Consider the following 461,373-nt stretch of genomic DNA (forward strand, 5'->3'; position numbering starts at 1 on the left):
CTTCCTCAATTCGGGCTGGCAAGCCAGATTGGGCCCATTTTCGAATCAACATTGTTTTATAAGCCTCTAAAACGCTAGCTTCAATCGCTAGAATATTTTTTAGATACTCAACCGCATTTTCCAACAAATCTCCTTCAAAAACTGCATCTATGAAACCTAGTTCTACTAACTTTTCCACTTCCACCATTTTCGCTTCCATTAATAACTTCATCGCGTTTGATGTAGCGATTTTTTCAAAAAGCATTGTTCCTCCACCCCAGCCAGTGGTAATGGCTTGGGTTCCCTGTACAAAACCAGCTTTTGCACCTGCCTTGGCCAAACGGAAATCACATGCAGTCGCAAGCTCACAGCCTCCCCCCATTGCTGTCCCATTAATAAGGGCAATCGTTGGCTTAGGAAGCATTAACAAATCCACAAGTACCTTTGACATTTTCGAAAGCATGCCATAAGCTTGATCCTCGGTTTTTAAAGTATGGAAAACTGATAAATCTCCACCTGAACAAAAAGCTTTATCACCTGCACCTGTAATAATCAGTGCTTTGTGTTCAGTATTTTTCATTCTTTCAATTACAATTTCAAGCCCTTCCATAATGTCATAGTTTATGGCATTGCGTTTCTCCAGGTCTATTAATTGTAAATAATAGAAAACCATGGTTTGTTTCTTCGATTGTGTATGCGTTGTTCATTTTAATCCCCCAAAAATTCAGCTTTTCTATAATTGTAAAAATAATCCGACAATTTTTCAATCATTTCTAGAGTTTTTTGTGGAAAAATAACAAATTTGGTCATTTACCAAGGAAAAAGAGTCTTAACATCCCCCGTAAAATGACAAAAGCACAAGGAGCAATAACACTCCTTGTGCTTTTTATCTAAGGAAAATTAGTCGTTTACTACTTCTTTCCCTTTGTATGTTCCACACGCTTTACATACACGGTGTGCAAGTTTCATTTCACCACAGTTCGGGCATTCTGTCATACCAGGAACTTGTAATTTGAAATGCGTACGGCGCTTTCTTTTCGCAGTTTTAGAAGTTCTTCTAAAAGGTACAGCCATTCTTCCCACCTCCTTAAAGACAATTAAGAATGATATGAAGTTCAGATAGATTCAGATCTTCATGTTTCTTTTGGTTTCTTCTGATTATGATTCAGAAGATGAATCATTTTGGTCAAAAAATTTAGCAAGTCCAGCAAGTCGGGGATCTACTTTTTTTGTTTGATCCTGTTCTTGTAGCACTTCCCAATCCTTCCCTGACTGAGGAGCACCTTCGCCAGTTTTTACGTCATCGCAAAATACTTGCATTGGAACTTCAAGCAAAAGAATTTCTTGAATGACCGGCATTAGGTCAATCACGTCACCTTTAACTTGATGCACTTCCTCTTCTTCTCCAAAATCTGAAGGATTCAACAGGAAGGTTTCCATTGTTTCAACACTAATTGGATAATTCACATCAACTAACGTCCGAGAACAAGGAAGGATCAAATGACCTTTTAACTTTAAATGAAAAGTCACTTTGGTCGAACTTATATCAACTCGTCCGGTTATATGCATTGGTGAAACAGATCGAATCGATGGATCTACTTTGCTCAAATCATCAACTTGTATCGTTTCATCAATCGGAAGATCCTTGTTTCGATATTTTTGTAACTGACTAATTGTCCATTTCAAATTGAATCACCTCAAGGCAACAAAAGTAATTATAGCTTCCACACAAAAAATTGTCAATATATTTTCTTTACAGTAAGAAAAGCGGAAGCGGCTTGCTCAGAGGCGACAGGCATAAGGCGAGCCGGACGGAAGGTCGCTCTTTGACCTTCTGGCTGGATTGACTTATGACCCCGAGCCTCTAGCCGCTGTAGCTGGACAATGAAAAGCGGAAGCGGCTTGCTCTTGTTTTTACGTTGTTAAATTTTTATTCATTTTACCATTGTAACCATTCCTGAAGAAATAATCAAAAAAACTTGAAATCAACATGTGTAATCGTTTAAGGTAAAGGGAAAAAAGGAGGCGTCATATGAAAGCAGTAGGCGTCATCGTTGAATACAATCCGTTTCATAATGGCCATGCGCTTCATTTAGAAGGAGCAAAAAACGCCTCTGGAGCAGACGTAGTAATTGCGGCAATGAGCGGAAATTTCCTCCAACGAGGGGAGCCAGCTCTCGTCTCAAAATGGACCAGAGCGAAAATGGCAATGGAGGCTGGAGTTGATCTCGTTTTTGAACTCCCATACCAATATGCTACCCAGCAAGCTGAAATATTTGCCTTTGGTGGTGTATCATTGCTCCAGTCAGCAGGGTGTGAGTCTGTTTGTTTTGGAAGTGAATCAGGAAACATCAAAGCCTTTGAATATACATACGAATTCCTTAACGACCATGAGCACATTTTTCAAAGTAAAATAAAACAGCATATGCAAAACGGAGTTAGCTATCCGAAAGCTCTTTCCTTGTCCTTTTTAGATTTAGGTCCAGCTGATTCAATGATCGACTTATCTCAGCCAAACAATATTTTAGGTTATCAATATATAAAAGCCGCCAGAAGGCTTAAAAAGCCGCTTCAGATGATTACAGTGCAAAGACAGAGTGCAGGTTATCACGATGACCATTTTGCCTCGAGCACCATTGCAAGTGCGACGAGTATTCGATCGGCTTTATTTTCAAAAAATAAACAAATTGCAGAGATCCTGAATTATGTTCCGAAAACCACTTATAAACTACTGCTTCAATACATTGAGCAGTACGGAACCTTCCATCATTGGGAACAATACTGGCAATTATTGAAATACAGACTCCTATCAAGTAGTCCTGAGGAGTTAAAAGCCATTTATGAGGTCGAGGAAGGGATTGAAAATCGCCTGTTAGCACATGTCAGTGATGCCGATTCCTTTAATGATTTTATGATGAGAATTAAAACGAAGCGGTACACCTGGACCAGAATTCAAAGAATTTGTCTTCACATTTTAACGAATGCAAAGAAAAGTGAAATGGATGTTACGGACAAACACGTTCCCTATTTACGTTTACTCGGGATGAGTGAAAAAGGGAGACAGTATTTAAGCGAAAATAAAAAACAGATCACAATCCCCATTGTTTCGAAGCTGTCTGCTTATAAGGGGGCTGACATCGCACTCGACATCCGAGCATCGAAACTGTATCAGATGGCAATACCTTCTGAAAAACAGGAATTATATCAAGATTTCACCGCCACACCAATTTATCAAGCAAAAGAGGAACGGATATGAGTCCGTTCCTCTTTTGCTTATTTTTTTACCTTCAGCTTCTTAAGATAAGCAACCGCGTCCTCAAAAGTATCTACCGGGACAATTTTCATGTTCGTATCAATATCCTTTGCTGTTTTCGAGGCTTCTTTATAGTTTGAATCCGAAGCACCTTCTTCATTAGGTGCAAAGAAGATTTCAGCTCCAGCTTTGTCCGCAGCGACGATTTTTTGTTCAATCCCGCCTATTCTACCAACTGTTCCATCTGGTGAAATAGTCCAGGTACCAGCAATCTGATAGCCTTTGGTTAAATCTGTTTTCGTTAGTTGATCGTAGATTTCCAGGGTGAACATTAGACCGGCAGAAGGACCGCCAATTTCCTCGGTATCGATATGAACCGCTGGTTTGACTACAATTTCTTTATCCTCGACTAAACCAATCCCAATGCCAAGCTTACTTTTATCCTCTTGGAAGGGTTGAATTGCAAGCGACACAGTTTTGGTTTCGTCATCTCGTTCATAGGTGACAGATATTTTATCGCCTGCTTTTTTTGAATTAATATAATCGGTAAATTGAGTAATAGATTTGAATTCATCCCCATCAATTTTTGTAATTCGATCTCCCGGCTTCAATGTCCCATCTGCAGGCATTTTAGGCACGATATGAAGGACATAAATCCCTTTAAACTTAAATTTGACTGGGAGTCTTGCTTTTTCATATGCAACCTCGATTGCATTTGTTTTCGAGCTGTCCATCATATGAAGCTGACGAACATTATATTCTTCATCACTTTCATCCTTACTACGTATCTCATCTATAGCATAAATGTGTTGATATTTACTTATTTTAGCAATCGCATAGCTATAAATATTGGCTTTACCCATTCGAATAGTTGTAAGCATGAAATTCCCTTCTCCATCATAGCCGTTTTCAACCTTGATAATCGGTTCTAGCTCTTTTGCCATTCCAGGTTTGGAAACATAATAAGGTAAATAATAAAAAGAGCTTGCGGCAAAAATCAGTCCAGCAATGATGAGGAAAAGAAGCGAACGGTTCTTTCTCATTCTTTCTGTGTCCCCTTCCATGTATCAATAGTACTTTTAATTTTATCAATCTTTTTTCTTGCTGCCTCTTCACCAATCGAGATAATGTCCTCGATATTGGTAAAAGCTCTAGAATTATATTTTTCCACATGAGGACGAATCATGATATCAGATGCAATAATTCGATGGTCCACTAACTCCATCTGCATGATATCGATACTCTGCATAATCACGTCATATACAGAGGTGATTTCGGTATTTGTTTTTACATGGGACACATCTACTGCGATGATAAATTCCGCACCCATCTCTTTGACAACCGAAACAGGAATTCGATCGACGACCCCACCGTCAACAAGGAGTCTTCCATTTATTTTTCCAGGTACAAAAACACCAGGGATTGAGATACTCGCTCGGACAGCTTCGGCAATTGGCCCTTTTTTAAAGACTACCTTTTCTCCTGACATTAAATCGGTTGCAACAACCGCAACGGGGACATTTAATTCTTCAATCATTTTTCCATGTGTAAAAATTCGAATTAAATCTTTTACCTTTTTTCCTGCAATAAAACCCATTTTGGGAACGGTAAAATCCAGATAATACTTACGTTTAAAAGCAGTTGAAAGCTTATAAAGCTGATCCATATCTAAGCCTGCTGCATAAAAACAGGCAACCAATGCTCCCATGCTACTTCCAGAAATAAAATCAATCGGGATTCCTTCTTCCTTGAGTACTTTTATAACACCCAAATGAGCGAATCCTCTTGCTCCACCCGATCCGAGTGCCAAACCAATTTTCGGACGCGGCAAAGAAATATCCTCCTTTTCAAGTAAGGTAATTTAGTAATGTCAGTTTCATTCTTATGGTCTAAATTACTTTTCTATGAGTATATTGTGTTAGGGGGACAAGACACCCCTCAGATTCAACGCAGAAACAATTGGCTTTATGTGATAGAAAACCAACCAGATAAACAAGTTAGCAATCACATAAACCTATATAACCATTATGCCAATGAAGACATATAGTGTTTTTTATTTTATCACTGTTTTATCATGATTGCACAGTAATTAGTGATAATCCATACAGGAGGCTCAGTCGGTGTATCGTTCTAAAATAAAGACACTCTTTCTTGCCAGCTCTGTTACAATTATGGCCGTTTCAATCATTTCTTTTCCACAAGAATCGGTTGATGCCTCAATTAGGGGACTGAATATGTGGTGGGAAATCGTGTTCCCTTCTCTCTTACCATTTTTTGTTGTTTCTGAGATGCTAATTGGGTTTGGCGTTGTGAGGTTTATTGGAGTATTATTAGAACCTTTGATGAGACCGATTTTTAGAGTCCCAGGTGTTGGCGGATTTATTTGGGCAATGGGGATGGCTTCCGGTTACCCAGCTGGCGCAAAGCTTACAGCTAGACTAAGACAAGAAGGACAACTAACGCGAATTGAAGCGGAAAGACTTGTTTCCTTTACGAATTCCTCCAACCCTCTGTTTATTTTTGGCGCTGTGTCTGTTGGTTTTTTTTACAATCCAAAGCTCGGGGTGATTTTAGCCTTATCTCATTACTTAGGGAATATTTGCGTGGGAATCTTGATGAGATTTTATGGGAAAAATGAGGAAATGAAAAAAACAGAGCAAACCAAAAAATCGAATCTTAGAGCCGCATTTTCCCAACTCCATCAAACGCGGATAAAAGACAATCGTCCGATTGGGAAACTGCTAGGTGATGCGGTGACATCCTCTGTTCAAACCTTGTTGATGATTGGTGGTTTTATCATCTTATTTTCTGTAATTAATAAGATTCTGTTCCACCTGCAAATTACAGGCTATTTATCAAAGCTTCTAGAAACTATCTTTCCGATTTTTCATTTTCCAGATTCATTAAGCATCCCATTCATTTCGGGGTTATTTGAAATCACGCTAGGTAGCCAGCTAACTAGTCAGGTACAAGATGCCACACTCCTGCAGCAAACCATCTTTACAAGCTTTATCTTGGCATTTAGTGGCTTTAGTGTTCAGGCACAAGTTGCGAGTATATTAGCACAAACTGATATACGATTTCAGCCATTTTTTGTCGCGAGAATATTTCATGGACTATTTGCAGCTTTGTTTACATTTCTTTTATGGAATCCAATCTATATACAATTTTATCAAACAGAACAGCCATCGAATGCATTGCCGGTAGGCTGGTTCGGTAAAGCCGACTTCCTTAATAGAGCATTCGATTGGATGGTCCACATCGGTCCAATCTTCACCTTGACGTCTTTAGTCATTTATATTGTGCTTTATGCCAGAAATCAATATAAAAAAGGCTGACTCACGCAGAGTTTCTCTCTCTAATGAGTCAGCCTTTCCTTGTTATTTTTTTCTGAGCAAAGCAAATTTATTATGTAATTGGTTTTCGACGATTGGTGGAACGAGTTCTGAAATATTCCCACCATATTTTGCTACTTCTTTCACGATACTTGAACTCAAAAAAGAATATTGGTTGTTTGTCATAATGAAAAAGGTTTCCACTGCATCATCTAAAACTCGGTTCATCGAAGCATTTTGCATTTCATATTCAAAATCTGATACAGCACGAAGTCCGCGAATTAGCGCATTTGCATTAACACTTTTTGCATAATCAACTAGGAGACCATCAAAAGAATCAACTTTTACATTCGGAATATGCTTTGTTACTTCTTTTATTAACTCAATTCGTTCCTGCACCGAAAATAACGGTGTTTTAGTTGAATTATTTAACACACTTACATAAATTTCATCAAAAATCTTTGCACCCCGAACAATAATGTCTAAATGTCCATTTGTAATTGGATCGAAGCTTCCTGGACATACAGCGATACACGGCACAACGATACCCCCTTACTCCCCTAAATCATTTTGAAAAATTGTAATATGAATGATCCCATATTGTTCCCTTTTAATTACCATGAAATGGCCAACTTGTTCAGGCAGCTCCACATCATGGCCATGTTCGCAAACAATGACCCCCTTATTTTCAACTAATTGATGTCGATCCATATCCGTTAAGACATCGAGAAGCTGCTGTTTTTTATATGGGGGATCCAAAAATATAACATCAAACTTAAGCTCTCTTTTTACAATTGCCTTTAAAGCGCGGCTGGCATCGTTTCGATAAATTTCTGCATGCTTTTCCAATCCGCAAGCGACAATATTTTCCTTTATAGTTTGAATGGCTTTGCCTTCTCTGTCAACAAATATGACCTGATCGAGACCTCTGCTAATGGCTTCGATACCTAATCCACCGCTTCCAGCAAATAAATCTAGACCAATTCCACCGGAAAAATAAGGACCAATAATATTAAAAATTGCCTCTTTCACCTTATCTGTTGTTGGCCTTGTAGAATTGCCCGGAACAGCCTTTAGACTTTTCCCTTTACAAATTCCTGATACGACTCTCATCTAGAACTCACCACAACTTATCTTAATTCAATTTTTTTCTATCCTATCATACAAAACCTTTTCATTCCAATATCAATCAAAATTTAAGATCAAAATAAATATATCAAAGTGAGGTATAATGCCGATTATTGTGGAAATAATGTAGTTAACAGCATCTAATCGAGGATGTTGTTGCCAACCGCGGAGAAGACTTACGTTTCCCCATAAGTTCTTCCTCCGGTTTCTCCTCTCCCTTTGCCTTCTATCCTATTAATTAGGATATAGAAGGACCCTGCATGTAAATGCAGGGTTTTTTATTTGCATTAAATCCCCTACCATTTTTCTTCAATTTTCGATAAGGTCGTGATACATTATTATCGACCATTATGAGTTTTGGAGGGCTAATATGATACAAAGATTTATCGAATTAGGAGAAGGGTATTCTGACCTATATGAATTAATTGAAATTGTTCGGTCCAATCAACATCGTTTAGCAAGGATGCTCGCTTTCCATTCAGTGAAAAATGGAAAAGAGGTTACATCGCTTGCCGTTATTTTACACCCGACACAACCGGGCAACTTCCAGCCATTATATCTTTGCCGTGAGGGGATCCCGAATCCCAATGTAAAGCCAAATAAACGGTTTGAACTTTTCTCAAAAGCAGCAGCTGATCAGCAAAAGGAAATTATTGAGCTAGTTGTTAAACCTTCCAACGAATTTGCTGACAAGGAATTATATTATCAATACTTAATCGGAATTTTAAGAATGAATCGATACCTACCCGTATTGTCTAGTAGTTGGTGACACCAAAAGATCATTTGATAAAAAAAACAAGGTGAGAAAACCCCTCACCTTGTTTTACTAAATACCCATTTTATAATCATATTCCTTGGCTTTATCTGGCTTTGCATTTTCAAACTCCATTCGCAAGAAAGGTTTATACGATGGTTCAACTTTTTTAACGAAGGAATATGATTGTAATTTCCCTATTAAATCTTCTGCATCTTCTTGATTACAATAGAGGACTACATATTTTAGTTTTTTTGAAACAAAGTGAACATTTCCAAATCTTCTTAACATTTTCGCCTGTTTTAATGAATAAAGCCACACGATTATTCCCTGTCGCGAACCGAACATGCAAAATTCCCCTTAAAATATTTTCTATAGGATAGCACAAATTATACAATCCTAGCAATTAAGATTTACCTTGTAGAACAGCCACAGCTTCCGCCTGTACCACATCCGCCACTTCCACAGCTTGAGAGTGTATCAAAATATGGGTTCCCTGTTGGAACTTTTATATATTTTGAAACTGAATGCCCAATGATCGTACTAATTTCATCTAAAAGTGCTTGCAGGTCATTTTCTGCAAGTTTAAATGCTGCAACAAGAGGATCTAAGTCCATTTCCCTTTTTACCTCTCGAATCTTACTCCTAACAGGCTTAAAGTTTGGATGGTACTTACCAAATCTTTGAACTTCCTCGTATTGTTCTTTTAGATTAATGAATTCTTTTATTTTGCGCTGTGATTCATTGTTGTTCTTCATATTAAAAAAACATTGACGATAATGTTCGGCAATATCAGACTGTAGGATCATTTCGGTAAGCAGGTCGGTCTTATCTAATAGTTGTATTCTTTCAATAGTAGCAAGCAAGTCGCTCACCTCCGTTTCATATTTTATCATGAATATAAAAGGAAAGCGAATCATCTAGCTGTTATGGGATGATTACCTTAAGCTCCTTTTTTAAAGGATATGGCTGATTGTCCTTATTTACTACCTCTAATGTAATTAAATGACTTCCCTTTGGGAGCCCTTTAATAATAAAGACAGGAGAATGGACGACCTCTGTTTTCTTTCCATCAATATAAACGACAATTTTGCCGGATTGTTTATTTTTATTGTCCGAGCGAAATGATATGTCAGTTAGTCTGCATTCAACTAATAGATTTTTTCCATTTACTTGATGATGAACTAAGAAAGAAGATTCTGGCAAAGACGCTATAGCAGGTAACTCCTTCCCCGCCTCCTGTACTTCTTTGTGCGCCATCATCATTTTTGATTCAGGTTTAGGAATATCTCGCTGGCATCCAGATAACAATAAAATCATAAAGACGAATGCTTGTTTATTGATAAGTTTCAAGTATGATCACTCCTTTATGATTTTATTGTTTACTTGAACCTCTTTTTTAATCAAAAAACAATAGTTATAAAACACAATTTAGAATGGCACGAAGATCAACATTCTAATAAAATAAGAGACTGATTCAAGGAAGTTTTGAATCAGTCTCTAGTTTTGTGAATTCATTGCCTGAAACATGCTCATCATCATAGAGGCCATCTGAACTCCATTTGAAAATTTTTGGACCTGGTGCGGGATTGTTTTTTCGTAAAAGTGAAGTGAAGAGATTTCAAGCATCTGCAGATCCTGCGGGTTTCTTGCCAGTTTGCGGTACCAAGTAGGCTGCTCTCGCACAAACTGCTGTAGTTGCTTATTACCATGTAAATACTCAATTAAATCCTTCCTCATCAAAAAGCTCCTTCGCTAATCCTTTCGAAATTGAAATGGATGTGGTGGTGGACTGTTTTTTGGGACTGGTTTGGTTTGATTGGTCCCTTGAAATTGTGAAAGCACTCCTTGAATGGCGGCTAACGCTTGGCTTAATTGTTGAATGTGGACTTCTAATGTTTGAGCATCCATTCTTTTCACCGCTCCTACAATTTGACCAATCCAATCTGTTTTCTGCTCGTCAGTTGGTGCTGATTCGTCAACATCATCATTTTTGGGGGATTTATTGGATTCCTTTTCTTCAGCAATAAAATCTGCCCAACGCGGATCCTCCTCACCAAGTAAATACCAATCCTCATATAAATCTTGCCAAGTAACATGTTCGTTACGAACTGCTTCAATGATTTTTGGATTCCTTTTAACAAACTGTTTGAAGCTTTCGACTGAAGGATGAAGCTCACTATTTTCCATACTTTTCACCCCAAATTTAGTGCATTGCCTATAGTACGATATGTTCAAATCGAATAAATGGTGAAATTTACTACAAGGTTTATACAATAAATCCTAAGAAAATGTTACAATAAAATGAAAATATTTACAGAACGAGGTTGAAACATGAAGGAATTACATGACATGCTAGATCAATGTCTTCAGGGTGCAACGGAAGAAGATGTAGCCATTCTGAAGGAACTTTTATATGCAATTCAGAATAAGCAGGATCAAGGTAAAGATGTTGGTTTTATTGGATCTCTACTTCAAATGGAACGGAAAACAGATGGCAATAGCTACGAAATTACAATTCCAATTAATCCGATGATTCAAAACTCATTAGGAATCGTTCATGGGGGAGTCACTGCAACGTTAATTGATTCAGCAATGGGATCCCTTGCAATCTCACTTTTACCTGAGGGACAAACCTCGGTCACAACCCAGCTTAACATTCATTATATTGCACCAGGACTTGGAGACTCTTTACGCTGTGTGGCCCATTGTGAACATAAAGGAACAAAAACAATGGTTTTAGCCTCAACTGTGTACCGGTCAGATGGAAAAAAGATAGCGACTGCAAGCGGCAGCTTTTTTATTGTTGATAAAAAAGCACTTTAATATGATTTTGTTACCCTTTACGGTTATTTGTCAGTATAAGAATTCCTAAGCTTGTGTCATTCTCACTTATAAGACAAAGTAAAAAGGTGGCTTTTGCCACCTTTTTACTTAAATGATTTATTTATAATAACAGTTTAAACCTACATTTTGCTCTTTTGTTCAATGAAATTTTGGGTGAAATGTTTGTGATATACACCAATTCCAATATGGGTAAATTTGTCATTCAATAAACTTTCGCGATGTGGTTTGCTATTTAGCCACCCTTCCATCACAGCTGGTGCATCTATATAATTCGCCGCAATATTTTCTCCCGCCAGCTGGTATAAAACATTTGCTGTTTTAAGTCGGTCGGACAAATCACCAAATTGTTCGGATGTGTGCGAAATCGTGTTTGTCTCAAACATATCCTTGCTATGTAAATATGCAACTCTTGCGACTTCCTCATCCCAATCAAGCTCACTGATACCATAGCGTTTGCGCATTATATTGGTAATATCAAAAATTTGCAATTTACTTCCTTCTTCAATACTTTCCCATGCTTCATCTAAAATCGGTTCACTTTCTGGCAATTCACCACGATAGGCAAGCTCATATGGTCTCTGAATAATAAGTGTTCTTATATCAATAAAACGCACACTTGATAGTTTTCCCGTATATTTATCTATATTAAGTTGCGCATAAATATCTCCCATTTTTACTAATGGCCTTGAATTCATATCCTCTTCCGACATTTCAAAGTGATAGTTTGTACCTTCATATACAAAATTAATATCGGTTCCTATTAAGACGGAAGAAAAGAGTTTTTCAATTGTTTCTCCAATCTTGAATGGGGTAATGTCAACTTTATCTCCAATCGCATACAGCGTTACAATTTTTCCTTGATCAACTCCAACCTGCATGTATTTCTTTCCATCGTTATTGTAAATCCACCATTCATATCCATATGCAGATGGATCAATTCGATTCGGTTCTCCAAAGGTACTTTTAAGTGAATCCACTTGTTTCCCAATTAAAGTGGAAAGGCCGATCTCTGGTCGGGATAAATCAGCAATTCCTTCTTCAGGAGCAACTTGTCCACTTTCACCGTTTGAATCTTTAGAAGCGGTTTCTTCCATATATAGTACATCAGATTGGTTATCATCTATCTCTGTGAAATAATAACCAAACAATAAAACAATCACTACTAAAATTAATATTCTAATTAAAGCTGCCAGGTTTAGCCCCTCCTTCGAGACAATCCTTTATATCATATGAAGAATATTTAGAATAATTATAGCATCAATATTAACATACTTATAGGAAAAGAAAATAATAAAGTAACTGTTAATATAACGATAAATATATTATATCAAAATAACAAAGGAAGGCTCACAAATGATGCGAGCCTTCCTTTGTATATTCGCTGCTGGATATAAACAGCCCTTATTTAATGATGGATTTCACTTTGCCCTGGCTCTGAGATTTCAGTTAACGCTACTTTTGCCTGATCATCTGTTAATTCGTGGGTAGCAAAATCTCCTAGAGATACAATTCCGACTAACCTATCATTTTCAACAACAGGAAGTCGGCGAATTTGATGTTTAGCCATTATTTTCGCTGCCTCTTGCGTATTAGATTCTGGTGAGATTGTAACCATCTCTTTACTCATTATGTCTTCAACTTTTGATGAGCCTGGATGCTTCTCAGCCACACCACGAATGACGATATCACGATCGGTAATCATACCAACTAGTTTTTCATTATCAACAATGGGAATGGCCCCTACATTCCATTCCTTCATTTTTACTGACACCTCAAAAACATTATCTAATAATGAACAGGTTTCTACGTTTTTTGTCATGATTTCACTGATTTTTCCCATTTTTATTCACCCCTATTAGTTTTCAATTATGATTAAAGTCCAGTAATTCCCATGTAATCCACCTTTGGCATACCCCACCCCAACACGGATCGCATTTTTTTCAAGAATATGCCTTCGATTTACTTGTGAATTCATCCAGGTTTGAAACATATCTTTACTAGAATTTGGACCGGCCCCAATATTCTCAAATGCCTGTTTATAAGGAATTCTAAACGTTTCTAACATATGTGTAGGATTCCCATAAGTCGGAGATGTATGCGCAACATATTGATGCTCTAACATGTCCAGTGATTTTTTTTCAGCAATTTCAGAAAGAATTGGATCGAAAATAAATGGCCGCAAACCTTTTTTTCTGCGTTCATCGTTTATGTATGTCAACAGTTTTTCTTGTTCCATTGATAAAGAGTGCTTATTTTTCTGATCAGGAATAAAAATAAACTGTCCTGGGTATATGAGTTCTGGATTTTCTAATTGGTGATTAATCAAAAGTAATTCATTTAACGGAATGTGGTGTTTCATTGATATTTTCCATAACGTATCCCCCTGTTTAATCTTATATTTAGAGATTGCATTAAGGCTCTCAGTAAAAAATAAGGAGAGTACGACCAAAATAAAAGAGGACATTGTTATCTTTACAAATTTCATGTTCCTTCCTCCTAAGCGATCTTTACGATATAGTTTTTCCAACAAAGAGAAATAAAATCAGAAAATAAAGTAAAATACACTTATTTCGAATTGCAAGTTCATCATTTTTTTACTATTATAAGAATTGAGAAAAGTTGTAGGGGTTGAAAGGAACCAAGCCTAACAATTGCTCTTGTATAGTTCGGGGAGGGACAGAAATGAAATTTGAAAATACTGGTCTTGAAAATGCAAAGGTGGAGTTAAGCCGTTTAGATGAGCTAATGGCAGGTTACGGATTAATTCGTGAAGCCACTTGGGATTATGATCGTGTTACATACGACAGAAAGTTCGAATTAAGAGAAGGAGTTTTTTATCTTCGCGTACAAGGATTCGCTGAAGGTGATGTAGGCGCTCACAAAGCTGAAATCAAATTAATTACTCCATTATTAGGAAAATATTATTTCCCACATGGCGTTGAATATGGTGCTGGCGAAGAATTCCCAAGTTCACTAGTATCACAATGTGAAAAGATTTTAGCAGACATTAAAAATCAAATTACAGCAATTACTCAATAATAAACAAGGAAAGGCACTTGCATTAAAAACCATGCAGGAGCCTTTTTTTATTTCATCGCCGTAATTACCGAACTATTTAAACTTTTCATTTAAGTTGGTAATTTGTGCTTTCCATATTATACTTTAATCAGATTATTCATTTTTCAATCTAACCACGTCTTGTGAAAGGGGGAGTATATTGATTAAATATATTACGAAACGGAAAATATTGATTGGATTAGGCATTCTGATAGGTGCAGGAATCGCCTACATCGTCTTACCCGTGTCCCTTCCATTAATATTGGCCTTTATGACAGCTGTAATGCTAGAACCCTTTGTTAAATTAGTTCAGCAAACATTAAAAACAAAACGACAGCTTTCCGTTATTATCGTGTTTATTATATTTATCTGTTTCATTGCACTTTTTGGTTATTTTATAACAACAAAAGTTATCTCCGAGGTGATCCAACTAATAGAAAAATCACCAATCTATTTTAATGAAATATCGATCGTTTGGTTTAAAGTTAAGGATGCATTAGTCAATGCAGCTAAGGATTTACCTAGAGTAGTTGTAAACCAATTTATCACGCAGGTACAACAATTTTTGTATCATACGAGAGAAAGCATCCTCTCTTATGTAAACATTTCTAATGTAAAAGCGGTTCTGACCAATATTCCAAATTACTTAGTAAGCTTTATTATTTATTTAGTTTCTTTATTTTTATTTTTAATTGATTTACCAAAATTAGCTCAAAATCTCTATAATCATTTAACCGAAGCAACCGCAAAAAAAGTTAACCTAATGACTTCGAGACTAACGTTTATTATTTTTAGTTTTATTAAAGCTGAATTTTTTATTAGTATAATAACTTTTATTATCTCCATATTAGTTCTACTTTTTATTGCCCCGGAAATTGCTATCTTTATGGCATTAATGTTTTGGATTACCGAATTTATTCCTATATTCGGATCATTAATTGTTATTTTACCCTGGGCTTTAATCAAGTTACTTACTGGAGAAATATTCATTGCCTTCATCCTACTTCTATTAGCAGTGGTGCTACTTGCTGTTAAAAGGTTCATAAAACCTAAACTGCTAGGAACAAAATTCGGACTGTCTCCTTTTGCAACACTAGTTGTAATGTATCTAGGTTTTAATTTATTTGGTATTATCGGCATTATCATTGGTCCACTTTTATTGATTATTTTTTACTCAGCAAAAGAAGCCGGGATTATCCAAATCAATTTCAAAATTTAAGAAAAGAGCGGGAAAAATCCCGCTCTTTTCTTATGATTAAAATCCTAATATTGCTTTTATGACAGAAGTTGTATCCCCACCGTGATAAAAGACGTAAAGTAATAAATAAACTGCAACTCCAGTTATCCCTGTAAAAAACCAAATAATACTTGTCACTGGTCCAAGTTTTTTATGTAATCTAAGATTATTTTTATATCCACTTATAAGCGAAATAATTCCGAAAACAGCACCCACTGTGGCTAACGTAATATGGAAAATTAAAAATATAGTGTAATAGATTTTAATATCATCTGGACCACCAAATGCAGTGTTTCCGATAAACACTGTTCTGCTTGCATAAATCAAAAAGAATATGATGGCAAAAATGGCAGCTAGATTCATTGTTTTTTTATGCGTTTCAATCTTTCGCTGTTTAATCTGGACCCATCCGATTGCCACAGTAATTGCACTAAGTACAATAAACGTAGTACTAATTGTTGGTAATATTGGGACTGAATTCATAACTAACACCTCTTTACTGAATTAACTATCTTCAAACAATTTTATGGTAATATTCGCTATATTTCAACGAATATCCATTATTTTCTGCATTTTTCTTCCTTTAATATTTTTATAACCAACAAAAAGAAAAGGCGTTCTGTAGAGCGCCTTTTTTCCAAAGTAAAGAATGCATAAAATTTAGATAGATGTCTTGCTCCAGGCGCCATCGGCTCGAGGTCACAAGCCGATAATCTGGCGCTTTACGCTTTTCTAGTTTAATATTCAGCTAAGTTGGGATACAATGAAGGGTTCTCTTCTTGCTTCTTTCCTTCTGCTGCGTCCTTGCGATACCATTTAAAGAATACTTGAGCTAATACAACTCCATATACAATCTCTTGAATGATTTTCATGAGAACACCGCCGAGCTGCTGATCATCAATTAACGATAAAGAATTGAACATCTCAGGCCCGCTCAAATTAAGTGATGCTAGCGTTGTTTGTGGTACACATAGCTCTAATGCTTGCATCCATGCAGTTGGATCAGAAAAAGTTGCATACATAGGACTATCTGCAAAAATAATTAATGCACAAGCAGGGGTGATTAAAATTCCGTCTGCAAAAATATAACCGATTTTTTTAATTCCACTTAATGTTTGATACTCTTCTAAATCATTGACTAAAGGCCACCACATAAAGATGGAAATCACAAATAAAAGTGAGGTATAGGATGCATGCAGCCACATATCGGTCTTAATAACATCAAATATAAGCGGAACATGGTAGAATGAAAACATTCCATTAAACAACACCAATGCAATTAACGGTCTTGTAAAAAATTGAAACACCGGTTTCACTAATTTTTGATTGAGTACATTTCTCCATATCCATTTAGGTATACCGACAATCAATATTGGTGCAATAACTAAATAAAGCATTGCCATTTGAATCATGTGAGCATAAAACATTAAATGCCCCATTAAATCAAGCGGTGATCCCTTGATTAAATACAAAAGAGCGATACCGGTTGTAAACAAGGTGGCTTCTTTTCTTGTTAGAGGCTCACTCGTTAAAAATTTTTCACGAAACTTTATTGTTATTAAAAAGTATCCGACTAAAATTGCTATTAATGCTGCTAGAAAAAATGGACTCCATAAGGCACGAAAACCAAATACTTCTAGAACACCCATCTACTTTCACCTCTTATTCGATCTCCAGCTTGCGGGAAATGCGAATCAATTTTTTCACCAATCAAATTTTATTCATCATTTCAAAAAGGAAATCGGTAAAAACCCGATTTCCTTCTATTGGTTTTACCACCAAATAATAGTAGTAAAGGCTAAAACTGTTACGGCACCTACTAGGGCACCAGAGTATAGGAATAACGATGGTGCTTCATGGCCTTTATGACTCATGTGCATGAAGTAATATAATTGAAATATCAATTGAACAACAGCCAATAAGATGATAAATGGTACAGTGAACCATTTTGAGAACCCATCATACATAACAGCTCCAAATGATAAAAGAGTTAAGAAAATCATTAATGAAAATGATACGACTTGGTATCTCATTTCTTCTGCATTTTTTTTGCGACGATATTCAATGTCGACTCTAGGGTTCGCTGAACTTGTTTGTTGATTTGCCATCAGTTTATCCCACCATTCCCATTAAATATACTACTGTAAAGATAAAGATCCAAACGACGTCAATGAAATGCCAATAAAGACTCGCTAAATAGTATTTTGGAGCATTGTAAAGATTAAGTCCTCTTTTGGAGTTACGAATAATTAATGTCGTAATCCACAATAGACCAAATGCAACGTGACCGCCATGGAATCCTACTAAAGTATAGAATGCGGATCCAAAAGCACTACTCGTAAATGTATGATGAAATTCATGAACATAATGGTTGAATTCATATACTTCCAGTCCTAAGAAACCTGCACCTAATAGAACTGTAACCCCAAGCCATGCTTGCATTTTTTTGAAATCAAAGTTTTTCATATGGTACATTGCGTACACACTAGTTAATGAGCTCAATAACAGAAGCATCGTTGCCGCAAATGTAAGAGGTATTTCAAATAGATCCTTTGCTAAAGCATGATCTGCACTTGGTACCTTATCTTTTAATGCAAGATAAGTCGCAAATAGCGATGCAAACAATACAGTTTCTCCACCAAGGAAGAACCAAAATCCTAAGAATTTATTCTTGCCTTCAAGGGTAGCTTTTTCAGGGGAAGCAGGCCAATTTTCCAATGTCATTTTCGTTTCATGAGCAGCCATTATGCCTTGACCCCCTTATCTTCGTTTTCTAATTCTTCTTTATGAATATGATAGCCATGGTCATCTTTAATTGAACGGATGAACATAGAACCTAAAGTAATCACAAATCCAGTAATTAGAACTGGTAGACCCCAGCTATAATCTGTACGGTACATTGCACCAAATCCAACTACAAACAATCCAAATGCAATCATGAATGGAATGAACGAGTTATTTGGCATATGAATGTCACCAAGTGGTTCAGCAGGTGTCATTTCTGTTTTACCGTTCATTTTTTCAATCCAATAAGCATCCAATCCACGTACTAGAGGAAGTTGCTTGAAATTGTAATATGGTGGTGGAGAAGGAATAGCCCACTCAAGCGTACGACCGTCTCCCCATGGATCGTTGCCAACTCTTTTATTTTTTACTGTTGTCATGACAACATTCACTAATAATAAAGTAACAGCAACAGCCATGAATAATGCCCCAATTGTACTAACAAAGTTTCCAGTTTCCAAACCTTGACCAGGAAGGAAAGTGAAGATACGACGTGGCATACCCATTAATCCTAAGAAATGTTGGATAAAGAATGTTAAATGGAAACCAATTAAGAACAGCCAGAAGGTAATTTTACCTAAAGTTTCATTCAAAATTGTACCGAACATTTTTGGCCAGTAAAGATGTGCTCCACCTAGGAGTGCAAATACAACCCCACCAACGATAACGTAGTGGAAGTGAGCGACTACGAAATAAGTATCATGGAACTGATAATCCTGTGCAGCAGATGAAAGCATTACACCTGTTACACCACCAGCTACGAATGATGGAATGAAGGCAACTGCATAATGCATTGCTGCAGTAAAACGAATGCTTCCTCCCCACATCGTAAACAACCAGTTAAAGATTTTAATACCAGTTGGAACAGCAATAGCCATTGTTGCTACAGCAAAGATTGCATTAGCAACTGGACCCATACCAGTAGTGAACATGTGGTGAGCCCAAACCATGAATCCTAAGAAACCGATTAATACCGTTGCAAAGACCATCGATGAATAACCGAATAATCTTTTTCTTGAGAAGATTGGAATAATTTCAGAGAAAATTCCAAATGCAGGTAATACTAAAATGTAAACTTCAGGATGTCCGAATATCCAGAAGAAATGTTCCCAAATAATCGTGTTACCACCATTTGCTACATCAAAGAAGTTTGCACCGAATAATCGGTCAAAGATCATTAAGAATAAACCAATTGTAAGTGGTGGCATTGCAAATAAGATTAATGCGGATGTTACAAATGTTGTCCAAGTGAATAGCGGCATGCGCATATAAGTCATACCAGGTGCTCTCATAGTAATGATCGTAACAAGGAAGTTTATCCCCCCGATAATCGTACCAGCACCTGCAATTTGTAGACCTAATGCATAAAAATCAATACCATGTCCTGCTGATGCTAATGAGAGAGACGCATACGAAGTCCACCCAGCATCAGGAGCACCACCTAAGAACCATGAAAGGTTTAAGAAAAGTCCCCCGAAAAGAAATAACCAAAAACCTAATGCATTCAAAAATGGAAACGCTACATCACGTGCCCCAATTTGTAATGGCATAACAGCGTTCATAAAGGAAAAAACTAATGGCATAGCAGCCAAGAAAATCATTGTGGTTCCGTGCATGGTTAGCAATTGATTAAATAACCCTGCACTAACAAAATCATTATTCGGTACTGCAAGCTGAATACGAATAAACATAGCTTCCAGACCACCGATAACAAAAAACAGTCCCCCAGCGATTAAGTATAAGATCGCTATTTTTTTATGGTCAACAGTTGTTAAATACTCCCATACTGTTGCTCCAAACCCCTTTTTTTGAGCGTAGGTACTCACTGTTTTACCTCCCTTTTTAACAATTATCCCCGATTAATCCTGAACCTTTAAGCCCAATAAGTATGCAGCAAGAGCCTCTCTTTGCTGGTCTGTTAAGTTACCATATGTGCCAGTCATTTTATTCGCAGGCTTATAGCTTTCTGGATCTTTTAACCAATTTTTAAGATTTTCTTTATCATGTTCTAATACACCAGCAATACGTGATCTTTCACCGAAATTTGTTAAGTTCGGAGCTAATCGTGCTGCTTCAGGTGTTTGATTAGATGGTGTAACGGCGTGACAGCCAACACAGCTCTTATTAAAGATGTCTTGACCTTCTTGTGCTAGTGCAGAATCAGCCTTTTCAGGTTGTTTAACTGCTTTCATATCCTTAATCCATTGATCAAATTCAGCACGTGAAACGGCTTTCACTTTAAAGTCCATTAAACCATGGGATGGACCGCATAGTTCAGCGCATTTTCCATAAAATAAATTACCAGCCTCATCAGCTTTTTTTGCATCAAACTCTAACCAAAATTTGTTAACATTATCAACGTTTGTATCCATTTTTCCACCAGCTGGCGGAATCCAGAATGAGTGCTTAACATCGGATGCTTTTAGGTTGAAATATACCTTTTCATCAGTTGGTACGACTAATTCCTGTGAAGTTACAACACCTAAATCAGGATATTCAAACTCCCACCAATATAAGCTTGCTCGTACATTTACAACAAGCTTACCTTCTGATCCATCGTTCTTTTTGTCCATTTGCGATACATTCGCAAATTTAAATGTTGCTGCAACAGTCGGTACTGCTAATATTAGCAACAGGACAATAGGGATAACGGTCCATAGAATTTCTAATGTGTGACTACCTTCTACTTGTTTAGGAATACTGTCATCTTTTCGACGGAATCTTACCATAACAATAATGAAGATTAATGTAACTACAACAATAACCCCTACCATGATTCCAGTACTTAGCTTCATTAGGTCATATTGCGTATTCGCAACTTCACCTGCCGGCTTTAAAGCAGATAAGAATGGTTCTCCACAGCCGGAAAGCACGAGCACTAATACGGAAAATAATGAAATTAGATGCCATTTCGCAAGTCTTTTCATTGCTTTACCAAACCCCTCTTTCGTAAAATAAATAAAAATTTCTAGGAAAAAATATGATTAAATTCTTTCTTTATTTCCCCTTAATAAAGAAAGAATTTCCTAATAACATCAAATAAGAGTTACGATAACCATTGCAACAAATAAAATGGTTAAATATTGTAAAGAGTATATAAACATTAATTTTGCCCATTTAATATCATCATTCGCTCTATTTCCTACTAATCCTAATACTAACCAACCTACATTAAGTAATGTTGCTAAGACAAGAAACGGCAGTCCTAGTGATTGTAAGAAGAATGGGAGTGGAAGTAAGGCCACAATCCATAGAATGATATGTTTTTTAGTAGTTTTAAATCCTTTAACCACCTGGTAGCATTGGTATACCAGCAGCACGATATTCTTCTGCTCTCCTCATTGCCAAAGCGTAGAAATGCGGTGGCTGCCATGCGAACATAATGAAAAACAGTAGCCATGCTACGATATCTAGATTTGCATCAACAGCTGCCCAACCGATTAGAGGTGGAACGGCTCCCGAAATACTACCGACAATTGTATTTGAAACATACAATCGTTTAGACCACATTGTATATAAACCAACATAGCTAACGACACCTACTAAACCAATTACTGCGGCAGAAACTGTAGTTAATAATAAAAACAACAAGCCCACAATAATTAAGGCTAATCCTAACACGATGACCAAATGTGGATTAACTTTCCCAGTTACTGTTGGTCTGTTTTTAGTTCTTTGCATCAAATGGTCAATATCCCGATCATAGTAATTATTGATACTACAGGAACCAGCAATAATTAGAGATGAACCTAGTAATGTAAATAGAATAATGTCTAAGTGATCGAGAAAATGTTGATTTGAAAAATGGAGCGCAAGCCAAATCCCTGTAAATGTAGTAATTAAATTAGAATTTACGATTCCAATTTTTATTAAAGCAAAGAAATCTTTAAGCACCGATGTCTGTGGAATTTCAGTATGGCTTGAATCGATTGTTACTTGACCAAACCCTTTAGGATTCGACATATTCCTTCCTCCTTTTCCCATTTTACGGCTATGCCATTTCTATCTGTAGTGTTCTGTACACTTGTGTTTATTCTCTTAAAAAGTCCGATCTAGATAAACACTATTTATAACTTATAAAGATTATTAATTATTCACCTATATCAAAACCATTTCATTTCTCACTGTATATTAAATCACACTTTGGACAATTTTTGTGAAGTTTTTTTGAACATTTTATATTTTTTTTAGTAAAAGTTAACAAACTTAGAAAATATATAGGGTCTTGAAAGTGAATTATTTCCATCTCTACTTATTCCAACAATTGTGTTTTTAATAATATTATAATATAAATCTTAAAGACGATAAGTTATGATAAATCTAATCAAATAAAAATTCTAATAGTTGTAAAAATTAACTTAATTGTGTACTATCTATTATGCATTCATTTAATTTTTTTGTATAATTTCACGAATTTTGTCTTTTTCATTATACATGTCAATATGAGTTTGTGACAATTTTTTTAATTTTTTCTGGGATGTGATATTTTTGCGAAGGTCATTAAAGTGGTTGGCCGTTTTAACAACACTTGGAATGTTATTAGTACTATTAGGAGGAGCACTTGTTACAAAAACAAGATCAGGTATGGGGTGTGGAAGATCTTGGCCTTTATGCAACGGTGAATTTGTTCCAACAGAAATTACACCCGAATTAGTCATTGAACTTGCACATCGGTTAGTTTCAGGAACTGTTGGCATTTTAGTGCTTATTCTTTCAGTTTGGACATGGCGAACAATAGGTCATATACGAGAAACTAAATTCCTTTCATTCCTATCATTTTTCTTTCTCCTTCTCCAAGGATTAATCGGTGCTGCAGCAGTTCTTTGGGGACAGAATAGCTTTGTTTTGGCTTTGCATTTTGGAATTTCACTAATTTCTTTTGCAGCCGTGCTATTATTAACCTTACTTATTTTCGAAATTGATAAACGGTTTGAGGCAGAGAAATTGATTATTGATAAACGAATGAAAAAACATATTATCGGTGTCACGATATACAGTTATATTGTCGTTTATACCGGCGCTCTGGTACGACATATGAAAGCGAGTCTAGTATGTTCTGATTGGCCTCTTTGTAATAATAATGCATCATCGATACTACCTACGAATTTCAACGAATGGGTACAGATGGGGCATCGCTTTTTGGCTGGACTTATTTTTATTTGGATTGGCTGTATTACGATAATGGCGATTCGAAATTATAAGCATCAAAAAGTCATTTATTGGGGTTGGATTATTGCCTTTATTATCGTGTGCTTACAAGTAGTAGCAGGTGCATTAATTGTTGTATCGAAATTAAATCTCTATATTGCTCTTGCTCATGCATTCTTTATCTCTTGTTTATTTGGTGTTTTATGCTATTTCCTACTGTTAGCATCTCGAAGCAAAAAAAATGCAATTAAGTATCAAAAACACGATAATCAGCAAAAAACAACTACCATCGTTTAATGATTCGTTTGCGCCCAACGACAATGCAGTCGCTGGGCGTTTATTTATGTTTAAAAGAAAAGGTCCGACCACAGCAAATCTTGCTTGTGATCAGACCTTTTATAATTTTTTATTATTTAATTAACTCGATTAATAAATCACCGGTTTGTATGGCTTCTCCATTTTTCACATAGATATCTTTGACGATACCTGTGTATGGTGCCTGAACGGTTGTTTCCATTTTCATTGCTTCAGTAATGATTAGATGATCGCCTCGAGTTACCTTCTCACCCTTTTCAACCAGGAGCTTTATGACTGTACCAGGCATAGTAGCCGCAATATGGTCCTCATTCCCCGGATCTGCTTTAATTTTCGCAGTAACGGTTGCCTTTATACTTTCATCCTTAACAACAATTTCACGTGGTTGACCATTCAATTCAAAGTATACAATTCTTGTTCCATCCACTTGTGGTTGACCAACGGAAATGAGTTTGACAATGAGCGTTTTCCCTTTTTCAATCTCTACTTCAATTTCCTCTCCTAAGCGAAGACCATAGAAAAACGTTGGTGTATCGAGTACAGAAATATCGCCAAACATATCAACCTTTTTCGTATAGTCTACGAACACCTTTGGATAAAGGGCATAGGCAAGGACATCGAATTCAGTTGGAGTTCGTCCAATTTCTGCTGCAAGCTTTTTCTTAAGTTCATCAAAATCAACTGGCTCAAGGAGCTCACCTGGACGCACGGTAATTGGTTTTTTATCCTTTAAAATAACACGTTGCAGCTCCTCTGGGAAACCTCCATAAGGCTGACCTAAATAGCCCTCAAAAAACTCAACAACTGAATCCGGGAAGTCAAGGACGCTCCCTTTTGTTAACACATCTTCTTCATTGAGTTCATTTTGAACCATAAATAACGCCATATCACCGACAATTTTTGAAGATGGGGTTACTTTTACAACATCTCCAAATAATTCATTTACGCGGGCATACATGCTTTTAACATCGTCCCATTTATTTCCTAAACCAACTGCCTTCGCTTGCTGCTGAAGATTACTATATTGTCCTCCTGGCATTTCATGCTGATAAACTTCCGTATGCGGAGCCATCATGCCGGATTCGAAGTCATGGTAATATTTACGAACATCCTCCCAATAATGAGAAAGCTGTTCCAATGCTTCAATGTTCACATCTGGTCTGCGTTCTGTGCCTTCTAGTGCGTAATAAAGTGAGTTTGCACTAGGTTGTGATGTTAATCCAGCCATTGTACTAAGTGCAACATCAACAATATCAACACCAGCATCAATTGCGCGAGCATAGGTGAAGATCCCATTCCCACTTGTATCATGAGTATGAAGGTGAATTGGAATATTAATCGACTCTTTAAGCTCAGAGATTAATCGATATGCTGCTTGTGGCTTTAACAAACCAGCCATATCTTTAATTCCAAGGATATGTGCACCCTGCTGTTCTAACTCCTTCGCTAAATCTTTGTAGTATTGGAGATTATATTTTGTGCGGGTCGGATCGTCAATGTCCCCAGTATAACAAATTGCCGCTTCAGCAATTTTTCCATTTTGGCGAACTGCATCGATCGCAACCTCCATACCTTTGACCCAGTTTAAGCTATCAAAAATTCTAAACACATCAATGCCTGTTTCTGCAGATTTAGCAACAAATTCACGGATGACATTATCAGGATAGTTTTTATAGCCCACAGCATTTGATGCACGAAGAAGCATTTGGAATAAGACATTCGGAATTTGTTTTCTTAGCTCTTGAAGTCTTACCCATGGATCTTCATTCAAGAAACGATAGGCAACATCGAACGTTGCACCGCCCCACATTTCAAACGAGAACATATCAGGTAATAATTTGGCTGTCGGTTCAGCAATATGTTTAATATCAGTTGATCTTACACGTGTAGCTAGTAACGACTGATGCGCATCGCGGAAGGTTGTATCAGTTAATAACACTTGATTTTGCTGTTTTATCCAATTGACTACACCTTCTGGACCTTGCTGATCTAGAATTTGTTTTGTTCCGTTTGCGTATTCAAAGTTATAGTTTAATTTCGGAATTCTTGGCTTTTCAAAAACAGGTTGTTTTTTCTTTTCAATTCCAGGGAAGCCATTAACTGTTACATTCGCAACGTACGATAACATCTTCGTACCGCGGTCCTTGCTTTCTGTAAATTGGAACAACTCTGGTGTGCTATCTATAAACGATGTATCATACTCACCGATAATAAAATTTGGATGTCTTACAACATTCTCTAGGAACGGAATATTCGTTTTAATACCACGAATTCGGAACTCCCGCAGATTACGTACCATTTTAGCTGCTGCATGCTCAAAAGTCATAGCATGTGTAGTTAACTTCACAAGAAGTGAATCATAATAAGGTGTGATCACAGCCCCCGTAAAAGCATTTCCTGCATCTAAACGGACACCAAATCCACCGCCAGAACGATATGCCATAATCTTTCCTGTATCTGGCATGAAATTATTTAATGGATCTTCGGTTGTTACACGTGATTGAATCGCAAACCCGTGCACATAGATATCCTTTTGGTGTGGAATACCCACTTCTTCACCGTAAAGTTCATGTCCTTCTGCAATTAAAATTTGTGATTGAACAATATCAATACCGGTAACCATTTCTGTTATAGTATGTTCAACCTGAACGCGAGGATTTACTTCGATAAAGTAAAACTCTTCTCCGGAATACAAGAAACTCAACCGTACCTGCATTTACATAATCAACTTTTTTCATAAGCTGAACAGCAGCATCGCAAATTCTTTCACGCAAATCATTAGAAATTGACACACATGGAGCCACTTCAACCACTTTTTGGTGACGTCTTTGGACAGAACAATCACGTTCATAGAGGTGAACAATATTTCCATGATGATCTCCGAGAATTTGAACTTCAATATGCTTAGGATTGATAATTAATTTTTCAACATATACCTCATCATTACCAAATGCAGCTTTTGCTTCTGATTTTGCACGTGAAAAGGCCTCTTGAACTTCATCCTTATGATTAACAATCCGCATTCCGCGGCCACCGCCACCTAACGCAGCTTTAATAATAATTGGATACCCATACTTTTCTCCAAATGCAGCTACTTCAGATACATCTTGTACAGGACCATCACTTCCTGGAATGATTGGTATATTAGCAAGCTCAGCCTGTGTACGAGCTTTGACTTTATCACCAAACATATCTAAATGTTGCAATTCAGGACCGATAAAAATAATTCCCTCTTCCTGACAACGACGAGCAAATTCAATATTTTCTGATAGGAAACCATAACCAGGATGGATTGCATCTACATGACTATGCTTTGCAATCTCGATAATTCCTTCAATATCCAGATATGCATCAATTGGCTTCTTACCTTCACCAACTAGGTAAGCTTCGTCGGCTTTATAACGATGGTAAGTGCCGGAATCTTCTTTAGAATAAATCGCAACAGTCCGAATATTTAGCTCATTACATGCCCGAAAAACCCTGATTGCAATCTCGCCACGATTGGCAACCAATACCTTGCTGATACGCTTCATATAAATCACTCCATCTTGTCTGAATTTTACAAAAGCGCAAGGGGGCTGACCCTCGCGCTTATGAAGGAAAATTAATGGTTTCAGCAAGTCTCTTTTTAGAAGGAACTGCTTGATTTTCACTTTCCTTATGTTTATATTTTTGTTCGTAATTAACGAACATTGATACATTGACTAAAATCCCCATCGCAAATGAAAGCTGTAAAATTGAGGAACCACCGTAGCTAACAAAGGGTAGCGGAACACCAGTTAAAGGAATTAATCCAGATATTCCAGCGAGGTTGGTAAAAGACTGGATACCAATCATACTTGATATCCCAACTGCAAGCAAAGTCCCAAACGGGTCCTTACACTTGAGTGCAATATAAATCCCCTTTAATACAATAAACCCCAACGATAGGATAACAAAGCCTACACCCCAAATTCCTAATTCCTCGGCAATTACGGCCATGATAAAATCCGTATGAGATTCAGGTAAATAGCCAAGCTTTTGAACACTTTGCCCTAAGCCAAGTCCATTAACCCCACCAGAGCCGAGCGCTAAGAATGAGTTCACAAGCTGATATCCTGAACCTTGCTCGACGGCAAAAGGGTCAGCCCAAGCTTCAAAACGGCTCAATCTCGTTTCCGAGAAGATTTCTCCCCTTAGGAATAGGAGGATTGGTATGACTGGCACAGCACCAATCATAATAAGCTTTGCGATATTCTTAATATTCATCCCTGATGAAATAATAATCATCGCCGCGATAGAAAAGATAATGGCGGCTGTCCCAAAATCGGGCTGAATCGCAACCAATAAACAAACAATTACAAGATAAACCACTGGTGGAACAACACCGTGATTGAATTCATTAATATAGGATTGCTTTTTTGCATAGACTGCAGATAAATAAATAATAACGCCAATCTTTACAAATTCTGATGGCTGGATGCTTCTGCTCCCTACTTGAAACCAACTTTGTGCATTCCCAGCCACGTGGCCAAAAATAAACAATAATGAGAGCCCAAATAGAGAACCAATAACAACGATACCAAGAAATTGATTGCTTTTCATAATTTTGTACGGGAAGATTGACATAAAAATAAAAACAAATAATGCTCCTATTAAGTGAAGCTTTTGTTTTTGGTAGAAAAAGTCGCTAGGCACGTCATAGCGTTGAACAGCGGAGACCATGCTAGCACTATAAATCATAACCAAACCAAACAACGACAATAAAACTAATACAATGATTAATGAATAATCATAGGATTTAATTATTTTTTTTAACATTCAACCTCTTCCTCATCTTCTAGGTTGTTTTAGTTATTCTATTAATCTACTCAATATCCTGCATATGATGAAAGAAAAGATAGAATTATTTTAGCATAAGAATTGCATAGTTCCTATACTATTTATTATTTTTATCATCAAAATTTTTATTTTGTTTTTAATATTCTAAAATTATAATGGTTCATTTTTATAAAAAAACCCAAACAAGTGGCCCTTGTTCGGGTTTTGGAAACTATTTTTTTTGAGATGCTTCGTGCAATGCCGAGAGCTCTCTTTCTAATTTCTCAAGAATATTTTTTCCATCTTTATCATCGACCAAGCCCAACCTGGAACTGCAAAGTCTATCTCACGTGACAAACCAAACATTTGTGTATCTAATACCTCTTCATAAAGTGGACACTGAGGCATTGTAAGGTTGTCCATTTGCACCTTAATAAGCTTTAATATTTTATCAGCGTCCGCCTTTAATAAGGCGTTTGCTCTTTCTCGATGATCAATCACCATTTCCGACGCCAACATCGATCCCCCCGTTTCCGAGCGATTACCTATACTGCTTTAAATTTTACCCTCAAAATTGACAAATTGCAACTCTTATTAAAGTCAAAATAGTATCTTTCATTCCCATTCTTGTTTGTGCGACATACGAAGTGTCATAAAATGACATTCACCAAAATTCTCGCTATACTTAGAATAATTGTTTAACTAGGAGGATCTTATCAGATGGAACAAATCGTACAAATTAAAGGGAAGGTTAAATTCCCGATAACTTTAGACCCTAGTGTTTGGATATTTGATGATCGAAAAGTTGATTTAAATACATACTTCCAAACAAGTCCAGAGGATCGTGAAGATGAATTAACACAATATAAGAAGGCGATTTCTAAACAATGGGATCGCGAAATTGTTGAAGGGGCTATCCTGCCTCCCACTGTTTCTACTGAAGCAAAATTTAAAAAGCAAGAAATGCTTACCGGCACCTTTGCTATTTCATTCAAGCCTTTTTTAACAAATGCAGTTGTTGATGAAAACGCTACAGCTTTAATCATAGAAATGACAGATAAAGAGGTGGAGCTTCCAATAAAAGAAGCATACGAACTTCTACTTGGTTTTTCAAAGGAAGGGAAACCACTTAAAGAAGATGGGCCTGTACACGTTTATTATGGTGATGGTTCAAACCAAGAGCAGCCCTTCAAGCACGTTATTGCTTTTAAAATCATTTAGTACCTTGTTTACTAGGCGCTGAGGGGTCTTGCCCGGTCGGGTCTGACCCCTTATTACTAGATCTACCTACTCACATTGCTACAATAGGTCAGCAGCCAACTGTGCTAAGCTTGAGCGTTCCCCTTTTACAAGCTTCACATGCCCTGCAATTTTTTGATCTTTAAATTTCTCTACCACATAGGTTAATCCATTATTGTAAGCATCTAAATATGGGTGATCGATTTGCTCTGGGTCCCCCATTAATACGATTTTACTTCCTTCTCCAACCCTTGTTAAAATGGTTTTTACTTCATGCTTGGTTAAATTTTGAGCCTCATCAATAATAATATATTGATCGGGTATGCTTCTTCCACGTATATATGTCAGTGCCTCAACCTCAATAGAACCCATTCCTGCTAATATGGCATCTAGTTCTCCAGGTTTCTTCGCATTAAATAAATACTCTAAATTATCATAGATCGGCTGCATCCATGGTCGTAGCTTTTCTTGTTTCTCACCTGGTAAAAACCCTAAATCCTTACCAACTGGAACGATTGGTCTTGCAACTAAAAGTTTTTTATAATCTCCCATATCTTCCGTTTGCATCAAACCGGAGGCAAGCGCCAATAAGGTTTTGCCTGTCCCTGCTTTCCCAATCAGGGTAACTAGAGGGATATCTTTCCGTAACAGCAGCTCAATCGCCATCGTCTGCTGAACATTCCTTGGACGAATTCCCCAAATGTGATCATGATCAAAAACAAGTTTTTTAAGCTTCTTTCCCGTTGAATCCACCACACCAACTGCTGATGCAGAACCCCCTAAGGCATCTTTTAATATTAAAAATTGATGGGGGTAATAGGGATGATTTGAAATTTCTGATAGTTGCAGTTCATTCTTTTCATAAAATTTTCCGATAATCGCAACATCGATGTATTTTTCGATATACCCTGTATAAATATGATCAGTATCCACCACCCGATCACTTAAAAAATCCTCAGCTAACAGACCAATTGCGTCCGCCTTGACTCGCACTAACGCATCTTTACTTACGAGAATAACAGGACGTCCATTTTCCTTCGTCTGCTCCTCTAAGTACAAGTTTTTCGCAACGGCTAGAATTCGATTATCATTCGTTTTTTCAACAAATATTTCTTGTAATTGATGGAATGAACGATGATTTAATTCAATTCTTAAATTCCCCCCGTTTTCAAGCGGAATTTTTTCGTGCAGCTTACCAGATTCTCTAAAGCTGTCGATTAAACGTGATACTTGCCTTGCGTTCCTTCCGATTTCATCCATATATCTTTTTTCGAGTCCACTTCTTCAAGTACTACTGCAGGTATAACAACTTCATTATCCTCAAACGAGAATATGGAGTATGGATCCTGTAATAAGACATTTGTATCTAACACGTATATTTTACTCAATCGGACGCCTCCCGCTCTTTCTTGATCTAATCGTTCACCATTGAACGAACCGCTTGTCAGATGGGACTTTGATAAAATATATGATACGCCGCATAAAGATAGAAGAAATTTTACACAATAATCGTAAAGGGTACTAGGCATTATTTTTTAAAGGGTGCTCATGAAACTCGTGAATGCTACTTGAAATGATTGAGAGGTGAACTGTAAATTGAAATACCTTTTTACAGCTTTTACATTAATAATGGTGCTAGTTGGTTGTAACACTCAGAACAATGCCGCAGATAACGAAAAAAATAATTTGGTCAAGGTAAAAAATAGTACAATCCAAGAGGTTGACAGGGAAACTGGGCAGCAAGTCTCAAAACACTTAGTTGATCTTGCCACTGGTGTACCGAATGTACGAGATGCTACAGCAGTCGTAATCGGTAATTACGCAATTGTTGGAATCGATGTCGACAAAAATATTGACCGGTCTCAAGTTGGTTCGATCAAATATTCAGTTGCAGAAAGTTTAAAAAATGATCCGCACGGTGCTCGTGCTGTTGTCATCGCTGACCCTGATTTAACGGCACGTCTTAAGGAAATTGCTGATGATATCCGAGCAGGGAATCCCATTTCTGGGATAATGAATGAGCTATCTGATATTTCTGGTCGATTAATGCCCGAGGTGCCTGGAGACATGCTAGAACCAAAAGCACGAAACGGAACGGAAAATCCCAAAAAAGGGTTAGAAAACCAGGATTCCAAACAACTAGAAAAAGAACAGAATGATCAGTCACTTAATCATAAGGATTAGAAATTATTGCGACATCCATAAATACTAGTATTGAAACAATTTATATTTAAGACCGCTATCCCCCTTTTGTTATGTGGATTATAAAAAAAAACGAGGCTGTCTCCGTTAAACAGAGCTCAGCTTCGTTTTTTTTTATCCATTACTAGCTGCTTTTCTCATCGCATCCATTACTTGCTTGTCCAATCTCGCTGCTGCAACCTTATCATAGGTCTTATCATATTGAGGTTCAACAACGATTTTTGAACCGTAAAACATTACATCACGTACTTCTGCAATGTTAATTTGAACGAGCGCCAATTTTAATGGCACTTCTTCTAATTTTTCTTGTATTACACTTGCTTGACCACTAATTGAATAGGTTGATTCATTCGCTATTAAATTAACGACAACCTGATTATTTTGTTGGATGTTTTGGATGATTCTAGAACGATTATCGACTGCAAACAAGATCGTGTCTTCATCACTAGCTAGTATCCAAGACACTGCACTTACATTTGGACCCCAGTCTCAAAATCGATTGTGGCCAATGTTACAAACCGTTCACTTTGTAATTGATCATATAACGGTTGAATTAATTTCGCTTCTACTTGATTAACCATTCCATTCCCTCCTTAAGTTAACCTCATATTACTACTATCACCTTTTTTCATCAACTTTAACGTATTAACAGTTACCATTATCGACCATTGCTTCATGGTATAATATAATAAAGTAAATAGAATATACGCAATCAGTGATAAGATTTCAGAATAGAGGTGCCACAATGAGAGTAAAATGCTTTATTTGCGATAAAATAGAATCCATCGATGATCATTCACCATTAGCAAAGCGTCTTCGAAACCGACCAATTCACACCTATATGTGTAAACCATGCGAGGATCGAATTTCCGAGAATACAAACAAGCGTCACGCATCAGGTAATTTCCGATTGTACAAACCCGTGAATGAAGAGGAAAATTGGTAAAGAGAAAAAGAGGCGACTCGTGTAAAATCACACTAGAGTCACCTCTTTTTTATTCACTCGGAAATATTTTAAATTTATCTGGCTCTTGCAAGATTTGGGTAAGCATACCCTCGATGAAGTCAATTGGAAACTTTGCTGATGACTTCTCTCCATTCTTTTCGTACTGAATGGTATACCATCTCTCATCTTTTGTGACGATCATATTGGATACCTTATGCTCTTCTATAAGAATGGTTTCAAATAGCTCAGTGGTTTCAACAGCAGACTGATCAAGTGGTCTCACGTCACTTACTACTTTTATTGATAACCAATTATATAAAGCGTCCTGTAAAGATTTCACGCTTGTACCCCCAAATTAGCCAAGACGTGCATCTTGTTTTTTTTGATTGTGCAGACGGACTTTGTAGATAATTAAAATTAACGCTGCAACAACTAATCCCTCTGTTATTGGTAAAAAGATACCTAAAAATGTTAGAACTGTACAACCTAAAGCCAAAAATAAGTAAATCAAAATTGACTTTCCAATTGATAGTTGTTTAGCGAAACCTAGCTTGTAAACAAGAATACATAAAGCAACAATCGTTAAATACAATAACGGTGTCCCTACTTCAGGATTCTTATCAAGTTGATACAGAGCTGCAAAAAATGATAAATGCTCTTGCACGTTCATTTCCGGTCACTCCCCCACTAAACTTAGCTTAATTCAGCAACTTTCTTTTTCTTCGCTGCTTTTTCACGCTCATTCTTATCAAGAATCTTCTTACGTAAACGAATTGATTCAGGTGTTACTTCACAATACTCGTCATCATTTAAATATTCTAATGATTCCTCGAGTGTCATAATTCTTGGTTTTTTAATAACTGATGTTTGATCTTTGTTTGCTGAGCGAATATTTGTTGCATGTTTTACTTTAACGATGTTCACTGTAATATCGTTTTCTCTAGTATGCTCGCCGACAATCATGCCTTCATAAATTTCAGTACCTGGTTCAACAAAGATTGTACCGCGGTCTTCTACTTGCATAATACCGTAAGTTGATGCTTTTCCAGATTCCATTGAAACGAGTACACCTTGGCGTCTTCCACCAACTTGACCTGGTTGCATTGGCTGATAGCTATCAAACGTATGGTTAATGATGCCATAACCACGAGTTAACGTTAAGAACTCTGTTGTGTAGCCAATTAATCCACGTGCAGGAACATTAAAGATTAAACGTACTTGACCAGTTCCATTATTAATCATATCAAGCATCTCACCCTTACGAGCTCCGATTGATTCCATTACAGCACCAGTATGCTCTTCTGGAACATCAATTTGAACGCGCTCGATTGGCTCACAACGCACACCGTCAATATCTCGAACGATTACTTCAGGTTTTGATACTTGTAGCTCATAACCTTCACGACGCATGTTTTCAATTAAAATTGAAAGGTGAAGCTCGCCACGTCCAGAAACAATCCAAGCATCAGGAGAGTCAGTGTTTTCAACACGAAGGCTCACGTCTGTTTGTAATTGTGCACGAAGTCTTTCTTCAATTTTTCTTGAGGTAATGAATTTCCCTTCTCTACCTGCAAATGGGCTATTGTTAACAACAAACGTCATTTGTAAAGTTGGTTCATCAATACGAAGAACTGGGAGTGCCTCTTGGTGTTCTGTCGGACAAACCGTTTCACCAACATTGATGTCTTCCATTCCAGATAATGCAATTAAGTCTCCTGCTTGTGCTTCTTGAATCTCTTGACGCTTTAATCCAAAGAAACCAAACATTTTCGTAACACGGAATTGTTTTACAGTCCCATCGAGTTTCATAAGGGCAACTTGTTGACCTACATTAATCGTTCCACGGAAAACACGACCGATTCCAATTCTTCCCACATAATCATTATAATCTAAAAGTGCGACTTGGAATTGTAAAGGTTCGTCACTATTATTAACTGGAGCAGGAATATGCTCAACAATCGCATCATATAATGACTGCATGTTTTCATCTTGCTTAGCAGGATCTGGATCAACACTTGCTGTTCCATTAATTGCTGAAGCATATATAACCGGAAACTCAAGTTGTTCCTCGTTTGCTTCTAATTCAATAAACAAATCTAATACTTCATCAATGACTTCTTCAGGTCTAGCAAAGTCACGGTCAATTTTGTTTACAACAACGATTGGTGTTAAATTTTGTTCCAACGCTTTTTTCAATACAAAACGTGTTTGTGGCATACAACCCTCATAGGCATCAACAACGAGTAATACACCATCCACCATTTTCATAATCCGCTCAACTTCTCCTCCGAAGTCAGCGTGTCCTGGTGTATCAAGAATATTAATTTTTGTGTCTTTATATTGAATGGCAGTATTTTTCGCTAAAATCGTAATTCCACGTTCTCTCTCGAGGTCATTAGAATCCATGGCTCTTTCTTCAACATGCTCATTTGAACGGAAAGTCCCCGCTTGTTTTAAAAGCTGATCAACTAGGGTTGTTTTCCCATGGTCAACGTGAGCAATAATGGCTATATTTCGAATATCTTCTCTTAACTTCAAAAAATTCACTCCTCATAATTTTCCTAAACGCCCTTTGTAATGAATAACTAAAATATTATAACACAAATGAATAGAAACTAATAATCATTTTATAGTACAATAAAAAATATATTGGTTGGATGGGTTTTTATAATTATTTTTAACAAAGGGGTAGGACGAATGAAACAAATTAAATGGTTATTTTTATTATTTGCAATAATTGCAGCGGCATGTATTGCCGGTATTGGAATTGCTGTAGCTGAAAGAAGCATCATCGGCATCATCGCATGCATAATTGCAACAGTTGGCGCGTTTGGTCTTGGTTTTTCGTTTAAAAAGAAATTACTAAGTCAGCATTAAGGCAGTATACCAAAAAAATCCCTGTTTCAGGGATTTTTTTGGTTTCTATTACCATTTTCCGTCCGCTAAATACTTTTTTAACACTTCCTGGTGAAGTCCAGGCTTTGACACGAATACTGTATTCTCTCCCGTTAGATTCAATGGTTCTCCACGTAAGGTTGTCGCTATCCCACCAACTTCTTCTAAAAGAACCTTACCACCAGCAAAATCCCATGGTGAAAGTCTTAATGAGATATAAGCATCAACCCTGCCAGAAACAACATATGAAATCTCTAAGGCAGCAGATCCTAAAGATCGCGTTCCACGAGCATCCTTTACAAGTCTTGCCAAATACTCAGAATCAATACGCTTATTTTCCGTGATCCATGATGCATTAATCCCGATAATTGCCTCCTTAACCTCAACACTTTCTAATTCTGCTAGCTTAAGATCGTTTAAATATGCTCCATTGCCTTTCATTGCATGATAAAGCTCATCATGGACAACATCATAAATTAAACCGATTTGACCTATTCCTTGTTCGTAAATCCCGATAGAAATGGCAAAATTCCGTTGCTGGTGGACAAAATTCATCGTGCCATCGATCGGATCAATAATCCAAACAATGCCGGATAATTCTTCAGGCCGATCTCCTAAACCTTCTTCCCCAAATACCGAATGAGCGGGAAATGTCGTTTTTATTTTTTCAATAAAAAATTGCTCAGTTTCTTTATCCATATTTGTAACAAGATCATTTGGATTTGATTTCGTTTGAACATTCAACGTTTCCGAAAAAGATGCTCGTATTTTTTCACCAGCTTCTTTTATCCATTTCTTCGCATATGTATCGATTTCTTGCCATGTCGCCATTTTGATTCCTCCCTATCGGGCAAATTTACCAATTGTTGTTAGTTGGTTAGATTATACTATTTCATTCCCATCCCTTTCAAACAATACCGCTTCCGAAAATCTTGCTGTTTGCTTGTACTTTTATATAAAAATAATAAACGAACCCCATTTTTGTGTTTGGAGTTCGTTATTATGAAACCTTTATTAAGTTTAATTTGACATCCATTTTTTTCTTCTAAACTCCTTTGGTGTCTTACAGAACTTTCATCAATTATAGTACTTTAAGTCTGATGAGTTCTGTTCTAATTCTTTCAAGCTTTTGTTTACAATCTTTCTTTTTTGCATCATTCTGCTCACCCATTGCTTCAAAAAGGGTTGCAAGTTCATAATCTAATTCCAATCTTAGGACAGCAGCTCTCTCGTTAACGATTGACTTTTTTCGATTTGAATTTACTAATTGTTTCAAAAGCATAATCTCCCTTCAATTTGATTTGATTTAATTTTCTGATTATTTTTAATATTATCATATGAGGTATTCTCAGTAGATGCAACAAATTTGTGCTGAAACCTATCAACTAAAATATTTTCCTCCATCAAGCATCAAATTTCATCTTAGCTCATAGGTATGCTACAATGTTTTACAAATTCTGCAGGAGGTTCGTTCATGACGTTTTCAGGTTTTACTAATGAGGATTTTGATCTTTTCAAAATTGAAGGTTTAGAGCAGCGAATGGAGGCACTTATCCACACGGTGAGGCCAAAACTTGATGAGTTAGGAAGCTACTTCGCCCCAAGCTTGACTGCCCTAACAGGCCAAGAAATGTTTGCACATGTCGCGAAACATGCCAGGAGAACAAAAAACCCTCCAAAAGATACATGGGTTGCCTTTGCTAATAATGCCCGGGGCTATAAAATGCTACCGCATTTCCAAATCGGACTTTGGGAATCTCATCTCTTTATTTGGTTTGCAGTGATTTACGAGTGCCCCTACAAAGAAGAAATCAGTAAAAACTTCATCACCAATATTGAGCAAATCAATCGTACGATCCCAGCTGATTTTGTTTGGTCAAAAGACCATATGAAACCTGAAGTAATTGGCCACAAACAGCTCGGACAGGCTGAGCTAAAGACTTTACTTGAGCGCCTCAACACTGTTAAAAAAGCGGAGATTCTGTGCGGATATCAAATCCCCCGATCGATTGCAGTGGAAATGAACTCAGAGGCTTTACTTAAGCAAATTCAGTTTGTCTTTGAAACACTCTCACCATTATACAAATTGAGTGCAGCACATTAATTTCTCCACAAGGATCTGCAAAAAGCCCACATCAACAAGATTAAAACTGTTGAAAAAAGTTGATTCAGATCCTTGTGGCTTATATACATCCTATTACATTTTGATCGTTTTCATGCCATTAGATTCTTTACTTTTTTTCATAATTAAATAAGAAGAATAACCGCTTGTCTCTTCAAACTCGTCGAAGATCTTTTTTTCCTGCGCTTTCCCAGGTACAATTTCTTTAAACCGTCGATAAACTTCTAAAAGCTCCTCGCGGTTTACACCAGATTCATATCCCTTCTCTACACATTCAAAAAATTTAATCACATCTACAATTTCTTCTGTTGACCAATCCAGATCGATCGGATATTGATATTCCATCCTCTTACCTCCTTAGGTCTTCTTGATTGACTTTGTTTTATTTTATCCATTTTCTTGTGATGTTTTCAGCATCACTGACCATTCGTTGGATCAGTTCTTCAACAGTTGGAACATCCTTTATAAGTCCAGTCACCTGACCAGCCCATCCAAAGCCCTCATCCATTTTTCCTTCATATATATATTTCATGTTTGAGCTACCGCTAATGTAATCCTTTAATCCCTCATAACCAACGGATTTTTTTTCTAATTCTATTATTTTATCAGTCCAGCTATTTGCTAAAGCCCTTGCAGGAGCACCGATCGAGCGTTTAATTACGACTGTATCATTTTCACTACTATTGACAAGAGCATCTTTATATACCTCTGAGGCATGTACACATTCCTTGGTTGCAATAAATCTTGTCCCCATTTCAACTCCTTCTGCACCGAGCGCAAGGGCCGCGAGGAGTCCTCTTCCATCCCCTATCCCTCCAGAAGCAATAACAGGTATACTAACTGAATCAACAACCTGTGGAATTAAGACAAGTGTACCTATATCGTCACGTCCAAGATGTCCTCCCCTTCTTGGCCAACAACCATGACAGCATCAGCCCCTAATTCCTCTGCTTTCTGGGCTTGCCGTTTTGCCGCAACAAGAACTAATTTTTTTATATTGGTGCCCTTTAATTGTTCAAAAATGGGCGCCGGGTTCCCGCCTGTCATCGAAATAACTGGTACATCTTCTTCAATTGCTACCTCAAGCATATGAGAAAATGGTCTTCCGTGCTGACCAATCGCATAATTAACACCAAATGGTTTATCTGTTAATTCTCTAACCTTTTTGATTTCAACTCGTAGCTGTTCTGGTGTATCTAAAGACATCGCTGTAATTTGTCCTAACCCACCTGCATTGGACACAGCCGCAGCTAGTTCTGAATAGGCAAGATACGCTAACCCCCCCTGTATGATGGGATATTTAATATTCAATAAGTCTGTAATTCTCGTTTTAAAATTCATTATTTTCACACTCCCAAACAGATTATCTTTAAATGTTCTCGATTCACGTGTTAGAATCCTGTTTTTTTCAAAGAATATAAAAGATTGGGGCAAGAAAACATCTTTAATCATTTCGCATAATCACTATGCAAGAAGAATGAATAATGCTATAATTTCATGTGTTTTAAAATTAATTTTGCATCAACATCATTTAGTAAAGAGGTGTGAGAAAAAGTTGTCTCAATACGAAACACCGTTATTTGACGGGCTCATTCGGCATGCCCAAAAAAATCCTGTCCAGTTTCATATCCCAGGACATAAAAAAGGAGCAGGAATTGATCCTACTTTCCGTAATTTTATTGGGGACAATGCACTTTCAATTGATTTAATCAATATTGGTCCTTTGGATGATCTACACTCACCAAAAGGGATTATTAAACAAGCACAAGATTTAGCTGCAGAAGCATTTGGAGCAGATCATACATTCTTTTCAGTACAAGGAACAAGCGGTGCCATTATCGCCATGATTATGTCCGTGTGTGGACCTGGGGATAAAATAATTGTACCGAGAAACGTTCATAAATCGGTCATGTCAGCCATTGTATTTTCTGGTGCTATACCAATTTTCATTCATCCTGAAATAGATGAACAGTTAGGGATTTCCCATGGTATTACAACGGAAGCTGTGGAGCACGCATTAGAACGCCATCCAGATTCTAAAGGTTTACTCGTGATTAATCCTACCTATTTTGGAATCGCTGCAGATTTAAAAAAGATTGTTGATATAGCACATTCTTATAACATTCCTGTTTTAGTTGATGAAGCACATGGAGTTCATATTCATTTTCACGATGATTTACCATTATCAGCCATGCAGGCGGGAGCTGATATGGCAGCAACTAGCGTTCACAAGCTTGGTGGTTCAATGACTCAAAGCTCGATTTTAAATATGCGCGAAGGGCTTGTTTCAGCTAAGAGAGTCCAGTCAATTTTGAGTATGTTAACAACTACTTCCACTTCTTATCTTTTACTAGCCTCATTAGATGTTGCTAGAAAAAGACTAGCGACAGAAGGAACGGTTTTAGTTGAGAAGACGATTAACTTAGCTCAATCTATTCGAAGTAGAGTAAATCAAATTGAAAATATTCTATGTGTAGGCGAGGAAATTCTGAATTCAAAGGCAGCTTATGATTTCGATCCAACCAAGCTAATTATTTCAGTTAAGGATTTAGGTATTACTGGATACGCTGTGGAAAAATGGCTTCGCGAGAACTACAATGTTGAAGTTGAAATGTCCGACCTATACAACATCCTTTGTATCGTGACCCCTGGAGATACTGAAACGGAAGCAGAAATTCTCATCAAAGCACTCCAGCATCTATCAAGAGAATTTCAACATTCAGGGGAAACAATCCATACGAAAGTGCTTCTTCCTGATATCCCTGTATTGTCATTAACACCTAGAGATGCCTTCTATGCAGATACTGAATCTATTCCGATTGAAGAGTCTGTTGGACGAATTATTGCAGAATTCGTTATGGTTTATCCACCTGGGATTCCAATCTTTATCCCTGGTGAAATTATCACAGAAGAAAACATTAAGTACATTCAAAAAAACCTTGAAGTAGGCTTACCTGTTCAAGGTGCAGAAGATGATGAATTGAAATATATTCGTGTCATTGAAGAACATCGTGCTTTTAAATAAGAAGATTCCCTATTTGGGAGTCTTTTTTGTTTTTAAATAAGGCTGTGTTAAATTTGTCTGTTGATTTCCGCTACAGGTGCTCCCTTTCCGCGGGGCGGGCGGTGAGCCTCCTCGGCGCATAGCGCCTGTGGGGTCTCACCTGTTCCGCTGCTCCCGCAGGAGTCTCGCACCTTCCGCTCCAATCAACAGAATGCTCAAAAATCAACACCGTTCTTTAACATAGCCTTAAATAAAAAGGAAAAAGCATGCCTATGCATGCTTTTTATATGAAAAATTAATGTTCAGTTTTTTCTTGTTTATCGTCGTTACAACACTGGCATTTAGCATAGAGGACCGTTACTTTTTCATCTTCAAACTGATCAATAGTCATATCACAAGATTGACAAACGATTGTTCCCACTATGGATTCCCTACCCTTCGGTTATTAGTCCGCTCTTTTGAAAGCGGTTGTAATTTGTTTCTTAATTACATAATAATATAACACTTTTTGTTTTTCAAGCCTAATTTGTATAACACATTAAAAATTTTATATGTAATTTATGGAAACGTTTATTGTAATAAAGATAGTACTTACCCATTAGTATGGCACATTAAAAACGAGAGTTAATTACAGGCATATCCCCTGAAAACTCCCTAGTTATACTATATTAAAAAAACAGACCTATAAGAGGTCTGTTTATACACATTTAATCGTACTGCGGTTCAAATGGAATTCCAGGTATTGCACCTTGGAAAAATTCAATTAAATCAGCAGCCTGTTGATCATCAGTAATATTAAAAGCGGACTTTAGGTATTCAGAATCTTCAAGATCCTTATGGTCGAGGAGAGCAGAGCGGCCTGTTTGCATACAGACGACGAGAGGCTTACCAAAAAATAGATTTGTGTAGACAATCCCAAAATCATAGCGGGTGGATTCTGTGGTAAATCCAATAAACCTAACTTTTACTTTCTCTGATTCATCATAAAGCTTTCCAAAGAGCTCCATAAATTACCTCCTTTTTTTGAATATTTAGAATTTTATTATAACTCAAGTAAAATAGTTTGGCAATGGATATTTATTCCCAAAAACAACTAGGATTGTCATCACTTTCGTAAAATATAAACACCACATGTTATAATAGATAAGACAAAAGTTTAATATAGAAATCGGGGGATGGAATATGGCAAAAAACGCTTTTATTAAACTTGTTCCTGCTTCAGCAAAGCAAGATATTACAACAGCAGAACTAAAAGCTTACTTTGAATACTACAAAGAGATTACGGCTAAAACTGGAGATCAGCTTGATTGGAATTATAACGGATCCGCTTTTCCTTACGAGATAAAGGAACATGAAAGCAGCCAAGGAAAATGGTTTTACCTATCTTCAACCCAAGACCGCTATTATGCCATTTTACTTGGAATTGATAAAGAAGTTGTCCAAAACGAGGATGGAACAGAAAAGGAACAAACCTATATCCAAGTGACTTTACCAGAAAAAGCGACTACAGGTGACAAAGGAAAAGCAAATGAATTTTGCAAATTTCTTTCGAAAAAGCTACAAGGTGAACTCCAATTATTCAATGGGAGAGTAATGTACCACTATCCTAGAAAATAGAATTGAATACAACGATACATATGGGTGAGCTTTGAGGCTTGTGTTCCCGATAGGAACCAGTTAAGGGTTAAAAAAACATTGACGACTATTGATAAGGTCGTCTTTTCTTTTGTATTCAAATTAAAATTTCGCCTGAATAAAGGATAAGGAAAGTTGGACGGACAAATAAATTAATAAACTAAAAACAGTCATCAGCAAAGTCTTTTTTGCCGATTTTAGAAGTGAATTCCCTACTAAAAACGCAATATATATAAAGATAAGAAACATTAATCCATTGTATAGTGGCTGATCATGCTTGGATAACCATTCAATGACAGAATAACCACTCCAGATCATTAATTGTAATAATATGACAACATATCCTTTCATTCTCATTACCTGCCTATGCAAAATCCCTTTTCATCATTATATGATTGATAGCTTATAGATATTTTTCATTTATGTAACATTTACATGACAAGCCAAATTTTTATTTTACGCTGTGATAAAATAGGACTACTTAGTCAATCAGTCAAGTGTGAATATTTTTATTTTTTAAAAAATAAAAAAAGTGAGGCTGCCCGTGAAATGAAAGGTTTGCCGTTGTTACTTGCATCATTGTTGGTGATAACTAGTTGCAGTAATTCAAAAGATGAAAAAATTCAGCTTCCCCATAATGTAAAACAAATTATATTTTTCTCAAATGATCAAGACTATTCCGAGGAAGCAGCATACTATGATGCGTTAATAGAATTAAAAAGAGAATTTCCGGATGAAATAAGAAATATGCTTGTCATATCGCCAACGAATGCAAAACCATATTTTCAATCCTTTCATATTAATGCATGTCCTGCTCTGCTTGTCATATACAATGACAAGGTAATGATCAGGATTAGCGGACAAGTCTCAAAAGAACAAATTATACAACCTATTTCAGAAATTCTATCTAGTGAAATTGTTAAAAATAACAATGAACAATAAAGAAAATCCTTTTCGATTATAACGAAAAGGATTTTCTTATGATTACTTAACAATATGAATTGGATGACCTAAAGCAACTTCAGCAGCTTCCATCGTAATTTCACCAAGAGTTGGATGAGCATGGATTGTCATTGCTAAATCTTCTGCCGTCATACCTGCTTCAATCGCTAAACCTAATTCAGCGATCATATCAGATGCACTTGGACCTGCAATTTGTGCTCCAATCACAAGACCATCCTCTCTACGAGTAATTAGCTTTAAGAAACCATCTGTAGCATCCAACGCTAGGGCACGGCCGTTCGCAGCAAATGGGAATTTCGCAGCGATTACGTCGATACCTTCATCTTTTGCTTGTTGTTCAGTATATCCAACAGAAGCAAGTTCAGGGTCAGAAAAGACAACTGCCGGAATGCCAAGATAATCAATTTCTGAGTTTAGACCAGCAATCGCTTCTGCCGCAATCTTCCCCTCATAGGATGCTTTATGAGCTAACGGTGGTCCAGGAACAACATCACCAATACCATAAATATTGCTTACGCTTGTGCGACATTGTTTATCTATTTGCACTACTCCTCGGTCAGTAAGCTGAACACCAATTTGTTCTAAGCCCATTTCGTCCGAGTTTGGACGACGACCAACCATGACAAATACATAATCAGCTTCAATCGATTTTTCTTCACCATTTACTTCATATTTAACTGTAACATTTGTTTCTGTTTCTTCAACACCTTTAGCCAATGCCTTGGTGATAATATCTGCGCCTTTTTTCTTTAAATTCTTTTTAACTATTGCTGACATTTGTTTTTCAAAACCATTTAAGATTTCATCTGTACCTTCTAAAATGGTAACCTGCGTACCAAAGTTCGCATAGGCTCCACCAAGCTCAGTACCAATATACCCCCCACCAATGACAACCAATTTATTAGGGATTTCCGTTAATGCTAATGCGCCCGTTGAATCAAGTACGCGTTTTGAATATTTAAAAGCTGGAAGTTCAATTGGACGAGAACCTGTTGCGATGATTGCATTTTTAAACGTGTAGGTTTGAGCAGAATTTTCATCCATCACACGCAGTGTATTCGTATCAACAAAGTACGCTTCACCGCGAACGATTTGAACCTTGTTGTTTTTTAATAATCCTTCGACTCCACCAGTAAGTTTTTTTACTACACCAGCCTTCCATGCTTGTACCTTTGTAAAATCAACTTTAACATTTTCAGCCGTAATTCCAATCGCCTCTGAATGCTTAGCTGTTTCATATTTGTGACCTGCTGCAATTAAAGCTTTAGATGGAATACAACCAACGTTTAAACATACTCCACCTAGTTCACCTTTTTCCACAATTGTCACTTTCTGTCCGAGCTGGGCAGCACGAATTGCGGCTACATATCCCCCAGGTCCTGCACCAATGACAATAGTATCTGTTTCAATCGGAAAATCTCCAACTACCATTTTTTACGCCTCCATTAACAATAGTTCTGGATCGTTCAATAATCTTTTAATATGATTTAGGGCATTCTGAGCAGTTGCTCCATCAATAATTCTGTGATCAAAACTTAAAGATAGTGCTAATACAGGTGCTGCCACGATTTCACCATTTCTTACAATTGGTTTATCAGCAATGCGACCAATTCCAAGGATTGCTACTTCTGGATGATTTATAACAGGAGTAAACCACTGACCACCGGCAGATCCAATATTTGTAATCGTACAAGAAGCACCCTTCATTTCATCAGGAGCTAATTTACCATCTCGAGCTTTTGTAGCCAATTCATTAATTTCATTAGAAATTGTAAAGATTGATTTGCGATCAGCCTCTTTTACAACTGGAACAAGAAGACCTTTTTCAGTGTCTGCTGCAATCCCAATATTGTAATAATGTTTATGAATGATTTCACTTGTTGAATCATCGATTGATGTATTTAGTGCTGGGAATTCACGTAAAGCACTTGTTAAAGCCTTCACAACATATGGAAGGAAGGTAAGTTTGATCCCTTTTTGAGCAGCAACGTCTTTAAATTTCTTGCGATTTGCTACAAGCTTGGTTACATCAACTTCATCCATCAATGTAACGTGGGGAGCTGTATGCTTAGAATTCACCATTGCCTTGGCAATAGCTTTTCTAATACCACTCATTTTTTCACGCGTTTCAGGATATTGCCCCTGAGGGATAGCTGGTGCTGTCGCTTTTTCAGCTGCTGCTTCATTCGCTGTCGGTTGCTCTTCAACTATAGCTACTGCAGTCGTTCCACCAGCTAGGAATGCATCAATATCATTTTTAACGATTCGGCCATTTTTGCCAGAACCGCTTATTACACGAATATCTACACCTTTATCACGTGCATATTTACGTACTGAAGGCATAGCAATGATACGACGATTCGGATCTGCTTCTGTTTGTTGCTGTGTGGCAGCAGGCGCTTGGGTTCCTGCTACTGGTGGAGTAGCTGGCGCCGCTTGTACATCGACTTTCTCCTCTTGTTTAGGAGCTTCCTCTTCTTCATCACCTTTAAATTTCATATCCTCATATCCTGGTGCATCGAAAGTCACCAATACTTGACCTACCGTTGCAACAGTACCTTCTTCGACTAAAACTTCTTCAACCGTTCCTGCAACTGGTGAAGGAATTTCCACTACAGCCTTATCATTTTGGACTTCACATAATACATCGTCCTCTTGAACCTTATCTCCAGGTTTAACAAACCATTTTACGATTTCGCCTTCATGAATACCTTCGCCGATATCAGGCAATTTAAATTGAAATGCCACTAGATATCACCCTCCTAATTACATTCTTCATCATTTTTCGTTTTTAACGATAGCAAAATACAAGGGGATTGCTGGTTATTCCGACCATACCAACAATCATCCCTCCATGATTAAAATGATAATACTTTTTTAGCTGTTTCAATTACATCTTTATAGTTTGGAAGCCATACAGCTTCTGCTTGTGGAAACGGGAAGATTGTATCTGGTGCTGTGACACGCAATACTGGTGCCTCTAGGCTAAGTATCGCACGATCATTGATTTCTGCCACAACACTTGCCGCGATGCCAGCCTGTTTTTGTGCTTCTTGAACAACAATGGCACGACCTGTTTTTTCAACAGAAGCAATAATTGTGTCTATATCAAGCGGGCTTACTGTTCGCAAATCAATAACTTCAGCTGAATTACCTTCTTTAGCTAGCTCTTCAGCTGCTTTTAGTGACTCATGAACCATAGCCCCATAAGTGATGATTGAAATATCAGTTCCTTCACGTTTCACATCAGCTTTTCCTAATGGAATTGTATATTCCTCTTCAGGAACCTCTTGTCGAAATGAACGGTATAATTTCATATGCTCAAGGAAAACAACGGTATCGTTATCACGGATTGATGAAATTAGAAGTCCCTTTGCATCATATGGAGTTGAAGGAATAACCACTTTAATCCCCTGGATGTTGGGCCATCATTCCTTCTAAGCTATCAGCATGCATATCAGGCGTGTGCACCCCGCCACCGAATGGTGAACGAATGGTAACTGGAGAATTGTATCTTCCCCCTGAACGGAAACGCATACGAGCTAATTGACCACAAATAGAATCCATTACTTCAAAGACAAAACCAAAGAATTGGATTTCCGGAACCGGACGGTATCCTTGTAAAGAAAGACCAACAGCTAGACCACCGATTCCTGATTCAGCAAGAGGTGTATCAAATACACGGTCTTCTCCGAATTCTTTTTGAAGACCTTCGGTTGCACGGAATACCCCACCGTTTACCCCAACGTCCTCACCGAATATTAATACGTTCGGATCATTCTGCAATTCTGTACGCAATGCATCAGTAATTGCTTGAATCATTGTCATTTGCGCCATGGCTTACTTCGACTCCTTTGCTTTGTAAATTTCAAATTGTTCTTTTAGGTTATATGGCATATCTGAATAAGTTAGCGAAATAAGATCCGTAACCTTTTGTTTAGGTGCAGCATCTGCTTTCTTAATTGCCTCTTTAATATCTTCTTTCGCTCTTTCGATAACTTCGCTTTCTTTTTCTTCGCTCCAAATACCTTTCTTTTCAAGGAATTTACGGAAACGAACAAGTGGATCTTTTTTCTCCCACTCATTGTCTAAATCAGTTGTACGATAGCGAGTTGGATCATCACCAGCCATTGTATGTGGACCATAACGATACGTTAGGGTTTCAATCAAGGTCGGGCCTTCACCATTTATAGCACGTTCACGCGCTTGGCGAGTTGCTGCATAAACAGCTAATGGATCCATACCATCAACTTGAATACCAGGGATACCTGCCGCAACAGCTTTTTGAGCTAATGTTTTCGAAGCAGATTGCTTATCAACCGGTGTAGAAATTGCAAAACGGTTATTTTGAACTACGAAGATAGCAGGAGCATTGTAAGCACCGGCAAAGTTTAAACCTTCATAGAAGTCACCTTGAGAAGTACCACCGTCGCCTGTATACGTAATCGCTACCGATTTTGCTCCACGTTTCTTCATGCCAAGCGCTACACCAGCTGCTTGCACATATTGCGCACCAATAATAATTTGTGGATGAAGCACGTTTACACCTTCAGGGATGTTCATTCCCTCGAAATGACCACGTGACCAAAGGAAAGCTTGGTATAAAGGTAAACCATGCCATACAATCTGCGGAACATCACGGTACCCAGGTAAGATAAAGTCTTCCTTTTCTAACGCAAATTGAGTTGCTAATTGAGAAGCTTCCTGTCCAGCAGTCGGGGCATAGAATCCTAATCGTCCTTGTCGATTTAAAGAAATAGAGCGCTGGTCTAAGATTCTTGTATAAACCATTCTAGACATTAATTCCTGAAGTTGTTCATCCGTTAACTCCGGCATTGCTGCTTCGTTAACAATTTCGCCTTCTTCATTTAATATTTGTAAAGTTTGGAACTGCTCCTCAACGACCTTGAGTTGCTGTTTCACATCTAATTGTGTTTTCATTTTCGATGCCATAAATGCCACCTCATCCTTTCATTAAGGGAAATAAAGTAAATTAAGCCATATCATAATTAGGATATCCAAACTTTTTGTTGATTAGATAACCATTTGGAAATAAAAGAGAAACTTGAAATAATGACAAGAACAACATAAACCTGTACTACTAATTATTTCATAAGAACTAATACAATCAATCTCTACGTTTTTCAGTTTACACCACACAAAATACCCAAGTCAATCATATTGTCTTAGGTTTTTCACATTTTAGTCACATTTTTTATTTCCATACTGTACTACAACTTTTTATAAATCTGTGTTACAAACACATCCAAATTTTGTTTTGTGTTATAAATAAGTTGAGAATGTTGTTATCCTACCAAAGTTTTTTTATATAATTACGTAAGACGAATGATTGGATTCAAATAGGATCCGCTTACATTTTCGTGTAAGCACTAACCTAAATTCTTCTCCTGTAATAAAAAAGAACCGACCGTTTTTGTCGATTCTTCTTCCTATCTATTCAGAAACGTTAAGATTAGCCTTTTTATAAAATTCTAGTTTCTCTTTATTGTATTTTTCCGTTTGAGCATTGAATTCATCATTTGTTTTTAAGACCTTATCATATGTTTCGTTAATTTTTGTAACTTGTTCAGCTAATTTCTCTAAAGATGTTTCCTTCGCTTTCAATTGCTCGTATAGTTCAGTGTCATATTGAATCCCCATTAAATATTGTTTGCATAAGATATTATGTATTTCATACCTTTTTTTCATCGTTTTATTCAATTCAATAGCTTGTTTTTTTAATTCCTCATCCTTAAGTTCAGAAATTAATGGGGTAATGTCTTCAAATTTCTTTTTAGAAGACTGCATGCTTTCTTGTTCTTTTACAATATGATCTTTTCTTTTAGATACGAGAGCTAACGCTTCGTCGGCTAGCTTAACGACTTGTTCATTTTCCTTGTTTCGTAAAGAAATCATTTGCTTATACAATTCTTGTTCTTTTTTTCAAGCTTTGCTAATGGCTGTTGCTGCTCCTCGAATCCTTTTTCTTGCTTTACAGCCGATTCCATTACCGTATACATTCTCTCTTCTGGTGCTTGTTCGTTACAACCGGTTAACGAAAATACAAAGAAACTTAGAAGTAAAACTAATAGTGTTTTCCGTTTGCTCAACACATCCATGCCCCCTAACCTATTCCATTATTAATGATATCGATTGTCCTTATTTTTTACAATAGCTTACCCTGTATTGAAATGAATAGTTAACTCCACCTAAGATGTGTTTCTATCAATGTTAGGCAGCGGCCCATACCAATTAACTTTATAAGCATAATTTATTAATGAAACGTCTAACTAGACGAATAATTATCAGGGAGGTTTTCCTTATGTTTGGATACGGCGGATATGGGTATGGTGGTTGTTGTTACCCAGCATATGGCGGTGTAGGTTTCGGAGGATGCTTTGCGTTAATTGTTGTCCTCTTTATTCTTTTAATCATCGTTGGCAGCGCGTTTTGCTAATTAATTGCAATGGAATCTATAAGAGGAGAGGATTCTCCTCTTTTTTTGCTTTATTTTGAGCTAGTGCTTTGTATATTTATTAACTTTTTCGTTATTCTTTGTTAGACTACTAACATAGTTTGTAAGGAAAAAATTTTAGGAGTGTTTAATCATATGCTAACCATGGAGGATATCATAAGGGACGGTCATCCAAACTTACGAAAAGTAGCTGACGATGTTCCCCTACCCGCATCTGAGGAAGACAAACAAATACTTTTAAGTTTAATGGAATTTGTTCAAAACAGCCAAAATCCTGAGCTTGCTGCAAAATATGGACTACGACCTGGCATTGGACTTGCCGCCCCTCAGATTAACGTTTTGAAAAAAATGATTGCTATCCATGTTAAGGACGAAAAGGGAGAGCTACATAGTTATGCTCTATTCAATCCAAAAATCATCAGTCATTCTGTAGAGCGTTCCTATTTGTCCTCTGGAGAAGGCTGCCTATCAGTTGACGAAAACTTCCCTGGATTTGTGCCTAGATTCGCGCGAATTACGGTTAAAGCAACCGACATAAACGGAAACGAACTTAAATTGAGATTAAAAGGACTTCCCTCGATCGTATTTCAACACGAAATCGACCATCTTAATGGGATCATGTTTTATGATCATATTAATAAACAAGACCCTTATCACCGACCAGAAAACGCGATTGAAATTGAACGATAATTTAGTCAAAAAAGAGCCGATAATCTGCGATTACCGGCTTGTTTTTTGTTAAATTAACTCTAATTCCTTTAAGCCATGCCAAATTCCATCTTCTGCAACATCTTTAGTAATAAATTTTGCTTTTTCTTTCAATTCATTAACAGCATTCCCCATCGCGACACCCGTTCCAACAGTCTCAAGCATTTCAAGATCATTTAATCCATCTCCAAACGCATAGACATCTTCCATTTTAAATCCTAAACGCTTGACTAATTGTTGGATCCCTTCAGCTTTTGAACCGCCTAATGGCATGACATCGACCGAATAGGGGTGCCAACGTACTAGTTTAAAATCAGGATAGAGTCCATTGTACAAATTTTCATCCTTTTCTTCCATAAATATCATGACTTGAAGAATCTCTTTATTATAATAAAAAGAAGAATCCTGCTCAGGATGAACAAACTTTAGACTTCCCATACTTTCCTCAATATACATATGATGAGCTACGCTTGATTTCATCGTATTTTCATCCATAAATACTAATGGGTGGCCATTTCGTTTTGACTCCTGATCCAATCGCACAATTTCGTTATGATTCAATGGATTCGTGTAAACTACCTCATTCTCAAAAACGACATACTGACCGTTATACCCAACAAAAGAATCCACATCTAATTCTTTCCGCAAGCCTTCAAACATAAATGGCGCACGACCTGTAGCAATAGCCACAAACACTCCATTTTGTTTCAGTTGTTGAATTGCCATCTTCGTTTTCATCGGCAATTTCTTATCGTGGTCCAATAATGTTCCATCAATATCAAAAAATACAATTTTACTCATATATTAATAAACTCCTTTTCAACTCAAGCTCAACTCATTTGTTAATGTACAATGAAAAGTTTATTTTGCCTGATATTATTACTTTTTACATACTAAAAATAAAAAGTATACTTTTCTTTGTGAGTTGTCAAATATTATCCAAAAATTATTTTCCATGTTTAGCCATGAAAAATATAGACAATCTAAACATATACTAGTAAAAAAGGACTAAGTATTTATAACAGCGGACTCATATTTACTTTACATTGGACAAGGATGGTATAAAATAAGAAGTGAGGAGATGATCCACTATGTTAAAGAAGCTAAGAGAGAAGCTTTTAAAACAGTGGAAAGATTTGCTTCGAAAAAAATCTATCGCTTAACAAATTTGAGCCCTTCAAACTTGCGAAGGGCTTCTTCCTTGTTGTACATTGATAATTAACAATCCTTTAACATTCCTTGGAAGCCCATCCCAGTAATTCCTTTCCATGAATAATTTGTTAAGGCAAGAAAAAACATGAAAAACCTGTTAAACTTATATATAATAAGAAAAGCGGAAGCGGCTTGCAAAGCATAAGACAAGTTAATTAGAAGTTTGTATCCTTAACCTAAATTAAGTAGCTTTATTTTAATGTTTTAGTACTTTAACAATGAAGTTAATGTATCTATTTTAGATAAAACAGAAAATATGATTAAAGGAGAGAATAAAATGATTTTTAAAGTATATTACCAGGAGTCCAATAAACAGGTACCTGTACGCGAGAAAACAAAAACTCTATATGTTGAAGGCGAATCTGAACGAGATGTCAGAAAGAAATTAGTCGACAGATCCTACAATATTGAATATGTACAATCCGTAGAAGGTGCATTTCTAGAGTATGAGCAAACAAATGAAGACTTTAATGTATTGGAGATTCGATAATTTATGAAATTTGTAAAAAATGACCAAACAGCCGTATTTGCCCTGGGCGGTTTAGGGGAAATCGGAAAGAACACCTACGCAGTACAATTTCAGGATGAGATTATTCTTATTGATGCGGGGATCAAATTTCCTGAAGATGAGTTACTGGGGATTGATTATGTCATTCCAGATTACACCTATCTAATCAAAAACGAAGATAAAATCAAAGGACTATTTGTAACGCATGGTCACGAAGACCATATTGGGGGTATTCCCTATTTATTACGACAAATAAACGTCCCAATTTATGGTGGGAAATTAGCCCTTGGATTAATTCGAAACAAACTGGAAGAGCATGGTTTATTACGGACTGCCAAACTAATTGAAATAAAAGAAGAAGATGTTATTAAGTTCAGAAAAACATCCGTATCTTTCTTCCGTACAACACATAGTATTCCTGATTCATACGGAATTGTTGTCAAAACCCCGCCTGGACAAGTTGTCCATACAGGAGATTTTAAATTTGATTTTACTCCTGTAGGTGAGCCTGCTAACTTAACAAAAATGGCTGAAATCGGGAAAGAAGGGGTCCTTTGTCTCCTATCCGATAGTACAAACAGTGAAATTCCTCATTTCACAATGTCAGAACGCCGTGTAGGCGAAAGCATTCACGATGTTTTCCGCACGGTGGATGGTAGAATTATCTTCGCTACCTTTGCTTCCAACATTCACAGACTTCAACAAGTAACTGAAGCTGCTGTTTTAAACGGTAGAAAGGTTGCAGTGTTTGGCAGAAGTATGGAAGCTGCAATTGAAATTGGTTTGGATTTAGGCTATATTAAAGCCCCAAAGGATACCTTTATCGATGCCCAACAAATCAATCGACTACCAGCTAATAAGGTAACCATTCTTTGTACAGGAAGCCAAGGTGAACCGATGGCTGCCCTTTCTCGGATTGCTAACGGCACCCATCGCCAAATTCAAATTATCCCTGGCGATACTGTAGTCTTTTCGTCCTCACCGATCCCAGGAAACACGATTAGTGTAAGCAGAACTATCAATATGCTGTTTAAGGCTGGCGCTGAAGTTATTCATGGACCGCTAAGCGATATTCATACTTCTGGTCACGGTGGACAGCAAGAACAAAAATTAATGCTTCGTTTAATTAAGCCGAAATTCTTTATGCCTATTCATGGTGAATATCGTATGCAAAGAATGCATGCAAAATTAGCTGTTGATTGTGATGTACCAGAAGAAAACTGTTTTATCATGGACAACGGTGAAGTATTAGCCCTAAGTGAAAATATGGCTCAGGTAGCCGGAAAGATCCCTTCAGGCAATGTTTATATTGATGGAAGCGGAATTGGTGATATTGGAAATATCGTCCTACGTGACCGCCGAATCCTTTCAGAAGAAGGCCTTGTGATTGTAGTCGTTAGTATTAATATGAAGGACTTTAAAATTGCAGCAGGACCTGATCTTATCTCTCGCGGTTTTGTTTATATGAGAGAATCGAGTGACCTTATTAATGATGCCCAGGTACTTATTACGAAACATCTAAATAAAGTCATGGAAAGAAAAACGACGCAATGGTCAGAAATTAAAAACGAAATTACGGACACACTTGCACCTTTTCTTTACGAAAAGACAAAGCGTCGTCCAATGATTTTACCAATTATCATGGAAGTATAGTACTCCCTTTAAATGCAAAAAGAGTCTGACAGTTAGCTTGTCAGACTCTTTTTCTATGTAATTGGTTACATTCCTTTTTTCTCAAATCGATTGATATCTACATCTGCCCCAATTACCACAAGCACGTCACCATTCTGAATCATCTCATTAGCCTGTGGAGAAACAATGATGTTTTTACCCCGCTTGATGGCAACGATAGTAATGCCGTATTTTGCGCGTATATCTAAATCAATAATCGAGTGTCCATTTATTTTATGATTCGCAATAATCTCGACAATACTATGCTCCTCAGATAGCTCCAAATAGTCAAGCACATTATTGCTTGAGATGTGATGAGCAATACGTCTCCCCATATCTCTTTCAGGATGCACGACATGATTTGCACCAATTTTTCTAAGTACTTTTTCATGATAATCATCTTGGGCTTTTACGGTAATATCTGTTACTCCTAATTCTATTAACATGAGCGTTGTTAAGATACTTGCTTTTATATCATCGCCAATTGCAACAATAACATGGTCAAAGTTTCTAATACCTAACCCTTTTAAAACTTGTTCATCAGTACAGTCGCCTACTACTGCGTGTGAGGCAATCGTTGAAAATTCATTAACGAGGTCCTCATCAGTATCGATCGCTAATACTTCATTTCCCTGTTCTGCTAGGGCTCGGCAAATACTACCACCAAAACGTCCTAATCCAATAACAGCAAACTCTTTCTTCACGTCAATGTCCTCCAATCAACAGAGCGCTCTAAATCAACATTGTTCATTAACGCAGCCTCTTATAATGGTTTCATTTTAGCATACTAGTTTATTGATTCCCATGATTCTACATCAATGTCAATCGAAATGATTTACCTAACAAGCGTTTTAAAAAATAGAGGGAGACAAAATAAAAAGAGGTTGACCCAAATAGAAGTCAGCCTCTTTGTTTACGATTGAATATTAATTATAGTGTGGCTTGTCCAGGGCGCCAGTTTGCAGGGCAAAGACCACCTGTTTGTAACGCTTGAAGAACACGTAATGTTTCATCAACATCACGACCAATATTGTTGTGGTGAACAACTGCATATTGTAATTCACCTTCAGGGCTAATGATGAATAAGCCACGTAGTGCAATACCTTCTTCTTCAATCAGTACGCCATAATCCCGAGCAACAACATGATTTGTGTCAGCAGCAAGAGAATATCTTAACTGTCCAAGACCGTTTTCTTTACGATCTGTGTTGATCCACGCTAAATGAGTATGAATCGTATCAGTTGACACCCCGATTACTTCTGCATCAAGATCTTCGAATTCTTCATAACGATCAGAAACCGCAACGATTTCTGTTGGACAAACGAAAGTGAAGTCCATTGGATAGAAGAAAAGTACTGTCCATTTATCGTTTTTCATGTTTTCTTCTAAGCTTACTTTGCCGAATTCCTTGTTTGGTAATACTGCATCCATTACAAAGCGTGGTGCTTGTTTTCCTACTAAACGTTCAGCCATTAAAAATCCCTCCAATTTTTATGTAACAATGTATACACCCTAATGGGTTTCCTATTAACTAGCTTTAGTATAGGCTTTTTATAATTTAAAGTCAATATTAAATTATAATTAATTTAAATAAGAACTAATTATAATTAAATCTCGCACCCGTATCCAATTACATTGTTCTATAATTTTTAAACTGTCGAAACTTTAAATAATTTGTTGATTTAAAATATTTACACTTGTATATTTTACCATGTTAAAGAATCAATTCCAAATGATAAGCCCTGTATTATCAACGATTTCCCTTATAATTAATATAGGTCACGATCCCATTAATTGCCGCTTCTATTGCCGCCTCATTAGGGTGAAGCTTGGAGTGATGTAATCCGAAATCGGATTCAACACCTAACCAAAACATAAAACCTGGAATTTCCTTAAGCATATATCCAAAATCTTCTCCAGTCATAGCTTCCTTACACTGTACAACATTTAAATCCGAGTGCTCGGTCATAAAACCTATAAATTCCTCCGTTAATTCATGGTGGTTATATACTTGATGGTACATCGCTCCAAAATCAATATCCACCTGGCATTGGTACCCCAATTCAATCCCTTTTACTATTGCTTGAACCCTTTGCTTGACTTTTATCATCGATTCCTCTGAAAGAGTTCGAATCGTTCCTTCTAGACGTGCTTTTTCTGCAATAATGTTTTGGACGGTGCCTCCAGCTATTTTCCCAATTGTAATAACTGCGCTATCAAGTGGGTCAACATTTCTTGCTACTACCGTTTGAAGCTGAGTCACTAATGAGCAGGCTGCAACAACCATATCATTTGTATGATGTGGATAGGCGGCATGTCCACCTTTACCAGTTAAATCAATGAAGAGTTCTGAAGTGTTGGCAAATAGTAAACCAGGTTTTATAGCAATCGTTCCGACAGGATATTCTGGTGCGATATGCAGAGCGAATATCATATCGGGCTTCCAATCATTAAGAATTCCTGGAGTTCATCAATGGTTCAGCACCACCTGGGCCCTCTTCAGCCGGTTGAAAAATAAATACTAAATGGTCCTTTATTGGATTTTGAATGAAATAAGTCAGCACACCTAAGGCTATGCTCATATGGAAGTCGTGTCCGCATGCATGCATGTTTCCTTGATGCTGGGATTGAAACGGAAGGTTTGTTTCTTCTGTAATTGGCAATCCATCAATATCAGTTCGATACGCTATCGTTTGTGATGGGGCAGTCCCTAATACTCTTACGACAACGCCTGTTTTCCATTGTTTCATTTCAATCCTGTCTTGCGGTAATCCCTCTAAGTAATCTAAAATATATTTTTGTGTCTTAAATTCCTGGAAGCCAAGCTCAGGTATTTTGTGAAGGTCTCTTCTGATTTCGACAAAGGGATGTGTTGACATGTTTTGGTCTCCTCTCTAAAACAAGCGTGGACCATAGGACCCACGCTTGTTAGCTCCTACAATTGACGAAGCTCCATCATAATTTCAGTTTTTGACTTTGTTTTATCATCAATTTTTTTGATGAGACGGGCTGGCGTACCGCCTACAACCGTGAACGGCTCCACATCCGCTGTAACGACTGCTCCAGCAGCTACAACTGCGCCTTCGCCAATCCGTACTCCTTCTAAGACAACTGCGTTGGCACCAATAAGGACATTATCCTCTAAAATAACCTGGTTGTGCAGAAGGCGGCTCAATTACACCTGCTAATACTGCACCAGCACCGACGTGACAATTCTTTCCTACAGTAGCTCGACCACCTAGTACTGCGTTCATATCAATCATCGTGCCTTCACCAATAACGGCACCAATATTAATCACAGCACCCATCATAATAACGGCATTATCACCGATTTCAACATGGTCACGAATAATTGCCCCTGGCTCAATACGTGCTTTAATATCCTTTAAATTTAAAACTGGAATTGCAGAGTTTCTACGGTCATTTTCAACCACGTAGTCTTCAATTTTTCCTTGATTGGATTCAAGAGCAGTGCTAATCTCGCTCCATTCACCAAAAACGATACCAGAAATTCCAGTAATAAATGTTTTTGCATTTGCACCAAAATCTATGCCTTCTAAATCCCCTTTAACATACACTTTCACAGGGGTAGCTTTTTTACTATTTTGAATAAATGAGATAATTTCTTTTGCATCCATCATTTTCATGGAATGTTCCTCCTTTATGTACATATAAAACAAATTTAGCAGACAACTGTTTCGAAAACAAGAAAAACACAACAACTACGTTTCAGAGATATGCTCTTTAATAAGCTCGACAAATGCTTGTACTTGTTTTAACTGAAACGCTGATTCATACCCTACAAGCCAGGTGTCCCGTTTCATTGGCTCTCCATTTTCAGCAATTAACGGAATTTTATAGATATCTTTTTCCGTCCCATTTAAAGTGATACCAGGTAAGATTGCATATCCAATCCCATTTAATGTCATTTGTTTACAGGTTTCAATTTGATCAACAACAATCGTGCGCTTCGGTAAGGTTTGAAATTGATTGTGCAACCAATTATGAATTTCTTGATAGTAGTTTGAATCACTTTTAAACTGAATGAACGGCCGATCCGTTTCTAAGATTTGCTCAAGCCGGTTGATTTCAGTATCAACAAGATAAAGATTATCTTCAAATAAAGGGATTTTTATTCCTTTCCAATCAGGGGTGCCACGGATAATCCCAATATGAGCTTGATCTTCATACATCGTTTTTAGGATTTCACTACTCCAGCCAGTTATTAAAGATATTTTTGCTTGAGGATACCTTTTTACAAATTTTTTCAATACAATTGGAAGCCAGTTCTGACCAACGATCGAAGCGACGGCAATTTTAAGTGTACCGTGTACTTGTGAATTCATCGTATGAATGGATTCTCTAACTTTTTCTTCTTTTTCTAAAACTTCATTCACAAATTTAATTACGTTCTCACCCGCTGGGGTTAGTGTGAGACCTTTTTGTGAGCGAATAAATAATTTCGTTTCCCATTCCTTTTCTATCGTTTGCAGGCGCTGAGATAGAGCAGGTTGGGATACAAATAAGCGCTCTGCAGCCCTGCGCATGTTCATTTCTTGAGCCAATACGGATAGAAAATGGAATTCTGATAATGAAGACAAACTATTTAACTCCTTTTAAACTTTGTATTATGTTTCTAACGATTCTTTGGCAGGAAAAACACGAAAATTAAACTGATTAGCGCTAAGCAAAACACGACAAAATAAACACTGTGTAGTGAGTGCGTTAATCCGTCCTGTAAAATATGTTTTACAGTCTGAGATAATTTATTTCGTTCACTTTCATTCAGAAGAATATTGATTGAATCAACCGTAAATCCTTTTGTTTCCTGCCTGTTATGAATATAGCTGTACAATTGGCTATTTAATATTCCGCCTAGCAATGCTGCTCCTACGGTGTTACCAAGATTTCTCATAAACATATTCGAGGCCGTTGCAATACCACGCTGCTCCCAACTAACACTGCTTTGGATCGATACAATAAAAGCTGTACTTGTTAAACCCATTCCAACACCAATAAAAAAGGAACCTACTGCTGCCCAAATGGGGCCAAACTCTGGTGATAGTATCATGAATATGATACTACCAAAAATTAAGGAAAACCCGCCAATTATCGAGGTTGTTCTAAAGCCGTATTTAATCATCATTTTGCCAGATGCTGTCGAGGCAATAGGCCAGCCAATCGACATTGTCGTTAGGGTAAATCCAGCAATTATTGGAGGTTGTTCCATTACGCCTTGAACAAATGTCGGTAGGAAGCTAGATATTCCAATTAACATGATTCCTGTGATTAACGAGGCAATATTTGCGATAAAAATCGACCGTTCCTTCCAAATACCAAATGGCATAACTGGTTCTATCGCTCTTTTTTCTTGCCAAATAAAGAAAAATAGAGCGATAACACTTATCGTAAGGAAAGCAAACACCTCTGTCGACAGCCAGCTCCACCTTGTTCCACCTTGAACTAGCACAATCATAATAGCACAAACGGCAATCGTTAAGAGTCCTGCTCCTAAATAGTCAATTTTCCTTTTTTTCTTTTCAATTTTTTCATGAAGGAACATCCAGAGCGCAACCATTGACAATAGACCTAAAGGAATATTAATCCAAAAGACAAAACGCCAGCTTACAAACTGAACAAGCAAGCCGCCTAATGCTGGCCCTATTACAGCAGAAATCCCCCAGACACTAGCGAGATATCCCTGGATTTTCGCTCTCTCTTCCTTTGTATAAATGTCACCAACAATCGTGGTAGCAATCGGTGTAACCGCTCCTGCCCCAAATCCCTGGATCAGACGAAAGACAATGAGGCTTTCCATTGAATGGGCAAAGCCACACAAAATCGAACCAAGTAAAAAAACGAAGATTCCGAATAATAAAATAGGTTTGCGCCCGAATAAATCGGATAACTTCCCATAAATCAAAACAGTTACAGAGTTCATTAACAAATATGCTGAAAATACCCAGCTGTACAATGAAAATCCGCCAAGGTCGGCAACAATATTGGGCATAGCCGTCGATACAATCGTCGCTTCAATTGCCCCCATAAACATCGCAAGCATGACAGCAGCCAAGACATACGGGCGCTTTGTTTCTTTCTTCCGTTGATTCGGAACTAACTTTTCATATACTCCTTCCATTGCACCACTCCTCTCGCCACTCATATCTAGAAAAAATAAGCTCCATGCTTGGAGCGATTAGTTTTGCGCATTATTATTTAGTAAATAATGGTTTAACTGATTTAAAACAGCTCTTCTCGTTAATATTCCTTCAAAAACGCCTTGACGATCCTCTACACATAAAAATGGATGATCTACTAACAGAGATAAACATGACTGAAGGCCAGATTCAATTTGTAACCTGGGGATTTCCACTAACATAACTTCTTCAACACGAATTTCTTCTAGCTTTTCAAATTCAATCCGCTCTAATCCTAATATTGATTCCATTATGATAGGAGTACTGATTAACCCGTGGAGCTTATAAGTAGGATCCAAAACCGGTATAGCGGTATATCCGCTTTTGGTTAATACTAACAATGCATGCTCCAAGCTGTTTCCGACTTGAACATGCGCCACTCTCTCGGAAGGGATTAAATAATCTACCAGTTTAAAACTTGAAAATCCATCACCTAGATGTTTGAGCATCTCCGAAATCTCCTCATTTGTTTTAATTCTTTCTCAATCTTTCTCATTTTACCATAGATTTTCCTTTATTTCCTTTTAGAGAAACCCAATCCCATTAATTGACCAAAAGAAAAAGGAACCCTTATGGTCCCTTTTTCTTTTTACTGTATTAGGTCAAAAATTTCAATTGCGATCATATCAATGTTATCGAATTGGTAACGCTTAGGCTTTTCCTTATCATTGTATATTTCAAGCTCAAAAGTTGCAGATTTTGGGTTGTATGTAACCTGACATTTCCTTTCACCATTAACCTCAAAAAAGCGTTGTGCTGGCTCACCTCCATTAGCTTGTTCATGAAGGTTTTTCAACCGTGTTAATATACCTTGAAGCTGTGACATGCTCCCTCTCCTTTCAACGAAAACAAACATTTACTATAGCTTTCTCATCTGACATGATTCTATCCAACTGGATTAATTTCAGAAAATTCACAAACATTTTCTTTACATGCCAATATTAACAGAATAAAATAATGAGAGGCATAGTACAAGTAAAAGGTTAAAAAGGATGTGATTTTTTGTCAAAACCAGTAAAATTATCTGAAAAACTTTTCTTAATTGATGATTTTGACTTAAATTTGGAAGAACGAACAGGTACATACGTTCTTGCTGAAGAGGAATTAGCCATAATTGAAACATCCGCAAGTCCATCCATTCCATACTTACTTAAAGGATTAAAGCAATTGAATATTAATCCTGAAGCGATAAAGTATATCATTGTGACACATATCCATTTAGACCATGCTGGTGGTGCTGGATTAATGCTTCAGCATTGTCCGAATGCCAAGGTAGTTGTTCATCCAAAAGGAGCACGTCACCTTGCAGATCCATCCAGATTAATTGCAGGTGCCCAGGCAGTTTATGGAGATAAATTCAATAAGCTTTTCGATCCGATTCTTCCAATACCTGAGGATCGTCTACTTGTCATGAATGATGAGGACGAGCTTAAAATTGGTCCTGATTGTACCCTTAAATTTTACGATTCTCCTGGACATGCCAATCACCATTTCAGCATTTACTATCCTCCTACAAACGCGATGTTTACAGGTGATACTTCAGGTGTATATTATCCACAGCTAAAACGGGATGGTGTTGAATTATATCTGCCATCAACCTCTCCCAATCAGTTTGATCCTGACAAAATGCGTCAATCTTTAGCAAAATTTGAAGAAATGAATTTGAATCATATCTACTTTGGCCATTTTGGTGGCACTAATAAACCAAACGAGGTTTACAGTCTGGTAAGAATGTGGTTAAATATTTTCGTTGACGCAGCTAAGGTGGCTTTTCAACAGTATACTGTGCTTGAAGAACAAGTGAAGTGTGCAGAACAAAATATCCTACAGCAATTGAACGATTTCTTACAAACAAAAGGAATTACCCAGGATCATCCAGCGTATGAAATTATCAGGCTTGATATTAACGTTTGTTCCCAAGGGTTAATTGATTATCTAGGTCGTAAGGAGAAAGTAAGCAAATAAACATTTAGTTTTGGAGGAAGTAGCTTGAGCGAAATCATTTTGTATTCCCAGCCGGAATGTCCACCATGTGAAATCACTAAAAAATTCCTTAAGGAATACGGATTTTCTTTTACAGAAAAAAACATTAAAGAGGATAAAAGGGCAAGAAATGACTTAATTAATAAGTATCAATCCTATTCAACACCGACCATCGTCATCGGTGATGAGGTAGTTCGTGGCTTTGATATAAAAGAGCTAATGAGAATCTTGCAAATAGATGATAAATAACGATTACTGACTCTCCAATAAGGTGAGTCAGTTTTTTTGTATTAACCGCTACATTATTTCCAGAAATATACCAATCCAAAATTACATAAGTAACTAAAATAAAGAAAAAATAGTATACGTAAGTCAGAACACTAAAAAAACAGGAGTGAACAAAATGACAGTTGGAACACAGGTAAAACAAACAATAGCAGGCTTAAAAAGTGCGCAGGCGAGTTTTGAAACATTTGCACTAGGAACGGAAAATAAAAGTGCAAAGAAATTATATCAAGAAGCAGCTACGCAAACACAATCGATTATTGATAGCATTGAGCCTCGACTCAAACAAATTGAGCAGGAAGAGCCCCAATACAAACAATGATCTAAGGAATTGGTTGGCTACTTGCCAACCCTTCCGATTTATAAACATCATTTGAGGTGAACATCATGCCAGAGTGGATTCATATCGTACTTCGTTCCTTCTTATTTATTTTTATTTTGATTTTTATCACTAGAATGCTTGGAAAAAAACAAATTTCAGAAATAACCTTTTTTGAATATATATCAGGTATTACAATCGGGAGTATTGCTGGAGAAGTGATAATGGGATTAGACCGGAATATAATGCATGGAGTGGTAGCAATCGTAGTATTTGGTGGAATCACCTTTTTAGTTGATTTCATAACCTTAAAGAGTAAAAACTTTAGGGATATTGTTGAAGGAAAGGGAAGCGTCCTTATTCAAAACGGAAAAATTTTGGAGGATAATTTAAAAAAGGAGAAATATACATTAGATGACCTTAGTTCCTTATTGCGGGGCCGAAATGTTTTTAATTTATCCGAAGTAGAGTTTGCAGTACTAGAACCAACAGGTGATTTAAGTGTGTTGCTTAAAAAGGATTATAGACCAGTAACTCCGAATGATTTAAAGTTACAGGTTGCAAATGAAAAAGAATCGCAAACCGTCATAATGGATGGAAAAATACTCGATAACCCTTTATCGGCAACCGGGAAAAATCGTGGCTGGCTCCTCGTTGAATTGGAAAAACAAGGCGTAACATTAGAAAATGTTTTTTTCGCACAAATTAATTCTTATGGAGAATTAACGATTGACCTTTACGACGACCAAATTCAAGTGCTTCAGCCTATGCAACGTCAATTGCTAATGGCCAGTATAAAAAAATGTCAAGCTGACATCGAATCATTTGCTCTCCAGACTGAATGTAAAACCGCCACACAAATGTATCTAAAAAATTCCGAAAAACTCAAAGGAGTTATTCAAAATTTAACTCCCTATTTAAGATAAAAAAAGAACATACTTTACAAATTAGCTCATCCTCACAAAAAAAGAGATGAAATAGTCATCTCATCACGATAAGCCCTTTATATACGGGCTTTTTTGATGGTCATATTTTGACCAAAAATTCAGCCTGTTTATTGTTAATAAATTCCTTTAGATAAGAGAACAATTCAAGTGGTTTTTTCGAAATAGATCGATTTAACAGTAATAACGGGCCAAAATCCTCTATCTGTTTTCCGATAATAGAATCCTCTTGTATTTTATTACCCAATTGAATGATTTCATCCGGTATTTGTGGTAAATATTGAACCACTTTTAAATGACCATCCTTTTTTTCTAATAGCACACCTTCATAATGATTTTCATAAGTGACTGGTCCTTCCATGTTACCTGGAAAAAATTCATAAACATATATTTGATTTTGCCTTGTAACTATTTGTGTCTTGTCCGAAAATTCAAAAAAAGGAATGTAATATAAGGCGAAGTCTGTTCCAAGCGTAAAATACCTTCCATTCTCTTCGACCAAGTTTTCTTTTAGGAACAGCTCCATATATTCATTTGTAAAATAGGGCGCTAAAAGTTCCTTCACTTCATTCAAATTTCTGTCCTTCTCACTTAGTGAAACTTGGGCTTGAAAGGCATCCTGCAGGAATTCAAAAACCGCTTCACGTTTGTCAATATTTGACGATTCAGCATAGATATGTACCTGGAGTAAAAACAGGGAAACCGCAACTAATAATGCTTTCTGAAAATGTTTAATCATTTTCTCCCTCCTCAAAATTGCCCTTCATATCATTATTTTATCAATGTTATTCCTATATTTCGAAACAATCGTTCGTTAAATACCAGCACGATTTGACACAAATACCTAAATACACTTATTATTTGTGTTTATTTGACTAAAAAGAAACGATTACCTATAGATAATTATAGACTAACTGATAGCTTTTCACAAAAAAGACCCCACAAAATTTAGTGAGGTCGCTCTACCAATTTGTAGATCCGGCAAAAAAGACAATAATCAGGAGCACAAGTGCAAAAAAGATCAAATATGTGAGAAAGACTGGATTTTTTTTATATGCATGTTCTTGAACAGCATGAGGGATTTTTGTATCAAATTCACTTTTCAATGCTTTTTGGGATCTTGCTAATACCATTGTGTATATTAGGGAAACCGCCAGAATAGCCATCGCTACTCCCAATAAAATGTTTGATGATAAATGCATGCAAAACTCACTCCTTTAGGTTTAAAGTTCCGCTAAGCATGCTTTTTTATTCATCGTTATGCTTACAGTAGTCCTTCTTGCTGATATAAAAAGCTGTATGAAAGGTCAATAAATAAATAATCGTTTGCACTTATTGGGTATGAAAAGGTCCGGATTGTTTCACCAGTTTCAATATCACTGTAAAGATCGGATAAGATTCCTTTCTGCTCTTTCCTCATCTTAATAATGTTCTCCAAAAAATAAGGACGCCAGCTCCAGTTTTTATTTTCATATTCTCGTTGGATTTTCCATTTCTCCTGAGTGAAAAAGAAGTTAGGTGTTTTTTGAAAACCTTCTTCATCACATATATAAACTCGAAAGGCCATATGGCTCATGTGAGATACTAGTGACTTTAGCAATTCTTCATAATCCGTAATTTTCCGATACTTTGTTAAAAATTCCTGTAGACGTAGCTGAAAACTTTCAGTTAAAGAATAGAGTTTTTCCAGCTTTTTCTTTTCACTCACGATAAATGAATGACATTCACTTTTAAGGCGGTCCTTTAAAATATCTCTTTCAACAAAGTGGTCGCAGGGTTCAGACAAATAAAAACCTTGGTAATATCTACCACCATTCCGCCACGCAAATTGAAGCTGAAAAACCATTTCGATGTTTTCAAACAGTAAAGTAGCACCAATTTTTCGTGCCAAAAGAGAGATTGAGTACAGTACATCCTGAAAACCTGAACTATTCTGCATCGATCTAAGCGCTTGTAAATCCACTTTAATAATATCAGGAGCCAACTGTCCCATACGGTCTAAGTGACTATTCTCGTTTGCAACTTTATCGATTGCGACTTTTAATCCATAGGTTCGGTAATAATTCAACAAATGATCTAAGTGTTCAAAATCTCCTTTATAATTCCGTTCGGAAATTTCCAACACAATCCGATTTAGGGATATGCCCTTGTCTGCATATTGTAGCAGTAGCTGTAAAAACTGTTCCCCATGATCATTCATCAAAATATCTGCATCGCGATTAATAAATATCATTACATCAGGATCCAACTCTAGGGCAAGATCTAATGCCTTTGTTAATACTGTGTTATCCACTTCAAGACGATATTCATCTGGTATTTGATCATCCAGGAAGAAAGGACCTAATGATTCAATCCCTTCCTCCCCCTTATATCTTCCTAATATCTCATATCCAATTGCACGGTGCTCATCTGCACTGAATATCGGTTGAAAAAAGGGGATCACGTTATCTAAATCCGTTAGGATATCCAATGCATCCATAAAAAAAACCTCCAAGATAAACCTATTTAAATAATACTTCGTTGGCAACATAATACCATCATAAAAGCTGATTGAAAATCAAAATATAGTGACGAGCCGGTAGGAATTTAATAAGAAGGAAGGTAAAAAGCAAATGCTACTGATCCGTTTTGTCATCATCTTCTTACTGTTGCTCGAATGCAGTCAACCTTTTTCCGCTGAAGCAAAGGATTCTAACCTAAATAATGAGGATGAACAAAATAAATTCATCAATGAGATATTCCAAATTCAACTTATAAATGACCACAATCATTTACCAAAAGAGAATGACGTGAAGACAATTGCTCAAAAAGCAATGCTTAATGTCCCATTAATACGGCAAAATCCCGAACTCCGCTATGGGTGCGAAGTGACTAGCCTAACGATGATGCTTCAATTTGCGGGTGTGAATACAAATAAAATGGAGCTTTTTATGGCGATAAAAAAAGATACAGATCCAATCCAACGTGCACATAACGGTGATATTATCAGATGGGGAAACCCAGGGGATGGATTTGTTGGTGACATGACGGGAAAAAGGGCAGGATATGCTGTATTTGACAAACCTATGGTTGAGCTTGTCAATCGCTATCTGCCCGGTCGAGCTGTTAATTTTACAAGTCGAAGCTTTGAAGAGGTACTCCAGCATGTAGCAAAAGGCTACCCAGTCGTTGTTTGGACAACAGGGGATTTCCGCTTACCTGACCGACCTGAATCCTGGTTACACGGCAACGAAACGATAACAAGCCCACTAGATTTGCATGCGGTTGTGTTAGTCGGATTCGATGAACAGAACGTCTATTTAAATGATCCATTGTCAGGTCGAAAACAGTATCCTGTCAATAGACAACAGTTTATTGGCTCGTGGAAAGCACTACAATCAAGAGCGATTAGCTACCAATAAAAATTAGCCTCACATTGTGGGGCATTTTTCTTTTTGCTTCCTAAATAAACTAAACCTTTGACTCTTTTTTTCCCTTATGATTTTTGTTAGTATATAAAAGACTTTTTATAATGAACGGAGTATTCATATATGCCTCAGAAAGTTTCGAGAAGATCCTTTTTAAAGAAGCTTGCTCAGCTCGCTATTATTAGTATTAGTTCAGGCACTGGAATATACTACTATGCACATGAAATTGAAACAAGAATGCTAAAAATATCAGAGCAAACGATCGACCACCCACTCATTCCTTCTAGTTTTGATGGTTGTAAAATTATCCAATTTAGTGATACACACCTTGGATTTCACTATAATCTTAAGCAGTTAGAAGCATTAATTACAAAGATCAATTCTTTTTCCCAGACATAATCCTTTTTACTGGTGATTTAATGGATGAACCAAATAAGTACACAGAAAAAGAACAAATTGCTCCGCTATTACAACAGTTAAAGGCTCCATTAGGAAAGTTCTGTATTTATGGCAATCACGATCATGGTGGTTACGGATCAGAATTGTATTATTCCATCATGAATCAATCTGGTTTTACTGTTCTACAAAATGCTGCAACGGCAATTAAACTGATTGATCAGAGTTCCATTTATTTAATCGGAATCGATGATGCGATGCTCGGAAAACCAAACTTTGAAGCAGCTTTGGCAAATTTACCTGGAAAATGTATTTAAGATATTACTTAGCCATGCTCCTGACCTGGCAGATCAAACAATTCAATATGGAGTCGAATGGCAATTGAGCGGTCACAGCCATGGTGGTCAAATAAAGATTCCTTTTGTTGGCGCACTTGTTACTCCTCCTTTTGCTGAAAAGTATACGGAAGGATTTTATCAAATAAATAAGCTTGGAAAATCCTTATCTCTTTATGTGAACAGAGGAATTGGGACAACCCGACTCCCATTTCGATTTTTATCAAAACCTGAAATCACCGTATTCCGATTAGTTGCCCAAGGCTAAGCCTAAAAAACTTTGTCCAGCTTTCCCTCCCCGAAAAAGACATGCTCATTCATTGATTGATACCATACAATAAAAAGGAAAGGCAGTTTGTTCAAGAGGAGGGAATAAAAAGTGTATTATGCCCACGCACCTAGAGCTATACAAAATTATCCTGATCAAAGATTTGTTGGCTTTGGCGTTTTACCATTTGTTACAGGAACCGTTTTAGGGTTAGCAGCTAGTCCATTTCTATTTGGTCGCCCTTACTATCCACCACCATATCCTTATCCGCCATACCCACCGTACCCGCCTTATGGTCCTTATCCATATCGACCTTATTAGAATAGACCCCATTCTGCATAGGTCAATACGGCTGATAAAATCGGAAAGTGAAATGATGTTATGATTCACACAGTTACTCATGGCGAAACATTAGCCATAATCGCTAAAAACTATCGAAAATCTCTTCAGGCATTGCTTGCTGCCAACCCGTCCATTCATCATCCATACAATCTTACAATTGGACAGAGAATAAACATACCTGGCATACCAGATCCAGCAACAATCCCGTTTCAGATTATCGTTTCTCTTCGCAAACGAACACTTACCTTATTTCAATCTGGAAGAATTAGAAAAACATATCCAATAGCCATTGGAAAAATGTTAACGCAAACCCCTCCTGGAAAATTTATTATCGTTAATCGTCAACCCAATCCTGGAGGTCCGTTTGGCGTATTGTGGCTTTCTCTTTCAAAATCAGGTTATGGCATTCATGGTACCAACAATCCAGCCTCAATTGGTAAGGCAGTTTCGCACGGATGTATTAGAATGTATAATCATGACGTATTAGAGCTAGCGAGTATAGTTCCAAATGGAACGACAGTCATCATTACAACGTGAGGGAGCAAACATTCGCTCCCTCATTTGTTCGTTTTTTTGCTATATTAACATCCGACTTTTCATTTATTATTAAAAATTCCCTTCTTAACTGAGCCCAAAAGGGGTATAATAAACTAAACTATTTGAAAGGAGTTCTTTACATTGAACCGGGACAGGAATAATCCTCAAAAACTGATTCCAACAGTTGATAACCTCTCACAAGCAATCTTCATTGTCAATCGACATGCAAAAACTGCCACAAACCCAAAATTTTTATACAAACTTAAGCATGAAGCCTTAAAAAAAATGCTTCGAGAAGGAAAAGCAAAAAAGGTTGGTCTTCATTTTTCAGCGAATCCTAAATATAGCCAACAACAATCCGATGTACTTGTTGTAAGTGGAAATTATTCTTTTCATATTCCCCCTTCAAAGGAAGACTTTGGCATACTTCCACATCTAGGAAAGTTAAGTGACCATGTCAAAAATCCAAAAACTAGACTTCCCCTAACTGTAGCTAAGGTTCTATTACAAACCTATACCTGGATTCGCGAGCGTGATAACGAAGGTAGTACAAGAACGGGTAAACCAAAACCGAGTCAACCTCAATTTAAGCGGCTTGGTGAAAGTTATTTTTAAGAACAATTATAATGGCTGTTTTTTAAACTCGAGAGGACAGGCCGTTTAATATCAAAAGAAATAGAGGCTGACTAAAGCGCATATTAGTCAGCCTCTGTTTTATACCTGTGATATTTCTTGTATTTTTATTAATAATTGCGATATATATCACAATTTTGTGAGTGTTTTGTGAACTTCCTTGTATTTACTAGACCTTTTATAAAAACAGGAATACAATACAGTCGAAAGCAACATAAAGGAACTTTTTGCCATTCAAACATTAGCTTTCTATTCTTGATTTGCATTATGGACATTATTTTATAGGGAGCGATTTTTCATGAAAGGAACTGCCATTCTCTTTCAGCCAAACCAAAAGGTAATTTTTATTGAAAATGTGGATCAACAGGTTTTTGAAACAATTAAACAACAATGTGGATGCCCTCATTGCAATTGTATGGTTGCAGACCAAATGGTTGATTTTGGCGAGGTTTCTCCAGTGCTTTGGCATGAAGAAGAAGTGGATTGGGCTTACGGCTATTAAAACAACCTAGCAGATATTGACGAGGCTGACTCAAATGACACCCCTATGAGTCAGCCTCTTTTTATTTATTTGGCTTTGTTAAATTTGTTTGTTGATTTCCGCTCCAATCAACAAAGTGCTTTAAAATTAACAACATTCTTTAACAAAGCTGTTGATTAATATTTTACCTGGATATTAATTTTTCTCTTTTTCCGTTCTCTCGTTCTTCCGATTTTAAACCAACCTTTTGCACGAAAAAAGGCAAACATAATAAGTGCAGTCACGCCCATAAAACCAAGAACGATAAAATAACCATAATGCCAATAAAGCTCAGGCATATTCTTAAAATTCATCCCATATACACCGGCAATAAAAGTTAATGGCATGAAAATAGTTGTGATTACAGTCAGCGTCATCATGATACTATTCATCGTGTTAGAATTAACGGATAGATAGCTATCACGAATATCCGAAGAAAATTCACGATAGGATTCAAGCATTTCAGCCAATTTTAATAAATGATCATATACATCATGCAAATACAGGCGATGATGTTCCTTCAAATGACTTAACCGCTCAGAATGAATAATTCGATATAATAAGTCACTCATCGGTATCACACTTCTACGAAGTTTTGATAAATCTGCTCGTATATCAAATAGTCTTTCAATTAGTTGTTGGATCGACTCATTCTCTGAATTTTCCTCAATCGAATTAATATGTTCCTCCATGGCATAGACTGGTGGAAAATAGTCATCGACAAGGTGATCGATTACAGCATGTAGGATGGTAAAAGGCCCCTGCCCAAAACTATCATCCTTACGAATTCGGTCCCACAAATTATTAACATTCCGAATTGGTTTTTGCTGATAGGTGACGATAAATTTTTCTCCAACGAAAACATCTACTTCTAGTGGTGTAAGTGTTTCATGATGGATAGCATGAAGAACCAAAAAAATATAGTTATCATAAAAATCAATCTTTGGTCGCTGGGTGAATTCGTCTAAGCTATCCTCAACGGCTAGTGGATGAAAGCGAAAGAAGCTAGACAAGAGACTGGATTCATCCGCTGTAGGATTAACAAAATCAGCCCAATACCATTTATAATTTTTTTGTTTCAGATCTTTAATGGTCAAATCATGTAGTAGCATATCATCATCTCTTAAAGCACAAATTCGAATCAATTTCATCCCCGGCTTTCAACTAAATAACTTTAAGTGTTTCTGCTTTAATATTATGACACCTAATTATCGTTTTGTATTAAAATAATATTTTGTATATTATTAATGAGAAACAACCTTGAATCTATATATAACATGATAGAATGACTTATAGCTTATTGGAAGGATGAAGAAAGTGGAGCATTTAATTAACCCAAAAGTAAAAGATATCGAAATATCAGGTATACGAAAATTTTTTAATATGGTGGCTGATACCCCAAATATGATATCATTGACAATCGGTCAACCTGGATTTTCCGACTCCAGATCATGTTAAGGAAGCTGCAAAAAAAGCAATTGATGAAAATGTGACATCCTATACCCATAATGCCGGTACAATTGCCCTAAGAAATGCTGCTTCTGAATTTTACAAAAAAAAGTACCATTTATCCTATTCTCCTGGAAACTGAAGTGATTATTACAACTGGGGCAAGTGAAGCAATCGATGTCGCTCTCAGAACAATCCTAGAAGAAGGAACTGAAGTGATTTTGCCTGGACCTGTATATCCCGGATATGAACCAATTGTTCACCTCTGTGGCGCCACTCCAGTGTATGCTGATATTCGTGAGAATCAATTTAGGTTTACTGCCAATATCATAAATAAATACATAACGGATCGAACTCGTTGCATTATTTTACCTTATCCTTCGAATCCAACAGGTGTAAGTTTAACAAAAGAAGAGTTAATGGAGATTGCTGAGCTTATTAAAGATCGCGATATCTTTATTCTTGCTGACGAGATCTATAGCGAGTTATCGTTCGAACAAGAGCATACGTCTATCGCTCGGTTTGCCAAAGAAAAAACCATTATAATCAATGGACTTTCCAAATCTCATTCCATGACCTGGTGGAGAATCGGGATGCTGTTTGCTCCTGAGAACATTGCTAAGCATATTCTCAAGGTCCACCAATACAATGTGACCTGTGCAAGCTCCATTTCGCAAATGGCCGCTTATGAAGCACTGACGATAGGAATAAATGATGCCAGTCCAATGAAGGACGAATACCTAAAGCGCAGAGAGTACGTTTATGAACGATTAATTGCAATGAAACTGGATGTGGTCAAACCGGATGGCGGCTTTTATTTCTTTGTTAAAAATCCAAATACACCGCTCGATTCATTTAATTTTGCACTATCGCTGGTTGAAAAAGCTGGGCTTGCAGTCGTACCTGGCAGTGCTTTTTCTGAATACGGTGAAGGCTATTTCCGGATTTCCTATGCTTACTCCCAAAAAACACTGGAAGATGCGTTAGATCGCTTAGAATCATATCTAAACCAATACTTATAAAAATAGGAGGGCCAGGGGCGATGACCACATTAAAATGTTTGAGTGATGTAGTCTAAGCTCCTGACCCTTTTTTAATTATTTAATTCCATGATATTTGCCATTATTTTTTGGCGCCTTTTCCTTTTTGGCTTTATCTTTATGGATTTTATTTGTAGCTGTACTACCCATCTCATGAGCAAATTCCTCGTTTAATACAGCTGAATCAAATCCCTTTTTATTTTTTTGCTGTGGATCATTCTTCTTCGTTCTTTTTGCCATTTGAACTCCTCCTTAAACTTTCGTACAAGATTATTTTCGATTGTTTAAAAAGAATCATTCATGGCATGTTTTCCCTACTTACTCCAGTATTTATATAACGCCTGGGTACCGCTATTTTCCTCTCCCTGTTGTGCTAGCTTATCGTATAATGATTTTGCTAATGAAAGCCCTGGAGTTTCAATTCCCATTGCTTCAGCTTCCTGAAGGGCAATATTCATATCTTTAATAAAATGCTTAATATAGAACCCTGGTTCAAAATCTCCACTAATCATGCGAGGACCTAAATTAGATAATGACCAGCTTCCAGCTGCACCGGAATGAGATGCTTTTCAACACCTTTTCAGGATCCAGTCCAGCATTTTTTGCATAGACAAGCGCCTCACTTACGCCAATCATATTCGATGCAATGGTAATTTGATTGCACATTTTCGTATGCTGGCCAGCGCCTGCTACCCCTTGATATACGATATTCGTGCCGAATTTTTGAAGCAGCGGAACAATCGCTTGAAAATCCGCTTCATCCCCACCAACCATGATTGACAGCTTTCCTTCTTTTGCTCCAATATCCCCGCCGGATACTGGTGCGTCTAAAGCACGTAGGTCTTTTTCCTTGGCAGCTTGATAAATTTTAATAGCCAACGATGGAGTTGATGTCGTCATATCGATTAAATATGTATTTTTCTTCGCATTCTCAAGTAACCCATTTTCACCAAAATATACTTCTTCAACATCGGTCGGTAAACCCACCATCGTAAAAATGACATTAGCTGTTTGAGCAAGTTCTTTTGGTGTTTGCGCCCACGTTGCTCCTCGTTCAAGTAATTCATTTGCTTTTTCTTTCGTCCTTGTATAAACCACTACCGGGAAACCTGCGGCTAATAAATGCCCGGCAATACTTTTTCCCATTACTCCTGTACCTATGAAACCTACTACGGTGTTAGTTTGCTGAACCATGCATTACATTCCCCTCTCATCTCTTATATTCCTATTTTAACAGTTTCACACTTATTGTGACCATTTAGAATCGTTAGTTCAGGAATTTTGATGAATCCCTAACTATTTTTCTAAGCTGAACACCGTTCATGATCAGTATTTATAGCTGTGTTGAAAAATTGGTTAGCAACGCTCGTGCTAGCACATGTTCATCATTGAAAACTTCAACTGTGATTGCTTTGTCATTCACAATCATTTTTTGAATTTCAAAGGGATGCAAGTCTTTTTTTAAGGCTACGGGCGCCATGTTAATAAATTGTTGACCCTCTTCGTTTGCTTCTAAATACTCGCCAGAATAAACAATGTCCTGACCGTAAATGATTTCACTTGTCCCCAACGCCTCAGCCAGGTCTTGATTATGTATGGTTACCTTTACTTTATAGAGCTCTTCTTTTGTTAGCATCGAGTCATTGATTTTAAATCGAAATTGGAGCTCATTATTTTTGGTAAGGACAGCCTCCGCGTATTTGTTGGCAATTAATTGTTCTGTTAAAGGGCTGCACCCTACAAGCGTTAACAGTATAAATCCTACTAAAAAAATCCTGGTTAACCTTTTCCTGTTCATGCTATCTCCTCCTTTATATTCCTACGATTGCCTTTTATATAGGGACATAATCACATTTTCGAAAAAAAGGATTCAATTTTGCTGTTTGAATGACGCCGTTCTTTAACTCAAAAAAAGAAGCCGTCCCTTAAAAAAGGAACGACTTCTTCTTTACATTATGTTTTACTTTGTTGCAGCTTCAATTGCTGCAACAACTTCTTCTGTTGTGCTCATGTTAAGAACTTCAGAAGCTAATTTTTCCATATCGGATTTGTTTAGGCGCTTGATCAATGAACGAGCCTTTAAAATAGATGTAGCGCTCATTGAGAATTCATCTAAGCCAAGACCTAGTAATACAGGAATAGCCGTTTCGTCTCCAGCCATTTCGCCACACATTCCAGTCCATTTGCCTTCTTTGTGTGCAGCATCGATTACCATTTTTACTAAACGGAGAATCGATGGACTATACGGTTGATATAAATATGCAACGCGTTCGTTCATACGGTCTGCAGCCATCGTGTATTGGATTAAATCGTTTGTTCCAATACTGAAGAAGTCTACTTCTTTAGCGAAAAGATCTGCAAGGACAGCTGTTGATGGAATCTCAACCATGATTCCGACTTCAATCTTGTCAGATACAGCGATTCCTTCAGTAACTAATTTTTGCTTCTCCTCTTCAAGAACAGCCTTCGCTTGACGGAACTCATCAATTGTCGCAATCATCGGGAACATGATTTTAAGATTCCCTGCAGTACTTGCACGAAGTAATGCTCTTAATTGGGTACGGAACATTCCTTGCTCCTCTAGGCATAAACGAATAGCACGGAAGCCAAGGAACGGATTCATTTCTTTTGGTAAATGTAAGTATGGAAGTTCTTTGTCGCCACCAATATCAAGGGTACGAACAACTACTGGTTTCCCACTCATACCTTCTAAAACAGCCTTATAAGCAGTGTATTGCTCTTCTTCAGTTGGAAGAGTGTCACGACCCATGTATAGGAATTCTGTACGATATAGACCGACAGCTTCCCCACCATTATTAACGACGCCAACTAAATCATTCGGTGTACCGATATTAGCTGCTAATTCAACATGGTGACCATCAGCTGAAAGAGTTTGTTCATTAACAAGCTTTGCCCACTCTGCTTTTTGTGCTTCAAAATCAGCATGCTTTTGCTCATACTGCTTAACAAGCTCCTCAGATGGGTTAATGTGTACCTCGCCACCAAGACCATCAACAATGACAAGATCGCCATTTTTGATTGATTCAGTTGCTGATTTTGTTCCAACTACTGCAGGAATTTCCATTGAGCGAGCCATAATCGCTGAATGAGAAGTTCTTCCCCCAATATCCGTTGTAAACCCTTTAACATAGTTACGATTTAACTGCGCAGTATCTGATGGTGTTAAATCCTCAGCTACAATGATTACTTCTTCAGAAATCATGCTTGGATTAACAAGTTGAACACCTAAAAGGTGAGCGAGTACACGCTTTGTAACGTCACGAATATCTGCTGCACGCTCTTTCATGTACTCATTATCCATTTGCTCAAACATCATGATGAACATATCAGCTGTATTTTTTAATGCTGCTTCAGCATTCATTTTTTCAGCTTTAATACTGTCTTCAATTGGACCTACAAGTTCAGGGTCACTTAATACAAGTAAATGCGCCTCGAAAATCGCTGCTTTATCGGCACCTAACTCACGATGAGCACGCTCACGAATTTGCTCTAGCTCTCCCTTTGCTTTCGCCAATGCAGCACGGAAGCGCTCTACTTCTTGTTCAACGTTTTCAATATTAGTCTGTACAAATGAAAGGTCAGGCTCCACTAAACGATAAGCTTTTGCTATTGCAATCCCACTTGACGCCGCAATTCCCATTAATACATTCATTATTGTGCTAGACCTTCTTTTTTAAGTGTGTCTTCTAAGCCTTGTAGTGCATCTTGCTCATCGCTACCATCGATGATGATTTTGAATTCTGCACCTTGACCGATACCAAGAGACATTACACCCATAATGGACTTAAGGTTTACCTTTTTCTCTTTGTATTCTAATTGAATATCTGAATTAAATTTGCTCGCAGCTTGTACTAAAAGTGTTGCTGGACGAGCATGAATTCCTGTTTCTGCAATTACCTTATATTGTTTTTCAACCATTGTTATCCTACTCCTTTTCTAATGTAAAAATTTAGTGGATTTGATTGTTTAAAGGAAATGCGTTCAACTTTTCACAAAAACATTCATTTCATTAAGGTAACAAAACATTCTATCCTAAAAAAATAAAGCAGTTGGGATATCAATAACTTGGCTTATTTTTTCCAAACGTTTTGTTATTCATGTATTGTCTATACAACATGTAAAGAAATGAATACTTTGATGCTTTAACCGCACACATTCCTTACAAAAGAATAGCATCATTGTATATATTTTCACAATAAAAAAATCTGTTTTTTATTGAAAATTCAATTTTCAATCTATAATCCGCTTTCATTCCTAGGTATTATTTTACAAAAATTCCAAAAAATAAAAAAGTGTTATGATAAAATAACACTTTTTCCCTGTTTTTCTATTTTATTCAATTAAATGGAAACTGCAATTAATTTTTCATGAAGATTTAAAAGCTCGTCCAGCTCCTTGCTTCTTTTTATTGTTTCATAGCTTAACAACCCAGTTTTAGTTGCCTCTAATATCATTTCAATTCGTTTGCTTTCAATTAAATATAAGAGCTCCTCACGAGTTTCAAACATCTTCATATTTGTCACCTCATAAGATTTTGGTTATATTTTACCACTTATTTATCAAAAATAATAGGCATTTTGTCATACTAGTCTAAATATTTCGGCAAACATTAAATTGAATTGCATATAGTAAATTATAGCTAAAAACAATTGTATCTAACTTCTCTGTTCATCCATATACTGATATACAACATCTCCACCTCTTAGGGCTGTACCGCGGAAGTGCTTAAAATCCTCACGTTTTACTAAGATCATTCGTACTGTCAAAAAATCAGCCTTGTTTACAAAATATTCATTTAGCTCTTTGTTTTTTAGTTTTTCAAACATATCCTGAATTGTTTGCTCATTCATTGTTTATCATCACCTGCTAAACATTTGTAATCTATTATATTAATACTGATGCATTATTAATAAGCTTAATTAAAGCGAACAAGAAAGTCCATTATTTATATTATTTCCATATTCGAAGAATATTTACATTACATAGAAAAATGTTGAAACATAGCAATCGTGAAAAAACATTGTCGAATTTCTAAATTTCACCAAAAAATATTCTGAAAAATCCTTGAAAATCATTTACGAATGGGAAAAAGTAGTGCAAACTGTTAAGTAACATAAATTTATAGGCAAGGGAGAGAGGTAATTTGAAAAGAGCAAAAGTTGGTAACGTGATTGAATTTAGAGAAGGCTTACAAGGTATCGTTGAAAAAGTTAATGAAAATTCAGTAATCGTCGATTTAACATATATGGATAATTATCGTGACCTCGAACTTGATCAAAGAACAGTTGTTAACCATAAAAACTATAGAATCATTAAAGATGCCGCCATATAAGCAGATTTCTCTGCTTCATATGGCGGTTTTATATTTTCTGTACATCGATTAACCTGGTCCAGTGCATGCACTGAACCCAACCACAAATTTTATTCCATTTATTCCAACAGTTACGAAGAAAACTAAAAAACGGGCAAAAAAAAACTACAAAAAAACTTTGTATTTTGGTACCCTAATAGAGCGAACGGTAAAGGTGCATAATTACATTATATTCTGTAAAAACATAGGTTATTTAGAAAGGAGGAGAAGGATGATCAAATCTGCTCTTGATCTTCGATTCATTAGTGGATTCCTACTAGCACATATACTCATGTATTTTACCTTCTCTGATAAGGATGTTTTTTGGTACTTTTTCACCGCTACCATGCTCCTATTAATTTGCTTTGTTGTTGCAAAAGATAAATTAGATGACAAATTGTCTGTCTTTCGATATTTAATGATTGGAATCCTCTCAGGCTTGCTTCTATTTTTTCTATTTTGGATTGGGAATCAGCTAATTGAGTTTTTTGGAATTCCAGTAAAAAGACAAATTACAATCCTATATAGGCGGTTTGGACCTGATTTATTTTGGCATTACCTAGCCCTAATATTAGTGGTTGTACCTGGTGAGGAAATTTTTTGGCGCGGCTTCATTCAAAAACGACTACTTACATACACATCGAACGGGATCAGCATCGTTGTATCGACGCTGATGTATGCATCCGTACACCTTTATTCTGGACAATTTATGCTTCCGTTTTCTGCATTTATTGCCGGGTTACTTTGGTCTTGGCTGTATGCATGGAGAAGAAGTATCCCGCTTGTGATTGTATCTCATTTAATTTACGACCTATTGTTATTTTATATAATGCCTTTTCGCTAAGCAGACTTTTGAAAAAGTCTGCTTTTTCTGTTATATGCCAAAATCCCCTTTATTCCTTTAAAGGCTTCATCCATAACAAAATAATAAAGACAAGACTAAAGTAACCAAATAGGGGGTATAAGTAGGAAAGTAGCTCACCATACTCTACTAAACTAATAAAATACGTGCTAATAAAAATACAGCAAATAATCGCAATACTTGGCAGGGAAAGATAATTTCGGAGTTGACGTTCTAGACCAAAAACATTGCCAATTACCGATGTGAAAATTTCCCCATAAATAATGAAAACGTAAATCCAGTACAGTCCTGAAGCAATATTTTTCACAATAATCGCCATTGGTACCTCATAGGTTTCTACCTGTGGAAGCATAATCAAAACGAAGTGACCGCATAATAAGATTAATGTTAAAGCAATCCCCCCGAGCATCCCTCCCCACTTGACCGTATCATCATCTTGAATTTCAGTTGCAACTGGGACTAAAACAGCTTGGGCAAGAAATAAATTAAAGGCTGCATAAGAAAATGGTGTAACAACAGCTTTCCACCCATCAGCTATGTGTGGGATGTACATTAACTGTTCAGTGAACTGTGGAAGCTGAACCGATTTGAACATTAAAAAAATACTAAATGATATCATCAATGGTACAACAAATATATTCACAACGAATAGCCCTCTCATACCAATTAAAAGGACGAGAATGGACAAGCAAATCGTTACAATCAGGCCAACTGTTTTCGGCAAATTTAATTGTTCTTGGAAAACCGCCCCTGCCCCTGAAAGCATAACAGCACAGACTCCGAGAAGCATTAGCAGAGTCATTATATTTATTAGTCTCCCAAAAAAATGACCAAATAAATATTCATTAAACTCCTGATAAGAATGAGCCCCGACTTTAGCCGATAACCTTAATAACTTGGAGCCGAGGAAAATTAATAATAATCCACTGATTAGGATCCCAATAAATCCGAAAAAACCAAATCGAGAAAAGAATTCAAGTATTTCTTTACCTGTGGCAAATCCTGCACCTACCACTGTACCGACATAAACTGCTGCAATTTGAAAGGCTGCACTCCATTTTGACTTCAACTCATTCTCCCCCTCTTATCCATTTATATGAAAAGAAGGACAAACAATGACGAGCTTTAATAAGATTGCCAAGGAAAAATTTTGACTGTGTTAAAGAATGATGTTGATTTGAGTAATCTGTTGATTGGAGTGGAAGGTGCGAGACTCCCCGCGGAAAGGGAGCACCTTCAGCGGAAAATCAACCACCATAATTTTAGAAACAAAATACTTGAAAGTCAGAAAAGGTCAAAGTATAATAAAGTCACAAAAGGTCAAAGTTAGTCAAAATCAAACATTTTTTTAGGAGGTTATGCATAATGCTTTGCTACAAATGTCAATCCAACGAAGCAAACATTCAAATGAACATTACAGTCAATGGTCAGAAAAAGCATTTCCTCTTTTGTGAGGAATGCTTTACAAAGGAACGTGAAAAGATTGGGAATCCTTTTGTAAATGGAATGAATGGGTTTAACCACCTCCCATTAGAGGATTTTCTGCAAGGCTTTTCCGGAAATCATTCAGAGCCACCCAGTATTCAACAACCAAATAAAGATAGTAGGCAAAATAATGGCGAAGGCTTTATTGATCAGTTCGGCCGCAATCTAACTCAATTTGCAAAGGCTGGTTTGATTGACCCTGTAATTGGTCGCGATCAAGAAGTCGCCCGCATTATGGAAATTTTAAATAGAAGAAATAAAAACAACCCGGTGTTAATTGGTGAACCAGGTGTTGGTAAAACCGCAATTGCGGAAGGCCTTGCTTTAAAGATTGCGGAAGGCAAAGTCCCAGCGAAACTGCTAGGTAAAGAGGTTTACTTACTTGATGTAGCCTCACTTGTTTCCAATACTGGTATCCGTGGACAATTTGAAGAACGGATGAAAAAGCTAATCAGTGACTTGCAGCAACGAAAGAATATCATTCTCTTTATTGATGAAATTCATCTTTTAGTCGGGGCTGGTTCTGCGGAGGGCTCCATGGATGCAGGAAATATCCTTAAGCCAGCTTTAGCTCGTGGCGAACTCCAAGTCGTTGGAGCAACAACGTTAAAAGAGTACCGTAAAATTGAAAAAGACCCAGCATTAGAACGACGCTTCCAACCTGTATTAGTGTCTGAACCATCATTAGAAAAAGCAGTGGAAATCTTAAAGGGGATTCAAGGAAAATACGAGCAGTATCACAACGTTTCTTATACAGATGAGGCAATTGAAGCTTGTGTAACACTCTCTCATCGCTACATTCAAGACCGATTCCTTCCAGATAAGGCGATTGACTTAATGGATGAAGCAGGATCCATTTTAAACCTAAATTCCGATACTATACCTGATACAACCCAAATCCATCAACGCCTTAAGGATATTAGCAAGGAAAAAGAAATTGCCTTAAAAAAGGAACAATATGAACAAGCAGCTAAGCTTCGTGATGAAGAAGCAAACCTTGAAAAGCAATTGACTCAAACAGAAAATAGCAACCATGAACATTCGGTCGTGAATGTACAGCAGATTCAAGCAATTGTTGAGAAGAAAACTGGAATTCCTGTAGGAAAGCTACAGGAGACTGAGCAAAGTAAGATGAAGCATTTAGAGGAAAATCTTTCAAGCAAAGTGATTGGCCAAGAGGAAGCCGTGAAAAAAGTAGCCAAAGCGATTCGTCGAAGCCGTGCTGGTCTGAAACCAAAGCACCGTCCAATCGGCTCTTTCCTATTTGTTGGACCAACTGGAGTCGGTAAGACCGAGTTAACGAAAACATTGGCACAGGAGTTGTTTGGTTCAAAAGATGCGATGATACGGCTTGATATGAGCGAATACATGGAAAAGCATAGCGTATCTAAGATCATCGGTTCTCCTCCAGGTTATGTTGGTCATGAAGAAGCAGGACAACTCACAGAGAAGGTTCGTCGCAATCCATACAGTATTATTCTATTGGATGAAATTGAAAAAGCTCATCCAGATGTACAGCATATGTTCCTGCAAATCCTTGAGGATGGTAGATTAACAGATAGCCAAGGACGAACAGTCAGCTTTAAGGATTCTGTTATTATTATGACTAGCAATGCAGGTATTGGCCATAAAACGATTGAGGTCGGCTTTGGAAAGAGCACAGCCATTACAGAATCAAGCATTCTTGATTCATTAGGCTCCTTCTTCAAACCAGAATTCTTAAATCGTTTTGACAGCATTATCGAATTTAGATCATTAAACAAAGATCAATTACTAAACATTGTTGATTTAATGCTTGATGAATTACAGCAAGTTATGAGTGAACAAAACTTGAATTTAACGGTTACATCTGAAGTGAAAAATAAGCTTGTTGAACTTGGCTATCACCCTGCTTTCGGGGCTCGACCACTTCGTCGTGTAATCCAAGAACAATTAGAAGACAAAATCACCGACTTAATTTTAGATGAAACACATGCAGAAAATCTAATTGCCTTAGTCGAAGGTCAGGATATCATTGTAAGATCAAATTAAATTACAAGAGGACCATCGATGGGGAAATATTCCCTTCGATGGTCCTCTTTTGTTTCTTTCATTATAGCTTGTTGTCGTCGACTGACTGGAGCCATTCGTCAATTTCATCAATAACCGATTGGACACAACCATCCTCAAATGGTGAAACCAAATTCGCTTCTGCTACTAACTCAGTAAAGGATTTGCTTCCCCCAAGCTTACAAATCTTTAGGTAGTCCGCCCACGCATCGTCCCAATTATGTCTTGACCGCTTCCAAAATTGGAAGGCACAAATTTGCGCTAGCGTATAATCTATATAATAGAATGGAGAATTATAAATATGAGCCTGCTTCTGCCAAAATCCTCCGTTTTCCAAATAACTCAGTCCATCATAGTCTTTATGAGGTAGATATTTCTTTTCTATTACTCGCCATGCCTGGTTTCGTTCTTTAGGTGAGACATTCGGATTTTCATATACCCACTCTTGAAATTCATCAACCGCGACTCCATAGGGGAGAAACAACAATGCACCACTCAAATGGGCAAAATGATATTTCTCCGTATCCTCCTTAAAGAATATGTCCATCCATGGCCAAGTAAAAAACTCCATACTCATCGAATGAATTTCACATGCTTCATAGGTTGGCCAGTAATATTCTGGGATATCAAATTGTCTGCTTAAATACACTTGAAAAGCATGACCTGCCTCGTGTGTTAGCACATCAATATCACCTGACGTGCCATTAAAGTTAGAAAAAATAAACGGCGCCTTATAGTTTTCAATAAAAGTACAATATCCCCCACCGGCTTTGCCTGTTTTTGCAACGAGGTCCATCAAATGGGATTCAGTCATGAATTTGAAAAATTCGCCTGTTTCTGGCGATAGCTCATTGTACATTTTTTGACCATTTTCAATAATCCATTCAGGGCTTCCCTTTGGAGTCGCATTTCCTGTGTGAAAAATGATTGGCTCATCATAATATTTTAATTTTTCGACCCCAATTCGCATACGCTGTCTGTCCTTTAGCTTTGTAGCGAGCGGAACAATATATTTTTCAACCTGTTTACGGAACTTTGCCACCATTTCCGAATTGTAATCCGTCCTGCTCATCCGATCATAGCCTAGCTCAACAAAATTAGAATAGCCTAAAGCCTTAGCAATTTCCGTTCTGACTTTGACTAAATCATCGAAAATTTGATCCAACTTTGCTTCATTGTCAGCAAAAAATCCAAAGCGAGCCTCATTGGCTCGAATTCTCATACTCTGATTAGGTGATTGAGCAAAAGGCTCTAGTTGAGGCAGTGTTCGTTCTTCCCCATCAAAGTGAATTTTTGCAGAGGCAATTAGTTTCGTATATTCACTTGATAGTTTGTTCTCCTGCTGCAAAAGAGTAATGATTTTAGGATCGAATGTTTTAAGCTGGGTCTCTGCAAGGGCAAACACCTGCTTCCCCCATTTTTGTTCTAGCTCTTTTCGATAGGGAGATTGAACTAATGCCTGATAATAGCTAGTCACCAATTCTTCTATCTCGGGATCGATTTCATCAATATAGTCCTGCTCATTTTTATAAAACTCATCATTTGTATCAATAGAATGACGGATATAGCACAGATTAAACATTGTACTAACATCATCGCGAATCTTATTTATTTTTTTGATTGAGGTGATTTGGTCTTCCACTGATGCGGCTTGTTGAAATTGAGTTAGCTCCTCTTGGAACGTTCTTTTAATCTCTGATAAATTTGGACGGGTATATGTATATTCAGTAAAATTCATTTCCTCAACCTCCTCTATAGTATAGTATGTAAAAATGCCAATAAATAAGAAAAAGCAGCCGAAATGACCGCTTTTTAATATTTCCCTACTGATAAACCAAGCTTCTTTAATAAATCAATTACCTGGTCTTTTTCACTATCGCTCAATACAGACATAATTTCATTAATTCTTTGTTCATGCTCAGGAAAGATACTTTCAATGAATTGCTTACCTTCTTCGGTGATTTGAGCATACGTAACGCGCCGATCATTTGGACAGGCTACTCGTTTTAAAAGCCCCTTTTGCTCAAGCTTATCTACTACATACGTAATACTCCCACTTGCCAAAAGGATTTTACCACCTATTTGTTGTAGCGGCTGATCCCCCTTATGATACAGAAGCTCCATCACGGCAAACTCTGTTGGATTTAACCCTTGGTCAGCAATAAACCGTTTCAAATGCTCGTTTATTGCTTTATATGAACGCGAAAGAACAATAAATAGTTTTAACGATTGATTAATTTGATCTGAACTCATCTTGTCTTCATCCTTTATTAGAGAAAAATTAAAAATCTTGAATTCAAAATAATTATATAAAATTAGGTACGGACTGTCAATTGGAGTCCCTAATTTATCCATTTATTTAAACAAAGTAATTCAAATTAACCAATATATTTTGTAAGATACTATATGATAGGAAAAAATCCATACTAAACTTATTTACTGGGAAGAGGCGACACAATGAGTCAGCAAGCAATATCGGTTTCGAACAGCACCACACAGTATGAAGCAACAACCTATAAAATTTTAATTCTCCTTGGTGTGTGTCATTTATTAAATGATTCTCTTCAATCCGTTGTACCTGCAATGTTTCCAATTTTGGAGAAATCAATGGGATTATCTTTTACACAATTGGGTCTAATCGCCTTCTCATTAAATATTGTAGCTGCACTTTTGCAACCCGTTTTTGGAATGATTTCAGATAAAAAGCCAAGACCTTACACTCTTCCGCTCGCTCTGACCTTTACGATGATTGGCGTCACTGGTTTAACCTTTGCACCACGGCTTGAATTAATCATGCTCTCGGTAGCCTTAATGGGTTTAGGCTCAGCCATTTTTCATCCTGAGGCATCAAAGGTTGCTTTTTGGGCATCAGGTCCAAAACGTGGCCTAGGACAATCTATTTATCAGGTTGGCGGTAATACTGGTCAAGCATTGGCTCCACTTATAACCGCAGCCATTCTTGTTCCATTAGGACAACGCGGCGCATCCTGGTTCATCCTTGTGGCGGCGCTTGCCGTTACCTTACTCTATTATATTTCGGTATGGTACCGTGCAAAACTCGATGTCGTAAACAATCAAATAAAAAATAAGAAACAGTCCTCAGCCGGTACCCCTACTAACCCTTATCCTAAAGCTGCTTGGGTAGCCCTAGTGTTCGTGCTCTTATTAATTTTCGCAAGGTCCTGGTATATTTCAGGTATGACCAATTATTATGCTTTTTTTGCAATAGAAAAATATGCGCTCACGATTAGAGAGTCTCAAATATTCACCTTTACCTTTTTGCTAACAGGTGCTGCAGGGACACTATTTGGCGGACCGCTTGCCGACCGATTCGGGAAAAAGAAACTGATCTTTGTGTCCTTACTAGGATCAGCACCGATAACCCTTCTAATTCCATACGTTCCGAGCTCAATCGCTTTATTTTTGCTCGCAGTATCAGGGTTTGTTTTAATGACCAGCTTTTCGGTAACCGTTGTGTATGCTCAGGAATTATTCCCTGGAAAAATCGGAACAATGGCAGGATTAACTGTTGGTTTCGCATTTGGTATGGGAGCAATCGGCTCGATTTGGCTTGGCCATTTGGCAGATACATTTGGATTAACAACAACAATGACCATGATCGGCTTTTTACCCTTACTGGGAATTCTCACCACCTTCCTACCGTCTGATCAAAAGCTAAAGGAGCTATACACTAGATAAAACGACGAAAGGATGGGGTAATTACCCCATCCTTTTTATATTTTATTAATACGCTCAAATAGCTCTGCTTTTTCTTCAGGAGATAACATATTTTCCGCCATTGGAAATAGTACATTTTCTTCCTTAGCAAAATGATCCGTAAGGGTTAAGTAAGCATTTTTTATTAGCTCACTGTATTCCTTCATCTTCTCTACACTAAGCTGATCGCGATTTTCCTTTGTCTTTTCAAAAAAATTACCAATGAAGGATTTGGCCATATCATGCTCGTATTCCATTACAGCAATCGGACCCATACCCACTCCAAGATAATTTTCCATCATTTTAAATAAAACCTGTTCTTCTCGTTCAGAATGGGGCTCCAATTCTTCCATAAATACCTTCACAGCTTGTTTTAATTGCTTGAATGTCTCGTCAGGATTTTCTTGCTCAGCAATTTTTGTGCATAGTGCAGATAGACCGTGTAACTTTTCTAAAAGAGGGATATGCTCAGCTTTTAATTGAGCTAAGCCCTCGCTTAAAGGAACAGATTGATTTCCCATCATTGAACTCATACATCCAGACATCTCTTTTTCCCCTTTCGGTTCATTTTATCTTAGTATAGTGAGAATAGTGTTTGAACGTTGTGATTGATGTCACTTTGAACTTTACGACCATAACGAACATCATTATTTTTCTTCTACAAGAATAGGTTTATGAACATTTTTAAGGAAAATTATAGTTTGTGTCAAAATTCACCGAGCACAAACATATATTGGTAATAATCTATTGTAAGGAGGGAACTTCATGCATTTTAGTTCGTATCGAGAATTTTACCCCAAATCATTAATCTCGATGGGTGAAAAAGATCGGACTTCACTAAATAATTCTGAATCAAGTTTAACCCATTGGCTTGTTTCACTTGAAGGGTATCCAAAGCCAAATGAAGAGTACTATCATTGGAAGGTATCAGTCTATCCAGCTGATAGCGGAGGTACCTTTAATTGGAACACCCCTCTCTATCGCTCCCCTCGCTTTATTAACTTTGATGAAGCCTATGCTAAAGCTGTTGAATTAGAGGAGACCTGCCAAAATAAAGATCATTCCATGATCGATTTTATAGAAAAAGCCAACTAATGAACATTGGCTCGATGCTTTACTTTCCTTCTTTTTCCCCTCATTTGTGAAATAATCTACATAATCAAATACAACCCCAAATTTCCATTTTTATTTTAAAAATAAAAAAACTAACCTAGAAACCTAAAATTAAGTTCCAAGGTTAGTTTATTCATAAACAATTTACATAAAATGCTAGGCTAGCCGAAAAATAATCCCATGTCCGCCCTTCGGATATTCCCATTTAATATTTTGATAAGGACAGCCAATCCGGCAGCTCCCACACTCATGACAGCCCTCATAACCAACGTGCATTCGAATGTCTTCCCATTTATAAACCTCTGCTGGACAAAACACTGTACAGTATTTCTCAGGACATTTTGTTGCACATACATCATGGTCAAGTACCGTTAAGTGAGACTTTGTATCTGCTTTAAACCGAACCAAATACTGCTTTTCCTCAATTGTTTTTGTCGACATTATTTCACCGCCTTCCAAGCACGATAAATGTCTTGCATCACCTTTAGACGACCTTTTTCTTTTGTCATACTACGGATGATCTCCTTTTGCTTATCCCGCTTTGGGGTACCATCCACCGTAAAGAATTTACTGGCTGCTTGGTTCATCATTGGCAAATATTCACGGAAATATTGGGGGTTATTTTCAAATGTATGGGTTGCATCCTTATATTTTTTCAAATCCTTCATAATAAAGCTATTGTATATGGCTTCTTTATAGCTACTTAACCCTGCCTCACTAAAGTCATTTTCCGCTTTTGCCTTCACAATTGCTTCTGCGGCCATTTTTCCAGACGACATCGCCATATTAGAGCCTTCCCTATGGATTGCATTGACAAATTGAGCGGCGTCACCCACCACTAAAACACCATTGCCAACCACCTTAGGGACAGAATGATATCCACCTTCAGGAATTAAATGGGCTAAGTATTCAGCGGATTCTCCTCCTTCTAGATATGGCTTTATCATCGGGTGGGTTTTTAAGTAATCCAGTAAATCATAAGGCTTAAGCTTTGCCTTAATCATACTCGAAAGGGTGGTTCCTACCCCGATATTCAAGCTGTCTTTATTGGTGTAAAGGAATGCAGTACCGAGATTCCCTTTTGTTGAGTCTCCAAAGATCTCAATTGTGCAGCCATGATTATCCTCGAGATTGAAGCGTTCATTGATTTTTTCCTTTGGGAGATTAATCACCTCCATGACCGTTAATGCAACCTCGTCTGGGCGAAATTCTTTGTGAAAGCCTAATTGTTTCCCTAATAATGAATTGACACCATCAGCAAGTACGACAACATCTGCATATATGTCACCATTAGGACGATCTGTTCGAACGCCAATCACTTTTGCATTCTCGACGATACACTCGGTTGCTACTGTTTCACATACTAAGAGCGAACCCGCCTCTACTGCTTTATTGGCAAACCATTGATCAAATTTCGCCCGCAAAACTGTAAAATTATTGTATGGCTCCTCGGCCCATTCCAGCCCTTTATAACCAAAGGAAAGCACCGATTCCTTATCCATCATCCAAAATCGTTGTTCAACAACCGGTCTTTCTAACGGTGCTTCCTTCCAAAATTCCGGAACGATCTCCTCCATTTGCTTCCGATATAGAACTCCCCCCATAACATTTTTACTACCAGGATATTCCCCTCGCTCAATTTGCAAAACCTTTAAACCATTTTTAGCACACGTATACGCACAGGATGTACCAGCCGAACCTGCTCCAACAACAATCACATCAAATTTTTCAGACATAGGACATCTCACCACCTTTTTCCGTGCGTAGTTTTTTAAACTGAGCAATTAACTTTGGAATGATTTCTATTGCATCACCGACAATCCCATATGTGGCAACATCGAAGATAGGAGCATTTGGATCCTTATTGATCGCAATAATTAGTTCCGAGTTTTTCATACCAACAACATGTTGAATCGCACCTGATATGCCGATTGCAAAATAAATCTTTGGAGTAACCGTTTCACCTGTCTGACCGACCTGTTGCTCATGAGGCAGCCAGCCTGCTTCAACAACATCACGCGATCCGCCAACACTAGCGCCAATTGCTTCTGCTAATTCATGAATCAGTTCAAAGTTTTTTTGGTCCCCTAATCCTTTACCACCCGCAACAATAATATCTGCTTCCGCTAAATTAACTTTTCTTGTTACATTTTTCACAATTTCAATTACTTTTGTTCTCATTTCACTTTCTGATAAGGTCATTTTCTCTTCGATAATCGTTCCGTTTCTTTTTATATCTGGTTGGAGCGCTTTCATGACTTTCGGACGAACGGTCGCCATTTGCGGACGATGCTTTTTACAAAGTATAGTCGCCATAATATTTCCGCCAAATGCTGGGCGACTTGCCTCTAACAGACGCTTTTCGACATCAACATCGAGCATCGTCGTATCGGCGGTTAAACCTGTCGACAAATCTGTCGCAACAGCACTTGCTAAATCCTTGCCATTTGCCGTTGCACCGTACAAAAAGATTTCCGGCTTGTATTTTTCAGCCAGCATAATGACCCCCTTCATATAGGATTCAGTACGATAATCCTTTAATATAGGGTCATCAATTACATACACCTGATCTGCACCGTACGCAATCACTTCCTTAGTCAATGCTTTAACCTCTGTACCTAATAAAACGCCACTGAGCGGGACACTAAGCTTATCTGCAAGCTTTCTACCTGCACCTAGTAATTCAAGTGATACCCCTTCAATTACACCACAATTTTGCTCAATAAAAACCCAAACTCCTTTATAATCGTTCATGATTCCATTCCCCTATCTCACAGCGTGATGATGACATCAATGTACGCTTATGGTTAAAATAAATGCTTTTGTTCTAATAAAATAGACATGATTTGGTCAACCTGTTCATCAGCTGTTCCTTCTATCTTTTTCCCACCTTCTGGCCGTGGGGGTGTAAACATTTTTCCTACAATTGTTGGTGAACCCTTTAAGCCTAATTGAGCCTTATCAACATCACGCAAATCATTAACAGACCAAATAATCGGTTCATAGCGCGCTGCTTTGATCATATTCGGCATTGGAGAGTATTCAATCTCGTTAATTTCTTTTTCAACAGTAAGCAGGCAAGGGAGATATGTTTGGATGATTTCATAGCCACTCGTTACTTTTCGTTTCACAAAGATACTCTTTTTCTCAAGATTTACCTCTGTTACCTCAATGACATTTGTGACAGGTGGAATATCAATTCTACGCGCTATCCCAGGACCAACTTGGCAGGTATCCCCGTCAATCGCATGCTTTCCACAAATCACTATATCCACCGGAAAGTCCTCTGATATACGTTCAATCGCCTTTGACAAGGCATAGCTTGTTGCAAGAGTATCAGCACCGGCAAAGGCTCGGTCCGATATTAAAAAGCCTCGATCCGCTCCTATTTCAATGCTTTTCTTAATCACAGCTGTTGCCTGGGGCGGTCCCATCGACAGGACCGAAATGGATCCTCCAACGATTCCTTTAATACGTACCGCTTCCTGTACTGCATGGGCATCATACGGATTTAGGATGGCAGGTGCACTGCGACGGTCAAGTGTATTAGTCTTTGGATTGATTTTAATGATTTTTGTATCTGGCACCTGCTTAACACAAACTAAAATATGCATGCGAATATATCCCCCTTTTTATAAAAGGTGTAAGCGGTCTTTGATTCTCACAAACCGTTTTAATACGATATATGTCTTAAAACGGGTCCATAGTACAAACTTTTATATATATTGGGCAATTATGTAGCTAGAATCATATAGTTATAAAAGAGGAACAATCCTTAATTTGAAGAAGAATTATATAAAAAATGAGGATAGGCTATTTTTATCATGGCAGTGAATATTGACATGAATAAAAGGTTTAATAACTTGGACCTAAAACTAATTTCGGATACAATATTAACAAGTTTATGAAAAATAGGATTCTCGATTCATTAATAGGATTTCTTTTCGCATGTATAAAAAGAAATTTGGTAGGGGGAGAAAATGTTACAGGTAACAATTGGAAGTGTACTCTCTGCCCTTTCAACTGGTCTCGGAGCGTTAATTATCATCTTTATGTCACAATCGGTGACACGCCGGTTTCGAGACATTTTGCTTGCCTTTACTGCTGGAATTATGATGTCAGCTTCAACGATGGGCTTAATTCCTGAAGCATTAAATAGTGGAGGATTTATCCCGTTAGCAATTGGAGTTTTTCTTGGGGTCATCACTTTGACAATACTAGAAATGAACATCCCACATATGGATTTACATCATTCTAGTAAAAATATCATTTTTGATGAAAAAGCAATGCTTATTATTGCAGCGATTACATTGCACAATATTCCTGAAGGGTTATCAGTAGGTGTCAGTTATGCATCAAACGCTGGAGAAACTGGTAACTTAATCGCCTTTGCGATTGGATTTCAAAATGCTCCAGAAGGTTTGTTGGTTGCGCTTTTTTTAGTTAACCAAAATATTAGTAAATATAAAGCATTTATCCTTGCGACCCTAACTGGTTCCATCGAAATTGTCACTTCTTTTTTCGGATATTATTTAACTTCCTTTGTTGATGACTTAGTACCATATGGGCTTTCATTCGCCGCAGGCGCCATGCTGTTCATTATTTATAAAGAGTTAATTCCAGAAAGTCATGGAGATGGAAACGAGCGAACATCTACCTACGCCTTTATTATCGGTCTTTTATTTATGATTTTGCTAATTGAAATCTTTTAGTTGATATTATCATCCAATTCATTAAAAGACTGGCTTACATATCGTGTATAAGCCAGTCTTTTAATATATTATGATGCGTTTGGGTTAAATTAGGATGTTCAGGAAAGAACTTCCCATGATAACTCAAATCATGTATTAGAAACGTAACCCAGAAGTCTTCAAAAATTTAGTCAAGGCCAAGTAATTAGAATTTCAAACTTCAGCAAGTACATTGGGCAATACGAACATCATTGACCAAATCATTGCCTTGCCTCCTATCTGTTCCAATGGTTTTTTAAGGGAAGCTTTTTGATATTGGAAGATTAATTGATCCAACTCTTGACTTCGCTTAACCGTTTCTTCACTTGTAAGGTTTGCGCCATTTTTTTCAGCCGCTTCATACAACCTCAATTTACATTCGTTAATTTTTTCTAATAAACTTGAAATTTCCTTTTCCTGGTACAACTCCTGTTTCCTCCTAACCCAATCACATATCAAATCCATTATTAGTATCAGATGGTACTGATGAATTATCACAAGAATTGGGTTAAAAGTAAATAGAATCGCAAAACTAGACATTTTTTTCAAAAAAATATTTTTCGAGCCTAATTCACCCTATTTATTCTAGATTATTCGACAAAATCAAAGTCAACTACGTAATAATAATTGTTAACATTTTCTTATATTGATGTAATATTCATTTAGTATTTTCATATAAATAAAAACGATGTCCATTATTAACGAACACCGTTTTTTCTTATATAAGATTTATTTTATGAATATACCTTCATGTCGAAGGAGTTTTTCTTTTATATCGATTCTCGTTCCAGCATAGCCTGTTAACGATTGATTTTTCCCAATCACTCGATGACAAGGGATAATGATTGGAAAACGGTTTGCTTTATTTGCTTGGCCAATTGCACGAACTGCTTTAGGGTTATGGATTGACTCCGCAATATCCAAATAACTCCGCGTTTCTCCAAACGGGATATTTTGTAATTGCTCCCATACTGCCTGTTGAAAGCTCGTACCTTGAATGAATAGCGGTAAATCGAAGCTTGTTCTTTTACCTGCAAAATACTCCTCTAGCTGCCCTGCCGCAATACGTAATGCTGGGTGCTCTGGCTGATAGACGATTTCCTCCAGATTTTCATGCCTATTAAAGTCCTCTTCGCCTAAATGGATGACTGACAATTCATTTTCATCAGCGACTAGGTACAATTCATCGATTGGGGTATTCATTTTCGTAAAAACACGCATATTCCCATCCCCTTTCTGAGCTAATTATACGTTTTTTAACGATAGCGGTACAGTCAAAAAGAAACCCAGCTCCATATCGGGCTGGGCGGTGAAATGAATCTTAATTATAATAATGGGTTTTCATGCTTGGCTTTTAATCTTTGCCATCTTCTTTCAATTTCAACCTCAAATTGTTCAAGAAGTGGTTTGTTTTCTTCTTTTAATAGATGCTTTGATTTACCCATATATTTTAGCCATTCGGAAGCTGGAATTTTCTTTTTCTTAGCCTCTGGGTCATAAGTTATCGTTGTTTCCCCTTGTTCAATTTCATATAGTGGGAAGAAGTTGGAATTTACCGCTGCCTCGACAATGACATTTCCATAACGATCTTCTGATTTCCAGTTTAGTGGACAAGCAATTAATATTTTTCCATATACAGTTCCAACATTTTGCGCATACCATTGTGCTTTGGCCGCTTTTTTAATTAAATCTTGCGGGAATGCTTCGACACCTGTGAATACATATGGAATATTTGTTGCTGCCATAATTTGTGCCGTATCTTTATGATGGAATGTCTTCCCTTGTTGAGTTTTTCCAATTGATGATGTACTTGTCATATGGCCAATTGGTGTTGAGTAAGACATTTGTGAACCGGTATTCATATAGCCTTCATTATCATACTCAAGCATAATCAATTTATGTCCTCGAAGTGCTGTTCCAATCGCAGAACCCATGCCGATATCCATACCACCATCACCAGTAATCATGACAAATGTTGCATCATCAGCTACTTCGATTTCTCCGCGTTTCTTTAACTCCAAAAATGCTTCAACTGTACCAGACAATGTCGCAGCGCCGTTTTGAAATAAATTATGAATCATCGTTTGTTTATGAGAAGTATATGGATATGCAGTTGTTGTTACATACGCACAACCTGTTTGATAAAGGACAACTACATCGCCTTCGATTCCTTTAAAGAACAATTCTAGTCCACCAAAAATCCCACAACCCGGACAAGCTCCATGCCCTGAAGCAATCCGTTTTGGCTTTGTTGTAAGTGCTCTTAAAGGAGGAATCTTCACTTTTAATTTATGGGTTTCTTCATCTTGTGTAACTTGAATAAGTCCTGTTTTATAAGCATCGCCATGTTGTGGCTCAATAACAGGCGTTAGAATTTTTTCTGGATTACCTGGGACATGTCCAAAGTAATCAAATGGTTTTTCGGCATAGCCTTTTTCCATCGCGTCGATTGCCATATTGAAGAAAGCTTCTGCATCATCTGCATAGAAATCTTTCCCACCAAGACCAAATACTCGGCTAAGCACAATTGTTTTATTTTCTTTATCATCTTGAAGTGCAGATTTTACTTCATGTGTTAAGTTTGGTCCGTTTGCACCATAAGAATCCGCACGCTCTCCAACTAGTAATGCCTTCACATTTTTTAACGCTTCGCGAATTTCTTTGGCTGGGAATGGACGGATAATATTCGGGCTAATCACACCAGCTTTGATGCCTTGTGCTCTTAATTTATCGGCTACATCCTTAGCAGATTCCGCAGCAGAGTTTAATAGGAACAAAGCAACTTCTGCATCTTCCATTTTATATAAATCTAATACATCGTAATTTCGACCAGAAAGCTCAGCATATTCAGCTGCAACTTCTTTGAATACCTCACCTGCACGATAAATCGCTTCTGATTGCTGGAAGTGATTGCTCATTAAGTCGTTCCCGTCCATATGGGCACCGATTGTAACAGGTTTTTTCGGATCACGTGCAAAGTTGTAGTCTGTTGGACATTCTCCAACAAATTTTTGTACGACTTTACGATCCTTAAAATATTCTACTTTTCGTTTTTGGTGAGAAGTAAAGAATCCATCATAAGCAACAATTACTGGTAATCTCACGCTTGAATGCTCGGCAATTTTTAATGCCATAATGTTCATATCATAAACGGCTTGAGGTGTTTTTGCTGTTAAAATCACCCAGCCTGTGTTGAGTGCGTAATATAGGTCAGAGTGATCACCGCGAATATCAAGTGGTCCACTAACAGCACGAGTAACTAGATTCATAACCATAGGAAAGCGTGTTCCAGCCTGAACTGGTAGCTGTTCAATCATATATAATAATCCATTTGCACTAGTAGCGTTAAATACACGTGCGCCAGTTGCTGCTGCACCGTAACAAATACCTGCTGAACCATGCTCACCATCAGCCGGAATAAGTTTTATGTCGTGTTCCCCACGCGCTTTCATCATATCTAGGTATTGGGCTACCTCAGTAGATGGCGTGATTGGGAAATACCCCATAATATGATAATTGATTTGCGCTGCAGCCATGGCAGCCATTTCATTACCTGATTCAAATGTTGTTGTCTGTTCAACAGAAAGATCTTTTTTCACGTTGTTTTCTTCAAGAAGTGCCATTATTTCATCCCCCCAGCTACATACGGAAAGTTCTGTTTTACTCGATTTTCATCTGCATAGCCGATTGTTTCGCGCAAGTCACTTAATGCAGTTGTTGGGCACGCTTCAATGCATTTTAAGCAGCCTTTACAATATTGATAATCGATCCCCTTTAAGAACATTTGCTTACGTCCGCGCTTATCTTCGCCTTCTTCCCAAACAAAGCAATAATCAGGACATACCGTATCACATGCCGCACAATGGATACAGGTTTCTGCATCATATTTTGGTAAGAAACCTTGACGAGAACCGCTTAAATCTTTGAAAATACTATTTGCTTGGGCAACCATAACCCCACCAATTTCCTGAGTCATATAGCCTAAAAGTGGTTGTGGTCGTGTAAATACCTTACCTTCCACACCTTCTGGAGTTTCATACGTTTTAAACTCTACTTCATTGTAACCCCGATCAAACGTGCGAATGTTTGGTTCTACTAAATGAGGATATTTCTTTTCAAAAGTCTTACGGATAACCTTACGCATTGAATCCGGATCTAGGAAATCACAGATTCTGAATAGTGCTCCAAGCATCGCTGTATTAACTTTTGTTTTTTCCTCAACTGCAATGGTTAATGCGTCAACGATGGCCAATGTACCATACTCCAACTGTAAATCTTTTCTAACCTCGTCAAATTCACGAGTAGAGTTAACTAAAGCAATCCCATCTGGCGTTAATCCGCTTACAACATTAACTGTTTTATATAAAGCTTCATGAAATACACCGATAACATGAGGCTGTTCGATCGGACTATGATCTCTAATTTCTACATCTGCATCACAAAAACGTACAAAGGATTTAACTGGAGATCCCTTCTTTTCTGAACCATATGAAGAGAAATTCGCTCCATTTAGACCAAGACCTAAAACCCCGGCTTCTGCTAACATTTTCCCTGCTAAGTTTGCACCTAATCCCCCAATTGATTCTAAACGAATCTCAAAAAAACCTAGATCATTTTTCTTCGGTAAGACTGACATGTTCTCCCTCCCAGTTTTTCTCACATATTTGTTAGAATACTTTCACAAATAAATCATTTCTTTATTATTTTATTCCAGTATTAATGAAAAATCTGTGACAAAAATCAAACATCTACAAAAAAAATATAGCACAGTTTTTGTATATTTGACCAAAAACGTTATTTATTATGATTAAAATGTTAAAAACCACTTATATAACAGTGTTTATATTGTGATATAACAGAGCGAAACTTTCATGATTTTAGGAATATATTTATCTCCGTTTCGTTTTTTCATATTTTTGCCAGATTAAATTGGTATGATAGAAATAAAAACGGGTGATGTCATTTGAATATTCTACTTGCGGAAGATGATGAACGCCTTGGTAAACTAATCCATCATATGTTAAAAAAAGAGCTTCATCTTGTTGATTGGGTAAAAAATGGAAAAGAAGCTTACGATTATGCAAGATTATCAGAGTATGATGTTCTACTTCTAGATTGGATGATGCCTGATAAAAGTGGAATTGAAATTTGTAAAGAGCTTAGAAACAAAGGTTATAAGGGAGGAATCTTATTTATTACTGCTAGAGATGCCATTGAAGATATGGTTCTTGGTTTGGATTCTGGGGCAGATGATTATATTATCAAACCGTTTGAATTTGAAGAACTCCTAGCACGCATTAGAGCTGTTTCACGCCGAAAAGAAAAAGTGATTGAAGATATTGTCGAGGTAGGGGACCTTTGCCTTAATTTGACGAACCACCTTGCTACAAAAAATCATAAGCCAATTGACCTATCAAAAAAAGAGTATCACTTACTTGAATTATTATTAAGAAATAAAAATCAAGTGATTCCCAGAGAAATCTTATTTGAAAAAATTTGGGGCTTTGACACTTACGTTTCCGAAAATGCATTAGATTCTATGATTAAACTATTGAGGAAAAAAATTGATTCGCACGATGCCCCCTCATTGATCCAAACTGTAAGAGGGATTGGTTATATGGTGAGGGATAAAGATGTTTAAAGATGTTAAGAAGAAATTAACACTTCTATACACCTTTTCATTGTTGTTTTTCTTACTGTTGTTTATTGTGGTGCTTTATTTATTGATTTCACACCAGGTCGAATGGAAGGCTGAAGAAGAATTAAGGAGTTTTTACAATAAGGAAAGCCATGAAATCATTGAAGATTTTTTTGATGAAGATGATCGGAACTTGGACATTGATCCTCATAAAAGAATATTTTTCTATGTATTCTCGGAATCCAATCAGCTTTTGTACGGAGAGGAATCAATGGAAGGCCTCTCTGAACAAATCCAGATTATTCAATCCAAAAACAGGATGTCAGACTCAGATGTCCTCAAAGGTGAATGGAATGACCAGCACTTTATGTTGGTAAAGCAAACGATATCGTTTGAAAATAATATAAATGGTTTCGTTTATATCGGAATGAATATCACAAACGATAAACATCTCATTCAAAACTTGACTTGGATTTTGATTGGTTTAACCATCATATTTAGCATGCTATTTGCCTTCCTTGGCTATTATTTTGCTGGGCAAGCGATTAAACCGATTCGAAAAGCACTTGATTCACAGCGTAAATTTGTTTCTGATGCATCACATGAATTGCGAACTCCACTTAGTATATTTTATAGTTCAATCGATTTACTCATGCGCGAAGAAAAAGAGCATTTAAGTTCTTTCGGGCAAGAAGTCCTTCAGGATGTAAAATCTGAGACGGAGTTAATGAATAAATTAATAAGTGATTTATTATTTTTGGCAAGAAGTGATAATCAACAATTAAAAATAGACAAAAAAGATTTCAATTTATCAAAGCTTCTCCATTCGCTAGAAGATAAAGTCTCACGGACTGTTTCCGAAAAGATAGAGTTCCAAGCTTTTATCGACGATAACGTACAATATTGTGGTGATGAAGCACGGATTCAACAATTATTATACATCCTTCTAGATAATGCTTTTCGTTATACTACGAATGGTAGTGTCACCGTTGGATTGAAAAAACTAGCTGATAGAATTGAGATGACTGTAGAAGATACAGGAATCGGAATTCACTCCGATGATCTCCCTCATATCTTCGATCGTTTTTACAGGGGAGATACTTCGAGAGTAAGGGACGGTTCCGGTTTAGGACTATCAATAGCACAATCCATTGTTTCAGCTCACAACGGTCAAATAAAGGTAAAAAGTGAACCTGGAAAAGGAACAAAATTCATTATTACATTTAAAAATAAATAAGCAAAGCAAATGAAACCCTGTATCAGAATAATCGATTCAGGGTTTCATTTTAAGGACTTCGTTTATTAATTTATATTTGTGTTTTTTTCTGTGGGCTTTTGTGTTGTGGTAAAGCAACGGATTCCATTCCTCTTGCAACACCAAGAACCATAATAATCGAAACCGAAACGATATAGATCAGTTGCGCCCAGCCTTTAGATGAATCACTCCCAATCATAAAGCCATGTATAGCCATTAAGATCCATGCCGGAATAGCCAACAGATGGATCTTTTTCCAGACAATTCGACCTAATTTTTTCATAAAAAAGTCCGAAGATCCAATGATCATGAGAAAAAGATAAAATGAAATCGTTCCTAAGCCAGAATAAAAGGGTTCATGTTCTGAATTAAACGGCACGAGAATACTTAAAACAGGGTAATGCACATATTGGTCCCAAAATAACAACATCATATGAAACACAATGACTAATAATCCAATCCAGCCGCTATTTTGATGAATCAATAGAAATACCGGCTTTTTCCTTTTTAAACTCTGGAAGGATTGTAAAAAACCAAATGCTAATGACATTGTTAATAAAAAGTAACTTAATAATCCAGAGACCCTAATCAAATTCCAGGTTGAAAATAATTCGTTTTCCATTTTATCCCTTCCTTAACTAATAATTAAAGTCCTGTCACGATCAACCAGTACAAATTTATAATTAGGGTTAATTTCTTCTAATAGTTTGATCAGTTTTGGTCCTTTTTCCATAAAGCAAAGTTTAGCACCTACTTCTGCATCTAAGCAGTTAGTCGTGATAACGGTCGCTTGAATAATTTCTGTATTAACCGGCTGGCCTGTTTTTCCATTTAGGATATGATGCTTCCGCTGTTCCCCTTGCTGCCAGCTTCGATAAATTATATTGGAAGTAGCGATACTTCCATTTTTTAAAGAGATTTGTCTTAATTCCTTGTTCGGATTAAAAGGATCAGAGATTCCAATTTTCCACTCTTTAATACCTCCCGACCAAACGGAAATGTCTCCACCACCATCAACGATGCCGCTCTCTGCATTCGCAAATTTCTTTAACCAAACCATCGCCGACTCTACAGCATACCCTTTCCCTATTCCTCCAAGTTCCACTTGCCCATTTGCTATCCTCGTAACCGTTGATTGCTCTGAATCGAATTTAAATGGGCAGCCCTTTACCATGCTATGATCCTGTCGAGATTCCACTTCGGCCTTCACAAAAGGAAATGTTTGATTATATCCGTGGTAGTTAAGACAGTTCATTAAATAGGGTGAAAATAAACCTTCGGTTGTCATACGATAGTGATCAGCCTTCTGTAATACATCAAATAAAGGGGGAGACAGTGAGATTTGTTGACCTATCTTTAGTCCGTTAAGTTGGGCCAATTCATTATCATGATTAAATCTGGACCATTCCCTGTCGACATACTCAAACCAACCTAGAATGTGCTCTTTCCAATTGGAAATCGTACTATTGGAAATTTCTACGAAAAAATCTGTATTCATCGCCTTAAATGCTAGTTCATTTAGCGAATTAGGATCTTCTTGTATTACGATCACTTTGACCGGCTCCCACATTTGTATTACTTTCGTTAATCGAAAAGTCTGACCAATCTAATTGAACTAACTCTTTTTCTTTATTGTCCATAGATGCATAAACCTTGGAGTCAATTTTTAATGAATCCGTATTAAATGAATTTACATTCGCTTCGTTGCCTCCACCTCCAAGTTGACTTAACACAAATGCAGTAAAGGCTGTACCGGCAATCCCAACTACCCATTTTGATTTTGTTGAACCTTTCATTTGTTTCACCTCGTATTATTATTGGCTGTTTTAAACTGACCTTCTGATTTCCGCTTTAATCAACATAGAATGTGCTTCAACATAGCCAAATGATCATATATTCTCCAAAATCAGAGACTGTTCTGTTTCATTCCATGAAACTCTATATCCTAAAGAATTGGCTACTACACTTACCGGAATGTAAAGTGCTGTTTCAATGTACTGTGCCTGAATTGGCATGGGAGTCTTATTTTTGTTTTCATAAGCAGCGTTTGATCCTGCTCTTACGATTAATTCCGTTTTATTTTTCGAAATAGACAAAATACGACTTTTTGGATAGAAATTCGTTTTGGCATTCAAAAGCTTGGCTACTTGTTCGCCCAGGTACTAAGAGTTGCCCATCCTGAGGGACAACATGAATAGAACCTACTGAAACACCATTTACCTTAACCGCCACGTCACCAGGCTCTTGTATCGGTAAATTGGTATCCTGTGAAGAAATCGCTTCTCTAATCCAAAAATTCCAAAATCCGCTTTGGGTTGTTACAGCTTGTTGATTATCGTAACCATCAGAGTAGCCCCCCTCTTCTTCATACTCTTCCTCTCCATACTCATCATCATCATCTTCTTCATATCCACGTTGTTGACTGCCTTCGTGTTCCTCGTTGAAACCACGATTTTCATATCTTTCATCATCATCATCATCAGCAAGAACACCAACTCCCGCTGAAAAGAACGAAATCATGATGATGACAATAAAACTAAACCATTTGACCCTCTTTTTCATTTTTCTCCCACCTTCGATCTGATTATGGTGTCAGTCTAAACAAAGATTCTGGAAAAAAACTGAAAAGGAAATTGAATCTGTAAAATTTTTATTACGAGGATTGCGGTCGACTGTGATTAACATAGAAAAAGCCACTAGAATCAATCAATGATTCTAATGGCTTTTTATGATTAAATATTAAATATCTTCTACGATGATATAGGTTGCTCGAACAGGTCCATGAACCCCTACAACAAGATTTAGCTCAATGTCCGCTGAGTTACTTGGTCCAGAAATGAAATTAATACAAGAAGGTACCTGCTCACCATTTTTAACTTTTTCACGCAGAATTTTTGCGGCCTGGGTCATCCTTGGAACAATACTGCTTTTCGGAACAATCATGATCGAATTGACAGGTAAGAAGCTAACAGTTCTACCCTTTTCCTTATCACTTAGCAATACCACCGTTCCAGATTCTGCAAGAGTAATATCACTTACAGTAATACCGATATTGGCTTTTTCTGCCTGTTCAATATTCTCTTTTCCTTTTGACGGATTCCATAAGTTAACCTCTACATCAGCTTCTGGCCACTCCTGCTTAAGTAGTGAGTCGAGCCCGTATTCAGAAAAGCGGACATCGTCCCAAGCAGAAATTGGCCCGCCACCAAAATTATTCACGATTTCTTTCAGTTTTTCAGCAAGGTCGTTTTTCGAAGCTAACACAACTGTCGTATGAATGTTTTTACATTGTTCTTTTAATATATCTACTAATTGATCCTGTGTTGCTCCTTTGAACACATTCACTTGTGGGTTATGCTTATATGTTGGACGCTCAACAACTGTATTGATTTTTTCACGGCCAAGGCGTTTTGAGATAGTTTGTAAGAACGCATCACGGTTATGAATAGTGCCCTGCATTATGCGTTTCCTCCCTTTTCCCTATTTTTCCACCAATCACGGAAGCGCTCTTTATTTGGTGCAGGAAAATCACGCATTTCTGTCCAGGCCTTTAATGGTCCAGGACCGCTTGATATTTTCTCGCCAACCGTAAATGGATTCATTGCTGCTGGCGCAAATTTTGTACCAAATCGATAAAGTGCCGGGCTCGATGCCCCAAAACCAAATGCTTTCATTAACACTTTTTCAGCAAACGGTGCACGTCCTTCTTGTTCAACAATCACTCTTCGATGTTTATGAAGCAGTTCATGAAGCGGAATTTTCACCGGACATACATCGGTACATGCACCACAAAGTGTTGTCATGTACGGAAGCTCTTTAAAATCATCATACCCGCCAATAAGTGGAGTTAAAACGGCACCAATTGGTCCAGAATAAATGGAGTTATATGAATGTCCTCCGACTTGTCGGTATACCGGGCAGACATTGATACACGCTGCACAACGGATACATTGTAAAACAGATTGAAATTCACCGCCAAGAATGTCGGAACGACCATTATCTACAATGACTAAGTGGAATTCTTCTGGTCCATCTATTTCCCCTTCACTACGAGGACCAGTTTGAACAGTAATGTAACTTGTAAGTTTTTGCCCAACTGAACTACGGGTTAGTAATCCTACAAGGACATCTAATTCTTCAAAGGTAGGAACAAGACGTTCCATCCCCATTACTGTAATTTGTGTTTTTGGAAGAGCTGTCACTAAATCGGCATTCCCTTCGTTTGTAACCAAACTAATCGAACCTGTTTCTGCAACTGCAAAGTTACAGCCCGTAATACCGATATCTGCTGTTAAATACTCTTCACGTAACATTTTACGGGCATGTAAGGCAAGCTCTTCTGGCTTGTCGGTTCCCGTATAACCTAATTTATCTGTAAATACATCTCGGATTTGACCTTTATTTTTATGCAATGCAGGTACAACAATATGGGATGGTGGATCATGGTCATCCACTTGGAGAATATATTCCCCTAAGTCTGTTTCAACAACTGAACAACCAGCGTCCTCCAATGTTTTATTCAAACCGATTTCTTCGGTTACCATTGACTTTGCTTTTACGACTTTCTTGGCATTTTTACTTACCACTACATTGCGAATATAGTCATTCGCTTCTTTCGCTGTTTGGGCAAAAAAGACATGTCCGCCTCTTTTTGTTACATTTTCGCTTAATTGATATAAATAGTAGTCAAGGTTTTCGAGAACGTGCTGACGCATTTCTTCGCCAAGCGCTCTCCACTGTTCCCAGTTACCGAGCGTTTGTGCAGCATTAGTACGGCGAACTCCCATACTATCCTGAGCGTTTGAAACAGCCCCACGCATAAAGGAATCATTAATTCCTCTATCCAGCCGATCCTTTAGCTTGTCCTCGCCAATTTTCATTGCCATTTGTTTTGCCCCCATTCTAACAATAAAGTTAGTCTTTGCTACTTAGAAATTCACAAACCCCAAAGGTGAAAATCCATTTTTTATCGCATGTTTAATACTTCGGCAATATGCAATACTTTTATGGGCTTCCCTACACGATCAATTCTACCCCTGATATTCAGTAAGCACCCTTCGTCGGCACCAATTAAATATTCTGCCCCTGTTTCTTCAACGTGGCGAACCTTTTCATCCACAATTTGCTCTGAAATATGCTGCATTTTCACTGCAAAAGTACCCCCAAAGCCACAGCAATATTCTTTACCAGGAAGCTCCGTGAACTTTAATCCTTTAACATTTTTAAGAAGGATCATAGGAGGCTCTTTAACCCCTAGTAATCTCGTCATATGACATGAAGTATGATATGTAGCAGTAGCATCAAAGCGCGCCCCCACATCCTCAATGCCTAACACCTCAACGATAAATTGTGTGAGTTCATAGGTTTTGTTGGCAAGCTTCCTAGCTCTTGGCTCCCAAACAGGATCTCCCTTAAAAATATGTGGATACTCAGAAAACATGTAGGCACATGATCCAGATGGAGATACAACTACCTCTGCATGTTCAAAGGTTTCAATCATCTTTTTCATTGCTTCTTTTGTCTCTTCTACATATCCACTGTTATAAGCTGGCTGGCCACAGCAGACTTGTGATTCTGGAAAATCAATTTCACACCCTAAGTGTTCAAGTAGTTCAACAGTGGCTTTCCCAACATTGCTTCGGAACAAATCCACTAAGCATGTTGCAAACAGGGTTACTTTCATTTTTGTTCTCTCCTTTTTAGGAATATCAATTCATCAAAAGACCAGCTTAACGGGTCATCTGATGACCTCGCTTATATTTGTAACATTTAAAAAATATATTACTATACTTTAACAAGTTTTTGAAAGTGTTTTCAAAAATATCCGCCAAATTTTTATAAAACTTAGCTTTGTAGGCTTTTTCCACTTATTTATTTTTCAATTAGTTGAAATTGATCCGTGCTATTTTCAATGACTGGTAGTAAATTATCTAAATGCGTTAACATGGCAAGCCTTGCTCTATCTTCGTCTTTTGCTTGAATGGCATGGAAAATCAGTTGATGCTCTTCGTATAGTTGTTCCATTGTCTTCTGATCAGAGTACAACATCAATCGGCGTGTTTCTCTCATGGCATCCACAATCATCACAGAAACATGCTCCATTAACCGTGCAAGTAAAGGATTTCTTGATGCTTGGGCAATTGCCATATGAAATTTAAAATCAGCCTTTTCACCAAGCTCCTCATCTCCAAGATTATTCCTCATTTCTAGTAACGCATGAGCAATAAGTCCCAAATCTTCATCCGTTGCTTTATTAGCCGCTGCGGCTACAGTACCTGCTTCGATAATTTTTCTTATTTCAAGGAGATTTCTTACATCCTCTTTGTTCATGAGGATAGCAGTCGATAATGTGGACGTCACTTGACCCGGTTCAAATTCGCAGACATACGTTCCTTCCCCTTGTTTCATTACGATAAGGCCCATCGCTTTTAAAGCGGTCAGGGCTTCTCTAACTGCCGAGCGGCCAACCTGAAATTTTTCTGCCAATTGGTGTACCGAGTCTAATTTATCACCTGGTTTCAACTTCCCTTTTCGGATCATGTCTAATAATGCTTCTGTGACCTCTTCATATATTTTCAATGACTTAATCGGCTTGTATTGCAAGAAAACCCCTGCCCTCTTAATGGATTAAACCCCTTTTAATAATATTTTCCCTTTGTAAAATCCATTATAGCGGACCCGTTTTGGAGTGTCTAAAAATTTTTCCACAAAAATTTTTAACAAAGATATTGTTTTTCTAATAAAATAACAATATAATTCTGCTTAAATAGTCCAATAGAATAATAGCTTTGGACTAGAAATAAAGTTTCTTATTTTTCGAAAGCGTTTACACTGTGTTGTAAGCGTTTACTGCGTAATCGGGAGGTGTGAAAGGGTTTTAAACGTTTTTAATTTACGGGGTAAATTTAAAACAGCAACTAATCTGAATACTTGGGGGAGTATCATGACATTCACACAAAACTTTACCGCTGTAGGAAATAGCCTTCTTTGGTCCGCAGTTGTAGCACTTATTCCAATTTTGTACTTTTTCTGGGCACTTGCGATCAAGCGAATGAAAGGCTATATTGCAGGGATAACAACTCTGTTAGTATCAATCGTCGTTGCAGTTTTCTTCTTCAAAATGCCAGCAGGTATGGCAGTAATGTCAGCGTCACAAGGTGCCGTTTACGGGATTATCCCTATCGGCTGGATTATCATCACTTCTGTATTCCTTTATCAAATTACAGTAAAAACTGGCCAATTTGATATTATCCGAAGTTCAGTTCTTTCTATCACGGAAGACCGCCGTTTGCAAGCACTTTTGATAGCGTTCTCATTTGGAGCATTCCTTGAAGGTGCGGCTGGCTTTGGTGCACCCGTTGCGATTTCTGCAGCACTGTTAGTAGGTTTAGGCTTTAACCCACTATATGCAGCCGGATTATGTTTAATTGCAAATACAGCACCTGTTGCTTTCGGTGCAATCGGTATTCCTATCATTGCAGTTGAAGGACCAACAGGAATTCCAGCAATGGAAATTTCAAAAATGGTTGGGCGACAACTACCATTCTTATCAGCATTCATTCCATTTTTCTTAGTGTTCATTATGACTGGTTTCAAACGTACAATGGAAGTACTACCAGCGATTTTAGTTTCAGGTTTTGCATTTGCGATTACACAATACTTAAGCTCAAACTTCTTAGGACCTGAGCTTCCAGATATTCTATCAGCATTAATCTCTCTATTCGCATTAGCGATTTTCCTACAGTTCTGGAAGCCGAAAACAATTTACCGCTTCTCTGCAGAACAAGAAATGGCGGCCACAAGTGCTACTGCCAAGCAAGGTTCTGAAAAGGAAGTTTCTTATTCTGGCGGACAAATTTTCAAAGCATGGTCTCCATTTATTGTATTAACTGGTATTATCTCGATTTGGGGTATACCGGCAATAAAACTAGCCTTCAGCCGGTCACTATGAAGGAACAAACGCTCTTTTAAAAGTGGTTAACTCTATCGGACATGCCTTAACTTTCATGCCTGAAGTTCCTGGATTAAATAACAAAATTATCAACACGGCTGGCGTGCCAGTTCCAGCAGTTTATAAGTTAGAAATTTTAGCAGCTGCAGGAACAGCGATTCTAATTGCATGTGTAATCACAAAATTCATTACAGGTATCACTTGGAAAAATTGGGTTATTACATTTGGTGAAACTTTAAATGAAATGAAATTCCCAATTGTCACAATTGCATCGGTTGTAGGTTTCGCTTATGTAACAAATGCGTCAGGTATGAGTACAACTCTTGGTATGTCATTAGCAAAAACAGGATCACTATTCCCATTCTTCTCGCCATTACTTGGATGGCTTGGAGTATTTATTACAGGTTCTGATACTTCTGCAAACTTACTATTTGGTAATCTGCAAAAAATTACAGCTGAATCTGTTGGGATGAATCCTATCCTTGCAATTGCTGCGAACTCTTCAGGTGGAGTAACTGGTAAAATGATTTCTCCACAATCAATCGCAGTAGCGTGTGCGGCAGTAGGATTAGCGGGTAAAGAAAGTGAATTATTACGATTCACACTTAAATACAGCTTCTTCCTAGTCTTGATCATTTGCGTTATGACATTCTTACAACATACATTTTTCTCTTTCATGATTCCTTAATCTATTAATTTCAAAAAGCATTTTCCTTATGGGAAATGCTTTTTTTATTACAGTGCGTTTTCCTTCTATTATTTTCGTTCATACTGGACTATAATTACTAAGGTTTAGAAAGTTTATTATTTTTTAAAGGAGTCAGTAGCATGAACATAATTTGTACTACTCTTAACGCGAAATTCATCCATACGAATTTAGCGATTCGATATTTAAAAGCTTATTGTGAGCCTGAGTACATGATTGATATACCCGAATATACAATCAAGGATCCTACTTTAAGTATTGTTACCGATTTGCTTCAAAAAAACCCCAAGATAATTGGATTTAGCTGTTATATTTGGAATATCGAAGAGACAATAAAGGTCATTCAAATGATCAAAAAGATCAATCCAAACATCGTGATCGTTATGGGTGGTCCTGAGGTTTCCTACGATGTTGAGGATCGGATGAAGCGAGTTCCCGAATTTGATTTTATTGTCACAGGTGAGGGCGAAGCGACCTTCAAACAATTGCTTCAACACATTGATCAATCGCTTGATTTTGAAACTGTTCCAGGGATTGCTTACCGAAAAGGAGAAGCAATTAAGGTTAACATGCAGATAAACAAAATAGACCTTCGTGACCTCCCTTCACCTTTCCGCTTTAAAGAGGACCTCCCTAATCTTTCAAAACGGGTAACCTATATTGAAACTAGTCGCGGCTGTCCATTTAGCTGTCAGTTCTGTTTGTCTTCGATCGAGGTCGGCGTCCGTTATTTTGATCGGGAAAAAATTAAAGAAGACCTTCGTTATTTAATGGACAATGGAGCAAAAACAATTAAATTTCTTGATCGAACCTTCAATATTAGCAGAAGCTATGCGATGGACATCTTCCAGTTTTTGATTGACGAACACGCACCTGGAACAGTTTTTCAATTTGAAATTACAGCTGACATTATGCGCCCTGAGGTGATTCAATTTCTTAATGAAACGGCGCCACCAGGTTTATTCCGTTTCGAGATCGGAGTTCAGTCTACGAATGATTTAACCAATGAACTTGTTAATCGGAAACAAAATTTTGAAAAGCTCACTCGCACCGTAACTATGATTAAGGAAGGCGGAAAAATTGATCAGCATTTAGACTTAATTGCCAGGACTACCTGAGGAAGACTATGATAGCTTCCGTAAGACGTTTAATGACGTATTTGCTCTTCGCCCTGAGGAGCTACAGCTTGGCTTTCTTAAAATGCTCCATGGTACAGGTGTCAGACGAGATGCCGACAAATATCAATACATTTATATGGACTATCCACCATATGAAATATTAGGAAATAATGTTCTTTCCTTCAACGATATCATTAAAATAAAGCAAGTTGAGGATGTACTTGAAAAATATTGGAACGATCACCGTATGGATACAACGATTGAGTACTTAGTATCAAACGTATTCCCTACACCATTTGACTTTTTCCAGCAGTTTGGAACGTATTGGGATCTGCAAGGATGGGCAAGAATCGGGCACCAATTAGAGGATTTATTTAGACGCCTTTACCAATTTCTTCAAGAGCAAAATCTATCAGACCTGTTGATTATCGAAGGAATGATGAAATATGACTATTTGCGAAACCAAAAATATAAACCTCGAAAACCATGGTGGGAGGATCGACTGACAAAACAGGAGATTACGCATGCCTATCAATTGATTTTGTCTAATCCTGAGCTGCTCGGTTCTAATTTTGTATCTTTACAGTTATCCGAAAAGGAGCTGTACAAGCTGACGATGATGGAGAAGCTTCATTTTGATTTAGAAGCATTCCTTGAAACAGGGGAAATTCATGAAGGTCATTATAAACTTTTGTCCTACTACAAGCCAGAAACAACGAAAGCACATTTATTTACTTTAAAATAGCAAGGAACAGCCTAATCACCAAATTTTGGTGAAATTGGCTGTTCCTTGTTTATTAAAAGTAAAGAAAGTATATAATTTTGATGGGTGTCTAGCTTCAGGCGCCATCGGCTCGAGGTCACAAGCCTGTCTAGCTTCAGCGGCTAGGGGCTCGGGGTCATAAGCCAATCCAGCCAGAAGGTCAAAAGCAACCTTCCGACTGGCTCGTCTTATGCCTGTCGCCCCTGTGCGAGCCGCCTCCGCTTTTCGAACAATCCGGCCAAAAAGGTCAAAGAACAACCTTTCGGCCGGCTCGTCTTGTGCTTGTCGCCGATAGGCGGGCGCCTTCCGCTTTTCTTATTTCTTTTTCTTCTTTTTTATTTGTTGATCCTGATTCATAAATGGATATTCGACTAACTTTGCTCCATTTATATCACCGAATTCAATTCCAAATTCAACATTTGCCGTCGTATCTTTATTATTATTTTTACTCAATCGGTCTTTCATTGTGCTTCCCTTTACCCTTTCTCCCCTGCTTTGAATTGCGATTTGCACCCTTCATTGGGTTTTCACCAGCTTCAAATTCAGCTGAGAACTCAGATTCCTGAATATTTTTATGTGGTGTCTTACTATATTTTTCAACCGTATCAAATTTTGCTTTCCGTTTAGCCATGTTGACCTCCTGTTAATTAAATCATGTTCATCAATATTTTTTACATTATGACTAAAACCATGCATTGCTTTGTTGCCACATATAGCCATTACTGTCCACTCATAAAAAAGGAACTAGAGCAAAAAATAAAGAAAAAAGGGGCTGAAAAAGTTGACTGATAAATCAAAACCTGAGGACATTAGTATAGAAGAAACGCTACCACACCAAGTCAATGCACCAAGCTTTAAGGGAACAGGGATAAAAATGCAACCACCATTTGTTAATTCACATGGCGTAGTCATTGGAGACAGCCTTTACAATTCGGCCAATTCACCGCTTGAAAATTGGACAAAGGATACAGATCCAGCGATTATGGCTGGTGAAGAATGGGTTCATCCCACTAATGATATTGGTTGGAATACTTCAGAAAATCGTGATTTACTCGAACAAAAGCGAACCCCACAAGTGCCTTTTATGCACCCAACCAAGGATGTAAGCCATGGTAAGGATTAAGCACCTTTTCCCCACACCCGTAGGTTTCTACGGGTAATATTTTCCCCATTTCAATTATGGATAAATGGTGAAATAAGAAGCAATTCTCAAAAAATTCTTCTATAATTAACTATACATACTTGATTAAAGTGGGGGATTCGACATTATGCTCTCTCCAGGAATTGCTGAAAAGATTGTTAAAGATGTTAAAAAGCTAATTGGGGAAGACATTATTATTGTCAATACAGAAGGGATTATTATTGCTAGTACTGATCAAGACCGGATTGGAAATTTCCATCAAGGTGCTCTTTTAGCTGTTGAAAAAAAAGATCGGATTATTATTTTAGAGAAGGATGAAAGAAAATTGATTGGGGTCCGGGCTGGGATCAATCTTCCTGTTTTTTTTCGTCGAGATGTAATCGGTGTCATTGGTATAACAGGTGATCCGGCTAAGGTATCCCCCTTTGGGGAAATTATTCGAAAAATGACAGAAATGCTTGTCAGCGAAAATTATTATTCACAACAGCTTGAGTTGCAATCTAGAACGCTAGAGGCTTTTGTTTTTGACTGGCTACAAAACCGTGACTGGGATTTTGTCTTTTTGAATCAGGCGAAGCTACTAAATGTTGATTTAACGACGAATAGACAAGCGATTATGATTGATATCCATCAGTTTGAGCATCTTCTCCCACGCGATATATACAGTTCCTTTTCTAAATGGAATAATGCAAAAAACGGTGATATATTAATCCGTTGGGGAAATAATCGGGTTCTCGTGCTTAGAGAAACCTCCCAACAAGAAAACCGCGACCAAATTTTAAATTATGTCACCTCCTTTCAAAACTTTCTAGAAGAAAATTTGAATTCGCAACTATCGATTGGGATTGGTCAAATTGTTTCCTCCAAAGAAATGATTCTTTCATACAACCAGGCAGAACGTGCGTTAAGATCCATTGACCAACATTCAAATATTATTTTTGATGAGGATTTAACAATTGAAATGATTTTTGATGAAGTGAAACATGAAACGAAGCAAGTCTTTCTCGAACGAACAATTGGTCAGATCACAAATGAAGAAGAATTGATACATACTTTAAAAAAGTTATTCGAAAATAATCATTCACTAAAAAAAACTGCAGCCTCACTCCATGTTCACATCAATACACTCCATTATCGGCTAAAAAAGGTTTACGAACTGACACGCCTTGACCCGTCAAATATTAATGATTTACTCATCTTATTCCTAAGTTTACAACTTTTAGACGAAACAACAAAAAGGAGACCTAAATAAGGTCTTTTTTTGTTGTTTCATCCATAGAAAAACACTGTGCTTTTTTTTATACTTATTGTAGTAAAATGATTATCGCTTATAACTACGGGGGTTTTTGTAAGCGCTTAATAATTACATGGGGGAATCAACATGATATCTAATGATGTAGCAAAAAAGTTTATTTCTATTGTCGGACAAGAAAACTATGATGATTCAAAGGTAGGCAGGCTCTCATATTCTTACGATTCAACACCAAATAAACAGGCCATGCCTGATGCAGTCATTTGTCCACGTAATACAAAAGAAGTTTCTGAAATTGTGAAAATTTGTAATGAACATTCAATTCCGATCTATGCACGTGGCACAGGAACTAATCTTTGTGGTGGGTGCACACCAACTCAGGCAGGAGTTGTAATGTTATTTAAACATATGAATAAAATTATCGATTTTGATTTAGAAAATCTAACCATTACGGTTGAGCCTGGTGTAATCACGATGGATATAATTAAAACAGTCGAAGCGAAAGGATTGTTCTATCCACCAGATCCAGGTACAGTAAAGGTTTCGACTATCGTTGGAAACATTGCTGAAAATGCAGGTGGACTTCGCGGATTAAAGTACGGTGTTACTCGTGATTATGTAATTGGTCTAGAAGTAGTATTAGCAAATGGCGACATTATCCGTACTGGTGGGAAATTAGCTAAAGACGTTGCGGGTTACGATTTTACACGTCTAATGGTTGGTTCTGAAGGAACACTCGGTATTATTACAGAAGCAATTCTGAAGCTTGTTCCAAAACCAGAAACGAAGAAGACTGCATTAGCGTTATACCAAGATGTTGAATCAGCAGCAAAAACCGTTTCAAAAATTATTGCAGCAAAAATTATCCCAACAACTTTGGAATTCCTTGACAAGGCCACCCTGGAAGTAGTTGAAGATTATGTGAAAATCGGACTTCCAACCGATGTTGAAGCCGTACTCCTTATCGAACAGGATGGACCGGCTGAAGTAGTTGATAGAGATATGGAGAAAATCGCAGAGATTTGCAAAAGTGAAAATGCAACATCAGTACAAGTTGCCAAAGATAACGATGAAGCAGATAAACTTGCTACTGCTCGCCGTACGGCATTATCTGCGTTAGCACGTTTAGCGCCAACAACTATTCTTGAAGATGCAACTGTACCAAGATCTCAAGTAGCCAATTTAGTTAAAGCAATCAATGACATTGCCAAAAAATATAATGTTAAAATTTGTACGTTCGGTCATGCTGGAGATGGCAACCTTCATCCAACCTGTCCAACTGATGCTCGTAATAAAGAAGAAATGCATCGCGTTGAAAAAGCATTCGCAGAAATCTTTGAAGCTGCAGTTAGCCTTGGTGGTACTATTTCTGGTGAGCATGGAATCGGTACTGAAAAAGCTCCTTACCTCGAGTTAAAGGTTGGTAAAGAAGGACTTGTAGCCATGAAGGCTGTGAAGGATGCATTAGATCCCAACAACATCTTAAATCCAGGTAAAATCTTCTTGGAAAATAGCAGAAAACGTGTGGTGATCTCAAAATGACAACTGTAAAAGAACAAGAAATCATCCAACAAAAATTTAAAGAGCAAATGAATGAAGATGATCTCTTAAACTGTATGAGATGCGGTTTTTGTTTACCAGCTTGTCCAACCTATATCGAATCCGGATACCAAGAGTCTCACTCTCCAAGGGGTCGAATTGCTCTAATGAAAGCCGTTGTTGACGGATTAATTGAGCCAGATGAGGACTTTGAAAAATCAATGAACCTATGTTTAGGATGCCGCGCTTGTGAAGTCGTATGTCCTTCAGGCGTTAACTACAGCCACTTACTAGAACAAGCTCGTGATTGTATTGCACAAAACAAGAGTTACTCAGCACCAGTGAAAGTAGTTCGAAAAGTTGTGTTTGGCCATCTTTTCCCTAAGCAAAATAACATGAGAACTCTTGTTAATTTAATTGGCTTCTACCAACGTTCTGGCTTGCAAACTGTAGCTCGTTCAGTTGGAGTGATGAAGTTATTCCCTGATACGATTGCAACAATGGAACGGGTTCTTCCAAAAATTGCAACTCGTAAAGAGATGCTCAGTCGCCCAAATCTTCATGCGCCAATTGGCACACAAAAAAAACGTGTCGCCTTCTTTACTGGCTGCTTAATGGATACGATGTTCTATGAAACAAATAAATCAACCATCACTCTGTTACAGCATGCTGGCTGTGAAATCGTCATTCCTGAAGATCAAGCATGCTGTGGGGCTCTCCATGGTCACTATGGGGAAAAAGATAATTCAAAAGAAATGGCGCGAAAAAATATTAAAGCTTTTGAAGACTTAAATGTCGACTATATCATCACCAATGCCGGTGGTTGTGGTGCATTCCTAATCGAGTATGATCATGTGTTGCATGATGACCCAGAATTTGCGGAACGCGCTGTTGATTTTGTTAATAAATTAAAGGATGTCGGAGAAATTCTTGTGGCACTTGATTTTCATAAACGTGAGCTTCGTTTGCCATATCAGGTGATTACGTATCAAGATTCCTGTCACTTAAAAAATGTTATGAAAGCATCTCAATATCCACGCATATTGCTGAAAGCTATTAAAGGCGTTGACTACCATGAAATGGTGGAAGCTGATCGATGCTGTGGTTCTGCAGGTATTTATAACATCATTCAATCGGAAATGTCGATGAAGTTCCTTGATTACAAGATGGATCGTGTTCGCGATACTCAGGCAACGACGATTGCAACCTCCAATCCTGGCTGTTTATTGCAAATGAAGCTAGGTATAGAGCGCGAAGGGTTAAGCAAAACTTCTCGTGGCGTTCACATCGTCGATCTATTGTTAGAAGCATTCGAGTACGCTCAAGCAAATAAACAATAACATCATATTACGATACTGCCAAAGCCTCTGAAACCGAGGCTTTGGTTTTTTGATTGGAATTCCCAACCATCCACGATAAGCATTACCATGCATTAATTATTTTACATTCCGCACACTATCTATACAGAGGTAGTCTCTGTAAACTAAGTTAGGAGCTGAATAAGATGTCTCGAAATAACAGTAATAAACTACTAGTACCTGGTGTAGAGCAATTTTTAGACCAGGTAAAATATGAGATTGCCCAGGAATTTGGAGTGACATTAGGATCAGATACCGTTTCTAGAGCAAACGGTTCGGTTGGTGGAGAAATCACAAAACGTCTTGTCAAACAAGCACAAGCTCAATTATCTGGCGGGAAATAAACTTCATACTCAATATTTTGGCACAAAAAAGTCCGGACTATTCCGAACTTTTTATGGTTTCTTTCACATCAATCTCAATTTTAAACAATCGACCGTGACTATTTATTTGGCGTTCGGTCTTTAATGTCCTTATTTACTGTTTTATTGTTATTCTGATTACTATTATTAGTAGTGGACTGAGTTGTAGTATCTTTTTTACTTGTCTCTTGACGTTGCGTTTCTTTCCAATGCTGTTGATTATATTTAGATTGATTCTGGTTTCCGTTTAGCTCTGAATCAGCATTTTTGTTTGAGTGTTGTGTAGGGTCCACATTATCAACCGTTTGGTTGTTTTGATTAGCTGGTGGATTTTCTGATTCTAATTTCGATTCTGTTTCTGGTTCATTATTAGGTACGGTTGTATTTTTCTGCTCATTCTTCTTCTGTTTTGGTTTAGATGTAGAATCAGTATTTTTTAACTGATTTTCATTTTTAGCTGATTCATTTTCTTTAATTTGACCAAGAGTGACTCCTTGATTTTTGGCCTTGTTTCTCTCATTTTCTGTTCCTTCAACGACTACCAATGTCGAATGATTATTCTTGGCCGACGTTTGAATATCCGACATTTTTTGTTTGTATGCTTTATCTGTTTCTTTATTCTCCTCACCCATAATAGTTGAGCAAAGAACAATTTCACCGTCTCCGACCGCTTGCTTTTTCATTTCGGTTACAATTTTTCCTGAAATAGTTGATACATCCTTCTTCTTCCACTCACCTATAGATTCAACAATTTTTTCACCTTGTTTATTATAGGGAACGATTCCGATAACCTCAAGGTCTTTATTTACCTCTAATTCTATGCTTGAGCCATCATCAAGGGACATATAGGCATATACCTGATTGCTTTGATAAAACGGGATAAGAGCCCCAGTTCCAAAAATCATGACTAATGCTGCAGCTACAAAAGTCTTCATTTTCACTGAATGATACCATTTTCGTGATTTCCAATCTACCGCTTCCATTGGGATAAATTGAATCTCTTGTCCAATTAGATAAGCAGATTCCTCATTTCGAGCCCGAAGAAATTGCCCATCTGGGGTTAATAACGTTAAAAAATGTTCATCTATTTGCATTATGATTCCAGTTTTCAATCATCTATCACCCCTTTAATGTAATCTCTTAAAAAGTGGAATTCTTCAGTTAGAATGATCGTAATCGCAATAATATATTTTCGATTTCGCTCAATGGTTTTTCTGCTAGTATGGGCTGTTTTTTCTAATTCCTTAATTGGTAGTCGTTTTTTCTCGTATAGATAAGATAAAAGCTCTTTATTGTCAACAATCATTTTCGCAATGGCCATTGCGTTTTTTCTTGCATCTGCATGTTTTGGTGATTGCTCAATAATCTCTTGAAAGGTTAGGCCAAAAGATTGTAGCTTTTGTTGAAAGAGGAAGATCTCTTCCCTGCGTTGTACTTCTTCAATTTCTTTGTTGTGCTGTTCAATCGAAAGCTCATTCTCAATCGACATTCCAATAATAGGTTCATCACTTTGAAAGTCTATTCCAGTGTCTAGTCTTAAATTATTTTCTTTAATATTTTTCCGAATAAAGTCAATGACTCTTCTCTTAATGATAACCTCTGCAAAACTTAGTAACGATTTCCCTCTTTCAGGGCTAAATTTTTCGATTGATTCATTAAAAGCAATGAGACCAATGCTAAATTCATCGTCTGATTCATGTATATATCGCTTGCAAACAGTTGAGACAGTTTTTGCGATAAATGGTTTGTAGGATTCAATAAGTTCATTCTGCAGGGTCTGATCACCTTGTTGAATTAGAGCAACAGTTTCCTCTAACGAGATTTTCTTCTTTTTCTTGATGAATATTAATCCAAACAATGATCTCACCTCTCTGACCCCACCAATTATAACATACGTTCCTATTTTGTGAATTGAATGGGTCAAAGATGGCAAAATATAATATTTTTTCTTCTAATAAAGAGTACGTAACAGCTCGGTTCATTTATGGGGGAGTGAAAAATAAATTTTTTTCAAATTTATTTATTTCATTTTGTTGAATGTTCGTAACGTAATATTAGAGAACGAATTAAAAAGCCAATCAATAATCCAGGTAGTAAGAACAAAATAGGAAGAAATACAGGTCCTAATGTAGTACCAAATAATTTAAGCTTAGGTGAAAGCATTAAACCAACCGTCACAGTAAATGCACCAAAAACAAACGGAAGATAAGATCTCTTTTCCGTTTCGGGCATCGAATATCTATACGCATCCCAGAGTGAAAACATGTAGAAACACGGATAGAACATTAACCACTGGTAATTAACTGATTGACTAGCTTTTTCAATTTCCCAAAGAAAGCTATACATAATCGCTAAATTAAAATGACTATTTAAGTTTATTATCATTTCTGATAGAACAAGAAAAATACCTTTTAAAAACTGGCCACTGAGCAGCTGACTAAAGCCCGGCATCGCAACATTCCAAAGTACTGCCTCTAATTTACCTTGTTTTTTCATATTACTTTAACGGACGTGTTACAAAATCCAGTCTTAATCGTAAAAGAAAAAACACTCTTTTTAATTCGTAACATACCGACTACCTCCACTTTGTAACTAACGTTAGCGTATACAAATAATGTAAATAATATAACGAAAAATTATTTATAAATAATAAAAAGCCCACTACTGATTACCAGTAGCAGGCAACTTTCTTCCATTATTGTTCTGAATCCATCGGGTTATATAGCTTTACTTCTGGGTTTTTATCTTGGAACCACCGAAGAGCAAATTCATTTTCAAATAAGAAAACCTTATTATCGAAACGGTCGACACAAAGAAGACTTCTAGAGCTCGATAAGTTATCATTCACTTGATCATTTTCAACCCATCGTGCAACCTTAGACCCTAACCGCTCCATGATTACCTCGGCATTATATTCGTTCTTCATGCGGTGTTCAAATACTTCAAATTGGAGTTGACCGACTGCACCAAGTAAATAATCATCTGTTTTTAACGTTTTAAATAACTGAATTGCACCCTCTTGTACAAGCTGTTGAATCCCTTTATGGAAGGACTTTTGCTTCATGACGTTTTTGGCGCTAACTCTAACATATAGTTCAGGGGTGAATTGCGGAAGGCGTTCATATTCGAACTGATCTTTTCCACCTACAAGGGTATCTCCTATCTGGTATGTTCCAGTATCATAAAGGCCAATAATGTCGCCACTTACTGCCTCATCAACAGTGCTACGGTCATCAGCCATAAATTGAGTTGATGATGAAAGCTTGATTGGTTTCCCTGTTCGGGCTAATGAAACAGACATGCCCCGATCGAATTTTCCTGAACAAATTCTTAAAAAGGCAATCCGGTCCTGGTGGGCTGGATTCATGTTTGCTTGAATTTTAAAAATAAAGCCAGAGAAATCTTCTGATAAAGGATTAATTTCACCAACTGATGATTGTCTCGGCTGTGGTGCTGGTGCAAACTTCAAATACGTTTCCAAAAACGTTTGGACCCCGAAATTCGTCAAAGCACTACCGAAAAAGACAGGTGTGAGTGTGCCATCCTTTACGCGCTCTGGCGAAAAGTCATTCCCAGCCTCATTTAAAAGCATAATTTCTTCGAGTGTTTGATCATATAGTCCAGATTGCTTTAATGGATGTTCACCTTCAATTTCACCATCATCATTTAAACCGATATAACGTTCTTCCTCGCCGACCTGGAAATTGTTCAATTCGGTTATAGAAACGATCATAAATCCCTAAAAATTCCTTACCCATACCAATCGGCCAGTTCATCGGATAAGATTCAATGCCTAATACTTCTTCCAGCTCTGCAAGTAGCTCAAGAGGCATTTTACCTTGTCGGTCCAATTTGTTGATAAACGTGAAGATGGGAATCCCCTCATTCGGCACACTTTAAACAACTTAATGGTTTGGTCTTCGATCCCTTTTGCTGAGTCAACAATCATCACAGCACTATCAACTGCCATTAAGGTCCGATACGTGTCTTCACTGAAATCTTGGTGTCCTGGAGTATCCAAAATATTAACTCTGTACCCTAAATAATCAAATTGCATGACACTCGAAGTAACGGAAATTCCACGTTGCTTTTCAATTTCCATCCAGTCACTTGTGGCAAATTTCCCTGTTTTCTTTGCCTTAACAGTACCTGCATCACGGATAGCACCACCGAACAATAGCAGTTTCTCTGTAAGGGTTGTTTTCCCGGCATTCTGGGTGAGAAATAATCGCAAACGTTTTGCGTGATAAAACTTCATCTGTAAATTTTTTATTCATTTATAATTCCTCTCTTTATTAACCGTCAAAATAATTCCCATAATCTCAATCTTAACGTTGATGTACCAAGTTTGCAATCTTACATTATTATTCTGCAAAAAAAGAACCTGTCCATTGGACAGATTAGTTTAAACTGTAATCTAAAGGTATCTCTATCCATCTTGAGACACCATACATTGTGACTTTCTCTTTATAGACGGGCTCACAATCCTCTAATAAACTTAGGCGGAACACTTCAAAGCCTTCAGATTTCCGCACATTCTCCTCTATTTCACGTTGCATCGCTTTATTCGTTAATTCTTTCGTTTTCTTAGGAGCTAATTCAATTACGACCATTCCGTTATTAAGCTTTTCTTCCAGATAGGCTTTAGAAAGGGCGAGCTTATTAAAAATTCGGTTTACCTTCCAAAGATTAATCCCATCAACTTTCTTCCAAAACATATTATTCCTCCATTTCCATTCTCATGGCGGTCAAAACACAGCATGTTAAAAAGTAAATCGTTTTCAAAAATATAAGAATATGGTCAAATAGGTAGTACTATTTGACCACTTCACTATACTATTTTAGTACAAATTTATTATGAATGAAATAGGTTCTTTTTAGAAGTTCATTTTACACTTGTTTATTGGTTCCGATCCAGGTACTCAACACCGTGCAAGAATGCTCCGATTTTTTACCTTAATCTCGAACACCAAGGGCAATTTTTGCATATCGAGACATTTTGTCTTTTGTCCAGGCTGGACTCCATACGATTTGAACATCAATATTCCGTAGCTCTTTAAGTACTTCGGAAAGTTTTATTTTCACATCACTTACAATTTGCCCTGCAAGTGGACAGCCCATTGATGTCATCGTCATTAGGATTTCTACATCCAGTTCTTCGGAAACCTTTACCTCATATACTAAACCTAAATTCACAATATCAATGCCCAGCTCGGGATCTAACACTTCCTCAAGAACCTCATAGATCTTTTCCACTAGTTTTTCTGACATTTTAATCCTTCTTTCTGTATAAATAATATATGTCATAAAAAGGTGCAATACATGTTTTTAACTAGTTTCATGATAATCCTATTGAGGGTTGTTCGTAGTGATAATTATCACTCTGATTGCATTAAAAAGCACATTAAAAAACTGCCAATCACTTGGCAGTTTCCCCTTTCTAGCTTACTTTTCTTGAGATGACAGATGGTCACGGTCTGCCACTTCTGGTGGTTGCTCCATCCATCCATGGTCAATAAAAATTTCAGCACCTTCCTTAACATATAGACCGACTTCCGCCAAAAACCGACTGTAGTCTACACCTAAGTCCTTTCTTCCGTTGACTGATAAGGAATTTCCGTAGGCGCGAATTCTCATTGAAAACATATCAATCTTATGAAACATCATCAATTTATCCGAAAATGGGGCAATCGTTGACGTTGTAACCAAATGATCCAAAAAGGAGGGCGCTGGCATATCATCCTTATGAAGGATTTGTTCAAAATGCTCGATATGACTCACCGTTAGATCCTTCCCTTTATGAAAGTACTTTCTTACATCATCATTTTTAGCGACTTGATAAAAACCGGTTAAGACCGCCTTGCTTGTTGCATTATTTTCGATATTATCGAATAGATGAGCAACCTCTAAACCATGTAGCGGTCTTATATCTCCCAAAAAACCGTTTAAGTAGTTTTGCTTTTTAACAAAATCAACTTTTTCGGGAATCGGTATTGTTGGGATCTTCATCATTAAGCCCTTATCCATAAAGATATCATTGACTTGATTTATAAGTTTTACGGTTAATTCAATCACATTGGAATAAAACTCTCGTACATCTAATCTTGTCATAAGCGGTACAGCAATCCCATAAAGGGTGAGCCCTGCTTTTCCTGCATATTTTAAGTAATGCAAATAAAAATCATCAACAAAAAGTCGTGGTGCATCTAGATTGAGATCATCTTCGGTAAAGCCAACCGGAGTTGGAAATTGCTCACTCCGAAACAATTCTTCAATTCTAGATACTATTCCTTCACTTAAGTTAAGTGCATTTTCAACTACTTTTTTTATTTTAGAATCCTCACAATGATGAAGAAAGAACTTAAGAACTTGCTTCGCCATGGTATTTCCCATATAGGTAGCCCAAAGCTTTCCTACTTCTGCTGCAGATAAAGGTTCTTTTGAAACAGCCAGATTTGCGTCCCTTGCATGAATTTTTATTGGTTTAATCGTGTCCATAGAAAAAACCCCATTACATTTTTTCTTTTAGCATGAACATTTATCATATATATCATGCAAAAAATTACTTATCTCAATCACTTCTGTATTTATGACTATCAAAAAAAGGCTCTAATTAGAATGTTGATTTCCTCTCCAGATGCTCAGCGCCGCGCGGGGCGGGCGCTGAGCATCCTCGGCGTTATACGCCTGCGGGGTCTCACCTGGCCCGCTGCTCCCGCAGGAGTCGAGCACCTTCCGCTCCAATCAACTTTGTGCCGAAATCAACAAAAGCTTTAACACAGCAAAAAAAATAAAACGAACAACTGTACTGGTGTTAATTTAATCTTGCAGAACTTCTGCAAGAATGTTCATTACTAATCTTCCTTCCTGTCTGATTACTTCGACTGCATCATCTGCAAACAGGTATGGAGTATCGTATTGATCCTGTTTTTTTATATCTATGTAGCGATTATTGGCCGTTAACACTGGAAAAACAACATTTGTTTGTTTGAATAAATTTTGTGAAACTCCAAGCTCAGCCATTAAAATGACCTGTTTATTAGAAATGGCTAAAAATAATTTCCCTATTTCCTTGCCGTGTTCATCCGTGATGGTAATCTGCTGTAGAATCGAAATTAAGCAGACAACAAAATCATTTATTTCCTCATTCGATAACTCCTCGCACTGGCATTCTGCCAATACTTTGTTTAAGCCATTTCTTATTTCTTTAAATGAGAAAACATCTTGAATCCGAATGGTAGCTTTTGTCTGTCCCATGCTTGCAAACCTTTTTCGAATCTCGAAAAGGTAATCTTTTATCAATCCTGTATATTGTTCTCGCTTCACCACAAAATCTGCCATTTCATTTAACCAACGGACATCTCTGTTTTGTTTTTTCAAAAGCAAAATAAAAGCATATATATCCTTTTCATCAAAGGTATGGTTGTTTAATTTGCGAAGGTAATGTGTCAATAATGCATGCTCTTTTTTATCCATTGTTAGATCGCTCCTAGAAGATATTTCATATCTTTCTATTGTACAGCTTTATGGTTTAGGAGTTTATAAGTTCCTTAAAATTTTGAGGACATAATTATGCCCTCATATGGTTGACAACATTTTCAACTTGCTATAGCATTATTTTCATATCATATAGATAGTTAGACTAACTATCTATCGGTCTGAGGGGTATTCATGGCTAAATCAAATCGGCAAATGTTTACTAGCTTATTAACTTTATATCGCCCTTTAATAAACGAGTTAAATGTTCATTTAGCAAAGTACAATTTATTTAGCTCGCAATGGGGCATTATTCGGATATTAAAACATGAAGAACCACTGTCTTTTCAAGCGATTGCCAAGGCTACGAACATTGAAAAACCGAGTGCGTCAAGTCTAATTCATAAATTAATTTCCCTTGGATATGTGGATATTATAGAAGGTTCAGACAAACGAACGAAGCTTGTCCGCTTGTCGACAGCGGGTGAACTGGTTTATGAAGAAGTTGAAAGCATGATCGATGAATGGGTTGCTTCTCTTTTCGATGGAATATCGGAAGAGAATCAAATCACCATCACGCAAGCTCTCGATATCATAAAAAGAAATCTAATATAATAAGGAGCTTTTATGGAAGAGTTAAAGAAAGAACCACTATGGACAAAAAACTTTTTGATTGTTTCATCGATAAACTTTTTAATCATATTAATATTCTTTTTATTGGTTGTAACAATTGGGGAATATGCGGTTGATGAATTTGGAGCATCTACAAGTACTGCAGGGTTAATTTCTAGCATTTTTATTATCGGTACCCTTATCGGTCGATTATTTACTGGTCGGATTATCGTTTCTGTTGGAACAAAAAAGACCTTTTTTATTGGTCTATCTTTTTTCGTCGTAACGACACTTTCTTATTTTTTTGCAGTGAACCTTTCCTTACTGATGGTTATTCGTTTGTTACATGGACTTTCAGTTGGAATCATTAGTACAGCAACGGGTACAGTAGTTGCGCAAATCATTCCTCATTCAAGACGTGGTGAAGGAATTGGTTATTATAGTATGAGTATTGTACTGGCAACAGCAATTGGACCCTTTATTGGAATATTACTTACCCAGGCTTTCGATCATTATCAAATCATATTTTTATTTAACACCGTATTAGTTGCGATTTGTGTGGGTGTTTCATTTTTATTAAAAATTGCCGATCCAAAACGTCTTCATACTGATACTGAACAGAATAAGAAAACTGGTTTTTCTATTAAAAATTATATTGAACCGAAAGCAATGAACATTTCCTTTATCGCCTTACTCGTTGGTTTCGTTTATTCGGGTGTTATGTCGTTCTTATCTTTTTATAGCAAGGATATTCATTTGGTAAAATCAGGAAGTTTGTTTTTCTTAGTGTATGCCATTGCCGTTTTAGTTTCCCGTCCTGTTACAGGACCTTTAATGGACCAGCGTGGGGCAAATATTGTTATTTATCCAGCCCTTATTCTTTTTGGTTTAGGAATGGCCCTATTCAGTCAAGCCACTAATAGTTTCATTTTTTTATTGTCTGCCTGTATCATTGGCTTTGGATATGGTAATTTCAATTCAATTGCTCAAGCACTGGCAATTAAAGGAATTGAACCTGAGCGACTAGGTCATGCGACATCAACGTATTTTATTCTTTATGATCTCGGTTTAGGTGCTGGACCATTCGTGCTTGGTTTCTTCGTTACAATCATGGGCTACCGACACCTGTTTCTTGCAATGGTACCCATTCTAGCTATTGCCATTATGTTATACTCCGTTTTCGTCGGTAAAAAAGAAAAAATGGAAGCGAATGCTGCATAAATGAAAAGACAAGGCAGTTCTGTTTAAAGAAGCCTTGTCTTTTTACTTTTAAAATGAATAAATTCTACTCTTTAAGTTTTTTAAATGCTTGCCGTGTTTCACTTACATATTTTTTAAGCCGATAAGGTTTTGTTAAGACTCGCTTCGGAAATTTATGAATGAATGTACTTAAATCTTCTTTGTATTCCTCGGTTAGCCTTGTAGGTTTAGAACTAATTCTTTTATAAATTTCTTTATAAAATTCTCTTAATGGGCTTAAGTTTATTTCTATTTTATGATGGCAGTTGGTACATGTAGTACTATAAATCTTTTCATTTAAATATTGAACACGGTGAAGCGTTTCATTATGACAGTGTGAGCAATACAAGGACACTTCTAATTCTGAAATTTTCATATGAAACCTTCTCCTTATAAGGTATTTAGAAGATATTTTCTTGAACTTATTTTAATGAAAAAATTAATTTCTTCTATATATATTTATTTGTTAGTTAAGATAGCACTTGCTGTCCGTTCATCTGTTATTAATACGTCAATAATCTGCCCTCTCAGTGCTCCGAGTATACTTTTCACTTTATGCTCACCTTCAACGACTGCAATGACTTTATTAATATTTTTTAATTCATTTAGGGAAACCCCAACGATCTTCGAATTTAAAGTATCATTAATTGAATGACCGTTTTCGTCAAAAAATCGGTATCCAATGTCCCCAACAGTTCCGATCCTCTCTAAATGGCTTAGATCCTCTTCATCCAAGTACCCAAGTTTCATTAAAGTGGAGTTATCGAACGGATTACCAACTGCAATGATAGCAATATCCACTTTCCGTCCAATTTCTAGAACCGTTTGGATATCTTCAGTTGCCATTAATCTTTCCTTTAATTCTTCCGTTTCAACAATCGCAGGTGCATATAAAAAAGCACAGCTTCCATGAAGTTTTTTTGCCAGCTCATTTGCGAGCTGATTTGCATGGATTTCTACTTTCTTGACACCCATTCCTCCTTCTAAAGGAACAACGACTATATCTTCTCTTCGCTCAAAAGGAAATTCCTGAACAAGATAGGCAAGGGTCTCTCCCCATGAAATTCCAATGCTTTTAACAGTTTTCAAATTTTGAGATATATAGTTTGCACCTGCTTCTCCAACTGCTCTTTTCGCCATTTCAGCGGTAAAATTTGTGTTTGGAATAACGACTGCATCTGAAAGTCCAAATTGTTTTTCGAGCTCCTGTTCCAATTCAACAGTATGTACACTTTCATCCTTTATATAGACCTTAACAATCCCTTCATCTTTTGCCTTTTGAAGTAATTTTGAGATAACAGGTCTAGATACACCTAATTTATTGGCAACTTCCGCTTGAGTCAGCCCATCATGGTAATACATGCTGGAAACTTTGACTAATTGTCTTCTCTCCTGCCAATCCACTCATATCCACCTCCTTTTAAACAATATCCCATTTTTATTTTACAAATGTTTATCATATGAACATTGTACATGATAATTTTTTAAAATTCATCTTTCCCCATAAAAAAGTGCCGAGACATTATGTTTTCGGCACTTAACAGACATAGTTTGTTTGAACATAAATTTTAGTTATTAGTAAAAATCCTAAGAATAGCTTTCAACAGTCCTGTTTCAGCTATTTTAAAGGTTTACATCGCTTAGCCTACTAAACTGTTTTTCATGCTTATCTTTCTTAGTTTATTTACTGCAAGTACTGCTGCTTCAAAAAAGGTTTCAGAAAGAGAAGGATGCGGGTGAATCATTTTTGCAGCTTCCTCAACCGTTCCTTCTAAATACATAAAGGCAGATGCTTCTGAAATCATTTCAGTAACATGCGATCCAGCCATAACGACTCCAATCACTTCGCCATACTTTCTCTCATATATGACCTTGGTAAATCCGTCTGGTTCACCAGCACTTAATGCCTTACCACTTCCCGCAAAATCGAACTTTTCCACCATAATGTCGATTCCCTGCTTCTTTGCTTCCTCTTCAGACAAACCAACGGATGCAATTTCCGGAAGCGTATAAATACATCTTGGCATGACTTTATAGTCAATTCTGTCAAGACCACCTGCTGCATTTGTTGCGGCAACCACACCTTCTGCACTTGCTGCATGTGCAAGCTGCCAGCCTCCTATTACATCACCAACTGCATAAAGATTAGCAATGCTGGTCTCCATTTTTTCATTCACTTTAATAAACGGACCATTTTGTTCTAAGTGAATGTCTGAAACTGCAGATAAATTTGGTCGGCGTCCAGTACTAACAAGCAAAATTTCGGCCTCTACCGAGAACTCTTTCCCCTTAGGATCAACGCAGACAACAGTCTTAACGCCATTTACTTCCTGGACTTTTTGGACGGTAGAACTTGTATGGATTTTAATTCCCTTTTTCTTTAATGCCTTAGTCAAGAATTTAGATGCTTCCCCATCTTCAGTTGGGATGATGCGGTCCGCAGCCTCAACAATTGTCACTTCAGCCTTTAGAGAAGCAAAGATAGTAGCAAACTCAACACCGATCACCCCACCACCGATAATAATCACGGATTTTGGGATTTCAGGAAGGTCAAAAATTGTATCACTTGTATTGAACGAAACCGTATCAAGACCCGCAATTGGTGGAATCGCTGGAGTCGATCCGGTGGCAATGATTATCTTCGCTGCTTGAATCGTTTCTTCTCCAGCTTGCGTTTTCACTTTCACGATGCCGCCTTGAAGAACGGAACCATAACCGTTATAAACATCTATTTTGCCTTGTTTTAGCAAATAGCTGATGCCACCACGTAAACGCTGAATCACTTCATCTTTTCGCTTTTTCATTTTGCTAAAAGAGAATGTGAGTGAGCCGTTTCAATCCCCAGTCCTTTGCCTTTTCAATTTGTTCAATGATCTCTGAATGCTTCAAATAGGTTTTAGACGGGATGCAGCCTCGGTTTAAACAGGTACCCCCTAGAAAATCCGCCTCTATTAGTGCCGTTTTTTTACCAAGTTCAGCTGCATGAAGAGCCGCGACATAACCACCAGGGCCTCCTCCTACCACAACGATATCATAGGATGTTTTCAATGTTTTCACCTCATCACACTAATAACTCAAAAGGATTTTCAAGAATCTTTTTCAACTCTGTTAAGAATGCTGCTGCTGGAGCACCATCAATGACACGATGGTCAAATGACAAACTTAACACCATCATTGGACGTATTTCAAGAGCTCCATTGACTGCTACAGGCTTATCCTGAATTCGACCCACACCTAAAATCGCACTTTCCAGGTTGATTAATGATTGGTGTAAAAGCATCGACCGCATACATACCAAGGTTACTAATAGTAAAAGTGGACCCTTTTAACTGATCTGGCATTAATTTATTTTCACGGGCGCGCTGACCAATATCCTTTGCATCTTTGGTAAGCTCTGCAAGTCCTTTTCCTACTACATTTTTAATTACTGGTACCATTAGCCCGTCAGAAACTGCGACCGCAAGACCGATATTCACTTCGTTATGCTGAACAATATAGTCACCATCTATTGAAATATTAATTTCTGGGTGACGTGAAAGTGCTACTCCAACAGCTTTTATTAAAATATCTGTAAACGATAAACGGAATCCTGTCTGTTTTTCAATCACTGGGAGTAGTGCCGTGCGAAGTTCTTTTACCTTCGTCATTTCCACCTCAGATGTTATCGTCACATGAGGTGCTGTGTAAGCACTTTGTGCCATCCGTTCAGAAATCACTTTTCTCATGCCAGACATTTTCTTGCGTTTTGCTACCGTTTGTGTCGATATCACTTCAGGCACTAAGGTGGTCTGTGACACAGAAATTAAATCTTCCTTTAAAATCTTTCCGTTAACTCCAGTTCCTTTAATTGAGGCAAGATTAACTTGTTCGGCACGTGCTATTTTTTGTGCAAGCGGGGTTGCCTTTGGTCCTGCCGGTATTGCCAGTTGTTCCACAACATCTTTTCTGTGAACACGACCATTCGGCCCGCTACCTTGAATAAAAAACAATTCCAGATTATTTGTCCGCGCTAATTTTCGAGCAGCTGGGGTGGCACGTGGTTTCTCACCGTCAGAAGCGAGACTCATTCCAACCAGTTGAACTTGTTCTGGTGATACTGCCTCTTCCTCAGGTTCACTGACCTTCTCTTCACTACCGGAGAGACCTGGTGATGTAGCTGGAACGTTTTCCCCGTTTCCCCGATATAACCAATAATCTGATTAACTGGTACCTCTTCATCTTCTTGATAATATTTCTTTAACAATACGCCCTGATCATATGCTTCTACTTCAATGTTAATTTTGTCCGTCATAATTTCAAAAAGCGGTTCGCCGATCTCAACTGTGTCCCCTTCTTCTTTAAACCATTGGAGGAGGGTACCAGCTGACATTGTGCTGCTTAGCTTCGGCATAAATATTTCTTTTGCCATCATTGTTCCTCCTTATTTTTCCCTAACAGTTTCTCTAACTGCTGCAATAATATCAGGTACCTGTGGAATCGCCGCTTTTTCTAAATTCGGGTTATAAGGGATTGGAACTTCTTTGCCACCAAGGCGCTTAATCGGAGCATCTAAATAATCAAATGCTTCACTCTCTGCCACTACACTTACAATTTCCCCACCTATGCCACCTCTTTGTACAGCCTCATGCACAACAATCAATCGGCCAGTCTTTTTCACTGAATTTATGATTGTTTCTTTATCAAGAGGTACGATAGTACGAGGATCGATAATTTCTACACTGATTCCCTCTTTTTCAAGCTGCACAGCAGCCTCAAGCGCTTTATGAACCATAATTGCAGTAGCTACGATTGTTACATCTGTGCCTTCCCGTTTAATGTCTGCCTTACCTAGTTCAATTTTATATGGCTCTTCCAGGTACAGGAGAGGACGTTCTATAGAGTAATTTATGCTCGTAAAAAATAACTGGATTGTCATCTTCAATTGCCGCTTTTAGCAAACCCTTTACATCATAAGCCGTTGATGGCTGAACAACTTTTAAACCTGGAATATGTGCCATCCATGCCTCAAGGCTTTGGGAATGCTGTGCTGCTGCACCAGTTCCAGAACCTGAAGGAGTTCTTAATACCATTGGCACTTTTCCTTTTCCACCAAACATGTATCGCGTTTTCGCTGCTTGATTCACCATTTGGTCCATTGCGATTGTGATAAAATCGGAAAATTGAAGCTCTAGAATTGGACGCATCCCAGTTAATGCTGACCCTACTGCAGCTCCAGCAATCGCTGCTTCAGAAATTGGTGTATTACGTACACGCTCTGGACCGAATTCTTCGATCATTCCTCGTGTGACTCCAAACGCTCCACCGTAAACGCCGATATCTTCACCAAGAATAAAAACATCTTCATTTACCCGCATCTCTTGGCTCATTGCTTCTCGAACTGCTTCTAAATAGGTAATTTCTCTTGTAGTCATGATTTCTTCCTCCCTATCCCTTACGCGAATACGTCTTCTAATAAACTATCAAGTGATGGTTCTGGACTATTTTCAGCAAATTTTACCGCTTCTTCAATTGCTTGGTATGCTTCATCTTGGAGTTGTTTTGCACTTTCTTCTGTTAGTACGCCATTTTGCATTAATATCTCTTTAAATCGCTTAATACCATCTTTTGCTCTCCACTCATTTTCCTCTTCACGAGTACGATATTTCTTAGCGTCGCTTTTTGAGTGTCCTTTCCAGCGATATGTTTTCATTTCGATTAATGTTGGACCATATCCTGAGCGAGCATATTCAACTGCATCGTGAACCGTATTCATAATTTCAATCATGTCAAGACCATCTACCACCTTACCAGGAATCCCATAGCCTTTAGCCCAGGTCGGCAATATGTTCAACACGCGTCATTTCCTTTACAGAACCTGACATGCCGTACTGGTTGTTTTCACAAATAAAGACAACTGGAAGGTCCCAAATAGCTGCAAGGTTAACGGATTCATGGAAACTTCCTTCATTTGTTGAGCCATCCCCAAAGAAGCAAAGAACCACATAATCTTCTTTTTTCATTTTTGAAGTTAATGCCGCTCCGACAGCAAGTGGAAGGCCGCCGCCGACAATTCCGTTCGCGCCAAGATTTCCTTTCTCCAAATCAGCGATATGCATTGAACCGCCTTTTCCTTTACAATACCCAGTGGATCGACCAAATAGCTCAGCCATCATCTTGTTGACATCGCCTTCTTTCGAAATACAGTGCCCGTGTCCTCGATGTGTACTAACGATTTTGTCTTTTCTTCCGATAACAGCAATCGATCCAGAAGCCGATGCTTCTTGACCCACACAAAGGTGTGTTGTTCCATGAATTAAACCTTTAGCAAAAAACTGATCCACCTTTTCATCAAAATAGCGAATGAGCCACATTTCTTTATATAAATCTCTTAATTTCTCGTCTGTAATCATACTAGGTAGTTTCAGAGTATTCTCCATCTGCATCATTAGCTTTTCCTCCCTTTTTTTACATTTGTTCTGATGTGTTACATTTGTAAACATCTTATAATTTATCAATCCTTTCGTCAAGGAAAAAAAGAAAAATATTAATATTTTTTTCTCACTGAACCTTGACCATTTTCCCCCACATAATTTTTCTTGATAAATTAAATACCCCAATGATGTTAACGCTTTCAAAACAAAAAGGAAAAAAGGGAAAAGGTCTACTTAACCATTCCTCTTTTTTCCCTTTAAGTATCTTTACATATGGTGAAATGCCCTGGATCGCAAACACTCTAAAAATGTATAAACTTAAATTTATTTTATCGTAATAACGGTTCCCTCTTTAATTTCAGGAAATTTATTCGGGGCTGCAAATACAGCTCCTGGCAGAATATCCTCCATCTGCTCCTGAAAATAGATTGAAATATGCCCTAATTCTTTTAAGTTTTGGTTTGCTAATGAACCGACAGCTGTAATGGTAAAGGACTCATCATCAAATTGAATGGTCCCACCTGCTTTTAGTGGTTCATCTGTTACATTCTGAAACTCGTGAATTACAGCCATCTCTCGTAATCCCTGTGGTGCTTGAGGTCCAAATAAAATTACTATTTTATCGTCTTTAAACGTAGGTACTAACTCGCCAACTTCTTTTACTATCGATTTAGTCACTCTCTTACCCCCATAACCATTTACTTTTTCTTATAACGTAACGAATGAACGTGCTTCAAGGTTCGTAGGGAATAACTGATCTTGAAGTGCTCTTAATTTCCATACAGTTGTAGAGTGATCTAGTTCAACATCATCCAAAGTTAAGAACTGACCAACCTTAATATCTCTTTTTGCGACTACTTTACCACTAATTAGTCCAATTGGAATATGGCCATTAGTCTTCATATCAAGATGTGTTTCTAAAACACCACGAACAGAATAACCACCAATGCCATCTACTGACTCACCAGCATTAATGTCTCGTTTTGCAACGGCAACCGTTTCCGAAATTGGCGCCCCTAGTGGATGGATTGATGAGTCATGCTCCAACACGGCTTTTGCAATCGTAATCGGAGTTTCTAAGCTTGCCAAGTGATACGGACGGTAGAATACATAGTGCGGTCCATTCCCTACTTTTAAATAGCGAAGCTCAGCATCCACTGGTTCAAGTTCACTTTTTACAATAACGAATACACCTGGTGCTAAACCGTTTACATATTCGACAACACCAAAGTTATCCAATACACCGCCATTTTCTTTTAAGTTTAATTTGTCAGCAACATCTTGAACTGTTGCAGATACACCGTGCATACCAACTTTATCTGGGACTAATCCAATAGCGTTACTTAATAGGTTCATTTCAGCCATTGTTTTTGTTCCATCCTGGAATGCGCAAAGCATGTGTGCACTCATATGCTTTTGTTTTGCTTCTGCTGCTGCAACGTCAGGATTAGATAATGGATTAAACGGATTGTTCTTACCTTTCCCTGCCACTAATACTTCTAATCCCATTGTTTTAGCAAATTCATATAATTCAAGAGTTGCTGCAGGCTCATCGCCAGCAGAGCCAGTATAGACTAATCCCGCATTGTTAAACATTTGATACATTATAGAACCGATTGTAATATCTACTTCAACATTTAAAAGTACAATGTGTTTTTTTGAGCGCAATGCCTCAAGGGAAATATTCGCTCCTACCTCAGGAACGCCAGTAGCATCAACGATAACCTCTACTGTTTGAGATTGAATCACTTTACGATAATCATTCGTTACAATAATAGTTTCCTTTTTAGTAGATTGAGAGTTAAAATAATCCGCTGCTCTTTGAGCTGCATCAACATTAACATCACATATTCCAGTTACGATCATACCAGGAATTTTAGAAATTTGAGCAATCATTCCAAAACCCATTTGACCTGCCCCAATTACTCCAACCTTAATTGGTGCGTTTTCGCGTTCACGTTGTAAAAGCTTTTGATATACTGACATGTAAATTCCCTCCTAGTAATGTAATACTTTAATAATTTGATAGCGGTTCCATTTTAACTAAAAAACTGATAATGAACTAAATGATAGCTCGAATCAGATGTCACACATTGTAACATCTCATTATTTTTCGTAACATATGTTACGGTAATTATCATTTGTTCTGATTTCTCTTTCAGTTTAATCGTCAATGAAAGGGCTGTCAAGATAGAAATTTCAATATAATCAATTTTTATAAAAAATTAGTTTAATCAATTTCTTCATTCACCTAACACTCCATTAAGAGGTGCATTTGGAAAATAAAAAGAATTCGTTGTTGTGAAAATATTATTTTTTGGATATTGACAGTCTGATTGGTTTTGATTATTCTTAGGATGTATAACAAATGTAATGCGTCATAACAAATGTTATCTTTCGGTGATAAATTCATAACGCGTAACATTTGTTACAATTTTTCTTTCTATTGTAAGCGCTTTATCAAACTGGGTGAAAGGGGTGCTAATAACAACTACACAGAATAGGAGGAGTGATTGTGCAACTTGCAATAATTTTGAGCGCCGTTCTAATTGTTCAATATCTATTATCATTTATTCAAATCAAGCAATATAAAAAAAGTATTGATAAAATCGTTGGCAATTATAAAGGTGAAAATGGTTATTTTATGTTCTCTGGTATGGAAAGAAGCAAGCTTCGTCCAGGAGCAATTGCTATTTTAGTAGTTGATCAAGATTATATTGTTCATGAATGCCAAATGTTAAAAGGATTATCCATTTTAACCAAATTTAAATCATTAGAAAAATATAAGGGTCAACATGTTGGCGAAATATTAAATGATATAAATGAAAATTCCCTCATTCTTAAAAAGAAGAGGATCCCTTCAAATTATAAAGCCCTCTTAAAAGCAGGAGAAAATGCCTTACTATCAATTTCAAAAAATAAAATTTCAATCGGAATCTAAAGGAGGCCAGCTCTATGGAATGGATTAAATGGTTGGGAGAGCATTTCATCGGAATGTTTAACGCAGGTGGAGAAACATTTATGGCACTATTTACAGGAATAGTTCCTACATTAGTGGTCCTATTAACATTCACGTATGCTGTAATGAAATTTATTGGAGAAGACCGAGTTAGTAGAGCTATTCAATTCGCTGCAAAGTATACCTTATTACGCTATACATTGATGCCTGTTCTTTCAGTATTAATGTTAACCAACCCAATGGCTTATACATTCGGCCGTTTCTTACCAGAAAAACAAAAACCAGCATTCTATGATTCTGCCGTTTCGTTTGTACATCCAGTAACAGGATTATTTCCTTATGCTAATGCCGGAGAACTATTTGTCTATTTAGGAATTGCGAATGGAATTAAAGAATTAGGCCTTCCAATTTCAGATCTTGCTGTGCGCTACTTTATCGTGGGTATTGTTGTTATTTTAATGCGTGGAATTATAACTGAATTAATTACAAAGTATCTTGCCAAAAAAGTGGAAGCGTAAACATATATTAGGGGGAGATCGAAATGACTCAAGCGGTATTCGTTACAAAAGGTTCTGGCGGTTGGGGAGTTGGCCTTCATCTTGAACCACAAGGAAAGAAAAACAAAGTTGTGTCCATTACTGGTGGAGGTATTCATCCAGTAGCAAGAAGAATTGCAGAATTATCAGGAACCGAAGCAGTTGACGGATTTAAAAGTCATGTTCCAGAGGAAGAAATGATGTGCGTAGTCATTGACTGTGGCGGTACCGCACGTATTGGTGTGTATCCAATGAAGCGTATTCCAACTGTCGATATTCTTCCATCATCACCTTCAGGCCCACTTGCAAAGCATATTACCGAAGACATTTTTGTTTCAGGTGTAACAGAAAAAGACATCCTTGTCGCTGATGGTGTTTCTCAGGCAGCCGCGGCAGTGGCAAAAGAAGAAACTGCTGAACCGAAGTTTAACACAAAAGATAAAGCACAATTTAAAGAGAGTTATGATCAGCTAAAGAAAGAGCATGCTCAAAATAGCAAAGAAAATTTCTTATTGAGGTTCTCAAAAGGAATTGGTGGTGTTACCGGAACGTTCTATCAAGCAGGTCGTGACACGGTTGAGATGCTTCTAAAAAATATTATTCCTTTTATGGCTTTTGTTAGTATGCTTATGGGTATTATCAATTATACAGGTATTGGTGATGTGATAGCGAATTCGCTTTCGCCTCTCGCAGGATCACTTTGGGGACTTCTTGTCATTGTAGTTATTTGTTCGCTTCCATTCTTGTCCCCTGTACTTGGGCCAGGAGCCGTTATCGCTCAGGTTATTGGTGTATTAATCGGTAGCCAAATTGCATTGGGACATATTCCTCCACAATTTGCCTTACCGGCATTATTCGCTATTAACGCACAAGTAGGCTGTGATTTCATCCCTGTAGGTTTATCACTTGGAGAAGCAAAACCAGAAACAGTTAAATATGGTGTACCTGCTGTTTTATATAGCCGTTTAATTACAGGTGTATTATCCGTTATTATTGCGTATTTTGCTAGTTTCGGAATGTATTAGTATACTAATTCATAGAAGGATCAACTTAAGAAAGCCATCCTATTTTTATAAGGAAGAGGATGAACAGTGATTATTTTAGACAATAGAAGATTATTAGTAAAAGTTGCCCAAATGTACTATGATGATGGGGCGACTCAATCAGAGATTGCAGAAAAAATTGGAGTAAGCCGTTCACTCGTCTCTAAATATTTAACAAAAGCAAAAGAAGCGGGAATCGTTGAAATAACCATTCATGATGAGGGACTGCAACAATTCCATCAATTGGAACGTAAGGTGGAGCGGCTTTATAACTTACGTGAGGTCGTCTGTATTGAAAGTGTTGGGAATGATTCCTCAAAAAAGCAGTTAGGAGAAGCGGCGAGCGACTATTTGCTAAGGGTAATTAAAGATGGCCAAATTATTGGTTTATCTTCAGGCACCACTTTGTACGAACTTGCCAACGCGTTAAATTCTCCTCAACCGTTTCCATCCATTACCGTTGTACCTTTAGTTGGCGGGATGGGAAATGAACGAGTGGACTTCCATTCCAATTCGATTGTAGCTAAAGTTGGGGATTCCCTTCAGGCAAAGTGTGATTTTCTGCACCTCCCTGTCATGGTTGATACAAAAGAAGCGAAGGAAATATTGATGAGACAACCTTCGATTAAAAGTGTCGTTTCTTTAGCGGAAGAAGCAAATATTGCAGTGGTTGGAATTGGCGGAAATCCTGAACATTCTACAATGGTTAAATCCTATTTAGGGTCCGAACACAAGAAAATTACTGAGGATCCAGAGATTGTTGGCGATATTTGCTACAACTTTATCAATAGATTTGGTAACGCTATCAATAACGATTGGAATGAACGTGTCATTGCAATGAATCTAGAGAAGTTGAAAAAGATTCCTCTTGTTATTGGAGTAGCTGCAGGACTTGAGAAAGTTGATGCAATTAAAGCGGCTCTCGATGGCAATCTTATACATGTTCTTATAACTGACGAAGTAACAGCTAGCGCGTTAGTTTAATAGGGTAAAGGGACTGTTCTTACGCTTTCTTATCGGAGGTGTGTGTTCAGTCCCTGTTCTTTTAACGGAGTTATTTCTCGAGGAGGCGGCAATATGCAAAAAAACATGGAAGTCCTACGCAAACCAAAATGGTTAAATATTAAAATAAATACAAACGAAAATTATCAAGACATAAAAAAAATGATGGCGGATAGCGTTTTACATACTGTTTGCCAAGAGGCAAAATGCCCCAATATCCATGAATGCTGGGCGGAAAGGAAAACAGCAACCTTTATGATTTTGGGTAATATATGTACAAGGGCCTGTCGCTTTTGTGCTGTAAATACCGGGTATCCAACAGAAATTGACTTGAAAGAACCGGAGCGTGTTGCTGATTCAGTTTCGTCTATGAAGTTAAAGCATGTTGTCGTGACAGCTGTTGCACGTGATGATTTAGTAGATGGAGGGGCTTCTATCTTTGCGGAAACGATTCGAGCAATTCGGCGGAAAAGTCCTATAACAAGTATTGAGGTTTTACCTTCGGATATGGGTGGAATTTACAATAATTTAAAAACATTACTGGATGCGAGGCCAAACATCCTAAACCATAATATAGAAACTGTGCGACGGTTAACTCCAGGTGTGAGAGCTAAAGCAACCTATGAAAAATCATTGCAATTATTGGAGCGGGCAAAAGAAATAAATCCTGCTATTTCAACTAAATCGAGTATTATGGTCGGTCTTGGTGAATCAAAGGAGGAACTCATTGAGACGATGGTAAATCTAAGGGATAGAAATGTTGATATCCTGACGATTGGACAATATCTTCAACCAACCACCAAGCATCTACCAGTACAAAAATATTATCATCCGAATGAATTCCATGAACTGAAGGAAATTGCTTTACAAAAAGGGTTCCGTCATTGCGAAGCTGGTCCTCTTGTTCGGTCCTCCTATCATGCTGATGAACAAGTGAGCACTACTGTTAAAGACAATGAACGCGATCTTATGTTTTAATAAACTTGTCTCCCTATCTACCAAAGATGGGGAGTTTTCTTCTCCTCATTAAAGTTGAGCCATATTTCTAGTCGTCTTCAATTATTAATTCCACCTTTTTACATAGTCTCGAACAGTTCGTCTTCAAGATTAGATTTACATATAATCGGTTCAACTTTACATATCGTCATCAATAAAACGGCTCCTACCATGGCAATAACTGCACCGATATAAAGGGCATATTCATATTTGCCAGTAAATTCAATTATTACACCTGTCATAAATGGGGCAAGTATACCAGCAATGGTTCCAAGTGTCGTAAAAATTCCCGTTATCATTCCTGCATTTTTTTGAGAAAAAACCATTGGCATCGTAAAAAATCCACCCATAGTAAGTGTTAAAAATCCATTGGAAGCTGAGATGAGTAAAACGGCAGCACCAACACTTGTTGCTTTTGATCCAAGAATTAATAGAATACCAGCAATGGATAGTCCAATTATCGGGAATAGTTTCCGTCCGATATTTTGACCAAACTTTTTTGAAGCAGCATCAGCTAAATATCCTCCAAATGGATAGGTAAAAATAGCCACAAGATAAGGCAACATTGAATAGAATGCGCTATTATGCAAATTAATTCCCCGACCAATCACAAAATAATTTGGCAACCACGTCATAAATAAATAGAAAAGATAATTTGCACAGAAATAGGACAATGCACAATACCACACTGATTTAGTTGAAATGATTTCCCTTTTCGTCAAGAGTCCATCTGTACCGTAAGCATGATGGTGTGAATCTTGATCCCCTTGAATATACGCTAATTCCGTTTTACTTATTCTAGGGTGTAGTTCCAGGTCGATCCTTCCCAAACGTCCACCAAAGAATACACCAAATTATGGCAACAAATGAAAATGTGTAAAACACCATTTGCCAATTCCAAGTCTGGATAACCCAAGTTGCGAGAGGCATTGTGATGGCAATCCCTAATGGAAGTCCTGCTTGAACAAGCCCGGTCGCTTTTCCTGTTTCGCTTTTTGGAATCCATTTACCTAGAATCGAATGAATAGCAGGTAAAGCTACACCCTCTCCAAGCCCCATGAACATCCTAATTAACAACATCATGGATAACGTTGATGCGAAAGGTGTAATAAACACAAAGAAGGACCATACAAAAGCTCCAAATACGACGATTTTTCCACCGCCAAATCGATCAGCTAAACGACCACCCGGCATTTGTGTGATCGCATACCCAATAAAAAAAGCGGTTGAAACCAAACCAAACTCAATAGAGTTCCAATTGTAATATTCCATCATGGAGGAACCCGCCATTGACATGTTTGACCTGTCCATATATAAGACTAAATAGCATAATGAAAGCAACAATATAATTCCCCAACGTTTTTTTCCAATTTTTGAACTCATGATTTCTTGCCTCCTCGGATAAAAAATCATTTATCTTATTTCATAGAAAGCTAAAGATTCTGAGGCTTCCTGCTTACCATTAACAATCTCACGTAATAAATATTTTTTTACTTTTCCTGTCTCAGTCCGAGGCAGCGAATCTACTATTTCAACACGCTCGGGATATTTATATTTAGACACTTTCATCTCTGCAAAAAAAGATTTAATTTCTTCCAAAGTCAATGCCACTTCGTTGTTATGAAGGACTACAAAAGCACAAGTACGCTCTCCCAATCTCGGGTCTGGTATACCAATTACAGCTACATCATAAACATTTGGGTGTTGATGTAAGATCCGCTCAATTTCATTACTGCTTATATTTTCTCCACCGCGGATGATAATGTCTTTCTTTCTCCCATTAATTCTTATATAGCCGTCCGTATCCATCGTACACAAGTCTCCACTATAGTACCAACCTTCATCATCTAGGACCCGTTCTGTCAATTCTGGTTCTTTAAGGTAGCCTACAAATACATTTGGACCGCGGGATGCTTCTTCCCCTTTAACTCCGCTTGTCAGAACAGGTCTCCTAAATTCATCAACCACTCTAATCTCGATTCCTGGAAATGAGGTCCCATCTGTATGGATAATTTTTTCGATTGGATCGTCCAGACTAACACCTGTATGGGGCACGCTTTCGGTTGAGCCATAAACACTGAGTATTTTAAAACCCGCTTTTAGTCCTTGTTCAACCATGTGCCTGGGAACTGGAGCCCCTCCACACAAAAAGAAACGCATCGATGAAATATCATGATTAGCGTTAGGGATAACTCGTAATAAATCGTAAATAACTGGTGTACAACCGAACCCACAGGTACACCCCTCGTTGTCAATTTGCTCAAGACAATTATCCGGATTAAAAATATCCTGAAGCACAACTTTAGCTCCAAGCATAAAAGATGCTGTTACCCCATGATGAAACCCAGATGCATGGGCTACTGGAGCCGGCATAAAGATAACATCGAGGAAAGAAAGATTTAATGAAGCAGCAAAAGCTCTTTCACTTGAAATAATATTATTATGGGTCAACATTACACCCTTTGGATTGCCCTCAGTTCCAGAAGTAAATAATACCGCAGCTAGATCATCAGCACTGCGCTTAATGTTATCTGAAAGTGGAGGAAAATGTTTGATTATCCCGGCTGAAAGTCGTTCCTTTATCCACTATACTCCCCTTCTCAACAATGACTATTTTTTGCAAACTTGGAACATGCGGTAAAACAGACTTTACCATATTGGGATAATCATGCTTTTTAAATTGAGATGGGATAAACAACACCTTTGATTCGCATTTATTTAAAATATAAGATAGATCCGATTCACGTAAATTGGGCAAAATGGGGTTTATGACCGCTCCTACTTTTAGACATGCAACATAAATTAATACGAATTCCGCCCAGCCAGGTAATTGAACAGAGACTATGTCATTTTGTTTCACTCCCACTTCGATCAAAAAAGAGGATACTCTTTTAGCTGCTTCATCCATTTGGGCATAGGTATATCTAGCCCCCTGAAGGTCTACAACAGCCTCCTTCTCTGGAGCAATTAATACTGACATATTCCAAAAATCAGCTAAAGTTGCGTCGCCCCAGTACCCTTTTTGACGGTATTCATGCTTTTGAACTTCATTTATTTTCATTCCTAAAGACATATTCTTGACCTCCTGACCTTAGATATTTATCAAAGATAAGCCCTTGTAATTTCATATGGGTTTTCTATCATTACAACAGAATTGGAAAAGACAGGATAATCCGCCTTTTCCAAATTCTTTTACACCGTTATCGAACTTTTACTTTTTTCATTTCCTCAATTAAAATAGGCACCACTTCAAACAAATCGCCTACGACTCCGTAATCAGCAATTTCAAAAATAGGGGCATCTGGATCTTTATTGATTGCGACGATAATATCAGATGAAGTTATTCCACCAATATGCTGAATGGCTCCTGAAATACCACAGCCAATATAAAGCTTTGGTGAAACCCGTTTACCAGATTGTCCAATTTGCAGCTGTGGAGCCATCCAGCCTGCATCTACACAAGCTCTGGTGCCACCTACCGCTCCTCCCAAAACAGAGGCTAATTCAGTCAATAGAGCAACATTTTCTGCACTCCCTAATCCTCGCCCGCCAGCAACCACTACTTCAGCTTCTTCCAATTTAATTCCCTGTCCTACTGATTTAATAATCTCTAAAACTTTTGTTCTGATTTGATCCGCATGAGTTTGAATGGCTTCTTCAATAACCTCAACAGTCCGCCCTTCAACAGGTTGTCCTTTTCCATATGAACCCGCACGAACCGTACCAATCTGCGGTCTTGTTTCTGTGAAAGTAACAGTAGATAAGAGATTTCCGCCAAAAATCGGTCTAGTCCATCCAATTTTTCCATCCTCTACAACTTCTACTGCTGTACAATCGGCAGCAGAGCCTACTTGTAATCTAGCTGCTACTCTCGGTAATAAATCCCGACCATTATTGGTAGAGCCCATCATTAATACAGCAGGTTGATACTTTTCTACTAGTTTTACAATAGCATTTGTATAACTGTCCGTATTATAGACTTGGTAATTTTCACCCTCGACTACAATCACTTCATCAGCGCCGTACGTCATTACTGTTTTTACAGCTTCCTGAACATATTGACCTATTACAACTGCGACTACCTTTTCTCCACTTGGCCCCGCAAGTACTTTACCTTGGCTAATAAGCTCCAAGTCTACATTTTTCACGCTTCCGTTAGCTGCTTCAATCACTACCCATATATTCTTAAAAGCTTGAATATCCATGTTTACCCCTCCATCCTAAATGAGCTTTGCAGCTACTAGATTTTCAATTAATTTGAGTGCTGAATCACTGCCAGATGCTTCTTGGATTTTTATTCCAGCTTCTCTTTTTGGAGGAGCAAAAGTTTTTATTACTTTTGTAGGTGATCCTACACCGACCTTTGTTGCTTCGATTTCTAAATCTGCCGCAGTTAATACTTCAATTTTCGCTTTATTTGCTGCCATTTTTGTTTTGATCGTGGCTAATCTTGGCTCATTGATAGAATCTACTACGGTACATACTGCTGGTAGTTGAGCTTCAATTACTTCATATCCCTCATCTGCTTCACGATTAACGATTATGGTGTCACCTTTTGCCTCAATTTTGGCCACGTACGTAACTTGGGCGATTCCAAGTTGTTCAGCAATTTGGGCCCCAACTTGTCCCGCATCTGTATCTGTCGCTTGATTACCACAAATGATTAAATCAAAGTTACCAAGCTTATTTATCGCGGCAGTCAAAATGGAGCTAGTTGAATAGGAATCTGATCCTTCAAAAGCCGCGTCATTAATTAACACCGCTTTATCTGCCCCTACGGATATACATTCCTTTAAAGCAGATGTGGCTTTATCTGGTCCCATTGAAATAACGGTTACACTGCCGCCGTTTGCTTCTTTTAATTGAACAGCTGCTTCAAGCGCATTTTTATCGTAAGGACTGATGATATTAGGAGTACCATCTTTAATTTTTCCTGTTTCTACATCTACTTTTAGTTCCTCTGTATCTGGCACTTGCTTAATACAAACTAACAGTTCCATCGTTTTTTCCTCCGTTCATCATAAATGGTTGCTTCATTGTTTGAGTTAATCCCTTAACATATCTCTCGCAATGGTTACTCGTTGAATTTGATTGGTTCCTTCGAAAATTTGGAATACCTTTGAATCCCTCATTAATTTTTCAACTGGATATTCCTTACTAACTCCATATCCACCAAATATTTGAACGGCATCTGTTGTGACCTTTACAACCGTATCACCACAGAATGTTTTTGTAATAGCTCCTTCTCTTACTACTGGCTCCCCTTTATCCATCAATCCCATTGACCATTGAACTAAGTTACGGGCAGCTTCGGTTTGAATTTCCATGTCTGCCAACATCATTTGTACAGCTTGAAAATCACCAATTGGCTTACCAAATTGTTTTCTTTCCTTTGCAAATTTGATTGATTCATCAATTGCTGCCTGGCAAATACCAACTGCTAATGTACCAACGAACGCTCTTGATACATTTAATGTATTCATAGCAATTTTGAAACCATCTCCTTCTTGACCAAGTAGATTACTAGCAGGTACTCGAACATTATCAAGAATTAGATCTGTAGTATTGGATAATCTAAGTCCCATTTTGTTTTCATGACTACCAACCGAAAGACCTGGGCGGTCCCTTTCAACAATAAATCCAGAAATCCCCTTGGCGCCTTTGCTTTTATCTGTGACGCAGAATACTACATATACACTTGCTACACCGCCATTGGTTACAAAACATTTTGTACCATTCAGTACATACTCATCTCCGTCTTTTACCGCTGTAGCTCTAAGTGAAGCGGCATCCGTTCCGGCATTAGGCTCAGATAATGAAAAGGCTCCAAATGCGCCCGGAACGATAATATCCGCAAATAACTTTTTCTGTTCGTCATTTCCTGCAAAAATAACCGATCTTAAAGCAACGAATGTTGTAACTAAGGAGATTGCGAAACCAGCATCCACTTTAGCTAATTCTTCAAAAACGATGGCAGTCGTTTTAAAATCTAAACCTGAGCCACCAAATTCTTCAGGAATTTCTAAAACATGCAAGCCCATTTCAAAGGCTTTTTGGAGTATTTCCAATGGGAATTCACCTGATTCATCGAACTCTTTTACATAGGGCTTTAATTCTTTTAATGCAAACTCTTTAACCAAATCTCTTAAATCTCTTTGTTCTTCCGTTAATACATGTCCCATATTTCAGTCCTCCATATCGTATGAATCTCATTTTTTTCTTAGGTTTTTTAAATTTGGCTGTTGATTTCCGCTCCAATCAACAAAGTGCTCAAAATCTATATTGTTCTTTTAAACTTGTGTTTTTTAATGATTAGCCTTCTCTGAAGATTATCCCTACGCCTTGTTCCGGATAATTCCACGAATAACCTTCAACCCCTTGGTTTAATCGCTCACAAATAAAACGGCAATTCCCACATTCCAAGCAACCAACATGATCAAAGCTTAATTTATCGTTAACGGTATCCCACTTATATCGTTCAGCTGGGCAACAGGTAGTGCAAGCTCGATGACTACAAGTTTTACAAGCCTCTCGATCAACAATAATATGGGGATTATGATCATCACTGTTGAAGCGATTTTTTGCCAATCGATCATCCATAGAGAGCGTTTTCATAGGGATTTCACCCCTTTTACAGCATCCTTTAAGACATTGAATACAGGCATTTTACCTTTAATTGAATCCTTGACTATGTTCATTACCGATTTAGCAGGATCCCCATTGACAGTGAATAGATTCTTCATTAACCCTCCTGCAATATCAGGATAGGTAGTAAATAAGTGTTTTGAATACCCTATATAGTCATGTGAGTTTCTAAACGTTTTTAAATCTTTTAACACGACTTCATTTAGCTTTTCTTCATAAAGCTTCAGAAAGTTCTTAGAAAAATTATTCGCCTCAATTGCTTCAATAGCTGTTTCGGCTGCTGCAATACCTGAAAGAATCGCATAATCCATTCCTCGAACTGTAAAACCTCTATTTACAACCAAACCTCCAGCATCGCCTGAAAGGAGAAAACCATCCGTATAGAGCTGAGGAAGTGAGTTAAAACCTCCTTCAGGAATAAGATGAGCTGAATACTCGATTAATTCTCCACCTTCAATATATCTTGCTATAGCCGGGTGCTGCTTAAACTCCTCTGCAAAATCGGCTATTGGGAATTTCGACTTTTTCCAGCCATTGGAATCAATTACGAATCCAAGTGAAATGCTTTCTTTATTCGTATATAAGAATGCGCCGCCACTAATTCCTTTTGTACACTCACCTGCACACAACAAGGCGGTTCCTTCACTACTTACTGTATTGAAGCGATCATTAATGACTTGTTCAGGCAATTGATATAAATACTTAACACCGACTGCAACGTCCTTCACATTAATAGGCTTAATCAATCCAGCTCGTTCTGCAACGATAGCATTTACTCCTTCTGCACTTATGACTAGATCAGCTTCAATTTCCTCATCTCCAGTTTTAATGCCGCACACTTTTCCATCCCTTATGATTAAGCCATCAACTGTTGTACCAGGAATAATCATGGCTCCCTCTTCTTCGGCCTTTGCCGCAAGCCAAGGATCGAATCGTCCTCTTAGAACGGTATAAGAATGTTGGGTCATAGTAGGAAACAATGAATCGATAGACATGCAACTATCTGGCGTCATCATCATGATCATTTCACGAGTAATATCGCGTTCAAGGGGAGCGTCTTCCCATGCACCTGGCATCAACTTTTCAAGAGCATGAGTATAGAGGCGGCCACCTGTCATATTTTTTGCACCAGGTTCGCTTCCCCTCTCAACTACCATCACTTCAATGCCTGCTTTAGCCAGTCGATAAGCAGCTGCGGATCCAGCTAGGCCAGCACCTATTACAATTACTTGAAACTTTTCATCAGACATAGCAACTACCCTCCAATAATGAAGTTAATATCCAATTAGCACTACGTAATTATTCAATTAAATTACTACACTATTACCTTGACTATTTAATAGCCAAATTATCTTTCATTTGCTCAATAAACTCTACGGAGTATCCATATTCTTTTAACACTTCTTCCGTATGGTACCCTAACGGTTTAGATGGAATCATATTTGGGTTTCCTAAGCTTCTAAACCTTACTGGATTTGTTGGTAAAATGACTTCATTTCCAGATGGATATTGAATTTTTCTTATACAATCGTTAGCCCACGCTTGTTCGTCATTCACAATTTCTTCCATTGTGTATCCTTTTTCATTAGCAATATCGTTTTCCTTGAATAATTTCATTAATTCATCAAGGTTCTTTTTGGCTAATTCAGTTTCAATTATTTCAATAATTTCGCGGTTTTTCCCTCGCTTATTTACTCCTTCAACCGTGCAATAATCTTCATTACCAATTAAATCTTCTCTACCGATCATCTTCATTAGCTTAGGAAAGTCTCGATTATATTCAGGTGCGCAGAAGAGGAACCATCGATCATCCTTGGATTTATATGTATTATTAAATGGATTAGCCACTTCTTTTCTGCTTTTTGGATATTCATTCCCGTATTGAGAAGATACAATCGCGATGTTCATCATAAAGAGTGCAGTATGGTGAAGACTAACCGTCACTTTGTCTCCTAAGCCTGTTTTTCCTCTTGCATAAAGAGCAGCACCTATACCTGATACTAAGCACATGGTTGCTTGAAAATCACCATAAGCATTTACCTCATTTAAAGGAGATTCCCCTTTTTCAGTCATGGATGTCAATATTCCGCCACGACAAACATAGGCAGTTGCATCAAATCCAGCAGTATCTTTTTCAGGGCCATTTTCACCAAAACCTAGAATTTGGGCAAAAATCAATTTAGGGAACCTTTTACTTAGTTCTTCATAAGAAAAACCTAATTTTTGAAGGGCTTTGGATCGATAACTTGTAACAAGAACATCAGCTGATTCCAAAAGCTTATAGGTTGCTTCTTTTCCTTCTTCTGTTTTCAAATTCAAACTTACAAATCGTTTGTTTACATTCGCAATATCAAATGCTGGATTCTCCTCATCGCTATAAGGCATATTAAAAACACCAGCCTGCGTTCTACTAGGGTCTCCTGTCAGCGGCTCAATCTTAATGACTTCAGCACCCCACTCAGATAAAACTCTTGGGACAGTCGGAGCAGCGTAAAAACCAGTCAATTCAACAACTTTTATACCTTCTAAAGGTTTCATATAGAGTACCTCCCTATTCATATTTAATTAACATTAAATAATATTTGGATTCGGGTTTAGATCTAATTCACTCCACTTTTTACCTCAAAAATCTTTTGTTTAGATTCAATAGGTTTAATCTTAGCTAATGTTACTAAGAATACAGCGCCTATAATTGCCATAGCTGAGCCTAAGTACATCGCAGTTTCATATTTACCGGATACGTCGATAACATAGCCAGTTAATATTGGAGCTGTGATACCAGCGCATGTACCAATAAGACCATACAAACCAACGATCATACCCGCATTCTTTGGAGCAAGAATAATTGGAATAGAGAAGAATCCACCTTGAGTAAGAGTTAACCCTCCCATTGAAACTGATAGTAAAAGGATGGCTGTAGTTAGACTGCTTGTCTGAGTCGCAAATATCAAGGCAATTCCACCAAAGATTAACCCCGTAACAGGGAACAGTTTACGACCAATATTTTGACCAAATTTCTTAGCACCCCAGTCAGCTAACATCCCGCCAATAGGATAGGTAAATACTGCGACTAGATATGGAATCATTGTAGCGTAGCCTGCTTTGGATAAGGATAAGTTACGTCCTTGTGCAAAATAGGTTGGTAACCATGTAAGCAGCAGGTAAAAAACATAGTTATAACAAAAATATGCTAGTGTAGCTCCCCATACTGATACACTTCCATAGACTTCTTTCGTGGTTAGCACCACACCTGCAGTTTCCTTAGTACCCTGACCAGATTTGATATATTCTACTTCTTCCTTACTAATATTTGGATGTAGTTCCGGTTTATCCTTACCAAACACCCACCATACTAAGCACCAGATTGGACCTAGAACAGAAAATAGGTAGAAGATAGTTTGCCAGTTAAAATTCTGGATTAAATAGACTCCAAGAGGCATTGTAATCGCAACTCCAAGCGGAACTCCGATGAGGGTGAATCCTTGCGCTCTTCCTGCTTCCTGACGTGGCACCCATTTTGATACCATTGATGATGCGGATGGTAAAGTTACTCCTTGCCCAACTCCTACCATGGCCCGAATAAAAACGAAAAGACCAATCGATCCTGCAAAAGGGCTAAGTAACGTAAATAGTGACCAAACCAATGTTCCAACAACGATGACTTTACCTGCACCAAATTTATCAGCTAAAAAACGGCAGGTAACATTGTTAACGCGTAGCCTATGAAAAATGCAGTTGAAACTAAACCAAACTGTGTTGCGCTCCAGCCGTAGTCCTCCATTATCGTTGAACCGGCAATCGAAATACTAGATCTTCCAAGATACATAAACGTATAAGCTAAAACCAAGATAAAGACGATTAACCACCGTTTATTGCCTACCTTTGAAGCCATTGTTATTCCTCCTTTTATTTTGTGTTCTTGATATCTTATTTCTCTTTCATCTTAAAATAGGCACTTTCAAATCTCTAATTCTTAATTTTTAGGGATTTGGGCTGATTAATAGTAATTGTGAATGTGTTCACAACACTGACAAAAACGTATTGTAGAAAAAGAATGTGAATTGAGGGTTATTCAAAAAATATCGAAAAAAACAAGGCTTACACTTCTATTAATAAAATTGAACTTTCTTTGACAAAACAAAAAAAGCCGTCGATAAAACCGACAAGCTTACGAATCTTATATGAGTAAAAATTATTCGATCAATTTTTCCATTTATTCTTATGTAAAATAGGTTTTCATGTTCCTTAAAGTGAATTTTGTCGAATTTTGTATTATTTGTGAATTGAGTCTACAAATGATAGCAAGATATCAATCTTGTTGTAAAATAGGCTCAAAGATACAATGAAAAATTTTAAGTTACTCCTCCATAATAATTTATTAGTATAACAATTTCGCGTTCAGTTCTTTCCAAACAAAACGAAAATCAACTCTAGGTACATTACATCTAATTCATTAACCCCAAATTCTTCTGCCTTTATCAGTGATTAAAGCGATTAAAAGGAGAGTAAACACAATGAACCTTTACCAATTGTATTATTTTAAAACGATGGCAAACCTTGAGCATTATACAAAAGCTGCAGAAGAGCTCTCTATGACACAACCAAGCCTAAGTAATGCCATTTCTGCTTTAGAAAGTGAACTGGAGATTCATTTATTTGAAAAACAAGGACGCAATGTTAAATTATCTAAATACGGGAAAAAACTTTTGCCTTATGTTGATAATGCTATAGCAGAGTTAGAAACTGGGATCAAAATGGTTAAAGAAATGAAAAGTGAAGCAAACAGCTTGATCACCCTTGGTTTCATCTATACACTTAGTTCAGAATTTATCCCTAACGTGATTAATTGCTTTAGAAATAAAACACAACAATCCAATATCAATTTTTCTTTAAAAGAGGCCTGGACAAAAGATGCATGTACAGACAGTTTAGTTAAAGGCTTAAAGGAAGAAAAATATGATCTCATTTTTATTTCACTCATACCGAACGATCCAGAGATAGAATTTGTTCCTATTTTTGAGCAAAATTTAGTTGTTCTTCTTCCAAATAATTGTCCACTTTCCAGTCAAACCTCTGTTGATTTAAGAGATACAGCGCCCTATCCAATCATCCATTACTCAGGAAAAGTTGGATTAAAAAAAGAAATAAATCGCCTGTTTGATATGGTTGACATGGTTCCGAATATTTACTGCGAGGTAGAAGATGAAGTATCGATGGCAGGTTTGGTTTCCGCTAATGTTGGAATGGCAATTGTTCCATATAACCCTACTTTACATAATTATCAAGGAATCAAAATTCTCCCAATCAGTAACCCTTTCTACTCAAGAAAAATATATATTGGGTACATGAAAAATCGATACATGTGTTCAGCTGTAAAGAAATTCAAAGATCATGTAGTCGAGACAGCAAAAATTTACAATTAGTTATAAAGCTTTAGCTCATTCCATTCAGGATAGTAAAAAAACAAACGATAAAAAGCCACTTGTATTGTAAAAAAAGTGGCTAATTTATTCCATATTCCGCTAAATTATGATCCTAAATTTTCGGAATAGGATATATATATAGAAAGAGAAAAAGAGAGTTTTTGGGCATTAAAATTTTTAGGTTGATTCTCCTTTTTAAAAAATAATATAAGGCAATTAACGACATTATTTATTTAGAGAACTTAATCATCCTATTGTCAGCACGATATGAAGGTTTAATATCGTGCTGACATCTTTTCTAAGGGAACCTCTAACAGACCCCTTGATTTGATATAAACATAGATGATAAAACCTCGTTTGCAACGAAAAACACACTGTAGACATGGGCTTTCGTCACAATAGACATAGGCGTCCTCGTCCGCTAACGGGAATACCATGGGCGGCTGTTTCTTTGAAGTAACATACTTGATATACCCCCGGAGAAGGTTTTAAGTAATATCCACTCTGGTTTGTCAAACAGTTGTTTTGTCTCCCAGAATACTTGGACCGCATTCTGATTGTGACCGCCAACAATCTGATAGTCAACATTGATCTCGGATAACACATCCTCCAATTTAAGCGGCTTCAGCCGTTCCATAGTTGCGTTGCAGCAGACCGGCTCTTGAGGTGGCACGTTGTAATCTAACCCTTGATATAGTCCACCGCAATGACTACAGCGGTAAATAACGATATCAGGACATTCCGGCCAAGGTTTTCTTGATGCCTTACTTCTTAGCGGTCCAAATTCCCTTTCTACCAATTTCCAGCCCTCCCTGTTAGTCGAGCTACCTTTGTAAATAGAGGGGCATCGGTATAGTTCGATGCCCCTCTTGCTGTACTAAAAGTTTTTGGATTAGTCCTCGTACTTTAAGACTCCACCGTGTTTAATTGTTTGGCGTGAAATGGTAATACGTTGTACAGTAGGAGTACCTTCCTCTAACCACATTGCACGAGCATCGCGGTACAATCGTTCAACCGGACCATATTCACAGTCTTCGAAGTAGCCAATACCACCGAAAATTTCAAGCATCTCATCACTAACTAATTTAGTGACATGGATACTAAATAATTTACACATAGCTGCCTTTTCTTCAATATATTCTCCTTCAGGATCCACTTCGTAGTCCTTGGCAAAATCACGAACCATTGTACGAAGGGCGTGAATATAAGTAGACATGTCGGCAATCTTCATTCTAATAGCCTGACGTTCAATGATCGGTTTGCCAAAGGTAACGCGATCATGAGCACGTTTAATCGTCATTTCTAACATCCGTTGAGCCATTCCTAAGTTGCTGGCCGCGATATGGACACGAGAAACAGATAGGGAATGAATTGCAATTTCAAGACCCTGACCTTCTTTTCCTAAAAGAAATTTCTTGTTAACTCTCATGTTAGTAAACTTAAGGCCTGTATGACCCGAACCACGCGCACCCATCATGTGTGGCATAGGAGTAAGTTCATATCCTGGTGTATCCGCAGAAACCATGAATGTTGAAAGGCGGTTGTCTTTATCGCCATTAGGATTAGTAACACATGTAATATATGACCAGTTGCTACAATCAGTGTGGGAGATTAAAAACTTTTCCCCGTTAATAATGTAATCGTCTCCGTCCTTGACAGCAGTTGTTTGAATATCCATCCCTGTGCCGCCCTTTTCCTCGGTAACAGCCCAGTTGGTGAAAATCGTTTTATCTTGGAACAATGGCATGTACTCTGCTTTTAGTTCTTCACTTCCATAGTCGTAAAGTGGACGCCAGTTCAAATCCATCGCATAGTGTAAATGCATGCGCATTCCACCTGGTCCACGGCTAAATTCTTCTTGAAGCTCTAAAATCTGCTGCTCGGAGAGGCCCCAACCGCCGTACTCTACTGGAAGAGGTGCACGATAAAGATCATTTTTGATGTTTGTTTCATAGAATTCCTCAGGAAACTTATTTGTAACCTCGATTTCTTTTTGCATTTCATCGTACCGGCCCTCAACCAATGTACGAATCTGCATCTTATAAGCCTCAAATTGTTCTGGGGTTAATTTACACTTATTTTCCGTTAACGTTAATGTGCTCATGTTTTCCTCCTTATTTGTGCTTAAATTTTTTATGTACTTTTCTGTACATCTAAATTATATCAAGGGCAAATTTCTAAAACTAATTCGTATTTCATTACCTATACTCACTATTAATAGAAGGAACGAATGAATCCCATAGTTATGATGTAGAAATGGGCATTTTGAGTCTAAATTTACCTTTAAACATAAATTCATATATCCAATAACTAAATAAGTCCCGAAGAAACAAGGAGAAGGATTCTTGTTTCTTCGGGACTTCTAATTATTTTCGTTATTTCATTCCTGTTTTAAAACAGAAGTTTATTCATTTCATCCACTGGCATTTCTTCTCCCGTCCAAATTTCAAACGCTTTTGCCCCTTGCCAAAGCATCATTGCTAAGCCATTAATCGTGCGGCAGCCCTGTTCTTCTGCCATTTCTAATAGTCTTGTTTTTTTGGGAATGTAAATAATATCCGACACAACTAGGTCTGAATGTAACATTGTTGGATCAGGGATTACCGTTTCTCCTTCTAATGGTTTCATCCCAACCGAAGTAGCGTTAGTAAAAATGCAGCTACCAGAAATTTCTTCACGTAATTGATCTAAATCGTCAATATCATAGATTTTAACTTTACAGTTTGTTTTACTTGTTATATCAATTGCGGTTTTTTCAGCACGGTAATAAAATTCATCCTTTTTATTAAAAATGGAGATTTCGCTTACTCCATCCAATGCTGCCTGAATACAAATAGCAGTAGCTGCGCCACCGCTACCTGCAATCGTCATTTTTTTCCCAATAATATCGATGTTCGCTTCTTTCAACCCACGCATATACCCTATTCCATCCGTAATATGGCCCGTTAGAATACCCCCATCATTTACAACCGTATTAACAGCCCCTGCAAGTTCCGCTGCTGGCGACAGTTTGTCTAGGTATTTACACACTAAAGTCTTGTTAGGCATCGTCACGTTAAATCCTCGTACATTCAGGGCACGAAGACCTTTCAGAACGTCTGGTAAAGACTGATTCCCAATCTCAAAGGCTAAATACACATAGTCTAAACCAAGTCTCGTGAATGCTGCATTGTGCATGGTCGGAGACAAGCTATGAGAGATGGGTGTTCCTAATAACCCGATTAGTTTTGTTTTTCCGGTAATCCGTGATGTCATGTTGATTCATTCCTTTTATGCTAATTTCCAAAAATAGATTCCCCACTCAATAATCCTTAGGTTATACATTAAGCTATACTAAAAATCATTATTAAAATAATATAAGGTAGGAGGAAAATCCCTCCTACCACTTTTTCATAATTAACTATTATTTGTCAAGAAAGACAAGGTTTGCGGAGTCAATTGATTAGTATGCTCCCACTACAAACGGTGTTTCGTGTCTCTCATTGCCATTGCCTGATGCTGGTTCAAATGCACCTATTTTTTCTAATGTTGTAAGAATGTTTCGCCCTTCACGGACACCATCCATAATTTTTCTTGTTGCCCAACTGTCTCCAATATTTACAACTTCAACATTCTTTTGTGAATAATAAGCTTGTAAATCGCTTAAGCCTGGATTTTCCGGTCTCATGCCCAAGCAGACAAAGCCGTAATCAAAATCGATAATGGATTCTTGACCGTTAAATTTCACTTTAAAATGATCTTCTGCCACTTCTGTTAATGCAGTACTTGTATGAACTGCAACATTCTTTTCTTCTAACATTGACATCATTGATAGTCTAGTAATAACGTCTAAATCTTTTCCAAGTAATGGCATCATTTCAACGATCGAGCAATCTGCGCCTTTTTCTGCGAAGAATTCAACCACATCAAGTCCTACCGCGCCACCGCCAATGACAGCGATTTTTTCCCCTTCAACATTAGGAATTTCGTGAATCTTGTTTAACAAGCCAAAAATAGAGGCAACCTTTCCGCCTTTATCAATATTCTCTAACAAACCTTTAATTGGAGGAAGTAATGGTTTAGATCCTGTAGCATTTACAATCACATCAGGCTTAAAGGTCTCAATTGTTTTAACATCTGCTTTCGTATTCGTAAACACGATTAGGTTTGTTAATTTTTCAGCACGTCTAATAAGATACTCAGGGAAATCGGCGATTCTTCTCTTATCTGGAAATCTTGAAATTTCGCCTGCTAAACCGCCAAGATAAGATTTCTGTTCAAAAAGAATAGTCGTACAGCCCACTTCAGCTGCAGTACAAGCGGCTTCAAGTCCGGCAGTTCCACCACCAATGACAACCACTGTGGTTTGTTTTTTGACTTGACGTGCTTTGTATTCCTCGCCATTAAATAAGTCCGGATTGATTGTACATCTAATTGGGCGGTTTAACGCAATACGATGGCCAGCACACCCGATGTTACAAGAGATACACTTTCTGATTGAGTCTTCTTGTCCGCTTTCTACTTTAGCTACCCAGTTTGGATCGGCAATTAAGCCACGTCCCATACCAATTAAATCAGCTGCACCTTCTGCTAAAATCTTTTCAGCAACCTTCGGATTTCGGATGTTTCCTGTAGCAATCGTTGGTTTATTAAATTTCTCTTTTACAGCTTTGGCCATATATGAACGCCAACCATCCTGGAAGATTCATTTGGTCGATTTGAAATTGCAAAGTATCATTTAAGGCAGCTGAAACGTTAAAAATATCCACTTCATCATTTAAATACTCTAAAATATTTAAGGTGTCTTCTAATGTGTTTCCACCTTTTACGAATTCCTCAGCACTAAATCTTAAGCTGATTGGGAAAAATGGTCCTACTTCAGCTCGGATTCGATCAATAACCATTCTCGTAAATCGTGCTCTATTTTCATAGCTTCCACCAAACTCATCCGTACGTTTATTGTATACAGGTGACAAGAATTGGCAAAGTAGATACGAGTGTCCAGCATGAATTTCAATTGCATCAAAACCAGCTGCTACAACCCTTTTTGCTGCCTTTCCATATTGTTCTACGATCTCAAGAATCTCTTCTTTTTCTAATGGTCTCGGAATAGCCCCACCTTTTTTAGAAGGAATATCTGAAGCTGATACAGGCTGACCGCCAATTCTTTCCAGGTACTGCTGATGCTCCAGAATGATTAATTTGGATCGCTACTTTTGCACCGTGATTGTGTAATTTTTCTGTTAATCTGTACATCGCTGGAATAAACATATCGTGATCAATACGAAGCTGTGTTGTTCCATTTGAACCTTGTGGGAAGGCCACACAAGCATTTTCAATGATGATTAATCCAGTGCCCCCTTTTGCTCTTTGCTCGTAATATTTAATATGATGATCATTGAATTCTCCATTTGCACCAGCAAAGTTCGTTCCCATTGGGGGCATAACAATACGATTTTTCATTGTCATTCGTTTAATAGTAAGTGGTGAAAAAATAGTCTGATACTCAGTCATTTTTCATTCCTCCAAATTGGTAATTTCAAATAAGTTTGTGTCTGAATTGTGAATGTATTCACAAATAATGACGTAGTTTGTTACACATTTCACATTCAATCTAGTAAATGTTTATGATTTTTATAAAGAGATTAAAGATACAAAAAGGTTTGTTAATCTCTTCACAAAGTTAATGAAAGCTTCTATAGATTTATTATATTTCCTCTGCTATCATAAATCTAATTCATATTTAAAGCTTTATTCATAGAATAAAACTATAATTTAGGATCATACTAAATATCAAATTGATTGTGAAAGGAATTGGGGCAAGATGAATTTACGCCAACTTCAATATTTTCGAGTATTGGCCAAGATGGAACACATAACCCAAGCTGCAGCAACTCTTTCCATTACTCAGCCAAGTTTAAGTCATGCTATTTCGGAAATGGAAAAAGAACTAGGAACTTACTTATTTGAAAAACAAGGACGGAACATTCGACTGACTAAATACGGACGGTTTTATCTTGATTATGTAAATCGTGCCTTGGAGGAGCTTGAAAAGGGCGAAAAAAAACTGCGAGAATTGACAAGCCCCTCTCACGGTTTAATTGATTTAGCCTTTATTTATACTTTAGGGCCTCACTTTGTCCCAACTATGATCAAAGCATTTTCTGAACAAGAAGCATTCAAAAACATTTCATTCTCCTTTCATCAGGGGACGACAAAGAATATTATTAAAGATTTAAAGGAAGAAAAATTTGATATCGCTTTTTGCTCTTTTGTCGAAAATGAGCCAGACGTTGACTTTGTTCCGCTTGTCGAACAAGAACTGGTGGTTATTGTTCCATTCAACCACCCGTTGGCTGCCTTTGATAGTATCGATTTAAGAGAAACCGCTCCTTATCCATTCGTTTTCTATAATGAAGGAAGTGGAATACGGCCCATAATTGACAGTTTATTTTCTAAAGTAAATGTAACTCCCAAAATTGCCTGTCAAGTCGAAGAGGACAATGCCATGGCAGGACTTGTATCTGTCAATTACGGTATCGCAGTTATGCCCCGGATTTCCTCTTTAGACCATTTCAATGTCAAGATATTAACAATCAAAAACCCTGCCCATCAACGCTTTATTTATATCGCTAGTATAAAAAATCGTTACCTGTCTCCTGCAACATCTCATTTTCGCAATTTCTCGATTAATTATGGAAAGGAGATTTACTTACAAACAGGCAAACATGCATAAAGAAAACTCGTCGACTGGCGAGCCTGAAAGGCGAAGACAGAGGCGTAGTTGCGCTTATACTTTTATCCCAAAATTTTCCACTACGTCGAATATGCATCATAGCTGAAAATTTATACTTTCATAAAGTGTAAAAAATCCAGTGCCAAATTCAGGCACTGGATTTTTCAATTGAATTTGAATAAAACTAAATGATTATGCTACTTCTCCAATGGTCACTTTCTTTTGGAAAAACACTTTAATGTAACGATAATTAACTACGGCAGCACTAATTATACCGACTAAATTAATGAAAACGGCAAACCAGAAGATTTCTGTTACATTTCCATCTTTCACAATCAAGCCAGTAATAAGTGGAACAATTGTATAGGCTAGAGAGGTCGATGTATACAGTGCACCTGTGATTTGCCCCTTTCTTTCTCCGAAAAATTCATTCATAACCGTTAGGGCTAATTGTAGAACCCCTGAGATGGAAAAACCAATCACAAAAGAAATGATAATGATACTTATTGAAGACTGAAAAACGAATAAAGATAAGAGTGCGATAATCGAAATTACCTGGGTAAATAAGCAAAACCGTGACTGGCTTAACAATTCTATGCAGAACAAGCACTAAAGTAATTACTGAAGCGAGTGAACCAATACTATAGTAGCTTAATAGCTTCAAGGAATTTGCTTCGTTTAACCCCACTACCTCCTGCCCAAAGGTTGGCAGCCATAGTTGGAGAATATAAAGTAACGCCTGGCCCGTAAACCCGATGATAATTAGGCAAACGCCTTCTTGCCAAAACTTTGGTTTGCTTACATAGTTCATTTCTGGATTAAGTTCATTTTTCACACTGTTTTGTCCTTGTGCAGATTGACTAGGAAACTTCATTTTGCTCAAAATGATAAAACTGAACAAAAAGACAAGAGCTGGCAAGAAAAACGAGTATCCATAATAGATTTCATGGTTCATAAAATAAACAATAATAAGTGGTAAAAGCGTTGAACCAACTGAAACAAATCCTCTCACTAACACAGTTGCTGAACCAGGTGTTTTTGGAAAAGCTTCCATTAGTGCTGGATATGTTCCTGAGTCTGACATCGAAATAGCCACTCCGGCAAGAAATGAAAATACAACTGCAACCGGAACACTTGGACTTAGAGGGATCCCAACCAAGAAAACAATAAATAATATAGATGCGCCCAAAACGAAAGGTTTTCGACCAAACTTATCAGATAACACACTGGCAATATACAATGTTAATAGTCGGCCCATACCCATGGCTGCAACTAGAAAGCTCACACCTGATTTATCAGTATTTAATTGTTCGGACAAAAAAGACATATGTGAAGCTAAAATGATGTTTACCATACCAAAAAGAATATAATTTATATAAAGTCCAGATACAGTACCTATATATTTATTTCCTCTCATGATCAAGTCCTCCTTTAAGTCAAAGTTTACGTACAATTTACTGTGGAATAAATAGCTATCAATATAACAACCCCATTAACACTATTAACAACATTGAAATAATTTTATATTAAAATCGCGATTAGATTGAGATAGGTATTTACAGCTTTGTGAATTCCATTTATGTAGACACAAAATAGAAAAAAAACCGTCTACTTTTCATCACTATTTACTATTGTAAACTTTGTGAATTTGTGAGCAAGTAGTTTTTAAAAATAAGGCACTTTCGGTTTGACCACATTCGGGACCGAAAGTGCCTCACTACTACTAGTGTAGTGATTAACTTAAACTATAGCTGATAAAATTAAGCACTCATTTTTAATGCTTTTTCTTGCGGTTTCATTACTTTACGATAACGTACATTTACAACAATCGCAAGTAGCACTCCTACGAAGGCAATCCCAGCATCAAAAACGATAATGCTCTCAACACTAGTCTTTGAAAGGATTCCAGTTACAACCGGGATCGTAAAGGAAGCTAAACTTGAAGATGTGTACACAATACCTGTAATTTTACCTTTCCCTTGTTTGAAGAACTCTGCCATTACAGTTAATGCTAATTGTAAAACTCCTCCTGCTGCAAAGAAACCAATTAAAGCTGCGCCGATTACAACCATTGTTGGAGTTTGAACTTGCCATATAGCCAATAATGTAATAAAGGAGACTAAAGGGTAAATTAACACAATTGTCACTGGTTTAACCAAACTCTTAACTAGATAAGATGTAAGAAATACAGAAGCTAATGAACCTAAACTATAATAACTAATTAACTTAAGTGCCGTTACTTCAGGCATTCCTACTACCTCTTGACCATAGGTTGGAAGCCATACTTGAATCAGATAGAAAGTTGCGGTAGCTGTATAACCAATTAGAATGATTGCGAGACCTTCAACCCAAAACTTCGGTTTCGATGCAAATGCTGTTTCTGTCTCAGCTGCTCCTTCGTTGCTTGAAATCATCGATGGGAATTTCATTTTAGCAAGGAAAATCCCATTCAGTGCAAAGATAGCAAGTGGAATAATGAAAGAAATACCATAGTATAAATCATTGTTAATAATAAAACCGATAATCATTGGAAGAGCAAATTGACCGCCAGAGATAAAAGCTTTGATTATTACGTTTGCAGTACCAGCTGATTTTGGGAAAGATTCCATTAAGGCTGGATATGTTCCTGAGTCTAAAACTGAATTCGCAATACCTGCAATTAAGGCAAAAACAAAAGCAACTTGGACATTCGGGCTAAACAATATTCCAATAAAGAACAATGCGTATATCCCCATTCCGATTGAAACAAAAGGCTTACGACCGAATTTATCAGATAGGGCACCTGATAAAAATAATGCAATTAAGCGGCCAATCCCTAATGCAGAGATGACATAAGCTACCCCAGCATTATCTGTGTGAAGCTGCTCAGTTAAGAATTTCATGTTTTGAGCTAGGATAATTACGCCCATACCATGAACAAAATAGTTAATATAAAGGACAATTGCTGTTGGTAAGTACCTGTTTTTCATGGGGTACAACTCCCTTTTCATTTTTTGAGGGCAAAAGTTTAAAACATTTGCTCTTTCACATAGTCCACAGGCATTTCTTGACCTGTCCAAATCTCAAATGCTTTCGCACCCTGCCATAGCATCATACCTAAGCCATTTAGCGTTTGACATCCAACTTCTTCAGCCATTTCAAGAAGCTTAGTCTTACGTGGAATATATACAACATCCGATACAATCAATTCTGGGCGAAGCCAAGAAACATCTTGAATCAGGCTTTGATCTTCTAAAGGTTTCATTCCAACACCCGTTGCATTTGTTAAAATGTCACTGCTAGCAATTTCAGCTTTCAAAGTTTCAATATCATCAAGGTGATAAACAGTTGCTTTGCAATTTACTTCTTTCATCTCTTCATTAATAATTCGGGCATTTTTTTCAGCTCTTGCAAAAAATTCATCATCACGGTTAAAGATTGAAATCTCAGCAACTCCGTCTAATGCTGCTTGAATGGCAATCGCTGTAGCTGCTCCCCCTGCACCGAGAAGAGTCATTTTCTTTCCAACCACATCAATTCCGTTTTCCTTTAATGATCGCATATAACCTGTACCATCAGTAATATGACCGATTAGTTTCCCATCTTCGTTCACTACTGTGTTAACGGCTCCTGCAAATTGAGCTGCTGGTGAAAGTTCATCCAAAAGCGGAAGAATTTTTGTTTTATTCGGCATGGATACGTTAAAGCCTCTCACATTTAGAGCGCGCATCCCTGTTACAACATCAGCTAATTGAGCGTTGCCAACCTCGAAAGCCATGTAAGCATAATTAAGTCCCAATTTTCTAAGTGACATATTATGCATTGCTGGTGATAATGAGTGACCAATCGGGGTTGCTAAGAGCCCTAGTAATTTTGTTCTGCCATCAATACGTCCAAGATCTGCCATGAAAAGTTCCTCCTACATTCTTTTTTAGAATTGATTTCATTTTGAATTTTTGTAAAGCTATAATTCGAACATTTTGTGAATGATTTCACATACTTGTCTATAAAAAATCTTTGTTTCGATCATTCACTAGGGGTATTCATTTGGTACATCGTCTTGATGAATTGAGTATAAATCATAAAAATATATAAATCTAATTGAAAATTACATCATTATTCATAGTTTTTATCTATGTTTTTGATCCACCTAACGAATTAGAACAGGACACCTTCCCATTCATGAATCCTTTAAAATAAGGGAAGATAACAAGTTCATATGTCCTCTTCCCTTACAAAATTACATGCTTTTGTGTAGAATTTCCAACACTGTTCTTAATTCTGCAACAGGAATTTGTCCTGGGGCAGAAGCAGCTTTTCCAGCACCAAAAGTGAATGCAGAACCAAATACTTCTCCAGCCAAACGACTGATCACTCCTGTACCTCCCATTGACATGGTGATAAGTGGTCGATCCGCATATTTTGTTTTCATCGTATTTGTTGCGTCGATTAATGTGATTACATCTTCAATACTTGTTGGCATTACGGCAATTTTCGGGATATCTGCCCCGTATTCTTGCATTTTGCGTAGACGCTCAATGATTACTCCCTTTGGAGGCGTTTTAAAGAAATCATGGTTAGACATAATGACTAAAACCCCATTCTCTTTTGCCACCGACACAATTGCCTTCACATTCTCTGCTTCATTAAATAACTCTACATCAACAAAATCAATGTTTCTCGTACGAATGGCTGTCTGATTCAGTTCAACATAAAAACTGTCACTGATCTCTTTGTTACCACCTTCTTTATGACTTCTAAAAGTAAAAAGAATCAGTGTTTCAGATAATTCTTCGCGTAATTTTGCAATCATTTTTTTTACAGCGTTTAAATCTTCTACGTGTTCATATATATCAACACGCCATTCCACAACATCAGGTTGTAAGTCCTTTACTAATTTTGCTTCTTCTAATATTTGTTGCTCAGATACTCCTACTAAAGGGACAATAATTTTGGGAATTCCTTCTCCAATCGTCATATCCTTTATAGTCAGTGTGCTCATAATCTCACTCACCCTTTTTAATTTATTATGGCTAAACAATTATCTTCCTAATTAACTTTGTGAAATATTGTACAATCTCATTATGCTACGACTCTTTTTTAAAGTCTAATTCATATTTTTCGTAATATCCATAGAAAATAACTATATATAAAAAAAGAAATAATCTCCTACCCATATACAGTAGGTCGATTATTTCTTTTGCTTAAATAGATTATATTTTTGCTAATTCTAACATTTTTGTAACAAAATCTTCCGTCTCTACCTCGAATATATTCTTAATTTTAGCCCAAATCAATTCATCCTCATTTGACAGAAGAATAAGGTTTACTAACATACGTTTTTCAGTTTCCGATAATATCGTAGAATCAATTCCTAGGATCAAATCGATGGCATCATATCCTAACGCACTTAACATTTCATCATTGATAGTGACCATACTAACACTCCTCATCAAGCAATTACGTCAGTTTCCTTCATGTTTATGGTACATACTAAATGAATTGCATGACGACAAGCAACTGCCTATGAAAAATGTCATAATAAATACAAAGTTTATTGAACAATTTCTTATAACTAATGTTGGGCTCAAAAATACTAGCTTTTTATATATTAAATTTCAATTGAACTTTACAACACGATAAAATATTAAAGTTACCTTGGTTCATGTAACTCCCAAGCTAACTTTAATGAATCGACAATATAATCGGCGACCTCTTCACTATCATGGTTATCCGTTTCAACCTTTGAATGGTGAACAGAGTAGATTTCTTGCCGTTTATAAAATAGCTCTTCTATTTCTTCAATCGATTTTCCTTGTAGAACTGGTCGGCTATCAATAATTAAACTAATTCGATCTTTCCAACCTTCCCAGGACAAGTCTAAAAAGAAGACAATACATTCGGATAAACATACCTTTCGAATATCCTCTTGTAAAAAGGCTCCACCTCCGAGAGAAATAATTTTTAATTTATGCTTACATAAGTCCGTAATTAAATTTTTCTCCCTTTCGCGAAATGCTTTTTCACCAAGTTTATTAAATATTTGTGAAACAGGCATTCCATATTCCTTTTCAATTTCTTCATCGACATCGATAAAATCCCGATATAGCTTTTTTGCTACTCTCTTCCCTATAGTAGTTTTGCCTACTCCCATGAATCCTATAAATACGATACTTCTTTCTCTCAATGGGACTTCACGATTGACCAACAGCCTTCAACCTCCTATTTATGAAAAACCTTTCCACCTAATTTTGATTAAAGTGGAGCTAGGCTACAGATTAAAGTCATTATCTTTACTGTCTTCATTATACATCAGTCAATTAATCCATTGTTCAATTATTAAGATAATTTTGTCGAAAAACTTTTTTATTTTACTATAATGCTCTACTAAAAAAAATTAAAAATAAAAACTAACATTTCGATAGATATAATTTAAAAATGGAGGACCCATTCGATGAGCCCTCCTTGCTTAAAAAAATATATTGTATGTTATTTTAATTTGACATTCTTGCCTGTATTTCCGATTCTTGAAGCTGAAAAAAGCCTTTATAGACCTTGCAGTCCCCTTCATCAAAGGTGGCATGTGAAATATAATCACCCTTGAAGGTTTTTAGATTCTCATCAAACACTAAACATTCGTGACCACTTTCAGCTAAATCAAAAAAACTTAGTAGGAGCTCAGGTTTTTTATACGTTTTTTCACGCACTATTTCTTGGGTTTGAGCATTACAAATTTGCAGTTTATACAATTCAAGCACCTCCCAAATGTTTACACATTTAGAATAATTGATTTTGGAGCTAACAAACGCCAAAATTTGTGAATTTTCTAAGAACATCATTATAGGGTTTGATATCCTAAAACGATCTACCATAAATGGATAAAATTTCTTGCTTTAGAAATGACATAAAATTTAATCATGCGCTAGAATTAAATGGAAAAGTCAAAATAAGGGGGATCATTTGTATGGAAAAAATCATGTTTATTGAAACTGGCATGGGAATTGATGTGCACGGTCAGAACATCACAAAGGCAGCAGTACGTGCCGTACAAAATGCCATTCATTTTAATTCAATGCCAGGTATCCGCACTGTCCTACCAGGTAACACAACAGAAAATATGAAAGTAAATGTTAAACTTGCCTTACCTTGTGATATGGAGAAACTGGATGTAGAAGCGGTTAAAGCGGTTTTGCCTTACGGACAAGTGACAGTGGAAACGATGGTGGGTGGTATGCTGACAACAAGTGGGATTGTCCTCGAGGATAAGGGAGACAAAAATGATTTGATGTATATTGCTGTGGCATCGGTTGAAGTTGGGTATTAAAAATTGAAAAAGAGCTCATCCCCTTTTAAATCAAGGGTTGAGCTCTTAAATTAACGATTATTTTCTACCTCTTTTGTATTTATATCTTTCACTACATCTTCAATGGTTACATTTTCGAGTACCTTCTCTAATGCTAGTTGAGCTGTTGATAACAGCGGGACGATCGTATCTTGAATGTTCCGGCCAACTGGACAAGCTGGATTAGGATTTTCATGTACACTAAACAATTCCTTCTCCTGTACAACATTAACCGCCTTATACACGTCAAGCAAGGTTATATCCGCTAAATTCTTTGCTAATTTTGCCCAGGCGATACCAGGATGAACCTCTACTAAGCCTGCCTTTTTAAGCATACCCATAATTTTTCTGATCACAACAGGATTTGTGTTCACACTTTCTGCAATAAATTCTGACGAGTTTACCATCTCTTTATTAAACTCAATAAGAGTAAGTATATGAATTCCAACAGCAAACCGACTGCTAATAGACATCGTATTCACCTTCCTGATCTATTTATAAAAAAGGCTGTGTTAAAGCTTATTGTTGTTTTTGGCACAAGTTGATTGGAGCGGAAGATGCGAAGACTCCTGCGGGAGCAGCGGGACTGGTTAGACCCCGCAGGAGCGATAGCGACGAGGAGGCTCACCGCCCGCCCCGCGGAAAGCGAAGCACCTGGAGCGGAAATCAACACTCTTATTTAACACAACCATAAAAAAGTACGATTTTCATGTAATTAAAGTGATTACATCTTATTATACCTTAATAATTGTATATATTAACAAGAAAAGTTGTTTTTACTCTGTTGACAAAAACAGTAAAAGTAACTATTATGATTACAGGTAATCAAAATAGTTACAACTTAATCAAAAATCTTACTAATTCATATTGGAGGAATAGAAAATGAAAATATTAGTAACGGGTGCAACTGGGAAACTAGGCACGAAAGTAGTGGAGTCTTTATTAAAAACAGTTCCAGCAAGCGAGCTGGCTGTTAGTGTTCGTAACCCTGAGAAGGCAGAAGCATTGCGCGCTCGAGGTGTAGAAGTTCGTCATGGAGATTTTGACCAACCTGAAACATTGACATCAGCATTTGCTGGAATTGACCGTTTATTAATCATTTCTGCAGATGGTGACAACGAAACAAGAATTCGTCAGCACACCAATGCCGTTGCTGCTGCGGAGCAGGCAAAGGTACAATTCATCGCTTACACAAGTATTGCCAATGCAACTGAAACGACAATGTTCCTTGCTCCTCCTCATCGCGCTACTGAAGAAGCGATTTTAAAAACAGGAATTCCATATTCCTTCCTACGTAATAACTGGTATCTAGAAAACGAAAGCAGTGGCATTCAAGGTGTATTAGCAGGTACTCCGTGGGTGACATCAGCCGGCTTCCGGCAAGGTGGGTTGGGCATTGCAACAGGATTATGCAGAAGCTGCGGCGGCTGTATTGGCTGGGGACGGACATGAAAATACGGTCTACGAGCTTTCTGGAAAACCAGTGACTCAAGACGAGCTTGTTGCAATCCTTAGTACTATTTTAGGAAATGAAGTACCTATTCAGCATGTTGATGACACAACTTATGCAAGTATCATGACAAGTGCTGGATTACCTGATTTTCTAATTCCTTTTCTAGTCGGTATCCAACAAGGTATTCGCGAAGGATCATTAGAAATTGAAAGCAACGATTTTGAAAAGCTGCTTGGCCGACCTGCAACTCCTATCAATGAAGGGCTTGCTCAAATTGTAAATGAACTCTCAAAATAAAGCATAAAATAGTTTCGATAAATGACCTTTCTGAAATTTAATCAGAGGGGTCTTTTTGATTCATCCCACCTTTTAATAAATCCTCTCTAAAATTTAAAAAGGAACAAATGAATTTTTTAAAAATTTTTTCTGTAAATTTATGTGAATAAATTGGAAATGACCATTTTTCTAAAAGAATCATCGATCCAATCCAGTCTTTACACCAACACACACTTCTTTAAAATATAGAACCTAATAAATCTTCGTCGTTTATGAATTTGTTTTTTTATCCAAATTGATAACAACTTTTTTGTGTTTTTTGCGGAAAATTTGTATATTTTCACTAAAGTTTTAACTACTGTAATTATTTGGTAAAAAATTCTTAACAATTGATGGAGTTTTTTTATGTGTTAATTTTTTAAAATATTATTCTAGGTTAAATATTATTTTCCACTCAATTTACAATTACATATTTTCACCATCATTTCTGCAACTATCATGTTTGTTGACCTTTTACAAACAGGTTTGTAATATAGTAATTGTTTCTATGTTTATTTAACTGATAGGAATAATCTTTGAACAAGGACAAAGGGGAGACGAACATGAAATCTACTGGTATTCTTCGTAAAGTTGACGAATTAGGAAGAATTGTTATTCCAATTGAGTTAAGGAGAACTTTAGAAATTGCAGAAAAAGACCCTCTCGAAATTTATGTTAATGAGGATAAGATTATCTTACAGAAACATAGAGAAAATATGACCTGTGTTGTAACGGGGGATGAAACCGATCAAAACCAAAGTTTTTCAAATGGACGAATCGTGTTAAGTCCCAATGGAGCAAAACAACTCCTAAATGAAATCAAGGAAGCATTTAATCTGTAAATTTTATCTAAGTAGTAAGAAAAGAACCTAGATTGATAGGTTCTTTTTCTTCAAATTTTCTTAACTTGTTACAGTTGGATACTTGGAAAACCAAGAACAAATTGATTACGTATTATTTAAAGCAGATCCCATTTTCTAAATACCTCTTCCTTTTTCTTTAGGTTATGGAGGTTTTTGGTATAATCCTTCGCATAAACAATTGAAAATAATGTATCAAGAATATATTCAAATGATATTTGGGAAGAAAAGGTCCCCACTTTTAAAAAGTCATATTCATCATAAGGCACCTCAATTGTTAACTCACACATTTTAGACATCATCGATTCCGAATTACCAGTTAAAATGATCGTAGGAATTTTCATTGCAGCTAAATATTTAAGTATTTTCAGGTGAAAAATCGAGTGACCAGCATAGCTAATAAAAATAGCACAATCCGTTTTGTCCAAGTTTAATGCATTCCATGTTGCTTCCCCATACTCATCAGCAATGATTAAGTGTTTGTTAATTTTAACAAACTTGTTTTGAAAGCTCCGAGCACGGATCTGAGAGTCCCCACTCCCAAAAAGGTAAATTCTGTTAGCATTTTTGATCATTTCTACTGCTTTATTTAATTGATTCTTATCTAGTTTCACTAAAGTCTTTCTGATTGTTTCAATTGTCAAATCCGCCATCTTCTTCGCAATGTTGATTGAACTGTCATTTGGTAGAAACGGAAAATTAGGGTCAACATGTGCAAATGCGTGTTTATTACTTTGAATTTCATGGATTAATGTTACTTTGAAATCTCTATAACCTGAGAATCCTAATTTCTGACATAGTCTAATAATTGCAGAGTGAGAGGTAAATGCGTTTTCTGCAAGCTCTTTAATATACATATTCGGAACATCCTCAAGGTTTATTAATATATAATCAGCAATCCTTATTTCAGTGTCAGTAAAGTTTTGCTTTTGTTCAAGCTTCTTTAATAAAGTCATGTCTCTCCTCCATATGGATTTACGATAACCACTAAAGTAAATCACTCATAATACAAAATGATTATTATTTATGAATAATATACCAAATCGCCCAAATTAACTCTTCTTTAAACATTATGTTCAGCCAAATAACACTCAATTAAACTATTATTGAAAACGAGATCCTAATTAGTTTAAAAGTGTATCCAACCCTTTTTATCACATCTATAATCAAGCTACCAAAAGTGAATTGGAGGAATATTAATGTTAACAATAGGCTATATCGGAAACGGAAAAAGCACCAACCGTTATCACTTACCATTTTCATTAAAAAATGAAAATATTCGTGTGAAAACTATTTATTCACCACGAAACAACAGCGCTTGGGAGAAGATACCAGAAGTAAATTATGTTGATGATTTAGAAAAAGTCTGGAAGGACGATGAGATTCAATTAGTCGTCATTTGTACCCCATTAGAATACCACTATCATTACGCTAAACTTGCTTTAGATAAGGGAAAGCATGTATTACTCGAAAAGCCATTTACACAGACCTCTGAACAAGCAAAAGAGTTATTTGCCTATGCAAAAGAAAAAAATCTATTTATTCAATGTTATCAAAATCGCCGATTTGATTCAGATTTCCTAACAGTACAAAAGGTCATTAATAGTGGAGTACTAGGTGATATTTTAGAAGTTGAAATGCACTATGATTATTTTAGACCTGAAGTACCAAAGTCTGTGAAATTTTCAAGGGGATTCAGCTATTTATATGGACACGGATGTCATACGATCGATCAAGTTTTATCTTTCTTTGGTAATCCGAATACTATTACTTATGATGTTAGACAACTTCTTGGAAAAGGACATATGAATGACTATTTTGATTTGGACTTCTTTTATGACTCTAAAAAAGTTTCTATTAAATCCAGCTATTTCCGTTTGAAAGAACGTCCTAGCTTTGTCGTATATGGGAATAGAGGAGTTTTTGTTAAACAGACAAAAGATCGACAAGAAGAACATTTGAAACTATTTTATATGCCGACTAACGAGGATTTCGGTATTGATTTACCAGAACACTATGGAATTCTAACTTTTGTTGATGAAGCAGGAAACTATCATGAAGAAAAAGTGATGTCAGAAGTTGGTGATTACGGACAAGTTTATGAAGGTGTTTATCAATCAATTTTAAATGGAAACGAAAAAATTATTAAGGATGAAGAAACGATAAGACAAATGGAGATTTTAGAGGAAGGTATCAATAAAATAGAAAGTCTACATTCTAATACTACTGACGCATCGTCATCATACATTAAAGAAAGTGAGAACTGACATGAAACTTGCCATACTAGGTTCTGGTCAGATAGTCACTGATTATTTAACGATGGCTGGAGATTTACCAGATACAGACTTAGTCGCCATCTTTGGCACCGAAGAAGCTATACCCACAATGGAAGCAATGTCGCGTAAATACGGAATTAGAAAAATATACACAGCTTATAGCGAATGCTTAATGGATCAAGAGATTGACACATTGTATATTGGTTTACCTAATCACCTGCATTATTCTTTTACAGAAGAAGCCTTATTAAGAGGAAAGAATGTCATTTGTGAAAAACCATTTACTTTAAAACTTTCTGAGTTTACTGAGCTAAGAAACATTGCTAAAAAAAATAAGCTCATTTTGCTTGAAGCGATCACGACGCAGTATTTATCAAATTACTTAGCAATTAAAGAATCCGTTAATCATCTAGGAGATTTGAAAATCATTGAATGTAATTATTCTCAATATTCATCTCGCTATAATGCTTTCAAAAAAGGTGAAATCTTGCCAGCTTTTAATCCTAAAGCAGGTGGAGGAGCATTAATGGACCTAAATATATACAATATCCACTTTGTGGTTGGAATTTTAGGAAAGCCTACTTCGGTCACTTATCTTGCAAACGTTGAGAGGGATATTGATACTTCTGGTATTCTTTTATTAAACTATTCTACCTGTAAAGTAGCATGTATTGGTGCAAAAGACTCGACAGCACCGATACGCACTCTAATTCAAGGCGATAAAGGATCCATTGTATTAAACGGGCCAGCTAACGTATGTGATTCTTTTGTGTTGAATATGAATGATGAGGACAGCCAAATCATCGATAATAAAATCCATCCCCACAGGATGTATGAAGAATTTTGTGAGTTTGCAAGAATGATCAAGGAAAGTGATTACACTAAAGCCGATTATATGTTAGAACAGAGCCAAATTGTGATGGAAATAGTCGAGAAAGCATTAGTTGATGCAGGAATTAAGTTAGGTTAATTTTTAAAAGCCTAAATTTCTAAAAAATCCACTATAACTTATATCTGATTCCATACAACATCATGATTCCTGAAACTGGGCTTGCATACTTAATAAATTTAAAGATACGCAAAAGGCACATCTCCAAAGAATGGAAATGTGCCTTAAAGCCTGTCAAATTAATGATCTGGGTGGGGATTGAACCCACGACCCCCACGCTGTCAACGTGGTGCTCTCCCGCTGAGCTACCAAATCGTATGTAATATTTTGTACACATCAAAACGGTACATTTCTAATTATATTCATATAAAAAAATATGTCAACCTTTTTTGGAATAGGTGACCATAAAATAGAAATAGGGCATTCGATTCTTCAACTTGTTGTGATGATTGTGGTAAAATTTTGCCAAAGCATAAGTCCTTCAAGAAAGGAGTTATTACGTTGGATTATCCACGAGGTACCGTACAGGATTACACCATTTACAGTAAAAAGCTGGCAGAGAATGTGGACTTTCTTGTTTACTTGCCCCCCTCCTTCTCCCATCTTTATAAATATCATGTATTAATTGCTCAGGACGGTGCAGACTATTTTCAGCTTGGAAGAATTGGGAAGTTTGCCGATGAACTGTTGGCGCGCAAGGAAATTGAACGCTTGATCATTGTGGGTCTTCCCTATAAAAACGGGCGTGATCGCCTTGAGAAATACCATCCAGATGGTGAAAAATCTGAGTCCTATCTTCAATTTTTAGTACACGAGCTTGTACCTTTTTTGGATAAGGAATTTCCAACTTACCAAATGGGCATGGGCAGAGCTTTAATTGGCGATTCGTTAGCAGGATATGTATCGTTTCGGGCTGCCCTTCAATTTCCGCACACATTTGGGAAGGTGGCGCTTCAGTCCCCATATGTGACTGAAGATATTCTCGCTTCCTTGCATTCATTTCAACAGCCCCATTTACTTGAAATTTACCATGTTGTCGGCAAAGCTGAGCTATCCGTCAAAACAACAAAGGGCAAGCTGGAGAACTTTATTGGGCCTAATAGAATTTTGGCTAAAGTGCTTAAAGAAAAAGGATTTTCCTATTCCTATCACGAATTTGATGGAGACCACACTTGGACGTATTGGCAGCCAGATCTCGAGCATGCCTTGAAGTTCTTGTTTGGAAGATAATCCATTGCCATTAGGACATTGTCGGAAAAGGGTTTCATTTTTACTTTTGGTATAATAAACTTCATCTACTCGTAATATTGCAGCCTTGAGGTATGCAAGCTTAACAGACATGCTGCTTTATTTTTCCAAAAATGAACGATCCGGGAGGTAATGTTATGAAATTTGGTGTTGCTATTTTCCCATCAAAAAAACTGCAGGATTTAGCGAATTCTTACCGGAAACGGTATGATCCACATTATGCATTAATTTCTCCACATTTAACGTTGAAGGGGCCTTTTGAGGCGTCAGACGCTCAGATGAAGGACATTACGGTCAGATTGGCACAGATTGCAAGTAACAGTAAGCCGTTTTCGCTCCAGGTGTTAAAGGTAAGTTCATTTAAGCCTGTTAATAATGTGATTTATTTTAAAATTAATCCGACTGAAGAACTCCTCCAGCTACATCAACAGCTCCATACTGATTTGATTGGCGATAAGCCAGAATTTAGCTTTGTGCCGCATATTACGATTGGGCAAGAGCTCTCGGATGATGAGCACTCCGATGTTTACGGTTCAATGCGGATGATGAAGATGGAGCACGAGGAGATGGTCGACCGCTTCCATTTACTATATCAGCTTGAAAATGAGTCTTGGACTGTCTATGAAACATTTCGTTTTGGAAAGGAATAAAGAAATGCACACGAAAATTGTCAGCAACGAACAGGAATTACAGGATGCCTATTATGTGCGGAAAACAGTCTTTGTTGAGGAACAAAACGTTCCAGTCGAGGAGGAAATTGATGAACACGAAGGAAGTGCGACGCATTTCGTTCTATATGAAGGTGGTGAGCCGGTTCGGCAGGTCGCTTCCGCGTGCTAGATGGAATCGGGAAGGTCGAACGCATTTGTGTCTTAATGGACTATCGCGGGACTGGTGCAGGTAATGAGGTAATGAACGCAATCGAACAGCATGCTAAAGGGCTTGGGCTTACGAGTCTGAAGCTGAATGCGCAAACGCAAGCGATTCCTTTTTATAGCAAATTAGGGTATGAGGTTGTGTCCGAGGAATTTCTTGATGCAGGAATTCCGCATAAGACGATGAAGAAAATAGTGGAGTAATTAGAACATGCATGGTAGCTGAGAAGCACATGCATGTTTTTTGTTTGCCAACTTTTCTTTCTTTAGCTTGGTTGGAAATTTTGTTATGATTAGCTTTGTATTGCTTTTGGTGTTGTATTCAACTGGGGACGTAATTATGCTTGTCATTCAATATTGGTGAAGAGTTGGAGATACCACATCAAATAGACAGGCGTCCATATAAGTTATAGCGACCTTGTTGATACGAAGTCGTGCATATCAGCTTCGAAACGTGCATATCTCGATTTTTATATGCATATCGAGGTTAAACGTGCATATGTCCAAAAAAGTCGTGCATATATTTTAAAAGTTGTTTCATAAATTTTTTCAAGTCGTTCATATATTTTTTCAATTGAATCATATCCGCTTCCAAACGTGCATATATGACACTACTCGTGCATTTATTTTGTAGAAAAGTCATTATTTTATTAAGAAATTAAGATATTTTCTAAAAACAGCATGCTTTCTGCTAAAAATAACTAAAATTATGTTAAATAATGAGTAGAATTTAGTATTTTTCCGAAACGGGAAACCGTTCAACGACATAAATTCTCAAACGTAACTGCTCTAATTGAAATATTTTTCAATTAGAGGCTACCTAAACCAAACCAGTAGCAATAGCACCTCCCTATAATCTAGTAAAAAGAGGAATCCTCCAATGAAAACTGCAATATTCCATGATGATAAAATCCATTTAAATAAATTGAACCGTGAAGAATACCAGAGAATCTATGAAGCTGGAAAAGAGGTGAACTGGCTTGCCCGAGCTGCGGCGATCAGATGCGGCTTTATTTGGGCATTACGCGGGAACCCCATTTCTTCCATGTTCATCCTAGTTCCGGCCAATGTACAGATTTACCAGAACCCAATCAGGAAGCCCCCGCTCCTACAGAGGAAACAAGCTATATCGAACGAAACGGCTTTCGGGTTCCGGTTTCGCGTTCGATTCAATCAACCCAAACTGCAACCGTAACTCGCGAAACTGTGAAAAAGCTGGCCCGTCCATTGAAGGTGACAAAAACGTTTGTTGCCACACCTGCATTCACACTTGAACAGCATGACCATTCCTATTTAGCTGAACTTGCGCGTCATGGGTTTACACTTGATAAAAGCCAGGCAGAGGCTGTTTCTGATACAGAAGGTCCACTACTTGTTCTTGCCAGAAGCCGGAAGTGGGAAAACGCGTGTGTTAACGGCACGAACCGCATTTATGCTCGTTGAAAAACAGATTCAGCCGAACTCAATTATGCTCGTGACATTTACCGCCAAGGCGGCGGCGGAGATGAAAGAACGATTGACTCGGTATCCGAGCTTGTCTGCAAGAAGTGTGAATCAGCTTGTGACAGGTACTTTTCACAGCATTTTTTACCGGATTCTCTCCTTTCATGCTCGTGAAAAATGGGATTCTCGCAATCTATTGAAAAAGGATTGGCAGAAGGAGCAAATTCTTAAGGAAGCAGGTCGTGAGCTAGAGCTGGATGAGAAAGAGTTTTCCTATGATCTTGCTCTTCAAAAGATCAGCTATTGGAAAAACAATCTTGAGTGGCCAGATACGGTTAAACCAGCCGATGCCTGGGAGGAAAAGGTCGCCATTTTGTATAAGCATTACGAGCAAAGCCTGCGAAACAATCATTTGTTTGATTTTGATGATATGTTAATTGGATGCTATCAGCTGTTTAAGGATGACCCTGCTCTTCTTGAAAACTATCAAACTCGGTTTCAGTATTTTTTAATTGATGAGTTTCAGGATATTAATAAAGTGCAATATGAGCTAATCAAGCTGCTTTCGGCAAGATCGAAAAATGTTTGTGCCGTCGGTGACGATGATCAGTCGATTTACGCATTCCGTGGCAGCGATCCATCTTATCTATTGGAATTTGAATACGATTTTCCAACTGCGCGAATGGTCGTGTTGGATCAGAATTATCGCTCTAGTCACGAAATCGTCTCGGTTGCGAATCAAATTATTAGCCAAAATAAACGGCGCCGTGCGAAAACGATGAATGCACAATACGCTCACTCAGAGGCGCCTGTCTGCTTCTACCCGTACGATGAAGAGGAAGAAGCGACGATGATACTGACAGACATTCTTGAAAAAATCGGCCAAGGTAAACGTCCAAGCGATTTTGCGATCTTGTTCCGAACAAATACCGGAAGCCGAGCTTGCTTTGAACGCCTTGTCCATTCAAGTATTCCGTTTAAAATTGACCAGGATATCGAGTCCTTTTATGAACGTTTTATTGTCAAAGGAATGTTGGCGTTCTTGCAATTAAGCATTAATGAAGATGATCAAAATGCGATTAAAACCATTCTTCCTGCTCTCTTTATCAAGCAATCTGTACTTCAGGATATAAAGGCAGAAAGCATTCTCCAGGATTGCACGCTGCTCGAAGCGTTGGCAAAAATCAAAACATCTTATGCCTTTCAAACTAGGAAACTAAAAAAGCTTGTTCCGATTTTGCGCGGTTTGTCCTCGATGGCACCTGCTGTTGCAATTGAAATGGTGGAAAAAGAGCTGGGCTTTGCGGATTTTGTGAAAAAGCGTGGCAATGAAGGGAATATGCTCGATAAAGGCTCTGATGATGTCCGTGATTTAAAGGTTGCTGCGAAGAACTTTACCAATATCCGTGACTTTCTTGAACACACCGATCACATGAAGGCAATGAATATCGAAATGAAGCGGATTTCTAAATCGGCCCAAGATGCAGTTACTTTAAGCACGATTCACCGCTCAAAAGGTTTAGAATACAATACAGTTTATGTACTAGGGAATGTGGATGGAACGATACCACACGATTATTCGCTTGAATCGCTGCGCGGTGGAGATGCATCTCCATTAGAGGAAGAACGCAGATTGCTATATGTTGCAGTTACGAGGGCGATGGAGCTGCTTTATCTATCGGTACCCCAGCGGTTTCGTGGCAAAAAGGCGAATTCTTCTCGATTTTTAATTTCTTGGAAATAAGGGGTAGTCTCCTGGCATGTTTCACTGTGGTGTTTCCATTTTGTAAGAAATGGAATTCCGAGGTGATGGCTATGGAGGCTACCCTTCTGCTTATCTTGATTTGTTATGAAGTGGCCATTGGTTATTTTTTATTGATCATTTTTGAAATGGAGTTGAAGTCTAGCTGTTTGCCGTCTTTAACGATGGATTGAACAATTTTGTCTTCCATTTCCTTTGAAACTGGCTTGCCGGCAATTTGCGATACCTTGCGGATGACACCTCTTACTGTTTTTTCATCTTTAAAGTTTGCATTTTGTAATGAATTCGCTAAAGCGAAAATATCCTGCATATTCACGCCAGTTTTCTTTTCAACATTTTTAAAGAACCCGTTATCCATAGTGGTAAATCACGCCTCCTTCTTTAACTTCTTTATCTTATGAAAAAAAGACAGGATTGGTGAATGGGTTATGTCATCGTTGTGCTAAACGCTTCGCTTCTTTATTTTACAATAAGAAAGAGGCTGACCTACTATATAGGTTAGCCGCAACGAGTTCTTTGTGATAATAAGAACAATTAGATGCATCACCGATATAGTAGACAACCTCTTCATGTTTGTTCGTTATTGTTATTACCTTGCTATTATTAGTTGTAGAAGCTTGCGCCAACAATAATTAACAAGATGAACAATACGACGATTAGTACGAATGTTGAACCGCCGTAGCCGTAGCCGCCGCCATAACCATAACCGCCGCAACCGTAACCGTAACCAAAGCCCATAGATTGTCACCTCACTTTTTCTTTGCTCAATATAACATATGTAAAAGTAAAGAAAGTGTTATAGGCGAGGCCAAAAAATTAATTGGCACTTAAGAATTAGTGAGGACCATTATGGTTACATAGCATTTAACTCGGCTTCACTCATGACGATTAACCTTTTGGCTTAAACACGAGGGCACCGATAAAGCCAAAGATGATCGCTGCCGATATCCCGGAGCTAGTTACTTCGAACATCCAGGTTAATACCCCAACAAGGCCATGTTGCTCAGCTTCCTGCAAGGCGCCATGTACGAGGGAGTTCCCAAAGCTGGTGATCGGAATCGTTGCTCCCGCTCCAGCAAAGTCCGTAAACGGCTCGTATAGACCAAAGCCGTCCAATATCGCACCGATTACCACCAACAGGCTAAGGGTGTGGCCTGGTGTAAGTTTTGCAACATCAAATAAAAGCTGTCCAATCACACAAATAAGCCCTCCTACTACAAAAGCCCAAAAAAACATCGCAAGCATAACGAATTCCTCCCATTAGACTTTAATAGCTGGTTGCAATAGACTGATGCCAAGAACAATATTGTGTAAGTAAAAACACTATTGCCTTGCAAAATCCAAGCTTCGACAAATTCATTCAATCTCGATTGACACTGCATGAGCAATGCACGGAATCGATTCATTTTGCTGAAACGATAATGGCGATAGCAATGCTCCTGTCGCCACTAATAGGATTTTTTTATAGGTCCCTTTTTTCATTTCGTTCAACAAATGTCCATAGAGGACAGTTGCAGAACAACCGGCACCGCTGCCGCCAGCTTGAACAGGCTGGTCTTCCTTGTAAATTAATAGGCCGCAATCCTTAAATTTTTCCTCAGACAGCTTAATCCCATTTTTATTTAATAAATCAATTGCGGTTTCATGGCCGATTCTGCCAAGGTCACCAGTCACAATTAAGTCATAATAGTCGGGGGACCGCTTCAAATCCCGAAAATGAGCGGCAATTGTATCAGCTGCTGCTGGCGCCATCGCTCCACCCATGTTGAACGGATCTGAAAGTCCCATATCGACGACCTTGCCAATCGTTGCCGAAGTTGTTACAGGATAATACCCCTCCTCTTTATGTTTGGAAACTAGAGCAACACCAGCACCAGTAACTGTCCATTGAGCTGTTGGCGGTTTTTGACCACCGTATTCTGTCGGATATCGAAATTGTCTTTCAGCAGCCGCATTATGGCTTGCTGCTCCTGTTAAAATAAACTCCGCCCCCTGATAATTAATCAGGAAGGATGCAAGAGCTAACCCCTCCATCGAGGTTGAACAAGCCCCGAAAATCCCCATATAAGGAATTTGGAATCTTCTTGCCGCAAAGCTTGTCGGGGTTATTTGATTAATTAAATCACCTGCAATAAAAAAATGAACCTGATCCTTCTCAAGCTTCCCTTTTTTTAAAGCAGTTGCACATGCCTCCTCAATTAACAAACGATGGGCCTTTTCATACGAGTCCTCTCCCATCCAAAGGTCTTCATGCAAAATATCAAAATCAGTTGCCAGATTACCATTTGCCTCAAACGGTCCGCCTGACACTCCTGTTGCAATGATTGATGGCTTATTTTCAAAAATCCAGCTTTGCCTGCCTTTAAGCATTTAAATAACCCCCCAAATTTTCAATAGAGTTTTGATTAAGGCAACCACAAATGCTGAAAATACTCCAAATAAAATAACGGAACCAGCAAGCTTAAACATATTTCCGCCAACACCAAGCACAAACCCTTCCGTTCGATGCTCAATTGCCGCAGAAATAACAGCATTGCCAAATCCAGTCACTGGGACCGCACTTCCTGCTCCACCAAATTGACCAATCCGATCATAAACGCCAAACCCTGTTAAAAGCATGGCAAAAAAGACCATCGTCGCCACTGTCGGATTTCCTGCTGTTTGTTCTGTAAAATTAAAAAAATAAATATAGAAATAACTTACTGCTTGACCAATTAAGCAAATAAAGCCGCCAACAAAAAATGCCTTTATACAGTTTTTAAGGACCGGGCGTTGTGTTTCATGCTTCTGCTGCAGTTCTTGATATTGCAATTGCTGTGGTGTCAGTTTTTTTAACTTCTCTTTTTTTCCCATTAGAATCACCCCTGCTTATGTAAGTTCTTTTTTCAGTTCGATGATTTCCTTTATTTTCTCTTTTGCTTTTTTATCGGAATAATTAGGGTTATTTTCATCATCAATTAATTCAATAACCTCCAGAAATATCTTATAGTCACTTGAAATAATAAAATCCTCTTTCGGAAACTTTTTTTCAAGTACGCTGTTGATCTCTTTTTCAATTTGTTTCATTTTGAAGCGGTGCATATGTTTTACTTTGTAGGCAACAATTGTATCTTTATCTCCCTTTACAATTGCCACATCATAAACTGGCTCAATCGCCATCACCTCTTCTCTTACACGTTTAATCGTTTTTAAATCCTGTGATTCATTTTCTCCGAACACTGTTGGTTTCGGATCTACTTTCTTGATTAATGCCATTTTTGTTTCCTCGCCAGAGTAATCGGCACACCCTGTCAAAATGGATGCAAGTATCGCAAGGATTAATTGAATTTTGAACACTGTAACTAGGTAATTTTTCATTCCATTTCCCTTCCTGCCTTAAGTTTCAATTTATCGTATTATTTATTTTCTTCTTCTAAGGGAAATTTATGAATCTGTCGGGAAAAAATTATCTAGATTGACAATTTGTTGTGGTTTGGCGGGGCGTAGCTCTCTGGATTGTAGCGTTCTATCCGTGGATTCCGCTCTCTATCCGGAGATTTTAGGTTTTATCCGTAGATTTTGCATTTTATCCGTAGATTTTTGGGTTTTATCCGGAGATTTTTGAGCTTTATCCGTAGATTAAACTAATTCTAAATTTCTCCTCCTCTCCTTATTATTTTCCAACGCAAAAAAACCCAAGCCACTAATCGCTTAGCAGGGCTTGGGTTTCTCACAATAATATTATGCAGTAATATGGAAGCCTGAATCAACGTGGATATTCTCGCCAGTGATACCACGAGACATGTCGCTGAATAGGAATACGGCAGTATCGCCAACCTCTTCAGTCGTAGTCGCACGATGAAGTGGAGCACGTTCTTCGATATGCTTAAGGATTAGGTTGAAGTCACCAATTCCTTTAGCTGAAAGCGTGCGGATTGGGCCAGCAGAAATGGAGTTTACACGGATTCCGTATTTACCCATATCATTTGCTAAATAGCGTACACTTGCTTCAAGTGAAGCTTTGGCAACACCCATGACATTGTAGTTTGGCAATACGCGCTCTCCACCAAGGTAGGTTAAAGCGATGATGCTTCCGCCTTCTGTCATTAGCTCCTTTGCTTCCTTTGCCACAGCTGTTAAAGAATAAGAGCTAATATTGTGTGCCAAAAGGAATCCATCACGATTGGTGGTCATATAGTCACCTTCGAGCTCTTCCTTATTGGCAAAAGCGATACAGTGAGCCAAACCATGAATCGTGCCGACTTGCTCCTTGATTTGGGCAAAACATTTAGCAATATCTTCATCAGACGTTACGTCACACGGTAAAAGGATAGAATCAGCGCCTTCAAGTGTGTCAGTCAAATCACGTACACCTTTTTCAAATCTTTCGCCTGCATATGTAAAAATCAATCTTGCTCCTGATGCATGCAAGGAACGAGCGATTCCCCAGGCAATACTTCTTTTATTTGCAACACCCATAACTACATAAGTTTTTCCGGATAACAGAGACATCAATTACCCTCCTATTAATACATGATATTAGTACCTAGTACTAATTCTACTATAACATATTATAAAAAGAAAGAATTATTTCCCCACTTCATCCTCATCCTTACCAAAACAACAAATGTTTAACACCTTTGACAAAACTCTAATTCTCGTTTGAGCTGTTCGACGTACTTTCTTGAACCTGTCACGATGAGTCGATCATTTAGCAAAAGTTCTGTATCGCCATGCGGAATTAAAGAATCTTTGCCCCGGAAAATCCGAACAAAGATGACATCTCCAGTAAAAGGAAATGTTCTTAACTCCATACTAACAAATTCCTCATTGAGCATTTTGATTTCAAATAATGAAGTATCCTGGCTTGATAAAATCCTCATTAAACCTGGAGCCTCAATGGATGCCCGTAGAAGTGTTTGCTGAGCCAAAAATCCAGAAAATATCTCAATCTCGTGTTCACGCAGTTTATCCTGCAAGGAAGAACCTTCCACTCTTGCAATCACTCGCGGAATCCCTTTTTCCTTCAAAGCTCTCGCTAAAATAGCGTTCGTTTCCTGATCCCAGGTTAAGATCACAACACAATCAGCCTGCAGTACCTTCGTCCTATCAGTAATTGTTTCCAGAGAGTAATCGGGAATCTCCACTAGATCAAACAATGAATCGGCAATTGGCTTATCCGCTTTTTCTTGCATCGTCGTATACAAGATGGAGTCATAAAGGGTTGTCTCGAGTTGGCGCGATACTTGGAGTGTTAGTTGGTTTGCACCAATAAAGGCAACTTTGACTTTTTTATTTTGCACATGGTCCTGAGGAAACAGTTTTTTAAAAACCATTGGCGTGAAAATAGACGTGATGACAGCAACCAAAATCAAGGTTCCTCTCATTTCCGAGCTAATCACACCTAGACGTTCTCCAATCGTGGCAGCGGCGATTACGAGTGATAAGGTTGAAGTTAATAAAAACCCCGATGCTGTGACTGTTTTCATATCATACCAAAGCTTTAAATAATAAATCGGGATAAGCTTTGATAACAACAGTGCTAATAGTAACAAAGGGACAAGCAACAGTAATTTCGGATCACTTAATAGCGACCAAAGATCAAGATTCACACCAATCATGACAAAAAAGATTGGGATCAAAAAGCCGTAGCCAAACGAATCAAGCTTATGAATCATCTCCTGATTTGGGGATAACAATGACACGAGAACTCCCGCAAGAAAGGCTCCAAGAATGTTTTCTGCCCCAACCGTTTCTGAAAGCGCAACAAGAAAAATAATTAATGCAAACACCGCACGGGTCCCTATTTGTGTTGTCCCTTTAGACAAAACATCAAGAAAAGTGCGGTTTTTTAACCCTTTTCCAATAAAAAACAGGACCACACCAGCGCCAAAAAGGATCAACAACAGCCAAGTATTTCCCTCACCACCGTCATAAATCGATGCGAATACCGCAAGCAGTATCATTGTGACAAGGTCGGCAATGACAGCAACTAGCAAAATTATTTGGCCAATCACCGTTTTCATTAAATGGGCTTCTTTTAAAGTTGGCACGACCACTCCTAATGATATAGTAGAGATGATCAAGGTCATTAAAAAGGCATTTTCAATAAAGCCCGTCAGAACAAATAAATAGGAAAGACCGTAGGATGCTGCAAAAATACCAATAAAAACAATTGTGGCAACTACAAAGGTGTTCGGCTCCTTCTTTCCATTCGGCAGTAGTACCTTTGTTTTTTTTCCATAAAAAGCAGTGAAATCAATTTCTAAACCACTTAGGAACATTAAAAAGATGAAGCCAAGCGTTGAAAGGGTTTCGAGCCACATATCCTGATGAACAAGGTTAAAACCGCTTTTGCCAATGACCAGCCCCATTAAGATTTCGGCAACAACAACCGGAATGATTGTCAGTTTTAAGCGATGTTGCATGATTGGGGTAAAAAAAGCAACAATAATGACAATAAAAAGTGAGGCTACGGATGCAGAATGTTCCATTTTCAATTCCCCCTCATTAGTTTTTTTGAGTTTGAAATTCAAGATTCAAGGGAGCAATGTACAATGAAATTAGATATCATAGGGGACATTCATGGCTGCTTCATGGAGTTTAAACAATTAACAAAGAAATTAGGATATGAGTGGGATAGTGGAATCCCCGTTCATCCTCAAGGACGAAAGCTGGCATTTGTCGGCGATTTGACCGACAGAGGCCCACATTCCCTCAAAGTGATTGAGGTTATTTATGAACTGGCTGTAAACAAAAAGAGTGCCTATTATGTCCCTGGTAACCATTGCAATAAGCTGTATCGTTACTTTTTAGGAAATAAAGTTCAGATTACGCACGGATTAGAAACAACGGTAGCAGAGTTGGAAGAAATCAGCAAAGATAACCAACAAGTAATTCGGCAGAAATTTATTGAGCTCTATGAAAAAGCCCCAATGTATCAGCAATTGGATAAAGGACGTCTCGTCATTGCCCATGCTGGAATTCGCCAAGACTATATTGGAAAATTCACTTCGAAGGTGAAAACATTTGTGCTTTATGGTGATATTACTGGAGAAAAGCATCCGGATGGCTCACCGGTTCGACTTGATTGGGCATCCCACTATTCTGGCAAAGCCTGTGTCGTTTATGGTCATACTCCTGTTCGAGAGGTGAGAATCACAAACAATACGTACAATATTGACACAGGTTGTGTATTTGGCGGTAAACTAACAGCATTACGGTATCCTGAAAAAGAAGTTGTTTCTGTTGAATCATCGTTAGCCTTTGTTGCGGAAAAATTTAGAGAGTTATAAATGAGTAAGATTCGCCACCACCAGCAATGTGACGAATCTTTTTTAGTATGGTTATGTTAAATCCGTCTGTTGATTTCCGCTCCAGGTGCTCCAATCAACAGAGTGCATTAAAATCTACAACATTCTTTAACGTAGCCTTTAATATTTACATCACAAAGCATTGGACTCTAATAGCTCATTCATATCCTGAGGCAGTGGTGCCGTAAACTGACACTCCTGTTGTAAAAATGGATGATAGAACGATACCTCACGACAATGAAGTGCCTGCCTTGCTAACAATTCGAGTGGCCCCCCATAGAGATCATCTCCAAGCAGTGGATGCCCAAGCCATAAAAGATGAACGCGAATTTGATGAGTTCTGCCTGTTTCGAGCTGAAGCAACAGATGGGTAAAATTTTGGTAGCGGTTAATGACCCAATAATTTGTACAAGCATACTGTCCTTCAGGATGAACCTCTCGTTCGATAATGCTTTCTTTTTTCTGGCAATTGATTGTACAATTTTACCAGTATCTTGCGCAATTCTTCCAGAGGCGAAAGCTTCATATTTTCGTGTAACCTGACCCATTTTTTGCTGTTGAGAAAGTAAATGATGAACATGACGGTGCTTTGCAATTAATACGAGTCCTGGAGGTGTCACGGTCTAGCCTCGTCACAATATGGGCAGTTGCTGAAACTCCAATTTCGTCATAATAGCCTATCAAAGCATTCGCTAAGCTCCCAGATGGATGCTCCCGTGACGGGATTGTACTCATACCAGCTGGTTTATTGACAACTAACACATATTGATCTTCATAAAGAATGGAAAGTGGGATTTTTTCAGGTTTAATCCCTTCACTGCGTTCTTCTTTTGGAAAAATAATTTTCAATTTATCATTAGCATTTAGGCGATAGCGGACATTCACCTCGACATCATTTACGAAAATGCCTCCACCTTTAAATTTAATATCTGTTAAAGCGGTTTTTGAAATGTCTTGTTCCTTTAAAAAATCACGAATTAAACTTCCTGAAGCAGATAAGTTTATTTCCCAAGTAATGAAGAACCTTTGGTCCATGGAGTATCTTTCCTTCTTATGTAGTGTTTAATCTTCTGAAACGAATGAATCATGGACTCGCTTCCAAAACGGAAATGGTCTGAACCTAGCAAATCGAATTTTTTCATCAGCAACGCGATATTGAATCGACTTGACATCCTTATGCAATAAGGTTAAATGATCGATTGTAATTTGAAAATCCGGTCCATTTACAGGCTTCAAGCGACACGTATGGTGGTCCGGTAAAATAAGTGGTGAACCGATCGTTCCGGAACACGCGATTGTTAATCGATGCCATTTCTGTTAACTGTAGAGCTGGAATAGAGGGATGTAAAATTGCTCCACCTAATGCTTTATTATAAGCTGTACTGCCTGAAGGCGTTGAAACACAAAGGCCATCACCGCGGAACCGTTCAAAATTCTGGCCGCGAATCTCAACATCCATCACAAGGGTCCCCTCTACACTCTTAACCGTTGATTCATTCAGTGCGAGATACCGTGTTTCCCTACCACCATGCTGGTAGCGAATAATCGTTTCAAGCAATGGATATTCCACAATTTGATAAGGCGTTCTAGCAATCGCGATGACAAGTTTTTCGATTTCTTCCGGTACCCAGTCCGCATAAAAACCTAAATGTCCAGTATGAATTCCGACAAAGGATGTTTTATCAAGACGGCTGCTATATCGATGAAATGCATATAAAAGTGTGCCATCTCCCCCAATCGAGACAACGATATCTGGTTGGTCCTCGTCATAGATCAAATCAAAATCCTGTAAATAGGTTCTCATTTTAGTTTTTAACGTATCTGACCTTGAATCCCCTTTTGAAGTAATTGCAAATTTCATTCTTTACCCCTCATTTAATTTACTTTGAATCCTTGCTTATTTTACTCCCTTTTCCTTCCTGATGGGTCTCTTTCTTTAAAGTGAAAAAGGCTTGTGCTTCTTGTATTTCTCCTCTGATTAGTGACATTTCCTCATCCAATCGAAAGGCTGCTTCAGATGCTCGTTGCAAACGAGTTTGAATGTCTTTAGGAAATTGACCTTTATATTTGTAATTCAAGGAGTGCTCAATCGTCGCCCAAAAATTCATCGCAAGTGTTCGAATTTGAATTTCTACTAATATTTTTTTCTCTCCATTAATCGTTTGAACCGGATAACAAATCACCACATGATAGGAGCGATATCCACTTGCCTTTTTGTGAGAAATATAATTTCGTTCTTCGATAACCTCAAAATCATTTCTTTCTCTTAGCAATTTTACGACAGTCTTTATATCATCAACAAATTGGCACATCATTCTCAGGCCAGCAATATCCTGCATTTCCGTTTCCAATTTATCTAAAGGAATCCCTTTTTGAACGGCTTTATCTAAAATACTCGCAATCGGTTTGACACGTCCTGTCACAAATTCAATTGGTGAATGGGAAGAATTCAGCTCAAACTGTCCTCTCATTCCCCTTAACTTCACTTTCAACTCCTCAACCGCTTGCTTATATGGTGCTAAAAAGTGGTCCCAATGTTCCAACTATACTCACCTCATCTAACCTGTCTTACCATGAAAATCTCAACACAGGGATTTGATACATATTTTATCATATTTATTGGCCGATTCCCAAAATTGATGTCTGAGAGAAATAAAGAGATAATAGATTGAGTAGTAAGAATGAAAGGAAGATTCCGTTGTCACAGCAAATTGAAATCGAATTCAAAAATCTTTTGACAGAGACTGAATACCATCATTTACAACAATATTTCAAAATTGAACCATCACAAATAAAAAAACAAATTAATCATTATTTTGATACAAAAGATTTTTTTCTAAAAACTAAGAGCTCTGCCCTCCGCATCCGTGAAAAAGGAAACAGATATGAACTCACTTTAAAGCAGCCAGCAGAAGTCGGTTTATTGGAAACCACTCAATCCCTTAAGATCTCTGAAGCACAGGAGATGTTTGACCATGCGCAACTCCCAGATGGTCCTGTTAAATCAATCCTTGATTTAACCGATATCAATGAACATCTGGAATACTTCGGTTCTTTAACAACCTATCGTTCAGAAATTGAGTATCAGGGCGGACTACTTGTGTTCGATCATAGCCTCTATCTTGACGTGGAGGACTTTGAGGTAGAATATGAGGTAACAGTGGAGGATCGTGGCAAGCAAATTTTTAAACAATTATTAGAATCAATGAATATCCCGTTCAGGAAAACCGACAATAAAGTACGACGGTTTTATCAACGGAAATACGAACAATAATCATAGCGAGAATGGGAAATCCCATTATGCTACGCAAGACCAGGTGCTTAAATGTCAAAAAATTCTAAATTTCACTTTAAATTTACATTTCTCCCCTGTTTCCAGCCTGATTACTGGAAACTAGCTAGCTTTTTGTGTAAATTATAGTAGATTGAACATCAGGACGCAGTAATGCAAATGCATTATGTTTGAGATATAAAATGTGCGTTGCTACAATATAGGAAATAAAAACTAGGTAAAGGAGCCCTGCTAATATGGTCGAAAAATATCCTACACCATTTGAGGCTATCGGTGAAGAAACATTACACCAATTGATTGACGCTTTCTATCGCCGGGTCGGAAAGCACCCGGAGTTGGCACCGATATTTCCTAATGACCTAACGGAAACAGCGAGAAAACAAAAGCAATTCCAAACTCAATATCTAGGTGGTCCCTCTATTTATACCGATGAGCACGGACATCCGATGATGCGCGCTCGCCATTTACCGTTTGAAATTACCCCAACACGAGCAAAGGCATGGCTCGCTTGTATGGCTGAAGCAATGGATGAAGTGGGCTTAGATGGACCAATTCGTCAGGAATATTATTCTCGGCTCGTGTTAACTGCACAACATATGATCAATACACCAGACTCTGATAGTACGAAAGGTGAAAAAATGTGAACGAACAAGGTCCATTCCATAAAAAACACGTTTCTTCTCACTTTTGTTTAAATGGCGAGAAGAAGCCAATCGAGATCTATATGTTTGTTGACCCCCTAAGTCCCGAGTGCTGGGCCCTTGAGCCTATTACTAAAAAACTGCAAATTGAATACGGAAGATACTTCTCTATTAAGCATGTTTTAAGTGGTCGGTTAGCAACCTTAAATTTAGGGAAAAAGAGAAATAACCAAACAATAGCTGATCTTTGGGAAAAAACCGCGAGTCGGTCAGGAATGTCTTGTGACGGAAGTCTATGGCTTGAAAACCCCATTTCCTCACCCTACTTAACCTCTATCGCAATAAAAGCGGCAGAATTGCAAGGGCGGAAATATGGGATGCGATATTTACGAAAGATTCAAGAATTATTATTTTTAGAGAAACAAGACGTTTCCGACTTTTCGGTCCTGATCCAATGCGCCAATAGCGTAAAATTAGATGTAGACGAGTTTGTGAACGATATTCACTCCGATATTGCATCAAAAGCGTTTCAATGTGATTTAAAAATCATGGCGGAAATGGATGTTCAGGAAATCCCCACTCTCGTTTTCTTTAATGAAAACATCGAAGAAGAAGGCATCAAAATAACAGGCTATTACCCGTATGAAATTTATGTCCAAATTCTAGAAGAGATGCTTCAGCATAAACCTTTGCCAGCGGCCCCACCTTCCTTAGAAAGCTTCGTACGTTATTTTAAACTCGTTGCAGCAAAAGAAATTGCTGTCGTCTACAATATGACTTTATTAGAAGTCAATCGAGAAATGAAAAAGATGCAGTTAAAGCAGATCGTTGAGCAAGTTCCAGCAAAATACGGAATTTTTTGGAGAGCAATTGAAGAATAAGGGAAAGTATTTTAGCTTTCTCTTTTTAAAAATTGGATTTTTAGGTAGAAAAAAACCTTGCAGTCTTGGGCTGCAAGGTTTTTTCTGTTATTTTACGAACAAAGGGGATGGGAGAAATTTTTCACGGTCAAACAAAGGGGTATATGTTTGCTTGTGATCAACTTCACGGTAAAAATATACCACGTTATTTACACTATCCGCAATAAGTCTGTGTTTCAATTCACAAGATTGTCAAAATGACCCTGCATATTTTCGACACATTTTGCAGAATGAGGTGGTGTTGCGTTGCATATAATTTCGAAGAAGCATGTTTTAACACTACTTTAAGTAGGTGAATCAAGATTGAAAAACTTTAAACTCCCTCTGCTAATTTTACTTTTCATCGTTGCATTTTGCTACAATTTATTAGGCCTGTTATACCTTGTGCCTATTTATATTACTTCGCCAATCCTGTTCATTGTCCTGTTTATTCTGCTAAGCAAACTCAATGATCGGAAAAAATTCAAAGGCTTTTAAAGAAAACTCGCCGGTTGGCGAGCCTGTAAGGCGAAGACAGAGGCGTAGTTGCACTTATACTTTATTCCTAAAATTTTCACCTACGTCGCATAAGCAGCTCTGTTGAAAATTTATACTCTCTAAAGTGAAAGAAAGGGATGAACGACTTCTTCAATCGCCATCCCTTTTCCGTACTCTTATTCTATCCGTTCTAGCGTTTCAACAATAAACTCTCCATTTCATTTAGCTTCTCCTCGAACACCTTACACGCATCGGCGATTGGCTGTTTGCTAGTCATATCGACACCCGCCTTCTTCAATACTTCAATTGGATAATCAGAGCTTCCTGATTTTAAGAAGTCGATATAGCGTTTTACAGCCGGCTCACCCTCATCAAGTATTTGTTTTGAGAGTGCCGTAGCGGCACTAAAGCCAGTTGCATATTGGTAAACATAATAATTGTAATAAAAATGTGGAATTCTTGCCCACTCTAAGCCGATTTCCTCATCAATGACCATGGTATCTTCACCAAAATATTTTTTGTTTAAGGTGTAGTATTCCTTCGTTAATAAGTCGGCTGTTATCGGCTCCCCGTTTTGGGCCTTTTGGTGGATTAGATGCTCAAATTCAGCGAACATTGTTTGGCGGAAAACAGTTCCTCTAAAGCCCTCTAAATAATGATTTAGCAGATATAAGCGTTTTTCTTCATCTTCAGTTGTTTTAATTAAATAATCATTTAACAATGCTTCGTTACATGTAGACGCAACCTCTGCGACAAAGATGGAATAACTTCCATACGGATAGGGTTGCGTTTTTCTAGTGTAATAGCTATGAACAGAGTGACCAAATTCATGAGCAAGTGTAAATAAATTATTAACGTTGTCCTGCCAGTTCATTAAAATATACGGATTTGTTCCATAAGTGCCAGAGGAATAGGCGCCACTGCGCTTGCCAATATTTTCATGAACATCGACCCAACGGTTGTCGAAGCCCTCTTTTAATACATTCAAATAATCCTCACCTAATGGCGCCAAGCCCTTTAAAATCAGTTCCTTTGCCTCATTATAGGGGATTTCCATTTTTACATTTTTCACTAATGGTGTAAAAAGGTCATACATATGCAATTCCTCTACACCCAATACTTCCTTGCGGAGCTTAATGTATCGGTGTAACAACGGGAGATGCTCAGTGATTGTTTCCACTAAATTCTCGTAAACTGATTCCTGGAATGTTATTGCCTGCTAATGCTGCATGACGAGCCGATGTATATTTTCGGACACGGGCATTAAAATTATCATTTTTAACGTTTCCAGCTAGTGTACTAGCGAACGTGTTTTGGAATTTTCCATATGTGCTGTAGACTGATTTAAAGGCATCCTCGCGAACCCGTCTGTCTCCACTTTCTAAAAAGCGAATATAGCGACCATGGGTTACTTCTACTTCTTCACCATTTTCATCTTTAATATTGGGGAATTTAAGATCCGCATTATTTAAAATGCCAAACGTGGTGCTAGACGCATTTAAAACCTCACCCGCTTCTGCCAACAATGCCTCCTGTTCAGCAGAAAGAACATGTGGACGCTGCAAATTTATTTCAGCTAAAGCATGCTCATACAGCTTCAATTCAGGCTTCTCTGCTAAAAAGCCATTTACCTTATCTTCAGGGATCGATAAGATTTCTGGAACGATATAGGCAAGTGCACTCCCTGCTTGAGAATACAAATTTTTTATGCGGTCATCGAGTCCTTGATAGTAAGAGTTTGTTGTATCTTGATCATAGCGCATATGGGCATATGTGTATAATTTGCTTAAACGCTCCAAAAGACCATCCTGTAAGGACAATGCCTTGTATAGCGTGTCAGAACTTTCATGAAGCTTCCCAACAAATTCCTTCACACCTGGAATAAGGTTCTTAACCTCATCAAACTCCTTGTCCCATTCTTCGTCAGAAGCAAAGATCTCTTCTAGTCGCCATGTATCTTCAACCGGGATGTCTTTACGTGCTGGTAGTCCTTTTGTTTTTGTGTCTTGTTCCATTAGATTACCTCCATTCACCATTTCGTCTTCCGAATTGCCTTACCCTTCTTATTCGATTTCCTTTTTTGTTTTCCTTCTAGCCACAAGAAATACTCGTATTTATTGTATGTTTTTTCAAGGAAAATCATTATCAGAATGCAAAAAATGGAGTGTGGATTTGTTTTGTTGGAAGAAACTCTGTTCTCTTTGCGTCTGCTCCATCATATTTGTAGCGACTTCAAGCCTCCGATTCACAAGAAAAGTAGTCGGATTCATCTCTGTTAAATAGCCACAATCCTTTAATACACATAAATATTCACGCACAGCATTCAATCCATCCCCCACTATTAATGGCAGTTTTCTAATCGATATCTGTTTTTTCCATACTCTCCTGTTAAAGGCTTGCTCAATAAATGCATAGGAAATCAATTCACCCGGTTTACGACGCAGAAAGCAATCCAAGTAAAGATAGCCTTGCCAAATCGCTGGAGGTGTCCTAATAAAGAGGCTATTTGCTAAAGGAAGGCCAACTTCAGGGGGCAAATAAGAAAGATGCAGATGTCTGTAATAGAGCTCTTTTAAAAATGGATCATGATAGTTTTTTGGGGTTAGAGAATAATTTTGCTTAAAGCGCGAGATTTCTCTATGCCATGTATCAATTGATGGAGATTGAATCGAATGTGGGTTTATAAGATCTAGTAGAATGAGGCTTTGAAGCGGTCTAACTGTGAATGAGGCCATTGCTTTCCGGGTGCTAATCGGATATATTTTTTGCATTAAGATGAATTGGTTCGAATGTGGGCAATAGTAGAATAAATTTGAGTGGTTGTTAGGAGAGCGAATACAAAGAAATTGAAAGTCAGAAAGGTTAACCAGCCGAGAGCTTTTACGAGAAAAGAATTCTCCTCCTAAAATCCAAATCGGCGTGTACTGGTGTTCAAGATAATTCTTTGTTCTGTTCATAAATACTTCATCAGGAATAACAGAGCATTGGTACTCGATCACATATCGTCTGTTTTCGAAAGTAAAGCGTATATCGGGTCTTTGCCGAATGTCTCTATCAAAGTATTCAAGTTCAGGCTCTAAGCCTTGCATCTTTAACCATAAATACAGCTTTTGTTTACCTGATAGATGATAGGCTGTTTCATTTTCGTATTGCTCACAACAACTGCTCCCACTTTTATGGGCAAAATGAGTGATTTTCTTTGTGCCTATTTTTAAGACGAGCTTTTCCTTACAGTTTGGACAATAAAACGTTTCTTTCTCCCGTAAAGCTTTAAATGGTGCGTTTAATGGAAAATCTGCTAAGCAAATAAGACGGCCATCTTCTTTAAGTGCAGTCAGCAATGGGTCGTCCTCCTTTCGTAAAGATTTATTTCGACAGCATCAAACAAAACTCCTTTTTCAATGGCTGCGTAAAATTAGAGTGTTGATTTCCGCTCCAGGTGCTTCGCTTTCCGCGGGGCGGGCGGTGAGCCTCCTCGTCGCTAACGCTCCTGCGGGGTCTCACCTGTCCCGCTGCTCCCGCAGGAGTCTTCGCACCTTCCACTCCAATCAACCTGTACCACAAACAACAATGAGCTTTAACACAGCCTTTTCAATAAAAAAACCGATTTCATGATTTCTGAAATCGGTTCTTTATTTAGGTAAAGTGCTTTCGTAATGTTTGGAATACATTCTCTCCAATAATAAGATTACCGTATTCTTCAACACGATGAATCGTTAAGGCCGACTCGTGTGAATATTCTAGAAGGATACTTAGGAAATCATCAATTTCCTCTTCTTCAAACTCTTCTTCTGGAAATTCAACAAACAAGTAATATTTATTTTCAAAAGAATAAAGCTTTGTTAGTAAACTATCTAACCCAGGTCGTTTGGATAGCGCTATGCAATCCTCGAAATCAGCGAAAGCTAATAAAAACTCTAGATTATCTTCCACCAGTTCAATTTGGTCTTGTTCGTTACGTGGATTAAAATGGTGATCAAGCATTTCCTCGATGCGTTCATCAACAGGGAAGTCCTTGGTTTTCTCATCAGGAACAGGCAATTCAAATTTTTGTCCATCCTTAGAAAGCTGAGCCTTTGTCACTAAAACCTCAAGCCCTTTTTCTAATGCTTGCACCTGAATCCACAGCGGACCTTCGACACTAAATTCTTCTTCCTGATGAACCTCATCCATCATTTCCCAGAAAAGTTCTTCACTTCGCTCACGATTATACCAAATTTCTTCACGATCGAAGCCTCTTTCCTCTATATCACCATAAGAAATATAAAATTTAACAGTATGCTCGTTTATACGTTCAATTTCCATCATAACAACTCTCCCTTCTTATAAAGGAATGAAGGGAATCAATACCCCCATAAAACGATTACGCACCATTCCCCCCTTTTTACTAAAGGTGATACAACAATCGTTTATTATCGAACTAATGATTCTACCTTGTACTTATATTTTATGATAAAAACAAAAATTAGGGAAACAAAAACTAACGCTTCTGAAAAACCATTATTAGCCTATTTTCCTAGGGATATTCCTTATATAGTAACAAAAAAATATCGTAATCACAATTGATAAACACTTACGTAAAAAAATATTCTCGGTAATTGTATAAACTTTTTGAAAAGATGACAAAAGAGGCTAACAATGTCAGCCTCTTCTCACTAATTTACAAGACGTTGTGCCTCACGTAATTGGAATGTCCGAACTTTTCTTGGTAGGAAGCGTCGAATTTCATCTTCGTTATAACCAACTTGAAGGCGCTTCTCATCGATAATAATTGGACGGCGCAATAGCCCAGGGTTCTCTTTAATTAATTCAAACAAGTCCTGTAATGGCATATTTTCAACATTTACATTAAGCTTTTGAAATGTTTTTGATCTTGTCGAGATAATTTCATCTGTACCATCCTCAGTCATCCGTAGGATTTCCTTAATCTCATCGATTGACAAAGGTTCTGAAAAGATATTTCTTTCCCTGTAAGGGATTTCGTGTTCTTCTAACCATGCTTTTGCTTTTCTACATGATGTACAACTTGGTGAAGTGTATAATGTAACCATACAAATTCACACTCCCTTTACTAGACATATATTTATATTCCTATTTGTAAGTTTTTAATAATTTATATCGAATCCCAAATAAAAATTAATTTAAATAAGAAATTTATATTTCAAATTATACACCAATCACCTCGAAATTGATACCCCTTTTTAGAAATTCCTTGCTGAGTACCCGGATAAATGTTTTCAATAGTAAATACGTAATATTCACTAAAAAGTTTCACTCTTTTCCACTTTTTTTTAAAATTAAAATGATATTTGTCATAGACTCTTTCTCTGTTTTTCCGAGTTATTTCGACATATTTTTATTATTGGTAATAATTTCTCTTATTGAGTCCTCCAATAATTGGCTCAAATACCCTATTTTATTCTCAATTAGCAAAAATCACTGAAAATGAAACAACAATTTTTCCTTAATTTAGGGCTGTTTTAATTGTCTGTTGATTTCAACGCAGCTACTCCAATCAATACATTACTCATAAATCAACATCGCTTATTAACATAATCTAATAAAAATAATAATGTTTTGCGCTTTCTTTCTTTTCTCACTTATTTTAAAATAATGTAAAGGGGTAATTTGTTATCATCACGACTAAACTTAACATATGAAAAAATGGGGGTTTATCATGGTAGAATACATAATAGATTTCGCAACCGTTTCCTTACTGATCATTGGTATTACAGCAATGATGGGAGCCTTGACAAATGGGATAGGCGCGGGTCTGTTCGGTGGCAAGAAAAGATCAGAATTCGTTGATCAATCAGCAAAAGTTCAAGTCGGCTGGAAGCAGGTCGGAGGAAAAAGTAAATAAAGAGGTAGGTATCTACTAACTTCATAAGTTATAAAAAAACGATCTCAGGTAATGAGATCGTTTTTATTATTCCTTGTAGTTTGCTTGATATTTAACAAATTCTTGTTCCGAACAGTATACAAAATGACCAGGACGTACCTCGCGCATTTCTACTTTTTCATTTTCACCATAATTATGAACCTTGACATCATAGGAATGTCTGCGACGAGTTTGTTCCGTTTCCGGATCCGGTAATGGAATCGCTGATAGTAATGATTGTGTATATGGATGAAGCGGATTTTTGTAGAGAACATCTGCCGGAGCTAATTCCACTAGTTTTCCGAAATACATAACCCCGATGCGATCACTGATGTATTTTACCATTGAAAGATCATGAGCAATAAACAAATAAGTCAATCCCTTTTCCCGTTGAAGCTTTTTCATTAGGTTGACTACTTGCGCTTGAATCGATACATCCAATGCCGAAATAGGCTCGTCGGCAATGATAAATTCCGGCTGGACAGCAAGTGCTCTCGCTATTCCGATTCGCTGTCTTTGTCCACCAGAGAATTCATGTGGATAGCGGTTTGCATGTTCCTTATTTAATCCAACAGTTTCCAACAGCTCATAAACTCGCGCCATTCGTTCCTGCTTGCTGTTTGCTAAACCATGAATATCTATCCCCTCAGCGATGATATCAGTCACGGTCATCCGTGGGTTAAGGGATGCATACGGATCCTGGAAAATCATTTGCATTTTTCGATTAAAAATTTTCAATTCTTTCTTTGATTTTTTCCCATGAACATCTTGTCCATTAAATAAAACCTGGCCATCTGTTGCATTGTATAAACGGATGATTGAGCGTCCAGTTGTAGATTTTCCACAGCCTGATTCCCCAACAAGACCCAAAGTTTCCCCTTTATAAATATCAAAAGAAACATCATCAACCGCTTTTACCATATTTGGTTTTCCTATATTAAAGTATTGCTTAAGATTTTTGATTTCAACTAATTTTTCTGACATTTTATTACCCCTCCCCCACCATAATTGGTTTTTCAAAATTCGAGGACATCGGGCGAATTTTACTTTTCACTGCAGCAGGTGGTTCTACTTTTGGTGCATCTGGATGAAGAAGCCAAGTTTTAACGAAATGAGTCTCTGATACTTGGAACATCGGCGGTTCCTTTTCAAAATCGATTGCTAACGCATAAGGATTTCTTGCTGCAAAAGCATCACCCTTTGGTGGGTTGGTTAAATCAGGTGGCGTTCCTGGGATTGCCGCAAGCTCTGTATTATCATCATTTTCGAGACTAGGCATCGATGCTAAAAGACCCCAAGTATATGGATGGCGTGGGTCATAAAAAATCTCGTCAACCGTGCCAATTTCGATAATTTGACCTGCGTACATAACAGCAACACGATCCGCAACGTTTGCCACTACACCAAGATCATGCGTAATAAAAATAATTGAGGTATCCATTTTATTTTGCAGATCATTCATTAATTCTAATATTTGTGCTTGAATGGTAACATCAAGTGCTGTCGTAGGTTCATCAGCAATTAATAACTTGGGATTTGCTGCCAATGCAATGGCGATCATCGCACGCTGTCTCATTCCCCCAGAAAATTCATGCGGATATTGATTTACTCTTTTCCCTGGCATCGGAATTCCAACCAATTTAAGGAGTTCAATTGCCCGTTCCTTCGCTTGATTCCCACCCATATTTTGATGCTTGATTAAGACCTCCATAATTTGCCGTCCAACCTTCATCGTTGGATTCAAAGATGTCATCGGATCTTGGAAGATCATGCTAATTTCCTTACCACGAACCTTTTCCATTTCTTTATCGGTTTTGGGCACAATATCTTCTCCGTTGAAGAGGATACGTCCCCCTGTTATTTTTCCTGGTGGCATAGGAATTAACTTCATTAGTGATTGCGCTGTAACACTTTTACCTGATCCTGATTCACCAACAATCGCTAACGTTTCACCTTTATACACATCAAAGGAAACGCCTCGTACAGCTTGAACTTCTCCCCCATACGTATGGAATGAGATGTTTAAATCCTTGACTTCCAATAATTTTTCCATGTTCTCACTCCTATTTACGTAGTCGTGGGTCTAGAGCATCTCTTAAACCATCGCCAATTACATTAAATGCAAAAATCGTTAAGCAAATAAACGTCGCAGGGAAAAGTAATCTCCATGGATAATACTTCAATGCGGGAAGGGCATCGGATGCCATGGTTCCCCAGCTCGCTAACGGTGGTGTTAAACCTAATCCTAGAAAACTCAAGAAAGCTTCAGTAAAAATAGCAGATGGAATCGTTAATGTCATGGTAACTAAAATTGGCCCCATTGAGTTTGGAATTAGATGTTTGCTCATGATTCTAGACGTACCTGATCCGAGAGTACGAGCAGCTAACACATATTCTTGATTCTTTAAGGAAAGAACTTGGCCTCGAACAATCCGGGACATATTTACCCAGCCCGTTATCGACATCGCCAATATCATCGTGCTTACACTTGCTCCAAGGACAACCATTAATAAAATTACAAGTAATAAATAAGGAATACCATATAATACATCGGCAGTACGCATCATAAATTCGTCAACTCGTCCGCCTTTATAGCCTGCAATTCCACCCCAAAGGACACCAATCGTTAAGTCAACGATGGCAGCAGCAATTCCAATAAAGATAGAAATTCGAGCACCTTCCCAAGTACGCGTAAATACGTCGCGTCCCAAATCATCCGTTCCAAACCAATGATCAAATGATGGAGGTTGGTTCTTATTGGCTAGATCATTTGTTGCATAATCATAACCTGTCATATATGGTCCAAAGATTGCCATAAAAATTAGAATCAAGAGTAAGACGACCCCTACCATGGCAAGCTTGTTTTTCCGAAATCTGTGTACGACATCTTTCCAAAATGAAAGACTTGGCTTTGAAATTTTCTCCGCTTCAATTCCTTTATTGCCTACAACTTTAAATAACTGTTTTGATTCCATCATCTACTCTCCCTTCTTCCCGCCAGCCAATTTAATGCGAGGGTCTATAAGTCCATACGCAATGTCTACGAGAAGAATACATAAAAGCAGGATAATACTATAAAAAGAAGTAATTCCCATAATTACGGTATAATCTCGATTTTGAATACTCGTAACAAAATGTGAGCCTAGACCAGGTATACCAAATATTTGCTCAATCACAAAACTCCCGGTAATAATACCAGCAGAGAGCGGTCCCATATAGGAAACAACCGGTAGCATTGCATTTCTAATGGTATGCTTCATTGTGATAACACCTTTACTTAATCCTTTTGACTTCGCTGTTTTTATATAATCATTTGCTAATACTTCAAGCATCGATGATCGGGTAAGACGGGCGATATAAGCCATCGGCGAAGCAGCAAGAGCCAAGGCTGGCAGCACACTGTGCATTGGTGTTTCCCATAAGGCAACAGGAAATATTCCCATTTTTATCGCCAAGAAATATTGCAATAAAGTTGCAAGAATAAATGAGGGCATTGAAATACCAAATACTGCTACAACCATCGCACTATAATCGGGCCATTTATTGTGGTTTAATGCTGCAATAACCCCTAATAATACACCGATTGCTAAAGCAATAAGAATCGCTTCTACTCCTAATGTTAACGAAACAGGGAAACCACTATTTATTAAATCATTGACTGTTTGACTTTTATATTTAAAAGATGGGCCGAAATCCCATTTAGAAATTTTCACCAAGTATTCCCAATACTGAACATACCATGGCTCATTTAGTCCATAAAAAGCATTAAGATTTGCTTCGATTTCAGGAGGAAGCCTTTTTTCAGATGTAAAAGGATTTCCTGGTGCCATACGCATGAAGAAAAAAGTAGCTGTTATAATAAGCCATAGTGATAACAGCATATATAAAAGCCGCTTTCCTATATAATTAACCAAAATCAAACACCTCCAACTTTTTAGCATAACAAGAAAATGAAGGTATATGGAAAAAAACCATATACCTTACATCTGAAATGTTTATTTAAAGTATGCCCATTTAAATTGAACATCACCTAGTCCAGAAACGGCAACATCCTTTAAGTTTTCATCTTGAACCCAGTTATTTGTGTAGAAGTAAATTGGAATAACAGCCATGTCATCCATAAATACTTTTTCTGCTTCTTTTAAAATATCTTGACGTTTTTCAGCGTCCGTCTCTGTAGCAGATTGATCTAACAACTGTTGGAATTCTTTACTTTCCCAACCGGTGTCATTATTTCCGCCATCTTTTGAATAGTAAAGCTCTAGGAAGTTAATTGCATCGTTGAAGTCACCTAACCAACCCATACGAGCGATGTTGTAATCAAGCGCTTGAACTTTTTCAATATAAACTTTCCACTCGGAGTTATCTAATGTCACTTCAACTCCTAAGTTTTTCTTCCACATATCTTGAATAGCTTGGGCAATTTTTTGATGTCCATCATCAGTGTTAAAGGAAAGGCCAATAGCTGGTAATTCAGAAACATCCTTGTAACCAAGCTCTTCTAAACCTTTTTGTAAATATTCTTTTGCTTTTTTCACATCATTATCTTTAAAATAACCTTTTTCATTTTCCGGGAACATCGTTGGAGGAACAATTGCCATCGCTGGTAATTGACCACCTTGTGCAACATTGTCAATAAGTTCTTGACGATTGATTGCTAAAGCAAAAGCTTTACGGATGTTTACATTATTGAATGGCTCTGCAGTAGTATTTAATTTGTAATTATAAATACCTGCAATTGATTCTGTATGAAGAGAGCCATCTTTCTTTAGAGCAGGTAGTGCATCTTGAGGAAGATTACCAGTAGGAGAACCAGCCCAGTCAAGTTCACCGTTGTCAAACATTGAGATTTCTGTATTTGTATCGTTAACCATGATCATTTTGATGCTATTTAGTTTTACTGTATCAGCATCCCAATAATCTTTATTCTTCTCAAGAACAATATTGTCACCATGTTTCCAAGAAGCTAATTTGAATGGTCCATTTGTTGTGTAATTTTCACCAGCATCATTTGCCCAATCTTTATTCGCTTCAGCAATTTTACTATTAACAGGAAGGTACGTATAGAAAGCTGTTAATTCTAAGAAGTATGGAGTTGGATTAGTAAGTGTAACTTCTAATGTTTTTTCATCAATTGCTTTTACTCCTACATCCTCAACTTTACCAGTTCCTTCGTTAAAAGCTTGTCCGCCTTTGAGATAATAAAGCTGATAAGCATAAGCTGATTTGTTAGCAGGATCTAGAGCCCATTTCCAAGCATATTCAAAGTCTTTTGCAATGACTGGGTCTCCATTTGTCCATTTAGCATCATCGCGAATCGTAAATGTATATGTTTTTTGATCATCAGATACTTTAATATCTTCTGCCATAGCGTTTTCCGGCTGATTATCTAAATTAATTCGAGTTAAGCCTTCAAATACTTGACGAAGAACCGTACCAGAAGTTGAATCTTCAGCCAAACCTGGGTTTAGAGAAGGTGGTTCAGTACTAATATTAATTCGGAGATCCTGTTTTGCTTTTTTGTTACCATCTGTGTCCTTAGCTTTATCATCGCCACCGCCACCGCCACAAGCAGTTAAGAACATGCTGAGGAACAATACTAAGCTGAAAAGGAATGCTAGTCTTTTTTTCATGCAATAACCCCCTATTATTTTTGTCAAACGGTACCTCACGATAGCTTCCTGAAAAAACATATGTGTGTCTCAGGTATATTTATATAATAATCTGTCAATTTAAGTTAAAAAATAGACAGAAAAAAATAAGTTTATTTATGTGTAATCATATTTCTATAATCAAGCAGTTTCCCTGCTTTGATGTTCTGAAAAACACATTAATTAATAAACTCATTTTTTACGGTTATACTTGAGATTATACAGTTTTATATAGAAGTTAGACGCTTGGTATGTACCCATTTGTTAGGTTAATTATAAATAGTATGAATAATGTTTGCAAGTAGGAGGTCGAACGACTGATGTCGATAATATACATAAATTTGTGTATAAAAGATGAATTATTGTCATCTATCGACATAAACGATTATTATTCTACTAACATTTTTTGTGTTTTTTTATGTTTTTCGACCAAAAATCTATGATAAAATTTGTCTATACCTTTTTTGATTTTTTTAAAAAAATTGTTATAATTTTAGTATGATGTGTATTGAATAGTCGGCTGGTAAAAAATTGGACCAATCGTCCTTATTCAAAAAAGGATGGTTGGTCTTTTATGTTTAAGGCTTTGTTAAATTTGTTTGTTGATTTCCGCTGCAGGTGCTCCCATCAACTGATTGCTTAAAATTCAACACCATTCTTTAACACAGCCATGTTTAAAAGGAGGAAACACACGATGAAAACAATTTTTTCAGGAATCCAACCGAGTGGAACAATTACGCTTGGCAACTATATTGGTGCGATGAAGCAATTCGTTGAGCTCCAAAATGAATACAATTGTTACTTCTGTATCGTAGACCAACACGCCATAACCGTTCCACAGGATCGATTAGAGCTAAGAAAGAACATTCGAAGCTTAGCTGCTCTATATATTGCATGTGGCATCGATCCCGAGAAAGCAACGCTATTTATCCAATCAGAGGTTCCCGCTCATGCTCAGGCTGGTTGGATGATGCAATGTATCTCCTATATCGGTGAGTTAGAAAGAATGACACAATTTAAGGATAAATCAGCTGGGAAAGACGCGGTATCGGCTGCATTACTTACATACCCACCACTGATGGTCGCAGATATTCTTCTTTATAGCTCTGATCTCGTTCCTGTTGGTGAAGATCAAAAGCAACACATCGAGTTAACAAGAGATTTAGCTGAACGATTTAATAATAAATACAACAACATTTTCACCATTCCAGAAATTCGTTTGCCACAGGTTGGCGCAAGAATCATGTCATTACAAGAGCCAACAAAAAAGATGAGTAAATCGGATCCAAACACGAAAGCAACCATTACATTACTTGATGATCCAAAGCAAATCGAAAAGAAAATCAAGAGCGCTGTAACCGATTCTGAAGGAATTGTAAAATACGATAAAGAGAATAAACCAGGTTTATCGAATCTATTATCGATCTATTCCATTTTTACAAACCGCTCCATTACAGAAATAGAAGAAGCATACGAAGGTAAAGGATATGGTGACTTTAAAGCTGATTTAGCTCAGGTTGTCGTTCGCGAGCTTGAGCCAATCCAACAAAAATATCGTGAATTAATGGAATCGTCCGAGTTAGACGATATCCTAGATCGTGGAGCTGAGAAAGCCAATTTCGTAGCAAATAAAATGCTAAAGAAAATGGAAAATGCAATGGGCCTTGGAAGAAAGAAAAGATAATTGGACAAGCCATTTCTGTTGTAAGGCATAAAAAATTGAGGAGCTGCACTGACAGCTCCTCAATTTACTTTTGGACCATGCTCCATTTCCCATAATTTCTCGAAAAACGGTTGCCCTTTTATGATGTTTTCACAAAATTTATGGTGTTTTGATGACCATCCGTATTTTGTTTCCTCATAAAGCTGTTCCCACGCTTCATTGAACTCAAGCAGTTGAATATCTGCATAAAGCTCCGGCTTCCACTCAGTAAACCAATACCTAATTTCTGCAACATTCTTTGATGAATATAGATGATCCAACGCCATGAAAAGCAATTGCTTTAATTGGCGTTCCTTTCGAGTTAATCCTCTCATTAAATCAGGATCTGGCGATAAAATATGAAATTCCTTGTTACTCTCTTTTTTCGTGAATGAATATGGAATGACATCATGGGATTCAATCATTTCATATACTAATTGCTCTTGTCTTGGTATCAATCTGCTTTTTCTAATTGGAATGGAATAGCCCATCGTATCCACTGCCAAAATTCCTATACCATCCGTAATCACAAAACAATGCTCTAGTTGAATTCGCTCATGATTTTTTCGTAAAAATGCCTTTTGATATACATCTGCTAAAAGCTGCTGTGGAAGGTCAGCCAAGTCATTTTCAATGTAATGAAAAAGAACAGGATCAATTTTTAACAATGGAACTTGATCAAGTAGCTCGACTGCATCATCCTTGCGCCACTCATGGAAATGACAAATATTATAGCCGTTTTCTTCCCCTTCAAACCAGTTCACCCATACATCATGAAGATACAACATGAAATTTACCCCTCACTTCAAGATACTGTTGTTTTCAATCAGTATGGGCAGGCTACAGTTAATTTATTCCTTATTTTCTAACGTTTAGCACCTATTTCAGCGGGAAAATAAATACTAATCCAAATGATAAAAAGACCAATCGGAAAAAGATAACATTCAAGTCTATGGGAAATAAAGCCGAGATACTCCGTAAAGTTGTAGCCAATTGGCAATAAATTCAAATACATAATCGAAGTAGTCCCACCTGATACCGCAATTCCAAAACCAATCAATACCATCAATGCGCGAAACAAAACATCCTTTTCCGTAATATACTCATCCGTTTTTTCAAATAAGGCCAAGGTATCTTACCTCCGGACTTGTCCAATTTTTACAAATATATGATTTAAAATGGAGTTTCATGTAAAAAAAGAGACAAGCATTTATAGCCTAATCGTTGTCTGTCGCATTATCACCCTCAGAAAACTTACCATATAAGAAGTCATGTGCATCAATTGTGAATGATTCACTGTCTGTTAGGTAATTTGTTTTCTTATATGTTTGAACGATTTGGTACCCTACTGCATAACCAAGCATGTTTGGAACACCACGTCCTCCGAACAATAAATGTTCATGCTGAGGTTGATCTTTTTTTAGAGCAAGGTTATTTTTTAAGTATTTTTTCCAGTATTGTTGGAGTTGATTGTCTGAGTATTGACTACACCAAGTTGCTAAGCAATGTTTCCCGCAGTTTTCTTCGACCATAGCTTCCGCAAGTCCTTCAAGGATAATTGAATCTAGTAATGTATACTCCTCTATGGTTTTATCGATATGGTTCAATCGACAAACATGATGGTACTCATGGACGAGAAGTGCTTCGATTTCTGTTTCGTTGAGGTTAGGTGTTAAGAACAAAAACAGCTTATCATGAAAAGAAACGCCTGATTTTTTATTTGAAGGTCGTGCGAATAAACTTGATTGATTAGAGAACGGAAATATATAAATCGGAATATCAGGCCCATTCCATTTTTGTTTGTATTTTGTGAAGCTTTGTTGCACTGTGCTCCAAACATCTTTTTTTTTGAGTTCATTATAGATTTGATGGCTCTGTCGTGACGGGCTGTACATTCCAAACCTTTGGAGGTACTTGTAAAAATGCAGTGGATTGGGGACCTTTTTAGATTTCTTTTTGTGCTCAGATTGCCGTACTTGTTTAACTTCGGCTTGGTATATGTCAGCTGATTTTTCGGATAATAGCAATTTGAATATTTCACTTGGATCAAAAAAGTGCTGATCCAACCAATTTTTAGTGTTTATTACCCCATTTTCATCACTCCCATACATGTTTTTACTGAAGTGTATGTTAGCAACAGATACGCGGTGACAAAATAAAAAGCAGACTAACGAATCTATTCATTCGCCAGTCTGCTGCTTATTGTTCAAAAATTATGCTTGATATTTTTTAAAGGCTATTGTTGCATTGTGTCCACCAAAGCCTAGTGAGTTGCTGATGACGGTTGTAATTTCTTTTTGACGAGCCTGATTTGGCACATAATCAAGATCACATTCTGGATCTGGAGTTTCCAAATTCATTGTTGGCGGAATCACACCATCTTTAATAGCAAGGACTGAGAAAATTGCTTCAATTCCACCCGCTGCACCTAGCAAGTGTCCAGTCATTGACTTTGTTGAACTCACTGCTACCTTGTATGCATACTCACCGAATACCTCTTTGATCGCAGCGGTTTCGTATTTATCATTATAGCCAGTGCTCGTGCCATGAGCATTGATGTAATCAACGTCTTCAGGTGTAAGTCCACCATCAACTAATGCCTGCTTCATTGCACGTGCCCCACCTTCACCGCCAGGTGCTGGAGCGGTTACGTGATACGCATCTCCTGTTGCACCATATCCGATGATTTCAGCGTAAATGTTAGCTCCACGTGCTAATGCATGCTCAAGCTCTTCTAGGATTACGATTCCTGCTCCTTCTCCAATAACGAAGCCATCTCGATTGGCATCGAATGGACGGCTAGCTGTTTGTGGATCAGGATTTGTAGAAAGGGCAGTATTGGCACAAAAACCTGCAACAGACATTCTTGTAATTGGCGCCTCAGCACCACCTGTTACCATTACATCTGCATCACCGCGCTGAATTACTTTAAATGCATCACCAATTGAGTTTGTTCCAGTAGCACAAGCCGTTACAGTACAGGAATTAATTCCTTTAGCACCAAGCATGATTGAAACCTGTCCTGCTGCCATGTCAGGAATAATCATTGGTACGAAAAATGGACTGACGCGTTTGTAGCCTCGATTTAGGAACGTTTCAAATTGATTTTCGAATGTTTCCATTCCTCCGATTCCTGAACCAATCCAGACACCAACACGTGGTGCGTTTTCGTCATTGATTTCAAGTGCAGCATCCTTTACTGCCATCGTTGCAGCAGCAATAGCATAATGGGTAAAGCGATCCATTTTTCTTGCATCTTTCTTTTCGATATATGACTCTATGTTAAAATCCTTTAATTCTGCTGCCACCTTAGCTGGATACTCATCGGCATTTAATCTTGTTAACGGACCAACTCCTGAAACACCAGCAATTAGGTTTTTCCATGTCGTTTCTACGTCATTTCCAAGTGGTGTAACGGCACCAACGCCTGTGACGACAACCCTTCGTTTTTCCATTGTTGTAGCAACTCCTTTTAAGTATAAAGTTGAATGATTACCTATTTATTTCGTTTATTTACCCCAACGTAATGCAATGGCGCCCCAGGTTAAACCTCCACCAAAGCCAACCATAACGATTAAATCATCATCTTTAATCTTCCCTGCTTCTAACTCTTCTACAATTGATATAGGAATTGAAGCGGCGGAAGTGTTCCCATACTTATGAACTGTTTTGGACATTTTTTCCTCTGGCAGCTCTAACCGCTGTCTTGATGCTTCCATAATTCGAATGTTTGCTTGATGTGGGATAAGCATGTCTACATCGCTTTTTGAAAGACCCGCTTTCTCTAACACATTCACTGCACTTTCGCCCATTTGACGAACGGCAAATTTGAAAACTTCACGTCCATTCATGATGATAAATTCATCCTGATATAAATGTTTTCCACCTGTGCCATCAGCACCAAGCTCGAATGAAAGTATTCCTCTTCCTTCTGAAACAGGACCAAGAACAACCGCACCAGCACCGTCTCCAAATAATACAGCAGTGTTGCGATCATTCCAATCAGTGATTTTCGATAATTTTTCTACACCTACTACTAATATATGCTTATATGTTCCGCTCTCAATAAATTGCTTCGCAGTGACCATTCCGTACATAAATCCAGCACATGCCGCACTAAGGTCCATAGCTGCGGCTTTTTTTGCCCCTAATCGGTCCTGGAGGATACAGGAAACTGTTGGAAATGGCTGATCAGGTGTAACGGTTGCAACGAGAATTAAATCAATTTCCTCTGGCGAAATACCAGCATTATCGATCGCATTTCGTGCCGCTTCGTAAGCCATATCTGATGTATTCATTGAATCATCAGCGATTCTTCGCTCCTCAATTCCTGTCCTTGTGCGAATCCACTCATCTGTTGTATCCATTTTTTGTTCAAGCTCCTGGTTCGTTACAATCCTCTCAGGCAAGTACCGACCTATTCCTTTAATCCCAGCGTTCATGGAAACAACCCCTTTTATTCTATATTAATATGTCGTGTTATTTTATAGTATATTTTATTATCAATTATTATGACTTGGTGCTAATTTTATCAAAAAATAAACTTTTTGCAACTATTTTTTGTAGTTGGACCTTGTTTGATTCAGGTAGTGAAACGGGCTTTTTCATCACTGCCATTTAACCATACCAAATAGATTACTGGACATATCATATTCAATAAAACCATAAAAAAGGAGGTATGGATGATTTGATTAACAACAAGTTATTTCAAAAGGATCGTCACCAGGAAGACCCTTTTTCACAGCTAATGTTTGGTAAAAAAAATCAATCACAAACTTCGAACCAATCAAACCAAAGCCTTCCGTTACCAGCGAGCTTAGAAAAGTACTTGAACGGTGTAGATGTTAATCTCCTTTATGAAAACATTGATTTATTCATGCAAACCGCACAGCAGCTGAAACCACTTTACCATCAAATCAGCCCCTATATAATGAAATTTATAAATAAGAAATAACCCTAGCTTTTTGAAGGCTTATCGTAAAGAAAGCAAAAATCCATCAGTAAAGTGGACTTCCCTCCTCACTGATGGATTTTTTTAATTGTTTGGCAGTTTGCCCGTTTCTTTATAAGATTGAATATCACCATTTAACTTTGAAATAAAAGGTTTATCAACAAGTGGACTAAATTTACCTAAACTGATGACATTATCTTGGAAATCGTACGAGTAATTGCCAGACTTTAGCTTTCCGTCAACATATTGCTGTGCGACCAATTCATATAACGTGTCAACATGCTGCACCGTACTAGTCAAAACCGTAGATTCGCCTAAATCTGATTGATCTGAGACAAAACCAATTGCATATTTATTGTTTTCTTTTATTTTTTCAATAACCGGAACATTATAGCCGTCACCTGCGGGATAAATGATATCTGCTCTTTTGGCAAGCATGGAATCTAAGAATGAAATGGCCTTAACATCATCGTCCCAATGGCCAACATAGTTAATTGATACGTTCACGTTTTTATTTTCATAGAGGGCTCCATCATAGAAACCCTTCACCTCCGGCTGCCACTCATAGGCAGCAATGACGCCCACCTGATTAGTTTTCGTCATATGTCCTGCTACCATCCCGCCAAAAAAACCCATTGCATAACCATCAAAATTTAAACTCGTCGTATTCTTCCGTTCAGCATCCCCGTTAAAGCTGACAAAATGGATATTGGGATAGTCATCAGCCACTTCATTAAAAAAAGCCGCATACTCATTTCCATGCCCAAAGACCAAATTAATTCCTTTTTGATCAAATTCCTTCACAGCTTGCTTAACAAGTTCCAGGGAATTCATCCCTTCTCTATAATAGACCTCCGCATTAAATTTTGATTGAATCTTTAACATTCCGTTATAACCCTTTGTACCCCACACTTGATCATTTACTGTTTCAGGAACAAGTAATCCTACCTTTGATAGCTTACCAGTTCCTTCTTGCTGCCCACATCCAGCTAGCAGGAAGAGTAATAAAAGAAATATTCCAAGATGCTTCAAGATAAATGGCAACTCCTTTTTTCATCCATTGATAGCAACGATATTATTCTGGAAATGCTTTCAATCTCTTTAATTCATTCTAACGCTATGAATCTAAGTTGAAAAGAATTTTTACTTAGTAAAACCGCAAGCGAGTTACTATGAGATTATTTCTACAACATTTGTTTGTTAAGCTTTGCACAAAAATAAAAGCGTAAGCGAGACACATCATTCTTCGCTTACGCTTATTCTGTTCTCTTTAAACCCCTGATAATATTCTGAGTAAATGCTGCTTCTGCAGGTTCAATCCCTGCTCCACTCCAATCGAATCCTTAATAACTATAATCCGGAAATCTGATTCACTAATTATAGCATTTTCTATATTATGATAGAGCTCAGGACTAATACCAAGAAAGTTCGCACAGTTTTTCCATTGCTCGCGTTTACTGCTTTTCAGCAAGCACGGTGTATCTAATTTCTCCTCATCGATGAGGCATACAATTTCATTCACTGCATCGTCAATATAAATAGCATCCTTAACCCATTCCTTCGTGTTAACTTCAATATCCTTCTCTTTTTTCACCTCAGTTAATAATGCTTGTTGGAATAAAAATTCCATCGGCTGCCAAGGTCCATATAAGGTTGGTAAGTACACAGCTTGAAATGAAATGTTTTTCTCCTTAGTACCTTTGGCAACACTATTGGCAATTGAACGAAATGTGTCATCCCATTTTACTCCTTTTTCGATTATCTGAAGCGGGAACAGAAAGACGAGCAAGGAGCGATTTAGTCTGTCGGATTGCAAAATATTTTGCCATTCCATTTCAAATTGCTCCAGAAGCTCAGCTGAATCCTTTTTATAAAATAAATCATAAAAGGAGATCATCACAACAGTATTTTCATTGCTTTCGAGCTCTGATTTTGACCATGTAGCTATGGATAATTCCAAGAAGTTCGCATTCCTGCCGACCGAAAAGCGTTTTTCCTCATAAAAAGCATCGTGGATGTTATCAAAATGAATACAATCAACAGAATTCCCTTTGTTTAAAAATGCCGTACAAAGCGAAAAACCTAAAAATTCATAGCCACCAACGATAATGATCTTGTCCATTACCATTCCTCCCGAGCAATCTTCTTAGTATCCTATGCTCAGGAAGTAACAATTAGTGCTATTTCATATTTATAAAATATTTTCATACTTTTTAAAGAAATTAATCGTGTATTGATTTAGCTTCGGTACCTTCTCTGGCAGAATGTAGCACACTGAAATAATCGTCCCAACATTTTCTAAACGGGCGGCTATTTGATTGGAAATACCCGACTGTTTATATGAGCGTGCGCCATTTAGAATGTGAATGACCTTGATCGGAATATCCGATGGCAACTCTGGGAGAGCGTCGACTTCTTGCACGATCTCTTCCACCTGTTTCGGATCAACTTCGTATGCTGCCGCAATTTCTTTTACAAGCTTCTTATAAAAAAACTTATGTTCCTTCTCATGATCTAACTGACTTTTCAAAGAGTATATTGGATTAAGTAGCACGATGGAACGGATATTATGTTTCATTTCTTTTAAAAGCTTCAGCGCAACCAGCGCCCCCATTCCCTCCGCTAATATATGAATTTTATCATTTAAAATTTCGTTGCGAAGCATATAATAATAAAGCTGCTTTGCTAATTTTACTGATTTATCACAACCCCAATTCTTCCCATAGAGGTTCGAATAAAACGTGGTGTAGCCTGATTTTTTAAAATGATGAATGAGCTGCAATCTTCCCTCATTTTGCGTCCAAAAGCTTTGTTCTTTATCAACAAAATTTCGCTCATCTCCAATAATTAGGATACCGAAACCAGTAGGCTGGTGGGGATAGTGAACAACATTCCATTCGGTATCCAATTGAAAGTTTCGGTTCTCCATAGAATTACCCCTTTAAAAAATATTCATAATAATGTATGAAAGTTCACAAAAATTGAAAGGGAGGTTTGCCTATATAAATTTTTGTTAAAATTTTGATTTTACAGAAAAATTAAAATTACTTTTATTCTACTGGATTGTTATGGTAAGATGAGATGAGGAATACATACAGTAAGAGGTGATTTTGGTGAAATACTTTTGGACTTTATTCTGGACCTTCATTCTAATCCAAATGGTAGTGTACGTTGGTAGCTCCATGATTGGGACTGAATTTGATTTTAATACAGGAGCCATTTTAACTATTCCTGTAGCTGTTTTACTTTATATTATTCCAGCGATCATTCCAAATGATCCAGTTGAAAAGCATTAATGAATACTTTTATTTTATGATGAAGTTGACTTAATTTGAACCTGACTCAAATAAATTCAACGAAAAAAGAAGCTGACTCCTATAACCTGAGTCAGCTTCTTTTTGTTTAGCTACAGTTCAATTGAAAGTGAACCGTCCTTTAAAACAATTTGCACTTCTTGCTCTGGAGCAATTTTTCCAGCAATAATCAGCTTTGCAAGTTTTGTTTCAACTTCTCGCTGAATGAATCGCTTTAATGGTCGAGCTCCATACACTGGATCAAAGCCGTTTTCTGCAATAAAGGTTCTAGCCTCATCACTCATCGTCAACAAAATTTGTTGGTCAGATAACCGCTTTTGAAGCTCAGCCAGCATTTTGACCACAATCCCCTTGATTTCCCTTAACCCCAGCGGTTTAAAGAGCAATACTTCGTCGACACGATTGAGAAACTCTGGACGGAAATGGTTGCGAAGTGATCCCATTACCTTTTCCCTTGTTGGCTCGGAAATATCTCCGTTTGCTTGTGCATCCTCGATCAGCAAGTGCGAACCCAGATTGCTGGTCATGATGATAACAGTATTTTTAAAATCAACTGTCCGACCTTGTGCATCTGTAATTCTACCATCATCGAGCATTTGAAGAAGAATATTAAATACCTCTGGATGAGCTTTTTCAATTTCGTCTAACAGAATGACTGAATAGGGCTTGCGGCGAACAGCCTCTGTTAATTGACCTCCTTCTTCATAACCAACATATCCGGGAGGTGCTCCAATTAACCGAGATACTGCATGCTTTTCCATGTACTCTGACATATCGATGCGAATCATCTGTTCTTCACTGTCAAACAGGGCTTGTGCTAATGTTTTTGCTAACTCCGTTTTTCCGACACCTGGTTGGTCCAAGGAATATAAACGATCCAATCGGACGATTCGGGTCCTTGATTCCAGCGCGTGCTCTTAATACAGCATCTGCAACAAGTTCAATGGCCTCATCCTGACCGATTACTCGCTCATGCAAAATACTTTCAAGTCTTAAAAGCTTTTCACGCTCTCCCTCGACCAGTTTGGTTATTGGAATGCCTGTCCAGCGCGCAACAATTGCAGCAATCTCTTCCTCGGTTACCTCTTCACGTAAAAGCTTTGTTCCTTGATGCTCACTAACCATCTGCTCAAGCTGCTTAAGCTCTTTTTCTGCTTGTGGAATTTTTCCATATCGTAATTCCGATGCTTTATTTAAATCATAATTGTTTTCGGCATCCTCCAGTTCTCTACGAAGCTTTTCAAGCACTGCACGTTGGTCACTAACTTTTTGAATGCCATCCTTTTCACTTTGCCATTGTGCCTTCATACTATTTGCTTTATCTTTTAGTTCAGCCAGTTCTTTTTTTAAAGTTTCCAGTCGGGTTTGACTTTGTGTGTCTTTTTCTTTTTGTAATGCAGCCTCTTCGATTTCTAGCTGCATCACCCTGCGGACCACTTCATCAATTTCAGTTGGCATCGAATCAATTTCTGTTCTAATCATGGCACAGGCTTCATCCACTAGGTCGATTGCTTTATCTGGAAGGAAACGGTCCGTAATATATCGGTCTGAAAGGGTAGACGCTGCGACTAAAGCTCGATCATGGATATTGACTCCATGATGAATTTCAAACCGTTCTTTAAGACCACGTAAAATGGAGATGGTCGTTTCCACATCAGGTTCTTGTACTAGCACCTGCTGGAATCGTCTTTCTAATGCCGGATCCTTTTCAATATATTTTCGATGTTCATCTAATGTCGTCGCCCCAATACAATGAAGCTCGCCACGAGCCAACATTGGTTTTAGCATATTGCCTGCATCCATTGCTCCCTCTGTTTTTCCAGCACCTACGATTGTATGCAGTTCATCAATAAAGAGAAGAATTCTTCCTTCACTTTTTTTCACTTCATTCAAAACAGCCTTTAAGCGCTCTTCAAATTCTCCACGGAATTTTGCCCCAGCTATCAAGGAACTCATATCAAGGGCAAAGATTGTTTTATCCTTCAAACCCTCTGGGACATCCTTCCGAACAATTCGTTGTGCTAAACCCTCAACGATTGCTGTTTTCCCAACACCTGGTTCACCAATTAAGACCGGATTGTTTTTTGTTTTTCGGGATAAAATTCGAATCACATGGCGGATTTCACTATCCCGTCCAATCACCGGATCGATTTTTCCTGTTTTTACTTCAGCAACCAAGTCTCTGCCGTATTTTTTTAATGCATCATAGGTTGCTTCTGGATTTTGCGAAGTCACCCTTTGATTCCCCCTAATTTCTTTAATTGCTGTTAGCAGCATTTCCTTTGTAATAGCAAGCTTCAATAAAATTTTTCCTACCTCAGATTTTGCATCATATACACCGAGAAGGACGTGCTCGATTGATACATAATCATCGGTAAATTGTTTCATTTCTTTTTCTGCTTCAGTCATGACTCTTTGGAGGTTGGCCGAGATATACAAATTGGCTTGCCCACTACCCGAGCCAGTCACTCTCGGTTTTTTATTGAGTGCTTTTGTAAGTTCTTGTTGAAATGTTTTTGATGAAATCTGTATTTTTTCTAGTACACTTGCGACTAGATTGTCTTCTGTGTTGAGAATGGCCAAAAACAAATGAAGATCATCTATTTCTTGATGTTCATTGTCACGGGCAATGGACTGTGCTGACAGTAACGCAGTCTGAAGCCGCTCTGTCATTTTATTAAAATCCATTTTAGTTCCTCCTTACACTTTGACCTTTATTGACCTTTATGTATATTATATGCTTTTTTTTTATAAAAATAAAGCCATCCGCTACTGGATGGCTCTTATTGTTTCTCTTTTATTAAGGTCTTCTTTGGTATGACCAGATCCGATCATCGTTAGAGTTTTCTGGGAACTTGTCGCCTGCCTTCAATCTTACTCTCTTTGGGTTGTTAACCGTACTGCCAGTATCTCCAATTTCAATATATATACCGTTGTTTGGAGCTTTTTGGCCCGGTTTAAATTGTCGATTTTGACCCATTGTGCTTACCTCCTTGTGTTCATGGTTCATTAGCTATTATCTCCTAAGATAAAATGAACATGACCTGAAGTTTTTATCTAAACATTATTTTTCTGTATAAACTTGTCTGTTGATTTCCGCTCCAGGTGCTCGCTTTCCGCGGGGCGGGCGGTGAGCCTCCTCGGCGCGCAACGCCTGTGGGGTCTCACCTGTCCCGCTGCTCCCGCAGGAGTCTCGCACCTTCTGCTCCAATCAACGAGTGCTCAAAAAATAACAATGTTCTTTAACTTAGATAAAAAAGCCAAATCACCATAAGCGATTTGGCTTCCTATTTTCGAATTAACCCTTCATAATTTCGACTAATAATGCTTTTTGGGCGTGTAGTCGGTTGCCGGCTTGTTCGAACACGACTGAATTTGGTCCATCAATGACGCTTGAAGTTACTTCTTCTTCTCGATGAGCTGGTAAGCAATGTAAGAAAATGTAATCAGACTTTGCATTAGCCACCAATGTATCATTAATCTGGAAACCTTCAAATGCTTTTAGTCGTATTTCATTTTCTGCTTCCTGTCCCATACTTGTCCAAACATCTGCATAAACGACATCTGCACCAACAATTCCTTCTACAGGATCATTGGTAATCACTACTTTTGCACCGCTCTCCGCTGCATAGCCAAGCACAGCTTCCGTAACACCAGCGTCAGGCTCATAGCCTTTTGGGGTAGCAACGGAAATATCCATTCCTACTTTGGCACAAGCGATCATTAAGGAATGAGCGACATTGTTTCCATCTCCGATATAGGCAACCTTTAAGCCTGCGAACGTCCCTTTTTGCTCATAGATTGTTTGTAAATCAGCTAAAGCCTGACATGGATGATAGAGATCCGTTAATCCATTAATGACAGGAATAGAAGCATGCTCTGCTAATTCTTCAATAATTGAATGCGAAAAGGTACGAATCATAATTCCATCAACATAATGGGATAACACTTTCGCTGTATCTGAAATAGGCTCTCCTCTGCCAATTTGCAAATCCTTGCTGTTCATGACAATGGCTTGCCCGCCGAGCTGCAGCATACCAGCCTCAAATGATACTCTCGTTCTCGTTGACGATTTTTCAAAAATCATCCCAAGGATCTTCCCAGCAAGTGGTTTGCCATGGTCGGAGCCAGCCAGCTTTTCTTGCTTAAGTTTGATGGCTCTTTCTACTAATACTTGAATCGTTTTTGATGAAAGATCCTTTAAAGTCAATAAATCTTTTCCTGTTAATTGGGTATCGAATACATCTGTTTGAATCATCCTACAGTCACGTCCTTATTTATGGTTTGGTGCCAATAGCCAATACATTGCACATTCCAGCTTGGGACGGCAATTGCGGTTAAAAACGCTTTGGCTGTTTCTTTCTCTGTAAAGACCGGAATTCGATTACGCGTTGCTTTTTGTCTAGCTTGACTATCTACATCATATTTTTGAGTAGTAAATAAACCGATCGTATTTTTGTCTGTTAATTTTTCATCAAACAACTCTGTTTGCACAATTTTAATGTTCGATTTTTCAGCAAGAGGTTTAAGTTCTGCTACATCATCTTTGCTGCTGCAGACTAATTCCCCTCCTTTTATTGATTTTTTCACTGTAGCATGAAGCCATTTTGCTAATGCTTCATCATAGGTTTGTGCGATGCTTATTCCCTCACCTGTTGATTTCATTTCTGGTCCTACCTTCGCGTCTAAGCCGTGAAGAGCATAATTCGAAAACACAGGGTACTTGATTGTAATAAAAGGTAAGGATACGGGTTTGTTTGCTGCTGATTGGTCGGTTAAGGTTAATTTCCCGAGCAATATTTTTGTCGCAATTTGTACCAACGGTTTTCCTGTCACCTTGCTAACAATCGGTACAGTTCGGCTTGCTCGTGGATTCACTTCTAATACTAACACACGATCAGCTTCAACAATAAATTGAATATTCATTAAACCTTTATATTGAAGTTTTTTAACAATCTTTTCAGCATAAGATAGCATTACATTTTCTGTTTCAGCAGAAAAACTTTGTGCTGGTAAAATCGACATACTGTCACCCGAATGAACACCCGTTTTTTCAATATGCTCAACAATTGTTGGCACTAAGATATTCACGCCATCTGCAGCTAAATCTAGTTCTGCTTCCTTCGCATAAATATACTGATCGACAAGTATTGGGTAATTTACTGTTCCGCTTGCTAATGTCTTATCCAATTCCTGTTGATTGTTTAGGACTTCCATTCCTTTCCCACCGATTACATATGATGGTCTTAGTAAAATTGGGAAGCCTAAGCTCTCGACACATGCTTGCAATTCAATTTCATTGTTGGCAATGTCGCCACGTACACGTGGAATTTCCAACTCATCAAGCAGTTGATAGAAGCGTTCACGGTCTTCAAGTAAATCGATCATTTCCGAGCTAGTGCCGAGTAGGTTTACACCAAATTCCTCAAGTTCGTTCGCTAAATTCAAGGCTGTTTGCCCACCTAATTGAACAATTACATCCGTAATATCCTCTGCTTCCATTACATTTAAGACAGATTCAATCGTCAGTGGTTCAAAATAAAGCTTATCGGCTGTAGCAAAATCAGTCGATACGGTTTCAGGATTATTGTTAATCATAATCGTTTCGACGTTTTCATCCTTCAATGCTAATACACCGTGGACAGAACAATAATCAAATTCAATCCCTTGCCCAATGCGTATCGGTCCACTTCCGATAATTAATACCTTTTGCTTTTCGGAAGGAATTTGTTCATTCTCTCCGCTATAGCTTGAGTAGTAATAATTGGATACTGAATGGAATTCTGCGGCACAGGTATCGACCATTTTATAGGCTGGATTTACACCAAAATCCTTTCTAAATGTACGTAACTCTTGCTCAGACATTCCCCATTGGCTTGCTAAGAAGGAATCACTGAAGCCTTTTACCTTATATCGCTGAAGGGCTTCTTTCGAAACATTATTATAATTGGAATTAGAAATTTCTGTTTCTAAATCGATTAGTTTTTTGAAGCGTGTTAAATAAAATAAATCAATTTTTGTTTCGACATGAAGTTCATGTACATCGGTTCCACGACGGAGTAATTCAAATAAGACAAAAAGTCGTTCATCTGTTTGCCCCTTTACCATACTCTTTAAATCATCGATTGATTTTTCAGCTAAAACCGGAAGCATTAAATCGTTGTTATCGATTTCTAAAGAATGAATCGCTTTGAATAGAGAACGCTCAAGACTTCTGTCAATGCCCATTACTTCGCCTGTCGCTTTCATTTGCGTGCCTAGCTTACGGTTAACCTGTGGAAATTTATCAAATGCCCATTTTGGGAATTTCACTACTACATAATCAAGTGCAGGTTCAAAGCTGGCAAATGTTTCACCCGTAACGGGATTAATTAGTTCTGATAACTGGTAGCCTACAGCTAATTTTGCTGCCATTCTGGCAATTGGATACCCGGTTGCTTTTGAAGCTAAAGCAGATGAACGGCTTACCCTTGGATTAACTTCAATTAAATAATACTGCTTACTGTATGGATCCAGTGCAAATTGGATATTACACCCCCCAACGATTTCTAACGCAGAAATAATATTAATGGAGGCAGAACGAAGCATTTGATATTCGTCATCGGTTAATGTTTGCGATGGTGCGACAACAATGGAATCTCCTGTGTGGATTCCAACTGGATCGATATTTTCCATATTACAAACAGTAATACAAGTGTTCATCGAGTCACGCATTACTTCGTACTCTACTTCCTTAAAGCCGGCAATGCTCTTTTCGATTAAACACTGGTTAATCGCACTTTCCGATAGTCCACTTGTTACTAGCCCGATTAACTCTTCGAAATTGTTGGCAATTCCGCCTCCTGTTCCACCAAGTGTATAGGCAGGGCGAATAATGATTGGAAAGCCGATTTTCTCAGCAAATTGAACGGCCTCTTCTTTTGTATGAACAATGATACTTTCAGGAACTGGCTCCCCCAATTCGTTCATGAGAGCACGGAACGCTTCACGGTCTTCCCCTTTTTTAATCGAGTCAATCGAGGTTCCCAGAAGCTTTACTCCGTATTTTTCAATAATGCCTGCTTCACTTAAACTGAAGGCTAGATTTAAGCCAACTTGGCCGCCAATCGTTGCGAGCATTCCGTCGGGACGTTCTTTCGCAATGATTTTTTCCAAGCTTTCAACCGTAAGCGGTTCAAAATAAACCGAATCTGCGCAAAATTCATCGGTCATAATCGTAGCTGGATTATTATTGACGAGAATCACTCGATAGCCTTCTTCTTTAAGGGCCATACAAGCTTGTGTCCCCGCATAATCAAATTCTGCTGCCTGACCAATAACAATTGGACCAGATCCGATTACGAGAATAGATTTGATAGTCGTGTCTTTAGGCATAAGTTGCAACTCTCCCATTATTGGCTTTTACTAATTCGATAAATTCATCAAAGATGTATTGACTGTCACTTGGTCCCGGGTTTGCTTCAGGGTGGAATTGCACCGTTCTTAACGGAAGCGTATCATGAACCATTCCTTCAACCGATTGGTCATGTAGATTATAAAAACGAGTCGATAAACCTGTTCCGAATAAGCTATCATTATCAACCACATAACTATGATTTTGTGATGACATAAACACTTGATTTGTGACGAGGTCACTTACTGGATGGTTTGCCCCACGATGTCCAAAGGCAAGCTTCGTTGTATTTGCACCAAGTGCCAGTGCCGTTAATTGATGTCCTAAGCAAATCCCTAATGTCGGAAGCTTTGATACTAGTTTCTTTATTTTCGATAATTCAGCAGAAATGGCTTTTGGATCTCCAGGTCCATTTGATAATAAAATTCCATCTGGTTTTAGAGAGATAATTTTTTCAAAGGTTGTATCGTATGGTACAACTGTAACATGACAATCACGTTCCACAAGGGCATTAATGATTGACTGCTTGCAACCAAAATCAACAACGACAATATGGTTCTCTCCTGTTCCCACTTTCTTAATTTCTTTCGTTGTAACAGCATCCACTTTACAATCCGGTTTCAGTTGAAACGCTAAGTCCGATTGTTCATGCTTGGAAAGGACTGCAGGCATGGATCCTTTATCACGAATTTTCTTTACAATTGCTCGAGTATCTATATTGTCTAATAACGGGACATTCCATTTTTCTAGGTATTGCTTTAAGCTGTATTTGGCCTGATAATGAAACACATCTTGAGCTGCTTCATACACAATAACTCCAGCCACGTGAGGCATTTCACTTTCAAAATCCTCTTCATTAATTCCGTAATTTCCGATAAGTGGATACGTGAACACTACAATTTGATCTTTATAGGAAGGGTCCGTTAGCACTTCCTGAAACCCTGTCATGCCTGTATAAAATACAACCTCACCACATAGCTCATCAATAGAAGTTTCATTAACCCAATTTCCTTCAAAAACATCCCCACTTGATAATTTTACAAATCCGCGCATTTTGTACACCTCGAAGATTTATGTATAAATATATCATACAAATTCATATTTATACATTTTATTTTATAAAGAAAACTCGCCGACTGACAAGCCTGAAAGGCGAAGACAGAGGCGTAGTTGCACTTATACTTAATTTCTAAAATTTTCATCTACGTCGACTATGCAACACTGCTGAAAATTTATGCTTTCTTAAAGTGTAAAGAAAACTCGCCGATTGGCAAGTTTTTAACACTTTATGCTTTAACCGTGTTCTTCATGTTAATTTTGTTTAGAGTAGTAATTAATATTTCAATCGCCTCGTCCATTTCATTTGAAGTAACGGTTAATGGCGGTAATAAGCGAATGACTTTTTCGCCTGCTTGCAGGAGAATCAATCCATTATTTCGAAGCTCGCTTAGTAATAGAGCAACATTTTGATTGCATTGGATTCCAATCATAAGCCCTAAACCTCGTACATCCTCAACAAATGAAAATGGCTTTAGACTGTCTTTTAATTTATTAATTAATTCGTTTCCTTTTTCTTGAACTGCCTCCAGGAATTCCTCTTTGAATATTAACTCCATTGTCGCATTCGCAGCTGCTATTGAAATCGGATTTCCTCCGAAGGTCGAACCGTGACTACCTGGTCCAAAAAACATTCCAAGGTGTTCTTTCCCAATCACTGCCCCAATTGGTAAACCGCTCCCTAAGCCTTTTGCAGATGTAACAATGTCAGGCTGTAAATCAAAATGCTGGAATGCATATGGCTTACCGGTACGCCCAACTCCAGTTTGAATCTCATCGACTACTAAGAGAGCTCCAAATTGCTTACATAGTTCTTCAATACCTTTAAAGAACTCCTTATCACCAACGTGAATTCCTCCTTCGCCCTGAACGATTTCAAGCATGATTGCTGCGACATCTTCTCCCATCACATTTTTAACAGCTTCAATATCGTTATACGGTACATAAACAAATGTTTCGAGCATCGGGCCATAACCGGTTTTTATTTTATCCTGACCAGTCGCTGACATGGTCGCAAAGGTGCGGCCGTGAAAGGAATTTTCAAATGTAATAATTTTCGTTCTACCAGTGGCTTTTCTAGCAAGCTTAATGGCTCCTTCATTTGCTTCTGCCCCACTATTAGCAAAGAAAACGCGATCCATTCCTGAAGCTTGAGCAAGCTTTTGCGCTGCTTGTTCTTGCTTTGTGTTCGTAAACAAATTTGATACATGCCAATATTCGTTCAATTGCTTCTGAATTGCTTCTTGGACATACTCTGGTCTATGCCCAAGGTTACAGACTCCAATACCGGAAGTAAAATCCAAATATTTTTTTCCATTCACGTCGGTTAGCCAGCATCCTTTAGCTGTGTGAGGTTCAATTTCCCAACGACCATAGGTTTGGAATAAATTGCTCATTTTATCATCGGCTCCTTTTTTGAGATGCGCGTGCCGTACCATCCTTGATTTGAGTAAAATGGATTTTTACCGGAGACAATCATGACACTCTCGACTCCTTTTTCCACTGCCGCTAATGCTGATTGGACCTTTGGAATCATCCCACCGCTTATTTCTCCATTTTCAATATATGTGTTGATTTCATTTTCGGTTAAGCAAGAAGCTAAAGAACCTTCAATCAATACACCATCTACATTTGTTACAAATAAGCATTGCTCAGCTCCTAAAGCCTTAGCAACGGCTGCGGCCGCATAGTCGGCATTAATATTCAACTTCTCGCCATCTTCTGAAATCCCAATCGGTGTAACCACCTGGATGTAGTTTTCTTTTAATAATATGTTAAGTAAATCAACTTTTACATTCGTAATTTCACCTACAAAGCCTAACTCATCACGATTAATAAAGGTAGCATTTAGTAATTTCCCATCGCTGCCATTAATGCCAATCGCGTTAAAGTGATGATTTTCTAAGATAGAAACGAGCTTGCGATTTGTCTGACCAGAGAGTGTCATCTCTACAACCTTTAATGTATCAAGTCCAGTTTTCCGCAAACCATTCCGAAACTCTGGCTTCACATTGTATAGAGCTAACATGTCATTTATATCTGGTCCACCACCATGAACAAAAACAAGGTGATACCCCTGTTTTTGGAGTTCATCAAGACTTGTGAAAAAACCGGATGACAATTCATCCAAGACACTGCCGCCACATTTAATCACAACAATTTTCATTTTTCTCTCTCCTTACCCCTACGAGCGGTAGCTTGCATTAATTTTAATGTAATCATAGGACAAATCGCAGCCCCAAGCTTTTCCTTGTCCGTCTCCATAATGAAGATCCACGAATATTTGGATAAAATCCTCTTTAAGATAAGCTAATGCTTCTTCCTCAGAGAACTTTTGTGGCTCGCTTTTTTCAAGCATTTTAATTGGCCCAATTGCGATATCGACTGTCTCTGGATTTAAGCTCGCATTACTTTGACCGATAGCCCCAATAATTCTGCCCCAGTTGGCATCTGCTCCATAAATAGCTGTTTTGACCAAGTTTGAACCAACAATTTGTTTTGCTACCCAACGAGCCTCGGAGTCATTCACTGCTCCTTTTACCTCAACTTCGACAAGCTTTGTAGCACCTTCTCCATCCTTCGCAATTTGCTTCGCTAAGCTTTCACAGCTTTTGCCTAAAAGCCCCATAAAGGTTAACCATTCAGGATGATCAGGCGTTAATGGTTCATTTTCTGCCATTCCATTAGCCATGACTAGTACCATATCATTCGTCGATGTGTCACCATCTACTGTAATTTGATTAAAGCTTTGGTTTGTTACTTGTTTTAACGCGGCAGCTAAATGCTCTGATGAAATGTTTGCATCCGTTGTTAAGAAGGCTAGCATTGTCGCCATATTCGGATGAATCATTCCTGACCCCTTCGACGTTCCACCAATTGTAACTGTTTTACCATCTATTTCTGCTGAATAACAGCATGTTTTCATCATTAAATCAGTCGTTAAAATTGCCGTTTGAAATGCTACTGCATCTTCATTTGCATTTCCAAGCGACAATAATTCCAGCCCTGCTGCAACCTTTTCCATATTTAAATATTCACCAATTACACCCGTGGATGCAACTGCTACATATGTGTCTTTAATCCCTAGCTTCTCTGCTGTTAATGCTCGCATTTTCAAGGCATCCTCGTAGCCCTGTGTTCCTGTGCAAGCATTCGCACAACCACTATTAACCACAACAGCTTGGAGAGCGCCTTCACTTGCAATGCTTTCCTGCGTTACCTTGATTGGTGCCGCTTGAAAGAGATTGGTTGTATAAACAGCTGCACTATTCGCTAACTTTTCACTGAAAATCACACCAAGGTCGAGCTTTGTGTAACGAATTCCAGCTGCTACTGCTGCCGTTTGAAATCCTTTCGGTGTAAGGATACTTCCATTTTCAACTGTTTTGATTTTATCGACTTCGGATAAAATTTGCATTCTGCTATTCCTCCTTAAGGAAACAACGGGATAAACTCTAATCCCATACTCTCATCAAGTCCGTTCATAATATTTGCATTTTGAATTGCCTGACCGGCTGCGCCTTTGATCAAATTATCAATTACCGATACGATGGTGAGGCGTCCTGTTCGCTCGTCAACGTGTAAACCTATGTGACAGAAGTTTGACCCACTCACTTCTTTAATTTCAGGGAAGTTCCCAATCGGCCGAATTTTTACAAAAGGCTGATTCTTGTATATTTCATTGTATAATTCAACAATGCTTTCAGTATTGTATTCTTTCGTTAGCTTGACATATATTGTTGACATGATCCCCCTAGTAATCGGCAATAAATGTGTGCTAAAGGTAATCGGGCCAACAGAATCATTCCATCGTTGCAGCTGTTGCTCAATTTCCGGTATGTGCTGGTGCTGATTTACTTTATAGATCCGCAAATTTTCATTGATTTCTGAGAAAATAAGGCTTTTTGAAGCAGACCGTCCTGCACCAGATGCACCCGATTTCGCATCAATAATAATCGAAGTGGGATCAATCATATTTTCCTGCACGACTGGAGCCAAGCCAAGTAGTGTTGCTGTTGGATAACAGCCAGGATTGGATAAAAGCTTCGCTTTAGTAATATTTGACTTATTCCATTCTGGTAATCCATAAACCGCTTTATCCAGCAAAGACTGTGAAACTGGTTCATGCTTATACCAGCTACGATATTGCTCTGGGTCAGTTAATCGTAAGTCCCCTGATAGGTCAACGATTTGAATCCCTGTTTCAACAAAATCGGGAACAAGTTTACTGGATACTCCAGATGGAGCCGCAATGAAAACAATATCTGAATGCTTTGCGATTTTTTCCGGATCAATATGTTCAAGCTGAATATCAGTCATGCCGTTCAAATGCGGAAATTCCTTTGTTAACGGAATCTCTTCACGTGTTGTATGAACTGAATGTATATTGAATATAGGGTGATGATACAATAGTCGGAACAGCTCTCCACCGCCATATCCTGTTGTTCCTATGATAGATACATTCATTTTGCTCCTCCTAGTGTACTGTATATTTAAACATAATTATTTATATTTATAAATTAAACGTTTCTACCATTATAAAAATTTAGCAAAATAAAATCAATAACTTTTTAAATATTATGTGAACACAGATTTAAATATATTGTTGTCTAACTTAGTTTCCAATATAATTATAGTGATATAGAGTAAAAACTTATTAACTTCCATTATCACAGGATTTATTCACCATCTTCCTTAATGGCGCGTTATTTGAAAATAAAATTTACACATGCTCCAAAAGTTGAATCAACATTTATAAACACATCTAAAAAAGGTGGTCATGCTATGCAAACCATTACAGATTTGTCCACTGAACTTACTGAGATGTTTCAATCCATTTATCTTATAAAGAAAATGGAAAAAGGCACCTTTTTGTTCCAAGAAGACACTCTTGCTGATGAATTATTTATCATTCAAAGCGGCAATGTTCAAGTTTCTAAAATCATTCCAGATGGACGGGAGCTAACTCTGCGCATGTGCTCTCCAGGCGACATTATTAGTGAAGTTTCCTTATTTAATCCTTCTCGCAGGTATATGATGACTGGAAAAGTTGTAAGCAGTGGTGAAGTCGCCGTTATAAACAAGCAACACCTCGAGGGGAAATTAACGAACAATCACGAGCTTGCACTTGAATTCATTAAATGGATGAGCATTCAACAACAAAAAACACAAACTAAATTTCGTGATCTAATTTTAAATGGGAAAAAAGGAGCTATGTATTCGACCCTAATCCGACTGGCGAATAGCTACGGTGAGAAAACAGAGGATGGTCTCTTCTTAAATATTAATCTAACTAATCAGGAACTTGCAAATTTCTGCGGCACCTCTCGTGAAGTCGTGAATCGCTTCTTAAGCGACTTAAAGAAAAATCAAATTATTTCAATCAATAAAGGTCAGATTACGATTCATGATCTCCACTATTTAAAAAGAGAAATCGATTGTGAAAACTGCCCAATCGAAATTTGTAATATATTTTAACCGAAAAAAGAAGCTGACAACCTAGTCAGCTTCTTTTTTTGGTTATTGAATTATTGAATCGCGATGGCGATGATGATAAAGAAAATGACTGAGTTGACGATTTCAAATATCCCTACTTGTTTCGCTGAATACGGCTTTCCGTACAAATAAACTGCTCTTGCCAAGCTTGGAATAAAGGCTAGTCCAACAATCCATTGCCCCATCACAAACCAAACGATAGGCACAAGAACATGATACCCCCATGATATCCATTTAAAATGCTGATTTTTCTTTTCACGTATCATCGTTTTAACATAAAACGTACTGCCGATAAAAAAGAGAATCGATGCAATAAAAATTAGGATAGTTGCCGCATTAATACTACCATTATAAAAATAGCTACTTGCCAAGCCCGCAATCGAAAAGACTAGAATCGCACTAATATCATTTAAAAAGGCTCGATCATTATTTTTACTTGAAAAATAAGCATTGATAAAGAAAAACGGAATCATCACCAGTCCAAAATAAATGATAGACGGTCGCGAAAATAGAACAATAAATAATAAAAGTAGCGCAGGAATAATATAGATAACTGTCCACTTCGTATAAAATGGAATTTTCTTCCCTTTAAATAATAACAGTAATGGATACGTGGCAAGATACAAAAGCAACCATCCAAAAAAGAATGGAATATGCTGCCACAAAAAGCCTGATGCAACAACACCGAGCCAAAATGGAATGATCAGCATAGCCCATGCTCCATGCTGTTTCGGTAAAAATAATTGCATGTCTCTCACTCCTTCATTGTTCCTGCCCTAACTATATGAAAATAGCAAATTTCGATAAGTGAACCTCGTCACAGCATCATAAAAAAATGAAGGCAATCACAATCATTGCCTTCATTTTGTAATAATTTGATTGTATTAACAATTACTTTGCTTGTTAATCAAGTAATCCATTAACCATTTTAATCCCGCTTGATCACTCAGATGAAAAAGGGGAAGTTCATTATTTCTTCTTAGGAGTGTCTCATATGCTTCGTCCCAGTAAAAAACGGCAACGAGGTTGGTTAGAGTATCAAGTAGTTCACAATCCTCGCTATTTTTAACCAAAATAACCTTTGGGTAATCCTCGTTTTTGTACCCTTCAATGAAGATAAAGTCTGGTTGAAAAAAAGACAATAGCTCTAGTTGTTCCGATAATGGCCATGCTAGTCTGTCAGACTGTAGCACAATACGACCTTCACCTTCAACAAGAGAAGCAAGCGCACCAGCGTTAATGTGCTGACTCGAATCCTTTTTAGCAATGACCTCAGGTTGGCCGCCATGTCCATGGTGTTTTAACGTCACAACTTTTTTATTCTCCAAGCTTAAACATTCAACAAGCTTCGTCATAAAGGTTGTTTTGCCACTATTCGAATAGCCAACTAACTGAAAAATTAATGGTTTTTGCTTACCAAGGCCACGCGCTTCCGGTTGTGTCTTCAAGCAATAATACCTCCACTTCCGTTCCTGCCTCGTAGCCTCTTGTTCCTCCAGGTAAAATCATTAACGAATTCGCACCAGCTAAGCTCATGACAATATTAGATTTATCTAAACCACTTGGTGCAGCAACTAAGCGGCCATTTTCAATTGTCGTAGCACTGCGTACAAATCGTGTAAATGGATTGGCTTTTGGAAAATCAACCTCAAGGTTCGCTTTTTCTTTACGAAGATGTGGTTTGTCGGAACAAAGCATAGTTCGAATAATCGGGCGAGCAAACAATTCAAACCCGACATAGCAAGCGGAAGGATTACCGGACAAACCGAATAATAACTTGCCAGCATATTGCGCAACAGTTGTGACACTTCCAGGGCGCATTGCTACTTTGTTAAACAAAACTTCAGCTCCCATTTTTTCATATATCGCTGGCATAAAATCAAAATCCCCGACCGATACACCGCCAGTAGTCATTAATAAATCGACTTTATCCAATGCTCCAGAAACAGCTTCATAGCAAGTGTCAAAATCATCTGGAAGCTTTCCGAAGTACAGAACTTCGGCACCCGCTCGGTCAATTTGAGCAGAGATCATATAGGAATTACTATTGCGAATCTTTCCAGCAACAAGCGGTTCATCCACTTCTAGGAGCTCAGTACCTGTCGCAAAAAGTCCCACAACTGGCTTTTTAGCTACAGGAACCTGCGCATACCCAAATGTAGCAAGCATTGCTTGTATACCAGGATTAATTAACGTTCCTTTTTTTACTAGGACCTCGCCCTTCTTCGCATCCTCACCTGTGAACGAAACATTGTCCCCTTTTTTATAAACACGCTTGATTGACATGTATTTGTCTCCATCGCGTTCAATGTCTTTAGCAAGTTCAAGCATGACGACACAATCTGTTCCTTTTGGCATCTGTGCTCCAGTCATAATTCTTACTGCTTGAAAGGGACCTACTTCCTTATCGGAAACGTGGCCAGCTCCAATATGGTCAATGATTTCAAATTCAACAGGATTATCTAGACCAGCTCCCATTGAGTCAATTGAACGAATCGCAAATCCGTCATAGGGTGCCCGATCAAAATGAGGTACATCGCTTGTTGCAGTTAAGTCTTCTGCTAAAAATCTATTATGGCTTTCAAAGATCGACACGTATTCGACCTGTCCTTGTTTTTGATAGTTCATTACTTGCTTAACTGCATCCGCGATTGGAATTGGTTTTCGTCTATCTAACATCCAGTTCAACTCCTAAGTATGTATACATATTTCTTTCTAATGATTAAGGCTATGTTAAAGAACATAGTTGGATTGTGAGCACTCTGTTGATTGGAGCGGAAGGTACAAGACTCCTGCGGGCGAAGGTGTCGCGGGAGACCCCACAGGCGCTTTAGCGCCGAGGAGGCTCCCAGACTCCCCCGCGGAAAGGGAGTACCTGGAGCGGAAATCAACAGACATGTTTAACAAAGCCATGTTTAAAAATAATTCTTATTTTTCGCTAACTGCCATTACATTATAAGCATTAATAAAATGATTCAACATGAAGTTTATCACACAATGGATTAATTTTTCATTTCAGGAATTTGTTATTAATTATATTTGTGTTAATAAAAACATTCTTTTCATGTGATTTAGGTCACCATAACAAAGTAGTATTTCCTTTATTCTAAAGAGGAAGAAAAACAACAATAGAAACAAAGGGACCGATTAAGGAGGAACCATAATGACTACTATGCCATATACAGAAACTTCATTAGTTAAAGATATTGTAAATGAAATTCCAAAATCAGCAGACCTTTTTAAACGTTATCGAATTGACTTCTGCTGCGGTGGAAATCGTCCATTAAAAGATTCAGCAGCAGAATACAATGTAAATATGGAAACATTAATGGCAGAATTAGCTGATGTTTATGCAAAAAGCATTGGTGAGCCAATTGACATGGAAGTTTGGACAAACACAGATTCAAACACTTTAGTTGAGCATGTGATTGAGAAATACCACCGTCCTCTTGAAGAGGAGCTTACAATGCTTAGTCCCTATGTGACGAAGGTTGCTAAAGTTCACGGTGATTCACATCCAGAATTGCTTCGTGTTTATGAATTGTTTTATGAGCTAAAGAAAGAGTTGTTAGAGCATACAGCTAAAGAAGAAGCAACTGTATTTCCAATGCTGTTAAAGTTAGATGAAGTTGAGGGCGCAGAGCGTGAAGCGATGATTAATGAGATTAAGGAGCTTGAAAAAGAGCACGATCATGCTGGAGCAATTTTACGTGAACTTCGGAAAATTACTTCTGATTATATTCCACCAGCAGAGGCATGCGGAACATACCGCCTAGTGTTTAAACGTCTAGAAATGCTTGAATCTGAAACATTCATGCACGTTCATCTAGAAAACAATATTCTTTTCCCTCGTTTTTATTAAGATGATGGAGACCTCCAGCTGAGCTGGGGGGTTTCTTTATTTATATAACAAATAAATAAGCACACAGCATTCATTAGAAATGACTGTGTGCTTAGACTTCTTATGTTTATTTAAAAAACTTCTAAACAACCTGGATTGAGCTACTGCTCGTTAACCGCCTATATATGACATTTCAATCTTTTTGCGAGCCTTTCTTGTTTCCTCAGTTCTCAAATCTGAATAACGGTCCTCTCGATGATTCCAAATGTCTACGATTTTTTTCTCTAGCTCTTCATTGCTCGCTCCATTTCGGAGTAAGCCCTTAATATCGTGTCCGTTCCCATTAAACAAGCAAGTGAAAATTTGTCCATTCGCTGATAATCTTGCTCGGGTACAGGTCGAACAAAAGGACTCGGAAACAGAGGTAATAAAACCAACATCAGTCTTTGTTCCTTTGTAGCGATAGCGCTTTGCTACTTCACCATAGTAAGCGGCTTCAACAGGTTCAAACTCAAAATGGCCCTTTAACTGCTCAAATATTTCCTTTTTCGTAATGACGTCATCCATTTTCCAGCCATTTGTACTACCGACATCCATGAATTCAATATAGCGCAGCTCTAAGTCATTTTCTTTACAGAAGGTTGCCATTGGAATAATTTCAGAATCATTAAGTCCCTTTTTCACAACCATATTAATTTTGATACCCAGTCCGGCCTTTTTTGCTGCTTCGATCCCTTTCAGTACGGGTCCCACACCAACGTTACGTCCATTTATCGTCCCAAATAATTCATCATTTAAGCTGTCTAAACTTATATTTACTCTTTTAAGACCAGCCTCTCTTAGCTGCTCGGCATATTTTGGCAATAAAACACCATTTGTTGTTAACGCAATATCCTTAAGACCTTCGATTCGGGACAGCATTTCAACAAGTACAGGTAAATCTTTTCTTAATAGTGGTTCTCCACCAGTTAAGCGAATCTTTTCGACTCCCAGCTTTATAAAAAGGCTGGCAAGGCGATGGATTTCCTCGTACGACAGCAATTCGGTTCTAGGTAAAAAAGCAAAATCAGGGCCGAATAACTCAGCTGGCATGCAATATTGACAACGAAAATTACAGCGATCAATAACAGAAATACGGATATCACGAAGAGGTCGATTTAACTGGTCACTTACTTGTTGGTTTGTCATATTGTTCAACTCCATATACGATAGAAGTCCTTATGAATATTATAATAGTGAAAACATTCTTTGACTGTTTATTATCTCACATAATGGGACATACGTACATACTATAATCCCACAAGAATAATCGACAATTGCCCCGGGAAACAAAGGCTCAATTATCACATTATGTCGTTTTTGTGAATTCCTTTGAAAATGTTTGCAGATTGGCAGTAATCACAATGGTTGATATCTTCCAATAACACTACAGCGGTGTTAGAATTAGGAGAAAATAATCGATTTTTATTTTGGGAAAGATATTATTTAAAGGGTGATGACAATGCCTGATACAATAAAAGCCACAAAACCGATTCAGATAAAAGAATTACTGCGATTTACAGATCGAATCATTCATACAAAAAAAGGGACTTATCTTTTTCAGGAAGGGACAACAGCTGAAGAATTGTACCTCGTTATATCTGGAAAAGTCCAAATTAGTAAAATTACGTCAGATGGCCGCGAGTTATCATTAAGAATTTGCAGCGAAAATGATTTATGTGGTGAATTAACCTTGTTCACGGAAACTCCCAAGTATTTGTTAAGTGGTCTTGTCATTGAAGATGGAGAAGTAGCCGCGATTCGTAAGGATGTTCTTGAGAAAGAAATTTTTCAGAACAGCTCCTTAGCGTTTGAATTCATGAAATGGATGAGCGACCATTTCCGAAAAACGCAAACCAAATTTCGTGATCTCGTTCTAAACGGAAAAAGAGGAGCACTTTTTTCTACTCTTATTCGGATGACTAATAGCTACGGTGTTGAAAAGCCTGACGGAATTTTAATTGATTTACCCTTAACAAATCAAGAACTGGCAAATTTTTGCGGAACCTCTCGCGAGAGTACCAACCGAATCCTGAATGAGCTTAAACGGGAGAACATTATTTCCGTTAAAAAAGGGAAAATATTCATCCACGATTTGCAATATTTAAAGAAAGAAATTGATTGTGAAAATTGTCCAGCCATTTATTGTAGTATTGAATAAGTGATAAATTTTAGAAAGAGGCTAACCGCACTGGTTAGCCTCTTTAGATTATGCTAAACCTCTTGTTTTTTTCTTAAAGCTTTAGGAATATAGACGCAGAATGGCTCACTTTCAAGATAGTCGCCCGTCATCGCATAAGCTCTAGAGCGTGATCCACCACAGACATGACGGAACTCGCACTGACCGCATTTCCCTTTATACAAATCGGGGTTCCGTAATTCCTGAAGAACTGGTGAATTACGATAAATATCAGAGAGTGACTGCTCCCGAATATTTCCTACTTTAATTGGGAGCAAACCGCTTGGGTACACATCCCCAATGTGAGAGATGAAAATAAAGCCATTTCCATCGTTTACGCCCTTTGGAGCTCTTCCTAATCCATCGATTGAACCGGTTAGTCCCTGCTCGGTTAACGCATCTAAATATTGGATTTCTGTTGGTTGTTCTTTTGCTTCTCGCTTCTTTTGTTGAATCACAACACGACGGTAATGCTGTCCTGCAGTTGTTTTAATATCAAAAGGCACACGCTTGCTCAATTGGTATAGCCATGTAAATACTTGCTCATGCTGGACAGGCGAAATCATATCACTCGTTTGACCACGTCCAGTAGGCACGAGGAAGAATACGCTCCATAATACACATTCTAGCTTTTCAACCAGCTTTGCCATTTCTTCTAAATGATCAATGTTATACCTTGAAATTACAGTATTGATTTGCACTGGTATTTCAAGTTCATGCAAATATTTAATCCGTTCCATCGTTAAATCAAAGGAACCGTCTGTTCCGCGAAAATGATCATGGATTTCTGCTGTTGGTCCATCTAAACTGAATGCCCAGCGTGATAGCCCCACATCTTTAGCTTTTTCTATCGCTTCTTTTGTCACATTTGGAGTGGCACTCGGTGTCATCGAAACTCGCACACCTTGCTTTACTGCATATTCTGCAATATCAAAAACATCCGCGCGTTCTAGTGGGTCTCCGCCAGTAAAGACTAACATCGCACCATTCATTTCTTTTATCTGATCAATTAATGCTTTTCCTTCATCAAAGGATAGCTCTCTTGGGTCTCTTCTATATTGTGCTTCAGCTCGGCAATGCAAGCATTTTAATTGACAGGCTCTTGTTAATTCCCATATGACGATAAACGGATCTCGATTAAAATCTCGATTAAATCCCATTTTTACGCCTCCTATTTTTCCATTTCAATTGTGCTTGTGATTGTATTATAAGTCACTTTTTCTTTACTCTAAGTGAACTTCCTCACAAACCACCATTGTTTTTTGGGAAAATAGGTTAAAATACAAGTTTTTTGAAGAAAAACATCATTCATATTTAACTAAACGCAAGGCAATTAAAAGAAAGACGATTGTAAAAGCACAAAGTGCACTTACATCCTTTATTAGTGTCGCAGTATGTAGGCTGCCACTTATGATTTCTTCAAATCCTGCCATTGCCCATCTTTGTGGAGTTGCTAGCGCAATCTTTTTCATGAAGTCTGGCACTAACTCAATCGACCAATATACGCCTCCAAGCATACACGTACTCGTAATCACGATCGCACTTAAGGCAATAGCTTGTTGTTTTGTTTTAACTAACCCAGCTAACATCAAGCCGAAGCCAACAACACAAAGGATGACAAGCGAAGCAAAAGGAATGAGATAGAGTAAATTGCCCCATTCAGTGTCAAACATGAATTTCGTCATCACCATCAGCATTGCAAATTGGATCCAGCCAATCCAAAAATAAGCACTTAAATATCCGAAACTAATTTGTAGCTTTGTCGCTGGGGTGATCATCAGTCTTGACCAGGTACCACCCCTCTTTTCATCCAAAATGGTCGACGCCGCTCCTGAAAGGCCAAACATCATAAACATAATGGCAAAACCAACAAACATTAAATTGACTGCCGCTTTATTTTCATTATCCTTTTGAATGATTTGATGATCAACTTTTACACCCTTACTTGTTGCAACCGATTTTAATAGCTCTTTTACGGATGATTCATCGTCTATATTTCGAGCCTGATAGGAACTTAGGATGACATTTGCACTTCCTTCTAAATAAGGAACCAACCCCATGTATTGTTCACTTTTTCTTTGCACAATAACATCAAATAGTGGATCTGTCGCTTTAATTCGTTCCGTTACATTTTCTGGGATAACAATGGCCGCAATGGCTTCTTGCTCTTGAATGTTTTTTTTAGCTTGTGTTTCTGATACTGATTTCCATAAATATTGATCATTTCGCTTAAGCAAACTAACAATTTCTGAATGCAATTCACCTTTACTATCAACAATATTGACAATTGGTTTATTGTTTTCTGTATTAAGCGCCATTCCTCCAAAAATCAAACTAAATAATGCAGGCATGATCACCATCAATATCCATGCTGCAGGTGTTTTTAAAAATTGTGTCATATGTAGCCATTGAATACTCCAAATTCTACGCATAGCTACCCCTCCTTTCGAATAAAAGACGGGCAAGACCTATAATAAAAAAGACAAAACCAAGTCCTAATATCCCTGCTACTGCCGGTAGAATATCAGTTAACGAAGCTCCAGACATTAACTCGATATAGGTTTGCAACGCTAGACCATTTGGTAGGAATTTTCCGGCTAATACAGCCCAATCTGGAAAAATATATAGTGGTGCCATACTTCCTCCGATTGCCGCCATTATTTGTGTTGCAAGCATAGAAGCAACACTGAATGTTTTTTCTTTTTTAATAAATGAACCAGCTAAAATCCCTAACCCACAAGCACTGATCACAAAGGAAATTGTAATAACAATGACCCCAGCGACGGAATCTCCCCAATCCACACCGAATATGAGTGTCGTGCCGATTATGATGACAAATGCTTGAATTAAGCTAATTGTAATTAAACCAAGCATTTTTCCGGTTAAATATTGATGATAGGATAGTTTTGATACTTGTAGGCGGTTATACACCTCTTGTTCCTTCTCAAGGATCATCGCAGACACACCTTCTGCTACCGTCATTAATAAAAACATGACACCCATTGCAGCTGCGTAATATTGAAAGGAACCAACAGGTTTTGACTCAGCCTGGACAGTTTTTTCATTTAACTGGGAGTCGATTGTTTGATTCTCTTCGGCATTTTGGTCTGTTTTAGCGACCATGCTTGCTTGGTATTCCTCGATTGACATACCCACTTGAAGCGCCTTCTCCATTGACTGCTTCATCGCTTCTGTTTCTACGGTGTAATTCTGCGTAAACTGCTCGATAACACTTTGAATGATCATCGTTTTTACACCTGGATTTGGAACAGAAATCAATTTTATTTCAGCAGCTTTTCCAGTAGATAAGGATGTCGTGAAATTGGCCGGGATAACAATTCCCACAGAAAGCTTATGGTCTTGGATTTTCTGCTCCATTTTATCCTGTTTAAAATTTTTGACACGAATTTGGTCGGGCAAAGCCTTACCGAACACTTCATCTGCTAAAATTCCCCCAACGGTCCCCTCATCTAAGTTGACTATCCCTAAAGTAAACTTAGGGATTTCAACATCTCCCTCTTCCTGAAATACATTCCCAAATGCTGCACCTAAAATGGCTATTAATAGAAGAGGCATCATGATGAGCGTTAAAAAAGCTTTTTTGTCACGGCCAATAAGCAATAAATCCTTTACTGCTAACCAAAAAAAACTCATTTTCTTCACCTCCTAATCTCTTAGGCTTCGCCCTGTTAAATGTAAAAAAACACTTTCGAGATTCGGCTCGACAATATCAACAGAAGTAATTTTTACACCTGCATTTGTTACAGATTGTATAAAATTGGTTAAAATATGCTGGGGCTCTTTATGAAAAACCATTAACTGATTGTTTTGAATGCTAAAATCCTTTTCGGAAAATAATTTACTTAATGAACTTTGGATATCGGTTGAATTTGTTCCTTGTTGATCAACGGTAATAATGATTCGTGAACGATCTCCAATTGTTTCTCGCAACTCGGGCATAGTTCCACAGGCAATTAATTCCCCGTGGTCAATAATTCCGATTCGTTCACACAAGTATTCCACTTCTTCCATATAATGGCTTGTATAAATAACCGTCATTCCTTGCTCATTTAATTTCCTAATCGTTTCTAATATATGATTCCTTGACTGTGGATCGATTCCTACAGTTGGCTCATCCATAATGAGCAATTCTGGATTATGTAAAATGGCTGCTCCAATATTCACTCTCCGCTTCATTCCACCGGAAAAGGTGTTTACTTTTCCCTTTGCCCGATCAGCCAAGCCGATAATATCGAGCACCTCATCGACTTTTTGTTCAAGCGCTTTTCCTGAAAGTCCGTACATTCTTCCCCAAAAGTTTAAGTTTTCCTTCGCCGACATCTCTTGATAAAGCGCAATTTCTTGTGGTACTACACCAATTGCAGCTTGTGCCTGCTTCGTATTCTTTAATACATTTATGTCTTTTAACTGAATTTTTCCTGATGTAGGAGGATATAACCCTGTCACCATATTAATGATAGTCGATTTTCCAGCACCATTTGGACCAAGTAGACCAAATGCCTCTCCTTTTTCAACAGAAAAAGAAACTCCTTTAACTGCGTCAAAAGCTCCGAAGCTTTTCTTCAAATCTCGAACAGTTAGCATACTCATACCACGACACTCCTTTCGCGAATTTACTTCGATATCTTAACCATACATAAACTCAACCTCAATAATATATAGTTTATTGACAAAAGTATGAATATTTTAGTGAATTCTTCCTGCACAAAAAAAAGAACCCCAGATGCTGAAGTGAACTGTGCCCCCGTTTACGGACAGTTTAAAAAAGCGCCTATGCAGCTAATAAGTGGCCCAGGTATTGTACCTGGGTCATTTTATTTAAGCCCCATTGATAACGGTGATGGTTATATTCTTCGATTACTCGATCTACTTCTCTCTTAACCTCTTTTAAATTATCTAAGGATTTATACTCTGCTAAATCCTTAAAATGTCCAAAGAAGCTTTCCATTGGTGCGTTATCCCAACAGTTTCCCTTTCGGGACATTGATTGAGTTATGCCAAGCTTTTTCACTTTGCTTTGGAATAGAGGATGCGTATAGTGGACACCTTGGTCAGAATGTAACATGGCTTCTGGGTGAAAATGATTGCTGACAGCTACTTTTAACTTTTTTAACGTCTTATAGACGATATCCATCTCTAAAGATGTGGACAAGTGGTACGCAATAATTTCCCTTGTAGCTCCATCCTTTACGCAAGATAAATATGCTTTTTGACCCTTTCCAAAATAGAGATAAGTAATGTCAGTAAGCAGGACTTTCCCTGGTTCTTCCTGATTGAATTCTCGGTTAAGAAGGTTAGGGCAGGTTCGATGTTCCTGGGTTGCCTTGGCCATCTTACGATAGGGATTGGCCTTCCTTACTTTGGTTACAAGATTATATTTTGCCATTAGACGCCTAATTTTTTTGTGATTCATTATGGCTGTATAATCATTCTCCATAATCATTTTAATCTGGAGGGCACCTACTTTTTCCTTTTTGCTAATGAAAATTTCTTGGATTAACTCTATATCCAATTCATCCTGCTCGTCACGTTGTGCACGTAAAGGTGCAGCCTTCAACCAATCATAGTAGCCACTACGGCTTACACCTGCCAGTTTACACAGGAAGGAAACAGCTTTCTTTAACTGATGTATTCTTAACGTTTTCTCGATTAGAGAAAACTTTTCAGCTGCCGTTAAAATCGTTTCTTCTTCAGCGCCTGCCTTTCTAACTCTTCCAGCTTTTTTAGGAAGTCATTCTCTGCCTCAAGGAATTTAATTCTTGCCTCAGCTTTTCGTAATTTCTCTTCCACGGAAAGATGCTTTGAAGAAGGGCGTCCTGTACTCCCTTTGCCTCTGCGTTCTGTAAGGAAACCATCCTCTCCAAACCTTTTATACGAATCCCTCCAACGCCTAAGACAACGTTTAGGTTGATCTTTACCGATCATGTTGAGGTCAAAGCCATGTTCAATAAAGATTTGTGATGGTGTTTTTCCACTTTTGTAATCCGTAACTGCTTTTACCTTAAATTCCTGGACTATACGAGATTGACCTTTCAGAAACGCTCACAACATTAGGATTCTTCTCAAGCTCTTTAATTTGGAATTCATTATAAATATTCTTACTCATGATAATCCTCCGCCCATATTCATTAAATCTATTGAAACACAAAAAACCCCGGATAGGGGCACTTTTTTATCAGTGTCCGTTATCCAGGGTATAGTTCAAAGTTCTTTCTTTGTTACTGTTTATTTGATTGTTTACATCGTATTACTATTCCCTTTAATCACGAACTCCTAATGCAATCTTTGCATAGCGTGACATTTTATCCTTTGTCCAAGGTGGATTAAAGACAATATTAACATCTGTTTCCTTAACTTCTGGGATGTCACCCAAACAATTTTTAATCTGGTCAACAATCGTACCAGCTAGTGGACAGCCCATAGAAGTAAGCGTCATCGTCACCGTTGTTTTGCCAGCCTCATCCATTTCAATTCCGTAAACCAATCCTAAATTGACTATATCAACACCCAACTCAGGGTCGATGACTAATTCTAAAGCACCCATAATATTTTCTTTCAATGCTTCATCCATACTATTCACTCCTAACCATTAGTAACAACTTTTTGGTCCTACTATTTGCATTTTCTTTTATAAAAATCATAAAATTAGTTTACCATGTTAACAAACTTTTTCCCAAGCTTAACACCTAATTCATATTAGAATAAACAATAGCCTTTAAGCTAAGTAAGAAGGAAAAAGCGATTATTCTTTAAGAGAAGGGGAATATATGACGAATAAACACCTAATTGCATTAGATCTCGATGGCACATTATTAACCGACAAAAAGATTATAACAGCTAATACGAAAAAGGTAATCCAAGCTGTCCGTGATCAAGGGCATATCGTCATGATCGCCACAGGCAGACCGTTCCGCTCGAGTGAAATGTACTACCGCGAATTAGAATTGGATACACCTATTGTAAACTTTAACGGTGCATTTATTCACCACCCTCAAAACGAGGATTGGGGTATTTATCATTCACCACTCGATATGGATGTTGTACAGGAAATCATTGAAGCACTCGATTCTTATTCCTTTCATAATATTATCGCTGAAGTCATTGATGACGTATATTTACACTACCATGATGAAAAATTAATGGAACTACTTAAGCTGGGAAATCCGAAGATTAAAACTGGAGATTTAAGAAGGTTTTTAACCCAATCGCCCACGAGTATGTTAATCCATACCGATGAACATCAATTAAAGCATATTCAAGACCATCTCTCTTCGGTTCATGCAGAAGTCATTGATCATCGAAGCTGGACAGCCCCTTGGCATGTAATTGAAATCATTAAGAACGGTCTAAATAAAGCAGTTGGGATTAAACGTGCGTGTGACTATTATCAAATTCCGCAAGAGCCTGGGTGATTGCCTTTGGTGATGAGGATAACGACTTAGAAATGTTAGAATTTGCAGGTAAAGGAATTGCTATGGGGAATGGAATCGATCATGCCAAAAATATTGCGAACGAAATCACCTTAACTAATGAAGAAGATGGCGTTGCGATTTATTTAAATGAATACTTGAATTTAAAGGTACTATAAAAACGTTCACAAATTCAACCAACTCTTACCTTTATGAATCCCTTTATTACGGAGATACTAATGAATGAAGCAGACGATTGCTTCAAAATCAAGCTCAGTTGGAGGGATTCTAATGGGTAAACGGAATAAATCTAGACGCTTTGTTTCACAAGGTGCAACGACAGTCACAAAACACGATGACCGTATCCCTTACCACACGACCTACGCTGAAGCTGAGGCCAGAAAAATGGCGAATGACCACAATTCCTCAATCGGAGGAATATAACTATGGGTAATCGATTATTTCAAGAAGCCCGTAAATTTGTCAACATCGCCAAGTCAGCGTCAGGGGACGAAAAGCAACAGGCTACTAGTCGAGCGAAAAATGCTTTAAACTCCGCCTTTGCAAATTCCACCGTGGCTGAACAAGAGCAGCTTAGACAACTACAAAGTGAGCTTGAGAGTTACAGTAACTAGTCAAAAAGAAGCGCGATTCGAGGCTATTTGCCCTAATCACGCTTCTTTCCTTTTATTAAAATTGTTCGAGAACAGTTGCTTGGACATGTATCATATTGTTGTTTTGATCTTTTTCATAAAAATAAATCGCAACAGTACCGTTGTCCGGCAGTTTATTTTTGGGGATGCTAATCATAATATTGAAGCTTGCCCATTTCTGTTTCTGTTGCTTTTCTTTCATTGTTATTTTCGTTTCAGATATAAACTCATAATGCCCGTCTTCAACTAAATAGTAAAACGTGCCATTCTTTGTTCTCGCTTCTCCGTCAATCACATATTCTCCATTTTTGCCCTTCACCTTAATGTTTCGGAAGACGGCATTTTCAACCTGAATCATGTTCTCTCCATCTTCCTCCGCCTGACCAAGAGTAGATGGTGTTGCTAAAACTAGACTAAATATTGCGAGCATAAACCATACGAAACCTTTTTTCACATCTTCACCCCATCTTAGTCTTTACGAAAAAATCCAAAAATCCCTGTTGTTTGAATTATATTTGTAAATGCACCTGGGTCGACCTCTTTTATTATTCTTTCTAAATCAAAAAGCTCATATCGGGTGATGACCGTCATCAGCATTTCTTTTGGCTCATTGGTAAACCCGCCTTTGACATTGATTGTGGTGATGCCGCGAACAAGCTTCGCCTGAATTGCCTTTTTCAAATCCTCAGGCTTTTTAGTAATAATCATAGCCGTCAACTTTACATGCCTCGTATGGATCGTATCAATTACCCTAGTAGTAACGTACAAAGTGACCAATGTATAAAGGGCCTTCTCCCAACCGAACAATAAACCAGCGATTAAGATAATAACGGAGTTCAAGGTGAAGATATATGTTCCAACCGGTTTATCCTTCATTCTAGAAAGGAGCATCGCAACAATATCCATACCTCCGGTCGACGCACCCCATTTTAGGGTAAATCCTACTCCAACAGCTGAGATGACCCCACCGAAAACAGCATTCAATAAAATGTCTTTTGATACCTGTTTTATTGGAATCATTTCTAGAAAAAAGGACATCAATAACACACTACAAAAACTATAAATTGTAAAAGATCTGCCTACCTTTTTCCAGCCAATAATCGTAACGGGAATATTTAACAAGAAAAGTAAAACACCAGTGGAAAGGGTGAATGGGGTGTAATCTGTCATGATTCTTGATATTAATTGAGCCGCACCACTAAACCCGCTTGAATACACATTAGCGGGAATGAGGAAGAAGTTTAACGCAAGGGCATTCAACAAAGCTCCAAAGATGACGACTATGAATTTTTTTAGTTCCATAACGACCATTTTATGACCCCCGATAATTGTTGTGAACAAATGAGGAATGATTGTATTTTTACATTGAAACCGCTAAACTTAAGATAAAAATATTATTTCACAAAGCAGGTGAAAAAATGGCATTAACAATCATTACTGACAGTGGTGCAGATTTACCAATTAGTTATTACGAAAAGAACCATGTTGTTTTATTGCCATTAAAGGTTCAGCTAGATGATAAGGAGTACGATGATCATTTAGAAATTGAGCCTGCAACCGTATACCAAGCAATCCGCTCAGGACAATATCCAAAAACCTCTCAGGTCCCTCCTAATCGCTTTGAGGAATTATTTACAGAAATGGCCCAGAACAAGCAGGATGGAATTTATATTGCCTTCTCCTCTCAGTTATCTGGTACTTATGCAACTGCTGTAATGATCCTAAATCAAGTGAAAGATGAGTATCCTGATTTTAATTTGACCATTCTTGATACGAAATGCGCCTCACTTGGCCAAGGTTTAGTTGTGATGGAGGCAGTTCAGTTAGCTTCATCAGGCATTTCAAAGGAAGAAATACTTGCGAGACTACAATTTCGTTCCCAACATACTGAAAGTTTAGTAACCGTAAATGATTTGGATTATTTAGCCAAGGGCGGACGAGTCTCGAAAGCCTCTGCATTTGTTGGCGGACTCTTAAACATTAAACCCATCATCAATATGGAAGACGGAAAGCTCATTCCGATTGAAAAAATTCGCGGTAAAAAGAAGGTTTTTCACCGTCTGATACAATTGATGCAGGAACGCGGCGACCATTTGGATCAGCAGATCGTTGGCATTAGCCATGCTGATAATGCAGAAACCGCTCAGGAAGTGAAAGCCATGATTGAATCGGAATTTCATCCTGACTTCATCACCATTACGGATATCGGCTCAGCGATTGGGGCTCATACCGGACCAGGAACCATTGCTATCTTCTTTTTAAATAAGATGCCTTCTTAATCTCATTTACATACTCCTTTCGAAAATGACAGACAATAAAATGTATTTATTTTGAAAGGAGAATGTAAAAATATGCCTCATACATCGGATAATGATAAGAAAGCCCAAGACAATAATGCACTGCGCCATGAAAAAAACATGATGCGTGAAAAAAATCGCAAAGCAGGGAAGAATCAATACTCTAAGAAAACAGATCATCTATAAAATAGGTTACAAAAAAGAAGAGGGACGACTCATTCAGAGTCTCCCTCTTCTTTCTTAATATAGGTCCAACGATCTTCCTGATACACGCGACCGTCCTTCATTAATTTTCCTAACGCCCGTTTAAATGCACCTTTACTTAAATTGAAACGCTCCGCGATGTCCTCTGGTAAGCTCTTATCACTATAAGGCATCGCCCCATTACGTGATTCTAAGTATTCGTAAATGCGCTCAGAATCTGTATCCAATTGGTCCTGTTTACGGGGCAGCAAGGATACATTAATCGTTCCATCCACTTTGACATCAATGACTCTTCCTTCTACTTTTTGACCAAGACGCGGCTCAGTTAAGCGCTGTGACTCATGGATAAAGCCCTTGTAGCCTTCAGCCGTAAATAACCAGCTGCCAACCTTTGCCGTGCGATAAATATAGCCATGGACATTTTTGTTGAAATCCTTTTCGGTTGCCTCGACAGCTTTTTCCTCCATAATCGGGTCGGTTGCCAGTTTAGCATAAAGCCGCTGATTTTTATTAACCCGAATGGTTACATACAATAGGTCGCCAACTGTTGGCCAAACGGATTTATGTGCCGGTAAGTCCTCCTCACCTAACAACAGTTCCTTTTGGATACCCATATCTAGGAAGATCCCCAATCCTGGCTGAACATCGGTCACCTTCACCCATTCGTACTTTCCGACTGTTACGAAAGGAATCGTATCGGTTGCGGCAATGCGGCCTCTAGAATCTGTATAAAGAAAAACCTCGACCGTTTCATCCAATCCATAATGCTTGTTTGCTTCATTTTTATGCATTAACACATCTTCCGTACCATCAGTTAAAAAGTAACCAAATTCCGATTCCCGTGTTACAGTTAATTCTAATACATGTCCTACATTTTCTGATAAAGGCATGTTATTTCCTCCAATTGCTTAACTTTTCATTCTACCTAAAGTTGTTTGAACTGCTATATTTTACTATAATGAGAACATAAAGGGAAACGAATCATGAGGTTTTTACTCCAATGATCGTTTGCAGAGCTAATTTTATAAAAAGAAATAATGTTTACGGAGGTAACCATGGCAGCAAAAGACAGTTCATTTGATATTGTATCCCAAGTTGACTTTTCTGAAGTCACAAATGCCGTTACGGCAACCATGAAAGAAATTAAAACACGCTACGACTTTAAAGGCAGCAAAAGCGATGTCACCCTTGATAAAGAAGACCTTGTGCTTGTTTCCGACGATGAGTATAAGCTAGATCAGTTAAAAGACGTTCTTTTCAGCAAACTAATCAAGCGTGGTGTTCCAATCAAGAACCTTGATTATGGTAAATTAGAGGGTGCATCAGGCGGTACCGTCCGTCAACGGGCCAAACTTGTTCAAGGAATCGATAAAGACAACGCCAAAAAAATTAATGCGTTAATCAAAAACAGCGGTTTAAAAGTAAAAAGCCAAGTTCAAGACGATCAAATTCGTGTCACTGCAAAAAGCCGTGACGATTTGCAAAAAATCATCGCAGCCGTTAAGGAAGCTGATTTAACTGTCGATGTTCAATTTACGAATTACCGCTAAAAAAGACTGGGGATTAATTCCCAGTCTTTTATTTTGGTTTTATTCGCTTGAATCTTGATTTATTCGCCTGAATCTTGGCTTTATTCGCTTAAATCTCAATTTATTCGCCTAAACCCGGTTTTATTCACCTGAATCCAGGTTTATTCGCCTAAAACCTGGTTTTATTCGCCTACCTGATTTCTCTCAGTTCTCTATTCACTTGTCTTTTGCTTTCTTCTTTTTAGCAAAATCACAATAAAGCCAAAGAATAACAAATACACGGTGCCCATCACAACAAAATAAGGAATATTCAACCCGCTTTTTTGGGCGACCACATAAATCTCTGCCTCATCACGATCAAGAATGAGCTTGTATTTCCCATTCTCCTCTTTCGTTAAATCGTCCATTAATAAGCCTCGTAATTCCTTATCCTTAGCAATTTTCGCAGCTGGAATCACGACATTTTGCGACTTCGTGGTATTGTTGATCGCAATCACAGTCAGTTCACCTTGAAACTCCCGCTTATAAACGATCATCCCATTCTTGGAATAGAGCTTCTCCATCGTTCCTTTCGTGAGCGACGGCATTTGATTACGCAATTCCCCCAGCTTCGTAATATAATCGACTAAGTCCTTATCAGTTCGGAAATCCATCTGCTTTCGATTATCATCTCCTGCACCGCCCTCAAGTGCAATTTCGCTTCCATAGTACACAACTGGAATTCCCGGCGCTGTAAAGAGATAGGTTAATGCCAGCTTCCAGCGCGAGCCAGGATGCAAATTGTTGACCACCGCTTCGTGCGTGAACCGTACCATGCGCTGATTGTCCATGAATGTTCCCATCAAATTTGGAGAATCAAATTGCTGCTTATTTTTATCTAAAATTGTAAATAGCTCATCCAGTGATTGATCTGGTTTGGCAAAGCCTGTCCGCAGCACAGGATTGGCTGAATAATCAAGAAAGCCATCGATGCCGGTATTACTATAACCCTCTGCGCTATTGATTCCTTCTGCATCCCCAAGTAAAAATAAGTCTGGGTTGTCGGTTTTAAGTTCCTTGGTAAAATCCTTCCAAAAACTCGCCGGTACATGCTGAATACGGTCGAGCTTGTAGCCGTCAATTCCAGTTTCATTAACCCACCATTTCGCCACGTCAATTAAGTACTCGCGAACCTCTGGATTTTCTTGATTTAAATCAGGCAAGCCATCCACCCAAGCTTTTTCTTTGTCCGTTTCTTGGTTTTGGTTAAACCAGTCCTGCTTCGTGGCATCCTTTAGCCAAGGATGGTTTGGTCCAACAGAATTCGCTGGGAATTCAACGATCACCTTTAACCCACGTTTGTGAGCTTCGTTCACAAGCTTTTTAAATTCTGACAATGTGCCAAAATGCTCATCAGTCTTTTTAAAATCATTGATCCAATAGCCATGATAACCTTTGCCCTCGTTATCAAAAATTGGCGAAAGAGCAATTGTTGTAAACCCCATATCCTTTATGTAATCCAATTGCAGTGATACCCCTTTAAAATCACCACCATGATAAGCTAATGGATCGTTTGAATCCACATCCGTATCATTGTTCGGATCACCATTATTAAAGCGGTCAATCATTACATAATAAATTGATTCATCCTGCCAGCTCTCTTCCGTTTTTTCAGCAGCTTGAGCTTGTGTCACAGTACCCATACCGAAAAAAGAAGAATAGCGCTGAATATGATCGAAAACGTACGCTTCTTCATATCCCCACTCCCCCTTGAAAAATGAGGCGATTCTTGCTTTTTAGAAAAACACGGAACCATTTCTAGGTCTCTAATCCCAACAAACACTTCGCATGTTTCGCCATAAACAACGAATCTTCCCAATTTTTTGCATATGCCTCTAGATTATCTGTTTGTCTGCTGTCCGTCAAACGAGATGCAATCCTGGCTTTATTTGAACATTATTTGACGAATTTTTAATTCAGCAGGTAATTTATTTACCAGAGCGAAAAGAATTATGTTAAACGAAAGGAGTGTGTTACATTGTTTATGAATGAACGGACATTGCCATTAAAAATTGAATTTAACCAAGCATGTTTAAGACGGATCTATCCTGGTCATCCTAAAGGACCATTGATTGAAACAGACATAGGACGTACTGAGGCTGGCTACTACAGCGAAATCACACTAGACTCCTACCTACAATATCTCCCCGAAAAAAATTACTACATCTTTAAAGGGTTGCGACTCCCAACCACTAGAGGCACCTACTTCCAAATCGATTCTCTCATTCTTTCTCCAACCCATATTCCCATTATAGAAGCCAAAAATTTATCCGGAACATTGGATATTGATGAAAATTGTGATCAGCTCATCCAAAATGGAGAAATCGGCTACGAAAATCCAATGCTGCAGGCTGAATTTCAACTTCGTGAATTACGCCAATGGTTAATACGGAACAAATTTCCTTGTAAGAATCTTGAGTACTTGGTTGGAATGATGAACAAGAATTGTATTTTAAAAATAATCCCTGGTTCAGAAGCTCAATTTCGAGTGTGTCGCGGCCGCCGTGTCATCGATCGACTAAATTCTTTTTCGGCAAAATATCAAGATATTATTTTTCCACCTGAAATCCTTCGCAAAATGTGTAAGCTTCTCCTAAAAAGTCATGTTCAACCAAGCTACGACATTGAGAAATGCTTTAAAATTTCCCGCTCGGAACTTTTACCTGGAGTGCATTGTCCGTTCTGCTGGTTTCTTGGAATGGTATATCGAAATGGTACGTGGCATTGCCCAAAATGCAAAGAGGTTTCGAAGGATGCACATATGCATACCTTAAAAGATTACTTTCTGTTACATGGTGCTGAAATAACAAATCGTCAATTTCGGGAGTTTTTACAGCTCGGGCATAATTCAGTGAATATCGCTTCAAAAATGCTAAATAATTTGGAGCTTCCCCACACTAATGCAAAGAAAAACCGAGTTTACAAGTTACCAAAAACATTATTTTTCAATTGAAAAATTTTTATTCGCCAGTTTTTGGATTTATTCGCCTAAACCTGGATTTATTCGCTAATTTCAGAATTTATTCGCCAAAACCCAGGATTTATTCGCTTAAATCGGAGTTTATTCGCCTTACGCAATACTCTCTATCAAACTCAAACTAAATAAAGTGAGCTACGCACACACTCTATGCGTAGCTCACTGCTGCTCATGTTAACTTTCCACAATATTAATCCCGTAATCTTTAAACCACACATGAATTTGATAAAGGTGAGCCAATAGCTGAGGGCCGGTCATAAGCTGGCCGTACCATGGAACGGTGAAGGCCGCACCACCTGTGTCGATGATTTTACGAAGCTCCTCCCCATCAAAGAACTCATGCAGGGCAGAATTTTTATCTCGCATCGCATCGCCTAATAAATCATTGACGAGTTTTGTATAGACAGGGTTATGCGTTTTTGGATATGGACTTTTTTTACGATAGAGGATTTCATCAGGAAGGATTCCTTCCAAAGCCTTACGCAGAATCCCCTTTTCGCGATGACCATAAGTTTTCAATTCCCATGGAATGTTCCATACGTACTCAACTAAGCGATGGTCAGCGAAAGGCACGCGTACCTCTAAGCTCGCTCCCATGCTCATTCGGTCTTTGCGTTCCAACAGTGTAGTCATAAACCAGATCATGTTGATGTAAAATAACTCACGGCGCTTCGCTTCTACCTCGTTTTCACCATCTAAGCGTGGTGTTTCGGCGATCGTTTCGCTATATTTATTCATGATATACTCCGGTAAATGTAACCGTGATTGCCACTTCTCTTTAAGAATTCCTTGTCTGGCATCAACCGAACGCATCCACGGAAATCCCGGGCGCTTCAAATCATCCTCGCGATAAAACCAAGGATAGCCACCAAAGATTTCATCGGCACATTCTCCAGATAAACTAACAACAAAATCCTTCTTTATTTCGCGACAGAACCATAGCAATGAAGAATCGACATCCGCCATCCCAGGTAAATCACGAACATGAACCGCTTCGGTCAAATGCTGCGCCAGCACATCCTGAGAAATGACACAGCTATGATGCAAGGTATCAAATTCGTTTACCATTTTTTGAATAAAAGTAGAATCTGAATTCGGCTGAAACTCATTTTCCTTAAAAAACTTAGCATTGTCTTCATAATCGATTGAATAGGTGTGTAGCTGACCTTTGCCCTCCTGCGCAAACTGCTTTGCAGCAATCGCGGTGATGGCACTGGAGTCAACTCCACCTGATAAAAAGGTACAAAGCGGTACATCGGAAACAAGCTGACGCGTAACAGCATCTGTTACAAGCTCTCGTACTTTTCCAATTGTATCTTCAACTGTATCTTGATGTTCTTCACTTTTCACATTCCAGTAGCGCCACACCCTCAGACCATTCAAATCGAGTGAAAGTGCATGACCCGGACGCAGCTCTTTGATTCCTTTAAATACACCAACACCTGGCGAACGGGAAGGCCCTAACCCAAAAACCTCAGATAACCCCTCACGATCCACCTGAACGGGAACATTCGGATGAGCCAATATTGCCTTAAGTTCTGACGCAAATACAATTCCGCTGCCAAGCTCACTATAAAATAATGGTTTAACGCCGAGCCGATCACGCCCAATAAACAATTTTTGTTTTTGTTCATCCCAAACGGCAAAGGCAAAAATTCCGTTTAAATACTCAACACATTGCTCCTGCCATTCAATATATGCTGTTAGCAAAACTTCTGTATCGGAATGACCTTTAAAAGAATATCCTTTTATTAGAAGTTCTTTGCGGATATCTTCTGTGTTATAAAGCTCTCCATTATAGCAAATTGTATAATGGTTTCCGGACTTTTCTTTTATCATTGGCTGCTTTCCGCCCTCTGGGTCAACGACAACCAATCGTTTATGTCCAAACCCGACGTGAAGATTAGTCCAAACATTCGTATCATCTGGTCCTCTTTTTGACAATGTTTCAGCCATTTTCGCAATCGTCTTTTTTTCGGTTCCGGATGTCTTTGCTGTAATCAATCCATCCTGAGATTCCGCACATCTTTTTTTCTCCTCACTTCCAATAGTCATTTGTTCTAGGAATGGTTTATCTTATGCAAACCAAGAAAAATGGTTATTTTATAAAAATGAAACTTCCACCTGGGGGTTAACTGCCGTTTACCTACGATAAAAATAAACAGATATGGTTATAAAAAGTGGGTAAAGTGTCTAGAAAGAAAAGTGAGGTACTATCCACGGAGGGAAATCATGAATCGACAACAGCGAATAAGCTTATTTGAAGGCCAGGTTAGAGCCTTCACAACTGGAATAATTGAATATATAAACAATCAGTGGGTTTTCTTTGATGATGATACAGAGGAAGCAACGGCGCTTGACGAGTTTCTCCATCAAGAAATTGAGGTATATCAAAATCATTGCTGGAAAAAAGGGATATTATTTGAGGAAGGGAAAGTAGGATTTGCCGATGATATTCACATTTTTAAAAATCAGGATGTAGTTCGGATTCGGAAGCATCTCGTCTATTCCTTAGAACGACTGTTAGAGGATCTTCACGATGATGCCTTTATCCATTTTATTACCACGTTAAACTCACTAAAATTTTCGATTTATGATTGTATATATTGCTACAATCACTTGACGTTTCTTAATCGTAGTCTGCCTAATAGTGGTGTTAATTTCCTGGTATTTGATAATCAGGAGCTGATTTGTACCGTCCAACACCATTTTACTTATTATGAAAAACGAAATGATCGCTTTGAATTTACTTTGAACAGTGGAAAACGATTAATTATTGAAAAAATCTCGTAAATAATACTTTTGGAACCGAAGCTCACATTCCCTGAAATCAAAAAAACAGGCTGTCCTTATCAAAAGGATGCCTGTTTTTCACTTCAATTAAAAAAAGTCAAAGCCAATCGGTAAGGAGAAGCCAAGATAAAGAACAACGATTAAAGCGATAACCAATTGTACCCAAGCTCCAGTTGCTTTCTTACCTTTCCCGACCTTTGCAAGAACCATTTCCATTCCGCCGATTACCCAAATACCAACTGCAGCTTTTAGTAGGTGCATACTCCACATAGTTAATAGCATTCCGCCGGTGAGGATAATTAGTACGTAAAACAATCTCAAAATCATTTTTACAATTTTAGCGCCCTTTTCTTTTCCGCTTTTTTGAAGTCCTACTGCAATAAAGAAGAAGACTAAAGCTAGAAACCAGGCAGTAATATGTGCGTGAACCACTTGTGTTGCCTCCCATATAATTCATTAATGAAAATATCATAACATACCAAAATAAAAAATACTAAATATAAGATGTTAATATTAGAAATACATTTAATCTACCCTTTTTCGAAGCTTAACCTTCTTCCAATAGGTAACAGTCCTCCAGAGCCATTCAACAGGTCCAAACGTAAAATATTTTAACCAAATTCGACTTAAAACGATTTGGAGTGAGAAAATTACAAAAACGAGGATCGTTCCACTAAACAGTGATACTTTTCCATATAAGCCAAAACCATAACCGTAAAAAATCATGCTAGACACGAGCGATTGAAAAAGATAATGACTGATTGACATTTTTCCTATCAGCGCCAGCGAATTCAGCCATTTTGTTTTTTCACTTACTAAAATCAGAAGTGCTCCATAAAAAAAGGCTAAACTAACTCCCCCTACACTATCTTGAACATATTCTGCATACAACGCTCCGTCTACTAAATAAGGTAACTCTTTTAAGCTGAGCCCCAATACAAGTGTGCTAATTAACATACACAACAGTCTTTTACGATACACTTTATGATGTTGAATCCACTTCAGCTTGGCCATTCCTACACCAATTAGAAACAATGGAAAAATAGAAATAAACAAAAATGGACCATTTTCTAAATTGTTCGTCTCCATCCAATCAATAGCTCGTTGCTGTGTTACGTCCAAAAAAGACCCTTGCTGGTATATGGCGATTGACTGTGCTACTGCTTCCCCATCATACAAACTCGGTGAAACAGTTGAAGTAAAAAATAGCACCATCGTAATGAGTAAGACTGGAACGGTATAAAAGGAAATTCCTGCTATAAACAGACTTCTCCCGGAAAGCTTGAGGAAAGGAAGTAAAACAAAGCCAAGAAGCGCATATTGAATCAAAATATCTCCGTGCCAAATAAAAAAAGCGTGAACGATACCGAATAACAGCAACGCAAGCAACCTTCTCACCAATATACGATAAAAATGCTGACCGCGAAGTTGTACTTTTTCCAAAAGAAGGACCATGCTATAACCAAATAACATGGAAAACAACGGATAAAAGCTTGCTTGCGCAAAAATATCAATCAAGATATAAGTGATTCTGTCGATTGGGTGATCCCACCATTGTAGTGGATCAAGATACAAAAGCGGAGAGTGAAATGACATCATATTTACTAAGAAGATTCCTAAGATTGAAAAGCCTCTGATGATATCTATGGAAAGAATGCGTTCATTCCTTATCTCAACATCTGAGTTCCATGCCATTTACCATCACCCTTTTAGTACCTATTTTTAACAAGTATACCAAAAAAAGAGAGACTGGCTGATTGCCAGTCCCTCCTCAAGGTATATTAGTTTACAAAACGTTTAACGTTTTCTTCACCTGTCTTTTCTTGCCAATAATCGTTTCTAAGATGGATTTTTTGAATTTTACCTGAGGCGGTTTTTGGTAATTCTGCAACGAACGTAACACCTGTAACCGCTTTAAAATGAGCTAACTTTTCTCTAGAGAACGCGATTACTTCTTTCTCTGTTAAACTATTACCCTCTTTTACGACAACAAATGCGTGCGGAGTTTCTCCCCATTTTTCATGTGGTACGGCAATGACCGCTGCCTCAAGGATCGATGGGTGCTCATAAAGTGCGCCTTCTACTTCAATGGAAGAAATATTTTCACCACCAGAAATGATGATATCTTTTTTACGGTCGACGATATCCACGTAACCATATTCATCAATCGTCCCCATATCTCCAGTATGAAGATAACCATTACGGATGGTTTTCATCGTTTCCTCTTCATTTTTCCAATACCCGAGCATAACCCCATGACTTTTTACAACAACTTCACCAATTGACTGACCATCATGAGGAACCTCTTCACCCAAATCATCCACGATCTTAACCTCAACACCCATTTGAGGATATCCCGCTTTTGCTTTTAAGCGATATTTGTCCTTCTTTGGTAAATGCTGAAGATGTGAACGAATTGTTGATACAGTCGCAAACGGTGAGAGTTCCGTCATACCATATACTTGAATAAACTCCCAGCCTAGCTCCTCTTCTACTCTTGTAATGAAGGCTGGTGGTGGCGCAGAGCCTGCAATCACAACTCGAATATCCTGCTCTACTTCAGGTACATTCTTCTCATAATATTGAATTAAGCTATTAAGAACAGTTGGAGCCATATGCATTACGGATACTTTATGCTTTAAAATTTCTCCCCAGATTGACTCAGCATTTGCTTTTCTCAAGAAAACTTGAGTAGCCCCATTGGAAGTGTAATAGAAAGGCGATCCCCACCCGTTAACATGGAACATTGGTAGAATATGCAATAAAACATCAGTGTCATTTACACGTAAATGGTGCTGAGCGCTTAATGCGTGTAAATAGTTATTACGATGAGTTAACATAACCCCTTTTGGATTCCCTGTTGTACCGCTTGTGTAAAGTAAGCTGGCAACATCGTTTTCATCTAATTCTGCTCGCTCAATTGGAAGATCTGATTGATTTTCTAACCAAGCATCATAATCTAATTCAGGAGTATCCTTTTCTTTGTAGTGCACAATGATGGATTCGACTGTTTCGAGCTTGTCCTTAATTGGAACAATTAAGCTGTAAAGATCCTGATCAACGAAAAGTACTTTAGATTCACTATGATTTAAAATAAATAAGTAATCTTCTGGTTTTAGTCGGGTATTTAACGGAACCATAATGGCACCCAATTGATAAATGCCGTAGAAGCCCTCGTACATTTCCACGCTATTTGGAGCTAAATAGGCAACACGATCTCCTTTTTGCACGCCAAGATCTCTTAAGCCATGGGATAATTTATTTACCCTTTTGTTTATGTCATCATATGTAAATACTCTGTCGTCACTTATAAGTGCAGGCTTTGTTCCAAACAAGGAAACTGCACGATCTAGGAAGCTTGTTAAAACTAATGGTACATTCATCCGTTTCACCTCATAATAGATTTTAATTTTCTAAATATAATTTATTTTAACACAATTCTGTCTTTATTTGACGAAATGAAAAACGCTAAATTCCTTTGTTAAATAACACTTTTCGACACATTTTCCCTTTAACTAATGACTAATCGATTTAATTAGACATAGGCTTTTTAATCACCTTTCCCCTTTCTGCTCATAAGATATAAAAGAAAAAGATGTGAGGGTGTTCTTTATGCCAGCAATCGTTGGAGTGGTTCAGGTTATCTCAATTGGGAGCAGTTCTGTGTTCAATATTGGGGATGTTTATAAAATTATGCCGTTTTCTAATGCAAAAACGTTTTCCAGCGCTGGCTCATTTAATACTGGTGATGGACTCTATGTAAGCAACCAATCTAGTTCGACGAATACGTATGACCAAGACTTACTTGATCAGGGAAATAACTTTAATGTATAGGTGATAGTATGAATTTCTATATTCAGCAGTCGATTCATATAAATTTCTTAAAAGTTGGCGGAATCTCCAATTCCTCTGTTCTACAGATTGGTAGCTCGGGAGTCATAAAACCAGCTTCGCATTTATACAATACCTGGGGCTTTACTGGGCCAGCTCCTCAAGCTGTAAAGCCAGGTGGAGGTCCTTCTCAACCCACAACTTCATCTACAAATGCTAGCTCGATCTCAAAGCCAGCAGTACCGTTAAGCTCATAACAAAGGGATATTAATTGTCAAAGGAATAAAATTGGACAATGCGAGGTGATTACGTGTATCAGGATTATCAGTACTATCTTCAGCAGCTTCTTGAAACAATGCAAAAACAAGAACAAAGAATTCAAAGCCTTGAAGAAACAGTTGCCCAATTAACGAACGAGTTGGAACGGTTAAAAGCTAAACCTGCAATCAATGTAGAAAAAATAGAATATAAATTTGATCAACTAAAGGTTGAAACATTAGAGGGAACCTTAAACATCGGTTTAAATCCTTCAGATTTACAAGGTATCGATAGCCTGGAGGTGAACCCGTCAGGTACTGGTGCCGCAACTCCTAGCGGAATGCCACCAACTGGTCCTATCGATCCAAAGGGTATTTTCAGACATACAATGGAAATGGAAGAAGAAGTATTCGCACAGCTTGAGACAGAGCTTCCGCAGTTAATCGCCAACGCTGAGGCGAGAGTAAATAAAAAATTAGATGAAAATTATTTTGATTTTATAAAAAATGACATCAAAATGCAGATTCCAGCACGTGTTCAACATCATCTAAAGGATACCCCCTTTACCGGCAGTGCAGTTGAAAAAGAAGGCTGGAAGGAAGGAATTATCCAAAAGTTATTTAAGGAAATGGAAAATGGGATTTGTACATTCATTACCAATCTACCTGGCAATATGAAAGGAATGAAACAGGAATGAACTTTCATGTTTACAACAGAGAATTATGTGTCGGAAATATTCGGGTGATTGGAATTTCCAGCTCGTCGCTGCTTATGATTGGTGACACGGAAACGATTCAGCTCGCATCCATCTTTGATACTCCTGCTGAATCACTGATTATTGGACCTGCAGTTCCATTGGCCCCTTAAGGAGAATAGCATGTTAAAACGAACCTCTGTTGTTAACTCGCTAATAGTTGATTCACTTCAATTTTCTTCGCTTATTGAGCTTGGGGATTCATCCTGTATTCAGGGTGGGAACCGAGCTTTAGCTGTTCAACGCGAAAGAGAAGTTTTTTTCGGGAATGAGGGGGACTATAGTAAATATTTGATTTTCTCAGAACAGATTCCCATTCCTCCGATTACGGAATGGATAGCGATGGAACACTATCATTGTCCCGGGGCGAACATAAAAGTAGGCAATATTCGGATTCTCGGGGTTTCTGCCGCATCGATTGTCCATGTTGGAAATAGCTGCAGTGTGCATATGGAATCACGCGTAAAGCATATCCGACAGCTTGAGAGCGCTAGAGAGAAGAGGAAAGCTGGTGGCGAACCTGCTACAGATGAGGGTTAATACATTTAGAAGCCGGATAGCTTGGTTTTCGTTACCTCCTGAGGGCTTTTTTCAGGATTAGGGGTACGATAACTAGCTTATCGTTACCTTGCGAGGATTTTTTTCAGGGTTGTGGGCACGATAACTGGTTTATCGTTACCTTGCGAGGATCTTTTTCAGGGTTGCGGGCACGATAACTGGTTTATTGTTACCTTGCGAGGATTTTTTTCCGGGTTGCGGACACGATAACTAAATTATCGTTACCTTGCGAGGATTTTTTTCAGGATTGTGGGCACGATAACTGGTTTATCGTTACCTTGCGAGGATTTTTTTCAGGGTTGCGGGCACGATAACTGGTTTATCGTTACCTTGCGAGGACCTTTTTCCGGGTTGTGGGCACGATAACTGGTTTATCGTTACCTTGCGAAGACCTTTTTAAGGGTTGTGGGCACGATAGAAGTCATTTTTGTTTATGTCGTTTGCATTCTACAAATCTTGAAAATTCTACCTACTCATAGATAGATGGTATATTATTCAGTAAATATTTTTTTCATTAAGGAGGTTGGATATGCCTGCATTTGTTGGACCCGTTCAAATTGTCAATGTCAGTGGCGGCGTCGTACAATTTGGTGATACGATGTTTATTTCTCCGAAAAATAATTCAAAAAGTTTCTCTGGTTCAGGTGCCGGAAATACAGGGGGTTTTATTATTACCAATAGTGGGCTGAGTGGAACCAATGTCCTCGATTCTAATTTGGTCGATCAGCCGACAATCGGAAATTCCTAATCTAGGATCCTATGATTCCTCATTATTTGCCTTTGGTACGAGAACCGGAATCATACAGATTGCTCCCAAAAATCAAGAAACGACGTGTACTCAAAGCACACGTCGTTTCTTCTGCAAAATATTTAATTCATCTCGAGTACATGTCCTCCATCAAAGAAGAATAAATATTTCTGATCTATGTGCCTCTTCAGAATCGATTCAACTGCCTTAACATACAAATCGATTTGGACGCGATAACGTTTGGCGAGCACTGGCTTCGCTTCCTCAAAGCCACCTTTAAAGCGCTCCGTAATTGAATCGGTTTTATAATCGAGTAAAACCGTACCTAACTCATCCTCGAAAAGGCAATCGATAATCCCCTGGACAAGGATTGGTTCATCTTCCCCACTCCAATCAGCATAGATCTCACTCGCTTTAACCGCTACACTGAACGGAGTTTCTCGTCTAATTTTTCGAGCACGCTGTAACCTGCTTCCAAGCTCCGTATCAAAAAAAGCAATAATCTGTTCGGTATCGATAATTTCTTTTTGTTCGACTGTCAGGAGTTCTTTTTCGACCAATTCTTCCAACAATGCAGAAAGATACAGTTCATTCACAACACGTGTGAAATCGATATGCTGCATGACCATATGCATCGCTGTCCCCCGTTCAGCCAGAAGTGAGAGCTTTGGCTTGCATAAACCTCGGTCTTTTAAACAGAGGTTTTGTAAATTTCTGTTTTAGGTCGACACCACCATTTTGATCAAATACCTCTAGCTGACGCTTGATTTCGGATACGGATTGTTTTGAGCGATGTGTGGCTGCTTCATTAAATCCGTATTTCCAAGTTAGCTGATCCCGTACCGTGGAAGCGGCATCAGTAGAAATCGGCGCCGGCACCCCCTGCTTGACATAATCCAATAAAGTAGAATCAGCTTCGCTCTTTTCTTGAGCGTAAAGCGCTACTTCCTCAGCTGTTAGTGTCACCACTCGCCAATCCGAAGGGTGCAGGGCGATTTCTTCTGGAACTCGCTCATGTCCGCCATCCTTCACATTCGACAACACTTCGCGACAGTCGTGATGGCGAACGAGCGCAGGTCCAACCCAATCTAAATAGGTTGACGCAGAGGCACGGTCATAATCAGGTAAAAGCCAGCTGTCGGTCGCATCTACACTGTCCCATTTTTCCAACGTTTTCTGCAAATCCTTAACAGACCCAAGTAAAAAGAGCTTTTCCTTTGCTCGTGTTAATGCCACGTAAAGAACCCGCATTTCCTCAGCCAGCAGCTCCATCTTCTTTTTTCGTTTAAAGGCCAGCTGCGGCAACGATGGATAGGCTATTCGCTTTACTGGATCAACGTATTTAGCAGCAAAGCCCAATTCCTTATCGAGCATATAAGCTTTTTGTGTATCCAATTTATTAAATTTCCGATTTAATCCGGCAATGAACACGACAGGAAACTCCAGCCCTTTACTGCTGTGGATGGTCATAATCCGCACAACGTCCTCCTGCTCCCCAAGAGCACGTGCAGTACCGAGGTCATCGCCACGCTCCTGCATACGCTCAATAAATCGCAAAAATCGGAACAACCCTCTAAATGTTGTCGCTTCATAGGCACGAGCCCGATCAAACAAAGCACGAAGATTGGCCTGGCGCTGCTTCCCACCTGGCATTCCCCCAACAAACTCATAAAACTTCGTTTCGCGGAGCAGCTGCCATATAAATTGGGATAGTGCGCCTTGACGGGCTCGTGTTCTCCACTCCTTCAAGTCCTCAAGGAATAGACGAACCTTTTCGTACAACGCTTCAAACTGTAGCTCTGGCATTTGCTTGGAATAACCAACTAATGCGTCATAAAAGGAGCCGCTCTTTTGGAGAATCCGAATTTGGGCCAGCTCTTCCTCCGTCAAGCCAACGATCGGTGACCGCAACACAGCTGCAAGAGGAATGTCCTGATAGGGGTTGTCGATTACTTTTAATAGTGACAGCATAATCGAGACTTCGGTTGCTTCGAAATAGCCTGATGAAAGATTAGCGTAAACCGGAATTCCCTGCTGCTTAAACTCCTCAATAATTTGTGTGGCCCATGGCATCGAACGCAGTAAAATCACAATATCTCGATACTTAAGTGGACTCGACGTTTTCGTCTTTGGATTGTATACAGGCGTTTGCGCTGCAATCATTTCGCTGATTTTGCGAGCCATCACCCGAGCCTCAAGCTGTGATTGCTGTAATTCTTCCTGATCAAACATCGTTTCAGCTTGTGCTTCCTCGCTCCCATCAGACTCATCATCTTGCTGGATCTTATCGCGCGCATCAACTTGGTCAACGAGTAAAAGTTCCACTGCATATGGCTGTTCAATCGGATAACTAGCCCCTAATTTCAGCTCAGCGGCTTCATCATAGATGATTTCACCAACTCGCTCACCCATTATCTGTTTAAATAAATAGTTCGTCCCGTCTAAAACCTCTTTACGGCTACGGAAGTTTTGCGCCAAATCAATCCTTAACCCACTACCATCACCTTCAACTGAAAAACGGCGGTATTTACTAAGAAATAAATTCGGCTCTGCTAATCGAAACCGATAGATGGATTGCTTTACGTCACCGACCATGAATAGATTCCCGTTTACCTCATCCCCACTTTTCACAAGCTGAAGAATCGCTTCTTGCACCATATTTGTATCCTGGTACTCGTCGACCAACACTTCTTTAAAACGATTTTTATAAAAAAGAGCAGCAGCTGAGGGATGACGTTTCCCTCCCTCATCCTTCATTTCAGTTAGAATTTGCAAACAGTAATGCTCTAAATCGGAAAAATCCACCAATCCTTTTTCTCGCTTCATTGTCGTAAAACGATTTGAAAAAGAACGGATTAGACCAACAATCGTTTCAATATGAGGTTTAAGTTCTTTCATATCCTTCAAAAAGCTATCGGGGCGTCTCATAAACAACTCGGTTTGTATATCGGTTAGAATTTTTTTCGCCTTTTTACGGATATTCTGGGCTTTTTCGATTAAATCCGAATCGTATTCGTCCCCCTTACACGTTTTTGCACGTGAAAATGGAATCGTTTGAATCAAAGAATAAAAAGCCGCCCATGATTCATTTTTAGCAGCTATCAAGGCTTCAACAAACTCGATATCACCAATAAAGTTCTCTGCTCTCGGTGCTGGCCCTCCTGGCTGCTTGGTTATGTCCAACCCTTGCTGGAGCAAGCCCTTCGCCCCTTGCAGCTGCAATTCAATATCATCGAGCAGCATTTCAGCAAATGGCAACTGTTCAATTTGCATCTCGTCACCGATATCATACATACCGACCATTGAGCTTAAGTAATGCTCTGGCGCTGGATTGGAGACAGAAAAATTATAGACATCGCGAATAATCGTTTGAAGTGCATCATCACTTCGGTCATTGGTAAAAGCATCCACTAACGCAAAAAAAGACTCATTATCGGTTTTGCTGTACTCATCCTCAAACAACTCATCGATCACTTCATCACGAAGCAGTTGAATCTCTGTTTCATCCGCGATACGAAAGCCTGGATCAAGATCGATTAAATAGTAATATTTTCGAATAACCTCTAAGCAAAAGGAATGCAGCGTTGAAATCGAGGCACGATTTAATAACGTTAACTGTTTTCTAAGATTAATCGATTTTGGATCATTCTGAATCGCTTTTTCAAGTGCTTCGCCAATTCGGTGGCGCATTTCAGCTGCTGAAGCATTCGTAAAGGTTACAACCAAGAGTTCGTCCACATTCACTGGATCCTCGGCTGAAAGAATCCTTTGAATCATCCGTTCAACTAATACAGCCGTCTTCCCAGATCCTGCGGCGGCAGCAACGAGAATGTCTTGATTTTTGGCGTAGATTGCTTTCCACTGGTCATTTGTCCAGGTTACATCATTCGGTTTTGGAGGGATGATCGATTGTGCCATGTGATGATTCCTCCTTTTGAATATTTTCTAGTATTTCTTCCTTTGATAAGGTTGGTAAGCTACGATAGTCGTTATTTTTTAGGGATGGATCGAACTGACACATCGCCTTAAATGAACAAAAGGTACAAGGTGTTTTATTTTTCATTTTATATGGCGAAATCTCTACCGCCCCGTCAAGCATTTGATTACCTGATTTAACATAGGTGTCACGGACAAAGCCTGTGAACTGTTCGAATTCATTTTTTGAAACGACTTTTGATCGGGACCTAATGCTACCATCCTTATTCAAACCGGCTGGAATCATTTGTGAATCGCCTGTTTCAAGCGATTTATCCATTAAGTGAATCACGTTTTGTTCCCCAAGTAGCAAGCCATTCATTTTAAACTGCTTTAAAATAGCCTGTTCGATCTCATCAAGTGACATCATTTTCTTCGCTTGGATCATCGGGTTATGAACATGGAAATACAACACCCCTGCCGGAGTCGCCTTCGTCCCGACCAATTCCTGTGAATGAGTGATGAGAATATCAAGATACGTTAGCATTTGCAGTGACAATCCATAATACACTTCGCTTAAATTTACATCTCGTTCGCTTGATTTATAATCAATGACCCGTAAATAAACCTGGTCACCTTCTTGCGCCTTATCAACCCGGTCAATTCGACCAACCAGCTCCATCTTTGTACCATTTTTCAAGGAAAAAGAAATTGGCGGCAGCTCCTGCTTCGGACCGAAGCCAAGCTCTAAACCAACAGGAGAAAAGCCACTTGCTTTGGCATGCTCACTTAATACATAGGTCGCTCGGCTAATAATTTTTTCAAGCTTACGCTTTAAATAAGCATGTCTATTGGAGCTAAGCAAAATCTCATGCTGGAGCTTTGGTGCGAGCATTTCCACCGCTTCTCCGGCGAGTGTCTCACACTGCGAAACCGTCATGTTGGCCCATGACCAATTCTGTTCATTAACAACATCGGCAATATGCTTTAAAGCAGCATGGAACAGCTCGCCAATATCCGGTGCTTCTAGCCGGAATACTTGTCGATCACGGAGCTTTAAACCATGGTGCGCAAAATGAGAAAACGGACAGCTATGAAACATTTCCATTCGCGAGACGCTGGCTTGAATCAAGTCACCATATAGTTCCTGACTAACCTGTTGGGTGAGGTGCACGGTTTTATTTTCATAAAAAAGGCTTGATAACACCTTTGTTGCTGTACTTCGCCACTTTTCACTTTCCATATAATAGTTGTAGACGTCCCACCAGAAGTCATAAATAGGGTACTTTTCTTTTTTGAGCTGCAATTGCGCTGTCAAGTACGCCAGTGCAGTACTTTCATTGGTTACATATTGAAGCTGCTCATGTTCTGATAAATCAACGGGATCAGCTACAAATTCATGTTGAATTGCAGTTGGAAACAGCTCATACATTCTTTTAATATAGGGCGATGGAATGAGCGCTTTGCCTTCTTCATTTGCTAACGGATAGCTTAAGAATAATTGCTCACTTGGCAGTGTGAACGCCTTGTAGGCAACGAAATTTTCATCCAGTAAGCGAGTCCTGCTCGATGGAGCAATCTTTAGACCTTTGGTAATGAGTGTCTCTCTGTCCTCATCAGCAAAAATCCCTTCGTCATTGAGCTTTGCCGGTAACACTCCGTCATTTAACCCAATCACGAATACAACCTTCATTTCCTCAAGCCGTGACTTCTCAAGGTCAGCGGCGACAACCTGATCTATCGCTGGTGGTACAAGGGAAAAGCGTAGGGATTCAATCCCTGAATCGATTATCGCTACAAATTGTTTTTGTGGGATTTTTTCCTCACCAAGCATTTCAACGAATTGATCAAGAAGATCGATCACGCCGTCCCAAACTTGATCATGTTCTCGAGCTTTAACGAGATTCCCTTTTTCTTCTTCCATTTGCTTCCACTGCTCTAGCTTTCTTGGAATCTCTAATTCTTCTAAAAATAAATAAATCGCCTCAGCAAAATCCTGACCTTTTGTGGCTTTTTTCATTCGCCGTGCTAACACCATCAAAGGTGTCGTAATGAGCTGCCTGAGTTCATTTAACTCGTTCTCGATCTTCTTTTCGGCATCCGTTTGTGGAACATCCTCAAGCTCTAAGCCTCTAACTCTCCGGTATACCCAAGGCTGTTTTCTTGTCCATTTGTCACCGTGAATTCCGTATGCTAGGACGTAATTTTCCAAGCGGTCCATTTGTTCACGGAGCCTGTCGTTATGGCTTTTATACGGAAAAAGAAGCTCTGTTTTGACGGCACGAAAAATCGGCTCATAGCGCCAATATCCAGTGATAATTTCGAGACTCGATCGAAGGAGCTCAATTAAAGGATGGTGCTCCATCGACGATTTTTGATCCAGATACAACGGGATGGAGTAATCCTCAAATATTGCCTGAAGCACATCATGATAATCCTGACCATTTCTTGATAAAATCGCCATCTCGCGATAACGATAGCCTTCATCGCGAACTAACCTTGTAATCTTTCGGGCTACGCCTTCGATTTCTGCTCGTCGATTCGTAGCTTGGGCGATATGAATTGCTGTCTCTCCTTGGAAAGGCTGAGCCTGGAGCATGTCAAAATAGGTTTCTAAATGCTTGAAGGAAGGGCTTTGCCAGCGATGGGATTGTGATAACACGATTGGTTCCTCATAAGAAACTCCTTCAGCCCGAATGATGTCATGAAGCGTTTGACATGTATCTCCAGTCATACGAAAAAGATGAAGCTCATCTGGGAGTGAAGTTGTAAAAGGTTGGTCCAATGTTAAGGAAATAGTCACGCGCTTGCAATGCTTCATCAATTGCTGCAGCACCATATATTCAATTGGAGTAAAGCTATAAAAACCATCAATGTATACTTCTGTATCCTTTAAAAACGCTGAGCTTTCAGCCTTCTCGGCCAATAGTCGGAAATAATCCTCTGAATCTATATATTTATCCTGTAAGGACTCTTCAAAATGCTGATAAATCAATTCCAAATCGTGCAGCTTATCCTGAAGCGATTTTTGATTTTGATTAGCCAGCTCGTTTGCTTGATCTACTAGCTCTTCAGGCTGGATGCAATAGCGTTTAAACTCTGTTAATTGCTGCTCCATTTGCTGTATAAAACCATTTTTATCGGCTGCCCGTTTAAACAGAGTAAGCTTGTCCTTCTGATCCTCAATAATTTTTCGAATCAGCATGCTAATCCCTGTACTCGATAAATGGTAGCGATTAAAGCCGCCTGTCTCTTGAAGAACGCGCCAAGCTAAACGTGTAAAGCTATATACCTGGGCGCGGATCATTCCACCGAGCTCCAGGTGTGGTTGCAAGGCGATTCTCTGATAAAAAGGTCATCTGCTCTGGCACTAAATAAACAATGTTGTTGCCGCCAGGGTCAGCTTTCAGCTTTTCTCTTATTTCATTAAGAAGGGATTCAGTCTTCCCGCTTCCTGAACGCCCAATTATAAATCGAACAGACATATTGAATGACCTCCTTTGTCTGGATTCGAATGTAAGCAATGTCTCTATCTTATCATAATTGAATTCTATTATTGCGGCTGGATTCTTGCCAATTCAGCGTTAAATATTGACAACATTAGAAAAGACCGATGATCTCGGTCTCCAGAGCTAGCATATTCAAATTGGTAGTTTTTGATGTTCATTAAGTGGTTTCTTTCTTAATTATTTTTCGAGGATTTAAAAGATGAAGCCACTCTTTCATTTCGATTAAGCTGTGGATTGGGGAATCATAGCTGGAAAGTTGATAATCAAAAAAATCGAGATACGTTTTTAAAGACTTCTTCTCTTGGTTTCTAAATGCACGGGAGTCCCAAAACAGGATTGATTTACGATATGGAAATGGCTTTATTTTATGTAAAAATGGGTATTGGCTATATATTATCGAAAGTGTTCGAATCATTCTTTTAAGCGTTTTATGAGATTTTGCATCGTTTAGTAAAGTCCGATAGTCAATTTCATCATGGTGTAATACTAGGATCTGGATGATATCAATGAAATATTTTAATGAATCCATATTATGTCTCCAGCCATGAAGACAAATCATATAAAAGGTATGATAAACTGATAACTCTTTTACATGCTGATAGTTATCAAATTTGTTAGCCTCTTGCCAAAACTCCTCAACCACAAACGCTGATGTATTTTTCTTAATAAGATCCCAATGCAACTCCACAGTAAGCGGAATTCGTGAGTTTGGTAGTTCCTTACTAAAGCTAGCATGAAAATGGTCAGGGATAATGTCCGCTTCAACAGAGAAACCCAATTCCTTAAGACATGCTATTGCATGTTCAAGTTCTGTTTCTCTTATTAGTAAATCAATGTCTGAAGTAGGTCTTGCTCCAAGATGGCCAAAATAGGTTTCTGAAAAATAGGTCCCTTTAAGAGGAATAACATCGATACCTTCCAATTCAAACATGCTAAAAATTTGTACGGTTTGATTTTTAATAAAAAAATTTAAAAGCAAGGTTTGATCAAAAGCTTCCTTTAGAGAATTTTGGAATGCTCTAGGGGTTTGTAGCAATTTTCCGTTTTGCTTTAATAAAAAATAAACCTGAGGGGCTATTCCAAAGTATTCAATGTCTGCTAGAGCAGTGTTATCGTCAAATTCAAAACTACCATGCGAGGTACCTGAATCATACATCTCTGAAATAATATCCATACAAACTGCCCCCCTTTTAACCAACAGTTAACTCTTGTTTCGTTTCAAAATTTTTATCATGTAAATTTCGATATAATCCCGGGACGATCATTAACTGCTCATGGGTCCCCTGTTGGACAATTTTCCCTTCATCTAACACGATGATCAAATCCGCATGTTGAATCGTCGATAAACGGTGAGCAATCACGAGCGTCGTTCTGTTTCTCATTACCCGATCAAGCGCTTCCTTCACTTTGTACTCTGTTTCGCTATCTAAAGCGGAAGTAGCCTCATCCAATAATAGAATCGGTGCATCCTTTAAAATCGCCCGAGCAATCGCAATGCGTTGCTTTTGACCACCTGATAATAAAATACCTCGTTCCCCAATTTCAGTATCATAGCCATCTGGGAGTGACATGATAAAATCGTGGATATTGGCATGGATAGCGGCTGTGATCAGCTCATCTTCATTAATATCGGGACGAGCTAGTAATAAATTCGCCCGGATTGTTCCTCCAAATAAAAAGGTTTCTTGGGGAACAAAAGCGATGGCACTTCGCAAAGCCTCAAGGCTAAGTTCTGCAGTACACCTTCCGTTGATTACTATTTTTCCAGACTGAGGTTTGTAGAAGCCCTGCAAAAGATTAAATAGAGTCGTCTTGCCAGCACCGCTCGGACCAACAAAGGCAATTATCTTTCCTGCAGGGATTCTAAAATTAAAATCAGCAAAAACTTCCTTATTTTCATCGTAGCTAAAATTAACAGCTTGGAATTCAATTGACTTTATATTGGAAATGGTAGAGGTGAAGCATGGTAAATCTTTTGTAGCTGTCGGTCGCTCTAATAAATTGATCAATCTTTCTAATGCTGTAACAGACCTTTGAAAGCCGGCCCATTGACCAGCAATTCCTGTCATTGGATATACAAGGTGGCCAGCTAAGTTGGTAAAAGTCAACAAAGATCCAACTGTCATGTTCCCTTTTGATACAAAATAGGCGCCTAAACAAAGGTTAATCATAAATGCCACGGAATTGATCAAATATCCTCCTGAATAGTACCAGCCTTGAAGCTTGGAATTATCCAGTTCGAGCTTGTAATATTGTTTATTTTTTGTAGTAAAATGTTGAAATGTTGACTTCTCAAGCGTAAAAGAGCGAATGACCTGTAACCCTTGAAAGGATTCAGCTAAAAGACTATTAATATTGGCTACTAGTTCATGAATCATTCTTCCATTCTTCTTTAGTTTTACGCCAAAAAAGACTCCGCCCAAAACCGCAACTGGAGCAACTAGTATACTAATGAGACATAGCAGCCAGTTGATTTGCAGCAAGTAGATAAAAACAGCGATAAAGATAACCGGAAGTCGAATCAAATTAATCAGACTCTCGCCAATGATTCCGTCAATCGCGTGGATATCATTAGAAAAAAAGAAAACAGTTCGCCAGAACGAATTTTGGACGTTTCCCCTGCTGGAAGCCGCATGATATGCTGAAAAAGATGCTCTTTTACATCATTTTTCACACCATTGGAGGTAACTGTCTTAAAATAGATATTGCAAAAGTTAGATACAATGCTAGTAAGAGTAAGAACAATCCCAATTGGGACTAAAGTTTTTAATCTGGCAAAATCACTATGAATGGCGGCATCTGTAATACTTCCAAAAAACCATGCAAAGGCGATCGTAAAGAAAATATCGACTGCCATTAACAGAAAGAGCACAGCATAAGCCTTCCAACGTTTGAGGATAAACGGCTTTAGCATTTTATAGGCCTTTTTTATATCATTCAGTTGGATATATTGTTTCACCACGGTTGTGCTATCCTGTATTTTCTGTATCATTGTCAAACCCCATAAATATTAATTTTGATATTTCCGATTAAGATACATTCGTAAAACACCAGAAATCAGCGGCCAGGAAAGAACCAAACTTGTCCAAAGCTTTACACCATAATCTGTCACCTTGATTTGTTTATTGTTCCTTTGGATGGATGCCATTCTCCCAATGATTTGTTGCTCCATTACCGGTGCATCATAGCCAAGGTTTGAATCACCTTTTAGAATATAAAAGAGGTGACCATTTTTCATTTCCATACGATGAAATCGGTGGGCGACCAGCTTCCCCACTTCCGAATGAAATAAAATAATGTCACCTTTTTTTATATGTTTTGGTTCGATAAAATCAAAGTGGCAGATGTTTCCGTTTTGAATGAACGGATACATACTATTACCCTCAGCTGGTAATTCGATGTACCCCTGACTCTCGGTTTTTTTCTTTAGAAGCAAGAGTGTCTCGTTATTCAGTAACATGCCGAATTATGCCACACTCCAGTAATTGCGATAGAAAGAAATCAATATCCTCTTGATTATCAGCTTGTAAGCCAAACTCCTCTCTAACTGCTCCCCTTAACGATTCTACCGTTTGTGCCTCCTGAAGAAGATTCCAACAAAATCCACCTGTTCCATTTAATTTAGTAATCGTGAAATCATCTGTATTTAAGACAATCCATTCCCCATCAAAATTCGTCGCTTCATAGTTGTTTTTTTGTATAAACTGAACCATTATGAAATCAACTCCCAAAATGTTGGATCCTTTTTGAAATGAAGTTGGTAGACTGGGACCTTTTTAACCAACAGCATTAGTAACTTCATGATTATTTTTGTTTCTTCTGGACTATGGACCCAATAAAAGACTTTGTCCATTAGATGAAGGATTGCATCTGCCTTCCCCAGCTCCACTCGTTTATTAACCAGTGCTTGATGCAAAATCTGAATACTTCCTAGCTGTGCAGTCTGGTCAGCGTTCGTTGTGGATATCTCGCTGCGAAAAGGTGAATTAAATATCTTTATATCATCGTCAGTAATTTTAACCAATGTAGCCTCGTCTGACAGGAGTTCACGAGGATGAGAGAGCTTTGCTGCGGTCGATTTTCCAGCACCTGAATGTCCTGAAAAGATATGGGCTGTATTATTTTCGAGCGCACATGATGAATGAATCAGGATGCCCCAGTGGTGGTGGACGATGTACGAGCTATAAAAGTTCATGAGAGCATGTTTAAGTGCAAGTTCATTGTGGACAAAAATTTTAGCATTTTTATAATCCAAATCAGTCTCAATTAAATAATCTGCCCTTTGGTATAATAACTTTCCGTTTTCTTTCGTTATCTTGACATGATAGTTAACAAATGGGCTCCCATATCCATCTTCGATTGTAAGATGGATATCTGGGGTTTTATTAATACTGTTTAGAAACCTATTAAAATTTAGGTTAATGAATTCATTAACCATTGGCGAGTTCGAACTTGTCTCCATGAGGTGATTTCCAACTAATATGTGCATTTTATTTGCTCCTAGTGATAGAAGTGTATCATGTCATTACTATATTACTAGTTTTTTTTCGGATGATCCTTTTTAGGTGTATATGGTTCAAGTGGATAGCTTTCTCCATTACTGTCTCCTGGATCATTGGAAACTGGTCCATGCCCTTGGTTCCAGCTTTGAGAAGTTTCAAAGGCGATTGACTGATGTGACAGGACTAGCGGACGTTCATATACTTTTTCTTTGCTCATAATTTCACCTCATCATTTTTTTGTAGAACACAATACGAAAGAACTAGATAAAACAGAAGATAGTAATGAAAAATTACTTTAGGAATTTCTTTAGATAGGACATATTTCCTTAATTATAAAGGAGTGTCCGTTCTTTTTAAAGAACAACTTTTCGACAAATCGATTTAATTCCTTTTAAGATCTAAATATTTTGCAATATTGAATGATCATCAAAAAAAGAATCTTCCTAGTTAAGGAAGACTCCTGATTTATCCTTCTTCGCTTTTTGCTCCACTTTTTTCAAAAACAGACCTAACCTTGTAGTTTGACATAAAAAATTATGTTTACGAACAATCCACCAAATCACTAAAATCCCAATCGCATCCTTAATCAAATCATCTAGCGAGAAAGACCTAAATGGCACGTAAATTTGATGAATCTCATCTATCAAACCATATAGGAGTGAAATAAAAATCGCAATCCGATTTTTCAATTTTCCTATCTCCCCAAAACTGAGAAAGGCCAAAAATAACAGGAAATATAAAATCCCAAATTCAAATAGATGAGTTAGTTCTAGGCATATCCCGATAATTAATACTAGCGAATTGTTGATTGTGTAGGAAGAAGATTCAACAATTAACCCAGGGTTGAAATAGCTAGACTGTAACCATATAAAAATCATGTAAATTAATGAAAGCAATCTTAATACTAATCGTAAAATATTATACAATAAAAATTCAGTCCTTAAATTTGAGAATCCATAGTATTCTTACTATGTAATGAAGTGGATCTTTCAACTTTGCTCGGTGTAAATATGGATCTGGTTAGGTATTTCCCTATTTCTATTGATGGTTTTTCAATTATATAATACAAAATGGTAGATAAAATAAAGGTTATAAGAACTACCATAGATATTATTATCCATAACGGAGCATGCCCATATAGAAAATGAACAGTGGAAAATAGGACAATTAGATGTGAAAGATATAAGCTATACGAAATTTTACCCATAAAATTAATTAGCTTATTTCTTAATAACAAAGAAAAACGCTTGGATGCTATCGCAATTATGATTAAAATACCTGAGCCCAAAGAAGTGAACCATGTATCAATTACTGTTCTATAGAACGGATTAAAGTCATTAATCAACATGTTTATTAAAAACGATGGATGTGCATATAAATATAACGTTAATCCTATGATCAATATGATAATCCTAATTCTGAGACTTATCTTTTGAAAAAGATTTATTAAATCTTCTCGATATTTTGCTAATAAGGCTCCGAAAACAAAAATTGAAGAATAATGAACACTTACATAAAGTTCGGTACCAAAGAAATTTGCTTTAGTGATAATTGAATAAATAACACTTAAAATAGATAATGTGATACTTAATAAAATAGATTTCTTTAAATTCAATCGTACAACCAAAAACATAAGGATTGGAAATATTATAGAAATTCTCATTTCATGGACTAATGACCACACTACATTATTAAAATTACTAGTAAATGTTCCTATTAAAAACATGTGCTTTAGTATCGTGTTTATATCTATAGTTCTCGTCCAATTCATATTAAACCAATTTGAAAGTCTATTAATCTCTCCCGAATAAAATAATTCTCTCGTTGTGAAGGCAATCAATATTGCAATTAAATATGGTAAATAAATTCTACAAATTCTCTTTACAATATATGTACCATAATGAATTTCTTTGTTACCAAAAAAAGGAATCGCCAATACGAATCCACTTAGTACAAAAAATAATGTAACTGCCTCACTTCCTGCAATAATAAATCGGAATGGACCAAATTCAAATAATAAATTTGAGTACAAATTTGAATTAAATATTAAGTATATATGTCCTAAAAAAACTGAAAGTGCAGCTAAACCTCGTAAAGAATCTAATTCCTCATAACGACCGTTCATTAAAATTTGCCTCCTAAAAGATAAAACCAAATAAAATGTGTAATGGAACGAATGAATTCAATAATTAATTAGTTAGTTAGCAGTTTGGATTACTTTGTTGCTTTTATGAAGATGCTCTTCTGCAGTGGTGGATTATTTATTAGTCTACTATTTTTATCAAAAACCGGTGCTCTATAATCATTCTGGTTATAATCACCTAAAGTGTTATATTTTGAAGCTACTTCAGTATCCAAGAAGGAGTATTGCGTGAAGTGAACGACTAATAATCCTTGAGGATTGACTAACTCATCAAGCTCAATAATCTGTTTTTCGAACTTTTCAAAGGGATAAATTTTCTTTAAATTTGTAATTCCTTTTGCATCAATTTCATTTGGTTTTCTTTGTAATACAGCCATACAAAAAATCGCATCAAATTTTCCATGTTTCTTTATTTCATTTGCTGTTGAGTAAATAAAGGAAATTTTCTCATCTACTGGTAGCATTCTGCATTTTTCAAGGCTTCTTTTGTTTATATCTGCACCTATTATTTGTGCATTCGGGAAATATTTACGTAGAGTTAATACTTCTTCTCCAGTGGAGCATCCATACGAGAGAATCTTTAAATTTTCTTTTCCATCAAAATATTCCTGGCACGCTGAAAAAATTGTAGGGTAGCGATCCATGTAGGTGAGAGGTGTTGTTTGATGAACATTTTTATAGTTGAATAACTGCATAAGAAGGATAAAACGATGGTCTTTATCAACTAAAGCACGTTTAGCATTTTTAATTGCATGCCACAAAACATACAAAATTGATACAATAAATCTAGTAACAAGGTTTTTGTTTGATTTATTTTTCTTAACTGTCTGTTTCGCGGAATCAAGAATTTGTACATTTATTTTAAAATCCATATACACATACTCCTTTAAACTATTCAAGATTTATCCTTTTTCTATTTTTGACCAAACACTTCTCTTTAGTTATATAATATTATATTAACACCGTTCTTTATTAAGAACAACGTTAATATGTTACAAGTTCCTCTTTTTGTTAAAATAACTTATAAAAATTAGAATGGACTCAAATATTGTATGGATTTAGTATTCCTTCAAACCTTTATTTACTGCGTTTAGATATAAAAATGACCCACACAGGGTCACTTTAATTTGATATTAAATTGTTGTTAATATTTATATCTTTTACTGTAATGTTCAACTTAGCATTAAAAAGTGTATTACCCTCAACTAAGTAAGGTGGTGCATCTGTTCCTGCATTAGAAGTGTCAATTCCAGAAATAGGAGTTTTAGTATATATCATGTTCTCTTTAAAAGTTGCACCAAATATTTTTGTAGGCTTAGGGGACCCATACGGTCCAACTTTTATCAATGGTGTATTAATTGTATTGTTAAGTGCCAGAATCATACAATTTAATAATTCAAACTTTTGAGCTGATAAAATATATACTGCAGCTCCATACCCAATATTTTCAACAACTTCAAATATTGAATTTTGAATGATTACTTCTGTATTTACGCTGTTCACTTCAAGGAGATTCTCTTTTTCCTTAAATTTGCATTCTATAAGAACATATTTCCCCCTTGTTTTATAGAAATTTTTCCAGCTTCAAAAAAACATTGTGTATATTTTCCTAACGGTAACACTGTACCTTTCCGATCTATATCTTCAACCGTTACCCTACTATAAATATTTTCATTGTTGCCATTTCCAAAAATTAGACCTTTTCCTGTAGTCTTCGCTTTAATCAATATATTATCTAGTTCAACCTTTTTATCTCCTACATATAAAATGCCTGGTAGAATTCCATTATGTTTAATTGATATATTAGTGATCTTTTGACCTTCTCCACTACCTATACTCAAACTTGTATCAACTAGTGAGGCAGTCGAAAAATTAATATTTTTACCTATTAAATTTACACTTCCGTTTATAAATTTATTGTGATGAACTTCAACGTCTTCCGGGTGTATAGTCAGACCAGACCCATTAAAAAAATTATTCTTTACGATTATCTCACCTCTAAAACCTGCATGACCATGAACACCCACATTACCAGTTGTTGATTGCATAAAAAAGTTTCCTTCAATTCGTACATTTTCTCCATAAGCTAAAACAATTTGTATTTTATTATCAATGAACCTGTTTCCATTGATGAATGTATTTCTCCCTGGAAAAAAGCCAGGCTCTATATCAATCCCGCTTTGCGGGGAGTTCCATTTGTATTATGAATCGTATTATTTTCAATTTGAACACCGTCTGATCCGACCAAACTTATTCCTTGTCTTCTATTAAATCCGATATCACTATTTTTAATAGTAATATTCTTTGATATCGCTACAGTCATTCGACTAACTTTAAACCCTATTGTAGAAGATGCCTCAAATACTGCTTTAAAATAATCTGCATCATCTGGAATTATAGATTCGTCTGAATAATACCTTAATTGTTTATCTGATTTGATAAAAGTTCCATCTTTTCTATAATAAAAAATGTCAACTTTACTATTCGATGTAATACCTTGTGGGAGCCAGAAATATATATTACGATACGTTTGGTATGAGAGGTTATCGAAATTAGTTACAGTCCTATTATTTGTTCTAATCTTACCATTGGCAGCAATCAAGTTTCCGTTATCATCAATACCACCAGATTCTACGCTAGATTCTGATATAGTTGAACCAGTTATTGTAGTTCCACTAACTGTAACTCCATCACCTGTGAAATTTTCTAATTTTACACCATCTACAACAACATTTTCTGCGCCAACAATATCAATTCCCGTACCCCACTCATGAGTTCCACCTGTGGAATAGTTATGAGTATCTCGATCCCCTCTATATGTTCCCCCTTTAATTGTCACATTTTTAACATTTGTGCCAAGATAAAGGACAGAATATATTTCATAATCATTGCTTTCCTTTTGCAATACTACTTTGTCACTTAACAAAAAATCAATATCACTAACCAGATTAATTCTTGATTGCAGATCTCCTCTTTGAGTCCCTTTTGCAATTAAGTAAGTCCCATCTGGTATCTTAAAGGTTTTATAACCATTTTCCTTTGCCCATTTTATTGCAGAATTAATCCCACTTGTTGTTTCTAGAGGGTGAGTTCCATTATTGTATACTCCCCATCTTTCTAGCTCCAGTTCATACATTGGAGTTCTCAAATAATCATCTCCCTTTTTCATTTCATTTATATTCTTATGAAATATGCTTTAAAAGGGATTGTACCAATTTACCAAAACGTTAAAAATAAGTAGATTGCGGAAATAAGTGTTGGTATGGTGTCAAAATTGATACCAAATATAGTAAGATAAAATGCTTTTGGAGGAATTGAAAAAAGAGGGTGATCCATTTATTGATTTAAGCAAAGAAAAAATGTAAGAGCAGCGCCCAAATTCAGAGCAATTATGATAAAAATCAGGGCTTCTTAGTGTAGCAAACTCCTTTACAACCACCGAACATAATTATGCAATAATTGTAAAGGAAGTGTTTTTTGATTAAATATCAAGAGATTCTATGGTTGCATGCCCAAGTACTCAGTCAACGAGAGGATTGCTCTAGCTCTACTTGGATATTTATTATTTTGTTAGAATATAGAAGAGGTAATTTCAACTTTTCTTATATTCAAGTTACTTGTTTGAACATTCATACAACAACTGATTTAATAAAGTTTAAACTACAAATTATTACTTGTTATCCCTTTTGTTTGCCTTGGTATTCTTGGCATTTTATTTATTAAACTAAGAATTGGATAGTAAATTAAGTTAATTAAACAGGATGAGATTATACATAAAATTAATAACCAAATATAAATTAGAATGGCGCTTCTTGGTGCAAAAGTCATTTCTTTAAAGATTGTTGAATAAAAGAACATGTGACTGAGCCAAATGTTGGTTGAATGTTTCCCACAAAAACTTAGTATTTTTTTAAATACATTATTTTTATTCATCAAATTAAATAAACAAATAAAACTTATTGATGTAATAGGAGCAATAATCATAGACTCATAAAGAGAATGGATAATTATTAATAATAAAATCCCTAATGAGAATATTATGTTTTTATGTTTATAACTTTTGACTTTTTGAACAAATACTGAATAAAAACGATCTTTAACGAAAATGGCTCCTATTATAAAAGGTAAAAGAGAAGTCCCAAGTAAAACAATTGCATTAACACTAATTATCAATGGAGTGTTTTCACCTAAATCCAATACGCCCTTTATTCTCTGAATATAGCTCAAAAGATAAATTACACCAGTTACACCAAGAACCATAAAAGTATTATACTTTTTAATAGCCATGAAAATTATCGGTGAAATTATTACTAACAATACATATGTCTGCATGAACCACCAGGCACCATTATAAGAATTAGATAACAAAAAGAAATTAAGAAGAAAATCAGTTACTGTACCAGGATATATCTCTTCTTTCCCTAAAAAAAATCCAATGGTTACAAATAGTACAAGAATAATCCAAAAATTAATTAATAATTTTATTACTCTGATAAAATTTTCCTTTATATTTATATTACCTGTTTTTTGAAAATTGACGTACAAACCATATCCACTAGCAAAACAAAAGATTGGAACACACGCATCACCAAACAATGCAAAATAATAAAGTAAAGGGACATCATTAATCCAGATATATGTATCATATAGTCCGTTAATTTCTTTTCTCGCAAACAAATGAAGTAGCAACATAAATAATATCGCTACTCCTTTTAGTACCTTCATATCATTTTTAGTAATTTCCATTTTTATAAAAACCTCACTTCTTTATGTAATATTATTGTTGCATAAAGAATACTATTCATTTAATAAAAATATGATTTAGTAATTTTATATATGTAACCATCATGTAAATTATTATAAATGTATATTTTAAAAGGAGAGATTTTTCATTGCTTTTGACCTTCTTTTATTAATTCTATATGAAACATATTTCTTAATATTATCAGTATGTCTTTCTGTTAATAAAGAAATAAACCATGTATAGAAAATAACAAGAATAGCAAATAGTATTTTGATCCACAATGGAGTTGCCTTAAATGGCCAATAAGGTGATGCTAACCAGGTGAAAATAAAATTAGCTACTGGATAATGCATTACATATAGTGTATATGAAAATCCTGCCAAATCCTTTGAAATATTGTATTTAACACCTCTACTAGTAGGTTCTCTAAATATTGAAATAATTAAATACATTAAAATTGCAAATGTTAACCCAATCGCTATATCTCTTAGTATTTGGTTGATAATTTTCTCTCCAAATATTAAATGTGGATAAAATGACACAATAACCATACCTAATGAAACAGATAATAGAAATAACTTTATTATTTTATTATTGATATTTATTGGTTTAATGAAAGGAATAATTGCACCAACTAACCAAACAAAAAAATAAAGTATAATTTTTTCTCCTATAAAAATAGAGATACCAATAAAAAATAGAAGATAAAATAACTTTATTAGAAATTTTTTCGAAACTATAGAAAGTATTAGGATCGGAAATAAAACATAATACCAAAATTCATAACTTAAACTCCAAAGAGGTCCATTTAATCCATAGGGTTCTACTAGAATCCCTTGTAAAAAAAATAAATTTCCAATAAAGGTACTTAAGCCACTTAACTCTTGAATCTTCTGGTCAATACCAAATAAGTTCATTTGGAGCTTACCCCAAAAAAAAGTTAACAATAAACCAGGTAATAGCACAATCCACAATCTAATTATTCTATTTATAAAATAATCAGACCATTTCCATTTATTACCAATAAATACTCTTAATATAGATGAAGAAATAAAATAACCACTTAATACAAAAAATATCATTACTGCTTGATAGCCAGGTAATGGCACATAAAAATGAAATAAAAATACAACAAATGCAGCTAGAAACCTAATAAAATCTAAAATTTGAGACCCAAAACTTTTACTGTCAATTGTATATATTGGTACTTTCAACATCATACGCTCCTAGTTATTAACCCTATTATAAAAAGAAAACTTCTTGTTTTTAATGGACAAAAAAGGGGCCAAAAACATATTTTTTGGGACACCCTTTTAAAAATTAAATTACTAATTTTGTAAAAACACCAATAAAAGTCTTATTTCTATATAAATTATCATGCAGAACGGGAAAATATTCTTACTTTAGGAAATGCACCTTTTAATGTATTCCATATATAAATAAATTCCTTACTTCTTTTTAATAATGGTATGTATATAATGTTAGGAATTATTAAACATATAATCCCTTTATATACTAAAGCAATGATGCCACTACCTATAACAAGAAAGTTGCATATTAATGAAGTAACATAACACACAAACAGTGTTAGTCCTAAATAACTTCCATATTTTAAAAAATAAGAATAGACCGGTACCTTGAACACATTTCTATATACGATTAAAGGTTGAGTCCAAAAAACAGTTAATATTGTACTTAATGTTGTCCCCATTAAAATCCCTGCTAATCCAAAAAATTTTACTAATATTAATGATGATATAAGATTAATTAGCCCTTCAATAATAGGTGCATATTTATCTTGTACAAATAATCCTGCTTTGTTTTTAAATGTTGCAATTGCTGATCGCATACCGGTCAAGTAAAAATTAACTAAAATAATAATAAAAGAAAGCTGATCTAATAGATACTCTCTTCCAAGCCACCAACTGATAAATGGCTGTAATAAATTAAAAAGAAATATCACACATAATGAATAAATCCAAAAATTCACCAAAAAAGATACCTTAAAAATTGAATAACTTTTTTCATTATTTTCGGTAGCTATAAGGTTACCAACACTTTCTCCAATCCCACCTAATAAAGGCTTAGCTAGTGCAGACATTTGCTGCGTAATCATAGTGTAGTTAGCGTAGAGGCCAACTGTTGCTATACTAATAAATGATGAAATTAAAAGATTATCCGTTCCAAAAACCAAAAAAGCACCAATATTTTGAAGAAACATCGCTTTAATATTTTTTACCATATTCTCTTTTGTAACAGAGTCGATTGAATATTTCTCCTTTGTAAGGATATACGGATATCTTTTATTGACAATGTCTCCATTATAAATGGTTTGCAACAAGAACAATGTCAATTCTATGATAAGGTACAATATATAACTTTTCGTCACTAGCAATATGATTATTCTAGCAATCATTGTGATGACTTGAAATATAAGGTTAACTTTTGCTATGACATAACCTCTTTGATCAGCATTTATTAATGACCACTTATGTGCATTTAAATATGAAATCATATTTTTGGCTACAAATAGAAAATAAATAATAGTTAGATTCTCTATATTCCCTCCATCTTTCATAAGTACACCTAAAAATGGAAATAAGCAAATACTAATTCCTAATGTAATTAAGGCTAAAATTGCATATGCTTTTTTATATAATTGAATGAGCGCAATTATTTTGTTATTTTCTCCATCTGCTAATGGTTTATATAGATTATAAACTATACTAATTCCTATACCGCTTTCAACTAATGCCATTACTGATAAGACATTAGTTAAAAGCCCGTTAATCCCAAGGTAATCTACTCCTAAATTATCAACAAATATTTTACGAGACACAAATCCTAATAAAACAAGAATAATTTGGGATAATAGGCCAATATAAATGTTTTTTATTGAATGTTTAGTTCTCATAATATAGTCATCATCTTCTTACACTACTTTCACAATTATTTCTTTCTCATAATTTTGATTAACTAAATCCTGAATTAAATCCCCGCCCGTAATTTCACCAATATAGTTATTATTAAATGGCATCTTTTCTTTTACCTTTTTAAAGGAACAATTTATATTCAATATCAATATGTCCTATATCTAATAATGGTGGTATCCATGTTTAGCAAGACCATATGATAAAATAGTTGCAGTAGGGCCTAGTGCAATAAGGACTAATTTTTTATTACTTTGTTTACAAACTTCACCCATTATTTCTTCATATTTTGCAAAAGCATCAGTTGGGGGACAAATAATTCTTTTCAATCGTTAATGTATTCTCAAACAAGTCTTTTCCAAATCCAAGTCTACTTTATTCAATTTCAACTACAATAACTTCTCGATCTTTCCAAATCTCCTTAAATTTTGAAAACCGCCATCTTTTGAATCAATATATAACCTTGTTACAGTGCTTCATAATACACTTTTTTCATGTCCAAATTTTTATAAATTTAACCTCTTTTAGATTTAAGTATTTCGTCCAATGTCTTTTCGTTTTATCTTTCAAACCATCATAAAAAAAACATTTGGTATACATACCAAATGTTGATCTCAATTATTTTTTATTATTTCATTTAAGCGTTTTCCAAGTTCAGTATGATATGGTTGAAAAAACAAATCCTTTCCACTCATTAGAGCAAATTCACCATCACCTTATCTTCTTACAGAATACTGTTCATTGACTAATTTAATTTGTGTTTCATCAGTCGTTTTTACTATTCGTGGTTTTACAAGAAATGATATTAATTTATTTTTGAGAATGATACTTGATTCATAGTTTTTTAGGATTCAGTAAAAGATATTTAATAAAAAATTTTTATCCAAAGTTATCTCCTTGAAACTTGCTTAACTAACAACTTATAACACATTGGGTGAATTTTGGCAGCAGATAAAAGAATTTTAACGTTACGTGGGAATTCCTTCAACTTAATTACTTTTTTATAGTGAGCATTTAATATTTTTGTTACCTTCAAATATGTTTCTCTATAACTATCAAAATTTTGTTTAGTAGAAATCGACTTCATAATTACTAAAGCACTATTTGCTAGTTTTAATGCAACTATTGATGTTAAATCAGGATAATATTTTTCTATAAATTTGTACATTTCTTCATAAATGATAACTGCATCCATTCTAATATTTTTTTGGCTTGCCCCATTGTTCCCTCATCCCTTTTAATGTAATGATATTTTGGGGAACCTATACTACAAACCTTTTTACATTTATGAATTACTTTATATGTAAAAGCTGTATCTTCATAGACAATTCCTTCTGGAAACCGAATATCTGTCAATAAATTTCTTTTAATTAATTTTGTCCATACCACCTCATCATATAGTTTACCCTCAAGCATTGCTTTCATTGCCTCGTGTCTATTTTGAATAATTAGGGGATGCGATCCATTTACAACAGTTTTATTTGTAAAATAAATAATGCTACTACAATTAGCTATTTCACAATCATTTTCTACACACAGATTAAATAGCAATTCATACATATCTGGTTCAATCCAATCATCGCTATCAACAAATCCAATGTATTCTCCCTCTGCAATATCCATTCCTGCATTTCTTGCTGTGGACAAGCCACCATTTTGCTTATGTACCACTTTTACTCTCTTATCCTTTTGAGCAAAGTCATCACATATAAAACCACAATTATCAGGTGACCCATCATCAACTAAAATTAGCTCAAAATCTTGAAATGTTTGATTGAGTATAGAATCCACACATTTATGTATATATTTTTCCACATTATATACAGGAACAATAATACTAATTTTCGGTTTCATTCTTTTATTCCTTTCTTATAAATAAGGATATGAGATGTAAAAAATTAATTAACTTTTTGTGATTGCTTAAACTTATTTCGTACTGCCTCATTTTTAATTAAATATTTTACTTTTCGATAGATTTCTTCTTCATTAGTATTAACAATAAAGCCATTAATACCCTCTTCAATTTGTTCATGTGCCCCTATAAAATTTGTGGATACAATAGGTTTAGATAAACTTATTGCCTCCGCCAAAGTTATACAGAAACCTTCGTGCCTTGAAGTTTGTACATAAATATCTGCCTGAGCCATATATGGATAAGGATTAGCTGAAGAGCCTAATAGAATGAAATGCTGTTCCAGGTCTTGTTCCTTTATCATCCGTTCAAGGTTCTGTCTATATTTACCTTCTCCGATGCAATACCATCTTACTTCAATTCCCTCTTTTCGGAGTCTCGATAATACCGTTACAGCAAGGTCCTGGCCTTTTTCCACTGATAATCTACCAACTGTTACAATTCTATAACCTTCGTATCCTTTATCAAATTCTATCTTCTCTTTTGACATTTCCATTATTACATCTTTAGGAACATTATTATGAATAACTAATGTTTTTTTTGAGATTTTTGGGAACTTAGTTACCAACTTGTTTTTAGCCTCTTTTGAAACAATAAACAAATGATCGAATTTTATATAAAGCTTGTTATACAATTTTTCATTAATTTGATGCTTTGACACATCAAAATGAACCCAGGAAATCTTTTTCTTAGCATTTACTTTATTTGCTATAAAAAAATCAATAATATCAGTTGGACCATGATATGCTATCGCAATATCAAATATATGTTTATAAAAAGGGACAGATTTCATGACATTTTCATAGTAAAGGTACCTTTTATCTAGGTATTTCGATATTAGATACGTAGCAACAAAGCTAGGTACAAGGTGTAATTTCTTTTGTTTTAAATAATCTTTCACCGTTTGCTGGGGAGCTTGCATAATAATGGGTTTTACTTCTTTGTACCATGTTGCCTCTTCGATTTTCACCCAATCAGGGACAAATTCAAGGAATCCCCCTTTTTTTTCCAATAACAAGACGGTAATATCATACTCATCTTTTGATAATTTAGAAAGGAGGGAAAGAAATGATTTTTCAACCCCACCAATATTCATGCTGCTAAGCATAAATAAAACTTTTTTCATACTTACCCTCCATTTATAATATGTTATAAATCAATCAATACTTGTGGCTTTTGAATTGTTTCCTTTTGAAGATTATCTTTAATCTTTTTATATAATTTTTTATCATTTATAAAATTCTTTATTGCCTCATAGATTTGTTGACTATCAATATCAACAACTAAACCAGATTGGCCATGTATCAATTGTTCAGTTGCACCAGGTAAAATTAGTACTGATGATTGGGTTGCAAAAGCATTTTGCTTCAGCTAGGGTTATACAATATCCTTCATGACGTGAAGGTTGTATATATATATCGCATTGTTTCATAAATGGATATGGATTAGGATTAGAGCCAAGAAGGATAAAATCTTCCTTAACTTCGTATTTCTTTATAGCTTTTTCATATTCTACTCTTTCATTACCCTCTCCAATACAATACCATCGAATATTTAATCCCTCCTGCTTTAGTTTTGCTAACACGGGAATTGTTAAATCTTGACCTTTTTCTTTGCTAAGTCTACCTACAGTAAGGATCCTTATACCATCAAAATTATCTTGAAAGCCTAATCCTTCATCTGCAAGCTTTTTTATGTTTTCTTGGACAATAATATTCAAAAACACTTCTGTTTTATCCTTTAAAGTGGGTAAAAGCCTATCTAACTTGTTTTTGCCTTCTTTCGAGACAACGTAGATCCGATCAAACATTTTATAAATTTTAGATGCAAAATATTTGTTAAACCCGATCTTCGTAACATCAAAGTGAATCCATTGTATTTTCTTTTTAGAATTAATTTTATTAGCGACAAAATAGCTTATAAAATCCATAGGACCAGCATAAGCCACAGCTAAATCATAATCACCATTTACTGGAAATTTTCGTAAAACATATTTAAATAAAAGTGTTCTTTCTTTATTTATCATTGATATAAGAAATAAAATAAATAATACAAATGCGTTCAGGAGTTTTCCTTGTTTTACATATCGTAATACAACATTTATAGGTGGCTCATTAATTATTGATTTTATCTCTTTATACTCATCCAAATACCTTACACTTACACTTTTAGGAATCGTATTAAGAAAGCCACCGTATTTTTCCAACATCAATATCTCAATATCATACTTTACTTTTGACATTACAGATATCATGTTTAGTAGTGCTTTTTCTGTTCCACCAACATTCATGTTTATTACCATGAATAATACTTTTTTCTCATGGGTTAGTCACCTTCATAACTTATAAGTTGATAGAATTTATCAATTTCATCTACATTTCCTTTTTTTTCTGTCTTTAAATATTGCACAATATTTTCCCTTAATGTTGAATCGTTTATTAATCTTTTTATACCCTCACAAACTGCATCTGGGTTCATATCCACTACAAGTCCATTTTTACCATCCACCATTTGATTATAGACTGAATCAAAACGAGTAGTAACAACTGGTACATTGAGCATTCTAGCTTCCGCTATTGCAAGGCCAAATCCCTCAAATCTTGAAGTTTGAACATATATATCTGCATTTTTAATATACGGATATGGATTAGCCTTTACACCTAACAACTTGAAATGATCAAATAAATTATCTTTAATTATATTTTCCTTGATTTCTTCTTCAAGTGGCCCTTTTCCGAGAGCGTACCATTTAAATCTATATCCAGATTCTATTAACAATTTACATGCTGAAAGAGCAATATCATAACCTTTACCTTCAGCTAGTCTCCCAATAGTAAGGATTCTTAAACCTTCATAATTATCATTAAATCCTCCATTAAATTCAGCCATATCTTGTATTAATAATGGATTGTTGATATCATAAATTACTTCTATTTTTTCTGAGTAAAATGGAAAAGTATTAATTAATATATTTTTTGCTGAATCTGAGACAGCCACAATTTTATTGTACCTATCATAAAAGTTCTTTTGAAAATCTCTTTCTTTTTTATCTAATAAGTAACTAGTATTAACCCATGCAAATTTTTTTTTTGCATATACTTTTTCTGCTACATAAAATGTAGGTACTCCCTGCGCATAACTAATGGCTATATCATATATTTTAGGATTATCCTCAATTACCTTTGATACACTTTCCCAATATAATCTAGCCTTTTGAGCATTGCTATATTTTTTTGTTCTTAATTTTAGAGTGTATTTAGTCCTAGCAGATAACATAGTATATGTTGAATTCTTTGCTGAATATAGTAAGGCATCTTTCAAACTCATACTTACAAACTTTGAATATTTTAATGGTGAAAGAATATTTACCTCTTTAGGTATTAACTCTTGTAAGACTCCGCCATGTCCAAATAACATAAGATCAACATCATATCTTGTGTAATCTAATAAGGATAAAAGAGTAACCAGACTTTTTTCTGCACCAGCACACTCAAGCGAATCTATGACAAATAAGATGCTTTTTTTCATTTGTTTTCCTCACTTAATTATTCCAAATAATGTAAACTTAATAAATCTTAGATGATACTTGGTTGAGATTCAATAAAAATTTTCAGTATTTTTTTCAAAATGAATAAATAAAAATTTGTTTATTTAATTTATACCTTCATTTTTTCTTTTAACATTGTTGATGAAGTATCCTTCGTATAGGGAAAATAAACTAAGGATACTCCAACTTTGTTAAATTTATCTTCATAATCCTTCCATAATTTTGAATTTTTCCAATCATCACCATGGAACATTACATCAAAACTAATTTTTTCCCATGCATCTAACTTATCCATTGTAGTTTGTATAACGACTTCATCAACATATTTTATAGATTCTACAATCTTAATTCTTTGCTCAAAAGGTACTACTGGCTTTTGATTTTTATAACTTTCTACTAATTCATCCGTACTTACACCCACTATTAAATAGTTACAGCTTTCCTTTGATCTCTTTAAAATATTTAGGTGTCCAACATGAAATAAATCAAATACGCCAGTTGTATATCCGACATTATACTTTTTAGGAACCATAAAATAATCTCCTTAATTTTATTTTGTTATTTTCTCTATCCTATCCAATAAATTTTTACTAGCATTTCCATCTTCATAAGTGTTAATTTTTTCTAGCATTTTATTTACTTTATTCAAATAGTTATTCATATCAAAATTTAATATTTCTCTCGTAAGTTCATTGTTTGTTTTTGCGCTAACAAATGGAAGTTCACTTATATTAAAATATAATTTTCTATCATTATTCACATAATTCTCTAAGTCTGGAACGTATAAGAAACATGGTTTTTTTGTAAGAAGAAAACTAAACATAACAGCTGAATAATCAGAAATTAATAGATCTGCAGTGTACATCAATTCCTGAATATCATCATATTCTGTGACATTAATAATTTTTTCAGTATCTTTTATTTGTTTTGATATATTAATTAAGTGAGGATGTAATCGTAATAGTAATATCCATTCTCCCCAAATTTTTCTGAAAGCACATTAACAATTAGTTCATAATCAAGATTGTAAACATCTAATCCACTATCCTTTCTAAAAGTTGGTGCGTATAATGCAATTTTATAACCATTTGGTAGGTTTAATTTATTTACAATTAAGGTTTTAAGACCCAAATTTTTTTCAAAAAATATATCATTTGCTGGAGTCCCACTTTCTAAAATTTCCCCATTGTACCAAAATGCATTTCTAAATATTTTTGTACTATATTGACAACCTGACAATAACAAATCACATTTAACAGAATCCTTTTTTGCCATTTTTATATAGCTCTGTGGTAAAGTATCTTCTGCATCTTTTTCTATTTGCTTTAATCGCAAAGAACTATGCCATGTCTGTATGTAGTATTGTTCTTTCCTTTTCACAAATAAATCTGTAGTTCTAAAATTTGTTATTATCACCTTTGATGTACATAATTCATAAAAATATCTAATCGACATCAATCGTACTTTTCTAAAACCGGTTAAATGTTCTTTGGTTTTTAAATCATTGAAAGCCCATACAATATCAAATCTACCTTTTGGGTAATTCTTCAGAATATATTCTGTAATATATTTAGGACTGCAGCCATATTGACTTCCGTAATAACTAAATAAAAATACTTTATTTTTATTTATTGGAAAAAGATTAAAAATATAAATTATCATTAAAGTAATATATTTTTTTATCAAATTCCTTATAACTGGATTCGAATCCATAATAATACTCCCCTTCATTCCATTTTCATAGATGTAACTTTTAATTTTCCACCTTGTAAAAAATTTTTTGCATACCTGCAGGTTGGGGTTTAATATGTAGCTTTCTTAAGATTATATTTAATAATTGATAAGAAATATTCAATAATGGGTGTAGATAAAAAAGACTTAATTGTTGACTTAGTGTTATGTCTTGGATTGCAGCCATTTTAAATTGTTTATAATGGGTTTTAATATAATTCCTAATTTCTTTTCTTAAATTTCCATCCTTATCTTTCTTACGATTAAGTAACAACAAATTGTAGTGGATCAAACTAGTCTTTAAGATTCCCCTATAAGATTCATCGATTAAATCTTTATAGTTATCTTCAATAAAAAAATGTCGTTCCCTTATACCTTTTAAGATATCCAAATTCTTTGGTGTATAGGTTGCAACAATACTGTCACTACGTTGCATATAGTAGTATAGAGGTTGATGGATTAAGACAAATGTATTCACTCGATGCATTACATGATGAGCCCAAAAAACATCTTCAAACAATACACCTTTTTTAAAAGGTAAATCTTTAATTAGACTTGTTTTGTAGAGCTTGCCCCAGGCGAAATTTTTAATCCGTTCATTTATTACTAACTCATACATAAGTGAACAATTATCCAAAACAGCAGGTTCAGCATCCTGACAATAAACCCTGTTATCAAAGAGAAGATGGTCATCGTATGCATAATAAAAAGCTGATTGAACAATATCAGCTTGAAATTGATTACTTATATTAATCTGCGCTTCGACCATCTTTTCGTCTAGCCAATCATCACTATCAACAAAAATAGTGTATTCTCCTGTTATTTGCTTCATTCCAGCATTTCTAGCATCAGATAAACCACCATTTTCTTTATGAATCACCTTTATTCTTTTATCCATTTTAGAATAGCTGTCAGCAATTTCCCCACTTTTATCAAGCGATCCATCATTTACTAGTATTACTTCAAGATTTTTATAGGTTTGGTTTAAAATACTCTTTATACATCGATTTAAATATTTTTCAACATTATAAATTGGAACAATCACACTTACTTTTTGGTTCAATGGATCCCCACCACCTTCACAATACAAAACAACTAGCAAAGAAATTCAGAGAAACAACAAAATATTAGATATCAGAATTTCCATTTTCCTTTTTCCATTTAATAAATTCAATTACATCACGATATTCCTTTATCTGTTCCTTATTAATACCTGATTCCTTTAATTCTTTAATTAAATCTATCCACTCTTGTTCTACAACTTGATTAATATCTTTGTTTGATTCTGTTTTTATTAATGCTTTTAAATCAACATTTAATACCGAAGCAATTTTTTCTATCACCTTAATAGAAGGATTCTGATTTAATTCTCTTTCGATATTGCTCAAATAAGATTTTGAGATATTTGCTCTTTCAGCCAGTTCAGTAAGCGATAAATTTCTTTTTTTCGAAACTCGAAAATATTTTTCCCAATCATTTAATTACCTCTTTATCGTATAGCTTTTAAAAATGTGAAATTACTTCATCAAGAATTATATTTTATCTCTTTTTTTATACAATCAATTACTTTATGCTGCTCATCTTCAGTTAAATTAGAGCCAGATGGTAAGCAAATACCGGAATTAAATATCGCCTCTGACACATTTTCAAATTCATTATTAGTGTAATATTTAGTGTCTTTAAATAAAGGTTGCATGTGCAAAGGTTTCCAAACTGGACGTGCCTCAATATTTTGCTCGGCTAATGAGGTTATCATTGAATTAATAGATATTCCTGATTCTTTCTCATCAATAGTTAGAGCAGTTAACCAACGATTTGAATAGGTATTTTTTAGTTCAGGCATAAAACTAAATCCTGGATAGTGTCTTAATTCATTTAAATAGTTTTTAAATATTTGCCTTCGCGCCAGGACTCTCTCTTCTAATATCTCTAACTGAGCTCTTCCAATCCTGGCTAAAATATTACTCATTCGATAATTGAATCCTAACTTGCTATGTTGGTAATGAAGTGCAGGATCCTTGGCTTGTGTAGCTAAAAATCTTGCCTTTTTCAACGACTCCACATCGTCTGAAACCAACATTCCCCCAGCAGAAGTGGTAATTATTTTATTTCCATTAAACGAGTAAATACCATATTTACCAAAGGTTCCACTTGCCTGTCCCTTATAATTTGCTCCTAGTGATTCAGCTGCATCTTCTATCATGGGAACATCATATTCATTGCAAACTGACAGTATCTCGTCTATTTTTGCACTTTGGCCATATAAATTAACAACAATTACAGCTTTTGGTAATTTACCAATCTTGCTAGCCTCTTCCATTGCATCCTTTAATGCACTAGGAGACATATTCCATGTTTCTGGTTCCGAATCAATAAAAACTGGTTCAGCACCTTGGTACACAATTGGATTGGCACTTGCGATAAAGGTTAGAGATGAACAAAAAACTTTGTCACCCTTCTTAATATTCAATAAAGAAAGAGCCAAATGAATTGCTGCAGTACCTGAACTTACCGCAACAGCCCCTTTGGCTCCAACATAATTTGCTATTTCTTCTTCGAATGCATCTACATTTGGTCCAAGTGGAGCAATCCAATTTGTTTCAAAAGCTTCATTAATATATTTTTGTTCATTCCCGCTCATATGCGGAGAAGAGAGAAATATTCTTTTAGTTGAAGTTACATTAACCATTTATACACCTCCATGAATCTTTTTCATTTTTATCTTTGCCGGAACCCCTACAGCAGTACAAAATGGTGGAATATTGTTAATCACAGAGGCTCCTGCACCAATGATAGACCATTCCCCGATGTTTGTATTTGGAATTACCGTTGCTCCTGCACCAATATGTACCCCATGTTCAACTTGTACAGAACCCGTCAGAGTGACATTTGGGGATACGTGAACAAAATCACCGATTCGGTTGTCGTGTTCAATCACTGAATTCGTGTTAATAATAGAATGTCTGCCAATTACCGCATCAGCTTGAATTACAGATTTTGCCATAACAACTGTCCCAGTTCCGATTTTTGCACTTGGACTAATAATTGCAGAGGGATGTATGATTGATAAATAGGATTCATTAGGCAGGTCGAGCCTTTCAATAATTGTTTTCCTTATTTTGTTGTTTCCGATTGCAATAATTATTTTAAGGTCCTTAATCAATTTCTTTATTTCTTTTACCATTAAAATTGAACCAAAATAGGTATTATCTTTAACAGTTAGATCTATATGTTTATCATCAAAGTATCCAACAATTGAGTGGTCATTATGTAAAGAAATTAAATCTGTGATAACCTTGCTGTGTCCCCCTTGACCAATAATTGCTATGTTCATCCCGCGCTCCCCGCCTCCTTTGCTAATATTTTGAACCTTTAAAGGGTTCAATAGTTGCATTTCCCAGTTGATTAATCCCTTCCGATCGAATCACTTTTAATACCGTTAACCATAAAATTTTAAAGTCTAGTAATAATGATCGATGGTTTACATACCAAACATCAAACGCAAACTTTTCTTCCCATGAGATCTCATTTCTCCCATTAACTTGGGCCCATCCTGTGATACCTGGGCGAACATTATGCCGTGTTGCTTGCTCAGGAGTATATAAAGGAAGATACTCCATTAGTAACGGCCTTGGTCCAACAAGGCTTAGGTCACCTTTAAGAACATTGATAAGTTGTGGTAATTCATCTAAGCTAAATTTTCTTAAGAATTTACCGACAGCAGTCAATCTTATTGAATCAGGCAAAAGATATCCTTTTGAATCACGTTCATCCGTCATCGTTCTAAATTTATAAAGATAGAATGGTTTACCAAATAACCCTGGGCGTCTTTGTATAAACAGTGTAGGGGTACCTAATTTTATTCTTACTAAGATCACCGTAAACAGCATAATTGGTGATGTTAACATCAAAAGTAATAATGCACTGAAGAAATCTAGCACTCTTTTCATAAAATATCCTTCTCCACTACTAGTTTCCCTTAATTACTTCATTAATCTTAACGATAATTTCTTGAACTAAATCTTTGGTATTAACCGATTGACTTAAATGCCCAATTGTATAAATTTGATTCATCATTTCAACAAACTTCTCCTGTGATAGCTTTTCAGACAGGTTCATCTTTCCAACCTCATTTCACCAACTCATGATTAATTTCTGCTAATAAAAAATCCTCGCTTGTAATACAGCAAGGATTATCATTAGATATTATCTTATTGTTTTCTTCATAACCTCTTGGATTTTTGGATTGCCATCTCCATGAATCCTTACACATCTCTTCAATTCCTTTTTCTGCAACCCAATCTAAATCCATCTTCGCCTTTGTTGGATCCGCATAGCAGATCGCTGCATCACCTTGTCTTGGATTCACTATTTTATATGGAATTTTAACACCTGAAGCCTTTTCAAATGCTGCAACCATTTCCAGTACACTATAGCCATTCCCAGTTCCCAAATTGTATGCATTAATGCCAATATTGCTGAAAACCTTTTTAAGTGCCTGCAAATGTCCTTTTGCAAGATCAACTACATGAATATAGTCCCTTACCCCAGTACCATCTTTGGTTGGATAATTATTTCCATACACTTGTAATTCCTTTAATTTCCCAACTGCAACTTGGGTAATATAAGGCATTAAGTTATTAGGGATTCCTTGTGGATCCTCTCCTATTAATCCGCTACCATGTGCACCAATCGGGTTAAAATATCGTAATAGTGCAATACTCCAACTTGGGTCAGACGCATTAAGATCCCTTAGGATTTCCTCAATCATCAATTTGGTTCTTCCATACGGATTTAAGGCTGATAATGGAAATTCTTCAGAAATTGGAACAGTTTCAGGAATTCCATAAACTGTTGCAGATGAACTAAATACTAATTTTTTGACATAATATTTTTTCATAATCCTAAATAGTATTAATGAACTTGCAATATTGTTGTGATAATAGGATAAAGGGAGTTTAACAGATTCTCCAACTGCCTTAAAACCAGCGAAATGTACAACTGCATCAATACTATTATCCAAGAATACCTTCTCTAATTTACCTTCATCCAATAAATCAATATTATAGAATTTAAACCTTTGACCAGTAATCTGACTTACCCTAGTTAATGATTCTTTTTTACTATTGCTCATATTATCAACCACAATAATATCGTAGCCAGCTTCTAATAATTCAACGGTTGTATGACTTCCTATATATCCAGCGCCACCTGTTATTAAAATTGCCAATATAATCCCCCTCTCTATTTATGATTCTATTAATCGATATAATTTTGGCAGTTCACTCTTATTGCCATAATCTGTTGCTTCTACATTAGAAATTATTTTTTCTCTGAATTGATTATCTTCAATCATTTTTCTAATCCCATTTACTATTCCCTCTACGTTAGGCTCAGTTATAAGAGCATCGACTCCATCCCTTGCTTGGCTTTTAGCAGTAGGAAAATTGGTTAATACCACTGGTTTACCCAATATTTGCGCTTCACGAATCGTAACAGCTTTGCCCTCATACCGAGAAGGCTGAACATAAATATCACATGCCTTCATATATGGGTATGGATTGGTCTTTTTCCCCAATAAGAAGAACCTATCTTGGAGCCCTAATTTTTTTATCAGTTCTTCTAAGTCATTTTCGAGCGGTCCATAACCAATTACATACCATTCGATATTCATACCTTTATCAATCAATTCCCTGCACGCCTTTATAGCATCATCCAATCCCTTAGCAAAGGTTAGTCGACCAACAGTTAATAATATTGTTTTTCCTTTAGATTTCTTTATTTCATTCGTTATCTCTAAATTTGCTTGTTCCTGAATAAATTCTGGAGAAAGAATATTTTCTATTACTGTTGTTTTACCGTTTAATTCTGGAAAAAACGTTAGAAATGTTTTCGAACATTCATCGGAAACCGCTACAATATTATCAACTTTTTTCCACATTCTTATTTCTAATTTCTGGTTAATTTGGATATTTGAGTAATCAGTATGAATCCAACCAATTTTCTTTTTAGCTCTTACTTTATCCCCAATAAAATAATGTGGCCAAAGGAATCCTATGGCCACATCGTATTCTTTATGTAATTTAGGAAGAAAAGATTTTGATATTGCCCACCCATATTGGATCGACAAATAGCCAGGTTCATCAATATTTCTAATTTTCCCATGCAACAAACTCATTATTTTTGCTATTAACCGAGATGCACCAATAGAATAATAACCTTCCTTTACAATTTGTCCAATTGATTTTCTAAACGTAGTGTAATGAGGTATTTCCGTTAGTAAATTGGGATTTTCTGGAAGCATCGAGAAAAATTCACCTTCATGTTTAAATAGCATTAAGTCTACATCATATTTATCGTAGTCTAAGTTTCCCAATAATCCAATTAAGCTTCTTTCAACTCCACCTACTGCTAAATCGAAAGATGTAATTAATATTTTTTTTTTCATAAAAATTCCCCGTTCACAAAAATAAAAAGTCTACTAATCATACACCATATAAATCTAGCCAAAATTTAACATTATCCTTAATGTTATAACCAGATTGTGTGACATTATTTTCAATTGTTTGTTTATCAGGTTTTTTAATTAATAAAGCTTCATTTATTTTGAAACACCAAGTGTCTAAATTTTCATTGAGATTTAAATAAGAAACTAGCCCTAATCCCATATCTGTTTCCTTTGGAACAGTATCAGCGATCACACATGGTGTTCCTGTGCTTTGTGCCTCAATTGTTACAATGCCGAATCCCTCGAATAATGATGGGAAAATAAAGACATCAAATGCATTCATTAATCTTGGAATATCACGTCTTACTCCTAACAACAGAACATAATCTTTTAATCCGAGTTTTAATACTTCTTTTTCTATCTCATTTCTTAACGGCCCATCCCCTACAAAAATAGCTCGAAAGCTGTTATCCACTTTAACAAGCTGTTCTAGAACTTTTAGGATAAAATATTGATTCTTTGATGGAGAAAATTTCCCGATATGACCGATAAGTTTAACTTCTTTTTGTAAGCCCAGTTCGTTTATTACGCTGTCTCTATCTTTTGAATCTGTGTTCGAGAATTGACTTACATCGATTCCATTATTTAATATTCTAACTCTAGAAATTTCTTTGTTTTTTTCACCAAACAAGAATCGCGCTGCTTCCAAACTGCAACTACAATAATGTGTTGCAGAGAATCGGATAATTTTCCTTAAAAAATATAGCAAAATATTTTCCGCGGTTCTATTACTTTTGAGCCAATTATTACTATGTGAGTGACAAATTCTAGTTTTTATCCCACTCATTTTTGCAGCTAAAGCTGGAAAACCACATTGATAATCTGTGTGCGCATGTACAGCGGAATATTTAGTTGAGGTCATAATTTTTTTTAATTCCTTAATATAAGAAATAGGGCCTTTCGTTCCTAAACTAGGAATTCTATAAATATTTCCACCCATACTGATTATTTCTTCATCATAATCCCCTTTTTTCTCCGAATGTGTTACAAAGTCGAATTGAACTTTTGATTTATCTATATTCCTATATATATTCATGATAAGAGTCTCCGCTCCGCCTCGATCCATCGCACTTACAATGTGTAAAACCTTATTTATTCCCCCAATATTATCCAAATAAACACACCTTCTTAATCCTATCTGAAAGTCTAAAGATAATTACTCTTATAAACAATATTTAAACTCATGACACTTTCATAGTAATAAAAAATAAAATAACAAAACAATATTCCGTAATAGACTAGTTTCTGCTCCTTCTCACGAAAAAGTTTTACACACCAAGATATCAGGATTAATTGGTATAAACTGAAATAAATAGAAAACCTGGCAAATATCCAGTTTTGTGTAGAAATTATCATGAATACAAGTCCAATTATTGACATATTTACAATATAATCACTTTTCGGAAATATTGTCGACAGTTTTTCTCTACCCAAAAAGGCAATTAAAAGTGGGACTGCAGTTACAAGAACCCTAATAGAACTGGCTCCACCTTCTGAAAAATTTGCATAATGGCCATATTGGGTGTTCTCAATTGAAGAGAATAGTACACTTGAAAATTTATCAAACCCTATGACAATTAAGACAGAAAACAGTAATAGAACAATTGTCGTTTTAGACCATGCCTTAAACCTGACTAAGAAATAAATAGGAATAAGAACTAATGCACTTTGATGAAAGGTTGATGCTAATAGAACAATCAGGGTATATAAAAACCAGTTCCCATTAATTAAAAATTTTGTACCCGTAAAAATAATAGCTGCTGCTAAGCATTGTCTAATTCCATTCATAGTAACTAAAAATAATCCACCGGTTATATAAACGTAGGTACTTAATTCAAATATTCTTGAATATTTACGTAATACCAAAATGATAAGTACATTTGTTAAAAAAGCTGTCGTTACTAATAAAATTTGTGGGTCATCACTATAATTTTTTAAAATCTTTTGGAAGATACCGAATCCAAAATCTTTTTGAGAATGAATATACTCCCAAGTAAACTCATTCATTTCATAAATATGCATATAAAAATATGTGTCTCCAATATTATTTCGGAGACCCGAAACTAGGACTAAAGAAATCATTGCTCCAAAAAGAAATAGTATATTTGGCCTTATAGGTATGTTTTCCATATTATTATTAGGAGCTGCTAAGAATCTTGCTAAAAAAGAAAATATAAATACTATCGCGAGATTAATCCATAAAATGGTCATTGTTTCTCACTTCCAGTGGATATTCTAAAAATTTTAACCTTTATTTAAAAACAACCTTGGTTTTTGCCTTTACATAAAAAAATAGCATTACCCCAATTGGGATTGCTAATATAGTTAATAACTTATTTGGGCTTTCCAAAATGAATTTAGAATTGTTTATCATAATACTACTTGAAACATAATGAATTGCTTGCCTAAACTTAAACAAAGCACTAGCAAATGGTAATTTCATCAGTTCCTTACGATAAAATGCAAAACCTCTTGGATTTTTGAGATACTGGTTATACATGTTCCTAGACGAACCATCAAGTAGATACTCTACACAGCATAACACTTCATTCATTAACAACATTTCATAGTCCTGATCAAGCATATAATATTTGTATGCCAATCCAACATATTTCTCACCCTTAAAAATTGGATATGGATATTGCCTTGTCAAATCCGAACGATAGACTACCTTTTTATCTCCTAACACACCGTATTTGTTATAGAGATTAAATAAAGTTGATGTTTTTATATCATCTGGTAGCATTGTTCCAATAATAGAATGATCAGTAAAAGCATCAAGTCCAATTAATCCACTTACTTTTTCATTTCCGAATTTTTCCCAAAATGAGATTATTTTTTCCACTGCATCACTTGGCATATAATCATCTGAATCAATGCAAACATTTAGTTCGGTTTGAATTAATTTATATGCAGTATTATGTGCTCCATGCATTCCTTGGTTTTCCTGGTATACATATTTAATTTCAACCCTTTCTTCTTTGTTCCAGGATTCAATCAATTCTTTTGTATTGTCTGTGGATCCATCATCAATTACCAACCATATAAAATCTTTACAGGATTGATCAGCAAGACTTTCATAACAGGTTCCAAGACTATATGCACGGTTGTAAGTTGGTGTAAATACTGTAAGTTTTTTCATCTGTATCCTCCAGCTGCATTTAAATAAAAATCTTCAATTCGGGAGGCAGTCTCTCTAATGTTATAACCTTTATTTGATAAAGCAATTAAATTTGAAAACCGAACTTTTCTTTTTAATGCAATTTCTAAAAGTTTGTTTGTCCAGGCATATAAATCATTTAATGGGAGAAATTCTATTAAACCATCTTCCATGTCTACTTCTCGAGATATTTGATCAGAAATCAGACATGGTAACCCCGATCCTTGTGCCTCGATTAAGGAAACTGGTAAACCTTCATGTAATGAAGGAAATGCAAAAGTATCAAACGCTTGTAGCAACCTGTAAATATCACTTCTAATACCTAATAATCTTACTTTCCCGACTAAATTTAAATTCTTGATTTTCCTTTCAATCTCATTGCGTAATGGGCCATCTCCTACTAAAATTAGGATCGAGTTTCTATGCCTTTCATTAAATCTAGCAAAAATATCAATTAACATAGAATGATTTTTTTGATGGCAAAATCTCCCAACATGACCAATAACAAATATTCCGTCATCGAGCTTTAATTCTTCTCTTATTTGACTTCGAATTTTAGGTGAAAATGTAAATAGTTCTTGTTCAATTCCATTTTTTAAGATTAATGCCTTTTTAGATTCTTCTGAAAAGAGCCATTTTCCCGCAGAGTTCGAACATGCAACTAAATTGGTTGCATTTAAATTGATAAATTGACCTGCGTACCATTTATAGATTTTTGTTGCTAAACCACCTTCACTTTGAGTATTATGACTATGAGAAATTCGAATAGGCATCCCAGCCTTCTTTGCTTCTCTAAGGATCAAACCACTCATTCTATCCATATGTGAATGTACAATTTTATACTCGGTATGAGTTGAAAAGAAACTGTTTAATTCTTTAATGTATTTAAAATGGCCAACTTCTGAAATATAAGGAATTCTATGAATTTTCCCCCCATTTTGATTATTTCAGAATCAAATGCTCCAGGTTTACTTGTAAGGAAATCAAATTGTATTTTTGAGTGATCAATGTTTCGATATAAGTTCATGACTAAGGTTTCAGCTCCACCTCTGTTCATGTTAACCACTACATGTAAAATTCTTATTGGACTGCCCACCTCATCTCCTCCTTTTCTTCCATGTATTGAGAATAAATAGTGGTCATATCTTCCAGTACTTTATTAATACTATATTGTGCCAACATTTTTTCTCGAGCTTTTTCGCCAAGTACTAGTATGCAATCTCGATCATTGACACCCATTGTAAGTTTTAATGCAAATTCATCTAAATTGTCATGATCTATTAACCAACCATTTATATTATGAGTAATCAATTCTACATGTCCCCTGTTCCGACTAGCTACTACTGGTAGTCCACTGGCCATCGTCTCCATAATATTTACTGGAAGTCCCTCTCTTAAGCTTGAAGCAACGCCAATATCTGACATGTTAAGCAATTCCCTAATATCTTTTCTAAATCCTAAAAAATCAACCATATTCTGAACTTCTAATCTAGCTGCTAATTCCTTGCATGCTTTTATTAACGGACCCTCACCAGCTAACAACAATTTAGCATTTGGTATTTTATTTTTAATTGAAGCAAGTGATTTAATCAGCAGCTTTTGATTTTTATTTTTATTAAATTCAGCTGCATAAAACATCAAAAAATCATTAGGATTATAACCGTATTTTTCTCTTATTCTATTCTTTTCTTCATTTGTTACTGGTTTAAAGAGGTCTGTATTCACCCCAACGCCATGAACATGTTTAATCAGTTTTGCTTTGAATCTTTTGTTTCTTGCCAACTGGTAATCCTCTTGATTAATCGTAATCAAACAATCTGTAAATCTAGACAATATCTTTTCGATAGGGTAGTAGATTAACCAATTAATAAGTGGGGCTCCTTTGCAAAAATGAAAGCCGTGAGCGGTATAAATCACTCTAGTTCCACCTTTTCGGAAGGAATTTGCAGCTAAACGGGCAAGGACTCCTCCCATTGGAGTATGGCAATGCATTATCGAGTACTGATTCTGTCTAATAATGGCTTTCAATTGTTGGTAAGCAACTACATTTTGTTTCTTAAATGGTGACCTTTGGATAGGTATATTATATTTTTTATCAACAAAAGGGAGGTTCATATCGCCACTTGCAGCAACATGAACCTCCCACCCTTGTTCTTTAAACCATTTTAAATACGGCAAATGAAATGCATGAAAATGATAATCAACCGTAGCACAAAACAGTATTCTATTTTTCATATTTCCTCATCCATCCTCAACTTTTTGCACAGCCTCAATAACGTCTGGGCAAAATTCAGTTCCTAACCTACTGCAAAAATAATTGCCTTTCTGACCTTTAATTTTTTCTTCCTTTTTAGCCAGAGATGGTCATTGGCTGTTTTTGTGAATCAACTTTGTTATTTGCTAGATACAATAATTTCTTCCTTAGTGAATCCTTATCCATCATTGAATAATTAGTAATCAATTCTTCAATTTCATCGAAGAATAGATTTGTTGTTTTGCCAATGTAGATTTTTGGATAAACCTGCTTATTATGGACTTCTTCATCCTTTAATAACTCTTCAAACAGCTTTTCACCAGGTCGTATTCCCGTAAACTCGATTCCTATTTCTTCGATATTATTTCCTGATAGCTTAATCAAATTTTTAGCAAGATCGACTATTTTCACTGGTTCACCCATATCCAAAACAAAAACTTCCCCGCCACGAGCAAGCGAACCTGCTTGAATCACTAGCCTTGAGGCTTCCGGAATAGTCATAAAATAACGCACCATATCTGGATGGGTAACCGTAATCGGTCCACCCTTTTCGATTTGCTTTTTAAACAATGGTATAACGCTTCCTCTGCTTCCTAATACATTCCCAAACCGTACAGCCACAAATTTAGTAGTACTTTCCTTATTTATGGATTGAACAATCATTTCTGCAAGTCTTTTAGTTGAACCCATCACACTTGTCGGATTCACTGCTTTATCTGTTGAAATCATCACAAATGTTTCCACACCATGCCAACTGGCAGCCTTTGCTACATTCATTGTACCAATAACATTATTTTTCACCGCTTCTTCTGGGTTCCGTTCCATTAATGGGACATGTTTATGAGCTGCAGCATGGTAAACAACATTAGGGTGGTATTCTTCCATTACATTCATTATTTTTGGGGCATCTTGTAAATCTGCGATTTCAGTTAAGAATTTAATCCCAACATTTCCATATTTATCCTTTAATTCCGTTTCAATGGAGTAAATACTATTCTCACCATGTCCTAATAAAATTAATTTATTAGGTGCAAATTTAGCAATCTGCCTGCAAATTTCAGAACCTATTGAACCTCCAGCACCCGTTACCAACACTACTTTTCCTGACACATAATCTGATATACTGTCAATATCAAGTTCCACCGGTTCTCTTCCAAGTAAATCTTCTACCTGAACATCACGAAATTGATTAACAGATATTTTCCCAGTGACTAAGTCTTCAAGCATTGGGAGAATTTGTGTTTTTGCATTTGTTTTTGCACATTCCTGAAAAATAATATTTAACTCTTTTTTATTAAGTGAAGGGATTGCAATAATAATGTTATCAATCATTAATTCCTGTACTTTATCTGTGATTTCATAAACAGAAGCTACAACTGGAATTCCAAGAATCTCAAGGTTATGTTTGTTAATGTTATCGTCAATAAATGCGACAGGTACTAAATCTGCTTCTGTGTTTTTTAATAGTTGTCTTGCAACCATTGTCCCTGCGGAACCAGCACCAATTATCATGGTTCTTTTTTTATTATTTTGTTTATTTACCAATGAATCCCTTATTATTCTCCAGAAAAATCTTGAGCCTCCGATTAACAAAATATGTAATGACCAAGTCACAGCCAATAACCGAAAATAAATCTCTTGAATCATAATTTGTTGAACGAATAATGCGGATAATATAGAAAGAGTAACTACTTTGAAAATAATGAATAACTCTCCTATACTTGCGTACTCCCATACTTTTTTGTATAGCTTAAACTTTAATGAAAAAATATGATGACTAAGAAATATAGCCAATGAACTTGCAATGACAGGGAGTGTAATAATATCATAAGTTGCATTAACTAAAAATCTGCTAAAGAAAATAGCTGTAAAGACAATACATGAGTCTATAATTAGAAATAATGATAATCTCTGTTTATATGTCATAATCTACCTACCTTATCATAATTTACTAAAAATTTAATCGATAGAATAATTAATGCTAAGTTCTTATATAAGAACTAACCATTAATTATTCTATAATTAAAAATAGGGCATTTAACCCCCCCTCACATCACACTCTTGACGACTAGCGTCTAAGGTTTTCACACCCACAGCATAACCGAGTGCCTCCATTTATAAGGGTAAGGAGACATCACCAATATATTTAAAAACGTTCTAATTCTTAATAACGAACGATTTGATTAAAAAAAAACCAATTTTAAAAAAACTTATTGGTTAAATATGCATTACTAATTTTCATTAACAATGACTCCAACAATGTTTGCCTTCGCAAATTCAAGAGCCTTTTTTGTTTTCCAAGCATTATCATGACTTGTTGAACTGGAACTAACCACTAGAATTACACCGTCGCACTTATTTGCTAATACTCTTGAATCTGCAACTTTAAGTACTCCTGGTGAATCAATTAAAATCACGTCATATGTGTGAATTGCCTCACTTAATAATTTATCCATCATTTCAGATCCAAGTAGTTCAGTGGGATTATAAGGGATAGTCCCTGCTGTCAAAACATCTAATCTTCCAATTTCGGTTCGATAAACTGTTTCCTCTATAATTACTTTTCCTGTTAACACTTCCGTTAACCCATTTGAGTTTGGAACTTTAAACATATGATGGAGCGATGGTTCTCTTAGATTTGCATCGATAAGTAGTACTTTTTCTTTTTGAAAAGCCATGGATACGGCCATATTTGCAACTGTGGTTGACTTTCCTTCACATTCTTTAGGGGATGTAATCAATAAAATTGTTTTTTTTCCCTTTTCTGTTACAAATTTAATATTTGTTCTTATTTCTCTAAATTGCTCCGCTATAATTGAATCAGGATTAGAGTAAGCAATTAAATTCCGTCTATGTGTCTGTAATGAAGGTTTTGTTTTACTTAGTAACAATAGATTCACCTCTATTATTATTTAATGCTGGATGGTGATTACTTTTCTTTTTGATATTTTTCTTGTTCATATGAGAAATACGGCCTAAAACGGGTAGACCTAGGAAATCTTCTAGCTCTCTTTCTGATCTGAAACTATCATCTAATGAATCTATCAATAAAGCTATTCCTATTCCTGTTACTAAACCTATTACAAACGCTAATATAATTGGCTGGTTTGATTTCTGATTAATTGGGTTTTTGTTAACTTTTGCATCTGATAAATCTTTTATTGCAGTAAAACCAACAATTTTAGGTACTTCTTCCTTGAAAACTTTTGCTGTAGTATTTGCGATTTTGACTGCTAATTGTGGGTTACTATCAATGACATTTATGCTGACAACTTGTGATTCATCAACACTTTGAATTGTTATCTGATTTGCTAATGATTCTGGTGTTCTATTTAGTTTTAATTCTTCAACTACTTTTTCAAGAATGGAAGTGTCTTTAATAATAACTTGCAGAGTTTTCATTTGTCCTGAATCTGCTTCAATGATAAGTCTTGTTGAAGTTTGGTACAAAAATGTTGTCGAGTTTGAATTATAAATAAGCCCTAATACAGTGGCAATAATAGTAACCAATAAGATAATCCATATTCTTTTTTTGAGGATATTGAAAATCTCTTTTAAATCTATTTCCTTAGCTTTATAGTTCATCTCATTTAAGTTCTTCATATTACCACCTTTGTAAGAATAATTTCCAATTGAATTTTATTTTATATGTTTCTTTTATAGAACATTATTTATATTGATAAGTTATTTACTACACCTATACCTTTATTTTAGTTCTATATAAAGAACAAGTCAATGTTAGTTTTTTATTTTTTCTGATAATTTTTATATTGATACCTAAATAGCATTCATTTGTTTCTCTAGCAAGTTGTTAAATAATCCTTTTTTGTTTAATGCTAACTCTAAAAAATCACCCTTCTGAATAATTTTACCATTATCTAAAACAATGACTTGATCTGCATTTTTTATCGTAGACAAGCGATGTGCAATAACTATAATAGTCATCTTTCCTTTTAATTTTTCAAGTGCAGTCTGGATTTTTGATTCATTTTCTGAATCAAGCGCACTCGTAGCTTCATCCAAAATTAACACTGATGGTTTTCGAAGAATTGCACGTGCCAATACAAGCCGCTGTCGTTCACCACCTGAAAGCCTTACACCACGGTCTCCAATTAAAGTATCTAGCCCATGTGGAAGGTTCCTAACAAAATCAGCGGCAGATGAGAACTCCAATGATTCCCAAAGTTTTTCATCACATGCATTTGGTTCAATCATTAATAAATTCTCTCTAATCGTAGCATTAAATAGAAAAGGATCCTGTGGCACATAACTTATTGAACGCCGTAAAGACAATAAATTTCCATTTGTTAATGGAATCCCATCAACTAATAGTTCACCTTTTTCCGGTTGATTTAATCCCATTATTATGTCTATCAAGGTACTTTTACCAGCACCGGATGGTCCGACAATCGCAGTCATATGATTTACTGTTATGTTAAGATTAATTTTCTCAAGTGCGTAAGAAAACTGATTTTGATCATATCGAAAGCTTACATTTTTAAATTCAAGCCCTTCTTCAATAAAGATCGGCGTTACATTCCTATAATATTCGTCATTAATTTCCTTTTCAGTTTTACACTCATTTTGTAGATCTAAAATATTTTTAAATGAAGGGATTAATGTTCCTAATTGTTCTAAATTTGATTGAATACTACTTACCCTTGGCCACAATCTTGAAAAAATAACCAAAATAAGCATCAATTCTGCTGACTGAGCTTGAAACATCTTTATTGAAATAAAAACAAACCCTGCAATTAAAAAACTAGATACAACTTTAGAAATAAATTTAGAAGTGGTATTCACTTTAACTAATTCCATTACATTTTGCTCAATTTCTATACCAATAGTATGAACCCAGTTGAAATGATTTTGCTCTAATGAATTACTTTTTATTTCCTTAATTCCATTAAAATGATCAGTTATTCCTGCTAAATATTGTTTTGATAACTCTACTGATTTATTTCCAATAGTCTTAGATTTTGAAATAAATGTCCGTGAAAAGATAATTAGTGCTAATCCAAATATTAAAACAGCAATGGTCATTTCAAACGAAAGCCAAAATGCAATACCAATTTGTATGAACGTAAATACTAGAGAAGAAATAAATTGAAGACACAAAAAAGTTCCTCCAGCTACACGTGATAATTCAGTTGTCATAGAATTAATTAGATCCGACTTCCTCTTTTGTAAAAAAAACTTCCAATTAGCTTGTATTAAAGCCTTATATAATTCATCCCTTAAATAACGCATATATTCTTGTTGAATTTTTCCATTTAGGATCATTTGATTTCGTTGAAAAAGAGCATGGCCAATCATTAATAATACATATATTGTTAAAATAATAAACAAACTTATATTTTCGGGGATTCCTTTAAAAATATGATAGATATCTGAAATGGGGGAATCCTCTTCTATTGGAATATTTATGATACCTGAAAGCCTTATCAAAGGAATCAACAAAAAAATACCTATACCTTCGGATATACTAATTAACATCATTCCAAAAAGGTTTAAATATAAAATTTTACCCGAAAAAGAGTGTATTTGCTTTGTAAAGTAGATAATATTTCTCATTTCTACAAACTCCTTTGACTATACATACTTCTTTGTTTTTCTCCAGGCCCATAAAAAAGGACGTAATGGAAAATATAATAAATGTAACTGTTTTGGTAACGGTAGCACTTCTGCGTCTTCAGGATAAGGGAATAAAAAACTTGAGATGAAAAGCAACTTTTGCTGTTTAGACATTAATGAAAATAAATGACGTTTATGGTATATAGCAACATTCTCAGGGATAGGATCTGAGTGAAGATTTATCATATTTTCTAAGTAGAAAATAGCTTCTTGTGCTAACCTACTTGAATTTTTAACTGAGAGTAATGGCTTCATTTCATTAAGTAAAGGAGTATTTAAAAGTTGTGATGATAAAACTAAAGCTTGCCCACCTACTTGAAGGAATTGATTTTCTTTTAGTAATCTATAAACCTTTGTCCAATCAAGTTTTTGTTGTGAAATAAAATGTATATCTAATAACCAACGTAATCGAGACCAGCCATGACGTGCACCATGAGCAACAAGAAATAAATAAAGATCCTCTTTGCCAAGAAAATAAACAGGATAACTAGTAAGAGAACTCTTCCTTCTACGATTCCATAAATCTATAAAGGTTGGTTCCTTAGAAGGACCTGGATTTAGTCTCCAATGAATTTCTATTTTTACGTTTTTTTCAGGATGAAAATATGTTGTATGATGATGTCTCCACTTCCAATCATTTAACACAGTTTCAATATAATCATCTTTTATATACCCTTGTTGAAAAAGAAGCTGCTCCGCTTTTTCCAGATCCTTAATAGGAATAAGTACATCAAGATCACTAGATGTACGTAGAGATATATCCCCATATAAATCTTTTGCAATAACAGGTCCTTTTAAAAATATGGATTGTATTCCACTTTCCATAAATAATTTACTTACTTCTTCCATTTCTCCACTCAACTGAAGCATTTTAAAGGTATTCATTTGAAAATAACTATTGAAAATGTTATAAATCCTATCTGGAATTAGCTTTTTATTTATTTTTTTCATTTTCGGATAAATAAACGAATAAATACGATGATGGAGGGCAATCTCTACAAAATTATCCCAATCAACATTAACAAACCATTCTTCACCAAAAGTATTCAGTTCTTCTGAAGATTTGCATTTCATAATTTCAATCTGAAGTTTTAATTCCTTAGGTAATTGCCCAAAATCAAGTTCACTAACGTTATGCATGGTGTTCTCCTTTTGATTCATTTATCCTATTGATTTAGCAAATTTACTTACAACAGTAAACTTCTTCATAACTTCTGCACCCGTTATAAAAAAAGGACCGCTTCGTAACCATGCATGCGCAATCATCTTTCCGTCTTCGTCCCTTGCAGTACCCAAATAAAGAGTGCTCTCAATTTGACGTCTTTCTAACATTTTCATACCTGCAATTGCTTTAACTAAACATTGGCTTTCCCAAAAGGTGTTTCGACTCATAATTTGTATGGCTTCAGAAATTTTTTTTAACTTTTCTTTATTTGATTCCTCGTAATTTAGAGTTGTTTCATTCATATGGTGTCCTAATGAAGGAGCAACTTTTGAAAATGGTATTAATTTTAAAATTCTGGCCCATCCCAAATAAAAATAAGCCTCAGTAAATAGAAGCCTTTTTTCCATATCTAGCCCAAAAAAAGTTTTTATCTTTTTCACTATATTCATACTAATTCCCCAACTTTTTATCGAGAATTTATTACAAGATTATTGTTCTTTTCCAATTTCTATTAATTGTTCCTTTAGTAATGACTCCAAAAATAATAGCACTTCTTCCTCACATTCATGCTGCTCTACATGATAATCAGACATTAATTTTTCAATCACTTTTTTAACAGGAGTTGGTTCCTCAATAAGGTCCCAAATTTCTCCGCCCATCTCTCCTAAATTGTAATATTTCCCATTTTTAACACTTAATATAACTTTTTCTTCGCCCATATCGCTAACAATTAATCCCTTTTTTTGAAAGATATTATTTACCAAATGAATATTTTGAGTTTTAATCATCCTTATTTCCCCTTTTTTAATTGTAATAATATTCTTTCCACTAACTGATAAGCAGTAAATCTTGAATTCGGTCTTTTTAATTGAAAGGTTTCAACCTGTTTAGCTATGCCTGTAATGGTGTTAAAATGCCAATCTGTTAAACCTAAACGGGCAATTAGTGTGTTTCGATAAGTGTTTAAATTTAACATTAGTAGTCTTTCAAGACCATTAATAGGATGTATTTCAATATTTTCACCTTCAGTCTTTACTAACTCAAAGATTCCTGAAAGTGGCAGTGACACTTTAGCAAATTTAGACCTTACTGGTATCGCATACTTTGTTTCTCTTTTGTATACATGACGATACTTACTTGACTCTTTTCCAAACTCATCTAAACTTTCTTGCCACAGCTTTTGTTGGGGATACGCAGGGAAAATAAATGGAATATTGTCGGAAGAAATTGAAACAGGAATTAAATCATCACTTATAAGTTCATATCCATTTTCCAAGAATGCTGAAGCCAGTGTTGATTTACCTACACCAGAATCTCCAATAAAAGCATATGCTTTCCCATCAACTGCAACAGCACTTCCATGTAACGGTAGAACTCTTCTCTGCATCAATATCGCACCCATACAAGTCCCTAATATATAGAGTCGAATTTCATCCTCATCAGAACCCATTAGAGGTGAGACGGTAATTTTTTTTCCTTCTTGTATATAAAAAGTTGCTACACTAGGAATCTGAAATATTAGCGAATTTCCAACCATCAAATATCTTTCTGGTTTAGCATCTAAATCATTCCATAATAGAGATAAATCACCTATCTCAATTACAACATCTGCGGTCTCTTTTTTCCCAATATATTGAGGTAATTCAGGCAGAGGATATTCACTAAAAACATTTAATCCAAATGCTTCATAATTTATTTTTTTCTGAACTTCTATCATTTTTCTCACTCCAAATAAATGACAACGTTGGTAAGAAAAGCCCTCATACCTTTTCTTACGTATAAGGGCCGTTAAACTTATTAACCTATAATTCAAAGATTAATTAACTAATTGGACCGTGAGTTGGAAATGTTTCATCACCCACAGTTCCGTCCTTTAGCATTTCTTTAACTTCTCCATCTACTGCAGTTCCACCCATTCCACTCATTGTCATACTTACATTTAACATTTCTAATGTTGGTTTCTTCCATTCTTTTTTCATTTAATCACCCCCCTTCATTCAAATAGACTTAATAAACCTATAAAAGATTAAACTCCTCATTAAGATTATTAATTCATAATCGATGGAATAATCCTCTTTTGACCTCGACTTAATCTTTTCCAAAGCAGAACTAATTACTTTTAAGTTCAAATAACCAAAGATATCAGGGTCATTTATGAGTTGTTCTAAATCTTTTATAAACAAATCCCAAGTAGGAATCATTCTGGGAACTACTTCTGCAGCTTGATATCCTCTAACACCATTAAATCTCACATTATCTGGAAGATACATGTTTGTTGCACGACGAATAAGTGATCTATCTAAACCAAAACGAACAAACTGTTCCTCTGGTACCGATAAACAATAACGAATAACGCGTAAATCATTTGTTGGGTCGCGCTCCAATAGGGAGCTACGCAATGATAACTTTGTAACAACTGCTCCATTTTTATCCCAATTATGGAGCTTATTAAAATAGTTTTCCCTAGTACTTTCATATGGGATTGATTGGGAATTTCCATAATAATCGATATTTTGTTCTAAAAGTTTTTCAAAAACATTTGTCCTATTAGCAAAATCAGAATCAATCATTAAAGGAAAAATATGATCATCCTTTTTTGAAGAATTTAGATCGAATGAATAAAATGCATTTTTTCCAATACTTGAAAATACTTTTATCTTTTTTATTTTCCTTACTTTACTGATCAAGTGGACTTCTCTATAAAGATGGATTAATCTCATTTTTTTTAATAGACTTGAGTAATACTCTAGAGCCCATCCCCATGAAATAGAATTATTTCCCCTTCGTCCATTTAACAGCACGTTTACTCCTGTCCTATGAGCTACTTCGTGAATGCCTTTCAACCAATATGAGTTTTCAAAAAATTTATAGGGCATCTCAAGTATTTCAAGCCAGTCATTAATCTCTGTATATGAACTTTTTCCTCTAAAATCCAAGTAATGATCATTAATATTTCCTACGTAATTAACTGTGGATTTAATTAATGGACTTTCATCAGCAATTCTTGATCCTGGTGTCCAAACTTTATCATCACTAAGTGGTACAAAACTAAATGTATGTAACTTTTTATTCTCCTTGTATAGCGCTTTTGCTGCAAAGCTAACTACAGATCCAGAATCCAACCCCCCGCTTAAATGGGCCCCTACCTGATGGTAGGTACGCAACCTTGAATTAACAGCAGTCTGAAATATTGAACGAAACGCCTCTTCATATTCTTCATTTGATTTTAGCTTTAATTGTTTCTCCATAGTAAAGGTACAATATCTTGTAAAAGATTCTCTTCCATCTAGTAATGATATTGAATGAGAAGGAGGAATTTGATAGATATTTTTATAAACAGTAGAAGAAGTATCTACAGTATCAAACATATCCTGTATTGCCAAAAACTCAGCAATCCATTGTTCATTAAGCTGTTTTTCTATATATGGTAATGAAAGCAATGGTTTCATCGTTGTACTAAAAGCAAATCTATTATTATCCCAAAAATAATATAGCGTTCTTGTTCCTGAAAAATCCCTAGCCCCGAACATTTTCTGCTCTCTCTCATCCCAAATCATAAATGCAAAGTCACCGACTAAGAATTTGGGTGAGTCTTCTCCCCACTTTAAATAGGAAAGTAGAATCAACTCGCTGTCAGTTATTAATTTCTGGTCAGTAGGTTTTACTTGCAGTTTTTCAAATAACTCCTCACGATTATCAATAATCGCATCCGCAGTAATCGCTACCCGGCGTTCTGGGTCATAATATGGAAGCAGTTCACCTATCGATTCAGGTGTAATCCACTGTGCATGGCATCCTAGAAACACATTATCCTTGTACCAAGTTTGCACATCATCAGCAGGGAACTTTTGCAATTCCTTCATCATGCGATTGCCATGTTCGTGTGGTACTGGTTCTCCATTTACATGATAAATACCGGTAATTGCACTCATAATTTCCTCCTGTGAATCGCTACGAATCAACTCATATTTTATAAAATCAAACGTTCATATATGTAATACTCTATCCTACATATAAAACAACCGTTCTCTTTAAAGAACAATCCAAACAAAAAAAATAGACAAATTACTATAACCTAATTTCAACATCTAATTTAAATTCCAATAATATGTATAATTATTATAATTACAATAAAATTAATTCTATATAAAGAACAACTAATAAAAATAAAATAACATCTATTCGATAGAGTGTCAATGAAATACAGGACTTTTAGACCGCAAGAAAAACCTACAAAAAACAGCAAAGACTGCCAAGAATTCTCGACAGTCTTTGCGATCAAAATTGAGAGATTGTATGTTCACCTTATTCCAACAGCCCATACTTCCGCTTAAATCTTGAAAGATTTTTGATCCAAACCTTTCCAAATATAATAATAAAAAACACATTGGAAACAGCATGCATGAAGTCAAAAAGCGCACTACTCGCATAATAAGTCAGCACCGTGTTCAAATTAATCTCATTTCCATATTGGGTTAAGGAAAGAATGCCCCAGATATTCATAATCCAGCCGAATAGAAATCCCCAGGCAATCCCAAAGATTATTTTTCCCCACAGTGTACTCATCCATTTAGTGTTTCTCAAACACCCCGCTGTGAAACCAACTAAGCCCCAGCACAGCATTTGCCATGGGGTCCATGGCCCTTGACCAAGAAACATATTGGATGCAAGCGCTGCGACAGCACCAATCATAAATCCACTTTCTGCACCAAACACTAGACCAGCCGTCATAATGACGAAGGTTGTTGGTTGAACACTTGGCAGACTGGCAAATGGAACACGTCCAACTGCGGCGACTGCCGCTAATACAGCAATTAAAACCAATTCCCGTACTTCAATTTTTCTATTTTCAAAACGAAGCAATAATAACAGAATTGCTGTTAACACCAATCCCATGCTGATGAAGAAATATCCGTTTCCCCACCAAATGGTTAATGCTAACAATCCGACTGCTACAATTGATAAGAAGAAACTAATTATTGCCCTCTTGCTGAACATAGCTGTACCGCCTCCTCAAGCGTCATAATACTCTGACCTGGAATTTGGTGAAACAGCCTTTGAATCATTGTGGTATAGAAAAAGTTTCCTTTAAAAAATTGACTTGGCGTCCCTTCGGAGGTAATTTGCCCTTGAAACATCATGCCGCATTTCGTTGCCTGTTTTGCGGCAAATTCAATGTCATGAGTCGACATAACAATCGTAACACCTTCCGACTTCAATGCTTGTAAAATCCCAGCCAAGTTTTCCTTGGAAATAGGATCCAGTCCCTTTGTTGGTTCATCCAAAAGGAGCACTTCTGGTCTTCTTAGCAATAAGCAGGCTAGGGCAGCCTTTTGGAGCTCGCCTCCACTCAAATCGTAAGGATGCTGATGTCTTAGATGGGCAATTCCAAGCGTATCTAGCAAGCGCTCAACTTCCCATTCATCGCCAATTCCCCATTGATTCATCGTATCCCGCAGTTCTTTCTCAACACTATCCTGAATGAAAAACAGCTTTGGATTTTGTGGTAAATAGCCGATTTTACGTGCCAATTCTTTGTTATGCCAAGATTTTAATGGTTTATCGTATAGAGCTACCTTCCCTTTGGTCGGCTTCAAAATTCCGCAAAGCATTTTTAACACGGTGGATTTACCTGACCCATTTCCACCAAGCAACGCATAGGTTTCACCTTTTTTTAATGTAAAATCTAAATCTCGTAAAACCCAGTCACTTTCTTTGTTGTAAAGGAAAGAAAGGTTTTTAACTCGGAATAAGTCTTCCTGCCGAGCTTCTAACGACTCAATAACTGACTTATTTTGAACAGAAACATTCTGTTGCTTAATCCACCGTTTACCTTCCTTCACCGTTAGCGGAGGCAAGTCACTCTTTTCGTCGGGCTCTAAACTCAAGCAGAATGCAGGAATACTTGGAACGAATGATTGATTAGGCGTTTCCCAAAGCATTTTCATGACCTGCTTTGGTTCGCCCTCATGAATGAGTTGCCCTTTATCCATCATCACAATTTTGTCAGCAACCGCAATAAACTCCTCTAACCGATGCTCGGCAACGACAATGGTAATGCCAAACTCTTCATTCAAACGGAAAAGCATATCGAGTAAATCCCTTGAGCTTACTGGATCCAGCTGGGCTGTTGGTTCGTCTAAAAGTAAAATATCTGGCTGCATCAGTAGAATTGAGGCCAAATTGATTTGTTGCTTTTTCCCACTGGACAGCTCATGCATCTTACGCTCTAACAGCGATTCAGCTCCAAAAAAATGAACCATTTCAGCTACTCGACTTCTCATTTCTGCTGTTTTGAGACCAATATTTTCAAGTCCAAACACAATTTCCTGAAGCACATTTTCCGCAACCACCTGGTTTTCTGGATCCTGAAAAACAAATCCAATTTCACCAGCGGACGCAGTCGAATCTGAAACCAGCTGTCCGTTTACAAGGATATCTCCTGCTAATTGGCCATGTGGTTGGATTTCTTTTTTTATCAAGCGCAGTAATGTGCTTTTTCCACTTCCAGACGACCCAAAAAGCACAATAAATTGGCCTTTTTTTATCTCTAGGGAAACATCCTTAATCGCAGGAGTTGTCGCATCCGGATAGGCAAATGTAACATTTTTTAGTTGAATCTGCGCCATCGATGAATCCCTCCTAGCTCTACATAGATTGGAAAGCCTAAAAATACGAAAAATCCGACCATCGTCGTAATGTCCATCTTGGAAAGTTCTAGCGATTCCATCATCGGATAAATCGTTAAAAGACCATGCCCGAAATACCGTTCAACAGCCGTAAATAAAAAGACGATAACGAAAAAGAGCAAGGCAACAACATCTGATTTTTTTACATGAAAATAATCATAGGCTGACCGCTGTCCCTTTCCGTATCCTCTTGCTTTCATCGAATCCGCTGTTTGAATAGCTTCCTCGAGTGAATAAGTCAAGAGAACTTGAACATACAGTAAGCCAGACTTTGCTCTATTTTTCCAAGCGCCTTGTGCGACAGCTATTCCCTTGCTTATTTGTACAGCTGCAATCTCTTCTAACCTTCTTCGCATTAAAGGGATGAAGCGCAGCGTGAGCATCAAAAGCACCGCAAACTGTGGCAGAAATTTTGAAAACAAATAAAAGATTTTATTCGGTGTCATCATTTCATTGTACGATACAAATAACGCCATTACTCCCATTAAGGTCAATGCTGTGGTCACACCGAACATCGTTGCTTCTAGTGTAATTCGTTGTTGAAATACTTCAAATAGCACCGTCCGGCCACGATGGTTGAAAATAGGATTTAACAACGCAATGAATAGACTACTTATCAATAGAAAAAAAAACCATCGCTGCAAGTTTCTGCAGCGATCTTGAACAAAATGAATCATGATAATGCACACAAGTGCTCCGACTAAAAAGGTTGGGTGAAATAATAGCATCAGTAAAGCTAGTGCTCCAACATAATAGCTAAATATTACAAGTGGATGAAATTGGGCAAAAACTTTTTTTTGTGGGTTGGATTTTTTAACCCCCAACATATTCCCAGACAATTTTGTCACCGTCTTTCACAGTTGCTTTACCGGCACTCACTGGAAGAAGTACACCATTCAGCTTATAGGTCCAACCGCTTTGACCTGGATAATCACCCTCGTATATATTTTCAATTCCCTCGACATATTTTGAGCCATAATCATTTCTGGCATCTACCTGTAAACCTGTTTTAAGGAGTACGTCATAAACAGTATCCCCATCTTTAATGTTGATTTTCGTTGCCCCTAAAATATTTCGGTGATCTGCAGGACCAATTACCGAGATAGTTACAGCGTGCTGTGGCGCTGGATTGCTAGGCTGTGTTTGCGCCGGAGCAGCAGGCTGAGTTGCCTGTTGCTGTGGCTGTGTGCTTTGTGTCGATTGTGTTTTTGTTGATGTTGTTGCTTGAGTATTGCTCACAGTTTGATTGGTTGTTTGTGTATTTGCTACCTGATTGTCAACTACAGCAGAAGCTTCACTAGTAGTTTGAGTTTGCTCACCACTTGCTTCCGTCGCTGCTTTTTCTTCGGCTGATTTGGCCGTTTCTTTATCAGTGTCAGCTTTTTTCTCTTGCTTTTCTGACTCTTTTTGCTCATTTTTCTCTATCTTTTTATCAGTATTGCTACTTGATGCATCTTCCGTGGAACCACAGCCCGCCAAACTGAAGGCGAGTACGAATGCAAGCAAGAACAGGATGATTTTTTTATATCCCCCGTGCATTTTTGTTACCCCCCTTAAATAATCACTCATTCTCTTTACGCCTGTCTTCTTTTTGCTAAGACTAACGCTCCCACACCGACTAGGATAATCAGTAATCCTAATGCTAGGGTGTTGTAAGAATTCGTCGCTGTATTCGGAAGTGCCTTCCCATTTTGAGAACTAGCAATGGCTGTTTCTGTATTATTATCATTGCTAGGTGCAGCTGTTGTTGGTTGCACTGTCTCAGGTGAACTTGGTGTTACAGGATTACTTGATGTTGGTGTCACAGATAAATCAAATAATGAGCCTTTTCCCTCAACGTAAAGCTGATAAGCTACTAATGCCTGAAGACTTTGGCTTGTAGCAAGCATATCCGTTTCTAATCCGTGCTTCCAAGCAAAGCCGTCAGTTGTTTGGAACGTTAATAAATAAGCAAGAACACTAACTCCATCCTTTGTAAAATCTACTCCATTTGGATCGATCCCTAAGGCAGATAATGCAATTATTACTTGTGCAGTCGTGTTACTGTTGTCGATATCTCCTGAACGATAAACAGTCGATAAATTTTCCACACCTTTAGCGATTGCTTCACTGACTGCTGGCTGATCCTGATAAGGCGCTAGTGACTGTAATACCATCGCTGTAATATCAACATCCGCATCCGCACCCTTCCAGCTGCCATCCTCATCTTGATTTTCAATTAAGTAGTTAACTAATTTCTCTCTTGTCCATGTTGCAGATGCTGGAATTTCAAATTTCTTACTATCAAGAGCGATTAAAGCATAGGCAACTCCATTAAAGCCTGGCTTTGACACATCACCATTATAAATAGAAGAAATTAAATTATAGCCCGCTACATTTGTTGGGTCTCCACCCGCAGCAACGATTCCTAAAACATGACCCTCAACATCGGTAATATTTCTAAAATAGCCTTTCTTATCAATGACTGTCTGCGTAACATTGGCTAAATAATCGGCTGGAATGGCCTTTCCCAATTTATTTAATACAACGGCTTCTTTAGAGCCAACAAATTCTGGCTTAAACAGATTCAGCGTTGTGTTAACCGCGTTTTGAAGGACTTCGGCTGGAATTGGTTTAGCAGGAGTTTGTTCTTCATCAACCGGTTCTTCGCTTGGTTCCTCGCCTGGCTCTTCTTCAGATGGCTGCTCCCATGATTCGTATTTAAAGGTTATTTTGTTATTAGGCTGTAAAATATGAGTATCTGCTCCTGTTTGAGCGTATTCGTCATTTACATAAAAAGCCCAGTAATAGGTTCCTTCCGCCTGAATACCATTAATCTTTAAAAATCTATTGTCATCAAAGCCAACATTTTCTTTGCCAATTGTATTTTGTAAAAATTGTAATGCTGTCGCTTCTCCTAAATATGAGACGGGATAGGCGGTTTTAGCTAGTGTTTCATCGTTTTTGCCAATAACTTTAATTGTGGCACTGTTTGAAGCCTTTTCCCAATCCTCATATCGGAATGTCAAATGATCCCCATTTTGTGCAGTATAGTTTTCTGAACTAGTACTTGAAAAAAATTGATTCACATAAAATGCCCAATAAAATGTATCTTTTTTTGCTAACCCTTTGATTGCATCAAGTGATTTTCCCAAATCTTGATCAGAAGTAACTACATCACCATCAACAGCTTTAGTCAAAATATCTAATGCAGATGATTGTTCACTAAGCTCTACTCTTTTCTCGTTCACTAGCACTTCGTTATTTTCTCCAATAACGGTAACATATGCTCCATTTTCTTCTGCTGCTGCAGCAACAGGTGCTTGGAACGCGCCTGCTACCAATGAAAATAACATAAATAATACTAGAAGCAGCTTTGATGTCCTATTAATCTTCATATTCCCAACTCTCCCTTTCATTTCGTATAAAAAATGGCATTAAAAAAACCTCCTAGTTGTTGTAGGAGGAGGTTTGTGGCTAGTTAAGCAGAAATAAACAATATTCCTGTCTTAACACCCTCCTATCCACGTAGGTTTGTGGTGTAGAAAACAGGCAGGTTTCCTGGCTCATGATCATTGCTCCCTCTGCCTTCCCATCATACTTGACAGTGGCTTGGTAAAGGTTGCTCCCATTTACAGTGGCGGGACCGCGTTGGCTTTTCCAACTTCCCTATTAAGCGAAATCTAAATTTCTAAGACATTCGCACCTGTTTATACCAATCTTATTTCAATATCATTTATCATTATACAAATAGTGCACACTTTTGTATATCTTTTTCATTCCTTTGTGTAGTATTTTCTGATATTTTAGAAATTTAAGTCGAATCTTTATGATAGAATGTGGTTCTATTAGTTAATTTTGTGATTCTATTAGCTAATTTTGTAATTCTATTAGCGGATTTCGCAGATCTATTAGCCAACGCCATATTTCTGTCACACTCCCCCATACAACACAAAAAACAGGAGCTTTTCTCTCCTGTCTTTAGAAACAAATTATTCTTTTGCTTGTTCTTCTTGGACAACTTTTACATCAACATCTACTGCCATCGTTTGTTTAGCGGCCCCTATATAAATCCCTTTAACCGGAACAATATCGCGGTAATCACGGCCGTGACACACTTTTACATAACGCCAATCAATTAAACCATTATTGGTTGGATCAAAGCCAACCCAACCAATACCTGGTACGTATGCTTCAATCCAAGCATGTGATGCTTGATCATAGTCGGCGTGGCCACCTTGAAGGTCACCAATAAAATGATAACCACTAATATAACGAGCTGGGATATCCCTTACTCGACATATAGCACTCATTAAATGGGCAAAATCCTGACAAACTCCTCTTTTTAACTTTAATGTCTCATCCACTGTTGTATTAACATGTGTGGCATTTGGATCATAAATAAAAGAGGAATAAATTGTTTCTGTTATTTCTCTTAATAATTGATAGACACTCCCTGACGAATCAAGGTCAGGGAGTGTCTTTGCGTAACTTTTAATATCATCCGTAATCATGGTATAGGGAGTTCCAGATAAATATTCAGCAAAGGTGTTTTGAAAGTGGTCACTCTTTAAGATTTGCTTCTCCTTTTTCACAGGTAACAAGTGATAATCATTTCGATCTGTTTCATGTGTATCCACGATCGAATGGGAAGTTATGATGAGCTTGCGATGTGGCTTATCTACAGTAAACGCATGCGCCACGTTCCCAAAGTAATCTTGATAGGAAAAAAGCTCAGCCCCCGGAACTGTGATGATTGAATGGTTGACACATGATTGCCTGAAATCCGTTCTTGGAGTCAGCCTAATTTCATTGACACTGTACCCTACAGGCTCCTCGTAGGTATAGCTTGTTTGATGGACGATTTCCAATTTCATACCAATTCAGCCAGCTTCCTGGGTAAGTTTTCTGATAAGTCTCCTTCACGATCAAATACGAGACTTTTCACAATATCTTGTCCAATTTGATCGCAGCCTGCTTGAACGCTTTCAAGAAAGTCCTTATGCTGCTCCATCGATTTACCAGATAAATCAAGGCTTTGAAAAATTAAAGCTCTTAAGCGATTAATCGTCCGGATAACTTTAGAAAGTCCATCCAATTGAAATTCAATTTTCATATTTTTCAAGTGCTCCTCTAATTCATACAACGAGAAATAGACAGAGCCAGGAAAAACAGAATTTAGCAGAAGAAATTCTAAGACCCGTTCCAGCGTTAAATTTTGTCCATGGGTTCTGCGAAATGCTTCAAAACCATCGATACTTTCTAATAAAGTATTAAGAAGATTTGCATCATAAACAGGAAGCTTCCCCTTCTTTTCTATAATAGAAGAAAGGAATAGCTGAATCATTCGAATCGAATTTTCCGAACGCTCCAATAGGACACCAGCTTGCATGTATCCCCACTCCACCTCATGAAGCATCGAGCGGTTAGCAATGGACTGGAATAAAGAAACCTCGCTACGAACTCGGTCAAATAATAAAAACGGCTGCTTTACTCGGTCTAATTCCACCTTTTGCTCCTGGAACCACATATAAAAGGCATTAATACTATCCCACATCCGACTTGTTGCGTATTGTCTTACTTCACGTACATTATTCCTAGCCAATTGGAGGCAGTTGTTAATGGAATTGACATTTGTACGATCAAAAGTGAAATAGTTTACGATTCTTATCGGTTCAGAAGTGAATTCTCGTTTTTTATCATTAGAGACATCTTTAAGAACTGGATTCAATCTATTTTGCAGGTCAGCGCTATGATTCTCGTTATCTTGAAGGCTATGGTGAGCGTAAAGATTTACATCAACCAGACGTGCAGTATAATCTATTCTCTCTGTATAACGACCAATCCAATAAAATGATTCTGCGGTTCTGCTTAACATACCGTTTCCTTCTTTCCTAAATTAGTATAAAACCCAAGTATCTTTACTTCCTCCACCCTGTGAGGAATTCACTACAAGACTTCGTTCCTTGAGGGCAACTCTCGTTAATCCCCCAGGTAATACTTCAACATCTTTATCCCCCATAAAGGCAAAAGGTCTTAGGTCAACATGTCTACCTTCAATTCCATTAGCAACAAGGGACGGCACACTAGACAAATTAATTGTAGGCTGAGCAATATATTTATCTGGTGTTTGGATAATCTTAGCTCTAAATTCCTCGATTTCCTGTCGTGTTGCCCGAGGACCAATCAGCATTCCATATCCACCTGATAATGAGGTTTCCTTTACAACCATTTCTGGTAAATGACTAAGTGCATACTCTAAATCTTTTTCTCTTGATAAAACATATGTTGGTATATTTTTCAAAATAGGTTCTTCATTCAAGTAGAACCGTATCATCTCAGGAATATATGTGTAGATCGCTTTATCATCAGCAATCCCCGTTCCTGGTGCATTCGCAATCGCCACATTGCCTGCTCGATACGCATTCATTATTCCAGGCACACCTAACATCGAATCAGAACGGAAGCATAATGGATCAAGAAAATCATCATCAACACGGCGATATACAACATCAACCTGCTGTAGTCCCTTTATTGTTTTCATATATACCTTTTGATTAATAACCTTTAGGTCCCTACCCTCAACTAGCGGAATTCCCATTTGCTGGGCTAAAAATGAATGCTCAAAATAGGCGGAATTATAACAACCTGGAGTTAATAACACGACGACTGGATCTTTTTTATTTGTAGGAGAAAGACTTCGAAGTATAGAAAGAAAAGAATCCAAACTATTATTTATTGGACGAACCTTATGCTGAAAAATTAAATCTCTAAATAGGCGAAGCATCCATGTCCGATTTTTATATATATAGGACAAACCTGAAGGCGTCCTTAGGTTGTCTTCTAGCACAAAATATTGCCCCGATTCATCTCGAATCAAATCGATGCCGGAAAGAGGGATATACACATCTCCTGGTACTTCAACACCCATCATTTCTGTAAGAAAATAAGGATTTGATACAACCATTTTTCGAGGAATAATGCCTTCACGGAGGATCACCTGTTCATGATAAATATCACGGATAAATTGATTTATTGCTGTTACTCTTTGTTTAATTCCCTTTTCTATCATCGACCATTCATTAGCCGGAATGATTCTTGGAATGATATCGACAGGGATCGTCCGTTCCAATGAATCACCTTCATCGCCACTATATAATGTAAAGGTAACCCCTTGTTTCATCATGAACGTTTGCATGGATGATTGAAGGTTTTTTAAATCAGTTTCGTTCATTTTATTTAGCAAGTTGTGAACCTGTTCATAATGATTGCGGATTCCTCCTTTTTCATTAAACATTTCATCAAAACCTGAAGCATAATCGTACTTTGAAAACATGGTAATCCTCCTATAGAAAGCAAAATATGTATACCAATCAATTTAATCGGAATATGTCACTTAGAGCTATGTTTTTTGTCGAATAAACAAGAATGATGTCAGGATACCTAACAAATCCAAACGTGTCGTTTATTAAACGACAATAAAAACAAATATTCCGTTGAAATAAACATCACATCTACTTACGTTTCGTGTTAGCTTTTCTAACAAAAGGATAACATTCTTTCACACAGCCTGTCAACGCTTTAAATTTTAATATTCTGTTAACTGTTTATTAAGATTATTCAGGTTATCTCTGGTTGTTGAATAGGGCACAAAAAAACGACCATGAAACGGATTCTGGTCGTTTAATAAAGATAGAGATACCATTGAATTTTATTTGAACAATATATCATCTTTTAATGAAGCTACCTTTGTTAAGGCTTTGTCAATATCTGCCTCGCTGACACCATAATGGGCCAAAGCATCATGCAAATGGTTAGCAATTGCATTAAAATGGTCCGGTTGAAGATTCATTCCTTCATGTGCTTTAGCCATTGATTGTCCAGGAGTATTGATTCGGCCCACCTAGTGCAAAGCTAATAAACTTTGATTGATGGCGGCGCTGCTTTTCCATATCCGTATGTTCAAAAAATGAATTAACCTTCTCATCCTTTAGGACTAGTTCATTATAAAAATAGTCTACTACCTTTGAAATTGCCTCTTCCCCACCTAATTTTTCGTAAAGATTATCTTCCATCATCTGAGCTCCCTTCATTTTTCTTACAAACTAAATATTTCCATATCCTGATGTATTATACTTCGATTATACTATTTCATATTTTCAAAACTAGTCTGAATAATCCTAAAAGGGGATGACACAAAGTAGTTAAACCTTTGTGCCATCCCCTTTATTGGTTATTAATTTGCCTCTAATGTTTGCAGACCCAATTCTTTTAATCGCTTTTTATCAATTTTGCCTACATGGGTTTTCGGCAGTTCTTCCACAAACATAAAATGACGTGGAATCTTATATCTTCCAAGCTTCGTTTCACAAAAGCTCTTTAATTCGGCCTGTTGAACAGGTTGCCCGTTAACCACAACAAAAGCAATGACCACTTCACCCCACTTATCATCAGGTAGCCCAATTACCGCTGCTTCTGAAATAGCTGGATGTGATTCCAGCCAGTGCTCCACCTCTAGCGGAAAGACATTTTCTCCTCCAGTTATGATCATATCCTTTTTCCGGCCAACAATATAAAAGAAGCCGCTTTCATCTTTCTTTCCTAAATCTCCTGTATATAGCCAGCCTTCCTTTAGCACTTCCTCTGTTGCTTCTTTATTGTTCCAATAACTCGAAAAAACGTGTTTTCCTTTAATGACAATTTCTCCAACTTCATGTGCACCTGCCTGACGTCCATCCTCAGTCAAAAGCTTTATCGTATTTAGCAGCATTGGCTTGCCGACAGAGCCTCGTTTAACATTTGCAACCTGCGGATCAATATAAAAATTATTCGGACCGGCCTCTGTTAATCCATATCCTTCTTTAAAAGCAATTCCTTTGTGAGCAAACATATCATAAACTTCCAGCGGACAAGGCGCTCCCCCTGAAAGAAATAATCGCATGGAAGGAAATGTACTTTTTTGAAATTCCTCTGTTTGAAATAGCATATGGTACATCGTTGGAACAAATATTATGATTGTGCATCGATACTGGTTTATATATTCAATTGATTTTACAGGATTGAACACTTCTGTGATGACAACCTTTCCACCTATATGCAATAACGGAATGGACAAAATATTTAGGCCCCAGGTATGGAACAGTGGCATACTTGTTAATGTACAATCACTATCCATTAAATTCCAGCTTAATACCGTATTTATTGCATTGCACATAATTGAACGATGGGCAAGTACAACCCCTTTTGGTTTCCCTGTAGTTCCGCCCGTATAAATAATCATACTGGCATCTTCCTCACAAACCTGAACCGCTTCAGTCCATTTCCCTTTTTGTTCTATCATCTCTTCAAAATCCGAAGTGTTGACCGTAAACAGCTTCTTTTTTTCAACCTCTAGACTTCCAATTGTATTACAAAATTTCGTATGGTATCCAATCAATGTAGGTTCACAATCTTGCAGTATAGTATTTATTTCCTCGCTAGAAAGTCGCCAATTTAGCGGTACAAAGATAGCCCCCACTTTTGTACAAGCAAACAATAAGTCAAAGTAAGCAATGTGATTAGGGGAAAGCAGTGCAATTCGGTCGCCTTTTTGGACGCCATTGCTGATTAACCATGAGGCAACCGCTTGTGCACGTTCATTTATTTTCTCATATGTGAAGGATCTATTTTGGTCAGCATCAATGATTGCGACACGATCCGGTGTTAATCTTGCTCTGTTTCCAATCCAATCAATCTCCCACCCCATTGTGATCTCTCCCTCTTCTTTATTACTTTTATCTTCGGCTCTGTTAAATTAGTATGTTGATTTCCGCTTCAGGTGCTCGCTTTCCGCGGGGCGGGCGGTGAGCCTCCTCGGCGTTTTACGCCTGCGGGGTCTCACCTGTCCCGCTACTCCCGCAGGAGTCGAGCACCTTCCGCTCCAATCAACATAGTGCAACAAATCAACATTGAATACTAATACAACCTTATCATAAAAAAAGAAAGTTACAGGTGAGTTACACAATGTGCTAGGTCCTCTATAGTGTTATGTTAAAGCATACAAGATCATTGTGTCCTGCCTAACATAGCTCCGAGGCACTCTTTTACTAATTTGACAGACTACCTCATAATTGATTGTTCCCATCAGGCGTGCCATCTCTTCTACAGATAAGAACGCATTCTCATTAACACCAAAAATCGTGACGACATCACCCTCTTTGCATTGAAGCGTATCGGGTATTTCAATCATGGTTTGGTCCATGCAAACTCTACCAGCAACCACCACTTTATGTCCATTCAGAAGAAAGGTACCTCGATTAGAGAGTAATCTTGAAAGCCCATCAGCATAACCAATTGGTAATGTCGCAATCTTTGTCGCTTGGGTAGGGATTTTTGTACCTCCATAACTAATGGACCGATGTGCTGGTACAATTTTTAATGCTACGATTGTCGTTTTTAATGTCATCGCCTGTTGAAGTGGGATGGAATGAGAAGTTAACGTTTGGTCAGGATATAGTCCATACAATGAGATGCCGACCCGAACCATATCTAGATGCATTTCAGGAAATTTCATTGTTCCAGCACTATTGCAGCAATGCTTTAACGGAATCTCAATTTGGTGATTTTCTAGATGAGAAATTACATTTTGAAACTTTTGATATTGTGTATATGTATAGGTCGGGTCTTCATCATCTGCTCTAGCAAAATGAGTAAACAGCCCCTTTAACCTAATGTAGATGCTAGATTTTGCTATTTCGGCAAGCCGAAGTGCTTCATCAGCTGTTTGAACCCCTATTCTCGACATCCCTGTATCTACCTTTATATGAATACATACCGATTTTCTTAACTGCTCAGCATAAAAAATAATCTCGTTCAACATCGTTTCCGAAAACACAGTTAAATCAACATCCGCTTTAATCGCATCTTTAATCGAACGGTTTGGTGTAAAGCCTAATACAAGAATTGGCGCTTGAATTCCTGCATCTCTCAACTCTAATGCCTCATCTAATATTGCAACAGCCAAGTAATCTGCCCCTGCTGCTAGAATGGCCTTGGCGATTGGAACAGCGCCATGACCGTAGCCGTCTGCCTTAACAACCCCCATTAATTTAACATTTGAATTGATATAGTTTTTAAAATGACTTGTATTATGTTTAATCGCATCAAGTGAAATCTCTGCCCAAGTATCACGATAGCTTTGTTCCCTCATACCTCTTCCCCCACCCTAAAAAATAGATATGAAAAATCCCTCAAGTTTTCAGCTTGAGGGACACTATTCAATTTAATTCATAACTAGCTTGTTTTCTAATGCGGTTTCTACCATCACATAATCATAACAAAGATCCTTCGCAACCGCTTCATACGTAATTTCACCATTTGCAACATTGACACCTAATCTTAGTGCTGCATTATCTTGGATTGCTTTTACGATTCCTTTGTTCGCGATTTGCAATGCATATGGAACGGTCACATTTGTTAAAGCAATCGTGGAGGTTCTTGGAACGGCACCAGGCATGTTCGCAACTGAGTAATGAACCACCCCATACTTTTCAAACGTCGGATTGTCATGAGTTGTTACATGGTCACTGGTTTCAACAATTCCACCTTGGTCAATCGCAACGTCTACGATTACAGAGCCAGGCTTCATCGCTTTTACCATTGCTTCGGTCACAAGCTTTGGTGCTTTTGCTCCTGGTATTAACACAGCCCCAATCACTAGGTCTGCTTCTGCTACGGCTTCAGCAATATTGAACGGGTTGGACATCAAAGTTTTAATTTGATTACCAAAAATATCATCTAATTGACGAAGACGGTCTGCACTTAAGTCAATAATTGTAACATCAGCGCCTAAACCAATCGCCATTTTTGCCGCATTTGTTCCAACAATTCCTCCGCCAATTATGGTTACTTTACCTCGGTTTACCCCAGGCACACCCGCTAACAGGATTCCCTTACCACCGTTTGATTTTTGTAAGAATTGCGCTCCAATTTGCGCTGCCATTCGTCCTGCAACCTCACTCATTGGAGTCAGTAGCGGTAAAGTACGATTAACTGAAACCGTTTCGTAAGCAACGGCAATCACACCGCTCTCCTTTAATGCTTTTGCTAAAAATGGCTCTGCGGCTAAGTGTAGATAAGTAAACAACAGTAATCCTGGACGGAAATATTGGTACTCACTTTCTAAAGGTTCCTTAACTTTCATGATCATCTCAGCGTTGGCCCATACATCTGAAGCATTCTCAATTATTTCTGCTCCTGCACCTGCGTAATCCTCATCTGAGAAACCGCTTCCAATTCCTGCATCTTTTTCAATTAACACTTTATGACCAGGAGCTGATGAACGATACAACACCTGCTGGCGTAAGTGCCACTCTATTTTCATTGTTTTTAATTTCTTTAGGAACGCCAATAATCATTTCTACCTTCCCCCTTAAAAACTTGTTTGTGTTTCTTTGTGATTTAAGAATAAAAGATTCTCAATTATTTTTGTTTGTTGAGTTTGGAGAAAGATAGAATGGATTTTTGTGAAATTACACAAACACAGTTTAGCATGTACTTTGTTTACTTACCCAAATCGTTCAAGCTTTAAGTCTAAATACAGGGTAAACTTTTGATTAGCATCCTTTAAATTTATCTCACCAATTTCCGAAATTCGTTTCAATCGATAATTTAATGTATTGGCATGAACATTTAACGCCTTTGCCGCTTCATTAACATTACTATCTTTGTTTAAATACACCTCTAACGTTTCAACGAGATTACAATGATAACGAGCATCATATTCATGAAGTCTTTGCAGGGCATAATTTTCGTAGAATTCTTTTTCTTTTTTTCTAATAAGACATCGATATATTGGTAAATTCCTAAACTTTGATAGCTATGAATACCGCCTGCTTCAGAAGGAAACTTCCCTTTAATCGAGATAACGGTCAATGCTTCCCGGTAGGCTTTTTCGATGCGTTGGTAGTCTTGATATACACCACTAAAGCCCTGTGTAATCGACATTATCCCAAAGCGCTCCTTCATTTTATCAACAAAAAGCAAGCAAAATTGTTCGAGCAACCGCAACGGTTGTTCTAGCTGATCGAGTGAAATAAACAAGATTAATTGGGAATGGTCAATCGTATACAGTAATATTTTAGGCTGTTGTATTGTTTTTAAAAGATAGGATATTTGCTTTTCTACCTCTCTAGTTATTTCATTTGGAAATTGCAAGACACAAATGGCATAGTTAGACGGCGGGGCGATTTGCATTATTTGAAATTGGGTAATGATCTCTTCATTCGCATGAAGGTGTCCAGGTTAAGAGCTGCCAAAAAAATTCTTGATAACGCTCTTCTCTCTTATTTTTTCGTTGCTGGAGCTGGAGTAGTTTATTTTTTGTTGCACTTGCAGCACGTTTGAGCAATTCCATATCTTCATCCTGTAATGTACGATCAATCTCAATTGCCCATATAAATCCAAGGACTTCTTCATTTTTCCAAATTGAAACTGCGACTCGATCACCTAGTCCAATCTCCCCCATCGTTTTAATGCGGATGGGTTCACGGCTGTTTAGTAAGGATGGGATAATTCCTTCCTTCCACAGATTGTTAATGACTTTTTCAGGTACCCGTCGGCCAATTATCGTGGAAATCCTTGCAGGATCCGTTCGTTCGTCATGTGTACTATATGCTAAAAGTCGATGATTGGCATCTTCAATCGTTATGGGACAATGCAAAGCCTCACTTACAACATCAGCAAATTCTTCTAAACTATCAAAGCTGGCACGAAAAGGGTCCTTTATCATATATGGCTACCAAACCTTTCTTAATAACACGGATGTAAGTAGTTTTCATCATTTTATTTTGTGAAATGAATAACTTATTTGTCATAAATAACAAAATACTCAAGCTATATTTTTATTATTTCACAAAAAAAATTGTTCACATATATGTTAAATTTATATCACAAAGTTGTAAATAGTTTAGCAAAACAATTTTGTAAGCGTTAACAAAAATATGTTTTTTCTGTTATTTAAAAGAATGGGGGTAGAACAAATGCAATCACAGCAACAATCAAACACGAATCAGCTGCAAAGGGGATTAGAGCCACGACATATCACCCTAATGTCATTAGGTGCGGCAATTGGAGTTGGCCTTTTCCTTGGTTCCGCTTCAGCTATTAAACTAGCAGGACCAGGAATTATTCTAGGATATGCTTTTGCTGGAATGATCATGTTTTTTATTATGAGGGCATTAGGTGAGATGGCCATTCAAAAACCAGTTGCAGGCTCTTTCAGTCAGTACGCTAGAGACTATTTAGGCCCACTTGCAGGCTACATAACAGGCTGGAATTATTGGTTTTTATGGGTTGTTACATGCATGGCTGAAATTACTGCAGCTGGGATTTATATGGAGTATTGGTTCCCGAATGTCCCACGTTGGATTTGGGCCCTTGTCGCATTAGTCATTATGGTTGCTGTTAATTTCCTTGCTGTTAAAGCCTATGGTGAACTTGAATTCTGGTTTGCGTTAATCAAAATCGTAACGATTGTCTTTATGATTGTAGTTGGTCTTGGAATGATTGTATTTGGATTTGGAAATGGTGGAATAGCTACAGGAATCAGTAATATATGGGAGCATGGCGGATTTCTACCAAATGGCATTAAAGGTGTATTAATGTCGTTGCAAATGGTTATGTTCGCTTTTCTCGGAATTGAAATGATTGGAATTACAGCAGGAGAGGTTAAAAACCCTGAAAAAACATTAGCGAAAGCGATTGATACAGTATTCTGGCGTATTCTTCTTTTCTATGTGGGGGCATTATTTGTTATTATGTCTATCTATCCATGGACTGAGATTGGTTTAAAAGGAAGTCCATTTGTTCTAACTTTTGATAAGCTTGGTATTCCTGCAGCAGCCGGAATTATCAACTTTGTTGTTTTAACGGCTGCGCTCTCCTCTTGTAACGGCGGTATCTTCAGCACGGCGCGCATGCTATTCAACCTTGCACAACATGGGGAAGCGCCACCTGCTTATAGTAAATTAAACAAAAATGGTGTTCCTAGCTTTGCCGTTCTAGCTACAGCAGGTGCCCTATTAATCGGGGTTGTCCTTAATTACTTTGTTCCAGCAAAGGTATTTACATGGGTAACTGCAATTTCAACCTTCGGCGCCATTTGGACATGGGCAATGATTTTACTATCACAACTACGTTACCGTAAAGGACTAACGAAGGCAGAAACAAATGCGCTAAAATACAAGATGCCTCTTTATCCGCTTACCTCTTATATCTCCCTTGCCTTTTTGTTGTTAGTAGCTGGATTAATGGCTTATTTCCCAGATACTAGAATTGCGTTAATCGTTGGACCGCTTTGGTTAGGAATACTGGTCGCCTTCTATTTTGGGAAAGGGCTTCATAAAAGAAATAAGCAAAAAGACACGTTGGAAGAACAAGTGGGATAAGATTAGAATCAGTCTTTATGGTCCAATTCAAATGAATTGGGCCTTTTTTAGGTTCATTTAAATTTATTAAAAAACAACCGCTCGCACAAAAAAAGTTTGACAATTTTGTGACAATTGATAGAATATTCAGTATAAGGGAGGTTGATTCACCGTGATTAAGAATAACTATGTAAAAACCTTAGAAAATTTTAAGAAGGCATCACTTTATGGAATTGTATTTGGGATTGCTCTTTTTATCGCCGGAATTTTTGTAACCGTTTTCACAAAACCTTATCTCATCTCAGCGGCTGGAATCGGGGTCATGATTGCCTCTATGGTTGTATTCGGTTTTGGAATGTGCCTCGGACTTATGGAGGAATATAACGAAAAAACATATTATTAACATACCCAAAGGTGACATATCCGAGTTTTTTCGGGGTGTCACCTTTTTTATTTATACAAAATCCTTAAATACATACATGGTCAAATTCAAATAAAATATGGCAACTGTTGTTATTTATTCTGCATAATTTTCCCTCCAAACCAAATAATAATTTTCATGCTTAACAATCCATTATTGGAGGGAAATCACATGAAAATTGTTACTCATGCATTATTAGCGATACTATTTTTCTTCCCGCTTTCAACACCGTACGTTTCAGCAGCTATCACCCAGGAAGAGATTCAACCGATCCTATCGCAAATGAACTGGACAATTGAAGAACTGCAAGACTATTTAGCCTATTATGAATTAACCTTAGCTGACTTTGAAACACTTGAAGATTTACAAGCTATGTTAGGTACCCCGATTACGGAAGACAATCTGAACGAGCTTTTACAAAATTATGGTTTATCGCATGAGCAGCTTGAGGCATTATTAGGAGAGTTTGGCGAATCCTTAAATGATTACCATTTTATTGAAGATTTAGATGTTGCAGTTGATTTTTATTTAAACCATGATGAGGAAATGGCTGATGTTGAGGAAATTCTTGCGCAAATAGGACTGACAGATGAAGAGGTCGATCGGCTTTTCACTTATCTTACATCACTAGATGAGCTAACACTTGAAGAGGAAATGGAACGTATAATGGCAAAATTAGAGCCATTTATGGAAATTGAGGATCCAGCACAGCTCACCGACGAACAACAGCAAGTATTGCTTAATACATGGGAGGAATTGCTCGCTGCTTATCATCTAAAAGCTAATTTTTACTTAACTGACGGTAGCGCAACTCCAATTAGCTATACCGAGTTAATGAAATTGGAAACATTAAACGGGAAGAAGCTCTTGATTGAACTGTATGATTTAGAAGGAAACATGCTGTTAGACATGCAACTATCAGAGGATATGCTTGGTTCTGATTCCATAGTCGATACCAGTGAAGACTTAGTCGACGTTGGCGATATGGCTGGTGAACTGACGAAAGAATTACACAATAACAAATTACCTAACACCGCTTCTCCATTTACTTTAAACATAATGATCGGGATATTACTCTTAGTTTCCGGCTTCATCTTTTATTGTTTTTCTAAAAAACAAGCCAGAGCGTGAGAAAAATGTGGAAAAAAGCTTTATCTATACTTTTAATTTTGGTTGGCGCCACCATGTTAACCTATAATTCTTATTGGCTATATAAAGGAATCTCTGCCTCATCAACACCGAAAATTAGTGTAACTGACTTTCAAACGAAAACCATTGCGGTAAAGAAAAAAATAGTACCACGAAAGCACCCGAAGTTAGGTGAAGAAATAGGCATACTAACGATTCCAAAATTAAACCGCTCCCTACCCATCTTTGAGGGAACCACTTCGGATATTCTGAAGCAAGGGGTGGGACATATTGAAAAAACAGTACTTCCTGGAGAGCAAAATAATTCTGTATTGTCCGGACACAGGGATACGGTATTTCGGGGCCTTGGTAAAGTCGGAGTGAACGATGAGCTGATTGTCGAAACGGAATATGGCCAATTCTTATATAAAATAAAGAGGGTTAGAATTGTCGAACAACATGATCGGACCGTTATCGTACCAAAACCGAAAAGCACGTTAACCTTAACCACCTGTTACCCTTTTGGCTTTATTGGTGACGCACCGCAACGCTATATCGTTATTGCAGATTTAGTTTCACAAAAATAGCTAAAATAGGTTTAGGACCCTACTTTCTAGCAGGGTCCTTTTCTTGTTTTTACTATTATTACATCATGATCCCGCCATCAACGTGTAAGACTGTTCCATTTACATATTTTGCTTCATCAGAAGCTAAGTATAAATAAGCATTGGCAATATCCTCAGGCTTGCCCAAATGACCAAGGGGAATGGTGGCCTTTAATTGCTCAAGGATTTTTTCAGGTACAGCTGCTGTCATATTCGTCTCGATAAATCCTGGAGCTACAGCATTGACAGTAATTCCTTTCCGTCCTAATTCCTTCGCCCAGGTTTTGGTCATCCCGACCACGCCAGCCTTTGCGGCTGCATAGTTTGTTTGCCCGATATTTCCGTACACACCCGAAACAGACGAGGTGTTGATAATTTTTCCGCTCCCCTGTTCTGTCATCGTCGGAATAACAGCATGCGTACAGAGGAACACACCTGTTAAATTCACATCAATTACCCTTTGGAAATTTTCGAGTGTCATTTTCTTGAGCATAGCATCTTTTGTAATTCCAGCATTATTGACTAAAATGTCAATTTTCCCGAATGTATCGATGACATTTTTTACCATTAAGTTCACACTATCCTGATCCGCCACATTTACTTGGAAAAAAGCAACCCGGTAACCTTTTTCTGCAAGTTCCCTAGCACGTGCTGTTCCTTGCTCTTCATTATAATCAGCAATCGCTACACTAGCCCCTTCTCTTGCAAAAATTTCTGCCGCAGCTAACCCTAAGCCATTTGCAGCCCCTGTTATAATTGCCACTTTTCCAGATAATCTCATTCTCCCCACTCCTATCAATTAGAAATTAAGAAATTCTGAAATCACACCAAGTAATTGTTCTAGATCATCGACTAACGGTGAATGCCCGCAGTTTTTTAATTCAACAAATCTTGCATTATCACCAAGATCCTCCATCATTTCTTGAGCCATATTGGCGGTAATGACTAAGTCGTGTTCCCCTCGCAATACAAGTACAGGAATCGATATAGCTTTTGCTCTGTTCGTTCCTTTCGCCGCTTCGTGATCAAAGCAGCTAATATTAAATGTATTAAGTGCGTGATTTACCTCTGCATAATTTCGCTGCGTCAGCATATCGTCGACATATTCCTCATAACGCTCAGGCTCTGGCCTGTTGCGATCATAAATAATCCCATTCCAAATTGCTTTAAGAAGGTCCCTGTTTTTCTGACGATAAGCAGTCTGAATCGGGATAGCCCTAGCAGGATCAGATTGAACTTGTTCATACGTCGTTAAGCGTCTGCTCAAATCGGGTGTTCCTGATTGATTGACTGCATAAATCGGATAACCTCTAGTTGAAACGGAATCAAGCAATATAAGCTTGTTTGCATACCCCGGGTGATCTATTATAAATTGCATTGCCACTCCACCACCGGTTGACCAACCAACTATCGAAAAATCAATTAAGTTGAGCGCATCGACGAATAGTTTGACATCATCAGCAAAATCCTTGAGTGAAAAAATCTTCTGATGATAACTTGATTCACCAAATCCCCTTAAATCAACCGCATATAGTTTATAGAAAGGATCCATGTTTTCTAAAACTAAATCCCAATGTTTAGAAGATGTCATATTACCATGAATCAATAGTACTTTTTTCTCACCTCCCTCCCGTTCGCGATAGGCGATTGTCTCGCCATTTACTAAATTTATTTTTTTCAGCTTAATGATAGTCAACCATTATCACCCTTCCCCCAGCGGATTGTCGTTGCCCCCCATGCATAGCCGATTCCTGCACTAACTAGAACAACGATATCCCCTTTCTTCAGTTTTCCGGCCTTTTCAGCAAGCTCTAACGACAGGATTTGATCAATCTGCCCGATGTGACCGTAATCCTCTAAATAGATAGATTGATCTAGTGAAAGCCCCAACTGAGATAAAACATATTCATGTGCGGAACGCTTCATATGGAGAAGCCCAACGTAGGAAACATCCTCCTCTTTATAGCCGCTTTTCTTTAAGGACGATCTGATTACCTTTAAAAAATTGGCCATCGATTTCTGCTCAAGCCGCCTTTTCATACCTTCTGGATCGGTAACATCTAGCATATAAAGATCAAGGTTTTCTTTTGTCAGCGGCTTTTTCGTTCCGCCGACAGGAACGATCACATCCTCTGAAAATGACCCGTCTGTCATAATTTCAGTATCCAAAACAATGTTCGCACCATAACCCTTCTTTAATAAAATCGCCCCACCGCCTGCTCCAAGATTAAACATGAATCGAGTTCGTTGATTTTGATAATTAATAAAATCTACATTCCGATATCCCCCAGCGAGCAATACCGTTTTAATGGCGGGATCCCCATTCATTAAGGATTTAGCCAATTTTAATCCCATAATGGTCGTTCCACAGCGCAATGCTACATCAAACGCCCAAGCATTAACCGCACCTATTTCCTGTTGAAGCTTGATCCCAGCGGTCCAAAGCGGATACTCCTTATGCTCTTCACCAATATAAATAATGACATCAATTGACCGTGGATCGATTTCCGCTTTTGCAATCGCTCTTTTTGCAGCGAAAATTCCCATTTCACACGTATGATCTTCCAGTCCCGGTACAAGCTTTTGCTTAATCCCCATTTTTTCAACAACCACATTCACAGGGATTCCAGCTCTATCGGCAATTTGCTGAGCCGTCATTGTCCGTTTTGGTAAATAGATTCCAGTACTTACAATTCCAATCGGCATCCGCCACCACCTCACTTGATTGTCTCCCTTTAAAAATTGATTCAAGCAACCAAAACTTTTTCCTATCTGCTTTTATTCTGATTTGTAGCGGGGTGCTTTAATTGCTAATTTTCTGCAATCCTAATGTTCTTATATCCATATCTTAGGGTAAACCAGTTACAACTCAGTTACATAAGTTAATAAATATGGCCATCTAACTCAAAATAAATGGGTGGGACAAAATATTTTTTAGGAGGGATTATTGATGCAATTTCAACAAGGTCAAAATCACATAAATATGCATACGGGGGTCGTACCACCACAACTTAATCATGGTGGACATGAAATCTTGGATGTACACGAGGTTTTAGCTGGTGCAATTGGGGCACTAAATCAATATGCTTTATTGCGCAAATATGTTAAAGACCCAGAGCTACTCGATATTATCGATCGCCAATATCAATTTACTCAAAATGAGTACAATATCACGCTTGATTGTTTTAAATCAGGTCAAAATCCAGCTCAAGAAACACAAAGCTATAAAATGAATCAAAATAACGACTTCATTTACGGCTTATCACCAAAACCACCGAAAAAACCAATCCAATCAGAAATGGAAATGTCCGATGAAATCGTAGCTGGTTGCTTGCTTGCTACTTGTAAAAACAATGCAACGGCTAAAACAATGGCTGCGTGCGAAACAACCAATCCCGTAGTCCGCCGCGTCCTAGCTGACTCGATTCCAAATTGTATTGAAATGGCTTATGAACTTTCTATTTATCAAAACAAGCATCAAAGCTATCAAGTCCCACAATTTTCTCAGCAGGACATGATGCAAATTGTCAATTCCTTTGCCCCTGCGCAAGGTCAATCCCAAATTCAAAACAATTCAAACATCCCAAACAACATGCCACATTAATATAAAAAAGCCGGGCTTATTTCTTAAGTCCGGCTTTCTTAATCGATTGTAGCTGCTACAATCAGCTCATACATTTGAATCGTAGGCTCAAGTGGTGTAACACCGAGCTCATTTTCAAGGGTTTCACAGCATTTTTTGTACCACTTCATAGCTTGAGGACGGTTATTCTTCCGATAATAACAATACATTAACAAACGATAGGCTTCTTCCCATGTTCGATCCTTTTTTATTATTTTTAAACACCATTCAATTGCTGTATCATACTCCTCTTTCCGAACAAAAAGCTGAGCAAGCTTTTCTGATCCTCTTAAAAAATAAGAAAGAAGTGTTTCTCGCTCCTGAATGCACCAATCTTCATAAAGACGATCAGGCAAAAAATCACCGGCATAATAATGAAGTCCCTTTAGCAAATAGCGCATTGCTTTGTCTCGATCCTTCTCCTCCAACCCCATGATCATGAATTGTTCGAAGCTAAACGCATCCAAATCCAGACCCGCATTTGGATTTATACCGTAGGATACACCTTCCCTGATAATAAAATAAGAATTAGCACGAGCCTTTCGATTAGGCTCAAGCACATGATTTAGCGCATTTAATGCCACTTTAAAATCTCTTTGTGCATTTGCTTCTTTTTGATCTGGCCATAAAATTTGATAGATTTCCTCTTTCGGTATCAGCTTACGTTTGTTTGCTAGGAAGAGCTGAAACAATTCCTTTGCCTTTCCTCTTTGCCAGCCTCTACCCTCAATTTCTTTATCACCAAGCCAAACTTGAAACTTCCCTAATGTCTTTACACGCAGTGTATAACCCAGGTGAGATTCCATTTGCACTAAATTCATATTCTTCAAAAGTCGCATCACCACATGTGATGACAGTCCCAGTTTTTGAGCTTCAATTAATAATGGAGCAAAAACCTGCTGATCTGGTGGTCCAAACAGTGTTCGATTAATAAGAAAAAATTCATAGTCACCTTGCTCCACAATTCTTAAAAATTTCGTAAAGTGCTCGGAAAAGCTTGGCTTTTCCCCTAAAAGATGATGAAAATAAGACAGCCAAAAATGACTCAGCATTTGACCATATTCGTCTCCACACTGCCTTGACATTTCTTCTGCCTTATTGATTTGCAAGAAAGCCTCTATTGTGTGGCCATGGTAAAAGGAAGCAATGCCGATACACAATGTAATAAGTGAAGAAAGCCATATATCCTTCACATTTTCCGTCTCCTGTAAGGCTAGCTTTCCTGCTTCAATAGCTCGTTCATATTCTCCGTTAGTCCCAAACAAATAACAAAGTCCCAATAAGCTTTCAGCTTTCCCCTTTTCAATACGAAGGTTGTCCATAATTTCTAATGCCGTTTCATAACATTCTATCGCTAAGCTAGATTCATATCGATGGATTAGCCCAACAGCGTGACCCATGCGGATCCAGCCACAAGCTTCCACAAACGGCGCCTTCATCCTTAACCCGTGATGAATCCCTTCCTGTGCTAATTCCTTTGCTAACTCGCCATCACCTGTAAAGGCAGCAATTAGCGATAGAAGGAGCTCTGTCTCACGATGCGATTGTGGCAACTCTGATTTTCCATTTTGTTTGTCCTTCCCAAGTAATAATAGGATTTTTCTAGCCTTTTCAAATTTACCTGTCCGCAAATATAGCCTTGCTTCCATATTTCTATCATCGAGCGGAACCTTTAAAGTTCTAGCTCGATTCAACCACTTCTCAGCTTTTTCGACATGCCCGAGATTAATAAGGTTTTCAGCTAGCAATTGATATAGTCTTGCAATTTCTTCTTGAAAGCTCTCCTTACTATTCTCTAACTGTGCAATTGCTTCATATAATAATCGCTCTGCATAATTTGGCCGTATCGTATCTAAATAAATACGTGCTTTTCCTTCTAACGCCTTACTTTTCGCAAGATAGTCCACTTGTTTTTCTGCTGCCATAATGGCTCGATCGTAACATTCCTCGGCTCCTTGGTAATTTGACCAGGTAGCGATGGATTTCTCCTTGTAAAAACCATAGCGTACTTGTTCCATCCTTTTGAGAATCCGGAATCTTCACTAATCTCTCAAACAAACCTTCAAGCTTTCCACTTTCTAAAAGCCTTACCCCATTATCCTGCAGGAGATTTGCAATGGCTGTTATCTGGTTTATTTTTTCATAGTGATAAAGAGACTTCTCGAGCATATCCTTTTGTTGAAAATGCTGAGCAGCTCGAATATTTAGTTTTTCAAAGCTATAGTTTTGATTCGCTCTAAGCTGTTCTTCTAAAAACTCTCGAAATAAAGCATGATAGCGGTACCCATGTTCAGCTACTCTCTGGATAAACAGGTTTCTCTCAGTCAACTCATCTAATAAGCTTTGAGAGTCGCTAACGTTCAAAATAGCATTACAAACCTCTTTATTCATTTCCTCTAAAATCGAACTTTGCAAGAGAAATCCCTGAATATAGGACTTTTGTTTAGCTAACACCTCCATTGCTAAGTATCTGAACAGGTCCTTTAAGGATTGTGAATGCTCTCTTAATCCACTCTTCAACCGTTGATATTCCTTTGTTTGACCAGCGATCAATCCTAATGCAATCACCCATCCTTCGGTTAATTCATAAAGGTGGTCCAGCTCTATTTGAGATAATGTCATTCCATAAATTTCATTTAATAATAGCTCAACTTCTTCTTTTGTCAGCACTAAGTCCTCTTTGGTAATTTCAAGTACGGCTCCCATCGCTTTCATTCTTGTAAATGATTTCCAGTCTGGTCGATTTCTGCTCAAGACGATGAGGTGAAGATTGTTTGGGAGGTGGTCCAAAAGAATTTCCATCCATCGGTTTACCGGATTCGAATGTGCTACTTGATGAAAATCATCTAATATGAGAACTAGCTCCTGTTTGATGGCAAGTACTTCATTGATAAACAAAGAGCAGAGCAAGTTTAATTCTTGTTCGCGCACATATCGGTCCATTTCATTTATATACTTCTCTAATTCCACGCCAAACTCTGGAATATTAATCCTAATTGAAGCGATTAAATAGGATAAAAACGGGAGCATATCATCATCCATGCTTGAAATCGAATACCAGCAGCAGCGTTCCTTCTGATCTGAAAAATATAATGAAATAGCCGTACTTTTTCCATATCCAGCTCCAGGAATGGACAATCGTTAACGGATACCGTTTGAATGTATTTAATTTTTTTGTCAGCTTGGCTCTCCGTATGTCCGAATTTTTAGTTGCAGGAAGCATGATCTTTGTTTGAATAAGCGGAATAGAATTCAACCCTTTCCCCTCTTTCAACTTTCAAAATATTAGATAATCGTACCATATGTGATTTGAAAAAGTGGTCGAAACAAGTGAGGAAAATTGTTTTCATTAAAAAACAGCACCGGATATTCTCCAGTGCTGCTTTGTTAAAACGATACGGTTACTTCCTCTAATGGCCAGTACCGCAAGTCCACTTTTCCTACAACCTGTTCAACTGAGATAAACCCAAAGTGTCGACTATCCCAGCTTCCAAGTCGGTTATCTCCGAGAACAAACAGTTTTCCTTTTGGTACGGTTTTCTCACCAGTCACTTCAAGTAGAGTGAAATCCCCAGTAAGTCTGCCATCAACAAGCTGATTTCGATATATATCTAAAAAAGGTTCCTCCACTTTCTTTCCATTAATGTATAAATGATCTTCGGTGTATTCAATCTTATCGCCCGGGAGTCCAATGATTCGTTTTACATAATCCTCTTTTTCATTTGCATGAAAGACGATAACATCAACCGGTCCAAATCACCGATTTGGTAGCCAATTTTATTAACAACTAGTTTATTGCCGTCCTCTAAAGTTGGCATCATCGATTCGCCTTCAACCACATAATTGGAAAAGAAAAAAGTTCGAATGAAGGCAAAAATCATGATCCCAATCACTAGTGCTTTTAGCCATTCTATGCTTTCTTTTTTTAATTCCTCTTTCATGAAATCTCCTCCATTCCCATTAGAATCTTTCAGGCTCTATCCACCACTATGTTCTCTTTTCACACTTTTATTCAATCTTACTTCTATTCTTTTCCCCACATACCAAAGCAGAAAAATAATAAAGGTAACGATAATGGTGCGAACAGGCTGAGTGACCAACGCATTAAGATCGTAGCCTACAAAACTTATCGTAAAAATCATGACCATTTTTCCTGCGACCACTGCCAATAAATATTGGCCGATACTAACATTAGATAAACCAGCCACAATATTAACGACTGCAGACGGAGTAAAAGGAAAACACAGTAGAAGAAAAATCGGACCAAATCCATGATGTTCGACCCACTTCATCAACTTCTCCACACTAGGATGGCGATGCAAAAACTGTAGAATTTTCTGTTGACCAAACCTTCTAAAAAACAAAAAAACGAGGAGAGCACCTACACAAGCTCCCATCCAAGAAAATAAGAATCCTAACCAAAGTCCAAAAGCACTAGCATTTGCCATAACGAATAGAACAAGCGGTAAAAATGGAAAGAAGGCTTCAAGCATTGGTAATAATATCCCTGGTAGCGGTCCAAAAGATCGGTACTCATTAATTAATTTCATAATGTTTTCCATCGTAAACCATTCTTTTAACATTTCAAAGTCCATTCAAGTGTCTCCTTGCGTGTTCGCTTCAGCTCGAACGAAAATCTGGAAATTGCCCTCGTACAACCTTTCATTCCACTTTTAACCTATTCTACACTTATTTCTATTTAAATAAAATAATTGAACCGTTTCACCTATTCTTTTAAAAAATCGTAAATTTCTTGGTTGTTTTTTTCAAAATCAAGACTTAATATAGCTCCAATTCCACTTATCCGCTCATCCTCGTAAGCACCATCAACAGGAATCCTCATTGTTTGGATTGTTTCTTTTTTCGTCATATAGTCTGTCCCAATCGAGATCATATTGGTTGTGGATAAGTTCGTGTTGACAAACGGTGTCACAACTCCGATTAATTTTGGGAGCTTCGGAATGGTTCCAACACTAGTAAATTGCTTCGCTAGTTCCTTTACCACCTTTTGTTGTCGTTGTACTCTGCCAAAATCACCAATGGCATCATGACGAAATCTGACATAACCTAGCAAGCTCTCACCATCCAGTCGTTGAACCCCTGGATCAAGCGCTACATTAATATACTCGTCCATCCTTTTTTCAACATCAATCTTCACTCCATCCGGGAATGCTTCATCAATTACATGGACAAATCCTTGAAAGTCAACAATTGTATAATATTGTAATTCAAGATTAAAGTTATCCTTAATCGTTTGCCTTAATAATTCAGGCCCGCCAAAGGCAAAAGCTGCATTGATCTTATTTGTCCCATGGCCGGGAATCTCAACATATGAATCCCTCATAATCGATAATAATTTAAATGTTTTATGATCCGGATGATAGTGGACAATCATGATTGTGTCCGCACGGGAGTTCTCGTTTTCTCTGGCATCACTCCCAATCAAAAGAATATTGGTACCACCAAATTGATCCCGCTTACCGTTAAACTGGTACTTCTCTTTTTCATTTTTAGCCTTATCCCCGGAAACTAATACTCCTTGTTTATACTGAAAATAGGAATAAACAACGGTTCCTAGGAACAAAACAAGTAATAAGAAGAGAACTGCTTTCCATTTTTTCTTTAGCCTTAGCTTTCTCTTCCGCTGTTGATTTCTTTCTAATCTCATATTTAAATGCCCTTTCGTTTTTTTATTCTTTAATGACTTCTTTACTTGTTTCTTTGTTTCCTGTTTTTTTTGAAAATTTTTTATTTAAACAAAAAAACTGAAACACTTGATTTTGGATGGAGTTTTTAATATGATAAATAAGAACAAATGTTCTACTTTTTCCTAAAGGAGAATGGGTATGACTAGAATTCCAGAGGAAGAAAGAGACTTGATGGAACAAGCCATTTATTTACCAATGGTCGTCACAATTCTAAACCGAGACCTCACTGCTATCGATAACAGTTCCTTCAAGCTAAAAAAACCTTACACCATATTGGTGGAAGAAACGCTAAAAGTAATCCAAAGAGAACTAGCTGAAGTCAAACGATTAATGAGGCTAAAACAACTAAAAGTAGAAGAAATCAATCGTGATGAAACTTTTACAATGTTTATGTTTCTTTATAAAGGTTATGAGGAACACCATAATTATTTTAACCCAAGAATCCGAAACAAAGTTCAAGAACTCTTAGAGTACTACTTGTACCGCCGACATATTTCCAGTGCCGGTGATTAAAAACGAAAAAAAGCATGACATAGCATGCTTTTTTTGAGTCTCTATAGAAATATATATTACCGTATAGATCTTTAAAAATTATTCTTTAACTGCCGATCTAACATAAAACAAAAATGAGCTGATCGTCCTATTTGGTTCCCAAGGGACCACTTAGAACAAGGAATGATATAGGATTTGTTTTTGGAAAAGGTTACAAGGGTACTACTTGAAGTCTCAGATTTGAGGCTCACGAAATGCCGAAGTGCAAGCCAATGACATTGCTCGTTGGTGGATGAATGTGTGGGCAAGAAAATAATGTTATTCGTGGGGTCTATGGTGATTGGAACTTTTTGTGTGTAGCCTGTAAGATGTTTAGCTCCATTTAATCTTCCACTTAGACTAGAACCAAAGTACTTACAGCTTTTGTCAATAACCACTGAAGGTCGAAACGGAACAATCACTTCCCGTTCAAGCTCAATAATCCTTGAATAAAGCTTACTTCCGTACTGAATAGGCATGATTAGCATTGAATGGGGGTTAATTTCATAATCCTTAATCATAATTGGAGACTTACATTCCTGAATCATCGATGGCGGCTTAAATTCTTCAATCATTATAATTTTTTTACTCAACTTCTTCATCTCCTTTTTTTAAAGCTACCGACATCATAGCATTTCCAACAAAAGTTTTATCATTTTTTCTCTATAATTGCTAAATTATTCACACAAAACAAAATTGCTAAATTATTCACAAAATAAAAGGTGCTGGTTTATTCATAAAACAGCATTAATATTTTTTTAATTTTCAAAATTTTTAATTGATTCTTTTGTCAAAACTCCATATAATAGTAAAAAGGTTGCAGGGGTGATTACAATGAAAGAGAGATCCTATTCAGAGTTAATGAAATCTGGTGCCATGAATAAACAAAAGTCTGGTGAGTCCTTTGTTTTGGAGCTGTACATTGAAATGCTACTGTCCGAGGTGCTTTTAACTTCACAAAAGGAAAAATTGTTATCCCTTATCGATCAGGCCATTGATGACCGCAACCAAGAAGAGTTTCTTAGCTTATCAACAAAATATCGTGAACTAAACAAGCAATTTGGAACTTAACAACGATTAGTTCAAGCGCCATATCTAGTGCAAAAGACATAAGATAAGCGCATCGAGAGGCTTAATGTGCCTTTAGATGCGCTTGACTTATGACGTTTAAGCTGATGGGCACTGTTACATACAATTAACCCCTGTCCATTACGACAGGGGTTTTCATTTTTATTATTGTTATCGTTGTTGGTGCTTTGTGTCATATTCCTCGAGCCTAGAGATTCGTTCAAGCATTGTCGGGTGCCCGTAGCGGAATATTTTAACCAACAATGGTGGATTTACTTGGCTTAAACCAGCCTTTGTTAACTCCTGAAATGAGTTGATTGCAGCATCGGTATTTCCTGTCATTTCAATAGCATAGCGATCTGCCCGTGTTTCTTGATAACGAGATACAAAATTACTTAATGGACTCGATGCAAACATGAGCATCGATAGGATCATCAAGAAAAACGGTAATGAGCGAATATCATTGACACTATCTATTTTTAGAACCCTTCCCCACTTAGGAATAGCCCAATTCATGATCCTATATGCTAAGTATAGTCCAATCAAATTCATAAGGAGATACCCAGCAATACCAATATAAATATGTTTCTCCACATAATGGGCCATCTCATGAGCCATGATAAATAGAATTTCATCGTCATCCAGTCGATTTAATGTGGTATCCCACAAAACAATCCGTGAATTCGAACCAATTCCTGTTACATAAGCATTTAATGCATTGGTTTTTTCAGCCATATTAACTTCAAAAACGTGTTCAGTTGGAATATTCGCCTTGCTTGCGAGGTCTAAGATTTTTGCTTCCAGCTCTTTATCCTTTAATGGGTAAAAATCATTATATAATGGATCAATCACAACCAGGTTGCAAAAACATCAAAAACAAAGAAAAAGGAACAGATATCAGCCATGCATACAGCCACCAACGTTTTACACTTTTTTTCATTAACCAATATAAAACAACGACAACTAAGAACATCGTGGCATAATTAATCCAAAAATCAATCAGTTGATCCTTCATCCACATTGCAAATGTTTGGGTAGAAATATTGTACGTTTTCGAAAGGGAATAACTAATGTAACTAAGTGGAAAAGTCAAAATATAAGCAAAAAGCGACAGCCAAAACAAATAAATAGCATTTTGAGCAATCTTATATTTTGATGAAATGTCAGCCCAATTTTTAAACACTTTCGATAAGCCTAATAATAAAATCAAGAAATAAATTAACCACTCAAGTGGCGTTGACAAGAAAAAGAGCAAATTTCGTGTTTTGGAATACTCCTCTGTCAACATGAGCTCTCTTCCATTTAGAAATGTAGCTGGATCTGCTTTAGTGCTTTGATATTCGAAGGGTAGGCTTGTATCAGAAAAGTAAAATAAATATAGATAAGCCAGTAAACCATATACGGCATATAAAAGAACTGAGAACACGCCAAGCTTTCGAACCATTCCCTTTCCCCTTTTTGTACAACCTTTCTTTATTATGTTTAGTAAGAAACAGATGAATTAGAACAGAAACAACAAAAAAGAACCCATCAAAGAATGACGAGTTTCTTTTAGTTGGACATGTATTTAAAACAAAAACGAATAGAGTGTTAAGACAGCGATGGAGCCTAACACGACAATAATAACGTTAGCCCCAAGAAAGGCAACCAAAAAGGCCGCACAAGCTCCGAGCACGCCATACCAAACATCCTCCTGAATCAATAAAACTCCCGGAAAAATGAGCGCCCCTAAGGTTGCGTACGGTACATTTCGCAAAACCCCTTGAATAAAAGGCGGTAGCTGTTTTCCTTTAAACAAAACAAATGGAAGCATTCTTGGAATGAAAGTCACAATTCCCATCCCAAAAATCATCCAGATGATGTGATTATTCAATACCCCTGCCCCCTTGTCTTAGTTTGAACGAATTGACAATCTCAATTATGACAGCGGATAGAAGCGTTGAAACCACAATCGACCAACCAGTTGAAAGCCATTCACCAATAGTAAAAATTGTATTAAATGAAGCGGACATGACCGCTAACAAAACAACTTTGACACTCTTCTTTAACGAAGGAACCAACAGACCGATGAACATCGCATAAAGCGCAACAGACATGCTTTCTTGCAACGTTTGAGGCAAAGCTGACCCTAGCAAATAGCCAACACCTGAGTTAATGACCCAGCTTAAATAAGCAATGATCGTTAAACCAAACATATATCCAGTCGTAACGTTATTCTCGTTTGTTGCTGCGACCGAAAACGTTTCATCTGTAATCCCGAATGAATAAGCGACTTTCTTTTTTGTTTGGTCCTCTTCGCACATTTCATTGAGTGATGCAGACATCAGAAAATGACGAATATTCACAATAAATGTGGTAAGGATGATCTCGAAAGACCCTGTCCCCAAAGAAATTAAACTCAAAGCTATGTATTGTGAGGCACCAGCATAAACAACCAAACTCATTAACACTGTTTCTGTTAAAGTTAATCCTGTCGTTTTGGCTAACAAACCAAACGTTAATGCAATCGGAAAATAGCCAATTGCGATGCTTAGACCTGCTTGCAAACCTTTTTTAAATTCAGAGGCTTGCTTATTCATTACCATTTCTGCCATTTTTCCGCTTACACCACCTAGTAATATTTCAAAATAATAATATTTTATACTGAACAAGTAAATAAGAAAGTTCCTATTTAATTGTTTTATTATACATAAAGGAACCCATTACAGTATGTGAAAAATACTTATCGACACGACATATTATACTATTAAACTGTTTAATAATGAATAAGCAATGCTTATGGACAAAATGACTTTTTTCCAGGGCGTTGCAACTTAATCCATAATTAAAAACTATCAAAAAATATTGACAGCACAATACGACTTTGATAAATTATTTTTAAATAATAATTCGATGACGAGAAGAGTAAGATGGGACCGCTGTTCTAAAGAGAGTCGGCACTTGTTGAAAGTCGATGTTCAGTACCTTTCCGAAGATCATCTCTGAGATGCAAAGCTGAAAATAGTAAGCTTTGACGGTTATTCCCCCGTTACAAAGGAACACGTATGATAGTACGTAGGCTAAAGTGCCGCATGGAAATTGTTTGATGCGGAATTAGGGTGGTAACGCGAGCGCAAACTCGTCCCTTGTACGGGGGCGAGTTTTTTTATTTTTTAGAATAATAAAAGGTGCCTTTAACAGCAAGTATTTGTTAGCCGTAGATAGTGAAAGATAAACAAGAAGGAGAGTTGGGTATGAAACGATTTGATAGTGTATTTATTGGTTTATTTTTATTTTCAATGTTTTTTGGAGCCGGAAATTTAATTTTCCCTCCATTTTTAGGATCCCTTTCAGGGACTTCCTATTGGTTGGCTATTGCTGGCTTTGTTTTAACAGGAGTGGGATTACCCCTAATTGTATTATTGGCTATTTCCTTAGTGAAGGGCGGCGCCAGAGAGATTGGGAATCGCGTTCATCCCGTATTTAGTACAATTTTTATGGTAATTGTCTATTTATCAATTGGACCATTTCTCGCGATTCCAAGAAATGCAACGGTTGCGTTTGAAATGGGAGTTGTACCCTTTGCTAATCCCAGTTGGAATTCAACGCTCACATTGTTTGTCTATTCAGCCGTATTCTTTTTACTCGTCTTTATAATTAGCCTTAATCCATCGAAACTAGAAAAATATATGGGGCGGTGGATTACACCAACATTAGTTTTCTCCATTGTCGTATTATGTGTAATTGGATTTGTAAAGTTGGATGGACCACTTCAAGTGCCAACCGGTGGGTATGAATCGGGCGCATTTTTTAAAGGCTTTCTCGAGGGATACAACACAATGGATGCCTTAGCCTCTTTGGCTTTTGGGATTGTTATTCTTACTGCAATTAAGCAAAGAGGAATACAAGATGAAAAGCTGTTAACTAAATATACAATGAAGGCAGCGTTAGTTGCCAGATTATTGCTAACCATTATTTATGTAAGCATCGGTTGGATGGGTGCAAGAATGGCTAGTACCTGGAACGTTTGAAAATGGAACCCAAATTCTTGCTTCAGCCTCCACCCTTTTATTAGGAAAAAGTGGAACAGCTTTGCTTGGGTTTATCTTTACATTAGCTTGTTTCAATACTGTGGTCGGCTTAACGACAGCGTGCGGCCAATATTTTTCAAACTTAATTCCACGAATGAGCTACAAAACTGTTGTAATCGTGGTTACACTTGTTGGTTTTACTTTAGCGAACCTCGGATTAAACCAAATCCTAAAGGTTTCGGTCCCATTCTTGGTTACAGCGTATCCATTAACAATCGTCTTAATTACGCTTACCTTCTTTAACCGCTTTTTCAAACATTCAAGAGTTGTTTATAGCAGTGCCATGTTATTTACAGGAGTGTTTGCGGTGTTGGGCGGTTTAGCTGCCACTGGCATGAACTTAGGATTTCTGAAAACCGTCAGAGAAAGTCTGCCGTTAGCCTCTGTCGGATTAGAATGGATTGTACCTGCATTAGTCGGTACAGCTATTGGGATGATTATAAGCAGCTTTACTAAACCAGAACCACAACCAATCATAGAATAACGTATTAAAGCGGTGGGGACAGTCCCCCACCGCTTTAATGCGTTACTATTTATCCGATCATGATTTTTTCTTCCACATATTTATATGGTGTTTTTTTGCCAGCTTTCGCCAATGCAAAGGCTATAGTAAGTGGTCCGACTCTACCCATAAACATCAGAATCGTAATAAGTATTTTTCCTATCGAACTAAGTTCAGTTGTTAGCCCCATTGACATCCCAACAGTGCCAAACGCAGAAATAACTTCAAACATTAATACGTTCAGCGGAGCTGTTTCCGTTATCATTAAAATAAATAGCATCGCAAAAATAAGTGCTGCTGAATACAAAGTAATCGAGAACGCTCTAAATACGATGTCCTTTGGTACCCGTCTTTTCAAAACATTGACATCATCTCTTCCTCTAATCAAACTCCAAACAGCAAGGACGATGACAAAAAATGTCGTGACTTTGATTCCGCCTGCTGTCCCACCTGATCCTCCACCAATAAACATAAGCAGCATCGTTACAAACTGGGTCCCAAGAGTCAAATCCCCCATAGCTAAGCTGTTAAAACCCGCAGTTCTCGGAACAATTGCATGGAAATAAGCCCCTAAGAATTTCTCTTTTAGAGATAAGCCTCCTAATGTTCCTGGATTATTGTATTCTAGCAAAAAGATTAAAAAGGTTCCGACTACATTCAATATTATCGTCATAATTAAGACCAATTTTGTATGTAAGGACAGGGTCTTTATCGACCTTTTTCGCAAAATATCTAAAATAACGGTATAGCCAATTCCGCCGATTATAAGTAATGAACTTAGCGTCATAATGATCGTTACGTCTCCGGCATAGTCGGTCATACTTCTAAAATCACCCATTATATCGATTCCAGCATTATTAAAGGCGGAGATTGAATGGAATATTCCATAGTAAATTGATTGGGGAAACCCAAAATCCTTTGCCCAGCGAATGGCTAAAATGACTGCCCCCACCCCTTCAATTAAAAGAGTAAAACCGACTACGAATTTAACGAGTCTTACCATCCCCTCTAAGGAAAGCTGGTTTAAAGATTCCTGAATCATCAGTCTGCTAGACAATCCAATATTTTTCCCAAGAAATAAAGATATAAGGACACCGAAGGTCATAAACCCTAGACCCCCTACTTGAATTAACAGTAGAATAACTATTTGTCCAAACAAAGTGAATGTCGTTTTCGTGTCTACGACAACTAATCCTGTTACACAAACCGCAGTAGTCGCTTCAAATAGTGCATCGATAAAGGATAAATGGTGCCAGGTCTTGTGTCGATATAGGAAGCATAAGCAATAGCGTCCCAATTCCGATAAGGCACAAAAACCCAATTGCTAATGTTTGAGCGGGATTAATTTTAATGAATTTACCTGATCCACTCAGTCTTTTACTATTAAACCATTTGTCCATTTAGATATCTCCTGACATTGAGATTTTCAAGCCAACTTATGTAAATATATCCTTCAATAAAACGTGATCCATATTCAGCATTATAACGCAGTAAAGCGATGGGGGACAGTCCCCCATCGCTTTACTGCGTTACATTAGCAAATGCAAGTTTTTTTCTTGGCACCGACCTTTGATTTCTCTACAATTTTTTTTAGATAATCGGTCGCTAACGGGACTTTACATGCGGTTTGGCCAACATTAACGTGAACCTTTCCAATCTTTTCAGCTACTTCCATCGCTTCATCATGGAGTGAAGCAACAAAAGCACCGACACAAATTACAAACAAATTCATATTATATCGAACTCTGTTTTTTTCAGTATGGATGTTGGCCTCCACTTGCTCCAATAAATGGCGTATTTCATCAAAATCGAGTTTTTCATCGGGAGTAATCGAAAGATAGTTGGCATACGTGCTCCAACCACAACATGCAATCATTTCTTCCTTTGAACTCATCCATTCCCTTGCCATTTCTAACGCATAATCACTTTCAGCAGCAACACCCGCAACTGTATATTCAGCAAGCAAATACCAATAGGCTTTACCCACCCAATTCTGTAACTCCGCCTTTGACATCCGCTTCGGGTTTATCGATAAACCCGATAAATACATTGCATCGGAATTGCCTGTATCAAATAAGGCCAACGCCAAATCATGGTCTTTTTTCACATATTTAACGAGCTTTTTCAAATCCCCAACCTTTACCCCAAAGAGCGGTTCTGTTGCCCCATGTCGGATATGTGTTTTTTTCGTTTGCTCTGTCCCCAATTGTTCAAGCTTAAACATGATTTCTTCTATCGTCATACTTCGTTCACACCCCATTTTCGTTAAAGATATAGAATTATTCCTATAATTAAGATACTTACATTCTCTTTCTTCATCTTTAGCCAAAGTCCTCCTCTCCCATTCTAAACCACTTAGAAAAACAACACTTTAGCACTTTAAAGAAGCGGGGGACAGTCCCCCACTTCTTTAAAGTGCTAAACAGTTTTATGCTAAAATAGATTTGTGTATTTTATCTGGTTTGTTTTGAGGGGTGCTTTTTTTGACATTGCTAAATAAAAGAATGAGTTGTGCAAAATACGTAAGTGAAAATGATTATATTTTCAAATGTCCACTATGTGGTTCAAATTTGAGCGTAATCGAATTAAAAAGCTTAATTTGCCAAAATCGACATACATTTGATTTTACAAAACAAGGTTATCTTAACTTCATGACTCATACTGTTAAAACGAAATATGATAAGAAGCTTTTTGAAGCTCGTAGAAGCCTTATGGCAGAGGTTGGATTTTTCGAACCAGTCGTCACTGAGATTTCCAAATCAATTGTGAACTATGCTTCATTTAAACAAAGTAAAAAGCTAGTTATCCTTGATACAGGCTGTGGAGAAGGAACCCATCTCGCTTCCATTTGCGCTAAAATAAATAAACCAATCGTTGGGATTGGAATCGATATTGCCAAAGACGGGATTATCGTGGCCGCGAAAAACTACGCCAATCAAATTTGGTCTGTTGCCGATTTAGCTCAGTCACCCTTTAATGATCATCAGTTCGATGTCATTCTTAATATTTTATCTCCTTCAAATTATGCTGAATTTTCAAGACTGTTGAAAGATGATGGCGTTGTAATAAAAATTGTCCCACAAAGCGGCTACTTGAAAGAATTACGTGAAGCATTCTATGAAGATTCCGATAAACAAACCTATTCAAACAAAGAGACAGTTGAACATTTTGAAGAAAACTTCCAATTAATTAATCGTTCAAGGGTAACTTATAGTATTCATTTAAATAAAGTAACGCTTCATGCATTGCTTAAAATGACGCCGCTCACTTGGTCCTTAACAGAGGAAAAGATTCAGGCGTATATAGCCACAGCAAGTTCAGCAATAACCGTAGATTTAGAGCTGTTAATAGGGGAAAAAAGAGTAAATACTAAAACGAAAAGACCGACACTCAATCTGTCGGTCTTTTCCGTTACTTAAGTTTATATTATAAATCCTACCGACTAATCGGCAATGGACACAGCTCCAAAAATAAATTTTATTCTATTAAAAACCCTATCTTCCCTAATTGTTCAGCTTTGTCCATCCGCGCTAATGCATCCGCAAATTGCTCTAGCGGATACATCGTATCGATAACAGGTCTGATGGCATGTTTTTCGATAAACTGAAGCATTGCGGCATATTCCTCTCCGCTTCCCATAGTGGAACCAAGGAGGTTAAGCTGACCATAGAAAAAACTGCGTAAATTGATTTGCACATCATCCCCTGCGGACGCTCCAAAGGTTACAATGGTACCCCCAGGTCGAAGCTGCTCCAGTGATTTGTTGAAAGTCGCTGCGCCAACGCATTCAATCACAAGATCCATTTTTACTCCTTCAAGCACTCGACTCCAATCTTCATTGCTATCAAAAGCTTTATCAGCACCGATTGCTAGCGCTTTTTCACATTTTTCCTTCGAACGTGATGTTACATAAACAGTTGCTCCAACTGCCTTTGCAAACTGCAATAACAAAGTGGCGACTCCACTCCCAATTCCTGGTATCAACACATTCATTCCTGCCTTGATTTTTCCACGTGTAAACAAGGCGCGATAAGCAGTCAAGCCAGCTAGTGATAAGACCCCCGCTTCTTCCCACGATAAATAACCTGGTTTCTTCACTGCATTTTCCGCTGGTATAACCACCTTCTCTGCAAAGGTACCATGAAACGGAAGTCCAAGAATTTCAAATCCAGGTGGTGGAGCATCACTGTTTTCCTTCCAGCCAAGGCTAGGATTAATGATAACTTCATCACCAACCTGCACATTGACAACACCTTCCCCAACAGCATCAACAATGCCTGCCCCATCTGACCCAATGATTAGTGGAGGATCTGTTGGTTGATGGCGAGTTAGTGTAAATAAATCGCGATGATTTAAACCTGCAGTTTTTAATTTTACTCTAACCTCTCCTGCTTTTGGCTCCAGTTCTTTGAATTCCTGATATGTAAGCCCTTCCAAACCTGTCTGCCCCTCGTGAACTACAGCTTTCATCTAATCACTCCAATATCTTTTTCTTTGAATGGTAACTCAACAAAAATAATAGCAACCAAACATATTATATATTTTTTCGGCGAATTTCTGTTACTTTTTGTTCTAAGAAAATATAATGTTGGGTCACATTTCTTCGTGGTGATTGCGCATAATTCATCTCGTTTTGGAAAAGTTATCGATTAGGAGGTGCTTGGCGAATGTTCGGACAGGTTACTTTAAGAAATACGCATCGTCACTTTGATGAGCAGAAGGACTCAACTCCACTATCATCTTCTTTTCAAAAAAATATAGAAATACTTACAACGCTGTTTGACGGCTGTGACGATTTAATTATTCATCATACCGAGATCGGAAGCTTTTCTGGCTGCTTCCTCTTTTTACAAGGATTAGTTAAACAACAAGCACTATATGAAATTGAACAAAGGCTGGCTTTACATACTGAGTTCCCAACTAGTCAGGATGATTTACCCTCCTTTATTAGAAAACAATTTACTCTTAGCACGATTATGGAGGCTTTAACATTCCATGACGTATCTACTCAAATCCTAACAGGCAATACCGTACTACTTCTAAATGAATACGAAAAAGCGTTTGTCTTTCACTCTAGTAATGACCATGGACGAATCGTTTCCTCACCAAATTCAGAACGAACTGTTCGTGGCCCTCAAGAAGGATTTGTTGAAGATATTGAAAAAAATCTAAGCTTGATTCGCAGAAAAATCAAAACACATTCATTAAAAGTGGAACACTTAACGATTGGCGAGCAAACCAACACGCAGATTAGTGTTGTTTATATGAAGGGAATTGCCAATGAAGACATCGTTAAAGAGGTCCATAAACGACTATCTCGCATTAAAATCGATGGAATCTTGGATAGTCATTATGTGGAATCGATGATAAAGGATGCTCCAAAGTCACCTGGTACCAACTGTGCTAAGCACAGAACGACCAGATCGTGTATGCGGTGGCTTACTAGAAGGGAAGGTGGCCATTCTTGTTGATGGTTCTCCATTTGTCCTTACAGTCCCTGCTATATTTGTTGAATTTCTCCATTCAAGTGAGGACTACTATGACGGGGCATTGGTCGCTACAATCATCCGCTGGATTCGTTTTCTTGGTCTATTTGTCACACTGATTTTACCAGCCTTTTATGTTGCTCTAATCTCCTTTCATCCAGATTTATTACAAAATCCTTTCATCATACGGATTGCTGCAAATCGGGAAGCATTACCTTATCCAGTCTTAATTGAGGCCATCTTTATGCAAATTACCTTTGAACTACTGCGGGAAGCTGGCTTAAGGATGCCCAAAACATTAGGTGGAGCGATTGTCAGTATTTTAGGTCTTGTTTTGATTGGTCAAGCTGCGGTTCAAGCTGGTATTGTCGGTCCCGTTTTAACTGTAGTTGTTTCTGTTACCGCCTTAACTTCATTTATTTTACCAAACTATGCATTTCATCAAATCATTCGCTTTTCGAGTATTCCCTTACTCATATTGTCTGGCTTATTCGGATTTATGGGAATTATAATTGGGCTTATGTTTGGTTTAACTTATTTAGTTAGCTTGCGTTCTTTCGGTGTACCGTATTTTTCTCCAGTTTCACCAGCACAGAAAGAAAGCTGGAAGGACGTTTTTATTCGTGCTCCCTGGTGGGCTATGGAGACCCGACCAGCTGATTTTGGTAATGAGAATATTGTTCGGGCTGGTTCCACTAATTACACGAAACCTCCAGTAGAAAAGGAGGATGAAGAATGAACTCTATCACATTTACTGATTGCAAACAAAGAATCATTATATGCCTTTGTTTCTTGATCACCCTCCTTCTATCTGGTTGCTGGAGCTCAACTGAAATTCATGAAATGGCGATTACTAACATTATCGGGATTGATGTAAACGATGCAGGAGAATATGAGGTTACCGCTGTTCTAGTTAGACCCTCTTCCCTTTTCTCCACTGTTTCGAATGAGAAAATGTTTGGAGACAACCAGAATAAATTTTTGATTGAAACGGCAACAGGAAAAACCATCTTCAAAGCAATGAATCAATTATCTAATTCAATTTCAGAGAAAATCTATGTAGGTCATATGGAAACCGTTATTTTCGGTGAAAAGGCGGCAAGGGAAAAAATGCAACCTGCTCTTGATTACTTCCATCGAGAGAATGGATTTCGACCTAATATTATACTACTTATAGCCGAAGGAAATGCTGCTGATGTTATTAGAACTTCTCCTAAATTTAATCCATCACTCGGGCTTGAAATATTAGATTTTACGAAAGCAAATCGAAATGTCTCTTCCAACCTAATTAAGGATATTAGTCAATTCATGAAGGAATATTCTCGTAATACGTCCGATCCAGTAACTGGTGTTTTAACTTCAGCGGAAAAGCTCAAAATTCAAGCTGAAGGCGAAAAACAACACCTTGATACTAATCAACAAAAACAATTGAAAGTCGCCAGTTTAGATGGAACAGCGGTTTTTAAGGAAGGAAAATTAAAAGGCTTTTTAAACGAGGAAGAAACGCGTGGATTATTATGGATCCTTGGTGATTTACAAAATGATGTGATTGTGTTGGACTGCGGCAATAAAACAGATGAGAATGTAAGCATCATTGCAAGAAATACAGAGACACAATTCATTCCAGATACAGATAAAAACACAATGACGGTTAAAATGAATGTTGAGGCTGATATTGGCGAAATAACCTGTTCAAACCTCAAATTAGACAGCACTCAACTTAATAAACTCAATCAACAATTAGAAGAGCAAATTGTAAAGGAAGCAAATACTGTATTAAACAAAGCTCAAAAACAATGGCAAACAGATATCTTTGCTTTTGGTGAGGTCATTTATCGGACTGATCCCAAAAAATGGAATGAATTCGCTCCAAAGTGGCGAAAAGGTGGACTAAAAAATTTAAAAGTTAATATTAAAGTACACGCAAACATTTCACGCTATGGTTTACATAAAGAGCCTAGCAAAGCAAATGAATCGAGGTAAAGTATGAAATTATTATCCTTCTTACTATTTGTTGGGCTGGTGGTCATTTCTACCTGGCCTCACCTATACTATTTATGGAAAAGAGAAGAGCATAAAACCTTCAAAGTAGTAATAGGAATCCTAAGCCTAGCTGCTGTTGCTGGGGTCATCTTGATTTTCGGTATCCAAGTTCCTTCCATCGCTAGCTTATTCAATGGTCTAAACGATCTTGTGAAATGAAACGGAGGTATCGAACATGATTGAACAAGGGAGAATCAGCAACACTCAAGCTGCAATGTTGGCTATTACCTCCTTGACCATAATCGGTCACCTGATTTTATTAACAGTGATTCTATCCCAAAGTCGTCAAGACGGTTGGATCGCCGCTATTGTAGGTACCGTACTTGGGTTTATCGGTATACTTTCTTTAGTAAAACTATCGCAAACCTTCCCTGGTCTAACTTTAATTGAAATCCTGTTTCAGCATTTCTCATGGCTGGGCAAATGCCTAGGTATAGTTTATCTTATTTATTTTTTTATTATGGTGATTTTAGGAACAAGATTATTTGTTGAAGCATACAAACGAATCATGCCTGAAACACCAGCATGGGCTTTCGTGACGATTATTCTTCTGCTAACAGCCTTTATTGTTTATCTTGGTTTGGAGACACTGGGACGTTTAAATCAGATTATGCTACCTATACTCGTGTTTTTCGCACTTGCGGTTGTTTTTTTAACTATGGGTGGACACAAAGACTATGCAAACCTGTTGCCAATCTTAGGTAACGGTATCCGTCCCGTCGCAACTGGCTCTCTCTCCGTGATGGCATGGTTTGGTGAATTCGTCATAATGGGAATGATTCTTCCTTATGTACAAAGGCCAAAAATATTAGTTAAAACTGGAGCATGGTCAGCTCTTATTACCTTAATTTTTTTCCTTGGACCGATCACAGGTCCAGTCGCATTGTTCGGTCCTGTTGAAGCAGCTAAAATGACTTTTCCAACCTTTTCAGAGGTTCGCTATATTGCAGCTGGGGAAGTAATCAACCGATTCGATACGATTGCCATTTTGTTTTGGACCGTAGGCTCCATGATTCGGATTGCATTGTTTTTTTACGGACTTAGCTTAGGAATTGGGCAAGCATTCAAGCTATCATCCTACAAACCGCTTGTCATCCCACTGGCATGGCTTATTGGTGTCTTCTCCCTCCTTTTCGCCAAAAATTATGCGGAGTTTAATGAGTTCTTATTTCAGTCATACGTGCCATTGAATCTAATTATGGGAGCGTTTATCCCAGTCATCTTGATTGTACTAACGATGGTTTTCTTTCGAAAAAAGGAGCGGAAAACAGCTTGATAAATCTAAATGAAAAAGCACGCCCATTTGGAAATGAACTGTGCCCCCGTTTACGGACAGTTTAAAAAAGCGCCTATGCAGCTAATAAGTGGCCCAGGTATTGTACCAGGGTCATTTTATTTAAGCCCCATTGATAACGGTGATGGTTATATTCTTCGATTACTCGATCTACTTCTCTCTTAACCTCTTTTAAATTATCTAAGGATTTATACTCTGCTAAATCCTTAAAATGTCCAAAGAAGCTTTCCATTGGTGCGTTATCCCAACAGTTTCCCTTTCGGGACATTGATTGAGTTATGCCAAGCTTTTTCACTTTGCTTTGGAATAGAGGATGCGTATAGTGGACACCTTGGTCAGAATGTAACATGGCTTCTGGGTGAAAATGATTGCTGACAGCTACTTTTAACTTTTTTAACGTCTTATAGACGATATCCATCTCTAAAGATGTGGACAAGTGGTACGCAATAATTTCCCTTGTAGCTCCATCCTTTACGCAAGATAAATATGCTTTTTGACCCTTTCCAAAATAGAGATAAGTAATGTCAGTAAGCAGGACTTTCCCTGGTTCTTCCTGATTGAATTCTCGGTTAAGAAGGTTAGGGCAGGTTCGATGTTCCTGGGTTGCCTTGGCCATCTTACGATAGGGATTGGCCTTCCTTACTTTGGTTACAAGATTATATTTTGCCATTAGACGCCTAATTTTTTTGTGATTCATTATGGCTGTATAATCATTCTCCATAATCATTTTAATCTGGAGGGCACCTACTTTTTCCTTTTTGCTAATGAAAATTTCTTGGATTAACTCTATATCCAATTCATCCTGCTCGTCACGTTGTGCACGTAAAGGTGCAGCCTTCAACCAATCATAGTAGCCACTACGGCTTACACCTGCCAGTTTACACAGGAAGGAAACAGCTTTCTTTAACTGATGTATTCTTAACGTTTTCTCGATTAGAGAAAACTTTTCAGCTGCCGTTAAAATCGTTTCTTCTTCAGCGCCTGCCTTTCTAACTCTTCCAGCTTTTTTAGGAAGTCATTCTCTGCCTCAAGGAATTTAATTCTTGCCTCAGCTTTTCGTAATTTCTCTTCCACGGAAAGATGCTTTGAAGAAGGGCGTCCTGTACTCCCTTTGCCTCTGCGTTCTGTAAGGAAACCATCCTCTCCAAACCTTTTATACGAATCCCTCCAACGCCTAAGACAACGTTTAGGTTGATCTTTACCGATCATGTTGAGGTCAAAGCCATGTTCAATAAAGATTTGTGATGGTGTTTTTCCACTTTTGTAATCCGTAACTGCTTTTACCTTAAATTCCGGACTATACGAGATTGACCTTTCAGAAACGCTCACAACATTAGGATTCTTCTCAAGCTCTTTAATTTGGAATTCATTATAAATATTCTTACTCATGATAATCCTCCGCCCATATTCATTAAATCTATTGAAACACAAAAAACCCCGGAATAGGGGCACTTTTTTATCAGTGTCCGTTATCCAGGGTATAGTTCAAAAAATAAGGGGCGTGCTTTTTTTCTTTATTCTAAATCAATACAGCTCGGTCACTGTTCATTTTTTCTCCACGAATTCGTTGGAATTCAGCTAGAAGTCGGTCAATCGTTAAATCCTTCTTCTGTTCCTCATTTGCTTCGAAAATAATTTGACCTTTATCCATCATAATCAAGCGATTCCCAAGATCTAACGCCTGCTGCATATTATGCGTAACCATCAGCGTCGTCAAATGATATTCATTAACAATTTCCTTTGTTAATTGCGTCACCAGCTCAGCACGTGATGGATCTAGCGCTGCAGTATGCTCATCTAAAAGCAGAATTTTGGGCTCGGTAAAAGTCGCCATTAACAATGATAATGCTTGCCGCTCACCACCCGATAATAAACCGGCTTTCGCCTGCAAGCGGTTCTCCAAACCTAAATGAAGCATTTCTAGCTTCTCTTTAAAGAAATCACGTCGTTTTTTTGATAGTCCACTTCGCAAGCCTCGCACACCTACTCTTGAGTAGGCAATCGCCAAATTTTCTTCAATCGTCATTTTGGGTGCTGTACCAGCCATTGGATCCTGAAACACGCGGCCAATAAGCTTTGCGCGTTTGTGCTCTCTCACATTTGTCACGTTACTTCCATCAATTGAAACCGTCCCAATATCCGTGATGAGCTTCCCTGAAATAATGTTCATTAACGTCGATTTTCCTGCTCCATTACTACCGATAACTGTGACAAAATCCCCCTTTTTCATATTCAGACTAACATGATCCAAGGCGATTTTCTCATCTGGTGTACCTTCATTGAAAACCTTAAATATCTGATTTAATTGAAGCAAGCTGCTCACCACTTTTCTTTACTGAACTTTGACTTTTTCTTGCCTCTAACAGCCGTTTGCGCTTCCGTTTTCGTTCACGCTGTGCTCCCATTATTTTAGGAATTACAAGAGCAATGATGACAATGCAGGCTGTAATTAATTTCATATCACCTGTATCAAGAAATTCGACGCGAAGCGCAAGTGAAACGATGATACGATATAGAACCGCACCACCAATGACAGCTAGAGTTGCGCGTACGATACTTTTTGTTCCGAAGACAGCTTCACCGATAATGACAGAGGCAAGACCAATGACGATCATTCCAATCCCCATTCCAACATCGCTAAATCCACCGTACTGTGCAATCAATGCACCAGATAGAGCGACTAAACCATTAGAAATCCCTAAACCTAACGTTTTCAAGAAATCAGTATTAGCCGAGAAACTACGGATCATTGTTTCATTGTCACCAGTCGCACGAATGGCCAAACCTAAATCAGTTTTTAAAAACCAATCAATTGCAAATTTCACCACTAAAGTTAGTACAAGCATAACCAATAAGATGCCCCATGTTCTAGGAACATAATCTCCCAAGCCCATGCTGATAAACAGTGATTCAAGCCCAGCATCAATGCCTAGCTTGCTCCAAAAATCATTGATTTGGGTAATAACCGTTTCTTCTTGTAATAGTGGGACATTCGATTTCCCCATAATTCGTAGATTAATAGAGTAAAGGGCAATCATCATCAGAATTCCCGACAAAAGCGGATTTATTTTACCCTTTGTATGAAGTAATCCTGTTAATAATCCAGCTAGAACACCAGCCAGAAGTGCGGCAATTGTAGCCAGAACAGGACTAACACCCTCAACAATGAGAACAGCGGCGACAGAAGCTCCTGTTACGAAGCTCCCATCCACCGTTAAGTCCGGAAAATCTAATATTCTAAAAGAAAGGTAAACTCCTAAAGCCATCAGTGCATAAATGACACCAGCTTCTACAGAGCCAAATATTGCGGTAAACATATAACTCTTCCTTTCTATCATGGCTGTAATCTAGCTTTTTGCACTTGATGAGCCTTCTAATCATCGTAGAACGTAAACGATCACTCGCTCCATATGTTTAAACAATTGTTCTAAGTGTTATTTTGTAAATTCAGCCATTGAATTCCATTCATCTTTAATTTCAACGCCCATTTTTGATGCGGCATCCTTATTAATTAACAGCTTTAGTTTCTGAGGATATTGTACAGGAAGTTCACTTGGTTTTTTCTCACCTTTTAAAATTTGTGCAGCCATTTCACCTGCTTCATAGCCAATATCATAATAATCGAAGCCATAAGCTGCAAATCCACCGCGTTTTACTGAATCAAGTTCCCCTACAAATAGTGGTAATTTTTGTTCATTTGAAACTTGTACAACTGATTCTAACGCCGAAACAACTGTGTTATCGGTAATGATGTAAATCATATCAACCTTGCCAATTAAAGATTCAGCGGCCTGCTTTACTTCTGCAGACGTAGATACTGTCGCTTCAACTAATTTCAGATCCGTTCCCTTCATTGCCTTTTTAACAAGGTCAATTTGTGCAACTGAATTCTGTTCGCCGGCATTATAGATAACCCCAACATTTTTCCCTTCGAACTGTTCATCCATAAATTTAACGGTGTTTGGAATCGCATCAGGATGAGTATCGGTTGTTCCTGTAATATTAGCTCCTGGTTCGTCCATCGATTTAACTAGACCACCACCAACAGGATCGGTTACAGAAGTAAACACAATTGGGATATCCTTTGTTGCATTTAATGCTCCTAAAGCACTAGGTGTTGAATTGGCGAAAATTAAATCTACTCCATCACCAACAAAATTATTAGCTATACTTTGGTTATTATTTTGATCACCTTGTGCGATCTGAACATCAAAATCGACATCTAAACCTGCATCTTTAAGCGCCTTTTTAAAACCATCATATGCAGCATCTAACGATGGATGCTCGACGATTTGCGTCACACCCACTTTATATGTTTTTTTAGAGTCTTTATCATCTCCAGCTTTATCGGTTTCTTTACTGCTACAGCCAGTTAGTAGTAATCCGCCAATTAAGCCTGCTGTTACAAAACTTTTCCAGTTTTTCTTCACATTTCTTCCCCCATTCAGTTTTTTGCTTTTTCACATAACCGCTTTTATGCACTAAATTATATCGCAAAACTATTTTTAATTGCAAGTATTTTTAGATATTTCGAAAACCCTCTAAGAAACATTGTGTCAGAAATTGTTCGTTTCCTTTATTTTCAACATAAAATAAAGGATATCGATGTTAATATGAGCCCTGTCCTAACCAGAACAGAAGGTTGCTCAAAAACATCGGTATCCCCTTTTAAGTAGCTTTTTTTACTTTCCCTGTAAAATGTTTTGTCTTAACGCTCTTCTTAGTATTTTGCCAGTCGTATTTTTGGGAAGCTCTGTTAAAAACTGGATTGTTTTTGGGATTTTATATTTTGCTAAGGACTCTTGACAATAGGTAATAAGATTCTCTTCTGTTAGGAATGGATTTTTACTTACAACAAAACATTTTACTTGTTCACCAAATTCAGGGTCTGGAACGCCAAGAACAGCGACTTCAACTATGTCCAGATGGTTATATATCACTTCTTCAACCTCGCGTGGATATACATTGTAGCCACCGACAACAATCATATCCTTCTTCCGATCAACAATATAAAAATAGCCCTCCTCATCCTTTCTTGCTAAATCACCTGTATATAACCATCCATTGCGAATCGTAGCCTCCGTTTCTTCAGGCATTTTATAATAGCCTTTCATAACGTTAGGCCCTCGGACAATCAGTTCTCCAACCTCGCCAACTGGTAACTCCTCCCCTAATGGGTTGACAACTTTATTTTTCACATTCATAATCGACGTTCCAATCGAACCAGGTTTTCTAGGGCGATCTACCGGATTGAAGCAGGTAACAGGTGAAGCCTCAGAAAGACCATAACCTTCAGAAATGACAACTTGAAATTTCTTTTCAAAATTTTGAAGCAAAGCAACCGGCATAGATGCTCCACCGGAAATACATAAACGCAAGGAATGGAGATCGGCAGGATCACCGTCAGGATATTGCAGTAAAAATGAGTACATCGTCGGCACCCCAGCAAAAATGGTTGGCTTGTACCTTTTTGCTAGTGAAAAAACCTCTTTTGGACTGAATTTTGGCTCAATTAATAAAGTACCACCACACATTAATGGTGCATTTAAGGCAACGGTTAAGCAAAACACATGAAACATTGGCAGGACCGTTATGATGCGATCTTCTTCGTTCATTCGCAAATATTTTCCAGGTATCTCTTGCATTTCGATATAAATTTTGATGAGTTAGCATTGCTCCCTTTGGTTTGCCTGTCGTTCCTGAGGTATATAAAATAACGGCTGTTTCATCACTATCAAGCTGAGGCCATGAAAAATCTGACACGTCTATATTCATAACACCTGAAAGCGATTTCATTTTTTCGTTATTGATTTTGACAGGAGGCTCATTATCGATAGTTGCTTCGCAGATGATAAAGTGCTGAATTGACGGTAGAATTGTATCTATTTTTTCAACTAATGGAAGTAAAGGCTCTGCAGCAATAACAGCCTTAACATCCCCATTCATCACGATATAGCTAATTTCGTCAGGGGTATAAATGGGATTGATGGGTATAGCAGTAGCTCCAACGCGCAGAACACCATATAGACTGATAATAAATTGAGGGGAATTTCCTAATAATAAAGCGACGTGATCTCCTTTTTTGATGCCTAAGCTTTGAAGACCTGCTGCAAATTTTGTAATAGAAGCGTCTAACTCTGCGTAGGAACATGATTGGCCATTAAAGATGTAAGCAGTTTTTTGCGGAAGATTCTTCGAAATTTCATGCAATTGCCAGCTTAAATTCATTTCCTTCTCCCCTTTACCCATATACATTTATGAATGGCGATTCATTCATTTTGAAAATTGTAAATTTTCTAAATACATCATAATACATTCCGATACCACATTCAAGAAAATAAATCTATATTCTGTGTTTTAATCATTTTATTACGCCTTTACGAACTAATTATTCTGTTTTATCCAAAATAAAATAAGATCCTCCCACTAAAAAAAACGGTGCATTTGCACCGTTTCTTATCTCAATTAATAAAGTAATTGAACGAATTCTTCTTTCGTAATATTCCCAAAGAAATGTTTAATTTCTATTTCAGAAAGCGCATCCTCGATTGCCTTCTTTTCATAGTTTATTCCAGTAAGCAGTCTTTCAATATCACACACATTTCCGACCCCAAAGAAATCCCCAAATATTTTGCACTGTTCAATTTGGCCCTTATGAACCTCAAGGCGAATATCAATTTGTCCTATTGGGAAGCGATGCGAATGCTGCAAATTAAATTTTGGTGATTTGCCATAATTCCAATCCCAATTTTGATACCGTTCCTTAGATAGCTGATGAATCTGCTCCCAATCATCATCTGTTAAGACATATTCAGGAATTTCTTTGTCTGTTCCGAATATACTTTGCAAAAGTTTTAAGCGAAATTCCTCAATCGTGATTTTGTTTGATAAAAATTCAAAGATATTTGCAACACGACTGCGAATCGATTTAATTCCCTTTGATTCAATTTTGTCCTTTTTTACCTTTAATGCGGAAACAACACTGTCGATTTCCGAATCAAACATTAGCGTTCCATGACTAAACATTCTTCCTTTAGTCGAGAATTGAGCATTACCAGAAATTTTCCGCCCTTCAACAACAAGATCATTCCTACCACTTAATTCTGCATTCACACCAAGCTGTTGAAGCGCCTCAATCACTGGTTGTGTAAACTTCAAGAAATTATGAAAACTCTCGCCATCATCCTTCGTGATAAAGCTGAAATTCAAGTTACCTAAATCATGATAAACAGCTCCACCTCCTGAAAGACGACGCACGACTTGAATTTCATTTGCTTCGACATATTCTGTGTTGATTTCCTCAATCGTATTTTGATTTTTCCCAATAATAATCGATGGAGAATTTATGTAAAACAATAAATACGTTTCATTAATATCTAAATTTTTTAAGGCGTACTCTTCAATCGCTAAATTGATCCGAGCATCTGTAATTCCTTTGTTATCAATAAATAACATTTTACACACTCCCTTATGTATAGAGTTAAATGTCTACAACCATATCTTGAGCAGCCAATACAATCGCACCCGCGTAATGCTGTGAGGCTTCCATAACAAGCTGCTGTAAATCTCCGAAATGCGGAAGATGGGTAAGGATCAGTTTCTTCACATTAGCTTGTGCGGCTAGAGTGCCGGCATCGAAGCTTGTCATATGCCCTGCCCCTTTTCCATTCATGTTGCCAAATAGGTTACATTCACATAACAGCAAATCGGCGTCCTTGCTAAAGTCGATTAGTTCTTCTTTAAACGCTGTATCAGCTGTATACACGAATACCTTTTGATCTGCTTCGATTCTCATCGCATAGCATGGTACAGGATGCTCTGTTCGTAAAAAGCGAATCGTAAGCGGCCCAACATTAATGGTTGCTTTCGGGTCATAAGCAACACCATTTGTTATGTTTTTATAGGTAAGCTTTGAAAACTCCAGGCTGTTTAAAGCATGTCCATATATAGGTAAGCACGGTACTTGATTACCCAAAAATCCTTGGATTAAAAGCGCATGCTGAAGTACACCAATATCAGCTATATGATCCGCATGATAATGGGACAGGATCAATCCATTTAGTTCTTCTGGCTTAATTAAGTTCTGAAGCTTGGATAAAACCCCGCTCCCACAATCAACGAGTAAATTGTATCCATTTTGCTTAAGCAGATACCCTGAGCTTGCTTCATTTGCTTTTGGATAACCACCCCAACAACCAACAATTGATAGTTGCATGCTCTTGCCTCCAGTCGCCATTTCTATTTAAAGTTCACAGTATTACTATACTCGATTACGCCCATTTTTTACATTTTAACTAAATTGTTTTAAAACACATATTGACTGTTGATTTGTGTTATACTACAATCAAACTAACATTTCAAATATTCACACATTTTCAATCAAAAAGGAGGATTTTCACCATGCTAGAAAACGCCTTAGAATTTTTCAGAAATTTACCACCGAAAAACTGTACTGAATGCGGTGATGTGATTGAAGAGCAACATGAATGTTACGGTAACAAATGTGAAAAGTGTTTAAGTGTTACAGCCTAAACTTCTAATTGGATATCTACCATTACTTTCTTATAAAAAATCACCCCAAAAAATTGGGGTGATTTTCTGTTACTCAGTTAATGTTGCTGCTGAGAAACGTCGCTTATGCATCATGGTGAAATAAGAAATCGTACCTGTAATAAAGGCAAGGATATACAAGCCTAAAATGACAACATTTTGCCACAAGCTCGCAAAATCTCCGCTTGAAATGACATCTTTAAATCCTTTAACACTGTAGGTCATCGGTAAGAATGCATTAAAGTGTTGAAGAAAATCTGGTATCAATTCCAGCGGGAAGGTTCCTGCACTGGTTGTTAATTGTAAAATCAAGATAATAATCGCAACAAACCGTCCAGCATCCCCTAACGATGTAACTAACATCTGTACTAACGTGATAAAAGTTAGACTTGTTACAATGGCAAAGAGAAGAAATAACGGGATATTTTGAACCTCAATCCCTAAACCAACTACTATAACCAATACGGCAAGTAACGCTTGGATGATCCCTATGACAGAAATAACAGCAAATTTACTTAAGAACCAGCTGAAGGCATTTTTAGGTTTGCCAACTGATTCACGTAATGGGAAGACGATTGAAAGCAATAATGCACCAACAAATAGGCCGAGTGAAAGAAAATAAGGTGCAAATCCAGTCCCATAATTCGGTACTTCATTCACTTTTTCATTTTTCACCTCAACGGGTGCAGCCATCATATTATAGGTCTTGTTAGAGCCGTGAACTGAGGCAGTTTGCTCTGCCCCCTCAGCTAATTTTGATGCTAATTCCTGTGAACCATTCGTCAGTTTTTCATTTCCATCTACTAGTTGTTGTGATCCAGCTGCTAATTTGCCAGCACCATCAACTATTTTTGTCGTTCCATCAGCAAGCTTCGTCACACCATTAGATAATTCATCCGAACCTTGTGCTAGAGCTTTAGAACCGCTACTTGCTTGAGCCAATTTTTCATTAAACAATTTCATTCCAGCAATGAATTTCTCCTGTCCAGTCACAATGGTGTTAGCACCGGTTTCCAACCTGACACTTCCGTCAGAGATTTGACCGATTCCAGATTGTAGAAGTTTTTGTCCTGCCGCAAGATTTCCTAACCCTGTTGATAAATTTTCTCCTCCAGCAGCAATGCTTCCAGCAGCACTTGCAAGTCCTGCATTGCCAGCAGATAATTGCTTTGTACCATCCGATAGTTTTGTTAAAGTCGTACGTAAGGCCTCCTGCTGTTCAGGTGGCAACTGGCTTATAATCGGCTGCAATTGCTGCTCTAGCCCTTGAACACCTAAATTTATTTGTTTAGCAGAATCGGATGCAGTTTGCGCACTTGTCTGCCATTGTTGTAATGAAGAAGTTAATTTTTGCTCACCTGTTTGCAGTTGTTCCGTGCCAGCTATCAACGCAGGAATTTTTGCCTCAACCTGCTCCAGTCCTGATTTCGATTGCGATAAACCCGCAGCAAGTTCACTCTCACCTGTTAAAAGCTGCTCTGAAGCAGTTTCAAGCCGCTTATGCCCTTCCCCAAGCTCTGATAATCCACCAGAAAGGGTGTTAACACCTGTTGCCAATACCACGGAACCAGCATTTGCCTTGTTTATTCCAGTTTGAAACTGTAGTGATTTCGCTGCTAATTCTGATAATGATGATGATAAAGTTTCAGAACCACCCTGTAACTCTTTTGCACCCTGGGCTACTTTCCCAGCGCCATCACTAGCCTGATCCATTCCGTCGGAAATTTCGCCCACTTTATCAAACAATGTTTGTGCATATGTTTCTGATACCTTTTCAGCAACAGATGCTTTTATTTTTCGATTGCTGTTCCACCAATTTGTGAAGAGAGAAAGTTATAACTCTCGTTTGGTACATAAACAAGCTTTAACTTTTTCGGATCCTTCTCGAGCAAAGTCGTTGCATTTTCTGAAAAGTCACTTGGTATATCTATTAACAAATAATATTTTTGCTGTTTTAGTTCATCTAAGGCTTTCGATTTTTCATTTACTATATGAAATTGAAACTCAGCACTTTCCTTAAGCTTCTCAGTCAAATCTTTTCCTAAATTAATCTTTTTACCATCAAAGCTTGCGCCACTGTCTTCATTGACAACTACAACTGGAAGATCCGCTAAGCGTTCATATGGATCCCAAAATGCCCAGAGAAACATTCCAGCGTACAAAACAGGGATGAATAATATTGCAATCACAGGAATTAGCAGCTTTTTATTACGAAGTATCGCAAGCCATTCTCCCTTAATTAAATTCCCTTTCAAGTTAAAGCCTCCTCAAATATCTTATTGACCATTTTGTTCATTTAGTCATTTTATCGCAAAAGAAAAGACTATCTAGTCTCCTATTTAGATAATCCTTTCACGATATATCTTTCAAATAGTTTTGCTATTTCTTCCTTTGATAGTGGTACGTGCCTTTTTTCCCAATCAAAAATCAAGGCAATGTACATTTTAATAATAATAAACGCAGTTATTTCCGGGTCACAGCTCTCTATTTCCTTTCTTTCTACCCCAATGATCAGCTTTTCCTTAATATAGCTAATAATGGTTTGCTCAACCTTCGCAATCACTTCTTGAACTGCCAGTGTCCCCATTTCCCTTTCTTCCTGAAAAAGCTTGATCATCAATTGATGCTGACTACGAAATTCAATCATTTTGAACAGAGCACGATGCAGATTTTCATGGAAATGAAGCGCTGGATCGATTGCTTCATCTGCTGCTGCTTTCATTTCGAAAATTAAACCTGAAATAATTTCATCAAACAGCTCTTCTTTATTTTTAAAAAAGGTATAAATCGTTCCTTTCCCAACGTTGGCCAATTTGGCGACTTGGTCCATTGTCGTTGCCTTAAATCCAAATAAAGAAAATGATTTTGTCGCAGCCTCTAGTATCATCTGTTTTCGATTTACTCCCAACACTGCACCTCTTTTCTTGATAAAAATGACCAGATGAACAATTTGGTCATTCGGTATGAAAATAATTTATCAAATAACAAATGAAATTGCAAGTAAAAAAAGCAAAAGCACCCTCCAAAACTTTATACCATTTCCACTTACAAAAAAAGCAACTGCTTAAGAAACAGTTGCTTTTTGTAAGTATTGAAGCACTTTCTTGACTGCTGCCTCTGCTTGGTCAATACAATCGGGCACACCAATTCCTTGATAGGAGCTTCCGGCAAGAAAAATGCCTGGTAGCTCTTCTGCCATCATTTCCGTAACTGAATCTATTCGTTTCTGATGGCCGACTGTGTATTGTGGCATCGAATCCTTCCAGCGTGTCACTACGGATAATTCTGGTTTTTCTGTTATGTCCATTGTTTTGTTTAAATCATCTAGGACAATATTTATTATCTCATCATCTGACAAGTCAACAATTGTCTCATGACCTGGTCTCCCAACATAGCAACGGAGTAAAACCTTACCCTTCGGTGTACTGTGCGGCCATTTTTTATGTGTCCACGTACAAGCTGTGATTGAAAAGTCACTATTTCTTGATACAACGAAGCCTGTCCCATTTATGTCCTTTTTTATCGCCTTTTCGGGAAATGCAAGGGCGACAGTAGCGACCGAGGTTGCAGGGACATCTTTAAAAACAGAGAAATAATTGTATTTAGAAAAGATCGATGATGCGGTAAGATGCGGAACGGCCACAACAACACTGTCAGCCATGATTCTTTCTCTACTATTTAACTCTATCTCATATTCCTCTCCAGCTTTTGTAACCGCCTCGACACGGTAGCCCTTAATGACAGATTGTGGTTGAAGCTTCGATTCGATTGCTTCGACAAAGGATTGCAAACCTGTTTCAACAGTTAAGAAAACCCCCTTTTTCTTCGAAGAGCCTTCCGTGCTTTTTGACTTTTGCGGTGATGTTTTTCTCATTCCAAGAATTAAACTGCGGTATTTTTGCTCCACCTGATAAAACTGTGGAAATGTAGACATTAAGCTAAGCTGATCAATATCCCCAGCATAGATTCCCGATAAGAGAGGTTCAATTAAATTTTCCAATACCTCATCCCCCAACCGGCGCCTAAAGAAATGTCCTAGTGACTGATCCTCCTTCATGCATGATCTCGGGATCAGCAAATCAGCCGCCGCTCTCATCTTACCAGTTACTGAGAATAACTGGGTTGTGATAAAAGGACCTACTTCCGTTGGAATTCCCATAATCGAGCCACCTGGCATCGGGTATATCCGCTCATTTGCAAGAATAAAGGATTGACCTGCCGAATTGTTTACGAGAAGATGGTCTATTCCCACCTCCTTCGCAAGTCGCAAGGCACTCTGTTTCCGCTCGAGGAACGAATCAGGACCTCTTTCAATAACATACCCATCTTGAACAACCGTTTGTATTTTTCCACCGAGCCGATGAGATGCTTCAATTAGCTTCACTTCAAAAGGTAGGTTATGTTCGGCAGCATGCTTTTGCAAGTAGTAGGCTGTTGCGAGACCTGTTATTCCGCCCCCAATAATAACTACCCTTTGTTTTTTTTCTAACATGGTAAAACCCTTCTTTTCAATAAATTCATTAATGATCAGACAATTTTTTTAATACGACTGTAGCCATTGCATCAATAAATTCCGGCTGAGAGTTTGGCATCTCTGGTCGATAATAGCTAGCACCTACTCTGTCTGTCACTGCCTTACATTCTGTATCATTGTCATATAGTACTTCTAAATGGTCAGCGACAAAACCAACTGGAGTGAAGACAAATGCTTTATAGCCCTCTTTTTCAAATAATTCAGAGGTTAAATCCTGTACATCAGGACCAAGCCAAGGCTCCGGAGTATTCCCCGCACTTTGCCAGCCAACTGTATAATTTTTTATTCCCGCTTCTGTTGCGATCAGATCTGCCGTTTCTTGAAGCTGTTCTGGATATGGATCGCCTAGTTGGACAATTTTTTCTGGAAGGCTGTGGGCTGAAACGATTAGCATCGCATGTTCTTTTTCCTCAACAGGCATTTGCTCAAATGTAGTTTTAACCTTGTTAGCCCAATAACCAATAAACTTTGGTTCCTGATACCAGCTTTCTACTGATACAATCGAAGGACCTCCAAGTTTTTCAGCCTCTTCCTGTGCTCGTCCATTATATGATTTTATACTGAAGGTTGAAAAATGAGGGGCTAGAACGATACTAACAGCTTCACTGATTCCATCTTCATACATTTGTTTAACAGCGTCTTCAATAAAAGGTTCAATATGCTTAAGTCCTAAGTACATCTTAAACTCTATTTCATCTTGAATTATGTTCAAATGCTCTTCTAGCTTTTTTGCTTGGTCTAGTGTAATTCTAGCTAAAGGAGAAATGCCACCAATCGCTTCATAGCGATTCTTTAAATCCTCGAGCATTTCTGGTGATGGCTTTCGGCCACGACGGATATGTGTATAGTACCGTTCAATGTCCTCTTCTCTGGTTGGTGTTCCATATGCCATAACTAGAAGTCCCATTTTCTTTTTGCTCATTTGTCTCCACCTATTCTCTACTTTTATCTTCCTGTGTATTTTCCCAAAAAGTGAGGAATTTTACCAATAAAAAAACTTCTATTATTAATGCTTTGCTAAATTTGTCTGTTGATTTCCGCTGCAGGTACTCCCTTTCCGCGGGGGAGTCTCGCACCTTCCGCTCCAATCAACAGCGTGCTCAAAAATCAACAGGGTCATTAACACAACCATTATAAAAGAAGCCCCACAAAGTAGCTAAAGATTCTCCCTTAGGAAGAAAATCACTTAGGAACTAGAGGGGGCTTTCTTTTAAAAAGTACTTCAATATGTTAAGTTATTAACCTTTTAACTGGGATGCTGAATACTCATGGATAAAGGTAGTTAAACGTTTTAACGTATCTGGGTTCACCTGTGGGAATACGCCATGACCTAGATTGAAAATATAACCAGGTTGTGCCATTCCTTGATCTAAAATGGCTTTAGCTTTTTCTTCAATAACTTCCCATGGAGCTAACAGAATGGCAGGATCTAAGTTACCTTGAACCGTTTTATTGATTCCCATTGAACGAGCTTGTTGAATTGGTAAACGCCAATCTAAACCAACTACATCTAAAGGTAAATCATTCCACTCCAGCGCTAGGTGACTTGCACCTACGCCAAACATAATTAACGGCACACCTTCTTCTTTTAAGCTCGAGAAAATGCGAGTCATTACAGGCTTAATGAAGTAACGATAATCCTCAACATTTAATGCTCCAACCCATGAATCAAAAATTTGAACGGCTTTCGCTCCCGCTTTAATTTGTGCTTTCACATACGTGATTGTTGTTTCACCAAGCTTGTCCATAAGCGCAAACCATGCTTTAGGATCTGTATACATGAAGGCCTTTGTTTTATTGTAGTTTTTCGAAGGACCACCTTCAATCATGTAGCTTGCTAGCGTGAATGGTGCACCAGCAAAACCGATTAGTGGTACTGATAATTGCTCCTGAGTTAAAATACGAATCGTTTCAAATACATATGGAAGATCGCCTTCAGGGTCAATTTCACCAAGCTTCTGAACATCTGCAAGAGAAGTAATCGGATTCGTGATAACTGGACCAATACCGGATTTTATATCAACATCAACACCAATTGCAGGAAGTGGAGTCATAATATCTTTATATAAAATAGCAGCATCTACATTATAATTTTCAACTGGAAGTCTTGTGACATATGCACACAATTCTGGCTGATGTGTAATCTCAAATAATGAATACTTTTCTTTAATTGCTCTGTATTCAGGTTGAGAACGCCCAGCTTGTCGCATATACCATACTGGTACATAGTCTGTTTTTTCGCCTCTAGCTGCTTTTAAAAACGTTTCGTTAATCACTTTCGTCATTAAGATTTATCCACCTTTCAAGACTGTCAAATTCTAATTCTAATTTGTATTTTATTTAGTCTATACTATCACAAAAGAAACCTAGAAAAAACCGTGGGCATAACTGTTTTCAATATATCCTTTTCTTTTATAGTTGTATAGACGACGCTTTCAAATGTCGTTAAATTGACTTTTTTCATTGAGGTTTCTTTAATAAATTTTTCACTTTTTAGAAGGAAGGTTCATTATATTTGCGGAATTACTTTTAAATAGGAAAGTAATGATAAAACGAGGTGATGACTGTGAATGTATTTATGACAGCTGGTACATATGATTATTTATTAAAAATTAAAGAGGCACATCAAGGTGAACGCATGGTGTTGATGATGCACGAGGATCAAGCCCTACTATTCCATGAAACGAATGGCGAGACGCTTTTTAAAGAACCTCGAAGCTATGAAGCCGTTGATTCTGTTGGGACATTGGATAATGCTCGCTTCGTTGTAATGAATAATATTCCCGTCACAGATGAGGGACGATCATTGTTTGAACATCGATTTAAAAATAGAGATCGAGCGATCGAAAAACTGCCAGGATTTGTTGGCATCCGTGTATTGCGACCATTAACTTCCGATACGTATGTTATCGTGACATTATGGAAGGATGAGAGTGATTTTGAGGGTTGGAAAACATCCGAGGCGTTTGCAAAATCTCATAAAAAGCCAGCACCAGCATCAGTGGCTGAACCGGGTGGTGGTGGTTTGCCGCAAAAGAAGCTGTTCTCCGGAGCATCATATGTGACAAAATATTATATTCCTGAGGAAGAATGACCTAGGAGCGTAAATTTGGGATTACTCAATTTATTGAGCAATCCCTTTTTATTGGAAATTCGTTGTCGTTTTTTTCTTTATTGTCCCACTCACACCTTCTCCTCCCCATCATATTCTGTATTACACCCAAATCTGGGTTAAACATTTGATGGATGATGAAAGGAGAGAAACATATGGGCGTTGATTTAACAGCGCTTCACTGGATATATGTCACGTTTATTGTCCTTATTATTGGATTTATGGCCATGCGGCGTGATACAAGTATTGTTTGTATTGTTGGTATCTTTTTAATTGCCATTCAGGCAACTGGATCATTAAGTGCCTCAGTTAGCAGCATTTTTAGTAGTTTTATTTTTGCCATTACGGAGCTTTTATCGACCATCCTCGTAATCTCGATCATTGTGGCGATGAGCAAAACCTTAACCACTACTGGTATTAATGATGTTATGATCTCCCCTTTTACCAAATTAATCCGTACCCCAGCTCTTGCTTATTGGACAATTGGAATCCTGATGATGGTCATTTCTTGGTTCTTTTGGCCGTCACCAGCTGTTGCACTACTAGGCGCTGTGTTGCTACCGGTCGCGGTCCGAGTCGGTTTGCCAGCATTGGGAGTCGCAATGGCTATGAACTTATTCGGACATGGGATTGCTCTTTCTGGTGACTATATTATTCAAGCAGCACCAAAGCTTACCGCAGATGCAGCCGGGCTGCCTGTTGGCGATGTAATTAATGCCAGTATTCCACTCGTGATAGTCATGGGATTAGTTACAACAATCGCCGCTTTTTATTTTTTGAAAAAAGATATGAAATCGGGAAAATTAACGGCGTCTGCATTTAATCACATTGGTTCTTCGATTCCTGATGATTCAGAAGATAAGAGATTGCTAACTTTAACGCAGAAGAAATTATTTTCAATCATGATTCCGGTTTTATTTGCTTTAGATGTTGCTGCCATGTTTATTTTAGACCTCCAGGGCGGCGATGCTACGGCATTAGTTGGGGGAACATCAATCATCATTTTATTAATCATCACTTTAGTGAGTCATAAAAATAAGGGACTTGAGCAAACCACTAGTTATTTAATTGACGGGTTTCAATTTGGCTTTAAGGTGTTTGGGCCAGTCATCCCAATCGCAGCGTTCTTTTACCTTGGCGATTCTGGATTTGGAACGATTATTGGCGACTACTTGCCAAAGGGCTCCCATGGTATTGTCAATGATCTTGGCATCGCTCTTGCACATGTTGTTCCATTAAGTAAAGAGGTTGGAGCTGTTACCCTAACGGTTGTCGGTTCGATTACCGGCTTAGATGGATCAGGCTTCTCGGGGATATCTTTGGCGGGTTCAATTGCCCATTTATTTGCAACCGCAATCGGAGCGGGGGCAGCCACTCTTACCGCCCTAGGTCAAATTGCCGCTATCTGGGTCGGTGGCGGGACACTAGTTCCTTGGGCACTCATCCCGGCTGCCGCAATTTGTAATGTCGACGCCTTCGAACTAGCACGACGCAACCTAAAACCAGTCCTAATCGGCCTCGTCGTCACCACCATCGTCGCCATGTTTTTAATCTAATAACGAAATGGGGGACTGTCCCCCAGCATACTACCGCGGTGAAGCAGCGGGGGTCTGACCCCCGCTGCTTTAGTGCGTTAAAGTTCAAGGCAACTACTATATATAATGGTAAATCCGTCCTATTGGTATTAATTATGGATTTTAAAGAAAATTTTTCATCAACGGTCAAATAATGTATGAATTTGTCGAATACCTATATCGTATATATAGGTATTTTTTAATGGAGGTTTCTATATTGGGGGCAATTTTAACTACGAGAAAACAAAAGCTAGCAGATCTTCGTAAACAAAAAAATCGAGCGCGCCATAAGAAAGTGACGGCAACCACTCTCGCAGGTGCATTTACGGTGCTTACCCTTATGGGTACAAAAGCTAGCGCATGCAGTACTGAATACACTGTTAAGAAAGGAGATACTCTATACAGCCTAGCAAAGAGATATCAAGTCAGCGTCCAGCAATTGATGGATGTTAACGGCTTATCTTCGGAGAGAATTTATGTCGATCAAGAGCTATTAGTCCCAGACGAGTTACTTCATGAGCAATCAGACGAAATAGCTGGGCGTTATATCGTAAAAAAGGGGATACACTTTACAGTCTATCGAAAAAATATCAAATTAGCTTAAAGCTACTTATGGTTGCGAATGGCTTAACAACAGAAGATATCAAGATTGGCCAAACACTCTTGGTACCTTATGAAAACCCTGTAACAAATGACAGTCCGTTAGATTCTTCAGAAGATCTTGCAGGCACATATACTGTAAAAAAAGGAGATACTCTATTCTCCTTGTCAAAAAAATTCCATATTAGTGTAAATGAACTAATTAAGGAAAATAAGCTGCTTAGTGAAAAAATTTATGTTGGACAAAAACTTTTTGTTCCGACCGAAGTTCATAGTAAAGAAACAGAAGCAGTATATACGGTTGCACCTGGGGATTCCCTATGGGGAATTGCCAAACGATTTGGAGTGAAAGTAGAAGATTTAAAGAATGTTAATACTCTAATTAGTGATGGTGTGATTATTGGCCAGAAATTACATATTCCAGGAGTAGCTTTATTCACTGAAGTCGAAGTGATTGGTGCAGCTGATTCCACTACTGTCGAGTTTGATAAAAACGGAGACCCACTAATATTAACAGTTCCCTACGGATCAGCATCAGGTTATCAAGAACTTTCAGGACAAAACATAACGATCATTCATCAAAACGGAGCACTTATTTCTATTATTTAATCAATTATTATAAGAAAATTAAGTAGGATAACTTATCCCAAAAAGTGCGGCCTCAAAAGGAGAACAATAGCTTCCTTTTGAGGCCTTTTCTATAGTTTAAAACGGGGGTCAGTCCCCCACTGCTTTAAAGCAAAAAAGAGGGCTAGCCATTTGGCTAGCCTTTAAACATTTATTTTTAACTTGGGAGTTAATTACCTTTTAATGCAATTTATATTAAAAGGGAGGTTTTTTTGAGCTTTGTACAATTTCCGCCAGTGCCGTTGTGGAATGGAATTTTCCATCAAGCCCTAGCAAGGTGAAAATCGAGGTTCCTTTAATTTTTCGATTTTCGGTTTGGGCTTTTCCGAACCCAGTTATATTAAGATTATTGGTAATAAGTTGAGGGTCAGCTACTTGTTCGCTAATTTTTGCTTTTTAGCTAATACGTCGCCTTCCTTATGACTTTATAATATAAGTAGCGTATGAAGATATTATGAGGAAATTATGTGGAAGTTATGAAGATTTATTATTTACCATTATACGAATGATAAGATATGCAGTATAAGGAGAGATCATCATGGAAACAACCATCTTACTAGTTGACGATGAGAGAATGATAACGGAAGTTCTCGAAGCCTATTTTATAAAAGAAGGATACAAGGTCGTGACATCAGATAATGGGTTGGATGCACTTAGAAAAGCAGATACAGTTAAACCAGACCTCATTGTGTTAGATTTAATGCTCCAGGATATTTCGGGGAAGAAATTTGCCGACTCCTCCGCAAGGAATCAGACGTTCCAATTCTGATGTTAACCGCTAAATCAGGGGAAGAGGAACGAATTAATGGCATTATCATTGGAGCCGATGATTATGTCACGAAGCCCTTCAGCCCTAAAGAAGTCGTAGTCCGAGTCCAAGCGATTTTACGTCGAACGAATAAACAATCCCAAACAGCACCTGAAGCACAATCAGAAATCCTTTCATATAACCAAGGAGAGCTTATCCTTGATCTAACAAAAAAAGAAATCCTATTCCATAATGAGATCGTGAGTGTAACACCGATTGAATATAAGCTTCTATCAAATATGGCAAAATTCCCTGGACGTGTATATAGCAGAATGGACTTACTAGAAAAAATTCAAGAAGACGGAATGTCATACGAAGGGTATGAACGCAGCATCGATACCCATATCAAAAACCTGCGCAAAAAGATTGAACTAGACCCACGCGATCCAAAGTATATATTGACTGTATTTGGCATGGGTTATAAATTTGGAGGAGCAGCAGATGCTAAAAACTCTCCGCGCTAAAATACTCTTTTATTTTCTTTTAGTTTCATTATCTGGAATCTTAATTATTAGTTTTAGCATTCAATGGGGATTCGAAGCCAGCTTCAACCATTATATTAATGAAGACCGTGACCAAAGAATTAATCAGCTTATTAAAGCGTTAAAATTGGAATACAAAGAAAATGGGACTTTTACTGGTGAACGCGTGACCGAGCTCCTTTATCAGCAAGGGACAACAGACCGTCTTTTTTATAAGATTTACACACCTGATGAAATTCTATTAATTGACTCAACATCCATTAGTGAAGAAAGAATTCCACCAGATAATGAGATGAGAACTAGTCCATATGAAGGGGATACGTGGCAGACTTCCACAGAGTTAATTAAGGTGAACGGAAAAACAATTGGGATGCTTAAGGTATATTATCCAAAAGGCTTTGTCGATAGTGAATCGGTTTTCCTGCAGACCATCCAAAAGTATATTCTGATCGCCGTCATTATAACCGTCATTCTTGCTCTTGCTTTTAGTATGTTATTTTCAAAGAGATTAACCTCAGGACTGAACAGCTTATCTGAAGCAGTAGAAGAATTGACCAAGCATAAAAAAGATGTACGAGTACCACTCGATAATTTATCATTAGAAATGAAACAACTTGGGATTGCCTTTAATGAATTGGCTATGTCGCTTGACAAGGAAGAACGTCTTCGGAAGGAATTCACAGGTGATTTAGCTCATGAACTTCGCACTCCGCTTGCCACATTGCGCAGCCAAATCGAAGCGTTTCAGGATGGAATTTGGGAGCCAACACCAGCGCGACTTCAGCAAAGCCATAGTGAATTAATGCGCTTGGTTCGTCTTGTAAATGAGCTGGAGAAATTATTGGCAGCTGAGAATCCGCAAATTAGACTGAATGAAACTGAGCTTGAAGCAGGCAAAATGCTGTCCTCCATTCAAAACTTGCAAACACCGATTTTTAAACAAAAAGGTGTGAAGCTAGTCATTGTACCTTCAACTGAAAAGATTACTTTTAAAGGTGACCTTGATAAAGTAACGCAAATTTTAACCAATGTTATTAACAACGCGTTAAAATATACACCGGAAGGCGGAACAGTAAAAATTTCTGCCCTTAAAGAGGATGGATTTGGTGGTTTTCAGATTCAAGACGAAGGGATTGGGATCGCCAGCCAAGATCTTCCTCATATCTTTGAACGGTTTTATCGCGGCGATAAGTCCCGCGCTAGAAAAACTGGAGGGATTGGTGTAGGACTTTCGATTGTAAAGGCACTCGTCGAAGCTCATAAAGGAAGCATAACGGTTGAAAGTGAGCTTGATAAGGGCACCACCTTCACTGTGTTGTTTCCATTAAATTAAAGAATAGACTTTCTCCCTTTTATACTATTAGACGATGTTAAAAAGCTGACTGATAGGAGCTGGTGCTTCTCCTCCTATCAGTCAGCTTTTCTCTTACGCTATATATTTTTTGAATAATCCGTTGTTTGGATAACTTTTTTCCTATCAATGAGCCATTCATAGCCTGTTATCATGAGATAAACCCATAAATAACCCATTGCAAATCCGGCCAATACATCTGATGGATAATGCACCTGTAAAACGATGCGACTAGCTCCTATCAATACAAGTAACAACCCAAAGAGACTACCAATGAGCCATTTCGTTTGCATCGATTTCAATTCCTTAAAAATAAAGTAAGCAACAACAAAATATAAAATCATCCCGACCATCGCATGACCGCTAGGAAAACTAAATCCTTCTGCATCAGCAAAATGCTTTAGGTCTGGTCGTGGGCGCTTAATAAAATCTTTAATGAAGCTATTCACCTCATTACCTACCCCAACTGCAATTAAAAGGAGAGCCATCCCCTGATAATTTTTTGCTCTTATCCATAGCCATAAGATTGTCGCGATGCCCACCACTGCAATGCCCAACTCTTCACCGAACAGCTGGATTACCCTAAAAAAGGCTCGTGTTTGCTCAGGAAAAATTGTAGTGGTGAATGAAGCAACAGCAGCATCAAACGCCACACCCCCACTCTCTTTAACCGTTACCGAAAGCAATAGGACTGCACAGATTGAAAATAGCAGCAAAATCAATGCCAATTTAGACTTTCTCATGTGTGTAGTTCCCCCATCATTTCATTCTACGCTTTTTTGACCATTGTTTTTCTCTAATGGTCTATAAAACAATGCTATAATTATTAAAAAAATCTGAAAATAACTCAACTAAACTGCATCGTAAAGGAGCGATATTTCATGCTAACCAAGCTTTATACACAACTACAAAACTATTATTCGGAAATGGTATCCATTCGCCGCTATCTCCACCAACACCCAGAACTTTCGTTTCAGGAGAAAAATACAGCTAAATTCATACAATCCTATTATGAACAGCTTGGCATTTCGGTGGAAGGAAATATTGGTGGAAACGGTGTGGTAGCGAGAATAGTCGGTAGCAAGAAAGGTAAAACGGTTGCCCTTCGCGCAGATTTTGATGCCCTTCCGATTCAAGATGAAAAGGATGTTCCTTATAGATCTCTTATTCCTGGTGTCATGCATGCGTGCGGCCATGACGGACACACCGCAACCTTGCTTGTTTTAGCAAAGGTGCTTCATCAAATGCGCGATGAACTTGTAGGTACGTATGTGATGATTCACCAGCATGCTGAAGAATATGCACCTGGTGGGGCAAAATCAATGATTGAAGATGGTTGTCTGGCAGAAGTCGATGTCATATTTGGTACACATTTGTGGGCTACAGTCCCCACTGGGACGATTCAAACACGTGTCGGCCCGATTATGGCAGCTGCTGATCGGTTTGAAATCACTGTCCATGGCAAGGGTGGGCACGGGGCTCATCCACACACAACGAAGGACGCAATTGTGACTGCATCCCAGCTTGTAATAAACCTTCAGCAAATCGTCAGTCGTAATATTGACCCAATCGAGTCCGCTGTTGTTTCAATTGGATCGTTTGTTGCGGATAACGCCTTTAATGTCATCGCTGATAAAGCGAAGCTTGTTGGTACGGTTCGAACCTTTAATGAATCTCTTCGCACTCAAATTGAGCAGAATATTAATCAAATCACCAAAGGAACCTGTCTAACCAACGACTCGGCCTATGAGTATATGTATGAGCAGGGTTATCCAGCTGTCGTAAACCATCCTGCCCAAACGCAATTTCTAATGGAATGTGCTCAAGATGTTCCTGAAGTAAATGTAGTAGAAGAAACGGCACCACAAATGGGTGGCGAGGATTTTGCCTATTACCTTCAACATGTTAAAGGTACATTCTTTTTTACAGGTGCTGGTGGTGCTGATGCATACCCCCATCATCATCCAAAATTTGATATTGATGAGCGTGCAATGCTCATTGCAGCCAGGACACTTGGTTCCGTAGCCATACGCTACCAGTCGATTTAATTACAGGTTTCAATCAGCAAGCACACTAAAACCCCATTGCTTAGGCAGTGGGGTTTTTCAATAACCGCAAGCGAAATGCGTTCATTGCCGTTTCTCCCAGTTGGTCCAATAGCCGGTAATTTGCCACGGCACCAACAACTAATCCAATTCCAGGAACAAGCTGAAGCATTTTGACGAAATCAATATAGTCTCGGTATTCCTGTTGAAATTGACGCCAATCTAACTCCTTCACCCGCTCCTTTTCCTCATCCCAATAATCAATGATATCTAAGGTTTCCCTACGAGTATCGTCACTAGAAAAGGCCAATTGAAATACATAGAGAAGAAACATTCTTTCTTCATATTTAGCCGTGTCGATCCCGTAAATGGCAGCTGCTTCAAACAAAAATTTCATTTTTATTGAGAGCAATAAAGGAAAATCCGCTAAGCCGAGGAGAATCCCACCCGCACCTGTTCCGGCTCCTTCAAGCATGGCTGTTTTTCGAAAGGTTTCAAGCTTCTTTACCATTTGTTTATCCATTTCCGCCAAGGATAAACCAACGCTTTGGCCTTTTTTCGTCGTAAAATCCGAACCGACAAGCGTGGCTTTAACTAAGTTTTTCATGCTTTCGGTTATTACCTCATGCACCTTTTCTGGGATGATTTCATTTACTTTCGTTTGTGCTTTTTTTGAAATTCGATTAAGCATCGATGAACGTTTTCTTAGCTTCCGTTTCCATTGCTGCACGTCATTTCTAACCGATAGTTCATATTCAGTCATTCCCATCGCCCTCTTTATTTTAACGTTGTCCTTATAGATTTCTACTCCAATAAACAATAATTTTAAACAGTAGCTTAACATAGTCTTACGATTTGAACCTTAAGAAGGTTTCAAAAAACCCCCTTTTTCCATTTTGGCAAAAGAGGGCAACAAGCTAGATTCGTTTCAATCGGATGTTACTATAGCTAAATACAAAATAAAGACTAAAGGCCACACCCACTGCTAAAGCAATTAGACCAGTTAGATAAACACCTTTTACCATTAGCACGAGCGATAATATCACGGTTTCAAACAATAAAATCCAGAGCAAAAGCTGCTGAAAGGCTTTTCTTTTCCAATCATCTGCTATTGGATAAAGGGACACCCAAATTTTATTTTCGTGATGACTTGCCAGAGGCAACAGCTGAAAACCAGTTAAATACAGAAATATTAGAACGACCAGAATTTGTCCAAGTCCAAATGAAACCAAATAAAGCGCAACTGAACCAATCACGGTCAGTCTGATCACAAGGCCGAAATAGTCCCAGGCTCTTACAAATGCTCTTATATATAAAAATAAATACGTATTTGCTTTATTAAAAGGAATCCCATTAAATAACCAATCAAGCCATTTCCGTCGTTTGATTCGGTCCTTTAATTTCGGAACGTCTGTGAAAAGGTTTGCGATTCGATAAAAGGATGTCATTCTTTTTTCTTCTAAATCGATTAGATGCTCCCATTTTAATCCACTCTCTTTCGTCTTGCTGCGCCAGTAAACATAGAGCAAGATCAACAGCACAAGAGCAATGGCCATCATTAGGAAGTCATCATTAAACATAAAATACAAAAACAAGCCATTTAGCGCATAACGAATAAGCGAATCAAATAGATGAAAGCTTGTCTGAACAAGATGGAGCACCTGCCATCGCGAAAAAAGATTCCAAACCTTCATTATCGCAATCAAGAGAAGAAACGTAAAAAAGGATTTAAAGCTTCCATGGTATACCTGAACATACATTGGCATAAACACAGCAAGCACCATTAACAAAAGATAAAGCTGAATACAAAAGCTAACACCAATTGATTTTTTGAAATATGCCCTAAGCTTACTCTCAAGCGGCAATAAGAATATCTTATCGGCTTCGAGCAAAAAGGTATAGATCGGGCTATAGGTTAAAAACACCCCTAGTACAACTGCCATAATCAGTGCTGCAGGAAAATCGGGTTGAAGTCTTTTTACATATTCCTGATAGTAATATGCCCCAGTCCCGACCAAAAATAAGAGAACAACAACGAGATGTCCATTGAATATGTAGCGAAGATAGCGACTTAATTCCTTGCTGGACTTGGCAAATCTTTCCCTCCACAATTTGCTTTCATCAAACATAATCTTCTTCCTTTGTCAGTTGAATATAAAGATCATCAAGCGTCGCATTCGGCATATTAAACTGCTCTCTAAGCTCAGCCAATGTCCCCTGAGCCCGTACAGAACCATTGTGTAAAATAACAAAACGGTCACAATATCGTTCTGCCGTCACTAAAATATGAGTGGACATTAAAATTCCCGCTCCACTATCCTTCATCTTTTTCATTAAATCAAGTAGCGATTGAATACCAAGTGGATCTAAACCAACAAATGGTTCATCGACTATGTATAGATCTGGCTGAACAAGAAACGCACACATAATCATCACCTTCTGCTTCATTCCCTTTGAAAAATGAGCAGGAAACCATTTAAGTCGTTTTTTCATGCGAAATTCTTCAAGCAAAAAATCCATTCTTTCCTTATAGGTCTTCTCTTCTAAACCATACGCCATCGCAGTAAGCTTCAAATGCTCCTCAAGCGTTAATTCATCATATAGAATCGGTGTTTCTGGAACAAAGCTAAATTTCTTTCGATAATTATCCTTATCCTGCTTAAACGAACTACCATTTATCGTAATATCGCCACTATGCTGCTCCATCAATCCAATTACATGCTTAATCGTCGTACTCTTCCCTGCACCATTTAAGCCAATCAGGCCGACGAGCTCCGCACTTTTTACCTCAAAAGTGACATTTTTTAAAACTGGATTTCGGGTATAACCCCCTGTAACGTTTTCAATTTTGAGTAAAGACATGCAAAACGCCCTTCCCTTGTTAGATATGTTTATTTTACCAAAGTTCTCTTGCAATCCAAACAGCGAAACTCTCCACTTTTCAAACCTTTTCATTTTTTTATTAAAAGTAGGGTTATTCTTTTTCAAAATTGGACATTCTAATTTTCGAAGGGGTAAACATTCAGTTATGGTTTTAAAAATCCATAAATCGGATGAGGTGGTTGTTAAAGACCCGTTCATTTACTTTCGCTAAGATCAGGAACTTTTCAAATTAGGGGATGGTTACATTGCAAAATGTAAATAATTTTACGTCCATACACCAATTAATTTTGTGCAGTTAAAACTCACTAAATAAATGAGGTGTTTGTTAAAGATACGATCATCAATCCACTTTAATACGTTGTGAAACCTATAAAAGTTAGGGGATGGTCCGTTTGAACAGCGTAAATGAAAATCCACTAGATACACTTATCATTTTATTTTAATAAATAAATGAGGTGTTTATCGCAGAAACGAACCTGAAATAGACGAGTAATGAAATCCCCCCTTCAGGAGACAGGATTCCAAGCGGATCCTGTCTTTCCTATTTTTGCAAAGCAATGGATTGTGTTAAAATATTTAGAAAAGCGAGTAATTTTTTTCGAAAGGATGTTTAACAATGAGCGATTGTATTTTTTGTAAAATTATTAATGGGGAGATTCCTGCAGCAAAGGTCTATGAAAATGAACATGTACTTGCCTTCCTCGATATAAGCCAAGTCACCAAGGGCCACACATTGGTTATTCCAAAAATACATAAAGAAAATGTATTTGAATTGACATCAGATATAGCTAAGAATATCTTCGAAGCCGTTCCCGCCATTGCAAATGCGATTAAAACTGAATTCCAGCCAATCGGCTTAAACGTAGTAAATAATAATGGTGAAGAGGCTGGTCAATCCGTCTTCCACTTTCATATGCACTTAATCCCAAGATACGGGAAAGGTGATGGCTTCGGTGCAGTTTGGAAAACACATGATAGCGAGTACACCTCTGATGACCTGAAAGCGATTGCATCTAATATCGGAAAGCATCTTTAACATCCCCATAGACTTCTATTTAAACAGAAGTCTATTTTTTGTGAGATTTTGGCTTTGCAAAAAATGTTTATAACATTTAAAATTTTCTAATGACGAATATTCTTTTTATTTGGTACGATAAGACCATGAAAAATGTCAAAATACCAAAAAATTTAGGAGGAATTAACATGAAACGTGCCTATAACTTTAATGCTGGCCCTGCCACTTTACCTCTTGAAGTGCTAAAAAAAGCTCAGGAGGAATGGTTTGATTTTAATGGAACCAGGTATGAACGTGATGGAATTAAGCCATCGTAGCAAGGATTACGAAATGGTACATAATAAAGCCATCTCTCTCCTTCGTAAGCTGTTAAACATCTCAGATGAATACGAAATTTTATTTTTACAAGGTGGAGCAAGCCTACAGTTTTCTATGATTCCGCTGAATCTTCTTTCTGAGGATAAGGTTGGACATTATATCTTAACAGGCGCATGGTCTGAGAAAGCACTTAAGGAAGCCAAAAAGGTTGGCAAAACTTCTGTTTATGCAACTGGTAAGGAAAACAATTATACAACGATTCCAACGATTGAAAACATTAACCTTGATAACGAAGCTGCTTACGTGCATATCACAAGCAATAACACGATTTTTGGTACCCAGTGGCAAAACTTCCCAGAGGTTGTCGGTGCCCCATTAATCGCGGACATGTCAAGTGATATTCTTTGTAAGCCAATTGATGTCAGCAAGTTTGGTTTAATCTATGCAGGTGCACAGAAAAACCTCGGTCCTTCTGGTGTAACGGTTGTCATCATCCGCAAAGACTTAATCGGCAAAGCTCCGGAAAGCGTTCCGACGATGTTAGATTACAAAACTCATGCTGGCAATAACTCTCTTTATAACACTCCGCCGACACTAGCCATTTACTTATTGTCATTAGTGTTAGAGCATGTGGATTCACTTGGTGGAGTTGAAGCGATTGAAAAAATCAATCAAGAAAAAGCTAAGGTACTTTACGATGTAATTGACGGTAGCAACGGCTTCTATACAGGTCATGCAACAGCTGATAGCCGTTCAACAATGAACGTTACCTTTACGCTTCAATCAGATGAAGCAACTAAAACATTCCTGGATCAAGCAAAAGAGCTTGGGTTTATCGGACTAGCAGGTCACCGCTCAGTCGGTGGTTGCCGTGCATCTATCTATAATGCGGTGCCACTAGAGCACGTTGTAAAGCTTGCTGAATTTATGAAATCATTTCAAGAAAAATATTAAATTAAAAAAGTGTAGCGGCTAGCCGCTGCAGCTGGACATATCGAAAAGCGGGAAATGATAGCTACTTGTCTATAAATTTCCCGCTTTAATTTTTTTATCATAGTATGCTATAATAGCTTAAAGCTTTTCGCTCCAGGCAATGAGTGCACTGTAGGGGGAGCTTAAATTAAAAGAGTCTAGAAAAGTTGAGGAGAGATGAGAATTGAATACGAAAAACCTTGTAGCACTTTCATTATTAGTTGGGATTGGTGCAGTCTTGCACACAGTTATTCCTGGATTTTTCCTTGGTATGAAGCCTGATATGATGCTGACCATGATGTTTTTAGGAATTATTTTGTTCCCAGACAAGAAAAGCGTCCTTTTATTAGGTCTTGTAACAGGAATTATTTCTGGCTTAACCACTACATTTCCAGGTGGTTTAATCCCAAATATTATTGATAAAGCTGTTACAGCATTTGTCATCTTTGGTTTATTTCTTGCATTAGGGAAATTTAAGTATTCATTAGTTGGCATTGGAGTATTAACCGTAATTGGTACGATTGTTTCAGGAATTGTGTTCTTAGGTTCAGCCTATTATATTGTTGGACTTCCAGGTTCGTTCGTTGCATTATTTGCAGCTGTCGTACTTCCTGCAGCAGCGTTCAATACTGTAACAATGATCATTCTTTACCCAATTGCCAATTCAATTGTAAACAGAACAAAGAAAACAAAAGCAGCAATAAATGCATAATTCGTTTTTTAAGAACCCGTAAATGATTACGGGTTCTTTTTCTTTTGGCTATGTTAAAGAACATTGTTGATTTTTGAGCACTCAGCAATCTTTACTTTCGACCTTTCAGAAATTAAACCAAATGTTTGAATTTATTTTTATTAATAGTTTGAAAAAGAAGGATTTTCCTTTATAAAGAACGAAATTTTACATAGTTTGAAAATTTAAACTATTTGACATACAATAAAATAAGTTAATAAGGCGAATAATATTTCTAAAAATTATGTAAATTTACTTTATTAATTTTTGTTTTATTGGCATAATATCATTAGAGAAATAAAAAGTAGGTGAAAATGGGGATGGCGGAAAAACAGTATTCAATTAAAGAAGCGATGCTTTTTAGTCAAAGGATTGCACAATTAAGTAAAGCGTTGTGGAAGTCTGTTGAGAAGGATTGGCAGCAATGGATTAAACCTTTTGACTTGAACATCAATGAGCACCATATTTTGTGGATTGCTTACCATTTACATGGCGCTTCAATCTCGGATGTGGCAAAATTTGGAGTAATGCACGTATCCACAGCATTTAACTTTTCAAAGAAACTTGAGGAAAGGGGATTATTAAAATTTTCTAAAAAGGAGACCGATAAACGGAATACGTATATTGAGTTAACTCCTGAGGGAGAGGAAATATTGCTCCGTTTAATGGAAAACTATGATCCTACTCAAAATGCGGCATTCACAGGTGCAATGCCGTTAAAAGAGCTTTATGGGAAATTCCCAGACATTATTGAAATGATGGCAATTGTGCGCAATATTTACGGTGATGATTTCATGGATATTTTCGAGAGATCATTCAACAACGTTGAGCAGGATTATACCGAAGAAAATGGTAAACTCAAAAAAAAGGATTCTACCCAGGATTCTTCAACTGAAAAAGAATACGTTTAATTAAACATATTTTTTAAGTTCTGCCATCAAAGAGGGGAATAATTGTTGAGCAATGCATGCCTGAATTACATCTTCTGCCAGGAGGTTAGGATGCAGACCCACTTTAAATTTGTTGAAAAGCGGATGAAAATGAACAAATCCTTCCGCTTTTTGCTCCTTGAGTTCAATGCTCAATTGGTCACAATGCTTAAAGAAGGTGTCTACATCCTCTTCCCTCAACGATTTTTCAATGACAAGCCTATAAAAAGATTGGTTTGGCTTGTCAAGCATCCTCAATAGGAGTCGTTGATGATACTCCAATTTTAATATTTTCTCAACCAATATATCCTCATTCATTTCAATAATCCCTCGCTCTACGTAATTAATACTTCCATAAAAAATATCACCACTATAGTTATAACATAAATTAACCAATATTTTCATTAGATTCCATTAATAAGTAGCCCCAAAAAACTGTTACGCTTGGTTACTATTAGTACCATTAACACTATCTTTTTTCGCTTTAATCATGTAAAATACAAACAGATTATTCTTAGTCGGGGAGGGTATCATCGTTGATCTCCATTTTTATATTACTATCCGTATTTATTTTATTTTATATTAATACACTAACTAATTCACTTTGTTTGCAACGAGAGATTCCAGTTGAACGCCAACCATCAATCTTTCGAACCATTAATATATTAATTACAATTTTATTGATTACTTCATATGTTGAGATTTTGTATGCGTAAAAAATCTAAAGCTAGTGCCAGTCACTTCTAAAAAAAAGAGGCTTACCTCATTCGGCAGCCTCTTGATTATTATATAAATTTTATTGTATTTTATTTTCAGCTTATAACCAAGCTGCGCCAATGATAATCAAAAGAATGAACAGTACCACTAAAAGGGCAAACCCTCCACCATAAAAGCCTCCATGACCTCCGGACATATCTTATTCCTCCTTTTGTTGTCAAAAACATGGAGTAATCTACCCCATGTTATTGGTTAATGAATTAAAGCCAAGCTGCGCCAACAATGATTAATAAAATGAACAACACAACGATTAACGCGAAGCCGCCACCGTAACCTGCACCCATTTTAACACCCCCTTTAAGGTTGCTACCCTATACTATTCAAATTAGGACCAATCCGTTTAGGCATGTGTCCCGATAGGATGAATTTTCTAAACAGCTAAGTTACAAAAGGGAATAATCAAAAATCTTGCTGTTAAGACTTTTTTTAACTTTCCAATTCCCTCTTCGATAGCATATGAATCCAAGTATATTTTGGGTAAACGAAACACCTATTTTTTTTCGTTTTTCACAGAGAATTACGATTATAATTTTTCCTATGATTTGGTTTTATGTTATAGTAAAAGCTGTGGTCTAAAAATCACAGAATTTTACTATTTAGGAGTTGTTCAACATGAAAAAATGGATATTATCCCTTTCCTTAGCTGCTGGGGTTATTGGATTAACAGCCTGCGGAGGTGGCGACTCAGCTACAGTCGCAAAAACAGACGCTGGAGACATTACGAAGGACGAGCTCTATGATGCAATGAAAGAACAGTATGGAGAATCCGTTCTACAAGAGCTGTTATACACAAAAGTCCTATCTAAAAATTACAAAGTAACGGATGATGAATTAGATAAAAAAGTTAAAGAAATTAAAGACCAAGCGGGTGAAAGCTTCGAGATGCTTCTTGCCCAAAATGGACTTAAAGATGAAAAAGAACTTAGAGAATTGTTAAAGCCACAGCTTTTAATTGAAAAAGCTGGTTTAAAGGAAGTTAAAGCAACAGAAAAGGAAATGAAAGATTACTACGCAAACCTTAAGCCTGAAATTAAAGCTCGACACATTCTTGTAGATAGTGAAGAAAAAGCGAAAGAAGTAAAGAGCAAGCTTGATGGTGGTGCTAAATTTGAAGATTTAGCTAAAGAATATTCTACAGACCCAGGTTCAAAGGATAAAGGTGGAGACCTAGGCTGGTTTGGTGCAGGTGCGATGGTAGCGGAATTTGAAAACGCAGCCTATGCTCTAAAAGTTAATGAAATCAGTGCGCCTGTAAAATCAGAGAACGGCTGGCACATCATCCAAGTGACAGATAAAAAGGAAAAGAAAAAATACGAAGATATGAAAAAAGAAATTGAATATCAAGTTAAGGTTGCTAAGTTAGATAGCACAACGGTTCAAACTGTAATTGATAAAGAACTTAAAGCAGCAAATGTAAAGATTGAAGATAAGGATCTTGAAGGCGCTGTAACTCACGGCACTACTTCTACAGAGAATTGAGATAGGGGGAGGCGACTAACCTCCATTTATCCCTCTCACACCACCGTACGTACGGTTCCGTATACGGCGGTTCCAGTTAAGTCAAACGCTGTGAGTCATATCTTGCAGTAATACTTTTTAATCCTAAGGAATGCCAATAGGTATTCCTTAGTGTTTTCTGTAGGATAGGGCTTTTAGATATTCTCCAGTAAGCCTTTCTCGTATTTCCCCATTCATATGCTTTCCCTTTTGGTACTCCCAGTTCGATAAGCTTCTTTACCTTAGTTTTTGGGAGTTTCCATTCTTTCCATCGAATCATCCTTAACCTTCGGTTTAACCATCCTTCTAGTTTTGCAAATACGGAGCGTGTATCCGCAAGGTGATAATAGTTAACCCAACCAACCAGATATTCATTAAGCTTATTGATCCTTACTTCCATTGCGATTGATTTACGTCTACTCGTTAGCTTCCTGATTTTATCCTTAAATCGCTTAATAGACTGTGGTGAAATCCTAACCTTCGGTTTTAAGTTGCTTGAAAAGCTAAATCCAAGAAACTTCCTTTTCCAAGGTCGGTCAACAGCACTTTTTTCCCTGTTAACTTTCAACTTAAGTTTCCCTTCAATAAACCGAGTCATCGCAACCATTACTCTCTCTCCTGCACGTTTGGATTTGACGTAAATATTACAGTCATCTGCGTATCGAACGAATCTATGTCCTCTTCGCTCGAGTTCTTTATCCAATTCATCCAAGACGATATTAGAAAGCAAGGGGCTTAGCGGCCCTCCTTGCGGAGTTCCTTCAAGATTAGGACTGACAAGTCCGCCTTTCATTACACCCGAGGATAAATATTTCCGTATCAAATGGAGTAAAGTTTTGTCTTGAATTCTAGTAGCTAATTTACTCATTAATCTATCGTGATTAACTTTATCAAAGAATTTTTCAAGGTCGATGTCTACAACCCATCGATATCCTTCCTCTATATAACTTTGGGCCAAAATTACTGCATCATGGGCTCGCCTCCTAGGACGAAATCCAAAGCTACATTTTGAGAAACTTGGGTCATATATTTTGGTTAGCACTTGGGTGATTGCCTGTTGAATGAAACGGTCTGTCACGGTTGGGATTCCTAATTTCCTTTTTCCTTTGCCATCTGGTTTCGGGATTTCGACTCGACGGACTGGGAGAGGAATATAGGTCCCATCTGCTAGGGATTGACGCAGTTCATTCCAGTTAAGCATGATATGTCCGCGTAGAGCCGTGACGGGCATTTCGTCAACTCCATGTTTCCCTTTATTCTTTTCTACTCTTTTAATAGCGTTAAGTAGATTATCCCGTGACAGGACTTGTTCCATTAACATTGATATAACCTCCCGCGTAAGTAGGTGTTCTGTTTGTGTTCTTTCCGTTCTCCACCCTGTTTAGGGACCCCCATGGGTTCACCATTTCTTTCCGTAAACAGGTTCATTGTTTTCTGCTTCATTGAAAAGAAAGATACGCCTAGTTCCTACTTTCCATAACTGGTTCAGCCCTTCCTTAACCTCTTAAGCGATTAAGTACTATGGCTTCTGCTGACGCCTGTCGTTCAACCAATCCTCACGGATTGGCTTACCGCATGAGTACGGCATATCGACAGGTTCTCCCAGGGTAAGAGTGCAGACTTTCCTTCCATGTCCCCGCCTCATTTACTCTGTGACATCTTCGGCAGTATGGGCTTTATCTTGTATTGCAGACTCATCCAATGTCACCTAGCCTTATATGAGATTCGTGTTCCTCGGGGCAGAAGTTTGCCGCCGACTTCCTTCAGGTATGAGGGTCACCCCTCATACCCTTGTCTTAAGCTACAGCTACTACTGCCTTCGCTGTTCGGGACTTTCACCCTAGAGCCTGCACCCATGCCGGGCACACAATAATAAAAAAAACGGGCCATCTGGCTCGTTTTTTTTTATTATGTTTATTAAACTTATCCTACAGACCCAATGTCTTGTTTACGCAGTTCTTTTTCCTTTTCGAGTCGTTCCATATAAATATTACCTTCTCGTTCAATCATTTCCTGTTCAAGCTTTCGATCTGCTCTTCCTGTTTTAATTGTCATGATAGCACTCATCAAAATACCAGCTACAACAAAATACACCCAAACAGGTATGGTCATTTTCTCACCTCTCTTTAGCAAATGGTTGTCCAATGTTTTCTACATCATATGCAAAGTGAGTAAAAATATGACCAAATCGCACTAGAAATACTTTAACAAAACTACAATCCAGTTTATTTATGAAAAGTTGGCTTATAAAAGGAGCGATTATCCAAGGCAAAAATACGCTCAGTAAATTCCCCTGGTTTTACATGTTCTAAAGCTCGATCAAGCATATTCATTTTGGCATCTAAATTATCAATATAATGAAGCATTTCCGCCTCTTTGATTAATGGTGGTTTCGGACTCCCCCACTCTGCTTTCCCATGATGGGATAGTACAAGATGTTGGAGGATTAAGACTTCCTCGCCTGTTATGTTCAGCTCATCTGCAGCCTTTCCTATTTCATTAACCATGATAGAAATATGCCCTAATAAATTCCCTTGAACTGTATAAGTGGTAGAAATCGGGCCAGACAATTCAAATACCTTCCCTAAATCATGAAGAATAACTCCAGCATAAAGCAAGTCTTTATCTAGGCTTGGATAAAGCCCCGCGATCACCTTTGCCAGGTCTAGCATACAACACACATGATAAGCCAGACCTGGAGATAAATTCATGATGGTTTTTTGTGGCTGCAGGAAATTGCATAAAATCTTGCTGATATTTTTTTAACAAATGTCTTGTGATTCTTTGGATATTTGGATTTTTCATATCAAAAATATATTGGGTAAGCTTGCTGGCCATTTCATCTGTTTGAATGGGAGCTGTTTCAAGAAAATCGGCCATTTTTACAGGATCAATTGGAGCTTGCGGCCGTATTTGACGAATTCTTAATTGATGCCTGCCCCGATAGCTTAAAATTTCTCCAGAAACCTTGACTATGCTTTCAGTCATATAACTCTTTTCATCTGCTTCTGAAGCGTCCCACAGCTTTGCCTCAATCTCCCCACTCTTATCCTGAAGGATTAAGGTTAAAAAAGGTTTCCCATTACTTGCTATTCCTTTTGTAGCATGTTTGATTAATAGGAACACATCCACTTGATCTCCAACCGCAAATTGCATGATCCCTTTCGTCATAAAGTCCGACACTCCCCTCTATACAAATAGTATATCATAAGCTATCTATCTCTTTTCTTGATCGAATTATTGTTAAAATTCGGTAGGAATGTATCTGCTAAAGCCCCACTGCCAACGATTCTACTTAACCTTTACTCGTTCCATGCTAGAATCGTACTCCCCCATAGTAATGAGCTTTCCTTTAGTAAAATATTGGAGTAAATGTTGATGACAGGTGAAAAATAAAATTTGATGCCCTTTTAATCGACCTAACAACCTAATCACCTTCTGAGTCCGATGTTGGTCAAAATTAACAAAGCTATCATCAATGATAATTGGAAACTGATACTTTTCGTAAAGTGTTGTTGCTAAGGCTAATCTTATTGATACATAGATTTGTTCAGAAGTCGCTTGGCTCAGCTCTCTTGGCTCATAAAAAAGATGGTCTCGACTTTCGATTAGGAAGCTGCTTCCCACTTGTTGTGTATGAATCCGAATATATTGATCATCTGTTAATTCACGTAAAAAGCTCTCAGCCTTTTTGATCATTTTTGGAAGTCGTTCATTTTTGTATTTATCAACAGCGTGATTTAATAGATGCTGAGCGACCGCAAACTTAGCCCAGCTTTTTGCCTCTGTATTCAATTCCGACTGTTTAAGACGGTATTGGTGAAGAAGCTCTGCATAGGTTCCTCCATCTTCTAAAATGGCAATTTGATATTTTACTTCTGCTAACCGTTCCTGGGTCGAGCTTAACTGATCTTGTAGAGCAGACTGTTCAATTTGTAGCTCTGTCAGTTGCTGTTCCACATTGATGCTATAAAACTGTTGTTGATCATCCTGTCCAATCCCCGATAATGACAATTGATTTTCAATCTGCTTCAATCTGTCACTTACTGCCTTTTTTCTTGTTGCCAACTTGCCCGCTTCCATAAAGTCTTCTTCCGTATCAACACCAGCCATAGTAAATAACTGTTTTAATCGACTTAAATATCCTTCATATTCGGCTTGTAATAGCTTTTCATCTTCCTCAAATCCAACAAGTATTTGCCCTTTTTCATAATGAAGAATTTGCTTTTTCTGCTCGTTTTTTAATTGTTCCTTCAATTGATAGGCTACGCTGAATAATTGATTATTTTCTGTATCTAGAAATTTCCGTGCCAAGTCTTTTAACCTAGTTTCAATTTGGACTATTTCACTTTGGACATGATCAAGCTTTTTTCGCCATTTTTGCTTTTGAAGCACGGCGCTTTTTAGTTTTTCGACTAGTAAAAACGCATCATAAATAAAATGTTGTGAAAAGTCAGTTGGAACACCTAAATCCCGCCCTAGCTCATCAAGCAGTACTTTGTTGACTCGTGAATCCATTTCCCATTGTTCATAGGCTTCAAGGATTTTTTCATATTGGTCATTTTTTTGCTCCCATTTCATCCTAAGGATTCGCTCTTGTTCTCTATTCGTTTGATCAGATTCCAGCCTTTGATCAAGCGAATAAGTGCTTTCGGTATTCGAAGGGCTGTTCTCATCTGTCCAATTTTTTTCTTTTAACTTAAGCGCGTTTAGCTCATTTCGATAAGTACTCTGCTTTATTGATGGTTTCTTACTTTGAACCAAAATAACATATAGTAACCCGGCACCTGAAATTGCTAAAACGATCCATTGCTGTTCGAAAAAACTCCAAGCTGCAAGGATCAGAAACAAGATGCTAAATACCAACATCCCAATGACTGTTTGAGTATGCTGCGTCTTATTTTGTTTTGCTTCCTCCGCTGCTAAATGATTAAGTCTCTGAAATTGATTTTGAAGTTCTGCTAAACCACGTTCATTTAGTTTCCGACTTTCAGCCAAATTTTTTTGGCGTTGCAATTCCTCTCGTTCATTTGGCGACAATAGTTTATTGTTTAAGCTGTGAAGCTGCTCCTCTAATCCCTCCAGCTCCCGCTTTGTTTGATAAAATTGGTTATCAAGCGCCTCTTTTTTCTCTAATAATCGTGCTGCCTCTCTCCAGGCGGCAGCAGTTTTTTCCTTCATTATAAAGCTTGTATTGCTTTTTAGGATTATGTCATCATCCATTTTGATATGAAGCTTTTGCTGTAATTCAATCATTTCCTGGTCGATGTCCGCTAATTGCAGCTTTGTTTGTTGGTATTCCTGTGTTAATTGCTCATACAATGGTAAATTTTCAACAGCGGTTTGGATCTCCAACTCAGTTGCCAATAGCTCTTCATTAGGATGTATCGACTTGATTTCGGCCTGTAATTCTTGTATTTTTTGAACGATGGTATTTATTTTTTGTTCACAGGAAAACTGAGTTTGCTTTAGTTCTTCAAAGAGTTTCATTCCTTCCTCAGGAAATCTTCTATGAGCTATTTTATCCCATTCCTCTTTTAAAGAATGTTGTTCATTCATTAATGGCAAATAGCGTTTCCATTCTTTCACCCTTGTGAACATATTTTGTTTATTTACTAAATCAATATTAAGCGTTTTGACGGTCCACTCTAGCCCGTCTTTTTCCTCAACATATTGCCAATACTGGTCATTTTGCTGTTCAGCCTTCTTAAGTTCTTGATGCAGTCCTTTTATCTCGGCGATTTTTTCATTTATTAATGGTTTTTTTCCATTTGGTTTATAGCGGGAATCTAATTCCTTTTTGATTGTAGCTTCTGCTAATAACAGCCGATCTGTTCCTAATGCACCTGTTGAGAATAGGAATTTACCTAAATCTTCGTTTTTCATTTGCTGCACATTTTGTAAACCATGAAGATTAAACGAGAAAATAGATTGGTACAAAGCTTTATCCATGTGTGACAATAGCTGTTGCAGTAGTTCTTCTCCACCTTGTGTTCCATCCTCAAGCACCACTTTGACATCTCCAGTGGCTTTCCCTCTCACCCGTTCAATTACTGCTTTTCCCTGTGGAAGGGTGACCACGAGCTGACCTCCATATTTAGCATGCTTCTTTGGTTCATAACGTAAATCTACTTGGGCTTTCGTTGGAAATCCAAATAAGATGCTATGAATAAAGGACATGATTGTTGATTTTCCTGCTTCATTTTTTCCATAAAAAATAGTTGTATTTTCTAAATTCCGCACAATATAATTTTCTAATTTACCATAACCGTAAATATGAATTTCATTGATAACCAGAGGGACTCCCTCCCTTCTCTACTCTTTTTTTAGTAATTTGACTAATAGGCTTTCCGCTTCACAAACTAATTGATTAAGCTCATCTTGCTGTAATCTAGAAATATATTTTCTTACTGTATTATGCTGATATAATGGTGCTAGACTTTCATCAAAATACTCATATGTATCAACCGCTTGAAATAGTTCTTCAAAAAAGTCAGCCTGTTTCATCAGTTGAAGACGATCATAGTTTTGGTTTTCTTCTATTAATAAATCAACTAGCCACACGAACGATCTCTCATCTTCTTCCTCACCCTGTAAGCTTTCTAATAGCTCTCCACTTGAAAGATGATCGTTTTCTTGAGCTGACAATTTGACTCCAACAAGCTTCATCGTTAGTAAAGTTCCGATTCCTTCTCGACGAATAGAATCTATTTCTTTCAGACAAAGCTGATAAAGGTCAGAAATCGTTTGTGCAGATGAGCCATCGACTTCAATTTCCTGCCATACACAATCACTTGTCGGAATAAACTCCAAGTTTTTGTCCGTTTCAGACATCGTGACCAAATAGCAGCCTTTTTCTCCTGTTTCTTTACGATGGCGCCCTTGAATATTTCCTGGGTATATGATGGGAGGCTCTTCTGATAACTCTGTCCTTTTATGGATATGACCTAAAGCCCAATAGTCAAATTCCTTTTCGTACAAATCTGCTAGAGTAAACGGAGCATAGTTACCGTGTTCGCTGGATCCTTCGAAGTTACCATGTAAAATCCCAATATGAAAATCAGCTTCGCCCTGTTTGTTGTAATCGTCAATTCTTCTTTCAGTTACATGGCGGTGCGAATAACTGAATCCATAAAGTGCGGCTGTTACCTTTTCTTTATTGATGAACATTTGCCGCTCTATTTTAGATGAAAAAACATAAGCATTTGTCGGCAATGGAATATTAGCCCATTTCCCAGAAAGATGGTCATGATTACCATGAACAATAAAAACTTGGATTTGATATTGGGCTAACCTCTCAATTTGCTTGCGAAAGCGTGTTTGAGCACGAATGCTGCGATCCTCTCCATCAAATAGGTCGCCAGCTAAAATAATAAAATCAACTTCATGTTGAATGGCTGCATCTATTATTTTTGAAAATGATCTAAACGTGCTTTCTTTAAGTCTTTGGAAAATGGTTTGAGGTAAGTGCCTTAAACCAAGCATTGGGCTGTCTAAATGAAGATCTGCCGCATGTATAAAGGTCATTTTTTTCATTTCATTTTTCTACCCTTCAAATTTGTTAAAGCTCTTTTAAATCATTCGCTTTATTACATTTTAGCATCCGCAAAAAGCGAATGCACGTTCTACCTTAGAATAATAAAAAAGAAAACTCGCTATCAGGAAATTTCTGATAGCGAGTTTCCATTATTTATATTTTTTTGTAAGCTGTAATGCTTCTTTTATGTCTTTAAAGGAGTTTGATTTTCCGTACATTAACACTCCACCTCGATAGACTCGAGCGCCAAAAATAGCTAACACCATAATCGTGACGACCAAAATCCCTATTGCCAGCGCTGCTTCCCAAATTGGAATATTCAACATTCCAACGCGGAGAAACATCAGCATGGGTGTAAAAAATGGAATAAATGAAGCAATCTTAATGAATGTTGCTTCCGGCTGTCCTAACCCGAACATCGCCATCATAAAGCCTGCTACAACCAACATCGTCATTGGCGTAATCATTTGCTGCACATCCTCAATCCTGCTGACTAATGACCCTAAAAATGCAGCCAATGTTGCATAAAGGAAATAGCCAAGCAGAAAGAAAATGACCGCATATATAATCGTAGCAGTTGGAATTTCACCAAAGCCTAAAAAATTAAAGGCAGCGCCCTTTAAATCATCGAGATTTTGCTTAACTGAAAAATAGCCGACTACTAGCAAAAGTGAGAGCTGAGTTAAACTTAACAGCCCAATCCCCAAAATTTTTGCAAACATTTGCTTTATAGGAGAAACACTAGAAATTAAGATTTCCATTACCCTTGATGCTTTCTCCGTCGCAACCTCCATTGCAATCATATTTGCATACATTATAACTGCAAAATAAATGATGAACAGCAGGACATAAACTAAACCTCTTGCCTGCGTTAACTCTTTTTCCGTTTTTGCATTTTCCTCTAAAGCCATTTGCTTAAAGGAAACTGGCTCATAAAGCTTAGCAAGCTGTTCTGGTTTTAATTCAATTTGAGATGCAGCAATTGAAACTTTTATTTGTTGAATATAACTCTGAAGCTCTGTAGCTGTATCTGAATCTGTGATACTCATTGCTTTATAGATGGCGATTGGAAGCATCCCTTCATCAAAGCGAAGTTGCAGAACCCCTTTATATTCACCTTTCTCAACTGCTTTTTCAGCTTCCGATATTGAACCTTCAAATTCACTTATCACCAATTCACTGTTCATTGCTTCAACCTGCTGCTTTAAAGATGGAAACAGCCTGCCACCAGGTTTCATCCACGACCGCAATTTTATCTAGGTCATTTTTATTAAAATAATCAATGATCTTTGGCATATTGGTTAAACCTAGAATAATGGCAACAGTGAGTAATGACGTAACTAAAAATGATTTTGTCTTTAATTTCGATAAGTAGGTATGTACTAAAATGTTAAAGAAATTATTCATAAGAAGCCCCTACTTTCTCAATAAAAATATCATTTAAAGAAGGCTCTTCTAATTCAAACTTACGGATAAAACCCTTACCGACGATTTCTTTCAAAATTCGATCAGCAACCTCTTCGCCTTCAACCTGAAGTCTGACACCTTCAGCAGTGTTTGTTAGCTTCGTTACTCCTTGTATGGAGGCCAAAGAGTCAAATTTAACATCTGAATGGATAATGATGTTTTTCTTTCCAAAGGCCCGCTTAATTTCTTTTAGGTTGCCATGTACAACTGGTCGGCCGTTTTGGAGAATACATAAATGCTCACACATTTCCTCAACATGCTCCATTCGATGACTAGAGAAAACGATTGTTGTACCATGTTCCTTTAAGCCCAAAACTGCTGATTTTAGCAATTCAACGTTGACTGGGTCTAAGCCGCTAAACGGTTCGTCCAATATTAATAATTTAGGTTTGTGTAAGACAGCCGCAATAAACTGTATCTTTTGTTGATTTCCCTTTGAAAGCTCTTCTACTTTTTTACCAGCGTAATCTGGTATCTTAAACCGTTCAAGCCATTTTGTTAACTCTTGTTCCGCTTCCTGTTTTGGCATTCCTTTTAATCTAGCTAAATAAACAAGCTGCTCTCGAACCGCAAGCTTTGGATATAAACCTCTTTCTTCTGGCAAGTAACCGATTCTACCACTGGACTCATAATTAATGGCATTACCACCCCAAAGAATTTTACCCCCATTCGGGTCAAGTAAACCTAATATCATTCTGAACGTTGTCGTTTTTCCAGCACCATTTGCTCCTAAAAATCCAAACATTTCTCCTTCTGGTATCGTTAATGACAAATCGTCTACTGCTGTAAAATTCCCAAAGCGTTTTGTAACATTCATTAGTTGTAATTCCACCATAATCCCTCCTTCCAATATTTGTTTTACGATTTCATATGTAATAAAGTTTCAAACTTCAATTAAACTTTGCCAAATATACTGAAATATGTCAAAATATAGAGATAATCATCAGAATATTCTAAAAAGGAGATGTCTATTTTGCTAGCTTATAAGCTTACTGCGTTTGACCCTAATGGTCATAAACTGATCGATGAAACCTTTGAAGCAAACAATGATTCAGAGGCAAAGATTCAAGGGGAGCAGCTTCTCAAGGAGAAAAACTTATTAGAAAAAACACATCGTTGTACATCACCCTCTGGAAAGCTTATACTTTTTCACCCTTAATTCTTTTAAATTAGGACATGAAAATAATCGCTTAGTTCCGCCCCTCTTCAACAAAAAAAGCAAAGAGCCCAAGCTCTTTGCTTTTTTATCTTCCAGGTAAATTTAGGTTGACGCTTTTCCAAGAAGGCTAGTATTCCTTCCTTATGGTCCTCTGTTTCCCACATTTTAATCTGAGCGATTTTCTCAAGCTCAAGCACCTTTAATAATTGTGGACGGTTATGTTCGGCGAATATTTTTTTCGTTTTGATCATCGCTTGAATCGGTTGTGCTAACCAATCTTCCAGCTTATTTGCCAAAGCAGTATGTAACTCGCCATCTACCACTTCATTAATCAGGCTAAGTTCAAATGCCTGCTGGGCTGTCATCGTCTCGCCTTTCCAAATAATTTGTTTCGCTTGAGACTCCCCAACTAGCTTTTCAAGGAAAAAGTGAGCTCCACCGTCTGGTATTAGACCTAATTTAATAAAATTCATTGCTATTTTACTAGATTTTTCTGCCATAATATAATCTGTTGCAAGCGCCAAGCTCATCCCCAGGCCAGCCGCTGCTCCTTTAATAGCCGAAATCGTTACCTTTGGCAAACAATATAAGGTAATAATTAATTCGCTTATTGTTTCCATTACTGATAGGAAATCGTTTTCACTAATATCCTTAAGCATTGTCTTGATATCGCCGCCAGCTGAGAAAACATTGCCATTACCAGTTAGAACAACAATATCAATATCATCTGAAATACTAATTTCTTTCAATTTTACTGCTAAGCATTTAATAATTTCCTTATTTAATGCATTTAAAGCTTCCAGGTCTGTTCAGTTCAACAGTTGCTACGCGACCATTGACTTTAACATTTACTATTTCTGCCACTACATTATCCCCCATTAATGTTCCTCCTTTGTTCTCCACTACCATTATAAAGGGTAACTACTTTAAAATTAAAGATTTTTCTAAAAAGTTTATACAATTTATTCAATTAAAATGCATATCTCTGTTAAACTGGTCTGTTGATTTCCGCTCCAGACACTCGCGCACCTTAGGGGGTGGTCCGGGAACCTGTCTAGCTGCAGCGGCTAGCCCCTCGAGGTCACAAGCCAATCCTTGCATAAAGGCAAAGTGCGCCTTTTTGCAAGGCCCGTCTTGTGCTTGTCGGGGCTGGGCAAGCCGCTTCCGCTTTTCCTTCTCCTCGGCGCAAGCGCCTGTGGGGTCTCCCGTGACACGCTACTCCCGCAGGAGTCTCGTGCCTTCCTCTCCAAACAACAGTTTGCTCAAAATCAATAATCCCATTTAACACTGCCAATGCAAAAAAGAACCTTAGCCAAGTAAGGTTCTAATAAGTTGTATTTTTATTAAATATTTGTTTTAAAATGTTGAGCTTTTTGTCTGTATAGTCTTTAAAGCTTTCATTATAGGATTTTGGATCCTTTGGATTGGCAAAGTGGGTAATTTCCCCGTCGATTGGGTTAATAAATTTACTTGATGCACCACAGCCTAGACCAATGATGGTCTGCATTTCTTCCATAATCATGATATTATAAATACTTTCATTACCCGGAATGGAATAGCCCACATTTTCGAGATTACCCAAAATATTTTTTTGACGATATAAGTAATAAGGAACATAGCCATGATTCATTGTCCATCTTTCAGCTTGTTCCATCATTCCCTCCACCTCAGATCGATCCGCCACCTTATATTTTTCTCGATTTTGTGTCATTTCAGAAGCCCGTTTAAATGATAAGGTGTGAACGGTTAGAGATTCCGGCATAAGCTTTTCCGTTTCATTAAGGGTATGTGAAAATTCCTTTCGACCTTCTCCTGGAAGTCCGATGATTAAATCCATATTAATATTTGACATGCCCATTTCTCTTGCAAGATGAAACTTTTCGACCGTTTCTTCAACCGTATGATGTCTGCCAATTGCCTTAAGTGTTTCCTGAATATATGATTGTGGGTTAATGCTGATGCGATCAATATTCCACTTTTTCAATACGTTTAGCTTTTCTGGAGTTATCGTGTCCAGGTCTTCCTGCTTCAACGGTTACTTCACGGATTATTTCTACATTCGGGAAGGACCGATACATTTCTTCATACAAAAGATCCATTTCACAAGCCGTGATACTGGTTGGGGTTCCACCACCAAAGTAAACAGTTGTAATGTTAATGTCGTTTTCTTTTAGCCATTCCCCGATCATTTGCATTTCGTAGTGCAGTCCACCTAAAAATGAATTTACCGAGCCCTGCCGTCCGTTAATCGCATAGGCAGGAAAAGTACAGTAAGCACACTTTGTAGGGCAAAACGGAATTCCAAGGTAGATGCTTACTTCTTTCTTTAAATCATATAAATCTGGAACAACTGCGAGCTGTCTGTCGACAATCTCTTTCATTAAATTAATTTTATCATCCGTAATTAAATATTCCTCTTTTAGCTGCTGATGGGCAACATCCATAGGGATCTTGTCGATATTTTTGCGATGAAGAAGCTTTGTCGGACGTACTCCTGTTAAGATCCCCCATTTCTGCCTCATTCCTGTCCATTCTTGCAAAACGCTTACAAGCACACGGGAAATGCCTTGCTTTAACAGCTTAAAATTCTCTTTATTGGATGCTCCTACAGGAAGCTCCTGCTCAAATAAAGCGTGGTGTTCCTTTCCTTGTCCATCTCTTAGTATTAATGAAACCTTAACGCTATCTTCAAAAAGAATTTGGAAATGTAGGATTAATCCATCATTTCCGCTAGACTGAAATTGTAATTTTGCTTCCTCAAAAAATAAATTTGCAATTAATTGGATGGGGCGATGAAGCTTTTCATTCATTATCCCCTGTATATATAGTTTCAATTAAATCACCCTTCAATAAGAACTAACCTATAGTTTAACTGAATTGAATTTAGGTGGTCAAATCCAAAAAATAGGGCTTTCCTTGACCATTATTGGTATCGGAAAGCCCTAATGTTACTTTATTATATTCATTTTACGAAGGAAGGACATTGGTTGTTGCTTACGAAAGTGCTCCATTACCATGTAGGCTACACCTTGCTCGTTCTGAGTTCTGGTCACCCAATGTGCCGCCTGTTTTACAGCAACAGGTGCATTTCCCATTGCGACTCCTAAACCGGCTTCCTCAATCATTGGAATATCGTCCAGGTCCGCTCCAATGACAACCATTTCTTTTCGAGATATACCCAAACACTCACCGAGATAGATCAAACCATTTTCCTTTGAAGCACCAGTTGGTACAAATTCAAGGCCTAAAGGTGCTGCAACCACCACTTCAATTTCAGTGAACATTCGCGAAATGGCTTCTTGAGCATCTTGAAGATCCTCGATTGATTCGAATTTGACCTCCATTTTGGGAGGTGCCAACTTTTGGCTAGCTAACGTTTCACTGATGCTATCAACAAATTGGTGGGCATACAAAACTGGTTCTCCAGAGCTGAACACTGTTTTAGCTAACAGGTTATGATTGCTTTTTGTTTTATTAATGAGCGAATACCGTTCATGTTGAATCCGTATTTGACAATTAAACCCTTCAAGAAAACGAGCAAGATCATAAGTGACATCCTCTGGGATTCTTTTTACAAGTAATTGTTTGTCTTCTGCATTACCAATATAAGCGCCACGATGTGTAACGAGCATAGAAGGTATTTTTAGTGCTTGTGCAACTTTACTTGCAGACGGAAAGCTCCGTGATGTGACAAGCGTAACATAGATTCCTTTTTGGATAACATATTCAATTGCCTCTTTAGTCGAACGATGAAGTTTGCCGTTAGACTGTAGAAGTGTCCCATCAATATTTAAAGCAAGTAAGCGGTAAATCATTGATTGGCCCCCTATTCAATGATGTATGTTCTAATACAGATGTATGAATTGGGGGAGTAAATAGAACGGAGTAGCTATTTGTTTTCCATAGAAATCAAGTTATGCTGCTATTTTCATCATTATTGATGTGAACTATATAATTCTTCAAGAGGTTTCATAATTAGTTGATTAAGGTCAGCAATCACTCTACTCATTTGCTGTTCAGCTTCCATTAATTGAGCAATCTTTAAATTTTGTTGCACAATTCCAACGGTCTGTTGTGCCTGGTCCACTTCTTGTTGTGTAATTTCTTGGCCTGTCATTTGTTTTTCTTGTAATTTTAATTGGAGGTTACGGAAGTCTTCAAACATTTTCCGTGCTGTAGCATCTGCATAAACTGCATCATACATTTTTGTCAAACGAGTATATTCATCACTTTGACGAATGGCTTTCTCTAAATCATAAGCTGCATCATATAAATTAACTGCCATCACAATCTCTCCTTTTATCTGAACAATCCATTCCACTATATCAAAGTATGTATGAGATTGCGAGGGGTTCACAATCATTAGGTAAAATGCCCTATCTACTCGTTTGCCACGTTTCATGTCACCAAATATAATGGAAGAAGGGGGAGAAACATGATTACACATTTTCAATTTAAACCACTATATCAAAATAGCCAATTACCGGGCTGGAAATTTTCCTTTTATTTTCAAAAACAGCAATTTAGTGGGATTTATCATCAATCTGGTACGATTGAGTGGAGCTCTGTTCAACCAGATAAAAATTATAAAGAGCAATTAGAAAAACATATCCATGAACTAATGCTATTTCATGTTTATGAAAATTGACTTCCATGTCAAACGGCCAACCACTAGGAAAAAATAATAAAGTTTCGATAAACTAAAAAGGGAAATATCATCATAATCGTGGAGACAAAACAATGGCTGAATTAAAACTAAAACATATTTATAAAATTTACGATAATAATGTAACTGCCGTAACAGACTTTAATCTTCATATTCAAGATAAAGAATTTATCGTGTTTGTAGGCCCGTCAGGCTGTGGGAAGTCAACTACATTACGGATGGTCAGCCGGCTTGGAAGAAATCTCAAAAGGTGATTTTTATATTGATGGAAAACGAGTAAACAATGTTGCACCAAAAGATCGGGATATTGCCATGGTCTTTCAAAACTATGCCCTTTACCCACATATGACTGTGTATGATAATATGGCTTTTGGATTAAAGCAGCGCAAATTTCCAAAAGCTGAAATTGATAATAGAGTTTTGGAAGCAGCAAAAATTCTCGGCCTTGAAGATTTTTTAAAGCGAAAACCAAAGGCACTTTCAGGTGGACAGCGTCAACGGGTTGCATTAGGTCGGGCAATTGTTCGTGATGCTAAAGTATTCTTAATGGACGAGCCTCTGTCAAACCTCGATGCGAAGCTCCGTGTCCAAATGCGGGCGGAAATTGCCAAGCTCCATCAACGTCTTCAAACTACAACAATCTATGTGACACATGATCAGACAGAAGCGATGACGATGGCAACTCGTCTAGTTGTTATGAAGGATGGAATTATTCAACAGGTTGGTGCACCTAAGGAAGTATACGAGAATCCGGAAAACATATTTGTCGCTGGCTTCATCGGTTCACCTGCGATGAACTTCTTCAAAGGTAAAATTGAAGATGGATTCTTCAAAATTGGTGCTGAAGAACTTACTATTCCCGAAGGAAAAATGAAAATGCTACGTCAACAGGGTTGTATTGGCAAGGCTACCATCTTTGGTATTCGTCCTGAGGATATCCATAATGAGCCTGTTTTCGTTAATGCTCCAGAAAATACTAAATTCACTTCTACAGTTGAAGTTGCAGAATTAACTGGTGCTGAATCAATGATATATGCTAAATTAGCAGATCAAGAATATGTTGCTCGCCTTGATTCAAGGAGTGATTTTAAACCTGGAGAAAAGCTTGAGCTTACATTTGATATGAATAAGGCACATTTCTTTGATGCCCAAACAGAATTACGTATTCGATAAAGAACAAAAGCGCAAGCGCCTTGACCAGCCTCGACAAGCATAAGACGCTCCTGGATAGAAGGCGTTCTTTGCCTTCAATTCAGGAGTGGCTTATGACCTCGAGAGGCTAGGCGCTGGAGCTGGATGCCGAGAACGTATACGGTTATCCACACCCTGTACCATTTTTAATTTCCTAGACAATAAAAAATCAGGTCCAGCTGAATAGCTTGGGCCTGTTTTTACTCCTGAATAAACTTTATTTCGTTACGACCACAATGGATACAACTCATTAAATGCGGACATTGATTTTTAGAAAATGTATTAGGATAACCATCCTCTAGCTTTAAATCGTCAATTTCCATATACGGACTATAATCATCATAAAAATCCATAATCCTTCCACTATCATCCATCGTAGCACCGCAATTGGGACATTGATACGTAACAGCTTCAAACCCGTTGCAATTCGGACATATTCCCATAAGCGTCAACCTTTCTCAACCATTTAGCTATAGTGTTTCACCTTTTTTAGCGCTTATGTATTAATTAGAGTACTCATAGAGGAATAAATTAACAATTTGAAATTCGAATATAACTTAAAAAAATAACCATAATATCATTAAACAACAAACAAGTAATCATCAAGACGGGTTAACCACAGTGGTGCAGATAAATATCTGCGGTTGGTGCAACTCCAGCTTAACCCCCAAAAAAATTTTATGAGGAGATGATTTTAATGAGTAACCGTAGCAATTCCTCAAACAATTTACTTGTACCTGGTGTAGAGCAAGCACTAGACCAAATGAAGTATGAAATCGCAACTGAATTTGGTGTTCAATTAGGTGCTGACACAACTTCTCGTGCCAATGGAAGCGTTGGTGGAGAAATTACGAAACGTTTAGTTTCAATGGCTCAACAACAACTTAGCGGCCAGTTCTAACATTATTTGACCCAAAAACAGAATAAATATGGCTAAAGCCCCATTCAGCAATGAATGGGGCTTTTCGATGAAATAGCAAGAAGTTTCAAATTCAAAAAAGCCTGCTTGCTCGTGAGCAAACAGTTTATGAGGGTTTTTTAACAAGTGCATTAACAATAAAATAACAAAGCACCATAACGCTAGCAATTGCAAGAGTAATTGAAAAATCCTCCACTGTCGCCCCTCCTAACCTTTTACTGACAAAATAACAATTTAAATATATCATATAGATATAAGAAACAAAGGGCTGTTTTGTAAAAATTGTGACACGGATGTGAATGTTTTGTGAACATAAGTATACTTGGAGCAACCGGCCGTGTAGGTTCATTGATTTTGTCGAAAGCACTAAAAGATGGACATGAAGTACAGGCACTTGTTCGTAATAGTGGAATAATTCCTTTCCAACATCCTAAGCTAAAATGGGTGATTGGCAACGCCTTGGACAAGGAGCACATCAACGAAGTATTGCGGGATGTGGATCTAGTCATTAGTGCCTTAAATACGGATGGAAATTCCACCCTATCAAGAGCAGTACCGATTATCATTGATACAATGAAAATCAGTGGAATTTCTCGAATTGTTACAATTGGGACGGCAGGAATCCTTCAATCACGACTACCGCCAGAGCTTTACCGGTTTCAATCAACCGAATCTAGAAATCGATCGACTAAGGCTGCTGAAGACCACCTTTTAGCCTATCATCAGCTAAAAGAATCTAATCTAGACTGGACAGTTGTTTGTCCGACCTATTTACCCGATGGGAACCAAACTGGCAGCTATCGGACCGAAAAAGATTTTCTTCCTTATGAAGGCCTTTCCATTTCCACTGCTGACACAGCAGAATTTGCTTACAACCAATTATTTTCATCAAAATTTCTAAAGTGCCGGGTTGGAATTACTTACTAAAGGGAATACAAAAATCCAGTTCTCATATAAGGAACTGGATTTAAATATTTCTTCTTTATTCACTTTTCCTAGTTCTAACCAATTCTTCAAAGGTCTCTAAGGCGGCTTTTTCATCAAAGCTGCTGAAGATTCGGTAAAAATTGTAGTCTAGAATCCGGTAATGTGAGCTGATTAAATTTTGTTGGAGAATGAACCCATTTTTTTGGTCCATTTCCCTCCACCAAACTTTTCCGCCAAGCGTTTTTTGCTTGCGTAAATCAATCCCTTCACGGGCAATCGTTTCTAATACCTCTAACGGGTCATTCCCCAATAAAAATTGAACCATCTCAGTTTCTCGAAATAGAGCACAAACCGTCACAACGGTTGACCAACTTGCAGTCGTTCTTCTCTTTTCAATCTGGACAAGCGTTTTTTTAGAAAGGCCAATAATTTCAGCCATTTTATCTTGGGTATAGCCAGCTTCTGTTCGGATTAATTGCATTTTTTCAGACACTTTTTGGATCATTTCTTCCCTTGTCACAGCAAACTCATCCTCTTTCATTCCTTTTGTGTAATTTTACACCAAAGTAAGAAGAATTGAAACCCAAACAATAAGCGCTAATTATTTATTTAAGGAAGTCGGTTGGCAGTTTGATTGGCTACAGTTTTTTTGAACCGAACAGGCAGCGCATTTACCTTGTTTGGATTTATTAATAAATCGTACCAATGCAAAAGCCGGCATATCCAAAAATCGCTCCACCAATAAGAAAATTAACAAGCATTCCCGTCCTCTCCAATCAGGAAAACAAAAGCGTCCAGACTAGACGCTGTTGTCATTATTTTTAAAAACCGAACAATTTCCCGCCTTGATATATGAGCAAGCTAATCATGTAGGCAACTACTAATGCGTAGCCAATTGAAAAAGCAGTCCATTTTTTCGATAGCGTTTCTTTATAAATCGTTGCTACTGTAGCAAGACATGGAATATACAATAATATAAAGACCATAAAGCTATAAGCAGAAAGCGGTGTAAATTGCTGCGCAACAATTCCTTGTAGTCCTGCATTGTCTGGTACAAAATAAATAATATTCATCGTTGAAATAATCGCTTCTTTAGCGAGGAACCCAGTAATTAGGGAAGCCCCAGCCTGCCACGTTCCAAAACCGATTGGTTCAAAGATTGGGGCAAAAATACCGCCAATTGCGGCTAAGAAACTGTGATCCATATCTACATTTAAACCATTTGGTCCAGCGTATGCGAGTAGCCAAATAAGAACAGATCCTGCAAAAATAAATGTTCCAGCTTTTCGAATAAAACCTTTCCCTTTTTCCCAAGTACTTCTCCATATAGCTTGTAGCTGTGGAGCACGGTAAGGGGGCAATTCAATTACAAACAGAGACGTTTCTCCCTTTAAAATTGTTTTTGAAAAAACAGTTGCTAAGATTAGCGCAATTGCAATCCCTAATATATACAGTGACAATACAACAAAAGCCTTATACTGTACGAAGAACGCACCAACAAACAGGGCGTAAACAGGAAGCCGCGCTGAGCATGACATTAATGGAGTTAAGAGAATCGTTAATAAGCGTTCCTTCGGTGTTTCAATCGTTCTTGCGGCCATGATACCAGGTACATTGCACCCAAACCCTATCATCATCGGGATAAAAGCCTTCCCATTTAAGCCGACTGATTCCATAATACGGTCCATTACAAGTGCAACACGAGCCATATATCCTGAATCCTCTAAAATAGAAATAAATAAGAACAAAATAAAAATTTGCGGTACAAACACAAGGACCCCACCAACACCGGCGACAATCCCATCTAATATAAGAGCCTTAATAAAGCTAGATGCACCGATTGCATTTAGCACCGTTTCAATTCCTGTTGTAATCGGACCTGAAATAATGGCATCTAACGCATCTGATAATGGAAAGCCCAGCCAATCAAAAGTCAGCATGAATAGCAAATACATGACAACGAAAAAGATTGGCATACCGATGTATTTATTCGTAACAATTTTATCGACTCGTTCACTTAAAGGAATGATTTGCTTTTCAGCTCGTTTTGTCGCGGCTTGGACCATTTTTTCAATCGCTATACGACGTTGACGATAAATATAGTGTTCAAGCGATTCATCTGTCACTAACCCTTGTACTGATGCAATAAATTCATCAACCTTTTCTTGTCCAAGAATTCCAACTAAATATTTTTTCACATATCCATTGCCCTCAATGAGCTGTATTGTTAACCATCTAGGTGAATGAAGCGTTTTATCTTTAAGTACCGAACTAAAGGAAAAAATCTTATTTTCAATATCTTTTCCATAGGATACGATATTCATATTTAAAGCAGCCTCATGGTCATCGGTGATGATTTGCGACAATTGTTCGCAGCCGTTCCCGTTCCTAGCAATAACTGGGATTACCGGAACACCTAGTAAGGAGGATAAAGCCTTGGAATCAACATCAATGCCGCGATTCTTTGCTACATCACCCATATTTAAACCAATAACAACGGGCTTTCCGTATTCTAACAATTGAATCGTAAGATGTAAATTTCGCTCCAGCTGTGACGCGTCTAGAATATTTAAGATTCGATCACTTTCACCTGTTAACAAAAAGTCCGTTACAACACCCTCGTCACGTGACAGCGGACTTAATGTATAAATTCCAGGCAAATCTATTAATAAATCATGATTATTTTTAAACTTTCCAACTTTCTTTTCAACGGTTACACCGCTCCAGTTCCCAACATACTCGTATGAGCCTGTTAAGTTGTTAAACAGTGATGTTTTTCCTGTATTGGGATTCCCCAACAGTGCAATATCCATTAGACGACCTTCTCCACTTTAATTTGACATGCTTCCTTTCGGCGAATGCCAACACATTGACCACAGGATTCCACCATAACAGGACCACCAAACGGCATGATGCATTTAATGCATACTTCTGACCCATTTGTGATACCAAAATCCATCAGACGTCTTCTTACTAAATGGTTTGCTCCTGAAAGGTCCATGATCTTTCCTTTTTCTCCTGCCTTTAAAAACCCTAGCACGGAACCACCTCATCCAAATTAAAAATTATTTGATGATAACTAATCTCATTATAACGAATTAACTTTCAAATGAGAATGATTATCTTAACGAATTATGTAAAATGTAACAATTTCGTGAATAGTTATTTTGTATCACAAAAATGATTGATTCGTATTAGTGAAAAATACCCATTTTTTTAATTTTACAAAAATTCAAAAGGATTTTGTCTTTTTTTATCGAATACAACATAATTATTGGACTTTTGTAGGAAGAATGGTGGGACATAAAAATGATTGCTACCCCAAAAAATAAACTACTCGATTTTTTTATAGATCAAAAGAATAGCATTTTTACTGAATGGGAAAATAGACTACTTATTTCCAGTCAGGATCCGTTTAAAGAAAAGGTACAGCAAAATCGAGAAATTATTTACCATACGATTGTTAGTATGTTAACCAAATCCGGTGATGACCTAGAAGATTATTTACGATTCATCGCCAATAAAGTTGGCGAAGAAAGAGTCCTGGCCAATAGCAATATCGGTGATTTTGTTTATAACGTTAATGTCGGACGCTCCGTCCTATTTCAATATTTATTAAGTTTTCAGGTTCAGTGTACAGATTTTGCCATTACTATGAACAAAATCAATAATTTTTTTGATAAATTTATCTATTATGCTGTATCACATTATACCGAGGCAAAGGATAAAATCATTGAGGAAAAAAATCAATTTATTGATTCAACTCATCAAGACCGTCTAACTTTGCTAGGGCAAATGACCTCTAGTTTTGTCCATGAATTTCGAAATCCACTTACGTCCATACAAGGGTTCATCCAATTATTAAAAGCTGAATATAAGGAAATGAAATACCTTGATATTATTTCAAGTGAATTAGAACAATTAAACTTTCGAATATCCCAATTTTTACTTTTGTCGAAAAAAGAGGTAATCGGCAAAGAAAAAACAGCTTTTTCCTTAAATGCATTAGTTGAGGAGGTTCTATCCTTTCTGTACCCAAGTATATTGGATAGCAAAGTAAAGGTCCTCAATAATTTAAATTTGGTGGGAGAAATAGAGCTGTATGGTTATGCTGATGAAATTCGACAAGTATTCATAAATATTGTCTTTAATGCATTAGATGTATTAAGCCAGTATCGTGCTGACCCAACTATTCAAATCAAAGGGTTCAAGCTTGAAAATGACTTCGTAAAAATCTTAGTTTCTAATAACGGGCCGATGATTCCCGAGCAACAATTAAATACCATATTCGAACCATTTGTCACTACAAAGAAGCTTGGTACAGGACTTGGATTGTTCGTTTGTAGGGAAATCATTGAAAAACATAAAGGAAAGCTTGCTTGTCAATCAATTCCTGACCAAACGAGCTTTATCATTACCCTTCCAATCGCCAAATCAAAAGAACAGTAAGGGACATTCCTTCCCTTATTAGGTATAACCCATGCTCAGGAAGGAGTTGCTTATGTTTACATTAAAAGTAGATCAAGAAATAGAACTCCAATTATTTCAGCTTCAACATGCAGAGGAATTATATCTTCTTGTTGACAAGAATCGTGAGCATTTACGAAAATGGTTGCCATGGGTAGACAATATGACTTCGCCAATTCAATATCATTCCATCATTCCAATGTGGCTTAAGCAATTTGCCGATAACAATGGATTTCATGCCGGAATTCGCTACAATGGAGTATTGGTAGGTTCTATCGGGTTTCACCAAATCGATTGGCATAATTCACAAACAAGCATGGGCTACTTCCTCGCCAATCATGCTCAAGGTCACGGAATTATGTCACGGTCAGTTCATGCCTTGCTTAATTATGCATTTTATGATCTCGGTTTAAATCGAATCGAAATTCGCTGTGGTCAAAAAAATCAAAAAAGCCGAGCGATACCTGAACGGCTAGGTTTTACAAAAGAAGGTATCGTACGGGATGGAGAAAGATTACATTATTCGTATCATAATTTAATAATCTACAGCATGTTAAATAAGGAATGGACTAAACAAGGTTAACTTAAATGTCAAAAAAGACAAACAATACATAAGCACATGGGTATTCCTGTGCTTTTTTTTCATTTTATTCATATAAAAATCTTTTTATCATAAACTATTATTAAATCATTTACAAAGTAGAACGTTTGACTGTACAGTTTACTATCCACTATAATTATTCATAAATTACTAAAAATGGGGTGATAAGATGGGGCATTCTATCGGATCGGTGAATTAGCACTTCTTGCAAATGTTTCAAAAAGAACCATCGATTATTATACAAGTCTCGGAATCTTAAAACCTGAACGCTCACGATCTAATTACCGCATGTACAATGAACAAGCATTAATTGATCTAAAGTTTATTGAAGAATGCAAAAAAGTTCATCTTCCTCTGGAAGAGATTAAGAGAAAATTAGAAATAAATAAATCAAACGTTCTTCAGCACTCAGAGGTAGAGAAGCATATTGGTGAAGTAACAAAGCAAATTCAGCTCCTTCGCACCGAGATTACGGCGATTTTACCATTAATTCAACAGCTTGAGGAGCAGCAAAAAAGCGACCTATCCAAAAGGCTGACGATGGAAAGCTCAGCCTTAATGCAATCCCTTTTGAGTTTAACAAGTTAATTTTTTTACAAACTGGGAGGTGACTCCTTACTCGTTAAGAAGCGAGCTAAGGAAAATTATTTGGACATATTAAACTTGGTTTTAATAGCCATTTTAATTGCTTTAACGGCATTTTTTGTGGCAAGTGAATTTGCCATTATTAGAATCAGAAGTTCTCGAATCGACCAATTGATTGAAGAAGGAAACAAGAATGCTATTGTTACAAAAAAAATCATTTCAAATTTGGATGAATATTTATCGGCTTGTCAGCTCGGAATAACGATTACGGCTCTCGGACTTGGTTGGCTTGGTGAACCAACAATTGAGCATTTAATCAGCCCTTTATTACAAGGAATCAATATTCCCAGCTCTATTACACATGTAATTGCACTTGTTATCGCCTTCTCAGTGGTCACATTCTTACATGTTGTCGTAGGAGAGCTGGCACCGAAAACATTAGCGATTCAAAAAGCCGAATTTGTCAGTTTAGCCGTAGCTCAGCCCCTCATCATGTTTTATAAAGTGATGTATCCTTTCATTTGGGCTCTTAATGGCGCAGCCCGTGTTACAACACAAATGTTCGGCTTAAAGCAGGTTTCAGAACACGAACTGGCTCATACAGAAGAAGAACTTCGGATCATCTTGTCGGAAAGCTATAAAAGTGGCGAAATTAACCAGTCAGAGTTTAAATATGTAAATAAAATATTTGAATTTGACAATCGAATTGCCAAGGAAATCATGGTTCCTAGAACAGAAATCATTTCGCTATCAAAGGAAGATACATTAGAAACCTTTTTACAGGTGGCACATGCAGAAAAATTCACTAGATATCCGATTATTGACGGTGATAAGGACCACATTATTGGAATGGTCAATATCAAGGAAATTATGACCGATATTATTACAAATAGAGAAAATGCTGCTCGAACACTTGAATCCTATATCAGACCAATCATTCGCGTAATCGATTCGATTCCAATCCATGATCTCTTAGTCAAGATGCAAAAGGACCGCATCCATTTAGCTATTTTGATGGATGAATATGGTGGTACATCAGGACTTGTTACGGTTGAAGATATTTTAGAGGAAATCGTCGGCGAAATTCGTGACGAGTTTGATATGGATGAAGTACCAATGATCCAAAAACTCAATGATCAGCACTACATTATGGACGCAAAGGTACTAGTAAGTGAAGTGAACGATATACTTGGACTAGAAATAGACGATGAAGATGTTGATACAATTGGTGGTTGGATTCTTACTGAAAATTATGAAGCGAAAGAAGGCGACACCGTCTTCTTTGAACAATATAGCTTTAAAATTCAAGAAATGGAAGATCACCACATTAAATATGTGGAAATTACCAAGCTAGTAGCAATGGGTGAATCCATTTCAAAAATGCCGATCACAGAAACACAAGTACTGTCCTAAAGGTTGACTTAAAAAGTCAGCCTTTTTTTTGCCTTTATCACTTCCTATTTACCTAACATAGCTATAACAATAAAACATATTGAACAAATTCAGTTATTTTTTTTACAACATTGTGACAAAGTTGGCAGACGAATTTTTTTATTTCTATTACAATAGTACTATTCATTCCATTTAAAGGAGGCTATCATAATTGAATGTAATCGAAAAATTCCCGATTGAATTATGGTTATCCTTGTTTTTCATCATCATACTTGCACTTTTTAGCTATTACTATAAAAAAAGACAAAATTTGACCTTAGCACAAGTTATTGACGGTGATCAAAGTTTGTTAGATGTTGATAAAGAGTTAGACACAGTCATTCAATCCGTTCACTCAAGTACAGATTGGGAAAATATTCATATTAAATATTATTCGACTTTAGAACAAAACATTTTTATCAAAGGGAACAAACACAAATTTCATCATTTATTAATTGATCTTGTGAAAGATGGACTGGAAGCATCACAAACCGGAAGTATTGAAATAGCTGTTCATGAAATGCTCTCTTCGATCCTCATTGTGATCGAACATAATGGAAGGGCTTTAACGAAGGAACAAATTAAAGGAATGAGCAAATCAATCCTAACAACCAATAAGATGGGGTCGATGAAGGGAAAAATTGAGGTTATTAGCAATCCCAGCCAAGGAACAAGCTTCTCGTTAATCATTCCAAAAGCATCCGGATTAAAAGCAAACACTATATAAAAACATAAAAAAAGGCTGACCTCGAGCAATCGAGTCAGCCTTTTTCCATCTTATAATGAATCTGGATTCACATTCATTCTTCTCTTCACGAAGAAATACAAACCACCAAGAACAACTGCCCCGATAATCGCTGGCATAACATACGGCTGTGCAAATTCTTTAATATGTGCCCAGTTCTCTCCTAATACAGACCCTAGATATAAAAACAAAATAGTCCATGGAATAATCGCTGCAACCGTATAGAAAGTAAATTTAGCTGCAGACATCTTTGCAATACCAGCTGGAATTGAAATAGCATGGCGTACTACGGGTATAAAACGCGCTGTAAAAATAACCCCTGTTCCATACTTTTTAAACCATTCCTCAGATAAATCGATTTGTTTTTTATTAATTAAAATATATTTTCCGTACTTCTCCAAAACAGGTCTCCCACCGTAGTAACCTAACCAATAAAGGAATAATTGTGCAAGTGTGCCACCAATAGTTCCAGCAAGCACAGCACCAACCCACGAAATTTTCCCGAGCGAAATCATATATCCACCATATCCAAGTACAATTTCACTTGGAATAATTTCAATCATTAAGCCAAGTGCGATTCCAACATAGCCTAAATCTGTTAAAGCCATTAAAATCGTTAAAACAAAATCTGCCATTGTATCACCCATCATTTGATTTAGTTTTGTCCATTTTGTCCAATATGTTCAGTTTACAGCGGTAATTTTATAACTGCAACATTATCATCCTATATTTTTATAAAGTGGCTAAACGAAAGGCCAATATATAATGTCTATATTCAAAATTTACATTCTAATTTTCCAGGAGTATCATTATAGTAAAAAAATAGAATCAATTGGAATACAGGGGGCTTTTTGTCATGGCATTATTTAAACGAATGCTAATTGGACAACCAATGGAATCTACTAAGCTGTCAGAAGAAAAAATACCAAAATGGAAAGCACTAGCAGTCTTCTCTTCTGATGCCCTATCATCCGTTGCCTATGCAACAGAGGAAATTTTATTAGTTCTTTCCCTCATAGGTGTTAGCGCCTACTATTACTCTATTCCCATTTCCATGGCAATATTGGGATTATTATTAATTGTCACAATAAGTTACCGTCATATTATTTATGCATTTCCAACTGGCGGAGGTGCCTACGTAGTCGCACGAGAGCATATTAGCACCAACACCAGTCTTGTGGCTGGCTCCGCTCTAATGATCGATTACGTGTTAACAGTTGCGGTAAGTATTTCTTCAGGAGTTGCCGCGTTGCTCTCTGCATTCCCTGGCCTGATTCCATTCCGGGTCGAACTGGCTATTTTAATTATTATCGTTTTAATGATTTTAAACCTAAGAGGCATTCGAGAATCAGCAACAGTTTTTGCCTACCCTACTTACATGTTTGTCATCTCTGTCATGGGACTGCTCGTTGTTGGTGGGATTCATCTTCTACTAAATGGATCGACTGGATACGCACAAATCCCCCAACAACATACACTTGAACAAACGTCAACGGCTGGACTCTTGTATATTATTGCTCGGGCTTTTTCTTCTGGATGCTCAGCAATGACCGGTGTCGAGGCAATCAGCAACGGAGTCCCCTCATTTCGCAAGAATAGTGCAAAAAATGCTGCGATTACATTAATTGCAATGTCATTGATACTTGCAATTATGTTTGCTGGGATTACTCTTCTTTCAGCAGGATTTGGGATTGTTCCTGATAATAGTAAAACCGTAATTTCCCAACTTGCCGCTAGTGTTTTTGGAGATGGAGTCTTTTATGTTTTCTTTCAAATTGTGACGATGCTCATTTTAGTTTTAGCAGCCAATACTAGCTTCGCCGGCTTCCCACAGCTCGTATCCATTATTGCAAAGGATGGCTATCTTCCACGCAGTTTAGCAGCTAGGGGTGACCGACTTGTTTATTCCAATGGCATTATTTTGCTTAGTTTTCTTGCGATTGTCCTGGTCATTGTTTTTTCAGGGAACACCCATTCATTGATTCCGCTGTATGCGGTTGGTGTATTTCTTTCTTTTACTATTGGACAGTACGGATTAGTCAAAAAGCTATGGTTCGAGAAGCATCGCTTTTATGAAATTATAGCGATTGCAGTCGGAACCATTACAACTGGTTTAGTAACAATTATTACAGCCGTTGCCAAATTTACATCTGGCGCCTGGATCGTCCTAATTGCTATTCCGGTACTAGTTTTTATATTTAAAAATATAAGAGAACATTATGTGACGCTTGGTAAGCAGCTGAAGCTTGAAACGAAATTGGACAATTTTTCACCACCGACTCATGTCATCATTCCCATTTCAGGAATCAGCAAAACTGTTGACCAATCAATTGCTTATGCAAAATGTATTTCTTCGGATATTACTGTTTTTTCGGTCGTGTTTAATTCAACTCAGGAGCAAGAACTTAGGGAAAAGTGGCAAAAATGGTATCCTGATGTTAAACTTGAGGTCGTTTATTCACCTTTTCGGACAATCCTGCATCCACTGCTAGATTATTTAAACAAGCCAGAAAATCATCCGATTGGAACCTTTGTGACCATCTTAATGCCACAATTTATTACAAAAAAGTGGTGGCATATCTTATTGCATAACCAAACAGCCGCATACTTGAGATTCTATTTAATTTGGAAAAAGGATATTGTTGTCGCTACTTTGCCTTTTCATTTACGGGAGTAAGATTTTTTAGAGCGGACTTTCCCAAAAGAGCCAAGAGCTTAATTCCTAACAAAACAGACAGTGTGAGGGCTCTTCTTCTCCGCTTCATGGAAAATGGCAATTTGCCAAGTTCCACTATTAAGTAAAAAAAGAGAGCAACCCGTTACAATAGGGCACTCTCCGATCAGTTATAAATATTTCCGGTGAATCCCTTTCCCATCGTAAGAGTAGAGCATCGTTCTTCCCTCAATCAGCGTTTCCATATGAACACTTCTTCCCCATAACTGATAAATATACGGTAACACCTTCTCTAAATATTTAACGTCTAGCTCTACATCCTCGAACCAATGCTTTAAATATAATTCTCCATTTCTGCCAAAATCCCCATCATTGACTGTGATATACGGGAATCCCCCGTTTACCCTCATATTAACAAGTTGATCGCGAACATGCTCCCATTGCTTATCAACAATTTTGTAATCCTTTCCTTGCTTCTGAAACAAGTACATATCCTCTCTTGTAACGAGATCCTTTGTTAAATAATTACGAAGAAAAGAAATATCAGATTCAATTTCGCGAACCTCAAACAGCTTTTCACGCCCTGCATTCGGTTTTGCTCCACGTCTAATCATTTCTTCACTTGGATTATTGTAGCGCTCTTCAATATCCTCCAATACCTTCAATCCCAAATAATAAGGATTGATTCCTGTTCGTGATGGCTGAACGACCCCTGCATTGAGTTTTGCAAACTCAATTGCCTCACCAGGTGTTAATTCCATTTCTCGAAGAATTCGTTGATGCCAATAGGAGGCCCAGCCTTCATTCATGATTTTTGTTTCGAGCTGCGGCCAAAAATAAAGCATCTCTTCCCGCATCATCGTTAAAATATCGCGTTGCCATTCCTTTAGCTCTCTGCTATAGCTCTCAATAAAAAGAAGCAAGTCCTTTTCCGGCCTTGGCGGAAATTTATGGACCTTTTTTGACTCTACTTTTTTCTCATTTCTTCCATCGAGGTTCCATAAATCATCATATGGACTTAAGTTTGGTTGCTCTGCACTTTCCTCCAGTTCATCCTCCATCGACCAAGCCAACTTTGGTCGCATTAACGATGGATCAATATGTTCCTCAATCGCTAAAACAGCGTCTAAGAAAGTTTCAACATCGTGTTTACCATATAAAATTTCGTACTTGCGAATTCGGTCAGCTGTGGCAGCCATGCTTTCAACCATGTCGCGTTTTGTATTTTGGAACCGAATATTATTTTTGAAAAAATCACAATGTGCGAGAACATGAGCGACAATTAATTTGTTCTGGATTAGCGTATTCGAATCAAGTAAAAAGGCGTAACAAGGATCTGAATTAATGACCAGTTCATAAATTTTTGATAAGCCAAAATCATAATGAAGCTTCATTTTATAGAATTGCTTCCCGAAGCTCCAATGTGAAAATCTAGTTGGCATTCCATATGCTCCAAAGGTGTAGATGATTTCTGAAGGGCAAATTTCGTAGCGCATTGGGTAAAAGTCTAATCCAAACCCTTTAGCAATTTCAGTGATTTCCCCAATCGAATACTCCAATGCCTTGCGTTCACTATCGTTCAAAGCTCTCTCCCCTTCTTCCTCCTTAACACAATGTATGACTGAAAAATGGGAAAGATGAGATTGATTTCACAGAGTTGTTTATTTTAATAGAAAAAGCTTAGAAATTTTAAGGTATTCTCTTTTTTGCTTCAACTGCAAGCATGAGCCCAACTAATTTATTTCGAGTCCATTCTTCCTGAAAAGAAGATAATGGTGGACTAGTTTCTTCGACTAAAGGACAAATTTCTATCGTCATTCCCGGTTTATGAAAGGTTGTAATAAACCAATCCGTAAATCCCGCTCCTACTGCGTTCTCCTCTGGCATTCCTAGCTTATAACCTGTTAGAAGAGACACTTTTTCGGCAAAATATTGATCTCGTTGAACCTGACTACCATTTTGGAAATTCCAGAATATTTCCCTTCCAGATGAATGGTAAGAAACGGCTATCATCGGGCTAACTTTCATTGTAAAAGAAGTAATCGCCTTTATTTCACTTGCTTGGATTGGAGCCTTTCCTTTATAAAATTGATACCACGGAAAGGGAACGCCTCTCAGTTCTCTCCAGCCTGCCGGATACTGCCGATTCAAATCAACCCCAACACCATTAGCTTTCCATTTCGTAAAATCAGGAGAATATCCATTCATTTCAAAAATGTTATCCTGCATTTTGTTAGGAACCCCACCTAGTCCTTTTTGCTGGATTTCCACACCATCCGGGTTTAGCATCGGCACAAACCAAATTGCTATATCATCAAAAATTCTCGTCGAATAAGGCCCAAAGGCTTCATTTTGCTGATACCCAGCTGCATACTTCTCCATCATGGTCATTAAAAGCATAGTCGTTAACCATTCTCTGCCATGGTGGGTCCCGATTAACAAAATACCTCTTTTCCCTTTCCCGAGTTTAACAGCCCATATATTTCGCCCAAGCTCACTAAGACCGATTTTTTGGATTGAGATTGCTTCAGGGTATTTCCGTTTTAACGTATTTAAATCTTTTTCAAGCTGTTCATACGTATAGTCGTTATTATGTTTAATGTGCTGTGCAAATCCAATGCTTGGAGCAAGAAACAGGACTAATCCAACAAAAAATATTGAGATTTTTTTCCTCATTCGCTACTCCTTTTTTTCGTTGTTTATTTTAAATTTCCACAGCTATGTTAATTTATGCTGGTGCATATCTCCATACGTAAGTTCCAACTACTCCAATATTTACAGAGGAACTTTTCCTGAGATCGTCATAAACTAATTGCAACTCCTAATAAGGAGGAGAACATAATGAATAAAGTGGATTACGACCGAGCGCTATATTATACGCATCGGTCACAATGGGATAACTTACTACTATTAATGGTGCGCACAAAAGACCAATTTCTTTCGAAAAAAATCGAGCATTTCTTGCACGCCTATCATTTTGAGCATGACTACACGATGATTGAAAAAGAATTGTATTCTTTACTGAGATACATCGATCATGCAAATGAAACTGCAGCAGCATTTGTTTTAGACAGTCCTGCCTATCAACTGAACTAAGTAAAGAATTCCACAAAAAAACGGCATCCATTTTTTATGGATGCCGTTCTGTTTTTCACCAGTCTTATTGCACGACTGTTTCATTCATTTTCTTTTCAACAAGTTCCATGAATGCCTTTTCTACTTCTTCCAACTTTTGCTTACTTGCTTCAAGCGTTTCCGCATTAATGCCAAAATAAAATTTAATTTTTGGTTCTGTTCCTGAAGGACGCAAGCATACCCATGAACCATCCTCAAAAAGATATTTAATCACATTGGATTTAGGAAGGTCGATGGTTTCCGTACTACCATCAGCCTTTGTTCTAATGCCGAGTAAATAATCTTCTGACACTGCAACTTTAACATTACCTAGTTGTGTAAGCGGGTTGGAGCGGAATGCTGCAAGCGTTTGTTGGATTCGTTCTGTACCTTCCTTGCCTTTTAATGTTAAAGAACGAAGCCCTTCACGATAAAAACCATATGTTTCAAAAATTGATATTAATGCATCATATAAGGACATGCCTTTTTCCTTGTAATAAGCGCAAACTTCAGCCGCCAATAACACTGCTTGAATTGCATCTTTATCCCGTGCGAAATCACTAATTAAATAGCCATAGCTTTCTTCATATCCAAATAAAAACTTATATTGACCTGTTGTTTCATATTCCTTAATTTTTTCAGCAATAAACTTAAAGCCAGTTAAGACATCGATTGTATCAAGTCCGTATGCCGTTGCAATTGTCTTACCAATCTCAGATGTAACAATCGTTTTTAACACAACTCCATTTGCTGGTAAGGTGCCCTTTTCTTTTTTCTGTGAAAGAATGTAATGTAAAAGAATTGCACCTGTTTGGTTTCCTGTTAATACAACATATTGACCTTGATCATCTTTAACAGCAATTCCTAAGCGGTCCGCATCAGGATCTGTCGCAATTAAAAGGTCCGCACCAATCTTTTCTCCTTCTTTAATCGCAAGTTCAAACGCTGCATGCTCTTCAGGATTTGGACTTTTGACTGTTGAAAACTCTGGATCTGGAAGCTCCTGCTCTTTTACGATTGTCACGTTTTTATAGCCCATTGCCGACAATGCATTTCGTGCAGGAATATTAGCTGTACCATGCAATGGCGTGAAGACAATTTTCACATCGGAGTCTTGTGCGATTGTTGGATTTTCAGAAATAGTAAGTAAATTTTCTAAATAAGCTTTGTCCACTTCCTCATTAATCAGAACGATCAAGCCTTGGTCAATTAAGACTTTCTCGTCAACTACCTCAATCGCCAATTCATTGTCGATTTCGTTTACTTTTGCAATCACTTCATCCGCACTTTCAGGTGGAAGCTGCCCTCCATCCGGAACCGTAAACTTTATAACCGTTATATTCAGGTGGGTTGTGGCTTGCGGTAATAACAATTCCACCAAATGCGTTTAAATGACGAACGGCAAAAGACAATTCTGGTGTTGGTCTTAGCTCAGTAAATACATACGTTTTGATTCCACGAGATGCCAACGTTTTTGCTGCTTCCATTGCAAATTCAGGAGACTTATGGCGAGAATCATATGCAATGGCTACACCACGTTTTTTTGCTTCAATTCCATTTGATTCAATAAATGAAGCCAAACCTGCTGAAGCTTTTCGAACTGTATAGAGATTAATGCGATTCGTACCAGCACCAATTACGCCTCTCATACCACCTGTTCCAAATTCTAAATCTTTATAAAAAGCATCCTCAAGGATTTTTTCATTGCTTTGCATTTCCTCAAGTTGTGCTCTTATTTCTTGATCTAAGTTTTCTTCGTTTAGCCACTTTGCTGCTTTTTCTCTCCAATCCATAAAACGACCTCCAATTTATGTATTACAAGTATTATGTTCGCTATTTTCCCCCATACTCCTTTAAATACCTTCCGAGTTATTATGACAAATCTCGAAGGAATTCCCTATATTATTATAATTATCTTTCCCCATCGAAACAATATATCAATTAAATCTCCTAAAAATAGTAAAATAAAATATTTGAATTCAAGACAATTTATTTTACAATCAAACCAAATTCCCCCTATAATCATTGATAAAGCATAGGACAGGAGTAAGATAAATGAATAATAATCAGACAAAACAACGCGAAACACTGCTATTTACCGCTTGGGCTGCATCGGTGATTGCAATGCTTGGCAGTCTCTATTTTTCGGAGGTCCAAAAATTTGAACCTTGCGAACTTTGTTGGTATCAAAGAATACTCATGTATCCAATGGTCATTATTTTAGGAATCGCAGTAGTAAAAAAGGATGAACGGATTTCCTTTTATACAATGATATTATCAGCCATTGGCGCACTAATTTCACTGTATCATTATTCAATCCAAAAAATTCCGTTTATGGCTGATAATGCAGTAAGTTGCGGAAGAATTCCCTGTACAGGTCAATACATCAATTGGTTTGGATTTGTGACAATCCCGTTTTTGGCACTGGTTGCGTTTGTGACAATTTTCGTTTGTAGCTTGTTGATATGGAAACAAGTAAGGGGGCAGCAATCATAATGAAGAAAGTTCTTATTTTTTTAGTTATTATCATCGCGATATTTGGAGCCATATCATTCTTAACCAATTCAAAAAACGAGGAAAAAGCTGAGGATAATCCTTATCACAAAGAAACTTTAGATCCACAGACAATCGCTCAGCTAGACGATCCCAATTATCAAAATCTTATCCTACCTGATGAATTAGAAAAAAAGCTCAATAATAAAGAAGATGTTACTGTATATTTTTATAGTCCCGCTTGTACACACTGTCAGCGAACCACCCCTGAGTTAGTTCCTTTGGTTGAAGATATGGGAATTAATTTAGTAAAATACAATTTACTTGAGTTTGAACAGGGCTGGGATGACTATAACTTAGAATCAACACCTACTATTGTTCAGTTTAAAGCTGGCAAAGAGACGGCAAGAATAGTAGGATATAATGAGCCGGAAGTATTTGAAGCGTGGTTCAATCAAAATACAAAATAATACAAAGAAAGGCTGACAATGTCAGCCTTTTTATATTAAGTATTGATTTGCTGGTTGACTATAGATACTTAGCATTTCAACCTTAATCGTTTCTCGATGAAAGTGATGATACGAAAATGGAAAATGCATGCCCATTTCCAAAAGCATGCTCGCATTCTTTTCAAAAATGACCTTGTATTCATCTTGTAGCTCAACTGTTTCTAAAATAGAGATAATCGTTTGCAAACAGGTAATCAGGAGATAGGCATCTCTTAACGTTGCAAAACCTTCAAAGTTACTAGTTGGCTGTAATACTTTTTCCCGCTCAAACCGCTTAATCTCATCATCATGAAAAAAGCGAGGAAAGATATTTGAATAAAAATATTGAACAAGCTCCTGTACCTTTGTTTCCTGTCCGGGAGTTGATGCAAAAACAATCTTCACAAAAAAACCACCTTTAACAAACCTTTTCTTCAGATACAATAAGAATAGCATAATTAATAAAAGATTTATGGTGGTAATTATACCCACGGTCACGGTAATTTTTAACGATTTTTACAATAATTTTATCGTTCTTACATGGAGGTAATGATATGAAATTTCAGCGTAAAGGTCCATGGCTAGAAACTATTGTTAGCCAGGAATGGAATGGACTCACAATTGACCAAATCCTTCGGGATGTATGGAATGGACCTAAAAAGCAAATACACCAGCTAAGAATGGAAAAAGGAATTCTTATTAATGGCGATCACGCAATCTGGTCAAAACCACTTTGCCTTGGTGACATCATCCAAATCAAGTTTTTTTCAGATGAAGAATTTGGAGTGATACCATCCTACATCGATATCGACATCCTGTTCGAGGATGATCATTTACTTGTTGTCAACAAACCATCTGGACTTGATACTCACCCTAATGAACCTGGTCAATCCAATACTTTAGCCAATGCAGTCGCATTTTATCTTCAATCAAAGGGTGAATTTCGTAAAGTTATCCATATCCACCGACTAGATAAAGACACCACTGGGGCAGTTCTTTTTGCCAAACACGGCTTTGTAGGATCAATTTTAGATCGAATGCTTGAGGAAAGGAAAATACAAAGAACATACTTAGCCTTAGTTAGCGGATTGATAAAGAAAAAAAGAGGAACAATAAATGAACCAATTGGACGAGACCGTCATCATCCAACGAAAAGAAGAGTATCACCAACCGGTCAAAAAGCGGTCACCCATTACCAAGTCTTAAAAATATTTCCAAAAACAAATTGTTCATTAATCCAATGCAGTTTAGAAACAGGGCGCACTCATCAAATTCGTGTTCATCTTAGCAGCATTGGTTTTCCACTTATCGGTGATCACTTATATGGAGAAAAAACAACCTTAACAAGGCAAGCGCTCCATGCAGCCAAGCTAGCCTTCGTCCACCCTTTTACTGCGGAGAAAGTGGAATGTCACGCTCCTTTTTTAGACAACCCAGCCATTTTTCCTCCCGATTCTTTTCAATTAATGAAATGATTGTGCAACCGACACATTAAGTCTTTCGTGTCGGTTTTTCTTTCAATGAGGTTTATTTTTAGATAGATTCCTTTTCATATTTACTTCCTGTTTTGGAAAACATAATAGTAATTTCTTGAGGTAACGTTCACCTTTACAATTCCTTTACATTCGAAAGAAATATTAAGTTTTTGTAAATTTTATTAACACACTCTTTTCAATTTCGACATTTTTCGGATACAATATTTCGGTTGAGATTTTTTTAAAATTTCGTTAAAAAATAATGGGGGTTCAACCATGGCTTTTAAAAAGAAGGACAAATTCGCAGTTATTTTAAGTAATATTTCCGCTAATTTAAAAGAGAGTGCTGATTTTTTCGCTGACTATAAGCTTAAAAATGTAAGTGATTTAAAAGTTTTCTCTGAGAAAATGAAGGAATACGAAACAAAAGGTGACTCATTCATTCATGAGGTAACAGTGGATTTAAATAACGCCTTCATCACACCAATAGAACGTGAAGATATTCTCCACTTAGCGATGAGTATGGATGACGTCCTTGACGGAATCGAAGCGACAGCTGCGCTTTTTGAAATGTACTCTATCACCCAAGCTGATGATTTTATGGTTAAATTCGTGGATTCCATCCGTGGTGCTGCGATTGAGATTGATAAAGCAGTCGATTTATTGTCTACAAAAAAGCTGCTTAACATTCGTGACCACGCTATCAAGATTAAAGATTATGAATCAAAATGTGATGGGATTTTACGTCAATCAATTAAGCATTTATTTGCTACAGAAAAGGATCCAATCCGGATTATTCAATATAAAGAGATTTATGAAAACCTTGAAGATATCGCTGATTACTGTCAAAGTGTTGCCAATACACTTGAAACCATTATTATGAAAAATGCATAAGGAGCCTAGAATTTTATGGATTCAATGTTAGTACTTACGATTCTTATCGTTGTCGGGGCCCTTTCATTTGATTTTATCAATGGGTTCCATGATACAGCGAATGCTATCGCGACATCGGTTTCGACAAAGGCATTAAAACCGAGACATGCGATTGTATTAGCAGCTGTCATGAACTTCCTTGGTGCAATCTCCTTTACTGGAGTTGCCAAAACAATTACAAAGGATATTGTCGATCCATTCACGCTTCAAAATGGTTCCCTTGTTATTCTAGCTGCACTGATTGCCGCTATCTTTTGGAACCTATTAACATGGTATTATGGTATTCCTAGTAGCTCATCCCATGCACTGATCGGTTCCATTGCAGGTGCTGCGATTGCTTCTGCAGGATTAGGTGTGTTACATTACGCTGGATTCTTGAAAATTATTGAGGCTTTGATTTTATCGCCAATCCTAGCTTTTGTTGTCGGCTATGTCGTCTACAGTATCTTTAAAGTGGTCTTTAAGAATCTCAACTTAACCAAAACTAATCGAAATTTTCGGATATTCCAGATTTTCACTGCTGCATTACAGGCATATACACATGGTACAAATGATGCACAAAAAGCAATGGGGATTATTACGATGGCACTGATCGCAAATAATTACCAACAAACCGATGATATTCAATTATGGGTTCAAGTCTCCTGTGCGATTGCGATGGGGCTAGGAACATCGATTGGTGGCTGGAAAATTATTAAAACGGTTGGTGGCAAGATAATGAAAATCCGTCCTGTTAACGGGGTTGCTGCCGATTTAACAGGGGCAATGATTATTTTTGGTGCAACTTATATTCACCTTCCTGTTAGTACAACGCATGTTATCTCCTCTTCAATCTTAGGTGTAGGTTCATCACACCGTCTCAAAGGAGTAAAATGGGGTACAGCACAGCGAATGCTGGTTACATGGGTCATTACATTACCAATATCAGCATTAATTGCTGCAATTAGCTACTATGTATTAAGCTTATTCTTTTAATTAAAATTAAAATGCTTAGCGATTCCTTAGTCGCTAAGCATTTTTTATACTGGGTCAAATGTTAAGGGGTTCCACCTAAAAGATGGAGCCCCTTTTATTCTGCTTATTTTTTTAATACATCATGATCGACATAACGTGTTCCATTTAGTTCACTGATTACGTTAATGGCTACCTTTGCTCCATCCCCAGCTGTAATGATTGTATGAACACTAACTCCTGCTAAAGTACCAGCTGCCCAAATATTCTTTTTGTTCGTTTTACCAGATTGGTCAACATCCACTACTGTTTTTATTCTTGGCTCTGTGCCTGGCTTAGTGGCCACACCAATTTTTTCAGCTAAATCCGTTAAAGCACCTGTTGCTAGAATGACATGCTGCGCATTGTATGTCCCCTGCTCTGTTTGAATTGTATAATTTCCATTGTCTTCCGTTACACCACTCACTTGCTCTTGTTTATACTCAGCCCCAAATTTTTTAGCCTGATCTTGTCCAACTTGAAGTAAATCCTGGACCGGAAATGGCGTCCACACCGTAATGATTTTCCATCCAAGCCCGAGCTGTCATGCTTTTTCCGTGATCTAGTAAAAGTGTCTTTTTCCCAGCCTTTGCTGCAAATAGTGCCGCACTTGCTCCAGCTGGACCAGCACCGATAATCGCAATTTCATACATATTTATACCTCCTAGGTTAATGGAAATTATTTGATAATCATAACTTTAAATTAATTAAAATGAATTGTAAAACCATCTGCTTAAAAAAGAGTAACTTCTAACTATTACTTCTTATTTAATCCAAATCATCATAATTATTATAAGAGGACAAGTTAGGGTGATGTTACATGATGGAAAGAACAATGGCAGTTTTTTTTGGAAGCCTGTTGATTGGACTTGGTATTAATGGATTTTTGGTCCCTCATCATCTGCTTGATGGTGGAATGATTGGGATTGGGCTCATTATTCATTATTACTATGGCTGGCCAACAGGTTTAAGCATGATTCTTCTTAGTATTCCCCTCTATTTATTGGCATGGTATTATGATCGGCAATTTTTTTACAATAGCTTACATGGCTTAATTATTTCTTGTCTTTTTATTGATCTGCTCGACTTCGTAAATGACCAATTTTATTTGAGCATCGTTTGGAGCTCTATTCTAGGTGGAATCCTCGTTGGCTGTGGAATAGGTTTAATGCTACGTTATAAAACCAGTACAGGTGGAACTGATTTATTAGCTCAGCTAATTGGGAAACTTATTTCGATCAATGTGGGTGTGTTAATTTTTATGATTGATGGAATAGTGATTATTAGCGGAATGAATATTGTTGGGTTGGAGAAATTTTTATACTCGTTTATTACGATTATTTTTGTAGGAATAATGACTTCACTAACAGTCATGAAATCAACGTCTTCATATTAAAATTTACGAAAAGAGGCAACCGTTATCGGCTGCCTCTTTTTTATATCTTGACTCTGTTATCTTTGTCGTTGATTTCCGCTCCAGGTGCTCGCTTTCCGCGGGGCGGGCGGTGAGCCTCCTCGTCGCTAACGCTCCTGTGGGGTCTCACCAGTCCCGCTGCTCCCGCAGGAGTCGAGCACCTTCCGCTCCAATCAACATTGTGCCAAAAATCAACATTGAGCTTTAACATAGCCTAAAACTTAAAGTTCATCTTGATAATATTGGCTTTTTTTAATGTATCATAAACGATGACCATTGCTGGTCCAATAAAGACTCCAATCAATCCTAGAAGCTTAAAGCCTATATATAAACTGATTAGCGCAGCAAGCGGCGAAATTCCTAAGCTGCTGGAATAAATCTTCGGCTCAACAATTCTTCTTACAACGGTAATAACAAAGAATAATACAATTAAACCAATCCCGAGGAAGTGATTTCCTTGTAGGATCGCAACGATTGCCCAAGGAACTAAAACAGAGCCCGTACCAAGTATCGGCAAAATATCGACAATAACGATTAACAGGGAAAGTACGGCTGTATAGGAAACCTGTAAAATTGACAGCCCCACAAAAGCCATGATAAAGGTAATGACACTTAAAATAATCTGCGCCTTAATAAACCCAATTCCAGCTTTGCTTAATTCAGTGGTCACCACATAAACCTTCAACTTCGTTTGATCGGTTAGATATTTTTCTAGCTTCACCTTAAGCTTTGGTAACTCTAAGCTAATCATAAATAATGCAACTAAGTAAATTAACACTTCAATTAAAAAACCTGGAATAATGGTTAAAATGTTGATGATATATTGAACTAGGCCTTGAAAAAAGGAATCTAGTGTATTAATAGAGTTTTCTACAGTCTTTTCAATCGACGAAATGACTTCATTCGGAAGGCTTTTTGAATAAAATTCCCACTTTTTCATTAAAGGCAGAATGACTGAACGATAAAAATCCTTAACAAATGTCGGTGTTTTTTCTGATAATGCGATTGTTTGCGTTGTGATAATAGCAATCATATTAAAGCCTATCACCAAAAGCATAAGTACATATCCAGTAAAAACCGTAATAACTGATTGAAGTCGGCTTAGATGTAATTTGTCGTTAAACCACTTAACTAGGCCCTCAAGCAAAACCGCTGTAATTAGGGCAAAAATCAATGGCAAACTATAGGGTAGAACAATAATTGCTAGTAAAATCCCGATGGTAATAAATGTCCATTTTTTCCACATTTAATGCATAACGCTCCTTATTTTATCCTCAGCTGAGGCATTATATCGTCTAAATTAATGTGAATCGATCACCTTTATTGTTACTTTTTTATTTTACTATACTTTGCAGGGGTATGACCTATTTAGAAGGGAAAAACTTATCTATTTCCCTTTTATGAAGATCAATTTTTCGTTTTATCAATCAATTTAGAAAATTCTTTATTGACCGACATGTTTCGCGAAGATATTATAAAAATGATAATAACAATTTAAATACATACACAACTGGTCGAAGTTAATTATTAATGACTTAAATAGATGAAAGAGATGATTGTATTGAAGAGTCCTAATACTTTTGAACGAAAAATTATTTTATATGCCGCCACTGGCGCTATCTTATTTGGATTGCTCCATTTTTTTCATCAAAATCTTTTTCCAATGTACCACCCAAAATACTATACAAGTCTACATATCATCCTTGAATTTTTTAGTATTTCTATTTCAATTACAATTTTCAGTTACGGATGGAAGGTTTTTTCTTATTCAAAATCGAGACGTTTATTGTATTTATCCTTTGTTTTCTTAACCATCGGAATTCTAGATTTATTCCATACGTTATCATTTAAGGATATGCCTTTTTTTATTTCAGAGGGCTCAGTCGATAAATCCATTTGGTTTTGGCTTATTAGCAGACTTACAGGTTCAAGCTTAATCATGTTTATCATTCTCTTTCCTGAAAAAAGATTAAAAAAAGATCCGAGGGTCCCATTAACCATTCTATCTGTGTTGTTTATCTTTCTCGTCTCTTATTTCATATTCCATTTTGAAGAGAACTTACCGGTTTCAGTAATCGAGGGATCTGGTACGACCATCATAAAAAAAGGGATAGAATACATAGTTAGTTTTATTTATTTGGTCTCAATCATCATTAACTTTACACTTTATCGAAAAACCAAAAAAACCTCTGCCCTTTATGTTATGTTGTCGTTTTATTTTCTCTTACTCTCTGAATTGATTTTTACAATGTATCATAGCATATATGATTTTGATAATGTTACTGGACACCTTTTTAAAGTAATTGGCTTCTTCTTTATTATGAAAGGGTTTTATTTTTCGACAATCTCTGAAGATAAGATTGCCGAAGAAAAAATTAGACGCGCCAGACAAGAGCTTGATGAAATTATTTCTGAGCAGCAAGGGATTATTTTTAAAATTATTAAACGTGGAGATGACTTTATCCATACATTATGTAATGGTGAACTCCTTCATAAAATCGGGATCGATCCTGTTGACATAAGAACTAAAAAGCTTAAGGATATTCTACCCGACAATGCAGAAATTCTCCTTTATCACTATCATCATGCCTGGAATTCTGGACAAAAAGTCACATTTGAAATGGATATAAACGATATTTCTTTATTTTTTGCTCTTAAGCCAAAAATTACTGAAGGAAAGGTCACAGAAATTATTGGGTCGGCAACGGATATATCCAAATTAAAACAAATGGAGGAAATGGTTAGGAGCACAGAAAAGCTTGGAGTACTAGGCGAGCTAGCTGCTGGAATAGCTCATGAGGTTAGAAACCCACTAACAACCCTTAAGGGATTCCTTCAATTAATCCAAAATGATACCGATAGGCAAAACCAAGTTTATATTAAGCTTATGTTAGAAGAAGTCGACAGAATTGAACAGATTACGAATGAGTTTATGGCAGTGGCTAAACCACAATCGCTTTTGTTTAATCCTGAAAATGTCATTTCAATTATTTATCAGGTAGTAGCTCTACTTCAACCCCAAGCCCTGTTGCATGGCGTTGAGATTACCGTAAAAGAAAATGGTACAATTAAGCCCATTTTTTGCGAAAAAAATCAACTGAAGCAGGTCTTTATTAACCTTATTAAAAATGCCTTTGAAGCAATGCCCAATGGAGGCACACTATCCATTACGATTACAGAACAGGATCAGAATTGGATTGATATTGAATTTGTCGATAATGGCTGTGGGATTCCAGAGGAAGCATTAAAGAAATTGGGTGAGCCATTTTTCACGATGAAAGAAAAAGGAAATGGGCTTGGATTAATGATGTGTAAAAAAATCATTGAACAACATCATGGGAAGATTCATGTAACGAGTACCATCAGTAAGGGCTCTAGCTTCAAAATAACATTACCTGTACATTCAGAATAATGGATAAGAACAAGGTCAACGGCGACCTTGTTTTTCTTTTTCTGCTATTTTTCCGAGGACGTATGTTTCATTTTTTCCTCATCCTTTTGTTTTTTTGTAAAGAACGGAAGTGGTTTACTATTAATGGTTAACCACATTAATACTGGACCGAGAAAGTTAAAAATAAATATAAAGATGACAACAGACCAAACAAACCATTGTGCATTTAATATATTCCTATATATCCACCAATGATAAAAATCCATCACTACATTCACCCTACATTCTTTTTCTCATTGTCCCCCCAACATTTTTATTCATACATTTCCATCAATTGGGTAACCATATTATACGAATGTGAGAAATCATTTTATTAGGAGTGTACCGATGAATGAGACGACTAATAAGAAGCTTGAAGGTCAATTTCAATTAAGCCTTGAAAATAATATTTCAACGATAAGTGAGATTCTTGAAAAAAGTGTTGACCTTGCTCAGCGAGATATCATTTTTCATTCACAGAAAAAAATTAAAGCGGCTTGTTTTTATACCGATGGCTTAGCAAATACTGATGCAGTTGAGAAACTTATAAAATCGTTATTATACAAAGCTTATCAAATCCATCCCGTAATGGATGAAGCCAATGACCCTACAAAATTTGTTGAAGTGTTAAGAAACACTGTTATGGAAACAGCCTCGCTCAAAATAATTTCAAAAATATCTGATGGGATTGATGCGATTCTATCGGGGGATACCCTTTTGATGATCGATCACTCAGATAAAGCATTTGTTTCCTCTACGCGTGGCTGGGACACCCGTAGTGTTGATGAACCACAAACAGAGCAGGTTGTTAGAGGACCAAGAGATGGTTTTTCCGAAAGTATACGGACGAACACAGCATTAGTCCGCAGACGGATCCGCGATCCACAATTTCGGATCGAAGGAATGCAAATCGGGACTAAATCTAAAACAGATGTAAATATTGCTTATATAAAAGGAACGGTAAAGGAAGGCTTAGTGGATGAGATAAAAAACCGATTAAACAGGATAAAAATTGATGCCATTCTCGAAAGTGGCTATATACAAGAATTAATTTCTGATGCTCCCTATTCACCTTTTACTACCATTCAATGTACAGAGAGGCCAGATAAAGTAGCTGCTGCTATTTTAGAAGGAAGAGTAGCTATTTTTACAGATAATACTCCCTTTGTTCTCATTGCTCCAACCTACTTTTGGCAGTTACTACAAGCTAGCGATGACTATTATGAAAGGTACATGGCCGGTTCGTTTTTTAGAATGATTCGATTTTTGGCATTCGTAATAAGTTTAACGTTACCGTCGGTTTTCGTCATGCTCGTAAGCTTCCATCAGGAAATGATTCCGACCCCCTTTGCTTTGACGATTGCATCTGGTCGTGATGTTATTCCCTTCCCTGTTCTACTTGAAGCTCTAATCATGGAAATCTCTTTTGAATTAATGAGAGAAGCAGGTTTACGAATGCCAAAACCTATTGGTCAAGCTGTAAGCATTGTAGGCTCATTAGTCATTGGACAAGCAGCCGTTCAAGCGGGAATTGTTTCACCATCAATGGTCATCGTTGTTGCCGTGACAGGGATAGCATCATTCGCCATCCCAAATGGACCAGCAGCCTTTTCCATCCGCTTAATTCGATTTCCACTGTTAATTGCTTCTGGTACGTTAGGCTTATTAGGATTTGCGGTTATCTTTGCCATTTTGGCTTTACACGCTATGTCTTTGCGTTCGTTTGGAGAATCGTACCTAGCACCAGCCACACCCTTTCAGCCAGCTGATCAAAAGGATTCAATCCTTCGCTTTCCTTGGTGGAGTATGAAGCATCTTCCCCAGCTTGCCAACGGAAACAATACTGATCGTGTGGGTGATCATTTGACTCCAAAACCTCCACTTGACGGAGAACAAGCAACACAAGCACAGGAACAAAATAACAATAACAATCAAAAATTACAGGAAGAAAAAAAATCCTCACCGAAAAATAGCTTGTTTAAAAAAACAGCGAAACTTCGAAAACGTACTTGGAGGAAATAAGGATGAGAACCAGTAAAAGGTGGCTATTTATTGGCCTCATTTTAACTTTACTTTTAAGTGGATGCGTTGGGAAAAGAGAGATTAACGAACTTGCGCTTGTAATGGCGGTTGGCCTTGATAAAGGGAAGAATGGGAAAATAGCCGTCACGGTTCAAATTGCTCGACCTGCAGATGCAAGAGGGCAAACAGGCGCACCTGCAGGAAATACAGGCGATCCCATTTGGTCTGCAAGGTCAGAGGGAGAAACGATTTTTGCTGCGATTCGAAACCTTTCTACCTTTTCGACTCGACGAGTTTTTTGGGCCCACAATTATATTATTGTCATTAATGAAGATTTAGCAAAAGAGGGAATAAGTGATATTATTGATTTTTTCACACGAAATCCTGAAGTTAGAATGAGAACTTGGGTTGTTGTTACTCCTAATAAAGCTAGTAATATTTTATCAACAATGACAGGCTTAGAAGTCATTTCAGGTGAAGCAATGGATAAACTGTTTCGATACAGTAAAATTTCCTCACAGGCTCCTCAAACTCAAATGATTGATTTGCAGTCTGCCTATTTAAGTGAAAGCACGCAACCTGTATTAGCCAGAATAAAACTAATAGAACGAGGAATTTCCAATAAGAAACCAGGCCAACAAGGTGGAATAAAACAAATCCAACTTGCAGGGACAGGCATTTTTAAAGGTGATAAACTAGTAGGCACCCTTAACTGGAAAGAAACACGCGGTCTCCTCCCATTTATTGAAAAGGTTCAATCGGGTATGTTAGCTATACGTTGCCCACAGGATACCCAAAATAAAGTAAGTCTTGAGCTTAAACACTACACTTTCAAGGTAACTCCTTCTTATAAAAATGGGAAACCTAGCTTTAATGTAAAAATGAAAAGTGACTATAGAATGGTGGAATCAGGTTGTCCCCTTTCACTCCAAGATAAATCAAAAATGGAAAAATTAGAAAGGGCACTTGAAGCAGAATTAAAGGGTGAGATAGACAACGTCATTCACAGGACACAAAAGGAGTTTAAATCCGATGTGTTAGAGCTAGGAAAAGTGTTTAATAACAAGTATCCAAGCGAGTGGATGAAGCTCAAGCCCCGTTGGGAACAGGAATTTCAGACCGTATCAATTAAAACATCTGTAAAAGTAAAAATTGAGGATACTGCCTTGCTTTATCAACCAACAAAGGAAAACAAATGAGGGACAAGGAATGAAAGTTCAAATATCGAACGGAATGTTAATGGGTTTAATTATTAATATGATCTATGCTAAAGCAATTGGCTTAACGCAAGGCTCGATATCTCGTGAAGTCGGTAATGATATGTGGCTTTCTACCGGTTTTTCTGTCCTTCAGGGAATCGTTTTCATGTATATTACCATTGTCACGATTCGGAGAATGCCTGATAGAGATTTAATCGAGCAAAGTGGTGTGTTGCTTGGAAAATTTGCAGAAAAAGTGGTCGGAATCATTATCTTTTTCTTTTTTTTACTAGCTTATAGTATTGTAATGATTACATTCGTCTATCATTTAAAGGACTATTTCCTTCCTGAAGCTCCAACGTTCCTATTTATTATTGCGGCGATGATTGTTGGTTCACTTGGAATTTTTTATGGAATAGAGGTTATCTCGAGGATGGCACTATTAGGTGTATTCTCAATCCTAGCATTAAATATATTATTATTGCTTGGTTCAATAGGGGAGTTTGATATTCGTGAGCTTATGCCAACCTTCCAATCTGGATTGCCAAAGATTCTTTGGGCGAGTCGGCATCATAATGCAGATTGGGCACTGGCCACAATGATGACTGCCCTTATTCTCCCACATGTAAAGGATCCTCAAAAATGGAGGAATGCGGGTGTATATGGTAGTGCTTATAGCGGAATGTTTGTTATTATGTGGCCAATACTTGAGGCCAGTGTTCTAACTTCAGAGGTGGCCGGTCAATATATTGTATCCTGTATGCAAATGGCTAGAAGTGCTCATATTGGTATTTTTCTACATCGGTATGAGATGATAATGATTGCTTTTTTTGCCCTCTCAAGCTTAACACAAATCATGATGACGATGTTTTGCGCCTCTATCGCCCTTCAGAAGATAGTAGGTGGAAAGGACTATCGTAAGCTGATCCCGATTGTATCTGTTATCTTAAGCGCGTTCGCCTATTATATTGTAAGTGATCATCGCCGTGCTTTGTATTTTTTAGAAACGAATTGGATTACACTTTCTTTAACGATTGCCATTTTACTTCCCGCTATGATGTGGTTGCTGGGATTTATCTTTAAAAGAAAAATCAAAAAGGCCGTCCAAGCGAGCTAGACCAATAAAAAGCAGACTTCCCAAAATGTCATTTACTCTGAGAAGTCTGCCTTATCGTGGTATGTCTAATAAGATTTTTGTTCCAAGACCTGGTACAGAATGGAGCTGAAACACTCCGCCAACCGCACGGGCTCTTTCTTCCATACTTGAAAGACCAACACCCTTTGAATGCTTAGTTGGATCAAATCCCTTTCCCTCATCCACAATGGTCACATTGACATACTGATCATATTCCATAATCGAGACCCAAGCTTCTTCAACCTCTGCATATTTGCGGATATTTGTAAGTGCCTCCTGGATAATCCGGTAGATCGTTAAATCGATATGAATCGGGAACCTCTGCTGCAAGTTATATGTAAAATGGACTTTGATTTGAGAATAATTCGTATATCTACCGATAAAGGAACGGATCGCAGGGATTAAACCTAAATCATCAAGCACTGACGGACGAAGCTCCCAAGAGATTTCTCGTACTTCTTCAATTAATTGCGAAGCCTCTTGCTCAATTTGTTCAATTAATGGATGACAAACCTGTGATTGCAAAAGATTAATCGTGATCAAATGGCTATATAAGTTTTGCCCTAACCCATCATGGAGGTTGCGCGATATTCTTTTTCGCTCTTCTTCCTGTACTTCAATTGCTTTTATTGTAAGGTTTTTCACTTCAGATTGTAAATCTGAACGTAATGCTCTTTCATTTTCAAGAATTCCTTTTAAAGCCAAAATTTCTTGCTCTAATTTTTTGAACTCTTCATCAAATGAATGATCCTCTAAAGGACTAGGATTTTCATTTGAACTAGGAGACTGATTGTTTATCTTCTCCCCAGGATCAAACCTATTCACCAAAAGACCTCCTAACTCAAGCTTGTCTCACAATTACAGATTAACAAATCATTTAGAAGTTCCTCCATATCACAAGCTACAGCTTGGACGATCTGTTGGTCTGCTTCTTGAAATGGGGATGCATTTCTGCGCCCAACGAGCAAAACCCCCTTTGGAGAACCTTTGCATAAAATCGGAACACCATAGGAAGTGACTAGTTTTTCAGCCAGCATAATTGGATACTCAGTTGCCTTACCTGGTATATTATCAGGAAAATTGTTTATACTCATCGGACTCCCTGTCAAAATTATCTTTCCAGCAAGCCCTTTTCCATAACGAACTGTTATCCTTTTGTATTTTTCGTTTTCATTACCTGCTGCATAATGCCAACGAATATTAGGTCCTTTTTGGTTTTGAATCGCCAGTCCGACAAAATCACAGTTTATTTCTTTCATTAGTGTATTACACGCCTGTACAAATCGTTGATCCTGTCTTTCTCCTACCATTGTTGTTCGGCCCCTTTACATTCCATATCCAAGCAGCCCCTTTTTAAGTGCATAAGCAACAAGTTCAGGTCTTGTCTTCATTTGCAGCTTTTCCATTAAGTTTCCTTTGTGAGTTTCTACTGTCTTAACACTTATTGTCAGCATTTCGGCGATTTCCTTATTGGAATATCCTTTTGCAATAAGAGTTAACACTTCTTTTTCGCGAACCGAAAGGAGACTGTAGGAATCCATGTTCGATAGCTTCAATGTTTCCATATACTCCGTAATCAGCTTCTTTGTTGCCGAAGGATGGAGATAGGCATTTCCCTCTGCTACAGATTGAATTGCCGCGATTAGTTCATCCTGTGGTGCACTTTTTAAAATACAACCAGAAGCACCTGCTTGGATAGCTCTAAATAAATACTCTTCATCATCATGCATAGTTAATATTAGGATGGCCAACTGAGGCATTTGTTGAATTAACTCTGCTGTTGCGGCTAGACCATCCTTCCCATGCGGCATACTTAAATCCATAATGACAACATCTGGTTTTAATGAAAGGGCTTTTTTAATTCCTTCATTCCCCTCAGTTGCCTCACCAATCACTGTCATATCAGGATGGTTATTTAGGAGCATTGTTAATCCCATGCGCACAACAGCATGATCATCAACTAGTAATATTTTTATCAAGTTTACTCCCCCATTCTGAAATTTCTTTATTTAGTACAGATTCATTTTACTTTGAATTCCAAATGGATTTGCACAGTTGTTCCCTTACCTATTTCCGATGTGATCATGCAATTCCCTTCAACGATTTTCATTCTTTCCTTCATAGAAGCGAGCCCAAAGGAAACATCCTCTTTTTCCTGTAACGAAAAGCCCTGACCGAAATCAATGATTTCAATTGTGACATCTTGATCCGTCCAAAAAAAAGTAATCTTTGCATTCGAAGTATCAGCATATTTGGCAATATTGGCTAACGCTTCCTGACAAACTCTAAAAAGAATAATTTTCTTATGTTCAGGTAAAGTAACCTCTTTGCCATGACATTTTACGTCTACTTCAATCCCAAACGTTGATATATATAATTTAACATAGTTTTTTAATGCGGCAACAAGTCCTAATGATGTTAAGGTTGGCGGGTAAAGCTCTACGGAAAAAAAACGGATTTCCTGAATTGTTTTTTCTAAAAGCTCAGCCATATCATTTACATACTTTTTCATCGCTGGTTGTGGTATCCCGGTTTCGATTACCTGTAAACCAGTATAAATGCTGTATAATGTTTGGCCTACCCCTTCATGAAGCTCCAAGGCAACCCGCTTCATCTCCTCTTCCTGGGACTTAATAATATAAGAAGAAACTTCATTTGCTGGGATGTTCTCCATTTCATCTCCTCCAATTCTTGTCTTAATAAAGGAACACAATGGGCATCCCTAGCAAATTGATTTAATAAAAATTATGATACTTTTGCAAGGACCTTTTGCTTTCCTGCGTTACGTTGATAATAAAACCAGTTTAAACCAAATGAGATAATATAAAAAGCAATAAAGAAGTAAAATGCTGTTGCATAAGTTCCTGTTGCATTAATTGACCAACCAAATAGCTTTGGAATTAAGAACGAGCCATAGGCTGCAAAGGCTGCAGTAAAGCCGATAACCGGCGCTGCTTCCTTAGGTGGAAAAATGGATGGGATCATTTGGAACGTTGACCCTGATCCTAGTCCTGCTGCAACAAATAAAATTAGGAATGAAGTTAAAAAGCCTCCCCATTGTTTGTCACCTAAGAAATAGATAACTCCCATTGCCCCAATTCCCATAATAACAAGAACATAGGCAGTTAAACGTGCTCCACCAATTTTATCAGAAATCCAGCCCCCGATTGGACGAGACGCTGCTGCCAAAAATGCTCCTAAAAACGCAAGGGAAGCATGCTCCGGAAACTGCGATTTTAATAATAATGGAAATGCAGCAGAATAGCCGATAAAAGAACCAAAGGTTGCTACATAGAGCCAAGTCATAATCCAAGTATGCTTGCGTTTTACAATAACAAATTGTTGTGCTAATGATTGTTTTGTTCCAGGTAAATTATCCATTCCAAAATAAGCAGCAATGGTTATGATGATAATGGGAATAACCCAAATGAATGCAGCATTATGAAGCCAAATTGTATCTCCACTGGCGATAGTCTTTCCTTCGCCAAGAAAAGCAAAAGAGCCTGATGTAATAATGAGCGGTGTAACAAATTGAACAACGGATACGCCCATATTTCCTAATCCACCATTAATACCAAGTGCCGTCCCTTTTTCTTTTTTCGGAAAAAAGAAACTAATATTTGAAGAGGATGATGAAAAGTTTCCGCCTCCAAGGCCACATAAACCTGCTAATAGTAGCATCACTGAATAAGGTGTATCTGGATTTTGGACAGCTAAACCAATTCCAATAGCCGGAATCAATAGGACTGCGGTTGAAAAAACTGTAAAGTTACGTCCACCGAATTTTCCAACGCCAAACGTATAGAAGAAACGCATTGTTGCCCCAACTAAGCCTGGTAGGGCTGCTAAAGTAAATAATTGTCCTTCTGTAAAAGAGAACCCTACATCATTTAACCGAATGGCAACGACTGACCAAATTTGCCAAACGATAAACGCCATCATTAATGCCGGAACGGAAATCCATAGATTGCGTGTGGCGTGTTTTTTCCCTTCGGCTTTCCAAAACTGTTCTTCCTCTGGATTCCAATTTGTAATTCTGTTATTCATTATTTTCTCACCTTCCTAATGATATATCGCAGCTCGCTATCCGCATCAAATGCCGACCACTCACTTGAACTTTCTGTCGTATCGGCTCCAATTGGAACTGCAAAGAAATGAAAATCATTAAAATAAAATCGCACATGGGTTCCATCTGGGCACATTTCTATTTTATTGATTGTTTTGTTAACAAATGGAGCTCGTTCACTACCTGGAAACATCTACAATTGCAACTTCGACAGGGACACTCACAAATGTCTGAAGCTCTTCTATCTTAATGTGTCCCACAGCTGTTACATCCTCTCATCGTGACTGGATAAATAAACATTTTGTAGCCCTGTAAATACTCCCAAAATTGGCTTCCACCATGCTCCTCAAGAAAGTTAAGGGTTTCTTCTTCAGAGCGCCAATGACTCATCCCTTTTACCTCAGCCACAACCATTTCCGCATCCTCTAAGCTTTTTTCTTCTAAGTACCAGTTCACCTTTACCCCTTTAAACAGTTTCGTAAGCATTTCATCTATTTCCGTTACAAAATTACCTGTTGATTTTCTGATAAAACAAAAATCAAGATAGGTCTCATTGTTCATCATGAATCACGCCTTCCGTTTTTGGTCCCATCGGTAAATATAAATCGCAGTTGGGAATAAAACTAAATTGATGATGCAAGAAATGAGAGCATTCGTATAGTGTTGATAAAAATATTGATGGACCATGTATTGAGTAAAAACAATATTGAGCATCAAAATACTGCATAGTAAAGCAACACCAAGAATATTATGCTTCATAACGTCTCACCTTCACGGCAAAAACCGCACCCTTTTCTACTTTTACTTGAATTTCAGGTAATGGTCGTCTTGGCGGTCCGGCAGTTGGGGCACCCGTCTCTACATCAAATTTACCGTGATGACAAGGACAAATCATTTCACCATCTTCTTTTACCCAAAAAACTGGACAGCGCAAATGGGTACAGGCGTTTTGATACGCAACATACTTGTCTTCAGAAAGACGAATTAAAATAGCATCATCATGTTCACCTGGAAATTTAAAATCTATTGAATCACCAACCTCTAACGAACTAATATCTGTAATCTTTTTATTTGGGTATTCTTTTTCCTCAAGACCGTTTAGTTCTTTTGCCGCTAATGCTCCCCATGGAAGCGAGGATACGGCAAATAATCCTGCTGCACCGACCAAGGTTTTCATAAAACCTCGGCGGTCAAGCTTACGTTCATTATTTCGATTTATATTATGGGTATAGTTATCTTCGTTGAATGGGATTTTATTATTTTTATCATTCATCAATAATCCCTCCTAAAACAATTTTGTAATTCCCTGCAAGATACCAGGAAGATTTACTCTGACGTTTGTTTCATTTTCCAAATATGGCGCGCTAGTTACCCACTTGCCATTATCCAAGTTAAAAGCTTGGCGCTTATTGTCAATCTCTTCATCCGTTAACCATTGAAGTGTGTTGGTAGGACAAACACTAGCACACATTGGCGGTATTCCATCCTTTGTTCGATCGATACACAGGTCACATTTGTACATTAAATTTTGTTCGGTATCAAATTTTGGTATTCCATATGGACAAGCAATCGTACAGTTTTGACAGCCAATACATTTTTCAACTAGAGCTGATAGTACCGCACCTGTCTCATGAATTTGAATCGCTTGTGCCGGACAGCTCCTTGCACACGCTGGGTTCACACAGTGAAGGCACATAAGAGGCATCGTTTGCCGATTGACGAGCGGATTGACGTCATACACATAGTTACGATTGCGCTGTTCGTGACCTCCACACTGTGTACAGCCCGCTAAACAAGAACGGCAGCCAATACAATTGTCCAGTTCAATATAGAGCCTCTTCTTCATTTATTGCACCTTCTTTAGTTCTAGTTTTTCAATCTGTGCAGCACACGCTTTAAATTCCGGCATCCTTGACATTGGGTCTAGTGCAGGAATGGTTAATAGGTTGATCGATTGTTCATGTCCGAAATGATAAGGAACAAATACAGTATCTTTACGAATCGCTTCCGTAATTTTCACTTTGTAATTTGCTTCACCACGGCGAGTATAGAGACGAACGATTTCTTCATGTTCAATGTTATATTTTGCAGCTATTTCCGGATGTACTTCTACATATGGCTCTGGGCACATGTCTCGTAAAAATGGAATTCTTCTTGTTTGGTTACCTGATAAGTAGTGGTATACAACACGTCCCGTCGTTAAGCGGATAGGATATTGATCATCCGGTTCTTCTGCTGGTGGACGATATGGTAGAGCACAGATTTTCGCCTTTCCATCAGGATGGTAGAATTTTTTATCTAGGAACATATGTGGTGTACCTTTGTCATCTTCATCTTTACATGGCCAGAAGACACCCTCTTGAGCATCGATTTTATCCCATGTTGCACCGAAGTAATCGGCATAGCCACCTTTTGATGCCAAGCGAAACTCATCTGCCACATCCTTCGCCGTTTTAAGATGGGAGAAGTAAGTTCCTCTACCAAGACGTTCACTTAACTCGACTTGGATTTGCCAGTCAGGTTTTGATTCTCCTAGCGGCTCCTGCGCTTTATTGATTTTTATAATGCGCCCTTCTAGATTGGTTACAGTTCCTTCATCTTCCGACCAGGTTGTAGTTGGTAGGACTACATCGGCAAATTCTGCTGATTCTGATAAATAGAAATCAACACAAACCATAAAGTCGAGATTTTTCATTTGCTCACGCACATAATTTAAATTCGGTGCGGAAACAGCTGGGTTTGAGCACAATAGGTAAAGTCCACGAATCGTCTTTTGTTCCATCAGTTCAAACATTTCGTAAGCTGAAACCCCTTCTTTCGGCATTTCTTCAGGTGTAATTCCCCAAACCTTACATACCTCTTCGACATGCTTTGGATTCGTAATTTTACGATAGCCTGGAAGAGCATCCGCTTTTTGTCCGTGCTCCCGGCCACCTTGTCCGTTCCCTTGACCAGTGAAAGTGGCGACTCCTGCTTTCGGACGACCAATTTTCCCGGTCACAAGCGCTAAGTTCGTGTATCCAGAGACATTATCTACACCCTTATGCTGTTGCTCAATCCCACGGGCAAACATGACAATCGCATTTGGTGCTTTCCCATAAATCTCTGCAGCTTTGATAATTTTCTCAGCTGCTACTCCTGTCAATTCACTCGTATATTCAGGCGTGAATTGTTTTACTAGTTCCTTCGTTTCTTCAAATCCATTTGTGTGGTTATTCACAAAGTCTTCATCAGCATATCCATTTTGAATTAATAAATTTAGGATTCCATTTGCCAGTGCTAAATCTGTTCCCGGCTTAAGATCAAGATGAATATCAGCACGTCTCGCAATCGGTGTTTCACGCGGATCTGCGACGATTAAATAGCCCCCTCGCTCCTGAACAGCCCAAATCCGGAACATCGAAGTTGGGTGACATTCTGCGGTATTACTTCCGGCGATAAACAAACAATCCGTTTCATGAAGATCAGTCCAAGGAAGAGTTGAACCGCGATCAACACCAAAGCTGCGCATGAAACCACCAGCAGCACTTGACATACAGAAACGACCATTGTAGTCGATATAGCGCGTCTGCAAGCCAACACGGGCAAATTTCCCTGTTAAATAACATTTTTCATTTGTCATGGATACACCGCTGTATACACTAAGCGAATCTTTTCCATAATCCTTCTGGAGCTGTTGGAAACGTTTTGTGATCAAGTCATAAGCTTCTTCCCACGTTGCTTCACGGAAACCATCTTTCGTTCCTTTTAATGCCGCGTTATCACGAATCAATGGTTTTAACAGGCGATCCTGATGGTTCGTTTGCTGATAGGCTGTAACCCCTTTGGGACACATTTTCCCGACGTTCACTGGCCATTCGTAACGCGGCTCAACACCGATAATTTTGTTTGTTGCTGTATCAACACGTAAATTCATCCCACACTGCATACCACAATAACTACAGTGTGTTTTAACTAATTTTTCGCCTGGATGAATAACGTTTTCAATTTCTTTAAAAAACTTATCCCTTTGCATTTTGGTTTGCCTCCTTGACCTTCACTTGATGGGTCGGAATCCCTGAAAACTGTGCAATCCGATATTTTCTTCGACATGGTAAGCACAACTCTGCAAGATGTACACCTTCGTTTGTTTTAAATTCAATTTCGTTTATGCCCAATACTTGAATGACATCCTGTGATTGTTCATTCGATACAAAATGATCACCACAAACCTTACACTCTTTCATTGCTTGCTCGGCATAATGCTCTCGATAGTTACGTGCAAGCACACTCATTGGACGGAATGGAATGTGTGCAAGCTTTCCGAACGGAAGGTAAATGAGCGTAACAACGACCGAAAATTGATGAACAAGTGACATGACTGGCTGACCCCAACCATGTAAGAATACATTCATAAATGTAAGTAATAGTCCTGTAATAGAGATGAATAGTAATAGGTAAAGCGGTATAAAATCATAAATAAAGTTTTGTTCAGCACGTGCTTGCATATTTTTCAAGCGACGATAAAGCGCCATGGAAACTCCAGCAATCACCATCATGGCAGTAATGTTTAACGCATTATAAGACAGGAATCCGATAATCCCATCAGCTTTGATGGTCATAACATCCACACCCATTGCCACAATCGTGTAATAACCATTTTCCGCCATCGTGAAGTACATCCACCCAAATACAAGCGGAAAAGTGACGAAACAGGATAGAACACAGCCCCAGCCAATTAATACGTGCTGAGTCCATCGGTAAATTCCCCTATTCCAAATGAAATTGTATGTTGCTAAATGCTCGACTGATGTCTTAGGTGTCGATTTTCTGAACAAAAGTTTAAGTCCTTTTTTTATGATCATTTTTGTTGGTGGTCTCTCGCCCCATGCGATAAAACGGTAAAAGAACCCGCCGATAAACACGATTGTTCCAACCATATATCCATACAAATTCAAGTCAATATGCGTAAACATTCTAGTCCCGATAAAAACCAAAATCACTAGACCCACAACGGTTAAAAACATCGATTTTGCAAAATGTGATGCAAATGCATTCTCGAATGACTGTACCTGTTGTTTTGGTGTTGTAGTAGAAATATTTTCCTGCATTTTAAGTCCTCCCTAAAAAATTGCCCTTTAACTTATGCTTTATTTTACGTGTCAGGACTGTTCATCAGACATCAGGGAAACTCCCTATCATATCGTCAGAACTCCCCTAATTGGAACTTATTCGTTCAATGATTAGACACAAGTCAATTTGACTACCTCCAAAGGCTTGATATATATGGTTTTTGCATAGTGCCAGAGATCGAATAGGCGGGAGATATTATGTGACAATATTGTGGCGTAGATAGATATTAACTGAATAAGCTGGATAAATTTCGAGTTTAGGAGGATAAACTTCGATAACAATAAAAAACAGCCCATCCAGTTCACCCGGATAGACTGTCTTTACACAAAATGCTTATTTAATAAACGGCCACCAATTTGCTTTACCAAACAATTTCGCCATAACTGGCACAAATAGCGGTAAAATAACGAACGCATAAAGGAATAATCCTATTAGCACAATCGTCGCAATTTGCAGCAAGGACATAACACCTGCCGGCATCATTGCAGCAAATGTACCACCGAGAATAATCGCGGCAGAAATTATAACCGTCCCCATTTTTTTCATTGATAAGAGCATCGCTTCACTAACAGACATATCACGATATTCTTTGAAGCGATCCATTAGGAAAATACTATAATCGATCCCTAGTGCAACGAGGATTACAAATGCAAAGAATGGGACGGCCCAGCTAATCCCGTCATAGCCTAATCCATTCATAAAGATGGCTTCAGTAATCCCCATCGCTGAATAGTAGGTAATAATTAACGAAGCTATTAAATACAACGGCATCACAAATGAACGAAGCATAATGATCAAAATAATCGCAATACCGACTAGCATTAAGACAACGGTTCGCGAGTAATCGTCACTAGAAATTTTACTCAAATCAGTATTTGTGCTCGTAATTCCACCAACGGCAATCGTTGCATTCTCCAGCTTTGTTTCTTTCACTGCCTTTTTGACCGTTTCCTTAATATCATCAATTTGGCTCATCGCCTGATTAGAATAAGGATTCTCACTAAATACTACATCCAGGGTCATCACCTTGCGATCCTCTGAAAAATAAGTATTAAGAACTTGCTCAAAATCCTTACTTTCCAGTACTTCAGCTGGAATGTACATACCAGATACGCTCTCATCTGATTTAGCCAAGTCGGATAGATATTCATTTGCAGAGTTTAAGCCATCATGAACTTGATTTAATCCTGTTACACTTTGATCAAGTCCATTTGTTAATTGCGTCATTTGTCCACCTAGACCTGAAAAGCCATCTAATAGCTGCTGCTGACCACCATTAACGGCAGATAAACCATTGGTAAACTGCGAAACATTGCCAATTACTTGACCTTGGCCATTAGCCGCTGCATCCATCCCTTGTTGGAGCTGGTCAAGTCCACTAATAATTTGCCCCATCGCTACATTAAGCTGCTTCTGTCCTTCTAAAAGCTTTGAAAAATTATCATTCGCAACCTTTATACCGTCTTCGGCACCTGCTAAATGGTTATTTAATTCATTGATACCATCATAGAGCTGACTCGATGCTCCTTGTGAATATTGAACGATTCCTTTAAGTGTTTGGTAGTCTTCTAGATCACCTTGAAGCTCAGGATATTTTTGCTCAAGGTTCGCAAAATGCCCATTTGTTGAAGCGAGCCCATCTGAAAGTCCCTTCAAGCCGCCTGCAACTTCTTTGTATTTTCCAAGCATTGTGGAAATACCAGTCTGTACATCCTGATAGCCTTGCAACAGCCTCTCACTTCCAGCTGCTAGCTGCTCAGCATTTGTTTTCAGCTCCTGCATACCTTTCTTTAGTTCACCTGAGCCAACGGATCCTTTACGGATTCCAGCTTCAATTTGCGTCAATCCATTTTGAAGCTGACCCATTCCATCCTGTAGCTTCGTTGTACCTGTCACCAATTCACCAATCCCTGAGGTCGCTTGCTCAAGCTTAGGCTGGGAATTAGTCAGCTCCGATTCTGCCTCGCTCAGACCGTCACTAATCTTCTTAATCCCGTCATTTCCTTTCGCAATCCCTTCCTGAAGGGTGCCTGCTTGCTTTGCGACAAATAAATCTTTTAACTGCTCCCCAACTGGTCTTGTGACAGAACGAATCGAATCAACTCCATCTAGCTTAGACAAATCCTGACTGATTTTTTCAGCTAAGGTGATATATTCAGTACTGTCCATCTTATCGTCATTTTTAATCACAATTTTTGCCGGCATCGCTTGCCCAGGACCAAATCCGTCTGCAATCATGTTAAAAGCTTTGATTGAATTTGCTTTATCGCCTACTTCAGTTAAAGAATTATAGGAAAGCGTACCATCATAGGTCACTAGAAATGGAACAGTAATAGCTGCAACAATCAGTAAAGAAACAATAGGCTTTGCCAAAGCAAATCGGCCAACAACTTCCCAAATCTTACTGTCCTTATGTTCAAGTGTCCCTTTAGACGGCCAAAACAGCTTTCGACCAAGCACAGCCATAAAAAATGGAACAATCGTTGATAAAGCCACTAATAATAAGGCGACACCAACTGCAACAGCAGCGGCAGATTGATAGAGTTTAAACGTCGATAATCCAATCGCTGAGAAGCCGACCATAACGGCTAAACCACTAAAATAGACAGTCTTGCCCGCGGTTCGAAAGGTTTCCACAATCGCATCGGTAATGCTCTCATGATTCGCCATTTCTTCTTTAAATCTACTTAAAAGTAAAATACTATAGTCCGTTCCAATCCCAAATAACACCGCCACTAAAAAGATTTGTGTATAGGAGGAAATCGGAAAATTCACTTTATCTACTAAGAAAGCGACGATCGATTGTGACGCTAAATAAGTGAAGCCAACTGTTATTAATGGCACAATTGGTGCAATAATCGAACGGAAAACTAAGAGAAGAACGACTAAAATAAAGACAACGGTAATTCCCTCGGTTTTCTTTAACCCTTCCTGTGCATTTGTATTTAAATCCTCGCTAACTAGCCAACTACTAGTATAATAGTGTTCTAGTTTGATATCTTTTAATGTGCTATAAAGAGCCTCGGATACTTCTTTATCGTCACGATCTCCCATATCAACCTTGATCGAGGTTAATATCGTCGTACCATCCTCAGATACGAGCTGATCCTTGAGTGATTCTTCCTTAAAATGCGACAGAATTTCCGTTATCCCAAGCTTTTTTTTATTTTTTTCTAATAAATTAATTGCTTTTTTGGCTTCTGCTAATTCACTTTTTGTTAGTTTTTCCTTTCCATGGAAAACTAACGCCACCTGTGATTCATTTCCATCCTGGATTTCCTTCGTAATTTCATTTGCCAGTGAGGAGGAATAGCCTTCTGGTACAACAAGCTCCCCTTTTTCACGGACCAGATTCTCCATGTTTGGAGCTGACATCATCAGAACCGCAACAACAGCAATCCATGCAAACAATACAAACCATTTACCTTTTACAATCGCTCTCATACTTTACTCTCCCTGTCTTTCTTCCTTGAGATCATGTAATAATTTTTCTAGTTTTTCATATGTGTTAATAAAAGAACGAATTTCCTCGTCATTAAACTGCGTCATAATCCCTTCGACTAGATTATGGACACGCAGCTCACACTGATTAAATAAGGCTTCCCCTGCATCGGTTAAGGTTAAGTACACAACTCGACGATCATCTTCGTCACGCGTTCTCTGTATTAATCCCTTATCGAATAGTCTTGTAATAATAGCTGTTACGGCACTTTTGTTGACAACAAACACCTCAGCTAATTCTGTTGAGGTACACCTCTGTCTTTTTTTGATATAACGCAAAGTAAAATGCTGATCATAGGTCAAATCATTGCCAATTTGGTCCTTAATCAAGAATTCAGCTTTTTTCGTAACAGAAAAAGACACACGGATATATCGGTCAATTAATTCTTGAATGTACTCATTCGTCATCGGCTCACATCCATAATAGTTTAATAATTGAATAGTTCACGTGTTTAACTATATTACATCCGGAAATTCTTAAGTCAAGCCGTTTTGATAGCCAAATTTATCTTTCAATAAACGTAATAAAGGCCAGCAAAATTTGCTGACCAGATTGCCGAGAAAGGGTATTTTTTCTCGGCAATTTTTTTCATGCCAAATAGCCGGTTGATTTCCGTTCCAGGTGCTTCGCTTTCCGCGGGGTGGGCGGTGAGCCTGTCTAGCTGCAGCGGCTAGGGGCTCGGGGTCATAAGCCAATCCGTCAAGAAGGTCAAAGAACGACCTTCTTGACGGCTCGTCTTATGCCTGTCGCCCCTTGGCAAGCCGCTTCCGCTTTTCCTTCTCCTCAGCGCTTTTGCGCTTGCGGGGTCTCACCTGTCCCACTGCTCCCGCAGGAGTCTTCGCACCTTCCACTCCAATCAACAGGGTGCACAAAAATCAATACACTTCTTTATTACAAAAATTTAAAAAGGTCAGCAAAATTCGCTGACCTTTTCAACTATTTTAATGTCCACCCAAGTATGCCTTTTTAATTTGATCGCTGGCATTAAGCTCTTCTGCCGTACCAGATAATATGACTCGGCCCGTCTCAATAACATACGCACGATGTGCAATCGACAGAGCCATGTTTGCATTTTGTTCTACTAACAAAATCGTCGTACCATCTTTATTAATTTGTTTAATTATATCAAAAATCGTTTTAACTAAAATTGGTGCAAGCCCCATTGAAGGCTCGTCTAGCAACAACAGCTTTGGTCGTGCCATCAGTGCTCGACCCATGGCGAGCATTTGCTGCTCCCCACCAGATAAGGTTCCGGAAAGCTGCTTCTGGCGCTCCTTTAAACGAGGAAATAATTGAAATACCTTTTCAAAATCCTCTTGAATTCCTGCCTTATCATTTCGGAGGAATGCACCTAGTTCTAGATTTTCTTCGACACTCATATTGGAAAATACGCGCCGTCCTTCCGGGTACGTGCGAGATTCCTCTTTTTACGATCGCTTGAGCTGGCTTACCTGCAATCGATGCATTCTCGTAAACCAATTCCCCTTGCTTCGGTTTTAGAAGCCCTGAGATTGTTTTTAAAAGCGTACTTTTACCAGCACCGTTTGCACCGATTAAAGTAACAATTTCACCTTGATTAATTTCTAAGGAAACACCCTTTAATGCTTGAATATTTCCGTAGTATACATTAATATTATCAACTTTAAGCATTTGCTGGGACCTCCTCTCCAAGATATGCCTCGATGACTTTTGGATTATTGCGAATCTCTTCTGGTGTGCCCTCAGCAATTAACTGTCCATGGTCAAGTACATAAATTCGTTCACAAACACCCATAACAAGCTGCATATCGTGTTCAATCAGGAGAACCGTTAAGTTGAATTTCTCTCTTATAAAAGAAATTAAATTCATTAACTCATGAGTTTCTTGAGGATTCATTCCCGCGGCTGGCTCGTCTAGTAACAAAAGCTGTGGCTTAGCAGCGAGGGCTCTAGCAATTTCTAATCTTCTTTGTTGTCCATATGGAAGATTTTTTGCTTTTTCATCACGATAGCCTTCAAGATTAAAGATTTTTAAAAATTCAAGTGCTTGAGCTTCCATTTCCTGCTCACCTTTAAAATGATTCGGAAGTCGGAAAATGGAGCTGAAGATTCCATGCTTTGCATTTGAATGGTAGGCGACCTTAACATTATCAAGGACGGAAAGCTCATCAAACAACCGAATATTTTGGAATGTCCGACTGATCCCTTTTCTCGTTATCTGAAATGGCTTTAAACCATTTAAACGTTCACCATTTAACGTGATGGCCCCTTCTGTCGGCACATAAACGCCTGTTAGCAAATTGAAGAAGGTTGTTTTACCAGCACCATTCGGCCCGATTAAGCCAACCAATTCCCCTTGATTCAATACAGCATTGGTATTGGAGACTGCTTTTAAGCCTCCAAATTGAATACCAACCTGTTCAACTTTTAATAATGGTTTCGTCATTACTTGGCCCCCCCTTCAACCGCTTTCTGTTTTTTAAAGAATGAGGTTAACTCTTTTGTTCCAAGTAAACCTGGTTGGACGATACAGCATCATAACAATCAGCACAAAGCTATAAATAATCATTCGAGTCTCAGGATATTCCTGTAGGAAGGTAGAGACGAAAGTTAATAGAATCGCTGCGATTACAGACCCTGACATGCTGCCTAAGCCACCTAATACTACAAAAATTAAAATATCAAAGGACTTCAAGAAGCTAAAGTTCGTTGGCTGGATAATATAAAAGTTGTGGGCATAAAGTCCACCCGCAACTCCGGCAAAAAAGGCCCCAATCGCAAATGCAATAACTTTATAATAAGTGGTATTAATCCCCATTGCATCTGCAGCAATTTCGTTCTCACGAATCGATATACACGCGCGGCCATGAGTTGAATTTGTAAAGTTTGTAATCACCACTAGCGTAGCTAAAACACAAATGAACACCCAAGTCCAAGACGTTAAATGGGATACCTGCATTCCAGCAGCGCCACCGACATAAGGTATGTTTAGCAACGTGATCCGCACAATTTCCCCAAAACCAAGTGTTGCGATGGCAAGGTAGTCACCTTTAAGACGTAAGCTCGGAATTCCGATGATAAGTCCTGCAACCGCTGCTGCAAGTCCCCCTACTAGTAATGCAAGTGGAAAGGGAAGACCCAACTTCATTGTAATAATCGCCGATGAATAAGCACCAACAGCTAAAAATCCAGCATGTCCGATTGAAAACTGACCCGTAATCCCGATAATAAGATGCAAACTTACCGCTAGCATGATATTAATCGCAATCGTGTACAATGTATTCACATGAAATGAATTAAGGTATGCTCCATTAATTAAAAACTGAACTACAAAATATACAATAACCGCCATTAGAATTGACAGCCAAAAACCTTTTGTTCGTCTGATTGAAGTCATATGTTCTCCTCCTCCCTACACTTTTTCTCTTACGTTTTTGCCAAACAAACCAGATGGGCGGAAAATTAAAATAAGGATAAGAACAATAAACGCAACACCATCACGCCATAACGAATAGCCTAATGCACTTACTAATGATTCAATTACTCCTAATAATAAACCGCCGACCATTGCGCCTGGAATACTCCCAATTCCGCCCAGCACAGCTGCAACAAAAGCCTTCAATCCAGGAATAATCCCCATAAGAGGCTCAATTTTAATATAATACGTACCAAAAATTACCCCAGCAGCACCGGCAAGAGCAGATCCAATTGCGAACGTTGCTGAAATCGTCTTATTGACATCAATCCCCATTAATTGCGCAGCCTCAGCATCATGAGAGACAGCTCGCATAGCTTTTCCAATTTTTGTCTTATGGACAACAAACTGGAGGATAATCATTAACGCGATCGATATTCCCAAAATGAATAGCGATTGACTGCTAATCGAAACCCCAAAAATATCAATACTGTTAGTCGGCAAAACATCACCCGGATAGGCTTCAGGCTGTGCCCCCTAATATAGATCATCCCGTATTCAATCAAGAGTGATACCCCGATTGCTGTGATTAATGCTGCGATTCTTGTTGCGTTACGTAACGGCTTATAAGCGATTTTTTCGATGAGGACACCGAAAATTGCACAAGCGGCCATTGATAAAAGCAACGCCTGGAAAAAGCCTAAATCTAAAATCGTTATCGAGTAAAAACCGATAAATGCACCTACCATAAATACATCACCATGTGCAAAGTTTATTAATTTAACAATACCGTAGACCATGGTATAGCCGAGCGCGATGAGTGCATATATACTTCCTAGAGAAATACCATTAACGAGCTGCTGAAAAATTTCCATTTCCGCACTCTCCTTTCATTTTTATAAGCTCTGTAAAAATTCGGAAAGGGGAGAGCTCCCCCTTTTTCACTTCTATCTATAATCAAAATTTTCTGTAAATTGCGGTTAATACCACCCTTCTCAAATCCTACCTTAAAAAAGTATCGATAAATTAATATTCTGAAAACATTGTACATAATTCTAATCTCTAAGTCTAGTTATTATAACTAAATAATTTTTAAAAAATTCATATTTAAGACTTTTTTTCGCCAAATCTATTCCTTTAATCATTATTTACAAAAACACTTCCCATATATTGTTATTCCCCTTCATATTATTTCTATTTCAATAAAATTATGACAGTGAATTCTATTGAAATTTTTACCATTATTGCGATTTATAGTAAACCTCTTTTTAAAATATTTCAAGCATAAAAAAATCGACAGGCGGCTACCTGTCGATTTTTGGGCTATGCATACATTTTTCCATTTTCTTCTTCCTGCTTAAAAAAACTCTTCATCGCATGGAAAACATCTGCTTTTTGCTTGAGAATATAGTGGCGAAATTTTTCCTGTTTAATATTTTTGTATGCGGTCATTAGAGTCGAGTGACGATTATACTGATTTACTTCACCGTAACCAAACATATTTGAAACCTTCATTAACTCTTCAACCAACTTAACACAGCGTGCATTATCAGAAGTTAAATTATCTCCATCTGAAAAATGAAAAGGATAAATATTATACCGTTTTGGATCATACTTATCATTCACCAGCTCCAGTGCTTTACGATAAGCTGAGGAACAAATCGTTCCACCACTTTCTCCTCTTGTAAAGAAGTCTTCCTCGGTGACAACCTTCGCTTCCGTGTGGTGGGCAATAAATTCAATTTCAACCGTCTCATACTTCGTACGCAGAAAACGGGTCATCCAGAAGAAGAAGCTTCGAGCCATATATTTTTCCCAAATCCCCATGGAACCACTCGTATCCATCATCGCTAAAACAACTGCCTTGGATTCAGGCTTCACAACCTCATTCCACGTTTTAAATTTCAGATCTTCACGATAAATTGGATGAAAGCCTGGTGTCCCTTGCATTGCATTCCGTTTAAAGGCGGAGATCATTGTCCGCTTTTTATCGATATTGCCCATTAAACCTGTTTTACGAATATCATTGAACTCAATGTTTTCAACAAGCTCCTCATTTTGTTCCTTTTTCTGCAAATTCGGTAGTGATAACTGCTTAAACAAAGCCTCTTCTAGCTCCATTAAGCTGACCTCTGCCTCAAAGTAATCTTCCCGGCTTGATCGCCAGCTCCCTGCCCTTTTCCGGGGCCTTTTTGTTGTCCCGAGCCATCTCGGGCAATTACATCCCCGACCTGACTTTCTCCATCGCCCTGCCCGACGTGTTTGTTCTTATCATAATTATAACGAATCTTGTATTCATCTAGTGAGCGAATCGGGATTTTGACCACTTCGCGACCGTTAGACATGATAATGCTTTCCTCCGTAATCAAATCCGGAAGGTTGTTACGTATCGCCTCTTGCACCTTTTCCTGGTGACGTTGCTGGTCATCGTGGCCTTTGCGGTGGAGGGACCAATCTTCTTGGGAGACACTAAACTTATGATTATTTTTATCTGTCAATCTTACCCCTCCTTAAAAAAATTTGTTTTGCACCTTTTTTTAACCCTTTTCATACAATATCCAGAGTGTTTAAACAAGAGAATAATAGAAATGTGGATTACTTTATCCTATGCAAAAGAAAGAAATAATTTACTAATAATTATGATATTAATACAAAGTTCTAGTCCAAATGGACAACCAACTGTTTCCTATTTTTCTACTCTCCTAAAATATGATTTTTTTGATTCAACATATTTATTTTTTGTTGCTCATAAAATGGACAAGGAGAGGGGAAGAACGCATTGAGGTACATAAAAAACAAGATTATTCAACCAGGTTTGCACGCAATGAAACGGCCGTTTCTTATTTATATAAGTCTATTTTTTGGAGCTGCCCTCCAAGGAATGTCGATGTCGCTCTTTCTGTTTCCACATTCCATTCCCTCAGGTGGTGCAGCCGGAATTGCGATCTTAACGAATTATTTTTTCGATTTGCCGCTGGGCTTTTCTTTATGGCTAGCAAACATTGTCTTTTTACTATTTGCTCTAAATTACTTTGGATACACTTGGACATTAAGGACCATTTTCTCTGTTGCAACTACTTCAGCAACTGTCAGCATTTTGACCTCACATGTCCCACACTACCATGTTCATCTTTTAATTGACTTAGCTTGTGGGAGTATTTTATTCGGTATTGGGGTTGGTGTGCTAATTCGAGCAGGAGCATCAAGTGGTGGAATGGTTATACCAGCGTTAATGATTGCAAAATATAAAGGTTGGAGCCCTGGGAAGGTCATGATGTGGATCAATCTCCTTATTTTTGTTCTTACGGCTCTTGTTATTAATTATAAAATTGTCCTATTTGCGATTATATGCCAATATTTTTCAACCAACATCATTGATTACATCTATAAATTTCATTTTCATAGCATTCCGTTTATATCCTATGGTTTACGGAAAATAAAATGAAGAAGACCCAGCTCAGAGGATCTTCTTTACTTTTAAATATGCTAAAATTTTCTGCACCGAAGCTTCAATTGCCATGCTATTAGTATCAATGGTGATTTCAGGTTTAATTGGAGCCTCATACGGTGAAGTTATCCCGGTAAAATCCGGAATCTGCCCTTTACGGGCTTTGCGATACAGTCCTTTAGGGTCGCGATTCTCACAAATTGCAAGCGGACAGCTTACGAAAATTTCAATAAACTCATCTTCTTCAAACATCGACCGAACTAAGTCGCGATCCGCTAAAAACGGTGAAATAAACGCAGTAGACACAATATGACCACTATCAACGAACAGCTTTGCCACTTCCCCGATTCTACGAATATTCTCCTTCCGATCTTTTTCCCCAAACCCTAAGTCTCTGTTTAACCCATGTCGGATATTATCACCGTCCAACACATAGCTATGGTAACCCTGCCGATACAATTCATGATCGACAGCATTAGCTAACGTAGATTTTCCGGACCCCGATAGGCCTGTAAACCAAAGAACACAGCTTTTGTGTCCGTTTAAGCAATGTCGGCCTTTCTTCGTTACGGACGCGTGGTGCCATATGATATTATTCTGTCTCTCCATATCCTACACCCTTAAATTTTTAATATTGGGTTCCTGCATTCCCTCGATTAATATTTCAACTACCTCTGGACGGCTAAATTCCTTTGGTGGTTTAACACCATTTTTTAACATCCCCGGACCTTTGTTCCGGATAGTATTACATGATTCTCTACGGAATGAGGACAGGTTTTTTCTGATGCCATGTTCTCACATTTTTTACAATAAAAGCTATGTTCAAAGAACAATGGCTGAATCCCCAGTTCCCCATCTTGATAATAACTAAAAATCTTTTGGGCATCGTATGTTCCATAATAATTTCCTACACCAGCATGATCTCTGCCGACGATAAAATGCGTACAGCCATAATTTTTGCGGACAATCGCATGAAAAATAGCCTCTCTTGGCCCGGCATACCGCATCGCCGCAGGAAAAACGGACAAGAAGACACGATTTTTTGGATAGTATTTTTCCAGTAAGACCTGGTAGCTTTTCATTCGAATCCCACTTGGAATATCATCTTCCTTTGTTTCGCCAACAAGTGGATTTAAAAACAGACCATCGACTAATTCAAGTGCTGATTTTTGAATGTATTCGTGGGCCCTGTGGACCGGATTTCTAGTTTGAAAACCGACAACTGTTTTCCAACCAAGATCAGCAAATGTTTTTCGTGTTTGAATCGGGTCTAAATGGAAGTGGGCAAACTCTTCTTTATCAGGATATTTTATTAAGGTTATCGGACCGCCAATATATACAGCCTTTCGATTATATAATTTTTGAACACCAGGATGAGCCCGGTCCGTAGTGCGGTACACCATTTTTGCCTCTATCTTTTTATCAGGAACATAGATATCTTCCAGTTCCATCACCCCATAAATCGTTCCATCAAACGTAAGGTTCACCCGTTCCCCAATCACGAAATTTGGAGCATCTTTATGATCAATCGTTAATGTAATCGGAATGGACCATGGAATTCCGTTTACTAGCCGCATTTTCTTGACGACAGAATCGTAGTCCGCTTTACCCATAAATCCCTCAAGCGGACTATATCCACCATTTGCAATCAGCTCAAGATCACTTAATTCCTGCTTATCTAGTTCAACACTCTTCAGAGATGAATCTATTTTCATCCCAAGGTTCATTCGTTGAATAAGTATACCACCATGCGGTTGACTAACACTCACCGTTTTACCTCCCCATTGCTTTTCTACTTTTTATGAGCCATCATTTGAGTGAAGACCGCATTCTGTTTTATTCATTCCGGCCCATCTGCCTGCACGAAAATCCGTATCTCCACTCACCTTTGATGTGCAAGGTGCACAACCGATACTCGGATATCCTTGATAATGCAAAGGATTAATTGGGAGTTGATGCACATCGATATACATCAATATCTCCTCCCATGTCCAATGAATTAGTGGACAAATCTTTATTTTTTTAAACTTTTCATCTTTATTAATATACTGGATTTTGCTTCTAGAAGGAGATTGCTCTCGTCTCAGTCCTGAAATCCAAGCGCTTACCCCGTTTAATTCCTCCGTTAGCGGAACGATTTTTCGCATGTGGCAGCAAAGATTGGGATTATCCTTCCAAAGCTCATCCCCATACCACTTCGTTTGATTTGACAAAGACATGTTCGGTTTGATCAGATCAATTTGTAGTGTTGGATACCGTTCTTTTACCTTTTGAATTAATTCATATGTCTCTTCAAAATGCAGCCCTGTATCTAAAAACACGATGCGAGCATCTTTTTTTATTATTGAAATCAAATCAATCAAAACAATCCCTTCTGCACCAAAGCTACATGCATAGAGAATATCCTTGCCGTATTCCTGATAGGCCCACCTTAGAACGTCCAAATAATCCCGATTCTTTTCTAATAAATTTGACACCTGCTCTTCGTTCCATCGCTCATACGTTAACGTTTCGGCCAAGCTAACTCCCTCCGTTTCTCTCTCTTTTCTTCATTCGAACACCTCAAAATCGTAATCTAATGCATTGATTATTATCGACCGTCATTTTATTCATTTTGTTAATGTCACCATAATGATAATAGGAAACAATCGCCCGAATCCATGACCCATGGCCAAACACTAACAGATTGGAATAGCCTCTATATTTTTCCAGGAAAGAAGTAACTCGATTTTCAAGGTTAACAAGACTCTCACCGAGAATGAGATTTTTGGGGTTTTCAAGCCATTGATGTTCGTACGCTGCTATCAACTCTTCTTTTGATCTGCCTTCATAAGGTCCAAAATCTAACTCATCTAATAATGCATCAGTTTCTGGTTTATACCCATATAGTTTTGCCGTTTGATGAGTACGCTTTAACGTGCTAGCTAAGACAAGATCAAATGGGGCAAACACATTTAATAACACTTTATTTTCCTCGATTTTACTCATGAAATCCTCTGTAATTGGGTCAAGATCGATATCCTTTCGGCCTTGAAGCTTTTGAGCTTTATTCCACTCAGTCGGGAGATGACGAATTAGCGTAATGTGCATGCTGATCCTCCATAAAAAAAGTTTCACTTCTCAATCCTAGCCGTTGTGCCTCAAGCACGACTACGTCCTGTATCTTTACATTCCCCAGATTTACGTTTGGCCCAAATTGTTTAATAAAATACATTTGATGCTTTGCCGTTGGAGCTTCAAAAATAATTCGCTCTTGATCAAGATCCATCATCAATTCTTGGATAAGTTGACTTTTCACCTCTCCGTCTTTTTGATAAATCCCTGAAGTTCCTGAATCTCTTCCTTCGGTAATTACATACTGACAGCCTGCATCTAAAAGAAGCGCTATTTCGCTTTTCCACTCCGCTATCGATATCTCCTTCGCACAATCCTTTGAGCCCACTTCAGATATGACATGAAAATCATCTTTTAGTTTTAAAATAAGGGAAAGGCGTTCAGCTAAAGGAATATCTAACGTTCCATTTGATACCTCTACCCATTCAATTCCTAAGCCTTTTAAAAATTGAACATATTCGGGGATTTTATTTTGAAAATAACATTTTTCAAACAATGTTCCACCACAATATGGGATTATTTCATATTCCTGATAAAGTTTTACTTTTTCTTTTATATTTGGTGTTACATAAGCGGTGCCGATTCCTAATTTCGCAATATCAATCATGCTTGAATAATCAGCTAATATAGACTTAAGCTCCCCAATCGGAGTACCGAAATCAGCTATAGAAGTCAAACCATACGCTCTCTGACCTGAAGTCCTTTTTGGAAGATCTAAAAAATCCATTAGGGAATACGCCTCCTCAATATTCTAGGATAGAGTATTCAAATAATGGGTAAATGTGTAAATATTGGGCTATTTCCTTAGGAATTAGGCTATTTACTGTGCATAATCTTGCGTGAGCAATCAAACACTAGAAAAGCTTTCATTTCTTAAGATAGGGGTGGACATTCCTTGTCAAAGCAAAAACCGAATGGGATGACCGTTGTTGCAATCGGTTCGATTCCAATGATTTTGGTGCTTGGGAATTCAATGCTAATTCCCTTATTGCCAAAAATGAAGACTGAGCTGGATGTAACCCAATTTAAAATTAGTCTTATCATCTCGGTCTTTTCAATTGCAGCCGCAATTTCCATTCCGATATTAGGGTATTTATCCGATCGATTCTCACGGAAAGCGATTATCATCCCTGCTCTTATTTTGTATGGTAGTGGAGGGTTATTGGCCGGAGCAGCATCGGCCTGGTTCTCCAATGCCTACACTTGGATCCTTGCAGGTCGTATTATGCAAGGAATTGGAGCGGCTGGCACAGCTCCAATCGCCATGGCCTTAACAGGGGATTTATTTAAAGGAGCAAAGCAAAGTAAGGTCCTTGGTCTAGTAGAGGCTTCAAATGGCTTTGGAAAGGTAATAAGTCCGATACTTGGTTCTTTATTCGCTCTATTATTTTGGTATGCTGCCTTTTTTGCATTCCCAATCTTCTGCCTTGTCTCGATTTTATTAACAATTTTTTTCATTAAAGAAAAGAAGGCTGAAAAAGAACCCCCACCACTAGGAAAATATGTAAAAGGACTTGTTTCAGTTTTTAAAACAGAAGGTCGTTGGTTATTTGCTGCCTACTTTACTGGGGCAATTTGCTTGTTTGCACTATTTGGAATTCTTTTTTACATTTCTGATATTCTCGAAAAAGATCATCAGATTGACGGGATTCTTAAAGGTAGTATTTTAGCAATCCCATTGCTATTCATGACAACAACATCGTATGTAACAGGAAGTAAAATCGGCAAAAATATGGGCTTAATGAAAACATTAATTGTATTAGGTACTTTACTTATGACCGCATCCTTTTCATGCTTAATTTTCTTTCATAAATTAGTTCCATTTTTCTCTGTGCTTGTCATTAGCAGTATCGGAACAGGGCTTGTCCTTCCGTGTATCAACAGCTTCATTACCGGCTCCGTTCCATCCGACCGGCGTGGCTTTGTTACTTCCCTTTATGGCTCTGTCCGCTTTTTAGGGGTCGCGATTGGTCCACCAATTTTTAGCACATTAATGGAATGGTCCCGAACAGGTATGTTTCTAACAACTGCTGGACTAACCCTTTTTGCAGGATTACTTTGTTTCACTCTTATTCATGTTAAGAAGAAGAAACCATCGGAATCACGCGATAGCTTATTCGATAAATTGCAATTTTCCTAAGGAGGTAACTTATTTTGCAAATATATTTTTCACCTGAGGTCATCACTCCCACCTTTCAAGTTTTAAATGTGGTGGATATGAACAGTAAAGCGGTCGGAAACGTTGCTCTCTTGTTTGATGAAAAAAAATTGTACGTTTATGGGATTTTAGAAGAAGAGGGTGTTGGTTCTGACTTTAAGGACTTAGTGAAGCCTTATCTAAAAGGGCTTACGAAAGCAAAAGAGGGTATCGAAATTTACACTTGCTTATATGTCGGTTGTAAAAAAATCAATCTTAAGGAAGAAGAAGATTCAGAAAAATAAAAGGAAGAGGCTAGCTTAAACAGCTAGCCCCTTAGTCTTTAATTGTTTAACGATTTAATAAGCTACCTACATAGCGCAATAATTCATTCGCTGAGGTTGAATTATAGCCGTGCTCATCGACCAATCGTGCCACAACCTCGTTGATTTTTTTCAATTGTTGTTCATCTGGCGTTTTAGAAGAAGTTGTGATTTTTACGACATCCTTTAAATCAGCAAATAATTTTTTCTGAATGGCCTCACGAAGGCGATCGTGTGAATTATAGTCAAATCGCTTCCCTTTACGGGCATAAGCAGAAATCCGAATTAATATTTCTTCACGGAAGGCCTTCTTCGCATTTTCGGAAATACCAATCTGCTCTTCAATCGAGCGCATTAACTTCTCATCTGGATTAATTTCTTCCCCAGTAAGAACGTCACGCAGCTTTGCCTTATTGCAATATGCCTCTACATTATCAAGATAATTGTCCATCAATGTTTTTGCAGATTCCTCATAGGAATACACAAATGCCTTTTGAACCTCTTTCTTGGCGATGTCATCGTACTCTTTCCGAGCTAAAGAGATAAAGTTCAAGTATCGTTCTTTTAATTCCGTTGTGATGGACGGATGCTGATCCAACCCTTCCTTCAATGACCGCAATACATCCAGTGCATTAATGGAAGGAATTTCTTTACGAATTATCGTCGATGAAATCCGGTTAATGACATAACGCGGATCGATTCCACTCATGCCCTCGTCGGCGAACTCCTTTTTAAGCTCTGCGACATCAGCAGAATTGAAGCCTTCGACATTTTCACCATCGTACAGACGCATTTTCTTAATTAAATCAATGTCACCCTTCTTCGGTTCCTTTAAGCGTGTTAAAATCGTGAACATCGCCGCAACCTTTAACGTGTGTGGCGCAATATGAACATCGGCCACATCACTCTCATGAATCATTTTTTCATATATTTTCTCTTCCTGGGTCACCTTTAAATTATACGGAATTGGCATCACAATAATCCGTGAATGTAACGCCTCATTCTTCTTATTAGATATAAAAGAGCGATACTCTGTCTCATTCGTATGAGCCACAATCAGTTCATCGGCACTGATTAACGCAAATCTTCCAGCCTTAAAATTCCCTTCCTGGGTTAACGAAAGCAAATGCCACAGAAACTTCTCATCACATTTTAGCATTTCCTGGAATTCCATCATCCCACGATTAGCTTTGTTCAACTCCCCATCAAAACGATAGGCCCGCGGGTCAGATTCAGAGCCAAATTCGGCAATCGTCGAAAAGTCTATGCTACCAGTTAAATCGGCAATATCCTGTGATTTCGGATCAGAGGGACTAAAGGTACCAATCCCAACCCGCTTATCCTCTGAGAAGAATATTCTTTCGACGATCACATTCTCAATCACGCCACCATATTCTTTCTCCAAGCGCATCATATTGAGTGGGGATAGATTCCCTTCGATTCGAATGCCATATTCCTCATAAAAATCTTCACGTAAATGATGCGGAATGAGGTGTAATGGATCTTCATGCATCGGGCAACCCTTGATTGCAAACAGGGCACCACGATCAGTTCTAGCATATTTCTCCAAGCCTCTTTTTAACATCGTCACCAATGTTGATTTACCACCACTGACTGGACCCATTAATAACAAAATCCGCTTTCTAACATCAAGTCGTTTTGCTGCAGGATGAAAATATTCTTCAACCAATCTCTCCAGTGGCTCCTCAAGTCCAAACAATTGATTATCAAAAAATTTATAGTGCTTGCGGCTATTAACTTCCTCTACCCCAGCATCCTTAACCATATTATAGACTCTTGAATGGGCAGATTGTGCCACCCATGGCTTTTCCTTCACAAGCTCCAAATACTCCCCAAACGTCCCTTCCCACTTCAGCTTCTCTTCCTCGACTCGATAGTTCTCAATTTTTTTTAATATATCCATAAGGACCTCCCCCACTAGCTTTATCAGAGACGACTAATATAATCCTATGCCGAAGTACAAATGAACATGCCTAAACACAGCAAAGGGAGGTACAACTTTTTGACTTTCCATATAAAAATTTTCATCATATCGATGATTCTTCCTAAAATTAACGAAAGAATCATGGACTACACATTAGAATTTTTATTATTAAGAAAATATTTAAACATTTATTCACACTTTGAATGGAATAGGCTATAATAGGGCTTGATTAAATCTGTTATTTTTTGATGGGAGGGTCATCTAAACATGGGGTTCATCTTAATTGTTGGTGTAACACTTGCATTCTTATCCGCGATCTTCACAGCAGGCTATAATGACAAACCGGGATTCAGAAGTAAAACCAAAAGAAAGAGACAGTCGAGGTTACTCGACTGCCTTTTTAATTTCGTTGATTTATTATAACAAGGAGAATTATTTTAAATCGAATTTATTTGCCTGAACAAATTCCTTCATATACATTCTTGATTTTTTCTCCAGCATATTCGCCATCTGCTCGGTCCAGCGATCCTTGCGCTTACCTTTTGTTCGTTCTTCATAATAACTGGAAATCACCCGATTGTAGTCTTCAATCTCTGCGATAAACTGTTCCTCATTTTGCTGATATTCATTTTCATGATAAATATTACTCATCGGTAAGCGAGGTTTCTTGTCCGTTGATTTAGCAGGATACCCGATCGCAACACCAAATAAGGGAATAACGCGCTCTGGTGTTTTTAATAATGTTTGCACCTCAGCTAAATGATTGCGAATTCCCCCAATAAAGCACAGTCCAAGTCCCATCGATTCGGCTGCAATTGCTGCATTTTGCGCAGCCAAAGCAGCATCAATTAAAGCTACCATAAACTTTTCAGTGCTTTCAAGTGATGGGATAACATCTTTTTCTTCCATTCTGCCAGCTATTTCGTGTCGATGTAAATCCCCACAAAAAACAAGAAATATACCATTCTCGGCAACATAGGTTTGGTTTCCAGCCAACTCTGCGAGCCTTTCCTTCTTCTCTTTATCTGTCACCCCGATAATTGTATATGCCTGTATGTAGCTTGAAGTTGAAGCCGCCTGGGCGCTTGTAACAATTTTCTCGATTTGATCATGTGTAAGTGGCCTGTCCTCAAATTTTCGAATCGAGCGATGATTCAATATCGTTTCAATTACCTCGTTCATCTTGATCCCTTCCTTCATTTTCCTCTTCTTATTAAAACAAAACCTTGAAAAGAAAAAAAGCAAAACAAACTGACTAGAAAAATCTGGTTGTTTTGCTTTTATAAACTTCGGATTAAGCCAGATTGCGATAGTTTTGTTGTCGCAGAGCTTCATAAATAAGGATCGCCGCAGTATTCGATAAGTTTAATGAACGAACATTTTCATTCATCGGGATACGAAGACAACGGTCTTTATTATTTGCGATTAAATCCTTAGGTAACCCAGTAGTTTCCCTGCCAAACATAAAGAAATAATCCTGGTCCAAATCACTGTAATCAAAGGTTGTGTGCGGCTTTTCACCAAATTTTGATAGATAAAAAAACTGCCCCCCACATTCTTTTCAAAAAATTCGTCTATCGAATCATAGTAAACAATATTCACAAACTGCCAGTAGTCTAGACCAGCACGTTTTAGCATTTTATCATCAGTTGAAAAACCTAGTGGACGTATTAAATGTAATGTTGTATCAGTTGCTGCACAAGTTCGAGCAATATTTCCCGTGTTCGCCGGAATTTCAGGTTGGAAAAGTACGACATGTATTCCCACAATATTCACCTCTAATAAAATAAGAAAAGCAGAAGCTACATGCCCAGGGTGCTTGGCTACAGTCTTTTCTAAGTTATAATCCTATTCCAATTACAAACAAAATCTACATGCTATTATACCATTCTCCCGCCTTGATTCAAGCAGGTTTCATCCATCTATTATCGAATAAAAGCGATATTGAATGTTTGGTGTATAGGCACTCGAGTCCTCATATGCCCAGTAGCGCTGCCGGCTGTTATACGTATGAGCATTAACAAGCGGCATCCCGGTAGCATCCTTACCAGTTACAATCGTATTATGATCAAAACGCCCATTGCCCTGAAAATCATAGCAAATAATATCTCCAAGTATAAGCTGTTCTGGACTACTTACTGCCTGAGCCCGTAAGCCCTGTTTCGATAGATTTAAATATTGCTTCAGCGAATTAGCCACAGCCCAGCTATAGCTGTAATTTTTCCCTCTCAGCCACCAGCCTTTTCCACGAGTGGGATAACCCCACAACGGTGCTCCACCCTGATGCAAGCATTGTGAAATAAAATTAGTACAGTCATTTTCAAATTTCATATAAGCAGGATTATACGAATTCCACCACTTTTCCGCATACTGCACTGCCTTTAAGCGGTTATACTGATAAGCCCGCTTGTTATCTGGCGTAAAAGACCCCTCTTGCTGGTGCTGCTTGCTTACAACCGATGGACTAGGAAACAATGGAGGGATTAACTCATGATCATCTATTATTTTTTCTCTAAAAAAAGATGCTTTTCTTTTTTCAATCTCTTCTTCTAAATAAAGCAACCCTTTTTGTTTAATTAAATATTGAAAATGAACAGAATAAAAAACATCGACATGGTCATTCTGTTCGATTTTATCGGTAATCTGTCCCTTCGCCTTCGCCTTTACAATTTCCGCATCTCTCTTTGATAGACTGGCTTTTTTTCTTTCGATCTTTGGGCAGGCATCCTTATTTCTCTGCTCTTTGACACATTGCTGAACTCGTGCCTCTAATAGCTGCTGCAGCTGCAAGCGCATCGACATCCCCTCCTACATAACCATACTTATGTGGGAGGAAATAATTTATCCCGAGTGATTTTGATTAAAAATAAGACTAGAGCAAAGTTCATCTCTAGTCTTACTTAATTGCTTGATTAATTTCCGATAATACTGCCTCATCCTGCTCTAATGCTTGAGCCTTAACTAATAATTCAGTTGACTGTCTGCCTCCAATTTTACCGAGAGCCCAAGCGGCAGTCCCACGCATGACAGGTCGTTCATCCTTTAATAAGACCTTCCCTATCTCCTCTATTGCGCTTTGATCTTTAAAATGGGCAAGCGCAATAATCGCATTGCGCTGAATTGGTTTTTTGCCACGCCAAGAACCTGCTAAAGATCCAAACCTTTCTTTAAATTCACGATTACTTATCGTCAGGATAGGCTTTAATAATGGTTTAACCTGCTCAGGGTCAGCCTCCATATCCTCATGGAAGTGATAATCTCTGCCTTTATTTTCTGGGCAAGCCGTTTGGCAGGAGTCACAGCCGTATATGCGGTTTCCGATTTTATCACGATACTCCTCCGGAATAAAATCCTTTGTTTGCGTTAAAAAAGCTATGCATCGGTTGGCATTAATTTGCCCACCTTGAACAAGTGCTCCTGTCGGACAGGCATCAATGCACATAGTACACTCACCACATCGGTCTTCAATCGGCTTATCCGGCTCAAACGGGATACTTGTTATCATCTCACCGAGATATACGTATGAACCAAATTCAGGTGTGATAATCGAGCAGTTTTTCCCACTCCAGCCTATACCAGCACGCTCTGCAACAGCTCGATCCACCAATTCTCCTGTATCGACCATCGATTTACAGCGGGCCTCAGGATAGTGCTCAAGGATAAATGTCTCTAATTGCTTTAAACGTTTGCGTAATATGATATGGTAATCCTCGCCCCATGAGGCGCGGCAAAAGATCCCTCGTCGTTCTCCCTGCTTACTCTGAACACGCTCTTTCATTTTAGTAGGATAAGCAAGCGCTATTGAAATAATTGACCGCGATTCATCCATCAGAAGGGCAGGGGTGGTCCGTTTATCTACATCAGGCTCTTCAAATCCAGATTGAAAACCTAACTCTCTTTGTCTAAGTAAACGACTTTTCAATTCGCTAAATGGTGAGGCTGATGTAAAACCGATTTTATCAATTCCAATTGATTGGCTGTAGCGAATTAATTCCAATTTGAATTTTTGGACATCCATCCTAACTCCTCCTTTCGTGAAAGGTTTAATCAAAGTAGTTAAGGCTATAATCTTAATTATGATAAACTATTTCTATCCTGTTTTGGAGGTGAAATCGTTGGAAATTCTATTGTCACCCAATCTTTGCTCTATTGTTCCTCAATTAAAAGTAGGCATTATTCATTATGATCAAATAGCGGTTGGTGATTCACCACAAATGGTTAAAGGCAGACTCCAACTCTTCCAAGAATCAATCTATTTTGATTTAGCTGATGGTAAAAGCGTAACAGACCTTCCCGGAATCAAGGAATGGCGCGAAATTTTCAAGAATACCGGTAAGGATCCTAATCGCTACCGTCACGCAGCTGAAGCACTTTATCGACGGGTGCACAAGCAAAACTATCTTCAACCCGTACATAGTGCGATTGATATTAACAACTTCTTTTCGCTTCAATATCAGGTTCCAATCGGGATTTATGATACTAAAAAAATATCAGGTAATGTGGAGTTACGAATTGGTAGTGAAAACGAAAGCTACCTGGGCTTAAATGGCCGCGAAAACTCTGCCCACAACCTTATCATTTCAGCAGATGCTTCGGGTCCGTTCGGAAGTCCGTTTGTAGATTCTGCGCGAACTTCGGTAACATTGGCTACCACGAAAGCTCTGCAAATTGTTTACTTAGGACATTCTCTTGATATGGAAAAGTGCGCAAGTCTCATGGAATCCTTGATGAACATGTTCGTTCAAATCCATGGCGGTGAAGCCTATTATGAAATAAAAGGATGCTAATCATTGGCATCCTTCTTTTTTATCGTTAAAAATTAAAAAACGCAATGCTTCGTTCTTTCTGAAACGAAACACTGCGTTGTAACCAATATGTAATGGAGCGGGTGATGGGAATCGAACCCACAACAACAGCTTGGAAGGCTGTGGTTTTACCACTAAACTACACCCGCATATTTTGTCGGTATTTGTCGAGTAAAAACCTTTGCAATGTTGCAAAATGTCGTATCAAAGAACCAACTTCTATATAATACAAAGTTTTTGCTCTATCGTCAAGAGGTTTTCTAACTTTTTTGTCGAAAATGTGGCGAATCCTCCCTTCTACCTAGTTTGGCGGTTAAGAACCCAGCAAAATGAACAATAACCAGTAAAATTACGTTTAGCGAAAATGTTTCTCAACATATTCTTGTTCTTCTACTGGAGTTAGCAATCGTTTAGCCTCTCCGATATTTCCATCTTTATAATTCCAAATTAGATTATGCTCCTCTACTGCATCACTAAAATC

General features: G+C 37.5%; 418 protein-coding genes, 2 tRNA genes, 60 pseudogenes, 1 riboswitch and 1 other annotated feature (2 of these 482 cut by a window edge). Of the genes and pseudogenes, 142 read left to right on the plus strand and 338 right to left on the minus strand.

The window, feature by feature from the left end; translation table 11 throughout:
* The 3 genes and pseudogenes from RGF10_RS18510 to RGF10_RS18520 all read right to left on the minus strand — a co-directional run.
* A pseudogene (locus tag RGF10_RS18510) lies at nucleotides 1–686 on the minus strand (enoyl-CoA hydratase/isomerase family protein) (it extends 77 nt beyond the left edge of the window).
* Nucleotides 687–879: 193 nt separating this feature from the next.
* The gene (rpmF, locus tag RGF10_RS18515) at nucleotides 880–1,053 is read right to left on the minus strand and encodes a 50S ribosomal protein L32 (RefSeq protein WP_071395445.1); all 174 of its coding nucleotides are present in this window, start codon (nucleotides 1,051–1,053) and stop codon (nucleotides 880–882) included.
* Between the two features lie 84 nt (nucleotides 1,054–1,137).
* Nucleotides 1,138–1,665, minus strand: a complete 528-nt coding sequence (locus RGF10_RS18520; RefSeq protein ID WP_318504909.1) for a YceD family protein — start codon at nucleotides 1,663–1,665, stop codon at nucleotides 1,138–1,140.
* A 346-nt stretch (nucleotides 1,666–2,011) separates the two neighbouring features.
* Here RGF10_RS18520 and RGF10_RS18525 point away from each other — a divergent pair, with 346 nt between their 5' ends.
* Nucleotides 2,012–3,235: a nucleotidyltransferase gene (locus tag RGF10_RS18525; RefSeq protein ID WP_318504910.1), complete on the plus strand. Its 1,224-nt coding sequence runs from the start codon at nucleotides 2,012–2,014 to the stop codon at nucleotides 3,233–3,235.
* A 17-nt stretch (nucleotides 3,236–3,252) separates the two neighbouring features.
* Here the strand turns inward: RGF10_RS18525 and RGF10_RS18530 are convergent, their stop codons facing one another.
* Nucleotides 3,253–4,275: a SepM family pheromone-processing serine protease gene (locus RGF10_RS18530; RefSeq protein WP_318504911.1), complete on the minus strand. Its 1,023-nt coding sequence runs from the start codon at nucleotides 4,273–4,275 to the stop codon at nucleotides 3,253–3,255.
* Nucleotides 4,272–5,063, minus strand: a complete 792-nt coding sequence (locus RGF10_RS18535; protein ID WP_318504912.1) for a patatin-like phospholipase family protein — start codon at nucleotides 5,061–5,063, stop codon at nucleotides 4,272–4,274. The genes RGF10_RS18530 and RGF10_RS18535 overlap by 4 nt, the downstream gene beginning before the upstream one ends.
* A 289-nt stretch (nucleotides 5,064–5,352) precedes the next feature.
* Here RGF10_RS18535 and ylbJ point away from each other — a divergent pair, with 289 nt between their 5' ends.
* Nucleotides 5,353–6,570, plus strand: a complete 1,218-nt coding sequence (gene ylbJ, locus RGF10_RS18540; RefSeq protein WP_318504913.1) for a sporulation integral membrane protein YlbJ — start codon at nucleotides 5,353–5,355, stop codon at nucleotides 6,568–6,570.
* A 42-nt stretch (nucleotides 6,571–6,612) separates the two neighbouring features.
* Here ylbJ and coaD read toward each other — a convergent pair whose 3' ends face one another.
* The gene (coaD, locus tag RGF10_RS18545) at nucleotides 6,613–7,107 is read right to left on the minus strand and encodes a pantetheine-phosphate adenylyltransferase (protein WP_318504914.1); all 495 of its coding nucleotides are present in this window, start codon (nucleotides 7,105–7,107) and stop codon (nucleotides 6,613–6,615) included.
* 12 nt (nucleotides 7,108–7,119) lie between these two features.
* The gene (gene rsmD, locus RGF10_RS18550; RefSeq protein ID WP_318504915.1) at nucleotides 7,120–7,680 is read right to left on the minus strand and encodes a 16S rRNA (guanine(966)-N(2))-methyltransferase RsmD; all 561 of its coding nucleotides are present in this window, start codon (nucleotides 7,678–7,680) and stop codon (nucleotides 7,120–7,122) included.
* Between the two features lie 385 nt (nucleotides 7,681–8,065).
* Here rsmD and RGF10_RS18555 point away from each other — a divergent pair, with 385 nt between their 5' ends.
* A complete protein-coding gene (locus RGF10_RS18555; RefSeq protein ID WP_318504916.1) occupies nucleotides 8,066–8,464 on the plus strand; it encodes a DUF7147 family protein in 399 nt (132 codons plus the stop codon).
* Nucleotides 8,465–8,521: 57 nt separating this feature from the next.
* On the opposite strand, the gene RGF10_RS18560 is transcribed toward RGF10_RS18555, so the two are convergent.
* The 5 genes from RGF10_RS18560 to RGF10_RS18580 all read right to left on the minus strand — a co-directional run bounded on the left by RGF10_RS18560 (nucleotide 8,522) and on the right by RGF10_RS18580 (nucleotide 10,639).
* Nucleotides 8,522–8,797 (minus strand): YlbG family protein, encoded by a 276-nt coding sequence (locus RGF10_RS18560; RefSeq protein WP_318504917.1) that lies wholly within the window; start codon nucleotides 8,795–8,797, stop codon nucleotides 8,522–8,524.
* Nucleotides 8,798–8,862: 65 nt separating this feature from the next.
* Nucleotides 8,863–9,315 carry a YlbF/YmcA family competence regulator gene (locus tag RGF10_RS18565; RefSeq protein ID WP_318504918.1) on the minus strand — a complete coding sequence of 151 codons (453 nt, stop codon included), beginning with the start codon at nucleotides 9,313–9,315 and terminating at the stop codon, nucleotides 8,863–8,865.
* A gap of 61 nt (nucleotides 9,316–9,376) precedes the next feature.
* A complete protein-coding gene (locus RGF10_RS18570) occupies nucleotides 9,377–9,802 on the minus strand; it encodes a hypothetical protein (RefSeq protein WP_318504919.1) in 426 nt (141 codons plus the stop codon).
* Nucleotides 9,803–9,949: 147 nt separating this feature from the next.
* Nucleotides 9,950–10,189: a YlbE-like family protein gene (locus RGF10_RS18575; protein ID WP_318504920.1), complete on the minus strand. Its 240-nt coding sequence runs from the start codon at nucleotides 10,187–10,189 to the stop codon at nucleotides 9,950–9,952.
* Nucleotides 10,190–10,204: 15 nt separating this feature from the next.
* Nucleotides 10,205–10,639, minus strand: a complete 435-nt coding sequence (locus tag RGF10_RS18580; protein ID WP_318504921.1) for a YlbD family protein — start codon at nucleotides 10,637–10,639, stop codon at nucleotides 10,205–10,207.
* A 144-nt stretch (nucleotides 10,640–10,783) separates the two neighbouring features.
* Between RGF10_RS18580 and RGF10_RS18585 the strand changes: the two genes are divergently transcribed.
* Entirely contained in the window at nucleotides 10,784–11,275 is a 492-nt protein-coding gene (locus RGF10_RS18585) for a PaaI family thioesterase (protein WP_318504922.1), read from the plus strand.
* A gap of 140 nt (nucleotides 11,276–11,415) precedes the next feature.
* Here the strand turns inward: RGF10_RS18585 and RGF10_RS18590 are convergent, their stop codons facing one another.
* The 3 genes from RGF10_RS18590 to RGF10_RS18600 all read right to left on the minus strand — a co-directional run bounded on the left by RGF10_RS18590 (nucleotide 11,416) and on the right by RGF10_RS18600 (nucleotide 13,781).
* Entirely contained in the window at nucleotides 11,416–12,444 is a 1,029-nt protein-coding gene (locus RGF10_RS18590) for a CAP domain-containing protein (protein ID WP_318504923.1), read from the minus strand.
* A gap of 257 nt (nucleotides 12,445–12,701) precedes the next feature.
* Nucleotides 12,702–13,136, minus strand: coding sequence for a CBS domain-containing protein (locus RGF10_RS18595; RefSeq protein ID WP_318504924.1), 435 nt, complete (start codon nucleotides 13,134–13,136; stop codon nucleotides 12,702–12,704).
* A 15-nt stretch (nucleotides 13,137–13,151) separates the two neighbouring features.
* On the minus strand, nucleotides 13,152–13,781 hold the full coding sequence (locus RGF10_RS18600; protein ID WP_318504925.1) for a CAP domain-containing protein: 630 nt from the start codon (nucleotides 13,779–13,781) through the stop codon (nucleotides 13,152–13,154).
* Between the two features lie 197 nt (nucleotides 13,782–13,978).
* On the opposite strand from RGF10_RS18600, the gene RGF10_RS18605 reads away from it, so the two are divergent.
* Together RGF10_RS18605 and ytvI (RGF10_RS18610) are read left to right on the plus strand one after the other, a co-directional pair.
* Complete coding sequence (locus RGF10_RS18605; protein ID WP_318504926.1) at nucleotides 13,979–14,335, plus strand: YugN family protein; 357 nt, start codon at nucleotides 13,979–13,981, stop codon at nucleotides 14,333–14,335.
* Nucleotides 14,336–14,513: 178 nt separating this feature from the next.
* Nucleotides 14,514–15,572, plus strand: a complete 1,059-nt coding sequence (gene ytvI, locus RGF10_RS18610) for a sporulation integral membrane protein YtvI (RefSeq protein WP_318504927.1) — start codon at nucleotides 14,514–14,516, stop codon at nucleotides 15,570–15,572.
* 36 nt (nucleotides 15,573–15,608) lie between these two features.
* Here the strand turns inward: ytvI (RGF10_RS18610) and RGF10_RS18615 are convergent, their stop codons facing one another.
* The 7 genes and pseudogenes from RGF10_RS18615 to cyoE all read right to left on the minus strand — a co-directional run bounded on the left by RGF10_RS18615 (nucleotide 15,609) and on the right by cyoE (nucleotide 22,337).
* Complete coding sequence (locus RGF10_RS18615) at nucleotides 15,609–16,073, minus strand: DUF420 domain-containing protein (RefSeq protein ID WP_318504928.1); 465 nt, start codon at nucleotides 16,071–16,073, stop codon at nucleotides 15,609–15,611.
* A gap of 254 nt (nucleotides 16,074–16,327) precedes the next feature.
* Nucleotides 16,328–17,239 (minus strand): cytochrome c oxidase assembly factor CtaG, encoded by a 912-nt coding sequence (gene ctaG / locus RGF10_RS18620; RefSeq protein WP_318504929.1) that lies wholly within the window; start codon nucleotides 17,237–17,239, stop codon nucleotides 16,328–16,330.
* 123 nt (nucleotides 17,240–17,362) lie between these two features.
* On the minus strand, nucleotides 17,363–17,698 hold the full coding sequence (ctaF, locus tag RGF10_RS18625; protein WP_318504930.1) for a cytochrome c oxidase subunit IVB: 336 nt from the start codon (nucleotides 17,696–17,698) through the stop codon (nucleotides 17,363–17,365).
* A 4-nt stretch (nucleotides 17,699–17,702) separates the two neighbouring features.
* The gene (locus RGF10_RS18630; RefSeq protein WP_318504931.1) at nucleotides 17,703–18,335 is read right to left on the minus strand and encodes a cytochrome (ubi)quinol oxidase subunit III; all 633 of its coding nucleotides are present in this window, start codon (nucleotides 18,333–18,335) and stop codon (nucleotides 17,703–17,705) included.
* Entirely contained in the window at nucleotides 18,335–20,200 is a 1,866-nt protein-coding gene (ctaD, locus tag RGF10_RS18635) for a cytochrome c oxidase subunit I (RefSeq protein WP_318504932.1), read from the minus strand. Before ctaD ends, RGF10_RS18630 begins: the two co-directional genes overlap by 1 nt.
* Before the next feature lie 33 nt (nucleotides 20,201–20,233).
* Nucleotides 20,234–21,301, minus strand: a complete 1,068-nt coding sequence (gene coxB, locus RGF10_RS18640; protein ID WP_318504933.1) for a cytochrome c oxidase subunit II — start codon at nucleotides 21,299–21,301, stop codon at nucleotides 20,234–20,236.
* Nucleotides 21,302–21,409: 108 nt separating this feature from the next.
* A pseudogene (cyoE, locus tag RGF10_RS18645) lies at nucleotides 21,410–22,337 on the minus strand (heme o synthase).
* Between the two features lie 525 nt (nucleotides 22,338–22,862).
* Here cyoE and RGF10_RS18650 point away from each other — a divergent pair.
* Nucleotides 22,863–23,819 (plus strand): COX15/CtaA family protein, encoded by a 957-nt coding sequence (locus RGF10_RS18650; RefSeq protein ID WP_318504934.1) that lies wholly within the window; start codon nucleotides 22,863–22,865, stop codon nucleotides 23,817–23,819.
* A gap of 112 nt (nucleotides 23,820–23,931) precedes the next feature.
* Here RGF10_RS18650 and pyc read toward each other — a convergent pair.
* The 3 genes and pseudogenes from pyc to RGF10_RS18665 form a co-directional block, all read right to left on the minus strand.
* Nucleotides 23,932–27,370, minus strand: a pseudogene (gene pyc, locus RGF10_RS18655) (pyruvate carboxylase).
* A gap of 58 nt (nucleotides 27,371–27,428) precedes the next feature.
* Nucleotides 27,429–28,637 (minus strand): FtsW/RodA/SpoVE family cell cycle protein, encoded by a 1,209-nt coding sequence (locus tag RGF10_RS18660; RefSeq protein WP_318504935.1) that lies wholly within the window; start codon nucleotides 28,635–28,637, stop codon nucleotides 27,429–27,431.
* Between the two features lie 232 nt (nucleotides 28,638–28,869).
* A pseudogene (locus RGF10_RS18665) lies at nucleotides 28,870–29,153 on the minus strand (YlaN family protein).
* A gap of 204 nt (nucleotides 29,154–29,357) precedes the next feature.
* Here RGF10_RS18665 and RGF10_RS18670 point away from each other — a divergent pair.
* Nucleotides 29,358–29,858 (plus strand): peptidyl-prolyl cis-trans isomerase, encoded by a 501-nt coding sequence (locus tag RGF10_RS18670; protein WP_318504936.1) that lies wholly within the window; start codon nucleotides 29,358–29,360, stop codon nucleotides 29,856–29,858.
* 78 nt (nucleotides 29,859–29,936) lie between these two features.
* Here RGF10_RS18670 and RGF10_RS18675 read toward each other — a convergent pair.
* A pseudogene (locus RGF10_RS18675) lies at nucleotides 29,937–31,264 on the minus strand (PhoH family protein).
* Nucleotides 31,265–31,472: 208 nt separating this feature from the next.
* Between RGF10_RS18675 and RGF10_RS18680 the strand changes: the two are divergent.
* Nucleotides 31,473–32,060, plus strand: a complete 588-nt coding sequence (locus tag RGF10_RS18680) for a YhcN/YlaJ family sporulation lipoprotein (RefSeq protein ID WP_318504937.1) — start codon at nucleotides 31,473–31,475, stop codon at nucleotides 32,058–32,060.
* A 132-nt stretch (nucleotides 32,061–32,192) separates the two neighbouring features.
* Here RGF10_RS18680 and RGF10_RS18685 read toward each other — a convergent pair.
* Nucleotides 32,193–32,659: pseudogene (locus tag RGF10_RS18685) on the minus strand (pyridoxamine 5'-phosphate oxidase family protein).
* Nucleotides 32,660–32,823: 164 nt separating this feature from the next.
* Here RGF10_RS18685 and RGF10_RS18690 point away from each other — a divergent pair.
* The gene (locus RGF10_RS18690) at nucleotides 32,824–33,024 is read left to right on the plus strand and encodes a YlaI family protein (protein WP_318504938.1); all 201 of its coding nucleotides are present in this window, start codon (nucleotides 32,824–32,826) and stop codon (nucleotides 33,022–33,024) included.
* Between the two features lie 49 nt (nucleotides 33,025–33,073).
* Here RGF10_RS18690 and RGF10_RS18695 read toward each other — a convergent pair whose 3' ends face one another.
* From RGF10_RS18695 to typA, 3 genes are read right to left on the minus strand one after another with little or no spacing between them, the layout of a single operon-like run.
* Complete coding sequence (locus tag RGF10_RS18695; protein ID WP_318504939.1) at nucleotides 33,074–33,364, minus strand: hypothetical protein; 291 nt, start codon at nucleotides 33,362–33,364, stop codon at nucleotides 33,074–33,076.
* Between the two features lie 15 nt (nucleotides 33,365–33,379).
* Nucleotides 33,380–33,694, minus strand: coding sequence for a YlaH-like family protein (locus tag RGF10_RS18700; RefSeq protein ID WP_318504940.1), 315 nt, complete (start codon nucleotides 33,692–33,694; stop codon nucleotides 33,380–33,382).
* Nucleotides 33,695–33,717: 23 nt separating this feature from the next.
* The gene (typA, locus tag RGF10_RS18705) at nucleotides 33,718–35,562 is read right to left on the minus strand and encodes a translational GTPase TypA (RefSeq protein WP_318504941.1); all 1,845 of its coding nucleotides are present in this window, start codon (nucleotides 35,560–35,562) and stop codon (nucleotides 33,718–33,720) included.
* Between the two features lie 159 nt (nucleotides 35,563–35,721).
* Here typA and RGF10_RS18710 point away from each other — a divergent pair, with 159 nt between their 5' ends.
* Nucleotides 35,722–35,901: a DUF5325 family protein gene (locus RGF10_RS18710; protein WP_318504942.1), complete on the plus strand. Its 180-nt coding sequence runs from the start codon at nucleotides 35,722–35,724 to the stop codon at nucleotides 35,899–35,901.
* Nucleotides 35,902–35,949: 48 nt separating this feature from the next.
* Here the strand turns inward: RGF10_RS18710 and RGF10_RS18715 are convergent, their stop codons facing one another.
* Together RGF10_RS18715 and RGF10_RS18720 are read right to left on the minus strand one after the other, a co-directional pair.
* Nucleotides 35,950–36,750: an inositol monophosphatase family protein gene (locus RGF10_RS18715; protein WP_318504943.1), complete on the minus strand. Its 801-nt coding sequence runs from the start codon at nucleotides 36,748–36,750 to the stop codon at nucleotides 35,950–35,952.
* A gap of 250 nt (nucleotides 36,751–37,000) precedes the next feature.
* Nucleotides 37,001–37,195, minus strand: coding sequence for a hypothetical protein (locus RGF10_RS18720; RefSeq protein ID WP_318509572.1), 195 nt, complete (start codon nucleotides 37,193–37,195; stop codon nucleotides 37,001–37,003).
* 198 nt (nucleotides 37,196–37,393) lie between these two features.
* On the opposite strand from RGF10_RS18720, the gene RGF10_RS18725 reads away from it, so the two are divergent.
* Nucleotides 37,394–38,023, plus strand: coding sequence for a YktB family protein (locus RGF10_RS18725; protein WP_318504944.1), 630 nt, complete (start codon nucleotides 37,394–37,396; stop codon nucleotides 38,021–38,023).
* 93 nt (nucleotides 38,024–38,116) lie between these two features.
* Here RGF10_RS18725 and RGF10_RS18730 read toward each other — a convergent pair whose 3' ends face one another.
* Together RGF10_RS18730 and RGF10_RS18735 are read right to left on the minus strand one after the other, a co-directional pair.
* Complete coding sequence (locus tag RGF10_RS18730) at nucleotides 38,117–38,386, minus strand: UPF0223 family protein (protein ID WP_318504945.1); 270 nt, start codon at nucleotides 38,384–38,386, stop codon at nucleotides 38,117–38,119.
* 37 nt (nucleotides 38,387–38,423) lie between these two features.
* Nucleotides 38,424–39,382 (minus strand): annotated as a pseudogene (locus RGF10_RS18735) (NAD(P)H-dependent flavin oxidoreductase).
* A gap of 214 nt (nucleotides 39,383–39,596) precedes the next feature.
* Between RGF10_RS18735 and RGF10_RS18740 the strand changes: the two are divergent.
* Nucleotides 39,597–41,066: an aminotransferase class I/II-fold pyridoxal phosphate-dependent enzyme gene (locus tag RGF10_RS18740; protein ID WP_318504946.1), complete on the plus strand. Its 1,470-nt coding sequence runs from the start codon at nucleotides 39,597–39,599 to the stop codon at nucleotides 41,064–41,066.
* A gap of 274 nt (nucleotides 41,067–41,340) precedes the next feature.
* Here RGF10_RS18740 and RGF10_RS18745 read toward each other — a convergent pair whose 3' ends face one another.
* Both RGF10_RS18745 and RGF10_RS18750 read right to left on the minus strand, forming a co-directional pair.
* Nucleotides 41,341–41,466 carry a GapA-binding peptide SR1P gene (locus tag RGF10_RS18745; protein WP_318504947.1) on the minus strand — a complete coding sequence of 42 codons (126 nt, stop codon included), beginning with the start codon at nucleotides 41,464–41,466 and terminating at the stop codon, nucleotides 41,341–41,343.
* 286 nt (nucleotides 41,467–41,752) lie between these two features.
* Complete coding sequence (locus RGF10_RS18750; RefSeq protein ID WP_318504948.1) at nucleotides 41,753–42,052, minus strand: DUF3055 domain-containing protein; 300 nt, start codon at nucleotides 42,050–42,052, stop codon at nucleotides 41,753–41,755.
* A 175-nt stretch (nucleotides 42,053–42,227) separates the two neighbouring features.
* Here RGF10_RS18750 and RGF10_RS18755 point away from each other — a divergent pair, with 175 nt between their 5' ends.
* Entirely contained in the window at nucleotides 42,228–42,662 is a 435-nt protein-coding gene (locus RGF10_RS18755) for a DUF1885 family protein (RefSeq protein WP_318504949.1), read from the plus strand.
* A 120-nt stretch (nucleotides 42,663–42,782) separates the two neighbouring features.
* Here RGF10_RS18755 and RGF10_RS18760 read toward each other — a convergent pair whose 3' ends face one another.
* The gene (locus RGF10_RS18760) at nucleotides 42,783–43,031 is read right to left on the minus strand and encodes a hypothetical protein (protein ID WP_318504950.1); all 249 of its coding nucleotides are present in this window, start codon (nucleotides 43,029–43,031) and stop codon (nucleotides 42,783–42,785) included.
* Between the two features lie 84 nt (nucleotides 43,032–43,115).
* Between RGF10_RS18760 and RGF10_RS18765 the strand changes: the two genes are divergently transcribed.
* Nucleotides 43,116–43,622 carry a small peptidoglycan-associated lipoprotein gene (locus RGF10_RS18765; RefSeq protein ID WP_318504951.1) on the plus strand — a complete coding sequence of 169 codons (507 nt, stop codon included), beginning with the start codon at nucleotides 43,116–43,118 and terminating at the stop codon, nucleotides 43,620–43,622.
* Between the two features lie 42 nt (nucleotides 43,623–43,664).
* Here RGF10_RS18765 and lpdA (RGF10_RS18770) read toward each other — a convergent pair whose 3' ends face one another.
* The 5 genes and pseudogenes from lpdA (RGF10_RS18770) to RGF10_RS18790 form a co-directional block, all read right to left on the minus strand.
* On the minus strand, nucleotides 43,665–45,074 hold the full coding sequence (gene lpdA, locus RGF10_RS18770; RefSeq protein ID WP_318504952.1) for a dihydrolipoyl dehydrogenase: 1,410 nt from the start codon (nucleotides 45,072–45,074) through the stop codon (nucleotides 43,665–43,667).
* Between the two features lie 3 nt (nucleotides 45,075–45,077).
* Nucleotides 45,078–46,391: a dihydrolipoamide acetyltransferase family protein gene (locus RGF10_RS18775; RefSeq protein WP_318504953.1), complete on the minus strand. Its 1,314-nt coding sequence runs from the start codon at nucleotides 46,389–46,391 to the stop codon at nucleotides 45,078–45,080.
* A gap of 110 nt (nucleotides 46,392–46,501) precedes the next feature.
* Nucleotides 46,502–47,480, minus strand: a pseudogene (locus RGF10_RS18780) (alpha-ketoacid dehydrogenase subunit beta).
* Between the two features lie 3 nt (nucleotides 47,481–47,483).
* On the minus strand, nucleotides 47,484–48,596 hold the full coding sequence (pdhA, locus tag RGF10_RS18785; RefSeq protein ID WP_318504954.1) for a pyruvate dehydrogenase (acetyl-transferring) E1 component subunit alpha: 1,113 nt from the start codon (nucleotides 48,594–48,596) through the stop codon (nucleotides 47,484–47,486).
* A 501-nt stretch (nucleotides 48,597–49,097) separates the two neighbouring features.
* A pseudogene (locus RGF10_RS18790) lies at nucleotides 49,098–49,762 on the minus strand (YkyA family protein).
* A gap of 203 nt (nucleotides 49,763–49,965) precedes the next feature.
* On the opposite strand from RGF10_RS18790, the gene RGF10_RS18800 reads away from it, so the two are divergent.
* Complete coding sequence (locus RGF10_RS18800; protein ID WP_318504957.1) at nucleotides 49,966–50,100, plus strand: YjcZ family sporulation protein; 135 nt, start codon at nucleotides 49,966–49,968, stop codon at nucleotides 50,098–50,100.
* Nucleotides 50,101–50,253: 153 nt separating this feature from the next.
* Nucleotides 50,254–50,808 (plus strand): peptide deformylase, encoded by a 555-nt coding sequence (gene def / locus RGF10_RS18805; protein WP_318504958.1) that lies wholly within the window; start codon nucleotides 50,254–50,256, stop codon nucleotides 50,806–50,808.
* Between the two features lie 48 nt (nucleotides 50,809–50,856).
* Here the strand turns inward: def and RGF10_RS18810 are convergent, their stop codons facing one another.
* Nucleotides 50,857–51,627 (minus strand): Cof-type HAD-IIB family hydrolase, encoded by a 771-nt coding sequence (locus tag RGF10_RS18810; RefSeq protein WP_318504959.1) that lies wholly within the window; start codon nucleotides 51,625–51,627, stop codon nucleotides 50,857–50,859.
* A 688-nt stretch (nucleotides 51,628–52,315) separates the two neighbouring features.
* On the opposite strand from RGF10_RS18810, the gene RGF10_RS18815 reads away from it, so the two are divergent.
* Together RGF10_RS18815 and rnjA are read left to right on the plus strand one after the other, a co-directional pair.
* Nucleotides 52,316–52,528 (plus strand): DNA-dependent RNA polymerase subunit epsilon, encoded by a 213-nt coding sequence (locus tag RGF10_RS18815; protein ID WP_318504960.1) that lies wholly within the window; start codon nucleotides 52,316–52,318, stop codon nucleotides 52,526–52,528.
* 3 nt (nucleotides 52,529–52,531) lie between these two features.
* Entirely contained in the window at nucleotides 52,532–54,199 is a 1,668-nt protein-coding gene (gene rnjA / locus RGF10_RS18820) for a ribonuclease J1 (protein WP_318504961.1), read from the plus strand.
* 65 nt (nucleotides 54,200–54,264) lie between these two features.
* Here the strand turns inward: rnjA and RGF10_RS18825 are convergent, their stop codons facing one another.
* The 8 genes and pseudogenes from RGF10_RS18825 to RGF10_RS18860 all read right to left on the minus strand — a co-directional run bounded on the left by RGF10_RS18825 (nucleotide 54,265) and on the right by RGF10_RS18860 (nucleotide 61,240).
* A complete protein-coding gene (locus tag RGF10_RS18825; protein WP_318504962.1) occupies nucleotides 54,265–54,921 on the minus strand; it encodes a potassium channel family protein in 657 nt (218 codons plus the stop codon).
* 226 nt (nucleotides 54,922–55,147) lie between these two features.
* Nucleotides 55,148–55,690 carry a peroxiredoxin gene (locus tag RGF10_RS18830; protein WP_318504963.1) on the minus strand — a complete coding sequence of 181 codons (543 nt, stop codon included), beginning with the start codon at nucleotides 55,688–55,690 and terminating at the stop codon, nucleotides 55,148–55,150.
* Between the two features lie 277 nt (nucleotides 55,691–55,967).
* A pseudogene (locus RGF10_RS18835) lies at nucleotides 55,968–57,096 on the minus strand (N-acetyldiaminopimelate deacetylase).
* Nucleotides 57,097–57,152: 56 nt separating this feature from the next.
* Nucleotides 57,153–57,864: pseudogene (gene dapD, locus RGF10_RS18840) on the minus strand (2,3,4,5-tetrahydropyridine-2,6-dicarboxylate N-acetyltransferase).
* A gap of 75 nt (nucleotides 57,865–57,939) precedes the next feature.
* The gene (locus tag RGF10_RS18845; protein ID WP_318504964.1) at nucleotides 57,940–58,818 is read right to left on the minus strand and encodes a transcriptional regulator CcpC; all 879 of its coding nucleotides are present in this window, start codon (nucleotides 58,816–58,818) and stop codon (nucleotides 57,940–57,942) included.
* A 35-nt stretch (nucleotides 58,819–58,853) separates the two neighbouring features.
* A complete protein-coding gene (locus RGF10_RS18850; protein WP_318504965.1) occupies nucleotides 58,854–60,356 on the minus strand; it encodes an MDR family MFS transporter in 1,503 nt (500 codons plus the stop codon).
* A 57-nt stretch (nucleotides 60,357–60,413) separates the two neighbouring features.
* A complete protein-coding gene (gene cbpB / locus RGF10_RS18855; protein ID WP_318504966.1) occupies nucleotides 60,414–60,863 on the minus strand; it encodes a cyclic-di-AMP-binding protein CbpB in 450 nt (149 codons plus the stop codon).
* Between the two features lie 140 nt (nucleotides 60,864–61,003).
* Nucleotides 61,004–61,240, minus strand: a complete 237-nt coding sequence (locus tag RGF10_RS18860; RefSeq protein WP_318504967.1) for a YkuJ family protein — start codon at nucleotides 61,238–61,240, stop codon at nucleotides 61,004–61,006.
* Between the two features lie 176 nt (nucleotides 61,241–61,416).
* Here RGF10_RS18860 and RGF10_RS18865 point away from each other — a divergent pair, with 176 nt between their 5' ends.
* The 4 genes from RGF10_RS18865 to RGF10_RS18880 all read left to right on the plus strand — a co-directional run bounded on the left by RGF10_RS18865 (nucleotide 61,417) and on the right by RGF10_RS18880 (nucleotide 63,927).
* A complete protein-coding gene (locus tag RGF10_RS18865; protein ID WP_318504968.1) occupies nucleotides 61,417–62,379 on the plus strand; it encodes an MBL fold metallo-hydrolase in 963 nt (320 codons plus the stop codon).
* 24 nt (nucleotides 62,380–62,403) lie between these two features.
* Nucleotides 62,404–62,646, plus strand: a complete 243-nt coding sequence (locus RGF10_RS18870; RefSeq protein WP_318504969.1) for a glutaredoxin family protein — start codon at nucleotides 62,404–62,406, stop codon at nucleotides 62,644–62,646.
* 154 nt (nucleotides 62,647–62,800) lie between these two features.
* Nucleotides 62,801–63,004: a DUF1657 domain-containing protein gene (locus RGF10_RS18875; RefSeq protein ID WP_318504970.1), complete on the plus strand. Its 204-nt coding sequence runs from the start codon at nucleotides 62,801–62,803 to the stop codon at nucleotides 63,002–63,004.
* Nucleotides 63,005–63,069: 65 nt separating this feature from the next.
* The gene (locus tag RGF10_RS18880) at nucleotides 63,070–63,927 is read left to right on the plus strand and encodes a DUF421 domain-containing protein (protein WP_318504971.1); all 858 of its coding nucleotides are present in this window, start codon (nucleotides 63,070–63,072) and stop codon (nucleotides 63,925–63,927) included.
* Between the two features lie 100 nt (nucleotides 63,928–64,027).
* Here RGF10_RS18880 and RGF10_RS18885 read toward each other — a convergent pair whose 3' ends face one another.
* The 3 genes from RGF10_RS18885 to RGF10_RS18895 form a co-directional block, all read right to left on the minus strand.
* Complete coding sequence (locus RGF10_RS18885) at nucleotides 64,028–64,684, minus strand: DUF3993 domain-containing protein (RefSeq protein ID WP_318504972.1); 657 nt, start codon at nucleotides 64,682–64,684, stop codon at nucleotides 64,028–64,030.
* A 223-nt stretch (nucleotides 64,685–64,907) separates the two neighbouring features.
* Nucleotides 64,908–65,147 carry a hypothetical protein gene (locus RGF10_RS18890; protein ID WP_318504973.1) on the minus strand — a complete coding sequence of 80 codons (240 nt, stop codon included), beginning with the start codon at nucleotides 65,145–65,147 and terminating at the stop codon, nucleotides 64,908–64,910.
* A 62-nt stretch (nucleotides 65,148–65,209) separates the two neighbouring features.
* Nucleotides 65,210–66,424, minus strand: a complete 1,215-nt coding sequence (locus RGF10_RS18895; protein WP_318504974.1) for an EAL domain-containing protein — start codon at nucleotides 66,422–66,424, stop codon at nucleotides 65,210–65,212.
* A 133-nt stretch (nucleotides 66,425–66,557) separates the two neighbouring features.
* On the opposite strand from RGF10_RS18895, the gene RGF10_RS18900 reads away from it, so the two are divergent.
* The 6 genes and pseudogenes from RGF10_RS18900 (at nucleotide 66,558) to RGF10_RS18925 (ending at nucleotide 70,365) form a co-directional block, all read left to right on the plus strand.
* Nucleotides 66,558–67,346 carry a C39 family peptidase gene (locus RGF10_RS18900; RefSeq protein WP_318504975.1) on the plus strand — a complete coding sequence of 263 codons (789 nt, stop codon included), beginning with the start codon at nucleotides 66,558–66,560 and terminating at the stop codon, nucleotides 67,344–67,346.
* Between the two features lie 129 nt (nucleotides 67,347–67,475).
* Nucleotides 67,476–68,351, plus strand: a pseudogene (locus RGF10_RS18905) (metallophosphoesterase).
* A gap of 111 nt (nucleotides 68,352–68,462) precedes the next feature.
* Entirely contained in the window at nucleotides 68,463–68,672 is a 210-nt protein-coding gene (locus RGF10_RS18910) for a hypothetical protein (RefSeq protein WP_318504976.1), read from the plus strand.
* A gap of 60 nt (nucleotides 68,673–68,732) precedes the next feature.
* A complete protein-coding gene (locus tag RGF10_RS18915; RefSeq protein ID WP_318504977.1) occupies nucleotides 68,733–69,230 on the plus strand; it encodes a L,D-transpeptidase family protein in 498 nt (165 codons plus the stop codon).
* A 141-nt stretch (nucleotides 69,231–69,371) separates the two neighbouring features.
* Nucleotides 69,372–69,845, plus strand: coding sequence for a YkyB family protein (locus RGF10_RS18920; protein ID WP_318504978.1), 474 nt, complete (start codon nucleotides 69,372–69,374; stop codon nucleotides 69,843–69,845).
* 316 nt (nucleotides 69,846–70,161) lie between these two features.
* Nucleotides 70,162–70,365, plus strand: coding sequence for a hypothetical protein (locus RGF10_RS18925; protein WP_318504979.1), 204 nt, complete (start codon nucleotides 70,162–70,164; stop codon nucleotides 70,363–70,365).
* A 155-nt stretch (nucleotides 70,366–70,520) separates the two neighbouring features.
* On the opposite strand, the gene corA is transcribed toward RGF10_RS18925, so the two are convergent.
* Nucleotides 70,521–71,495 carry a magnesium/cobalt transporter CorA gene (gene corA / locus RGF10_RS18930; protein WP_318504980.1) on the minus strand — a complete coding sequence of 325 codons (975 nt, stop codon included), beginning with the start codon at nucleotides 71,493–71,495 and terminating at the stop codon, nucleotides 70,521–70,523.
* 205 nt (nucleotides 71,496–71,700) lie between these two features.
* Here corA and RGF10_RS18935 point away from each other — a divergent pair.
* Nucleotides 71,701–72,854, plus strand: a pseudogene (locus RGF10_RS18935) (aminotransferase A).
* A 75-nt stretch (nucleotides 72,855–72,929) separates the two neighbouring features.
* Here RGF10_RS18935 and RGF10_RS18940 read toward each other — a convergent pair.
* The 7 genes and pseudogenes from RGF10_RS18940 to RGF10_RS18970 form a co-directional block, all read right to left on the minus strand.
* Nucleotides 72,930–73,112, minus strand: coding sequence for a hypothetical protein (locus RGF10_RS18940; RefSeq protein ID WP_318504981.1), 183 nt, complete (start codon nucleotides 73,110–73,112; stop codon nucleotides 72,930–72,932).
* Nucleotides 73,113–73,186: 74 nt separating this feature from the next.
* Nucleotides 73,187–74,066, minus strand: a pseudogene (locus RGF10_RS18945) (NAD(P)-dependent oxidoreductase).
* A 139-nt stretch (nucleotides 74,067–74,205) separates the two neighbouring features.
* On the minus strand, nucleotides 74,206–74,670 hold the full coding sequence (locus tag RGF10_RS18950; RefSeq protein WP_318504982.1) for a hypothetical protein: 465 nt from the start codon (nucleotides 74,668–74,670) through the stop codon (nucleotides 74,206–74,208).
* Nucleotides 74,671–74,832: 162 nt separating this feature from the next.
* A complete protein-coding gene (gene ptsP, locus RGF10_RS18955; RefSeq protein ID WP_318504983.1) occupies nucleotides 74,833–76,545 on the minus strand; it encodes a phosphoenolpyruvate--protein phosphotransferase in 1,713 nt (570 codons plus the stop codon).
* Nucleotides 76,545–76,811 carry a phosphocarrier protein HPr gene (locus RGF10_RS18960; protein ID WP_318504984.1) on the minus strand — a complete coding sequence of 89 codons (267 nt, stop codon included), beginning with the start codon at nucleotides 76,809–76,811 and terminating at the stop codon, nucleotides 76,545–76,547. The genes ptsP and RGF10_RS18960 overlap by 1 nt, the downstream gene beginning before the upstream one ends.
* 422 nt (nucleotides 76,812–77,233) lie before the next feature.
* Nucleotides 77,234–77,407 (minus strand): aspartyl-phosphate phosphatase Spo0E family protein, encoded by a 174-nt coding sequence (locus RGF10_RS18965; RefSeq protein WP_318504985.1) that lies wholly within the window; start codon nucleotides 77,405–77,407, stop codon nucleotides 77,234–77,236.
* A gap of 141 nt (nucleotides 77,408–77,548) precedes the next feature.
* Nucleotides 77,549–77,743 carry a hypothetical protein gene (locus tag RGF10_RS18970; protein ID WP_318504986.1) on the minus strand — a complete coding sequence of 65 codons (195 nt, stop codon included), beginning with the start codon at nucleotides 77,741–77,743 and terminating at the stop codon, nucleotides 77,549–77,551.
* 293 nt (nucleotides 77,744–78,036) lie between these two features.
* On the opposite strand from RGF10_RS18970, the gene RGF10_RS18975 reads away from it, so the two are divergent.
* Complete coding sequence (locus tag RGF10_RS18975; protein ID WP_318504987.1) at nucleotides 78,037–78,225, plus strand: YkvS family protein; 189 nt, start codon at nucleotides 78,037–78,039, stop codon at nucleotides 78,223–78,225.
* A gap of 250 nt (nucleotides 78,226–78,475) precedes the next feature.
* Nucleotides 78,476–79,087 carry a CPBP family intramembrane glutamic endopeptidase gene (locus RGF10_RS18980; protein ID WP_318504988.1) on the plus strand — a complete coding sequence of 204 codons (612 nt, stop codon included), beginning with the start codon at nucleotides 78,476–78,478 and terminating at the stop codon, nucleotides 79,085–79,087.
* A gap of 49 nt (nucleotides 79,088–79,136) precedes the next feature.
* Here RGF10_RS18980 and RGF10_RS18985 read toward each other — a convergent pair whose 3' ends face one another.
* Entirely contained in the window at nucleotides 79,137–80,174 is a 1,038-nt protein-coding gene (locus tag RGF10_RS18985; protein ID WP_318504989.1) for a YkvI family membrane protein, read from the minus strand.
* Nucleotides 80,175–80,470: 296 nt separating this feature from the next.
* Here RGF10_RS18985 and RGF10_RS18990 point away from each other — a divergent pair, with 296 nt between their 5' ends.
* Complete coding sequence (locus tag RGF10_RS18990; protein WP_318504990.1) at nucleotides 80,471–82,621, plus strand: ATP-dependent Clp protease ATP-binding subunit; 2,151 nt, start codon at nucleotides 80,471–80,473, stop codon at nucleotides 82,619–82,621.
* A 61-nt stretch (nucleotides 82,622–82,682) separates the two neighbouring features.
* Here the strand turns inward: RGF10_RS18990 and RGF10_RS18995 are convergent, their stop codons facing one another.
* Nucleotides 82,683–84,377, minus strand: a complete 1,695-nt coding sequence (locus RGF10_RS18995; protein ID WP_318504991.1) for a M3 family oligoendopeptidase — start codon at nucleotides 84,375–84,377, stop codon at nucleotides 82,683–82,685.
* A 74-nt stretch (nucleotides 84,378–84,451) separates the two neighbouring features.
* The gene (locus tag RGF10_RS19000; protein WP_318504992.1) at nucleotides 84,452–84,892 is read right to left on the minus strand and encodes a MarR family winged helix-turn-helix transcriptional regulator; all 441 of its coding nucleotides are present in this window, start codon (nucleotides 84,890–84,892) and stop codon (nucleotides 84,452–84,454) included.
* 204 nt (nucleotides 84,893–85,096) lie between these two features.
* Between RGF10_RS19000 and RGF10_RS19005 the strand changes: the two genes are divergently transcribed.
* Entirely contained in the window at nucleotides 85,097–86,338 is a 1,242-nt protein-coding gene (locus tag RGF10_RS19005) for an MFS transporter (protein WP_318504993.1), read from the plus strand.
* A gap of 35 nt (nucleotides 86,339–86,373) precedes the next feature.
* Here the strand turns inward: RGF10_RS19005 and RGF10_RS19010 are convergent, their stop codons facing one another.
* Nucleotides 86,374–86,901: a hemerythrin domain-containing protein gene (locus RGF10_RS19010; protein ID WP_318504994.1), complete on the minus strand. Its 528-nt coding sequence runs from the start codon at nucleotides 86,899–86,901 to the stop codon at nucleotides 86,374–86,376.
* A 220-nt stretch (nucleotides 86,902–87,121) separates the two neighbouring features.
* Between RGF10_RS19010 and RGF10_RS19015 the strand changes: the two genes are divergently transcribed.
* Nucleotides 87,122–87,451 carry a hypothetical protein gene (locus tag RGF10_RS19015; protein ID WP_318504995.1) on the plus strand — a complete coding sequence of 110 codons (330 nt, stop codon included), beginning with the start codon at nucleotides 87,122–87,124 and terminating at the stop codon, nucleotides 87,449–87,451.
* A 174-nt stretch (nucleotides 87,452–87,625) separates the two neighbouring features.
* On the opposite strand, the gene RGF10_RS19020 is transcribed toward RGF10_RS19015, so the two are convergent.
* The 4 genes from RGF10_RS19020 to RGF10_RS19035 are packed head-to-tail and all read right to left on the minus strand — an operon-like array spanning nucleotide 87,626 to nucleotide 91,083.
* Nucleotides 87,626–87,910 (minus strand): ferredoxin family protein, encoded by a 285-nt coding sequence (locus tag RGF10_RS19020; protein ID WP_318504996.1) that lies wholly within the window; start codon nucleotides 87,908–87,910, stop codon nucleotides 87,626–87,628.
* Entirely contained in the window at nucleotides 87,910–89,205 is a 1,296-nt protein-coding gene (locus RGF10_RS19025) for an FAD-dependent oxidoreductase (protein WP_318504997.1), read from the minus strand. The genes RGF10_RS19020 and RGF10_RS19025 overlap by 1 nt, the downstream gene beginning before the upstream one ends.
* The gene (locus RGF10_RS19030) at nucleotides 89,198–90,223 is read right to left on the minus strand and encodes an electron transfer flavoprotein subunit alpha/FixB family protein (protein ID WP_318504998.1); all 1,026 of its coding nucleotides are present in this window, start codon (nucleotides 90,221–90,223) and stop codon (nucleotides 89,198–89,200) included. Before RGF10_RS19030 ends, RGF10_RS19025 begins: the two co-directional genes overlap by 8 nt.
* 53 nt (nucleotides 90,224–90,276) lie before the next feature.
* Entirely contained in the window at nucleotides 90,277–91,083 is an 807-nt protein-coding gene (locus RGF10_RS19035) for an electron transfer flavoprotein subunit beta/FixA family protein (protein WP_318504999.1), read from the minus strand.
* A 366-nt stretch (nucleotides 91,084–91,449) separates the two neighbouring features.
* Between RGF10_RS19035 and RGF10_RS19040 the strand changes: the two genes are divergently transcribed.
* Nucleotides 91,450–92,181 (plus strand): ZIP family metal transporter, encoded by a 732-nt coding sequence (locus RGF10_RS19040; RefSeq protein WP_318505000.1) that lies wholly within the window; start codon nucleotides 91,450–91,452, stop codon nucleotides 92,179–92,181.
* Nucleotides 92,182–92,373: 192 nt separating this feature from the next.
* Here RGF10_RS19040 and RGF10_RS19045 read toward each other — a convergent pair whose 3' ends face one another.
* From RGF10_RS19045 to RGF10_RS19060, 4 genes are all read right to left on the minus strand, one after another.
* Nucleotides 92,374–92,625 carry an aspartyl-phosphate phosphatase Spo0E family protein gene (locus tag RGF10_RS19045; protein WP_318505001.1) on the minus strand — a complete coding sequence of 84 codons (252 nt, stop codon included), beginning with the start codon at nucleotides 92,623–92,625 and terminating at the stop codon, nucleotides 92,374–92,376.
* Nucleotides 92,626–92,928: 303 nt separating this feature from the next.
* Nucleotides 92,929–93,420, minus strand: a complete 492-nt coding sequence (locus tag RGF10_RS19050) for a methylated-DNA--[protein]-cysteine S-methyltransferase (protein WP_318505002.1) — start codon at nucleotides 93,418–93,420, stop codon at nucleotides 92,929–92,931.
* Nucleotides 93,421–93,524: 104 nt separating this feature from the next.
* Nucleotides 93,525–95,822: a transketolase C-terminal domain-containing protein gene (locus tag RGF10_RS19055; RefSeq protein ID WP_318505003.1), complete on the minus strand. Its 2,298-nt coding sequence runs from the start codon at nucleotides 95,820–95,822 to the stop codon at nucleotides 93,525–93,527.
* Entirely contained in the window at nucleotides 95,822–96,835 is a 1,014-nt protein-coding gene (locus RGF10_RS19060) for a 2-oxoacid:acceptor oxidoreductase family protein (protein WP_318505004.1), read from the minus strand. The genes RGF10_RS19055 and RGF10_RS19060 overlap by 1 nt, the downstream gene beginning before the upstream one ends.
* A 327-nt stretch (nucleotides 96,836–97,162) precedes the next feature.
* Here RGF10_RS19060 and RGF10_RS19065 point away from each other — a divergent pair, with 327 nt between their 5' ends.
* Together RGF10_RS19065 and RGF10_RS19070 are read left to right on the plus strand one after the other, a co-directional pair.
* Complete coding sequence (locus RGF10_RS19065; RefSeq protein ID WP_318505005.1) at nucleotides 97,163–97,840, plus strand: response regulator transcription factor; 678 nt, start codon at nucleotides 97,163–97,165, stop codon at nucleotides 97,838–97,840.
* Nucleotides 97,833–99,074 carry a sensor histidine kinase gene (locus RGF10_RS19070; RefSeq protein WP_318505006.1) on the plus strand — a complete coding sequence of 414 codons (1,242 nt, stop codon included), beginning with the start codon at nucleotides 97,833–97,835 and terminating at the stop codon, nucleotides 99,072–99,074. Before RGF10_RS19065 ends, RGF10_RS19070 begins: the two co-directional genes overlap by 8 nt.
* Nucleotides 99,075–99,144: 70 nt before the next feature.
* Here RGF10_RS19070 and RGF10_RS19075 read toward each other — a convergent pair whose 3' ends face one another.
* The 9 genes from RGF10_RS19075 to RGF10_RS19110 all read right to left on the minus strand — a co-directional run bounded on the left by RGF10_RS19075 (nucleotide 99,145) and on the right by RGF10_RS19110 (nucleotide 105,695).
* Nucleotides 99,145–99,714: a ferric reductase-like transmembrane domain-containing protein gene (locus RGF10_RS19075; protein WP_318505007.1), complete on the minus strand. Its 570-nt coding sequence runs from the start codon at nucleotides 99,712–99,714 to the stop codon at nucleotides 99,145–99,147.
* Between the two features lie 12 nt (nucleotides 99,715–99,726).
* Nucleotides 99,727–100,644, minus strand: a complete 918-nt coding sequence (locus RGF10_RS19080; RefSeq protein WP_318505008.1) for an FAD:protein FMN transferase — start codon at nucleotides 100,642–100,644, stop codon at nucleotides 99,727–99,729.
* Nucleotides 100,619–100,888: a hypothetical protein gene (locus tag RGF10_RS19085; protein ID WP_318505009.1), complete on the minus strand. Its 270-nt coding sequence runs from the start codon at nucleotides 100,886–100,888 to the stop codon at nucleotides 100,619–100,621. Before RGF10_RS19085 ends, RGF10_RS19080 begins: the two co-directional genes overlap by 26 nt.
* Nucleotides 100,889–100,981: 93 nt before the next feature.
* Nucleotides 100,982–101,227 (minus strand): copper amine oxidase N-terminal domain-containing protein, encoded by a 246-nt coding sequence (locus tag RGF10_RS23960; RefSeq protein ID WP_412176643.1) that lies wholly within the window; start codon nucleotides 101,225–101,227, stop codon nucleotides 100,982–100,984.
* Nucleotides 101,169–101,654, minus strand: coding sequence for a hypothetical protein (locus RGF10_RS19090; protein ID WP_318505010.1), 486 nt, complete (start codon nucleotides 101,652–101,654; stop codon nucleotides 101,169–101,171). Before RGF10_RS19090 ends, RGF10_RS23960 begins: the two co-directional genes overlap by 59 nt.
* A 177-nt stretch (nucleotides 101,655–101,831) precedes the next feature.
* The gene (locus RGF10_RS19095) at nucleotides 101,832–102,551 is read right to left on the minus strand and encodes a LutC/YkgG family protein (RefSeq protein ID WP_318505011.1); all 720 of its coding nucleotides are present in this window, start codon (nucleotides 102,549–102,551) and stop codon (nucleotides 101,832–101,834) included.
* A complete protein-coding gene (locus RGF10_RS19100; protein WP_318505012.1) occupies nucleotides 102,551–103,978 on the minus strand; it encodes a LutB/LldF family L-lactate oxidation iron-sulfur protein in 1,428 nt (475 codons plus the stop codon). Before RGF10_RS19100 ends, RGF10_RS19095 begins: the two co-directional genes overlap by 1 nt.
* Before the next feature lie 80 nt (nucleotides 103,979–104,058).
* Nucleotides 104,059–104,775 (minus strand): (Fe-S)-binding protein, encoded by a 717-nt coding sequence (locus tag RGF10_RS19105; protein WP_318505013.1) that lies wholly within the window; start codon nucleotides 104,773–104,775, stop codon nucleotides 104,059–104,061.
* A gap of 188 nt (nucleotides 104,776–104,963) precedes the next feature.
* Entirely contained in the window at nucleotides 104,964–105,695 is a 732-nt protein-coding gene (locus tag RGF10_RS19110) for a FadR/GntR family transcriptional regulator (RefSeq protein WP_318505014.1), read from the minus strand.
* 340 nt (nucleotides 105,696–106,035) lie between these two features.
* On the opposite strand from RGF10_RS19110, the pseudogene RGF10_RS19115 reads away from it, so the two are divergent.
* Together RGF10_RS19115 and RGF10_RS19120 are read left to right on the plus strand one after the other, a co-directional pair.
* Nucleotides 106,036–107,731 (plus strand): annotated as a pseudogene (locus RGF10_RS19115) (L-lactate permease).
* 140 nt (nucleotides 107,732–107,871) lie between these two features.
* Nucleotides 107,872–109,612 (plus strand): annotated as a pseudogene (locus RGF10_RS19120) (B12-binding domain-containing radical SAM protein).
* 333 nt (nucleotides 109,613–109,945) lie between these two features.
* On the opposite strand, the gene RGF10_RS19125 reads toward RGF10_RS19120, so the two are convergent.
* Together RGF10_RS19125 and RGF10_RS19130 are read right to left on the minus strand one after the other, a co-directional pair.
* Nucleotides 109,946–110,095, minus strand: coding sequence for a hypothetical protein (locus tag RGF10_RS19125; protein ID WP_318505015.1), 150 nt, complete (start codon nucleotides 110,093–110,095; stop codon nucleotides 109,946–109,948).
* On the minus strand, nucleotides 110,076–110,261 hold the full coding sequence (locus RGF10_RS19130) for a hypothetical protein (protein ID WP_318505016.1): 186 nt from the start codon (nucleotides 110,259–110,261) through the stop codon (nucleotides 110,076–110,078). The genes RGF10_RS19125 and RGF10_RS19130 overlap by 20 nt, the downstream gene beginning before the upstream one ends.
* 150 nt (nucleotides 110,262–110,411) lie before the next feature.
* On the opposite strand from RGF10_RS19130, the gene RGF10_RS19135 reads away from it, so the two are divergent.
* From RGF10_RS19135 to RGF10_RS19155, 5 genes are all read left to right on the plus strand, one after another.
* The gene (locus tag RGF10_RS19135) at nucleotides 110,412–110,753 is read left to right on the plus strand and encodes a DUF3905 domain-containing protein (protein ID WP_318505017.1); all 342 of its coding nucleotides are present in this window, start codon (nucleotides 110,412–110,414) and stop codon (nucleotides 110,751–110,753) included.
* A gap of 145 nt (nucleotides 110,754–110,898) precedes the next feature.
* Nucleotides 110,899–112,023, plus strand: a complete 1,125-nt coding sequence (locus RGF10_RS19140; RefSeq protein ID WP_318505018.1) for a CdaR family transcriptional regulator — start codon at nucleotides 110,899–110,901, stop codon at nucleotides 112,021–112,023.
* Nucleotides 112,024–112,152: 129 nt separating this feature from the next.
* On the plus strand, nucleotides 112,153–113,565 hold the full coding sequence (gene glcD / locus RGF10_RS19145; RefSeq protein ID WP_318505019.1) for a glycolate oxidase subunit GlcD: 1,413 nt from the start codon (nucleotides 112,153–112,155) through the stop codon (nucleotides 113,563–113,565).
* Nucleotides 113,562–114,902, plus strand: a complete 1,341-nt coding sequence (locus RGF10_RS19150; protein WP_318505020.1) for a (Fe-S)-binding protein — start codon at nucleotides 113,562–113,564, stop codon at nucleotides 114,900–114,902. The genes glcD and RGF10_RS19150 overlap by 4 nt, the downstream gene beginning before the upstream one ends.
* Before the next feature lie 164 nt (nucleotides 114,903–115,066).
* Nucleotides 115,067–115,264: an alpha/beta-type small acid-soluble spore protein gene (locus tag RGF10_RS19155; RefSeq protein ID WP_318505021.1), complete on the plus strand. Its 198-nt coding sequence runs from the start codon at nucleotides 115,067–115,069 to the stop codon at nucleotides 115,262–115,264.
* A gap of 98 nt (nucleotides 115,265–115,362) precedes the next feature.
* Here the strand turns inward: RGF10_RS19155 and RGF10_RS19160 are convergent, their stop codons facing one another.
* The 8 genes and pseudogenes from RGF10_RS19160 to RGF10_RS19195 all read right to left on the minus strand — a co-directional run bounded on the left by RGF10_RS19160 (nucleotide 115,363) and on the right by RGF10_RS19195 (nucleotide 122,758).
* The gene (locus RGF10_RS19160) at nucleotides 115,363–116,394 is read right to left on the minus strand and encodes an anti-sigma factor domain-containing protein (RefSeq protein ID WP_318505022.1); all 1,032 of its coding nucleotides are present in this window, start codon (nucleotides 116,392–116,394) and stop codon (nucleotides 115,363–115,365) included.
* The gene (gene sigI, locus RGF10_RS19165) at nucleotides 116,391–117,149 is read right to left on the minus strand and encodes an RNA polymerase sigma factor SigI (RefSeq protein ID WP_318505023.1); all 759 of its coding nucleotides are present in this window, start codon (nucleotides 117,147–117,149) and stop codon (nucleotides 116,391–116,393) included. Before sigI ends, RGF10_RS19160 begins: the two co-directional genes overlap by 4 nt.
* A gap of 158 nt (nucleotides 117,150–117,307) precedes the next feature.
* Entirely contained in the window at nucleotides 117,308–117,778 is a 471-nt protein-coding gene (locus RGF10_RS19170) for a hypothetical protein (RefSeq protein WP_318505024.1), read from the minus strand.
* A 199-nt stretch (nucleotides 117,779–117,977) separates the two neighbouring features.
* A pseudogene (locus RGF10_RS19175) lies at nucleotides 117,978–119,559 on the minus strand (peptide chain release factor 3).
* A 123-nt stretch (nucleotides 119,560–119,682) separates the two neighbouring features.
* Nucleotides 119,683–120,000: a hypothetical protein gene (locus RGF10_RS19180; protein WP_318505025.1), complete on the minus strand. Its 318-nt coding sequence runs from the start codon at nucleotides 119,998–120,000 to the stop codon at nucleotides 119,683–119,685.
* 238 nt (nucleotides 120,001–120,238) lie between these two features.
* Entirely contained in the window at nucleotides 120,239–120,553 is a 315-nt protein-coding gene (locus RGF10_RS19185; RefSeq protein ID WP_318505026.1) for a metal-sulfur cluster assembly factor, read from the minus strand.
* Nucleotides 120,554–120,727: 174 nt separating this feature from the next.
* Nucleotides 120,728–121,780 carry a DUF3231 family protein gene (locus RGF10_RS19190; RefSeq protein ID WP_318505027.1) on the minus strand — a complete coding sequence of 351 codons (1,053 nt, stop codon included), beginning with the start codon at nucleotides 121,778–121,780 and terminating at the stop codon, nucleotides 120,728–120,730.
* A gap of 321 nt (nucleotides 121,781–122,101) precedes the next feature.
* A complete protein-coding gene (locus RGF10_RS19195; RefSeq protein ID WP_318505028.1) occupies nucleotides 122,102–122,758 on the minus strand; it encodes a hypothetical protein in 657 nt (218 codons plus the stop codon).
* 195 nt (nucleotides 122,759–122,953) lie between these two features.
* Here RGF10_RS19195 and RGF10_RS19200 point away from each other — a divergent pair, with 195 nt between their 5' ends.
* Together RGF10_RS19200 and RGF10_RS19205 are read left to right on the plus strand one after the other, a co-directional pair.
* Complete coding sequence (locus tag RGF10_RS19200; RefSeq protein WP_318505029.1) at nucleotides 122,954–123,373, plus strand: MarR family winged helix-turn-helix transcriptional regulator; 420 nt, start codon at nucleotides 122,954–122,956, stop codon at nucleotides 123,371–123,373.
* A gap of 12 nt (nucleotides 123,374–123,385) precedes the next feature.
* Nucleotides 123,386–124,591, plus strand: coding sequence for an MFS transporter (locus RGF10_RS19205; RefSeq protein ID WP_318505030.1), 1,206 nt, complete (start codon nucleotides 123,386–123,388; stop codon nucleotides 124,589–124,591).
* Between the two features lie 64 nt (nucleotides 124,592–124,655).
* Here the strand turns inward: RGF10_RS19205 and RGF10_RS19210 are convergent, their stop codons facing one another.
* From RGF10_RS19210 to RGF10_RS19245, 8 genes and pseudogenes are all read right to left on the minus strand, one after another.
* Nucleotides 124,656–124,985 carry a bh protein gene (locus RGF10_RS19210; RefSeq protein ID WP_318505031.1) on the minus strand — a complete coding sequence of 110 codons (330 nt, stop codon included), beginning with the start codon at nucleotides 124,983–124,985 and terminating at the stop codon, nucleotides 124,656–124,658.
* Between the two features lie 83 nt (nucleotides 124,986–125,068).
* Nucleotides 125,069–125,971: a sugar-binding transcriptional regulator gene (locus tag RGF10_RS19215; protein WP_412176747.1), complete on the minus strand. Its 903-nt coding sequence runs from the start codon at nucleotides 125,969–125,971 to the stop codon at nucleotides 125,069–125,071.
* A 278-nt stretch (nucleotides 125,972–126,249) separates the two neighbouring features.
* A pseudogene (gene lpdA / locus RGF10_RS19220) lies at nucleotides 126,250–127,657 on the minus strand (dihydrolipoyl dehydrogenase).
* Nucleotides 127,658–127,670: 13 nt separating this feature from the next.
* Nucleotides 127,671–129,017 (minus strand): annotated as a pseudogene (locus RGF10_RS19225) (dihydrolipoamide acetyltransferase family protein).
* A gap of 12 nt (nucleotides 129,018–129,029) precedes the next feature.
* A pseudogene (locus RGF10_RS19230) lies at nucleotides 129,030–130,020 on the minus strand (alpha-ketoacid dehydrogenase subunit beta).
* 20 nt (nucleotides 130,021–130,040) lie between these two features.
* Nucleotides 130,041–131,025, minus strand: a pseudogene (locus tag RGF10_RS19235) (thiamine pyrophosphate-dependent dehydrogenase E1 component subunit alpha).
* A 318-nt stretch (nucleotides 131,026–131,343) separates the two neighbouring features.
* The gene (locus RGF10_RS19240) at nucleotides 131,344–131,697 is read right to left on the minus strand and encodes a PTS glucitol/sorbitol transporter subunit IIA (protein WP_318505033.1); all 354 of its coding nucleotides are present in this window, start codon (nucleotides 131,695–131,697) and stop codon (nucleotides 131,344–131,346) included.
* Between the two features lie 30 nt (nucleotides 131,698–131,727).
* Entirely contained in the window at nucleotides 131,728–133,005 is a 1,278-nt protein-coding gene (locus RGF10_RS19245; RefSeq protein ID WP_318505034.1) for an NAD(P)H-dependent oxidoreductase, read from the minus strand.
* Between the two features lie 529 nt (nucleotides 133,006–133,534).
* Here RGF10_RS19245 and RGF10_RS19250 point away from each other — a divergent pair.
* From RGF10_RS19250 to lipA, 5 genes are all read left to right on the plus strand, one after another.
* Nucleotides 133,535–133,960, plus strand: a complete 426-nt coding sequence (locus tag RGF10_RS19250) for a transcriptional regulator GutM (protein WP_318505035.1) — start codon at nucleotides 133,535–133,537, stop codon at nucleotides 133,958–133,960.
* Nucleotides 133,961–133,974: 14 nt separating this feature from the next.
* Nucleotides 133,975–134,496, plus strand: coding sequence for a PTS glucitol/sorbitol transporter subunit IIC (locus RGF10_RS19255; RefSeq protein WP_318505036.1), 522 nt, complete (start codon nucleotides 133,975–133,977; stop codon nucleotides 134,494–134,496).
* Between the two features lie 23 nt (nucleotides 134,497–134,519).
* Nucleotides 134,520–135,539, plus strand: a complete 1,020-nt coding sequence (locus tag RGF10_RS19260) for a PTS glucitol/sorbitol transporter subunit IIB (protein ID WP_318505037.1) — start codon at nucleotides 134,520–134,522, stop codon at nucleotides 135,537–135,539.
* 66 nt (nucleotides 135,540–135,605) lie between these two features.
* Nucleotides 135,606–136,541 carry a sugar-binding transcriptional regulator gene (locus RGF10_RS19265; protein WP_318505038.1) on the plus strand — a complete coding sequence of 312 codons (936 nt, stop codon included), beginning with the start codon at nucleotides 135,606–135,608 and terminating at the stop codon, nucleotides 136,539–136,541.
* Nucleotides 136,542–136,634: 93 nt separating this feature from the next.
* A complete protein-coding gene (lipA, locus tag RGF10_RS19270) occupies nucleotides 136,635–137,537 on the plus strand; it encodes a lipoyl synthase (RefSeq protein ID WP_318505039.1) in 903 nt (300 codons plus the stop codon).
* 98 nt (nucleotides 137,538–137,635) lie between these two features.
* Here the strand turns inward: lipA and RGF10_RS19275 are convergent, their stop codons facing one another.
* The 12 genes from RGF10_RS19275 to RGF10_RS19330 all read right to left on the minus strand — a co-directional run bounded on the left by RGF10_RS19275 (nucleotide 137,636) and on the right by RGF10_RS19330 (nucleotide 148,092).
* Nucleotides 137,636–138,385, minus strand: coding sequence for an MFS transporter (locus RGF10_RS19275; RefSeq protein WP_318505040.1), 750 nt, complete (start codon nucleotides 138,383–138,385; stop codon nucleotides 137,636–137,638).
* On the minus strand, nucleotides 138,354–138,938 hold the full coding sequence (locus RGF10_RS19280; protein ID WP_318505041.1) for an MFS transporter: 585 nt from the start codon (nucleotides 138,936–138,938) through the stop codon (nucleotides 138,354–138,356). Before RGF10_RS19280 ends, RGF10_RS19275 begins: the two co-directional genes overlap by 32 nt.
* Before the next feature lie 30 nt (nucleotides 138,939–138,968).
* Complete coding sequence (locus RGF10_RS19285; protein WP_318509574.1) at nucleotides 138,969–140,138, minus strand: AMP-binding protein; 1,170 nt, start codon at nucleotides 140,136–140,138, stop codon at nucleotides 138,969–138,971.
* Nucleotides 140,083–140,628 carry an AMP-binding protein gene (locus RGF10_RS19290; RefSeq protein ID WP_318505042.1) on the minus strand — a complete coding sequence of 182 codons (546 nt, stop codon included), beginning with the start codon at nucleotides 140,626–140,628 and terminating at the stop codon, nucleotides 140,083–140,085. Before RGF10_RS19290 ends, RGF10_RS19285 begins: the two co-directional genes overlap by 56 nt.
* Before the next feature lie 127 nt (nucleotides 140,629–140,755).
* Nucleotides 140,756–141,760 carry an electron transfer flavoprotein subunit alpha/FixB family protein gene (locus RGF10_RS19295; RefSeq protein ID WP_318505043.1) on the minus strand — a complete coding sequence of 335 codons (1,005 nt, stop codon included), beginning with the start codon at nucleotides 141,758–141,760 and terminating at the stop codon, nucleotides 140,756–140,758.
* A gap of 15 nt (nucleotides 141,761–141,775) precedes the next feature.
* Nucleotides 141,776–142,555 (minus strand): electron transfer flavoprotein subunit beta/FixA family protein, encoded by a 780-nt coding sequence (locus tag RGF10_RS19300; protein WP_318505044.1) that lies wholly within the window; start codon nucleotides 142,553–142,555, stop codon nucleotides 141,776–141,778.
* 45 nt (nucleotides 142,556–142,600) lie between these two features.
* Complete coding sequence (locus RGF10_RS19305) at nucleotides 142,601–143,737, minus strand: acyl-CoA dehydrogenase family protein (RefSeq protein WP_318505045.1); 1,137 nt, start codon at nucleotides 143,735–143,737, stop codon at nucleotides 142,601–142,603.
* A 130-nt stretch (nucleotides 143,738–143,867) separates the two neighbouring features.
* A complete protein-coding gene (locus RGF10_RS19310; RefSeq protein ID WP_318505046.1) occupies nucleotides 143,868–144,170 on the minus strand; it encodes a ferredoxin family protein in 303 nt (100 codons plus the stop codon).
* Nucleotides 144,167–145,450 carry an FAD-dependent oxidoreductase gene (locus tag RGF10_RS19315; protein ID WP_318505047.1) on the minus strand — a complete coding sequence of 428 codons (1,284 nt, stop codon included), beginning with the start codon at nucleotides 145,448–145,450 and terminating at the stop codon, nucleotides 144,167–144,169. The genes RGF10_RS19310 and RGF10_RS19315 overlap by 4 nt, the downstream gene beginning before the upstream one ends.
* Nucleotides 145,451–145,532: 82 nt before the next feature.
* Nucleotides 145,533–146,738 carry a CaiB/BaiF CoA transferase family protein gene (locus RGF10_RS19320; RefSeq protein WP_318505048.1) on the minus strand — a complete coding sequence of 402 codons (1,206 nt, stop codon included), beginning with the start codon at nucleotides 146,736–146,738 and terminating at the stop codon, nucleotides 145,533–145,535.
* Nucleotides 146,739–146,800: 62 nt separating this feature from the next.
* The gene (locus RGF10_RS19325; RefSeq protein ID WP_318505049.1) at nucleotides 146,801–147,844 is read right to left on the minus strand and encodes an MFS transporter; all 1,044 of its coding nucleotides are present in this window, start codon (nucleotides 147,842–147,844) and stop codon (nucleotides 146,801–146,803) included.
* A gap of 41 nt (nucleotides 147,845–147,885) precedes the next feature.
* Nucleotides 147,886–148,092 carry an MFS transporter gene (locus RGF10_RS19330; RefSeq protein ID WP_318505050.1) on the minus strand — a complete coding sequence of 69 codons (207 nt, stop codon included), beginning with the start codon at nucleotides 148,090–148,092 and terminating at the stop codon, nucleotides 147,886–147,888.
* 622 nt (nucleotides 148,093–148,714) lie between these two features.
* Between RGF10_RS19330 and RGF10_RS19335 the strand changes: the two genes are divergently transcribed.
* Complete coding sequence (locus tag RGF10_RS19335) at nucleotides 148,715–149,623, plus strand: LysR family transcriptional regulator (protein WP_318505051.1); 909 nt, start codon at nucleotides 148,715–148,717, stop codon at nucleotides 149,621–149,623.
* Nucleotides 149,624–150,044: 421 nt separating this feature from the next.
* Here RGF10_RS19335 and RGF10_RS19340 read toward each other — a convergent pair whose 3' ends face one another.
* The 4 genes and pseudogenes from RGF10_RS19340 to RGF10_RS19355 all read right to left on the minus strand — a co-directional run bounded on the left by RGF10_RS19340 (nucleotide 150,045) and on the right by RGF10_RS19355 (nucleotide 155,116).
* Nucleotides 150,045–150,422, minus strand: coding sequence for a hypothetical protein (locus RGF10_RS19340; protein ID WP_318505052.1), 378 nt, complete (start codon nucleotides 150,420–150,422; stop codon nucleotides 150,045–150,047).
* A 93-nt stretch (nucleotides 150,423–150,515) separates the two neighbouring features.
* Nucleotides 150,516–151,727, minus strand: coding sequence for an acyl-CoA dehydrogenase family protein (locus RGF10_RS19345; RefSeq protein ID WP_318505053.1), 1,212 nt, complete (start codon nucleotides 151,725–151,727; stop codon nucleotides 150,516–150,518).
* A gap of 287 nt (nucleotides 151,728–152,014) precedes the next feature.
* Nucleotides 152,015–152,878, minus strand: coding sequence for a shikimate dehydrogenase (locus tag RGF10_RS19350; RefSeq protein ID WP_318505054.1), 864 nt, complete (start codon nucleotides 152,876–152,878; stop codon nucleotides 152,015–152,017).
* A gap of 187 nt (nucleotides 152,879–153,065) precedes the next feature.
* Nucleotides 153,066–155,116: pseudogene (locus RGF10_RS19355) on the minus strand (FAD-dependent oxidoreductase).
* A 310-nt stretch (nucleotides 155,117–155,426) separates the two neighbouring features.
* Here RGF10_RS19355 and RGF10_RS19360 point away from each other — a divergent pair.
* Nucleotides 155,427–156,338, plus strand: a complete 912-nt coding sequence (locus RGF10_RS19360) for a LysR family transcriptional regulator (protein ID WP_318505055.1) — start codon at nucleotides 155,427–155,429, stop codon at nucleotides 156,336–156,338.
* A 192-nt stretch (nucleotides 156,339–156,530) separates the two neighbouring features.
* Here RGF10_RS19360 and RGF10_RS19365 read toward each other — a convergent pair whose 3' ends face one another.
* The 8 genes from RGF10_RS19365 to RGF10_RS19400 all read right to left on the minus strand — a co-directional run bounded on the left by RGF10_RS19365 (nucleotide 156,531) and on the right by RGF10_RS19400 (nucleotide 163,066).
* Nucleotides 156,531–156,884 (minus strand): MFS transporter, encoded by a 354-nt coding sequence (locus RGF10_RS19365; RefSeq protein WP_318509576.1) that lies wholly within the window; start codon nucleotides 156,882–156,884, stop codon nucleotides 156,531–156,533.
* On the minus strand, nucleotides 156,766–157,755 hold the full coding sequence (locus RGF10_RS19370) for an MFS transporter (RefSeq protein WP_318505056.1): 990 nt from the start codon (nucleotides 157,753–157,755) through the stop codon (nucleotides 156,766–156,768). Before RGF10_RS19370 ends, RGF10_RS19365 begins: the two co-directional genes overlap by 119 nt.
* A gap of 343 nt (nucleotides 157,756–158,098) precedes the next feature.
* The gene (locus RGF10_RS19375; RefSeq protein ID WP_318505057.1) at nucleotides 158,099–159,307 is read right to left on the minus strand and encodes an MFS transporter; all 1,209 of its coding nucleotides are present in this window, start codon (nucleotides 159,305–159,307) and stop codon (nucleotides 158,099–158,101) included.
* A gap of 38 nt (nucleotides 159,308–159,345) precedes the next feature.
* Entirely contained in the window at nucleotides 159,346–160,224 is an 879-nt protein-coding gene (locus RGF10_RS19380) for a shikimate dehydrogenase (RefSeq protein WP_318505058.1), read from the minus strand.
* Nucleotides 160,225–160,557: 333 nt separating this feature from the next.
* Nucleotides 160,558–161,319, minus strand: a complete 762-nt coding sequence (aroD, locus tag RGF10_RS19385) for a type I 3-dehydroquinate dehydratase (RefSeq protein WP_318505059.1) — start codon at nucleotides 161,317–161,319, stop codon at nucleotides 160,558–160,560.
* 211 nt (nucleotides 161,320–161,530) lie between these two features.
* Entirely contained in the window at nucleotides 161,531–161,755 is a 225-nt protein-coding gene (locus RGF10_RS19390) for a hypothetical protein (protein WP_318505060.1), read from the minus strand.
* 215 nt (nucleotides 161,756–161,970) lie between these two features.
* Nucleotides 161,971–162,528, minus strand: coding sequence for a shikimate kinase (locus tag RGF10_RS19395; protein WP_318509593.1), 558 nt, complete (start codon nucleotides 162,526–162,528; stop codon nucleotides 161,971–161,973).
* A gap of 283 nt (nucleotides 162,529–162,811) precedes the next feature.
* Nucleotides 162,812–163,066 carry a hypothetical protein gene (locus tag RGF10_RS19400; protein ID WP_318505061.1) on the minus strand — a complete coding sequence of 85 codons (255 nt, stop codon included), beginning with the start codon at nucleotides 163,064–163,066 and terminating at the stop codon, nucleotides 162,812–162,814.
* 215 nt (nucleotides 163,067–163,281) lie between these two features.
* Here RGF10_RS19400 and RGF10_RS19405 point away from each other — a divergent pair, with 215 nt between their 5' ends.
* Nucleotides 163,282–163,641 (plus strand): Lin0512 family protein, encoded by a 360-nt coding sequence (locus tag RGF10_RS19405; RefSeq protein WP_318505062.1) that lies wholly within the window; start codon nucleotides 163,282–163,284, stop codon nucleotides 163,639–163,641.
* A gap of 50 nt (nucleotides 163,642–163,691) precedes the next feature.
* On the opposite strand, the gene RGF10_RS19410 is transcribed toward RGF10_RS19405, so the two are convergent.
* Nucleotides 163,692–164,132 carry an Rrf2 family transcriptional regulator gene (locus RGF10_RS19410; protein ID WP_318505063.1) on the minus strand — a complete coding sequence of 147 codons (441 nt, stop codon included), beginning with the start codon at nucleotides 164,130–164,132 and terminating at the stop codon, nucleotides 163,692–163,694.
* Between the two features lie 409 nt (nucleotides 164,133–164,541).
* On the opposite strand from RGF10_RS19410, the pseudogene RGF10_RS19415 reads away from it, so the two are divergent.
* A pseudogene (locus tag RGF10_RS19415) lies at nucleotides 164,542–165,409 on the plus strand (SDR family oxidoreductase).
* A gap of 581 nt (nucleotides 165,410–165,990) precedes the next feature.
* Nucleotides 165,991–166,269 carry an AbrB/MazE/SpoVT family DNA-binding domain-containing protein gene (locus tag RGF10_RS19420; RefSeq protein WP_318505064.1) on the plus strand — a complete coding sequence of 93 codons (279 nt, stop codon included), beginning with the start codon at nucleotides 165,991–165,993 and terminating at the stop codon, nucleotides 166,267–166,269.
* Between the two features lie 116 nt (nucleotides 166,270–166,385).
* Here the strand turns inward: RGF10_RS19420 and RGF10_RS19425 are convergent, their stop codons facing one another.
* A complete protein-coding gene (locus RGF10_RS19425; protein ID WP_318505065.1) occupies nucleotides 166,386–167,243 on the minus strand; it encodes a MurR/RpiR family transcriptional regulator in 858 nt (285 codons plus the stop codon).
* A 243-nt stretch (nucleotides 167,244–167,486) separates the two neighbouring features.
* Here RGF10_RS19425 and RGF10_RS19430 point away from each other — a divergent pair.
* Nucleotides 167,487–168,482: pseudogene (locus tag RGF10_RS19430) on the plus strand (Gfo/Idh/MocA family oxidoreductase); the annotation flags it as partial.
* A 73-nt stretch (nucleotides 168,483–168,555) separates the two neighbouring features.
* The gene (locus tag RGF10_RS19435) at nucleotides 168,556–169,533 is read left to right on the plus strand and encodes a Gfo/Idh/MocA family protein (protein WP_318505066.1); all 978 of its coding nucleotides are present in this window, start codon (nucleotides 168,556–168,558) and stop codon (nucleotides 169,531–169,533) included.
* Nucleotides 169,534–169,695: 162 nt separating this feature from the next.
* Here RGF10_RS19435 and RGF10_RS19440 read toward each other — a convergent pair.
* Nucleotides 169,696–169,767 (minus strand) — tRNA-Val (locus tag RGF10_RS19440).
* A gap of 186 nt (nucleotides 169,768–169,953) precedes the next feature.
* Here RGF10_RS19440 and RGF10_RS19445 point away from each other — a divergent pair.
* From RGF10_RS19445 to RGF10_RS19460, 4 genes and pseudogenes are all read left to right on the plus strand, one after another.
* A complete protein-coding gene (locus RGF10_RS19445; RefSeq protein WP_318505067.1) occupies nucleotides 169,954–170,682 on the plus strand; it encodes an alpha/beta hydrolase in 729 nt (242 codons plus the stop codon).
* A 155-nt stretch (nucleotides 170,683–170,837) separates the two neighbouring features.
* Entirely contained in the window at nucleotides 170,838–171,350 is a 513-nt protein-coding gene (locus RGF10_RS19450; RefSeq protein WP_318505068.1) for a YjcG family protein, read from the plus strand.
* Nucleotides 171,351–171,354: 4 nt separating this feature from the next.
* A pseudogene (locus RGF10_RS19455) lies at nucleotides 171,355–171,779 on the plus strand (GNAT family N-acetyltransferase).
* Nucleotides 171,780–172,455: 676 nt separating this feature from the next.
* A pseudogene (locus RGF10_RS19460) lies at nucleotides 172,456–174,762 on the plus strand (UvrD-helicase domain-containing protein).
* Between the two features lie 121 nt (nucleotides 174,763–174,883).
* Here RGF10_RS19460 and RGF10_RS19465 read toward each other — a convergent pair.
* From RGF10_RS19465 to RGF10_RS19500, 8 genes are all read right to left on the minus strand, one after another.
* Entirely contained in the window at nucleotides 174,884–175,138 is a 255-nt protein-coding gene (locus RGF10_RS19465) for a sporulation-specific transcription regulator SpoVIF (protein WP_318505069.1), read from the minus strand.
* Nucleotides 175,139–175,383: 245 nt separating this feature from the next.
* On the minus strand, nucleotides 175,384–175,518 hold the full coding sequence (locus RGF10_RS19470; protein WP_318505070.1) for a YjcZ family sporulation protein: 135 nt from the start codon (nucleotides 175,516–175,518) through the stop codon (nucleotides 175,384–175,386).
* 150 nt (nucleotides 175,519–175,668) lie between these two features.
* The gene (gene spoVAE / locus RGF10_RS19475) at nucleotides 175,669–176,025 is read right to left on the minus strand and encodes a stage V sporulation protein AE (protein WP_318505071.1); all 357 of its coding nucleotides are present in this window, start codon (nucleotides 176,023–176,025) and stop codon (nucleotides 175,669–175,671) included.
* A gap of 111 nt (nucleotides 176,026–176,136) precedes the next feature.
* Entirely contained in the window at nucleotides 176,137–177,150 is a 1,014-nt protein-coding gene (spoVAD, locus tag RGF10_RS19480) for a stage V sporulation protein AD (protein ID WP_318505072.1), read from the minus strand.
* Nucleotides 177,151–177,633 carry a stage V sporulation protein AC gene (gene spoVAC, locus RGF10_RS19485; protein ID WP_318505073.1) on the minus strand — a complete coding sequence of 161 codons (483 nt, stop codon included), beginning with the start codon at nucleotides 177,631–177,633 and terminating at the stop codon, nucleotides 177,151–177,153.
* 15 nt (nucleotides 177,634–177,648) lie between these two features.
* On the minus strand, nucleotides 177,649–178,137 hold the full coding sequence (locus tag RGF10_RS19490) for a sporulation protein (protein ID WP_318505074.1): 489 nt from the start codon (nucleotides 178,135–178,137) through the stop codon (nucleotides 177,649–177,651).
* A 363-nt stretch (nucleotides 178,138–178,500) separates the two neighbouring features.
* Complete coding sequence (gene fabI, locus RGF10_RS19495; protein ID WP_412176644.1) at nucleotides 178,501–179,271, minus strand: enoyl-ACP reductase FabI; 771 nt, start codon at nucleotides 179,269–179,271, stop codon at nucleotides 178,501–178,503.
* A gap of 119 nt (nucleotides 179,272–179,390) precedes the next feature.
* On the minus strand, nucleotides 179,391–181,253 hold the full coding sequence (locus tag RGF10_RS19500) for a cation:proton antiporter domain-containing protein (RefSeq protein WP_318505076.1): 1,863 nt from the start codon (nucleotides 181,251–181,253) through the stop codon (nucleotides 179,391–179,393).
* Nucleotides 181,254–181,316: 63 nt separating this feature from the next.
* Here RGF10_RS19500 and prpE point away from each other — a divergent pair, with 63 nt between their 5' ends.
* Nucleotides 181,317–182,054, plus strand: coding sequence for a bis(5'-nucleosyl)-tetraphosphatase PrpE (gene prpE / locus RGF10_RS19505; protein WP_318505077.1), 738 nt, complete (start codon nucleotides 181,317–181,319; stop codon nucleotides 182,052–182,054).
* A 150-nt stretch (nucleotides 182,055–182,204) separates the two neighbouring features.
* On the opposite strand, the pseudogene RGF10_RS19510 reads toward prpE, so the two are convergent.
* From RGF10_RS19510 to RGF10_RS19520, 3 genes and pseudogenes are all read right to left on the minus strand, one after another.
* Nucleotides 182,205–183,107 (minus strand): annotated as a pseudogene (locus RGF10_RS19510) (RluA family pseudouridine synthase).
* 27 nt (nucleotides 183,108–183,134) lie between these two features.
* A pseudogene (locus RGF10_RS19515) lies at nucleotides 183,135–183,933 on the minus strand (NAD kinase).
* A 19-nt stretch (nucleotides 183,934–183,952) separates the two neighbouring features.
* Nucleotides 183,953–184,615 (minus strand): GTP diphosphokinase, encoded by a 663-nt coding sequence (locus RGF10_RS19520; protein WP_318505078.1) that lies wholly within the window; start codon nucleotides 184,613–184,615, stop codon nucleotides 183,953–183,955.
* 155 nt (nucleotides 184,616–184,770) lie between these two features.
* On the opposite strand from RGF10_RS19520, the gene RGF10_RS19525 reads away from it, so the two are divergent.
* From RGF10_RS19525 to RGF10_RS19535, 3 genes are all read left to right on the plus strand, one after another.
* A complete protein-coding gene (locus RGF10_RS19525) occupies nucleotides 184,771–185,346 on the plus strand; it encodes a CYTH domain-containing protein (RefSeq protein WP_318509595.1) in 576 nt (191 codons plus the stop codon).
* A 254-nt stretch (nucleotides 185,347–185,600) separates the two neighbouring features.
* Nucleotides 185,601–186,008 carry a globin domain-containing protein gene (locus tag RGF10_RS19530; RefSeq protein WP_318505079.1) on the plus strand — a complete coding sequence of 136 codons (408 nt, stop codon included), beginning with the start codon at nucleotides 185,601–185,603 and terminating at the stop codon, nucleotides 186,006–186,008.
* Entirely contained in the window at nucleotides 186,005–186,886 is an 882-nt protein-coding gene (locus tag RGF10_RS19535) for a ClpXP adapter SpxH family protein (RefSeq protein ID WP_318505080.1), read from the plus strand. The genes RGF10_RS19530 and RGF10_RS19535 overlap by 4 nt, the downstream gene beginning before the upstream one ends.
* A gap of 706 nt (nucleotides 186,887–187,592) precedes the next feature.
* Here RGF10_RS19535 and pepF read toward each other — a convergent pair.
* From pepF to spxA, 4 genes and pseudogenes are all read right to left on the minus strand, one after another.
* Nucleotides 187,593–189,417: pseudogene (gene pepF / locus RGF10_RS19545) on the minus strand (oligoendopeptidase F).
* A 114-nt stretch (nucleotides 189,418–189,531) separates the two neighbouring features.
* Nucleotides 189,532–190,743 (minus strand): competence protein CoiA, encoded by a 1,212-nt coding sequence (locus RGF10_RS19550; protein ID WP_318505081.1) that lies wholly within the window; start codon nucleotides 190,741–190,743, stop codon nucleotides 189,532–189,534.
* A gap of 295 nt (nucleotides 190,744–191,038) precedes the next feature.
* A complete protein-coding gene (mecA, locus tag RGF10_RS19555) occupies nucleotides 191,039–191,707 on the minus strand; it encodes an adaptor protein MecA (protein WP_318509599.1) in 669 nt (222 codons plus the stop codon).
* Nucleotides 191,708–192,057: 350 nt separating this feature from the next.
* A complete protein-coding gene (gene spxA, locus RGF10_RS19560) occupies nucleotides 192,058–192,453 on the minus strand; it encodes a transcriptional regulator SpxA (protein WP_318505082.1) in 396 nt (131 codons plus the stop codon).
* A gap of 626 nt (nucleotides 192,454–193,079) precedes the next feature.
* On the opposite strand from spxA, the gene RGF10_RS19565 reads away from it, so the two are divergent.
* Nucleotides 193,080–193,265, plus strand: a complete 186-nt coding sequence (locus tag RGF10_RS19565) for a hypothetical protein (RefSeq protein WP_318505083.1) — start codon at nucleotides 193,080–193,082, stop codon at nucleotides 193,263–193,265.
* Between the two features lie 66 nt (nucleotides 193,266–193,331).
* Here RGF10_RS19565 and RGF10_RS19570 read toward each other — a convergent pair whose 3' ends face one another.
* From RGF10_RS19570 to RGF10_RS19590, 5 genes are all read right to left on the minus strand, one after another.
* Complete coding sequence (locus RGF10_RS19570; protein ID WP_318505084.1) at nucleotides 193,332–194,267, minus strand: ABC transporter ATP-binding protein; 936 nt, start codon at nucleotides 194,265–194,267, stop codon at nucleotides 193,332–193,334.
* 4 nt (nucleotides 194,268–194,271) lie between these two features.
* Nucleotides 194,272–195,336 (minus strand): ABC transporter ATP-binding protein, encoded by a 1,065-nt coding sequence (locus RGF10_RS19575; protein WP_318505085.1) that lies wholly within the window; start codon nucleotides 195,334–195,336, stop codon nucleotides 194,272–194,274.
* 10 nt (nucleotides 195,337–195,346) lie between these two features.
* Complete coding sequence (locus tag RGF10_RS19580; protein ID WP_318505086.1) at nucleotides 195,347–196,261, minus strand: ABC transporter permease; 915 nt, start codon at nucleotides 196,259–196,261, stop codon at nucleotides 195,347–195,349.
* The gene (locus RGF10_RS19585) at nucleotides 196,262–197,197 is read right to left on the minus strand and encodes an ABC transporter permease (protein WP_318505087.1); all 936 of its coding nucleotides are present in this window, start codon (nucleotides 197,195–197,197) and stop codon (nucleotides 196,262–196,264) included. It abuts the gene before it with no gap.
* 81 nt (nucleotides 197,198–197,278) lie between these two features.
* Nucleotides 197,279–198,916: a peptide ABC transporter substrate-binding protein gene (locus RGF10_RS19590; RefSeq protein WP_318505088.1), complete on the minus strand. Its 1,638-nt coding sequence runs from the start codon at nucleotides 198,914–198,916 to the stop codon at nucleotides 197,279–197,281.
* Nucleotides 198,917–199,628: 712 nt separating this feature from the next.
* On the opposite strand from RGF10_RS19590, the gene trpS reads away from it, so the two are divergent.
* On the plus strand, nucleotides 199,629–200,618 hold the full coding sequence (gene trpS / locus RGF10_RS19595; protein ID WP_318505089.1) for a tryptophan--tRNA ligase: 990 nt from the start codon (nucleotides 199,629–199,631) through the stop codon (nucleotides 200,616–200,618).
* Nucleotides 200,619–200,677: 59 nt separating this feature from the next.
* Here trpS and RGF10_RS19600 read toward each other — a convergent pair whose 3' ends face one another.
* The 5 genes from RGF10_RS19600 to RGF10_RS19620 all read right to left on the minus strand — a co-directional run bounded on the left by RGF10_RS19600 (nucleotide 200,678) and on the right by RGF10_RS19620 (nucleotide 205,078).
* Nucleotides 200,678–201,424 (minus strand): YjbA family protein, encoded by a 747-nt coding sequence (locus RGF10_RS19600; protein WP_318505090.1) that lies wholly within the window; start codon nucleotides 201,422–201,424, stop codon nucleotides 200,678–200,680.
* Nucleotides 201,425–201,501: 77 nt separating this feature from the next.
* The gene (locus RGF10_RS19605; RefSeq protein WP_412176645.1) at nucleotides 201,502–201,765 is read right to left on the minus strand and encodes a YuzI family membrane protein; all 264 of its coding nucleotides are present in this window, start codon (nucleotides 201,763–201,765) and stop codon (nucleotides 201,502–201,504) included.
* Nucleotides 201,766–201,853: 88 nt separating this feature from the next.
* Complete coding sequence (locus RGF10_RS19610) at nucleotides 201,854–202,663, minus strand: DUF2268 domain-containing putative Zn-dependent protease (RefSeq protein ID WP_318505091.1); 810 nt, start codon at nucleotides 202,661–202,663, stop codon at nucleotides 201,854–201,856.
* Between the two features lie 186 nt (nucleotides 202,664–202,849).
* A complete protein-coding gene (gene fabF / locus RGF10_RS19615; protein WP_318505092.1) occupies nucleotides 202,850–204,091 on the minus strand; it encodes a beta-ketoacyl-ACP synthase II in 1,242 nt (413 codons plus the stop codon).
* A gap of 54 nt (nucleotides 204,092–204,145) precedes the next feature.
* The gene (locus RGF10_RS19620; RefSeq protein ID WP_318505093.1) at nucleotides 204,146–205,078 is read right to left on the minus strand and encodes a beta-ketoacyl-ACP synthase III; all 933 of its coding nucleotides are present in this window, start codon (nucleotides 205,076–205,078) and stop codon (nucleotides 204,146–204,148) included.
* A 236-nt stretch (nucleotides 205,079–205,314) separates the two neighbouring features.
* On the opposite strand from RGF10_RS19620, the gene RGF10_RS19625 reads away from it, so the two are divergent.
* Nucleotides 205,315–205,590: a hypothetical protein gene (locus RGF10_RS19625; protein WP_318505094.1), complete on the plus strand. Its 276-nt coding sequence runs from the start codon at nucleotides 205,315–205,317 to the stop codon at nucleotides 205,588–205,590.
* A gap of 81 nt (nucleotides 205,591–205,671) precedes the next feature.
* Here RGF10_RS19625 and RGF10_RS19630 read toward each other — a convergent pair whose 3' ends face one another.
* The 3 genes from RGF10_RS19630 to RGF10_RS19640 form a co-directional block, all read right to left on the minus strand.
* Nucleotides 205,672–206,622, minus strand: coding sequence for a BMP family ABC transporter substrate-binding protein (locus tag RGF10_RS19630; RefSeq protein WP_318509603.1), 951 nt, complete (start codon nucleotides 206,620–206,622; stop codon nucleotides 205,672–205,674).
* Between the two features lie 235 nt (nucleotides 206,623–206,857).
* The gene (locus tag RGF10_RS19635) at nucleotides 206,858–207,709 is read right to left on the minus strand and encodes a hypothetical protein (RefSeq protein ID WP_318505095.1); all 852 of its coding nucleotides are present in this window, start codon (nucleotides 207,707–207,709) and stop codon (nucleotides 206,858–206,860) included.
* Nucleotides 207,710–207,778: 69 nt separating this feature from the next.
* On the minus strand, nucleotides 207,779–208,516 hold the full coding sequence (locus RGF10_RS19640) for a lipase family protein (RefSeq protein ID WP_318505096.1): 738 nt from the start codon (nucleotides 208,514–208,516) through the stop codon (nucleotides 207,779–207,781).
* A gap of 184 nt (nucleotides 208,517–208,700) precedes the next feature.
* On the opposite strand from RGF10_RS19640, the gene RGF10_RS19645 reads away from it, so the two are divergent.
* Nucleotides 208,701–208,883 carry a YjzD family protein gene (locus RGF10_RS19645; RefSeq protein WP_318505097.1) on the plus strand — a complete coding sequence of 61 codons (183 nt, stop codon included), beginning with the start codon at nucleotides 208,701–208,703 and terminating at the stop codon, nucleotides 208,881–208,883.
* Between the two features lie 110 nt (nucleotides 208,884–208,993).
* Here the strand turns inward: RGF10_RS19645 and clpB are convergent.
* The 9 genes and pseudogenes from clpB to argC form a co-directional block, all read right to left on the minus strand.
* Nucleotides 208,994–211,589: pseudogene (clpB, locus tag RGF10_RS19650) on the minus strand (ATP-dependent chaperone ClpB).
* A 112-nt stretch (nucleotides 211,590–211,701) separates the two neighbouring features.
* Nucleotides 211,702–211,881: a YjzC family protein gene (locus tag RGF10_RS19655; RefSeq protein ID WP_318505098.1), complete on the minus strand. Its 180-nt coding sequence runs from the start codon at nucleotides 211,879–211,881 to the stop codon at nucleotides 211,702–211,704.
* Between the two features lie 318 nt (nucleotides 211,882–212,199).
* Nucleotides 212,200–213,159, minus strand: a complete 960-nt coding sequence (gene argF, locus RGF10_RS19660) for an ornithine carbamoyltransferase (protein WP_318505099.1) — start codon at nucleotides 213,157–213,159, stop codon at nucleotides 212,200–212,202.
* A complete protein-coding gene (locus RGF10_RS19665) occupies nucleotides 213,156–216,275 on the minus strand; it encodes a carbamoyl-phosphate synthase (glutamine-hydrolyzing) large subunit (protein WP_318505100.1) in 3,120 nt (1,039 codons plus the stop codon). Before RGF10_RS19665 ends, argF begins: the two co-directional genes overlap by 4 nt.
* On the minus strand, nucleotides 216,268–217,347 hold the full coding sequence (locus RGF10_RS19670) for a carbamoyl phosphate synthase small subunit (protein WP_318505101.1): 1,080 nt from the start codon (nucleotides 217,345–217,347) through the stop codon (nucleotides 216,268–216,270). Before RGF10_RS19670 ends, RGF10_RS19665 begins: the two co-directional genes overlap by 8 nt.
* Nucleotides 217,348–217,580: 233 nt before the next feature.
* Nucleotides 217,581–218,747, minus strand: coding sequence for an acetylornithine transaminase (locus tag RGF10_RS19675; RefSeq protein WP_318505102.1), 1,167 nt, complete (start codon nucleotides 218,745–218,747; stop codon nucleotides 217,581–217,583).
* Complete coding sequence (argB, locus tag RGF10_RS19680) at nucleotides 218,744–219,517, minus strand: acetylglutamate kinase (protein ID WP_318505103.1); 774 nt, start codon at nucleotides 219,515–219,517, stop codon at nucleotides 218,744–218,746. Before argB ends, RGF10_RS19675 begins: the two co-directional genes overlap by 4 nt.
* Before the next feature lie 18 nt (nucleotides 219,518–219,535).
* Nucleotides 219,536–220,768, minus strand: coding sequence for a bifunctional ornithine acetyltransferase/N-acetylglutamate synthase (gene argJ, locus RGF10_RS19685; RefSeq protein ID WP_318505104.1), 1,233 nt, complete (start codon nucleotides 220,766–220,768; stop codon nucleotides 219,536–219,538).
* A gap of 14 nt (nucleotides 220,769–220,782) precedes the next feature.
* A complete protein-coding gene (gene argC, locus RGF10_RS19690) occupies nucleotides 220,783–221,817 on the minus strand; it encodes an N-acetyl-gamma-glutamyl-phosphate reductase (RefSeq protein WP_318505105.1) in 1,035 nt (344 codons plus the stop codon).
* Nucleotides 221,818–222,135: 318 nt separating this feature from the next.
* Here argC and RGF10_RS19695 point away from each other — a divergent pair, with 318 nt between their 5' ends.
* Nucleotides 222,136–222,828 carry a Crp/Fnr family transcriptional regulator gene (locus RGF10_RS19695; protein WP_318505106.1) on the plus strand — a complete coding sequence of 231 codons (693 nt, stop codon included), beginning with the start codon at nucleotides 222,136–222,138 and terminating at the stop codon, nucleotides 222,826–222,828.
* Between the two features lie 50 nt (nucleotides 222,829–222,878).
* On the opposite strand, the gene RGF10_RS19700 is transcribed toward RGF10_RS19695, so the two are convergent.
* The 3 genes from RGF10_RS19700 to glp all read right to left on the minus strand — a co-directional run bounded on the left by RGF10_RS19700 (nucleotide 222,879) and on the right by glp (nucleotide 225,525).
* On the minus strand, nucleotides 222,879–223,595 hold the full coding sequence (locus tag RGF10_RS19700; protein ID WP_318505107.1) for a YwiC-like family protein: 717 nt from the start codon (nucleotides 223,593–223,595) through the stop codon (nucleotides 222,879–222,881).
* Between the two features lie 135 nt (nucleotides 223,596–223,730).
* Complete coding sequence (gene mobB, locus RGF10_RS19705; RefSeq protein ID WP_318505108.1) at nucleotides 223,731–224,294, minus strand: molybdopterin-guanine dinucleotide biosynthesis protein B; 564 nt, start codon at nucleotides 224,292–224,294, stop codon at nucleotides 223,731–223,733.
* Nucleotides 224,260–225,525, minus strand: a complete 1,266-nt coding sequence (gene glp, locus RGF10_RS19710; protein ID WP_318505109.1) for a molybdopterin molybdotransferase MoeA — start codon at nucleotides 225,523–225,525, stop codon at nucleotides 224,260–224,262. The genes mobB and glp overlap by 35 nt, the downstream gene beginning before the upstream one ends.
* Nucleotides 225,526–226,009: 484 nt before the next feature.
* Between glp and ric the strand changes: the two genes are divergently transcribed.
* The gene (ric, locus tag RGF10_RS19715) at nucleotides 226,010–226,708 is read left to right on the plus strand and encodes an iron-sulfur cluster repair di-iron protein (protein ID WP_318505110.1); all 699 of its coding nucleotides are present in this window, start codon (nucleotides 226,010–226,012) and stop codon (nucleotides 226,706–226,708) included.
* Between the two features lie 150 nt (nucleotides 226,709–226,858).
* Here ric and moaA read toward each other — a convergent pair whose 3' ends face one another.
* Nucleotides 226,859–227,875, minus strand: coding sequence for a GTP 3',8-cyclase MoaA (gene moaA / locus RGF10_RS19720; protein WP_318505111.1), 1,017 nt, complete (start codon nucleotides 227,873–227,875; stop codon nucleotides 226,859–226,861).
* Between the two features lie 313 nt (nucleotides 227,876–228,188).
* Between moaA and RGF10_RS19725 the strand changes: the two genes are divergently transcribed.
* Nucleotides 228,189–228,887 (plus strand): Crp/Fnr family transcriptional regulator, encoded by a 699-nt coding sequence (locus RGF10_RS19725; protein WP_318505112.1) that lies wholly within the window; start codon nucleotides 228,189–228,191, stop codon nucleotides 228,885–228,887.
* A 53-nt stretch (nucleotides 228,888–228,940) separates the two neighbouring features.
* Here RGF10_RS19725 and RGF10_RS19730 read toward each other — a convergent pair whose 3' ends face one another.
* The 6 genes and pseudogenes from RGF10_RS19730 to RGF10_RS19755 all read right to left on the minus strand — a co-directional run bounded on the left by RGF10_RS19730 (nucleotide 228,941) and on the right by RGF10_RS19755 (nucleotide 235,497).
* A complete protein-coding gene (locus RGF10_RS19730; RefSeq protein WP_318505113.1) occupies nucleotides 228,941–230,065 on the minus strand; it encodes a TIGR04053 family radical SAM/SPASM domain-containing protein in 1,125 nt (374 codons plus the stop codon).
* 144 nt (nucleotides 230,066–230,209) lie between these two features.
* The gene (locus tag RGF10_RS19735; protein ID WP_318505114.1) at nucleotides 230,210–231,337 is read right to left on the minus strand and encodes an ABC transporter permease; all 1,128 of its coding nucleotides are present in this window, start codon (nucleotides 231,335–231,337) and stop codon (nucleotides 230,210–230,212) included.
* Nucleotides 231,330–232,559 carry an ABC transporter permease gene (locus tag RGF10_RS19740; RefSeq protein WP_318505115.1) on the minus strand — a complete coding sequence of 410 codons (1,230 nt, stop codon included), beginning with the start codon at nucleotides 232,557–232,559 and terminating at the stop codon, nucleotides 231,330–231,332. The genes RGF10_RS19735 and RGF10_RS19740 overlap by 8 nt, the downstream gene beginning before the upstream one ends.
* 12 nt (nucleotides 232,560–232,571) lie before the next feature.
* Nucleotides 232,572–233,510 carry an ABC transporter ATP-binding protein gene (locus RGF10_RS19745; protein WP_318509605.1) on the minus strand — a complete coding sequence of 313 codons (939 nt, stop codon included), beginning with the start codon at nucleotides 233,508–233,510 and terminating at the stop codon, nucleotides 232,572–232,574.
* Between the two features lie 187 nt (nucleotides 233,511–233,697).
* Nucleotides 233,698–235,032: pseudogene (locus tag RGF10_RS19750) on the minus strand (IS3 family transposase).
* Between the two features lie 153 nt (nucleotides 235,033–235,185).
* The gene (locus RGF10_RS19755; RefSeq protein ID WP_318505116.1) at nucleotides 235,186–235,497 is read right to left on the minus strand and encodes a metal-sulfur cluster assembly factor; all 312 of its coding nucleotides are present in this window, start codon (nucleotides 235,495–235,497) and stop codon (nucleotides 235,186–235,188) included.
* A 196-nt stretch (nucleotides 235,498–235,693) separates the two neighbouring features.
* On the opposite strand from RGF10_RS19755, the pseudogene RGF10_RS19760 reads away from it, so the two are divergent.
* The 3 genes and pseudogenes from RGF10_RS19760 (at nucleotide 235,694) to RGF10_RS19770 (ending at nucleotide 236,970) form a co-directional block, all read left to right on the plus strand.
* A pseudogene (locus RGF10_RS19760) lies at nucleotides 235,694–236,514 on the plus strand (Cof-type HAD-IIB family hydrolase).
* 64 nt (nucleotides 236,515–236,578) lie between these two features.
* A complete protein-coding gene (locus RGF10_RS19765; protein ID WP_318509685.1) occupies nucleotides 236,579–236,779 on the plus strand; it encodes a hypothetical protein in 201 nt (66 codons plus the stop codon).
* Nucleotides 236,780–236,781: 2 nt separating this feature from the next.
* On the plus strand, nucleotides 236,782–236,970 hold the full coding sequence (locus tag RGF10_RS19770) for a DUF3813 domain-containing protein (RefSeq protein WP_318505117.1): 189 nt from the start codon (nucleotides 236,782–236,784) through the stop codon (nucleotides 236,968–236,970).
* Nucleotides 236,971–237,025: 55 nt separating this feature from the next.
* On the opposite strand, the gene RGF10_RS19775 is transcribed toward RGF10_RS19770, so the two are convergent.
* Complete coding sequence (locus RGF10_RS19775; protein ID WP_318505118.1) at nucleotides 237,026–237,442, minus strand: Gmad2 immunoglobulin-like domain-containing protein; 417 nt, start codon at nucleotides 237,440–237,442, stop codon at nucleotides 237,026–237,028.
* Between the two features lie 14 nt (nucleotides 237,443–237,456).
* The gene (locus RGF10_RS19780; protein WP_318505119.1) at nucleotides 237,457–238,299 is read right to left on the minus strand and encodes a YitT family protein; all 843 of its coding nucleotides are present in this window, start codon (nucleotides 238,297–238,299) and stop codon (nucleotides 237,457–237,459) included.
* Nucleotides 238,300–238,406: 107 nt separating this feature from the next.
* On the opposite strand from RGF10_RS19780, the gene RGF10_RS19785 reads away from it, so the two are divergent.
* Together RGF10_RS19785 and RGF10_RS19790 are read left to right on the plus strand one after the other, a co-directional pair.
* Complete coding sequence (locus tag RGF10_RS19785; RefSeq protein ID WP_318505120.1) at nucleotides 238,407–239,267, plus strand: DegV family protein; 861 nt, start codon at nucleotides 238,407–238,409, stop codon at nucleotides 239,265–239,267.
* A gap of 72 nt (nucleotides 239,268–239,339) precedes the next feature.
* Entirely contained in the window at nucleotides 239,340–239,471 is a 132-nt protein-coding gene (locus tag RGF10_RS19790) for a DUF3941 domain-containing protein (protein WP_084029058.1), read from the plus strand.
* Nucleotides 239,472–239,500: 29 nt separating this feature from the next.
* Here the strand turns inward: RGF10_RS19790 and RGF10_RS19795 are convergent, their stop codons facing one another.
* Entirely contained in the window at nucleotides 239,501–240,379 is an 879-nt protein-coding gene (locus RGF10_RS19795) for a CvfB family protein (protein WP_318505123.1), read from the minus strand.
* A gap of 165 nt (nucleotides 240,380–240,544) precedes the next feature.
* Here RGF10_RS19795 and RGF10_RS19800 point away from each other — a divergent pair, with 165 nt between their 5' ends.
* Nucleotides 240,545–241,039, plus strand: coding sequence for a YajQ family cyclic di-GMP-binding protein (locus RGF10_RS19800; protein WP_318505125.1), 495 nt, complete (start codon nucleotides 240,545–240,547; stop codon nucleotides 241,037–241,039).
* Between the two features lie 191 nt (nucleotides 241,040–241,230).
* Here RGF10_RS19800 and RGF10_RS19805 read toward each other — a convergent pair whose 3' ends face one another.
* On the minus strand, nucleotides 241,231–242,691 hold the full coding sequence (locus RGF10_RS19805) for an alpha-amylase family glycosyl hydrolase (protein ID WP_318505127.1): 1,461 nt from the start codon (nucleotides 242,689–242,691) through the stop codon (nucleotides 241,231–241,233).
* A gap of 350 nt (nucleotides 242,692–243,041) precedes the next feature.
* On the opposite strand from RGF10_RS19805, the gene RGF10_RS19810 reads away from it, so the two are divergent.
* Nucleotides 243,042–244,010 carry a nuclease-related domain-containing protein gene (locus RGF10_RS19810; protein ID WP_318509607.1) on the plus strand — a complete coding sequence of 323 codons (969 nt, stop codon included), beginning with the start codon at nucleotides 243,042–243,044 and terminating at the stop codon, nucleotides 244,008–244,010.
* A 198-nt stretch (nucleotides 244,011–244,208) separates the two neighbouring features.
* Here RGF10_RS19810 and asnB read toward each other — a convergent pair.
* Nucleotides 244,209–246,060 (minus strand): annotated as a pseudogene (asnB, locus tag RGF10_RS19815) (asparagine synthase (glutamine-hydrolyzing)).
* 206 nt (nucleotides 246,061–246,266) lie between these two features.
* Between asnB and RGF10_RS19820 the strand changes: the two are divergent.
* Nucleotides 246,267–246,827, plus strand: a complete 561-nt coding sequence (locus tag RGF10_RS19820) for a DUF2777 domain-containing protein (protein ID WP_318505129.1) — start codon at nucleotides 246,267–246,269, stop codon at nucleotides 246,825–246,827.
* An 87-nt stretch (nucleotides 246,828–246,914) separates the two neighbouring features.
* Here the strand turns inward: RGF10_RS19820 and RGF10_RS19825 are convergent, their stop codons facing one another.
* The 3 genes from RGF10_RS19825 to RGF10_RS19835 all read right to left on the minus strand — a co-directional run bounded on the left by RGF10_RS19825 (nucleotide 246,915) and on the right by RGF10_RS19835 (nucleotide 250,210).
* Nucleotides 246,915–247,259 carry a YisL family protein gene (locus RGF10_RS19825; RefSeq protein WP_318505131.1) on the minus strand — a complete coding sequence of 115 codons (345 nt, stop codon included), beginning with the start codon at nucleotides 247,257–247,259 and terminating at the stop codon, nucleotides 246,915–246,917.
* Between the two features lie 93 nt (nucleotides 247,260–247,352).
* A complete protein-coding gene (locus RGF10_RS19830; protein ID WP_318505133.1) occupies nucleotides 247,353–248,522 on the minus strand; it encodes a DUF418 domain-containing protein in 1,170 nt (389 codons plus the stop codon).
* Between the two features lie 86 nt (nucleotides 248,523–248,608).
* Complete coding sequence (locus RGF10_RS19835; RefSeq protein WP_318505135.1) at nucleotides 248,609–250,210, minus strand: long-chain-fatty-acid--CoA ligase; 1,602 nt, start codon at nucleotides 250,208–250,210, stop codon at nucleotides 248,609–248,611.
* Nucleotides 250,211–250,439: 229 nt separating this feature from the next.
* On the opposite strand from RGF10_RS19835, the gene RGF10_RS19840 reads away from it, so the two are divergent.
* From RGF10_RS19840 to RGF10_RS19865, 6 genes are all read left to right on the plus strand, one after another.
* Entirely contained in the window at nucleotides 250,440–250,661 is a 222-nt protein-coding gene (locus RGF10_RS19840) for a spore germination protein (protein ID WP_318505137.1), read from the plus strand.
* 8 nt (nucleotides 250,662–250,669) lie between these two features.
* Entirely contained in the window at nucleotides 250,670–250,915 is a 246-nt protein-coding gene (locus RGF10_RS19845) for a spore germination protein GerPB (protein WP_318505139.1), read from the plus strand.
* Nucleotides 250,916–250,968: 53 nt separating this feature from the next.
* On the plus strand, nucleotides 250,969–251,613 hold the full coding sequence (gerPC, locus tag RGF10_RS19850; RefSeq protein ID WP_318505140.1) for a spore germination protein GerPC: 645 nt from the start codon (nucleotides 250,969–250,971) through the stop codon (nucleotides 251,611–251,613).
* On the plus strand, nucleotides 251,610–251,783 hold the full coding sequence (locus tag RGF10_RS19855; protein WP_318505142.1) for a spore gernimation protein GerPD: 174 nt from the start codon (nucleotides 251,610–251,612) through the stop codon (nucleotides 251,781–251,783). The genes gerPC and RGF10_RS19855 overlap by 4 nt, the downstream gene beginning before the upstream one ends.
* A gap of 10 nt (nucleotides 251,784–251,793) precedes the next feature.
* Nucleotides 251,794–252,210 carry a spore germination protein GerPE gene (locus tag RGF10_RS19860; protein WP_318505145.1) on the plus strand — a complete coding sequence of 139 codons (417 nt, stop codon included), beginning with the start codon at nucleotides 251,794–251,796 and terminating at the stop codon, nucleotides 252,208–252,210.
* A 547-nt stretch (nucleotides 252,211–252,757) separates the two neighbouring features.
* Nucleotides 252,758–252,976, plus strand: a complete 219-nt coding sequence (locus tag RGF10_RS19865; protein ID WP_318505147.1) for a spore germination protein — start codon at nucleotides 252,758–252,760, stop codon at nucleotides 252,974–252,976.
* Nucleotides 252,977–253,098: 122 nt separating this feature from the next.
* Here RGF10_RS19865 and addA read toward each other — a convergent pair.
* From addA to RGF10_RS20190, 65 genes and pseudogenes are all read right to left on the minus strand, one after another.
* Nucleotides 253,099–256,894: pseudogene (gene addA / locus RGF10_RS19875) on the minus strand (helicase-exonuclease AddAB subunit AddA).
* Nucleotides 256,860–260,376, minus strand: a pseudogene (gene addB / locus RGF10_RS19880) (helicase-exonuclease AddAB subunit AddB). Before addB ends, addA begins: the two co-directional pseudogenes overlap by 35 nt.
* Nucleotides 260,377–260,557: 181 nt before the next feature.
* Nucleotides 260,558–261,574, minus strand: a complete 1,017-nt coding sequence (locus tag RGF10_RS19885; protein WP_318505151.1) for a nucleotidyltransferase domain-containing protein — start codon at nucleotides 261,572–261,574, stop codon at nucleotides 260,558–260,560.
* A gap of 16 nt (nucleotides 261,575–261,590) precedes the next feature.
* Nucleotides 261,591–262,526: an ABC transporter ATP-binding protein gene (locus RGF10_RS19890; protein WP_412176748.1), complete on the minus strand. Its 936-nt coding sequence runs from the start codon at nucleotides 262,524–262,526 to the stop codon at nucleotides 261,591–261,593.
* A pseudogene (locus RGF10_RS23965) lies at nucleotides 262,527–263,392 on the minus strand (ABC transporter transmembrane domain-containing protein); the annotation flags it as partial.
* An 18-nt stretch (nucleotides 263,393–263,410) separates the two neighbouring features.
* A complete protein-coding gene (locus RGF10_RS19900; protein WP_318505157.1) occupies nucleotides 263,411–263,860 on the minus strand; it encodes a signal peptidase I in 450 nt (149 codons plus the stop codon).
* Nucleotides 263,847–264,113, minus strand: a complete 267-nt coding sequence (locus RGF10_RS19905; protein ID WP_318505158.1) for a PqqD family protein — start codon at nucleotides 264,111–264,113, stop codon at nucleotides 263,847–263,849. The genes RGF10_RS19900 and RGF10_RS19905 overlap by 14 nt, the downstream gene beginning before the upstream one ends.
* Nucleotides 264,113–264,889, minus strand: a complete 777-nt coding sequence (locus tag RGF10_RS19910; RefSeq protein WP_318505160.1) for a hypothetical protein — start codon at nucleotides 264,887–264,889, stop codon at nucleotides 264,113–264,115. Before RGF10_RS19910 ends, RGF10_RS19905 begins: the two co-directional genes overlap by 1 nt.
* A 47-nt stretch (nucleotides 264,890–264,936) precedes the next feature.
* The gene (locus RGF10_RS19915; protein ID WP_318505162.1) at nucleotides 264,937–265,119 is read right to left on the minus strand and encodes a hypothetical protein; all 183 of its coding nucleotides are present in this window, start codon (nucleotides 265,117–265,119) and stop codon (nucleotides 264,937–264,939) included.
* 226 nt (nucleotides 265,120–265,345) lie between these two features.
* A complete protein-coding gene (locus RGF10_RS19920) occupies nucleotides 265,346–265,828 on the minus strand; it encodes a VanZ family protein (protein ID WP_318505164.1) in 483 nt (160 codons plus the stop codon).
* A gap of 14 nt (nucleotides 265,829–265,842) precedes the next feature.
* Complete coding sequence (locus tag RGF10_RS19925) at nucleotides 265,843–267,027, minus strand: acyltransferase family protein (RefSeq protein WP_318505166.1); 1,185 nt, start codon at nucleotides 267,025–267,027, stop codon at nucleotides 265,843–265,845.
* An 89-nt stretch (nucleotides 267,028–267,116) separates the two neighbouring features.
* Nucleotides 267,117–267,917, minus strand: a complete 801-nt coding sequence (locus tag RGF10_RS19930; RefSeq protein ID WP_318505168.1) for a class I SAM-dependent methyltransferase — start codon at nucleotides 267,915–267,917, stop codon at nucleotides 267,117–267,119.
* Nucleotides 267,918–268,167: 250 nt separating this feature from the next.
* The gene (locus RGF10_RS19935; protein ID WP_318505170.1) at nucleotides 268,168–268,548 is read right to left on the minus strand and encodes a hypothetical protein; all 381 of its coding nucleotides are present in this window, start codon (nucleotides 268,546–268,548) and stop codon (nucleotides 268,168–268,170) included.
* A 35-nt stretch (nucleotides 268,549–268,583) separates the two neighbouring features.
* Nucleotides 268,584–269,093: a hypothetical protein gene (locus RGF10_RS19940; protein WP_318505172.1), complete on the minus strand. Its 510-nt coding sequence runs from the start codon at nucleotides 269,091–269,093 to the stop codon at nucleotides 268,584–268,586.
* Nucleotides 269,094–269,209: 116 nt separating this feature from the next.
* Nucleotides 269,210–270,193 (minus strand): right-handed parallel beta-helix repeat-containing protein, encoded by a 984-nt coding sequence (locus RGF10_RS19945; protein ID WP_318505173.1) that lies wholly within the window; start codon nucleotides 270,191–270,193, stop codon nucleotides 269,210–269,212.
* Between the two features lie 512 nt (nucleotides 270,194–270,705).
* Entirely contained in the window at nucleotides 270,706–271,791 is a 1,086-nt protein-coding gene (locus RGF10_RS19950; RefSeq protein WP_318505175.1) for an acyltransferase family protein, read from the minus strand.
* A gap of 126 nt (nucleotides 271,792–271,917) precedes the next feature.
* Complete coding sequence (locus tag RGF10_RS19955) at nucleotides 271,918–273,009, minus strand: acyltransferase family protein (RefSeq protein ID WP_318505178.1); 1,092 nt, start codon at nucleotides 273,007–273,009, stop codon at nucleotides 271,918–271,920.
* Between the two features lie 155 nt (nucleotides 273,010–273,164).
* Entirely contained in the window at nucleotides 273,165–274,703 is a 1,539-nt protein-coding gene (locus RGF10_RS19960) for a lipopolysaccharide biosynthesis protein (protein ID WP_318505180.1), read from the minus strand.
* An 18-nt stretch (nucleotides 274,704–274,721) separates the two neighbouring features.
* Nucleotides 274,722–274,865, minus strand: coding sequence for a hypothetical protein (locus RGF10_RS19965; protein WP_318505182.1), 144 nt, complete (start codon nucleotides 274,863–274,865; stop codon nucleotides 274,722–274,724).
* 18 nt (nucleotides 274,866–274,883) lie between these two features.
* Nucleotides 274,884–275,048, minus strand: a complete 165-nt coding sequence (locus tag RGF10_RS23970) for a GT-D fold domain-containing glycosyltransferase (protein WP_412176646.1) — start codon at nucleotides 275,046–275,048, stop codon at nucleotides 274,884–274,886.
* Between the two features lie 823 nt (nucleotides 275,049–275,871).
* Nucleotides 275,872–276,573, minus strand: coding sequence for a glycosyltransferase family 2 protein (locus RGF10_RS19970; protein WP_318505185.1), 702 nt, complete (start codon nucleotides 276,571–276,573; stop codon nucleotides 275,872–275,874).
* A 44-nt stretch (nucleotides 276,574–276,617) separates the two neighbouring features.
* Nucleotides 276,618–277,757 carry a glycosyltransferase gene (locus RGF10_RS19975; RefSeq protein WP_318505188.1) on the minus strand — a complete coding sequence of 380 codons (1,140 nt, stop codon included), beginning with the start codon at nucleotides 277,755–277,757 and terminating at the stop codon, nucleotides 276,618–276,620.
* A 23-nt stretch (nucleotides 277,758–277,780) separates the two neighbouring features.
* On the minus strand, nucleotides 277,781–277,939 hold the full coding sequence (locus RGF10_RS19980; protein WP_318505190.1) for a hypothetical protein: 159 nt from the start codon (nucleotides 277,937–277,939) through the stop codon (nucleotides 277,781–277,783).
* Between the two features lie 4 nt (nucleotides 277,940–277,943).
* Nucleotides 277,944–278,921 carry a glycosyltransferase gene (locus tag RGF10_RS19985; protein ID WP_318505192.1) on the minus strand — a complete coding sequence of 326 codons (978 nt, stop codon included), beginning with the start codon at nucleotides 278,919–278,921 and terminating at the stop codon, nucleotides 277,944–277,946.
* Nucleotides 278,922–278,956: 35 nt separating this feature from the next.
* The gene (locus RGF10_RS19990) at nucleotides 278,957–280,159 is read right to left on the minus strand and encodes a glycosyltransferase (RefSeq protein WP_318505194.1); all 1,203 of its coding nucleotides are present in this window, start codon (nucleotides 280,157–280,159) and stop codon (nucleotides 278,957–278,959) included.
* Between the two features lie 128 nt (nucleotides 280,160–280,287).
* Complete coding sequence (locus tag RGF10_RS19995; protein ID WP_318505196.1) at nucleotides 280,288–280,710, minus strand: FAD synthase family protein; 423 nt, start codon at nucleotides 280,708–280,710, stop codon at nucleotides 280,288–280,290.
* A gap of 18 nt (nucleotides 280,711–280,728) precedes the next feature.
* The gene (locus RGF10_RS20000) at nucleotides 280,729–281,163 is read right to left on the minus strand and encodes a CDP-glycerol glycerophosphotransferase family protein (protein WP_318509609.1); all 435 of its coding nucleotides are present in this window, start codon (nucleotides 281,161–281,163) and stop codon (nucleotides 280,729–280,731) included.
* A complete protein-coding gene (locus RGF10_RS20005; RefSeq protein WP_318505198.1) occupies nucleotides 281,118–281,891 on the minus strand; it encodes a CDP-glycerol glycerophosphotransferase family protein in 774 nt (257 codons plus the stop codon). Before RGF10_RS20005 ends, RGF10_RS20000 begins: the two co-directional genes overlap by 46 nt.
* Before the next feature lie 40 nt (nucleotides 281,892–281,931).
* Nucleotides 281,932–282,972 carry a glycosyltransferase family 2 protein gene (locus RGF10_RS20010; protein ID WP_318505200.1) on the minus strand — a complete coding sequence of 347 codons (1,041 nt, stop codon included), beginning with the start codon at nucleotides 282,970–282,972 and terminating at the stop codon, nucleotides 281,932–281,934.
* A 64-nt stretch (nucleotides 282,973–283,036) separates the two neighbouring features.
* Nucleotides 283,037–283,252, minus strand: coding sequence for a hypothetical protein (locus RGF10_RS20015; RefSeq protein WP_318509687.1), 216 nt, complete (start codon nucleotides 283,250–283,252; stop codon nucleotides 283,037–283,039).
* A pseudogene (locus RGF10_RS20020) lies at nucleotides 283,253–283,297 on the minus strand (hypothetical protein); the annotation flags it as partial.
* Nucleotides 283,298–283,434: 137 nt separating this feature from the next.
* On the minus strand, nucleotides 283,435–284,598 hold the full coding sequence (locus tag RGF10_RS20025; protein ID WP_318505202.1) for an aminotransferase class I/II-fold pyridoxal phosphate-dependent enzyme: 1,164 nt from the start codon (nucleotides 284,596–284,598) through the stop codon (nucleotides 283,435–283,437).
* The gene (locus RGF10_RS20030) at nucleotides 284,599–285,243 is read right to left on the minus strand and encodes an acetyltransferase (protein WP_318505204.1); all 645 of its coding nucleotides are present in this window, start codon (nucleotides 285,241–285,243) and stop codon (nucleotides 284,599–284,601) included.
* A gap of 22 nt (nucleotides 285,244–285,265) precedes the next feature.
* A complete protein-coding gene (locus tag RGF10_RS20035) occupies nucleotides 285,266–285,859 on the minus strand; it encodes a sugar transferase (protein ID WP_318505207.1) in 594 nt (197 codons plus the stop codon).
* A gap of 19 nt (nucleotides 285,860–285,878) precedes the next feature.
* Complete coding sequence (locus tag RGF10_RS20040; protein WP_318505209.1) at nucleotides 285,879–286,028, minus strand: YwzD family small protein; 150 nt, start codon at nucleotides 286,026–286,028, stop codon at nucleotides 285,879–285,881.
* A gap of 10 nt (nucleotides 286,029–286,038) precedes the next feature.
* Complete coding sequence (gene galE / locus RGF10_RS20045) at nucleotides 286,039–287,139, minus strand: UDP-glucose 4-epimerase GalE (RefSeq protein ID WP_318505211.1); 1,101 nt, start codon at nucleotides 287,137–287,139, stop codon at nucleotides 286,039–286,041.
* An 18-nt stretch (nucleotides 287,140–287,157) separates the two neighbouring features.
* Nucleotides 287,158–288,357, minus strand: coding sequence for a glycosyltransferase (locus tag RGF10_RS20050; protein ID WP_318505213.1), 1,200 nt, complete (start codon nucleotides 288,355–288,357; stop codon nucleotides 287,158–287,160).
* A gap of 37 nt (nucleotides 288,358–288,394) precedes the next feature.
* Nucleotides 288,395–289,483, minus strand: a complete 1,089-nt coding sequence (locus tag RGF10_RS20055) for a glycosyltransferase family 1 protein (RefSeq protein WP_318509610.1) — start codon at nucleotides 289,481–289,483, stop codon at nucleotides 288,395–288,397.
* 80 nt (nucleotides 289,484–289,563) lie between these two features.
* A complete protein-coding gene (locus tag RGF10_RS20060) occupies nucleotides 289,564–290,628 on the minus strand; it encodes an EpsG family protein (protein WP_318505215.1) in 1,065 nt (354 codons plus the stop codon).
* Nucleotides 290,629–290,668: 40 nt separating this feature from the next.
* Nucleotides 290,669–291,559, minus strand: coding sequence for a glycosyltransferase family 2 protein (locus RGF10_RS20065; protein WP_318505217.1), 891 nt, complete (start codon nucleotides 291,557–291,559; stop codon nucleotides 290,669–290,671).
* Nucleotides 291,556–292,673, minus strand: a pseudogene (locus RGF10_RS20070) (glycosyltransferase family 1 protein). The gene RGF10_RS20065 and the pseudogene RGF10_RS20070 overlap by 4 nt, the downstream one beginning before the upstream one ends.
* A complete protein-coding gene (locus RGF10_RS20075) occupies nucleotides 292,658–293,812 on the minus strand; it encodes a glycosyltransferase family 4 protein (RefSeq protein ID WP_318505219.1) in 1,155 nt (384 codons plus the stop codon). The pseudogene RGF10_RS20070 and the gene RGF10_RS20075 overlap by 16 nt, the downstream one beginning before the upstream one ends.
* Before the next feature lie 115 nt (nucleotides 293,813–293,927).
* Entirely contained in the window at nucleotides 293,928–295,757 is a 1,830-nt protein-coding gene (locus RGF10_RS20080; protein ID WP_318505221.1) for a polysaccharide biosynthesis protein, read from the minus strand.
* Nucleotides 295,758–296,062: 305 nt separating this feature from the next.
* Nucleotides 296,063–296,722 carry a CpsD/CapB family tyrosine-protein kinase gene (locus RGF10_RS20085; RefSeq protein WP_318505223.1) on the minus strand — a complete coding sequence of 220 codons (660 nt, stop codon included), beginning with the start codon at nucleotides 296,720–296,722 and terminating at the stop codon, nucleotides 296,063–296,065.
* A complete protein-coding gene (locus RGF10_RS20090; protein ID WP_318505225.1) occupies nucleotides 296,709–297,434 on the minus strand; it encodes a YveK family protein in 726 nt (241 codons plus the stop codon). The genes RGF10_RS20085 and RGF10_RS20090 overlap by 14 nt, the downstream gene beginning before the upstream one ends.
* A 174-nt stretch (nucleotides 297,435–297,608) precedes the next feature.
* A complete protein-coding gene (locus RGF10_RS20095) occupies nucleotides 297,609–299,405 on the minus strand; it encodes an ABC transporter ATP-binding protein (RefSeq protein ID WP_318505227.1) in 1,797 nt (598 codons plus the stop codon).
* Between the two features lie 18 nt (nucleotides 299,406–299,423).
* Nucleotides 299,424–300,605, minus strand: coding sequence for a nucleotidyltransferase domain-containing protein (locus RGF10_RS20100; RefSeq protein ID WP_318505229.1), 1,182 nt, complete (start codon nucleotides 300,603–300,605; stop codon nucleotides 299,424–299,426).
* 21 nt (nucleotides 300,606–300,626) lie between these two features.
* Nucleotides 300,627–301,079: a lasso peptide biosynthesis B2 protein gene (locus RGF10_RS20105; protein ID WP_318505231.1), complete on the minus strand. Its 453-nt coding sequence runs from the start codon at nucleotides 301,077–301,079 to the stop codon at nucleotides 300,627–300,629.
* A 39-nt stretch (nucleotides 301,080–301,118) separates the two neighbouring features.
* A complete protein-coding gene (locus tag RGF10_RS20110; RefSeq protein ID WP_318505233.1) occupies nucleotides 301,119–301,418 on the minus strand; it encodes a lasso peptide biosynthesis PqqD family chaperone in 300 nt (99 codons plus the stop codon).
* Between the two features lie 2 nt (nucleotides 301,419–301,420).
* On the minus strand, nucleotides 301,421–302,347 hold the full coding sequence (locus RGF10_RS20115) for an aldolase (protein WP_318505235.1): 927 nt from the start codon (nucleotides 302,345–302,347) through the stop codon (nucleotides 301,421–301,423).
* Nucleotides 302,348–302,450: 103 nt separating this feature from the next.
* Complete coding sequence (locus RGF10_RS23975; RefSeq protein ID WP_412176647.1) at nucleotides 302,451–302,609, minus strand: paeninodin family lasso peptide; 159 nt, start codon at nucleotides 302,607–302,609, stop codon at nucleotides 302,451–302,453.
* An 18-nt stretch (nucleotides 302,610–302,627) separates the two neighbouring features.
* On the minus strand, nucleotides 302,628–304,562 hold the full coding sequence (locus tag RGF10_RS20125) for an asparagine synthase-related protein (RefSeq protein WP_318505237.1): 1,935 nt from the start codon (nucleotides 304,560–304,562) through the stop codon (nucleotides 302,628–302,630).
* A gap of 373 nt (nucleotides 304,563–304,935) precedes the next feature.
* Nucleotides 304,936–305,628: an ECF transporter S component gene (locus tag RGF10_RS20130; RefSeq protein ID WP_318505239.1), complete on the minus strand. Its 693-nt coding sequence runs from the start codon at nucleotides 305,626–305,628 to the stop codon at nucleotides 304,936–304,938.
* A complete protein-coding gene (locus RGF10_RS20135; protein ID WP_318505241.1) occupies nucleotides 305,607–307,259 on the minus strand; it encodes an ABC transporter ATP-binding protein in 1,653 nt (550 codons plus the stop codon). The genes RGF10_RS20130 and RGF10_RS20135 overlap by 22 nt, the downstream gene beginning before the upstream one ends.
* The gene (locus RGF10_RS20140) at nucleotides 307,241–308,158 is read right to left on the minus strand and encodes an energy-coupling factor transporter transmembrane component T (protein WP_318505243.1); all 918 of its coding nucleotides are present in this window, start codon (nucleotides 308,156–308,158) and stop codon (nucleotides 307,241–307,243) included. The genes RGF10_RS20135 and RGF10_RS20140 overlap by 19 nt, the downstream gene beginning before the upstream one ends.
* On the minus strand, nucleotides 308,133–308,858 hold the full coding sequence (locus RGF10_RS20145) for a DUF4430 domain-containing protein (RefSeq protein WP_318505246.1): 726 nt from the start codon (nucleotides 308,856–308,858) through the stop codon (nucleotides 308,133–308,135). The genes RGF10_RS20140 and RGF10_RS20145 overlap by 26 nt, the downstream gene beginning before the upstream one ends.
* 35 nt (nucleotides 308,859–308,893) lie before the next feature.
* Nucleotides 308,894–310,696 (minus strand): DUF4430 domain-containing protein, encoded by a 1,803-nt coding sequence (locus tag RGF10_RS20150; RefSeq protein ID WP_318505249.1) that lies wholly within the window; start codon nucleotides 310,694–310,696, stop codon nucleotides 308,894–308,896.
* A 135-nt stretch (nucleotides 310,697–310,831) separates the two neighbouring features.
* A riboswitch (cobalamin riboswitch) is annotated at nucleotides 310,832–311,023 on the minus strand.
* Nucleotides 311,024–311,290: 267 nt separating this feature from the next.
* Entirely contained in the window at nucleotides 311,291–312,175 is an 885-nt protein-coding gene (locus RGF10_RS20155) for a transglutaminase family protein (protein ID WP_318505252.1), read from the minus strand.
* Nucleotides 312,172–313,176 carry an alpha-E domain-containing protein gene (locus tag RGF10_RS20160; RefSeq protein WP_318505255.1) on the minus strand — a complete coding sequence of 335 codons (1,005 nt, stop codon included), beginning with the start codon at nucleotides 313,174–313,176 and terminating at the stop codon, nucleotides 312,172–312,174. Before RGF10_RS20160 ends, RGF10_RS20155 begins: the two co-directional genes overlap by 4 nt.
* 21 nt (nucleotides 313,177–313,197) lie before the next feature.
* Entirely contained in the window at nucleotides 313,198–314,634 is a 1,437-nt protein-coding gene (locus RGF10_RS20165; protein ID WP_318505257.1) for a circularly permuted type 2 ATP-grasp protein, read from the minus strand.
* A gap of 375 nt (nucleotides 314,635–315,009) precedes the next feature.
* A pseudogene (locus tag RGF10_RS20170) lies at nucleotides 315,010–315,373 on the minus strand (group I truncated hemoglobin).
* A 161-nt stretch (nucleotides 315,374–315,534) separates the two neighbouring features.
* Nucleotides 315,535–317,043 carry a class I adenylate-forming enzyme family protein gene (locus RGF10_RS20175; RefSeq protein ID WP_318505259.1) on the minus strand — a complete coding sequence of 503 codons (1,509 nt, stop codon included), beginning with the start codon at nucleotides 317,041–317,043 and terminating at the stop codon, nucleotides 315,535–315,537.
* Nucleotides 317,044–317,322: 279 nt separating this feature from the next.
* Nucleotides 317,323–318,486 carry an alanine racemase gene (gene alr, locus RGF10_RS20180; protein WP_318505261.1) on the minus strand — a complete coding sequence of 388 codons (1,164 nt, stop codon included), beginning with the start codon at nucleotides 318,484–318,486 and terminating at the stop codon, nucleotides 317,323–317,325.
* Nucleotides 318,487–318,558: 72 nt separating this feature from the next.
* Nucleotides 318,559–319,693, minus strand: a pseudogene (gene ald, locus RGF10_RS20185) (alanine dehydrogenase).
* Between the two features lie 149 nt (nucleotides 319,694–319,842).
* Nucleotides 319,843–321,066, minus strand: a pseudogene (locus tag RGF10_RS20190) (PucR family transcriptional regulator).
* Between the two features lie 250 nt (nucleotides 321,067–321,316).
* On the opposite strand from RGF10_RS20190, the gene RGF10_RS20195 reads away from it, so the two are divergent.
* The 4 genes from RGF10_RS20195 (at nucleotide 321,317) to RGF10_RS20210 (ending at nucleotide 324,838) form a co-directional block, all read left to right on the plus strand.
* The gene (locus RGF10_RS20195) at nucleotides 321,317–322,723 is read left to right on the plus strand and encodes an amino acid permease (RefSeq protein WP_318505262.1); all 1,407 of its coding nucleotides are present in this window, start codon (nucleotides 321,317–321,319) and stop codon (nucleotides 322,721–322,723) included.
* 151 nt (nucleotides 322,724–322,874) lie between these two features.
* Complete coding sequence (locus RGF10_RS20200) at nucleotides 322,875–323,105, plus strand: MFS transporter (protein ID WP_318505264.1); 231 nt, start codon at nucleotides 322,875–322,877, stop codon at nucleotides 323,103–323,105.
* A gap of 189 nt (nucleotides 323,106–323,294) precedes the next feature.
* Complete coding sequence (locus tag RGF10_RS20205) at nucleotides 323,295–324,254, plus strand: processed acidic surface protein (RefSeq protein ID WP_318505267.1); 960 nt, start codon at nucleotides 323,295–323,297, stop codon at nucleotides 324,252–324,254.
* 53 nt (nucleotides 324,255–324,307) lie between these two features.
* A complete protein-coding gene (locus RGF10_RS20210; protein WP_318505269.1) occupies nucleotides 324,308–324,838 on the plus strand; it encodes a class D sortase in 531 nt (176 codons plus the stop codon).
* 58 nt (nucleotides 324,839–324,896) lie between these two features.
* Here the strand turns inward: RGF10_RS20210 and fabG are convergent, their stop codons facing one another.
* The 3 genes from fabG to RGF10_RS20225 are packed head-to-tail and all read right to left on the minus strand — an operon-like array spanning nucleotide 324,897 to nucleotide 327,562.
* Nucleotides 324,897–325,637, minus strand: a complete 741-nt coding sequence (gene fabG / locus RGF10_RS20215) for a 3-oxoacyl-ACP reductase FabG (protein ID WP_318505271.1) — start codon at nucleotides 325,635–325,637, stop codon at nucleotides 324,897–324,899.
* 18 nt (nucleotides 325,638–325,655) lie between these two features.
* A complete protein-coding gene (locus tag RGF10_RS20220; protein WP_318505273.1) occupies nucleotides 325,656–326,552 on the minus strand; it encodes an intracellular short-chain-length polyhydroxyalkanoate depolymerase in 897 nt (298 codons plus the stop codon).
* Nucleotides 326,549–327,562 (minus strand): 3-oxoacyl-ACP synthase, encoded by a 1,014-nt coding sequence (locus RGF10_RS20225; RefSeq protein WP_318505276.1) that lies wholly within the window; start codon nucleotides 327,560–327,562, stop codon nucleotides 326,549–326,551. The genes RGF10_RS20220 and RGF10_RS20225 overlap by 4 nt, the downstream gene beginning before the upstream one ends.
* A gap of 244 nt (nucleotides 327,563–327,806) precedes the next feature.
* On the opposite strand from RGF10_RS20225, the gene RGF10_RS20230 reads away from it, so the two are divergent.
* Nucleotides 327,807–328,460: a spore coat protein gene (locus tag RGF10_RS20230; protein WP_318505278.1), complete on the plus strand. Its 654-nt coding sequence runs from the start codon at nucleotides 327,807–327,809 to the stop codon at nucleotides 328,458–328,460.
* A 38-nt stretch (nucleotides 328,461–328,498) separates the two neighbouring features.
* Here the strand turns inward: RGF10_RS20230 and RGF10_RS20235 are convergent, their stop codons facing one another.
* The 5 genes and pseudogenes from RGF10_RS20235 to RGF10_RS20255 all read right to left on the minus strand — a co-directional run bounded on the left by RGF10_RS20235 (nucleotide 328,499) and on the right by RGF10_RS20255 (nucleotide 334,146).
* The gene (locus tag RGF10_RS20235; protein WP_318509612.1) at nucleotides 328,499–330,403 is read right to left on the minus strand and encodes a BTAD domain-containing putative transcriptional regulator; all 1,905 of its coding nucleotides are present in this window, start codon (nucleotides 330,401–330,403) and stop codon (nucleotides 328,499–328,501) included.
* Complete coding sequence (locus tag RGF10_RS20240) at nucleotides 330,363–331,616, minus strand: winged helix-turn-helix domain-containing protein (protein ID WP_318505280.1); 1,254 nt, start codon at nucleotides 331,614–331,616, stop codon at nucleotides 330,363–330,365. The genes RGF10_RS20235 and RGF10_RS20240 overlap by 41 nt, the downstream gene beginning before the upstream one ends.
* Before the next feature lie 249 nt (nucleotides 331,617–331,865).
* Nucleotides 331,866–332,419 (minus strand): annotated as a pseudogene (lepB, locus tag RGF10_RS20245) (signal peptidase I).
* Between the two features lie 36 nt (nucleotides 332,420–332,455).
* The gene (locus tag RGF10_RS20250; protein WP_318505281.1) at nucleotides 332,456–333,073 is read right to left on the minus strand and encodes a TVP38/TMEM64 family protein; all 618 of its coding nucleotides are present in this window, start codon (nucleotides 333,071–333,073) and stop codon (nucleotides 332,456–332,458) included.
* Nucleotides 333,074–333,204: 131 nt separating this feature from the next.
* Nucleotides 333,205–334,146, minus strand: a complete 942-nt coding sequence (locus RGF10_RS20255) for an LCP family protein (protein ID WP_318505283.1) — start codon at nucleotides 334,144–334,146, stop codon at nucleotides 333,205–333,207.
* Between the two features lie 178 nt (nucleotides 334,147–334,324).
* On the opposite strand from RGF10_RS20255, the gene RGF10_RS20260 reads away from it, so the two are divergent.
* Nucleotides 334,325–334,699 carry a YhjD family protein gene (locus tag RGF10_RS20260; RefSeq protein ID WP_318505285.1) on the plus strand — a complete coding sequence of 125 codons (375 nt, stop codon included), beginning with the start codon at nucleotides 334,325–334,327 and terminating at the stop codon, nucleotides 334,697–334,699.
* A gap of 71 nt (nucleotides 334,700–334,770) precedes the next feature.
* Here RGF10_RS20260 and RGF10_RS20265 read toward each other — a convergent pair whose 3' ends face one another.
* Nucleotides 334,771–335,310, minus strand: coding sequence for a competence protein ComK (locus RGF10_RS20265; protein WP_318505287.1), 540 nt, complete (start codon nucleotides 335,308–335,310; stop codon nucleotides 334,771–334,773).
* 241 nt (nucleotides 335,311–335,551) lie between these two features.
* Between RGF10_RS20265 and RGF10_RS20270 the strand changes: the two genes are divergently transcribed.
* Nucleotides 335,552–335,788 carry an IDEAL domain-containing protein gene (locus RGF10_RS20270; RefSeq protein WP_318505290.1) on the plus strand — a complete coding sequence of 79 codons (237 nt, stop codon included), beginning with the start codon at nucleotides 335,552–335,554 and terminating at the stop codon, nucleotides 335,786–335,788.
* Between the two features lie 168 nt (nucleotides 335,789–335,956).
* Here the strand turns inward: RGF10_RS20270 and RGF10_RS20275 are convergent.
* The 3 genes and pseudogenes from RGF10_RS20275 to RGF10_RS20285 all read right to left on the minus strand — a co-directional run bounded on the left by RGF10_RS20275 (nucleotide 335,957) and on the right by RGF10_RS20285 (nucleotide 338,379).
* Nucleotides 335,957–337,229: pseudogene (locus tag RGF10_RS20275) on the minus strand (M48 family metallopeptidase).
* Nucleotides 337,230–337,352: 123 nt separating this feature from the next.
* Complete coding sequence (locus RGF10_RS20280; protein WP_318505292.1) at nucleotides 337,353–337,658, minus strand: AzlD domain-containing protein; 306 nt, start codon at nucleotides 337,656–337,658, stop codon at nucleotides 337,353–337,355.
* Nucleotides 337,651–338,379, minus strand: a complete 729-nt coding sequence (locus RGF10_RS20285) for an AzlC family ABC transporter permease (protein ID WP_318505294.1) — start codon at nucleotides 338,377–338,379, stop codon at nucleotides 337,651–337,653. Before RGF10_RS20285 ends, RGF10_RS20280 begins: the two co-directional genes overlap by 8 nt.
* A gap of 289 nt (nucleotides 338,380–338,668) precedes the next feature.
* Nucleotides 338,669–338,914, plus strand: a binding site (T-box leader).
* 104 nt (nucleotides 338,915–339,018) lie between these two features.
* Here RGF10_RS20285 and brnQ point away from each other — a divergent pair.
* Nucleotides 339,019–340,339 (plus strand): annotated as a pseudogene (gene brnQ / locus RGF10_RS20290) (branched-chain amino acid transport system II carrier protein).
* Nucleotides 340,340–340,388: 49 nt separating this feature from the next.
* On the opposite strand, the pseudogene RGF10_RS20295 reads toward brnQ, so the two are convergent.
* Together RGF10_RS20295 and RGF10_RS20300 are read right to left on the minus strand one after the other, a co-directional pair.
* Nucleotides 340,389–341,757 (minus strand): annotated as a pseudogene (locus tag RGF10_RS20295) (TrkH family potassium uptake protein).
* 134 nt (nucleotides 341,758–341,891) lie between these two features.
* Complete coding sequence (locus RGF10_RS20300; RefSeq protein WP_318509613.1) at nucleotides 341,892–342,599, minus strand: DNA alkylation repair protein; 708 nt, start codon at nucleotides 342,597–342,599, stop codon at nucleotides 341,892–341,894.
* Nucleotides 342,600–342,861: 262 nt separating this feature from the next.
* On the opposite strand from RGF10_RS20300, the gene RGF10_RS20305 reads away from it, so the two are divergent.
* Nucleotides 342,862–343,776 (plus strand): putative RNA methyltransferase, encoded by a 915-nt coding sequence (locus tag RGF10_RS20305; RefSeq protein WP_412176749.1) that lies wholly within the window; start codon nucleotides 342,862–342,864, stop codon nucleotides 343,774–343,776.
* Between the two features lie 58 nt (nucleotides 343,777–343,834).
* Here RGF10_RS20305 and RGF10_RS20310 read toward each other — a convergent pair whose 3' ends face one another.
* Complete coding sequence (locus RGF10_RS20310) at nucleotides 343,835–344,827, minus strand: zinc-binding dehydrogenase (protein ID WP_318505298.1); 993 nt, start codon at nucleotides 344,825–344,827, stop codon at nucleotides 343,835–343,837.
* 197 nt (nucleotides 344,828–345,024) lie between these two features.
* Between RGF10_RS20310 and RGF10_RS20315 the strand changes: the two genes are divergently transcribed.
* From RGF10_RS20315 to RGF10_RS20335, 5 genes are read left to right on the plus strand one after another with little or no spacing between them, the layout of a single operon-like run.
* On the plus strand, nucleotides 345,025–345,828 hold the full coding sequence (locus RGF10_RS20315) for a spore germination protein (protein WP_318505300.1): 804 nt from the start codon (nucleotides 345,025–345,027) through the stop codon (nucleotides 345,826–345,828).
* The gene (locus RGF10_RS20320) at nucleotides 345,731–346,582 is read left to right on the plus strand and encodes a spore germination protein (protein WP_318505302.1); all 852 of its coding nucleotides are present in this window, start codon (nucleotides 345,731–345,733) and stop codon (nucleotides 346,580–346,582) included. The genes RGF10_RS20315 and RGF10_RS20320 overlap by 98 nt, the downstream gene beginning before the upstream one ends.
* Entirely contained in the window at nucleotides 346,579–347,826 is a 1,248-nt protein-coding gene (locus RGF10_RS20325) for a Ger(x)C family spore germination protein (protein WP_318505305.1), read from the plus strand. Before RGF10_RS20320 ends, RGF10_RS20325 begins: the two co-directional genes overlap by 4 nt.
* 3 nt (nucleotides 347,827–347,829) lie before the next feature.
* The gene (locus tag RGF10_RS20330; RefSeq protein WP_318505306.1) at nucleotides 347,830–348,045 is read left to right on the plus strand and encodes a hypothetical protein; all 216 of its coding nucleotides are present in this window, start codon (nucleotides 347,830–347,832) and stop codon (nucleotides 348,043–348,045) included.
* A 16-nt stretch (nucleotides 348,046–348,061) separates the two neighbouring features.
* Complete coding sequence (locus RGF10_RS20335; RefSeq protein WP_318505308.1) at nucleotides 348,062–349,162, plus strand: GerAB/ArcD/ProY family transporter; 1,101 nt, start codon at nucleotides 348,062–348,064, stop codon at nucleotides 349,160–349,162.
* Between the two features lie 73 nt (nucleotides 349,163–349,235).
* Here the strand turns inward: RGF10_RS20335 and RGF10_RS20340 are convergent.
* The 8 genes and pseudogenes from RGF10_RS20340 to RGF10_RS20370 all read right to left on the minus strand — a co-directional run bounded on the left by RGF10_RS20340 (nucleotide 349,236) and on the right by RGF10_RS20370 (nucleotide 357,395).
* Nucleotides 349,236–350,569, minus strand: a protein-coding gene (locus RGF10_RS20340) for an IS3 family transposase (RefSeq protein WP_318505310.1) whose coding sequence is annotated in 2 segments (ribosomal slippage) — nucleotides 349,236–350,197 and nucleotides 350,197–350,569 — 1,335 coding nt in all. Because the reading frame shifts where the segments join, the coding sequence is not laid out codon by codon here.
* A 130-nt stretch (nucleotides 350,570–350,699) separates the two neighbouring features.
* Nucleotides 350,700–351,494: an ABC transporter ATP-binding protein gene (locus RGF10_RS20345; RefSeq protein ID WP_318505312.1), complete on the minus strand. Its 795-nt coding sequence runs from the start codon at nucleotides 351,492–351,494 to the stop codon at nucleotides 350,700–350,702.
* Nucleotides 351,469–352,497: an ABC transporter permease gene (locus RGF10_RS20350; RefSeq protein WP_318505314.1), complete on the minus strand. Its 1,029-nt coding sequence runs from the start codon at nucleotides 352,495–352,497 to the stop codon at nucleotides 351,469–351,471. Before RGF10_RS20350 ends, RGF10_RS20345 begins: the two co-directional genes overlap by 26 nt.
* Nucleotides 352,498–352,614: 117 nt before the next feature.
* Nucleotides 352,615–353,610: an ABC transporter substrate-binding protein gene (locus RGF10_RS20355; RefSeq protein WP_318505316.1), complete on the minus strand. Its 996-nt coding sequence runs from the start codon at nucleotides 353,608–353,610 to the stop codon at nucleotides 352,615–352,617.
* A 252-nt stretch (nucleotides 353,611–353,862) separates the two neighbouring features.
* Nucleotides 353,863–354,294: an AMP-binding enzyme gene (locus RGF10_RS23980; protein WP_412176750.1), complete on the minus strand. Its 432-nt coding sequence runs from the start codon at nucleotides 354,292–354,294 to the stop codon at nucleotides 353,863–353,865.
* A gap of 45 nt (nucleotides 354,295–354,339) precedes the next feature.
* Nucleotides 354,340–355,435: pseudogene (locus RGF10_RS20360) on the minus strand (AMP-binding protein); the annotation flags it as partial.
* A gap of 210 nt (nucleotides 355,436–355,645) precedes the next feature.
* Entirely contained in the window at nucleotides 355,646–356,635 is a 990-nt protein-coding gene (locus RGF10_RS20365) for a lipoate--protein ligase (RefSeq protein ID WP_318505318.1), read from the minus strand.
* A gap of 25 nt (nucleotides 356,636–356,660) precedes the next feature.
* Nucleotides 356,661–357,395, minus strand: coding sequence for an MBL fold metallo-hydrolase (locus tag RGF10_RS20370; protein ID WP_318505320.1), 735 nt, complete (start codon nucleotides 357,393–357,395; stop codon nucleotides 356,661–356,663).
* Between the two features lie 185 nt (nucleotides 357,396–357,580).
* Between RGF10_RS20370 and yhfH the strand changes: the two genes are divergently transcribed.
* Complete coding sequence (gene yhfH, locus RGF10_RS20375; RefSeq protein WP_318505322.1) at nucleotides 357,581–357,712, plus strand: protein YhfH; 132 nt, start codon at nucleotides 357,581–357,583, stop codon at nucleotides 357,710–357,712.
* Between the two features lie 69 nt (nucleotides 357,713–357,781).
* Here yhfH and RGF10_RS20380 read toward each other — a convergent pair whose 3' ends face one another.
* From RGF10_RS20380 to hemE, 6 genes are all read right to left on the minus strand, one after another.
* On the minus strand, nucleotides 357,782–359,443 hold the full coding sequence (locus tag RGF10_RS20380; RefSeq protein ID WP_318505324.1) for a YhgE/Pip family protein: 1,662 nt from the start codon (nucleotides 359,441–359,443) through the stop codon (nucleotides 357,782–357,784).
* Between the two features lie 77 nt (nucleotides 359,444–359,520).
* The gene (locus tag RGF10_RS20385; RefSeq protein WP_318505326.1) at nucleotides 359,521–359,985 is read right to left on the minus strand and encodes a YhgE/Pip domain-containing protein; all 465 of its coding nucleotides are present in this window, start codon (nucleotides 359,983–359,985) and stop codon (nucleotides 359,521–359,523) included.
* 80 nt (nucleotides 359,986–360,065) lie between these two features.
* Nucleotides 360,066–360,617, minus strand: coding sequence for a TetR/AcrR family transcriptional regulator (locus RGF10_RS20390; RefSeq protein WP_412176751.1), 552 nt, complete (start codon nucleotides 360,615–360,617; stop codon nucleotides 360,066–360,068).
* Nucleotides 360,618–360,794: 177 nt separating this feature from the next.
* Nucleotides 360,795–362,222 carry a protoporphyrinogen oxidase gene (gene hemY / locus RGF10_RS20395; RefSeq protein ID WP_318505329.1) on the minus strand — a complete coding sequence of 476 codons (1,428 nt, stop codon included), beginning with the start codon at nucleotides 362,220–362,222 and terminating at the stop codon, nucleotides 360,795–360,797.
* Between the two features lie 28 nt (nucleotides 362,223–362,250).
* A complete protein-coding gene (gene hemH, locus RGF10_RS20400) occupies nucleotides 362,251–363,186 on the minus strand; it encodes a ferrochelatase (RefSeq protein ID WP_318505331.1) in 936 nt (311 codons plus the stop codon).
* A gap of 316 nt (nucleotides 363,187–363,502) precedes the next feature.
* Nucleotides 363,503–364,549 (minus strand): uroporphyrinogen decarboxylase, encoded by a 1,047-nt coding sequence (hemE, locus tag RGF10_RS20405; protein ID WP_318505332.1) that lies wholly within the window; start codon nucleotides 364,547–364,549, stop codon nucleotides 363,503–363,505.
* Nucleotides 364,550–364,830: 281 nt separating this feature from the next.
* Here hemE and RGF10_RS20410 point away from each other — a divergent pair, with 281 nt between their 5' ends.
* The 6 genes and pseudogenes from RGF10_RS20410 to RGF10_RS20435 all read left to right on the plus strand — a co-directional run bounded on the left by RGF10_RS20410 (nucleotide 364,831) and on the right by RGF10_RS20435 (nucleotide 370,800).
* The gene (locus RGF10_RS20410; RefSeq protein WP_318505334.1) at nucleotides 364,831–365,358 is read left to right on the plus strand and encodes an antibiotic biosynthesis monooxygenase family protein; all 528 of its coding nucleotides are present in this window, start codon (nucleotides 364,831–364,833) and stop codon (nucleotides 365,356–365,358) included.
* 173 nt (nucleotides 365,359–365,531) lie between these two features.
* Nucleotides 365,532–366,932 (plus strand): hypothetical protein, encoded by a 1,401-nt coding sequence (locus RGF10_RS20415; RefSeq protein ID WP_318505337.1) that lies wholly within the window; start codon nucleotides 365,532–365,534, stop codon nucleotides 366,930–366,932.
* 235 nt (nucleotides 366,933–367,167) lie between these two features.
* Nucleotides 367,168–367,554: a LysM peptidoglycan-binding domain-containing protein gene (locus tag RGF10_RS20420; protein WP_318505339.1), complete on the plus strand. Its 387-nt coding sequence runs from the start codon at nucleotides 367,168–367,170 to the stop codon at nucleotides 367,552–367,554.
* Nucleotides 367,555–367,562: 8 nt separating this feature from the next.
* Complete coding sequence (locus RGF10_RS20425) at nucleotides 367,563–368,159, plus strand: LysM peptidoglycan-binding domain-containing protein (RefSeq protein WP_412176648.1); 597 nt, start codon at nucleotides 367,563–367,565, stop codon at nucleotides 368,157–368,159.
* A 556-nt stretch (nucleotides 368,160–368,715) separates the two neighbouring features.
* Nucleotides 368,716–369,449: pseudogene (locus tag RGF10_RS20430) on the plus strand (response regulator).
* Nucleotides 369,427–370,800, plus strand: coding sequence for a HAMP domain-containing sensor histidine kinase (locus RGF10_RS20435; RefSeq protein WP_318505341.1), 1,374 nt, complete (start codon nucleotides 369,427–369,429; stop codon nucleotides 370,798–370,800). The pseudogene RGF10_RS20430 and the gene RGF10_RS20435 overlap by 23 nt, the downstream one beginning before the upstream one ends.
* A gap of 98 nt (nucleotides 370,801–370,898) precedes the next feature.
* Here the strand turns inward: RGF10_RS20435 and RGF10_RS20440 are convergent, their stop codons facing one another.
* The gene (locus RGF10_RS20440; RefSeq protein WP_318505343.1) at nucleotides 370,899–371,561 is read right to left on the minus strand and encodes a phosphatase PAP2 family protein; all 663 of its coding nucleotides are present in this window, start codon (nucleotides 371,559–371,561) and stop codon (nucleotides 370,899–370,901) included.
* Between the two features lie 138 nt (nucleotides 371,562–371,699).
* Between RGF10_RS20440 and RGF10_RS20445 the strand changes: the two genes are divergently transcribed.
* Nucleotides 371,700–372,866, plus strand: coding sequence for a M20 family metallopeptidase (locus tag RGF10_RS20445; protein ID WP_318505346.1), 1,167 nt, complete (start codon nucleotides 371,700–371,702; stop codon nucleotides 372,864–372,866).
* A gap of 40 nt (nucleotides 372,867–372,906) precedes the next feature.
* On the opposite strand, the gene RGF10_RS20450 is transcribed toward RGF10_RS20445, so the two are convergent.
* The 3 genes from RGF10_RS20450 to RGF10_RS20460 form a co-directional block, all read right to left on the minus strand.
* Nucleotides 372,907–373,626, minus strand: a complete 720-nt coding sequence (locus RGF10_RS20450) for an EcsC family protein (RefSeq protein WP_318505347.1) — start codon at nucleotides 373,624–373,626, stop codon at nucleotides 372,907–372,909.
* Nucleotides 373,627–373,780: 154 nt separating this feature from the next.
* Nucleotides 373,781–374,992 (minus strand): ABC transporter permease, encoded by a 1,212-nt coding sequence (locus tag RGF10_RS20455; RefSeq protein ID WP_318505348.1) that lies wholly within the window; start codon nucleotides 374,990–374,992, stop codon nucleotides 373,781–373,783.
* Complete coding sequence (locus RGF10_RS20460) at nucleotides 374,985–375,725, minus strand: ABC transporter ATP-binding protein (protein WP_318505351.1); 741 nt, start codon at nucleotides 375,723–375,725, stop codon at nucleotides 374,985–374,987. Before RGF10_RS20460 ends, RGF10_RS20455 begins: the two co-directional genes overlap by 8 nt.
* A 637-nt stretch (nucleotides 375,726–376,362) precedes the next feature.
* Between RGF10_RS20460 and RGF10_RS20465 the strand changes: the two genes are divergently transcribed.
* From RGF10_RS20465 to RGF10_RS20480, 4 genes and pseudogenes are all read left to right on the plus strand, one after another.
* The gene (locus RGF10_RS20465; protein ID WP_318505353.1) at nucleotides 376,363–376,782 is read left to right on the plus strand and encodes an HIT family protein; all 420 of its coding nucleotides are present in this window, start codon (nucleotides 376,363–376,365) and stop codon (nucleotides 376,780–376,782) included.
* 167 nt (nucleotides 376,783–376,949) lie between these two features.
* A pseudogene (gene serC, locus RGF10_RS20470) lies at nucleotides 376,950–378,033 on the plus strand (3-phosphoserine/phosphohydroxythreonine transaminase).
* A 202-nt stretch (nucleotides 378,034–378,235) separates the two neighbouring features.
* Nucleotides 378,236–378,763, plus strand: coding sequence for a tryptophan transporter (locus RGF10_RS20475; protein ID WP_318505355.1), 528 nt, complete (start codon nucleotides 378,236–378,238; stop codon nucleotides 378,761–378,763).
* A gap of 332 nt (nucleotides 378,764–379,095) precedes the next feature.
* A complete protein-coding gene (locus RGF10_RS20480; RefSeq protein WP_318505357.1) occupies nucleotides 379,096–379,692 on the plus strand; it encodes an HTH-type transcriptional regulator Hpr in 597 nt (198 codons plus the stop codon).
* On the opposite strand, the gene RGF10_RS20485 is transcribed toward RGF10_RS20480, so the two are convergent.
* Nucleotides 379,693–380,013 carry a DUF1878 family protein gene (locus RGF10_RS20485; protein ID WP_318505359.1) on the minus strand — a complete coding sequence of 107 codons (321 nt, stop codon included), beginning with the start codon at nucleotides 380,011–380,013 and terminating at the stop codon, nucleotides 379,693–379,695. It abuts the gene before it with no gap.
* Between the two features lie 233 nt (nucleotides 380,014–380,246).
* Between RGF10_RS20485 and RGF10_RS20490 the strand changes: the two genes are divergently transcribed.
* Entirely contained in the window at nucleotides 380,247–380,426 is a 180-nt protein-coding gene (locus RGF10_RS20490) for a hypothetical protein (protein WP_318505360.1), read from the plus strand.
* 101 nt (nucleotides 380,427–380,527) lie between these two features.
* Here the strand turns inward: RGF10_RS20490 and RGF10_RS20495 are convergent, their stop codons facing one another.
* Together RGF10_RS20495 and RGF10_RS20500 are read right to left on the minus strand one after the other, a co-directional pair.
* Entirely contained in the window at nucleotides 380,528–380,623 is a 96-nt protein-coding gene (locus tag RGF10_RS20495) for a YjcZ family sporulation protein (RefSeq protein ID WP_147533113.1), read from the minus strand.
* Nucleotides 380,624–380,687: 64 nt separating this feature from the next.
* Nucleotides 380,688–380,771 (minus strand): YjcZ family sporulation protein, encoded by an 84-nt coding sequence (locus tag RGF10_RS20500; RefSeq protein ID WP_064503397.1) that lies wholly within the window; start codon nucleotides 380,769–380,771, stop codon nucleotides 380,688–380,690.
* Nucleotides 380,772–381,099: 328 nt separating this feature from the next.
* Here RGF10_RS20500 and RGF10_RS20505 point away from each other — a divergent pair, with 328 nt between their 5' ends.
* Nucleotides 381,100–381,966 (plus strand): peptidylprolyl isomerase, encoded by an 867-nt coding sequence (locus tag RGF10_RS20505; RefSeq protein ID WP_318505363.1) that lies wholly within the window; start codon nucleotides 381,100–381,102, stop codon nucleotides 381,964–381,966.
* A gap of 76 nt (nucleotides 381,967–382,042) precedes the next feature.
* Here RGF10_RS20505 and ltrA read toward each other — a convergent pair whose 3' ends face one another.
* The 7 genes and pseudogenes from ltrA to RGF10_RS20540 all read right to left on the minus strand — a co-directional run bounded on the left by ltrA (nucleotide 382,043) and on the right by RGF10_RS20540 (nucleotide 391,823).
* Nucleotides 382,043–383,305 (minus strand): group II intron reverse transcriptase/maturase, encoded by a 1,263-nt coding sequence (gene ltrA, locus RGF10_RS20510; protein WP_318502625.1) that lies wholly within the window; start codon nucleotides 383,303–383,305, stop codon nucleotides 382,043–382,045.
* Nucleotides 383,306–383,907: 602 nt separating this feature from the next.
* Nucleotides 383,908–384,096 carry a sporulation YhaL family protein gene (locus tag RGF10_RS20515; protein ID WP_318505366.1) on the minus strand — a complete coding sequence of 63 codons (189 nt, stop codon included), beginning with the start codon at nucleotides 384,094–384,096 and terminating at the stop codon, nucleotides 383,908–383,910.
* 113 nt (nucleotides 384,097–384,209) lie between these two features.
* A pseudogene (gene yhaM / locus RGF10_RS20520) lies at nucleotides 384,210–385,155 on the minus strand (3'-5' exoribonuclease YhaM).
* A gap of 120 nt (nucleotides 385,156–385,275) precedes the next feature.
* Nucleotides 385,276–388,281: an ATP-binding protein gene (locus RGF10_RS20525; protein ID WP_318509621.1), complete on the minus strand. Its 3,006-nt coding sequence runs from the start codon at nucleotides 388,279–388,281 to the stop codon at nucleotides 385,276–385,278.
* Between the two features lie 18 nt (nucleotides 388,282–388,299).
* Nucleotides 388,300–389,520: a metallophosphoesterase family protein gene (locus RGF10_RS20530; RefSeq protein ID WP_318505369.1), complete on the minus strand. Its 1,221-nt coding sequence runs from the start codon at nucleotides 389,518–389,520 to the stop codon at nucleotides 388,300–388,302.
* Nucleotides 389,521–389,670: 150 nt separating this feature from the next.
* A pseudogene (locus tag RGF10_RS20535) lies at nucleotides 389,671–390,928 on the minus strand (ABC transporter permease).
* The gene (locus RGF10_RS20540; RefSeq protein WP_412176649.1) at nucleotides 390,921–391,823 is read right to left on the minus strand and encodes an ABC transporter ATP-binding protein; all 903 of its coding nucleotides are present in this window, start codon (nucleotides 391,821–391,823) and stop codon (nucleotides 390,921–390,923) included. The pseudogene RGF10_RS20535 and the gene RGF10_RS20540 overlap by 8 nt, the downstream one beginning before the upstream one ends.
* Before the next feature lie 138 nt (nucleotides 391,824–391,961).
* Between RGF10_RS20540 and RGF10_RS20545 the strand changes: the two genes are divergently transcribed.
* A complete protein-coding gene (locus RGF10_RS20545) occupies nucleotides 391,962–392,147 on the plus strand; it encodes a YhzD family protein (RefSeq protein ID WP_318505371.1) in 186 nt (61 codons plus the stop codon).
* 47 nt (nucleotides 392,148–392,194) lie between these two features.
* On the opposite strand, the gene RGF10_RS20550 is transcribed toward RGF10_RS20545, so the two are convergent.
* The 4 genes and pseudogenes from RGF10_RS20550 to RGF10_RS20565 all read right to left on the minus strand — a co-directional run bounded on the left by RGF10_RS20550 (nucleotide 392,195) and on the right by RGF10_RS20565 (nucleotide 396,432).
* On the minus strand, nucleotides 392,195–392,896 hold the full coding sequence (locus tag RGF10_RS20550; RefSeq protein WP_318505373.1) for an enoyl-CoA hydratase: 702 nt from the start codon (nucleotides 392,894–392,896) through the stop codon (nucleotides 392,195–392,197).
* Between the two features lie 575 nt (nucleotides 392,897–393,471).
* Nucleotides 393,472–394,957 (minus strand): annotated as a pseudogene (locus RGF10_RS20555) (coproporphyrinogen III oxidase).
* Between the two features lie 138 nt (nucleotides 394,958–395,095).
* Nucleotides 395,096–395,962 carry a Cof-type HAD-IIB family hydrolase gene (locus RGF10_RS20560; protein ID WP_318505375.1) on the minus strand — a complete coding sequence of 289 codons (867 nt, stop codon included), beginning with the start codon at nucleotides 395,960–395,962 and terminating at the stop codon, nucleotides 395,096–395,098.
* A 119-nt stretch (nucleotides 395,963–396,081) separates the two neighbouring features.
* Entirely contained in the window at nucleotides 396,082–396,432 is a 351-nt protein-coding gene (locus tag RGF10_RS20565) for a YlbF/YmcA family competence regulator (protein ID WP_318505378.1), read from the minus strand.
* A 150-nt stretch (nucleotides 396,433–396,582) separates the two neighbouring features.
* Between RGF10_RS20565 and RGF10_RS20570 the strand changes: the two genes are divergently transcribed.
* Nucleotides 396,583–396,795 (plus strand): YheE family protein, encoded by a 213-nt coding sequence (locus RGF10_RS20570; protein ID WP_318505380.1) that lies wholly within the window; start codon nucleotides 396,583–396,585, stop codon nucleotides 396,793–396,795.
* Between the two features lie 92 nt (nucleotides 396,796–396,887).
* Nucleotides 396,888–397,986, plus strand: a pseudogene (locus RGF10_RS20575) (ABC transporter ATP-binding protein).
* Nucleotides 397,987–398,204: 218 nt separating this feature from the next.
* Here the strand turns inward: RGF10_RS20575 and RGF10_RS20580 are convergent.
* A complete protein-coding gene (locus RGF10_RS20580) occupies nucleotides 398,205–398,447 on the minus strand; it encodes a hypothetical protein (protein WP_318505382.1) in 243 nt (80 codons plus the stop codon).
* A gap of 254 nt (nucleotides 398,448–398,701) precedes the next feature.
* Here RGF10_RS20580 and RGF10_RS20585 point away from each other — a divergent pair, with 254 nt between their 5' ends.
* Together RGF10_RS20585 and RGF10_RS20590 are read left to right on the plus strand one after the other, a co-directional pair.
* Nucleotides 398,702–398,905: an alpha/beta-type small acid-soluble spore protein gene (locus RGF10_RS20585; protein WP_318505384.1), complete on the plus strand. Its 204-nt coding sequence runs from the start codon at nucleotides 398,702–398,704 to the stop codon at nucleotides 398,903–398,905.
* A gap of 324 nt (nucleotides 398,906–399,229) precedes the next feature.
* Complete coding sequence (locus tag RGF10_RS20590; protein WP_318505385.1) at nucleotides 399,230–399,850, plus strand: NAD(P)-dependent oxidoreductase; 621 nt, start codon at nucleotides 399,230–399,232, stop codon at nucleotides 399,848–399,850.
* Nucleotides 399,851–399,905: 55 nt separating this feature from the next.
* Here the strand turns inward: RGF10_RS20590 and RGF10_RS20595 are convergent, their stop codons facing one another.
* The 3 genes from RGF10_RS20595 to RGF10_RS20610 all read right to left on the minus strand — a co-directional run bounded on the left by RGF10_RS20595 (nucleotide 399,906) and on the right by RGF10_RS20610 (nucleotide 402,890).
* Entirely contained in the window at nucleotides 399,906–400,370 is a 465-nt protein-coding gene (locus RGF10_RS20595) for a helix-turn-helix transcriptional regulator (protein ID WP_318505387.1), read from the minus strand.
* 301 nt (nucleotides 400,371–400,671) lie between these two features.
* The gene (gene feoB, locus RGF10_RS20605) at nucleotides 400,672–402,663 is read right to left on the minus strand and encodes a ferrous iron transport protein B (protein ID WP_318505389.1); all 1,992 of its coding nucleotides are present in this window, start codon (nucleotides 402,661–402,663) and stop codon (nucleotides 400,672–400,674) included.
* Nucleotides 402,663–402,890 (minus strand): FeoA family protein, encoded by a 228-nt coding sequence (locus RGF10_RS20610; protein WP_318505391.1) that lies wholly within the window; start codon nucleotides 402,888–402,890, stop codon nucleotides 402,663–402,665. Before RGF10_RS20610 ends, feoB begins: the two co-directional genes overlap by 1 nt.
* Nucleotides 402,891–403,159: 269 nt before the next feature.
* Here RGF10_RS20610 and RGF10_RS20615 point away from each other — a divergent pair, with 269 nt between their 5' ends.
* From RGF10_RS20615 to RGF10_RS20635, 5 genes are all read left to right on the plus strand, one after another.
* A complete protein-coding gene (locus RGF10_RS20615; protein WP_318505393.1) occupies nucleotides 403,160–404,299 on the plus strand; it encodes a histidine kinase N-terminal domain-containing protein in 1,140 nt (379 codons plus the stop codon).
* A gap of 52 nt (nucleotides 404,300–404,351) precedes the next feature.
* A complete protein-coding gene (locus RGF10_RS20620; protein WP_318505395.1) occupies nucleotides 404,352–404,900 on the plus strand; it encodes a GNAT family N-acetyltransferase in 549 nt (182 codons plus the stop codon).
* A gap of 204 nt (nucleotides 404,901–405,104) precedes the next feature.
* Nucleotides 405,105–405,506: a MerR family transcriptional regulator gene (locus tag RGF10_RS20625; protein ID WP_318509625.1), complete on the plus strand. Its 402-nt coding sequence runs from the start codon at nucleotides 405,105–405,107 to the stop codon at nucleotides 405,504–405,506.
* A gap of 60 nt (nucleotides 405,507–405,566) precedes the next feature.
* Nucleotides 405,567–406,916, plus strand: a complete 1,350-nt coding sequence (locus tag RGF10_RS20630) for a hemolysin family protein (protein ID WP_318505397.1) — start codon at nucleotides 405,567–405,569, stop codon at nucleotides 406,914–406,916.
* Between the two features lie 190 nt (nucleotides 406,917–407,106).
* Entirely contained in the window at nucleotides 407,107–407,661 is a 555-nt protein-coding gene (locus RGF10_RS20635; RefSeq protein ID WP_318505399.1) for an ATP-binding protein, read from the plus strand.
* Between the two features lie 50 nt (nucleotides 407,662–407,711).
* Here the strand turns inward: RGF10_RS20635 and RGF10_RS20640 are convergent, their stop codons facing one another.
* A complete protein-coding gene (locus RGF10_RS20640; RefSeq protein ID WP_318505400.1) occupies nucleotides 407,712–408,314 on the minus strand; it encodes an undecaprenyl phosphate transporter UptA in 603 nt (200 codons plus the stop codon).
* A 221-nt stretch (nucleotides 408,315–408,535) separates the two neighbouring features.
* On the opposite strand from RGF10_RS20640, the gene RGF10_RS20645 reads away from it, so the two are divergent.
* The gene (locus RGF10_RS20645) at nucleotides 408,536–410,356 is read left to right on the plus strand and encodes an APC family permease (protein ID WP_318505402.1); all 1,821 of its coding nucleotides are present in this window, start codon (nucleotides 408,536–408,538) and stop codon (nucleotides 410,354–410,356) included.
* 167 nt (nucleotides 410,357–410,523) lie between these two features.
* Here the strand turns inward: RGF10_RS20645 and RGF10_RS20650 are convergent, their stop codons facing one another.
* Nucleotides 410,524–411,936 (minus strand): SpoVR family protein, encoded by a 1,413-nt coding sequence (locus RGF10_RS20650; RefSeq protein ID WP_318505404.1) that lies wholly within the window; start codon nucleotides 411,934–411,936, stop codon nucleotides 410,524–410,526.
* A 106-nt stretch (nucleotides 411,937–412,042) separates the two neighbouring features.
* Complete coding sequence (locus RGF10_RS20655; RefSeq protein ID WP_318505406.1) at nucleotides 412,043–413,029, minus strand: M14 family zinc carboxypeptidase; 987 nt, start codon at nucleotides 413,027–413,029, stop codon at nucleotides 412,043–412,045.
* 165 nt (nucleotides 413,030–413,194) lie between these two features.
* Between RGF10_RS20655 and RGF10_RS20660 the strand changes: the two genes are divergently transcribed.
* A complete protein-coding gene (locus tag RGF10_RS20660; RefSeq protein ID WP_318505407.1) occupies nucleotides 413,195–413,449 on the plus strand; it encodes a YhdB family protein in 255 nt (84 codons plus the stop codon).
* A gap of 64 nt (nucleotides 413,450–413,513) precedes the next feature.
* On the opposite strand, the pseudogene RGF10_RS20665 reads toward RGF10_RS20660, so the two are convergent.
* Nucleotides 413,514–415,260, minus strand: a pseudogene (locus tag RGF10_RS20665) (phospho-sugar mutase).
* A gap of 262 nt (nucleotides 415,261–415,522) precedes the next feature.
* On the opposite strand from RGF10_RS20665, the gene RGF10_RS20670 reads away from it, so the two are divergent.
* Both RGF10_RS20670 and RGF10_RS20675 read left to right on the plus strand, forming a co-directional pair.
* Nucleotides 415,523–415,963 carry a disulfide formation protein C gene (locus RGF10_RS20670; RefSeq protein ID WP_318505409.1) on the plus strand — a complete coding sequence of 147 codons (441 nt, stop codon included), beginning with the start codon at nucleotides 415,523–415,525 and terminating at the stop codon, nucleotides 415,961–415,963.
* Complete coding sequence (locus tag RGF10_RS20675) at nucleotides 415,963–416,430, plus strand: thioredoxin family protein (protein WP_318505410.1); 468 nt, start codon at nucleotides 415,963–415,965, stop codon at nucleotides 416,428–416,430. The genes RGF10_RS20670 and RGF10_RS20675 overlap by 1 nt, the downstream gene beginning before the upstream one ends.
* A 30-nt stretch (nucleotides 416,431–416,460) precedes the next feature.
* Here RGF10_RS20675 and RGF10_RS20680 read toward each other — a convergent pair whose 3' ends face one another.
* A complete protein-coding gene (locus tag RGF10_RS20680) occupies nucleotides 416,461–416,853 on the minus strand; it encodes a DUF5365 family protein (RefSeq protein ID WP_318505412.1) in 393 nt (130 codons plus the stop codon).
* 149 nt (nucleotides 416,854–417,002) lie between these two features.
* Here RGF10_RS20680 and RGF10_RS20685 point away from each other — a divergent pair, with 149 nt between their 5' ends.
* From RGF10_RS20685 to RGF10_RS20695, 3 genes are all read left to right on the plus strand, one after another.
* On the plus strand, nucleotides 417,003–417,923 hold the full coding sequence (locus RGF10_RS20685; protein ID WP_318505414.1) for an RluA family pseudouridine synthase: 921 nt from the start codon (nucleotides 417,003–417,005) through the stop codon (nucleotides 417,921–417,923).
* 276 nt (nucleotides 417,924–418,199) lie between these two features.
* Entirely contained in the window at nucleotides 418,200–418,817 is a 618-nt protein-coding gene (locus RGF10_RS20690; RefSeq protein WP_318505416.1) for a DUF47 domain-containing protein, read from the plus strand.
* A 15-nt stretch (nucleotides 418,818–418,832) separates the two neighbouring features.
* Nucleotides 418,833–419,831, plus strand: coding sequence for an inorganic phosphate transporter (locus RGF10_RS20695; protein WP_318505419.1), 999 nt, complete (start codon nucleotides 418,833–418,835; stop codon nucleotides 419,829–419,831).
* Nucleotides 419,832–419,934: 103 nt separating this feature from the next.
* On the opposite strand, the pseudogene RGF10_RS20700 reads toward RGF10_RS20695, so the two are convergent.
* Nucleotides 419,935–420,499: pseudogene (locus RGF10_RS20700) on the minus strand (FAD-dependent oxidoreductase).
* Nucleotides 420,500–420,666: 167 nt separating this feature from the next.
* On the opposite strand from RGF10_RS20700, the gene RGF10_RS20705 reads away from it, so the two are divergent.
* On the plus strand, nucleotides 420,667–421,242 hold the full coding sequence (locus RGF10_RS20705) for a YitT family protein (RefSeq protein WP_318505421.1): 576 nt from the start codon (nucleotides 420,667–420,669) through the stop codon (nucleotides 421,240–421,242).
* A 232-nt stretch (nucleotides 421,243–421,474) separates the two neighbouring features.
* Here the strand turns inward: RGF10_RS20705 and ytvI (RGF10_RS20710) are convergent, their stop codons facing one another.
* A complete protein-coding gene (gene ytvI, locus RGF10_RS20710; RefSeq protein ID WP_318505423.1) occupies nucleotides 421,475–422,506 on the minus strand; it encodes a sporulation integral membrane protein YtvI in 1,032 nt (343 codons plus the stop codon).
* Between the two features lie 315 nt (nucleotides 422,507–422,821).
* On the opposite strand from ytvI (RGF10_RS20710), the gene RGF10_RS20715 reads away from it, so the two are divergent.
* Nucleotides 422,822–424,672, plus strand: coding sequence for an MASE3 domain-containing protein (locus RGF10_RS20715; protein WP_318505426.1), 1,851 nt, complete (start codon nucleotides 422,822–422,824; stop codon nucleotides 424,670–424,672).
* A 44-nt stretch (nucleotides 424,673–424,716) separates the two neighbouring features.
* Here the strand turns inward: RGF10_RS20715 and RGF10_RS20720 are convergent, their stop codons facing one another.
* Nucleotides 424,717–424,917, minus strand: a complete 201-nt coding sequence (locus RGF10_RS20720) for a hypothetical protein (RefSeq protein ID WP_318505428.1) — start codon at nucleotides 424,915–424,917, stop codon at nucleotides 424,717–424,719.
* A gap of 121 nt (nucleotides 424,918–425,038) precedes the next feature.
* On the opposite strand from RGF10_RS20720, the gene RGF10_RS20725 reads away from it, so the two are divergent.
* From RGF10_RS20725 to RGF10_RS20735, 3 genes are read left to right on the plus strand one after another with little or no spacing between them, the layout of a single operon-like run.
* Complete coding sequence (locus RGF10_RS20725; RefSeq protein ID WP_318505430.1) at nucleotides 425,039–426,712, plus strand: spore germination protein; 1,674 nt, start codon at nucleotides 425,039–425,041, stop codon at nucleotides 426,710–426,712.
* A gap of 2 nt (nucleotides 426,713–426,714) precedes the next feature.
* A complete protein-coding gene (locus RGF10_RS20730; RefSeq protein ID WP_318505431.1) occupies nucleotides 426,715–427,911 on the plus strand; it encodes a Ger(x)C family spore germination protein in 1,197 nt (398 codons plus the stop codon).
* Nucleotides 427,912–427,921: 10 nt separating this feature from the next.
* Complete coding sequence (locus tag RGF10_RS20735; protein ID WP_318505433.1) at nucleotides 427,922–429,028, plus strand: GerAB/ArcD/ProY family transporter; 1,107 nt, start codon at nucleotides 427,922–427,924, stop codon at nucleotides 429,026–429,028.
* Nucleotides 429,029–429,079: 51 nt separating this feature from the next.
* Here the strand turns inward: RGF10_RS20735 and RGF10_RS20740 are convergent, their stop codons facing one another.
* The 19 genes and pseudogenes from RGF10_RS20740 to yhbH form a co-directional block, all read right to left on the minus strand.
* Nucleotides 429,080–429,871 carry a sensor histidine kinase gene (locus tag RGF10_RS20740; RefSeq protein WP_318505435.1) on the minus strand — a complete coding sequence of 264 codons (792 nt, stop codon included), beginning with the start codon at nucleotides 429,869–429,871 and terminating at the stop codon, nucleotides 429,080–429,082.
* Between the two features lie 11 nt (nucleotides 429,872–429,882).
* On the minus strand, nucleotides 429,883–430,356 hold the full coding sequence (locus RGF10_RS20745; RefSeq protein WP_318505437.1) for a GAF domain-containing protein: 474 nt from the start codon (nucleotides 430,354–430,356) through the stop codon (nucleotides 429,883–429,885).
* A gap of 15 nt (nucleotides 430,357–430,371) precedes the next feature.
* Nucleotides 430,372–431,025: a response regulator transcription factor gene (locus RGF10_RS20750; RefSeq protein WP_318505439.1), complete on the minus strand. Its 654-nt coding sequence runs from the start codon at nucleotides 431,023–431,025 to the stop codon at nucleotides 430,372–430,374.
* A 41-nt stretch (nucleotides 431,026–431,066) separates the two neighbouring features.
* Entirely contained in the window at nucleotides 431,067–431,720 is a 654-nt protein-coding gene (locus tag RGF10_RS20755) for a sensor histidine kinase (RefSeq protein WP_318505441.1), read from the minus strand.
* Nucleotides 431,721–431,791: 71 nt separating this feature from the next.
* Nucleotides 431,792–433,093: an MFS transporter gene (locus RGF10_RS20760; RefSeq protein WP_318505444.1), complete on the minus strand. Its 1,302-nt coding sequence runs from the start codon at nucleotides 433,091–433,093 to the stop codon at nucleotides 431,792–431,794.
* Entirely contained in the window at nucleotides 433,093–433,305 is a 213-nt protein-coding gene (locus RGF10_RS20765) for a hypothetical protein (protein ID WP_318505446.1), read from the minus strand. The genes RGF10_RS20760 and RGF10_RS20765 overlap by 1 nt, the downstream gene beginning before the upstream one ends.
* Before the next feature lie 53 nt (nucleotides 433,306–433,358).
* The gene (locus RGF10_RS20770; protein ID WP_318505448.1) at nucleotides 433,359–433,676 is read right to left on the minus strand and encodes a hypothetical protein; all 318 of its coding nucleotides are present in this window, start codon (nucleotides 433,674–433,676) and stop codon (nucleotides 433,359–433,361) included.
* 3 nt (nucleotides 433,677–433,679) lie between these two features.
* Nucleotides 433,680–433,871, minus strand: coding sequence for a hypothetical protein (locus RGF10_RS20775; protein WP_318505451.1), 192 nt, complete (start codon nucleotides 433,869–433,871; stop codon nucleotides 433,680–433,682).
* Complete coding sequence (locus RGF10_RS20780) at nucleotides 433,861–434,385, minus strand: Rieske (2Fe-2S) protein (protein WP_318505453.1); 525 nt, start codon at nucleotides 434,383–434,385, stop codon at nucleotides 433,861–433,863. Before RGF10_RS20780 ends, RGF10_RS20775 begins: the two co-directional genes overlap by 11 nt.
* Nucleotides 434,386–434,397: 12 nt before the next feature.
* Complete coding sequence (locus RGF10_RS20785; RefSeq protein ID WP_318505455.1) at nucleotides 434,398–434,958, minus strand: 4Fe-4S dicluster domain-containing protein; 561 nt, start codon at nucleotides 434,956–434,958, stop codon at nucleotides 434,398–434,400.
* The gene (locus RGF10_RS20790) at nucleotides 434,959–437,127 is read right to left on the minus strand and encodes a molybdopterin oxidoreductase family protein (protein WP_318505456.1); all 2,169 of its coding nucleotides are present in this window, start codon (nucleotides 437,125–437,127) and stop codon (nucleotides 434,959–434,961) included.
* The gene (locus RGF10_RS20795) at nucleotides 437,114–438,202 is read right to left on the minus strand and encodes a hypothetical protein (RefSeq protein WP_318505458.1); all 1,089 of its coding nucleotides are present in this window, start codon (nucleotides 438,200–438,202) and stop codon (nucleotides 437,114–437,116) included. The genes RGF10_RS20790 and RGF10_RS20795 overlap by 14 nt, the downstream gene beginning before the upstream one ends.
* Before the next feature lie 355 nt (nucleotides 438,203–438,557).
* Nucleotides 438,558–441,668, minus strand: coding sequence for an MMPL family transporter (locus tag RGF10_RS20800; protein WP_318505460.1), 3,111 nt, complete (start codon nucleotides 441,666–441,668; stop codon nucleotides 438,558–438,560).
* Between the two features lie 3 nt (nucleotides 441,669–441,671).
* Complete coding sequence (locus tag RGF10_RS20805; RefSeq protein WP_318505462.1) at nucleotides 441,672–442,133, minus strand: MarR family winged helix-turn-helix transcriptional regulator; 462 nt, start codon at nucleotides 442,131–442,133, stop codon at nucleotides 441,672–441,674.
* Nucleotides 442,134–442,667: 534 nt separating this feature from the next.
* Nucleotides 442,668–443,376, minus strand: a pseudogene (locus tag RGF10_RS20810) (ABC transporter ATP-binding protein).
* On the minus strand, nucleotides 443,369–444,151 hold the full coding sequence (locus RGF10_RS20815) for an ABC transporter ATP-binding protein (protein ID WP_318505464.1): 783 nt from the start codon (nucleotides 444,149–444,151) through the stop codon (nucleotides 443,369–443,371). Before RGF10_RS20815 ends, RGF10_RS20810 begins: the two are co-directional and overlap by 8 nt.
* Nucleotides 444,151–445,102: pseudogene (locus RGF10_RS20820) on the minus strand (branched-chain amino acid ABC transporter permease). The gene RGF10_RS20815 and the pseudogene RGF10_RS20820 overlap by 1 nt, the downstream one beginning before the upstream one ends.
* Nucleotides 445,103–445,117: 15 nt before the next feature.
* Nucleotides 445,118–445,995 (minus strand): annotated as a pseudogene (locus RGF10_RS20825) (branched-chain amino acid ABC transporter permease).
* Nucleotides 445,996–446,443: 448 nt separating this feature from the next.
* Nucleotides 446,444–447,618 (minus strand): annotated as a pseudogene (gene yhbH / locus RGF10_RS20830) (sporulation protein YhbH).
* Nucleotides 447,619–447,899: 281 nt separating this feature from the next.
* Between yhbH and RGF10_RS20835 the strand changes: the two are divergent.
* Nucleotides 447,900–448,565, plus strand: a complete 666-nt coding sequence (locus tag RGF10_RS20835; protein ID WP_412176650.1) for a YitT family protein — start codon at nucleotides 447,900–447,902, stop codon at nucleotides 448,563–448,565.
* 12 nt (nucleotides 448,566–448,577) lie between these two features.
* On the opposite strand, the gene cysC is transcribed toward RGF10_RS20835, so the two are convergent.
* From cysC to RGF10_RS20860, 5 genes and pseudogenes are all read right to left on the minus strand, one after another.
* Nucleotides 448,578–449,177 (minus strand): adenylyl-sulfate kinase, encoded by a 600-nt coding sequence (gene cysC / locus RGF10_RS20840; RefSeq protein WP_318505466.1) that lies wholly within the window; start codon nucleotides 449,175–449,177, stop codon nucleotides 448,578–448,580.
* Between the two features lie 3 nt (nucleotides 449,178–449,180).
* Nucleotides 449,181–450,337, minus strand: a pseudogene (sat, locus tag RGF10_RS20845) (sulfate adenylyltransferase).
* Nucleotides 450,338–450,367: 30 nt separating this feature from the next.
* Nucleotides 450,368–451,087 (minus strand): phosphoadenylyl-sulfate reductase, encoded by a 720-nt coding sequence (locus RGF10_RS20850; RefSeq protein WP_412176651.1) that lies wholly within the window; start codon nucleotides 451,085–451,087, stop codon nucleotides 450,368–450,370.
* Between the two features lie 43 nt (nucleotides 451,088–451,130).
* Nucleotides 451,131–451,658, minus strand: coding sequence for a histidine phosphatase family protein (locus RGF10_RS20855; RefSeq protein ID WP_318505468.1), 528 nt, complete (start codon nucleotides 451,656–451,658; stop codon nucleotides 451,131–451,133).
* Nucleotides 451,624–452,409, minus strand: a complete 786-nt coding sequence (locus RGF10_RS20860; RefSeq protein WP_318505470.1) for a phosphosulfolactate synthase — start codon at nucleotides 452,407–452,409, stop codon at nucleotides 451,624–451,626. The genes RGF10_RS20855 and RGF10_RS20860 overlap by 35 nt, the downstream gene beginning before the upstream one ends.
* 192 nt (nucleotides 452,410–452,601) lie before the next feature.
* Here RGF10_RS20860 and RGF10_RS20865 point away from each other — a divergent pair, with 192 nt between their 5' ends.
* The gene (locus RGF10_RS20865; protein WP_318509631.1) at nucleotides 452,602–453,822 is read left to right on the plus strand and encodes an MFS transporter; all 1,221 of its coding nucleotides are present in this window, start codon (nucleotides 452,602–452,604) and stop codon (nucleotides 453,820–453,822) included.
* Nucleotides 453,823–453,836: 14 nt separating this feature from the next.
* Nucleotides 453,837–454,124, plus strand: a complete 288-nt coding sequence (locus RGF10_RS20870; protein WP_318505472.1) for a hypothetical protein — start codon at nucleotides 453,837–453,839, stop codon at nucleotides 454,122–454,124.
* A gap of 46 nt (nucleotides 454,125–454,170) precedes the next feature.
* Here the strand turns inward: RGF10_RS20870 and RGF10_RS20875 are convergent, their stop codons facing one another.
* The 5 genes and pseudogenes from RGF10_RS20875 to queG all read right to left on the minus strand — a co-directional run bounded on the left by RGF10_RS20875 (nucleotide 454,171) and on the right by queG (nucleotide 460,105).
* Nucleotides 454,171–456,066, minus strand: a complete 1,896-nt coding sequence (locus tag RGF10_RS20875) for a PrkA family serine protein kinase (RefSeq protein ID WP_318505474.1) — start codon at nucleotides 456,064–456,066, stop codon at nucleotides 454,171–454,173.
* A 453-nt stretch (nucleotides 456,067–456,519) separates the two neighbouring features.
* The gene (gene nfsA / locus RGF10_RS20880; protein WP_318505477.1) at nucleotides 456,520–457,269 is read right to left on the minus strand and encodes an oxygen-insensitive NADPH nitroreductase; all 750 of its coding nucleotides are present in this window, start codon (nucleotides 457,267–457,269) and stop codon (nucleotides 456,520–456,522) included.
* A 112-nt stretch (nucleotides 457,270–457,381) separates the two neighbouring features.
* Nucleotides 457,382–457,863: pseudogene (trmL, locus tag RGF10_RS20885) on the minus strand (tRNA (uridine(34)/cytosine(34)/5-carboxymethylaminomethyluridine(34)-2'-O)-methyltransferase TrmL).
* A 138-nt stretch (nucleotides 457,864–458,001) separates the two neighbouring features.
* Entirely contained in the window at nucleotides 458,002–458,883 is an 882-nt protein-coding gene (locus tag RGF10_RS20890; protein ID WP_318505479.1) for an amidase domain-containing protein, read from the minus strand.
* Between the two features lie 100 nt (nucleotides 458,884–458,983).
* Entirely contained in the window at nucleotides 458,984–460,105 is a 1,122-nt protein-coding gene (queG, locus tag RGF10_RS20895; RefSeq protein WP_318505482.1) for a tRNA epoxyqueuosine(34) reductase QueG, read from the minus strand.
* 97 nt (nucleotides 460,106–460,202) lie between these two features.
* Here queG and RGF10_RS20900 point away from each other — a divergent pair, with 97 nt between their 5' ends.
* Nucleotides 460,203–460,874 carry a B3/B4 domain-containing protein gene (locus RGF10_RS20900; protein ID WP_318505484.1) on the plus strand — a complete coding sequence of 224 codons (672 nt, stop codon included), beginning with the start codon at nucleotides 460,203–460,205 and terminating at the stop codon, nucleotides 460,872–460,874.
* Nucleotides 460,875–460,967: 93 nt separating this feature from the next.
* Here RGF10_RS20900 and RGF10_RS20905 read toward each other — a convergent pair.
* Together RGF10_RS20905 and RGF10_RS20910 are read right to left on the minus strand one after the other, a co-directional pair.
* Nucleotides 460,968–461,041, minus strand: a tRNA-Gly gene (locus RGF10_RS20905).
* Nucleotides 461,042–461,247: 206 nt separating this feature from the next.
* Nucleotides 461,248–461,373: the end of a DUF6241 domain-containing protein gene (locus RGF10_RS20910; RefSeq protein ID WP_318505486.1), read on the minus strand. Its footprint extends 396 nt past the window's final position; only the last 126 of its 522 coding nucleotides appear in the window; its start codon lies off the right edge, out of view; the stop codon is at nucleotides 461,248–461,250.

It is taken from the genome of Bacillus sp. T3, assembly GCF_033449965.1.
Taxonomy (GTDB): domain Bacteria; phylum Bacillota; class Bacilli; order Bacillales; family Cytobacillaceae; genus Bacillus_BU.

Excerpts from the sequence above, each read along its gene's own strand:
- RGF10_RS19625 (WP_318505094.1), top strand. The coding sequence starts at position 205,315 with ATGGATGATTTGATTAACAACAAGTTATTTCAAAAGGATCGTCACCAG.
- RGF10_RS18660 (WP_318504935.1), bottom strand. The coding sequence starts at position 28,637 with ATGTTAAAAAAAATAATTAAATCCTATGATTATTCATTAATCATTGTA.
- RGF10_RS20135 (WP_318505241.1), bottom strand. The coding sequence starts at position 307,259 with ATGGCGCAGATTCAACTAAAAAATGTTACATTTGCCTATCCGGATGCG.
- RGF10_RS18890 (WP_318504973.1), bottom strand. The coding sequence starts at position 65,147 with ATGCATTTATCATCAAACATTTTATTGGGAGTAGCGATGGCTATTCTG.
- RGF10_RS19090 (WP_318505010.1), bottom strand. The coding sequence starts at position 101,654 with ATGAAAAAGAGGGTCAAATGGTTTAGTTTTATTGTCATCATCATGATT.
- spxA (WP_318505082.1), bottom strand. The coding sequence starts at position 192,453 with ATGGTTACATTATACACTTCACCAAGTTGTACATCATGTAGAAAAGCA.
- RGF10_RS20370 (WP_318505320.1), bottom strand. The coding sequence starts at position 357,395 with ATGCAACTATCAATTGTTGGTTGTTGGGGTGGTTATCCAAAAGCAAAT.
- RGF10_RS19675 (WP_318505102.1), bottom strand. The coding sequence starts at position 218,747 with ATGAGCAATTTATTCCAAACCTATGGTCGTTGGGAAATTGAACCTCAC.
- RGF10_RS19810 (WP_318509607.1), top strand. The coding sequence starts at position 243,042 with ATGAATGAACGGACATTGCCATTAAAAATTGAATTTAACCAAGCATGT.
- RGF10_RS19195 (WP_318505028.1), bottom strand. The coding sequence starts at position 122,758 with ATGGATAAAAAAGAGCATGCATTATTGACACATTACCTTCGCAAATTA.
- RGF10_RS19970 (WP_318505185.1), bottom strand. The coding sequence starts at position 276,573 with ATGAAACCGAAAATTAGTATTATTGTTCCTGTATATAATGTGGAAAAA.
- RGF10_RS19050 (WP_318505002.1), bottom strand. The coding sequence starts at position 93,420 with ATGCGTGTTTTTACGAAAATGAATACCCCAATCGATGAATTGTACCTA.
- RGF10_RS18605 (WP_318504926.1), top strand. The coding sequence starts at position 13,979 with ATGAAATTTGAAAATACTGGTCTTGAAAATGCAAAGGTGGAGTTAAGC.
- RGF10_RS20225 (WP_318505276.1), bottom strand. The coding sequence starts at position 327,562 with ATGCCGATTGGAATTGTAAGTACTGGAATCTATTTACCAAAACGGACA.
- RGF10_RS19950 (WP_318505175.1), bottom strand. The coding sequence starts at position 271,791 with ATGGAAATTACTAAAAATGATATGAAGGTACTAAAAGGAGTAGCGATA.
- RGF10_RS19745 (WP_318509605.1), bottom strand. The coding sequence starts at position 233,510 with ATGCTAACTGTTCGAGATTTGAAGAAAAGCTTCGGAGCTTTTGACGCA.
- RGF10_RS20030 (WP_318505204.1), bottom strand. The coding sequence starts at position 285,243 with ATGAACATAGCAATTATTGGTCAAGGGGGACACAGCAAGGTTATCACA.
- RGF10_RS19105 (WP_318505013.1), bottom strand. The coding sequence starts at position 104,775 with ATGAAAGTAACCCTGTTTGCAACATGCTTAGTGGATTTGTTCCGAAGC.
- RGF10_RS18560 (WP_318504917.1), bottom strand. The coding sequence starts at position 8,797 with ATGTTCGGTTCGCGACAGGGAATAATCGTGTGGCTTTATTCATTAAAA.
- RGF10_RS19300 (WP_318505044.1), bottom strand. The coding sequence starts at position 142,555 with ATGGAACTGTTAGTTTGTATTAAGCAAGTGCCAGATACAGAGGAACTA.
- fabF (WP_318505092.1), bottom strand. The coding sequence starts at position 204,091 with ATGGAAAAACGAAGGGTTGTCGTCACAGGCGTTGGTGCCGTTACACCA.
- corA (WP_318504980.1), bottom strand. The coding sequence starts at position 71,495 with ATGCTACTACATGATTTGACCATTAAAGATCTGAAACAAAAAAATTAT.
- RGF10_RS20050 (WP_318505213.1), bottom strand. The coding sequence starts at position 288,357 with ATGAAAAAAAAAATATTAATTACATCTTTCGATTTAGCAGTAGGTGGA.
- RGF10_RS20005 (WP_318505198.1), bottom strand. The coding sequence starts at position 281,891 with ATGGATTCGAATCCAGTTATAAGGAATTTGATAAAAAAATATATTACT.
- RGF10_RS20175 (WP_318505259.1), bottom strand. The coding sequence starts at position 317,043 with ATGGGGTGGGAGATTGATTGGATTGGAAACAGAGCAAGATTAACACCG.
- RGF10_RS19490 (WP_318505074.1), bottom strand. The coding sequence starts at position 178,137 with ATGAAAAATTACCTAGTTACAGTGTTCAAAATTCAATTAATCCTTGCG.
- RGF10_RS20455 (WP_318505348.1), bottom strand. The coding sequence starts at position 374,992 with ATGTTTGATGAAAGCAAATTGTGGAGGGAAAGATTTGCCAAGTCCAGC.
- RGF10_RS19820 (WP_318505129.1), top strand. The coding sequence starts at position 246,267 with ATGAATCGACAACAGCGAATAAGCTTATTTGAAGGCCAGGTTAGAGCC.
- RGF10_RS20465 (WP_318505353.1), top strand. The coding sequence starts at position 376,363 with ATGAGCGATTGTATTTTTTGTAAAATTATTAATGGGGAGATTCCTGCA.
- RGF10_RS23975 (WP_412176647.1), bottom strand. The coding sequence starts at position 302,609 with ATGAAAAAAGAATGGAAGAAACCAACATTAGAAATGTTAAATGTAAGT.
- RGF10_RS19925 (WP_318505166.1), bottom strand. The coding sequence starts at position 267,027 with ATGAACGGTCGTTATGAGGAATTAGATTCTTTACGAGGTTTAGCTGCA.
- RGF10_RS20530 (WP_318505369.1), bottom strand. The coding sequence starts at position 389,520 with ATGAAAAAAATGACCTTTATACATGCGGCAGATCTTCATTTAGACAGC.
- RGF10_RS20795 (WP_318505458.1), bottom strand. The coding sequence starts at position 438,202 with ATGCAGGAAAATATTTCTACTACAACACCAAAACAACAGGTACAGTCA.
- RGF10_RS19290 (WP_318505042.1), bottom strand. The coding sequence starts at position 140,628 with ATGTCTTTAGGAATGAAAATAAATGAAGTTCAAAAGCATGAATACCGT.
- RGF10_RS19795 (WP_318505123.1), bottom strand. The coding sequence starts at position 240,379 with ATGCCTTTATCAGAAAATGTAGGACATGTATTAGAATTAACTGTAACA.
- RGF10_RS19755 (WP_318505116.1), bottom strand. The coding sequence starts at position 235,497 with ATGGATGAAGCATTGAAAGAAAATATTATGGGTGCTTTAGAATTAGTC.
- RGF10_RS20260 (WP_318505285.1), top strand. The coding sequence starts at position 334,325 with ATGACTAGAATTCCAGAGGAAGAAAGAGACTTGATGGAACAAGCCATT.
- rsmD (WP_318504915.1), bottom strand. The coding sequence starts at position 7,680 with ATGAGAGTCGTATCAGGAATTTGTAAAGGGAAAAGTCTAAAGGCTGTT.
- RGF10_RS20860 (WP_318505470.1), bottom strand. The coding sequence starts at position 452,409 with ATGGATTTTTTAGATCTTCCAAAAAGGACTTCAGGTCAGAGAGCGTAT.
- feoB (WP_318505389.1), bottom strand. The coding sequence starts at position 402,663 with ATGGATATTGCACTGTTGGGGAATCCCAATACAGGAAAAACATCACTG.
- RGF10_RS19940 (WP_318505172.1), bottom strand. The coding sequence starts at position 269,093 with ATGCAATCAACAACTGGTAATGTGGGTGTTCATGGTCATGCAGGTTTT.
- RGF10_RS20160 (WP_318505255.1), bottom strand. The coding sequence starts at position 313,176 with ATGTTAAGCAGAACCGCAGAATCATTTTATTGGATTGGTCGTTATACA.
- RGF10_RS19360 (WP_318505055.1), top strand. The coding sequence starts at position 155,427 with ATGAATTTACGCCAACTTCAATATTTTCGAGTATTGGCCAAGATGGAA.
- RGF10_RS19885 (WP_318505151.1), bottom strand. The coding sequence starts at position 261,574 with ATGGATATTATTTCAGAGATGTATGATTCAGGTACCTCGCATGGTAGT.
- RGF10_RS19260 (WP_318505037.1), top strand. The coding sequence starts at position 134,520 with ATGACTCAAGCGGTATTCGTTACAAAAGGTTCTGGCGGTTGGGGAGTT.
- RGF10_RS19800 (WP_318505125.1), top strand. The coding sequence starts at position 240,545 with ATGGCAGCAAAAGACAGTTCATTTGATATTGTATCCCAAGTTGACTTT.
- RGF10_RS18815 (WP_318504960.1), top strand. The coding sequence starts at position 52,316 with ATGATTTTTAAAGTATATTACCAGGAGTCCAATAAACAGGTACCTGTA.
- RGF10_RS19890 (WP_412176748.1), bottom strand. The coding sequence starts at position 262,526 with ATGACAGTTGGATCTTTGTTGACTTTTACCAACTTAGCTGGCCACCTT.
- RGF10_RS18600 (WP_318504925.1), bottom strand. The coding sequence starts at position 13,781 with ATGAAATTTGTAAAGATAACAATGTCCTCTTTTATTTTGGTCGTACTC.
- RGF10_RS18595 (WP_318504924.1), bottom strand. The coding sequence starts at position 13,136 with ATGGGAAAAATCAGTGAAATCATGACAAAAAACGTAGAAACCTGTTCA.
- rpmF (WP_071395445.1), bottom strand. The coding sequence starts at position 1,053 with ATGGCTGTACCTTTTAGAAGAACTTCTAAAACTGCGAAAAGAAAGCGC.
- RGF10_RS20130 (WP_318505239.1), bottom strand. The coding sequence starts at position 305,628 with ATGTTCAGCAAGAGGGCAATAATTAGTTTCTTCTTATCAATTGTAGCA.
- RGF10_RS19765 (WP_318509685.1), top strand. The coding sequence starts at position 236,579 with ATGAAGCAGACGATTGCTTCAAAATCAAGCTCAGTTGGAGGGATTCTA.
- RGF10_RS20115 (WP_318505235.1), bottom strand. The coding sequence starts at position 302,347 with ATGATAGAAGTTCAGAAAAAAATAAATTATGAAGCATTTGGATTAAAT.
- RGF10_RS20325 (WP_318505305.1), top strand. The coding sequence starts at position 346,579 with ATGAACTCTATCACATTTACTGATTGCAAACAAAGAATCATTATATGC.
- RGF10_RS18990 (WP_318504990.1), top strand. The coding sequence starts at position 80,471 with ATGCTTTGCTACAAATGTCAATCCAACGAAGCAAACATTCAAATGAAC.
- fabI (WP_412176644.1), bottom strand. The coding sequence starts at position 179,271 with ATGTCTCTGTTATCCGGAAAAACTTATGTAGTTATGGGTGTTGCAAAT.
- RGF10_RS20075 (WP_318505219.1), bottom strand. The coding sequence starts at position 293,812 with ATGAAAAATAGAATACTGTTTTGTGCTACGGTTGATTATCATTTTCAT.
- RGF10_RS19040 (WP_318505000.1), top strand. The coding sequence starts at position 91,450 with ATGTTACAGGTAACAATTGGAAGTGTACTCTCTGCCCTTTCAACTGGT.
- RGF10_RS18730 (WP_318504945.1), bottom strand. The coding sequence starts at position 38,386 with ATGGAATATCAATATCCGATCGATCTGGATTGGTCAACAGAAGAAATT.
- RGF10_RS20035 (WP_318505207.1), bottom strand. The coding sequence starts at position 285,859 with ATGAAAAGAGTGCTAGATTTCTTCAGTGCATTATTACTTTTGATGTTA.
- RGF10_RS20685 (WP_318505414.1), top strand. The coding sequence starts at position 417,003 with ATGAAATTTCAGCGTAAAGGTCCATGGCTAGAAACTATTGTTAGCCAG.
- RGF10_RS19620 (WP_318505093.1), bottom strand. The coding sequence starts at position 205,078 with ATGAACGCTGGGATTAAAGGAATAGGTCGGTACTTGCCTGAGAGGATT.
- RGF10_RS19025 (WP_318504997.1), bottom strand. The coding sequence starts at position 89,205 with ATGTCTGAAAAATTTGATGTGATTGTTGTTGGAGCAGGTTCGGCTGGT.
- RGF10_RS20780 (WP_318505453.1), bottom strand. The coding sequence starts at position 434,385 with ATGAATGATAAAAATAATAAAATCCCATTCAACGAAGATAACTATACC.
- RGF10_RS19345 (WP_318505053.1), bottom strand. The coding sequence starts at position 151,727 with ATGAGCACATTAACGTTAACGGAAAATAAGTGTAAATTAACCCCAGAA.
- RGF10_RS19210 (WP_318505031.1), bottom strand. The coding sequence starts at position 124,985 with ATGAAAATTTCAGAATTAGAAGTGTCCTTGTATTGCTCACACTGTCAT.
- RGF10_RS20805 (WP_318505462.1), bottom strand. The coding sequence starts at position 442,133 with ATGACGAATGAGTACATTCAAGAATTAATTGACCGATATATCCGTGTG.
- RGF10_RS20055 (WP_318509610.1), bottom strand. The coding sequence starts at position 289,483 with ATGGATCGAGGCGGAGCGGAGACTCTTATCATGAATATATATAGGAAT.
- RGF10_RS20640 (WP_318505400.1), bottom strand. The coding sequence starts at position 408,314 with ATGGCAGATTTTGTTTTAACGATTTTAATGGCTTTAACAGATTTAGGC.
- RGF10_RS20735 (WP_318505433.1), top strand. The coding sequence starts at position 427,922 with ATGAAAGTTCAAATATCGAACGGAATGTTAATGGGTTTAATTATTAAT.
- RGF10_RS20725 (WP_318505430.1), top strand. The coding sequence starts at position 425,039 with ATGAATGAGACGACTAATAAGAAGCTTGAAGGTCAATTTCAATTAAGC.
- RGF10_RS20065 (WP_318505217.1), bottom strand. The coding sequence starts at position 291,559 with ATGAAAAAACTTACAGTATTTACACCAACTTACAACCGTGCATATAGT.
- RGF10_RS20150 (WP_318505249.1), bottom strand. The coding sequence starts at position 310,696 with ATGAAGATTAATAGGACATCAAAGCTGCTTCTAGTATTATTTATGTTA.
- RGF10_RS20100 (WP_318505229.1), bottom strand. The coding sequence starts at position 300,605 with ATGCATAACGTTAGTGAACTTGATTTTGGGCAATTACCTAAGGAATTA.
- RGF10_RS19420 (WP_318505064.1), top strand. The coding sequence starts at position 165,991 with ATGAAATCTACTGGTATTCTTCGTAAAGTTGACGAATTAGGAAGAATT.
- RGF10_RS18895 (WP_318504974.1), bottom strand. The coding sequence starts at position 66,424 with ATGGATGCATTGGATATCCTAACGGATTTAGATAACGTGATCCCCTTT.
- RGF10_RS19305 (WP_318505045.1), bottom strand. The coding sequence starts at position 143,737 with ATGGGACATGTATTAACGGAAGAACAAAGAGATTTAAGAGATTTGGTT.
- alr (WP_318505261.1), bottom strand. The coding sequence starts at position 318,486 with ATGAGGGAACAAAGCTATCGTGATACTTGGGCAGAGATTTCACTTGAT.
- RGF10_RS19185 (WP_318505026.1), bottom strand. The coding sequence starts at position 120,553 with ATGTCAGAAAAACTAGTGGAAAAGATCTATGAGGTTCTTGAGGAAGTG.
- RGF10_RS19840 (WP_318505137.1), top strand. The coding sequence starts at position 250,440 with ATGCCAGCAATCGTTGGAGTGGTTCAGGTTATCTCAATTGGGAGCAGT.
- RGF10_RS18580 (WP_318504921.1), bottom strand. The coding sequence starts at position 10,639 with ATGGAAAATAGTGAGCTTCATCCTTCAGTCGAAAGCTTCAAACAGTTT.
- RGF10_RS19060 (WP_318505004.1), bottom strand. The coding sequence starts at position 96,835 with ATGTCAGTCTTACCGAAGAAAAATGATCTAGGTTTTTTTGAGATTCGT.
- RGF10_RS20515 (WP_318505366.1), bottom strand. The coding sequence starts at position 384,096 with ATGACCATACCTGTTTGGGTGTATTTTGTTGTAGCTGGTATTTTGATG.
- lpdA (WP_318504952.1), bottom strand. The coding sequence starts at position 45,074 with ATGGTAGTTGGAGATTTTCCGATTGAAACAGATACTATTGTCATTGGT.
- RGF10_RS20755 (WP_318505441.1), bottom strand. The coding sequence starts at position 431,720 with ATGGAGAACATCCCAGCAAATGAAGTTTCTTCTTATATTATTAAGTCC.
- RGF10_RS20310 (WP_318505298.1), bottom strand. The coding sequence starts at position 344,827 with ATGAAAGCTGTAGTTCACGAGGGGCAGACAGGTTTGGAAGGGCTTACA.
- RGF10_RS20445 (WP_318505346.1), top strand. The coding sequence starts at position 371,700 with ATGCTAACCAAGCTTTATACACAACTACAAAACTATTATTCGGAAATG.
- RGF10_RS20645 (WP_318505402.1), top strand. The coding sequence starts at position 408,536 with ATGGCATTATTTAAACGAATGCTAATTGGACAACCAATGGAATCTACT.
- RGF10_RS18710 (WP_318504942.1), top strand. The coding sequence starts at position 35,722 with ATGAAACAAATTAAATGGTTATTTTTATTATTTGCAATAATTGCAGCG.
- RGF10_RS20495 (WP_147533113.1), bottom strand. The coding sequence starts at position 380,623 with ATGTCCGGAGGTCATGGAGGCTTTTATGGTGGAGGGTTTGCCCTTTTA.
- queG (WP_318505482.1), bottom strand. The coding sequence starts at position 460,105 with ATGGATGTCCAAAAATTCAAATTGGAATTAATTCGCTACAGCCAATCA.
- RGF10_RS19845 (WP_318505139.1), top strand. The coding sequence starts at position 250,670 with ATGAATTTCTATATTCAGCAGTCGATTCATATAAATTTCTTAAAAGTT.
- RGF10_RS18750 (WP_318504948.1), bottom strand. The coding sequence starts at position 42,052 with ATGGAGCTCTTTGGAAAGCTTTATGATGAATCAGAGAAAGTAAAAGTT.
- RGF10_RS18630 (WP_318504931.1), bottom strand. The coding sequence starts at position 18,335 with ATGGCTGCTCATGAAACGAAAATGACATTGGAAAATTGGCCTGCTTCC.
- RGF10_RS20250 (WP_318505281.1), bottom strand. The coding sequence starts at position 333,073 with ATGGACTTTGAAATGTTAAAAGAATGGTTTACGATGGAAAACATTATG.
- RGF10_RS18885 (WP_318504972.1), bottom strand. The coding sequence starts at position 64,684 with ATGATTAAACATTTTCAGAAAGCATTATTAGTTGCGGTTTCCCTGTTT.
- RGF10_RS20255 (WP_318505283.1), bottom strand. The coding sequence starts at position 334,146 with ATGAGATTAGAAAGAAATCAACAGCGGAAGAGAAAGCTAAGGCTAAAG.
- RGF10_RS19640 (WP_318505096.1), bottom strand. The coding sequence starts at position 208,516 with ATGGAGAACCGAAACTTTCAATTGGATACCGAATGGAATGTTGTTCAC.
- moaA (WP_318505111.1), bottom strand. The coding sequence starts at position 227,875 with ATGACAAACCAACAAGTAAGTGACCAGTTAAATCGACCTCTTCGTGAT.
- RGF10_RS18575 (WP_318504920.1), bottom strand. The coding sequence starts at position 10,189 with ATGAGGAAGGATTTAATTGAGTATTTACATGGTAATAAGCAACTACAG.
- RGF10_RS19205 (WP_318505030.1), top strand. The coding sequence starts at position 123,386 with ATGGAAGAGTTAAAGAAAGAACCACTATGGACAAAAAACTTTTTGATT.
- cbpB (WP_318504966.1), bottom strand. The coding sequence starts at position 60,863 with ATGCTCAAACATCTAGGTGATGGATTTTCAAGTTTTAAACTGGTAGAT.
- RGF10_RS18800 (WP_318504957.1), top strand. The coding sequence starts at position 49,966 with ATGTTTGGATACGGCGGATATGGGTATGGTGGTTGTTGTTACCCAGCA.
- RGF10_RS19150 (WP_318505020.1), top strand. The coding sequence starts at position 113,562 with ATGACAACTGTAAAAGAACAAGAAATCATCCAACAAAAATTTAAAGAG.
- RGF10_RS18765 (WP_318504951.1), top strand. The coding sequence starts at position 43,116 with ATGACAAGCCAAATTTTTATTTTACGCTGTGATAAAATAGGACTACTT.
- RGF10_RS20235 (WP_318509612.1), bottom strand. The coding sequence starts at position 330,403 with ATGGCAGCAGAAAAACAAGTGGACTATCTTGCGAAAAGTAAGGCGTTA.
- RGF10_RS19030 (WP_318504998.1), bottom strand. The coding sequence starts at position 90,223 with ATGAACGATTATAAAGGAGTTTGGGTTTTTATTGAGCAAAATTGTGGT.
- RGF10_RS19995 (WP_318505196.1), bottom strand. The coding sequence starts at position 280,710 with ATGGTTCCTAAAAAGTATAATGTCGGATATACAACTGGCGTATTTGAT.
- RGF10_RS18760 (WP_318504950.1), bottom strand. The coding sequence starts at position 43,031 with ATGAAAGGATATGTTGTCATATTATTACAATTAATGATCTGGAGTGGT.
- RGF10_RS20585 (WP_318505384.1), top strand. The coding sequence starts at position 398,702 with ATGAGTAACCGTAGCAATTCCTCAAACAATTTACTTGTACCTGGTGTA.
- coxB (WP_318504933.1), bottom strand. The coding sequence starts at position 21,301 with ATGAAAAGACTTGCGAAATGGCATCTAATTTCATTATTTTCCGTATTA.
- RGF10_RS19975 (WP_318505188.1), bottom strand. The coding sequence starts at position 277,757 with ATGAAAAAAGTTTTATTTATGCTTAGCAGCATGAATATTGGTGGGGTT.
- RGF10_RS20415 (WP_318505337.1), top strand. The coding sequence starts at position 365,532 with ATGGGCGTTGATTTAACAGCGCTTCACTGGATATATGTCACGTTTATT.
- RGF10_RS20125 (WP_318505237.1), bottom strand. The coding sequence starts at position 304,562 with ATGAGTGCAATTACCGGTATTTATCATGTAAATGGAGAACCAGTACCA.
- RGF10_RS19375 (WP_318505057.1), bottom strand. The coding sequence starts at position 159,307 with ATGAAAAACAGGTACTTACCAACAGCAATTGTCCTTTATATTAACTAT.
- RGF10_RS20105 (WP_318505231.1), bottom strand. The coding sequence starts at position 301,079 with ATGAATATAGTGAAAAAGATAAAAACTTTTTTTGGGCTAGATATGGAA.
- RGF10_RS20800 (WP_318505460.1), bottom strand. The coding sequence starts at position 441,668 with ATGAGAGCGATTGTAAAAGGTAAATGGTTTGTATTGTTTGCATGGATT.
- RGF10_RS20720 (WP_318505428.1), bottom strand. The coding sequence starts at position 424,917 with ATGGATTTTTATCATTGGTGGATATATAGGAATATATTAAATGCACAA.
- RGF10_RS18915 (WP_318504977.1), top strand. The coding sequence starts at position 68,733 with ATGATTCACACAGTTACTCATGGCGAAACATTAGCCATAATCGCTAAA.
- RGF10_RS19425 (WP_318505065.1), bottom strand. The coding sequence starts at position 167,243 with ATGACTTTATTAAAGAAGCTTGAACAAAAGCAAAACTTTACTGACACT.
- RGF10_RS19665 (WP_318505100.1), bottom strand. The coding sequence starts at position 216,275 with ATGCCTAAAGACACGACTATCAAATCTATTCTCGTAATCGGATCTGGT.
- argC (WP_318505105.1), bottom strand. The coding sequence starts at position 221,817 with ATGAATGTATCTATCATAGGAACAACAGGATATGGCGGTGGAGAGCTG.
- RGF10_RS20770 (WP_318505448.1), bottom strand. The coding sequence starts at position 433,676 with ATGATGAACAATGAGACCTATCTTGATTTTTGTTTTATCAGAAAATCA.
- RGF10_RS20145 (WP_318505246.1), bottom strand. The coding sequence starts at position 308,858 with ATGCACGGGGGATATAAAAAAATCATCCTGTTCTTGCTTGCATTCGTA.
- RGF10_RS19835 (WP_318505135.1), bottom strand. The coding sequence starts at position 250,210 with ATGAATGTACCATTAGTTTTAACAAGCTTCCTAGATCGTGCAGTTTCC.
- RGF10_RS20785 (WP_318505455.1), bottom strand. The coding sequence starts at position 434,958 with ATGAAGAAGAGGCTCTATATTGAACTGGACAATTGTATTGGCTGCCGT.
- RGF10_RS19930 (WP_318505168.1), bottom strand. The coding sequence starts at position 267,917 with ATGGATTTTAAAATAAATGTACAAATTCTTGATTCCGCGAAACAGACA.
- RGF10_RS19015 (WP_318504995.1), top strand. The coding sequence starts at position 87,122 with ATGCATTTTAGTTCGTATCGAGAATTTTACCCCAAATCATTAATCTCG.
- RGF10_RS19100 (WP_318505012.1), bottom strand. The coding sequence starts at position 103,978 with ATGGCAATGAAAATTGGCGAGGACAAGCTAAAGGATCGGCTGGATAGA.
- RGF10_RS19450 (WP_318505068.1), top strand. The coding sequence starts at position 170,838 with ATGAAATTTGGTGTTGCTATTTTCCCATCAAAAAAACTGCAGGATTTA.
- RGF10_RS20350 (WP_318505314.1), bottom strand. The coding sequence starts at position 352,497 with ATGTTTACCGCAATATTTGGCTCTGTAGAAGCTGGTGTCATTTATGCA.
- trpS (WP_318505089.1), top strand. The coding sequence starts at position 199,629 with ATGAAAACAATTTTTTCAGGAATCCAACCGAGTGGAACAATTACGCTT.
- RGF10_RS18980 (WP_318504988.1), top strand. The coding sequence starts at position 78,476 with ATGATCAAATCTGCTCTTGATCTTCGATTCATTAGTGGATTCCTACTA.
- RGF10_RS20815 (WP_318505464.1), bottom strand. The coding sequence starts at position 444,151 with ATGACGAAACCATTATTAAAAGTTGAACAGGTTGGTATTCAATTTGGA.
- RGF10_RS20690 (WP_318505416.1), top strand. The coding sequence starts at position 418,200 with ATGGCTTTTAAAAAGAAGGACAAATTCGCAGTTATTTTAAGTAATATT.
- RGF10_RS19905 (WP_318505158.1), bottom strand. The coding sequence starts at position 264,113 with ATGGTTCAGTTTATACAAAAAAACAACTATGAAGCGACGAATTTTGAT.
- RGF10_RS19590 (WP_318505088.1), bottom strand. The coding sequence starts at position 198,916 with ATGAAAAAAAGACTAGCATTCCTTTTCAGCTTAGTATTGTTCCTCAGC.
- argJ (WP_318505104.1), bottom strand. The coding sequence starts at position 220,768 with ATGCAAATTTTATCCGAAGTCGATAAAATCAAAACAGTTGAAAATGGA.
- RGF10_RS19435 (WP_318505066.1), top strand. The coding sequence starts at position 168,556 with ATGAAACTTGCCATACTAGGTTCTGGTCAGATAGTCACTGATTATTTA.
- RGF10_RS19655 (WP_318505098.1), bottom strand. The coding sequence starts at position 211,881 with ATGGGTCAAAATCGACAATTTAAACCGGGCCAAAAAGCTCCAAACAAC.
- RGF10_RS19200 (WP_318505029.1), top strand. The coding sequence starts at position 122,954 with ATGGCTAAATCAAATCGGCAAATGTTTACTAGCTTATTAACTTTATAT.
- RGF10_RS19635 (WP_318505095.1), bottom strand. The coding sequence starts at position 207,709 with ATGGACAAGATCATTATCGTTGGTGGCTATGAATTTTTAGGTTTTTCG.
- RGF10_RS19465 (WP_318505069.1), bottom strand. The coding sequence starts at position 175,138 with ATGGATAACGGGTTCTTTAAAAATGTTGAAAAGAAAACTGGCGTGAAT.
- RGF10_RS20775 (WP_318505451.1), bottom strand. The coding sequence starts at position 433,871 with ATGAAGCATAATATTCTTGGTGTTGCTTTACTATGCAGTATTTTGATG.
- RGF10_RS18810 (WP_318504959.1), bottom strand. The coding sequence starts at position 51,627 with ATGAGTAAAATTGTATTTTTTGATATTGATGGAACATTATTGGACCAC.
- RGF10_RS18860 (WP_318504967.1), bottom strand. The coding sequence starts at position 61,240 with ATGTCACAGCTTCAAGGTATATTAACACGGTTGAAAAACCTTCATGAA.
- pdhA (WP_318504954.1), bottom strand. The coding sequence starts at position 48,596 with ATGGCATCGAAAATGAAAACACAATTAGATGTGAAACAGCAACTCAAG.
- RGF10_RS19020 (WP_318504996.1), bottom strand. The coding sequence starts at position 87,910 with ATGTCGACAAAAACAATTGAGGAAAAGCAGTATTTGGTTCGGTTTAAA.
- RGF10_RS19910 (WP_318505160.1), bottom strand. The coding sequence starts at position 264,889 with ATGCACATATTAGTTGGAAATCACCTCATGGAGACAAGTTCGAACTCG.
- RGF10_RS20210 (WP_318505269.1), top strand. The coding sequence starts at position 324,308 with ATGTTAACCTATAATTCTTATTGGCTATATAAAGGAATCTCTGCCTCA.
- RGF10_RS19295 (WP_318505043.1), bottom strand. The coding sequence starts at position 141,760 with ATGGATATTCAAGCTTTTAAGAATATATGGGTAGTGATTGAAGCAGCT.
- RGF10_RS20335 (WP_318505308.1), top strand. The coding sequence starts at position 348,062 with ATGATTGAACAAGGGAGAATCAGCAACACTCAAGCTGCAATGTTGGCT.
- RGF10_RS19245 (WP_318505034.1), bottom strand. The coding sequence starts at position 133,005 with ATGTCAGTATATCAAAAGCTTTTACAACGTGAACGCGAAAACGCACCA.
- prpE (WP_318505077.1), top strand. The coding sequence starts at position 181,317 with ATGAAATTAGATATCATAGGGGACATTCATGGCTGCTTCATGGAGTTT.
- RGF10_RS19725 (WP_318505112.1), top strand. The coding sequence starts at position 228,189 with ATGCCTGATACAATAAAAGCCACAAAACCGATTCAGATAAAAGAATTA.
- RGF10_RS18690 (WP_318504938.1), top strand. The coding sequence starts at position 32,824 with ATGAGAGTAAAATGCTTTATTTGCGATAAAATAGAATCCATCGATGAT.
- RGF10_RS19380 (WP_318505058.1), bottom strand. The coding sequence starts at position 160,224 with ATGGCAGATCTTGGACGTATTGATGGCAGAACAAAATTACTAGGGCTC.
- RGF10_RS20040 (WP_318505209.1), bottom strand. The coding sequence starts at position 286,028 with ATGAACCTGTCTGAAAAGCTATCACAGGAGAAGTTTGTTGAAATGATG.
- RGF10_RS19180 (WP_318505025.1), bottom strand. The coding sequence starts at position 120,000 with ATGTTTTGGAAGAAAGTTGATGGGATTAATCTTTGGAAGGTAAACCGA.
- RGF10_RS19670 (WP_318505101.1), bottom strand. The coding sequence starts at position 217,347 with ATGCGCGGATTTGTAAAATTATCAAGTGGGGATGTTTTTGAAGGAAAT.
- RGF10_RS19035 (WP_318504999.1), bottom strand. The coding sequence starts at position 91,083 with ATGCATATTTTAGTTTGTGTTAAGCAGGTGCCAGATACAAAAATCATT.
- RGF10_RS19500 (WP_318505076.1), bottom strand. The coding sequence starts at position 181,253 with ATGGAACATTCTGCATCCGTAGCCTCACTTTTTATTGTCATTATTGTT.
- RGF10_RS20195 (WP_318505262.1), top strand. The coding sequence starts at position 321,317 with ATGCAATCACAGCAACAATCAAACACGAATCAGCTGCAAAGGGGATTA.
- ytvI (WP_318505423.1), bottom strand. The coding sequence starts at position 422,506 with ATGTGGAAAAAATGGACATTTATTACCATCGGGATTTTACTAGCAATT.
- RGF10_RS19095 (WP_318505011.1), bottom strand. The coding sequence starts at position 102,551 with ATGCAGGGCACTATTCATAACCGTGATGCGTTCTTACAAACTATCTCA.
- RGF10_RS20875 (WP_318505474.1), bottom strand. The coding sequence starts at position 456,066 with ATGGATATATTAAAAAAAATTGAGAACTATCGAGTCGAGGAAGAGAAG.
- RGF10_RS20315 (WP_318505300.1), top strand. The coding sequence starts at position 345,025 with ATGTTCGGACAGGTTACTTTAAGAAATACGCATCGTCACTTTGATGAG.
- RGF10_RS20565 (WP_318505378.1), bottom strand. The coding sequence starts at position 396,432 with ATGGCAGTTAATTTATATGATGCAGCTTATGATTTAGAGAAAGCCATT.
- RGF10_RS20205 (WP_318505267.1), top strand. The coding sequence starts at position 323,295 with ATGAAAATTGTTACTCATGCATTATTAGCGATACTATTTTTCTTCCCG.
- RGF10_RS20270 (WP_318505290.1), top strand. The coding sequence starts at position 335,552 with ATGAAAGAGAGATCCTATTCAGAGTTAATGAAATCTGGTGCCATGAAT.
- RGF10_RS20660 (WP_318505407.1), top strand. The coding sequence starts at position 413,195 with ATGAATAAAGTGGATTACGACCGAGCGCTATATTATACGCATCGGTCA.
- RGF10_RS20620 (WP_318505395.1), top strand. The coding sequence starts at position 404,352 with ATGTTTACATTAAAAGTAGATCAAGAAATAGAACTCCAATTATTTCAG.
- RGF10_RS18850 (WP_318504965.1), bottom strand. The coding sequence starts at position 60,356 with ATGGAAGGAGTATATGAAAAGTTAGTTCCGAATCAACGGAAGAAAGAA.
- RGF10_RS19470 (WP_318505070.1), bottom strand. The coding sequence starts at position 175,518 with ATGGGCTTTGGTTACGGTTACGGTTGCGGCGGTTATGGTTATGGCGGC.
- RGF10_RS19915 (WP_318505162.1), bottom strand. The coding sequence starts at position 265,119 with ATGAGCAAAGAAAAAGTATATGAACGTCCGCTAGTCCTGTCACATCAG.
- RGF10_RS19315 (WP_318505047.1), bottom strand. The coding sequence starts at position 145,450 with ATGTCTGATGAAAAGTTTCAAGTAATTGTAATAGGTGCTGGCCTAGCT.
- RGF10_RS19330 (WP_318505050.1), bottom strand. The coding sequence starts at position 148,092 with ATGGCTTCAAAGGTAGGCAATAAACGGTGGTTAATCGTCTTTATCTTG.
- RGF10_RS20080 (WP_318505221.1), bottom strand. The coding sequence starts at position 295,757 with ATGACATATAAACAGAGATTATCATTATTTCTAATTATAGACTCATGT.
- RGF10_RS19530 (WP_318505079.1), top strand. The coding sequence starts at position 185,601 with ATGGTCGAAAAATATCCTACACCATTTGAGGCTATCGGTGAAGAAACA.
- RGF10_RS19570 (WP_318505084.1), bottom strand. The coding sequence starts at position 194,267 with ATGTCAGAAAAATTAGTTGAAATCAAAAATCTTAAGCAATACTTTAAT.
- RGF10_RS19730 (WP_318505113.1), bottom strand. The coding sequence starts at position 230,065 with ATGGGATTTAATCGAGATTTTAATCGAGATCCGTTTATCGTCATATGG.
- RGF10_RS19170 (WP_318505024.1), bottom strand. The coding sequence starts at position 117,778 with ATGAAAAAACAAGGTAAATTAGAGGCAGTACTTTGGAATGTTGCGATG.
- RGF10_RS20500 (WP_064503397.1), bottom strand. The coding sequence starts at position 380,771 with ATGGGTGCAGGTTACGGTGGCGGCTTCGCGTTAATCGTTGTGTTGTTC.
- RGF10_RS19900 (WP_318505157.1), bottom strand. The coding sequence starts at position 263,860 with ATGTTACTGAATAACGAGACACTCTTGCTTCTAAAGAAAAAAACCGAG.
- RGF10_RS18555 (WP_318504916.1), top strand. The coding sequence starts at position 8,066 with ATGATACAAAGATTTATCGAATTAGGAGAAGGGTATTCTGACCTATAT.
- RGF10_RS20390 (WP_412176751.1), bottom strand. The coding sequence starts at position 360,617 with ATGATACTAGAGGCTGCGACAAAATCATTTTCTTTATTTGGATTTAAG.
- RGF10_RS18525 (WP_318504910.1), top strand. The coding sequence starts at position 2,012 with ATGAAAGCAGTAGGCGTCATCGTTGAATACAATCCGTTTCATAATGGC.
- RGF10_RS18585 (WP_318504922.1), top strand. The coding sequence starts at position 10,784 with ATGAAGGAATTACATGACATGCTAGATCAATGTCTTCAGGGTGCAACG.
- RGF10_RS20380 (WP_318505324.1), bottom strand. The coding sequence starts at position 359,443 with ATGGATCAGGCTAGTGATGGCGCTGGGAAAGTAGCCCAGGGTGCAAAA.
- RGF10_RS19830 (WP_318505133.1), bottom strand. The coding sequence starts at position 248,522 with ATGGCATGGAACTCAGATGTTGAGATAAGGAATGAACGCATTCTTTCC.
- RGF10_RS19865 (WP_318505147.1), top strand. The coding sequence starts at position 252,758 with ATGCCTGCATTTGTTGGACCCGTTCAAATTGTCAATGTCAGTGGCGGC.
- RGF10_RS18950 (WP_318504982.1), bottom strand. The coding sequence starts at position 74,670 with ATGAACAGGAAAAGGTTAACCAGGATTTTTTTAGTAGGATTTATACTG.
- RGF10_RS19985 (WP_318505192.1), bottom strand. The coding sequence starts at position 278,921 with ATGAATGTTGGTGGAACAGAAAAAGCACTACTAAACATGATATCTGTA.
- RGF10_RS19000 (WP_318504992.1), bottom strand. The coding sequence starts at position 84,892 with ATGAGTTCAGATCAAATTAATCAATCGTTAAAACTATTTATTGTTCTT.
- RGF10_RS20480 (WP_318505357.1), top strand. The coding sequence starts at position 379,096 with ATGGGGATGGCGGAAAAACAGTATTCAATTAAAGAAGCGATGCTTTTT.
- RGF10_RS19130 (WP_318505016.1), bottom strand. The coding sequence starts at position 110,261 with ATGGCTAAACGGAAAGCAAAATTTGATACGGTTGAAAAATATAGTAAG.
- RGF10_RS20425 (WP_412176648.1), top strand. The coding sequence starts at position 367,563 with ATGGTTGCGAATGGCTTAACAACAGAAGATATCAAGATTGGCCAAACA.
- RGF10_RS19140 (WP_318505018.1), top strand. The coding sequence starts at position 110,899 with ATGCTCTCTCCAGGAATTGCTGAAAAGATTGTTAAAGATGTTAAAAAG.
- RGF10_RS18880 (WP_318504971.1), top strand. The coding sequence starts at position 63,070 with ATGCCAGAGTGGATTCATATCGTACTTCGTTCCTTCTTATTTATTTTT.
- RGF10_RS19700 (WP_318505107.1), bottom strand. The coding sequence starts at position 223,595 with ATGCAATTATTTTTACCGAAACAGCATGGAGCATGGGCTATGCTGATC.
- RGF10_RS19695 (WP_318505106.1), top strand. The coding sequence starts at position 222,136 with ATGCAAACCATTACAGATTTGTCCACTGAACTTACTGAGATGTTTCAA.
- RGF10_RS20305 (WP_412176749.1), top strand. The coding sequence starts at position 342,862 with ATGAGTTGTGCAAAATACGTAAGTGAAAATGATTATATTTTCAAATGT.
- RGF10_RS20095 (WP_318505227.1), bottom strand. The coding sequence starts at position 299,405 with ATGAGAAATATTATCTACTTTACAAAGCAAATACACTCTTTTTCGGGT.
- RGF10_RS20320 (WP_318505302.1), top strand. The coding sequence starts at position 345,731 with ATGCTCCAAAGTCACCTGGTACCAACTGTGCTAAGCACAGAACGACCA.
- RGF10_RS20865 (WP_318509631.1), top strand. The coding sequence starts at position 452,602 with ATGACCGTTGTTGCAATCGGTTCGATTCCAATGATTTTGGTGCTTGGG.
- RGF10_RS20655 (WP_318505406.1), bottom strand. The coding sequence starts at position 413,029 with ATGAGGAAAAAAATCTCAATATTTTTTGTTGGATTAGTCCTGTTTCTT.
- RGF10_RS18995 (WP_318504991.1), bottom strand. The coding sequence starts at position 84,377 with ATGAATTTTACTGAATATACATATACCCGTCCAAATTTATCAGAGATT.
- RGF10_RS20580 (WP_318505382.1), bottom strand. The coding sequence starts at position 398,447 with ATGGGAATATGTCCGAATTGCAACGGGTTTGAAGCTGTTACGTATCAA.
- RGF10_RS18715 (WP_318504943.1), bottom strand. The coding sequence starts at position 36,750 with ATGGCGACATGGCAAGAAATCGATACATATGCGAAGAAATGGATAAAA.
- RGF10_RS19070 (WP_318505006.1), top strand. The coding sequence starts at position 97,833 with ATGTTTAAAGATGTTAAGAAGAAATTAACACTTCTATACACCTTTTCA.
- RGF10_RS20855 (WP_318505468.1), bottom strand. The coding sequence starts at position 451,658 with ATGCACATTACGCTAATTCGTCATCTCCCGACTGAGTGGAATAAAGCT.
- RGF10_RS19860 (WP_318505145.1), top strand. The coding sequence starts at position 251,794 with ATGTTAAAACGAACCTCTGTTGTTAACTCGCTAATAGTTGATTCACTT.
- RGF10_RS19410 (WP_318505063.1), bottom strand. The coding sequence starts at position 164,132 with ATGTCTATTAGCAGTCGGTTTGCTGTTGGAATTCATATACTTACTCTT.
- RGF10_RS19320 (WP_318505048.1), bottom strand. The coding sequence starts at position 146,738 with ATGAAACCTTTAGAAGGTATAAAAGTTGTTGAATTGACTGGTTTTTAC.
- yhfH (WP_318505322.1), top strand. The coding sequence starts at position 357,581 with ATGCTAGAAAACGCCTTAGAATTTTTCAGAAATTTACCACCGAAAAAC.
- RGF10_RS19390 (WP_318505060.1), bottom strand. The coding sequence starts at position 161,755 with ATGGTCACTATCAATGATGAAATGTTAAGTGCGTTAGGATATGATGCC.
- RGF10_RS19780 (WP_318505119.1), bottom strand. The coding sequence starts at position 238,299 with ATGGTCGTTATGGAACTAAAAAAATTCATAGTCGTCATCTTTGGAGCT.
- RGF10_RS20560 (WP_318505375.1), bottom strand. The coding sequence starts at position 395,962 with ATGATTTACCGCTTACTTGCTTTAAATATTGATGGGACACTTCTACAG.
- hemY (WP_318505329.1), bottom strand. The coding sequence starts at position 362,222 with ATGTTAGAAAAAAAACAAAGGGTAGTTATTATTGGGGGCGGAATAACA.
- RGF10_RS19955 (WP_318505178.1), bottom strand. The coding sequence starts at position 273,009 with ATGATGTTGAAAGTACCAATATATACAATTGACAGTAAAAGTTTTGGG.
- RGF10_RS20670 (WP_318505409.1), top strand. The coding sequence starts at position 415,523 with ATGAATAATAATCAGACAAAACAACGCGAAACACTGCTATTTACCGCT.
- RGF10_RS18725 (WP_318504944.1), top strand. The coding sequence starts at position 37,394 with ATGACGTTTTCAGGTTTTACTAATGAGGATTTTGATCTTTTCAAAATT.
- RGF10_RS20460 (WP_318505351.1), bottom strand. The coding sequence starts at position 375,725 with ATGTCTTTACTCAAAATTGAAAACGTTACAGGGGGTTATACCCGAAAT.
- RGF10_RS19215 (WP_412176747.1), bottom strand. The coding sequence starts at position 125,971 with ATGTATTACCATGATGGGCTGACTCAAGCGGAAGTTGCCAATAAATTA.
- RGF10_RS20285 (WP_318505294.1), bottom strand. The coding sequence starts at position 338,379 with ATGGCAGAAATGGTAATGAATAAGCAAGCCTCTGAATTTAAAAAAGGT.
- RGF10_RS19335 (WP_318505051.1), top strand. The coding sequence starts at position 148,715 with ATGAACCTTTACCAATTGTATTATTTTAAAACGATGGCAAACCTTGAG.
- RGF10_RS20570 (WP_318505380.1), top strand. The coding sequence starts at position 396,583 with ATGATTACACATTTTCAATTTAAACCACTATATCAAAATAGCCAATTA.
- RGF10_RS18875 (WP_318504970.1), top strand. The coding sequence starts at position 62,801 with ATGACAGTTGGAACACAGGTAAAACAAACAATAGCAGGCTTAAAAAGT.
- lipA (WP_318505039.1), top strand. The coding sequence starts at position 136,635 with ATGCAAAAAAACATGGAAGTCCTACGCAAACCAAAATGGTTAAATATT.
- ric (WP_318505110.1), top strand. The coding sequence starts at position 226,010 with ATGACTACTATGCCATATACAGAAACTTCATTAGTTAAAGATATTGTA.
- RGF10_RS19790 (WP_084029058.1), top strand. The coding sequence starts at position 239,340 with ATGCCTCATACATCGGATAATGATAAGAAAGCCCAAGACAATAATGCA.
- RGF10_RS19280 (WP_318505041.1), bottom strand. The coding sequence starts at position 138,938 with ATGAGTTCAAAAATTGGAAAAAAACGTTGGGGAATTATATTGTTGCTT.
- hemE (WP_318505332.1), bottom strand. The coding sequence starts at position 364,549 with ATGACGAAAGTGATTAACGAAACGTTTTTAAAAGCAGCTAGAGGCGAA.
- RGF10_RS19580 (WP_318505086.1), bottom strand. The coding sequence starts at position 196,261 with ATGATGGAATCAAAACAGTTATTTAAAGTTGTAGGCAATAAAGGAATT.
- RGF10_RS19575 (WP_318505085.1), bottom strand. The coding sequence starts at position 195,336 with ATGGAAAAATTATTGGAAGTCAAGGATTTAAACATCTCATTCCATACG.
- RGF10_RS20745 (WP_318505437.1), bottom strand. The coding sequence starts at position 430,356 with ATGGTAGGAGAAAGACAGGATCAACGATTTGTACAGGCGTGTAATACA.
- RGF10_RS18615 (WP_318504928.1), bottom strand. The coding sequence starts at position 16,073 with ATGAATTCAGTCCCAATATTACCAACAATTAGTACTACGTTTATTGTA.
- RGF10_RS19155 (WP_318505021.1), top strand. The coding sequence starts at position 115,067 with ATGTCTCGAAATAACAGTAATAAACTACTAGTACCTGGTGTAGAGCAA.
- RGF10_RS18670 (WP_318504936.1), top strand. The coding sequence starts at position 29,358 with ATGGAACAAATCGTACAAATTAAAGGGAAGGTTAAATTCCCGATAACT.
- RGF10_RS18700 (WP_318504940.1), bottom strand. The coding sequence starts at position 33,694 with ATGAACGTGCAAGAGCATTTATCATTTTTTGCAGCTCTGTATCAACTT.
- RGF10_RS19350 (WP_318505054.1), bottom strand. The coding sequence starts at position 152,878 with ATGACATCACGGATTACCGGAAAAACAAAACTAATCGGGTTATTAGGA.
- mecA (WP_318509599.1), bottom strand. The coding sequence starts at position 191,707 with ATGGAAATTGAACGTATAAACGAGCATACTGTTAAATTTTATATTTCT.
- spoVAE (WP_318505071.1), bottom strand. The coding sequence starts at position 176,025 with ATGCTTGCGATGTTTTTTTGGGCTTTTGTAGTAGGAGGGCTTATTTGT.
- RGF10_RS18965 (WP_318504985.1), bottom strand. The coding sequence starts at position 77,407 with ATGAAGATGTTTGAAACTCGTGAGGAGCTCTTATATTTAATTGAAAGC.
- RGF10_RS19310 (WP_318505046.1), bottom strand. The coding sequence starts at position 144,170 with ATGAAAACGCTCTCTATGGATGATCGATTGGCAAAAAATCGCTTCAAC.
- RGF10_RS20435 (WP_318505341.1), top strand. The coding sequence starts at position 369,427 with ATGCTAAAAACTCTCCGCGCTAAAATACTCTTTTATTTTCTTTTAGTT.
- argB (WP_318505103.1), bottom strand. The coding sequence starts at position 219,517 with ATGAAAATTGTTGTGATTAAATGTGGCGGCAGTGTCTTGGATGAATTG.
- RGF10_RS20540 (WP_412176649.1), bottom strand. The coding sequence starts at position 391,823 with ATGGTGGAATTACAACTAATGAATGTTACAAAACGCTTTGGGAATTTT.
- RGF10_RS20890 (WP_318505479.1), bottom strand. The coding sequence starts at position 458,883 with ATGCGCTTGCAGCTGCAGCAGCTATTAGAGGCACGAGTTCAGCAATGT.
- ctaF (WP_318504930.1), bottom strand. The coding sequence starts at position 17,698 with ATGGCAAATCAACAAACAAGTTCAGCGAACCCTAGAGTCGACATTGAA.
- fabG (WP_318505271.1), bottom strand. The coding sequence starts at position 325,637 with ATGAGATTATCTGGAAAAGTGGCAATTATAACAGGGGCTGCAAATGGC.
- RGF10_RS18925 (WP_318504979.1), top strand. The coding sequence starts at position 70,162 with ATGAAAGGAACTGCCATTCTCTTTCAGCCAAACCAAAAGGTAATTTTT.
- ctaG (WP_318504929.1), bottom strand. The coding sequence starts at position 17,239 with ATGGGTGTTCTAGAAGTATTTGGTTTTCGTGCCTTATGGAGTCCATTT.
- RGF10_RS20440 (WP_318505343.1), bottom strand. The coding sequence starts at position 371,561 with ATGAGAAAGTCTAAATTGGCATTGATTTTGCTGCTATTTTCAATCTGT.
- RGF10_RS20615 (WP_318505393.1), top strand. The coding sequence starts at position 403,160 with ATGATTGCTACCCCAAAAAATAAACTACTCGATTTTTTTATAGATCAA.
- ptsP (WP_318504983.1), bottom strand. The coding sequence starts at position 76,545 with ATGAATGTATTAATGGGAATTGCGGCGTCAAGTGGGATTGCAATAGCA.
- RGF10_RS18530 (WP_318504911.1), bottom strand. The coding sequence starts at position 4,275 with ATGAGAAAGAACCGTTCGCTTCTTTTCCTCATCATTGCTGGACTGATT.
- RGF10_RS19005 (WP_318504993.1), top strand. The coding sequence starts at position 85,097 with ATGAGTCAGCAAGCAATATCGGTTTCGAACAGCACCACACAGTATGAA.
- rnjA (WP_318504961.1), top strand. The coding sequence starts at position 52,532 with ATGAAATTTGTAAAAAATGACCAAACAGCCGTATTTGCCCTGGGCGGT.
- RGF10_RS19405 (WP_318505062.1), top strand. The coding sequence starts at position 163,282 with ATGGAAAAAATCATGTTTATTGAAACTGGCATGGGAATTGATGTGCAC.
- RGF10_RS19740 (WP_318505115.1), bottom strand. The coding sequence starts at position 232,559 with ATGAGTTTTTTTTGGTTAGCAGTAAAGGATTTATTGCTTATTGGCCGT.
- RGF10_RS20300 (WP_318509613.1), bottom strand. The coding sequence starts at position 342,599 with ATGACGATAGAAGAAATCATGTTTAAGCTTGAACAATTGGGGACAGAG.
- RGF10_RS20705 (WP_318505421.1), top strand. The coding sequence starts at position 420,667 with ATGATGGAAAGAACAATGGCAGTTTTTTTTGGAAGCCTGTTGATTGGA.
- RGF10_RS20090 (WP_318505225.1), bottom strand. The coding sequence starts at position 297,434 with ATGAAGAACTTAAATGAGATGAACTATAAAGCTAAGGAAATAGATTTA.
- spoVAC (WP_318505073.1), bottom strand. The coding sequence starts at position 177,633 with ATGGGAAAAAAAGAGAAGTTAAAAAAACTGACACCACAGCAATTGCAA.
- RGF10_RS20330 (WP_318505306.1), top strand. The coding sequence starts at position 347,830 with ATGAAATTATTATCCTTCTTACTATTTGTTGGGCTGGTGGTCATTTCT.
- RGF10_RS19125 (WP_318505015.1), bottom strand. The coding sequence starts at position 110,095 with ATGAAAGACCGATTGAGTAAAAATAATAATAAAGATACGACGGCAAAT.
- aroD (WP_318505059.1), bottom strand. The coding sequence starts at position 161,319 with ATGAGCACACTGACTATAAAGGATATGACGATTGGAGAAGGAATTCCC.
- RGF10_RS18900 (WP_318504975.1), top strand. The coding sequence starts at position 66,558 with ATGCTACTGATCCGTTTTGTCATCATCTTCTTACTGTTGCTCGAATGC.
- RGF10_RS20230 (WP_318505278.1), top strand. The coding sequence starts at position 327,807 with ATGCAATTTCAACAAGGTCAAAATCACATAAATATGCATACGGGGGTC.
- RGF10_RS20365 (WP_318505318.1), bottom strand. The coding sequence starts at position 356,635 with ATGTTATTTATTGATAACAAAGGAATTACAGATGCTCGGATCAATTTA.
- cysC (WP_318505466.1), bottom strand. The coding sequence starts at position 449,177 with ATGGAGAGACAGAATAATATCATATGGCACCACGCGTCCGTAACGAAG.
- RGF10_RS19075 (WP_318505007.1), bottom strand. The coding sequence starts at position 99,714 with ATGGAAAACGAATTATTTTCAACCTGGAATTTGATTAGGGTCTCTGGA.
- RGF10_RS19960 (WP_318505180.1), bottom strand. The coding sequence starts at position 274,703 with ATGAGAACTAAACATTCAATAAAAAACATTTATATTGGCCTATTATCC.
- RGF10_RS20155 (WP_318505252.1), bottom strand. The coding sequence starts at position 312,175 with ATGAAATTGGAAATCGTCCATCAAACAAGCTATACCTACGAGGAGCCT.
- RGF10_RS19565 (WP_318505083.1), top strand. The coding sequence starts at position 193,080 with ATGGTAGAATACATAATAGATTTCGCAACCGTTTCCTTACTGATCATT.
- RGF10_RS20695 (WP_318505419.1), top strand. The coding sequence starts at position 418,833 with ATGGATTCAATGTTAGTACTTACGATTCTTATCGTTGTCGGGGCCCTT.
- glp (WP_318505109.1), bottom strand. The coding sequence starts at position 225,525 with ATGTTAGATAGACGAAAACCAATTCCAATCGCGGATGCAGTTAAGCAA.
- RGF10_RS20060 (WP_318505215.1), bottom strand. The coding sequence starts at position 290,628 with ATGACCATTTTATGGATTAATCTCGCGATAGTATTTATATTTTCTTTT.
- hemH (WP_318505331.1), bottom strand. The coding sequence starts at position 363,186 with ATGAGCAAAAAGAAAATGGGACTTCTAGTTATGGCATATGGAACACCA.
- RGF10_RS18755 (WP_318504949.1), top strand. The coding sequence starts at position 42,228 with ATGGCAAAAAACGCTTTTATTAAACTTGTTCCTGCTTCAGCAAAGCAA.
- RGF10_RS19085 (WP_318505009.1), bottom strand. The coding sequence starts at position 100,888 with ATGAAAGGTTCAACAAAATCAAAATGGGTAGTTGGGATTGCCGGTACA.
- RGF10_RS20110 (WP_318505233.1), bottom strand. The coding sequence starts at position 301,418 with ATGATTAAAACTCAAAATATTCATTTGGTAAATAATATCTTTCAAAAA.
- RGF10_RS19770 (WP_318505117.1), top strand. The coding sequence starts at position 236,782 with ATGGGTAATCGATTATTTCAAGAAGCCCGTAAATTTGTCAACATCGCC.
- RGF10_RS19010 (WP_318504994.1), bottom strand. The coding sequence starts at position 86,901 with ATGTCTGGATGTATGAGTTCAATGATGGGAAATCAATCTGTTCCTTTA.
- spoVAD (WP_318505072.1), bottom strand. The coding sequence starts at position 177,150 with ATGCTTAAAGGCAGGCAAAGCTGGATTTTTGAAAATAAGCCATCAATC.
- RGF10_RS19735 (WP_318505114.1), bottom strand. The coding sequence starts at position 231,337 with ATGCGTAGAATTTGGAGTATTCAATGGCTACATATGACACAATTTTTA.
- RGF10_RS19370 (WP_318505056.1), bottom strand. The coding sequence starts at position 157,755 with ATGAGAGGAAATAAATATATAGGTACTGTATCTGGACTTTATATAAAT.
- RGF10_RS18960 (WP_318504984.1), bottom strand. The coding sequence starts at position 76,811 with ATGGTTGAAAAACAATATAAGGTAATTGCAGAAACAGGAATTCATGCT.
- RGF10_RS20675 (WP_318505410.1), top strand. The coding sequence starts at position 415,963 with ATGAAGAAAGTTCTTATTTTTTTAGTTATTATCATCGCGATATTTGGA.
- nfsA (WP_318505477.1), bottom strand. The coding sequence starts at position 457,269 with ATGAACGAGGTAATTGAAACGATATTGAATCATCGCTCGATTCGAAAA.
- RGF10_RS19855 (WP_318505142.1), top strand. The coding sequence starts at position 251,610 with ATGAACTTTCATGTTTACAACAGAGAATTATGTGTCGGAAATATTCGG.
- RGF10_RS23980 (WP_412176750.1), bottom strand. The coding sequence starts at position 354,294 with ATGAAAGGCTATTATAAAATGCCTGAAGAAACGGAGGCTACGATTCGC.
- RGF10_RS19255 (WP_318505036.1), top strand. The coding sequence starts at position 133,975 with ATGGAATGGATTAAATGGTTGGGAGAGCATTTCATCGGAATGTTTAAC.
- RGF10_RS20790 (WP_318505456.1), bottom strand. The coding sequence starts at position 437,127 with ATGCAAAGGGATAAGTTTTTTAAAGAAATTGAAAACGTTATTCATCCA.
- RGF10_RS20760 (WP_318505444.1), bottom strand. The coding sequence starts at position 433,093 with ATGAATAACAGAATTACAAATTGGAATCCAGAGGAAGAACAGTTTTGG.
- RGF10_RS19785 (WP_318505120.1), top strand. The coding sequence starts at position 238,407 with ATGGCATTAACAATCATTACTGACAGTGGTGCAGATTTACCAATTAGT.
- ltrA (WP_318502625.1), bottom strand. The coding sequence starts at position 383,305 with ATGTTAATGGAACAAGTCCTGTCACGGGATAATCTACTTAACGCTATT.
- RGF10_RS19190 (WP_318505027.1), bottom strand. The coding sequence starts at position 121,780 with ATGGACACGATTAAACCAATAAAAATTCATGCAAGGGACGCAAATCTG.
- def (WP_318504958.1), top strand. The coding sequence starts at position 50,254 with ATGCTAACCATGGAGGATATCATAAGGGACGGTCATCCAAACTTACGA.
- RGF10_RS19600 (WP_318505090.1), bottom strand. The coding sequence starts at position 201,424 with ATGTTGTATCTTCATGATGTATGGGTGAACTGGTTTGAAGGGGAAGAA.
- RGF10_RS18940 (WP_318504981.1), bottom strand. The coding sequence starts at position 73,112 with ATGGCAAAAAGAACGAAGAAGAATGATCCACAGCAAAAAAATAAAAAG.
- RGF10_RS18970 (WP_318504986.1), bottom strand. The coding sequence starts at position 77,743 with ATGAATGAGCAAACAATTCAGGATATGTTTGAAAAACTAAAAAACAAA.
- RGF10_RS20505 (WP_318505363.1), top strand. The coding sequence starts at position 381,100 with ATGAAAAAATGGATATTATCCCTTTCCTTAGCTGCTGGGGTTATTGGA.
- argF (WP_318505099.1), bottom strand. The coding sequence starts at position 213,159 with ATGATTCAAACAGATGTATTCGATACCCAATTAACAGGAAAAGATTTA.
- RGF10_RS20730 (WP_318505431.1), top strand. The coding sequence starts at position 426,715 with ATGAGAACCAGTAAAAGGTGGCTATTTATTGGCCTCATTTTAACTTTA.
- RGF10_RS20765 (WP_318505446.1), bottom strand. The coding sequence starts at position 433,305 with ATGTTTCCAGGTAGTGAACGAGCTCCATTTGTTAACAAAACAATCAAT.
- RGF10_RS19055 (WP_318505003.1), bottom strand. The coding sequence starts at position 95,822 with ATGGCACTTCTTGAAGAAAACAACGTGAAAAAAGATCTTTCTGTTGAA.
- glcD (WP_318505019.1), top strand. The coding sequence starts at position 112,153 with ATGATATCTAATGATGTAGCAAAAAAGTTTATTTCTATTGTCGGACAA.
- RGF10_RS19990 (WP_318505194.1), bottom strand. The coding sequence starts at position 280,159 with ATGAAAAAAAGCATCTTATTTGTCATAGATTCGCTTGAGTGTGCTGGT.
- RGF10_RS20025 (WP_318505202.1), bottom strand. The coding sequence starts at position 284,598 with ATGGTTAATGTAACTTCAACTAAAAGAATATTTCTCTCTTCTCCGCAT.
- RGF10_RS20165 (WP_318505257.1), bottom strand. The coding sequence starts at position 314,634 with ATGTTTTCAAAGTACGATTATGCTTCAGGTTTTGATGAAATGTTTAAT.
- RGF10_RS20450 (WP_318505347.1), bottom strand. The coding sequence starts at position 373,626 with ATGACTGAATATGAACTATCGGTTAGAAATGACGTGCAGCAATGGAAA.
- RGF10_RS18830 (WP_318504963.1), bottom strand. The coding sequence starts at position 55,690 with ATGGCTGAACGTTTAGTAGGAAAACAAGCACCACGCTTTGTAATGGAT.